Genomic DNA, 461,373 nt, shown 5'->3' with positions numbered 1-461,373 from the left:
CGGGACTGGGCGCGGCCCGCCCCGAGGCGCTCCACCACGGCTGGGCCGATTTCGCGACGCGCGAAGCCGCCCTGCGCGCGCACGAGTCGGCCGGCCGGATCACGTACCTCCCGCTCCACCACGTGTGGGCGGTCGTGCCGGCCGACGCGGGCGAGGCGGACGAGGCGGCCGGGGCGCGCCGGGGGGATGCCGCGCCCGCCACGCAGTGGATCCTGCACGCCGTCGCGGGTCACGCCCCCGAGGAGCGGGCCGCGGCCGTCACGGCCCGGGCGGTGCTCATTGCCACCGGCGCCTACGAGCGGCAACTGCCCTTCCCCGGCTGGACCCTGCCGGGAGTGGTCGGGGCCGGCGGGGCACAGGCCATGCTCAAGAGCGGGCTGGTGCTGCCGGGCAAGCGGGTGGTCGTCGCCGGGAGCGGGCCGCTGCTGCTCGCCGTGGCCGGCTCGCTGGCCGCCGCCGGAGCGACCGTGCCCGCCGTGGTGGAGGCCGCCGCCTACACCGCGTACGCGGGCCGGGTCCCCGCCCTGCTGCGCAACCCCGGCAAGCTCGTCGAGGCGGCCGGCTACGGCGGGGCGCTGGCCCGCCACCACGTCCGGCTGCTGACCCGGCACGCCGTCACCGAGGCCCACGGCACCGACCGGGTCGAGGCCGTCACCGTGGCCCGCCTCGACCGGAACTGGCGTCCGCTGCCCGGCACCGGCCGCCGGGTCCCGTGCGACGCCCTGGCCGTCGGCCACGGGCTGGTGCCCCAGCTGGAACTCGCCACCGGCCTCGGCTGCGCCACCGTGCGAAGCGCCGACGGCACCGTCGCCCTCGCACTCGACGCCGAGCAGCGGACCTCCGTCCCCGGGATCTGGTCGGCGGGCGAGACCGGCGGTATCGGCGGAGCCCAACTGGCCATGATCGAGGGCGAACTGGCCGCGCACTCCGTCGCGGGCGCGCTGCCCGGGGCCCGCCTCACCCGCCGCCGCGCGCGGCTGCGCGCCTTCGCCGACGCGATGGCCGCCGCGCACCGCCCCGGCGCGGGCTGGACCGGCTGGCTCCGGGACGACGCGGTCGTCTGCCGCTGCGAGGAGGTGCCGGCCGGGCGGATCCGGGAGGCGGCCGAGGACCTGGGCGCGCGGGACGCCCGTACCGTCAAGCTCCTCACCCGGGCCGGCATGGGCTGGTGCCAGGGCCGGATGTGCGGCCCCGCCGTCGCCGCCCTGGCCGGGGAGGAAGCCGCGGCCGACCGGCGTCCGCTGTCCTGTCCGGTACCGCTGCGCCAGCTCGCCGAACTTCCGCCCGCCGGGAACTGATCGGGACGCGCGGGCCCTTGTGGCCGCGCCGCACCCACTAATAAAATGTCACACACCACTCTAGGGAGCTCTCACATGACCCACGCGCACACCCCCGCGCCCCGCACCCGCCCCTGGCACGGCATCATGGTCGCCACCGCGCTCCCGCTGCGCGAGGACCTCACCGTCGACTACGACGCATACGCCGAACACGTGGCCTGGCTGATCGCCAACGGCTGCGACGGCGTGGTCCCCAACGGCTCCCTCGGGGAGTACCAGACCCTCACCGACGAGGAGCGGGCGCGCGTCGTGCGGACCGCCGTCGAGGCGGCCGGCGACGGCGCCCGCGTCATGCCCGGCGTCGCCGCCTACGGCAGCGCCGAGGCCCGCCGCTGGGCCGAGGGGGCCGCCGAGGCCGGCGCCGGCTCCGTCCTCCTGCTGCCCCCCAACGCCTTCCGGGCCGACGAGGAAGCCGTACGCGCCCACTACGCCGAGGTCGCCCGCGCCGGGCTGCCCGTCGTCGCGTACAACAACCCCATCGACACCAAGGTCGACCTGACCCCGGCCCTGCTCGCCCGGCTGCACGCCGACGGCAGCATCGTCGCGGTCAAGGAGTTCAGCGGGGACGTGCGCCGCGCCTACGAGATCGCCGAGCTGGCCCCCGGTCTCGACCTGCTCATCGGCGCCGACGACGTCCTCCTCGAACTCGCCCTCGCGGGCGCCGTCGGATGGATCGCCGGCTACCCCAACGCCCTGCCGAACGCCTGCGCCACCCTCTACCGGGCCGCCGTCGCCGGGGACCTCGACACCGCCCTGCCGCTCTACAAGTCCCTGCACTCCCTGCTGCGCTGGGACTCCAAGACCGAGTTCGTCCAGGCCATCAAGCTCTCCATGGACCTGGCCGGGCGTCCCGGCGGCGCCACCCGTCCGCCCCGCTTCCCGCTCACGGGCGAGACCGAGGCCGCCGTCCGCGCCGCCACCGAGAAGGCCCTCGCCGAGGGCCTCAACTAGTCACCGGGGGGAATCCGGAATGCGTACGCGCCACGTCTACCACGCGGTGGACTCGCACACCGAGGGCATGCCGACCCGGGTCATCACCGGGGGAGTCGGGGTGGTCCCCGGCGCCACCATGGCCGAGAAGCGGCTCCACTTCATCGAGCACATGGACCACGTCCGGACCCTGCTCATGTACGAGCCGCGCGGGCACTCCGCGATGAGCGGCGCGATCCTGCAGCCCCCGACCCGCCCGGACGCCGACTACGGCGTCCTCTACATCGAGGTGTCGGGCCTGCTCCCCATGTGCGGGCACGGCACCATCGGGGTCGCCACCGTCCTCGTCGAGACCGGCATGGTGCCGGTCGTCGAGCCGGTCACCACCGTCCGGCTCGACACCCCGGCCGGGCTGGTGAGCGTCGACGTCCGGGTCGAGGACGGGGCGGCCACCGCCGTCACCCTCACCAACGTCCCCTCCTTCTGCGTCGGCCTCGACCTCAAGACCGACGTGCCCGGCTTCGGCTCGATCACCTACGACCTGGCCTACGGCGGCAACTTCTACGCCTTCGTCGAACTCGACGCCCTGGGCCTGCCCTTCGACCGCGACCGGGGGGACGACCTGATCGCCGCCGGGCTCGCGGTGATGGACGCGATCAACGCCGGCCCGGACCGGCCCGTCCACCCCGAGAACCCCTCCATCGCCGGGGTCAAGCACGTCTACCTCGCCGCCCCGGGCTCCGACGCCCACCGCTCCCGGCACGCCATGGCCATCCACCCCGGCTGGTTCGACCGCTCGCCCTGCGGTACGGGGACCAGCGCGCGGATGGCCCAGCTGCACGCCCGCGGCCTGCTGGAGCTCGGCGCCGACTTCGCCAACGAGTCCTTCATCGGCACCGAGTTCACCGGACGGCTGGTCGGGGAGGCCGCCGTCGGCGGCCTGCCGGCCGTGGTCCCCACGGTCACCGGGCGGGCCTGGATCACCGGCACCGCCCAGTACTTCCTCGACCCGACCGACCCCTTCCCCGGAGGGTTCCTGCTGTGATCACCGTCCGCACGGTGGACTACCACACCGCCGGCGAGCCCTTCCGGATCGTCGACTCCGCCGGGACCGGCATGCCGCCGGTCCCCGGGGACACCGTCGCCGAGCGCTGCGCCACCGTGATCGGCCCCGGCGGATCCGGGACGGCGCCGCGCCGGGGCGCACTGGACGACGTACGGCGCCTGCTGGTGCAGGAGCCGCGCGGACACGCCGGGATGTACGGGGGGTTCGTGGTCCCGGCCGACGACGACGGGGCCCACTTCGGCGTGCTGTTCTGGCACAAGGACGGCTATTCCACGGCCTGCGGCCACGGCACGATGGCCCTCGGGGCCTGGGCCGTGGACACCGGCAGGGTCGCCGCCCCGGACGACGGGGACGCCCCGGTGCGCATCGACGTACCGTCGGGACGGGTCACCGCCACCGTCCACCGCGCGGCGGGCCGCACCACCGGGGTCACCTTCCGCAACGTCCCGGCCCTGGTGGGCGCCCGCAAGGTGCCCGTCGCCACCTCGTTCGGGCTCGCCGAGGTGGACATCGCGCACGCCGGGGCCTGTTACGCCGCCGTCCGCGCGCGCGACCTCGGCCTGGACGTGTCGCGGGCGGCGCTGCCCTCCCTGGTGCGGGCCGGGCAGGAGATCCGGGCGGCGCTGGCCACCCACCCCGCCACCTGGCACCCGGGCGGCCCGCTGCTGTCCGGGGTCTACGGGGTGATCCTCCACGAGGAGCTGCCCGACACCCCGTTCGGGCCGCACCAGCGCAACGTCACCGTCTTCGCCGACGGGCAGATCGACCGCTCGCCCTGCGGTTCCGGCACCTCGGCACGGCTCGCGCTGCTCGCCGAGGACGGGCGGCTCGGCCCGGGCGAGGACCTGCTCCACGAGTCGGTCACCGGCACCGTGTTCACCGGGCGGATGCTGGAGGGCGGGGTCACCGAGGTCACCGGCACCGCCCACCGCACCGGCGAACACGCCTTCGTGGTGGACCCGCACGACGCGCTCGGCACCGGCTTCCTGCTGTGACGGACATCCTGCGGCTCGACGCCGGTCGGATGGCCGGGCTGCTCACCCCGGCCGGGGCCGCCGACGCCCTGGCCGCCGCCCTGCGCGGCGGCCTCGACCCGGAGAGCTGCCCGCCGCGCTCGGCGATCGCGGTGCCCGGCGGGGGTGAACTGCTGCTGATGCCCGCCGCGTCCGGCGCGTACGCCGGGGTGAAGATCGCCGGGGTCGCGCCCGGGAACCCGGACCGCGGACTGCCCCGGATCACCGGCTCCTACCTGCTGCTGGACGGCCCCACCCTGCGCCCGCTGGCCCTGCTCGACGGCGCGGCGCTGACCACCCTGCGCACCCCGGCGGTCTCCGCCCTCGCGCTGCGGTACCTGGCCCCCGCCGGGCGCCCGTTGCGGATGGTGCTCTTCGGGTCCGGGCCGCAGGCGTACGGCCACCTCGAAGCGGTGCTCGCCGTGCGGGAGTTGGCCGAGGTGGTGGTGGTCGCCCGGGATCCGGGGAGGGCGGCGGAGCTCGCCGCGCACGCCCGTACCCTGGGCCCGGCCGCCCGCACCGGCACGGCCGAGGAGGTGGCCGGTGCCGATCTGGTGATCTGCTGCACCACGGCCCGGGAACCCCTCTTCGACGGGCGCCTCGTCGGGCCGGGCGCCACCGTCGTCGCCGTCGGCTCGCACGAGCCGACGGCCCGGGAGACGGACACCGCCCTTGTGCGACGGGCGGCGGTGTACGTGGAGTCCCGGGCGGCAGCCCTGCGCGAGGCCGGGGACCTCCTCGTTCCGGAGGCGGAGGGGGCCATCGGGCCCGGTCATATCACCGCCACCCTCGCCGACCTGGTGGGCGGCCGGATACCGGCGGGAGGCGGGCAGAGTTGTCCACAGCTCTTCAAGAGCGTGGGCATGGCCTGGGAAGATCTCGCTGTGGCGGTCGCGCTGGTCGAGGCCGCCGGAGTGTGAGCAGCGCAACGTGACATTGTACGCTGTTCCTCTCCTCGTCGGTGGTGTACGGGGGTCTCGGAGGAAAAGCAATGGGTGACCTGAAGCAGCACAGTCTCATCAAGGCCCAGGAACGACTCCGCGACCAGGTCGGCCACGCACTCCGAGCCGCGCTGATAGCGGGTGAGCTGCGCCCGGGGAGCGTCTACTCCGCACCCGGCCTCGCGGCCGAACTCGGCGTCTCGGCCACCCCGGTGCGCGAGGCCATGCTCGACCTGGCCCGGGAGGGTCTCGTCGAGCCGGTCCGCAACAAGGGCTTTCGGATCACCGAGGTCAGCGAGCGCGACCTGGACCAGTTCACCGAGCTGCGCACGATGATCGAGGTGCCGACCATCGGCCGGATCACGAAGATCGCCACGGCCGAGCAGCTGGAGGCCCTGCGCCCCATCGCCGAGGAGATCGTCAGCAGCGCGCGCGAGCACAACCTCATCGGCTACCTGGAGGCCGACCGCCGCTTCCACCTGTCCCTGCTGGCCCTCGCGGGCAACGACCGGCTCGTGGAGACGGTCGGTGACCTGCGCAAGCGCTCCCGGCTGTACGGCCTGACCGGCCTGGACGAGGCGGGCAAGCTGGTCTCCTCGGCCGAGGAGCACATCGAACTGCTCGACCTGATGATCGGCGGCGACGCCGAGGCGGCGCAGGAGTGCATGCTCCGCCACCTCGGCCACGTCCGCTCGCTGTGGGCCCAGGGCCGCGACGAGCCGGTCGGCCGCGTACCCGGCGGCCTCGGCTCGGGCCTCCAGTAGGCAGCCGGCGGAGCGGGCCCCCGGCAGGGTGAACGGCCGCCGCCGTCGCACTGCCGGGGCCGGCCCGCGGAGATGACCGCCCCCTCCCTCACGGCACCCCCGCCGCGGCATTCGCGCGCGCCGCGGTTCTTGGACACGGCTGGATAACGGCGGCGCCAACCCCTTGTCAGTACAATTTCACATTACTATGTTACCGGTCACATCCTAGAGCGCGGCCCTTCACTGGAGTGACCATGACCAAGCGCACCCAACTCGCCCTCGCCACCGCCCTGGTGGCAGCACTCGCACTCGGCGCCTCGGGCTGCTCCGACACCAAGAAGGGCACCTCCGGTGCGGGCGGCACCAACCCGGCCGCCGCCAACGACGGGAAGATCCTCGGCGGCACCCCGGCCAAGGGCGGCACCCTCACCGTCCTGTCCAACCAGGACTTCGCCCACCTCGACCCCGCGCGCAACTGGACCATGCCGACGATGGACTTCGGCACCCGGCTCCTCTACCGCACGCTCGTCACCTTCAAGGCCGAACCCGGCAAGGCCGGCAGCGAACTGGTCCCCGACCTCGCCACCGACCTCGGCACCCCCTCCAACGGCGGCCGCACCTGGACCTTCACCCTCAAGGAGGGCGTGAAGTACGAGGACGGCAGCCCGGTCAAGGCCCAGGACATCAAGTACAACGTCGAGCGCTCCTTCAGCCCCGACCTGACCGGCGGCCCCGACTACGCCGCCCAGTACCTGGCCGGGACCGAGGGCTACAAGGGCCCGCTCCAAGGGCAGCACCTGGACTCCGTCAAGACGCCCGACGACCGCACGATCGTCTTCGAACTGAAGCGCCCGGTGGCCGAGTTCTCCGCGACCGCCACCCTCCCGACCTTCGCCCCCGTGCCCCAGTCCCAGGAGAAGGGCACCCAGTACGACGCCCGCCCGTTCTCCTCCGGCCCGTACAAGATCGAGTCGTACGACCGCGACAAGAAGCTCGTCCTGGTCCGCAACGAGCACTGGGACCCGGGCACCGACACCGTCCGCAAGGCCTACCCCGACCGGTTCGTGGTCGTCATGGGCCTCAAGGGCGGCCAGATCGACGACCGGATCATCGCCGGGGAGGGCGCGGACGCCTCCACCGTCCAGTACGCCGACATGCGACCCGAGAGCGCACCCAAGGTGCTGCCCAAGCCCGAGGTCAAGGCCCGGCTGCTCGCCGAGTCCCAGGGCTGCACGGAGATGCTCCACCTGAACAACTCCCGCGCCCCCTTCAACGACCCGAAGGTCCGCGAGGCCATGCAGTACGCCGTCGACAAGGAGGCCGTCGTCACCGCGGGCGGCGGCCCGGCCCTCAACGAGGTCGCCACCGCCTATCTCCCCCCGGCCCTCTCCGGCGGCAAGCAGGCCGACGTCCTGAAGATCGCCCCGGCCGGCGACCCGGCCAAGGCCAAGGAACTCCTCAAGGCCGCCGGCAAGGAGACCCTGCAGGTGTCCCTGTCCGTCTCCACCGGCGACAAGGGCAAGGCCGAGGCCATTCAGCAGGGCCTGTCCCGCGCGGGCATCGAGGTCGTCATCGACACCGTCGACCCGGGCGCCTACTACGACGTCATCGGCGACCTCTCCACCACCCCCGACATGACTCTCACCGGCTGGTGCCCCGACTACCCCTCCGGCTCCACCTGGATCCCGTTCGTCTTCGACGGACGCACCATCAAGGAGAAGGGCAACCAGGGCAACTACAGCCAGTTCCGCGACGAGGCGACCATGAAGCGGATCGACGAGATCAACGCCATGGCCGACGCCAAGGAGGCCAACCAGGCCTGGATCGACCTCGACGCGGCCCTGATGGCCAAGTCCCCCAACGTCCCGCTCCTCCTGGAGCGCAAGCCGCTCCTGGTCGGCACCAACATCGCCGGCGCCTTCGGCCACCCCGTGTGGACCGGCACGATCGACTACGGCACCGTCGGCCTCAAGGACCCCTCGAAGAGCCAGGGCTGAAGGCCCGAAGGATCCCCGCAGCCATGACCGCCACCCCGCCCACCGCCGCAACCGCCGTATCCGACGCGTCCGACGCGTCCGCCGCAACCGCCGCGGACGCGGCCGGTCCGGCCGGCCCGGAGGCGCCGGACCTCCCCCCGGGGAGCAGCCCCTGGCAGCTCGCCCGGCGGGAGCTCCGCCGCCGCCCCGCCGTCCGCGTCAGCCTCGGCGTCGTCCTCCTCTTCGTCCTCATGGCCGTGACCGCCCCCTGGCTGGGCGCCCTCGGCGGCTGGTCCCCGAACGAGTTCGACAAGACCGCCATCGACCCCTACCTCGGGGGCCAGCCGCTCGGCGCCCTCGGCGGGATCAGCCCCGAGCACTGGCTCGGCGTCGAACCCGTCACCGGCCGCGACCTGTTCGCCCGCGTCATCCACGGCGCGCAGGTCTCCCTCCTGATCGCCTTCGCCGCCACCGCCATCGTGGTGGTCGCCGGCACCGCCGCCGGAATCGCCGCCGGCTACTTCGGCGGGCGCACCGACACGGCTCTGTCCCGGCTCATGGACCTGACCATGTCCTTCCCCTCCCTCATCTTCATGATCGCGATGCTGTCCGTGGCCAAGGACGTCAACCGGATCGTGCTGATGACCGCCGTCATCGGCGTCTTCGGCTGGCCCGGCGTCGCCCGCGTCGTCCGCGGCCAGACCCTCTCCCTCAAACACCGCGAGTACGTCGACGCCGCCCGCGTCGCCGGCTCCGGCCCCTGGCGGATCCTGACCCGCGACATCCTCCCGGGCGTCTCGGGCCCCGTCATCGCCTACACCACCCTGCTGATCCCCGGAATGATCAGCACCGAGGCCGCCCTCAGCTACCTCGGCGTCGGTGTCCGCCCGCCCACCCCGTCCTGGGGCCAGATGATCGCCGAGTCCGTGGCCTACTACGAGACCGACCCCATGTACTTCGTCATCCCCAGCGTCTTCCTCTTCCTCGCCGTGCTCGCCTTCACCCTCCTCGGCGACGCCCTGCGCGACATCCTCGACCCGAGGGGCGGCCGCAGTTGATCCTCTACCTCGCCCGCCGGCTGCTCGCCCTCGCCGGGGTGCTCCTCGCCATCGCCGCCGTCACCTTCCTCATCTTCTACGTCCTGCCCGCCGATCCGGCCGCGGCCGCCTGCGGCAAGACCTGCAGCGCCGAGCGCCTGGCCGACGTACGGGCGTACCTGGGCCTCGACCAGCCCCTGTGGCAGCAGTTCGGCGACTTCCTGACCGGCATCTTCACCGGCCGCACCCTCGGCACCGGCCAGTACGCCGTCGTCTGCGACTTCCCCTGCCTGGGCTACAGCTACGAGAACTCGCTGCCCGTGTGGGACCTGCTGATGGACCGGCTCCCGGTCTCCGCGTCCCTCGCCGTCGGCGCCGCCGCGCTGTGGCTGGTCCTCGGCCTCGGCGCCGGGGTCACCGCCGCCCTGCGCAAGGACACCGCCACCGACAAGGCCCTCATGGTCGGCGCGGTCGCCGCCGCCTCCCTGCCCGTGTACTTCACCTCCGTGATGCTCATCTACGGGGTCATCCGCATCGCCGGGCTGCTGCCCTACCCCACCTACCGGGCCTTCACCGACAACCCGCTCGCCTGGGCCTCGAACCTGGCCCTGCCCTGGATCGCCCTCGCCCTGCTCTACGCCGCCATGTACGCCCGCCAGAGCCGCGGCTCGATGATCGAGGCGATGGCCGAACCGTACATCCGCACCGCCCGGGCCAAAGGCATGCCCGAGCGCACGGTCGTCGTCAAACACGGGCTGCGCTCCGGGATGACCCCGATCGTCACCATCTTCGGCATGGACCTCGGCGGACTGCTCGCTGGAGCCGTCATCACCGAGTCCATCTTCGGACTCCCGGGAATCGGGCGGCTGTTCTACGGCGCCCTCGTCAACTCCGACCAGCCCGTCGTCCTCGGGGTCACCCTCCTCGCCGCCTTCTTCATCGTCGTCGCCAACCTCCTCGTCGACCTCCTGTACGCCGTCATCGACCCGAGAGTGAGGTACTGATGGCAGCCGGCACCGCCGCGCCGCTCCTCGAAGTACGCGACCTGAGCGTCACGTTCACCACCGGGCGGGGGACCGTACGGGCCGTCGACTCGATCGGCTTCACCGTCGAGGCCGGCCGGACCCTCGGCATCGTCGGCGAGTCCGGCTCCGGCAAGTCCGTCACCTCGCTCGCCGTCATGGGCCTGCACCGCGGCCCGGTCGAGGTCACCGGCTCCGTGGCGCTCGCCGGCCGGGAACTGACCGGGCTCCCGGAACGGGAACTGTCCAAGGTCCGTGGCCGCCGGATCGCCATGATCTTCCAGGACCCGCTCTCCAGCCTGCACCCCTACTACACGGTCGGCGAGCAGATCGCCGAGCACTTCCGGGTGCACTTCAAAGCCGGCCGCTCCGCCGCCCGCAAGCGTGCGGTCGACATGCTCGGCGAGGTCGGCATCCCGGAACCGGCCCGCCGCGCGGGGGAGTACCCGCACCAGTTCTCCGGAGGCATGCGCCAGCGCGCGATGATCGCCATGGCGCTGGCCTGCGAACCCGACCTGCTGATCGCCGACGAGCCGACCACCGCCCTGGACGTCACCGTGCAGGCGCAGATCCTGGAACTGATCGCGCGGCTCCAGCAGGAGCGCGGCCTCGGCGTCGTGATGATCACCCACGACCTGGGGGTCGTCGCGCGCGTCGCCCACGAGGTGCTCGTCATGTACGGCGGCCGGGCCGCCGAACAGGCCCCGGTCGACGCACTGTTCGCCGACCCCGCCCACCCCTACACTCGGGGGCTGCTCGACTCGCTGCCCCGCCTCGACACCGCCGACGACGCCCCCCTGCCCTTCATCCCCGGCTCCCCGCCCTCCCTGCTCGCACCCGCCCCCGGCTGCGCCTTCGCCCCGCGCTGCCCCGTCGCCGCCGCCGGCCCGGACGAACGCAGCGCGCGCTGCGCGGGCGAGCGGCCCGCACTCGGCCCGTACGGCGCACCGGGGCGGCTGGCGGCCTGCCATTTCGCGGGATCCGCCGCGACCTCACCGGGCGGCTCCGCGGCCCGGTTCCCTTCGACCGCCCCGGAGGTGTCCCGATGACCGTCGGAGCCGAGCCTTCCGCGCACTCCGCAGCCGCAGCCACAGCCGCGTCCGAGGCCGCAGCCCGGGCCGCCGCCGGGCCGGAGGCGGCCGTACCGCTGCTGTCCGTACAGGACCTCACCATGACCTTCCCCGGCCGGCGATCCGTGACCGGGCGCCGGGGGGCGCCCGTGCGCGCCGTCGACGGGGTCTCCTTCGACCTGGCGGCCGGGCAGACCCTCGGTCTCGTCGGGGAGTCGGGGTGCGGGAAGTCGACCACCGGCCGGATGCTGGTACGGCTGCTGGAGCCGACCTCGGGCCGGGTCGCCTTCGAGGGCAAGGACATCAGCCGGCTGTCCCAGGGCGCGCTGCGCCCGCTGCGCAAGAGCATCCAGATGGTCTTCCAGGACCCGCACTCCTCCCTCAACCCGCGCCAGACCGTGGCCCGGATCATCTCCGACCCGCTGCTGGTGCAGGGCTGGAGCGCGGGGGACGCCCGGCGGCGGGCCGCCGAGCTGATGGAGCTCGTCGGGTTGATCCCCGAGCACATCGACCGCTACCCGCACGAGTTCTCCGGCGGCCAGGCCCAGCGCATCGGCATCGCCCGCTCACTGTCCACGAGCCCCCGGCTGATCGTCGCCGACGAGCCGGTCTCGGCGCTGGACGTCTCCGTCCAGGCGCAGATCGTCAACCTGATGGAGAGGCTGCGCGCGGAGCTCGGCCTCGCGTACGTGTTCATCGCGCACGACCTGTCGGTGGTCAAGCGGGTCAGTGACCGGGTCGCCGTCATGTACCTCGGCAGAATCGTCGAGATCGGGGACAAGAAGTCCCTCTACGAGAACCCGCAGCACCCGTACACCCGGGCGCTGCTGTCCGCCGTACCGCTGCCCGACCCGGCGGCGGAACGGCGGCGGGAGCGGATCGTGCTGCTCGGCGACCCGCCGAGCCCGGCCGCTCCACCCCCGGGCTGCACCTTCCACCCGCGTTGCCCGAAGGCGCAGGAGATCTGCCGCACCGAGCGCCCCCTCCTGCGCCCCGTCGCCTCCCGCGACGTGGCCTGTCACTTCCCCGGCGACTGACGGGGAGCCGGGGAGGAAAGGGAAGGACCCGGGGCCGGCGCCATCGCCCCCGGGTCCTTCCGCCGTCCCGTCTTCCGCCGTCCCGTCTTCCGCCGTCCCCTCTTCCGCCGTCCCCTCTTCCGCCGTCCCGCCCTCCAGTGCCGCCCGCCACGGCCGCCGTCCGCCGGGCGAGGCGCTGATGGCATGATCGCGCCGTGACCAACACATCGGCCCGGCCGGGCTCCGCGCGCCATGTCCTCTTCGACGTCGACGGGACGCTCATCGACGCGGTGGCCAACCAGCGCCGCGTCTGGGAGACCTGGGCGGCCCGGTACGGACTCGACCCCGCGGCCGTGTACGCGGTGGCGCTGCGCACGCGCCCGATGGAGACGTTCGCGGCGGTGGCCCCCGAGCAGGACCCGCGGGCGTGCCTGGCCGCGTTGCACGCGCTGGAGGACGAAGACGTCCGGACCGGTGACTACACCGCCTTCGACGGAGCGGCGGAGCTGCTGTCCGGCCTGCCCGCGGCGCGCTGGGCCCTGGTGACCTCGAACTACGAACACCGGGTGCGCGGCCGGTTCGCCCGGACGGGCCTGCCGCTCCCGGGCCTGGTCGTGGATGCCGCCGCCGTCGACGAGGGCAAGCCCTCACCCGTCCCCTACCTCCTGGCGGCGGCCCGGCTGGGCGCCGCGCCGCAGGACTGCCTGGTCATCGAGGACGCCCCGTCCGGCGTCGAGTCCGGGCTGCGGGCCGGCATGACGGTGTGGGGGGTCAACACCGCGTCCCCGGTGCACGGGGTGCACCGGCACTTCGCGAGCCTGCGCGAAGCGGTTCCCGCCATCCTCGCCTTCGCGGCGGGTGTGCCCGGGGACGCGGCGGTGTGAGTGCGGCTGTTGTCCCTCAGGCCAGTTCGCGGCGGAAGAACGCCAGCTCCAGGGCCATCAGCTTCTCCCGGGTGCCGCCCGGGGCCATGTGCGTGACGCCGGGCAGGGCCAGCAGCTGGTGCGGGCGGCCCGCGTCCGTCAGGGCCTGGGAGAGGCGCAGGGTGTGGGACGGGTGGACGTTGTCGTCGGCCAGGCCCGTGATCAGCAGCAGCGGGCGGGACAGCCCGGGGGCGTCGGGCAGCAGCGAGTCCCGCTCGTAGACCTCCGGGTGGTCCTGCGGGAGACCGAGGTACCGCTCGGTGTACGCCGTGTCGTAGTGCCGGAAATCGGTCGGCGCGGCCCCGGCCGCCGCCGCGTGGAAGACGTCCGGGCGGCGCAGCACGGCCATGGCCGCGAGGTAGCCGCCGTACGACCAGCCGCGCACCCCGACCCGGCCGAGGTCGAGGTCGGTGTGGCGGGCGGCGAGCGCATGGAGCGCCGCGACCTGGTCGTCGAGGGTGACCCCGGAGAAGCCGCGGTACATGGCGTGCGTGTAGGCGGGGGAGACGTACGGGGTCCCCCGGTTGTCGACGGTCACCACCGCGAAGCCCTGGTCGGCCCACCACTGGCGGTGCTGGCGGCGGCGCTGGTCGGCGGTGATGTCCTGCGCGCCGGGGCCGCCGTAGCCGTCGACCAGGACGGGCAGCCGCCGGCCGGGGACGTGGTCGCGGGGCAGTACGAGGGCGGTGGGGACGCCGTGCTCGGTGACCCGCTCCAGGATCGCCTCCACCCGGTACGGCAGCGGCTCGGACAGGTCGGCGGGGGTGAACTCCCGCCCGTCGGGGGTGCGTACGGTGCGCCGTACCCCGTCGGCGTCGGCGCAGGTCAGCAGGAGGGTCCCGGCCGATGCGGACACGGTGTGCACACCGGGCCCCGCCGCGAGCGGGGTCAGTTCCCCGGTGTCCGGGTCGAGCAACAGGACCTGCTGCTCGGACGGGTCGCGCAGGCCCGCCTCGATCAGCAGCCCGCCCTCGTGCACCCCGGCCACGGCGCGGACCTGTATCCCGTCCCCGGTGAGCAGTTCGCCGTCCACCGCGAGGGCGCGGGCGGCGCCGCCCGGGGTGTCGGCGGCGGTCAGGATCCGCCCGTCGGCGAGGCGGGCCGGGGTGCCGGGGACCAGCGGGTCCACCCAGTGCGGGTGGGTGGTGCGCGACAGCTCCCGGGTGCGGCCGGTGGCCGGGTCGGCGGAGAGCAGCAGGGCGTTCTGCTGGAGCCGGTCATGGACGGTGAGCAGGATCTCGCTCCCGGATTCCCAGCCCGCGTCGGAGACGTACGGGTAGGTCTCGGCGTCCCAGTCGAGCCGTATCCGGGCCCCGCCGTCGCCGAGCACCCACAGCTGGACGTCGGCGTTGGGTCCGCCCGCCTCGGGGTAGGCGAAGTCCTCGGCGGGCCGTTCGGGGTGCGCCGGGTCGGCGAACCAGCGCCGCTGGAGGGCGGATTCGTCCACGCGGGCGGCCAGCAGGGTGGTCCCGTCCGGGGACCACCAGTGGCCGCGGGTACGGCCGAGCTCCTCGGCGGCGGCGAATTCGGCGAGGCCCCAGCGGGCCCCGTCGTCGGGGCTGATCCGGCCGCCCGGGGCGACGTACAGGACGTCGTCGGCGACGTAGGCGGTGCGCGAGCCGTCGGCGTTCGGCCGCGGGTCCAGCGCGGGTCCGGCGGCCGGGATCTCGGCGGGCGCCCCGGATCCGTCCGCGGCGACCTCGAAGAGGCGTCCGTACAGCGCGAAGACGGCGCGCAGGCCGTCGCCGGAGAGGGCGTAGGAGCCGATTCCGGCGGCGACGAGCCGGGTCCGCTCGCGCAGCCGGCGTTCGGCCACCGGGAGGGGGCCCGGCTCGGGGCACAGCTCGCGGGGATCGGCGAGCCGGGTCTCGGCGCCGGTGGTGGTGTCGAGCACCCAGAGGCTGTCGAAGGCGTCGGTGGGGCCGGTCGACCGGAGGAACCAGAGCAGACGGCCTTCGTCCCCGAAGGAGAAGGCGCGCGGGGCGCCGTGGGTGAAGCGGGCCGTGGCCGCGGAGAGCCTGAGGAAGTCATCCATGATCGTAGTGTGACATGTGAAATGTCACCACTACTAGGCTGTTCGAGTGGTGACCCCAGGAGTGCGGGCTTAGCGTCGAAAGGGTGCACCCGAACGCATCGCCGAGCAGTAACGGGACCGACGGCAAGGTCCGCGGAAGCGGCAACGGACTCGCCCTGTTCGTCATCGCCTCCTGTCAGCTCATGGTGGTTCTCGACATCACGATCGTGAACATCGCGCTGCCGCACATCCAGAGCGCGCTCAACTTCTCGACCGAGAGCCTGTCCTGGGTCGTCAACGCCTACACTCTCGCCTTCGGCGGACTGCTGCTCCTGGGTGGCCGCACCGGTGACATCCTCGGCCGCAAACGCGTCTTCATCTTCGGCGTCCTGCTGTTCGGGCTCGCCTCGCTCCTGGGCGGACTGGCCCAGAACGAAGGCCAGTTGATGGCCGCGCGTGCCCTCCAGGGCGCCGGCGGCGCCATCGCCTCGCCGACCTCCCTCGCGCTGATCACCACCACCTTCCGCGAAGGCCCCGCCCGCAACCGGGCGTTCGGCGTGTTCGCCGGCGTCTCGGCCGCCGGCGGCGCCATCGGACTCCTCGCGGGCGGCATCCTCGTCGAATGGCTCGACTGGCGCTGGGTGCTCTTCGTCAACGTCCCCATCGCCATCGTGATCGCGGTACTGGCCGTCAAGGTGCTGCACGAGTCCGAACGCCATCCCGGGCACTTCGACTTCGCGGGCGCGCTGCTGTCCACCCTGGGCATGGTCTCGCTCGTCTACGGCTTCATCCGGGCTTCCCAGGAGGGCTGGCGCGACCCGGTCACGCTGGGCTCCTTCGGTGCGGCCGTGGTCCTGCTGTCCCTGTTCATCCTCAACGAGCGCCGCTCGCCCCAGCCGATCACCCCGCTGCACATGTTCGCCGACCGCAACCGGTCCGGGACCTACGGCATCATGCTCATGCTCGCCTGCGCGATCTTCGGCATGTTCTTCTTCCTGACCCTCTTCGTGCAGATCGTGCTGGGCTTCAGCCCGATCCAGGCCGGCCTCGCCTTCCTGCCCGTCAGCGCGGTGATCGCGGTGGGCGCCGGCCTCACCGCGAAGCTGCTGCCGAGGTTCGGGCCCAAGCCCTTCATGGTCACCGGCGCGCTGTCCTCGGCGGCCGGCCTGGCCTGGCTGACGCAGATCGACGTCCACTCGACGTACCTGGGCAGCATCCTGGGCCCGATGCTGCTCTTCGCCCTCGGCATGGGCCTGCAGTTCGTCTCGCTGACGCTGATGGCCCTGTCCAACGTCACCGACCGGGAGTCGGGCGCCGCGTCCGGTCTGCTGAACACGATGCAGCAGGTGGGCGGCTCGCTGGGCCTGTCGATCCTGGTGACCGTCTACGGCACGGCGAGCCGCAACGAGGCCAAGGAGCAGGTGCCCGCCTTCCTCAGCACCGCGAGCCCCGTACAGAAGGCCTTCTTCGCGCGCACCGGGCAGCTCCCGAAGCCGTGGGGCGACCAGGTCCTCACCTCGGGCATTACCTCGGCCTTCGTCGTGGCCTCGCTGTTCACCCTGGTCGGGGCGGTGATCGCGCTGTTCGTCATCCAGGTCCGCCCCTCGGACCTGGAACGCCTCCAGGGCAACCACAAACCGGCGGCCGACCGCACGTAGGCCGTACGCGGGCCGGCCGCATGTGCTCAGGTCCCGGTGACGCGGGCCACGAAGGCGTCCAGGTTCTCGGACATCCGGGCCAGCCGCTCGTCCAGCGTCAGGGACTCCTCGTAGCGCCCGGCCCGCAGCTTCGGCTGCCGCTTGCCGCGCACGTACAGGGGGCAGGCCAGGTCCGCGCAGATGTAGGTGCCGACCGTGTTGCCCTCACGCCCGCGCGCGCCCGCGAGCGGGGCGGCCAGCAGGGTGACCCCGGAGGAGGCGTGCCCGGTCAGACAGATCTGGCACAGGCTGGACTTCACCACGCTGGTGCGGCCCACGGACGGTACGCGCAGCGAGATCCCCAGCGGGCCGTCCTCCCGGGGCAGTACGAGATGCGCACGCAGCGGCGCGCCCGGGTCCACCCACCCCAGGAAATCCAGGTCCTTCCAGGGCAGTTCGGTGAAGTCGAGCGGCAGTCGCAGCCGCGCCGCCTCGCCCTTGGTGCAGTTCACGAAGGATGCACGGATCTGTTTCTCGGTGAGTGGTTCCACGGGCATCGACCCTATTACCTGCTCTGACCTGCCCGCATCTCAATATCCGGGACCGGCGCGCGCTAGCGGGCGTCCAGGCGACGGATCCGGCAGCGCGCCGGTCCGTCGGTCCGCAGGGTGATCCCGGCGCCGACCGGGATCTCGGTGTCCACGGCCTCGAACGCGTACGCCCGCAGGATCATCGCCAGCGCGATCACCGACTCCAGCATCGAGAAGTGCTGTCCGATACAGGCCCGCGGACCCCCGCCGAACGGGAACCACGCGTAGCGCGGCCGCCCCGCCTCCGCCTCGGGAGTGAAGCGCTCGGGGTCGAAACGGTCCGGGTCCGGCCAGTACGCGGGGTGGCGGTGCGTCACCCACGGTGCCAGGATCACGTCCGCGCCGGCGGGGATGGTGTGCTCCCCGATCCGGGTGGCGGCGACGGCCTTGCGCCCGATGACCGGCGCGGCCGGATAGAGCCGCATCGCCTCCTTGAGCACCTGGGTGAGGTACGGGAGCCGGTCCAGGTCCGCGGCCCCGGGCGTACGGCCGCCCAGTACGCGGGAGACCTCCTCGCGAGCCCGGTCCTGCTGCTCGGGGTGGCGGGCCAGCAGGTGCAGGGCGAAGCAGAGGGAGGTGGCGGTCGTCTCGTGCCCGGCCAGGAGGAAGATCAGCACCTGGTCGCGCAGCTCGGAGGCGTCGAACTCCCCGTCGTCGGAGCTCTTGGCGGCGGCGAGCAGCGACAGCAGGTCCTCGCCGGGGGACCCGGCACCGGCGCCGGGGGCCCGCCGGCGCTGCGCGATGATCCTGTCGCAGACCCCGTACAGCTCGTCCATCGCGGCGGCCGCCCGCCGGTTCCCGGGGGTGGGCCAGTGGCGCGGGATGTTCGCGGGGGAGTAGCCGCGGCGCAGCACGTAGTCGGTGATCACCGGGAAGCATTCGGCCACCACGTCGGCGGTGGCCTCGACGTCGGTGCCGAACAGGATGCGGGCGACGGCGCGCAGGGCGAGGTGCATCATCTCGTCGGAGACGTCGACGACGCCGTCGAGGGCCTGGCCCCAGGAGGCGATGACCGCGTCGGTCTCGGCGGCGACCGCCTCGGCGTAGCCGTCCACCCGGCGCCGGGTGAACAGCGGCTGCACGAGCCTGCGTTGGCGCAGGTAGTCCTCGTCCTGACTGGTCAGCAGCCCGTTGCCGAAGGAGTCCCGCACCTCCTGGTAGAAGTGGTTGTCCTTGCGGAAGCGGGCCGCGTCGGTGGCGAGCACCTGCTGGGCGCCCGCGGGGGAGAAGACGCAGTACAACTCGGCGCGCATGCCGGGCGGACCGGCCGTGATCCGTACCAGGTCACCGTGCCGGTGCTGGGCCCGCAGATAGGTGCCGAGCGAGTCGGACTTCAGGTCGAAGAGCGACCCGAGCAACGGCACCCCGGCCAGCCCCGGCACCTCCGACCCCGTGTCCACGCCGGAGTTCGTTCCCATCGCCATGGCCGCCCCGCCCCTTCGTCCTACGGAATCCCGATTCTGCCGCGCCCGCGGCGCCCCTGGCGAGGACATGGGCCCCATCAGGCCGAACAGTGGCCTGATCCCGGTCCCGCTGGCGTGGCGATCACCAGGGGGTGACCCCACAATGGATAGGGCTACCGTGCGTTGCACCCCGAGGTGATCGCTCATGTGTCGATGGCTCGCGTATTCGGGAACACCCCTGCTGCTCGAAACCATCCTCTACAAACCGGCCCACTCCCTGATCGACCAGAGCCTGCACTCCAAGATGGGCGTGGAGACGACGAACGGCGACGGCTTCGGCGTCGGCTGGTACACCGAGGAGCACACGGGCACCCCGGCGCTGCTCAGGGAGATCGGCCCCGCCTGGAACAACCGCAACCTGCGGGAGATCGCGGACCACGTCCGCTCTCCGCTGTTCTTCGCCCACATCCGGGCGTCGACCGGGACGGCGGTGCAGCAGACGAACTGTCACCCCTTCCGGCACGGCCGCTGGATGTTCATGCACAACGGGGCCATCGCCGAATTCCACCGCATGCGGCGGGAACTCACACTGCTGATCGACCCCGCGCTGTATCCCAATGTCGAGGGGACGACGGACTCGGAGGTGATGTTCCACCTGGCGCTCACCTACGGCCTGGAGGAGGACCCGCCGGGCGCGGTGGCCCGGATGACGGGCGTGGTGGAACGCATCGGCCACGAGCACGGTGTGGAGTACCCGATCCAGATGACGCTCGCCATCAGCGACGGCGAACGCCTGTGGGCCTTCCGCTACTCCAGCCAGGGCGCGTCGCGGACGCTCTTCTACAGCAGCCGCGTGGACGCGCTGCGCAGGCTGCACCCGGACATGGCCTTCCTCCAGGAGGTCTCGGACGACACCCGCCTGGTCGTCTCCGAACCCCTCGGTGACCTGCCGGGCGCCTGGAACGAGGTCCCGGAGAGCACCTACGGCATCGTCGAACCGGGCAGGGACTCCCTCCACCCCTTCACCCCCCAGGCGGCCTGAGCCGCCGTCGCCGGCCGCGCATGCGTACGCCGTGGATCGCCGAGAACGACTTGATCACGTCGTTCTCGGCGACGACGCTGCGGCGGAACCGTCTCCATCAGGGCAGCCGCCGATCAGATCGGGCCAGGCGGCAACCTTCGCAGAGGGGGTTGCTCTTCTCTGCACTGGTACGCCCGGTGCGTCTCTGACACCATCTCAGCTGCATCGACGCAGTCGTCGAGCGTAAGCGCAGAGATGAATATGAGGCCGGCTTTGAGAACCTTACGGAACCGCATTCCGCACGTGGTGACGGTTGTATTGATGCTGCTGGGCATGATGTCCGCGGCGGCCGCGCCGTCACAGGCCGCCCCGCAGAAGCTCGCGGGCAGCGCGATCGTCTGCTCCAACTCCCCGATACCGGCCGGGTGGGTCGTCACCAGCTCGTACTCGAGCGCAGGCTGCCCCGGCACCGGTGTCGCGTACTCCATCGCCGATGCGACCGGGCAGACCGCTCTCACCGTGTGTTCGTTCTCGCCGATTCCGGCCGGCTGGGTCGTCACCAGCTCGTATTCGAGTGCCGGTTGTGCCGGTTCGGGTGTGGCTTACAGCATCGGGAATGTAGCGACGTCGAATTACGCGACGGTGTGTTCGTTCTCGCCGATTCCGGCCGGTTGGGTCGTCACCAGCTCGTATTCCAGCGCCGGTTGCGCCGGTACGGGTGTGGCTTACAGCATCGGGAACGTAGCGACGTCGAACTATGCGACGGTGTGTTCGTTCTCGCCGATTCCGGCCGGGTGGGTCGTCACCAGCTCGTATTCGAGTGCCGGTTGTGCCGGTACGGGTGTGGCCTACAGCATTGCGAAGATCACCACATCGAACTACGCGACGGTGTGTTCCTTCTCGCCCCTTCCGACCGGGTGGGTCGTCACCAGTTCCTATTCCAGCGCCGGTTGCGCCGGTACCGGTGTCGCTTACACCATCGCGAACGTCGCCACGTCGAACTACGCGTCCGTGTGCTCCTTCTCGCCCATCCCGACGGGATGGCGCGTCACCGGCTCGTACCGGAACGCAGGCTGCGCCGGCAGCGGCATCTCCTACAACATCAGCAGGGCCTGACCGGACGCCGTCGGCCTTCAGGTGTTGCCTACCGGTCAACGTCCTTGTCGGTCACCGGTCTCTTCTCCTGTGCGCGTAGGGGCGATCGGGCCGGAAGACGCAGGTTCGGTACGGGAGGTTCATCGGCCCGTGCATTCCCCTGCGGGGTGCGAGCCCACGGACGGAGCAGGAAGGCGATGCTCGAGACCCCCGTCACTCTCCTCATGGGAGTGGCGGGGGTCTCGGGTGAACCGGCCTGCGTCAGTCGCGACTTCCTAGATGTCGCGGAAGATCTCGATCTGGGCGCCCACCGAGTTGAGGCGTTCCGCCAGTTCCTCGTAGCCGCGGTTGATGACGTAGACGTTGCGCAGGACCGACGTGCCCTCCGCCGCCATCATCGCCAGGAGGACGACCACCGCCGGGCGCAGGGCCGGCGGGCACATCATCTCCGCCGCGCGCCAGCGGGTGGGGCCCTCCACCAGGACGCGGTGGGGGTCGAGGAGCTGGAGGCGGCCGCCGAGGCGGTTCAGGTCCGTCAGGTAGATGGCCCGGTTGTCGTACACCCAGTCGTGGATCAGGGTCTGGCCCTGGGCGACGGCGGCGATGGCCGCGAAGAAGGGGACGTTGTCGATGTTCAGCCCGGGGAACGGCATCGGGTGGATCTTGTCGATCGGGGCTTCGAGCTTCGAGGGGCGGACCGTGAGGTCGACCAGCCGGGTGCGGCCGTTGTCGGCGTTGTACTCCGCCGAGCGGTCGTGGTCCAGGCCCATCTCCTCCAGGACCGCGAGCTCGATCTCCATGAACTCGATCGGCACCCGGCGGATGGTGAGCTCCGACTCCGTGACCACGGCGGCGGCGAGCAGGCTCATCGCCTCGACCGGGTCCTCGGAGGGGGAGTAGTCCACGTCCACGTCGATGCTCGGGACGCCGTGCACGGTGAGCGTGGTGGTGCCGACGCCCTCGACCCGGACGCCCAGGGCCTCCAGGAAGAAGCACAGGTCCTGGACCATGTAGTTGGACGAGGCGTTGCGGATGACGGTGACGCCGTCGTGCCGGGCGGCGGCCAGCAGCGCGTTCTCGGTGACGGTGTCCCCGCGCTCGGTCAGCACGATCGGGCGGTCCGGGGAGATGCCGGGCACGACCTTCGCGTGGTAGATGCCCTCGGTCGCGGTGATGTCCAGGCCGAAGCGGCGCAGGGCGATCATGTGCGGCTCGATGGTGCGGGTGCCGAGGTCGCAGCCACCCGCGTAGGGCAGCCGGAAGGTCTCCATGCGGTGCAGCAGCGGGCCCAGGAACATGATGATGCTCCGGGTCCGGCGGGCCGCGTCCGCGTCCATCGCCTCCATGTCGAGGCGGGCCGGCGGGATCAGCTCCAGGTCCACGCCGTCGTTGATCCAGCGGGTGCGGACGCCGATGGAGTTCAGGACCTCCAGCAGGCGGTAGACCTCCTCGATGCGGGCCACCCGCCTCAGCACCGTACGGCCCTTGTTGAGCAGGGAGGCGCACAGCAGGGCGACGCACGCGTTCTTGCTCGTCTTGACGTCGATGGCGCCGGACAGACGGCGGCCGCCCACCACGCGCAGGTGCATCGGGCCGGCGTAGCCCAGGGAGACGATCTCGCTGTCGAGCGCTTCCCCGATACGGGCGATCATCTCAAGGCTGATGTTCTGGTTGCCGCGCTCGATCCGGTTCACGGCGCTCTGGCTGGTGCCCAGGGCGTCCGCGAGTTGACTCTGCGTCCAGCCCCGGTGCTGCCGGGCGTCACGGATGAGCTTGCCGATGCGTACGAGGTAGTCGTCTGCCATGGGGGCACGCTATCTCAGATATGAGATGACCTCCGCGTCGGGTGTGGCAAATGGGTGTATTGCCCCGGTCTTACCGGTCGTCAGGTCCCATGATGGCGTCCCCGTAGGCGTGATGCGCGGCGATCCGGCCCGGCAGGCGGGCGGGCGGCGGCGCCGGCCGGGCGCGGCCGGGGCCCGCCGCTTCCCGACGGGCCCCGCGCCTCCGCCCCGTCAGTGCTTGCAGGCGTGGTGCCGCCCCCCGGCGTGCACCGCTGCGTACGAGGCCGGCCGCGGGCCGGCCGAAGCCGCTCCGGCCACCCGCGCCGAGGCCGCCCGGCCCGACGCGGAATCCGCGTCGTGCACCACCCGGCCCCCGACGAGGGTCATCCGCACCCCCGTCCCGCTGATGTCGGCCACCGGGCACCGCCTCACGTCCCGGTCGAGCACCACCAGGTCCGCGGCCCGGCCCGGCTCCACCGTGCCCGTCAGTCCCTCCTGGCGCAGCTGCCACGCCGTCCCCGAGGTGTGCATCCGCAGCACCGTGTCCCGGCTCAGCGCCTCCAGTTCGCGGTACAGCGGGCCCGCCCCGAAGGCGCCCTGGCGGTCGATCGCCGTCCGCAACTGGTTCCACACCTGAAGGGCGTCCACCGGCCAGTCGGAGCCGCCCGACAGCCGCGCCCCCGCCTTCTCCAGGCTCCGCGCCGGGTACATCCACCGGTGCCGCTCGGGTCCGATGTAGGGCAGCAGCGCCTCCATCGTCCAGGTGTCCTCCGCCGCCCACTGGAGCTGCATGCACGCCGCGACGCCCAACTGCGCGAAGCGCCGCAGGTCCGCCGGGTCCACGAGTTGCAGGTGCGCCACGGCGTTGCGGGCGTCCCGCCGGCCCGTCGCCCGAGCGGCGTACGCGTACCCGTCCAGTGCCGTGCGCACCGCGCGGTCGCCGAGTCCGTGCGCGTGCATCTGCCAGCCCGCCCGGTTGAAGGCGGCGGCGAGGCGGCCGTACTCCGCCGCCGAGGTGTACAGCTCGCCCCGGTTGCCGGTCGGGCCGCCCTTGCCGTCGAGGTACGGCTTCAGCAGGGCGGCGGTCTGCGCCGGGTACTCGATGACCCCGTCCAGGAAGACCTTGATCATCCCGAACCGGAGCCCCCGCACCCCTTCGAACTCCCGCCGCAGCCCCCGCGCGTACGCCAGCGAGCCCGCGGGGTCCCTGGTCTGCTCCGCCTCCAGCCGGATGGCCGGCACGATCCGCTGCGGCAGCTTCCCCGCGGCCGAGAGCGCCCGGTACAGCTCCAGCTCGTGCCGTCCCACCAGCGCGTCCATCATCGTCGTGACCCCGGAGGCGGCCGCCAGTTCCAGCACCTTCGCGCACGCCGCGACCAGGTCGGCCCGGGTGGGCTCCGGTATGTGCCGCCGGACCAGGCTCTGGGCGTCGTCCTTGAGAACGCCCGTCGGCCGCCCGTCCGCGCCCTTCACGACCTTGCCGCCGACCGGGTCGGGCGTGGCCGCCGTGATCCCGGCGATGTCCAGGGCCCGCTGATTGGCCCACAGGTTGTGCCCGTCGCCGCCGACGAGGGCGACCGGCCGCCGGGTCGCCAGCGCGTCCAGGATCGAGTGGTGCGCAAGGGTGCCCGCGGGGAGCAGCCCGACCGGGTTCCAGTCCTCTACCACCAGCCAGCGGTCGGGCTCCGCGGCCGCGCCGCCCGTCTCGGCGAGGAAGCCGGTCAGGATCTCCCGGAGTTCGGCCACGGTGGTCTCGGCACCCTCCAGCGAGGGGGACAGCGAGCGTTCGCCCGCGCCGAGCGGGTGGACGTGGCCGTCGTGGATGCCGCTCATGACCGTGTTGCCGCGGGCGTCGACGACCTCGGTGTCCCGGCCCACGTGCCGGCGCACCGCCGCGTTCGTACCGGTGGCCAGGATCCTGCCGTCCCGTCCGACGGCGACGGCCTCGACGGGCGCCCGGCCGCCGGTCCCGGTGAACACGGAGGCACTGTGGACGACCAGGGCCGCCGAACCGCGCCCCGTGGAGGACGCGGCCGAGGGCGCGGGGGCGGCCGAGGCCGGGGCGGCCCCCAGCAGCCCGGCCGCTCCGGTGACCCCGGCGACCCCGGCGGCCGCGAGGAGCCCCCGGCGGGAAAGGTGGCCGGAAGGGTGCGAAGACGTCATGCCCACTCCAATCGTCGGTGTGGCCAGGACACTGTTTGATTAACCGCTTAACCAGAAGCCGCCCCCGGCGACGAAATCCGTACGATGGCGGCGTGCCCGTGCCCCCGCCCGCACCCCCGCCCGCCCACGGGCCCGCCCCCGGTCCGACGCTCGCCGACATCGCGCGCGCCGCCGAGGTCTCCACCGCGACCGTCTCGCACGCGCTCAACGGCACCGGCCGCCTCGGCGGGTCCACCCGGCGGCGGGTCCGTGAGGTGGCGGGTGCGCTCGGCTACGGAGCGCGCCGCGGCCCGCGCACCCGCAGCCTCGGCGTCGCCGTGACCACGTACGCGGGGGACGCCTGGGACTTCGTCGGGATCGCCTACTTCTCCCGGCTGCTCACCGCGGCGACCTCCGCCGCGCACGCCCACGGCTACGCCCTGACCACCCTGCCCGCCGACCGGGGCGCCGAGCCGTTGTGGCACACCCTCGCCGTGGACGGGATGCTGCTGCTCGACAGTCCGGCCGGCGACCCGGTGCTGCGGGCCCTGCGGGCGCGGGGTCTGCCGGTGGTCTTCGACGGGCGGCCCCCCGACCCCTGGCCGGGGGACCTGTGGGTGGACAACGACCACACCGCCACCACCCGGGAGGTGCTCGACCATCTCGCCGCGTCCGGGGCCCGCCGGATCGCCCTGCACGCCGGTTACGGCCGGGAGTTCTACACGGGGGCCGTCACATCGGCCTACGAACAGTGGTGCGCGGAGCGCGGCCGGGCTCCGCTCCTGGTCCCCTTCGACCCCGAGGACGCGGCGGGGCGCGCCTTCGACCCGGCCTTCGCCGGACCGGACCGGCCCGACGCCGTGTACTGCGTGTACGACCCGGGCGGCCGGCAGGTACTGGCCGCCGCCGCGCGCCACGGCCTGCACATACCCGGCACGCCGGGGCACGGCGGGCTGCTGCTCGTCTGCGCCAGTGAGGATCCGGCCTACGCCGAGGCCGAACCCGCCGTGACCACCGTCACCCTGAATCCGGAGCGGATCGCCGCTTCGGCGGTGTCTGTCCTGGTCAACCTGATCGAATCCGGGCATGCGGAACCGCCTGGGCAACTGACGGTCCCGGCGGGGCTACGGGTGCGCGCCTCGTCCCTCCCCCCGGACATGTACTAGAGTTATCTCGACATCGAGATATCTGCCGAAGGCGTACCGCAGCCGCCCCCGCTGGTAAGGGTTACCTAACTTAGCCCTACCTTAGCGGATTGGCCAAGGGGCGTGGCGGCAGGATTGCGGTAATACGCGCGAATTCATGCATGAAGGAGACTGTCGTGTCGGCGAACAGCTTCGACGCCCGCAGCACGCTGCAGGTGGGCGACGAGTCGTACGAGATCTTCAAGCTGGACAAGGTCGAGGGCTCCGCCCGCCTTCCCTACAGCCTGAAGGTCCTGCTGGAGAACCTGCTTCGCACCGAGGACGGCGCGAACATCACCGCCGACCACATCCGGTCGCTCGGTAACTGGGACTCGCAGGCCCAGCCCAGCGAGGAGATCCAGTTCACGCCGGCTCGCGTGATCATGCAGGACTTCACCGGCGTTCCCTGCGTCGTGGACCTCGCCACCATGCGTGAGGCCGTGAAGGCCCTCGGCGGCGACCCGGCGAAGATCAACCCGCTCTCGCCCGCCGAGATGGTCATCGACCACTCGGTGATCGCCGACAAGTTCGGCACGAAGGACGCCTTCGCGCAGAACGTCGAGCTGGAGTACGGCCGCAACAAGGAGCGCTACCAGTTCCTGCGCTGGGGCCAGACCGCCTTCGACGACTTCAAGGTCGTCCCCCCGGGCACCGGCATCGTCCACCAGGTCAACATCGAGCACCTGGCCCGCACGGTCATGGTCCGGGGTGGCCAGGCGTACCCCGACACCCTCGTCGGCACCGACTCGCACACCACCATGGTCAACGGCCTGGGCGTGCTGGGCTGGGGCGTCGGCGGCATCGAGGCCGAGGCCGCGATGCTCGGCCAGCCGGTCTCCATGCTGATCCCGCGCGTCGTGGGCTTCAAGCTGACCGGCGAGCTGCCCACCGGCACCACCGCCACCGACCTGGTGCTCACCATCACCGAGATGCTGCGCAAGCACGGCGTCGTCGGCAAGTTCGTCGAGTTCTACGGTGAGGGCGTCGCCGCCACCTCCCTCGCGAACCGCGCCACCATCGGCAACATGTCGCCGGAGTTCGGCTCCACCGCCGCGATCTTCCCGATCGACGACGAGACCCTGAAGTACCTGCGCCTGACCGGCCGCGACGCCCAGCAGGTCGCGCTCGTCGAGGCGTACGCCAAGGAGCAGGGCCTGTGGCTGGACCCGGCCGCCGAGCCGGACTTCTCCGAGAAGCTGGAGCTCGACCTCTCCACGGTCGTCCCCTCCATCGCCGGCCCGAAGCGCCCGCAGGACCGCATCGTCCTCGCCAACGCCGCGCAGCAGTTCGCGCAGGACGTGCGCAACTACGTCGAGGACGACGACGAGGCGGGCAAGGAGTCCTTCCCGGCCTCCGACGCCCCGGCCGCCACCAACGGCGTGCCGACCCGTCCGACCCTGGTCACCCTGGCTGACGGCTCCTCCTTCGAGATCGACCACGGCGCCGTCACCGTCGCCGCGATCACCTCCTGCACCAACACCTCGAACCCCTACGTCATGGTCGCCGCGGCGCTCGTGGCCAAGAAGGCCGTCGAGAAGGGCCTGACCCGCAAGCCGTGGGTCAAGACCACCCTGGCCCCGGGCTCGAAGGTCGTCACCGACTACTTCGACAAGGCCGGCCTGACCCCGTACCTCGACAAGATGGGCTTCAACCTCGTCGGGTACGGCTGCACCACCTGCATCGGCAACTCCGGTCCGCTGGACGAGGAGATCTCGAAGGCGATCAACGAGCACGACCTCGCGGTCACCTCGGTGCTCTCCGGCAACCGCAACTTCGAGGGCCGGATCAACCCCGACGTCAAGATGAACTACCTGGCCTCCCCGCCGCTGGTCGTCGCGTACGCCATCGCGGGCTCCATGAAGGTGGACATCACCAAGGACGCCATCGGCACCGACACCGAGGGCAAGCCGGTCTTCCTCCAGGACATCTGGCCCTCCGAGGCCGAGGTCAACGACGTCGTGGCGAACGCCATCGGCGAGGACATGTTCAGCAAGTCCTACCAGGACGTCTTCGCGGGCGACGCCCAGTGGCAGGCGCTGTCCATCCCCACCGGCAACACCTTCGAGTGGGACCCGCAGTCCACCTACGTCCGCAAGCCCCCTTACTTCGAGGGCATGACGATGGAGACCACCCCGGTCTCCGACATCGCCGGCGCCCGCGTGCTGGCGAAGCTGGGCGACTCGGTCACCACCGACCACATCTCCCCGGCCGGTGCGATCAAGGCCGACACCCCGGCCGGCAAGTACCTCACCGAGCACGGCGTCGAGCGCCGCGACTTCAACTCGTACGGTTCCCGCCGCGGCAACCACGAGGTCATGATCCGCGGTACCTTCGCCAACATCCGCCTGCGCAACCAGATCGCGCCGGGCACCGAGGGCGGCTTCACCCGCGACTTCACCGTGGACGGCGCGCCGGTCGCGTTCATCTACGACGCCTCGCAGAACTACCAGGCCGCCGGCATCCCGCTGGTCATCCTGGCGGGCAAGGAGTACGGCTCCGGCTCCTCCCGCGACTGGGCCGCCAAGGGCACCGCGCTGCTCGGCGTCAAGGCCGTCATCGCCGAGTCCTACGAGCGCATCCACCGCTCCAACCTGATCGGCATGGGCGTCCTGCCCCTGCAGTTCCCGGAGGGCGCCACCGCCGCCTCCCTGGGCCTCACCGGCGAGGAGACCTTCGCCTTCACCGGTGTGGAGGAGCTGAACAACGGCACCACCCCGCGCACGGTCAAGGTCACCACCGACACCGGTGTGGAGTTCGACGCGGTCGTCCGCATCGACACGCCGGGTGAGGCGGACTACTACCGCAACGGCGGCATCATGCAGTACGTCCTCCGGAACCTCATCCGAGGCTGAGGACCGTAGCGGCACCAAAGGGCCGTATCCCCGTTAAGGGGGTACGGCCCTTCCGCCTTTTCCGGCCGGGGCCAGGTTTCGGGGAGGTCTCAACTCGGAAAAGCTGACAGGCAACCGTGTGCATGATCTTGCTCACACGAGCGGAAGTGGACTATACCTGTGCCCGTCCGGATCGCCGCGGTACTGGGCGGCACCGGACCGGGGGATGGCGGGGACCTGCGGTGATGTCCGCACGCGCGGTGCCGTCGTGATTTCCGGCCTCCTTCACACTTCTGACGAAGGCGAGGACATGAGCATGGGATCCACTGGTGAGGGCCTCGGCCGCCGTGACCTGATCAAGCGCTCCGCGGCGCTGGGACTGATCTCGGTGCCCACGATGAGCTTCCTGTCCGCCTGCGCCTCCGGCGGTGAGGGCACGACCAAGGGGCCGGACAAGGGCGCGGTGACCAAGGAGAACCCCTTCGGCGTCGCCAAGGGCGGCAAGCTGGACGTCGTCGTCTTCAAGGGCGGGTTCGGCGACGACTACGCGAAGGCCTGGGAGGCCGCCTTCGACAAGAAGTGGGGCACCACCAGCTCCCACCTGGGCACCCAGGAGATCACCGGAAAGCTCCAGACGCGCTTCAACGGCGGAAACCCGCCGGACGTCGTCGACAACTCCGGCGCCCAGAAGATCAAGCTGGACGTGCTCTTCAAGAGCAACCAGCTCGCCGACCTCACCCCGGTGCTCGACGCACCGTCGCTCGACGACCCGAGCAAGAAGGTCCGCGACCTGCTGATCGCGGGCACCGTCGAACAGGGCACGCAGGGCGGCAAGTTCGTCTCGCTCAACTACGTCTACACCGTCTTCGGCTTCTGGTACTCCGGCAAGCTCTTCAAGGAGAAGGGCTGGACGGCGCCCAAGACCTGGGACGAGTTCCTCGCCGTCTGCGCGAAGGCCAAGGAGGCCGGCATCGGCGGCCTCGCCCACCAGGGCAAGTTCCCGTACTACATCAACGTCGTCATCATGGACCTGATCGCCAAGAAGGGCGGCCTGGACGCCATGAAGGCGATCGACAACCTGGAGCCGAACGCCTTCGAGGGCAATGCCGCGGCCCTCGCCGCCGTCGAGGCGGTCTACGAGGTCGTCGAGAAGGACCTGCTGCTCCCGGGCACCAACGGCCTGACCCACACGGAGTCCCAGACCGCCTGGAACCAGTACAAGGCGGCCTTCATCCCCTCCGGCTCCTGGCTGGAGAACGAGCAGCTCAAGCAGACGCCGGACGACTTCGACATGCAGTTCCTGCCGGTCCCGCTGCTGGCCGACAGCAAGCTGCCCTTCGAGGCCATCCGGGCCGGGGCCGGCGAGCCCTTCATCGTTCCGGAGAAGGCGGCCAACAAGGCGGGCGGCCTGGAGTTCATCCGTTCGATGCTGTCCCGCGAATGGTCGACCATGTTCGCCCAGCAGGCGAACTCGCTCACCGTGGTCAAGGACGGCGTGGACCCGGGCGTGAAACTGCGGCCCGGCACCCAGTCGGCGGTGACGGCCCTCAAGGCGGCGGGTTCGAACACCTTCAACTACCTTTACACCGACTGGTACAGCGAAATGGACACGGCGATCCAGGACGCGTCCAATGAGCTGATGGCCAAGCGGATTCAGCCGAAGGAGTGGATCAAGCGGGCCCAGGCTGCGGTAAACAAGGCGGCGCAGGACCCGAACGCCAAGAACAACCGTCGCAGCTGACCACGCGCACCACCGGGCACCGGTCACCGGGCACTCCAGGGACGGACACCATGAGCCAAGTAGCCCAGGGCAGGGGACGGGGCGGCTTCATCGCCGGCTTCCTCCTCGCACCCCTCGCGCTGTACCTGACCTTCGTCATCTGGCCGTACGTACAGACGTTCGGCTACTCCTTCACCAACTGGACGGGCCAGTCGCCGACCTTCGATTTCGTCGGGGTGGACAACTACGCGGCCCTGATGAAGGACGAGGTCTTCCGCGGCGCCCTGTGGAACAACCTGCTGCTCCTGGTGTTCGTCCCGGTGGTCACCATCCTGCTCGCCCTCTTCTTCGCCTTCATGGTGAACGCGGGCGGCCGGGGCGGGGCCGGCGGGGTGCAGGGCGTGCGGGGATCGGGCTTCTACAAGATCGTCTACTTCTTCCCGCAGGTCCTCTCCCTCGCCATCCTCGCGGTGCTCTTCGGCGCCGTGTACCGCACCGACGAGGGCGGCCTGCTCAACGGCGTCCTCATCCGCCTCGGCCTGGTCGACCGGCTGCACCCGGTCGAATGGCTGAACGAGCCGCGGCTCGTGCTCTGGTGCCTGCTCCTCGTGGTCGTCTGGCACGGCGTCGGCTTCTACCTCGTGCTGTTCTCGGCCGCCATGCAGTCCGTCCCCAAGGACATCTACGAGGCCGCCCTGCTCGACGGGGCCGGGCGCGCCCAGACCTTCTTCAAGGTCACCCTGCCCCTGCTGTGGGACTCCGTGCAGACCTCGGCGGTCTACCTGGGCATCGCCGCGATGGACATGTTCGTCCTGGTGTCGACCATGACCTCGGGCCAGTTCGGCGGCGGACCCGACCACCACAGCGAGGTCATGGCGACGGTGCTGATGAGGAACTTCCTCTACTTCGGCAAGAGCGGCTACGCCTGCGCCATGGGCGTGGTCATGCTCGTCCTCACCATGATCCTTTCCGTCATCACGCTGCGCGCCACCCGCCGCGAGCGCATCGAGTTCTGAGCGGGAGACCCTCATGACCACAGTGATCAAGGCTCCGGGCGAAAAGTCGGCGGAGCGGTCCGGGGGAGCCGGCCCGAGCGGGGAGCGGGGCGCGAAGGGCTCCGAGGGCACGGTCCTCAACGTCTTCTCCCACGGCTTCCTCGCCGTCTGGGCCATACTGATCGTCCTGCCCCTGATCTGGCTGGCGCTCGGCTCCTTCAAGACCGACGCGCAGATCGGCGGCTCGGCCCTGAGCTGGCCCTCCAACTGGAACCTCGACGCCTTCGGCCGGGCCTGGGACAAGGGCATCGGCGACTACTTCGCCAACACGCTCATCGTGATGGTGTTCTCGGTCCCGCTGACGATGCTGCTCGGGTCCATGGCGGCGTACGTACTGGCCCGCTACCCCTTCCCGGGGAACCGGTTCGTCTACTACTTCTTCGTCAGCGGGGCGATGTTCCCCGTCTTCCTGGCGCTCGTCCCGCTCTTCTTCATGGTCAAGCGCTTCGACATGCTGAACACGTACCAGGGCCTGATCCTCGTGTACGTCGCCTATTCGATGCCGTTCACCGTCTTCTTCATGCACTCCTTCTTCCGGACGCTGCCGACGGCGGTGCACGAGGCGGCGGTGATCGACGGGGCCTCGGACACCCGGATCTTCTTCCAGGTGATGGTGCCGATGGCCAAGCCCGGCCTGATCAGCGTCGGGATATTCAACATCCTGGGCCAGTGGAACCAGTACATCCTGCCCTCCGTGCTGATGCAGCCCCAGACCGGTTCGGACCCCGAGCGCTATCTGCTCACCCAGGGACTGATCCAGCTCCAGCAGCAACAGGGCTACGAGACCGACCTGCCGGTCCTCTTCGCCGGTGTCACCATCGCGATGATCCCCATGCTGGTGGTCTACCTCTCCTTCCAGCGCCAGATCCAGGCGGGCCTCACCTCGGCGACGCTGAAGTAGCGCTGCGGCCCGGGGCGTCAGTGGGCGCCGGAGGTCTTTCTCAGCCGGTACAGCACCCCGGAACCCGGACCACCGACCTCCTGGTGGATCCGGGGCTCCCGGCCGGTCCCGTCGACGCCCCACGCGGACCAGGAGCACCCCGGGACGGAGAGCACGACCTGCTGGCTCCACACGTCCCGGCCGGGCTCGTACGACCAGGTGCCGGTGCCCGAGCAGCGCAGTGACGGGTCGTCGGGGTGCTCGCCGGGGCGGTGCACGGCGACCCGGGAGGCCGTGACCCGGCCGTCCGGGGTGAAGACCAGCGTTCCGCGCGTGTGGTCGATCCAGGTGCCGGGCATGGTCTGCGGCCCGATCGCCGGCGGCTCGTACGCGGGCAGCAGGCCGATGGCGAGTCCGAGCGCGCCGAGCAGGCCCGTGCCCGCCACCACCGCCGTGCCCCACAGCGCCACCCGTCCCGGCAGCCCCGGTTGCCGCGGCCGGGCGATCAGCGCGCACACCGAGAGCGAAGCCGTGGCACCGGCCCAGAAGAGCAGCGTGGGCCGCGTCTGCGCGTCGTTGTACGCCGCGATGCCCAGGACCGGGGGCGCCAGCAGGGCCGCCACCGTCAGCGGGACCATCCACCACCACCGGGACTCGCGCCCGCCGAGCAGGCGGCCCGGCAGGTCGGCCAGCGCGACCGACGGCAGAACGAGGACCGCCGTCAGCAGGAACGCGATGATGGCGACGAGGGGCCAGGCGGAGAACAGGGCCGCGGTGATGGCGGCGTAGTCGGGGGGTTCGTCCGGCGGCGGCTGCGTCCGCACGTAGAGCAGGGCCACCACGACGGCGAGGGCGACCTCCAGGTTTCCCACCAGCGTCGAGACCAGCAGGATCCGGCCGTACGACCGTTTCTGATGCACGCTCAATCCCCCCTCGCGGCACGACGGACGAACGCGCCGGCCCGGCCGGCGGCGTCCTGGATCCATCCTGCCAGCCGGGCTGAACGTGTTCAATTCATTCTTCGGGCCCACCTCGTCCGGGCACGACCGACCAGCTGACCGCCGAGACCGAGGGATCCAGCGAGAGGTTGCTGACCGCCTCCTCCAGCGCCCGGCCCGCCTCGCCCTCGGCGGTCAGCAGCGCGGACACCGTCACCCGGCCGGGCGCCGGGCCGTCCTGGCTGCGGATCGAGCGCAGCTGGTAGCCCGGCCGGCCCAGGGCGTCCACCAGCCGGTGGCGGATGTGGGCCTCCTCCGCCTCCAGGCACACCGCCTCGAAGTGGTAGTCGGTGGCCACCTCGGCCCCGCCGCGCGGCTCGCGGTCCAGGCGCCGGCCCAGCGGGCGCAGCAGGATGTTGGCCCCCACCACGCCCGCCGTGCCGCACAGGGCCAGTACGAACAGGCCCACGCCGGCCAGGCAGCCCACGGCCGCCGAACACCACAGGGTCGCGGCCGTGTTCAGGCCCCGCACGCTCAGGCCGTCCCGCATGATCACTCCGGCGCCGAGGAAGCCGATCCCGGAGACGATCTGGGCGGCGACCCGCGAGCCGTCGTAGCCCACCTCCGAGGCCGCGCCGAGGAACCCGTACTGCGAGAGCAGCACGAACAGCGCGGCCCCGCCCGCCACCAGGGCGTTCGTCCGCAGCCCCGCGAGGCGGGCCCGCCACTGCCGCTCCAGGCCGATGACCGCCCCGAGTCCGAGCGCGGCGGCCAGGTGCGCGGCCATCTGCCATTCGGTGAGCAGCATCGGCCTCTCCTTCCGTCGCCGGGGCTCCTACAGCCAGGTGCGGAACCGGCGGATGTACCAGGTCTTCACGAGCTGGGTGAGCGTGCAGTAGGCGAGCAGTACGCCGATCAGCCACGGGAAGTAGCCCGCCGGCAGGGCCACGAAGCCCAGCGAGGGCGCCAGCGGCGAGAAGGGCAGCCAGAGCCCCGTCAGCACCGCGAGCGCGGTCATCACCATCACCGGCCAGGAGGCGCGGGACTGGATGAAGGGGATCTTCCGGGTACGGATCATGTGGACGATCAGGGTCTGCGAGAGCAGGCCCTCGACGAACCAGCCGGACTGGAAGAGCGCCTGGTGCGCCTCGCTGTTCGCCCCGAAGACGTGCCACATGATCAGGAACATCGAGATGTCGAAGAGGGAGCTGACCGGGCCGATGGTGACCATGAAGCGGCCGATGCCCTTCGCGTCCCAGTTGCGGGGCCTGCGCAGGTACTCCTCGTCCATCCGGTCCCAGGGGGTCGCCAGCTGCGAGATGTCGTAGACCAGGTTCTGGACCAGCAGCATGATCGCGAGCATCGGCTGGAAGGGGATGAAGGCGCTCGCCACCAGCACCGAGAAGACGTTGCCGAAGTTCGACGACGCGGTCATCTTGATGTACTTGATCGTGTTGCCGAAGGTGGTCCGGCCCTGGACGACGCCCTGTTCCAGGACGGTCAGGTCCTTCTCGAGCAGGATGATGTCCGCCGACTCCTTGGCGATGTCCACGGCGGTGTCCACCGAGATGCCGACGTCGGCGTCCCGCAGCGCGGCCGCGTCGTTGATGCCGTCGCCGAGGAACCCGACGGTGTGCCCGTCGACCTGGAGGGCCCGTACGATCCGGGCCTTCTGGACCGGGTTGACCTTGGCGAAGACCGTCGTACGGGCGGCCAGCGCACGCAGCTGCGCGTCGTCGAGGTCGTCGGTCGCGGGGCCGAGGACCACCTGCCCGACGTCGATGCCGACGTCGGCGCAGACCCGGGCGGCCACGAGCTCGTTGTCGCCGGTGACGACCTTCACCGTGATCCCCTTGTCGGCCAGGCCCGTCAGGGCCCGGGCGGCATCGGCCTTCGGCGGGTCGAGGAAGGCCAGGAAGCCGACCAGGGTCAGCTCGTCCTCGTCGGCGACCGTGTAGGTCTCGCGCCGGGTGTCCATCGTGCGGGTGGCGACGGCGAGGACCCGCAGGCCCTGCCGGTTGTGGTCCTCGGCGATCCGGGTGACGTGCCACCGCAGCTGCTCGGTCAGCTCGACCCTCTCACCGCGGTCCCTCAGGTGGGTGCACAGGGCCAGGACCTCCTCCACGGCACCCTTGGTGATCATGACGTGCTCGGAGTTCCCGAAGTCGCCCACGAGGGAACTGCGCCCCAGGACCACGGACATCCTGCGCCGGGCGAAGTCGAAGGGGATCTCGTCGACCATCGAGAACCGTGCGTCGACGACAACCTCCTCGGCCTCGTCCACGCGGTCGATGACGGCCTGGTCCATCAGGTTCTTCAGGCCGGTCTGGAAGTGCGCGTTGAGGTAGCCGTACTCCAGTACCTCGCCGTCCTCGTCGCCGTGCACGTCCAGGTAGCGGTCCAGGACGATCCGGTCCTCGGTGAGCGTGCCGGTCTTGTCCGTGCAGAGCACGTCCATCGCGCCCAGGTTCTGGATCGCGTTCAGCCGCTTGACGACCACCTTGCGCCGGGACATGGCCACCGCCCCGCGCGCCAGGTTGGCGGAGACGACCATCGGCAGCATCTCGGGGGTCAGCCCGACGGCGACGGCGATGCCGAAGAGGAAGGCCTCGTCCCAGTCGCCCTTGGTGAAGCCGTTGATCATGAAGACGACCGGGACCATCACCAGCATGAAGCGGATCAGCAGGAAGCTGACCTTGCGCACCCCGGTGTCGAAGTTGGTCTGCGGGCGCTCGCCGACCAGCGAGCCGGCCATCGAGCCGAAGTAGGTGTCGGCGCCGGTGGCGACGACCACGCCGGTGGCGGTGCCGGAGGTGACCGAGGTCCCCATCAGGACCAGGTTGTCGGCCTCCACCGGGTCGGAGGTGTCGGGGCTGCCGAGGTCCTGCAACCGGGTGTCCGCCTTGGCCACCGGCAGGGACTCGCCGGAGAGTGCGGCCTGGCCGACATTGAGGTCCTTGGCGGTGATCAGGCGCAGGTCGGCCGGGATCAGGTCGCCGGCCGCCAGCTTGACCACGTCGCCCGGGACCACCTGGTCCATGGGCACCTCGAACGTGGTGGGCGCGGAGCCGCTGCCGGCCCGGCGCTGCACCGCGCAGGTGGTGGAGACGAGCTTCTTCAGCGCGTCGGCGGCGCGGCCCGAGCGGAATTCCTGCCAGAACCGCAGCAGCCCGCTGATCCCCACCATCACGGAGAGGATGACGACGCCCGGGTCCGCGGGGTCCTGCCAGTACATGACCGCCGCGAGGAGGACCAGGACGGCGATGAAGGGGTTCCGGAAGGCCTTGGCCAGCTGGAGGTACCAGTGGGGGGCGCGCTCGTGGGCGACGACGTTGGCGCCGTGGCGCTCCAGGCGCAGGGCGGCCTCGGCGTGGGTGAGGCCGGCGGGCGAGGTGTCCACCTCCTGGAGGACCTGGACGCCCGAGCGGGCGCTGATCCCGGTGAGGCGCTCGCCGACGAGCCGGGTACGGGCCGCCAGCTCGGCGGCCCTGCGCTCGCGGCGGGACCGGCCCGGCGGCGCGAGCTTGGCCGGGGTACGGGGGGTGAGCATGGTCATGACGAATACCTCCCTCCACGGTGTCCGGGCAGCGCGAGGCCGAGCGGTCACGTGGAGTGATCACAGTTCGGCGCGGAGGGGCCCCGATGGGCCGCGGGCACGCCGATGGGCATGGATGACGCACGCCCGGCGGAGTTGGCAGGGCATGCGGAAGGAAGGGAGTGTGGAAGAAAGGAACGCGCAGCAACGCGAGCGCGCACGGGACAGCGGGTCGCCGCGGCCGTGCGTACGCAGGGAAAGGTCAGCCGGTCACAAGGTCAGCCGACGAGAGCGCTGCAAGGACTTCGATCGGGACTCATCCCGAACACCTCCTTGCGTAGCGCGGTCATTACGAAACGCCCGATCCGGCCGGAAAGGCCACAGATGATCGGCGTCCCAGCGACCGTAGCACGATCCAAGGGGCCGCTTCTCTCCCCCTTTAGGTCACTAGCGGCCGATTCGTGCCGCGTCAGCCTCTTGACGTCTGGATGCGCAAAGGCTCGACTTAAGGTTCACAAGTTGGAGAGATGTCGGGGTCTCGGAGCGTGAAGGCGTGATGTGTCCCGGCCGGGGGGCGACGGCTCGCCGTCGCTAATGGGCAGGAGTGGATGAGTCGTGCAGACTCCCGGATCGCAGTCGTCGCTGCATCGCGCGAATCTCGAACGGGTCGTGCGGGCGGTGCGGCTCGCGGGATCGCTGACCCAGGCGGAGATCGCCCGTGCCACCGGACTGTCGGCGGCCACGGTCTCCAACATCGTCCGGGAGCTGAAGGACGGCGGGACCGTCGAGGTCACGGACACCTCGGCCGGCGGCCGCCGGGCCCGCAGCGTCTCGCTCAGCGGTGACGCGGGGATCGTCATCGGCGTCGACTTCGGCCACACCCACCTGCGGGTGGCGGTGGGGAACCTCGCCCACCAGGTGCTGGCCGAGGAGTCCGAGCCGCTGGACGTCGACGCCTCCTGGGCGGACGGCTTCGACCGGGCGGAAGCCCTGGTCGGCCGCCTGATCGCGGACATCGGGGTGGGGCTTGAGAAGGTCATCGGCGTCGGGCTCGGCGTGCCCGGCCCGATCGACGTGGAGTCCGGGACCCTGGGCTCGACCGCGATCCTGCCGGGCTGGGCGGGCATCAACCCCCGCCAGGAGCTCTCGCAGCGCCTCGGCGTGCCCGTCTACGTGGACAACGACGCGAACCTCGGCGCCCTCGGGGAACTCGTTTGGGGGAGCGGGCGCGGAGTGAAGGACCTGGCCTACATCAAGGTGGCCAGCGGCGTCGGCGCCGGCCTCGTGATCAACGGCCAGATCTACCGCGGACCCGGCGGCACGGCGGGCGAGATCGGGCACATCACCCTGGACGAGTCGGGCCCGGTCTGCCGCTGCGGCAACCGCGGCTGCCTGGAGACCTTCGCAGCCGCCCGGTACGTCCTGCCGCTGCTCCAGGGCACGCACGGGCCGGAGTTGACGATGGAGCGGGTGGTCGAGCTGGCCCGCGAGGGGGACCCGGGCTGCCGCCGCGTGATCACGGACGTGGGCCGGCACATCGGCAGTGGCGTGGCCAGTCTCTGCAACCTCCTGAACCCGAGCCGGGTGGTCCTGGGCGGCTCGCTGGCGGAGGCCGGTGAACTGGTGCTCGCTCCCATCCGTGAATCGGTGGGGAGGTACGCGATCCCCAGTGCGGCCCGGCAGTTGTCGGTGCTGACGGGGAACCTGGGCGGGCGCGCCGAGGTGCTGGGCGCGCTGGCGCTCGTACTCAGCGAGATGGGCGATTCGACACTTTTGTCAGATCATGGAAGTGGAGTGCGCGCTCCAGCGGTCTTGTCTTCAGGTAGATAACGAATGGCACCGTTGTCATCTCGTTAAGAATTCACTCCTTGACGGCAAAACGCGGCCGGGGTTGACTCACATCCACCTCGGCCGCGGCGTTGCGGCCTCGTCAGGGAGGTTCAAGTAATGAACACGCGTATGCGCAGAGCCGCCGTAGCCGTTGCCGCCGGCGCCATGGCCGTTTCCCTCGCCGCTTGTGGCAGTGCCAAGGAGGCCGGCGACAAGACCAAGGAGTCCGGCGCCGCCAAGGGCGACGCGATCAAGGTCGGCCTGCTCCTGCCGGAGAACCAGACCGCGCGTTACGAGAAGTTCGACAAGCCGCTCATCGAGAAGAAGGTCGCCGAGCTCACCGGCGGCAAGGGCGAGGTCGTCTACGCCAACGCCAAGCAGGACGCGACCACCCAGAACTCCCAGGTCGACACGATGATCACCAACAAGGTGGACGTCCTCATCGTCGACGCGGTGGACTCCAAGGCCATCGCCGGCTCGGTCAAGAAGGCGAAGGAGGCCGGCATCCCGGTCGTCGCCTACGACCGCCTGGCCGAGGGCCCGATCGACGCCTACACCTCCTTCGACAACGAAGAGGTCGGCAAGGTCCAGGGCAAGGCGCTGCTGGAGGCGCTGGGCGACAAGGCCAAGGACGGCCAGATCGTCATGATGAACGGCTCGGTCACCGACCCGAACGCCAAGCTCTTCAAGTCCGGTGCGCACTCCGTCCTCGACGGCAAGGTGAACGTCGGCAAGGAGTACGACACCGTCGAGTGGAAGCCGGAGAACGCCAACACCAACATGGCGGCCGCCCTCTCGGCGCTCGGCAAGGACAAGGTCATCGGCGTCTACTCCGCCAACGACGGCATGGCCGGCGGCATCATCACCGCCCTCAAGGCGGCCGGCGTCTCCCCGCTGCCCCCGGTCACCGGCCAGGACGCCGAACTCGCCGGTGTGCAGCGCATCGTCGCGGGCGAGCAGTTCATGAGCGTCTACAAGCCGTACGCCCCCGAGGCCGAGGCCGCGGCGAAGATGGCCGTCGCCCTCGCCAAGGGCGAGAAGCTCGACGGAGTCACCACCTCCACGGTCGACAGCCCGACCACCAAGGGTGTCGCGTCCGTGCTGATCCCGGTCGTCTCGCTCACCAAGGCCAACATCAAGGACACCGTCGTCAAGGACGGCGTCTACTCGCTCGACGAGATCTGCAGCGACAAGTACGCGGCGGCCTGCGCCGCCGCCGGCCTGAAGTAGCGGCCCCCGCCGTCTCCCCGCGAGACGGCCCCCCGTGCCTGACCGGCGCCCCTCCCACTCATCCCCGCCACCGGGCGGGGCGCCGGGCAGAAACGTTCCTCCCCCATACGCCCTGCTCCTGCTCTTTTGCACGACATCCCCGCCGGTCAGGCGGCGAAGGAGATGGTTCATGTGTCCGCTGCGCCCGTGCTGGCGTTGCGAGGGGTCTCGAAGCGGTTCGGCGCCGTTCAGGCCCTCACCGACGTAGAACTCGAGATCCACTCCGGTGAAGTGGTCGCCCTCGTCGGCGACAACGGTGCCGGAAAGTCCACGCTGGTCAAGACGATCGCCGGCGTGCACCCCATCGATGAAGGTGTCATCGAGTGGGAGGGGCGGCCGGTCTCCATCGGCAAGCCCCACGACGCCCAGAACCTGGGCATCGCGACGGTCTACCAGGACCTGGCGCTGTGCGACAACATCGACGTCGTCGGCAACCTCTTCCTCGGCCGGGAGCTCAAGAGCTTCGGCATCCTCGACGAGGTGGAGATGGAGCGGCGCGCCCGCGAGCTCCTGACCACCCTGTCCATCCGGATCCCCAGTGTCCGGATCCCCATCGCCTCGCTCTCCGGCGGTCAGCGCCAGACCGTGGCGATCGCCCGCTCCATGCTGGGCGAGCCCAAGCTCGTCATCCTCGACGAGCCCACCGCCGCCCTCGGCGTCGAGCAGACCGCCCAGGTCCTCGACCTGGTGGAGCGGCTGCGCGAGCGCGGCCACGCGGTCATCCTCATCAGCCACAACATGGCCGATGTGAAGGCCGTCGCCGACAAGGTGGCGGTCCTGCGGCTCGGCCGCAACAACGGTGTCTTCAACGTCGCCGACACCTCGCAGGAAGAGATCATCTCCGCCATCACCGGTGCCACGGACAACGCCGTGACCCGCCGGGCGGCCCGCACCTCGGAGGCCGGCAAGTGAGCACCCAGAACCCTGCCACCGGTCCCCTGGACAAGGGCCCCGTCGCGCAGGAGCACATCGACCCGGTCAACCCCGCGGCCGCGCACGACGCGATCCCGGCCGTGGACCCCCGCCTGCTCGTCCGCGAGGAGGGCCTCGCCGGGTACGTGGGCGAGTTCAAGCGCAAGATGAAGGCGGGCGACCTGGGCTCCCTCCCGGTCGTCATCGGCCTGATCGTGATCTGGTCCATCTTCCAGGGGCTGAACTCGAACTTCCTCTCCCCGGAGAACCTCACCAACATCGCGATCACGATGACCGGCACCGGCATGATCGCCATCGGCATCATCTTCGTGCTGCTGCTCGGCGAGATCGACCTCTCGGTCGGCTCGGTCAGCGGTGTCTCGGGAGCGATCGTCGCCGTCCTCGCCGTCACCCACGGCATGAACGAATGGCTGGCGATCCTGGCGGCCATCGTCGGAGGCGCCGTGATCGGCTCCATCCACGGCTTCTTCTTCGCCAAGATCGGCGCCCCGGCCTTCGCGGTCACCCTGTCGGGCCTGCTCTTCTGGCTGGGCGCGATGCTGCAGATCCTCGGCAGCAACGGCACGATCAACATCGACTCCGACGGCGTGGTCGGCCAGCTGACCACGTACTTCTTCTCGGACGTGGCCGTCGCCTACGGCCTGGCCGCACTCGCGGTGGCCGGCTACTTCCTCGCGGCCTTCCTCGACGCGAGGCGCCGCGAGGCCGCCGGGATGCCCTCGCGGCCGCTCGTCGAGATCCTGCTGCGCACCGGCCTGCTCGCGCTGTGCACCTTCGGTCCCGCCGTGCTGTTCAACCAGTACAAGGGCCTGCCGCTCGCGGTGGTGCTCTTCCTGCTGGCCCTGGTCGTCACGGACTTCCTGCTGCGCCGCACGACCTTCGGGCGAAACGTTTTCGCACTCGGTGGCAGCGTCGAGGCCTCCCGTCGTGCGGGCATCAACGTCACCCGGATCCGGATCACGGTCTTCGCGATCTCCAGCACCTTCGCCGCCATCGGCGGCCTGTTCTGGGCCTCCAAGATCGCGGCGGCCAACCAGAGCGCCGGCGCCGGCGACCTGCTGATGAACGTGATCGCGGCGGCCGTCATCGGCGGCACCAGCCTCTTCGGCGGCCGGGGCCGGACCTGGAACGCCCTCCTCGGTGTCATGGTCATCGTCTCGATCCAGTACGGTCTGGCCCTGGAAGGCATCGCGACGCCGATCCAGTACATGATCACCGGTGCGGTGCTGCTGACCACCGTGGTGATCGACTCGGTCTCCCGCAAGACCCAGAAGACGGCCGGACGCGCCTGACAGCGCGTCCGATCGCCCGCCGGAGCGGCATCCGGCGGTAAGACCGGTCACAGTGCCCGGCGCCACTTCTCGTGGCGCCGGGCATCCGTGCTTGCACGTACGGGGTACTCATGTGCGGGTATACGCCCGTATGTGATGTGTGGCCGAGCATTCGTGCGTACATGTATGACAAAGGTGTGACTCCCCCGGGACGGCCCGATGACCGAGCCCGGGAGCGGAACATTAGACTCGACAGACCAGCAAGCAACTGCAAGGAGGCACGGGTGCTGCTGACCCGCATCAAGGGACCGCGCGATCTGGACCGGCTCAGCCAGGAGGAGCTCGACCAGCTCGCCGCAGAGATCAGGTCCTTCCTCGTCGACGCCGTCTCCAAGACCGGCGGGCACCTCGGCCCCAACCTCGGCGTGGTCGAACTGACGATCGCCCTGCACCGGGTCTTCGAATCGCCCAAGGACAAGGTCCTCTTCGACACCGGCCACCAGGCCTACGTCCACAAGCTGCTCACGGGCCGCCAGGACTTCGGCAACCTGCGCTCCAAGGGGGGCCTGTCCGGCTACCCCTCGCGCGCCGAGTCCGACCACGACGTGATCGAGAACTCGCACGCCTCCACCGTGCTCGGCTGGGCCGACGGCCTGGCCAAGGCCAATGAGGTGCTGGGCCGCGAGGACCACCACGTCGCCGCCGTCATCGGCGACGGCGCGCTGACCGGTGGCATGGCCTGGGAGGCGCTGAACAACATCGCCGCCGCCAAGGACCGCCCCCTCGTCATCGTGGTCAACGACAACGAGCGCTCCTACGGCCCCACCATCGGCGGCCTCGCCAACCACCTGGCCACCCTGCGCACCACGGACGGCTACGAGCGCTTCCTGGCCCGCGGCAAGGAGATCCTGGAGCGCACCCCGGTCGTCGGGAAGCCGCTCTTCGAGACCCTGCACGGCGCCAAGAAGGGCCTCAAGGACTTCATCGCCCCGCAGGGCATGTTCGAGGACCTCGGGCTCAAGTACATCGGGCCCATCGACGGCCACGACATCGAGGCCCTGGAGTCGGCCCTGCAGCGCGCCAAGCGCTTCAGCGGCCCGGTCATCGTGCACTGCCTCACCCAGAAGGGCCGCGGCTACACCCCGGCCCTGGAGCACGAGGCGGATCGTTTCCACGCGGTCGGCGTGATCCACCCGGACACCGGCCTGCCGGTGAAGACCGCCGCGGCCAGCTGGACCTCCGTCTTCGCCGACGAGATGGTCAAGCTCGGCCACGAGCGCGAGGACATCGTCGGCATCACCGCCGCCATGCTCCACCCGGTCGGCCTCAACAAGTTCGCCGAGGCCTTCCCGAACCGGATCTACGACGTGGGCATCGCCGAGCAGCACGGCGCCACCTCGGCGGCGGGCCTCGCCACCGGCGGGGTCCACCCGGTCTTCGCGGTGTACGCCACGTTCCTCAACCGCGCCTTCGACCAGGTCCTGATGGACGTGGCCCTGCACAAGTGCGGGGTCACCTTCGTCCTGGACCGCGCCGGTGTCACCGGTGACGACGGCGCCTCCCACAACGGCATGTGGGACATGTCGATCCTCCAGGTCGTGCCCGGCCTGCGGCTCGCCGCCCCGCGCGACGCCGAGCAGCTGCGCGCCCAGCTCCGCGAGGCCGTCGAGGTCAAGGACGCCCCGACCGTCGTGCGCTACTCCAAGGGCGTCGTCGGCCCGGCCGTCCCGGCCGTCGGCCGGATCGGCGGCATGGACGTCCTGCGCGCCCCGGGCGCCGAGGTCACCCGTCCGGACGTACTGCTCGTCTCGGTCGGCGCACTCGCCCCGATGTGCCTGGAAATCGCCGATCTGCTGGACAAGCAGGGCATCTCCACGACCGTGGTCGACCCCCGCTGGGTCAAGCCCGTGGACGAGGCCCTGGCCCCGCTCGCGGACCGGCACCGCGTGGTCGTCACCGTCGAGGACAACGGCCGCACCGGCGGTGTGGGCGCCGCCGTCTCGCAGGCCCTGCGGGACGCGGGCGTCGACGTACCGCTGCGCGACTTCGGCATTCCGCAGCGCTTCCTCGACCACGCCCTCCGCAAGGAGATCATGGCCGAGATCGGCCTGACCGCGCCGGACATCGCCCGGCAGGTCACCGGTCTCGTCGCGAAGCTGGACGGCCGCTACGACAGCGAGCCGGCCGCAGCCGTCGACTAGTCCGGAAACCGCCGCTCGCGCCGTTCGTAGATCGACGCGCGGTTGCACGTCACGGGCCGGGAGATCACTCTTGAGGAGTGGGCCTCCCGGCCCGTTCGTGCGTCGTCACCTCTCGGAGGCGTCGGTGAGCAAGGATCTGAACAGCCCATTCCGTACCAAGACGGTGGAGCAGTCCATCCGCGACACGGAGGAGCCGGAACACGCCCTCCGCAAGTCGCTCTCCGCCTGGGACCTCACGGTCTTCGGGGTGGGCGTCATCATCGGCACCGGCATCTTCGTCCTCACGGGCATCGCCGCCCGCAACAACGCCGGTCCCGCCACCGCCCTGGCCTTCGTGGCCGCGGGCATCGTCTGCGCCCTCGCGGCGCTCTGCTACGCCGAGTTCGCGTCCACCGTCCCGGTGGCCGGGTCGGCGTACACGTTCTCGTACGCCTCGATCGGTGAGCTGCCCGCCTGGATCATCGGCTGGGACCTGGTGCTGGAGTTCGCGCTCGGCACGGCGGTGGTCGCGGTCGGCTGGTCCGGGTACGTGCGCCACCTCATGGACACCAACCTCGGCTGGACCCTGCCGACCTCCCTGTCCGGCCCCGATGCCGGCGGCCACTTCGACCTGCTGGCGTTCCTGCTGGTCCTGGTGCTGACGTGGATCCTGGTCGTCGGGACGAAGCTCTCGGCCCGCATCACCGCGGTCGTCGTCGCCATCAAGGTCACGGTCGTGCTGCTGGTCATCGTCGCGGGCCTGTTCTTCATCAAGGCCGACAACTACTCGCCGTTCATCCCGCCGGCCCAACCGCAGGCCGAGGGCGTCAGCGGCTGGCACTCTCCCCTCGTCCAGCTGCTCTTCGGGTACGAGCCCACGAACTTCGGCGTCATGGGCATCTTCACGGCGGCCTCGCTCATCTTCTTCGCCTTCATCGGCTTCGACGTGGTGGCGACGGCGGCCGAGGAGACCAAGAACCCCCAGCGGGACATGCCGCGCGGCATCCTCGGCTCGCTGCTGGTCTGCACGGTGCTCTACGTCGCGGTGACCCTGGTGGTCACGGGCATGCAGAAGTACTCGGAGATGTCGCCGACCGCGCCACTCGCCGAAGCCTTCAAATCGGTGAACCAGCCGTTCTTCTCGGGCGCCATCAGCCTCGGCGCGGCCGTCGGCCTGATCACCGTGTGCATGATCCTGCTGCTCGGCCAGACCCGCGTGTTCTTCGCGATGAGCCGTGACGGACTGCTGCCGCGGGTCTTCTCCGTGACGCACCCGAAGTACCGCACCCCCTACCGGGCGACCCTGCTGCTCGGCGGGATCATCGCGATCGTCGCGGGCTTCACCAGCCTGGAGACCCTGGCGGAACTGGTGAACATCGGAACCCTGTTCGCCTTCGTGGTGGTCGCCCTCGGCGTGATCATCCTCCGCAAGAGCCGCCCCGACCTGCACCGGTCCTTCCGGACCCCGTGGGTGCCGTTCGTCCCGATCGTGTCCATCGCGGCCTCGTTCTGGCTGATGCTCAACCTGCCGGCCGAGACCTGGCTGCGCTTCGGCATCTGGATGGCCATCGGCATCATCGTCTACTTCCTCTACGGCTACCGCAACAGCCGTCTGCACAAGGTCGGCCAGGACGCGAAGTTCTGAGCGCCGCTCACCGGCCGCACACGACGCAGCGGGCCCGTACGGGAGACACCTCCCGTACGGGCCCGCTGCGTGGAGCGTGCGGCACGGCCGCGCGGGCTCAGCCCTTGGCGGGGGAGTTCTTCGCCGAGGCCGGCACCTTCTGGTCGTTGCGCAGGGCCTCCCACAGCTGGGTCGCCTGCGGCTCGGCCACGACCACCCGGTTGGGGTCCACCTTGTCGTAGGCGACCGGGAGCATGATCGTCTCCATGGTGTCCGGGTCGACGCCCTTCATGCTCTGCGCGAAGTCGGACAGCGCGGTGAGCGAGGCGAGATCGGAGTCGGTGGTCAGCGACTTGGTCCCGGCGTCCGCGAGCTTGTACAGCCGCGCCGGATTGCCGAGGGCGTCCTGCTTCTTGATCTCGGACAGCATCGCCATCATGAACTGCTGCTGGAGGCCGATGCGCCCGAGGTCGCTGCCGTCCCCGTAGCCGTAGCGGGTACGGACGAACTTGAGCGAGTCGGTGCCGTTCAGCCGGTGCGTGCCCGCGTCCAGCTTCAGGCCGCCCTTGGCGCCGCTCATCGGCTTGTCCAGGGTGACGGTGACCCCGCCCAGGGCGTCGACCAGTCCCTTGAAGCCGGCGAAGTCCACCTCGACGAAGTGGTCCACGCGGACCCCGGACAGCTGCTCCACCGTGTTGACCACACAGGCCGGGCCGGCGAGCGAGTAGACGGAGTTGAACATGACCCGCTTGGCGGACGGCAGGGTCTTGCCCTTCCCGTCCTTGCACTCGGGCCGGGTGACCAGCGTGTCGCGGGGGATGCTCACCGCGGTCGCCTTGGCCCGGCCCTCGGGTATGTGCACCAGCATCGCGGTGTCCGAGCGGGCGCCGCTGACGTCGCCGTGGTCGAGATCGGCGTTGGCCCCGGCGCGCGAGTCGGAACCGAGCACCAGGATGTTCTGCGCGTTCGCGACGACCTTCGCGGGCCGGTTGTCACCGATCGCCCGGTCCAGGTCGACGCTGTCGATGTTGGAGTTGAGGTGGCTGTAGGTCCACCAGCCGGCCCCGGCGGTGCCCAGGATCAGCACGGCGACCAGCAGCAAAGTGATCCGCAGAATGCGGCGGCGGGGCCTGGGCCGCGCGTGCTTTTCCGTCATGGGGGTGAATCTTAGACAGGTATTCGAACGGCTGCGGCCCGCCCCCCGGAGGGAGCGGGCCGAGCCGCTGTACGGCTGTCTGCGACCGGTACTAGACCGGCACGCTCGCGAGACCGGGGGCGAGGAACTTCTTGCCGTTGACGCGCTCCGAGACGCCTTCACGGTCCAGGTACGGCGTCACGCCACCCAGGTGGAAGGGCCAGCCGGCGCCCGTGATGAGGCAGAGGTCGATGTCCTGGGCCTCGGCCACGACACCCTCCTCCAGCATCAGGCCGATCTCCTGCGCCACCGCGTCCAGGACGCGGTCGCGGACCTGCTCCTCCGTCAGGACGACATCGCCCTGCACCAGGAGGGCGGCGACCTCGGGGTCCAGCTCCGGCTTGAAGCCGTTCTCGGCGGAGTAGACGTAGAAGCCGCGCTTGCCGGCCTTGACCACGGCGGCCAGGTTCGGCGAGACGGTGAAGCGCTCCGGGAAGGCGCGGTTCAGGGTCTCGGAGACGTGCAGGCCGATCGCAGGTCCCACGAGCTCCAGGAGCACCAGCGGGGACATCGGCAGGCCGAGCGGCTCGATGGCCTTCTCCGCCGTGACGACCGGGGTGCCCTCGTCGATGACGTTCTGGATCTCGCCCATGAAGCGGGTCAGGATGCGGTTCACGACGAACGCCGGGGCGTCCTTGGTGAGGACCGCGGTCTTCTTCAGCTTCCTGGCGACACCGAAGGCCGTGGCCAGCGAGGCGTCGTCGGTCTGCTCACCGCGGACGATCTCCAGCAGCGGGAGGATCGCGACCGGGTTGAAGAAGTGGAAGCCGACCACGCGCTCCGGGTGCTGGAGCTTGGAAGCCATCTCCGACACCGACAGCGAGGAGGTGTTGGTGGCGAGGATCGCGTGCGCCGGGGCGACCGCCTCGACCTCCGCGAACACCTTCTGCTTGACGGACATCTCCTCGAACACGGCCTCGATGATGAAGTCCGCGTCCGCGAAGCCCTCGGCCTTGTCCAGGACGCCGGTCACCAGGGCGGTCAGGCGGTTGGCCTTGTCCTGGTTGATGCGGCCCTTGCCGAGCAACTTCTGGATCTCGGCGTGGACGTAGCCGACACCCTTGTCCACGCGCTCCTGGTCGATGTCGGTGAGGACCACCGGCACCTCCAGGCGGCGCAGGAAGAGCAGCGCCAGCTGCGAGGCCATCAGGCCCGCGCCGACGACGCCGACCTTGGTGACCGGACGGGCCAGGGACTTGTCCGGGGCACCGGCCGGGCGCTTGGCGCGCTTCTGGACCAGGTTGAAGGCGTAGATGCCCGAGCGCAGCTCGCCGCCCATGATGAGGTCGGCCAGGGCCGCGTCCTCGGCGTCGAAGCCGGCCTGGAGGTCGCCCGACTTGGCCGCGGCGATGATGTCCAGCGCGCGGTAGGCGGCGGGAGCGGCGCCGTGCACCTTGGAGTCCGCGATGAAGCGGCCCTTGGCGACGGCCGCGTCCCAGGCCTCGCCGCGGTCGATCTCGTCGCGGACGACCTCGGTGGTGCCGTTGAGGACGTTCGCGGTCCACAGGAGCGACTGCTCCAGGAAGTCCGCGCCCTCGAACAGCGCGTCGGCGATGCCCAGGTCGAAGACCTGCTTGCCGCGCAGCTGCTTGTTCTGGTTGAGCGAGTTCTCGATGATGACCGAGACCGCGCGCTCGGCGCCGATCAGGTTCGGCAGGATGGCGCAGCCGCCCCAGCCGGGAACCAGGCCGAGGAAGACCTCGGGCAGCGAGAAGGCCGGGATGGCCTTCGAGACGGTGCGGTAGGTGCAGTGCAGACCGACCTCGACGCCGCCGCCCATGGCCGCGCCGTTGTAGTACGCGAAGGTCGGGACGGCCAGCGCGGAGAGGCGCTTGAAGACGTCGTGGCCGCCCTTGCCGATGGCGAGCGCCTCGTCGTGCTTCTTCAGCAGCTCGACACCCTTGAGGTCGGCGCCGACCGCGAAGATGAACGGCTTGCCGGTGATGCCCGCGCCGACGATGGAGCCGGCGATGGCCTCCTGCTCGACCTGGTCGATCGCCGCGTTCAGGTTGGCGAGCGACTGCGGACCGAAGGTGGTCGGCTTGGTGTGGTCGAAGCCGTTGTCCAGCGTGATGAGCGCGAAGCGCCCGGCGCCGAACGGCAGGTCCAGGTGGCGTACGTGCGCGGACGTGACGACCTCGTCCGGGAACAGCTCGGCCGCGCCCTTCAGGAGCTCAGCGGTGGTGCTCACTTGGAGTCTCCCTCGGCGTTGAAGTTCGGGTTCTCCCAGATGACCGTGGCGCCCATGCCGAAGCCGACGCACATGGTGGTCAGGCCGTAGCGGACGTGCGGCTGCTCCTCGAACTGACGGGCCAGCTGCGTCATCAGGCGCACGCCCGAGGAGGCGAGCGGGTGGCCGAAGGCGATGGCGCCGCCGTACTGGTTCACGCGGGCGTCGTCGTCGGCGATGCCGTAGTGCTCCAGGAAAGCGAGGACCTGGACCGCGAAGGCCTCGTTGACCTCGAAGAGACCGATGTCGTCGATCGTCAGGCCGGCCTGGGCCAGGGCCTTCTCGGTGGCCGGGATCGGGCCGTAGCCCATGACCTCGGGCTCGACACCCGCGAAGGAGTACGAGACCAGGCGCATCTTGACCGGGAGGTTGTTCTCCCGGGCGAAGTCCTCGGACGCGATGATCGCGGCGGTGGCACCGTCGTTGAGACCGGCGGCGTTGCCCGCGGTGACCCGGCCGTGCGTACGGAACGGGGTCTTCAGGCCGGAGAGGTTCTCCAGCGTGGTGCCCGGGCGCATCGGCTCGTCGGTGGTGACCAGGCCCCAGCCCGTCTCGCCGACCTCCGCGTTGGTGTTGCGCACCGAGATCGGGACCAGGTCCTGCTGGATCTTGCCGTCGGCGTACGCCTTGGCGGCCTTCTCCTGCGAGCGCACGGCGTACTCGTCGGCGCGGAGCTTGGTGATCGTCGGGTACCGGTCGTGCAGGTTCTCGGCGGTCATGCCCATGAACAGGGCGGACTCGTCGACCAGCTTCTCGGAGACGAAGCGCGGGTTCGGGTCCACGCCCTCGCCCATGGGGTGACGGCCCATGTGCTCGACACCGCCGGCGAGGGCGACGTCGTACGCACCGAAGGCCACACCGCCCGCGACGGCGGTCACGGCGGTCAGCGCGCCGGCGCACATGCGGTCGATGGAGTAGCCCGGGACGGACTGCGGGAGGCCCGCGAGAATGCCGGCGGTACGGCCCAGCGTCAGGCCCTGGTCACCGATCTGCGTGGTCGCGGCGATGGCGACCTCGTCGATCTTCTTGGGGTCCAGGTCCGGGTTGCGGCGCAGCAGCTCCCGGATCGCCTTCACGACGAGGTCGTCGGCGCGGGTCTCGTGGTAGATGCCCTTCGGGCCCGCCTTGCCGAACGGGGTGCGGACGCCGTCGACGAAGACGACGTCCCTGACGGTACGAGGCACGTTGGCTCTCCTCCAGGTGCGGGTGTGCACTGCTGCGCGCGGGGGCGTTCGGCATAGGTCGCTGAGCGCCCGCTCACCCGACCCATGCTACTTGCGGGTAACCAATGTGCACACCCCCTCCCGGAGGAGCGGCGAAGGTCACACTCCGCAGGGTCCCCGCCCCGGGCACCGCGCCTCACCTTCCGGCGGGGGCGGTTTCGCCCGGGGCCGTGGTCATCGCCCCGGCCAGGGGGCCGGACGAGCGGATCACGTCCGCGACGAACGCACGGCGGCCCACTCCGAGGTGGCGCAGTGCCGGGCCGTGGTCGACCGCGACCACGACCGTCGCGGCGGCGAGGAGGGCCCGCCACCCGCCGGCCACCGCGCGGCGGGCCGGGGCGGGGAGTCCCGCGAACCCCTCGCGCAGCCGCCGGCAGTGGAACGGCACGTGCCGTTCCTCGTCCGCCAGGATCCGCCCCGCCACCTCCGCGGTCAGCGGATCGGGGGCGCCGTCGCGCACCGCGCGGTAGTACCGCAGGGCCACCACCTCCGCGACCATCAGCACCAGCAGTTCGACCCGCAGCCCCAGGAGCCTGCGCAGCCGGACGAACGCCGCGTCGCTCCAGTGCCCGGACAGGGTGCCCGCGCCCCCGGCCGCCAGCAGCAGCGCCAGCATCCGCGCGTGGTTCTGCTCCTCCGCGACGAACAGCCGCACCGCCTCGGCGTACACCGGATCGCCGGCCCGGTCCGCCTTCCCGATCAGCGCGGAGCCGTCCCCGTCCTCGCCCACCTGGAACCGCTGCAGGCTCCGCACGAGCGCCGGATCCAGCGCCGCGCCCCGGCTCCACGCGGGGTCGCCCAGCGTGGCGCGGCGCTCCCGCTCGGCCTCGAAGTCCCCTACCCATGCCTCGTATTCGCGATTGATCATGTTCAAAAAACTAGCGAGGTTTGAGCGTGTTCAAAAGGCGGGTCGGAGCGTTGTGGCGGAACCGGGACACTCCCTGCGCGCGGACGTGCGAGAGCCCCCGGCCGATCGCGGCCGGGGGCTCTCGCACGGACAGGGGCGCGTCAGGCGGTGGCGGCCAGGGCCGTGACCAGTGCCGGGGTCACCAGTTCGACCTGCCAGGGTCGGGCGCCGTAGCCTGCCAGGGCCTGCGACACCGCGTCCGGGGTCAGCCGCTGCGGCGGCTCCCAGCACACCCGCCGGACCGTGTCCGGGGTGATCAGGTTCTCCTGCGGCAGGTTGAGCTCCTCCGCCAGCGCCGAGACGGCGGTACGTGCCGCCGCGAGCCGGGCGGCGGCCGCCGGGTCCTTGTCCACCCAGGAGCGCGGCGGCGGCGGACCGGCCGGGGTGGCCCCGGGCTGCGGCAGCTCGCTCTCGGGCAGGGCCTTCGCCCGGTCCACGGCGGCCATCCACTGGTCCAGCTGGCGCCGGCCCATCCGCTGCCCGTAGCCGGGCAGGGCGGACAGGGTGTGCACGTTGGCCGGCAGGGCGAGAGCGGCCTCGACGATCGCGGCGTCGCCCAGTACCTTGCCCGGCGACACGTCGCGCCGCTGCGCGATCCGGTCCCGGGACTCCCACAGCTCGCGCACGACCGCCATCTGCCGGCGTCGGCGCACCTTGTGCATGCCGGACGTACGGCGCCACGGGTCCTTGCGCGGCGGGGCGGGCGGGGCGGAGGCGATGGCGTCGAATTCCTGGTGGGCCCATTCGAGCTTGCCCTGCCGGTCCAGCTCCTTCTCCAGGGCGTCCCGCAGGTCCACCAGCAGCTCGACGTCCAGGGCGGCGTAGCGCAGCCACGGCTCGGGGAGCGGACGGGTCGACCAGTCGACGGCGGAGTGGCCCTTCTCCAGTGCGAAGCCGAGCACGCTCTCGACCATCGCGCCGAGTCCGACCCGCGGGAACCCGGCGAGGCGGCCGGCCAGCTCGGTGTCGAACAGGGAGGTGGGCACCATGCCTATTTCCCGCAGGCACGGCAGGTCCTGGGTGGCGGCGTGCAGGATCCATTCGGTACCGGAGAGGGCTTCGCCCAGTGCTGACAGGTCGGGGCAGCCCACCGGGTCGATCAGTGCGGACCCCGCACCCTCGCGGCGCAGCTGCACCAGGTAGGCGCGCTGGCCGTACCGGTACCCGGAGGCCCGTTCGGCGTCGACGGCGACGGGGCCGGTGCCCGCGGCGAAGGCCGCGACCACTTCGGCGAGGGCGTCCGCGTCGGCGACCACCGGAGGAATCCCCTCACGGGGCTCCAGCAAGGGAGTCGGCAGCCCACCGGGCGGAACAACGACGTCGTCCGGGGGGCCGCCCCCGGTGGTGGTGCGCAGGTCTGCTGCGGGATCTTGGGCGTCGGTCACCGGTCAAGGGTATCCGTGTATACGACGCGCCCGTCGCCGGAACGTTCCGTCGACGGGCGCGAGCGGTATGCGGGGTGTTCTCCCGGCGTCCTCCGAGGGTCTCCCGGGCGGTTCCCCCGCAGTGTTTCCGGAGGCGGGTATCCGGGGGTCGCGGCCCCCGGTCAGTGGATGATCCCGGTGCGCAGCGCCACGGCGACCATGCCGGCGCGGTCACCCGTGCCCAGCTTGCGGGCGATCCGGGCGAGGTGGGACTTGACGGTCAGGGCGGACAGGCCCATCGAGACGCCGATGGCCTTGTTGGACTGGCCCTCCGCGACGAGGCGCAGGACCTCCACCTCGCGGCCGGAGAGCTCGCGGTAGCCGCCCGGGTGGCTCGGGGCACCCGGGGGGCGGCGGTGCATACGGGCGGCGGCGGCACCGATGGGGGCGGCGCCGGGCCGGGTGGGGAGCCCGATGTTGGTCCGGGTACCGGTGACGACGTAGCCCTTGACTCCGCCCGCGAGGGCGTTGCGCACGGCGCCGATGTCGTCGGCGGCGGACAGGGCCAGGCCGTTGGGCCAGCCGGCGGCCCGGGTCTCGGAGAGCAGGGTGAGACCGGAACCGTCGGGCAGGTGTACGTCGGCCACGCAGATGTCGCGCGGGCTGCCGACGCGGGGGCGGGCCTCCGCGATGGACGACGCCTCGATCACGTCACGTACTCCGAGGGCCCACAGGTGGCGGGTCACGGTGGAGCGGACGCGCGGGTCGGCCACGACGACCATGGCCGTCGGCTTGTTCGGGCGGTAGGCGACCAGGCTTGCGGGCTGCTCGAGAAGAACGGACACCTAGGCCTCCTGGGGGAGTGGCGGGACGGCCGGCTCGGGGAAGGAAGCCGGTGCGAACCGTGCGGATGGTCACTCACTCCTTCGGCACGTCACCCGCCCGGCTTTAGGGAATGATCACGATTTGGTGAGTAACAATTCGGGCAATTCGGACGCACGATCGATCATCGGTTGATCAGAAGCCCGCAAGGGGCGCCGTCTTTCGACAATCCGCCCAGGTCCTCGATCAGTCGTTCTGCGCCGCGCGCCCTTTCCGGCGGCCGTACGGCCCTGCGGCTACGGGTGGTGCGGACCGCGGCGCTGTGGCAGGGAGACCACACCCGTCGCGGTGTCCGTCGGACCCACCGGCGGCAGCCCCGCGATCTGGCACAGCAGCTCGCACCACGCCGACAGGTGCGCCGAGGTGTCCGGCACCCCGCCCACCCCCTCGCGCGGCGTCCACGAGGCCCGGATCTCGATCTGCGTGGCCGGACGCCGCTCCGCGAGCCCGCCGAAGTAGTGCGAGCCCGCCATGGTCACGGTGCCGCTCGCCTCCCCGTACGCCAGCCCGCGCGCGTCCAGCGCACCGGTCAGCCAGGACCAGCAGACCTCGGGCAGCAGCGGGTCCGCGGCCATCTCGGGCTCCAGCTCCGCCCGTACGAGCGTCACCAGCCGGAAGGTCCCCTGCCAGGCGTCGTGCCCGGCCGGATCGTGGAGCAGGATCAGCCTGCCGTCCGCCAGGTCGTCCTCGCCGTCCACCACCGCGGCCTCCAGCGCATAGGCGTGCGGCGCCAGTCTCTGGGGTGGTTTCGTGGGGTCGATCTCGATCCCCGCACGCAGCCGGGCCTTCTTCAAGCCGTCGACCGCCCGCCGGAACGGGAGCGGGACGGAGCTCTCCTTCGCGCTGTCCATACCCTCGGCGCCATCTGAAAATCGTCCCTGAGCCGCAGCCATGCGGGGAAGACTAGGCGGAACGAGCGCCCCTGCGGCGCAGGGACACCCTCGCCGGGGCGGACACTTCTTCATACGTGCGAAGATTTGGGTCGTGAGCGCCAACACCCGCCCCACGGGCCAGCCGAGTCAGACGTACGATTCCGCCTTCCTGAAGGCGTGCCGGCGGGAGCCGGTGCCGCACACCCCGGTGTGGTTCATGCGGCAGGCGGGGCGCTCGCTCCCGGAGTACCGCAAGCTGCGCGAGGGCACGCAGATGCTCGAGTCCTGCATGCGGCCCGACCTGGTCACCGAGATCACGCTCCAGCCGGTGCGGCGCCACAACGTGGACGCGGCGATCTTCTTCTCGGACATCGTGGTCCCGCTCAAGGCCATCGGCGTCGACCTGGACATCAAGCCGGGCATCGGCCCGGTCGTCGCCCAGCCGATCCGCCGCCGCGAGGACCTCGCACAGCTGCGCGACCTCACCCCCGAGGACGTCTCGTACGTCACCGAGGCGATCGGCATGCTCACGGGTGAACTGGGCGCCACGCCGTTGATCGGATTCGCGGGCGCGCCTTTCACCCTCGCGAGCTACCTGGTCGAGGGCGGACCCTCCAAGAACCACGAGCACACCAAGGCCCTCATGTACGGGGACCCGCAGCTGTGGGCCGACCTCCTGGACCGGCTCGCGGAGATCACCTCCGCCTTCCTGAAGGTCCAGATCGAGGCCGGCGCCTCCGCCGTCCAGCTCTTCGACTCCTGGGTCGGCGCGCTCGCCCCGGCGGACTACCGCCGCTCGGTGATGCCCGCCTCGGCGAAGGTCCTGGAGTCCGTCGCCTCGTACGGGGTCCCGCGCATCCACTTCGGCGTGGGCACGGGCGAGCTCCTCGGCCTCATGGGCGAGGCCGGCGCGGACGTCATGGGCGTCGACTACCGGGTCCCGCTGGACGAGGCCGTGCGCCGCGTCGGCCCCGGCAAGGCGCTCCAGGGCAACCTGGACCCCGCGGTGCTCTTCTCCACCCCGGAGGCCGTCGAGGCCAAGACGGACGAGGTCCTCGCGGCCGCCGCCGGCCTGGAGGGCCACGTCTTCAACCTGGGCCACGGCGTCCTCCCGACGACCGACCCCGACGCGCTGACCCGCCTGGTGGACTACGTCCACACCCGCACCGCGCGCTGAACCCGCCGCCCTGTTCCGGCAGACCCGGAACAGGGCCGCCCGGTAATGCTGTGGCGTACGGGAGGACCCCGCGGGCAGGGTGTGTGCATGAGCCACGAATCCGACCGGATCACCACGCCCATCACCCCGGACCTCCTGCGCGGGGCCCTGGACCTGGAGCGCACCGAGCACGGGCTGCTGCCGCACCGGCTGCCCGCCCGCGCCCGGGCCCAGTTCACCGAGGGAGACCTGGCCACGGTCGAGACGCAGCCCTCCGGCGTACGGCTGGTGTTCCGCACCCGGGCCACCGTCATCGAGCTGGACGCGCTCCGCACGAAGATGGCCTACGACGGCGCCCCGCCCCGTCCCGACGGGCTGTACGACCTGCTGATCGACGGCCTGCCGGCCGGGCAGGCCGGCGTCGGCGGCGGCAACGTCCTCCAGGTGGACATGGCCACCGGCGCCGTGCGGCCCCGGTCCGGCCCGCCCGGAACCGTACGGTTCGCCGGCCTCCCGGACCGCGCCAAGGACGTCGAGATCTGGCTTCCGCACAACGAGATCACCCAGCTCGTGGCCCTGCGCACGGACGCCCCCGTCGAGCCGCTGCCCGACACGGGCCGCCGCCGCTGGGTGCACCACGGCAGCTCGATCAGCCACGGCTCCGACGCCGCCAGCCCCAGCACCACCTGGCCCGCGCTGGCCGCCACCCTCGGCGGCGTCGAGCTGACCAACCTGGGCCTGAGCGGCAACGCGCTGCTCGACCCGTTCACCGCCCGCGCGCTGCGCGACACCCCCGCCGACCTGATCAGCGTCAAGATCGGCATCAACCTCGTCAACCGCGACCTGATGCGCCTGCGGGCCTTCGGACCCGCGGTGCACGGCTTCCTCGACACCGTGCGCGAGGGCCACCCCACCGTCCCGCTCCTGGTCGTCTCGCCCATCCTGTGCCCCATGCACGAGGAGACCCCCGGCCCCAGCGCGCCGGACTTCAGCGAGCTCGCCGAGGGGCGGCTGCGGTTCCGGGCCGCGGGCGACCCCGCCGAACGGGCCTTCGGCAAGCTGACCCTCGGCGTCATCCGGGAGGAGCTCGCCGAGATCGTGCGCCGGCGCGCGGCCGACGACCCGAACCTGCGTCTCCTCGACGGCCGCGCCCTCTACGGCGAGCAGGACGCGGTGGAGCTGCCGCTGCCCGACGGACTCCACCCGGACGCGGCCGCGCACCGCCGCATGGGCGAGCGGTTCGCGGCCCTCGCCTTCGCCGCGGACGGCCCGTTCGCGACGCCGGCCGCACCCTAGGCCGTCTCTTCCGGGTCTTGTCGGGCCCGTCCCGCCCGGCACGGCACCTCGCCGCGTTGTCGGGGCGCCCGAGTACGTCCAGTACACGGGCGCCCCTCCGCCTTGCGATGCTTCCCCTCGGCCCTGGCGGGCCTGGGGAGACCCCATGGCACCGGACGACCCGGGCTCACCCGACAAGATCCGAAAGAGACGGCCTAGTGCTGTGACCGGCAAGGTTCACCGGGTTTCCACAGCACTAGACGGCCGAGCGGACCGCCGCGACGGCCTTGCGGGCCGCCACCAGGACCGGGTCCCAGACCGGGGAGAACGGCGGTGCGTAGCCCAGGTCCAGGGACACCATCGCGTCCACCGTCATCCCCGCGGTGAGGGCCACCGCCGCGATGTCCACCCGCTTCGCGGCCCCCGCGCCACCGACGATCTGGACCCCGAGGAGGCGGCCCGTGCGGCGTTCCGCCAGCATCTTCACCGTCATCTCCGCCGCGCCCGGGTAGTAGCCCGCCGTGTTGGTGGAGGTGATGGTGGCGGTCACGAACCGCAGGCCCGCCTCCAGCGCGTCCCGCTCGCGCAGCCCCGTACGGGCGATCTCCAGGTCGCAGACCTTGCTTACCGCGGTACCGACCACCCCGGGGAAGGTCGCGTAGCCGCCGCCCACGCCCGAGCCGATGACCTGGCCGTGCTTGTTCGCGTGGGTGCCCAGCGGGATGTGCCGGGTGCGGCCCGCGACCAGGTCCAGGACCTCCACGCAGTCGCCGCCCGCCCAGATGTTCTCCTGGCCCCGCACCCGCATCGAGAGGTCGGTGAGGATGCCCCCCGACGGACCGAGGGGGAGGCCGGCGGCCCGGGCGAGCGCGGTGCGCGGCTCCACCCCGATGCCGAGGACGACCACGTCCGCCTCGTACTCCTCGCCCGCCGACGTGGCCACCGCACGGGCCCGGCCCTCCGCGTCGGTGAGGATCTTCGTCACCTCGGCGCGGGACACCGTACGGATCCCCATGCGGTTCATCGCGCTGTGCACCAGCCCGCCCATGTCCGGATCCAGCGTGGCCATCGGCTGCGCGCCCCGGTGCAGGACGGTGACCTCGTAGCCCCGCTCCACCAGGGCCTCGGCCATCTCCACGCCGATGTACCCGGCGCCGACCACGACCGCCCGGCGGCCCTCGGTGCGCCGCAGGGTGTCCATCAGCCGCTGGCCGTCGTCCAGGGTCTGGATGCCGTGGACCCCGTGCGCGCCGATCCCGGGGAGCCGGGGGCGGACCGGGCGGGCGCCCGTCGCCAGGACGAGCTTGTCGTAGCCCGTCCAGCCCTCCGATCCGGTGTCCAGGTCGCGGGCCCGGACCCGGGATCCGGCAAGGTCGAGCTCCACGACCTCGGTCCGCGTCCGCAGATCGATGTCCCGGGCCCGGTGCTCCTCGGGGGTGCGGGCGATCAGGTCGTCGCGCTCGGCGACCCGGCCGCCGACCCAGTACGGGATCCCGCACGCGGAGTAGGAGGTGAAGTGCCCCCGCTCGAAGGCGACGATCTCCAGCTCCGCCGGGCCCTTGAGCCTGCGGGCCTGTGACGCGGCGGACATCCCCGCCGCGTCACCGCCGACCACCACCAGTCTTTCCGTCGCCATCGTCCGTACCGCCCCTTCACCACCATTGGATGGTGAACACGCTACGGCCGAACGCGCGTTCAGTCCTGTACGTCGGCCTCGGTGTCCGGAGCCCTCCGGGCCGCCGGCACCGTCACCCGCTTCGGAACCAGACCCGCCTTCGGGGCCGCCGGACGCCACCGCCGGTACAGCCGGACCAGCAGCGCCACCACCACGGCCGTCAGCGCGAACGGCAGCACCGCGCCCACCGCCACCGTCAGATAGCGCAGGACCTTGGTGAAGACGTCCCAACCGCCGCCCAGGGCCCCCAGGAAGGTGGGCTCCTCCTTCTTCTCCGCCTCCGGCTTCGCGGCGGGCTCCGTGACCTCCAGCGTGATCGTGCCCAGCGCGGTCTGGTCCTTCAGCGCCGTCTGCTGCGCCAGCAGCGACTCCAGGTCGGACTGGCGGCGCGACAGCTCGCTCTCCAGCATCACCACCTCGCTCAGCGCCGAGGCCTTGCCCATCATCTCCCGCACCCGCGCCACGCTGGCCTGCTGCGAGGAGACACGGCTGCCGATGTCGGCGACCTTCTCGGTGACGTCCTGCGCGTCGACCTTGCGGTGCAGGAGCTTCCCGCTGCCCTCCATCGCGCCGAGCACCGCGTCGTACTGCTCGCCCGGCACCCGGAGGGTCAGCGTCGAGGTCATCCGGCCGTCCTCGCCGCGCTTGGTGGACTCGTTGCCGACGTAGCCGCCCGCTCCGTCGGCGGCCGTGCGGGCCGCCGCGAGCGTCTTCTGGACGTCCTGCGTCTCGATGCCGAGCGTCGCCGTACGGATGACGTTCGGGCGGACCGCGGCCGGCGGCCGGTCGTTCTTGGCGGCGGACCCGGAGCCGGCGGCCCCCGCGGACCCGGCCGGAGCCGGGGCCGCCGCGGCGCCCTCCGGGGCCTTTCCGTCGGCGGCGGGCGCCACCGCCGCCTTGTCGCTCGCGGAGCCCTGGTCGCTCGCGCCGCAGCCGGTGAGCGCGAGCGCCCCGGCCAGCGAGAGGGCGGCCAGGGCCGCCGCGGAACGGTGTCTGTCGAAGCTGCGCATCGCTGCAAACCCCCGAGGATCGGCTGGTGTTGCCGGTTCGACGTCCAGAGTCCCGTCGCGGGTTTCGAATCCACGGTCCCGAGCCGATCCCGATGCGGTCACGGTCCGGCCTCGGAGATCGATCTGAGACGATGTGTCCATGCACGAAGCGGACATGCGTACGGATCGGCCGGGCTCCTCCTCCCGGCCCGCGGGCTCCCCGGGCCACGCCGTCGTCATCGGCGGCGGCATCGCGGGCCTCGCGGCAGCCCACCGGCTGCTCGGCGAGGGCGTCCGCGTCACCCTGCTGGAGGCCGGACCGCGGCTCGGCGGCAAGCTGTACGCCGGCGAGCTCGCCGGGGCGCCCGTCGACCTCGGCGCCGAATCCATGCTCGCCCGCCGCCCCGAGGCCGTGGCGCTCGCCGAGGCCGTCGGCCTCGGCGCATCCGTGCAGGCGCCCGCCACCGCCACCGCCCACCTGTGGACCCGCGGCGCACTGCGGCCGATGCCGCGCGGCCACGTCATGGGCGTCCCCGGCGACCTGGGACCGCTCGCCGCCTCCGGGGTGCTCTCCGCCGAGGGCCTGGCCCGCATCGAGGCCGAGCGCACGCTGGCGCCCACCGAGATCGGCGAGGACGTCGCCGTCGGCGAGTACGTCGCGGCCCGCCTGGGCCGCGAGGTCGTCGACCGGCTGGTCGAACCGCTGCTCGGCGGTGTCTACGCGGGCGACGCCTATCGGATCTCCATGCGGGCCGCCGTGCCCCAGCTCTTCGAGGCCGCCCGCACCCACGCCCTCCTCGGCGACGGAGTACGCGAACTCCAGCGCCGGGCCGAGGCCGCACCCCAGCCGCCCGGCCCGGTCTTCGCCGGAATCGACGGCGGCATCGGACGGCTCCCGCTCGCCGTGGCCGAGGCCTGCCGGGCAGCCGGCGCGCGGCTCGTCACCGGCGCCCCCGTCCGCGAGGTCCTCCGTACGGCCGACGGCTGGCGGGTGGTCGCCGGCGCCGAGGCCATCGAGGCCGACGCCGTGATCCTGGCCACCCCGGCCGGGGCCGCCGCGCGCCTGCTGGACGGGCTCGCGCCGACCGCGGCCGCCGAGCTGCGCGGGGTCGAGTACGCCTCGATGGCCCTGATCACGATGGCCTTCCGCCGCCGCGACCTGCCGGCGGCCGTCTCCGGCGGCGGCGCCAGCGGATTCCTCGTACCGCCCGTCGACGGCCGCACCATCAAGGCCTCCACCTTCTCCAGCAACAAGTGGGCCTGGGCGGCAGCGGATCCGGAACTCTTCCTGCTGCGCACCTCGGTGGGCCGCTACGCCGACGAGAGCATCCTGCTGCGCGAGGACGGCGAGCTCGTCGACGTCTCCCTCGCCGACCTCGGCGAGGCCGTCGGCCTGGCGGCCCGGCCGGTCGCCTCCACCGTCACCCGCTGGGACGGCGGACTGCCCCAGTACTCGGTCGGCCACCTCGACCGCGTCGCCCGGATCCGCGGCGCCGTCGCGGCCCTGCCGGGCCTCGCGGTGTGCGGCGCCGTCTACGACGGCGTGGGCATTCCGGCCTGCATCGCGAGCGCCGGCAGGGCCGCGGACACGGTGATCGCCGCGCTGGGCGCGCGTACGGCACCCCTGGCACCGACCACTGATCAGCGCACGGGACAATAGGCACATGACTGCACCAGAGAAGATTCCCAACGCGGGGAAGAAGGCGAAGGACCTCAATGAGGTCATTCGCTACACCCTGTGGTCCGTCTTCAAGCTGAAGGACGTTCTTCCCGAGGACCGGACCGGCTACGCCGACGAGGTCCAGGAGCTCTTCGACCAGCTGGGCGCCAAGGACATCACCGTCCGCGGCACCTACGACGTCTCCGGCCTGCGCGCCGACGCCGACGTCATGATCTGGTGGCACGCCGAGACGGCGGACGAGCTGCAGACCGCCTACAACCTGTTCCGCCGCACCCGACTGGGCCGCGCGCTGGAGCCGGTGTGGTCGAACATGGCCCTGCACCGCCCGGCCGAGTTCAACAAGTCGCACATCCCGGCCTTCCTGGCCGACGAGGTCGCGCGCGACTACGTCAGCGTGTACCCCTTCGTGCGCAGTTACGACTGGTACCTGCTGCCCGACGAGGACCGCCGTCGTATGCTCGCCGACCACGGCAAGATGGCGCGCGGCTACCCCGACGTGCGCGCCAACACCGTCGCCTCCTTCTCCCTGGGCGACTACGAGTGGATGCTGGCCTTCGAGGCGGACGAGCTGTACCGCATCGTCGACCTGATGCGTCACCTGCGTGCCTCCGAGGCCCGTATGCACGTCCGTGAAGAAGTGCCCTTCTACACCGGGCGCCGCAAGTCCGTCGCCGACCTGGTGGCCGGACTCGCCTGAGACCTCCCCTGGGGGGAAGGACCGGAGGACGACCACACCGTCAGGTGAGTTCCTCCGGTGGATCGGGAGGCTGGTCCGAAAGACGGCCCCTGCCCCCGAAACGACGCAGCCGGAGATCCCGCCCGGAAGTTCAGACGACTGGCGGCAGCAGCGCCCTGCGGGCGCCCGCTGCCCGGTCGTCCAGCGACACCGGTGCGGGCTCCGGATGCGGCGCGCACGTGACGCGCCACCCCGGGGTGGCGCCCGTCAGCAGATACCGCTCCACGTGACGGTCCACGCAGTCATTGCGTCCGCCGACCACTCCGTGGGAGCCGGCTCCCGCCTCCGTCACCAGCGAAGCCCCGGCGCCGAGCCGCCGCTGGAGTTCGAGCGCGCCCGGGTACGGGGTCGCCCCGTCCCGCTCCGCCGCCACCACCAGGGTCGCCGGCAGCCGCTGCGGCCCGTCCCCGACCGCCACCGGCCGCTGCCGCTCGCGCACCGGCCAGGAGGCGCACGGCAGGTTCAGGAAGGCGTTGGCCCAGGTCTCGAAGGGGGCCCTGCGGGCCAGTTCGGTGTGGTCACGGTCCCAGGTCTCCCAGTCCGCGGGCCACGGGGCGTCGTTGCACAGCACCGCCGTGTACACCGCCGTCGCGTTCTCGGCCTCGGCCGCCGCCGCGGGGTCGGCTGCGGGGCCGGCCTGGGCGGTCAGCGGGGCCGGATCGCCGCGCAGGTGGGCCGCGAGGGCCGCCGCCCGTTCGGGCCACACGTCGTCGTAGTACGCGGCCTGGAGGTAGGCGGCCCGGAGCTCGCCGGTCCCCACGACCCCGCCCGCCGGCGTACGGGCCACCGCGTCCCGGACCCGTTCGTAGCTCGCCTGCACGGCCGCGGGCGTGGCGCCGAGGCCGTACGTGTCGTGGTGGCGGGCCGCCCAGGCGCGGAAGTCGTACCAGCGGCGCTCGAAGCCGGCCGACTGGTCGAGGTTGTTGCGGTACCAGATGCGGCGCGGGTCGGGATCGACCGCCGAGTCGAGGACCATCCGGCGGACCCGGCCCGGGTACAGGGTGGCGTAGACGGCCCCGAGGTAGGTGCCGTACGAGGCGCCCATGAAGCTCAGCTTCCGCTCGCCGAGTGCGGCCCGCAGCACGTCCAGATCGCGGGCGTTGTCGAGCGTCGTGTAGTACGGCAGGGCCGCGCCGGCCCGCCGCGAGCAGCCGCGGGCGTACGCCCGGGCGGCCGCGAGGCGCTGCCTCTTGTACGCGGGGGAGGGCTCGGCCGGTACCTGGGTGGGGCCCGCGGCCCGGGTGGCGGGGTCCTGGCAGGACAGCGGGGCGGAGCGGCCGACGCCGCGCGGGGCGTAGCCGACGAGGTCGTAGGCGGCGGCGATGGACTCCCAGCCCGGCAGGTCGGCGACGAGCGGGAAGTGCATGCCGGAGGCCCCCGGGCCGCCCGGATTGTGGATCAGCGCGCCCTGGCGGGCGGCGCCCCGGGCACCGGTGGCGGTGGTCCGGCTGACGGTGAGGGAGATCTGCGGGCCGTCCGGGCGGGCGTAGTCGAGCGGTACGCGCAGGGTGGCGCACCGGACCGGGCCGGAGAGGCCCTCGACGTCGGGGCAGCGGCCGAAGTCGAGGCCGCCGCCCCGGGCCGCGGCGCGGCGGGCGACGAGGGCGGCGCCGGCCGCCTCGGCCGCCTCGGCCGCCGTCCCGCCGGGGGAGCCGGGCGGGGTGCCCTCCAGGGCGTGGGCGGGCAGGTGGGCCGGGGCGCACAGGAGGAGGGCGAGCGCCGCCACGGGGGCCGTGCGACCTGCGAGTCCCGTCCGCATGGCGGCTCCTTCCTCTCATCCGATGAACCGATGAGAGGCCCGGGCGCTGCCGTTGTAAAGGATCACCGGCGGGTGTCGGCGCCGATGCTCCCGTTGCCGCGGATTCCGCCCCCGGTTGCCGTACCAGCCAATCGTGTCCGCCAGCCGCGCCCGGTGGCCGTGCCTCCGGCCGTCAGGAGCTGCTGCTGCCGCAGCTGGAGCTCGAGGAGCTGCCGCAGCTCGACGAACTGCCGCAGCTCGAGCTGCTGCTCGAACAGCTGGAGCCGCCGCCGGACGAGCCGCAGCCGCCGCCCGAGGAGCCGCAGCCCGTACTGCCGCCGCAGCCCGAGCCACTGCCGCAGCTCGACCCGCCACCGCTGCCGCCGTCGCTCCCGGCGCACCAGACGATCGGCAGCACCTCGGCCCCGGACCAGTGCGCGGAGCCGCCCGTGCCGTGGGAGCCCGTGCGCGACTGCGCCGCGGCCAGCCGGGTCCCGCGGGCGGCGGGCACCAACTGCTGGCGCAGGTACGGGTCCCGCAGACCGCGCAGCCCGAACAGCGCGGTCTGCACGTGCGGGGCCCGGTCGTTCAGGTGGGCGGAGCGGACCGCGCGCAGCGCACGCGCCCCGGCCCCGGTGACGCGGCTCTTGGCCCCGGCCGCACAGACCAGGCCCACGACGATGCCGCCCACCAGGGCGAAGATCACCTTCACGATGAACGGCACCGCCGAGCCGGAGTCGACGGCGAGCGCGACGAAGGTCAGCACCATCGACACCGGGAACAGCAGTGCGCACACCAGGGCCTGGATCAGACCCCAGCGGCGGAAGCGCCGCAGTCCGGACCCGGGCGGGGTGATCAGCCCGCGGGCGGCCAGCGCGTCCCCGATCTCCTGGACGGCCGGGTCGCACATGGCGGTGTAGCGCACCTGGTAGAGCCATCCCGAGGGCGCCCCCCGGTGGGCCTGGAGGACGGCCCGCTCGGCGGGGTCGGCGGCCCGCGCCCCGGGGCGTACCTGGACGATGCCCGGACCGCCGGCCACCAGCCGGCCGTCCCCGAGCATGGAGACGAGCGCGACGTCCACGACGGTGCCGGGGCCGCCCACCACGAAGGCGGCCTCGGACAGGTCGTGCAGGGCGGGGGCGGGTCCGGCGGGCGCGGAGCGCGCTCGGCGGAGCCCGGTGATCAGCAGGGCGGAGGAGACGAGGACGGCGATCCAGATCGCCACGGCGAGGAGGTTCATGCCGCTCTCCCCGCGAGCGCCCGGGCCCAGCGCACGATCCGGCGCGGCGGCCTGGCCCCGGTGCGGTCCCGCCACCAGGCGGTGAGCCGGCGCCGGGCGACGGGGTCGGCCGGCAGGTCCCGGATCAGCAGGTCCTCGGCGAAGTCCAGCGCGTCCCGGCGGTACCCGGCCGTCATCGGGCGGCCCTTGGCGTAGGAGAGGAAGGCCTCGCGGTACGGGTCCGGGCCGCCCAGGATCTCCGGCAGCTCGGGAGCCAGCCGGGCCACCACGTCGGCCCGCTTGGCGGCCAGCGCCCGGGCCTGCACCCGGATCCGCCGGCGGTCGAAGCCCTCGGGCACGGGGGTCCCGGCCACCAGCGCCGACAGCAGCGCGGCCTGCCCGAGCGCCACCCGGGTCCGGGCCGACTCCTCGACCGGAAGCGGCTCGTCGGCGGCATCCCGCTCTGCGGCGGGATCCGGCTCCGCGTCCGGGCGCGGCTCGGCGGCCGCCGGGCCGGACCCGGCGACGGCCGGCCGGCCGGGGGCGGGCGGCCCCGCCGTCACCACCGCGCGGATCGCGGCCAGTTCGCCCGCGAGCTCCGCCTCCGCGGGGAAGTCGTCGTCGCGCTCCAGCAGGACGCCCGGCGGGTCCACCCGGGAGCGCAGCGCGGCCAGCAGGTCGAGGACGACCGGCGGGACCGGGTGCGCGTGGGTGTCGTGCCAGACGCCGTCCCGTTCGATCCCGCCCGCCACGTGCACGTACGCGAGCGCCTCCAGCGGGATCGCGTCCAGCACGGCGGCCGGGTCCTCGCCCCGGTTGACCCGGTTGGTGTGCAGGTTGGCCACGTCGATCAGCAGCCGGACACCGGTCCGCTCGACCAGTTCCGTGAGGAACTGCGCTTCCGTCAGCTCCTCGCCCGGCCAGGAGAACAGCGCGGCGATGTTCTCCAGGGCCAGCGGCACGGGCAGGGAGTCCTGCGCGATCCGCACGTTCTCGCACAGCACGTCCAGCGCGTCGCGGGTGCGCGGCACCGGCAGCAGGTGCCCGGCCTCCAGCACCGGCGAGGAGGTCCGTACGAAGGCGATGTGCTCGGTGACGAGCGGCGCCCCCAGCGCCACCGCCCGTTCGCCGAGCGCCGCGAGCTTCGCCGGCTCGGGGCGGTCCGCCCCGCCGAGGCCGAGCGAGACCCCGTGCGGCACCACGCGCGTGCCCCGCTCGCGCAGCCGCAGCAGGGACTCGGGCAGGTGGCCCGGGCATACGTTCTCGGCCACCACCTCGACCCAGTCCAGGCCGGGAAGCCGTTCGACGGCGTCCGCGATCTCCGGCCGCCAGCCGATGCCCACCCCCAGGTGTGCCATGGGTTTCATGTCCCCTCGCCCCCTCTCGTCGCACCGTGTGCCGGTGTCATGGCCCCGACGGAGTCGCGCCAACCGCAGAGGGGGACGTTCAGAGGAACATTTGAGGTTCCCGCCGACCGGGGCCCCGTCGGAGCCGGCCCGTCAGAGCCGGTCCGTCACAGCCGGGCCCGCAGTGCCGGATGGTCGGCGACCACCGTCGCGCTGCCCGGCGCGATCTCGGTGAACCCGGCGTCCCGGACCACCGGCAGTCCGCTCCCGCCCAGCTCCGCCCACCGCTCGCGCGGGGCCGTCCGTACCGCCAGCCGGAAACCGGACTCCTGCCAGGCGGCCCGCTCCGCCCCCGTCAGCTCCCACCACGCCAGCTGGGCCGCGTGCCCGGCCTGGGCCATGGCCTTGCCGGCCGACATGTCGAGGCCCGGGTTGAGCCACAGCACCGGCAGGCCCGGTTCCGTGACGGCGGCGACGGGCTCCGGGTCGTCCAGATCGGTGCCCGACACCTGGAGCTTGGCCAGTTCCTTGGGCCAGCCGTCGAGGGGCACCGGCGGGAAGACCCGTACCTGCGCGCCGTCCCCGTCGACCGTGACGCCCGGCAGGGTCTCCGCCTTGCGCCACTCCGCCCCGCGGGCGCGCCGGACCACCTTGCGGATCCGTGCGTCCTGCCAGTCGCGGACCGCCCCGGCCCACTCGCCGTCGCCCTGCGCCCGCTCGTCGGTGAGCAGGACCAGCACCGCGCGGGCCGCCGTCTCCAGGGCGTCGGTACGGGCGGGCGGCTCGGCCTTCTCGATCCGCACCACCAGCGGCAGCACGAACTGCGGGGCCTCGTCGCGCCGTACGTGTTCCTGCCGGAAGGGGCTGTCCTCCCCGACCGCGGGGACGTCGGAGATGTCGTTGGTGTGCTGGCTGCTCATCCCGCCAAGGATGCCAGCCTCCACCTTCAGGATGATGCCCCGGGTGGGCGGCCCGGGTGAGGATCGCAGCCATGAAGAGTGACCTTTTCGCGTCCGAGAACCTGGCCCGGACGGCCGTCGCCCCCGGCATGAGCCTGCAGAACGCCAAGTCGGTGAAGTACAACGTCTACGGTGAAATGCTGGCCCGCCAGGGCTCGATGGTCGCCTTCCGCGGCAACCTCCAGTTCGAGCGCAAGGGACAGGGCATAGGCGGAATGCTCAAGCGCGCCGTGACGGGCGAGGGCCTCGCGCTCATGTCCGTACGCGGGCAGGGCGAGGCCTGGTTCGCGCACCAGGCCGGCAACTGCTTCATCATCGACTTCGAGCCGGGTGACGCCCTCACCATCAACGGCCGCAACGTGCTCTGCTTCGACCCCACGCTGTCCTACGAGATCAAGATGGTGAAGGGCGCCGGCATGACCGGAGGCGGTCTCTTCAACAGCCTCTTCACCGGCACCGGCAAGCTCGCCGTCGTCTGCGACGGCCACCCGATCATCATCCCGGTCACCCCTCAGGCGCCGGTCCACGTGGACACGGACGCGGTGGTCGGCTGGAGCGCCCAGCTGGAGACCGGCCTGCACCGCTCCCAGTCGGTCGGCTCGATGATCCGCGGCGGCTCCGGCGAGGCGGTCCAGCTGAAGCTGAGCGGCGAGGGCTTCGTCATCGTCCGCCCGAGCGAGGTCACCGAGACGGCGGCCGGGCACTGAACCTGACCGGTGTGGGCCGCCGCTACGGACGGCGCCGGCCCTGGGTGCTGCGCGGCATCACGCTGGAGCTCCCGCGGGGCGCCCTCGTACGGATCGAGGGCGGCAACGGCGGCGGCAAGTCCACCCTGCTGCGGCTCCTCGCCGGGATCGACGCCCCGACCGAGGGACGCATCACGGGCCGCCCGCCCCGCACCGGCTACGTACCCGAACGCTTCCCGGCGGCGCTCCCGCTCACGGCCGCCTCCTACCTGACCCACCTGGGCCGGGTGCACGGACTGCCGCGCGCCGAGGCGGCCCGCCGGGCGGCCGACCGGCTGGAGCGGTTCGGCGCCGCCGCGTACGCCCGCACCCCGATGGCCGAACTGTCCAAGGGGAGCAGCCAGAAGGTGGCCGTCGCCCAGGCCCTGCTCGCCGAACCGGGGCTGCTCGTCCTCGACGAGGCGTGGACCGGCCTGGACGCTCCCGCCCGGGCCGAGCTGGACCGCGCCGTCGCCGAGCGCACCGCGGCCGGAGGCACCGTCGTGTTCGTCGACCACGATCCGCGACGGCTCGCGGGCGTGGCCGACGCCCACCACCGGGTCGAGGGCGGGACCCTCGTCCCCGGGACCGGGGCGCAGGGACCCCGCGTGCGGATCCACGCCGTCGGAGCGCCCGGCAGCCCGCTGCCCCCGTATGCGGGCCCGGGCGCAGTGCCCGCCCCGGGCGGGGGAGTACTGCTCACCGTCGACGGCGAACGCTCCGACGCGGTCCTGCGCGAACTGCTCACGGCCCGGCCGCCCTGGCACATCCGCACCGTGGAGGAACTCCCGTGACCGCCCTGCTCCGTTACCAGGGCGCCCTGCTCCTGCGCTCCCAGCGATGGCTCGCGCCCCTGATCACGTACGCCGCCTTCGTGGCCGCCGGGATCCGCCCGGGCGACCCGGCGCTGGACTCCCTCGGGTTCGCGGCCGCCGGCCTGGTCCCGGTGACCGCCTGGCTGGTCCGGATCTGCGTGACCGGCGAACCCGACGCGGCCCGCGACTGCACGGCCGCGGCGGCCGGTCCCGTACGGGTCCACACGGCGGCCCTCCTCACCGCCCTGGCCGGGGCACTGCTCGCCGGAGCCGCGGCGGCCGCCGCGGCCCTGCTCATCGGCGACCGGGCCGGGGCCGGCACGGGCGGGGCCGCCCTCGCCGGAGCCCTCGCGGTGGCGGCCTGCGCCCTGACCGGCGCGGCCGTGGGTGCCCTGTGCAGCCGGCCGCTGGTCCGGCGCCGGGGCTACGGCGTCCTGGCCGGGACCCTCGGCTCCCTGGCGGCCTGGCTGCTCGCACCTTCCCCGGCCCACGGCGCGGTGTCCGCGCTGGTCTCGGCCGCGCACTCGGGGACGGCGCCGCTGCCGCTCCTGCCCCTGGCCGGTGCGCTGCTGCTGGCCGCCGGGGCGGGGACGGCGGCCGCCCTGGCCGCCGCGCGCTAGCTACTGGCCGACGTGGGCGGGGGAGGAGGCGCCCGGGACGAGGAGACGGGGTGGGCCCGTGCCGTCCGCCGGGACCGACCAGATGTCGCTCGCGCGGCCGTCCTGTCCGGGCAGGGCGTAGGCGAGGGTCGAGTCGTCGAGCCAGGCGGCCTGGTCGTCGACGCCGTGGGGTTCGGCCAGCGGCTGCTCGCGCATCGTCGCCAGGTCCAGGACGTACAGCCGCCAGGGTGCCCGGGGGTCGTCGGAGACCTTCTTCTTGAAGGCGACGCGGGCGCCGTCCGGGGACAGCGAGGGGCATTCGGCGTTCTCCCGCAGCGCCTTCGCCGACCAGGCGCGCAGGTCGCCCTCGACGAGGTGGGTGGCGCCCCGAGTGGAGACGGTGGCGTAGAAGCGGTTGTCGTCGGCGGCGAAGCTCACGCCCCAGTAGTTGACGTCGGAGTCGTGGTGGCGGGCCCCGGCGAGGGTCAGCGGGATCTGCTCGATCGACTTGATCAGGTAGCCGGTGCGCAGGTCCAGGATCGCCGTCCGGGTGGAGAACGCGGCGGTGTTGTAGGAGTCGCCGGTCGTGAAGGTGGTCCAGGACAGGATCCGGCCCGAGGCCGAGACGCGGGCCCGGTTCGGGATCCCGGGAACGGTCACCCTGCGGACCTCCCGCAGCCCCCGGTCGAGTACGAGCGCCTCGGTACGGGCCGGGACCCCGGGCAGCTTGCGCAGGCACAGGGCGTGGTCCCCGGCGGTGTGGAAGCGGTCGCAGGACGGGCCGCCGGTCACGCGGGGCGGGCCCGCGTCGGGTTGGCGCGCGACCCGCCCGCCGGCCGCGTCCCGGAAGTAGAGGCCCGGTTCCTCGATGCGGAAGGAGGCGTCGGCCCGCTGCCCGGGCGGCTGTTCGCGGTGCCGGGCGTGGAGTACGTAGCCCAGCGAGCCGCCCGCCAGCAGCAGGGCCGCGGTGAGGGTGAGGGCGAGGCGGAGCCGACGGGACAGCGCGTTCACGGGGCCTCCGGTGCGGTCGGGGATGGGGCGGGCGCGTCGGCGGGCATGAGGCGCGAGGCGGCCGCGAGCGCCCCGGCCAGCGCGAGGGCCGCGGCCCAGAGGGCGGGCCGCGCGCCCCAGAGGGTCCAGGCCGCCCCGAATCCGGCGGCGCCCAGCAGCCGGGCCAACGCCTGGCCGGTCTGCAGCACGGCGAACCCGCCCGCCCGGCCGGCCGCGGGCAGCGCTGGCGCGGCGAGCGCCATCAGGACCCCGTCGGTGGCGGCGTAGAAGACGCCCAGCAGGGCGAGCACCCCCACGACGGTCGGTGGGGAGACGGGGGCGAGCAGCAGCAGGTACGCGCCGAGCAGGGCGGCGTGCCCGGTCAGGAAGGCCGTCCGGCGGCCGGTGCGGTCGGCGATCCTGCCCGCGGGGACGGCGAGCAGGAGGTAGACGGCGGCGGGCCCCAGCGGAAGCAGCGTGAACAGGGCGGGCGGCAGGTCGAGTCCGCGCAGGAGCAGCAGGTAGAGGAAGGAGTCGCCGATGGTGGTGGCGCCGAGCACGGCCGAGGCGTACAGCACGCGGCGGAAGGCCGGATCGCGCAGGGCCGAGGGCCGCGGTGGGGCGGCCCGGGGCGCGATGGGCGTGGGGGGTGCGGTGGCCGGACCGGGCGCGGCCGGGACGTACACCACGAGCAGGAGCACGCCGAGCAGGCCGGTGCAGAAACTGACGGCGAACACCGCGTCATAGGCGTCGGCGGTGGCCCACAGCACGGCGAACGCGGCGAGCGGCCCGAGCAGGGCCCCCGTGGTGTCCATGGCGCGGTGCACGCCGAAGGACCGGCCGAGGGTCTCCGTGGGCCCGCTGAGCGAGATCAGGGCGTCGCGCGGTGCGGTACGGATGCCCTTGCCGAGCCGGTCGGCGGCGAGCGCCGCGGCGATCGCGCCGGTGGCGCCCCCGGCGAGGAGCAGTCCGAGCCGGGAGAGCGCGGAGAGCAGGTACCCGGCGCCGGCGACCCGCTTGTGGTGGCCGCGGCGGTCGGCGAGCCGGCCCCCGAGCAGCCGTACGAGTGCGGTCGCCCCGTTGAACATGCCGTCCAGGAAGCCGAACTGGAGGGGGGTCAGGCCCAGGCCGAGGACGAGGTAGAGCGGCAGTACCGCCGTGACCATCTCGGAGGAGACGTCGGTGACGAGGCTGACCGCGCCGAGCGCGAGGACGGTGGCGGGGACGCGCCGCCGGGCCCCTGGGGTGCGGGGCGGCGCGTCCGGGCGGCCGTTGGCGGCCAGGTACATCAGTGGCAGCTGTACTTCGGGCTGGTGTCCTTGACCTGGCCGTCGGTGGCGACGTAGGTCCACCCGTAACCGGAGTCGGTGAAGTCCAGTTTCACCACGCCGTACGGTCCGCTGATCCGCTTCTGGCTGTGGGGCTGGACCTCCTCGATCGGGTAGGGCTCGGCGCCGCCCATCCCGCCGACGATCTCCACGATCCCGTCGGCGGTCGCCCGGCCCTCCGGGTCCTGCGGGGCGAACCGCTCGTAGTGGTGGTCGTGCCCGTTCAGGACCAGGTCGGCCCCGGCCGCGTACAGGATCTTCCACACCGGCTTGGAGACCGGGTCGTTGCCGTGCCCGCCGGACGAGTAGAGCGGGTGGTGCCAGTAGGCCGCGACGCACGGCTTGGTGTTGGCGGCGAGGTCGGCCTTCAGCCAGTCGATCTGGGCGGCCCGGTCGAAGGAGTTGGAGTCGAGGGCGACGAAGTGCCAGTTGCCCTCGTCGAAGCTGTAGTAGCTCTTGCCCTGCGGGTAGGCGATGCTCCCGAAGTACGACTTGTACCCGGCGAGGGAGCCGGCCGGGTCGTACGTCTCGTGGTTGCCGGGGACCGGGCGCGTCTTGGCCTTGAAGGCGCCCCAGCTCTTGTCGTAGTAGGCGCGGTAGTCGGACAGCCGGGCGTCGTCGTACTGGTTGTCGCCCATGGTCAGGTAGAACTTCGGGTCGATCCGCCGGGCGAGCGCGGCCGTTGCGGGGTGCGCGCAGCCGCTGTCGGACGCCGTGCACTGCGCGGCGATGTCACCGGCGGCGACGACCGTGAAGGAGCCGCCGGGCGGCGGCCCGCCGTCGACGGCGCCGTACACCTCGGCCTCGAAGAGCGAGTAGCCGTACGAGGTTCCGCGCGCGGTGCCCTGGAGGCGCAGGTAGCGGCCTTTGCCGGACAGGCCGGTCCAGTCGTCGACGCCGCCGTTGCCGGCGGTCTCGGCGGCGAGCGCGGTCCAGGCGGTGCCGTCGGCGGACACCTCGACGCGGTACGCCCGGGCGTAGGCCGCCTCCCAGGTGAGGCGCACCCGAGAGACGGTGGCGAGGGAGCCGAGGTCGACCCGGATCCACTGCGGGTCCTTGCCCTCGGCGCTGGCCCAGCGGGTGGCGGGGTCGCCGTCGAAGGCGTTCTTCGCGGAGAGCGAGGAGCTCTCGGTGGAGGACGCGGTGGCCGGCTTCCCGCGCGATATGAGGGGATCGGTGGCGGCCCCGGCCCGTTCGGGCCAGGCCATGAGCAGCGCGCCGACGAGCGCGAGCGCGGCGACGCCGGTGAGGAGGAGGGTGCGGAGTCCGCCGCGTAACAGCGGAGGACGATCGGAGGCGTTCAGGCGCATACCTGGAACTCCCTGCCTTGAGGGCGGTGAGAGCTGGACGCTGGCGCGGAGCGCCGCACTCGCCCGCGGGCGGGGGACGGCGCCACGGCGGCCGGGTCAGAGCTCTCTCGCTGAGCGCGTCATGCCCGTGGGGGTGGGCACCGCGCCGAGCCGCCGCCCGGGACACTAACAGGAAGGAAACTTTCCTACCAGTGCGCGGACAGCAGTGGTGCGAAGCCGTGCCTCCCCTTCCCCGCAGGGGTTCCGCACCCCCGGCCGGTAGGCTCGCGGGTATGGACCCGTCGGATCAGACCCCGTCGTACTGCCCCGCCCCCGCCGCCCCGGCCGGACGGGTGGCGGGACCGCCGTTCGCGGACTGCGTCGAGTGCGCACAGCCCACCGAGTACGGGGTCGCCACCCCGGGCGTGGTGCTCTGCCCGGTGTGCGAGTGGCAGGATGCCCAGCGCACCGCCTGCTCCGGCTAGGGCGTGTTCCTACTTGCCGATCAGCTCGGACACCTTCACGAAGCGGTAGCCGCGCTTGCGCAGCTCCGGGACGATCTGCTGCACGGCCTCCTCGGTGACCGGGGCGGCGCTGCGCGTGCAGTGCATGACCACCACCGAACCGGGCTTCACCCCGGCGAGGACCTGCTCGGCCACGGCGACCGGGTCCTTGGCGAAGGCGTCCCCGCTGACCACGTCCCACTGGACGGCCGTGACCTTGGCCGTGGACAGGACCCGCAGCGCCTGGTCGTCGTAGCAGCCGCCGGGGAAGCGGAAGTACGGGACGGTGTTGACCGCGCCCGCCTGCCGGAAGGCGGCGAAGGCCCGGTCCACGTCGGCGCGGGCGGCCGCGGCGTCCAGCGCGGGAAGCCCGTAGCAGGGGGACTTGAAGGCGTGGTGGCTGTACGAGTGGTTCGCGATCTCGAAGTTCGGGTCGGTTCCGATCGACTTCGCCTGGTCCGGGTACTCCTCGGCCCAGCGGCCCGTCATGAAGATCGTCGACGGCACCTTGAGGGTGCGCAGGGTCGAGATCAGCGCCGGGTTGTCGAAGTGCTCCCCGCCCTCGGCGCGCGGCCCCTGATCGGAGGTCATGTCGGCGTCGAAGGTCAGCGCCACGGTCTTGTCCGTCTGCTGCTTCGCCCGTTCGAAGACGGGGGTCAGGCCGCCCGGGCCCGGTGCCATGGTCGGGGGCTTGGCGGGGGCACCGGCCTGCGGGGCCGCGGCGGGCGAACCGGCGGGCGAACCGGCGGCCGGAGCGGACGCGGTGGCGGAGGCGGAGCCCGGGGCGGCCGGGGTGCCCATGCGGGCGGCCTCGCGTCCGGCGTCCGGCGCGCCCGCGCCGCCCCCGCACCCCGCGAGGACGGCGCCGAGCATCGCCGTGGCAGCTGCGGCAGCTACTTTTCGTACGGAATTGGTCACGTACGCAAACTATATGACTAACTGATCAGAAGAATGAACGACAGGCGGTTGGGTGGAACTCAGCCCGCCAGCAGCAGCCTGCGGCACTCCTCGACGTCGAACTCCCCCTTCGGATACTGCGGATCGAGCTCCTCCAAATGCTCCCGCAGCAGCGTGCTGATCGCCCAGTTGCGGTACCACTTGCGGTCCGCGGGCACCACGTACCAGGGAGCCTCCTCCGTGGAACACCGCTCCAGCGCCACCTCGTACGCCTCCTGGTACGCGGGCCACATGGTGCGCTCCTCGATGTCGCCCACGTTGAACTTCCAGTGCTTGTCCGGGTCGTCCAGCCGCGCCAGGAGCCGCTTGCGCTGCTCCTCGTAGCCGATGTGGAGGAAGACCTTCACCACGGTCACGCCGTCGTCGGCGAGGGCCTTCTCGAACCGGTTGATCTGGGCGTACCGGGCGCGCACCCGGTTGCGCGGCACCAGCTCGCGGACCCGGGCGATGAGGACGTCCTCGTAGTGGGACCGGTCGAAGATCCCGATCTCGCCCGGCAGGGGCAGCTCCAGCTTGACCCGCCACAGGAAGGGGTGGCTCAGCTCCTCGGCCGTGGGCGACTTGAAGGCCTTGATCCGGCAGCCGGAGGGGTTGAACATGCCGATCACGTGCTTGAGCGTGCCGCCCTTGCCGCTGGTGTCCATGCCCTGGAGGACGAGCAGCACCCGGCGGCGGTCCCCCGCGGTGCTCGACGCGTAGAGCCGCTCCTGGAGGGAGCCGAGCGGCTGAGCGAGCAGGGCGGTGGCCGCCAGACCGGCCGCCTTGCCGTCGGGGCCGCCGGGGGTGGCGGAGGGGTCGAGGCGGCTCAGGTCCGGCCGGTTGCCCGGGGTCACGCGCAGCAGCTCCCGCAGCGGGCCGGTCCCGGCGCCGTCGCCCGCGGACCGCTTCGCGGCCTTGGCGCCCTTCGCAGCCTTCCCGGACCCGGTGTCCTTGGACTCCTTGGAGCCCTTCGCCGCCTTGGCGGACCTCTCCGCCTTCTCCGCCTTCTCCGTCTTCTCCTGCTTCTCCCGCTTCTCGGCCTTCGCCGATTTCTGCTTCCCGGCCATCGCTGACCACCCCAATCCCGTCGGTTCCGTACGATCTTCCAGCAGACCGAACGGGAGCGCGAGGTCAGCGCCAGGGCCCCGTCACCGCGAACGTGGTGCCGGGCGTGTAGGCGTTCACGTACATCGTCCGCCCGTCGGGGGAGAAGGTGACCCCGGCGAACTCCCCCCACTCCGGGGCCCCGGGCGGCCCGATGTCCTCGGCGTTGCGGGCCATCGGGTAGACCTCGCCGCCCGTCGTCACGCCGAGGACGTACTGCGCGCCGCCGCCGTCCTCGCAGACCATCAATCCGCCGTCCGGGGCCAGACAGATGTTGTCGGGGGAGTCCCCGGGCAGCGCGATGTCGGCGGCCGGGCCGAACAGCACGTCCAGCCGCAGTACCGCGCGCCGCGGATCGTAGAACCACACCTGCCCGTGGTGGTCGGCGGCCGCGCCCTCGGCGCTGCGGGCGAAGCTGGACACGAAGTGGACCCCGCCGTCGCCCCAGTAGCAGCCCTCCAGCTTCTGGGCGTGGGTGATCCCGCCCGGGCCGAAGTCCTGGAGCCGGATCGGTGTCCCGGCCGCCGAGGGATCCGGTACGGGCACCCACTCCACCGGGAACCGCGCCCCCGGCTCGTCCACCACCGCCAGGTCCGCCAGCCCCGGGACCCGCATGGCCTCCAGCCGGCCCCCCGCCCGCAGCGAGCCGAGCCCCCCGAGCGGCCGCTGCGGCAGGAACCGGTAGAACAGCCCGAAGGGCCGGACGAAGGCGTCCTCGGTCTCGTAGACCACCCCGCGGTACGGGTCCACGGCGACGGCCTCGTGCGCGAAGCGGCCCATCGCGGTGAGCGGGACCGCACCCGAGCGCTGCGGATCGGCGGGATCCACCTCGAAGACGTACCCGTGGTCGCGGGTGTAGCCGGAGGTGCCCGCGCGGTCCTCGGTCTCCTCGCAGCTCAGCCAGGTGTTCCAGGGGGTGCGGCCGCCCGCGCAGTTGACGGCGGTGCCGGCGAGGGCGACGCGCTCGCCCGTGACCCGCCCGGCCGCGTCGAGCTCCAGGGCCGTGCAGCCGCCGAGTGCCCCGGCGTCGTAGGTCAGCCCCGGGACGGCCGGGACGCGCAGGGCGGCGGTGGTGCGGTTCTCGTGGTTGCGGACCAGCCGCACCCGGCCGCCGCCCGCGTCGAAGGCGGCCATGCCGTCGCAGTTGGCGGGCACGGTTCCCTCCCCGGAGCGCAGCGGCGCGCCGGCCCGGGAGAGCACCCGGTACGTGAAGCCCGCGGGCAGGTCGAGCAGCCCGCGCGGATCGGCCACCAAGGGCCCGTACCCGCGGTCGGCGCGGGGGGCCAGGGGCGCGCGGGTGGCCCGGGCGGCGCGGGCATCGCCACCGGCGAACAGCGCGCCGAGCGCCCCGCTGAAGGCGATCGTGCCCGCGGCGAGCAGGCCGCGCCGGGTGACGGACCCCGGCGGCCGCACGGACGGCATCAGGCGGCGGGCTTGGGGCGGGTGGTGCCCGGCGGGCAGGTCACCGCCTTGTTGAAGGTCTTGTGCAGGCCGCCGGGATTCTTCTTCCAGAGCCACATGTGCAGGGCGTAGTGCACCGGCTGGCCGGGGAAGTTGCCGGGCCGGGGGCCCTGGAAGGCGGTGCCGAACATCGTGGGGCGGTCGTCGTCCGTGGTCACCTTCTGGTCGCGGTCGTAGACCAGCCACTGGACCGCGACGAGCCGCTTGCCGCCGCGTCCGTCGTCCTCGTAGAACAGCGCGGCGGGCTTCGCCGGGTCGACGGAGTTGTCGTACTTGTGGTTGAAGTGCGGGTAGCCGAGCGCGCCCGTGCCCTCCTTGTCGACGACGCAGTACTGGTCGGGCTTGTAGCCCGCCGCCACCGCGTTGGCGTGCACCTGGAACCGGGCGGTCGCCGCGTACACGAGGGCCCGGTCGCCGGTGGCCCGGCCGGGGCCCTGGTCCGCCGCGGCGGGCGGGGCGGGCGGAGCGGCGAGGGCCGCCAGGGTGAGCGAGGCGGCTGTGGTGAGGGCCAGGGCGAGACGACGGGCCATGCGCGGGGGCTCCTTGTGACGGGCCGGCTGGGGCACCAGCAGCCCTTCCCCGGGCCGCCGCACCCGCCACACACTCGGCCCGGACGGACGACCGCCGATCGGCTGACGCCCGGCCGGACCCGCCCCGGCCGCCGCCGCGGCCGGCTCACTCGAACGGGAAGTGCGCCGTTTCACGACGCATCCGTACGGGGAACCGGTGATGTCCCCAGCAGGCGAGTGCGACGGAGGGTACGGACCATGGCGCAGCAGGATGCGGCACCGAACGGCGGCGGAGAGCTGCACGAGATCGTCTCGGCCGTGTCCAGGGGCGCACCGGAGTACCGGCAGTGCCCCCACCCCATGTACGCAGCCCTGCGCGAGCAGGCGCCGGTGTGCCGGCTGACCCCGCCCCACGGGGTCGACACGTACCTCATCACCCGTCACGACGACGCCCGCGACACCCTGTCAGACCCCCGGTTCAGCAAGAACATGCACGGCGCCATCGACACCTACCACGCCGTCTACGGCAGCTTCTTCGACGCGCTCGACGACAACGTGCTCTTCTCGGACCCGCCCCGGCACACACGGCTGCGGCGCATCCTGCGCAGCGCCTTCACCCCCCGGCGGGTGGAGCAGATGCGCCCGAGGATCACCGAGATCGCCGAGCAGATCCTCGGCGAGTGCCGCAGGGCGGGCACGGTCGACCTGATGGCCTCCTTCGCGTTCCCGCTGCCCATCGCGGTCCTGTGCGAGCTGATGGGCATCCCGCAGGAGGACCGCCCGGAGATCCTGGAGCAGTTCGCGGTGGTGACCCGCTCCCGGTTCGATCCCAGCAGGAGGGCGGAGCTGAAGGCGGCCGAGGAGCGCCTCCAGCACCGGCTGGAGCGGCTCATCTCGGACACCCGCGACCACCCGTCGGACTCCTTCCTCAGCGACCTCCTCCAGGGGGAGGAACAGCTGGAGGACCCCGAACTGGTCGCGTCGCTGTGGGTCCTGTTCTTCGCCGGGCACAAGACCACCGCCTACCAGATCGGCAACTCCGTCCTGAACCTGCTGCTGCACCCCGACCAGGCGGCGCTGCTCCGCAGCGACCCCGCTCTCGTCCCGCGGGCGGTCGAGGAAATGCTGCGCTTCGAGGGATCGGTGGAGACCTCGACCTTCCGGTACGCGGCGCAGGACGCCGAGATCCGGGGCACGCTCATCCCCGAGGGCTCCCTCGTGACGGTCGCGATCTCCGCGGCCAACCGGGACCCCGAGAAGTTCGACCGCCCCGACGAGCTGGACGTGACGCGCGAGGGACTTCAGGGCAACCACCTGGGCTTCGGGCACGGCACGCACTACTGCCTGGGGGCGCCCCTGGCACGGCTCGAGATGGAGATCGCGCTCACCTGCCTGCTGCGGGCGTTCCCCGACATGGAGCCGGCCGACGCGCAGGAGACCGGGAGGGCGTGGCTCAAGGGGCCGGTACCGGCGTTCCGCGGCCTGGAACACCTGTGGATCGTCCTGGAGCCCGGGCGCCCCGACGGGGACCCGGGCGAGGCGTCCCTGGCCTCCGTGGCCTCCGGAAAGTGACCCAGAGCCGATGGGCGGTGGATTGACATGACGGATTCCGTGAGCACCTCCGCGGTGCGCCTGCTGGGAACACCTGCGGACGAACTGCGGATCGCCGCGGTGGGCACCAGCGAGGTCGTCCGGGTCGCGCAGGGGCCCTCCGCACCCGGTGCGCAGGGCGCGGCCGGCGCGGTCCATTCGAAGATCGACATGCACCATCACTTCTGCGCGCCGCAATGGCGCGACTGGGCGGCGCACCACGGACTGATCAATCCGGAGCGGCTGCCCCCGTGGAGCCGGCTCGACACCGCGGCGGCGATCCGCTTCATGGACGGGGCGGGCATCACCACCGCCGTCCTCAAGCCGATGCTGCCGGCGCGCTACCGGTCCTCGGCGCAGCTGCGGGAAGCCGTCAACATCACCCTGCAGTCGATGATCGAGGTCGCGCAGTCCCACCCGGGACGGTTCTCGTACTACGTTCCGCTGTTCCTGGACGACGCGGAGGCCTCGTCCTGGGCCGTGCGCCGCGGGCTCGGGCAGCTCGGCGCCGTCGGGGTGAACGTGACGGCCAACTACGGGGGCGTCTACCTCGGCGATCCCGCCTACGACCGGCTGTTCCACGAGCTGAACGAGTACGCGGCCGTGGTGGACACCCACCCGCACAACCTGCCCGACGGCCCGCCCGGCGGGCCGGGGGCGGTCGGCGGCCCCGGTGCGTCGACGGTTCCGGGGATCCCGAACTTCATGTGCGACTTCCTGCTGGACACCACGCGCGCCGCCGTGAACATGATCAGCAGGAGGACCCTGGACCGCTTTCCGGACCTCTCGATCGTGCTGCCGCACGCCGGCGGCTTCCTGCCGTACATCGCGACGCGCCTGGAGGCCCTCGGGCGGTTCTGCGAACCGAGCGTGGAACCGGCCGCGGTCCGCGACCACCTGAGCCGCTTCTACTACGACACGGCGGGCCCGATGGCGCCCGCCGCGACCCTGCTGGAGCACGTGCCCGCCGACCACATCCTCTTCGGCACCGACTGGCCGGCCGCCCCCGCCGACACGGTCATGGACCTGGCGCTCCCCGCCCTCGAGGCGGACCCGGCCTTCACCCCGGAGCAGCTGCAGGGGATCTACCACGGCAACGCGATGCGCCTGATCCCGCAGTTGGCGACCGCCTGACGGGGTGCGGGCCGCGGTGTGCGGCCCGCACCCCCGCCGGAGCTGGAGCGATCAGACGAGCTCGGAGCTCAGGGTGATCGTCGTACCGGTCAGGGCCTGGCTGACCGGGCAGTTCTTCTTGGCGTCCTCGGCGGCGGCGGCGAAGCCCTCCGCGTCCAGGCCGGGGACCTCCGCGCGGACCGTCAGGTGGATGCCCGTGATGCCCTCGCCCGGCTGGAAGGTCACATCGGCCTTGGTCTCCAGTCGGGTGGGAGGCGTACCCGCGCCGGCGAGACCGTGCGAGAGCGCCATCGAGTAGCAGCTGGAGTGGGCGGCGGCGATCAGCTCTTCCGGACTGGTCTTGCCGTTCGCCTGCTCGGCTCGGGAGGGCCAGGAGACGTCGTACGAACCGATGCCCGAGGAGTCCAGGCTGACGACACCCTTGCCCTTCAGCAGGTCGCCTTCCCAGACGGTGTGCGCGGTACGCGTGGTGGCCATGGTGATCCCTTCGAAGATGTGGGAAACGGCCGGACTCCCGAAAGAGCCCGGCGCCCCCAAACCTACTGGGAGACCAGAGGCTTCGCGTCGCGCGCCAGCGCGGTGAGCCGCGATATGGCGCGGAAGTACTTCTTCCGATAGCCGCCGTTCAGCATTTCCTCACTGAACAGCTGATCGAAGGGGACTCCGGAGGCCAGGACCGGGACCTCGCGGTCGTACAGCCGGTCGGCCAGCACCACCAGCCGCAGCGCCGTCGACTGGTCCGGCACCGGGCCGACGTCGGTCAGGCAGACGGCCGTGAGGCCGTCGGTGAGCGCGCCGTAGCGGCTCGGGTGCACCTTGGCCAGGTGTTCCAGCAGGCCGGGGAAGTCGTCCAGGCTCGCGCCCGCGGTCGCGTACGCCGCCTTGGTGACCTGCTCGTCGGAGAACGGAGCGGGGGCCTCGGGCAGACCGCGGTGGCGGTAGTCCTGGCCGTCGATGCGCAGCGGCCGGAAGTGCGCCGACAGCCCCTGGATCTCGCGCAGGAAGTCGGCGGCGGCGAAGCGGCCCTCGCCGAGCTTGCCGGGCAGCGTGTTGGAGGTGGCGGCGAGCGCCACGCCCTGCTCGACGAGGCGGCTGAGCAGCGAGGACACCAGGACGGTGTCGCCCGGGTCGTCCAGCTCGAACTCGTCGATGCACAGCAGCCGGTGCCCGCCCAGGGTCTGCACGGTCTGCTGGAAGCCGAGCGCGCCGACCAGGTTGGTCAGCTCCACGAAGGTGCCGAAGGCCTTGAGCGCGGGCTCGGCCGGGGTGGCGTGCCACAGCGAGGCGAGCAGGTGGGTCTTGCCGACGCCGTAGCCGCCGTCGAGGTAGACCCCGCGCGGGGCGGCGGGGGCGGCCGGCTTCTTCGAGAACCAGCGCTTCTTGCCGGAGCCGCTGGCGTGCGCCCCGCCCAGACCGGCGGCGAAGCCGCTCAGCACGGTGACGGCCTCGGACTGGCTCGGCTGGGTCGGGTCCGGGTTGTACGTGTCGAAGCGCACCGAGTCGAAGCGCGGCGGCGGCACCATCTCGGCCACCAGCCGCTCGGCGGGCACCCGGGGCTCGCGCGCGCACAGGGCCTGGGGGCCGGCGTCGGCTATGGGAGGCCGGCCGGAGCCGTAACCGGAGGTGGAGAGAGATGTTGACACAGCTCTTAACTCTACGGGGCGTGGCACACTGCACCGATGCGACGCCTGTTCCCTGTGACCGATCAGACATCAGCCCCGCCCCGGGATCCGGCCCACGGGGCGGCCGACCGGGAGTGGTCGCTCGACGAGCTGGCGGAGGCCTACGCGTACCCCGAGCTCGCGGCGGACGGCCACTGGCTCCGGGCGAACATGGTCTCCACCCTGGACGGGGCCGCCCAGCACGACGGCCGCTCGCAGCCCATCTCCGGCGAGACCGACATGAGGATCTTCGGCACCCTGCGGGCGCTGGCCGATGTGGTGGTCGTCGGCGCGGAAACGGTTCGCCAGGAGGGGTACCGCCCCGCCCGTGCCCGGGAGGCCTTCGCCGCCCGCCGGGCCGCCTCCGGGCAGGGCCCGGCCCCCGCCATCGCCGTGGTCACCGCGAGCCTCGACCTGGACTTCTCGCTGCCCCTGTTCACCTCCCCGCTGGTGCCGACCCTGGTGGTCACCGGGGCCGACGCGCCCGCCGACCGGGTGGCCGAGGCGGTCCGGGCCGGGGCCGAGGTCGTGGTGGCCGGTGAGGGCGCGGGCGTGGACACCGGCCGGGCGGTCCGCGAGCTCGCCGCGCGCGGGCTGCGCCGCCAGCTCACCGAGGGCGGGCCCCGGCTGCTGGGCCAGTTCGTGGCCGCCGACGCGCTGGACGAGCTCTGCCTGACGATCTCCCCGATGCTCACGGCGGGCGGGGCCCAGCGGATCGCCGGCGGCCCTTCCGTCACGGTTCCGCACCGGCTCGCGCCCGCGTGCGTACTGGAAGAGGCCGGGTTCCTCTTCACGAGCTACCGTCGGATCTGACAAGGCCGCGGAATTTGTCGTTCCGCTTTGCTTCCGCTGGGCACATAACTGGGCAGGTATGTCTGCGCAGGGCCCCGTGCGACAGCGGGGCAGGATGGTTTCCGCAGGGGTCGGCCGGCCGGCCTCGGCCCATGAAGGAGAGGGCGTCCGTGTTCACGAGCGTTTTGATGATCGAGCAGCCGCTGACGGCGGTGGACGTGGACTTCGTCACCACCCTGCACGGGGACGATGCGGTCTCCTTCATCGTCCTCATGCAACCCCGGGGCGACCAGGACCGACTGCTGCGCGCCATCGACGACGTGGCCCTCGGTGAACTCCCCGAGGCCATCCGCGAGGGTGACGAACCCGAGGGGGACGACGCCCTCGGCCCCGCCGCCCACGCCCTCGCGCACTCCCTGAACGCGCTGCGCAGCAAGGGCGCCAAGGCCGTCGGGCAGATCATCGAGGACCACCCGCTCGACAAACTGAAGACCGTCGTGGACGAGCACGGCGCCGACGAGGTCATCGTCCTGACCGCCCCGCACTTCGTGGAGGAGTTCTTCCACCGGGACTGGGCCTCCCGCGCCCGCCACAAGGTCGGCGTTCCCGTGCTCAAGCTCTTCGCCCACAACGAATAGGCTGGGGCCAGTCAGAGCCTCACGCGCACCCGCACGACACGATCCTGGAGCGACCTGAATGAAGCCCGGCCTGCCGACCGCGATGGAACGGCCCCACTTCATCGGTATCGGCGGCGCCGGCATGTCCGGCATCGCGAAGATCCTGGCCCAGCGGGGAGCACACGTCGCGGGCAGCGACTCCCGCGGCGACTCCGAGACCGCCGAGGCGCTGCGCGCCCACGGCGTGACCGTCCACGGCGGCCACGCCGCCGAGAACCTCGCCGCCGACTCCACCTGCGTGGTCGTCTCCAGCGCCATCCGCGCGGACAATCCCGAGCTGGCCCGTGCCGCCGAGCTCGGCATCCCCGTCGTGCACCGCTCCGACGCCCTGGCCGCCCTGATGGACGGGCTGCGCCCGATCGCCGTCGCGGGCACGCACGGCAAGACGACCACCACCTCGATGCTCGCGGTGTCCCTCTCGGCCCTGGGCCTGGACCCCTCCTACGCCATCGGCGGCGACCTGGACGCCCCCGGCTCCAACGCGCACCACGGCGAGGGCGACATCTTCGTCGCCGAGGCGGACGAGAGCGACCGCACCTTCCACAAGTACACCCCGCAGGTCGCGATCATCCTCAACGCGGAGCTCGACCACCACGCGAACTACGCCTCCATCGAGGAGATCTACGAGTCCTTCGAGACCTTCGTCGGCGAGGTCGTGCCCGGTGGCACCCTCGTCGTCGCCCACGGCCAGGAGGGCGCGGCCGAGATCGCCCGCCGGGTCGCCGGCAGGGAAGGCCTCACCGTCGTCACGTACGGCGAGGAGGACGGCGCCGACGTCCGCATCACCAAGATCACCCCGCGCGGTCTGACCAGCGAGGTCACCGTGGTCCTGGACGGCCGGATGCTCACCTTCACCGTCTCGGTCCCCGGCCGCCACTACGCGCACAACGCCGTCGCGGCCCTCGCGGCGGGCGTGGCGCTCGGCATCCCGGCGCACAACCTCGCGAGCGCGCTCGGCAAGTACACCGGCGTCAAGCGCCGCCTCCAGCTCAAGGGCGAGGCCGCCGGCGTCCAGGTCATCGACTCCTACGCGCACCACCCCACCGAGATGACCGCCGACCTGGAGGCCATCCGCGGAGCCGCCGGGGACGCCCGCATCCTGGTCGTCTTCCAGCCGCACCTCTTCTCCCGCACCCAGGAGCTGGGCAAGGAGATGGGCCAGTCGCTGTCCCTCGCCGACGCCTCCCTGGTCCTGGACATCTACCCGGCCCGTGAGGACCCGATCCCCGGCGTCACCAGCGAGCTCATCATCGCTGCCGCCCGGTCGGCCGGCGCCGACGTCACCGCCGAGCACGACAAGGCGGCCGTCGCCGACGCCATCGCGGGAATGGCCAAGCCCGGCGATCTCGTTCTCACCATGGGCGCGGGCGACGTCACGGACCTCGGTCCGGCCATCCTCGCCCGGCTGTCGAGCTGAAGGTCAGAGGGAGCGGGAGAGTCATGTCGTACGAGGTCGAGAAGACGGACGAGCAGTGGCAGGCGGAGCTGACCCCGTCCGAGTACCAGGTACTGCGCCTGGCGGGCACCGAACCGGCCTTCCGCGGTGAGTACACGGACACCAAGACGGAGGGCGTCTACTCCTGCCGCGGCTGCGGGTCCGAGCTGTTCCGCTCGTCGGAGAAGTTCGAGTCGCACTGCGGCTGGCCGTCCTTCTTCGACCCGAAGGACACCGACGCGGTCGAACTGATCGCGGACACCTCGCACGGCATGGTCCGCACGGAGGTCCGCTGCGCGAAGTGCGGGTCCCACCTCGGCCACGTGTTCGAGGGCGAGGGCTACCCGACCCCGACGGACCAGCGGTACTGCATCAACAGCATCTCCCTGCGCCTGACCCCGACGGAGGGCTGAGGCGCGGCCCCCGGCCGCGGCCGGGGGCCGCGGGCGCACCCGGCAGGGCGGCCGCCACCGAACCCGGTGGCGGCCGCCCTGCCGCGTCCGCAGGACCAAGGCCGTCTCTTTCGGATCTTGCCGGGCCCGCGACGCCCGGCACCGCACCCGGCCGGTCCGAGCCCGCCGAGGGGCGGCAGTGGCGGCGAGGGCAGGATTCGAACCTACGTCCACCCGGGATTCGAGCCGGGCGCTCCTCCGCAGAGCTTCCTCGCCGCCCCGATCATCCGCACCCGGCGGCTCCCCGGTCAACGGGATTTCGCGCCGCCCGGGGTCAGAGCCATTCCTCGGCGGCCGCGCGCTTGCCGCGGCCCGAGAAGACGCCCGCCGACCGCATCGCGCTCGCCATCAGCGGGTCGGCGACGGCCACGCCGTGGACCAGTTCGGGCGTGCGGCGGAAGGCGACGGCCTCCGCCGCGGGGCGGGGCGCGGTCCAGCCGCCCGAGACGGGGTCCACGCCGTGCCGTGCACAGGCGGCCTCCACCAGAGCGCGCGTGCACTCCTTCTCACCCCGCAGGACCTCCCAGGGCCGGGGCAGGTCCGCCCACACGTAGGTGTCCGGGTGCAGGCCGCCGCCGCTCCTGCGGTGCCAGGCGGCCACGTCGGCCGCCATCAGCCGCGGCACCTTGCCCGGGCAGACGCGGTCCAGGACCTCCTCCCGGCCCAGCTCGGCCATCAGGGCGAACCAGTGCGCGCGGGCGGTGCTCCAGGCCTGCGCGGCCTGGTTCCACGTCGAGGAGTCGTCGCCCCGCCGCACCACCATGCTCGCGGCTTCGAAGCCGGAGCGGTTCCACGCGTCCTCCAGCAGTTCGGCCACCTCGCGCAGGAAGCGGTTCCAGCGCACCAGCAGCCCGATCAGCTCCTCGTCGGACAGGTGTCCGAGCACCTCGGCGGTCGGGTGGACGTGCGCGACGGCGAACCAGTTCGTCCGCTCCGGCGCCGCCCGCAGCCGCCCGAGGAGCGCGGCGGCGACCTCGTCGTACGGCCGGCGCTGGGGGCCGTTGGTGAAGACGCTGCGCAGGTGCGCGCGGGCGGTGAGGTACGCGATGAACGCGGCGGTGTCCGGGTCCGCGGAGAACAACTCGTACGGGAGCGTGTGCGCGAGGGCGCCCTTGCCGGTCATGGTGACCTCGCGGCGGCGCTGTTCGTGCAGGAGCCGGGCCAGCTTGGCCTCCATCCGGCGCAGCAGCCGGAAGCGCTTGTTGTACATGCGCTTGGACATCCCGCCGATCCCGGCCTCCGTGCGCCCGGCCCGGTCCAGCCGGTCCAGACCGAAGTCGTTCTCCCCGTACTGCCGGTGGATCTCCTCGCCGGCCCGGCGGACGACCGCCTCGATCGCGGCGGGGTCGTCCCCGACCGCCGCGGGAAGCACGGGAACGGACGCGAACAGAGCCGTGGCGCGGGCGAGCTGGCGCTGCGCGCCGACGGGCTCGGCGAAACCCTCCAGCATGGAGGTGTATCCGTGCCAGAGCCTGCGCAGGGAGTGCTGCGAGGCCTTCTCCAGGGCCTCGGCGGTGGCGGGATCGGGAGCGAGCTGACGGGCGGCGAACAGATCCTGGATCAGCTGGGCGATGTCCTCTGGGCGTTTGCGGCGCCCGAGCGAGGCGTGCAACTCGCGGACCAGTTGCTCGGCGTGGTGCGACGGCATGCGCCTCACCCTGCCATCGGGCGGGCGGGAGCCTCCACCGGTTATCCGGCGGCCGGAACCGGGCGGGACGGCCTTGGTGTCGAGTACGTCGCGGTTCGATTCCGATCCGATCTCTGGCCTGCGAGGATTTCCCGCAACTAGCACGCTTCGGGCCCGGAAGACACCTATCCGAAACTCCGCCATGTCTGGTTATGATCGGCCTCCCGCCGTCCCCCGCTCGCGAGGACCGATGTCTCCCACAGAACCCGAAGGCATACGACGGCAGTCGACGCCCCGTCGGCGGCGCACCGTGCGCCTGCGCACCCTGCTCATCTGGCTGGCCGTGGTCCCCACCGTCGCGATGGGCACCCAAGTGGCTTTGACCGCGGAGCGGTTGCTGGACCAGTCGGCGCAACTGCGGTCCGACGTGGTGGCCGCCGAGCGGATCGGCGCCCCGCTCTACACGCTCATGGTCGACATGCAGGCCGAGCGGACGGCGACCGCCGCCCGCTGGGCGGGCACCGGCGAGTCCGAGGGCGAACTGCGCGCCCGGCGCGAGGCCACCGATCTGGCCGCCGCCGAGTTCCGACGCCTGGCGGTCGATCCGGAGCGGTCCTTCGGCGAAGTGACCCGGCAGCTCGACAAGCTCCCCGACCACCGCCTGCGGGCCGACGCCCGCAGCGGCACCGCCGACAGCACGCTGGCCTACTACTCCGAGGTGATCGGCAAGGTCATCCAGGTGTACCAGCAGGAGTTCAGCCACGCGGAGGACGCCGAACTCGCCCAGGCGAGCCGGCCCGTGGTCTCGATGCTCCAGGCCACCGAGATGGTGGCGCGCGAGGACACCGTCCTGGCCCTGGCCGGCCCCTCCGGCGAACTGACCTTCGCCGGCTACGACCAGTTCGTCAGCGCCCTGGGCGCCCAGCGGTACTTGCACGAGGCGCTGATCGTGCCGCACCTGACGGCCCGGGACCAGCGGTTCTACGAGCGGGTCGTCGGCTCCTCGGACTGGCAGACCAAGACACGCATCGAGAGCGCCGTCCTCTCCGGGCACAAGGACATCGTCTCGGGCATCAAACTGCCCGCCGAGATCGCCGGCTGGCCCTCCGCGCACGCCAACTTCTCGGTGCAGATGACCACGCTCAACATCGACCTGGCGCGCTCGGTCCTCGCCCGCGGTGACGCCAAGGCCGGCGAGCTGCAGACCGAGGTCGCCTGGCTGATCGGAGGCAGCGCCGGCGGTCTGCTGGCCGTCGTCGTCGTGGTCGTCCTCACCACCCGGTCGGTCCTGCGCCGCCTCCACGACCTGCACGAACGCACGGTGACCGTCGCGGAGGAGACCCTGCCCGACGTCGTCTCCCGGCTCCAGCGCGGACAGACCGTGGACCCCGAGGCCCTGCCGGCCGTGAGCGGTGACCGGGACGAGGTCGGACGCATCAGCGACGCCTTCGCCCGGGCCGTCGCGGTGTCCGTCGACGGACACCGCCGGCTCGCCGCCGAGCGCCACGGATTCGGCCTGTTCGCCTCCGGCATCGCCTCACGGACCGGGAACCTGGTCAGCCGCCAGCTGAGCCTCACCGAGGACCTCCAGGACACCTTCGGCCACGACGAGGCCCTCCTCGCCGAGCTGATGCGGGCCGACCAGCTGACGGTCGGCATGCGGCGCCAGATCGAGAACCTGCTCATCCTCGCGGGCGGCGAGGTTCCCGACCCGCACACCGAGCCCATGCGCGTGGCCGACCTGCTGCGCGAAGCGGCCGCGGAGGTCGAGGACTTCCGGCGCATCGAGCGGCAGGCCCTGGACGAGACCAGTGTGGAACCGAGCGCGATCAGCCGGATCAGCCACCTGCTCGCGGAGCTGCTGGACAACGCCACCCGGTTCTCCCCGCCGCGGTCCAAGGTGGTCATCCGCGCCGAGGTGGTGACCGACGGGCTGTCCGTCGAGATCGAGGACCGCGGGCCGCGCGTGAGCCCGGAGCGCTACGAGGAGATGAACGGGCGCCTGCACGCGGCCCCGCCGTACTCCGTCCTCGCGCAGAACGCCCACCGGCTCGGGCTCTTCGTCGTCGGGCACCTCGCCGAGCAGCTCCACGCCACGGTCACCCTGCGCCGCTCGGTGTACGGGGGCACCTCGGCGGTGGTGATCCTGCCCGCGGAGCTGCTGGTGGCGACCGGCGACCGGGACCCGCGCACCACCGGGGAGCCCGAGCCGCAGCGGGCGTTGCAGGCCCCGGCCGCCGTCCGCGAGCTGCTCCCGGCGCCCACCCCCGCCCCCGCTGCCGACCTCGTCCCGGCTCCGGCCGTCGCCGCGGCCGCCGCCGTGACCGGTCCGCCCGCGGCGGGCGGGCCCGAGCCCGCACCCGAGCCGGTCGCGCACACGAGCGCCGGGCTGCCGAGCCGCCGTACCAAGGCCCCCGCGGCCGTGCCCGCGGCCGCACCCGCCCCGCTGGTACCCGTACCCGTACCCGCACTCGCGGGCCGCCCGGCCCTCCCGGAGCGCGTCCCGCAGACCCACATCGCCGAGCAGCTGCGCGAGCCCCGCGCGCAGGAGACCGTGGTCCGGCCCGACACCGCGACACCCGAAGAGGTGGCCGATGCCTGGGCGGACTACGAACAGGGGACCCAGACAGTGGAAGAAGAGCTCCGACGGGATCAGCCATGACCACCTCACCGAACACTGCGGCAGCCAACGACGCGATCTACAGCGTCCTCGACAACAACCTGAGCAGGATCGCCGGCATCCAGGGAGCCGTGCTCCTGTCCAACGACGGCATCAAGCTCAGCGCCTACCTGCTGGACGAGCCCCAGGCCGAGCGCATGGCGGCCGCGGCCTCCGGCATCGCGTCCACGATGAAGGCGATATCCCGGGACGTCGACGGCGGTCGCGTCATCCGCCAGCTCGTCGAGATGGACGACCGGTACCTGTGCATCGTCGGATGCGGCGAGGGCAGCACGCTCATCGTGGTCACCTCCCGCAAGGCGCGCCTCGGCGAACTGGGCGGCGAGGCCGTACGGACCGCGCAGGCACTCGGCGAGTGGCTGGGCACCCCCGAGCGCGGCCAGCCGTCCGCGTAATGCCGCAGGACGAGCCACAGCCACAGCCCGCCGGCCGCCGCCGGACGCGGCTGTACGCCCTGACCGACGGGCGTACGGCCGCCTCGCACACCGTCCTCACCATGGACACCACCATCACGGCGGCGACCGGCGCGGAGGTGGACGGCGCCCTGCCCACCGAGTGGCAGGAGATCCTCGCCATGTGCGCGCCGCCCGGCGGCCGGGCGGTCGCCGAGATAGCGGCGCGGATGAACATCCGCCTCACTCCGATGACGCTGCTCCTCGGTGAACTCGCCGACCGCGGGCTGATCCACCACCGGCCGCCCCTGGCGGTCGCCGAGACCACCGACGTGCACCTGCTCATGAGAATCAGGGACAGCCTTGCCCGGATATGACACGACCGCGTCCGCCCACCGGGAACCGGCCCCGGTCAAGATCCTCGTCGCCGGCGGTTTCGGGGTCGGGAAGACGACCCTGGTGGAGACGATCTCCGAGATCGAGCCGCTGCGCACGGAGGAACGGCTGACGGCCGCCGGTGTCGGCGTCGACGACCTCGACGGCATCGAGTCCAAGACGGTGACCACCGTGGCGATGGACTTCGGCCGGCTCACCCTCACCGACGCCGGCGTCGTCCTCTACCTGTTCGGCACGCCGGGCCAGGAACGCTTCTGGTTCATGTGGGACGACCTGCTGAACGGGGCGCTCGGGGCGATCGTGCTGGTCGACACCGGCCGCCTCGACCGCAGCTTCCCGGCCGTGGATTTCTTCGAGAGCCGCGGACTGCCCTTCGTGGTCGGCGCCAACTGCTTCCACGGCGAACAGCACTACACCGCCGAGGAGATCGCGGCCGCCCTGCACCTGCGCGACCCGAACACCCCCGTCCTCATGCTCGACGCCCGCGACCGTACGGACGTCCGCGCCTCCCTGCTCGCCCTGCTCGACCTGCTCATCACCAAGGCGCAGGCCCCGGCGGCCGCCGGCCGCTGAGCCCGCGCCGGACCGCGCCCGTCCCCGCCAACCCCGCGACAGGCAGGGCCCGTTTACATAGGGTGAGACGCCAGGGGGTCGTGGGCCACGGGGGAGGGCGCGATATGGCAGCACGCCGGTTACCGGTGCTGGCACAGTACCGGGACGACGCGGTGACCCGTCTGCTGTGCGCGGGAGCGCACCTGGACGAGGGCTTCGCCCGCGAGGTGGACGTCGAGCTCACCGAGGACCGGCTGCACGCCACCGGACTCTCGCTCGGCATCGACCTGGTGGCCCTGGCCCGCCACGCGCGGGCCTCGGTCCGGCGCACCGACCTGCGCGACCGGCGTCTCGCCGGGCTCTGCGCCGCCGGTGTGTGGGCGGCGGTACCGGCCGCGCTGTACGGGCTGGTCGCGGGTCTGCCCGCGCTCGCCCTCGCGGCCGCCGCCGCGTTCGTCCTCGCGTACACGGCCGCCTGGGTGCTGGTCCGCGGCGCCGAGGACGCGGCCCGCACGGCGGCCCTCGGCGTCGAGCACGGCGCCCAGCGGCCGAAGGACCTCGCCCCCGGGGTCGGCGCCGAGGTGGAGGACCGGCTGCTGGAGCAGAAGCGGGCCAACGTGGTTCCGTACACGGCGAGCGCCGAGCGCACCAACCCGTTCGTCGGCAGCGGCTCGAAGATCAAGGAAATGGTCTGGCAGCCCATCGACGTCAGCCGGCCCGCCGACGATCCGGCGGGCGGCGGCAAACTGGCCATCAAGCCCTTCGACGCCGTCGACCTGCACAGCTTCATCGCCCGCGAGATGGAGCACATCGCCGGACTGAAGGGACTGCGGGCCCGCAACCGGCTCTACGTGAAGGGCGATCACGTCACCTACGTCGGCCCCGACCTGCTCCCCGACCGGCTGCGGCGGCCGCGCGCCCAGATCCCCAGGCAGCTGGTGCAGGCCGGGGTGGAGCAGCCCGGCGCGGGCGCCTGTTCCCGGCGCAGCGCCCGCAGCACACCGGTGCCCACGTGCAGGCGCCGGGCGGGGCCGGTGACGGCGAAGATCCCGTCGAGCACCCGTAACCGGCCGCCGGGCGGCACCAGCAGTTCGCCCAAGTGGCGCAGGCCCAGGCCCTGTTGTGCGGCGAGGAGTTCCCCGTACCCTCCCTGCAGCGGCGCCAGCGGCAGGCCGGAGAGCGCGCGGGACGGCCCGATGGCATGCCCGAACTCGGTCCCGGCCATCAGCTCTGCGCCCCCCGTGCAGTGTGTGGGAGGTCATTTCAGCAGATGCGCAGGTCGTTCGGGAGCTCTTTTCGTTCTCCAGGTGTACGGCGCAGCGTCACGAAGTGATCCCCGCCCGGTACCCCGGGGCCGCTGTCCTTGGGGCGCCCCTCGACTCCCCCCTCACCCGCAGAGGTCGTCACCCCATGGCAGAACTCAATCGTCGCAGGTTCCTGCAGATAGCCGGTGGCACCGCGGCCCTCACGATGCTGAACGACAGCATCGCGCGGGCCGCCGCCATCTCGGCCCAGGGCACCACCGGAACGATCCAGGACATCGAGCACATCGTCGTCCTCATGCAGGAGAACCGGTCCTTCGACCACTACTTCGGTGCGATGAAGGGGGTCCGGGGCTTCGGTGACCCGCGGCCGGTCCTCCAGGACAACGGCAAGTCCGTCTTCCACCAGTCGAACGGCACCAAGGACGTCCTGCCCTTCAACCCGCAGGTCCAGGACCTCGGGATGCAGTTCCTGGAGGGGCTCAACCACGACTGGGCCGGCGGCCACCAGGCGTACAACAACGGCAAGTACGACAAGTGGGTCCCGGCCAAGACGGCCACGACCATGTCGTACATGACCCGGAACGACATCCCGTTCCACTACGCCCTCGCCGACGCCTTCACGGTGTGCGACGCCTACCACTGCTCCTTCATCGGCGCCACCGACCCGAACCGCTACTACCTGTGGACGGGCCACACGGGCAACGACGGAACGGGCGGCGGCCCGGTCCTCGGCAACCAGGAGGCCGGCTACGGCTGGAAGACCTACCCCGAGCGGCTGGAGTCCGCCGGCGTCTCCTGGAAGGTCTACCAGGACATCGGCGACGGCCTGAACGCCGCCGGCTCCTGGGGCTGGATCAATGACGCCTTCCGCGGCAACTACGGCGACAACTCGCTGCTGTACTTCAACAGCTACCGGAACGCCCAGCCCGGCAGCGCCCTGTACGAGAAGGCGCGCACCGGCACGAACGCCAAGGCGGGCGAGGGCTACTTCGACCGGCTGCGCGCGGACGTGGTGAACGGCGCCCTGCCCTCCGTCTCCTGGATCGCCGCCCCCGAGGCCTTCAGCGAGCACGCCAACTGGCCGACGAACTTCGGCGCCTGGTACATCTCGCAGGTCCTGGACGCGCTGACCGCCAACCCGGCGGTCTGGGCCAAGACCGCACTGTTCATCACCTACGACGAGAACGACGGCTTCTTCGACCACGTGGTCCCGCCGTACCCGCCGGCCTCCGCGGCCTGGGGCCTGTCCACGGCGGACGTGTCGAAGGACCTCTACGCGGGCGGTGGCGGCTACGCGGCCGGACCGTACGGGCTCGGCCCGCGCGTCCCGATGATCGTGGTCTCCCCCTGGAGCAAGGGCGGCTACGTCTGCTCCGAGACCTTCGACCACACCTCGGTGATCCGCTTCATGGAGAAGCGCTTCGGGGTGCAGGAGCCGAACATCTCCCCGTGGCGCCGCGCCGTCTGCGGCGACCTGACCTCGGCCTTCGACTTCACCCGGGCCGATGCCGCGCCCGCCGCGCTCCCGTCCACGGCCGGCTACGTCCCGCCGGACAGGAACCGCCACCCGTCCTACCACCCGACCCCGCCGGCGACGGGCGCCCTGCCCCGCCAGGAGGCCGGCGCCAAGCCGACCCGCGCCCTCGGCTACCAGCCGTACGTGGACGGCGCCCGCACCGTTTCGACGGGCCGGTTCACCCTCACCTTCGCCTCCGGCCCGACCCTGGGCGCCCACTTCCACAGCACCTCGGGCAACCGGACGGACGGCCCCTGGCCCTACACGGTCGAGGCGGGCAAGACCCTTGCCGACACCTGGTCCACCAGCAGCTCCACGGGCAACCAGATCAACCTCACCGTCTGGGGTCCGAACGGCTTCCTGCGCACCTGGAAGGGCCCGGCGAAGAAGGCCGGCCCCGAGGCCACGGCCCGCCACGTCGCGGCCACCGGGAACCTCGCACTGACGCTGACCAACTCCGGGACGGCCGCCGTCAACCTCACGGTGACCAACTCCTACGGCGGCGCGGCCCAGACCCTCCGGGTGGCGGCCGGTGCGACGGTCTCCCACACGGTGTCCCTCGCCGCCTCGGGCCGCTGGTACGACGTGCAGGTCGTCTCCGACGCCGACACGACCTTCCTGCGGCGTTTCGCCGGACACGTGGAGACGGGCGCCGCGGGCGTCTCGGACCCGGCGATCAAGACCGTCTGACCCGGTCCTCCTGCTGCGGGCCGACCCGCAGCAGGAAGTTCCGCGCGGGATGCGCACGCACGTGTGGCGGTGTGACGGTGGGAGCGGTGGGCAGAACCCTCGGCGTCGGTTTTCTTCGCCACGTCACCGAGGGAGAACGCATGGCCATCGCCCACCGCAGGATCGGCACCGGACCCGTCCGCGTCATCGTGCTGCACGACTGGTTCGGCACCTCCGCGAACTGGGGTTCCGTCCTGGACCACCTGGACCCCGAGGGCTTCAGCTACGTCTTCCTCGACTACCGCGGCTACGGCGACCGGCGCGACGTGGCCGGCCGCCACACCCTGGCCGAGATCGCCGACGACGTCCTCGAACTCGCCGATCAGCTCGGCTGGGACACCTTCTCCCTCCTCGGCCACTCCATGGGCGGCAAGGCGGCCCAGCAGGTCCTGGTCCGCGCCCCCGAGCGGGTCGAGAAGCTGATCGGCCTCGCGCCCGTGCCGGCCGAGCCCTACGCGATGGACGACGCGACCCACGCCCTCTTCCACGGCGCCGCCACCGACCCCGGCAAGCGCCGGACCATCCTCGACCTGGTCACCGGAAACCGGGTGAGCGGGTACTGGCTCGACCGGATGGTCGCCCACTCCCTCACGGTCTCCCGCCCCGAGGCCTTCGCCGGGTACCTCGCGAGCTGGCAGCCCCTCGACCTGTCCTCCGCCGTGAAGGGCAACACCGTTCCGGTGCTCGTCCTCGTAGGGGAGTACGACCTCGCGATCACCCCGGATGTGATGCGCGCCACGTGGCAGGCCTCGTACCCGGACTGCCGGATCGTGACGATCCCGGGCTCCGGCCACTACCCGCCGCACGAGACCCCGGTGGCCTTCGTCACCGAGGTGGAGGCCTTCCTGCGGATCTAGCGAAGGGCACGAAAAAACCCGTGGGGCACGAGGAAACCTCGTGCCCCACGGGATCAACAGGGTGAGTGACGGGACTTGAACCCGCGGCCACCTGGACCACAACCAGGTGCTCTACCAACTGAGCTACACCCACCACGAAGGGCGGCGGACCGCCCGTTCGATGTGCAAGCACAGCATAGCCGATCAGAGGGGTGCTCCCGCGACGCGATATATCGGCCTCCGGCCCGGACCCGCGGGGTGCGGGGCCGCGCCGTGCCGCGGGGCGGCGGGCGCCGCGCCCGGCGCCGGCCCCGGTGCCGCCCCCGCCGGGAGGCGACCGGCGCGGCCGCCGCCCCCGCCGCGCGGGGCACGGCAGGATCACCCGTATGACACGTGAACCCGCACCCTTCACGGCCGACGACTACGCCGCCCGGATGACCGCCGCCGCCGAGGCCGCCGCCGCCGCGGGGCTCGCCGGCCTGCTGATCGCCCCCGGGCCCGACCTCACGCACCTCACCGGCTACCGGCCCACCGCCGAGACCGAGCGGCTGACCCTGCTCGTGCTGGCCGCCGGGCAGGACCCGGTGCTCATCGTGCCCGCGCTGGAGGCCCCCGACGCGGAGAAGGCTCCGGGCGCCACCGCGCTGACCCTGCGGGACTGGGCCGACGGGAAGAACCCGTACGCCGTCACCGCCCCGCTGCTGGACTTCCGCGGCCGCTTCGGGGTGAGCGACAACACCTGGGCCCTGCATCTGCTCGGCCTCCAGCGGGAGTTGCCGAACGCCTCCTACGCGCCGCTCACCGACTGCCTGCCCATGCTCCGCGCCGTCAAGGACGAGCGGGAGCTGGACCGCCTCGCCGCGGCGGGGGCCGCCGCCGACGCCGCCTACGCGCAGGTCCTCCACCTCCCCTTCGCCGACCGCCGCGAGATCGACGTCGCCGACGACCTGGCCGGCCTGCTGCGCGCGCACGGCCACTCCCAGGTGGACTTCACCGTCGTCGGTTCCGGCCCCAACGGGGCCAACCCGCACCACGAGGCCGGCGACCGAGTGATCCGCCGCGGCGACATGGTCGTCCTCGACTTCGGCGGCCTGCGCTTCGGCTACGGCTCCGACATCTCCCGCACCGTGCACGTCGGCGAGCCCACCGCCGAGGAGCAGCGGGTCCACGACATCGTCCGCGAGGCCCAGCAGGCCGGCGTGGCGGCGGTCCGGCCCGGGGTCTCCTGCCAGGAGGTGGACCGGGCCGCCCGCGCCGTGATCACCGAGTTCGGCTACGGGGACCGCTTCATTCACCGCACCGGCCACGGCATCGGCGTGACCACCCACGAGCCCCCGTACATGGTCGAGGGCGAGGAGCAGCCGCTGGTCCCCGGCATGTGCTTCTCCGTGGAGCCGGGCGTCTACCTCCCGGGCCGGTTCGGCGTCCGCATCGAGGACATCGTGACCGTCACCGAGGACGGCGGGCGCCGCCTCAACAACGCCCCGCGCGAGTTGGCCGTCGTGGAGTGAGCGTCACGGCGCCAGGACGGCCGCCGACTCGCCCGGTACGTGGATCCGCCCGTCCGGCCCCGGGTGGTCGAGCGGCTCCCAGGCGGCCAGCACCCGTACCCCGTTGCGGCCCAGCGCGATCGTCACCGGGTCCGCGGAGAGGTTCACGACCACCCGGACCTCGCCGCGCCGGAAGGTGAGCCAGCGCCGCTCCTCGTCGTGGGCGACCCGGACCGCCGCCAGGTCCGGGTCGCGCAGGTCAGGATGGGTGCGGCGGAGCGCGACGAGGGTGCGGTACCAGTCCAGCAGGCGGGCGTGGACGGCCTGTTCGGGCTCCGACCAGTCCAGGCGGGAGCGGTCGCGGGTGGCCGGGTCCTGCGGGTCCGGGATCTCCTCGGCCTTCCAGCCGTGCGCCGCGAACTCCCGGCGGCGCCCGGAGCGCACCGCCTCGGCGAGCTCCGGGTCGGGGTGGTCCGTGAAGTACTGCCAGGGGGTCCGCGCCCCCCACTCCTCGCCCATGAACAGCATCGGCACGAAAGGCCCGGTCAGGGTCACGGTCGCGGCACACGCCAGCAGCCCCGGGGAGAGCGAGGCGGAGAGCCGGTCGCCGAGCGCCCGGTTGCCGATCTGGTCATGGGTCTGGCTGTAGCCGAGGAAGCGGTGGGCCGGGGTCCGGCGGCGGTCCACCGGCCGGCCGTGGGTGCGGCCGCGGAAGGAGGACCAGGTGCCGTCGTGGAAGAAGGCCCGGGTCATGGTCTTGGCGAGGGCGGCGAGCGGGGCCGCGGCGAAGTCGGCGTAGTACGCCTGGGACTCGCCCGTCAGCGCGCAGTGCAGGGCGTGGTGGAAGTCGTCGTTCCACTGCGCGTGCAGGCCCACGCCCCCGGCGGAGCGCGGGGTGGTGGTGCGCGGGTCGCACCGGTCGGACTCGGCGATCAGGAACAGCGGGCGGCCGGTGTCGGCGGCCAGGTCGTCGACGGCCGCGGACAGTTCCTCCAGGAAGGTCAGCGCCCGGTCGTCGGCCAGCGCGTGCACGGCGTCGAGGCGCAGCCCGTCGATCCCGTAGTCGCGCAGCCAGGCCAGCGCACTGCCCAGGAGGTAGGCGCGCACCTCGTCCGAGCCGGGCGCGTCCAGGTTCACCGCCGTGCCCCACGGGGTGTGGTGGGTGTCGGTGAAGTACGGGCCGAAGGCGGGCAGGTGGTTGCCGGACGGGCCGAGGTGGTTGTGGACCACGTCCAGCACCACGCCCAGCCCGGCCGCGTGCGCGGCGGCCGTGAAGCGGGCCAGGCCGGCCGGGCCGCCGTAGGGCTCGTGCACCGCCCAGGGCGCGACCCCGTCGTACCCCCAGCCGTGCCGGCCGGCGAAGGAGCACACCGGCATCAGCTCCACGTGCGTGACGCCGAGGGCGGTCAGGTGCCCGAGCCGGGCGGCGGCCGCGTCGAAGGTGCCCTCGGGGGTGAAGGTGCCGACGTGCAGCTCGTACAGGACCGCGTCCTGGAGCCCGGTGCCCGGCGCCGGAGCCGGCCGCGGGGCGAGGGCCTCGACGTCGACCACCGCCGACAGCCCGTCGGGCCCGTCGGGCAGCCGCCGCCCGCGCGGGTCGGGCCAGGGCCCCTCACCGTCCAGCAGGAACCCGTAGCGGCTCCCGTCGGCGGCCGGGGCCTCGGCGGTCCACCAGCCGTCCCGGTCCGGATCGCGCGTCATGTCGTACGTCGCCCCGTCGAGCCGCATGGCGACGTGGCCTGTCAGCGGTGCCCACACCTCGAACTGCACGGACGGTCCCCTCGTCGGCGGCGGGTCCAGCATGCGTATCCTGCCCATCATTTCGGGCGCGGCGGGGGAGTTCTGGACACTCCGGCCCCGACGGGCCGACAATCACCCTGTGACGTCCAGTTTCGAGATTCCCTCCTTCCCCGCGCCGCGGCTGTCCGACGCCGAGCGCGACCGGGCGCTGGGCCAGCTCCGGGAGGGCGCCGCCCTCGGCAAGCTGTCCCACGACACCTTCCTGCGCCGGATGGAACTCGCCCTTGTCGCGCGCCGCTCCGAGGACCTCGCGGTGCTCACCGCCGACCTCCAGTCCCGGGAGGCGGCCGAAAGCCCGTGGACCCGTCGGCTGTTCGGCTGGGTCGGCCGGGTCTCCGCCGTGTCCGTCGGGGTCCGGCGCGCATGGAACGCGGAGAAGCTGCCCAAGCTGCTGATGCCGCACCCGAGCGCGGCGGCCCTGCGGATCGGCCGCGACCCCGGCAACGGGCTGCGGCTGAGCCACGAGACCGTGTCGCGGGCGCACGCGGAGCTCAGCATGCGCGACGGGGTGTGGGTGCTGAGGGATCTCGGCTCGACCAACGGCACCACGGTCAACGGGCGCCGGGTGACCGGCTCCGCGGTGGTCCGCGAGGGGGACCAGGTCAGCTTCGGGAACATGACCTTCCGGCTCTCGACCGGCTGAGGCCGCCCGGCAGCCGGGGCCTTCTCGGCAAGCCGCCGCTCGCAGGGTCGCCGCTCGACGGGCCGCCGCGGCGGCCTGCCGGGGGAGGCCCCGCCGGTCCGCCGCCGGGACCCACCGCGCAGGATGGCCGTCATGGAACACACCTCTGCCGTCCGCCGCGCCCGCGTCGGGGACCTGCCCCGCCTCGAAGAACTCGTCCACGAGCACGTCGCGTACGAGCGCTCCGCGCCGCGCCCGCCGGGCCTCGCCGCCCTGCTCGGACCGCAGCTGTTCGCCGAGGACGCCCGGCTGTGGGTGCTGCTCGCCGAGACCCCGGACGGCACGGTCGCCGGATACGCCGCCTGCTCGTCCGAGTTCGCCTTCTGGGACGCCCGGCACTACCTGCACATGGACTGCCTCTACCTGGCGGAGGAGGCCCGCGGGCACGGCCTGGGAGCCGCCCTGGTGGACGGCGTCGCGGGGCTGGCCCGTGAGCTCGGCCTCGAGCAGGTCCAGTGGCAGACCCCCGAGTGGAACGAGGGCGCCATCCGCTTCTACGACCGCCTCGGGGCCACCGGCCACCGTAAGCTCCGGTACAGCCTGCCCGTCGACCGCTGACTCCTGACCGGTGACCTGAGGCCCGGCGCGGGCGTACGCCGCGCACACCCGTGCGCCCCTTTGTGCCCCTTCGGCGCGGACGACCGCCGTCGTACGGTTCCGGGCTATGAGCGGATACACGATGGAACCGGCCACGCCGATGGAAATCAGCCCCCGCGTACTGCCGTCCTCCGACCAGTGGTCCCCCGTACTCGCCGTCCCGGCGCCGGTCTGCCGCCTCGAGAACTTCCTCGGGGCCGAGCGGGCCGGCGCCCTGCTGGAGTACGCGATAGCGCGAGCCGACGACTTCACGGCGGGAACGGTCGTGGACCCCCTCACCGGACAGGTGTCCCGCAAGGGACGGGACTCGCTGGTCCTCCCCGTGACGAGCGAGGTGTTCAGCGCGCACCTGGCCGACTGCCTGCCGCTCGTCCAGGAGGTCCTGGACCACCGCGCCGCCCTCACCCGGTCGCTGACCGTCCTGACCGCGCACGGCGAAGGCGGCCACTTCGGCACCCACACCGATGCCTCCCGCGTCCGCGACGTGAGCACGGCGCTGTCCGCCGTGTACTACCTCCACCGCCGGCCCCGCGGCTTCGGCGGCGGCCAACTCCGCCTCTACGACACCGTGGTGAACGACGGCAGGGCCCGCCCGGCGGAGTCCTACCGCACCGTCGAACCCGAGCACGACACCATCGTCTTCTTCCCCTCCAGCGCCTTCCACGAGGTCGTGCCCTCCACCTGCCCGAGCGGGCGGTTCTCGGACCACCGGTTCACCCTCACCACCTGGATCTCCGACGAGGAGTCCGACGCCCGACCGGACGCCCGACCGGACGCCCGACCGGACGCCCGGCTCTCCCGCACGGCGCAGTGGATGGCGGACGCGGCCGAGGGCACCCGCCCGCTCCACGACGCCGAGGGCGACCACGACGGCGCCATGCCGGTCGCCCTGCCGCCGTCCGGTCCCGCCACCCGCCTCAGGACGAGCGGGAACTGACGGTCGTTCCGTCCGGCCGCCGGGCCGCGACCAGCCGGTCGTAGGCGGCCAGGACGGTACGGGACTGGTGCTCCACCTGGGTGGCCACCGGGACCCAGCGGGCCCCGAAGCGGGCCGCGAAGTCCTCGCACCACCCGGTCACCAGCCGGTCCAGCCCGGGCGCCGCCGGGTGTTCCTGGGTGCGCAGGACCCGTAGCAGCATCGCGGCGGCGCGCAGGGACAGCCGGCGCCCGAAGGCGTCGATGCTGGCGATGTACGCCGCGGTGGCCTCCGCCGGGGCCCCGGCCGTCCACTCCGCCGCGACCTGGGGGATCAGCGAGAGCGTCCAGTCCACCGCCCGCAGCAGGGGGGCCGCGGCCGGGTCCGGCTGCGGCGGCGGGTCTTCCTCCCGTACGCGGGCACTTCCGCGGACCGCGGCGACCAGCGCGGCGTCCGTGGTGAGCCGTTCGGCCAGCATCCGCAGGGCGCCGCGCGGGTCCGGGTGCGGGGCCGGGTCGTCCACCAGGTCGGAGGCCCACATGGGGACTTCGACGATGGCGGTCGTGCCCGCGTAGCGGTGGGCGTGGTACCAGGTGCTGAGCCGGGTGTCCTCCGGGTGGAAGGCGCCCGCGGCCTCGCTGCCCGGCTGCGGGATCACGAAGATCCCGGGGCCGGGGGAGGGCCAGCCGGCCGCGTCCGAGGCCCCGTTCTCCACCGGGATGCGCAGCTCGGCGGCCGATTTGGCGAACGGCTCGGCGAGGCCGGGTATGTCCCGGGTGAGCTGCACCCAGGAGCCGCCGAGGTCGGTGGCGTGCAGGGAGACCTGGAGGACGGGGCGCAGTTCGTCGATGAGGGCGGTCAGGGCCAGGGTCTCGGGCGGCAGCCGGTCCGGAGGCAGTAAGGACGGCGCCCACTCCGGCTGTTCGGGACCGGGCGGCCGGAAGAAGCTCCGGTGGTAGTCCAGCAGCGAGTACGGGCGGGGCGTGCGGTGCAGGTTCGCGCCGTCCGGGTCGGCGCAGAGCAGGAAGTGCCAGCCGCAGCCCGCCCGCGGCGCCGGGTCGTCGAGGAGGCGCCGGGCGAGCGAGAGGACGGTGGCACCGCCGACGGGCTCGTTGGCGTGCGCCCCGGCGACGACGAGGACGTTGCGGTCGGCCCCGAGCGGGGCGCCGCCCGTGGCGGCGACGGACAGGACGTGGAGCGGTTGCCCGGCTCGGGAGGCGCCGGCCTGCCGGAGCCGTACCTCGCCGGGGTGTTCGTCCGCCAGAGCGCGGGCGGCGAGCCCGAGTTCCCGCGGTGTGGGGTAGCGCATGTCACGGAGGAGAGTCACAAGGGATGCCATGCCCGCGGGGCCCGCCGCCTACTGCTCCGCGGGCCCCGCAGTTCCCCGAATCCCGGATGAAACCCCTGGCCAACGCCCGGGGCCGCGGCCCGTGAGGGGTCGGGCTACTGCTGGTGCAGGCCGCGGCCCGCCAGGCTGAGGAAGGCCTCCCCGACCGCCTCCGACAGCGTCGGGTGGGCGTGGACGTGCCGTGCCACGTCGGCCGGCTCCGCGTCCCAGCCCACGATCAGCTGGCTCTCCGCGATCATCTCCGACACGTGCGGCCCCACCAGGTGCACCCCGAGTACCCGCCCGCCCCGCTCGGCGACCACCTTCACCGTGCCGCCCTGCCCGTGCACCATGCCCTTGGCCACGGCGGTCAGCGGCATCGTGTTCACCACCACGTCGTACGAGGCCTCGCGGGCCTGCGCCTCCGTCAGCCCGACGGCGGCGGTCTGCGGGGCCGAGTAGGTCACCCGGGGCACCGCCGCGTAGTCCACCGGCGCGCTCGCCGTCCCGGCCAGGGTCTCGGCGACGAGCAGCCCCTCCGCGAAGGAGGCGTGCGCGAGTCCCAGGGAGGGCGGCGGCAGGAGGTCGCCCACCACATGGATGCCCGGGACGGCGCTCTCCAGCCGCGACCAGTCGGCCGGGGCCACGAACCCCCGGCCGTCGGTGGCCAGTCCGGCCGCCGCGAGGTCCAGGCCGTCGGTGACGGGGACCCGGCCGACCGCCACCAGCAGGCGCTCCGCCTCGATCTGCCGCAGTTCCCCGCGCGCGGTGCGCACGGCGGCCCGGACGCCCCCGGACGCGAGCCGCTGCGCCCCCTCCAGCCGGGCTCCGGTCTGCACGTCGATCCCGCGCTTCTTCAGGCCCCGCGCCAGATGCCGGGACACGTCCGCGTCCTCCGACGGAACGAGCCGGTCGGCGGCCTCGACGAGGGTGACCGCGGCGCCCATGGAACGGTGGAACGAGGCGTACTCCACCCCGATCGCCCCGCCGCCCAGCACCAGCACCGAAGCGGGCAGCCCGGGCGCGAACAGCGCGTCGTCGCTGGTGACCACGGTGTGGCCGTCGGGCTCCAGGCCGGGCAGGGTGCGCGGCCGGGACCCGGTGGCCAGCACGATGCCCCGGGCGGCGGTGAACTCCTGCCCGTCCTCGGTCCGTACGGAGCGGGGCCCGGTCAACCGGGCGCCGCTGTGTACCACCCGCACTCCCGCATGCTGCAAGTGCCCTTCCACGCCCTTGTGGTTGCGGGCCACTATGTCGTCCCGGGTGGCGGTCAGGGCCGACCAGTCGATCGACTCCACGCTCGCCCGGATCCCCCACCGCTCCCGCGCCTCGGCCACGCCGTCGACGAGTTCGGCCGCGTGCAGCATGGCCTTGCTGGGTATGCACCCCCGGTGCAGGCAGGTCCCGCCGACCTTGTCGCGTTCCGCGAGCAGGACGCTCAGGCCCAGGGCCGAGGCGCGCAGGGCGGTGCTGTAGCCGCCCGTACCGCCGCCGATCACGATCACATCCACCGTGCTGTCGTTGGTCATGCGTCAAGCCTCCACGGCCCGTTGGGGCAAGTCCAAGGAAATGATCTTCTGGATGCCATGCAGGATGCTTATGCTTCGCGGTCATGAGCCTGCGCCAGATGGAGTACTTCCTCGCCGTCGTGGAGGAGTCCTCCTTCACCCGCGCCGCGGACAGCCTGCACGTCACGCAGCCCGCCCTGTCCCACCAGGTCAAGGCCCTGGAGCGGTCCGTGGGCGGCGCGTTGCTGGAGCGCATGCCGCGGGGGGTCCGGCTCACCCCCATGGGCCGAGCCTTCCTCCCGCACGCGCAGCTCGCCGTCCGCAGCGCCCACCAGGCCGAGCGGGCGGCCCGCGCCGCCGCCGGCGTGGCCGGTGGCGAGCTGCACATCGCCACCGTGCACGCGCTGGCCGTCGGCCTGCTCCCGGGCGTCGCCGCCCGCTGGCGGGCCCTGCACCCGGGGGTCTCCCTGGTGCTGCGGGAGTACGGCTCCACCGAGGCCCTGGAGGAGCAGCTGGAGCGCGGTGTCGCCGACCTCGCGGTCGGCCCGGAGCCCGCCGCGTGGTCCGGTCCGCTCGTCCCGATCGGCCGGGAGGAACTGGTCGTCGTCGTCCCCTTCGACGATCCCCTGGCCGGCCGCACGGCCGTGCGGCTCACGGAGCTGGCCCACCACAACTGGATCCGCTGTGCGATGGAACCGCTGGTCGACGGCGTCCTCGTGCTCGACCGGGCGTGCGGGGCGCTCGGCTTCACCCCGCACACGGTGCTGCGTACGGAGCACACCTCGACGGCCGTACGGATGGCGGCCGCCGGGGTGGGCATCGTCATGGCCCCGGCCCACATGGTCCGCGGCGCGGTCGGGGAGGACTGCGCCCTGCTCTCCCTCGACCCGCCGTGGCACCGCCCCCTGGCGGCCTTCTCCCGCGTCCCGCTGACCGGCGCCGCGGCCGCCTTCGCGGAGCTGGTCGGCGCCCGCCCGGCCGCACCGGTCCCGGGCGGGCGCGCTCCGCGGGTCTGAGTGGCGGGCGGGCGCGCTCCGCGGGTCCGGGCGGCGGGCGGGCCCGGCCCGGCGGGATCAGCGGCGCAGCCAGACGCCCACCGGGTGGTCGGCCAGCAGGGCGGCCACCTCGGCCGAACCGCTGTGCGCGGCACGGGGGTCGGTGCCGTCCGGGGAGGCGGGGACGAGCGGGGTCCAGGTGCCGGGGGGCAGCGGCAGCCGGGTGTCCCGCCAGCCGCCCGCCCCGGCCAGCCGGTGGGACAGCCGGGTGGCCGCCACCAGCAGCCCGGGGCCGCGGGTGAAGGCCACCAGGTGGTCGGCGGCCGCGCCCCGGGCCGGGACCGGCGTGTAGCCCCGGAAGAGCTCCGGGCGGTCCCGGCGCAGCCGCAGCAGGGCGGCCGTCAGGGCCAGCTTCTCCTCGGCCGCGTCCCGCGGGGCGGCCCCCTCGTCCAGCCGGGCCAGGGCGCTGCGGGGGAAGTGGGCCGGACGCCGGTTGTCCGGGTCCACCAGGGCCCGGTACTCCGTCTCCGCCCCCTGGTAGACCTCCGGGACGCCCGGCATCGCCAGGTGCAGCAGGGTCATGCCGAGGAGGTTGGCGCGGGCCGCCCCGGCCAGCTCCGCCGGGAGGTCGAGCGGGGTCCGGGCGTACCCGGCCACGCTCGCCTCGTACTCCTCGTCCGGGTCGGTCCAGCTGGTGTGCAGGGCCGCCTCGCGGACCGCCTTGAGCAGGGCGTCGGCCAGCCGGGGCGCCGCCTCGGGGGCCCGGCCGAGCCCCATCGCGGTCTGCCGGGCCACCCAGGCCAGCTGGGGGTCGCCCCCGGCCGGGCCGCCCATCAGCTCCGGCGCCTGGGACAGCGCCGCGATCCGGGCCCGGACGTCCGCGCTGCGCTTGGTGTCGTGGGTGGACACCACGGTGCCGGCCGCGGGCCACTGCCGCTCCAGGTCGGCGCAGTACGCGTGGAACTCCGCGGGCGGCACTGCCGGCCGGCCCGGCTCCCCGCCCACCTCGGTGGCCGACAGCAGCGGCGCGTACCGGTAGAAGGCCCGGTCCTCCAGGGACTTGGCGCGCAGGGCCGCCGAGGTCTGGGCGAAGCGGGCGGCGAAGGCCGGATCCCGCAGCAGCAGCTCCCGTACGCCGGCCACCGCGTCCGCACCGGCCAGCGCGGCGGCCTGCTCCACCGCCCGCGGCGGCAGCTCCGGCTCGCCGGGATACGGCCGGTAGACGGGAAAGGCGATCAGCAACTCCCGGACGGCCGGTGCCAGTTCTGTACCCGCCTGCCGCTCCAGGGTGCCCAGTTCGGCGGCCAGGTCGCCGGTCAGCACCTCGCGTGCGGCCGCCCGGGCCGTCTCCGGCCACTGCGGCAGCCCGGTGCTCTCCCCGTACCGGGCCGCCAGCTCCGCGGCGCCCTCCGGGTCGGTGAGCACCCCGTCCACCCGGTGCAGGGCGTCGTAGCCGGTGGTGCCCGCCACCGGCCAGGCGGACGGCAGCCGCTCCTCGCGGGCCAGGATCTTCTCGACCACCACCCAGCAGCCCTCGCCCGCCGCCGCCCGCAGCCGCCGCAAGTACTCCTCCGGGTCCGCCAGGCCGTCCACGTGGTCGATCCGCAGCCCGTCCGCGATCCCGTCACGGACCAGCTCCAGCACCTTCGCGTGGGTGGCCGTGAAGACGTCCGGGTCCTCCACCCGGACCCCGATCAGGTCCGAAATCGTGAAGAAACGGCGGTAGTTGAGCGAGGTGCGGGCCTCGCGCCACCAGGCCGGCCGGTACCACTGGGCGGCGAGCAGCTCGGGCAGCGCCAGCCCCGCAGTGCCCTCGCGCAGCGGGAACTCCTGCTCGCCGTAGCGCAGCACATCGCCGTCGGCCTTCAGCTCGCAGGTCTCCACCGGCCCGGCGAGCACCGGCAGCAGCACCTGTCCGCCGCCCGCCTCCCAGTCGATGTCGAACCAGCGGGCGTACGGCGAGGCGGGGCCGTCCCGCAGCACCTCCCACAGCGGCCGGTTCAGCCGCAGCGGGGTGGGCACGGCCATGTGGTTGGGCACGATGTCGAGGACCAGGCCGAGCCCGTGCGCCCGGGCGGCCGCGGCCAGGGACCGCAGGCCCGGCTCGCCGCCCAGCTCGGTCCGCACCCGGGAGTGGTCGGTGACGTCGTAGCCGTGCGTCGAGCCGGGCGCCGCCTCCAGGACGGGGGAGAGGTGCAGGTGGGACACGCCGAGCGAGGCGATGTGCGGTACGGCTGCTTCGGCCGCGGCGAAGGGGAACTCCGGGCGCAGCTGGAGACGGTAGGTCGACGTCGGAGTGACAGGTGCCGGAACGTCAGGTTCCGATTCGGTGGTCGCGCGCGGCTGGCTCATGAGAACGTACGTACCCAGCCTGCCGGATTCCGTGCCATTACCCAATGCATCCGAGTGACTGCGCCGCGTTAGTGTTGATCAAGTGGTTGGAACCGTCAACACCTATCGAAGAGTCATCGCCCTGACCGGGCCCCTACTCCCGCTCGTCTCTTTCCTCGCCCGACTGCCCGTCGCGATGTCCCAGTTCGGCATCTTCCTGCTGGTCGCCCAGACCAGCGGCTCCCTCGCCACCGCGGGCGTGGTCGGCGGCGCCCTCTCCGTCGGACAGGTCCTCTTCGGGCCCGTCCTCGGCTGGCTCGCCGACCGGCACGGGCAGCGGTCCGTCGTCCTGGCCGCGGCCGCCGTCAACGCCGTGGCCACCGCCGCCCTGGTCGCCGGGGCGCTCACCGGTCTGGCCACCGTCCCGCTCGCCGCGATCGGCGCCGTCACCGGAGCCTCCGTACCGCTGATCGGCCCGCTCGCCCGCACCCGGTCCGTGGCCCTCGCCCACCGGGCCGGGGCCGACGAGAGCGTCGTCGGCGCCGTCCACGCGCTCGAAGGCACCCTGGACGAGGTCTCCTTCGTCTTCGGGCCCGCCCTCGTCGGACTCGCCGCCCTCCTCGCCCACCCGGCCTTCGCCCTGGCCGCCGCGGCCGGCCTCGTGGCCGTCTTCGGTACGGTCTACGCACTGCACCCCACCGCCGCCGTCACAGGGGGCCGCGCCCGGGCGGAGTCCGGGGGAGCGGCGCCCGCGTCGCGGGACCGCGGCACCGGGAGCCGGGTCCGGCCGCCCGCGGTGGTCCACGCCGTACGCGGCTCGCTCGCCCTCCAGGGCGCCATGTTCGGCGCCTGCCAGGCGGGCATCACCGCGCTCACCATCCGGCTCGGCGTCCCCGACCAGGCCGCCGTCGTCTACTCCGCCATGGGCGTCGTCAGCGCGGTCGTCGGCATCTCGCTCGGCGCGCTGCCCGCCCGCTTCGGGCTGCGGCTGCGCTGGCGGGTGGCGACCGGTGCGGCCCTGGTGTTCTCCGCCCCGCTGCTGGTCACCGACGGCCTGTGGCCGCTGTACGCCGTCGTCACGGTGCTCGGCGCCGCCTACGCACCGCACCTGATCACCGCGTTCGCGCTCACCGAGCGGGCCGTGGAGCCGGCCCGGCTCTCCACCTCGATGGCCTTCGCCGCGAGCTGCCTGGTGGCCGGGCAGGCCACGGCCCTCGTCCTCTGCGGGCGCCTCGCCGAGGCGTACGGCCCCGCCGGGGCCTTCGCCGTCGCCGTCGGGGCGGCCGCGCTCTGCCTGCTCCTCGCGCTCGTCACCCGGGTGCCCGCGGCCCGTACGCACCCCGCCGGGACGCGCATTCAGGGCCCGCGGACCCCGTCGCCGGTGACCGGGGAGAACGGCGCCGCCTACGCCGGGCGCTGAAGCACCACCAGACACCGCCCCGTCAGCGCCACCCGGTCACCCGCCGCGTACTGCGGCCCGGTGCCGGGTGGCAGTACGTCCGCCCGCGCCGTGTCCACCACCAGCCGCCACTGCGCGCCGTGGCCCGCCGGGACGGTGAAGTCCTGAGGCTCCGCACCGGCGTTGAACATCAGCAGGAACGAGTCGTCGGTGATCCGCTCCCCGCGGGTGCCCGGCTCGGAGATCGCCTCCCCGTTCAGGAAGACGGTCAGCGCCCGCGCGTGCTGCGCCTGCCAGTCGCGCGCCCGCATCTCCTCCCCGTGCGGGGTGAACCAGGCGATGTCCGAGAGCTCGTCGTGCGTACCCTCCACCGGCCGCCCGTGGAAGAACCGGCGCCGCCGGAAGACCGGGTGGTCCCGGCGCAGCCACACCATCCGGCGGGTGAACTCCAGCAGCGACGGCGCCGGTTTGCCGGGCTCCGGCCAGCCCACCCACGACAGCTCGTTGTCCTGGCAGTAGGCGTTGTTGTTGCCCTCCTGGCTGCGGCCGAACTCGTCGCCGTGGCTGAGCATCGGCACCCCCTGCGACAGCATCAGGGTGGCCGTGAAGTTGCGCATCTGGCGTTCGCGCAGCTCCATGATCTCCGGATCCTCGGTGGGCCCCTCCACCCCGCAGTTCCAGGACCGGTTGTGGGTCTCGCCGTCGCGATTGCCCTCCCGGTTGGCCTCGTTGTGCTTCTCGTCGTACGAGACCAGGTCGTTCAGGGTGAAACCGTCGTGGCAGGTGGTGAAGTTGATCGACGCGAGCGGCCGCCGCCCGTCGTCCTGGTAGAGGTCCGAGGAGCCCGTCAGCCGTCCCGCGAACTCCGCGAGCGTGCGCGGCTGCCCGCGCCACAGGTCCCGTACGGTGTCCCGGTACTTGCCGTTCCACTCGGTCCACAGCGGCGGGAAGTTGCCCACCTGGTAGCCGCCCTCGCCCAGGTCCCAGGGCTCCGCGATCAGCTTGACCTGGCTGACCACCGGGTCCTGCTGGACCAGGTCGAAGAACGACGACAGCCGGTCCACCTCGTGGAACTGGCGGGCCAGCGTCGCCGCGAGGTCGAAGCGGAAACCGTCCACGTGCATCTCGGTGACCCAGTACCGCAGCGAGTCCATGATCAGCTGGAGCACGTGCGGGGAGCGCATCAGCAGCGAGTTCCCGGTGCCCGTGGTGTCCATGTAGTGGCGCGGATCCTCCGCCAGCCGGTAGTACGAGGCGTTGTCGAGGCCGCGGAAGGACAGGGTCGGGCCCAGGTGGTTCCCCTCGGCGGTGTGGTTGTAGACCACGTCGAGGATCACCTCGATGCCGGCCTCGTGCAGGGCCCGGACGGCCGACTTGAACTCCAGCACCTGCTGCCCGCGGTCGCCCGAGGCGTAGCCGTTGTGCGGAGCGAAGAATCCGATGGTGTTGTAACCCCAGTAATTGCTCAGCCCGTCGTTGACCAGCCGGTGGTCGTTGACGAACTGGTGCACCGGCATCAGCTCCAGCGCCGTCACCCCGAGCTTGGTGAGGTGGCCGATGACCGCCGGGTGCGCGAGCGCCCCGTAGGTACCGCGCAGCTCCTCGGGAAGGTCCGGGTGACGCATGGTCAGACCCTTGACGTGCGCCTCGTAGAGCACGGTGTGGTGGTACTCGTGCCGCGGCGGCCGGTCGTTCGCCCAGTCGAAGTACGGGTTCACCACGACCGAGCTCATCGTGTGCGGTGCGGAGTCCAGGTCGTTGCGCGAGTCCGGCCGGCCGAAGTGGTAGCCGTACACCGCCTCGTTCCAGCTGACCCGGCCGCTGATGGCCCGCGCGTACGGGTCCAGCAGCAGCTTCGCCGGATTGCAGCGGCGGCCGCGCTCCGGCTCGTACGGGCCGTGGACGCGGAACCCGTAGCGCTGCCCCGGCATGACGCCGGGCAGGTACGCGTGACGGACGAAGGCGTCCGTCTCCCGCAGTTCCACGGCGGACTCGGACCCGTCGTCATGGAGCAGGCACAGCTCGATGCGTCGGGCGGCCTCCGAGTAGACCGCGAAGTTGGTGCCGGCGCCGTCGTACGTGGCACCCAGCGGATACGCCTGTCCCGGCCAGACCTGCATAGATAACGACTCTTCCCTCGTTGTCCGAAGATGTCCCGGCTGACCCGGCGTGGACCACGTCCCTGGCAGATCTTCCCCGAAAGAGGGGCCCCAAGCGCGGACTTGGCAGGGGTCCTACCGGGTGACCCGCAGAGCTGATATGCGGGTCAGCGGACTGTCTGCGCATCCGATAATGGGTCAACCGACGCCCGCCGTACGGACCGTCGGGCTGCACCGGGCCGCGCGCGCGGAGTACCCTTCCGTGATCACTGGAGACGGGCGTCCAGACGCAGAAGGCGGTGCACGGGTGAGCTCGGGAGGTCTGGAGCTGCCCCCTGGTGACAGCAGTCACGAGGGTGGCCCGGCGGACGCCCCAGGAGGTGTCCCCGGCGGGGCACCGGCGGGGCTCCCGACCGGGGCGGTCTCCCTGGCGGGCGGCCCGGCGGAGGCCGGGAGCGCGGGGGCCGGCGTGGAGCTGGACTGGGGCGCGGAGGCCTGGAGCGAGGTCCGCACCCGGGCGCAGCGGGCCGGCCGTGCGTACATCTGGCTGAATCTCATCGAACAGCGGCTGCGCGCGGTGGTCGGGGCGGTGCTCCGCCCGATCTACGAACCGGTGCACGGCACGGACGACTGGGTCGTCGCGGCCGCCGGGCCCGCCGGGCAGGAATGGGTCCAGCGGGCCGTCGCCGTGCGGGAGGTCAGCCGCCGCAAGGGCTACCTGCTGGACTCGGCCGACGACAACGTGCTGAGCTTCCTGACCCTGCCCCAGCTGCGGGAGCTGATGGTCCAGCACTGGCCGTGCTTCGAGCCGTACTTCGACGACCGGCGCGAGATCGAGCTGGCCCTCGACGAGCTGGAGGTCACCCGCAACGTCGTCTCCCGCAACCGGGCCCTGTCCCGGCCCGTGCTGGAGCAGGCTGAGCGGGCCTCGGCGCGCCTGCTGGAGGTGCTGGGCGGGGTCTCCGGCAGCCCCTCGGCCGAGCGGCTGCCGATCGACGCCGTCGAGGACCTGGTCGGCGACCGGTACGCGGACGTCATCTCGGTCCACCCGGACCGGGTACGGCTGCAGCGGCAGCTCCCGGCCGAGGACCTCTTCGGCGGGGCGCGCCGGCTCGACGCCATCGGCATAGGGCTCAACCTGCTGGTCCAGAACTTCTCGGGCCGAAGACTCGTCCGGCTCACCGAGGCCGGATGCCGGGTGCGGCTGCTGTTCCTGAACCCGGCGAGCAGCGCCGTGAAGCGGCGCGAGCGGGAACTGGGGCTGCGCAAGGGCGAGCTGAGCCGCTCGGTGGAGATGAACATCCTGCACGTCCGCCGGGTCCGCGCGGGCCTGCGGGACCCCTCCCGCTTCGAGATCCACGTCTTCGACGAGACCCCGCGGTTCACCGCCTACCTGGTGGAGGGGCAGTCCTCGGGCATCGCGGTGGTGCAGTCCTACCTGCGACGGGCGCGCGGCATGGAGTCCCCCGTCCTGGTGCTGCGGGGCGGCGGGCGCGGAGTGCCGAAGGACGCGGACCACGGGCTGTTCACCACGTACCGCGAGGAGTTCGAGTCGATGTGGGAGGACTCCCGACCGGTGTCCTGACGAGGTACGAGCAGCGGGACGCGACCTGCCGGGCGCGCCCTGCGAGGGGGTGGGGAACGGTGCCGGAGCCATGGCCCGAGGGGAAGTACGCCGATCCGCAGAAGGCACGCGAACGGTACGAAGCGGGGCTGGGGGTGGACCGGAAGGCCCGGGCGGAGCTGTTCCGCTTCGATACGGGCGAAGCGCACGGGGGACTGGCCGTGGTGCTCGTTGCGGCCGTGGTCGTGGGCTGCTTCGGGTCGCCGGCCACCGCCGCCCTGTGGGTCGGCGGGCCCGTGGCGGTCGTCCACCTCCTCGCGTCGCTGTGCGCCTGGCGGGCCGGCCTGCGCGGCCGCGCGCTGCTGGCCCGGTCCTACCGGCAGACCTTCGGATGGCTGTCCCTGGGCATCTGATCCGCGCCCCGGCGGCCGGGCTGTCAGTGGCCCGTGGCAGGCTGAAACCCGTTGACCGAAGGTGTACGGGGGAGGGGCACGGGGTGGAGGACTGGCACGGCATGGGGGACTGGCACGGCGGTGTGCTGATCGGATTCGACCTGGAGACGACCGGCACGGAGCCGGGCGAGTCGAGGATCGTGACGGCGGCTCTGGTCGAAGTGCGCGGCGGTGCGGTGCGCGAGCGCCGCGGCTGGCTCGCGGACCCGGGGATACCGATCCCGGAGGGAGCCTCGGCGATCCACGGGATCAGCACGGAACGCGCGATCGCCGAGGGCCGCCCGGTGCGGGAGGTCGCCGACGAGGTCGCCGAGGCCCTGGTCGGGCACTGGCGGGCCGGCGCGGTGGTCGTCGCGTACAACGCGGCCTTCGACCTGACCCTGCTGACGGCCGAGCTGGCCCGCCACGGGCTGCCGTCGCTGGCCGACCGGCTGGGCGGCGCACAGACCGGGCCGGTGGTGGACCCGCTGACCATCGACCGGGCCGTGGACCGCTACCGGCGCGGCAAGCGCACCCTGGAGGCGGTCTGCGGGGTGTACGGGGTCACCCTCGACGACGCGCACGACGCGGGCGCGGACGCGCTGGCCGCGGTCCAGGTGGCCCGCGCGATAGCCGAGCGCCACCCGGAGGTGGCCTCGCTCACCCCGGCCGACCTGCACGCGCGGCAGAGCACCTGGCACGCGCGCTGGGCCCGGGACTTCCAGTCGTACCTGCGCCGCCAGGGCACCCCGGACGCGGTGATCGACGAAGCCTGGCCCCTGCGCGGCCTGGTCCCCGCCTGAGCCGTCCTGCCCGCACCGAACCGCACGAAAGCCCGGTCGGCACAGGGCGGTTGCCACCCGGCGGCGCCGTGCCCGTCACCCTAGAACGCATGCCAGCGCGCCGTGCGGTCGCCGTCCCTCAGGGAGGACACGCGGTGGCGGAATTCGGCCAGGGCGCGGGGGTTGGCCGGGGCGTGCTGGGCGACCCAGGCGCAGCTGGCCGTTTCCCGGGCGCCGCGCAGGACCGCGCAGCCCTCCCAGTCGCGGACGTCCCACCCGTACGCCGCCACGAAGGCCCCGTACTCCTCGGCGGGCATGCCGTACCGGTCGCGGGCCAGCGCCATCACCACCAGATCGTGCTCGCGCAGATCGGCCGACACGGTTTCCAGGTCGACGAGGACCGGGCCGTCCGGGCCCACGTGCACGTTGCGGGGCAGCGCGTCGCCGTGCACCGGCCCCGGGGGCAGGTGCGGGGTCAGGGCGGCCACCTCGCCGGCGTAGGCATCGCGGCGCGCCCGCAGGTAGGCCGCGTCGGCCGGGTCCACGGCCCCGCCCGCCAGCCGCAGCCAGCGCTCGACCCCGCCCAGCAGGTCCCGCGGGGGCAGGGCGAAGGGGGGCGCGGGCAGTGCGTGCACCCGGCGCAGCAGCGCCGCAAGATCCTCGGGCCCGGCGGGCCGCACCGCTTCCGGCAAGCGGTGCCAGAGGGTCAGCGGGTGCCCGTCCACCAGCCGCGGCCCCGGCTCCGCCGCGCGGACCGCCGGAACCCCGGAGGCGGCGAACCAGCGGGACACCGCGAGTTCCCGCTCGGCCCGCTCCAGCAGCGCCGCCTCCCGGCCCACCTTGACCACCACGTCGCCGACGGCGAAGACCGCGTTCTCGCCGAGTGCGAGGAGCACCGCCGCCCCGGGATCGCCCCCGCCCAGGCCCGCCGCCGCCAGTACGTCCCTCGCCCGCGCCTCGTCCATACCGCCGCTCCCGCCCCTCGTCCTTGATCCGCTCGTGCCCGTCAGTATGTGGTGGCTTCCGGCGACTGGCCCGATCCTGGACTCATGGGCGCCCAACCCGAGGGAAGCGCCGGCCGCGGTCCCGCGGTCGTGACGCGGCGCGCCCTGCGCACCACCCTCTCCGCGTGCGCGTCGTTCTTCGTCTGCCTGTACGGGCTGGACCGGCCGGTGGCGGCCACGTACGCGCTGTTCGCCGCGGTGTCGATGGCGGCGCTCTCCCACATCCCCGGCACCGGCCGCCAGCGGGCGGCCGTCATGGTCAGGGCGACCCCCACGGCCTGGGTGCTGCTGACGCTCGGCACCTTCCTCGCCGTCCGGACCTGGACCGCCGTCGTCGGCATGCTCCTGATCGGCTTCTTCCTGGCCTTCGTGGCGGCGGCCGGGCCCCGCGCGGCGGGCGCCGCGCCCGGGCTGCAACTGCTCTACATCCTGCCGTGCTTCCCGCCCTACGCCCCCGGCACCCTGGGCGAACGGCTCGTGGGGGCCACCTTCGGCCTGCTGCTGCTGGTCCTCGCCGAGGCCTTCGTACTGCCCGAGGAACCCGGGCCGACCTACCGCCGGCTGGCCGCCGACGCCGCCGGCACCGCCGCCCGCTGCGTCGACGAGCTGGGCCGCGCCCCGTACACGCTGTCCGCCGCCTCGGCGCAGACGCTGCGGGCGGCCGGCGAGTCGCTGCGGCCCTTCCGGGTCGACGAGGCCGAACGCCCGGCCGGGCCGGGCCTGCGCGACCGCGCCCTGTCCCACGCGGGCCTGGCCGCCCGCACCCTCCTCGCCCGCCTCGTGAACCTTCCCCCGCCACCCCCGCCCCCGGGCCCGGTGCCGATGGAGCAGGAGCCCGAGATCCTGACCGCGGTCGGCCGGTCCGTCTCCGAGACCGCGGCCCTGCTGGACGGTCGGGCCGACACGACCGAAGCGGCCGACGTCCTGCGGCGCGTACGGGAGCAGGCCGCCGCGTCCGCCGCCCGGGAGGCCCCCACGACCGCCGCGCGGGGCCGCCGCCGGGCGGCGCTGCTGGAGGTGACGGACGCGGCCGTGGCCCTGGCGACGGCGGCCGAGCTGGCGGTACGGGGCCGTCGTGCGCGGCTGCCCGAGGACGTCGATTCGGGCCGGTTCTGGTACGCGGGCAAGCGCGCGCCGCGCCTGTGGTGGCACCGGCTGGCGGGACACGCCGGGCCGCGCTCGGTGTACTTCCAGAACGCCGTCCGGATCAGCCTCGCGCTGGCGGCCGCCCGTACGGTCGCGGGCGTGGACTCCCTGCCCCACGGCTTCTGGGCGATGCTGGCCGTCCTCAGCCTGACCCGGACCACCGCCGCCCAGACACGGGCCACCGTACGCGTGGCGATCACCGGCACCCTGCTCGGCGCCCTGGTCACCGGGCTGCTGCTGGCCCTGATCGGCGGCCACACCACCGTCTACGCCATCGCCCTGCCGTTCGTGATGCTCACCGCGTTCCGGGTCGGGCCGGTCCGGGGCGTGGGCTGGGCCCAGGGCATGTTCACCCTCGTGGTGGCCTTCGTCTTCGCCCAGCTGGCGCCCGTGACCTGGCAGCTGGCCGAGGTGAGGATCCTGGACGTGATCATCGGCAGCCTGATCGGCGTCGTCTTCGGGGTGCTCGCCTGGCCGCGCGGGGCGCAGAAGGAGCTGCACCGGGCGGTCGCCCTGCTGCTGACGACGGAGGCCGAGACGGTCGAGCGCACCACGGCCGCCGTCGTGGAGGGCGGGCCGGGGCACGTCCCCGACGACCGGCCGCTCCAGCACGCGCTGACGATGGCGGAGTCCGCGTTCGCGCAGCACCAGAACGAGCCCCGGACGCCCGAGACCCCCGCGACGACGGACTGGCAGGCGGCCATGATGTCGGGCCATCACGTGCTGTGGGGCTCGCGGCGGCTGTTCGTCCGGGGTGGTCCGGCGGTGGGGCCGGCGAACAGCGCCCGGCTGGACGGCCGTGCGGTCGGCGTGGCCGCGGGGATGCGGGAGGCGGCCGAGCGGGTGGGCGTGGAGCCGGAGCCCGCTGATCCGCTGGGCGCGCCGCTGCCCACCGGGTCCGCCGCGGACGCGCCGCCGGGGCTCTCCTCGCCGCGGTTCTTCGCCGCGCTCGCCTGGCTGGACTCGTTGGACGTCGACATCCGGCGCATCACGGCCTCGGATCACCCGTCCGGCCCAGCGGGCCCGCCCGGTGCTTCCGGAGCCCCGTAAAGATGTTGCACGAGACGTATCGTCTCGTTTATCGTCCGATCATGACCACAGCGAAGCCCGCCCACATCGCCATGTTCTCCATCGCCGCCCACGGGCACGTGAACCCGAGCATCGAGGTGATCCGCGAACTCGTGGCGCGCGGCCACCGCGTCAGCTACGCCATCCCCGCCTCCTTCGCCGAGAAGGTCGCCGAGACCGGCGCCACGCCCGTGATCTACACCTCCACCCTCCCCACCGACGACGAGCCGGAGGCCTGGGGCACCGAGCTCATCGAGAACCTGGAGCCCTTCCTGAGGGACGCCGTCCAGGCGCTCCCGCAGCTCGCCGCCGCCTTCGAGGGCGACGAGCCCGACCTCGTCCTCCACGACATCACCTCCTATCCCGCGCCCGTCCTCGCCCACCGCTGGGGCGTCCCCGCCATCTCCCTCTCCCCGAACCTGGTCGCCTGGGAGGGCTACGAGCAGGAGGTGGCGGAACCGCTGTTCGCCGACCTGAAGGCCTCCGAGCGCGGCAAGGCGTACTACGCCGCCTTCGCGGCCTGGCTCACCGAGAACGGCCTCGGCGACGACGTCGACCGGTTCCAGGGCCGCCCCCGGCGCAGCATCGTCCTCATCCCCCGGGCGCTCCAGCCGCACGCCGACCGCGTCGACGCGTCCGTGTACACCTTCGTCGGCGCCTGCCAGGGCGACCGCAGCGCGACCCAGGGCACCTGGCAGCGGCCCGCGGCGGCCGGGGGCAGGAAGGTCGTGCTCGTCTCGCTCGGCTCCGCCTTCACCAAGCAGCCCGCCTTCTACCGCGCCTGCATCGAGGCCTTCGCGGACCTGCCCGACTGGTACGTCGTCCTCCAGATCGGCAGGTTCACCGACGAGGCCGACCTCGGCCCGGTCCCCGCCAATGTCGAGGTCCACCGCTGGGTCCCCCAGCTGGACATCCTGCGCCAGGCCGACGCCTTCATCACCCACGCGGGCGCCGGCGGCAGCCAGGAGGGGCTCGCCACCGCCACCCCGATGGTCGCCGTCCCGCAGGCCGTCGACCAGTTCGGCAACGCCGACATGCTCGTCTCCCTGGGCGTGGCCCGCCACGTCCCGATGGCGGAGGCGGACGCCGCGACCCTGCGCGAGGCGGTCCTGCGGCTGGTCGCCGACCCCGGGGTCGCCGCCCGCGCCGAGGCCGTCCGCGCACAGATGGCCGGCGAGGGCGGCACACGGCAGGCCGCCGACCTGATCGAGGCCGCATTGTCACAGCCGGGGCCTAGGGTGCGCGCATGACGACGAAGAAGGCCACGACGAAGAAGTACGCGGCGCTGCTGCGCGGGATCAACGTCGGCGGGAACAAGAAGGTCCCGATGGCCGAGCTGCGTTCCCTCCTGGAGGGGCTCGGCCACGGCGACGTGCAGACGTACCTGCAGAGCGGCAACGCCGTCTTCAGCAGCGCACAGCAGGACCCCGCGGTCCTCACCCGGGAGCTGGAGGCGGCCATCGAGGCCCACTTCGGCTTCCGCGTGGCCTGCCTGGTGCTGGACGGCGCTTACCTGCGCGCCGTCGCCGAGGCCTGCCCCTTCCCGGCCGCCGAGCTGGAGGGCAAGCAGCTGCACGCCACCTTCTGCTCCGAGCAGCCCGGCCCGGAGCGCTTCGCCGCGCTCGACGAAGCCTCGTACCTCCCCGAGGAGTACCGGCTCGGCGACCGGGTCCTCTACCTCTACGCCCCCGACGGCCTCGGCCGCTCCAAGCTGGCCGAGGCCCTGGCCAAGCCCGCCGTCGTCAAGGGCATCGACGTGACCACCCGCAACTGGAACACCGTCGCGAAGCTCGTGGAGCTGACCGGCCCCTGAGCCGGCCGCGCGTGATCGGGAACTCGCCCCGGGTACCGCCCCGTTCGGATTCAATAGGAGTCAGGGCGAAGGGGGAGGGGGCCCATGAGCGAGATCCTGCCCGTGGGGGAGGACACGCCGGGCGGACCGCGCGGCGGCCGGACCCGGCGGATGGCGGAGGTGGCGGCCGTCGTGTCGGCCGCGACGGCCCTGGCGGCGCTGGTGTTCGGCCTGTTCGGGCTCACGGGCTCCGGCTTCGGATCCGGCGGCTCCTCGCGTACGCCGGCGGCTCCGGGCGCTCCGGGCGGCAGCCCCGAGCCGCCCGCCGAGAGGCCGTCGGCCAGTCCCACGGCGACGGCCGTGCCCCCGCCCGCGTCCGCACCCGAGGGCACGGCCACGACCCGGCCCACCCCCACCCCCGTGGACACGCCCCCGGCACCCCCGGCGGGCTGGCACCGGGTCGACGCATCGGCGCTCACCGCCTCCCTCGCCCTGCCGGACGGATGGAAGATCAAGGACGACGACGCGATGCACGTCAACTGGGTCTCCCCGGACGGCCGCTACGTGATCGGCGTCAAGCGCGACGGCACCCACGGCAGCACCGCCCAGGCGGCCTCCATCGGCCAGCTCGCCTGGTACCGCAAGGCCGCCGAGTCCAAGATGGTGGACCTGACCGCGCGCAGCTCCACCCTGGAGCAGGGCGGCCGCAGCGCGGTCCGGCTGGACCTCGACTTCCGCTGGGAGGGGGTGAGCTCCCCCGCCCGGCGCATCGAGCTCTTCGTCGCGGGCGAGCAGGGGCAGGTGTACCAACTCCTCGCCGAGGACCAGCACCTGGACGGGACCTCGGCCCTCATTGGCCTCTTCGAGACCGCCCGCACCCACCTGCGCACCGACCGGCACTGACCCCCGGCCCCCGCCCCGTGCCACCGCTCCGTGCGACGGTCGGTATTTGGTTCGCCCCGCCCCGACGCCCACGCGGGGGGCCGGATGTGCCAGGCTCGGGGCATGCGTTACATCATCATCGGCGCGGGCGCGGTCGGCGCCACCATCGGAGGACGCCTCGCGGAGGCCGGCAGCGAGGTCGTACTCGTCGCCCGCGGCGCGCACGCGCAGGCCCTGCGGTCCGACGGACTGCGCCTCACCACGGCCGACGGGACCCGGGTGCACCGGCTGCCCGTGGTCACCGGACCCGGCGAACTGGGTGAACTGCGCCCCGACGACGTGCTGTTGCTGACCGTGAAGACCCAGGACGCCATCGCCGCGCTCGACGCGTGGGGCGACGCGGAGGTCGCCGGCGGCGGTACCGCGGCGCAGCGGCTGCCGGTCCTGTGCGCGCAGAACGGCGTGGAGAGCGAGCGGCTCGCGCTACGGCGCTTCGCGCGCGCGTACGGGGTGTGCGTCTGGCTGCCCGCGACCTTCCTGGAGCCGGGCGTGGTCTCGGCCCTGTGCGCGCCGCTGACCGGCATCCTGCACCTGGGCCGGGCGGCGGGCGGCACGGACGCCCTGACCCGGGCCGTCGCGGCGGACCTCGCCAAGGCCGGCTTCGGGGCGCCGGCGGTCGAGGACGTGATGCGGTGGAAGTACGCGAAGCTGCTGGGCAACCTGGGCAACGCGATCCAGGCGACCACCGGCCCCGAGCCGGACCCGGCCAAGGCGGCGCTGCTGCTGCGGGCGGTCCGCGAGGGCAAGGCCGCCTACCGGGCCGCGGGCATCCCGTACGCCTCGGACGCCGAGCAGTCGCTGGCGCGTGACGGCAAGGTGGAGCAGCCGGCCGGCGTGCGGGGCGGCTCGTCCTGGCAGAGCCTGGCGCGCGGGACGGGCTCGGTGGAGGCGGACTACCTCAACGGGGAGATCTCCCTGCTGGGCCGTCTGCACGGGGTGCCGACCCCGGTCAACGACGTGCTGCGGCACGCGGCCAACATCTTCGCCCGCGAGGGCCTGCCGCCGGGCGCGATGTCCGCCGTGGACCTGACGGCCCTCGCCGACGAGGCGGCAGCCCGCGCGTAGTTCCCCGGCAGCGGCGCCGCTGCCGGGGCGCTGCCCCGGTCCTCGCTCCGCGGCGGGTCAGGCCGTCAGGGCCCGGAGTCCCGCGGGAGCGGCGGCCGAGGCGTCGTAGCGGCGCAGCAGGAGGCGGGCCAGTTCCGGGGCCGCGCCCAGCACGTCCGCGACGACGTCCGCGCCCGCGGCTTCGGCGCCGGCCGTGATCCGGTCCGGGAGACGGCCGGGGGCGATGACGTACGGGGCCACCGCCACCCGCTCGAAGCCCTCGGCGCGCAGGGCCCGTACGGCGTCCTCCGTACGGGGCAGTGCGGCGGAGGCGAACGCAGGCCGCACGGCACACCAACCGGTGCGCCGCCACTCCCGCGCGGTTTCAGCGATCACTGCGATCGCCTCCGGGTCCGTGGAGCCGGCGGACGCGAGCACCACCGCGGTGGTGGCGCGGTCCGCCGGGGTGAGGCCGGCTTCGGAGAGCCGGCGTTCGAGGGCGGTCAGCAGCAGCGGGGACGGTCCGAGGACGTCCGCCACCCGCACCGACAGCCCCGGCAGGCGCGAGGTCGACTCGGCGAGCGCCGCCGGGATGTCGGACTTCGCGTGGAAGGCGCGGGTCAGCAGCAGCGGGAGCGCCACGACCTCCCGTACGCCCGAGAGGTAGAGCGCGGACAGGGCCTGCCCCACCGAGGGGGTGTTGAAGTCCAGGAAGGCCGTCTCCACACGCAGCCCCGGCCGCAGCGCCCGTACCCGCCCGGTGAGGGCGTGCACGGTCGCCGCGTGCCGCGGGTCGCGGCTGCCGTGGGCGATGACCAGGAGTGCGGGGGACATGGGGATCAGCTCTTCGTCAGCAGGCCGCGGCTGCGCAGCACCCACCGCTCGACCGGGCTGAAGATCAGCAGGTCGATGGCGATGCCGACCACCAGGATCAGGATGATCGCGAGGAACACGCCCGGCAGGTCGATGTTGTTGCGGCCGTTCTCCAGCAACTGGCCCAGGCCCAGGCCGAGGTCCGGCGAGGAGGCGATGATCTCGGCGGCCATCAGCGAGCGCCAGGAGAAGGCCCAGCCCTGCTTCAGGCCGGCCAGGTAGCCGGGCAGTGCGGCCGGCATGACGATGTGCCGGGCCCCGGCGAGACCGGTGGCACCCAGGGTGCGGCCGGCCCGCAGGTAGAGCGGCGGGATCTGGTCGATGCCGGAGACGAGGCCGTTGGCGATGGACGGGACGGCGCCCAGCAGGATCACCGTGAACATCATGGCGTCGTTCAGGCCGAACCACAGGACGGCCGGCGGCACCCAGGCCACCGACGGCAGCGACTGCAGGCCCTGGAGGATCGGGCCGATCGCGGCGCGGACGAACTTCACCCGGGCGACGAGCAGGCCGAGCGGGGTGCCGATGGCCAGGGCCAGCAGGAAGCCGAGCAGGCCGCGGGAGACGCTGGTCCAGATGACCTCCAGCAGCGTGCCCTTGACCCACATGTCGGACAGGCTGTCCCACACCGCGGACAGCGCGGGCAGCTTGGTCTCCTCGGTGACCTCGGTCGCCACCAGGACCTGCCAGACGATGAGCACGAGGCTCACGGCCAGGACCGGCGGGAAGACCTTCTTGAGGAGGATCTCTCGGACCGGGGTGCGGTGGGTGTGGACCGCGTCGAGGGCGTCGAGGCCCGCCTCCAGGCCGGCCAGGTCGTCGCTCTTGCCCGTGGCCTTCGAGGTGGTGTCAGTGCTGGCCATGGCGGCGGATCTCCCCACGCAGGTGTTCAGTGATCTCGAGGGACAGTTCCGCGACGTCCGCGTCCTCGATGCGGCGCGGCTGCGGGATGTCCACGGTCCATTCCTTCGCGACCCGGCCGGGCCGGGAGGAGAGCAGGACCACGCGCTGGGCGAGGCGGACGGCCTCGCGCACGTTGTGGGTGACGAACAGGACGGACAGGTTCGTCTCGTCCCAGATACGGGTGAGCTCGCCGTGCAGCACGTCCCGGGTGATGGCGTCGAGCGCCGCGAACGGCTCGTCCATCAGCAGCAACTGGCTGTCCTGGGCGAGCGCCCGGGCCAGGGCCACGCGCTGGCGCATACCGCCGGACAGCTCGTGCACGCGCTTGCCGTACGAGCCGCCGAGCCGGACCAGCTCCAGCAGCCGCTCGGCCTCCGGGCGGCGGTCGGCCTTGGCCACCCCGCGCAGGCGCAGGGCGAGTTCGATGTTCTTGCCCGCGGTCAGCCACGGGAAGAGGGCGTGCTCCTGGAACATCAGCGCCGGACGGCCGCCGGGGGTCTCGATGGACCCCGCGGACGGCTTGTCCAGACCCGCGACCAGGTTCAGCAGCGTGGACTTTCCACACCCCGAGGCGCCCAGGATGGTGACGAACTCGCCGGGAGCGACATCGAGGCTGATGTCGTCCAGGACGAGCTGCGATCCGGCCGGGCCGGAGAAGGACTTCGAGACGTGCTCGATGCGGGCGGCGTGCGAACGCTCCGCGACGGAGCCCTCGGCAGCCTCGGCGAACGTGGTGGCCATGGTCGTCACCTCCTGGGATTGCTGGATTACGGGGTTACTTGGCGCCGAGGCCGGCGTCGGAGACCTCGGGCTTGCCTGCGGCCTTGAGGACCTTGTTCAGGAGCGTGAGGTCGTAGATGCCGGCGAGGTCGGGCTGCTCGATGAGCTTGGCCTTGACGGCCCACTCGGACTGGGTCTTGAGGGTGGAGGCCAGCGGGTCGTCGGTGATGGCGATGCTGGGCCACGCCGGGTCGAGGACCTTCGCGTCGAGGGCCTTGCCGCTGTCCGCCTCGAGCTTCGCGTTCGCGGAGGCCTTGGCCTTGTCCGGGTTGGCGTTGATCCACTCGTTGGTCTTCACGGTGCCCTTGAGGACGGCCTCGACGACGTCGGGGTGCTCCTTGAGGAACTTCTGCGACACGATGATGTTCGTGATGACGAACTTCTTGTCGGGCCACAGGGCGGTCTCGTCGAGGAGGACGGAGCCGCCGTCGGAGACGAGCTTGGAGGCTGTGGGCTCGGGTACCCAGGCGCCGTCGATGGAGCCCTGCTTGAAGGCGTCGGGGGTGACCTTGTTGTCGGTGCGGACGACGGAGACGTCGCCCTTGCCGGACTCGGGGTCGACCGTCCAGCCCTTCTCGGAGATCCAGTTGAGGAAGGCGACGTCCTGGGTGTTCCCCTTCTGCGGGGTGGCGATCTTCTTGCCCTTGAGGTCGTCGAGGGTCTTGATCCTGTCCGGGTTCACGACGAGCTTGACGCCGCCGGAGGCGGAGCCGGAGATGATGCGCAGGTTGGAGCCCTTGGACTTGACGTAGCCGTTGATCGAGGGCGAGGGGCCGATGAAGCCGATGTCGAGAGAGCCGCCGTTGAGGGCTTCGATCTCGGACGGGCCGGCGTTGAAGGACTGCGGCTTGACCTTGGTGCCGTTCAGTTCCTTCTCGATCAGGCCCTCCTGGAGGCCGACCAGCGCGGTGGCGTGCGTCAGGTTCGGGAAGTAGCCGATACGGACCTCGGAGGCCGACAGCTTCGCGCCGTCCGCGGCGGCGTTCGCGGCCTTGTCGGCGTCGTCCTTCTTGGCCTCCGAGCCGTAGCCGCACGAGGCGAGCGCGCCGATCAGGAGCGGCAGCGCGGCGGCGGCGACGACCCCGCGGCGCAGGGTGGTGCGGGTGGTACGGGTGCTGGCGGTGGCAGGCACGGGAGGACTTCCTCTCGTGACGCGGTCATCTCATGACGCACGTCTTCGTCTGTGGAGCGGGGGCAGGTACGGCTCGTGGGGGGTGTGGGCGCGCATGCGGTGCGCGTACGTCATCGCGCACATCGCGCCACCCCTCCCTGGCCGCTGCCGAGGCGGCCGCTGCCCACGCGGCCGCCCTCCTTGGCGAAGGTGGAGTAGATGTCGGCGGGCATGATCTAGAAGTCCCACCCTTCTTCGTCCGCCTGCACTGCGCTGGTCGGGGGACCGGCCTTGGAGGCGAAGGACTCGCCGGCCATGCCCGCCGCCAGGGTCGTTCCGTCGGCCGGGTCGATCAGCAGGAAGGACCCGGTGCGGCGCGAGTCGGCGTACGCGTCGAGCGCGAGCGGCTCGGCGGTGCGCACGACGACGCGGCCGATGTCGTTGGCCACCAGCTGCCCGGGGTTCGGGTGCTGGGACAGGTCGTCCAGGGTCAGCCGCGAGGGGATCTCCTTGACGATCGCCTTGACCGTGCGCGTCGTGTGCTTGATCAGCACCCGGGCGCCCACGGCGAGGGGCTGGTCGGCCACGTGGCAGACCGTCGCCTCGACGTCCTGCGTGGTGGCCGGGGCGTTCGCGGACGGCGCGATCAGGTCGCCGCGCGAGATGTCGATGTCGTCCTTCAGCCGCAGCGTCACCGACTGGGGGGCCCAGGCGATGTCCACCGGCTCACCCAGTGCGTCGATGCCCTCGATGACCGAGGTCCGGCCCGACGGCAGGACGGTCACGGCCTCGCCGACGCGCAGCACGCCGGAGGCGATCTGGCCCGCGTAGCCGCGGTAGTCGGGGTGCTCGGCGGACTGCGGACGGATCACGTACTGCACCGGGAAGCGCGCCGGGCAGGCCGTGAGGTCGTGGCTGACCGGGACGGTCTCCAGGTGCTCCAGCACCGTCGGGCCGCCGTACCAGTCCATGTTGGCGGACGCGTCCACGACGTTGTCCCCGGCCAGGGCCGAGATCGGGATCGCGGTGATCTCCGGGACGCCCAGGTCCGAGGCGTACGCCGTGAACTCCTCGGCGATGGCCGCGAAGACCGACTCCTGGTAGCCCACCAGGTCCATCTTGTTGACGGCCAGGACCACGTGCGGGACGCGCAGCAGCGCGGCGACGGCCGCGTGCCGGCGGGTCTGCTCGATCACACCGTTGCGGGCGTCGACGAGGACCACGGCCAGGTCGGCGGTGGAGGCGCCGGTCACCATGTTCCGGGTGTACTGCACGTGCCCCGGGGTGTCCGCGAGGATGAACCGGCGGCGCGCGGTGGCGAAGTAGCGGTAGGCGACGTCGATGGTGATGCCCTGCTCCCGCTCGGCCCGCAGGCCGTCGGTGAGCAGCGCGAGGTCCGGGGTGTCCTGGCCGCGCTGGGCGGAGACGGCCTCGACGGCCTCCATCTGGTCGGTGAGGACCGACTTGGAGTCGTGCAGCAGCCGGCCCACCAGGGTGGACTTGCCGTCGTCGACGGAACCGGCGGTCGCGAAGCGCAGCAGGGTGGTCGCCGACACATCGGCGAACTGCTCGGTGGTGCTGGTCATTTCTAGAAGTACCCTTCGCGCTTGCGGTCTTCCATCGCGGCCTCGGACATCTTGTCGTCGGCGCGGGTCGCGCCCCGCTCGGTGAGGCGGGAGACGGCGATCTCGGCGATCACGGCGTCCAGCGAGGTGGCGTCGGAGTCGACGGCGCCGGTGCAGGACATGTCGCCGACGGTGCGGTAGCGGATGAGGCGCGTCTCGGGCGTCTCGCTCTCCTTCGGGCCGCCCCACTCGCCGGCCGTCAGCCACATGCCGTTGCGCAGGAACACCTCGCGCTCGTGGGCGAAGTAGATCTCCGGCAGCTCGATGCCCTCCCGGGCGATGTACTGCCAGACGTCCAGCTCGGTCCAGTTCGAGAGCGGGAAGACGCGCACGTGCTCGCCCGGGGCGTGGCGGCCGTTGTAGAGCTGCCACAGCTCGGGGCGCTGGCGGCGCGGGTCCCACTGCGAGAACTCGTCGCGCAGGCTGAACACCCGCTCCTTGGCGCGGGCCTTCTCCTCGTCGCGGCGGCCGCCGCCGAAGACGGCGTCGAACTTCAGGCTCTGGATCGCCTCGGTCAGCGGCACGGTCTGCAGCGGGTTGCGGGTGCCGTCGGGGCGCTCGCGCAGCTTGCCCGCGTCGATGTACTCCTGGACGGAGGCCACGTGCAGGCGCAGGCCGTGCCGGGCGACCGTGCGGTCGCGGTACTCGAGCACCTCGGGGAAGTTGTGGCCCGTGTCGACGTGCAGCAGCGTGAAGGGCACCGGCGCCGGCGCGAACGCCTTCAGCGCCAGGTGCAGCATGACGATGGAGTCCTTGCCGCCGGAGAAGAGGATCACCGGCTTCTCGAACTCGCCCGCCACCTCGCGGAAGATGTGCACCGCCTCGGACTCCAGCGCGTCGAGGTGCGACAGCGCGTACGGGGCGTCGGAGCCGGAATCGGTGTGCAGGTGTGCGGCCGTGGTCATGCCAGACCCCTCTCGGTGAGCAGCGCGTGCAGGGCCGAGGCCGACTCCTGCACGGTCTGCGTGTGCGACTCGATACGGAGGTCCGGGGACTCCGGTGCCTCGTACGGGTCGTCGACCCCGGTCAGACCGGAGATCTCGCCCGCCGCCTGCTTGGCGTACAGGCCCTTCACGTCGCGCTCGGAGCAGACCTCGACCGGGGTGGCCACGTGGACCTCCAGGTACGGGGTGCCCTCGGCGGCGTGCCGCTTGCGGACGGCCTCACGGCTGTCCGCGAACGGCGCGATCACCGGTACCAGCGCCTTGACGCCATTGCTCGCGAGGAGTTCGGCGACGAAGCCGATCCGCTGCACGTTGGTGTGCCGGTCCTCGCGGGTGAAGCCCAGTCCGGCGGAGAGGAACTCGCGGATCTCGTCCCCGTCGAGTACCTCCACGCGGTGGCCCTCGGCGCGCAGCCGGTCGGCCAGCGCGTAGGCGATGGTGGTCTTGCCCGCGCTCGGCAGCCCGGTCAGCCACACGGTGGCGCCCTGGTCGCTCACGCTCATCTGCTCTGTCTCCGTAGGTTCTTCGCCGGTCGTCATCAGCCGTGCAGTCCGCACTCGGTCTTGCCCCGCCCGGCCCACCGGCCGGCCCGCGCGTCCTCGCCCTCGGCGACGCGGCGGGTGCACGGGGCGCAGCCGACGGAGGCGTATCCGTCCATCAGCAGCGGGTTGGTCAGGACGCCGTGCTCGGCGACGTACGCGTCCACGTCGTCCTGGGTCCAGCGGGCGATCGGCGAGACCTTGACCTTCTGCCGCTTCTCGTCCCAGCCGACCACCGGGGTGTTCGCCCGGGTCGGGGACTCGTCGCGGCGCAGGCCCGTCGCCCAGGCGGCGTACGCGGTCAGGCCCTCTTCCAGGGGCTTGACCTTGCGCAGCGCGCAGCACAGGTCGGGGTCGCGGTCGTGCAGCTTCGGGCCGTACTCGGCGTCCTGCTCGGCGACGCTCTGACGCGGGGTCAGGGTGATGACGTTGACGTCCATCACGGCCTCGACCGCGTCACGGGTGCCGATGGTCTCCTCGAAGTGGTAGCCCGTGTCGAGGAAGACCACGTCCACACCGGGGAAGACCCGCGAAGCCAGGTGGGCGACGACCGCGTCCTCCATGGAGGAGGTCACGGCGAACCGCTTGCCGAAGGTCTCGGCCGCCCAGCGCAGGATCTCCGGCGCGGAGGCGTCCTCCAGGTCCCGGCCCGCCCGCTCGGCCAGCTCCTTGAGTTCCCCGGCCGTGAGACGCACGTCTTGACTGGTGGTCATATCCCGTCCCCTCCCGCTGATCCTGCCGAACCCGCTGATCCCGCTGATCCTGCCGATCCTGCCGATCCCGCCGAGTCCGACTGGACACCCCGGGCCAGCAGCCCGAGGTACTTCAGCTGGAAAGCCCGGTTGCAGGCCCTGCATTCCCACGCGCCGTGGCCCGTCTCGTTCGGAAACAGGTCCTCGTCGCCGCAGTACGGGCAGTAGAACGGTGCGGCGCGCTCGCTCACGAGAGGCTCTTCTCGTCCGCGCGGGCGACCCACGCCGCGAAGCGCTCGCCGTCCTCGCGCTGCTCCTCGTAGTGCTTGACGACCCGCTCGACGTAGTCGGGCAGACCGGCCGCGGTGACCTTGAGGCCGCGGACCTTGCGGCCGAAGCCGGCCTCCAGGCCGAGGGCGCCGCCCAGGTGGACCTGGTAGCCCTCCACCTGGTTGCCGTCGTCGTCCAGGACCAGCTGCCCCTTGAGACCGATGTCCGCCACCTGGATACGGGCGCAGGCGTTCGGGCAGCCGTTGATGTTGATGGTGAGCGGCTCGGCGAAGTCCGGCAGGCGGCGCTCCAGCTCGTCGATCAGCGAGGCGCCGCGCGCCTTGGTCTCGACGATGGCCAGCTTGCAGAACTCGATGCCGGTGCAGGCCATCGTGCCGCGGCGGAACGGGGACGGCTTGACCCGCAGGTCCAGCGCCTCCAGCGCCTCGACCACCGAGTCGACCCGGTCGGCCTCGATGTCGAGCACGATCATCTTCTGCTCGGCGGTGGTGCGCAGCCGGCCGGAGCCGTGCTGCTGCGCCACGTCCGCGATCTTGGTCAGGGTGGCGCCGTCCACGCGGCCCACGCGGGGCGCGAAGCCGACGTAGAACTTGCCGTCCTTCTGCTGGTGGACGCCCACGTGGTCGCGCCACTGGCCGCTCGGCTGCGCGGGCGCCGGGCCGTCGGTCAGCTTGCGCTTCAGGTACTCGTCCTCCAGGACCTGGCGGAACTTGACCGGGCCCCAGTCGGCGACGAGGAACTTCAGACGGGCGCGGTTGCGCAGCCGGCGGTAGCCGTAGTCGCGGAAGATCGAGATGACGCCCTCGTAGACGTCCGGGACCTCGTCGAGCGAGACCCAGGTGCCCAGGCGCACACCCAGCTTGGGGTTGGTGGAGAGACCGCCGCCGACCCAGACGTCGAAGCCGGGGCCGTGCTCGGGGTGGTTCACGCCGACGAACGCGATGTCGTTGATCTCGTGCGCCACGTCGAGCAGCGGCGAGCCGGAGATCGCCGACTTGAACTTGCGAGGCAGGTTGGAGAAGTCCTTGTTGCCCACGATGCGGCGGTAGATCTCGTCGATGGCGGGCGTGCCGTCGATGATCTCGTCCAGGGCGATGCCGGCGACGGGCGAACCGAGGATGACGCGGGGCGTGTCACCGCAGGCCTCGGTGGTGGAGAGGCCGACGGCCTCCAGCCGGCGCCAGATCTCCGGGACGTCCTCGATCCGGATCCAGTGGTACTGCACGTTCTGCCGGTCGGTGAGGTCCGCGGTGCCGCGCGCGAACTCCTCGGAGATCTCGCCGATCACCCGGAGCTGCTCGGTGGTCAGCCGGCCGCCGTCGATGCGGACGCGCAGCATGAAGTACTCGTCGTCCAGCTCCTCCGGCTCCAGGATCGCGGTCTTGCCGCCGTCGATCCCGGGCTTGCGCTGGGTGTAGAGGCCCCACCAGCGCATACGGCCGCGCAGGTCGTTGGGGTCGATCGAGTCGAAGCCGCGCTTGGAGTAGATCGTCTCAATGCGTGTCCGCACGTTGAGACCGTCGTCGTCCTTCTTGAACTGCTCGTTGCCGTTGAGGGGGGTGTGGTGTCCGACGGCCCACTGGCCCTCACCGCGGTGACGGCCGGTCTTGCGGCGCGCGGCGGCTGCGGGTGCGGCTGCGGGCGTTTCGGGGGTGGCGGCCATGGCGGTACGTCCTTCTTCGGCGGCTCGAGGCAAGGGCAGGGGAGGCGGCGGCGCGCCCCTGCCGGCTCGGCGATGTCCGAGCGGGTGTGGCGGATTCCCGCTCCGCTGCCGGGGTTGCCGGCGGGCAGGGCGGTACTACGGCCTCAGGGGGCTGGGCAGGTGATCGGCGCGTCCGCGGCGGCGGGGACGGCGGCGATGTGCGGCGTGGCTGGTTCCGTCAGCGCGCCAGACAGATGGCGCTGGACATGCGGCCGAGGTCGACGTGCCGCCGACTCACCAAGGCAATTCCAGCTCCATTCATGGCGGAAGCGTGTCATGTGCCGATTGGACGAGTCCACTACTGTCCACGATTCGGACGAACTCGTCTCGACTGCTGAGATGGCGTGACAGGGGTCACGCCATCAGCCCCTGATCGGCCGCGGCTCCGCTGCCGGGGCCCCGGCCCCGAAGCCCCGCTCCTCAAGCGCCGGAGGGGCTGGATGTCTCAGCCTCGCCGGCGTTCGAGGCGCGGGGTCCCGGGGGCGGAGCCCCGGGTCCCGGCGGAGCCGGGCGCCGGGACGTTACGCGCCGGGCCAGGGGCCGGGAGTCGGGGTGTCTTCCTTCTCTTCCGTCTCGGTCTTGAAGACCTTGAAGCCGCGCCGCTCGTAGTTGCTCATCGCCGTCGGGCCGTCCTGGCTGCACGTGTGCACCCACACCCGCCGGGTCGGCTCCCGATCCGGCCAGCGCTCCGCCAGGGACCACGCCCGGGCGACGCCCACCGACAGCAGGTGCCCCCCGATGCGGCGGCCCCGGAAGTCCGGCAGGAGACCGAAGTACATGATCTCCACCACGCCGTCGTCCTGCGGGTCCAGCTCCACGTACCCCGCCGGCGTGCCCCGGTCGTACGCCACCCACGTCTCGACGCCCGGCCGCTCCAGCTGCTCCACCCACTGCGCGCGGGTCAGCTTCAGCCGGTCCGTCCAGTGGATGTCACCGCCCACCGACGCGTACAGGAAGCGGCTGAACTCGGGGGAGGGGACCTCCGACCGCACGATGGATATCTCCGGGCCGGCCGGAGCCGCCGTGACGAGGTCCGCCCGGGACGTCATCTCCAGCGACCAGGTGGTGAGTGTGATGGTGCTCATGCAGCTCAGGGAATCATGCCGGGCCCCGTCCGGCCCAGGCGGGCCCGGACCACCGCCGGAGCCGTGGAGTGAGGGAGCAGCGCCGCCGGGTCCCGGGGGCGGACCAGCTCCACCTCCACGTCCTCCGCGAAGCGGTACGGCCGGTGCGCGAGGACCCCCGCGAGGTGGCGGCGTACGCGGGACAGCTCCGCGCGGACCGTCACGGTCCGTGTCGGGTCCCCGAACACCTCCCCGGCCAGCTCCGCCGCCGAGCGCCCGCGCGGGCTCTCCGCCAGCAGGAACAGCAGCTCGGCGTGGCGCGGGCTCAGCTCCTGCGACCAGCTCCCCGAGGGCCCGTACACCGTCGCCGACCAGCAGCGCGCCCGGCTGAGGTCCAGCACGATCCGCGACACGGCCGTCGTCGTACGGTCCTGCGCGACCCGCAGCAGCCAGCCGCCCGGCAGCGGCTCCACCACGCACTCCCCGAGCTGCGGCACCCACACCGGGCCCGGCCCGAAGCCCTTCGGCAGCGGGATCCGCTCCGCCGGGACCAGGCCCGTCACCGCCGCCGTCCAGCCGTTCGGGTCCACCGCCAGTGCCCGCCCCGGGAGCCGGGCCAGCAGCGGGGCCGCCACCGTCCGCAGCCGCTCCAGCGACTCCAGGTGCCGCACCCGAAGCTCCCGCTCCGCGAGGCGCGCCACCGAGCTGACCCACGCCAGGGTCGCCGGGTGCATGGTCGCCAGCGGCCCGCTCACGTCGACCACGCCCAGCAGCCGCCCGTCGCGCGGGTCCCGTACGGGCGCCCCGGCGCAGGTCCAGTCGTGGTGGCTGGAGACGAAGTGCTCGGCCGAGAACACCTGCACCGGGCGCCGCGCCACCAGGGCGGTACCCACCCCGTTCGTGCCGACGACGGCCTCGTCCCAGTCCGCCCCGACCGCGAAACCGAGCCGGTCCGCCTTGCGCAGGATCGAGGAGTGGCCCTCCCGCCACAGCAGCCGCCCGTCCGCGTCCGCGACGACCATGATGTGCAGGGCCTCGTCCAGGGCGGGCAGCAGCCCCTCGCGCAGCACCGGCAGGATCTCCCGCAGCGGCGACACGTGCCGGCGCTCCTCGGTCTCGGCCGCCGACAGCATCCGCGAGCGCGCGTCCCGGTCCGGGTGCACCCCGCCGGCCAGCATCCGGCGCCAGGACTCCGCGATCTCCGGCCTGGGCGCGGCCGGCGGGCGGTTCCCGGCGAGCGCCGCCGCCCGTACGCCCTTGAGCAGACGCGCCGCCGCCCGCGCGTCCATGGCCGAGATGCGCGCCACATCGACCGTGCTGCCTGTGGTGTCGGCCACCGGAACCTCCCCGTGCGAACAGGACGTACGACACAAGCCGCCCCGGTGGCCCCGCGCCCACCGCTTCCCCGGGCACCCGGGTGGACGGCTGCCGACTCAAAGGTTGCAACGGTATGCAACTCTCGCCAAGTCCCGGTCGGCCGACCGAAACTGTCCGGACGCCGCAGAGCGGCGTGGCAGCTCCTCCTCGGGGGCTTCGGATCAGGGGTGGTGCCGAGTCGGCGCGGCGCCACCCCTGTACCGGTCGACGGGCCCGGATCCCGGTCGGGGGCGGTTTGGGGACCGCAGCGGAGCCCGACGGGGGCTCCCGCCTAGCCCGTGATCCGAGCCCGTTCCACCACTGCGCGCAGGTCCAGGGTGTGCGGCAGCGTGCCGAAGGCCGCGCCCCAGTCACCGCCCAGCCGCGAGGCGCAGAAGGCGTCCGCGACCTCCGGCGGAGCCCACCGCACCAACAGGGAACCCTGGAGCACCAGCGCCATGCGCTCGACCACCCGGCGGGCCCGCGCCTCGATCCCGTCCAGATCGGCGAGGTCCGTCAGCAGGTCCTTGATGGCCGAATCCAGCCGGTGGTCGGCGCCCCGGGCCAGGCCGACCTCCTGGAGGAAGGCGTTCAGGGCCTGCGGCTCCCGCTGCAGGGCGCGCAGCACGTCCAGCGCCTGTACGTTGCCCGAGCCCTCCCAGATGGAGTTGAGGGGGGATTCGCGCAGCAGTCTGGGCAGCCCCGACTCCTCTACGTAGCCGTTGCCCCCCAGACATTCCAGGGCCTCCGCCACCATCGGCGTACAGCGCTTGGTCACCCAGTACTTGGCGGCGGGCACGGCCAGCCGCAGGAAGGCCTTCTCCTGCTCGGTCCCGGCGTCGTTGGCGGCCGCCAGGCGCAGGGTCAAGGTGGTGGCGGCCTCCGACTCCAGGGCGAGGTCCGCGAGCACGTTGCGCATCAGCGGCTGGTCGATGAGCAGTGCTCCGAAAGCAGAGCGGTGCTCCGCGTGGTGTACGGCCTGCGTCAGGGCCTGCCGCATCAGCGAGGCCGAACCGATGACACAGTCGAGCCGGGTCGCCGCGACCATCTCGATGATGGTCCGCACCCCGCGGCCCTCCTCACCGACACGCCGCGCCCATGTCCCGTCGAACTCCACCTCGCTCGACGCGTTCGACTTGTTGCCCAGCTTGTCCTTCAGCCGCTGGATCGCGAAGACGTTGCGCGTACCGTCCGGCAGCACCCGCGGCACCAGGAAGCACGTCAGACCTCCCGGAGCCTGCGCCAGCACCAGGAAGCCGTCGCTCATCGGCGCCGAGCAGAACCACTTGTGCCCGGTCAGCAGGTACTCGCCGGACGCGTCCAGCGGCACCGCGGCCGTCGTGTTCGCCCGTACGTCGCTGCCGCCCTGCTTCTCCGTCATCCCCATCCCGAAGAGCACACCGCCCTTCTCGGCGGCCGGCCGCAACCCCCGCTCGTACACGTGCGAGGTCAGCCGCGGCTCCCATTCCGCGGCCAGCTCCGGATCGGCGCGCAGCGCCGGCACCGCGGCGTGCGTCATCGAGATCGGGCAGCCGTGCCCCGCCTCGGCCTGCGACCAGACGAAGAACCCGGCGGCCCGGCGCAGGTGCCCGGCCGGACGCCCCCAGGCATCGGTCAGCCCGGAGGTCACCGCGTGCCCGAGCAGCCGGTGCCAGGCCGGGTGGAAGTCCACTTCGTCGATCCGGTTGCCGTACCGGTCGTGCGTCCGCAGTTCGGGGGGATTCTCGTTCGACTGCACACCCCATTCCTGGGCCTGCGCGGAACCCGCCGCGCGCCCGAGGTCGGTGAGCTCCTGCCTTACCTCGCCGAGGAGTTCGGGATCGGCGGATGCGAGGTGACGCTCGACGCCCTCCGTGAGGGCCCGATCGCCGCCGTAGACGTCGTGGCCCACCAGGGGCGGGGCCTGGTTGCTGACTGTGTGGGTGGTGGCTGCCATGCGGATACCGTAAGGACGTGCAGCCAGCAAAAGAAACACCCGAGCGGATCCCAGGACGGCTCCACCGGGCCCGGGCCCTCTACCGCAACGTCTCGAAGAGGAAGATGGGCTGGCTGCTGCTGAAGGACACCGTCAACTCGTGCATCGAGTACCGGATCCTCGGGCTGGCCGCCGAGGCGGCGTTCTTCACACTGCTCTCGCTGCCGCCGCTCTTCCTGGGCCTGCTGGGTCTGCTCGGCTACGTCGACGGCTGGACCGACACCCGGACGGTCGAGAGCATCGAGGAGAACATCCTGCGGGCGGTCGGCACCGTCCTTTCCGACCGGGGCGTCAACGACATCGCGCGGCCCCTCCTCGACGACGTCACCGGACGCGGCCGCCCCGACCTGATCTCGCTCGGCTTCGCCTTCGCCCTCTGGTCGGGCTCGCGCGCCGTCAACGTCTTCATCGACACCATCACCGTGATGTACGGGCTCGACGGCCACCGCGGCATCGTCAAGACCCGGCTGCTGGCCTTCCTGCTGTACATCATCGCGCTGCTCATCGGGGCGATCGTGCTGCCGCTGATGGTGGTGGGCCCGGACGCGGTCGTACGGCTGGTGCCCTGGGGCACCGAGGTGATCGCGGTCCTGTACTGGCCGACGGTCACCCTGCTGTCCATCGCCTTCCTGACCACGCTCTACCACGTGTCCGTGCCCGTGCGCTCGCCGTGGATCGAGGACGTGCCGGGGGCGCTGGTGGCCCTCGCCATGTGGGTGCTGGGCTCGTTCCTGCTGCGGATCTACCTGACCAACACCGTGGAGGGGCCGACGATCTACGGATCGCTGGCCGCGCCCGTGGCCGTACTGCTGTGGATCGGCATCTCCGCCTTCGCGGTGCTGGTCGGCGCCGCCGTCAACGCCGCGATCGACCGGGTCTGGCCCTCCGTGGCCACCGCCGCGGCGCGCGAGGCGAACGAGCGGGCGCGCGAGGCGGAGGCCGCCCAGCTGATCGCGCGGGCCGCCGCCTGGCGGGCGATGGCGGAGGGCGAGTCGGAGGACGACGAGGACGCCGGGATGCCGTCGGAGTTCCCGGAGCGCTGGTCGAAGTTCCTGCCGCCCGAGGACTACCACTCCCGGCTGCGCAAGCACTGAGCCGCACACGCTGGGGCCCGGTGACCGGCTCCCGGCTCAGGCCGGGCCCCTCACGCCCCAGGCGGTGAGCAGACCGGGGGAGAGCGCGGCGCACTCCGGCGAATCCAGGTAGCGGATCGCCGCGTCGATCGCCGCGTCGTCCACCAGCCCGGTGGCCTTCATCGGCTCCCGCGCCCGGTCCCACGTACCGGCCCAGAACCGGCTGATGGCGCTGCCCGGCAGCAGCGGCGGGACGAGGATCTCGGCCCCCACGGACAGCAGGCCGGCCTCCCGCAGGTGCCGCGGGCAGTCCGGCACCCAGGAGACGTCGGTGCCCAGGCTCTCCCGCAGCCCCTGCCACATCGCCCGCATCACCCGGCCGTACACGGTCGTGGGCGCGGCGGGGGTGGTCAGGTCGACCGCGTCGCCGAGGACCAGCACACCGCCGGGGGCGACCAGCGAGGCGAGCTTGCCGATCATCCGCGGCCAGTTCCGCAGGTGCATCAGCACGAACCGGGCGTGCACCAGATCGAACCGGCCCGGACTGAAGTCCAGGGCGGTGATGTCCGCCTCCAGCGGGGTGAGACCGGCCGTCGGGTGCGCCCGCAGGAAGGCCGTGTCCCGGTCGACGGCCAGGACCTCCGTGACTCCGGCCCGCTCCAGGAGGAGCCGGGCGACGGTGCCCGTACCCGCGCCCACGTCCAGGCAGCGCCAGCCGGGCCCGGCCCCCAGCGCCAGCAGCCGGGCCAGGGTGAAATCGTCGTAGGCGAGCGCGCCGAGGTCGATGCGGTCGTCCTCGCCCGGCAGCTCCGGGCGGAACACCGCCTCGCCGTAGCGGCCGCCGGCCGGCGCGGCCCCGGCGGGCGCGGCCCCGGCGGGCGCGGCCCCGGCGGGCGCGGCCCCGGCGGGCGCGGCCCCGGCGGGCGCGGCCCCGGCCCGCGCGCCGTCGGTCGCGCCGCCTGGACGCGGCGGGTCTTCGTCGGGGAGATTCACGTCCGGACCTCTTCACGCGCTGGGGGCAGGCGGGTGCGGCCCGCATCGGCGCCGCCACCCCCCGATCCTCCACCGGCACCGGACCGCCCCACCGAGGCGCGCCGGGCCTGGCCCGAATGGGCGGCCCGGTCCTTAACCTGGAGGCGTGTACGAGGAAGCTCCGTCGGCGGTCGTCCCCGGCGCCGTGCTGTGGCGGGCGGCCGGCGGCGGCCGCACGGTGCTGCCCGACGGCTGCATGGACCTGCTGTGGGCCGACGGCCGGCTGCTGGTGGCCGGGCCCGACACCGGGCCGCATCCGGCCGGGGAGGTCCCGGGCGGCGCCTTCTCCGGGATCCGGCTGGCGCCCGGCACCGCGCCCGCACTGCTCGGCGTACCGGCGCACCTGCTGCGGGACCGGCGCGTCCCGCTGACCGAGCTGTGGTCCCCCCGCGAGGTGCGCAGGCTGTCCGGGCTGGTCGAGGGGTACGGGGACGCGCGCGCGGGACTCGAAGCGCTGGCCGGCACCCGCGCCGCAGCGGCCGGGCCGCCCGACCCGCTGGCCGCCGAGGTCGCGGCCCGCCTCCGCGCCGGCGAACCGGTGGCCGCGATCGCCCGCGCCGTGGGCCTCGGCGAGCGCCAGCTGCACCGGCGCTCGCTCGACGCCTTCGGGTACGGCCCCCGCACGCTCGGCCGCATCCTGCGGCTGCGCCGCGCCCTGGCCCTGGCCCGCGCGGGCACGCCGTTCGCCGAGGTCGCCTGCGTCGCCGGGTACGCCGACCAGGCGCATCTCGCCCGTGAGGTGCGGGCGCTGGCCGGGACGACCCTGGGGGCCTACGCCGCCGGATCCGAGGGGGCGAACAGCGAGACCCCGCCGCCGTCCGGGTCGAGCACCACGGCGTAGCGCTGGCCCCAGAAGGCGTCCCAGGGCTTCAGGTGCCCGGTGTGGCCGGCCGCGGTCAACTCGGCGTACAGCGCGTCCACCTCGGCGGGGGAGTCGCACAGGAAGGCCAGGTCCCGGCGGCCCTCGCCGGTGGGCGGGGTCCAGGACGGGTCGAAGGAGCGGATGGTGTCCTCCGTGTCCCACGCGATGCGCAGGCCCCCGGGCAGGACGGCCTCCACGTGCGGCAGGCCGTCGGACCCGGCCGGGATGTCCAGCCCGAGGCGGCGGTAGAAGGCGAGCGAGGCGGCCATGTCGGAGACCACCATGCCGATGAGATCGAATCGAGGAGTCATGACAGCAGGCTAGGCGCGCCCCGGGCGCCCGTCTTGAACGAATCGGACACCGCCCGAACCGTGTCCCGCCCCCTTCCCCCGGTACCCGTCGGCCCGGCGGCCGGATCGGGTCCCACCCGGTCCACGCCGTGGGGTCCGGCGGCCGAACCCTAGGCTTCCACCGTGAACGACACGACACACGACCTGCGGATCCGGCCGGGCGGACCCGCCGACGCTCCCGCCGTCCTGGACATGCTCGACGCCGCCGTGGCCTGGATGAACGCCCGCGGCAACACCGAGCAGTGGGGCACGACCCCGTACTCGCAGAAGCCCGGCGGGGTGGCCCGGGTCGACCGGTACCTCACCGAGAACACCCCGTACATCGCCGAGTCGGCCGGCGCACCCGTCGGAGTCCTGGTGCTGGACTCCGGACCCAGCCCGCAGATGCCGATCGCCCCGGCCGCGGAACCCGAGCGGTACGTCCGTCTGCTGGTCTCCGACCGGCGCCGCGCCGGCCTGGGCATCGGGGCGGCGCTGCTGGCGCACGCCGCCGAGGAGACCCGGCGGGCCGGCGTCGGGCTGCTGCGCGTCGACTGCTGGGCCGGCGGCGGGGGCGAACTCGTCGCCTTCTACGAGCGCAACGGATTCACCCCCACCGAGCCCTTCCTGTCCGGCGCCTGGCCGGGACAGGTACTGGCCCGCCGGCTCGGCTGAGACGGTCCGGAAAAACAAGTGGCCCCGGCCGGGCCGGGCTTGTTACGGTGGGGCCGTTCCCGCCGACCGGTGGGGAACGACCGGCATGTGTGTGGACCCGGAGGTGAGTTCGTTGATGACTGTCATTGCGCAGGGCGCTGCCCGCACTCAGAAGACCATCAATGTCACTTCTGTGGTCTCCGGCTGACCTCACACCTCTTCGCGCGCCGCCGCCGAGCGGGCGCACCCGGCCGGGGCCACCCTGTGAAGGGTTCCCCTTGTCTTTCTCGTCCTTCTCCGTTTTCCCCTCCACCCCGCAGACCTCGCTCCCGCACGCCCTCGCCCCCTACGGCTGGGACAGCGCCTGGGAGGCCGAGTTCGCCCCGTACGCCGAGCAGGGCCTGCTGCCCGGCCGGGTCGTCCGCGTCGACCGCGGCCAGTGCGACCTCATGACCGCGGACGGCATCGTCCGCGCCGACACCGCCTTCGTCACCCCGCACGACCCGCTGCGGGTCATCTGCACCGGTGACTGGGCCGCCGTCGAGGCGGCGGGCAACCCGCGCTACGTGAAGGCGTACCTGCCGCGCCGCACCGCCTTCGTACGCTCCACCTCCTCGCAGCGGTCCGAGGGGCAGATCCTCGCCGCCAACGTCGACCACGCCATCATCGCCGTCTCCCTCGCCGTCGAACTGGACCTGGGGCGCATCGAGCGCTTCCTGGCCCTGGCCTGGGAATCGGGGGCGCAGCCGCTGGTCGTCCTCACCAAGGCGGACCTGGTCCCCGACCAGGCGACCCTCGGACACCTCGTCCAGGACGTGGAGGCCACCGCGCCGGGCGTCCAGGTCCTGACCGTCTCCTCCGTCACGGGGGAGGGTACGGACGTCCTCGCCGCGATCGTCGGCGACGGCACCAGCGTGCTCCTGGGCATCTCGGGCGCCGGCAAGTCCACCCTGGCCAACGCGCTGCTCGGCGCCGAGGTCATGGAGGTTCAGGAGGCGCGCGAGGTCGACGGCAAGGGCCGTCACACGACCACCACGCGCAACCTGCTCGCCCTGCCGGGCGGCGGCGTGCTCATCGACACGCCCGGACTGCGCGGCGTCGGGCTCTGGGACGCCGAGACCGGCGTCGGCCAGGTCTTCTCGGAGATCGAGGAGTACGCGGAGCGCTGCCGCTTCCACGACTGCGCCCACGAGGCGGAGCCGGGGTGCGCGGTACTGGCCGCCCTGGACTCCGGCGAGCTCGCGGAGCGGCGCCTGGAGAGCTACCGCAAGCTGCTGCGGGAGAACCAGCGCATCGTCGCCAAGACGGACGCCCGGCTGCGGTCGGAGATCCGCCGCGACTGGCGCCTGAAGTCGGCGGAGGGCCGCGCCAACTATGCCGCGAAGCGGACGGGCCGGGCCTGAGCGCCGTACGTCCGGGGCGGGGCGGCCCTCGCCGCCGCCCCGCCCCCGGACGCGTCAGCCCGGCTGCCGGGAGGCCTGTTGCGCACGGTAGGTGATCCGCCGTACCGACGACAGGGCGTACCCGGCCGTCACATGGCCCGCGACGGCCGACAGGGGGCCCAGCACGGCCAGGAACAGCAGGGTGGTCGACATCAGCGGGTCCCCGGGCTGCTGCCCGCGGGCCGGGGCCTCCGCGGGCGCGAGGACGACGGTGCTTCCCGACTGCACCTCGAAGACCGGACCGCTGCCCCTGCTCACGGCCTGCACCGCGAGCAGGTGGACCACGGCCAGCAGCACCGTCCCGGCCATCATGAACACCCCGCCGTACAGGCAGGTGAGACGTAAGCGGGACACGGAACGCCGTTGCGGCGAAGGCCGCTCACCCACGACCGCATCCACGACGACGTGGCCCCCGACTCGGATCGGCACCGGCATTTCCCCCCTTGAGGCGTGACGAGCCCACACCCCCCAACTGTCGCCCCTGCGCCCCTAAACAGAGCGTCAGCAAGACGGCCGGCCCGGGTCAGAGCCCCCATGCGTGAACGCGCTCCGGATGGATCCGGATGACCTCCGGGCCGAAGTGGGGGCCCAGCCCGTGCGGACCGGTCTCCAGCGTGGCGCGGCCGCGGATCTCGATGCCGCGCACCGTCCACGGCCGGGTGCTCACCAGGTCGTCGACGACCAGGGACAGCCGCGGGTTCCGCTGCAGGTTGCGCCACTTCTTCGTCGTGCCCATCGCCATCCCGCCCACCAGGATCGTGCCGTCCTCCTGCGGGAAGAACCCCACCGGATTCGCCTGCGGCTGACCGGCCGCATCCACCGTGGCCAGCCGGCCCAGGTGCTGGGAGCGCAGGTACGCCAGCTCCGCCTCGCCGAAACCCTCGAAGTCCCTCATGCCGGCAAGCCTGGCAGCCCGCGCACCCGGCCGCATCGGACCGCAGCCCTACACCGGGCGACGTACGCCGTACGCGGGCCGCGCGCACACCGACGCGGCGGCGGCTACTGCGCCACCACCGCCCCCAGCCACGCTCCCACCACCAGCAGGCACGCGAACAGCTCCACCAGCACGCTCGTCCCCACCGAACGCATCACCGCCCGCACCGACGCCCAGGCCTCGCCGTGCGTGCCCAGGCGGCGCCGCTCGCACAGGTAGATGCCGCCCACGAAACCCGGTACCGCTCCCACCACCGGGACCAGGACGAAGCCCAGGACCGCACCGGCTCCGGCGAACACCGCCGTTTGGGACGTGACGCCCAGCCCCCGCACCCGCCGCGGCGGCAGCAGCCACTTCACCACCTGGACCACGAGCAGCAGCCCCGTCGCCGCGACCAGCAGCGACCAGGCGAGCGTCGAGCGCACGTGCAGGGCCCACCACAGCAGCCCCGCCCACACCAGCCAGGTGCCCGGCACCCCCGGGATCAGCACTCCGGCCACCCCGAGCAGCAGCACCAGCCCCACCAGGAGCAGCTGAGGCAGATCCATCTGCTCAGCGTGACCGACCAGGGGCTATCGAGCCACCCAGCCCCGCTCGAACGCGTGCCAGCCCAGCTGCAGCCGGGTCGTCACCCCGGAAAGCTCCATCAGACCCTTGACCCGCCGCTGCACCGTCCGCAACCCCAGCTCCAGGTGCTTGGCCACGCTCGCGTCCGTCATGCCCGCCAGGAGCAGCGAGAGGATCTCCAGATCCGTGGCGTCCGGGCTGCCCCCGGACTCCTCCGCCGAACCGGCCGGGCCCAGCCGCAGCGGCAGCGACTCCCGCCACACCGCCTCGAACAGGCCGGTCAAGGACTCCAGCAGCCCCGACGCGTGCACCACCAGGGCCGCCGGCTCCGCCCCGCGGGCCGTCAGCGGGACCATGGCCAGCGACCGGTCCGCGATCACCAGCTTCGTCGGGACCCGGTCCGTCACGCGGACCTGCTCGCCCCGGGCCAGCGCCGTCGACGCCTCCCGGATCCCGCTGGGCAGGCCCAGCACCTCCCGCTCGATGACCACCCGGTAGTCGACCCCGCGCCCGGAAGCCCGGTCCTCCGCGTCGTTGTCCGTCCCCGTCACCACCTGGGGCCGCCCGGTGACCAGCGCGCAGACCTCCTTCTCCGCGCCCAGCTGGATCTGGTGGAAACGGTGCGCCACCGCGCTCGCGCCCTGCACCACCTCCACCAGGTCGTGCACCGCGGGCTCGGTCGCCTCCGCCCGGTACTCCTCGGCCAGCAGCGCCGCCGCCAGCTCGGCCTGCTCCAGCTCGTGCCGCTGCTGCGTCAGCAGGGCCCCGAGGGCCACCCCCGGCGGGGCGGCCACCCAGCGCCCGGGCCGGGCCGAGGACTGCGCCGCGAGCCCGTGCCGCTCCAGGTGGCGCAGGGCCCGTTCGGTGTGCGGAACCGGCAGGGTCAGCCGGTGCGCGAGGTCGGGTACCTCCGCCGCCCCCAGCGCGACCAGCGCGCGGTACGCCGACTCCTGCCCCTCGTCCAGCCCTATCGCACCCAGCAACCCGTCCGCCCACCTTTCGACACGCGCCTGGCGGGAAGCGGCCACGGCGCAAACCCGCCGCGGACATCATCGCCGCACCTGCCGCCACTCTGCCAAGGTGACGCCACCGCAGCACCAACATCCGCTGGCCAGAAGCCATTTACGCGGCGCTTTCGCCGTGCAATGCAGTAGTTGGCCGGAATTCACCTGGGGAGAGCGATGCGTCCGATATCGCGCACGGCAGTCGGGGCGGCCACCGCGGCCGTCCTGGCTGTCACCGCCGTCGGCCCGTCCACGGCACAGCCCGCCGACGGAGCGCCCGGAGCGGGGAAGAGACCACTCGTGGGCAGCGAGGCGGCCGGAAAGCAGCCCACGGCCCCCGTCACGGTGACCCTGGTCACCGGAGACCGGATCCTGGTGTCCACCGACACCGCCGGCCGCACCGCCGCCACCGCGATGCCGCGCGCGGATGGCTCACAGCCGCTCGTGCAGACCCGGCAGTCGGGCAAGGACCTGTACGTCTACCCCGAGGGTGCGGTGCGGGCGCTCGCCGCCGGCAAGGTCGACCCCGAGCTCTTCAACGTCACCGGCCTCGTCCGGCAGGGCTACGACGACGCGCACACCAAGGAGCTGCCGCTCATCGCGGTCTACGACGGTTCCGTGAACGTGGCGCGCAGCGCCCCGCCCGCACCCCGCGGCGCCGACCGCTCGCTCGTCCTCGGCTCCATCGGCGCCGTCGCACTCGCCGCCGACAAGGAGCAGGCCGCCGCCTTCTGGGCCGACGTCACCGGTACGGACGCCCGCGCCCGCTCCCTCTCGGGCGGGCTCAAGAAGCTCTGGCTGGACGGCAAGGTGCAGGCGAACCTGGAGCGGTCCACGAAGCAGGTGGCCGCCACCGCCGCCTGGGCCGCCGGGTACGACGGCAAGGGCACCAAGGTCGCCGTCCTCGACACCGGAACCGACCTGGACCACCCCGACCTGGCGGGCCGGGTCTCGGCGTCGAAGAACTTCACCGACTCCGACACCGACGCCGACCGGCAGGGCCACGGCACCCACACCATCTCCACCGTCGGCGGCTCCGGCGCCGCGAGCGGCGGCGCCAAGAAGGGGGTCGCCCCCGGCGCCGAACTGCTCAGCGGCAAGGTCCTCAACGACGGGGGCTACGGCCTGGATTCGTGGATCATCGCCGGCATGGAGTGGGCCGTCGAGGCCAAGGCCGACGTGGTCTCCATGAGCCTCGGCGACCCGTCCCAGACCGCCTGCGACGACCCGCTGGCCGCCGCCGCCGAACGGCTCTCCCAGCAGGGCCCGCTGTTCGTCATCGCCGCCGGCAACTCGGGACCCGGCAACAACACGGTCTCCTCGCCCGGCTGTGCGCCGAGCGTGCTGACCGTGGGCGCCGTCGACCGCGACGACACCACGGCCGCGTTCTCCAGCCGCGGCCCGGCCGGACTCCGGCACACCCTCAAGCCCGAGATCGCCGCCCCCGGCGTCGGGATCTCCGCCGCCGCGGCGGGCGGCCGAGGGGTGTACGCCTACCAGTCCATGTCGGGCACCTCGATGGCCACCCCGCACGTCGCGGGCGCCGCCGCCGTCGTCAAGCAGCGCCACCCCGACTGGACCGGGCAGCAGATCAAGGCCGCCCTCGTCGGATCCGCGAACACCAAGGTCCCCGGCGACGTACGGGAGACCGGCGGCGGCCGCCTCGACGTGAAGGCCGCGATCGACACCACCGTCACCGGCGCCCCCGCCGTCCAGGGCGGCACCTACAACTGGCCGCAGGACCGCAGCGACCGCACCACCGTCGAGGTCCCCTACACCAACCTCGGCAGGAGCGCCGTCACGCTCGCCCTCGCCGTCGAGAAGGTCACCGGCAACGACGGCTCGACCGTCCGCAGCCAGGTCGCCCGCCTGGAGCGGCGCACCGTCACCGTCCCGGTCGGGGCCACCGTCAAGGTGCCGCTGGCCCTCGACCCGGCCGCGAAGCTGGAGCGCTCCCAGTACGGGGACGTCACCGGCCGCGTCGTCGCCACCGCGAACGGCGTGCGCGTCTCCACCCCGTTCTCGCTCTACGTCGAGCCGCAGACCGTGACCCTGCGCGTCAAGCTCGTCGACCGCGCCGGCAAGCCCGCCGGCGGACCGTCCTCCCTGGACGTGATCGGCACCGACGACGCCACCGGCGAACGCCGCTTCAACGACGGTTCCGCCGACCAGGTCTACCGGGTGCGCCCGGGCGCCTACTTCCTCTCCGCCTTCGTCGGCACCCCCGACACGGGGGAGGGCGCCGAGCTGATCGACTCCCTCACCTACCTCGGCCGCCCCCAGGTCGAGGTGAAGAAGGACACCACGATCGTGCTCGACGCCCGCCGGGCCGGACGCCTGGACATCGGGGCCGACCAGCCCGTCGAGGCCCGCAACACCACCCTCGGCTTCGCCCGCAGCTGGGGTCGTGACGCATGGCTGCACGCGGGCACGGCGATGGGCGGCCGGACCATCCGCGGCTTCTACGCCTCCGTCGAAGGCCGCGCCGAGGACGGCGACTTCGAGTTCGGCAGCTACTGGCGGGCGGCCGCGCCACAGATCTCCGAACTGAAGGCCGTCGGCGGACCGGTCCTGCACCCGATCACCGCCTCCACCGGCAGCGACAACCTCGACGGCACCGGCAGCGCGCCGCTCGTCGACGCGGGCTCCGGCACCCCCGAGGAACTCGCCGCGGCGGGCGCCGCCGGCGCGATCGTGCTGGTGAAGGCGGTCGACGGGGCACTGCACGAGATCGCGCAGAACGCACAGGCCGCCGGCGCCAAGGCGGTGCTCGCCCACCGCGAGACCCCGGGCCGCTGGGTCGCCTTCACCGGCTACGCGGGCGGCGCGCTGCCCACGATGGCCATCGAGGCCGCCGAGGGGCGGGTGCTCCTGGCCCGGCTGAAGACGGGCCGGGTCACCCTGTCCTGGAAGGCCACGGCGAAGAGCCCGTACACCTACTCGCTCGCGTTCCCCGAGACGGGGGAGGTCAAGGGCGGCCGTACCTACCGCGTGCGCGACCGCGACCTCGGCCAGGTCGAGTCCACCTACAACTCCATGGGCGTGGCGGCCGACTTCATCGACATGGCCGGTGCCTACCGGCCGATCGGCAGCGCGGTGTACTTCGGCGGGATCGAGACCGTCGCGGCCCCGGGCACCCGGACGGACTACTACTCCGCCGGGGACACCGCCTGGGACCAGATGCTCTCGAGCAGCTTCCCCTGGGGCGAGTTCATGGTCGGCGAGCAGCACACCTACACCAAGGGTCAGAAGAGCAGGGCGAACTGGTACGACGGGATCACCGGTCCCGTCGCGCCGCGCGACCTCGCGGGCAAGGAGACCCTCGCCGCCGAGCGGCAGGGCAACCTGATCGGCTTCGCCCCCGCCATGTGGGGCGACAGCGGCCACGCCGCGCAGCCGGGCTCCTTCGGTGACATCGGCGGGCTCCAGCTCAAGCGCAACGGCGAGGTCATCGGGGACAGCTGGTACCCGTTCGGCGTCTTCGAGGTCCCGGCCGAGGAGAGCCGCTACGAACTGACCCAGAGCATCGAGAAGATCGGCCCGCCCGCCCGGGTCTGGCAGCGGTCCACCGCCGTCCGGACGACCTGGGGCTTCACCTCGAAGCTGGACGCGTCGGCGTACTCGCAGGGGCTGCCGGTCCTCTTCCCGCGGTACGCGGCCCCGCTCGACGGGATGAAGACGGTGGCGGCGGCCGACGGCCAGAGCATCGGGCTGGGCGTCACCGGGCACGCGGGCTACATCCCGGGTGCGCTGAAGTCGGCGAAGCTGTCGTACTCCTACGACGGTGAGAACTGGACGCAGGCGAAGGTCAGTGAGCGGGGCGGCCGCTGGACCGCGGTCGTGGACCACGCCGGAGCCTCCGGCAAGCCGGTGTCCCTCCAGGTCGAACTGACCGACGCGAAGGGAGCCACGGTCACGCAGACGGTCGTGCGGGCGTACGACGTGCGCTGACCCGTACGGGTAGGGCGCGAGGGGTCCACCGGACGGCGGTCCGGTGGACCCTTTTCCCGCATTCGGCGTTTTCCGCCCCCGCGGGGGGCCGAGAATGAAGCCATGAGTCAGCAGGGCGCGGACGACTGGTGGCAGAAGCTCTACGAGGGCCCGGACGCGGGAGCGGAACCCGACCCGGGGGACACCCTGGACAACCGGTTCCGCTCGGCGGCGGGCGTGACGACGGAACCGGCACCGAACCGGGGCCGGCCCCTCGGCCGCGCCCCGGACCAAGACCCCGCCCCCACCCCGGGCGCCCCCCCGACCCCCGGCCCCGACCCGGCCCCGAGCCAAAATCAGATCCCGGCCCAGAGCCAGGCCCCGGACCAGGCCCGCGGCCCGGCAACGGGGCGGGGCCAGGTGCCGAGTCAGGGCATTGACCCGGGGCCGCCTCCGAGTCAGGCCCCGGACCAGGGCCGGGCGCCGGGGCAGGGCCGCGGTCCGGCATCGGGGCAGAGCGAGGTCCCGGCCGAAGGCCAGGGTCGGAGCACGGCCCAGGTCCCGGGCCACGGGTTCGATCCGGGCCCGCCTCCGAGCCAGGCTCCGGACCAGGGCCTTGGCCAGGGCCGGGCGCCGGATCAGGCGCTGCGGCAGGGCCTCGGTCCGGCATCGGGTCAGAGCCAGGCCGCGGATCAGGTGCCGGGGCAGGGCCTTGGCCAGGGCTGGGCGCCGGGGCAGGGCTTCGGTCCGGCATCGGGTCAGAGCGAGGTCCCGGCTGAAGGCCAGGGTCGGAGCACGGCCCAGGTCCCGGGCCACGGGTTCGATCCGGGCCCGCCTCCGAGCCAGGCTCCGGACCAGGGCCTTGGCCAGGGCCGGGCGCCGGGGGAGGGCCGCGGTCCGGCAACGGGGCAGAGTCAGGTCCCGGCCCAGGGGCTTGGCTGGGGCCCGGCCCAGGGCATCGACCCGAGCCCGCCTCCGAGCCAGGCCCCGGACCAGGGGCAGGCTCCGAGCCAGGCCCCGGACCAGGGGCAGGGGTGGGCTTTGCCTCAGGGGCCGGCGGGTGTCGGCCCGGCAGGGGGGCGCGGTGCGGCGTCGGAGCCGCCGCTGCTGCCCGGCCCCCGGCAGGGGGACGCGGCCGCACCGGCGAAGACCCCGACCCTGCCCACCCTGCCGCCGCCGCGGGATCCCAGATCGGGCGACGCCACCGGGTACGCGCTCGGGGGCGTGGCCGTGCCCCCGATGCCGGAGTCCGAGCTGCCGGTCCGGCGGCCGGAGTCGCCGCCGACGGAAGCCCGGTTCGAGCCACCGGCGGCCGCGCCTCCGGTTCCCGCCGCGCCTCCGGTACCGGCAGCGGCACCGGCGCCGGCGGGGCCCGCGGCCGCCCGGCCCGAGGTGTCCCACCTCGGCGACCGCGCCCCCACGTACGCCCCGGAGCCGGGAGCCCTCCCGCCCGCCGACCCGGCCGCCCTCGACGCGCTGACCCCGGACACCGTCCTGGAGGGCGCCCGTTACGGCACCTACACGCTGCGCGCCGCCTCCCTGCGCGGGGACTCCGCGCGCTACCGCGGCGAGGCCCGCCGTGACTTCCTGCTCACCGCCCGCTTCGGCAGCGGCGACGAGGCCCTGGTCCTGGTGGTCCTCGCGGGCGGGGACCGGGCGGCGCCCGGCGCCGCCGAAGCCGCCGCCGAGCTGTGCCGGACCGTCGCGGGCGCCGTCGGGCGCAGCCAGGAACGGCTGGCCGAGGACATCCGCGCCGGGCGCCGGGACGCCCTGCGCTCCGGCCTCCAGCGCCTGACCGACCGGGGCTACGGGCGGCTGCGGGCCCGCGCCGCCGAGCTGGGGCTCGCGGAGACGGCGTACACCGCGGGACTGCGCGGGCTGCTGCTCCCGGTGGACCCGCAGTGCCGTACCCGGGTGTGCTTCGGCGCCGGCGCGGGCGGGCTGTTCCGGCTCCGCTCGGGCGCGTGGCAGGACCTGGAGCCCGACGCGCAGGCCGAAGACACCGAGGGCGGATTCCGCTTCCGCGCGTCCGTGGCCCGGTCGGGGGACACCCTGCTGCTGTGCTCGGGCGGGCTGGCGGAGCCGATGAGGGAGGAGGCGGCCCTTCCGGCGGAGCTCGCCGCACGCTGGGCCGAGCAGGAGCCGCCGGGCCTCGCGGCCTTCCTCGCGGACACCCAGCTCCGCCTCAAGGGGTACGCCGACGACCGCACGGCCGCCGCGGTCTGGGAGGCCTAGGCCGTCTGACCGGCGCACCCGTGGCCGGCGGGGAGGCACGCGCGCCGGAGCGCCCCGTGGCGCTTGGCCGCGGGGCGCACGGTGGGATTCAGTCGTCAGTCGACCAGCTCGCCGTTGCGCGTTCCGCCCTGGCAGATGTTGTTCGCCCCGACCTTTCCGCCACCGTCGATGCACTCACCGGGGGTGGGGTTTTCGGTGACGGCGACGGTGGGGGTGGCAGGGGCGGCGGACGCAGTGGCGGCGCCGGTGAGGCCGAGTCCGGCGAGGGCTGCCGTGGCGATGACGGCGGCGAAAGTTCGTCGAATGCGCATGTGGTTTCCCTTTCACGGATTGCCTCGGTTGGGGCACTCACCAGCTTGATCTTCACCCATGTGGGTGGCGCGTTTGGTTACTCCATTCGGGTGACACCCGTCGAGGGCGGGGCGCCGGCGACGCAGGGACGGATGGGGACGCCGTGCTCACCGTCGACACCGGCATGTGCAAGGTGGGGGCGGCGCGCTATCTTTCCCGAACGGCGAACGGCGCATCATCGGCTCCATCGCGAACGCCCTTCCGCAGGCCATCGGCGCACAGGTCACCGACCGCGGCCGTCAAGTGGTGTCGATGTCGGGCGACGGTGGTTTCTCGATGCCGATGGGAGATTTCCTCACCCTGGTGCAGTACGGCCTGCCCGTCAAAGTGGTCCTCTTCAACAACTCATCGCTCGGAATGGTCGAGTTGGAGATGTCGGTTTCCGGCCTGTCCTCCTAAGGGACGACGCACAAGAACCCCGACTTCGCGGCCGTCGCGCGCGCGGCGGCCGCGTACGGGGTCCGCGTGGGGAAGCCCCAGCAGCTCACAGGGGCTTTGAAGGATGCATTCCGGCACCCGGGACCCGCTCCGGTGGAGGTGGTGACGGACCCGGCCGCCCTGTCGATTCCTCCGAAGACCAGGGCCTGGACGGTGACCGGATTTGCACGGTCAGCCAGCAGGATCGTGTGGGACGGCGGGGTGGGCCGCATGATCCGAATGGCTCGATCCGACCTCCGCAACGCGCCCCTCCCGTAAGCCCGCAGGAGTGCGGAACCGCCCGGGGGGCATGCATCCCGTAGACCTGTTCGAGAGCGTGGACACGGGAGGGACATCGCCGTGCGGGTGGGGGCGAAGACCGGAAAGCTGTGGGGGAGAGGCAGGCCGGTGCCGCGCGAGCCGTCCGCCGACGAGGACGGGGGAACGGTGGACACGCTGCGCATCACCCGGAGCGTGCGCCGGGCCGATCTGAAAGCCGTGGGTGAAGTCCGCAAAGCGTTACGGGAGTTGATGCGTCACCGGTGCCGGACCGATGCCGCCGAAGTGGCTGAGCTGCTGATCACCGAGCTCGTCACCAACGCGCTCGTCCATACCGACCGGGGCGCGGAGGTGCACGCGAGCCTCGCCGCCACACGCTTACGGGTGGAGGTGCGGGACTACGCCGCACGCCGGCCCCGGCCGTACGTACCGACCGCCGACGACGGTACGCACGGCCGGGGCCTCGTGCTGGTGCAGGCGCTCGCCGACGACTGGGGTGTGGACGCACTGGCCCTGGGCAGCGGCAAGGTGGTGTGGTTCGAGCTCGACGCACGGCACGACGCGCCGTACGGCGGAGGGCCCGCCTGACCGGCGGGCCCTCCGGGGTTCTCCGGTTTCCCCGGCATCGGGACCGGTCAGCCGAACTGCTGCTCCAGGTCCTTCAGTTTGCGCTCCAGGGAGTCCAACCGGGGAATGGTCTGGGTGTCGTCCTCGGCGGTGAGGTCCACCGTCCGGGTACCGGTCACGTCAGTGGATTCGGTTCCGCTGACGGCCTGCAGGGAGGGCCGGCGTCGTAGGGGCAGTTGTCCAGGATCCGGTATGGCCGGCTCCGCGCCGACCGGCGCGGAGCCCGACCCCTGCGTCAGTTCCGGGAGCTCGACCTGGCGGCCGCGGGACCGCCCGAACGCCCGGTTCTGCCGGCCCAGCGCCTTGATGCGCGCCCGGTCCAGCCGGTTCTGGTCGCGCCTGCGGTGCCGGTCCTGCTCCCTCTCCTTCTTGTCCTCGCGCACCTCGTCCACGGCCTCGTCGAGGGTGCGTACCCCCTCCAGCAGCATGAGCGACCAGGCGCCGAAGGTCTCCCGGGGGGCCCGCAGCCAGCGGACCATCCGGATCTGCGGCAACGGCCTTGGGATCAGGCCCTGTTCGCGCAGCGCCGCCCGGCGCGTCTGCTTGAGCGCGCGGTCGAAGAGCACGGCCGCCGAGAGCGACATCCCCGCGAAGAACTGCGGGGCCCCGTCGTGGCCGAGGCCGCGCGGGGCGTGCACCCAGTTGAACCAGGCCGCCGCGCCCGCGAACAGCCACACGAGCATGCGCGAGCCGAGGGCCGCGTCGCCGTGGCTGGCCTCGCGCACGGCGAGCACCGAGCAGAACATGGCTGCGCCGTCGAGACCGAAGGGGACCAGGTACTCCCAGCCTCCGGAGAGGTTGAGGTTCTGCCGGCCGAAGCCGACCAGTCCGTGGAAGGAGAGCGCGGCGGCGACCGCCGCGCAGCAGAAGAGCAGGACGTACGAAGCGGTCCCGTAGACGGCTTCCTTGCGCCGGCGCCGTTCCTCGCTGCGCTCCCAGCTGTCGTCGGCCGCGGCCTTCTCGCTCTCGCGCTTGCCACGGGCCAGTACCGCAACTGCCGCAAGTACGCCCAGGATCAGCAGGCTGCCGGGCAGCAGCCAGTCCAGCGATATGTCGGTCAGTCTCATGCGGATGTCCCTTGCCTCGCGTATGCGGCTATGCGGCTGTGCGGCTTTCCGGGCGCCATAGTGGCGCAGCCGGTGAGCCGTGCACGCGGGTTTCGGGGCAAGTGGACGCCATCGGGGGGCGGGGCCCGCCGGATAGGGTGTTGTGGCTCGAACTGGCGCCCGTACGGGGGGTGTTGCGTTCGATTATGGTCAGCCGTACGGGGTGGGTTCAGGCGGCGGTCGCCGCGAGGCGGGCGATGCGGTCGGCGTCGCAGGTACGGGGGCAGGTGACGCAGGTGTCCTCGGGGCGGATGGTGTAGAAGAAGCAGCATCCGGCCCGGTCCCGGGTGGGCAGTGCCTCACCGTCGGGCCCGGTGAGCGTACGGAACCCCGCGCCCCCGGTGTACGGGGCCGTCGAGCCGGGCAGCAGCGCCTCCAGCTCGGCCATCGCCCGCTGCTCCTCGCCGAGCAGGCTGCCGAGGTACCAGAGGCTCTCCACGACCTCGTCGGTCACCATGCCCCACAGGGCGCGGCGGCCGCGCCGCATGCGCGGGCCGAAACCTTCCAGCAGCGGGCCGAGGTGCTGGGCCACCGCGGCCCGCACCTCCTCGCGCAGCGCCTCCTCGTCGGGCACGACACGGGCCCCCGGGAGTGCGGCCGCCGGATCGTCCGGCAGGCAGGCGAATTCCCCGACGCGCACGCTCATCCGGCCGAGCGTGCGATGGAAGGCCACCTCGGTGACCGGGAACCGGGGGACCCGCCGGTGCAGGAACCACGGGAGCGTGATGAGCAGGCAGGCCGGCCACGCGTACCGGTGCAGCCCGAAGCCCGCGACCACATCGGGACGGGCCTGGGTGCCGTAGTCCCGCAACACCTGGGCGTTGTCCCAGGCGAGGAAGGCGTCCAGGGCGGGTCCGCCGGCCGCGAGCTCGTCCGCGCCGACCCATCCCGCACCGCGAGGGAGGGGTTCGTCCGCGGTTCGCTCGATCACCCGAAGCCCGCTGTACGCCTCGGCCAGCCGGTCGAACGCATCCGTCACCGCAGAGCCGAGCGGGGCGGTTGTGACAGCCGGGAAGGTCGTGACGGTCATGAGGGGCCACCGAATCACAGAATCACACGATCGTTAACAGGTTAGCCTTACCTTACCTGACTCCGGTCGCTCCGCACCCCCTCCCCGTGCACGCCGTCACTTATTCTCAGGAGACGTCGAAACCCGCAGGAGGACCGCGTGCACGAAACGGCCCACCCCCGGGTACCGGCACAAAGGCAGAAGGTGTTGCGCCATTCGGTGCGCGGTCAGGTGCTCGACGCGCTGCGCGCGGCCCTGGTCGACGGCGAGCTGGTGCCCGGCGAGATCTACTCCGGCCCGGCCCTGGGGGAGCGCTTCGGGGTCTCCGCCACCCCCGTGCGCGAGGCGATGCAGCAGCTGGCGGTGGAGGGGGCGGTGGAATGCCTCCCGAACCGGGGGTTCCGGGTGCTCTCCCGCACCCCGCGGGAGCTCGCCGAGCTGGCCGAGGTCCGGGCGCTGCTCGAAGTCCCCGTGATGCTCCGGCTGGCCCGTACCGTGCCCGCGGACACCTGGGAGGCGCTGCGCCCGGCCGCGGCCGCCACGGCGGAGGCGGCGGCCGCCGGTGACCTGCCGGGGTACGCGGAGGCCGACCGGGACTTCCACCGGGCGGTGCTGCGGCTGGCCGGCAACGACCAGCTGGTGCAGGTGGCGGAGGAGCTCCACCGCCGCGCCCAGTGGCCCCTGCCGGGTGCTCCGCGGGTGCGGCGGGCGGATCTCGTCGCCGATGCGGCGGAGCACTCGGCGCTGCTGGAAGCGCTGATCGCGCGGGACCTGCCGGTGGTGGAATCGCTGGTGCGGGAGCACTTCGCGGGCTCGCCCGCCTGACCGGGGCCCCGCCCCGGGCCCCGCGCCTCAAGCGCCGGCGGGGCTGAAAGGTCGGGACCCCGCCCCGAGCCCCGCGCCTCAAACGCCGGCGAGGCTGAAAGATCGGGGCCCCGCCCCTGGCCCCGCGCCTCGAGCGCCGGCGGGGCTGGATTGGGGCGGGGCTCCGCCTCAGACGCTCGCGGGGGTGGATTCGGCTGGGTGGAGCTGGTCCGCCAGCCAGGTGGGGATGCCGCCCAGCAGGTGGAACAGCCGGCGGGCCTCCGCGCGGAGCCGGGTGGCCTCCGGTTCCGGTTCGGCCTCGGCCAGCGCGGCCAGCGCCGGCGCCGTGCCGATCAGAAAGCCCAGGTCCTCCCGGATGCGCAGGGATTCCGCGAAGCCCTTGCGGGCCTCGGCCACCTCCCCGTCCCGCAGGGCGAGCGCGGCCAGGTGCCGCCAGGTGAAGGACAGCAGCAGGGTGTCCCCGTGCGCCTCGGCCCCCGCGTGGGCCCGGTGGTAGGCCGGCCGGGCCGACTGCGGGGCGTCCGCCAGGTGCTCCGCGACGAGCCCGCGCCGGAAGTCCAGCAGCGGGCGGGTCCGGGACTCCGGGGACAGCAGGGCCGCCGCCCGGCCCAGCGCGGAGCGGGCCTCGTCGGCCCGGTCGCGTACCCCGAGCACGGTCGCGGCGTACGCCAGCTGACCCCGTTCGCACGCGGCCGCGCCGCGGTCGTCGTCGTCCTGGGCGATGGCCTCCGCGATCCGCAGCGCGTCCTCGGCCTCGGCCCAGCCCTGACCGGTGAACAGGCACCGCTCCACCAGCAGCGCGGTCCGCTGCACGGCCGCCGCGGCACTGGCGGCCCTGCCGGCGTGCGGCGTCAGCAGCGCAGCAGCATCGGTCCAACAGCCGCGCGAGCGCAGCCGCCATATCGCCCGCTGAAGGGGGTCGTCCCCTCCGGTTGTTCCGGCACCCGACATGGCGGTGTCCGCCACATTGCCCTCCCCAAAGCAACCAAGCAGCGCGTCATTGAGCCCTGGGGCGAAATGAGAGCACGGATCGGCGGCATCGGCCAAGGGGTTGGGTGAACTCTTTCACAAAGTCCGGACGGATCATCAGCCGCCCCGTGGCCGAACCCTTGCGGCCGCGGGGCGGATCTCCTCAGCTCATCCGCAGTGCGAGGAAGAAGTCGAGCTTGTCCTCCAGCCGGGACAGGTCGCGCGCCGTCAACTGCTCGATTCGCCCGACCCGGTAGCGCAGCGTGTTGACGTGCAGGTGCAGGCGCGTCGCGCAGCGGGTCCAGGAACCGTCGCAGTCCAGGAAGGCCTCCAGCGTCGGGATGAGCTCCGCGCGGTGGCGCCGGTCGTAGTCCCGCAGCGGGTCCAGCAGCCGGGCGGTGAAGGCGCGGCGGACGTCGTCCGGGACGAACGGCAGCAGCAGCACGTGCGAGGCCAGCTCGTGGTGGCCCGCCGCGCACACCCGGCCGGGGCGTGCCGCGGCCACCCGGCGGGCGTGCCGGGCCTCCTCCAGCGCCCCGCGCAGGCCCTCCGCGGAGTGCACGGCCGCGCTGACGCCCAGCGTGAGCCGGCCGTCGTCGGCCAGGCCGGCCGCCAGGGGGTCCCGTACGGCCGCGAGCAGCTCGTCGGCGTGCAGGGCCGAGTCCGGGCCCTTGTCCTCCCCGGCGTCCCCGGACAGCGAGGGCAGCGGCACCAGCGCGATGGCCTCGTCACCCGCGTGGGCCACGGCGATCCGGTCCGAGGGCTCGGGCCCCGAGACCGACGGGTCGACGAGGATCTCCTCCAGCAGCGACTGCGCCACCGGGCCGCCGGGGATCTCCCCGCCCTCCCAGTCCACCCGGGCCACGACGACCTGCCAGTGCGGGGCCGCGCCCAGCCCCGGCAGCAGCACCGGCGCCGCCACCCGCAGGCGGGCGGCGATCTCGGCGGGCGGAGCACCCGTCTGGACCAGCTCCAGGACCTCCTGTGCGAGGCGGCGGCGGACCGTGCGGGCCGCGTCGCGCCGGTCGCGCTCCACGGCGATCAGCTGGGTGACGCCCTGGAGCAGGTCCAGGCGCTCGGCGGGCCAGTCGCCGGCGTCCGCCTCGACGGCCAGCAGCCAGTCCGAGAGCACCGTCTCGCGCACGTCCCGGGCGGCCGGACCGGCCGCGCCACGGCCGTGTCCCCTGATCGGGAAGAGCGAGTAGGTAATACCCTGGATGGAGATCCGATGCGGCCCCCTGCGGCCCGTCCGGACCGCCGCAAGGTGCTCGCTCGCCAGTGCTGCGCACACGCCCGGCGCCAGCGGCTCGCCCGCCCCGGCGATCTGCCGGCCGGTGGGGGACAGCACCCAGGCCCGGAGATCGAGGTCGGTGGTGAGCAGATCGAGCACCACGTCGGGGCCGCCGCCGGCCGGACCCGAGGTCATCAGCCGGCGGTGCCGGTCCACGACGGCCGCCAGGTCCCCGGCGCGCTCGCCGGAGACCTGCCGTACGACGTACTCCGTGATGGTGGCGAATGCAACGTCCTCGTTCACGGCGAACAGCGGCAGCCGGTTGCGCACGCAGGCCGAAACGAGATCGTCGGGGATCGCGCCCAGCTCCGCCTCGCCCGCCGCCAGCCCGGCGACGCCCGCACTCGCCAGGATTCGTACGAATGGCTCGGAGTCGGCTGAATTTCGTCTCCAGGCCAGGCCGGTAAGGACCAGCTCGCCCCCCGACAGGTACCGGCTGGGATCGCGCAGGTCGGTCGTCATGACCCCGCGGACCGTCCGGTCGAGTTCACCCTCGCCGCCGAGCAGCCGCAGCCCCAGCGCCTCGGTTTCCAGCAGTGCGCGCAGCCGCATGATGTCGCCGCCGATCTGTCTCGAATGTTGCCGTTGGAAATCGGGCAGGTCGTCGCATCCCGCCTTTCATACGAATCTACAAGACGAGGGAGGCCGTCAGCCAACTCCTTCATGGTTTCGGTGACTGCACCCGGGGGACGGGCGGCTTGTGTACTGGGTCCACACCGCGTTAACAGCACGTGAACGACCAGTCGAGGGCTCTTGGGCCTCCTGGCTTGAAGTAAACGACACGATGAAGAAGAAGAGAGCCGCTCATGGACTTCCTTCGCCCCGCCAGCTGGGAGGAGGCACTCGCCGCTAAGGCCGAGTACCCCTCAGCTGTGCCGATTGCGGGTGGCACCGACGTGATGGTCGAGATCAACTTCGACCACCGTCGGCCGGAGTACCTCCTGGACCTGAACCGCATCGGTCTGCTGCGGGAGTGGGAGGTCGGCGAGGACGTGGTTCGTCTGGGCGCCTCCGTCCCGTACACGCAGATCATGGAGAACCTCCGTACGGAGCTTCCGGGTCTCGCGCTCGCCTCGCACACGGTCGCGTCCCCGCAGATCCGCAACCGCGGCGGCGTCGGCGGCAACCTCGGTTGCGCCTCGCCGGCCGGCGACTCCCACCCCGCGCTGCTCGCGGCGGGCGCCGAGGTCGAGGTGGAGTCCGTACGCGGCTCGCGCCTCATCCCGATCGACGAGTTCTACACCGGCGTCAAGCGCAACGCGCTCGCCGCCGACGAGCTCATCAAGACCGTGCACGTGAAGAAGGCGGACGGTCCGCAGCAGTACTCCAAGGTCGGCTCCCGCAACGCGATGGTCATCGCGGTGTGCGCGTTCGGTCTGGCGCTGCACCCCGAGACCCGGACGGTCCGCACCGGCATCGGTTCGGCCGCGCCGACCCCGATCCGTGCGAAGGCCGCCGAGGAGTTCCTGAACGCCGCTCTCGAAGAGGGCGGCTTCTGGGAGTCCGGCAAGGTCATCACCCCGTCGATCGCCAAGCAGTTCGGTGACCTCGCCTCCGGCGCGGCCAACCCGATCGACGACGTCCGCGGCACGGCGAAGTACCGCCGTCACGCGGTCGGCATCATGGCTCGCCGCCAGCTCGTCTGGACCTGGGAGCAGTACCGCGGAACCGGCAACGGCCGCTCGCTTGAAGGGGCTGCGTAATCATGCGCGTCAATTTCACTGTCAACGGCCGTCAGCAGGAAGCCGACGACGTGTGGGAGGGCGAGTCCCTCCTCTACGTCCTGCGCGAGCGCCTGGGCCTGCCGGGTTCCAAGAACGCCTGTGAGCAGGGCGAGTGCGGTTCCTGCACCGTCCGCCTCGACGGCGTGCCGGTCTGCTCCTGTCTGGTGGCCGCCGGCCAGGTCGAGGGTCGCGACGTCGTGACCGTCGAGGGTCTGGCGGAGTTCTCCAAGCAGCGCGAGGAGCACGGCCACGGCGGTGCCTGCGGCACCGGCGGCGGCTGCGGCAGCAAGGGCGTGTCCCTGGACGCGGCCAAGCAGTGGCAGGCCAAGCCGGGCGACTCGCAGACCGGTGAGGGCGTGGAGCTCTCCAACATCCAGCAGGCGTTCATCGACGCCGGCGCCGTGCAGTGCGGTTTCTGCACCCCGGGTCTGCTCATCCAGGCGGACGCCCTGCTGGAGGAGAACTCCTCCCCGTCCGACCAGGACATCCGTGAGGCCCTGTCCGGCAACCTCTGCCGCTGCACGGGCTACGAGAAGATCCTCGACGCGGTCCGCCTCGCGGCCGCCCGTCAGTCAGAGGCGGTCTGACCATGGCTCAGAACACCCGCACCGTGCCCGCCGGTACGCCGACGAACGTCACCCAGAAGCACAACAAGGGCGGCATCGGCGAGTCCATCCTCCGTCCGGACGGCACCCTCAAGGTCACCGGCGAGTTCGCGTACTCCTCGGACATGTGGCACGAGGACATGCTGTGGGGCCAGACGCTGCGCAGCACCGTCGCCCACGCCGAGATCGTCTCCATCGACATCTCCGAGGCGCTCGCCATGCCCGGCGTGTACTCGGTGCTGACGTACGACGACCTGCCGGCCGAGATGAAGAACTACGGCCTGGAGATCCAGGACACCCCGGTCCTCGCCAACGGCCGGGTACGGCACCACGGTGAGCCGGTCGCCCTCGTGGCCGCCGACCACCCGGAGACCGCCCGCCGCGCGGCGGCCAAGATCAAGATCGACTACCGCGAGCTGCCGCTCGTCACCGACGAGGCCTCCGCCCTCGCCCCCGACGCGCCGCTGATCCACGAGGGCCGCGACGACCACCACATCGGTCACGTCCCGCACCCGAACATCGTGCACCGCCAGCCGATCATCCGCGGCAACGTGGAGGAGGCCCGCAAGCGCGCCGACGTCATCGTCGAGGGCGAGTACACCTTCGGCATGCAGGACCAGGCCTTCCTCGGCCCGGAGTCCGGCCTGGCCGTACCGTCCGAGGACGGCGGTGTCGAGCTGTACGTCGCCACCCAGTGGCTGCACTCGGACCTCCAGCAGATCGCCCCGGTCCTGGGCCTGCCCCCGGAGAAGGTCCGTATGACGCTCTCGGGCGTCGGCGGTGCCTTCGGCGGCCGCGAGGACATCTCGATGCAGATCCACGCCTGCCTCCTGGCCCTGGCCACGAACAAGCCGGTCAAGATCGTCTACAACCGGTTCGAGTCCTTCTTCGGCCACGTGCACCGCCACCCGGCGAAGCTCTACTACGAGCACGGCGCCACCAAGGACGGCAAGCTCACGCACATGAAGTGCAAGATCGTCCTGGACGGTGGCGCGTACGCGTCCGCCTCCCCGGCGGTCGTGGGCAACGCCTCCTCCCTCTCGGTGGGTCCCTACGTCCTGGAGGACGTGGACATCGAGGCGATCGCGCTCTACACGAACAACCCGCCCTGTGGCGCGATGCGCGGCTTCGGCGCCGTCCAGGCCTGCTTCGCCTACGAGGCCCAGATGGACAAGCTCGCGGCGAAGCTGGGCATGGACCCGGTCGAGTTCCGCCAGCTGAACGCCATGGAGATGGGCACGGTCATGCCGACCGGCCAGGTCGTGGACGCCCCGGCGCCCGTCGCCGAGCTGCTGCGCCGCGTCAAGGCCCGCCCGATGCCTCCGGAGCGCCAGTGGGAGAGCGCCGGCGAGAACGCGGACGTCCGCGCGCTGCCCGGCGGTCTGTCGAACACCACCCACGGCGAGGGCGTCGTCCGCGGCGTCGGCTACGCGGTCGGCATCAAGAACGTCGGCTTCTCGGAGGGCTTCGACGACTACTCGACCGCCCGCGTGCGGCTCGAGGTCATCAACGGCGAGCCCGTCGCGATGGTCCACACGGCCATGGCGGAGGTCGGCCAGGGCGGTATCACCGTCCACACGCAGATCGCCCGTACCGAGCTGGGTGTCACGCAGGTGACCATCCACCCGGCCGACACGCAGGTCGGCTCCGCCGGTTCCACGTCCGCCTCCCGGCAGACGTACATGACCGGTGGTGCCGTGAAGAACACCTGTGAGGCGGTCCGCGAGGCCCTCCTGGAGATCGGCCGCCGCAAGAACGGCTCGTACCACCCCGCGTGGGCGACGGCCGAGCTGCTGCTCGAAGGCGGCAAGGTCGTCACCGACGGCGGCGAGGTCCTCGCGGACATCGCCGACATCCTGGAGGACGAGGCCATCGACCTCGAGCTCGAGTTCCGTCACGCGCCCACCGAGGCCTTCGACCTGCGGACCGGCCAGGGCAACGGCCACGTCCAGTACACCTTCGCCGCGCACCGCGCGGTCGTCGAGGTGGACACCGAGCTCGGCCTGGTCAAGGTCGTCGAGCTGGCGACCGCGCAGGACGTCGGCAAGGCCCTCAACATGCTTTCCGTGGTCGGCCAGATCCAGGGTGGTACCACCCAGGGTCTCGGCGTCGCGATCATGGAGGAGATCATCGTGGACCCGAAGACCGCGAAGGTGCGCAACCCCTCCTTCACGGACTACCTGATCCCGACCATCCTCGACACCCCGACCATTCCGGTCGACGTCCTGGAGCTCGCCGACCCGAAGGCCCCCTACGGCCTGCGCGGTATGGGCGAGGCCCCGACCCTCTCGTCCACCCCGGCCGTCATCGCGGCGATCCGGCAGGCGACGGGTCTGGAGATCAACAAGACGCCGATCCGTCCGGAAGCCCTCACCGGGACCCTCTAGGACGGCGTGGTCCGGGGGCCGAGAGGCCCCCGGACCTCCTCAGACTCTCCGGGCGGTGCGCATGGGAACGTCACACTTCACGTCGCACCGTCCGGAGGACCAACGAAGCACCGCACCGCTCGCGGTCCCTTCACCCGGCAGTACCCCTGCAAGAACCCCCGTAGTACCAGCGGTCACCCCCGCACTACCCGCAGTACACGCAGTGCACATTCGCGTCGCCTCGGGCCGTCACCCCGGGTCGTGCAGCCAAACGCAGCATCCCAAATCCCGCATCTCCAATCTCCAAGCGGGTGCCCCTTTGAACCTTGGGAGTTAGGCACCATGACCCAATCGTCAGTAGAGCCCAAGACCGCAGCGGAAGAGGCCGGCGACGGCTCTCAGCCACCCGCCGGCAGGTCCTGGCTCGACCGGTACTTTCACATAACGCACAGAGGCTCCAACATCGGCAATGAGGTTCGTGGCGGTATCACGACCTTCATGGCGATGGCGTACATCCTTCTGCTCAACCCCCTGCTCCTCTCGGGCAAGGACGTCGCCGGTACGTCGATGGCCGCCTCGGCGATCATCACCGCCACCGCGTTCGCCGCGGCCGTCACCACGCTTCTCATGGGCTTCGTCGGCAAGGTGCCGCTCGCCCTTGCCGCCGGCCTCTCCGTCTCCGGCGTGCTGGCCTCGCAGGTGGCCCCCCAGATGACCTGGCCGCAGGCCATGGGCATGTGTGTGGTCTACGGCGTCGTGATCTGTCTCCTGGTCGTCACCGGCCTCCGCGAGATGATCATGAACGCGATCCCTCTCGCGCTCAAGCACGCGATCACCATGGGCATCGGCCTCTTCGTCGCCCTGATCGGCTTCGTCAAGGCCGGTTTCGTGGGCAGGGGTCCGGAGTTCGGTCCCCCCGTCCAGCTCGGTGCGGTCGGTGAGCTGTCCGGCTGGCCCGTCATGCTCTTCTGCATCACCCTGATCGCCATCTTCATGCTCCAGGCCCGCAAGGTGCCCGGCGCCATCCTGATCGGCATCGTCGGCGGCACCGTCCTGGCCGCGATCCTCAACGCCATCGTCGACATCGACCCGAAGGCCTGGAAGAGCGGCCCGCCGGAGCTCAGCGGCTCCGCGATCTCGAAGCCGGACTTCTCGCTCTTCGGCGACGTCTCCTTCGGCGGCTGGGGCGACGTCGGCTACATGACGGTCGGCATGATCGTCTTCACCCTGGTGCTCGCCGGCTTCTTCGACGCCATGGCCACCATCATCGGTGTCGGCACCGAGGCCAAGCTGGCCGACGACAAGGGCCGCATGCCGGGCCTGTCCAAGGCGCTCTTCATCGACGGCGCCGGTGGTGCCATCGGTGGCATCTCGGGCGGCTCCGGTCAGACCGTCTTCGTCGAGTCCGCGACCGGCGTCGGCGAGGGTGCCCGCACGGGTCTCGCCTCCGTCGTCACCGGCCTGTTCTTCGCCGCCTGCCTCTTCTTCACCCCGATCACGCAGATCGTCCCGGGTGAGGTCGCCTCCGCGGCGCTGGTCGTCATCGGCGCGATGATGATGCAGAACGCCCGCCACGTGGACTGGTCCGACAGTGCGACCTCGATCCCGGTCTTCCTGACCGTCGTGATCATGCCGTACACGTACTCGATCACGGCCGGCGTCGCCGCCGGTGTCATCTCGTACGTGGCCATCAAGATCGCTCAGGGCAAGGCCCGGGAGATCGGCGGCTTCATGTGGGCGCTGACCGGGATCTTCCTGGTGTTCTTCGCCCTGAACCCGATCGAGCACTGGCTCGGGGTCGGCTGACCCGCACCGATCAGGTCGGTCCACCGATGAGACCGGCCTGATCGACCTGCTCGACCTGGTCGATCTGCTCGACCTGCTCCGCCCGGTCGACTGCTCCCGTGGTCGACCTGCTCCGCCCGATCGACCGGGTCGACCCGATCCGGTCGACCCGGTCGTCGTGAACCGAACGCTCCCCGTATCCGATACTGGAACCGAACCTCACCGAGGAGGCCCCCATGCTGGACATCGCCGAAGAGCTGAACCGGTGGGTCGAGCAGGGACGTGACTTCGCCGTCGCCACCGTCGTGGCGGTCGGCGGGAGCGCGCCCCGGCAGCCCGGTGCCGCCCTCGCCGTCGACAGCGAGGGCACGGCCATCGGCTCGGTCTCCGGCGGATGCGTGGAGGGCGCGGTCTACGAGCTGTGCCTCCAGGCGCTGGAGGACGGCGAAACCGTCCAGGAGCGCTTCGGGTACAGCGACGACGATGCCTTCGCCGTGGGCCTGACCTGCGGCGGAATCATCGACATCCTGGTCACCCCGGTCCGCGTGGGCTCACCCGCCCGGGAGGTGTTCGCGGCCGGCCTGGCCGCCGCGGCCCGCGGCGAGGCCGCGGCGGTGGCCCGGATAGCGCAGGGCCCGGCCGAGCTCATGGGCCGCGCCGTGTTCGTCCGTACCGAAGGCGCCCACCAGGGCGGATTCGGCGGACACCCCGAGCTGGACCGCACCGTGGCCGAGGAGGCCCGCGCCATGCTCGACGCCGGCCGGACCGGCGTACTGGAGATCGGCGCCGACGGCCGGCTCTGCGGTGAGCCGCTCCAGGTACTGGTCGAGTCCAGCGTCCCGCCCCCGCGGATGATCGTCTTCGGTGCCATCGACTTCGCCTCCGCCCTCGTGCGGATCGGCAAGTTCCTCGGCTACCGCGTGACGGTGTGCGACGCCCGGCCCGTCTTCGCGACGAAGACCCGCTTCCCCGAGGCGGACGAGATCGTCGTCGACTGGCCCCACCGCTACCTGGAGACCACCGACGTGGACGGCCGGACCGTCCTGTGCGTGCTCACCCACGACGCCAAGTTCGACGTCCCGCTCCTCGAACTGGCGCTCAAGCTGCCCGTCGCCTACGTCGGCGCCATGGGCTCGCGCCGCACCCACGAGGACCGCAACAAGCGGCTGCGCGAGGTCGGCGTGACCGAGCTCGAACTGGCCCGGCTGCGCTCCCCGATCGGCCTGGACCTCGGCGCCCGCTCCCCGGAGGAGACCGCGCTGTCCATCGCCGCCGAGATCGTCGCGAACCGCCGCGGCGGCAGCGGCGCGGCCCTGACCGGCGCGCACATCCCGATCCACCCGGACATCACGAAGACGGTGATCGACCGGATCGGATCCGTGGCTTGACTGCCTGACCGGCCGCCCGGTCACCGAAGGTGAGGAAAGGGCGCAACCCGTGGGGGTTGCGCCCTTTTGGCGTCCCCCCTATCTTACCGGCCGGTAAGAGTAGGCACCCTCTCCATCCCTTCCCCCGTAGCGGAGTTGAGCGGATGTTACGAACCGTGCGCACCCGGCGAACCGCGCGTACCCCGCGCACCCTGCGACCCGCGCGCACCCCGCGCACTCTGCGGACCCTGGGCCTGCTGGCCGCGGCCGCCCTCCTCACCGCCTTGACGCCGCTCCCGGCGGCGGTCGGAGCGGGCCCTGCTCCGGGCTCCGGTCCCGGAAGCGGCCCCGGCGGCGGGCTGCGCGAGGTGCTCTTCGTGGGGAACAACTGGGAGGGGACCGCCGACGTGCTCGCCTCCACCGGCGACCTCGCCAAGGTCGGCCGGATCGACGTGGTCCCCGACAAGGCGGAACGGCTGCGCGAGATCTACCTCAACCCCGTGAAGCTCGCCTTCTTCCTCGGCATCCGGGAGAGCGCCGGCGAGGGGCACGACCAGTTCGTCGACGACATGTACACCACCCCCGACGGCTCCGTCGTCGTCGTCTCCCGCCCCAGCTTCGCCGACGTCGTGTCCATCGACGTGACCTCCGGCCGGATCAACTGGCGCTTTCCGGTGTCCGGTTTCCGGTCCGACCACATGGCCGTCTCCCCGGACGGGACCCGCGTCGCCGTGTCGGCCTCCACCTCCAACACCGTGCACGTCCTGGACATCACCACCGGCCGCCAGGTCGGCTCCTTCGGCACCGGCGACAAGCCGCACGAGAACACCTTCACCCGCGACGGCCGCTTTCTGTGGAACAGCTCCATCGGCGAGGTCAACACGGCCCTGGACGCGCCCTGGCTGGACTGGACGAAGGGCGACCGCAAGATCACCGTGGTCGACGCGCAGACCTTCCGCACGGTCCGGGTGATCGACATGCGCGAGCGGCTGGACGCCTTCGGCCGCCGCGACCTGTCCGACGCCGTCCGCCCGGTGTCCTTCAGCCCCGACGAGTCGAAGCTCTACTTCCAGGTGTCCTTCTTCGGCGGCTTCCTGGAGTACGACGTGCCCTCCGACCGGATCACCCGCCTGAAGAACCTCCCGGCGAACCCCGCCACCAGCCCCGACCGGACCACCTGGGTCAACGACTCCCGCCACCACGGCATGTCCATGAGCCCCGACGGGTCGAAGCTCTGCATCGCGGGCACCATGGACGACTACGCGACCGTCGTGGACCGGGCCACCCTCGCCGAAGGCCCGCTCGTGCCCGCCGCCAAGCCGTACTGGGCCACGATCGACGGCGACGGCAGCAGCTGCGTGATCTCCGAGAGCGGCGCCGACCAGGTCACGGCCATCGACTTCGCCACCGGCGCCAAGCGGGTCTCCGTCCCCGTCGGCGACCATCCCCAGCGCATCCGGCTCGGCCACGTCCCGGCCGGCTGGACCGGTCCCGGCACCCGCTAGGGAGCGGGCGTCCTGGTCCCGTTGCGGGACCACGGCGCGACCGGGCCGGCCCGGTGGCTCAGCCCACCGTCACGGTCGGCTCGTGCCGGACGGGGAAGTTGACCGAGTTGGCGATGAAGCAGGCCCGGTGGGCCTCCTTGTGCAGGTCGATCGCCGCGGCCACCATCGACTCCTCGCCGACGGTGATCCGGGGGTGCACCACGACCTCCGTGAAGTGCCCGCTGTCCCCGGCCGTGGCCATCGTCCCGGTCGCCTCGTCGACGTACGAGGTGACCACCACGCCGTTGACCGTGCAGAAGTGCAGGTAGGAGAGCATGTGGCACTGGGACAGCGCGGCGAGCAGCAGTTGCTCGGGGTTCCAGCGGGAGGCATCGCCGCGGAACGCCGGGTCCGAGCTGCCGAGGATCGCCGGCAGCTCTCCGGCGGCCACCTCGTGCGCCCGGGAGTAGGCGCGGTAGTGGCTGGTGCCGGTGCCGAGGTTTCCGGTCCAGGTGACGCGGGTGGCGTAGGAGTGCAGTCGGGCCATGGCGGCTACTCCGTCTCTCGGGTGCGGGGCCGGGCGACACGCGTGCCCGGGGTGTGGCGGCGACGTCGGGCGGTGCCGGGCGCCGACCTGGATGGTACGGCCGACGCGACGGCCGCGTCGGCCGCTCGTCCGCCGGGCGCCCGGCGGGCGCCCGGCGGACGCACCGCGGCCGGGTCAGGGCCGCCACTCCTCCCGGAGCATCCCGAACAGCACCTCGTCGTACCGCTCGCCCGCCAGCAGCACGGCCGCCCGCCGCCGGCCCTCCTCCCGGAAGCCGAGCCGGGTGAACGCCCGGACCGCCCGCTCGTTCCCGCTCCAGGTGTCGAGCTGGAGCCGGGTGAGGGGGAAGCTGCCGAAGAGGTGGTCGACCAGCAGCCGCAACGCTTCGGAGCCGTGCCCCCGGCCCCAGAACTCCCGCTCGCCGATGGTGATCCCGAGCGTGGCCGTTCCGGCCCAGGGATCCAGGTCGCGGTAGTCGACCATGCCGATCACCCGGCGGTCCGCCACGGTCTCCACCGTGAACACCGCCGACTCCCGGGGCGGGAGCATCAGCATCCGCTCGAAGAACATCGTCAGCGCCTCCCGGGTGACCGGGCCGAAGCACGGGTCCCCGGCGGTCGCCCAACGGACCACCTCGGGGTCGTTGCGCCAGCGCAGGTGGTGCTCCGCGTCCTGCGCGCGCAGTGCGCGCAGCGCGACGCGCTCTCCCTCGATCAAGCCCTGATCCTCTCCCCGTCCCTGTGGCATCCGAGGGCACACCGTACCCACAGGTGATCATGGTGGCGACGGGTTTTCGGAGCCGCCGAGGTACCCCGCCTCGGCGGCCGGCCACCGGAGCAGCCGAAAGCCGCAACCTCGACCTTTATGGGGTGACCAGTCCTCCATGACCGATTAGTCTCGCGATCATGGTGGACATCCGCGAGGTACCCGAGTCCGACATCGACCGTGCTCTGGAGCTCGCCTACCTGGTCTTCCACGACCGGCCCGAGAAGGAGGTCCGGGAGAAACACCACGCGCTGCTCGCGAGTTGCGACCGGATCGGCGCCTACGACGGCGCCGCCCTGGTCGGTTTCATGGCCGCGCACGACTTCCGGCTCTCGGTGCCGGGGGCGGACCTGCCCTGCCCCGGGCTCACCTTCGTCTGCGTCGCCCCCACCCACCGCCGGCGCGGCGTACTCACCGGGCTGATGGAGCGGATGCTGCGCCGGACGGCCGCCGCGGCCGGTCCGATCGCCGCCCTCTGGGCCTCCGAAGCCGCCATCTACGGTCGCTTCGGCTACGGCAGCGCCACCACCGGCGCCACCATCGAGATCGACTCCAGCCGCCCGCTGGCCCTGCGCATCGCACCGGACCGGCGGCCGCTGCGGCTCCTCGACCCCGAGGAGGCCCTCGCCGTGATCGGCCCCTTCCACGAGGCCGCCCGCGCCGGGCGGGCCGGCCGGCCCACCCGCAGCGCGCAGCGCTGGCGCGAGGAGTGGCTGGCCGAACAGGACGAGGAGGACGAGGAGCTGAGCCCGCCGCGGATCATCGTCCTCGGGGACCCCGGCGAGCCGATCGCCGGATACGTGCTCTACCGCACCAAGGCGGAGGACGACGCCGCGGCCGTCCGCGTGCCGGGCCGGGTCCGGGTCGACGAACTGGAGGCCGACAGCCCGGCGGTGGCCGCCGCGCTGTGGGAGTGCGTGGCCTCCCTCGACCTCACCGGCAAGGTCTCGGCGTGGGGCCGCCCGGTCGACGACCCGCTGCTGCACTTCGCCGCGGACCGGGACCAGGTGCGGGTCACCGCCCAGTTCCCGGCGCTCTGGGTGCGCCTGGTCGACGTACGCGCCGCCCTGACGGCGCGGTCCTGGGCCGCGCCGGTGGAGGTGGTGCTGGAGGTGCAGGACGTACGGCTGCCCGCCAACGCCGGGCGGTTCCGGCTCAAGGCGGGGCCGCACGGGGCGACGTACGAGCACGACCACCCGGACTCCGGAGCCGCCGCCGACCTGGCCCTGGACGTCCGCGAACTGGCCGCGTGCTACCTCGGCGGGACCCGGGTCGAGGAGCTCGTCGCGGCCGGTCTGGTACGGGAGCACACGCCCGGTGCGGCGGCGGCGCTGGACGCGGCCCTGCGTACGCCGGTAATGCCGCACACGAGCGACGAGTTCTGACCCGTACGGCGGGGGCGGGGGCGGGGCCCCCGCCGCAGGGCATCGGGATCAGGCGGGCAGGGAGATCCGGGCGGCCGACATGCCGAAGCCGTTGCCCAGGATCCCGGTGGCCAGCAGGTCCGGCTGCGGATGCAGGTCCTGCGGGCGGTAACGGCGGATCTTCTGGTGCCAGTTGAGGATGCCGGCGTGCCAGTCCTGCAACTCGCCCACGTACGCGTCCAGCGCCTCCCGGGCCCCGGCGTCGAGCTTCCAGTCGTCGTAGAGCACCGGCAGCTGCGTGGCCACGATGTGCTCGAACTCCTCGGTCCGCCGGGTCATCAGCTCATGGCAGATGTGCAGGGCCTGCGGGTAGTCGATGTCGAAGAAGTTCTGTGTGACCAGGATGTAGTTGTGGACCTCGCCCTCGACCTCCACCTCCTTCTGGTAGGAGTAGATGTCATTGATCAGGCAGGCGGCGTCCGCGACCGCGTTCTCCAGTGAACGGATGGTCCCGGAGGCGTAGATCTCCTCGGGGATGCTCCGGCCCCGGTGCCCCAGGCGGCACAGGTACATCGTGAGATGGCTGCCGAAGGTGTGGCGGCGCATCTCCGCGTAGTCCACCGGGTCCGGGATGCGGTTCTGGATCTGGTTGTCCACCTCCCACAGCCAGCTCTCCAGCATGCTCACCAGGGTCGCCCGGAATTCGGTGCGCTGCTCGACGGACATGCCGGCGCTGGTGCGCACCCACAGGTCGCCGAGCGAGCGCTCCATCGCGGTCACCGGCTCGGGCTGTTCGGCGTGGTCGACCGTGATCATGGAGAGCAGGCGGGCGGTGGTCGCCTTGGCCGCCGGAAGGTTCCTGCACCGGGCGAAGACCACCGGGTAGTAGTCGTCGCCGTACGTGCCCCAGGTCAGCCAGGAGGCGTTGAGCACCAGCTGCTCCGGTGTGGCGTCGGGGTCGATCCCGGCCGAGCAGACGGCGAAGTCGAAGCCGCGCAACCGCTCCTCGGTCCAGATGGCCGAGCCGGGGTCGCCGGGCTGCGGGTCCAGCAGTCCCATCCGCCGGGCCCAGGCCACGGATTCCTCGCGCGCGTGCGCCAGGTGCGGGCTGAGGCTGAGCCGGTGCGGCATGTAGATCTCGGGGATGACGGAGGGGCCGGTGCTCTCGAAGGGCACGTGGGTGAAGGAGCGGTGGCGCAGCTCCATCGAGCGCTTCGTGAACACGGACCGCAGGTCGAGCGCGGTGGTGCCGAGCCCCGACGGCAGGAAGGGCAGGGTGGCGGGGGCGGTGGGCCGGGCCTCCTTGTTCATGTAGCGGCTGGAGACCATGTGCCACTCGTGGCCGCCGGACTGCCAGTCCTGCAGGCCCTTGGTGTAGGCGAGCACGGCCGCGATCTCCGCCGGGTCCAGCGCGTGGTCGGCGAAGAGCTGGGGGAGCTCGACGAGCGCGGTCTGCTCGAACTGCTGGAGGCGGGAGGTGAGCAGGTCGTTGGAGGCCTCGGCTGCCTCCTGGGTGGTGCAGCCGAGGAAGGTCTCCAACACCAGGATGGCGTTGGAGAGTTCGCCCTCGTCGGCGACCTCGCGCTGGTAGGAGAAGATGTCGTTCCTGATGTGCACGGCGTCGGAGAAGGAGTCGCGCAGCACGCCGAGTGCGCGCGAGTGCGCGACGCGCGCGGGCACCTCGGCGGACACGTACTCGATCAGGCCGGCCGACCAGGGGGCGCCGCCCACCTTGCGGCGCATCTCGATGTATTCGAGCGGGTTCGCGACGCGCCCGATGTTGATGTTGGCGAGCTCCCACATGGACTCGTTGAGGAGGTTCTTCGTCGACAAGGAGAACCGTTCCCGCCAGTCGGCGGACATCGCGGGCACGGTGCGCGCCCACAGGTCCGCGAGTCCCGCCTCCACCGGGTTGGTGGCCTCGGGGAACCCGCCGGACAGGTCCATCGGCATGAACGCGGCGAGCCGGTCGAGGTACTCCTTGGCGCCGTTGCGGTCCTGCGAGCGCTTGTACATCTCCAGGAAGTGGTCGTCGAAGAAGAACACCCACACGTACCAGTCGGTGACCAGCGCCAGCGCGTCGCGGTCGCAGTCGGGGTGGGTGTACGAGCAGAGCAGTGCGTAGTCGTGCGAGTCGAGGTCGCTCTCCTCCCAGACGCCGGAACCCTCCAGCATCCCGAAGTCGCGGGCCCACTGCTTGGTGTGGGTCCGTGCGTCCTCCAGGTGGGGGTTCAGTCGTGCCGGATAGGGCACATAGAAATCCGGCAGTTGAAACGGCTGCGTCACGGCGGGCTCGGCCTTTCGTCCATGGGTACGGGAGCCCGGTCGCCCCGGTCCCCCCGCACGAGATCAGCAGTGCCCTACCCCTGGTGCGCGTGGGACAAGGGTGAGTTCACTTCATCAGGTGACGAACCACCCGTTCCCCGACATGGGGCCCTGCCGCGGGCTAGGGGGGTGTGTCTTGGGGTAGCCCCCGCACGGCGGATCGGCAACGGACCCGGGGTGTCGGAGCGTGGGGTGATTGTCGGATTGGGTTAGGTTTGCCCCGATATTCGTTTCGGGATTCCGAGAGGGACGTTCATGGCGATCGATCTGGACAAGGTGCTCGACAAGGCGTGGGCCGACAAGCCGCTCGCCGAGGTGCTTGCGGCTCCTGTTGCCGCGCTCAAGGGTGTCAGTGACGAGGACGGCAAGCTGCTGCACGAGGCGTTCGGGGTCAAGACCGTCGCCGACTTCGGGCAGCTGAAGTACGTCCGCTGGGCCCAGGCGCTCGTCGCGCTGAACCAGACCGTCAAGGCGTAGCACGTAGTGCCGGGTCCGCGTGTTCGGGGTTCGTGGGCCTGAATGAAAAAGGCCGTCCCCCTCACCCTTCGGCAGGGTGAGGGGGACGGCCTGTGTGGTGCGGAGGGCTACTCCGACTCGCCCTCCAGGTTGCCTTCCGTGTCCAGGTAGACCTGGCGGAGGGATTCGAGGATCTGCGGGTCCGGCTTCTCCCACATGCCGCGGGACTCGGCCTCCAGCAGGCGCTCCGCGATGCCGTGCAGGGCCCACGGGTTGGCCTCCTCCAGGAAGGCGCGGTTCGTCGGGTCCAGGACGTACGTCTCGGTGAGCTTGTCGTACATCCAGTCCGCGACCACGCCCGTCGTGGCGTCGTAGCCGAAGAGGTAGTCCACCGTCGCCGCGAGCTCGAAGGCGCCCTTGTAGCCGTGGCGGCGCATCGCCTCGATCCACTTGGGGTTCACGACGCGGGCGCGGAAGACGCGGCTGGTCTCCTCGACCAGGGTGCGGGTCTTGACCGTTTCCGGGCGGGTGGAGTCGCCGATGTAGGCCTCCGGAGCGGTGCCGCGCAGGGCGCGGACCGTGGCCACCATGCCGCCGTGGTACTGGAAGTAGTCGTCCGAGTCCGCGATGTCGTGCTCGCGCGTGTCCGTGTTCTTCGCCGCGACCGTGATGCGCTTGTAGGCCGTCTCCATCTCGTCCCGGGCGGGGCGCCCTTCGAGGCCGCGGCCGTACGCGTAGCCGCCCCACACCGTGTAGACCTCCGCGAGGTCGGCGTCCGTACGCCAGTCGCGGGAGTCGATCAGCTGGAGGATGCCGGCCCCGTACGTGCCCGGGCGCGAGCCGAAGATACGGGTCGTCGCGCGGCGTTCGTCGCCGTGCTCGGCCAGGTCCGCCTGGGCGTGGGCCCGGATGTAGTTGTCCGAGGCGGGCTCGTCGAGGGACGCGGCCAGGCGTACCGCGTCGTCCAGCAGGCCGATGACGTGCGGGAACGCGTCGCGGAAGAAGCCCGAGATGCGGAGGGTGACATCGATGCGGGGACGGCCGAGCTCCGCGAGCGGGATCGGCTCCAGGCCGGTGACGCGCCGCGAGGCCTCGTCCCAGACCGGGCGGATGCCGAGGAGGGAGAGGGCTTCCGCCACGTCGTCGCCCGAGGTGCGCATCGCGCTCGTGCCCCACAGGGACAGGCCGACCGAGGCCGGCCACTCGCCGTTGTCCGTGCGGTAGCGGGTGAGGAGGGACTCGGCCAGGGCCTGGCCCGTCTCCCACGCGAGGCGGGAGGGGACGGCCTTGGGGTCGACCGAGTAGAAGTTGCGGCCCGTCGGGAGGACGTTGACCAGGCCGCGCAGCGGAGAGCCGGACGGGCCCGCCGGGATGAAGCGGCCGTCCAGTGCGGCGACCACGTGGGCGATCTCGTCCGTGGTGCCGGCCAGCCGCGGGACCACCTCGCGGGCCGCGAAGGACAGCACCGCCGCGACGTCCGCCGAGTGGCCCGACGCCACCGAGGACACGGCATCGAGGGACCAGTTCGCGTCCTCCATCGCCTGGACCAGGGCGCGGGCCTGGGCCTCGACCTCGTCCGCCGAGGTGCGGGTTGCCTTGGACTCGTCCAGGCCGAGCGCCTCGCGCAGGCCCGGGAGGGCCGTCGTACCGCCCCAGATCTGACGGGCGCGCAGGATCGCCAGGACCAGGTTGACCCGGGCCTCACCGGTCGGCGCGCCGCCCAGGACGTGCAGGCCGTCGCGGATCTGGGCGTCCTTGACCTCGCACAGCCAGCCGTCGACGTGCAGCAGGAAGTCGTCGAAGCCGTCGTCGTCCGGACGCTCCTCCAGACCGAGGTCGTGGTCGAGCTTCGCCGCCTGGATCAGGGTCCAGATCTGGGCGCGGATGGCCGGCAGCTTCGCCGGGTCCATGGCGGAGATCTGGGCGTACTCGTCCAGGTGCTGCTCCAGGCGCGCGATGTCGCCGTACGACTCCGCGCGCGCCATCGGCGGCACCAGGTGGTCGACCAGGGTGGCGTGCACGCGGCGCTTGGCCTGGGTGCCCTCGCCCGGGTCGTTGACCAGGAACGGGTAGATGAGGGGCAGGTCGCCGAGGGCCGCGTCGGGCGCGCAGGCGGCGGACAGGCCGGCGTTCTTGCCGGGGAGCCATTCGAGGTTGCCGTGCTTGCCCAGGTGGATCATCGCGTCGGCGCCGAAGCCGCCGTCCTCCGCGCGCGCCTGGATCCAGCGGTACGCGGCCAGGTAGTGGTGCGACGGCGGCAGGTCCGGGTCGTGGTAGATCGCGATCGGGTTCTCGCCGAAACCGCGCGGCGGCTGGATGAGGATGAGGAGGTTCCCGCGGCGCAGGGCGGCGAGGACGATGTCGCCCTCCGGGTTCGCCGAGCGGTCCACGAACATGTTGCCCGGGGCCTCGCCCCAGTGCTCGGTGACGCTGTCGCGCAGCTCGGCCGGGAGTTCGGCGAACCACCGCTTGTAGTCGGCGGCCGGGATCCGGACCGGGTTGCGGGCCAGCTGCTCCTCGGTCAGCCAGTCCTGGTCGTGGCCGCCGGCCTCGATCAGGGCGCGGATCAGCTCGTCGCCGTCGCCCGAGACCAGACCCGGGATGTCCTCGGTCGGCCCGAAGTCGTAGCCGCCGGCGATGAGGGTGCGCAGCAGCTCCACGGCGCTGGCCGGGGTGTCCAGGCCGACCGCATTGCCGATGCGCGAGTGCTTCGTCGGATACGCGGAGAGGACCAGCGCGACCTTCTTGTCGCGGCGGTCGATGTGCCGCAGGCGGGCGTGGCGTACGGCGATCCCCGCGACCCGGGCGGCCCGCTCGGGGTCGGCCACGTAGGCGGGCAGGCCGTCCTCGTCGATCTCCTTGAAGGAGAACGGGACGGTGATCAGGCGGCCGTCGAACTCGGGCACCGCGACCTGCGTGGCGGCGTCCAGCGGGGACAGGCCCTCGTCGTTCTCCTCCCAGGCGGCGCGCGAGCCGGTCAGGCACAGGGCCTGCAGGATCGGCACACCGAGGCCGGCGAGCGCGCCCGCGTCCCAGGACTCGTCGTCGCCGCCCGCCGAGGCGGTGGCGGGCTTGGTGCCGCCGGCCGCGAGGACGGTGGTGACGACCGCGTCGGCCGACTCCAGGGCCGCGATCAGCTCCGGCTCGGGGGTGCGCAGGGAGGACACGTACAGGGGCAGCGCCTGGGCGTCGTGGGCCTCGATCGCGTCGCACAGGGCGTGCACGAAGGAGGTGTTGCCGCTCATCTGGTGGGCGCGGTAGTAGAGCACCGCGATCCGCGGCCCCGCGGTGGTCCCGGGCGTACGCTCCAGCGGGCCCCAGGTGGGGGAGGCGGCCGGAGGCTCGAAGCCGTGGCCGGTCAGCAGGACGGTGTCGGAGAGGAACCGGGCCAGCTGCTCCAGGTTGGCCGGGCCGCCGTGGGCGAGGTAGCCGTGGGCCTCGGCCGCGATGCCGATGGGGACCGTGGAGGCCTCCATGAGCTGCGCGTCCGGGGCCTGTTCGCCGGTCAGGACCACGACCGGACGGGTCTGGCCGGGGGCGAGGAGCAGGTCGAGGCCGTCCTGCCAGGCGCGGAGGCCGCCGAGGAGGCGTACGACGACCAGGTCGGCCCCGTCGAGGAGGCCGGGCAGGTCGTCGAGGGGGAGACGGGAGGGGTTCGCGAACCGGTACGGGACGGGGCCGTCCGCCGTGTTCGCTGCGCGGGCGCTGAGCAGATCGGTGTCGGACGTCGACAGCAGCAGGATCATGCGGCGGCAGGCCTTCCTCGGGGTTTCCGCGCCCCGGGCAGTGTGAGGACAGCGGGAGTTCCTGACTCACCCCGGGCGCGGGATCGCTCCGCGGGGTTCACAGTGGCGGGACCGCGCCGGAATCGCACCGGGCTTCCTCCCATGTCGCCGTCCTCGGCGACGGCGGGCCGTGTGGTCCGCCGGAAGGTCATCTTAGGGGCGGAGTGGTCCCGTGGGGGCGGGCGGGGTGGGGGCGGGGCCGGCGTGGCCGGGTGCGGCGCCGTTGCCGGGGCTCTGCGTCTGGGCGCCGACCGGGTGGGGTAGCGGGGCGGTTCGGGATGGGATGGGCGGGGCGGAGCTGGCGTGGCCGGGTGCGGCGCCGCTGCCGGGGCTCTGCCCCGGGCCCCGCGCCTCAAACGCCGGCGAGGCTGGAAGTGCGGGGCTCTGCCCCGGGCCCCGCACCTCAAACGCCGGCGAGGCTGGATGGGTCGGGCGTCGAGCGTGGGCGGGGCTGGGAGTGGGGGGCTCCGGGCCCTGGGTGCCGGTGGGGTGGGGTGGGTGGGGGCGGATCGGTCGATGGTGCTGGTCGGGGTGGTGATGGACACAGGTCCCGGGGGTGGGATCGTGGGTATGCTCGCGGCCATGCCCCAGCCCCCTTCCGCCGCATCGCGGGACGAACCCGTCATACGGGAGCGCGGTGACGCCTGCCCCGGCGCGCTGCGGCTGCACGCGGCGGACGACGGTTTCCTCGCGCGCGTCCGGCTCCCGGGCGGGCTGCTCACCGGGCCGCAGGCCGCGGCGCTGGCGCTCGCCGCCGACCGGTTCGGCGACGGGCACCTGGAACTGACCTCGCGCGGCAACGTACAGCTGCGCGGACTGGCCGACGGGTGCGGCGGCGCGCTCGCGGAGCTGCTCGACGGAGCCGGCCTGCTCCCCGCGCCGAGCCACGAGCGGGTACGGAACATCGTGGCGACCCCGCTGTCCGGGCTGGAGGGGCCCGACCGGCCCGATGCGCTGGCCTGGGCCATGGACTTCGACCGGATGCTGTGCGCGAGCCCCTGGGCGGCCGCGCTGTCCGGGCGGTTCCTGTTCGCCTTCGACGACGGGCGCGGGGACGTGGCCTCGCTCGGCCCGGACGTGACCGTCCTCGGCCGCCCCGCGGGCCGGGCGCTCGTCCGGCTCGGCCGGGCCGCCGACGCCGTGGAGCTGGCCGGGCCGGACGCACCCCGGGCGGCCCTGTCGGCCGCCCGGTACTTCCTCGGCGCCGCCGCCGAGGCGGGCACCCAGGCCTGGCGGGTGTCCGAACTTCCTGTCGAACACGCCCTGAGAACCGTCGAGTTCGTCCGGCGCCTCGACGCCGCCGGGATCGCCGCGACGGCCGTCGGCGCCGTGGACTGGCCGTACGCGCCGGCGCCCCGGCCCCCGGGCGCGGGTACCCGTGCCCGCGCCACGCTGTGCGTGCTGCCCCCGCTCGGCCGGGTCGACTCCGCCCAGTGGCGGGTCCTGGCGCAGGTCGCGCAGGAGGGGGGCGGCGAGCTGCGCGTCACCCCGTGGCGCAGCGTCATCCTGCCCTCGGTGAAGGGGGACGCGCCCGCCCGCATCGAGGACGCCGGGCTGGTCGTTGCCCCCGACAGCCCCTGGGAGACCGTCACCGCCTGCACCGGGCGGCCCGGTTGCGCGAAATCCCTGGCGGACGTGCGCGCCGACGCGCGGGCCGTCGTCGACCGGGCCCGCGGCCCGCTGCCCGTGCACTGGTCCGGCTGCGAGCGCCGCTGCGGCCATCCGCGCGGCACCGCCTGGGTGGACCTGGTCGCCACCGGCACCGGATACCGGATCACCGCCCCCGGCCGCCCCGTACGCCACGACGTACGGCCCCCCGAACTTGCCGCGGCACTCGCGGACGCCCGCACCGACCCCGACGTAGTGAAGAAATGAGCGAGTACACCGTGTTTGAGTACGAGAAGGACGGCGCGGCCATCTACCGCCAGTCCTTTGCCACGATCCGCGCCGAGGCGGACCTCTCCGGACTGCCCGACACGGTCGCCCAGGTCGCGGTGCGCATGATCCACGCCTGCGGAATGACCGACCTCCCGCAGGACCTCGGGTACACCCCCGAGGTCGTGCTGCGCGCCCGTGCGGCGCTGGAGGCGGGCGCGCCGATCCTGTGCGACGTACAGATGGTCGCCAGCGGTGTCACCCGCAAGCGGCTGCCCGCCGGCAACGACGTGATCTGCACGCTCTCCGACCCGGCCGTGCCGGAGCTCGCCGCGCGGATGGGCACCACGCGCAGCGCCGCCGCCCTGGAGGTCTGGCGCGACCGCGGCCTGCTGGAGGGCTCGGTGATCGCCGTGGGCAACGCGCCGACCGCCCTGTTCCGGCTGCTGGAGATGATCGAGGAGGGCGCCCCGCGCCCCGCCGCCGTCATCGGGGTCCCGGTCGGCTTCATCGGCGCCGCCGAGTCCAAGGACGCCCTCGCCGCGCACCCCTCGGGGCTCGACCACCTGATCGTGCGCGGCCGGCGCGGCGGCAGCGCCATGGCCGCCGCCGCGGTCAACGCCATTGCGAGCGTGGCCGAATGAGCGCCGCCGAGGCCAAGGGGCGGCTGTACGGGGTCGGGCTCGGCCCCGGCGACCCGTCGCTGATGACCCTGCGCGCCGTCGAGGTGATCGCCGAGGCCGATGTGGTGGCCTACCACAGTGCCCGCCACGGCCGTTCCATCGCCCGCTCGATCGCCGCGAAGCACCTGCGCGCCGACCACGTCGAGGAACCGCTGGTCTACCCGGTCACCACCGAGACCACCGACCACCCCGGCGGCTACCAGGGCGCGATGGAGGAGTTCTACGAGGCCGCAGCCGCCCGCCTCGCCGCCCACCTGGACGCCGGCCGGACCGTCGCCGTGCTCGCCGAGGGCGATCCGCTCTTCTACAGCTCGTACATGCACATGCACAAGCGGCTCGCGGACCGGTACGAGACCGAGGTCATCCCCGGAGTCACCTCGGTGAGCGCCGCCGCCGCCCGGCTCGGCACCCCGCTCGTGGAGGGCGAGGAGGTGCTGACCATCCTGCCCGGCACCCTGTCCGAGGAGGAGCTCACCGCCCGCCTCGCCGCCACCGACTCGGCGGTCGTGATGAAGCTCGGCCGGACCTTCCCCGCCGTGCGCGGCGCGATGGAGAACAGCGGCCGGCTCGCCGAGGCCCGGTACGTCGAGCGCGCCACCATGGCCGGCGAGCGCACCGGCCGCCTCGCCGACACGGACCCGGAGTCCGTCCCGTACTTCGCCGTCGCCGTGGTCCCCAGCCGCATCGGCAACCCGGGCAGCGTGCCGTCCGGCCCGGGCGAGGTCGTCGTCGTCGGCACCGGCCCGGCGGGCCCGCTGTGGCTCACCCCGCAGACCCGGCGCGCGCTGGCCGACGCCGAGGTGCTGGTCGGCTACACCACCTACCTGGACCGGGTGCCCGTCAGGCCGGGCCAGATCCGCCACGGCTCCGACAACAAGGTGGAGTCGGAGCGCGCCGAGTTCGCCCTCGACCTCGCCCGGCGCGGGCAGCGGGTGGCCGTGGTCTCCGGTGGCGACCCCGGTGTCTTCGCCATGGCCACGGCGGTCCTGGAGGTGGCCGGGCAGGCGGAGTACAAGGACGTGCCGGTACGGGTCCTGCCGGGGGTGACCGCGGCCAACGCGGCCGCCGCCGCGGCGGGCGCGCCGCTCGGCCACGACTACGCCACGGTCTCCCTCTCGGACCGGCTCAAGCCCTGGGAGGTCATCGCGGAGCGGCTGCGCGCGGCCGCCGCGGCCGACCTGGTACTGGCCCTCTACAACCCCGGCTCGCGCAGCCGGACCTGGCAGGTGGCCCAGGCCCGCGAGCTGCTGCTGGAGCTGCGGTCGCCCGAGACCCCGGTGGTCGTCGCGCGCGACGTGGGCGGCCCGGAGCAGACCGTACGCATCGTCACGCTCGCCGAACTGGAGCCGTCCGAGGTGGACATGCGCACGATCCTGCTGATCGGCTCCTCGCAGACGCAGGTCACCGAGCGGGCCGACGGGTCGAGGATCACCTGGACGCCGCGCCGCTACCCGTGATGTGACGTGATGTGACCCGAGGGTCGAAGTCGACAGGGCGGTGCCGGTACCGGCACCGCCCTTTCGACGGTCTAGGCGCCGAGCCAGTCCAGGACGGCGTCGACCGAGTCGGCCTCCGGTACGCCCTGCGGGACCGGCGGGCGGCGCACCACGAGGACCGGGATGCCGGCCTCGCGGGCCGCGGTGAGCTTGGGGGCGGTGGCCGAGCCGCCGCTGTCCTTCGTCAGCAGGACGTCGATCCGGTGCCGGGCGAGCAGCTCCCGCTCGTCCTCCAGGGTGAACGGGCCCCGGGCGAGCAGGACTTCCAGGCGCGGCGGCACCGGCGCCGCCGGGGGGTCCACCGAACGCACCAGGAACCAGGTGTCGGTGAGGTGCGCGAAGGTGTGCAGGCCCATCCGGCCGGTGGTGAGGAAGGCGCGGTTGCCGAAGCCGGGCAGCAGCGCGGCCGCGTCGGCGAGCGAGTCCACGAAGGTCCAGTCGTCGGCGGGCTGCGGTGTCCAGCCGGGGCGCCGCAGCGCCAGCAGCGGGACGCCCGTAAGCGCCTCCGCCTCGGAGGCGTGGAAACTCATCTGCTCCGCGAACGGGTGGGTGGCGTCGACGACCCGGGTGACGTCGTGGGCGACGATCCAGGCTGCGAGGCCCGCGATGCCGCCGAAGCCGCCGATCCGGGTGTCGCCGGGCGGGAGCGCCGGCGAGGCGACCCGGCCCGCGAGCGAGGTGGTCACATGGACCGAGGGGTCGGATGCCAGCGCCTCCGCGAGCTGCCTGGCCTCCGTCGTCCCGCCCAGGATCAGGACGTGGTGCGCCGGGCGGGGAGTCGGTTCAGCAGACATGCCGGTCGCGTTCGGCCGAGTACAGATGGCTGTCGCGGAACTGCTCCGCGCCGAGCGTGCGGCCCACCACGATGACCGCGGTGCGCACCAGGCCGTGCGCCTTCACCTGGGCGGCGATGTCGGACAGGGTGCCGCGCAGGATCAGTTCGTCGGGGCGGCTGGCCATCGCCACGACCGCCACCGGGCACTGGGCCCCGTAGTGCGGCAGCAGCTCGTCGACGACGCGGTCCACGTAGCGGGTGGCCAGGTGCAGCACCAGCAGCGCGCCGCTGCGGCCCAGTGTGGCCAGGTCCTCGCCGGGCGGCATCGGGGTGGCCTGCTGGGCGATCCGGGTCAGGATCACCGTCTGCCCGACGGTGGGGACGGTCAGCTCCCGCTTGAGGGCGGCGGCCGCCGCGGCGAAGGCCGGCACGCCCGGGACGACCTCGTAGGGGATGCCGGCCGCGTCGAGTCGGCGCATCTGCTCCGCGACCGCGCTGAAGATCGACGGGTCGCCGGAGTGCAGCCGTGCCACGTCCTGGCCGGCCGCGTGGGCCCGTACGTACTCGGCGACGATCTCGTCGAGGTTGAGCTGCGAGGTGTCGACGAGCCGCGCGTCCGCGGGGCACTCGGCCAGCAGCTCGCGCGGTACGAGGCTGCCCGCGTACAGGCAGACGGGGGCGGCGGCCAGGGTCCGGGCACCGCGCACCGTGATCAGGTCGGCGGCGCCCGGGCCCGCACCGATGAAGTACACGGTCATGTTCGATCCCTCTCCTCGGCCGACCCCGCGGTCGGTCCGTCCGACTTCGTCACCGACCACTGGGTGACCGGCATGGCCTGCCGCCAGCCCGTGAAACCGCCGACCGGCACGGCGTGCGCGACGGCGAGCTTCACCAGTTCGCCGCCGAGGCGCTTGTAGCGCTCGGTGAGCGCCGCCTCCGACTCCAGGGTGACGGTGTTGACCACCAGCCGGCCGCCGGCCGGCAGTGCGGCCCAGACCGCGTCCAGCAGGCCGGGCGCGGTCAGCCCGCCGCCGATGAAGACCGCGTCGGGGGCCGGTAGCCCTGCCAGCGCCCCCGGCGCGGCGCCGATGACCACGCGCAGGCCCGGGACGCCGAGCGCCGCCGCGTTGCGGGCGATCCGCGCGGCCCGCTCCGGAACGCGCTCCACCGTCACCGCCCGGCACGAGGGGTGCGTGCGCATCCACTCGATGCCGATGGAGCCGGAACCGCCGCCGATGTCCCACAGCAGCTCGCCGGGGGCCGGGGCCAGCGCGCACAGGGTCGCGGCCCGGACGTGGCGCTTGGTGAGCTGCCCGTCGTGTTCGTACGCGGTGTCCGGCAGGCCGGGGGTCGCGCCCAGGCGCGGAGCGTGGTGGGCCGGGTCGCGGCGGCAGTCGAGCGCCACCACGTTCAGGGGATCGCCGGGCGCGCGGTCCCAGCCGTCGGCGTGCCCCTCGTACGTGTCCTCGCGCTCGGACCCGAGCTGTTCCAGCACCCGCATCCGGCTCGGGCCGAAGCCGCGCTCGCGCAGCAGGGCGGCGATCTCGCCCGGGGACCCCGCCCCGGCGCTCAGCACCAGCACCCGGCGTCCTTCGTGGAGCGCGGCCGCCAGCCGGGCCACCGGGCGGCCGACCACCGTGACCACCTCGGTGTCCTCCACCGGCCAGCCCAGCCGGGCGCAGGCGTAGGAGACCGAGGAGGGGTGCGGGTGGACCCGCAGGGACCGCGGCCCGAGCTCCTCGGCGAGGGCGCGGCCGATCCCGTAGAACATGGGGTCACCGCTGGCCAGTACCGCGATCCGGCGGCCGGCGTGCTCGGCCATCAGCTTCGGCACGGCGGGCCGCAGCGGGCTCGGCCAGGCCACCCGCTCACCGGCGCACTCGGCGGCCGGCAGCAGGTCCAGCTGGCGCGGCCCGCCGATCAGTACCTCGGCCGAGGCCAGCGCGGAGCGGCCGGCGCCGGTGAGCCCGGCCCAGCCGTCCGCGCCGAGGCCGACGACCGACACGGGCATGGGGGGCGGCGGGGAGCTCACTGCGCGGTTCCTCGGGGACGGGATGGGGAAAGCGGGCGGACCCGCAGCCTACTGGCCTGCGGATCCGGGTCCGCGCCCACCCTGCGAACCATCCCGGGACACCCTGCGGACCCTCCCGCGGCCGCCTCGCACTACCCTCGGTAACACATCGCCTCGCGAGGGAGTCGCCATGCCCGGCCCAAGCGCCACGCACATCCCCGACCAGAGCGGCCGGACGGCCGTGGTGACCGGCGCCAACAGCGGGATCGGCTACGTCACCGCCCGCGAGCTCGCCCGGAGCGGCGCCTCGGTCGTGCTGGCCTGCCGCAGCGCGGCCCGCGGCCGGGCCGCCGTGATCCGGCTGAACGCGGAAGTGCCGGGCGCCGAGGCGGAGTTCATGCCGCTGGACCTCGCCGACCTGGCCTCCGTAAGGGAGTTCGCCGCCGCCTACGGGCGGCAGCACAGCGCCCTGGACCTGCTGATCAACAACGCCGGGGTGATGGCGCTGCCGTACGGGCGGACCGCCGACGGCTTCGAGACGCAGTTCGGGGTCAACCACCTCGGGCACTTCGCCCTGACCGGGCTGCTGCTGCCGCGCCTGCGCGCCGCCGCCCCCGGGGCCCGGATCGTCAACGTCTCCAGCGGCTTCCACGTGCTGGGGCGGATCGACCCCACCGCCGCCGACCTCGCCGACCCGGGCGGCGCGCACGGCTACCGGCGCTGGGTCGCCTACGGCCGCTCCAAGACCGCCAACCTGCTCTTCACGCACGAGCTGGCCCGCCGCTTCACGGCCGCCGGCTCCCCGATCGTCGCCGCCGCGGCCCACCCCGGCTACGCCTCCAGCAACCTGCACTCCGGGGCGTCGAAGCTGGAGGGTCCCAGCCTCAACTCGCGGGTGGCGGCCTTCGGCAACGCGTTCCTCGCCCAGTCCACCACCGGCGGTGCGCTGCCCACCCTCCACGCGGCCACGGCGCCCGGGGTCCGGCCGGACGCGTTCATCGGGCCGCGGTTCGGCTGGCGCGGGGCGCCCGCACCGTCCTGGCGGGCCGGATGGACCCTCGACGACCGGTCCGGCGAGCTGTTGTGGGCCGCGTCCGAGAAGCTGACCGGGGTCTCGTACGCCGCCCTGCCGCGCTGACCCGGCCGAAGGGGGCCGCTGCGGAGCGCCCCGATGTGAGCCCGTCCGCCCCCGGGTTGCCCCCGGGCGCCCCGGCCCGGGCCTGCCCCCGGCGCGCCCGCCGCAGCAGAATCTGCGGCATGAACGACGACGAGCCGGACAACCACCCAGATCGGGTCAGGCGGGATCGGGGCGCAGGGAACGCCAGATGTGGTCGGGGAGGTAGCGGGCGGCTTCGGCGAGGTCGATCTCGTAGGTGCTGGACAGCCATCGACGGGCCGCTTCCGTGAGCGGGCCCATGACCAGCACCTCGATCACGGGGGCCGGCAGCGGGGCGATCTCGCCGCGCTGCATGCGGACCCCCAGCCACTGCATGATGGCCGCGAACTTGTCGGCCTTGGCCGCGCCGATCTCCTCGGCGTGCGCCACCAGATAGCCGGAGTAGGCGGAGGCGTGCAGGAACAGCGCCACGTCCCGGTGCTCCTGAGTGAAGGTCAGATAGGCCGACACCCAGGCGCGTACCCCGGTGCGGGCCGTCCGGCACCGGGTGAGTGCGGCGACCATGTCGTCGCACAGCTGGTCCATGCACCGGATGTAGAGGGCGGCGGCGAGACCGTCGAAACTGCCGAAGTGGTGGTAGAGGCTGCCGAGGCTGACCCCGCTGGCCGAGACGACCGCGTTCACGGTGAAGCCCTGCTGGCCGGACTCGGCGAACACCCGCAGCGCGGTGGTCAGGAGCAGGTCGACGGTGGCCTCGCCACGCTGCTGCTTTGGAGACATGGTGCGGTCCCGTCGGTCTGCGTCCTGAAACTGCGCCGACGAGCCTAGCAACTGAGCGAAACCGGACGGCCGTTCCGGAGATCCCCTCCGGGACGGCCGCCCGGTCAGGGTGCGGGGGACGTGGTGGAACGCTCGTACAGCGCCCGCACGTCGTCACCGAAGCGGACGCTGTACGAGGTCTCCTCGTCGCCGCCCCCGTCGCGCCCGCCGATCACCCCGATGAGAGCGGTGCGGCCCGTCGTCACCGGACCGCCACTGGTGCCGTTGGGCACGTCCGCGCAGTCCAGCCGCACCTGGGTCGGGCCGGCCGGCACGGCGGTGTTCTGGCATTCCAGCGGCTGCTCGGAGAAGTTCGGATAGCCCACGAGCCGTGCCGGTGCGGGCAGTTCGGCGCCGAGGGTCAAGGTCATGGCCCCCGTGACGTCCTCCAGCCGCTGGCCGGGATAGCCGGGCCGGCGCAGCCGGAGGAAGGCGACGTCGTGGTCGGGGTCCTGGTCCTGCGTCCAGCGCGGGTCCACATCGATCCGGGTCGGCACCCAGATGCCGTACGGGGCCACACCGTCCCGGTAGCCGGGCGCGAAGGCCAGGTTGGTGCGGAAGCCGCCGCCGTACACGCAGTGCGCGGCGGTGGCGATCAGGTCGCCGCCGGGGGAGTGGACCACGACGGCCGAGCAGTGGTGGTCGGGGTCGCCGTCGCCGCCGGGGGAGAAGAGCGCGCCGACGGCGGGTTCGGCCGGGGCCGGCCGGGCCTCCAGGGGGTCGGAGGGCTGCCAGCCGGCGTAGCGCCAGTCCGCGGCGCTGCCGCCGCCGGCGAAGGCCTTGCCGTCCGTCGGCGGCTCCGGGGCGTCCCGGACGATCCCGTCCAGGACGGCGGCCGCCGTCTTGTCGGCGCGTTCGGGGTCCTGCTGGTAGACCCCCTGCGCCGGATCGCCGTCCGCACGGTTGGCGGCGATGCCGCGCAGCTCCCAGGCGACGTAGCCGACGCCCGCGAGGACCACGGTGCACAGCAGGCCGACGACCAGGGATCCCCCTGCGGGGACCCGGCTCCGTCTGCGCTCCCGTTCCCGCCCGCCCACCCTGCCGACCATGTGTTTCTCCCACCCCAGACGCTTTCCGGCTCTTCGTTCGATGGGGGAGCGGCGGCCCGGGTTCCGAGAGCGGGACGTGTCCGTTCTCACAGCCGTCCGCCCCGCCGTGTGCACGCCGCCCTCCCCGGACCGAACTCCGCGTTCCATGGCTCCTGTTGCCCGTGCCGGGCTATGGTGCCGGGCGGGGGACGACTGTGCGAGGGGGCCGGGCTGCGATGCGTTTTCTCTTTGTCCACGGTACGGGGGTACGGCGCGAGCGGCACGACCGGCTGTTCGCGCAGGTCCGGGAACGGCTGACGGCGAGATTCCCCGGGGCGGCCGTCGACTCCTGCTACTGGGGCGACCGGTTCGGCGCGACCCTCGGCGCGGGCGGCCGCTCCGTACCGGGACTGCGGCCCGGCCCGCAGGACGCGCCCGACCCCGCGGACGCGGAGACCGCCGCATGGGCGCTGCTGTTCGCCGACCCGCTGTGCGAGCTGCGGGTCCTGGCCGAGGCCGGTTGGCAGGGCGCGGACGGGGGCGGCGGCGGTGGCTACGGGGGCGGCGGCCACGGGGACGACCCCTTCGCGATGCCCGGCGTACGGTCCGCCGGGGCCCGGGTGCTCCAGCTGCTGGAAGGGCTGCCGCCCGAGCCGCCGCGCACCGGCGACGAACTCGGCGCCCTGCTGCACGGCACCGGCCTCGCCCCCGGCTTCGCCGCCGCCCTGGACTCCACCGCCCGCTCCACCGAAGCCGCCCGGGCCGCAGAGCGCGCCACCGGCGAACCGCAGGCCCGTGAGCTGGCCACCGCCCTCGCCCGGGCCGTGACCGCCGCCGCCCTCGCCGCCGCCGGGGAGGAGGCCGACTGCACCGGGGCCGAGCGCGACCGGCTCGTCGAACTGCTCACCGCCCGCCTCGGCGGGGACGGCCGGGTCCCCGGCGCCCGCGTGGCCGCCGTCCTCGGCCGGCTCGCCCTGCGGGCCACCACCCAGCCCCTGCTCAATGCCCGGCGCGGCTCGCTCACCGTCGGCGCCACCCCCGTGCTCGGCGACATCCTGCGCTACCAGTCCCGCGGCCGCGAGCTACGGGAGTTCCTGCACGAGTCGATCACCGCCGAGCCCGGGCCGACCGTACTGATCGGCCACAGCCTCGGCGGGATCGCCCTGGTCGACCTCCTCACCCTGGCCGCCGCCCGCGGCGAGGCCGTCCCCGGGGCCGAGCTGCTGGTCACCGTCGGCTCGCAGGCCCCGTTCCTCTACGAGCTCGGCGCGCTCACCGCGCTCGAACCCGGCGCGAAACTCCCCTACGGCTTCCCGCGCTGGCTCAACGTCTACGACCGGCACGACGTGCTGGCCTACCTCGCCGGGCCCGTCTTCCCCGGCGACCCGCGCGTCACCGACCACGAGGTCCGCAGCCGGCAGCCCTTCCCCGCCTGTCACAGCGCCTACTGGAAACAGGACTCCCTCTACGAGCGCATCGAACAGGCGGTGGCCGAAGCGGAGATCGGGTGACCCCCGCCGGCTTCCTGCCCCCGGCCCTCGGCCCGCAGCGCACCTTCGCGCTCGTCGCCGGCGTCGAGCGCTACGGGATCAGCCCCCGCTGGAACCTGCGGGGTCCGGCCCGCGACGCCCTGCGCTTCGCCCAGTGGCTGACCGGCCCGGCCGAGGTGCCGCCCGGCAACATCCGGCTGCTGCTCTCCCCGCTCGACGACCCCGACGCCCTCGACTGGCAGGACTCCCCGGCCATGGCCGCCCTGCGCACCGCGTACCGGCCGGCGACGGAGCAGCACGTGAAGGCGGCGCTGCTCGACGAACTCCCCAAGTGCGACGGAGACCTGCTCTGGATCTTCTGGGCCGGACACGGCTACCTCGGGCCGCGCCAGGAGCTGATGCTGCCCTGCGCCGACGCCAGCCCCAACCTCATCAGGCACCTCAACCTCGATTCGGCGCTGCGCTGGTGGCGTACCGACCTGGTCGGACCGCGCAGCTTCCCGCTCCAGGCCGCGCTCGTCGACTCCTGCCGGGTCGACGCGCCCCGCGAAGCATGGTGGAACTTCGGCAGCAACGACTACGGCGGCGGGAGCTCGGTGCCGGGCCGCCGGCAGTTCCGGCTCTACGCCTCCCGCGAGGGCGAGATCGCGCAGAACGATCCCGAGCGCGGAGCGGGCCGCTTCACCGACGCCCTGCTCGGCGAACTCGGCGGCCGGACCGTACGGGAGAGCGTCACCGGCCTGCCCGGCGCCGCCCTCAGCATCCACCGCTCCTTCCAGGAGCTGCGCGAGCGCGGCGAGGGCTGGCAGCTGCCCCAGTTCATCGTGGACCGGAACTGGGACGCCTGCTCCTTCCTCGACGACGAGCTGTCCGGCGCCGGCCCGGCCGGGGCGGCCCGCCTCGACCAGGAGGCCTGGGACGCGCTCGGCGAGCTCTTCGAGGGCCGCGAACTGCCGCGCTGCGCCTACGAGGCCTACGCCTGGGCGTTCAAGGCGGCCGGCTGCACCACCCCGGCGCACGGCGGCCTGCCCGGGGACGGCCTGCTGGAGGTGGTCCAGGACCTGGACGAACGCCAGGGCGGGCGCGGCGGGATGCCGCTGGCCGTGCCCTTCGTACGGTTCCTCGCGGACCGGGCCGCCGCCGCGGGCGACGCGTGCTGGGCCGACCGGCTGACGGGCTGGGTGCGCGCCACCCGCGAACGCCTCGCCCTGCCGGTGCTGCCGCCGCCCCCGCCCCCGGCCCGCCGGAAGGTGCTGCACGTCCGGCTGGAGGCACCACCGGGCGGGGAGCCGGGCTTCCTGGCCCGGATGTGGCTGCGGGGCGAACGGCTGGAACACATATGGGAGTCGGAGGCGAAGCCCGTCGCGCTGGACGCGGTCAGGAAGGAACTCGTACGGCAACTCGCCCTCGCCGGCGGCGCGTCGGAGCCCGGCGCCGCGGCCGGGCGGCAGCCGTACGCGGCCGTGGACCGCGTCGAGTTCCACGTGCCGTACGAACTGCTGGACGCCGACTTCGACGAGTGGCCGGTGCCCCGCGGCCCCGCGGGCCGGCCGCGCGCCCTCGGTCTGCTCCACCAGGTGGTGGTGCGCTGCCCCGACGAGCGGGCCGACACCCGCGCCGAATGGTCCGCCACTTGGAGCTGGCTGTACGACCGGGGCGGCCGGCACCCCGACGCCGTACGGGTCGTGGTGGACGCCGAGGTCACGGACACCCTCGGGATGCAGCTGGCCGCCGGGCCGGAGCCCGCCTGCGTGCTCGCCCACACCACGGCAGCCCCACACGCGGGACTGCTTGAGGCCGTACTCGAAGGCGGTCTCCCGGTGGCGGTGTGGCGGCGCGGGGGCGGCGCACCGGCCGCCGACCTCCTCGGCCTGCTGGCTCCGGCCGGCCCGGACGGCCGCCCCGACCCCGGCGCACTGGACGTACTCGCCCTGCCCGCACGCGTGCGGGAGGTGCGCCGGGCGGCCGCCGGCGCCGCCGCGGAAGCCGCGCGCGCTCACCAACCGCCCTCAGGGGGAGACCGGTTGGTGCTCCTGTGGGACGATCCCGACGACGTGCCGGGCCTCCGGTCCCTGGCCTGACCCCGACCCCGACTCCGACCCCGAACACCGACCACCGACGGGCGGCGAAACCGAAGATGGAGGCAGAGGCAGTGGCGAAGGACTGGTGGCTGTACCACGGGAACGGCGAGGGCGCGGACCGGCGCGCCCGCCTGGAGGCCGGATCCCCGCCACCCTGGCGGGACTTCGGCGGAGCACCCGACCCGCACTACGCGCCCCCCGGGTGCGCGGGAGAGGCCTGGCGGCGCACCGTGCTGCGCGGCGAGGGATACGTACCCGACGAGCAGGAGAAGGACGTCGTCAACACGGCCCTGCACCTGCGCAGGCCGCTGCTGGTCACCGGAAAGCCGGGCGTCGGCAAGTCCACGCTCGCCCACAGCATCGCCTCCGACCTGAACCTGGGGCCGGTCCTGCACTGGCCGATCACCAGCCGGACCGTACTGCGCGACGGGCTCTACCTCTACGACGCCGTCGGACGCCTCCAGGAGGCCGGGATGGAGCAGCTGCGCACGCCGGGCGGGCTGCCCGCGGCCGCGGCCGGAGCAGGAGCCGCTGCCAGAGCCGGAGCCGGAGCCGCAGCCGCGGCTGCGACCGCCGCGGGGGCGTCCGTCGATGACACCCCCCGGGCGCCCTCGATCGCCCGCTACCTGCGCCTGGGACCGCTCGGCACCGCCCTGCTGCCGCAGGACCGGCCCCGCGTGCTGCTCGTCGACGAGATCGACAAGAGCGACATCGACCTCCCCGGCGACCTCCTCACCGTCTTCGAGGACGGCGGGTTCCTGATCCCCGAACTCGCCCGCCTCGCCCAGGAGGACCCCACCGTCGCCATCGGCACCGACGACGACCCCGACGCGGTCGTACGGATCACCCAGGGCCGCGTCCAGTGCCGCTACTTCCCCATCGTCGTCCTCACCAGCAACGGCGAACGCGACTTCCCGCCCGCCTTCCTGCGCCGCTGCGTCCGCCTCCACCTGGAGCCGCCCGGACCGGACAAGCTCGCCCGGATCGTGCGCCGCCGGCTCGGTGTCGACGTCGCATCCGACGAGCAGTACCAGGACCTCGTCCGGGCCTTCCTCGACCGCGGCGAGGACGGGGACCTGGCCACCGACCAGCTCCTCAACGCCATCCAGCTCCGCCTCGCCGGCGCCTGGTCCGCGCCCGCGGACCGCGAACGCTTCCTCGACACCGTCATGCAGCACCTGACCGGGCCCACGGCGTGATCGAGAAGCTGCTGGCGGCCCTCGCCGACGGCGCCGACGGCAGCGTCCCGTACACCGGCCTCGGCGCGGAGGAGATCGCCGACATCCTGTGGCTGGCGGCCCGGGTCGACCCCGCCGGCACCCGCCCGCCCGCGGACCCCGGCGCCGCCGGCCCGCCGGGCGGCCCGCCACCGCTGCCCGCCCCCCCGCCGCCCGAAGCCGCAGGGCCGCTGCCCGAGCCCGGTACCCCGGCCGGGGGCGAGCCCGTCCAGCTCTTCACGGCCGCCCGGCGCGACCCCGACGGGAAGCCGGCCGAGGACGGCGCCGGGCGCCGGGGCTCACCCCTGCGGCTGCCCCGGGCCGCCTCCCTCGACGACCCGCTGGCCCTCATGCGCGCCCTGCGGCCCGTCGGCCGGCGCTCCATCGGCGGGCCCGGGGAGGAACTGGACGAGCAGCTCACCGTGGAGCGCAGCATCGAGCGCATGGTGACCACCCCGGTCCTGCGCCCCGCCGAGAGCCGCTGGCTGGACCTGGCGCTGGTCGTCGACACCCACCACTCCATGCTGCTCTGGTCGGACCACGTGGACGAGGTGCGCCGGGTCCTGACCCGCAGCGGGGTCTTCCGCGACGTCCGCACCTGGCACCTGACCGGCACCGCGGCCGGCGCCACCCCGATGGTCACCCGCGGCCCCGGCGGCCCGCCCCGCACCCCCCTCGAACTGGCCGACCCCGCGGGGCGCCGGCTGATCCTCGTACTCTCCGACACCGTGGCGGGCGGCTGGCGGGAGGCCCCCGTACAGGGCATGCTCCGGCACTGGTGCGCGCACAACGCCGTGGCCGTCCTCAACGTCCTGCCCGAACGGCTCTGGACGCGCGGCGCCGTCCGGCCCGTCCCCTTCGCCGTCCGCGCCGAACGGCCCGCCGCCGCCACCCGCTCCTGGCAGCGCATCCCGGTCGCCCGCCGCGGCCGCACCGGACCCGGCCGGGCCGCCGCGGCCGTCGTCCCCGTCGTCGGGGTCGCCTCCGGAAGCCTGGCCCGGCTGGTGCGGGTGGTCTCCGGGGACGGCCGGTGGCGGCGCCTGGCCTGCCTGCGCCTGGACGCGGCGGCGGGCGCCGCGAGCACCCCGGCGGATCCCGGTCCCGGCGCCGGGCGCAGCGCCCTGGAGGTGGTGGAGCGCTTCCGGGCGAGTGCCTCCCCGACGGCCCAGCAGCTCGCCGCCCACCTGGCCGCCGTACCCCTCACCCTGCCGGTGATGACCCTCGTCCGGCGCTCCCTGCTGCGCGACTCGGAGCACGGCCACCTGGCGGAGGTCGCCCTCGGCGGGCTCTTCGAGGACTGGGAGGACGAACAGGTGCCGCAGGAGGTGGAGTTCCAGTTTCTGCCCGGCGTCCGGGAGGCCCTGCTCGGCTCGCAGCTGCGCGGGGACGTGGCCGCCGTACGGGAGCTGGTGCGGCGGCGCGTCTGGGAGTTCGTGTCCCGCAACCGGCGCACCGGCCCGGACTTCTCCGCGACCCGCGTCACCACGGGCCGCGAGGGCCGCCGCCGGGTGGCGGAAGACGCCCTGCCGTTCGCCGTACGGCCGCCCCGCGAGCCCGGCCTCGCCGACCGGGTCGTCCGGGTCCGCCACGACGGGATGCCCGAACCGCAGGAGGTCGGCACCCTGCTGACACCGCGGCTGGTGCTCACGGTCGGCGACGCGCAGCTGCCCCCGGGCACGGTGGCCTGGGTGCGTCCGGGCGACCGGGAGATCCCCTGCCGCACGGTGTGGTCGGACGACGCGGTCCCCCGCATGCTGCTGCTCCAGGCCGACGAGGACCTGGTGGACCCTGCCGTGTGCGCGGAGCCCCTGGGCCTGCTGACGGCGGAGGGCCACCACGTCCTGGACCGGCTGCGGGTCGACGGCCGCACCGACCAGGGCGAACCGGTCGCGCTGACGGGCGCGCCGGCCCCGCACGACGGCGCCCGCAACGGTGAACTCGTCCGGCTCTCCGCGGAACCGGAGAGCTGGACGCACTTCCGGGGCGGCCCGGTCTCCGAGAACGGCAGGCTGGTCGGGGTCGTCCACACGGTCTGGCCCCACCGCATGGTGTTCCTGCTCGCCGATGCCCTGCTGGAACAACGCGGCTTCCGCGCGGTGTTGGAGGGTGCCGTGCCGGAGGCCGACACGGGGACCGCGGTGTGCCTGGCGGTGCTGCCCGGCGCCGACGGCATCCACCCGGCCGGGAGCTCGGCGACGGCGGAGACGGGCGCCATGCTGCTCGAGCTCATGGCGGACACGGACGTCGCCGGGCGGCTGTCCGGCAGAGAGGGGGACGGGGACGCCCCGCTCCTCATCACGCTGGACGCACCGGGCGCGCACGCCAAGGCGGGCCGGCTCCTGTCCGGACTGCGCGCGGCCGTGCTCACGTACGGAAACCGGCGGATGGACGGCATGCACCCCTCCCTCGCCGTGGCCGTGGGCACCGGCACGGCGGAGACCGAACGGCTGGTTCGGCACCGGGCGATCGCGGATCTGCTGCGGCGGACGGCCTCCTCCGGGTCTTTCGTCCTCGCGCTCTCCCACCGCCTGCACGAGGATCTCGAAGGCCTGTTCGGCTACCCGGCCCACGTCACCCTGGAGCGGGTGGGCGCCGCGGACGAGGGCTGGGTGTGCGTCGCCCCGGAACCCGTGGCCGAGCCGCTCGCGCAGGTACTGGCGGAGGCCGACCGGCTCCTGGACATGACCGTCGACTGGCCGACCTGTGGAGTCGAGGCCTCGGAGGCCGAGCCCTGGGTCTGCATCGGGATCCGGGTGCCCGGGCACGCGAGGTGCCTGGCCCACCTCGGGGACGAGGAGCAGCGGGAGTACCTCGCCACCCTGGCGCCGGGCGCGCCGCTGGACTTCCGGGGCACCACCTTCGACAACGGCCTGCTGCCACGGCTGCTCACGGCGCTGGAACCGCGTGGCCGCGGGCCGCTGCGGGTGGGGCCGGCGGCCTTCGACCGGGCCTACTTCGTGGACGACTGGAACCGGGCGGACATCGAGTTCTCGGGCCGGGCCACCTTCGTCCGGGCCGTCTTCGGGGGCAGGGCCGGTTTCGGCGGAGCCACCTTCGGCGGGCCGGTCTCCCTCGACGGCGCCGTGTTCCAGTACGCCGCCGACTTCGAGATGAGCCGCTTCCACCGCGCGGCCACCTTCCGCCGGGCCCGCTTCCGCGGATCGGCGGGGTTCAAGGAGGCGGTCTTCCTGGAGGACGTCTCCTTCGGCCGGGCGGTGCTGGAGGCCTCCGCGGACCTGTTCGCGGTCCAGGTGGCCGGGTCGGCGGACTTCACCGGGGCCTCCTTCGGCGGCGTCGCCGGGATGAGCGGGGCCGGTTTCGCCGGACCCGTCTCCTTCGCGTCGACGAGCTGGCGCCGCGGCCTGATCTGCAGCGGATCCGCCTTCGAAGGACCGCTGGACCTCGAGCGGGCCACCTTCCGCGGCAGGGTCCGTTTCGACGGCGTGCGCTTCGATGCGGCCACCCACTCCGCCCCCGACTTCACCCTCGTCCGGCCGGGCCACTGGGACGTCCAGGAACGCCCGGACGGCACCTGGGACATCGGGCTGGTCACGACCGACCCGGGATGACCGGCCGCACCGGGGCCCGCACCGGCGCGCCCGGGCTCCCGGGCCGTCCTCAGGCCCCGGTGTGCGAGGCCTCCAGCTGCCGCTCCGGACGCTCCACGGCCAGCGGGAGGCTCGCCTCGATCTCGTCCAGGGCCCGCCGGGCCGTGGCGATCCGGGCCCGGACGTCGGGGTCCGTGTCCGGTGCCGGGGCGCGGTTCGCCTCGTCCTCCATCTCGCGGGCCTCGTCCAGGGAGTTGAGGACGACGCCGATGAGTACGTTCACCAGGACGAAGGAGGCGAGCAGCGCGTACGAGGCGTAGTAGATGATGCTCAGCCGGGAGATCTGCAGTCCCGCGCGGACCGCGTCGGTCAGCCCGTCGAGCGTGGTCAGCAGGAAGAGCGTGAGCATGGCGCGGCCCACCGAGCCGTAGTGCCCGGGGTCGGACTCCGCGAAGCAGACCCAGCCGACCATGGCGTACACGTACAGCACCAGTGCGCCGACGAACAGGAAGCTGGCGGTGCCCGGCAGACTGCGGCCGACGGCGATCAGCAGGATGCGCAGGTGCGGCAGGAAGCGGGCGGTGCGCAGGACGCGGGCGAGGCGCAGGAGCCGCAGGAGGGTGGTGTTCTCGCGGACGAGCGGGATGAAGGCGGAGGCCACGACCGCGAGGTCGAAGAGGTTCCACGGGTCGCGGAAGAATGCTTTCGGCCGGTCGGCGCAGGCGCCCACGCGCAGCAGCATCTCCAGGGTGAACAGGGCCAGGCAGCAGTTCTCCGCGCCCTGGAGCACGAGCCGGTACTCCTCGGCGAGCCCGCTGTACGTCTCCACCCCCATCAGCGCGGCGTTGAACAGGATCGCGCAGAAGACGACCATCCCGAAGGCGGGGGCCTCCGTGGCCACCCGGCATCGGGCTGCCAGCTTCATCCGACCACGTCCGGCCGGCTTCGGGTGTGTCATCGTGCTCCTCGTGCTCGCGTCTGGGCCGCGGGCGAAACGGCGGCCCACCCGTCTAACGCCGCACTGCCGATCGGGTTTCACCACTTTCCGCCGTCAATGCGCCCGTAGTGCGCGGGGGAACGGGCGGGTCCGGCCACCGCGGGCGGTGGCCGGACCCGGTTGCAGGGTGCGGCGGCACGGATCAGGCGAGCTGCTGCCGGATCAGGTCGATCACCTCGGAGCCGTGCTGGTTGAGATAGAAGTGGCCGCCGGCGAAGCGGTGCAGGGCGAACGGTCCGCCGGTGTGGTCGGCCCAGCCCGCGGCCTCCTCGGCCGTCACCGCGGGATCGATGTCCCCGGTGAGCACCGTGATCGGGCAGGCCAGGGCGGGCCCCGGGCGGTAGCGGTAGGTTTCCGCGGCCTTGTAGTCGCCGCGGATCGCGGGGAGGACCGAGCGCAGCAGCTCGTCGTCGGCCAGCACCGCCGGGTCCGTGCCGCTCAACGCCTTGATCTCGGCCAGCAGCCGGTCGTCGGGGGCGAGGTGGACCAGCTGGTTCTCGCGGTGGTGCGAGGGGGCCCGCCGGCCCGAGGCGAACAGCGCCACCGGCGCCGGGTCACCGGCCTCCTGGAGCCGCAGCGCCACCTCGAAGGCCAGGGAGGCGCCCAGGCTGTGCCCGAACAGGGCCACCGGCCGGTCGCACCAGGGCCGCAGCTCGGCGACGACGCGGTCGGCGAGCTCCCGCAGGTCGTCGATGCAGGCCTCGTGGCGGCGGTCCTGGCGGCCCGGGTACTGCACGGCCAGTACGTCGGCGTCCGGGGACAGGGCCCGGGACATCGGGAAGTAGTAGCTGGCCGAGCCGCCCGCGTGCGGGAAGCAGAACAGCCGGACGGGGGCGTCCTCGGCGGGGTGGAAGCGGCGCAGCCAGTCGCCGGTCGTCCGCGGGGCGGCAGGGGTCAGGGTCGTACGGGTCATCGTCGGTCGGTGTCCTTTCGGTGGGGGCGGGCGGCCCGGCCCCCCGTGCGGGTGGCCCTGACGGGGCCGGCGGTCCGGGTCGCGGGGCCGGTGGTCCAGGCGCCCGGCGGACGCCAGCCGTGCGCCGGGCCCCAAGCGGCCCGGGCCGGCGGCGCGGTCTCCTCCTCGGCCCCTTCCATGTGCCCGGTGGCGGTGAGCAGCGCGAGGAGGACGGCGGCCAGTTCCGCGCCGTCGGGGGCGCCGCGCACGATCCTCACGGGTGGTTCGGCCCGCTCACTCATCAGAACGGCGGGTTGCCGTGCTTGCGTTCGGGCAGCGGCACGTGCTTCGCGCGCAGCATCTCGAGGGCGTCCGCCAGTACCTGCCGGGTCGCGGCCGGGTCGATGACGTCGTCGACGAGGCCGCGCTCGGCCGCGTAGTAGGGGTGCATGAGTTCCTGCCGGTACTGCTTGACGCGCTGCGCGCGCGCCGCGTCCGGATCGTCCGAGGCGGCGATCTCCCGGCGGAAGACGACATTGGCCGCGCCCTCGGCGCCCATGACGGCGATCTCGTTGGTGGGCCAGGCGAAGGACAGGTCCGCGCCGATCGAGCGGGAGTCCATGACGATGTAGGCACCGCCGTAGGCCTTGCGCAGGATCACCTGCACCCGGGGCACGGTGGCCGCGCAGTACGCGTACAGCAGTTTCGCCCCGTGCCGGATGACCCCGCCGTGCTCCTGGCCGCTGCCGGGCAGGAACCCCGGTACGTCCACGAGGGTCACCAGCGGAATGCTGAAGGCGTCGCAGGTCTGCACGAACCGGGCGGCCTTCTCCGAGGCGTTGATGTCCAGCACCCCGGCCAGGGAGGCGGGCTGGTTGGCCACGACGCCCACCACGTGGCCGTCCAGCCGGGCCAGTCCACAGATGATGTTGGTCGCCCAGTGCGCGTGGACCTCGAACAGGTCACCGTCGTCGATGATCTCCTCGATCACGGCGCGCATGTCGTACGAGCGGGCCGGGTCGGCCGGCACCAGGTGGGACAGCGCCCCGGTCCGCCGGTGGGCCGGATCCCCGCCGGCCACCGAGGGCGGCATCTCCCGGTTGTTGGAGGGCAGCAGCGACAGCAGGTGCCGTACCTCCTCCAGGCACTCCTCCTCGGTGTCGTACAGGAAGGCGCTCGCACCGGAGACCGAAGAGTGGACCTGCGCGCCCCCGAGGTCGTTGTGGCTGATCCGCTCGCCGGTCACGGCCTGCACCACGTCGGGTCCGGTGACGTACATCTGCGCGATGTCGCGCACCATGAACACGTAGTCGGTCAGCGCGGGGGAGTACGCCGCCCCGCCCGCGCACGGCCCCAGCATCACGCTGATCTGCGGGATCACCCCGGACGCGGCCACGTTGCGGCGGAAGATGCCGCCGTAGCCGGCGAGCGCGGTGACCCCCTCCTGGATCCGGGCCCCCGCCCCGTCGCTGAGCGACACCAGCGGCGCGCCCGCGGCCAGCGCCAGGTCCATCACCTTGTGGATCTTCTGGGCGTGCGCCTCGCCGAGGGAGCCGCCGAAGATCCGGAAGTCGTGCGCGTACACGAACACCCGGCGGCCGCCGACCTTTCCCCAGCCGGTCACCACGCCGTCGGTGTGCGGCCGGCGGTCCTCCAGGCCGAACCCGGTGGCCCGGTGCCGGCGCAACTGCTCGATCTCACGGAAGGTGCCGGGGTCGAAGAGCAGGTCGAGGCGCTCGCGCACGGTCAGCTTGCCGCGGGCGTGCTGCGCCTCGGAGGCGCTCGGCGACGGGCCCAGCCCGGCGGACTCCTTGATCGCTCCTAGTTCGGCCACTCGGACACCGACATCGGCAACTGTCATGCTCCACCCGTCTCTTCGGCCGTCTGGGCGCGCCGCTGGCGGCGCCCTGGGCAGTGCCCGCCATTGAAAACGCCTGCCGAGCGCGCGGAGAACAGCGACCACCCCCCTGACCGGAGTAGGGGTGGCGGCCGCGCCGACGCACCCAAGCGCCCCTTAAGGAGGCGCACGCATGATCCGGGGAATCGAGGTCCGCCACTCCACGGGCCCGCAGACCCGAGGGGATGCCGCGGATGTCAGAGTCACGCTTCGCCACCTTCACCGAACTCCTCCGGGTTCGGGCGGCCGAACTCGCCGACGAGGACGTCCACATCTTCCTGCGCGAGGCGGCCGGCGGCGCGGAGGCCGAGCACCTGACCTACGGAGAACTGGACCGGGAGGCCAGACGCATCGCGTCCTGCCTCCAGGAGTACGCGGTGGCCGGGGAGCCGGTGCTCCTCGTCTTCTCCGCCACCACCGAGTTCCTCAAGGCCTTCGCGGGCTGCCTCTACGCCGGGGCCGTGGCGGTCCCCGTACCGATGCCGGGGGAGGCGGGCCGCGACAAGCGCCTGGGCCGCACCACCGCCGTACTGAAGGACACGGGCGCGAAGCTGGTCCTCACCGAGACGGCCGCCGCCCCCGAGGTCGCCCTCTGGCTCGCCCGCAACTCCCGTCCCGACGCGGCCTGCCTGGTCACCGACGCGCCCGGCATCGGCGACGCCGACGCCTGGCGGCCCGTCCCCGCCCGCCCCGACGACTTCGTCTTCCTCCAGTACACCTCGGGCTCCGTCTCCGAACCGCGCGGCGTCACCGTCTCGCACCACAACCTCCTGGCGAACCAGGCCGCCCTGCAGAAGGTGCTGCGCACCACCCGCGAGGACCGCTTCGGAAGCTGGCTGCCCTACTTCCACGACATGGGACTCGTGGCCCACCTGCTGCACCCCGTCTGGCTCGGCAGCCACAGCGTCCAGGTCACCCCGCTGTCCTTCGTCAAACGCCCGCTGCGCTGGCTCCAGGCCATCGACGAGTACGGCGTCACCGTGGGCGGCGGCCCCAACTTCAGCTACGACCTGTGCGTGCGCCGGGTCAAGGACGAGCAGATCGCCGCCCTCGACCTGTCCCGCTGGCGCCTCGCCCTCAACGGCGCCGAACCCGTACGCCCCGAGAGCCTCGACGCCTTCGCCGAACGGTTCGCCCCCGCCGGATTCCGCCCCGAGGCCCTCTACCCCTGCTACGGACTGGCCGAGGCCACCCTGGTCGTCTCCGGCGGGGCCCCCGGCACCCCGCACGTCCGCAAGGACTTCGACCGCACCGCCCTGGAGCGCGACCAGGTGCTGCGGGCCGGATCGGGCGAGCGCGCCCGGACCCTGGTCGGCTGCGGCACCCCGGTCGACGTGGACGTGCGCATCGTCGACCCGCTGACCCACCGCGAACTCCCGGCCGGCGCCGTCGGCGAGATCTGGCTGCGCGGCTACAGCGTGGCCCGCGGCTACTGGCGGCGGCCCGCGGAGAGCGTCCACACCTTCCTCGCCAGCCTCAACGGCGAGGAGAGCAACTTCCTGCGCACGGGCGACCTCGGGATGCTCGAGGACGGCCAGTTGTTCGTGACCGGGCGGCTCAAGGAAGTCATCATCATCAACGGCCGCAACGTGTACCCGCAGGACGTCGAATGGGCCGCCCGCACCGTCAGTCCCGCGCTGACCTTCGGCGCGGGCGCCGCCTTCTCCGTCGACGCCGGGAGCGAGCAGCTCGTCCTCGTCCAGGAGGTGCGCGGCGCGGACGGCGCCGAGCTGCGGACCGTCGCACAGCGCATGCAGGCGCTGATCGGCAAGGAGTTCGAGATCCCGGCCGGGAACGTCCTGCTCGTACGCCCGGGCACCGTACGCCGCACCAGCAGCGGCAAGGTGCAGCGCACCCTGATGCGCGGCCTCTTCCTCGACGGGGTGCTGCGCGGCGAGTACGAGGTGCTGACCCCGGACGTACGGGCACTGGTCCGGATCGAGGACGCGCTGTTCGGCGACGACCTGCTGAGGCCGGAAGGAGCCGACGGAGGAAGACGGTGGTGACCTCGCTCCTCGGCGAGCAGGCGTCGGCGCAGCAGCGCGAACACGCCGTCCGGGCCCGGGTCGCCGAGCTGGAGGCGCTGTTCGGCGATCCCTCGGACCCGGCCAACCCGGTCGGCTACACCGCGCTGCTGGAGGCCGACCGCGCCGCCGTGCCCTTCGCCGCCGGCGAGGCGCTGCTCGACGACTTCGGGATCACCGACGAGTACATTCCGCGCGCCCTGGGCGGGCGGCTCGACGGGATGGACACCCTGGTCAGGATCATGCGCCCGGTCTTCCGCCGGGACGTGGGCCTGGCCATGGGCCACGGCATGACCACCTTCATGGCGGCCTCCGACGTCTGGACGGCCGGCAGCTCCCGGCAGCGGCACTGGCTGGCCGGGCTGCTGCGCGACGGCGGCAAAGCGGCCATCGCACAGCACGAGACCGCCCACAGCAACGACTACGTACGCAGCCAGGTCACCGCCCGCCGCAGCGGCGACGGCTATCTGATCAGCGGCGGCAAGCCGTTGGTCAACAACCTGGAACGGGCCGGGGCACTGGTGCTGTTCTGCCGTACCGACCCCGCCCCCGGCAGCCGCAGCCACTCGGTGCTGCTGCTGGAACCCGGGCAGCTGAGCGACGTACGGGCGGCCGTGACGGCGCGCCGCACCCCGGTCGGGCTGCGCGGCTGCCGGTTCGCCGGGGTGGAGTTCGACGACTGCCCGGTGCCCGCCTCCGCCCTGCTGGGCCCGGAGGGCAGCGGCATCGAGACGGCCCTGCGGTCGTTCCAGATCAGCCGGACCGTGATCGCGGCGACGGCCGTCGCCGCGCTCGACACCAGCCTGCGCACGGCCGTCCGCTTCGACCGGGAGCGCTCCGGCGGCTGGCAGGCGGGCGGTGGCCGGGACGGCGGCCGGACCGGGGCGGCCCTCACCAACGCCTTCGTCAACCTGCTGCTGTACGACGCCCTGGCCGTGGTCGCGACCAGGGCGCTGCACCTGCTGCCCGCCGAGACCAGCGTCTACTCGGCGGCCCTCAAGTACCTGCTGCCCCGGGTGCTCACCGAGACGATGTACGACCTGTCCATCGTGCTGGGATCCGGCTTCTACACCCGCGAGGGCACCCTCGGCATCTTCCAGAAGCACGTCCGGGACGTGCCGGTGCTCAGCCTCGGCCACGCCGGGACGGTCGCCTGCCAGGCGACGGTCATCCCGCAGATGCCGCGCCTGGCCCGGGGCTCCTGGTTCGTCGAGGACGAGGCGCCCGCCGGGCTGTTCCGGCTGCACGGAGGCCTGCCGCCGCTGCGTACCGACCGGCTCAGCCTGGCGTGCGGAAGGGACTCCCTCAGCGCGACGATGCTCGCCGTCGCCGCGGGCATCGACGGCACGGGCCCGGTCGAGACCGCCCTGCGCAGGCTCGCCGGACAGCTCGTCGAGGAGTTCCGCGACGTGCGCGCCCGGGTGCTGGCACTGGACGCGGCCGGTGCGGCGGCCACCGCCCGGCCCGCACGGTTCGCCCTCATGGACCGGTACGCGCTGCTGCTGGCCGCGGCCGCCGTCCTCGGCCTGTGGGACCAGGGCCGCTACGGCCCCGACCCGTTCCTCGCCGACCCGTCCTGGGCCGCCGCCGCCCTGCACCGCATCGCCCGGCGGCTGGGCACACGCGTCGCCGACCTGCCGGCGGAGTGCGAGACCCGGATCCGGCACGAGGTCCAGCTCCGCTTCAGCACCCAGATCAGCTACGACCTCTACTCCGGCCCCATCCCCGGCTGACCGGTGTCCCCGGCCGCCGGCGGATGCGCCGTACGCATCGAAGGAGTCCCACGATGACCGTGCCCACGGATCGGCCGACCGCGGCCGCCGGCGGCGTACTGCCGCACGAGTGGCTGTACGCCCGGCTCTCGCTCTACCTGCGGCGTGCGCCCGAGACCATCGACCCCACCGTCCCCTTCGCCGAGTACGGCATGGACTCCGTGGCCGCCCTGAGCCTGTGCGGCGACCTGGAGGACGAGTTCGGCCTGGAGGTGGAACCGACCCTGCTCTGGGACCACCCGACCGTGGCGAGCCTCGTCGGCCACCTGTCGACGGTGCTGCCGGCCGGCTCACCGGACGCGCAGGGCCGGCCCTGATGGGGGACATTGCCGTCGTCGGGATCGACTGCACGTTCCCCGGTGCGGCGGGCGTGCAGGCGTACTGGGACCTGCTGATGCGCGGCGGGGACGGGACCGGCCCCGTCCCCGGGCAGCGCTGGGAGGCCCGGGACTTCCCCGCCGTCAGCGGCAGCGGCGGGTTCATCGACGACGCCGATGTCTTCGACAGCGACTTCTTCTCCGTCACCCCCCGCGAGGCCGCCGCGATGGACCCGCACCACCGGCTCCTGCTGCCCTGCGCCTGGCGGGCCCTGGAGGACGCGGGACTGGCCCCCGGCGACCTCGCGGGCACCGAGACCGGCGTGTTCGTGGGCGTGATGGGGGGCGAATGGGGCCGCCTGACCATGAGCGACCTCGCACGCGTCACCCCGCTGCTCGGCGCCGGCAGCAGCGCCGGCATGGCCGCCAACCGGATCTCCTACCACTTCAACCTCACCGGACCGAGCCTGGCGGTCGACACCGCCTGCTCCTCGTCGCTCGTCGCCGTGCACCTCGCCGCGGGCTCCCTGCTGGCCGGGGAGTGCGACACCGCCCTGGCAGGCGGGGTCAACATCGTGCTCTCGCCCTCGCTGGGCATGGTCTACGGACAGCTCGGCCTGGCCGCCGCCGACGGCCGCTGCAAGCCCTTCAGCACGGACGCCGACGGGATCGGCCGCAGCGACGGCGTGGGCCTGGTGGTGCTGCGCCGGCTGGAGGACGCCCTCGCCGAGGGCCGGCGGATCTACGCCGTACTGCGCGGCAGCGCCGTCAACCAGGACGGCCGCAGCAACGGGGTCATCGCCCCCAACCGCTGGTCGCAGCAGCGGGTGCTGACCTCCGCCTACCGGCGCGCGGGAGTCACCCCGGACCGGATCGCCTTCGTGGAGGCGCACGGCACCGGGACCGTACTGGGCGACGCCATCGAGTGCGCGGCGCTCGGCGCGGTGCACGGCATCCCGCGCGACACCCCGTGCGCCATCGGCTCCGTCAAGGGCAACCTGGGCCACACCGAGGGCGCGGCGGGCATCGCCGGCCTCATCAAGACCGTCCTGGCCCTGCACCACCGCATCGTCCCCGCCGGCCTCTTCACCGACCGCGAGAACCCGCAACTGCGCCTCGGCGAACGGGGCCTGCGGCTGCTGAAGTCCCCGCTGCGGCTGCCGCGGGGGGAGAGCCTCGCCGGGGTGAGCAGCTTCGGCATGGGAGGTACGAACGCCCACGCCGTGCTCGGCTCCGCACCGCGGACCCCCCGGCCCGCGGCCCCTGCGCGCGTGCGCGGCGGCGCCGCGCACGGCGGCGTCGGCGTGTTCACCGTCAGCGGCGACACCCCCGAGGCGCTGCGCCGCAACCTTGCCGCGCAGGCCGAGGCGGTCGCCGCACGGCCGCGCGGCGGCGCGGCCGCCCTGTGCTGGAGCAGCAACCGCGTCAAGACCGGCCTGCCGTACCGCTTCGCCGCTCCGGTCCGCGACACCGACGACCTGGTGGCCGCGCTGCGCCGGGCGGCCGCCCCGCAGGAGGGGACCGGGAGCGCCGGGCGCCCCTGGGGCAGGCCCGTCGTGGCCTTCCTGTTCACCGGCCAGGGAAGCGAGTTCCCCCGCATGACGGCCGGGCTCCACCGGGAGTCCCCCGCCTACCGCCGCCACCTCGCCGAGGCCGACGCGGCGATCGCCGCGCACCTGGGCGAGTCGGTGAGCGAGCTGATCCTGTCCGGCGACGAGCGGGTGCACCGGCCCGAGTTCGCGCAGCCCGCCCTGTTCGCCGTCGGACACGCCCTGGCCCGTACCCTCGTCGAGCTCGGCATCACCCCGGCCGCGGTCCTCGGCCACAGCCTCGGCGAGTACGCCGCCGCCGTCACCGCGGGCGTGCTCGACCTGGCGGAGGCCGCCCGACTGGTGGTCCGGCGCGGTGCGCTCACGGCCGAACTGCCCGGCGGCGGAGCCATGATCGCCGCCGCCGCCGGCCCCGAGGAGCTCGCCGGGCTGCTGGCGGACGAGCCGGGCACGGTCGTGGCCGCGCTCAACGGCCCCGCGGACACGGTGCTCTCCGGACCGCGCGCGGCGCTGGAGCGGATCGGCCGGGAGCTCGCCGGGCGCGGCGTACGGGTCGCGCCGCTGCCGGCCCCGTACGCCTTCCACTCGCCCCTGATGGCCCCGGCCGCGGCGGCCCTGCGCACCGCGGGGACGGTCCGGTGCGCGCCGCCCACCGTGCCGGTGGCCTCGACCCGGTACGGCCGGATGCTGCGCCACGAACCCATGGACGCCGACTACTGGGCCGATCAGATCGAGGAGCCCGTGCTCATGGACACCGCCCTGGAGGCGCTCGTCCTGGACGTCGCCCCCACCCATCTCGTGGAGGTGGGCCCGCGCGGCGTGCTGCTGCGGATCGCCGCCAGGGGCGGGCGGGCACCGGGGGTGGAGTACCTGCACCCCGCCCCCGGCGCCGCGGCCACCGGGTACGAGCTGGCGGAAACCGTGGCCGCCCTGTACCGGGGCGGGCTCGAACCGCGGTGGGAGGAGCTGTACGCGCCCGAACAGCGGGTCCTCCAGCCGCTGGCCCCGTACGTGTTCTCGTCGGAGCAGCGCTACTGGGACCGGCAGGCGTTCGTGCCCACGGCCCCTCCGGCCGCCCCGCCGGCCCCGGCCCCCGCTGCGGTCCCCGCGCCGCCCGCGCCGGCCCCGCACACCGGTGCCGAGCCGGACACGGCCGCGCGTGCGGCCGCCGCGGCCGCCCGCGCCGCCGATCCGGTGCTGGACGCCGTCGTCCAGGCCGTCACCGAGGTCGGCGGCTATCCGCCGGAGCGCGTCGTGCGCGAGGCCCGCTTCTACGAGGACCTCGGCTTCGACTCGGTGATGATCATGCAGCTCAAGAACCAGGTCGAGGCCAGGCTGCCCCGGGTCGGCGAGGTGTCCGTGCAGCAGATGCTGCCCGCACTGCGGTCGGTCGGCTCGCTGGCCGAGTTCCTCGACGACATGCTCCTGGCGAGGTCGGCATGATGCGCTGGACGGACACCGCGGACCGCGCCGCGGTGTACCTCGCCGCCACCGGTACGGCGCTGCCCGGCGACCCGGTGGACAATGCCGCGCTCGGCCGGATGCTGGGCGTCGGCGAGGAGTGGATCGACCTCTTCGTCGGCACCAGGACCCGGCACTTCGGCTGGGATCCGGTCACCGGAGAGGTCCGCGGTTCGCTCGCCGACCTGTGCGCCGAGGCGGGCGCCCAGGCCATGGACGCCGCCGGACTGGGCCCGGCCGACATCGAGTTCGTGGTGCTCGCGACCGCGACCCCCGACATGCTGCTGCCGAGCACGGCGGGCGAGGTCGCCGACCGGCTGGGCCTGGACCACCTGCCCGTCTACCAGCTCCAGGCGGGCTGCTCCGGCGCCGTCCAGGCGCTGGACCTCGGCCGCACGCTGGTCCTCGGCGGCCGCCGGGCCGGACTGATCCTCGGCGGGGACGTCACGCACCGCTTCCTGTCGCCCCGGCGGGACACCGCGCGGATGCCCACCGAAGAACTGGTCAACTACGTCCTGTTCGGCGACGGAGCCGGAGCCGCCGTCCTCACGGACGAACCCGAGGGCGAGCGGATCGCCGTACGGGCCGTGCTGAACTCCTGGACCGGGCGGGGCCGGCCGCCCGGCCAGCTCCTCGACTGGTACGGGACCACCGACCGCGACTCGGGGCGGCGGATGCTGGCCGAGGACTACAAGGCGATCGAGGAGCACGTGCCCGCGATCTCCGTGGAGATCCTCTGGGAACTGCTCGACGGGCTCGGCTGGAGCCTCGACGACATCGGGTTCCTGCTGCCGCCCCAGCTGTCCGGGCGGATGACCGCCCGCATCGTCGACCGGCTCCCCGCGGGCCCGGCCCGGGAGATCTCCTGCGTCTCCGAGACCGGCAACACCGGCAACGCCCTGCCCTTCCTCCAACTCGACCGGCTGATACCCGAGTTCGCCGAGGGGGACCGCGCGCTGGCCCTGTGCGTGGAGTCCAGCCGGTGGATCAGGGCGGGCTTCGCCCTGGAGAAGATGTGAGGGCGGCCATGACGACGGGACTGGAGCAGCTGCGCGACCTGCGCGCGCAGGGCCTGCTGGAGAAGGCGTACGACCGGGTGCCGGCGCTGCTCGCACAGGAGGGCGCGGACGCGGTGGCGCCCGCGGCGGCGGGCCGGCTGCTCGCCGGGCTCGACGCCGACGCCGTGCTGGAGCACCACCCGGGGACCCCCGTCGTGACGGTGGCCGTCACCGGCCAGTCCACCGTGGGTCACGTCGTCGATCCGCTCCGGGGCGAACTGGCCCGGCACGGCATGCTGTTGCGTGCCGTGCTCGGCGAGCACGGCACCTACCTGCGGGACCTGACCGACCCGGGCAGCGAGCTGTGGCGGGCCGCACCGGAGCTCACCCTGTGCCTGCTCGACGCCGAGACGGTGTTCTCGCAGGTACCGCCGGTGTGGCGGGTCGAGGACGTGGAGCGGGCGGGGCGGGAGGTGCTCGACCGGTGCGCCGCGCTGGTGGCCGGGGGCCCCGGCACGCTGGTGCTCAACACCGTTCCACTGCCGCGCACCTACAGCCACCGGCTCGTCGACCACCGCTCCCGGGCCCTGCTCGGCGCCGTCTGGCGGGAGTTCAACGCGCGGCTGCTGCGACTCACCGAGTCCGCCGACCGGCTCGTGGTGATCGACCTCGAACCACTGGCCGGGGAGGGCGGCCCGGTCACCGACCCGCGCCTGGCCCGCCACGCCAAGGTCCAGCTCGGCGCGGAACTCCTCGCCGCGTACGCCCGCGAGATCGGCCACCTGGCCCGTGCGGTACGCGGCCGGGTCCGCAAGTGCCTGGTGCTCGACCTCGACAACACCCTGTGGGACGGGGTACTCGGCGACGACGGACCCGACGGCATCGCGGCGGCCGGCACCCTGCGGGGGGAGGCGTTCGGCGCCTTCCAGAAGTGCGTCAAGCAGCTCGCCTCCCAGGGCGTGCTGCTCGCCGTGAGCAGCAAGAACGACGAGGGCCCCGTCCGGGACGTACTGAACACCCACCCCGATCTCCTGCTGCGCGAGGGAGACTTCGCGGCCGTCAACGCGAACTGGGAGCCCAAGGACGGCAATCTCCTCGACATCGCCCGGGCGCTGGAACTCGCCCCCGACGCCCTGGTCTTCGCCGACGACTCACCGGCCGAACGCGCCCGGGTGCGGCTCGGTGCGCCGGACGTGGCGGTCGTGGCGCTCGACGAGGAACCGGCGCTGCACGTCACCCGGCTGCTGGCCGACGGCTGGTTCGACACCCTGGCCCTGACCGACGAGGACCGGGCCAGGACCGGCGAGTACCGCAGGCAGCGCGAGCGCCGGGCGCTGCAGGCCGGCTCGGGCTCGCACGAGGAGTTCCTCCGGGACCTGGAGGTCACCGTCGGGCTGGCACCGCCCCGGCGCCACGAATTCGCCCGCGTGTCCCAATTGACCTTGCGCACGCATCAGTTCAACCTGACCGGAGGGGGCCATTCGGAAGCCGAGCTGGCCGCCCTGGCGGCCGACCCGCAGCGGCTGCTGCTCGCCGCCCGCAGTGCGGACCGGTTCGGTGACAACGGTCTGGTCGGAGCGGTGCTCGGGACCGTCGCCGAGGGGGTGCTGCACCTGGACAACATGTGGCTCAGCTGCCGGGTGCTCGCCCGCGGGGTCGAACAGGCATGCCTCGCGGTGCTGCTGGTCCGGGCCCGCGCGCTGGGGCTCTCTGCGGTGACCGCCGCTTACGTACCCACGGCCCGCAACCACCGGGCCCGCGAGGTCTATCCGTCCTGCGGGTTCACACAGCGGGATCCCGCCGCCGGCAGATCCGGCCGATCCGGCGGTTCCGGCGGATCCACCGGATCTGGCGGAACCAACGACTCCGCCGCATCCGTTGACAGGAAGCTGGAGTTCCACCACGACCTGACACGGCTGCCGGACGTCCCCGCGCACGTGCGCATCACCGAATCCCCTGGCGGAGGGAGGGCCGATGGGCCTCGATAGCCTCGACGTGTTCCTGCGGACCGTCCGCGACGACCTCGGCCTCGACATCGCCGTTCCCGGGGGCGCGGACACCCCGCTGGTGGACCTGCCCGGCTGGGACTCGCTGAACCTGCTCCGCCTGGTGGCGCTCCTGGAGGAGTCCGGCCACCGGGTCCCGGTACACCGTCTGCTGGAGGCGCACGCCCTCCGCGACGTCCACACCCTCGTGAAGGAGTACGCATGACCGCCCCGGGCAGCCCCTCGCTCGGCCCGCCGCTGGGTGAGCCCGTCGCCGTGGTACCGGGAGGCGACTCGTGGGACCGGGTGAGGGAGGACCTCGCCACCCACGGCACGGCGCTGGTCTACGCCTGGCTGAAGGACCTGGAGCCGCAGGTGCCGTCCGGCGAGGGACTGCGCGAGCTGCTCGGCCGGGACTGGACGCGCTACCTCGACCTGACGCACGCCGATGTGCGCGGCCGCTACATCGCCTCCCGCATGCTCCTGAAGCACGCGGCGAGCGCGGTGCTCGACAGCGATCCCGCGGACCTGGAGCTCGCCTACGGCCCGACCGGCCGCCCGTACCTGCGCGGCTGCGACCAGATCGACATCAGCCTCAGCCACACCGAGGACCTGCTGCTCGTGGGCCTGACGACCTGCGGGCTCATCGGGGTGGACGCCGAGCGCGCCGATCGCGAGATGCACGGCAGCGGCCTGGGCCGGCACATCTGCACGCCGTACGAGTCCGTGCTGCTGTCCGGGATGCCGCAGGCCGAGCGCAACGACGCCCTGGTGCGGCTGTGGACCCTCAAGGAGGCCTACAGCAAGGCGATCGGGCAGGGCATGCAGTTCCGCTTCACGGAGTTCGGCTTCGGCCCGGACGGCAGGGCCGTGCGGGTCCAGCGGCCGGACGGGACCGCCGGGACCGGGGACGAGTGGATCTTCCGCACGTTCCAGGTCGCCGACGGCTACGTCGTCAGTGCCGCGGTGTACGACGCGGGCTTCGGCCGGCTCCAGGACGCCCACGTCACGACGATGCTCGACCAGGACTGCGTGGACGCCATCACCGAGGCGCTCGACGAGGCGTCCGGAACCTGAGCCGCACCGCCGGGATCACGACATGGAGGGCGTCGGCCCGCCGGAGAGCATCTCCTGCCGGGCCGCGTTGTAGCCCGCCTGGAAACGGCTGGTCGCCTCCAGCTCCTCGGTGATCTCGGCGATGTGGCGCCGGCAGGTGCGTACGGACATGCCGAGCCGGCGGGCGACCATCTCGTCCTTGTAGCCCTTGGTCATCAACCGGATGATCGACCACTTGAGCTCGTCGGAGGAGGCGGGGGAGCGCTGGGACTCGACGACGTACGGAGAGGCGCCGTCCCACAGGTACTCGAAGACGGAACACAGGAACGCCACGAGCGTGGGCTCGCGGACGATCGCCGCCCCGGGGATGCGTTCACCGGCGGAGCGCTCCGGCAGGAAGGCCACCTCCCGGTCGTAGATGATCAGCCGGTCGATGACTTCGTCGGCGGTACGGATCTCCGCGCCCTGTTCGGTGACCTCGCGGACGTAGCTCCGCGTCGGCAGGTCGTTGCGGGCGGTGTGCTGGTAGATGGTCCGGATCGCGACGCCCCGCGACAGGGTGGTCAGTGCCGACTCGCGGGCCGACGCGAGCGCGTACGCCGGCCGCGCGCCGCCGGGCTGGACGGTCAGCAGCTCGGTCTTGCAGTTCTGGGTCAGGTGGTTGAGCATCGACTGGATCCGCGAGACGTCGGTGATGACGTCGAAGGCCTCCAGCCGATTGCGCACCCGGCGGCCCTCGAAGTACAGCGGCGTCAGGGACAGCAGCTTCGCCCGGACGTCGGTGACCGCCTGCTGGAGGTCGCGTATGTGCCGCTCGGCGGGTGCGACCAGCGACGCGGCGGCCACGTCGGGGGTGACGGGGGTCAGCGCGGACGGGTTCCCCGGCATGGACTGCAGCAGGCGGACCCCGGTCAGCACCTGCTCCACCCGGGCGATCTCCTGGGGTGTCAGAGACAGCTGCTCGGCGATCTGATCGCGTAAGAAACGGCCGCACTCGACCGCGAGACCGTACGCCGCCGCACTGACGTCGTCCAGCTCGGCGAACCCGGAATCCGGCCCTTCCCCAGTAACCATCTCAGCCCCCGCTGGTTGGTGTATTAGCTGCCACGTAACTTTACGCCAACGTACCGCCCTTGGCGTGATTGATCGAGATCGAGCACTCTGTTCGCATCACCTGGAGCCGCCGAGCAGGAAGTGTCGGACGGGGCGGGTGAGTGGTTCTCGATCTTCGACTGGGGGAAGTCGTGCGGATAATTTCCGTTAAGGTATCTTCGATTTACTTGACTGCCGTGGCGAGTGTGGTATTGGCGATGGGAGTTCAGGCTGTGTCGGGCCCGGTGGTTGCGCAGGCGTCCGTTCAGTCCGTGAGCGCCGCCGCGAACGAGGGGGAAGCACCGATTCCGGTCGCCACCCCCGAAGACGACCAGTGGACGTGACCCGGCGCCGCTGACGGGCCCGGTTCAAAAAGCGCTCCCCGCACGGCAGATGCGGGGAGCGCTTCTCCGTACCGGAGCACCCGCGGTGGCCAGCCGGGCGGCCGGCACCGCGATCGCACTCAGCAGTACGCCGTTCTCCGCCGACCAGCGGCCGCTGAAGGCGGTCGGTCCGGCCGGGGAGAGCGTTTCGGGATCCGGCAGCAGCCGGGCGCGGAAGGTCTGTTCGTCCGGATCGACGCTCACCAACGCGTCGGTGAAGTCGAGTTCCTGGCCCGTGAGCGGGAACCAGGTCTTGTAGACGGCCTCCTTGATGCTGAACAGCAGCCGGTCCCACGCGACCCCGGGCACCGCCTCCTCCAGCTCCCGCACGTGCCGGAGCTCCTGAGGCAGCGCTATCGAGTCGAGCACCCCTTCCGGCATCGGGGCGTTGGGCTCCGCATCGACGCCGACCGAGGCGAACTCGGCGCTGTGCGCCAGCGCCACCCCCCGGAACCCGGCGCAGTGGGTCATCGACCCCACGACCGAAGGCGCCCACTGCGGGGCGCCCCGCCGGCCCGGCACCACGGGGGCCGGGGGCAGCCCCAGCGTTCCCATGGCGCGGCGGGCGCACCACCGGACCGTGCCGAACTCCAGACGCCGCTTGGGTACGGCGTTCCGGATCAGGAACTCCTCCTCGGGGTAGAGGAAGACGTCGGCGGGATCGGTGGTGGATTCGGCGGTCGCGACGTTCGCGGGCAGGAGCTTTGTGAGCACGGCGTTCCCTCGGGTCGCTGGTTCGGTCCGACAGCTCCCACGCTCGCCCGGCCGCCCCGCCGGGACCAGGAACGAAGGTCCAGGTCAGCCGGATCGGCCGCCCGGGGACCCCGATCCCTCCCAGGCTGCTGCCATCCACCGGCCCGCGGACCGCACCCCCTGCCGGGACCCTGGCAGGGGCCCCGCCGGCATTGCCATCCCCCTGTCATGGACCCGAAGTCGGGTCGCAATCGGCAATTGAGGGGTGGGGAAGGGGTGTTCAACGGCCGCCGGGCCGTCCACACTCACGGAATGCCGCACGGAAACCTCATGGGTATCAGTGACCTCCATGTCGGATTCCCGGAGAACCGCCGGATCGTCCAGGAGCTCTATCCCGACAGCCCCGCCGACTGGCTCGTCGTGGCCGGTGACGTGAGCGAGTCGCTCGACGATCTCCGGTGGGTGCTCGACCTCCTCACGCGGCGCTACGCCACCGTGGTCTGGGCGCCGGGAAACCACGAACTGTGGACCATGCGTGACGATCCGCAGCCACTGCGCGGAGAGGCCCGCTACCGAAGGCTCGTCGAGATCTGCCGCTCCTTCGGCGTGCACACTCCGGAAGACCCGTACCCCGTCTGGTCGGGGCCGGGCGGCCCCCTCGTGGTGGCCCCGCTCTTCCTGCTGTACGACTACACCTTCCGCACGCCCACGGCCGCCACCAAGGAGCAGGCCCTGGAGCAGGCGTACGAGGCCGGGGTGGTGTGCAGCGACGAGTTCATGCTGCACCCCGACCCCTACGCCTCCCGCGACGCCTGGTGCCGGGCCCGGGTCGCCGCGACCGAGGAACGGCTCGCCGCATGCGACCCCGACCTGCGCACCGTGCTCGTCAACCACTTCCCGCTGGTCCGCGACCCCACCGACATCCTGCGCCACCCGGAGTTCGCCCAGTGGTGCGGAACGGAGCTCACCGCCGACTGGCACACCCGCTTCCGGGCCGCCGCCGTCGTCTACGGCCACCTGCACATCCCCCGCACCACCTGGTACGACGGCGTGCGCTTCGAGGAGGTCTCCGTCGGCTACCCCCGCGAGTGGCAGACCCCCGGCCACGGGCGTGATATCCCGCGCCGGATCTTTCCCGCCGGCCGCCGCGGTGATTGATGCCTGGCAGCTTCCGGCCACCGTGGGGCGCCCCCGCCCGAGAATGCCGCGCCTAGACTGAGCCGGAATTCTCGCTCGATCGCCGCTCGAACACCCCTCTTCCGTATGTGCAATTCTCCTTTCGAATGCACGGAATGCGGAAGAGGGACACTGGGGGACTCTTATGGTGTTGTTCCGCCGTGCCGAGGAACATTCTCTGCTTTCCGCACTGCTCGACGGCTGCTGTGCGGAAGGCAATTCCGCACTCGTCCTCGTCGAGGGCGCTGTCGGCTGCGGAAAGAGCGAATTCCTGGAAACGGCCGCCGAAGAGGCCGAGAGGCGCGGCGCCCTCGTCCTGCGCGCCGCCGGAACCCCGGCCGAACGCGGTCACCCGCTGGCCGTCCTGGGCCAACTGACCGCGGACGCCCCGGCGGGGGCACTGCCCCCGCCGTCCGCACCGGGGACGGCCGAACGGGTCGGCTCCATGCGGGCCTTCGCCGCGGCCGTCCGTGAGCTCAGCACCTCCGTGCCGGTGGTGATCTGCGTCGACGACCTGCACCACGTCGACGAGCTCTCCAGCCGCTACCTCCTCCACCTCGCGCGCGGCACCCGCCGGTCCAGGGTCCTGCTCGTGCTCGCCGGATCCGCGCACGACCGCGGCGCGGACCCGCTGCTGCGCACCGAACTGCTGCGCCTGCCCCACTTCGTGCCGCTGCGCCTGACGCGGCTCGGCCCCGAGGCCGTCCGCGCGATGCTGCCCGACGCCACCGACAGCGAGGCGGCGGCCGAGGCCGAATCCGGGGCCGAATCCGGGGCGGCGGCCGGGGCAGTGGCAGAGGCCGACCGGCTGTACGAGGCCACCGGCGGAAACCCGCTGCTCCTGCGGGCCCTGCTCCAGGACCCGCAGGCCCGCCCCGGCGAGGCCTACGCCCAGGCCGTCCTCGCCTGCCTGCACCGCTGCGGGCCCGCCACCGACGAACTGGCCGCGGCGATCGCCGTACTGGACGACCTGGCGACACCCGCGCACCTGGCACGGCTGAGCGGCGCCACCGAAGCCGCCGCCGACCGGGCCCTCGAGGCGCTCGCCGCCGCCGGACTGCTCGCCCCCACGGGCCGGCGGGGGCTGCGCCACCCGGCCGCACGGGCCGCCGTACTCGACCGGCTCGACCCGGCCGGCCGAGCGGCCCTGCACCGGGAGGCCGCCCTGCTGGCCCGCGCCTCCGGGGCGCCCGACACCGCGGTCGCCGGGCAGCTCCTCGCCGCACGGCACACCGGGGAGGAATGGGCCCTCCCGGTCCTGCGCTCCGCCGCCGACCAGCACCTCGCGCAGGGCCGCCCCGACCGGGCCGAGGCCCTCCTGCGGCTCGCTCACGGTGCCTGCCCGGACGACGCACTGCGCGCCGAGGTGGGCATCAGGCTCGCCGCCGTCGCGGGGCGCACGGACCCGGCCGCGGCCGAGCACCACCTCGCGGCCCCGCTGGCCGCCGCGGGCGCCGGACTGCTCGGCCCGGCCGCCCTCGGCCCGCTGGCCCGGACGCTGGCCGCCCAGGGCCGTATCGACGAGTCCGTCGAGGTACTGGAGCGGCTGGCGGCCGCGGACGTACGCCCCGGCAGCGGTCGCGGGGAGGACCCGCTGGACGGCCTCTCGGCGTTCCCCCGGTGGGCGGTGTCCGCCCGCGCCGGCGCACCGGCCGACGCGCCCGCCGCCCCGCCCGCCCGACTGCCCAGGACCGCCGTCCACCCGGCGGCCCTGTGGGCCCTGCCGGTGGAGCCGGAGGAGAGCACGGCCGCCCGTTCCGCCGAGTTGTTCCTCCGGGGCGCCACCCTCGCCGAGGGCACGGTCGAGCCGGTGGCCCAGGCACTGCGCACCCTGCTGCACCTGGACGGTGCGGGCCGCGCGCTGCCCTGGTGCGAGGAGTTCGCCCACCGGGCCGCGCTGCGCGAAGCGGCCGGCTGGCAGGCCGTGTTCGGGGGGCTGCTCGCCGAGGCGCGGCTGCGGCTGGGTGACCTGGCCGGGGCGGCGGAAACCGCCGCGGAGGTGTTGTCGGCGGCGCCGGCACCCGGTGGCGGCGTCCTGCTGGGTGCGGTCGCGGCCACCCGGGTCCGGGCCCTGCTGGCCATGGGCCGGCTGGAGGAGGCGGGGGCCGTGCTGGCCCGGCCCGTTCCCGCGGGGGCGGCGCGGAGCGTCCACGGGCTCGCCCACCTGCGTGCACGGGGTCACCACGCGCTGGCGACCAGCCGCTTCCACGCCGCCCTCGGCGACTTCCTGGACATCGGCCGCCACATGAAGCGCTGGGGCCTGGACCGGCCACGGGTCCTGCCCTGGCGCACGGACGCGGCCGAGGCCCTGCTGCGGCTCGGCGAGGCACACCAGGCGGAGCGGTTCCTCGCGGACCAGCTCACCACGCGTGACGCCGCCGACCCCTGGGTGCGCGGCACGACGCTGCGCCTGCGGGCTTCGCTGCGGGAGCCGAAGGAGCGGCAGGCGATGCTGTCCAGGGCCGTCGACGAACTGCAGCGCTCGGGGGACCGGTACGAACTGGCGCGCGCGATGGCCGACTTCGGGCAGGTGCTGCGCGAGGTCGGCGAGCCGGCCCGGGCGGCCATGGTCGAACGCCGGGCCTGGCACCTGGCCGGGGAGTGCGGGGCCAAGGCGCTGTGCGAGCGCATCCTGCCCGGGCACACCGGCGAGGGCGCCGCCGCGGTCGACACGGCGGACGCCCCGGACGCCGGACTGGTGGCGAGCCTCAGCGAGTCGGAGCGGCGGGTGGCACTGCTCGCGGTGCACGGCGATACCAACCGTGAGATCGCCAGGAAGCTCTACATCACCGTGAGCACGGTGGAGCAGCACCTGACACGTGTCTACCGGAAGCTGAACATCCCCGGCCGGCAGGGGCTCCCGGTCGACCTGCACCCGGGGGTGCCCGAACCGGCCTGAGGCCGCGGGGGCGTGCGGGCGGGACCGTGAGGGCGGGCAGGGGCATGGCAAGGTCATGGCAAGCGGGGTCCGCGGCCTGACCGGACGGCAGACAACTGGCATGCCGGGCACGGCTTTCCGCCGGATTCGGCCCCCGAACGCGATCCGGGTGGCTTCCGCGCGCCGCGTCCGGGAAAGTCGGTCATGAGGACGCAGCCCGCAGGGAGGGCACCATGACCACACCGACACACGACCAGCCGTGGCGGACCGCGACGCCCGGACAGGTGCGCGACGCCATGCTCGACCGGGTCGAGGAGCGACTGGCCCGGCTGTTCGCGCAGGAACACCGCAACCGGCGTACGTCGGACCCGCGCAGCGCCGTCCTGGTGATGGGCCTGGCCGAGCTGGTCCAGGCCGGCGGCGAACGGGCCCGCCCGGCGATATCCGTCACCGGGTACCTCGCCGCGGGCGGCGACCCGGCCGGCGAGGACGCCGTGGCCGCGGCCGCCGCACTCGAACTGCTCGACACCTGCCTGGTGATCCGCGCGGACGTACGGGACAACGCGCCGCTGCGCCGGGGCATCCCGACCCTCCACATCAGCCACGCCGCCGAGCACGAGCGCAACGGCTGGCGGGGCGAACCGCGCCGCTTCGGGGAGGGCACCGCCGTACTCGCGGGGGATCTCGCCCTGGCCTACGGGGACCGGCTGGCCGGCCGGCTGCCCCACGGGGCCCGGCAGCTCTGGGACGACCTGCGCGTGGAGCGGGCGATCGGCTCGCACCTGGAGGCCGCCGCCGCCACCGAGTACCTCGACGACGCCTGGCCGGGCCAGTGCCTGGAGGGCTGCGGCAGCGGCTGCGGCGCGGGCTGGTACGGGCTGCGCCACTCCCTGCTGATCGGCGCCGCGCTCGCGGGGCGCGAGGACCTGGGCGAGGCCTACGAGGAGTATGCCCGGGCCGTGCACGCCGCCTGGCGCATCCGCGGCTTCCTCAGCGGCGGCCCGGGCTTCGACGGCGACGCGCAGTTCCTGCGCGACGTGTTCTTCGACGGGCAGGCGCGCGAACGCGCCGAGGAGACGATCGCGGGGCTCGTGGTCCGCGCGGACGAGGCCGTGGCTGCGGCCCCGATCGCCCCCGCCTGGCGCACCGAACTCGGCGCCCTGGCCCGCGAGATCGCCGGCTAGACCGCCTCTTTCGGGTCTTGTCGGGTGAGCCCGGGTCGTCCGGTGCCATGGGGTCTCCCCAGGCCCGCCAGGGCCGAGGGGAAGCATCGCAAGGCGGAGGGGCGCCCCGACAACGCGGCGAGGTGCCGTGCCGGGCGGGCCGGGCCCGACAAGATCCGGAACAGACGGCCCAGGCCGCCTTCCGGATCCCGCCGGGCCCACGCTGCCCGGCCCGCACCCGGCCGCGTGGTCGGGCACGGCACGGGACGCCGCGGGCTCGGCCGACAGGACCCGAAAGAGACGCCCCCAGGGGCGCTTTGCCGATCGGGCCGGATCAGGCGCGGTGCCGGGACGCGGGGGCCCGGCGTGATCCGGCAGGGCAGTCGCTAGGGGGCGTCCTGCGGGGGCTCTTCGGTCCTGTCCGCCCGGACAAACGGCTGCGGCCGGTCCGGGGCGGGCCGCGGGGCCCCGGGGCGCAGGCGGGCCAGCCAGCTGCGCAGCGCGCCGCGGCGGAGCCGGCCGCCGTCGTCGCGCGGCAGCGCGCCCACGATCTCCAGCCGCGTCGGCAGGAAGGCCTCCGCGGTCCCCAGTGCGATCAGGTGCTCGCGCAGCTCCGCCGGGCCCGGCGGCCGGTCCCGGGCGGTCGGCACCACGACGGCGCAGGGCAGTTCCCCGTGCTCGGGGTCGGTGTAGGCGACGACCGCCGCCTCCCGCACCCGGGGATGGGCCAGCAGCCGGTCCTCCACCTCGGACACGGGCACCATGAAGATGGCACCCGTGCGGGTCCCGGCCCTGGCCAGGACCCGGATCCCGCCGTGCAGGTCGGCGGCGGCCACGTCACCCGTGTCGAGCCAGCCGTCCCCGTGCTCCCAGGTGGCCCTCGGTGCGGGGGCGCCGTGCTGCCAGGTGGCCAGGCACACCGACGGGCCGCGCACCTCGAGCGCCGACGTCGCGTTCTGCGCGGACACCTCCAGCCCGCGCAGCGGGCGGACGCCGTCACCGCCCTGCGGGGTGTCCCCGGAGAGCGCGCCCATGCCCACCTCGGGCGCCCCCCAGACGGAGAGCACGGGCACGCCGAACACCGCGCGGAGCTCGGCGGCCAGCGGCGCCGGCGTGCTGGTGCGGCCCCCCGACAGCACCAGCCGCAGCCGCTCCGCGTCCCGGGGCCGGCGGCGCTGCGCCGTGGCCAGCTCGGCGAGGTAGGCGGGCTCCGCGTACACCTGGTCGACCCCGGTCTCCGCGATCAGGTCCAGGCACCGGCCGGGGTCCCACACGTCCTGGTGGACCCCGGTCCCGCCGACCGCCAGCGGCCAGCAGACGGTGTAGATCAGCGAGGCGAGGGAGGTGAGCGGCAGGGTGCTGAGGAAGACCTCGCCCTCCCGCCGCCCCGGGCCGTCGGGGCCGCTCTGGGTCGAGACGTTGGCGTACAGGGTGTTGGGGGAGTGCAGCACCGAGGTGTAGGCGTCCCGCAACCCCATGACGCTGATCAGCAGGGCAGGACGGTCGGCCTGCCCGCCGCGCGGCCTGCTGCGCAGCCCCGCCTCGGTGCGCTCGTGCGCCGTGTGCTGGAAGTGGGCGGCGAAGTCCACCGCTCCGGTCGCCGCCGCGTCGCCGAGGACGACCCGGTGGCGCAGCCACGGCAGCCGTTCGGCGAGTTCCGCGAGGGCCTCGGCGTGGGCGAAGCCCTCCCAGACGTCGGGCACCACGCAGATCCGGGCCCGGGTGCCGTCGAGGATCCGGTGCAGGCCGTGGGACCGTACGGTCGGCAGCACCGGGACCGCGACCGCGCCGGCCCGCAGGCACGCGAGGGTGAGCGCCACGGTCTCCCACCAGTTCGGCAGCTGGTACGCGACCGGATCGCCCGGCGCGACCCCGAGCGCGCGCAGGGCCCCGGCGAACCGGTCGACGTAGGTGGCGAGCTGGGCGTAGCCGACCGTGATCCGGCGCCGGCCGGCGGGCAGGTGGGCGCGGTCCGCGACGATGGCGGGACGCTCGGGCGCGCGGGCGGCCGTACGGTACAGGTCGTCGAGGAAGGTCTCCGGGCGCCACCAGCCGGCCGCCCGGAACCGGTCGGTGACCTCGGCGGGCGGCGCCAGGTCCAGCGGACGGTACGGCGTACGGCCGGAGCGGCCCGCCGTACCGGGCCCGGCGGAGTCCGTCAGGCCCATCTGCCGACCGCCCCGGCGACCTGGACGCGCGAGGAGCACCCGAGGCGGCGCATCACCTGGCGCACGTGGTTGACCACGGTCCACTCGGATATGTCCAGCTTGGCCGCGATCTGACGATTCGTCATGCCTTCGGAGACCAGCAGGGCCACCTGTACCTGCCGCGGAGTGAGCGACCGGTCCTCGGGGGCCGGCGCGGCCGACGGGCGGTGCGAGGGCGCCGGCGCCGACAGGGCCTCCGCCACCGCCTCGGGCACCGCCATCCGTACGCCCTCCGCCCAGGCCACGGCGAAGTCGGTCCAGTCCATGCGGGCGCTGAGCTCCGTACGGGCCCGCTCGGCCGCCGACCGCCACTCGTCCGCCACCTCGGTGCCCGTCTCGGCGCGCAGGGTGTCGGCCGCCGCCAGCAGCCGCACCGTGCGCGGCCGCTGCGCGGGCGCGGTGCGCATCAGCAGCAGGGCGAACTCCTCGAGCAGCCCCGGCAGTTCGGTCCGCTCGCCGACAGCCCCGTACAGCCGCAGGCTCTCCCGCAGCGCCCGGTCCGCCCGCTCCGGCTCGTCCCCCTCCAGGGCCAGCGCGGCCACCGTCCGCAGGGCACCCGCAAGGCCCCGGCCGTCCCGGATCCGCCGGAACGCCTCCACCGCCCGGTCCAGGGTCTCCAGCGCCCTGCGCCGGTCGCCGTCGGCGCGCAGGGCGGCGGCGAGCGAGGCCGCCGCCGAGGCCGCGCCCCCGGTGACGCCCATCGACTCCAGCGCGCTCAGCGCGGTCACCAGGACGGCCCGCGCGCCCGCCGGATCACCGGATTCCAGCAGGGCCGCCCCCAGACGGGCGGAGACCAGCGCGTTCTGCCGCCGGTCGCCGACGTTCTTGCCCAGGGCCAGCGCGTGCCGGTGGCGGCGTACCGCCTCCTGCGGATCACCCAGCGCCAGCGCGAAGACACCGGACAGGTCGGCGAGCCGGGCCCGCACGACCTCCGGCAGCGCCGCCCCGCCCGCCTCGGCGGTGTGGTCGCACCACTCCAGGCCCTCCCTGAGCCGTCCCTGCGCCAGCCACGGGAGCCGGCAGCCGAGCACCACGGCGGCGGCCGCCTCGCCGTCGCCGCGCTCGCGCAGCCGCCGCAGGGCGGCGATCACGTTCGCACCCTCGGCCGCCAGCTCCCGCAGCACGCGCGCCTGTTCGGTGCCCCGCAGGCCCGGCTGCGCCCCGCTCACCAGCGACCGGTAGCGCTCCGCGTGCGCATCCAGTGCCGCGGCCTCGCCGCCCGAGCCCGCCAGCTCCGCGCGCGCGTAGGACCGTACGGGCTCGGGCACGGCGAGGCGCAGCTCCCCCTGCTCCTCGCCCACCACGGCCAGCAGCCCCCGGTCCAGCAGCGTCTCGACGGCGGCTTCGGCCGACAGGCCCGCCGCCCACAGGCCGAAACCGGGCTCGTACACCGAGAGTTGACCCAGCAGTTCGCGGTCCGCACCGTCCAGGCCGCGGCAGCTCCACTCGGCGAGCGCGGCCAGCGAGCGGTGCCGCGCGGGCGCGTTCGCCGGCCCGCCCGACAGCATGGTCGTACGGCCGCGCAGCCGGCTCGCCAGCAGGTGCGGCGGGAAGAGCCGCAGCCGGCGCGCGGCGAGTTCCAGGGCGAGCGGCAGTCCGCCCAGCAGCCGGCAGATCTCGGCGACGGCCGCCGCGTTCTCCAGGGTGAGGGAGAAAGCCGGGTCGGCCTCCCGGGCCCGGCGCACGAACAGCGCGACCGAGGCCACCTCCTGCAACGCGTGCGGATCGGCGGCGGCCGAGGCCGGGCCCCGCCGGGGACCCGGCACCGGCAGCGGCGCCAGGGGCAGCAGCAGCTCCCCGTACACACCGAGCGGTTCCACGGACGTGGCCAGGACGACCACGCGCGGATCGGCGGTGAGCGCCTCCAGGGCCCGGGCCGCGGCCGGGCGCGCCTCGTGGTCGCAGTCGTCGAGCAGCAGCAGGATCCGGCCGGACGGCTGCGACGGCTGCGGCGACCGGGATGGCGCGGGCGGTTCCGACGGCTCCGACAGCTCGGACGGCGCCGGCCAGCCGCCGGGCGCCGTCGCGTCGAGCACCGCGACCCGGGCGAACTCCCCGCCGACCTCCCGTACGGCCTCCAGGGCCAGCCGGCTCTTGCCCACGCCCGCCCGCCCGGTCACCGTCACCAGGCGCACCAAGGGGTCCCGCAGCCGCTCGTGCAGCAGGGCGGTTTCGAGCTCCCGGCCGACGAGCTCGGCCGCCGGGGCGAGGGTCTGCGGCATGGTGTTCCCTCCGTGGGGGGATCGCGGGGACTGTCTCTCGTGTCTCTCGGTCATGTGGGAACACCCGCCGGGTGGATCCGCCAGAGACCCGGGCGGATCTCCACGGCACGCGACACGGAGCCGTGGCCGGAGGCCGAGCCGGAGCCCGTGCCGGAGCCGGAGCCCGTGCCGGTGTCCGCCCGCAGCCCCAGCGCGCGCAGCGAGCGCAGCGCGTACACCTCCAGCCGCTGGTCGCGCAGGGCGCCGGCCAGCTCCAGGCACGCGCCGAACCAGACCCGGGCCGTCTCCGGCTCCTCCTGGGCCAGCGCGAGCAGCGCCCGCGCACGGCTCGCCTCGAACCGGCCGCGCGCACGGCCGGGCGCCGACAGCGCGCCGAGCGCATGCTCCAGCAGGGCGGCGGCCTCCAGTGACTCCCCGGTATCGAGGCGCAGTTCGGCCAGGCCCACCAGGGCGCGCGCCGCCTCCTCCTCGTCGTCCGTGTCCCGGGCGAGGGCCAAGGCGGACGAGAACAGCTCGTGCGCCCGCTCCACCCGCCGGTACTGCCAGGCGAGTTCACCCAGCGAGCGCAGCATCCGCGCCCGGGCCGAGCGGTCCCCGCACCGCTGCGCCGCGTCCAGGGCCAGCGCGTAGGTGGCCTCACCGTCGTCCGGCACCCACCCGGCCAGGGCGTCCGTCAGCCGTACGGTCAGCGCCCACAGCCCGGCCCCGTGCGCGGCGCGCGCCAGCCGTACGAGCCCACGCGCCCCGGAGTCCGACAGATGACCCGGCTCCGCCGCGGCGTCCGCGTACGCCCGGCACACGCGTTCCGTGGCCGCGCGCGCCACCTCGGGCGGATCCTCCAGGGCCAGCCGCTCCACGGCCAGCAGCCGCAGCAGCTCCGGCAGGTGCCAGCCGCCCCGGGCCGCCGTCAGCAGCCGCTCGTCGGCCAGGGCCTCCAGCGCCACCGACGCATGCGGCTCGGACCGGCCCAGCGCGGCCGCGGCCTGCCGGACACCGAACCGGCCGGGCGGCAGCAGGGACAGCAGCCGGAACTCCAGCCTCCGGTCCTCGGGGCAGGCCTCGTACACCTCGAGGAGGCGCGCCCGCACGTCCACGTCACCGGTGCGCAGCGCGTCGAGGCGGGTGCGCTCGTCCCGCAGCCGGTCCGCCAGCGTGCCGGCCGTCCAGTGCGGCCGGGCCGCGAGCTGGGCCGCGGCGGCGCGTACGGCGAGCGGCAGCCGGCCGCACAGTTCGGCGATGTCGGCGACCGTGTCGGGATCGGTCCCGCTCGCGGGGCCGGGGCCGGGGTCGAGGGCCGCAGCCCCGCCGCGGTGCCCGCCCGGGGTGCCGGCGCGACCGCCGAACAGCCCGACGAGCCGCCGCGACTCCTCGGGCCGCCAGGGCCCGAGCAGCATCGACCGCAACCCGGGGAGCCCGGCGGGCACACGGCGCGCGACGAGCAGCACCACGGCGCCCCGCAGGGCGGGCAGCAGGGGCCGCACCTGGGTCTCGGACGTCACCCCGTCCAGCACCAGCAGGACCCGCGGGGGCGCCGCGGGGCCGTCCGCCGCACGGCCGTCCGCGAAGGCGGGGAGAGCACGCTGGGCGCGCACCACCCGGTCGAGGGTCTGCGCGGCGGTGGGCGGCCGGCCGGTGCCGTCGTCCCGCAGGTCCAGGTGGACCCGCCCGTCGGGGAAGGCGTCCGCGACCCGGTGCGCGACCTCGACCGCGAGCGCCGTCCGGCCGCTGCCCGGCAGGCCCGTGACGGCCACGCAGGCGCCGGCCGGAGCGGAGCGCACCATCCGCTCCAGCTCGGTGAGTTCCTCCGAACGGCCGGTGAAGTACGGGTCGGGGGCGGGCAGCGCGCCGGCCGCGGGGGACCAGGGCTCCGCGGCGACGACCGCGGCGGCCCCACCGCCGTGGACCGGACCGCCGCCGGAGCCGCTGCCTGTGCCGGTGCCTGTGGTGTTTTTGGGCCTGACTCCCGCACCCGTGCGGGACAGGGCCGGATCGCCCTCCAGGATGCGCCGGTGGAGCCGGCTCGACGCCGGACCCGGCTCGATCCCGAGCTCCTCGACGAGGGTCTCCCGCAGCAGCGCGAACACCCGCAGGGCCTCGGCCTGCCGTCCGCACCGGTACAGCGCCACCATCAGGTGGGTGTGGAACTCCTCGTGCATCCGGTGCTCGGCGACCAGCTCCTGGAGTTCGGCGACCAGTTCGCGGTGCAGCCCGAGGTGCAGCTCGGCCCGGATCCGCTCGCCCAGTGCGCCGGTACGGGCCTCCGCCAGCCGTACCGCGGCGCCCTCGAGCACCGGACCGTGCGGGGTGTCCGACAGCACCGGTCCCCGCCACAGCGCGAGAGCCCGCCGCTGGAGGTCGGCCGCGGCGGCGAAGTCCTGCTCCTGCAGGGCCTGGTGGCCGCGGCGGGACAGCTCCTCGAAGGCGGCGCTGTCGAGCGCGCGGGCGTCCACCCGCAGCAGGTAGCCCGGGCGGCGGGTGACCAGCGCCTCCCGGCCGTGCCGCGGATCCGCGCTCTGGAGGGTCTTGCGCAGGTGGGAGACGTACACCTGGAGGGTCGTCGTCGCGGTGCGGGGCGGCGCGTCCGGCCAGAGCTCGTCGATGAGGCTCTCCACCGACACGACCTCGTTCGCGCGGACCAGCAGCGTCCCGAGCACGACCCGCAGTTTGGCGGCCTGGGGGGCGTACGACGCCGCGTGGCCGGCGGAGCCGGCGGTGTCGGTGTCGTCGCCGGTGCCGGTGACCTCGAGCGGGCCCAGGATCCCGAAGCGCATGGCGATCAGTAGTCCTGGACCACGGAAGTGCGGGCCTCGGCCACCGCGCGGCGGCGCTGCGTCATCGTGAGCGTGACCGGGACGGTCGGCCGCCCCTCGTCGTCACGGCCCAGCGGCCCGGCCACCGCGACGCAGCGCAGCGGCAGATCGCGCTCGGCCGGCCCGCGGAAGTGCACCTGGCAGGCACCGAGCGTGCTCCGCGCCGGGTTGAGCCCGTGGGTGCGGCCCGAGGCGAGCAGCGAGGTCTGGCGCAGCGCCTCCAGCAGGTGCAGTCCGGAGAACTGGCCGTCCCCGCCGTTGAACACGGGAGAGATCCCGCTGGACAGCAGCCAGGTGCTCAGCCGGCCGCGCGAGACGTCGGTCGGTTCGCTGATCACGATGTTCTCGGGGGCGTACCGGCCCGCCTCGGCGGAGTCGGCCGGACGCAGCGGCCCGTCCGGCGCGTCGTCGATCTCGGGCGCGGCCTGCAAGGCCTTGCGGGAGTGCTCGACGTGCTTGCGGTACAGGCTCGGCATCAGGAAGACGAGTCCGGCCGCGCCCGTCGCGCAGGGGCGGCCGTCGATGTTCACCTGGAGGTGGAAGTCGAGCCCGCGCGGCACCTCGGCCACCACGTTGGCGGGACGGGCCCTGATGTGGGTCGCCAGCGGTACGGGACGGGAGCCGCCCGCGTCGGTGCGCCAGGCGGAGAGGTCCGTGAAGTCGAGGGAGAAGCGGTAGAAGAGGCCCGGCCGGTCGTCGGGCACGCCGAAGTAGCGGTGCCCGACGAACTCGCCGATCTCGCGGACCGTCTCGGTCGCGATCTGGAGGTCGTGGAAGTAGCCGGGGCCGTCGTTGAAGAGCGGGTGGGTGACGGGGGTCGCGCCGACGAGGGTGAAGTTCTCCTCACCCAGGCTGGGGGCGTCGAGGGCGTAGTAGGCCCGCGTGGGCGGACGGTGGATCAGGTGCTGGGTGCCCGCGGTGGCGTGTCCGTGGATGGTGGGGGTCGAGGTCGTGCCGTTGTCGACTGTCATCGGACTCCTTCGTGGGGTACCCCCCTGCGGCGCGGGCAGGGAACGGCGGCTCGCCCTCCGGGCGTGGACCGCCGGGGCTCCGGCTGGAGGGGATGCCACGTCCCTCTCCTTCTCCGGAGACCCATGGTGGTCCGCCCCCACCCGGCCGGCCAGCCACCCCCGGTGTCATCAAGGTGCATGGCAGCAACTCGTCCCACCCCCGCCCCGCCCCGGCGCGGCCCCCGACCCCGGCCCCGGCCCGTCCCGGCGCGGCCGCCCGGCCCCGTCCCGTCCCGGCGCGGCCGCCCCGGCTCGGGCCCGGCGGCGCGGGGCTTTAGTGGCGTCCATGCGGTGGGGCCGATCGTGGATTCCGAGGCCCCGCCCCCCGGGACGCCCCCACCCTCCGGGCGGGGCTTCGAACCTCTCGATCCCCCGAGGTTCGAAGCCCCCGCTCGCCCCGATCCCGCCAGGGAGCCCCCGATGGTCACCACAGGTTCCGCCCGCGCGCGGGACTCCGCACCCGCGAAGCCGGCACCGCTGTCGGCCCGGCTCCGGTTCGGCTACGCCTCGGGCTCGCTCGTCACCGGTACCTTCACCACCCTCCCCGGCCTGCTGCTGCTCCCGTACCTCACCGACACCCTCGGCGTGGGCGCCGCGCTCGCGGGTGCGATCGTCTTCGTGCCCAAGGCCTGGGACGCGGTGCTCAACCCCCTGGTGGGCCGGGCCAGCGACCGCACCCGTACCCGCTGGGGTGCCCGCCGCCCGTACGTCCTGCTCGGCGGCCTCGCCATGGCCCTGGCCTTCGCGCTGACCTTCGCGGGCCCGCTGCCGGGCAGCGCCGGCGCCTGGTTCACGGCGGCCGGATACCTCCTCACCGCCACCGCGTTCGCCTTCTTCCAGGTGCCCTACGTCGCCATGCCCGCGGAACTCGCCGACCGCGACGAGGACCGGATGCGCCTGGTCGGCGGCCGGGTCGCGGTCATCGGCGTGGCGGCCCTGGTCACCGGCGCCGCCGGGCCCGCCCTCGTCGACGCCGGGGGCGGCGGCCTCGCCGGGCACCGCTGGGTCGGGGTGTTCGGCGCCGTGGTCATCGCACTCGGCGCGCTGTGGGTCTTCGCCGGAACCGCCCGGGCCACCGGCGCCGCCCGCGCCGACCGCGTCCTGGAGAGCGAGCCCGCGCTGCGCCGCCAGTTCGCCGCCGCCCGCGGCAACGCGTCCTTCATGGCACTCCTGCGCTGCGTGGTCGTCCAGTCCGTCGCCACCGGTGTGCTCCTCGCGGGCGCCCCCTACTTCGCCGACCACGTACTGGGTGACTCCGCCGGGGTGGGCGCGCTCGTGGTCGCCTTCGTCGCCCCCAACCTCCTCACCGTCCCGCTCTGGTCCCGGCTGCGCGGCCGCCGCGGCTACGCGTACGCCTCCGCGCTGTTCGCCACCGGCTGCCTGCTCCTCCTCGCCGCGCCGCTGCTGCCCCAGGCGGCGGTCCTGCTCGTCATGGCCCTCGCCGGTACCGGCCACGCGGGCCAACTGCTCTTCCTGTACGCGATGCTGCCGGACTGCATCGCCCGGGATGCCCTGCGCACCGAACGCCGCCGGGCGGGCATCCTGTCCGGCCTGTTCACCACCGGGGAGGGCCTGGGCGTCGCCCTCGGCCCCTTCCTCTACGGGGTCGTGCTCCAGCTCAGCGGCTACGTCTCCTCCGGAACCGGCCGCGCCGCCGAGCAGACGGAGACCGCGCAACTCGGCATGCTGGCCGGCTTCGCCCTCCTCCCGGCCCTCGCCACCGCGATCGCCGTCGCCCTGCTGCGCGGCTACGGCCGTCCGGACCCCGCTCCCTGATCCGGCCCGATCGGCAGGACGCCCCCTAGCGACCCCTCATCCGTCACCGCAGGGGTGACACGGGTATGCGGGGCTCCGCACCCCCGGGAAGATGGGACGGGACGATCATGAATCGCGGGCATCGGGGGATGGCGTGACGTACACACAGGGGTGGGACGCGGCCCAGGTCGGCTTCGGCCCGGGGATACGGAACCTGATCGAGGAGGAACTCGTACCGGACCGCGCCGTCGTGGTCCGGACCGGGACGTACGTCGTCGACCCGCCCTTCTTCGGCAACGGCGACATCGGGCGCGTCGCCGTGTGCGGCGCCGTCAACGAACTGGCCGTCACCGGCGCCGAACCCCGGCACGTCGCCCTCGGCATCGTGCTGGAGGCCGGTCTCCCGCTGGAGCTCGTCCGCAGGCTCACCGCCTCCGTGCGCACGGCCGCCGCCGAGGCCGGCGTCGCGATCGCCGCCGTCGACACCCAGGTCGTCCGGGCGGGGGAGGCCGACCGGGTCTTCGTCACCGCGACCGCCTTCGGGGTGCTCGGCGGCGGACCGCCCCTGGACCTGCACACGGTGCGGCCCGGCGACCGCATCGTGGTGACCGGGCCGTTGGGCAGCCACGCCGCGCACCTCGTCTCGCTGCGCGACGGCCTCGGGTACGAGCACCACGTGCCCAGCGACTGCGCACCCCTGGCGGGCCTGATGCGGACGGTCGGCGCCGATCTGCGCCATGCCCGGACCGTGGTCGCGGGGGGCCTGGCCGAGGTGCTGCGCCAGTGCGCCGCGGGCCGCGGGCTGACCCTGCGGGTGGACGAGGCGGCCCTGCCCGTGCGCCACGAGGCCCGGGTGGCCCTGGGCGCCCGGGGGCTGGCCCCGCTGGACGCGGCCTGCGCCGGCTGCCTGTGCCTGTTCGTCCCGCCGGACCGCACCGGCCGGGTGCTGGCGGCGCTGCGCGCCCACCCGCACGGGCGCCGGGCCGCGGTCGTCGGCGCGGTCACCGCCGATCCCGTGGGGGACGTGGAGTTCCTGGCGTACGACGGCCAACTCCGCGCGCGGGCGGTGCCCTTCGGTTCCGTTCCCGAGCGGCTGCTCTGACCGGCCGGCCCTTCGTACCCGTCAAGTGCGTTGCATGAACACTCGGTTGATCTGCGGGTGCGGTGACCCGTCGGCGCATATGCTCGCCCCGTACACCCGCACTGCGTACATCCGTACGTCGTGCAGCTGTGCTTCCGCATGCCTCGCAGCCGTTAGGGGACCGCGCCGTGAGTGTCCGTATCCAGCCCTCTTCCCAGGTCGACGAGAGCGCCGAACTCGGTGAGGGGACCACGATCTGGGATCTGGCGCAGATCCGCGAGGAGGCCCGGCTCGGCCGCGGCTGCATCGTGGGGCGCGGGGCGTACGTAGGGCCGGGCGTGCGGATCGGCGACCACGTGAAGCTGCAGAACTACGCGCTCGTCTACGAGCCCGCGGAACTGGGCGACGGCGTGTTCATAGGCCCCGCGGCCGTGCTCACCAACGACTTCTACCCGCGTGCGGTCGACCCCGAGGGCCGGATCAAGCGCGACGGCGACTGGGAGGCTGCCGGAGTGGTCGTGGCCGAAGGGGCCTCGCTGGGGGCCCGTTCGGTGTGCGTGGCCGGGGTGCACATCGGCCGCTGGGCGCTCGTCGCGGCCGGCGCCGTGGTGTCCAGGGACGTGCCGGACTTCGCGCTCGTCGCGGGCGTACCGGCCCGGCGCATCGGCTGGGTGGGGCGGGCCGGGGTCAAGCTGGTGGAGCGCGAGGGTGAGCCGGGCACGTGGGAGTGCCCGCGCACCGGAGCGCTGCACGACGAGAAGGACGGGACGCTCATCGAGCGAACCTGACGGAATGTCGGCAATTTAGGGCACCGGCATTTCCTCAAAACCACAATCAACGAACATCCGCGGGCATAACGTGTCTCTGCACACGGGATCTGAGCAGGCAACAGGCCATGTTCAGTGGGGGGTTGTGTACGACGCGGACACCGGGGGCAGTGGCATGTCCGGCGTGGATCCACCACGCCTGCCGACACTGCCGATCACGTGTGTCCCGGTCCGGGGCATCGCTGGGGGGATCCAGACGCCGGCCTCCGGACGGTTCGTGCCGGTGGCGTGACATCGCCGCCGGCACGGGCGCCGTCATGCGCAGTCCCCCTCCACGGAGCGACGACCGCCAGGTCCGTCCGAGGAGAACGATCAGAGGGGGTAGGTGTGTTGGAGCCGAACAGCTCGGACATACGGGGTGCGGGGAGCACCAGGGGATTCGGGGTGGGGACCCGATGACCACCACACGATTAGGAGCACTTGCTCACGAGGATCCGTCGCTGCACGCCCTCGCCGAGCGGCTGCTCGCGCTGGCCGAGGCGGGGCTTCCCGCGATGTACCTGCCGGACGCCGAGAACTTCGTGTTCACCAGGGCGGGAGTGGTGTCGCCCGACGGCACCCGCAGCCTGGAACGGCGGGGAACGAGCACCCGGTACGCGGCGATCACCGCGCTCGGCGCCCGCTTCCTGCCCGAGGACCGCCAGCGCGCCCTCTTCGGCGGACGCTCCGCCGAAGAGTTCACGGGCGTACTCGTGGAGCGGCTGGCGGGGGTGGTGAACCTCGGCGACGCGGCGCTCATCGCCTGGGCCGCCGCGGAGACCGGCCATCCCAAACTGTCCGACGCGCTCGACCGGGTGGCCGCGCTGGACGTGCCCGGCCGGCCGCAGTACACGGTCGAGGCGGCCTGGGTGCTGTCCGCCCTCACCGCCGCCCGCGCCGTGCTGGACGTCGAGGACCGCCTCGCGGCGGCCCGCGGGCGGCTGCTCGCGGCGAGGATCGGCGACAGCCCGCTCTTCCCGCACGCCACCGCACCCGGCCTGGTCCCCGGCTACCGGTCCCACGTGGCCTGTTTCGCCGACCAGACCTACCCGCTCCAGGCGCTGGCCCGGCTGCACGCGAGCGGCGGCGACCCGGAGGCCCTCGCGGCCGCCGACGCCTGCGCTGCCCGCATCTGCGAGCTCCAGGGCGACGGCGGACAGTGGTGGTGGCACTACGACGCCCGCGAGGGCGGCGTGGTGGAGGGCTACCCGGTCTACAGCGTGCACCAGCACGCGATGGCGCCCACCGCCCTGTTCGACCTCGCCGAGGCCGGCGGAACGGACTTCGGCGCGGCGATCCGGCGCGGGCTGCGCTGGATGACCGACGTGCCCGAACTCGCCGATCCCACCGGGAACCCGCGCGAGCCGATGATCCGCGAGGACTTCGGCGTCACCTGGCGCAAGGTCTACCGCGGCGACCCGAAGAAGGCCGTCCGGGCCGCCCGCGGGCTCACCACCAAGGTGGCACCGCACGCCCGCCTCGCACCGCTCGACCGGATCTTCCGGCCGGGCGCGGTGGACCGCGAGTGCCGACCGTACGAGTTCGGCTGGATGCTCTTCGCCTGGCTCGGGGGTCCCCGGAGATGACTCGACGACAGACCCTCTTCGGGGTCCCGCTCGACCCCCTGACCATGGACGAGACCGTGCAGCGCTGCCTGGACGCGGTGCGGCGCGGAGAACAGATCGAGATCGGCATGGTCAACGCGGCCAAGCTGGTCAACATGCGGCGCGACCCCCTCCTCGCCGAGGCGGTCGCCGGCTGCGACCTGGTCCTCGCCGACGGCCAGGCCGTCGTCTGGGCCGGCCGGGTGCTGGGCGTGAAACTCCCCGAACGGGTCGCCGGAATCGACCTGTTCATGCGGCTGCTGGCCGCCGCGGAGGTCGCGGACATCCCCGTCTACCTGCTCGGCGCCCAGGAGGACGTCCTGGAGATGATGCTCGGGCAGATCTCCGAGCGCTTCCCGAAACTGCGCGTGGCCGGCAGCCGCAACGGCTACTTCGGCGACGGCGACCAGGAGGCCATCGCCGACGCCATCGCCGACAGCCGGGCGCGGCTGCTGTTCCTCGGCATGACCTCGCCCAAGAAGGAGATCTTCACCGCCGGCTACGGCAAGCGCACCGGCGCCCACGTGGTCCACGGCGTCGGCGGCTCCTTCGACATCCTCGCCGGCATCACCAAGCGGGCCCCCCTGGTCTGGCAGCGGATGGGCCTCGAATGGTTCTACCGCACCCTCCAGGAGCCGCGCCGACTCGGCAAGCGCTACCTCACCACCAACGCCGCCTTCCTCGTCATGACGGTCCGGGAACTCATCCACCGCACACCGTCCGCCCCTTCCGCGAACAGGAGTTACTGATGCGCGTCGTCGTCGTCGGACAGGGTTACGTCGGACTGCCGCTGGCCATCCGGGCCGCCGAGGTCGGACACCAGGTGATCGGTTACGACGTGGACACCCGGCGGGTCAAGAGCCTCGCCGCAGGTGAGTCGTACGTGGAGGACGTCTCCTCCGAACGGCTGGCCCGCGCACTGGCGCGCGGCACCTACCGCCCCAGCGAACTGGCCCGGGACTGCGGCGGCTTCGACGTCGCCGTCGTCACCGTGCCGACCCCCTTACAGGACGGCGCCCCCGACCTGCGCTACATCGAGGAGTCGGCGCACACACTGGCCCGCTTCCTGCGCCCCGGTGCCACCGTCATCCTGGAGTCCACCACCTACCCGGGCACCACCGAGGAGCTGTTCGCGCCGATCCTGGAGGACGGCTCCGGGCTCACCGCGGGCGCCGACTTCCACCTCGGCTACAGCCCCGAGCGGATCGACCCCGGCAACACCGTCTGGGGCTTCCAGCAGACCCCCAAGGTGGTGTCCGGCGTCGACGCCCGCTCCCTGAAGGCCGTCGAGGCCTTCTACGGGGAACTCGTCGACACCACCGTGCCGGTGCGCTCCCCCAAGGAGGCCGAACTGGCAAAACTGCTGGAGAACACCTTCCGGCACGTGAACATCGCCCTCGTCAACGAGATCGCCATGTTCGCCCGGCACCTGGACATCGACGTCTGGCAGGCCATCGAAGCGGCCTCCAGCAAGCCCTTCGGCTTCATGAAGTTCACCCCCGGCCCGGGCGTCGGCGGCCACTGCCTGCCCATCGACCCCTCGTACCTCAACTGGCGGGTGCAGCGCGAGCTCGGCCAGAACTTCCGCTTCGTCGAACTCGCCAACGACATCAACAACCACATGCCCGAGTACGTGACGCGGCGCGTGATCGACGCGCTCAACGCCAAGCGCCGCTCGGTCAACGGCTCCAAGATCCTGCTGCTGGGCCTCGCCTACAAGAAGAACACCGGCGACGCCCGGGAGTCGCCCGCCGTCCGCATCGCCCAGCTGCTCCTCGACATGGGCGCCAAGGTCCGCGCGGCCGACCCCCACGTGGTGGAGAGCATCAAGGTCGACGCCCGCCTCGTACGGGTCGAGCCGACCCGCAAGGAACTGGCGGCCGCCGACGTGGTGGTCCTGCTCACCGACCACGACTCCTTCGACTACCAGTCGGTCACCGAGCACGCCTCCTTCGTCCTCGACTGCCGCAACCGGGTCTCCGGACCCACCGTGGAGGTGCTCTGACCCCGTGACCAGGATCGTCTGCGTGGCCGGAGCCCGGCCCAACTACATGAAGATCAAACCGGTGATGGACGCACTGGAGCGCCGCGGCGCCGAGGTGATCCTCGTCCACACCGGACAGCACTACGACGAGTCCATGAACGACGTGTTCTTCCGCGACCTCGGCATCCGGCCGCCCGACCGCTACCTGGGCGCCGGATCCGGCAGCCACGCGCAGCAGACCGGGCGGGTCATGGGCGCCTTCGAGCCGCTGCTCGACGAACTGGCCCCGGACGCCGTCGTGGTGGTCGGCGACATCAACTCCACCCTGGCCTGCGCCCTGGTCACCGCGAAGGCCGGCCCGCTGCTGGCCCATGTGGAGGCCGGCCTGCGCAGCCGTGACTGGAGCATGCCGGAGGAGGTCAACCGGGTCGCCACCGACCGGCTCAGCGACTACCTGCTGGCGCCCTCGCCCGATGCCGCCGTGAACCTGCGCGCGGAGGGCTACCGCGAGGACCAGATCCACGTCGTCGGCAACGTCATGATCGACACCCTCCTCGCCAACCTGGACCGGGCCCGGCAGTCGGACATCCTGGACCGGTACGGGCTCACCCGCGGCGGATACGGCCTGGTCACCCTGCACCGGCCGGCCAATGTGGACGACCCCGCCGCGCTGCGCGGCCTGCTGAAGGCCCTGGGCGAGATCGCCGACCGCTGTCCGCTGCTGCTGCCCGTGCACCCGCGGGCCGCCGAGCGGCTGGCCGAACTGGGCGTGCCCGGCGGCATCCGGACGGTACCGGCCGCCGGGTACCTCGACTTCATCGCGCTCCAGGACGCCGCCCGCGTGGTGCTCACCGACTCCGGGGGCATCCAGGAGGAGACCACCGCGCTGGGGGTGCCCTGCGTGACCCTGCGGGAGAACACCGAGCGCCCCATCACCGTGGAGGAGGGCACGAACGTGCTGGCGGGCACGGATCCGGAACGCATCACGGCCACCGTGCACCGGGTCCTCGACCACCCGCCCGCGCCGCGCTGCCCGGAGCTCTGGGACGGCCGGGCAAGCGAGCGGATCGCCGCGGTCCTGCTCGACGGGCCGCCCGCGCACACCCGGCCGCGCCCGACCGACCTCGTGTCGCGCGAGCCGGCCACCGATCGACAGCACGTGCTGTAAACGCAATTCGAAGGGGAAGACCATGGATCTCGCGGAGATCTGGCGGGTCATGCGCAGGCGCTGGTACGTGCTGCTGCCCGGACTGCTGATCACGGCGGTGCTCACCGCCGCCGTGTACCTGCTGGTCCCGGTGGAGTACCGGTCGCAGAGCACGGTGACCCTGCTGAATTCGAAGAAGGCCACGGTGGCCTTCGACGGCAACCCCTTCCTGAGCACCCAGGCCTCGCTCACCGGCATGGCCGACGGCCTGGCCCGCAACCTCAACTCCGACGACTCCAAGGCCGACCTCAAGGCCCTCGGCGTCACCGGAGTCCACGAGGCGAAGATCGCCGACAACGCGCTGGGCCCCTACATGTGGCTCAGCGTCGTCGGGACCGACCCGGCCGCCGTGCTGAAGTCGGACGAGATCCTCACCACGTACGCCGAGAAGCGACTGCTGGACTTCCAGAACCAGCAGTCGGTGACCCCCGACGCCATGATCCGGATGGCCACGATCGTGCCTCCCCAGAAACCCGAGGCGCAGACCAAGGCCAGGCTCCAGTTCCTGATCATGGCGGGCGCGCTGGGCTTCGTACTCAGCCTGGTGGCCACCTTCTTCGTGGAGGCGCGGCGGCGCCGGAGCGCGTCGTCCGGCAGGCACCGGCCCGCACCCGGCGAGGGCGGCGAGCCGGCCGCCCTCGACGCCGGTGACCCGACGGCCACCCTGCGGATGACCGTCGCCCACCCGGCCGGCTCCGGCGCGGCGGGCTCCCGTACGGCCGGATCGCCGTGACCGGCCCCGCGGCGGACACCGAGAGCGCCACCCCGGCGACGCCCTCGCTGGGACGCAAGGTCGGCTCTGCGGCCAAGTGGAGCCTGATCAACACCGTGGTGATGCGGCTCGGCAACTTCGCCACCGGCATCGTCCTGGCCCGCTTCTTCCTCGGACCCGAGGCCTGGGGCGTGTACGGCATCGCCCAGACCGTCCTGCTGGTCCTCCTCTCCGCCAACGAACTCGGCGTCTCACTGGCCATCGTGCGCTGGGAGGGCGACCCGCGCCGCTTCGCCCCGACCGTCCTCACCCTCAGCGCCGCCTCCAGCTGCCTGCTCTACGCCGTGCTGTTCGCGGCCGCCCCCGCGGTGGCCGGGGTGCTCGGCTCGCCCGAGGCCTCCGGGGTCCTGCGCGTGATGTGCCTGTGCGTGGTCCTCGACGGCCTCTCCCAGGTGCCCGCCGGCTTCCTCACCCGGGAGTTCGCGCAGGGCCGGCGGATGGCCGTCGACGGCCTCAACTTCGTCCTCAGCACCGCCGTCACCCTGCTCCTCGCCGTCGACGGCTGGGGCGCGATGAGCTTCGCCTGGGGCTCCGTGGTGGGCAACGTGGCCGCGCTCATCGGCTGCTGCCTCGCCGCCCCCGGCACCCTGCGGTTCGGCTGGGACCGCGAACAGGCCCGGGCACTGCTCCGGTTCGGGCTGCCGCTCGCCGGGGCCAGCATGCTCGCCCTCGGCGTGGTCAACGTCGACACCATGGTGGTGGGTTCGACCCTGGACCCGCTCGCCCTCGGCTTCTACGTGCTCGCCTTCAACATCTCCGGCTGGCCCGTGCGCATCATCTCCGAGGCCGCCCGCCGCGTCTCCTTCGCCGGGTTCTCCCGGCTTGCCGACTCGCCGCAGGCGCTGGCCGCCGGATTCAGCCGCGCCCTCGGCGTGGTGATGGCCGGCACCGTACCGATCTGCGTCCTGCTCGCCGCCCTCGCCGCCCCCGTCGTGGACCTGATCTACGGCGAACGCTGGCTGCCCGCCGCCCGGGCCCTGCCCTGGCTGATGGCACTCGGCCTGGTCCGCATCGGCTGCGAACTCGCCTACGACTGCCTGGTGGCCATCGGCCGGCGCCGCTCCCTCATCGGCGTCCAGGCACTGTGGCTGGTCGTCCTGATCCCGGCCCTCGTGATCGGCGCCCGCACCGGCGGGATCGTCGGGGTGGCCCAGGGGCACGTCCTGGTCGCCGGAGCCGTCGTGGTCCCGGTGTTCCTCCTCGCCCTGCACCGCGGCGGCATCCGCCTCGCCACCGTCGCCCGGGCCTGCGCCTGGCCCCTCCTCGGCGGAGCGGTCATGGCCGCCGTACTCCTTCTCCTGGAGCGGTACCTGGGCGACGGAGTCCTCGCCCTCCTGGCGACCGGAGCCGCCGGGACGCTGGCCTACGTCCTGTGCATCCTGCCCGGCCGGGCATTACTCAAGGGGTAGGCGGCCGTGACCCAGCACCGAAGGCGCCTGACGGCGTGGCTGCTCGCCGGAGTGGTCCTGGCCGTCGTCCTCACCCTGTACCGGGCGGACCGCACCGCCATGAGCGAGCACTCGGCGGCGCCCGGCGCCGGCACGAGCGCCACACCCTCCGCCACGGCGCCACCCGCCCCCTCCGCCTCGCCGACCACCTCCGCCCCGCCCTCCCCGACCGCCTCACCGGAAACGGGCGAACCGTCGCCGACCACCTCCGCCCCGCCCTGCACCTCGCCCGGCACCTGCGGGTTCCCCGACGCGAGCACCACCGGCCCGCGGATCGGGCTGGAACGGCACGACACCGGGAACCTGTCCATCAAGAAGGACGGCACGGTCATCAAGGGCTGGGACATCCAGGGCTCCCTCGACATCTACGCCAACGACGTCACCGTCATCGACAGCAGGATCACCTCGACCAACTGGTGGGGCATCAACCTGCGCCCCGGCTTCAGCGGACTGAAGGTCCTGCACACCACGATCACCGCCGTACCCGGCAAGGGCCCCGACAACGGAGGCGTCAACTACGCCGTCTCCAACATGGGCGGCAGCTCGATCGAGGTCGGCTGGTGCGACATCTCTGTGTTCGGCAACGCCCTGTCCATGGGCCAGGGCGATCTGCACGACAACTACGTCCACGACCTCGTCGCCTTCCGCAACCAGGGCGGCGAATGGCAGCACACCGACGCCGTCATCAGCGGCGGCGGCAACAAGGGCCGGCTGACCATCCGCCGCAACACCCTGCTGAACCCCACTGCGGTCGACCGGGGCGCGACCGCCGCCGTGGGCCTGTTCGCCGACACCGGAGTGGTCTCCTCCGTCGTCGTCGAGGGCAACTGGCTGGCCGGGGGAGCGTACGCCCTCTACGGCGGCGGCCCCGGCTCCACCGGGATCCAGGTCACGAACAACGTCTTCTCCACGCAGTACCACCCCGCCGGCGGGGCCTACGGCGCGGCCACCGCCTGGAACGCGGGCGGCGCCGGGAACGTGTGGAAGGGCAACCGCATGTCCGACGGCAGACCCGTGGAACCCCCACCCGCCTCCTGACCACCGAGAGGACCGACAGGACATGATGCGCCGGATCGCACGGGCCCCCTGGGAACTGCTCAAGCGGACCTTCGGCTGGCTCGTGCTCTTCGAAGCCAGGAACAAGGTCCTGCTGGCCCCCTCCGCCCTGCGGCTGCGCCGCCTGGAGGACGCCGAGACCCGCCGGCTCGCCGCCGGCCTGGGCGAGCCCCCGGCCGCTCTGGTCGCCACCGTCATCCCCACCCACCGGCGCCCCGAGGCGCTGCGCGCCGCGGTCCGCTCCGCCCTGGACCAGTCGGTCACCGACCAGGTGGTCATCGTCGTCGACGACGGCGCCGGACTCCCCGAACTGCCCGACGATCCCAGGCTGTTCGCCGTGTCCCTCGCCCGCAACACGGCGACCGCCGGAGTCGTGCGCAACGTGGGCATCCGGCTGACCAGGTCGCGCTACGTCGCCTTCCTCGACGACGACAACCTGTGGGAGCCCGACCACCTCGAACAGGCCCTGGCCGTGCTGCAGGCCCCCGACGGACCCGACGCCGTCTACACCGCGCTGCGCAGGGTGCTGCCCGACGGCACGGACCGGGACGTCCTGTCCGTGCCCTTCGACCGCCGCCGCGCCGCCCACGAGGCCTTCCTCGACACCAACGCCTTCGTGGCGCGGCGCAACCGGTCCCTGTACTTCAGCCGGCTGCGCCGCACCCCCGAGGTGCTGCCCCGCGAGGACTGGGAACTCGTGCGCCGCTACGGCCGCCGCCACGAGGTCCGCCACCTGCCCCGGGCGACCGTCCGCTACCTGGTCAACCCGGGGAGCTTCTACACCGCCTGGGACGGCTCCTGAGCGCTGTCGGCCCCCTGCGCCACGGCTGAGCGCGCCGCGCGGCGGCCGTGCCGGGCGGGCCGTCCGGCTGGAGGGAAACCCGCTGGTGGGCGCGGATCCGGCCCCCGTAGACTCCGGTGCTCGTGACCGAGATCAGCACCGCCCCGACCGCCGTCCCCGCCCAGCCCGCCGCGTCCGCGCCCACCGCGTCCGCCCTCGCCGCGGACGCCGAGTCGGTCGGCGCCGCCGTGGCCGCCGCGGGCCGGGGCCTGATCGACCGCGAGACGGTCGCGGAGGTGGTCACGCTCTGCGCGGTCGCCGGGGAGCACCTGCTGGTCATCGGCGCGCCGGGCACCGCCAAGTCCGAGGCCGTGCGCCGGATCGCCGGTGGGCTCGGCGGCCGCTACTTCGAGTACCTGCTCGGCCGGTTCACCGAGCCGAACGAGCTGTTCGGCCCCGTCGACCTGCGCGGCCTGCGCGAGGGCCGGGTCGAGTTCGAGACCGCCGGGATGCTGCCCGAGGCGGAGATCGCCTTCCTGGACGAGGTGTTCCTCGGATCCACCGCCGTGCTCAACACCCTCCTCGGGCTGCTCAACGAACGGGTCTTCCGCCGCGGCCGCACCGTCCTCGACAGCCCGCTGCGGGTCTGCGTCGGCGCCGCCAACCACCTGCCCGACGACCCCGCCCTGGCCGCCTTCGCGGACCGCTTCCTCGCCCGCGTGTTCGTCGAGCCGGTGGCGGACGCCCGGCTGGAGGAACTACTGGAGGCCGGCCGCCGCCCCGCGGCCGCGCCCACCGCGCCGGCCGTCCCCGGCGGCCTGCTCGCCGCCGTCGACCGGCTCGCCGCCGCCGCCCGCGCCTGCGACCTCGACGAGGTCACCCCGCTGATCGGTACCGCGCTGCGCCGGCTGCGCGCCGCCGGCGTGCCGGTCGGCGACCGCCGGGCGGTGCGCTCCCAGAAGCTGGTCGCGGCCGCCGCCGTCCTGGACGGCCGGACCACCGCATCCGCGCGCGACCTGTGGGTACTGCCGCTGATCGCCCCGACCGCCGACACCCAGGCGCTGGCCCGCGACACCCTCGCCGACCTGGTGGAGAAGGCCGCCAACCGCAGCCTGGCGCACGCCGCCGAGGAAATGTCCCGCAGCAGCGCCGCGCGCGCCGAGCGGCTGGCCCGCACCGGCACGGCCCTGCTCGCGGAGCACCGGGACCTCCCCGAGGGACGTGACTCGCGGCTGCGGCTGGAGGCCGCCCTGCGCGAGATCGACGCGGGCTTCGAGCCGGCCGACCTGCCGGCCGCGCTGGCGGGCATACGCGCCGAGCTGGTCGCGGCGGTCGCCCCCTCGTGACCGCCGCCCAGCCGTCTGCGCCCACCGCGGCGCCCACCCCTGCACCCGCCCCGCCGCCCACCCCTGCGCCGTCCTTTCCCCTCCGGTGGGAGCGCCGCGAGCCCCCGCTCCCGGCCGCCGCCGTCCTCGCGGTGGGCGACGCGGTGCCCGGCCTCGCTGCCGCGGCCCTGGCGCGGGTCCGCGACGGCGCCCGCCTCGGCGTACTCGCCGACGACGGTCCGGGCCTGCCGGCCGCCGACCGCGCGTTGCTCGTGCTCGGCGCGGAGGCGGACCTTCCGTGGGCCGACGGCGCCCGCTACCTGGGCCGTGACGCCGGCCTGCTGGTCCCCACCACGGCCCGCCCCGCGCCGGCCGCCCCGCTCTGGCGCCGGGCCCTGGGCGCGGCCGAGGGCCAGCTCTGCGTCCTCATCCCGGGCCGTGCGCTGGTCGCCGACCCGCCCGCCCCGGTCACCTCCCCGGACGCGCTGGACGCCTTCACCCGGCCGGAGGGCGCCGACCCGGCGCCCCGCGGTTCGGCCGCCCCAGGGTGGAGTGCCGGCCGATGAAGACCACCCGCCTGCCCGCCGCCCTCGCCCCCTGGGCCGGCACCCTCTCCGCCATCACCCCCGAACTCGCCGTCGCCTTCGGCCCGTTGCTCCACCGCCTGGACGCCCTGGTCGGCGAGCGGGAGCCCGTGGCCGACCTCGTCGGCGACCCCGACGGCCTCGGCGGCCTCGCCCGCTCGGGCCGGCCGGACCGGCTGCTTGCCTCCGAGTGGCTGCTCGCCGAGGAGTACCCGGAGGAGTTCCTGCGCCGCCTCGTCGACGGCGAACTGCTCCACCTGGCCCCCGAGTTCCGCACCCCGGCGGTCCGCGGCAGGATCGCCGCCCTGGTCGACACCGGCCCCACCCAGGCCGGCGCGGGCCGGCTGGTCCAGCTCGCCGCGCTCCTCGTCCTGCACCGCCGGGCGGCCGCGCGCGGCACCGAACTGGTCGTCCTCGTCCTCGGCGACCCGCACGGACGCCGGCTCACCGGCGACCTCGCCGAGCTGCTGCCGGCCTGGCTGGCCGCACGCCGACCGGCCGACCCGACGCCCTCGGACGTACAGCAGGCGCTGGACGGCCTGGACGCCGCCGATCAGGCCTGGCTGCTGACCTCGCCGCGCCTCGCCGAACGGCTACCGGCGCGCTCCAGGGTCCTGACGAGCGAGCCCACCCGCTGGTCCGCCGACGGCGCCGGCCACGCCGTCGTCCGGCTCGACGGTGCGACGGCCGAACTCCCGCTGCCCGCAAGCGGGATCGCCGTACGGGCGCTGCGCGGGGCGGAGTTCCGCCGGGCCGAGCCGGTCCCGGTCGGCGGCCCGGCCGCCGACCCCGGGGGAGCGGCCGTACGGGCGCTGCCCGCCTTCACCACCGACGCCCGCACCCTGCTCGTCCGGAGCGCACAGGGCACCACCCTGTTCGCCGCCAACCTGCCGCACCCCGACCCCCGCGTCATCACCGCCGTCCGGGCGCGCCGCCACGACCTGCCCGGCCCGGTGCTCGCCGCCGGCCGGACGGGCCGACGCCTGATCGCCCTGTACGTACGCGACGGCAAGCTGGTCCCGTACGTCAGCGGCCGGCCCCTCGGCGGATACACCTGCGACCTCGCCGCCTTCGGGATCGGCGACGCCCTGCCGCAGGAGCTGTTCGCCCGCCCGGTCCTGCCGGTCCTGCGCGGTGGCCGCGACCTGTTGCTGCCGCTCGTCGGCCGCTGGTGGCGGATCGCCCCGGACGGCAGCGTCGCCGACGACGGACCGCTCGGCCGGGGTGCGCAGGACCGGCAGCACTTCGACCGGTTCCGCGAGCCGCGGCTGTTCGCCGGCCGACCGCTCCACGAGCCGGCCCGCGAAGCCCGCCACTTCCTGCACGGCGGTGACTCCCAGGCCTGGTCGGCGGACGGCCGGACCTGGACGGCGCGGACCGGCGAGGGGGACGAGAGCCGCATCTCGTTCCGCGAGAACGCCGATGTGATCGGCCTGGTCCACGACGAGCGGGCGCCCGCACTGATCACCGTCAGCCGCAGCGGCCTCCTGGTACGCAGCGTGCGCGCCGACGGCGTACGAACCCTGGCCCGCTTCTCCGGTGGCTCCGTGCCCCCGGCCGTGCACCCCTCCCTGCCGCTGATCGCCGCCGAGACCCGGCAGGGCCGGATCGTCGTCGGCGACGCCAACACCGGCCGGATCCAGTTCCAGATCGGAGGCGCCGAATGAGCGCCACCCGGGGCGCGGCGTTCCACGCCGCCGTCACGGCCACCGGGTTCGTCCTCGACGTACCCGTGATCGGCCCGGCCGAGGCCGCCGGGCGCGCCATCGACTCCTGGCAGGACGGCGCCGAGCTGCGGCAACTGCCGGACGGCCGATGGCTGTACGTCCTGGCCGCACCCGTCGAGATCCGCGCCGACCGGGCCCCCGGGCTGCCCGTCGTGCGGACGGACCGCGGTGCGTACGCCGCGGTCGGAGCCGACCCCCGCGCCGCAGCCGCCGGACAACTCGCGGTCGCCACAGGGGGAGTGACGGTCATTCACCCGATCGCGGAACTGGCGGAGCTGGACCCGGCCGCGTGGCTCGACCTGTCCGGAATCACGCTCCACCGCCCGCGGCCGGCCGGCGCCGCCGAGCACGAGGCCGAACCCGTCGTGGAAGCCGTCCCGCAGCCGCCGGAGCCGAACCTGCGGGCCGCCGCCGGCATCGCGCCCCGGAGCGAGCGGGCCCGGCGGCTCACCGAGGACGCCCCGGCCGGCACCCGGCGCCGGGCGCCCCTCCTCGCGGGGCGGTCCGGGCCGGCGTCCGTGACCGGCCCGCTCGCCCTCGCCACGGTCGTCCTCCTCGTGGTGCTGCCCCTCCTCGTCGTCGTCGCGTCGCAGGGCAGCGCCTTCCACGTCGGCATGCTGCTGCTGGCGTTCGCCGCAGGCCCGGCCGCCGCCCGCTTCCGCAAGCGCAACAGTGGCGGCGCACCGGGCCCGGAAGGTTCCGGCACCGGGGCCGGCGCCACCACCTCGGAACCGGAGCAGGGCCGTTCGCGCAGCCGCGCCCGCCGCCCGCTGTTCGACGCCCTCCTGGCCCGCCTGGCGATGCGTACGGCCGGCCCGCTGATCCAGGGCCGGCACGCCCGCTACCTGCGCGAGCTGACCAGGGCCTTCGAGCAGCGCCGCTGGGAGGACGCGCTGCGCGACGCGATCCGGCTCACGGGCGACGGGCCGGCCGAGCAGAAGCCCTGGCTGGCCCTCGGACTGCCCCGCCGCTACGAGGGCGCCCTGCGCCCCACGCCCCGGGCCGGCGGATCCGGCGCCGCCTCCCCGCTGTCCGGCCGCACGGTGCACCAGCACCTCGCCGCGCTCTACCAGCGGGCCGCCGAGGACCTGGAGCGCGCGGGACGGATCGACGAGGCCGCATTCGTCCTCGCCGACCTGCGGGGCGCCCCGGACGAGGCCGTCGCCTTGCTGGTGCGGCACCGGCGCACCGCGCAGGCCGCCGAGCTGGCGGAGGGCCGCGGCCTCGGCGCGGACCTCGTGGTCCGGCTCTGGTGGCAGGCCGGCGAGCGCGAGCGCGCCGTCCGGACGGCCCACCGCCGGGGCGCGTTCGCCCCGGCCGTCGAGCGCCTCGCGGCCGTCGACCCGGCGTCCGCCCGTGAGCTGCGGGTCGCCTGGGCCGCGCACTGCCGGGAGTCCGGCGACCGGCTGGGCGCCGCCGAGGTGCTCTGGGCGGACGAGACCCTGCGGCCCTCGGCGGTCGGCGACCTGCGCGACGCCGTCGCGCTCGGCGGGCCGACCCGGAGCCGGGCGCTGCCCCACCTGCTGGCGCTCGGCGCCGGAGGGTCGACCCGGGCGCTCGCCCTGGCCGTCCTCGACGGCGACGGGCACCCCGACACCACCGGGCGGTCGGCGCTGGCCGCCGCACTGGCACAACTCCCGGCCGCGGACCCGGCCGTGGACCGTGAACTCGCCACCGCGGCGGCCCGGGCGGTCGTCCGGGACGGCGGCTTCGGCGGCACCCTCTCCGACCGGGACGCCGCTGCCCGCCACCGGCGGCTGCTGAAGCGGGCCGACCCGCTGGTCGCCGCCGACCTGGCCGGCCCGAGCCGCGCGGCCCCCGCGGCACACCTCGCCGCGTACACCGCCGCCGACCGGCCCGGCACGCTGCCGGTGCTGGACGCGGCGCTGCTCGGCAACGGCTCCGTCCTGGTCGCCTGCGGCCAGGCGGGCGCCCGGCTGCTCACCGCCGACGGCCGGACCAAGGCCCGCTGGGACGTGCCCGCCGACCAGCTGGTGCTGGCCGACCACGGCGGCACCGCCCTGCTCGTGGCGGGCTACGGGCGGGTCCGGGAAGTCTCCCGGCTCGACCTCGCCACCCGCTCGGTCCGGCGCTGGACGACGCTGCGCGCGCGGCAGATCGTCCCCTCCTTCGACGGCCGGCACCTGATCACGGCCGACGACGACGGCATCAGCGTCCTGGACACCCTCGCGGCCCGGCCCACCGTGGTCTGGCGCGAACTCGGCGGCGGCGAGCGGCTGCTCGGCCGGCTCGCCCGCACCCCCGCCGGATGCACGGGCGTCGTGGCGTCGCCGCTTCCCGACGGTACGCAGCTCGTCGAGCTCTGGCGCTGGGACCTGCCCGGCTGGGAGCTGCGCTCGCGGCTGCGGACCGACGCGTTCCGCCCCGGCCACTGCGCGGCGCTCGCCTCCGGCGGCCTGCTGGCGGCCGACCCGGAGCCGGCGGACGGGCCGCCCGAGCGGACCGTCCTGCACTGGACCACCGAGCGCCCGCTCACCCGCTCCGGCGCCGGCGCCGTCCCGAGCATCGAAGGCGTCGCACCGCACGGCCCGATCGTCGACGGCGACCACTGGACGCTCGCGGTGCCCGGCCCCGACGGCACCGGAGTCCTCCTCCACACCGGCGCGGGCGCGGGATCCGCGCCCGCCGCCACCGTGTTCCTCCCCCAGGCCGACACGCAGGTCCCGGGCCTTCGCCGGCACGGCGATGCGGTCACCCACTGGCACCGCTCCGGCCGTGTCCTCGCCACCACCCCCGACGGAGCCACCCTGCTCGCCAACCTGCGCGTCACGGTCGGCTGAGGAGGAGGCCCGGGGCGAGCGCGCGCGCCCGACGCCGGCTCAGGGCCCGGGCGTGGCCCGCAGCGCCGACGGGCTGGCCAGTGCGCGGGCGGCCGCCCGGCTCGCGGGCCGGCCCAGCGCCGCCCGCGAGGTCTCCCGCAGCAGAACGGCCGCACGGAACGCGGCCGTCGCGGCAGGCCCGTTCCGGCGCCCGTAGAGCCGTACCCGGTTGAGCGTCAGCAGGGTCCACAGCCGCGGCGATACCTGCGAGTCCCCGCCCAGGTGGGTGGCCGTGGCCGAGGGCTCCAGCCGTGTGACGAAGCCGAGGTCGCGGGCCCGCAGGCAGTACTCGGTCTCCTCCGAGTACAGGAAGAAGGACTCGTCCCAGGCCCCGCACGCCCGAAGGCACTCCCCGGACAGGGCCATCAGCGCGCCCGTCGCCCAGTCCGCGACCGTGGCCCGCTCGTACGCGGCCGGGTCGGTGACCATCTCGCTCCAGCGCGGGAAGCGCCCGGCCCGGCGGTTGCCGAGCACCGCCTCGCCGAGCGCCCGGGTCACGCGCGACTCCCGGCGCAGCGAGAGCAGCAGCGTACGTCCGTCCTCCTCGTACAGCAGCGGGACGCTGATGCCGACCCGCCCACCGCCCGGCACGGCGCCGCCCAGCGCGTCCACGAGCACCCCGGCGCAGCCGCGGCGCATCCGGACGTCCGGATTGCAGACCAGGGCGGCCCGGAAGCCGCCCTCCCATGCGGCGGCGGCCGCCAGGGCGGCGTTCACCCCGGCCGCGTAGCCGGCGTTGCGGCCGGTCTGGACGACCGTCGCGTCCGGGGCCAGCGACCGGATCAGGTCCACGGTGCCGTCGGCCGAGTCGTTGTCCGCGACGACCAGGCGCCAGTCGAGCCCGGCCATGCCCTCCGGCAGCGAGGCGAGGAACTCCGGAAGCACCCGGGCGCTGTTCCAGGTGACGACGATGACCGCTACGGGGCCGGCACCCGGATCCGGTCGGCGGGCGGCTGGCTGGATGGACTGCATGGGGACTCCACGGTTGCGGGCTCCGGCGCCGTACGCCGGATGAACCCGAGGTAGCTGCCTCCGGCGGCGATCGTCAGGAAGAACACCCCGGCGAACATCGGGAAGCTGAGGGCGTCGAACGTTGCGGCGATGACGAGGGAGACCAGGGCCGAGGCGAAGAAGGCCTGCCCCAGCTCCCGGTCGGACTCGGTGCGGGCCAGCCTGCGGATGGCACCGCCCTGGTGGATCCCGGTGAACAGGAGGACCAGGAGCGCGAGCAGGCCCACGAGGCCCATCTCCGCCAGGGTGAGCATGTACTGGTTGTCTGTGAAGAAGAACAGCTCGGGCAGGAACGTCCCGAAGCCCCTTCCGAACAGCGGCCGTTCGCCGAGATAGGGGACGATCGCGCTGTACTTGACGGTACGGGCCTGGGTGCTGCTGTCGGAGTTCGTCAGGAACGAGGCGAACAGCGCGGTGATGGTGCCGATCAGCCCGGGAATGATCACCTTGAAGCAGGCCACCGAGCCCATCAGCAGGCCGATCGCGGCCCACCGCCGCTCCGGCTTCCAGCGCAGCACCATCACCAGCACCACGATGAGCGCCCCGATGATGGAGGTCCGCGACACCGTCAGCGGCAGGGCGCCCCCCATCAGCACCACGGGCCCCCAGCGCCGCCAGCCGCGCAGGTGGCGCCGCACCGGATCGAAGGCCTGCTGCACGGCGAAGGGCAGCAGGATGGCGAGCATCCCGCCGAACTCCAGGGGCTGCGCCGTGGTGGACCGCGGCCGGGTGAAGGAACCCCGGTCCAGGGTGGTGATCTGGGCGACGCTGGACTTCAGGCCCGGGATGCTGATGCTGTCGGCGATGTTCGTCGCGGTGAAGAAGTCGTAGAAGCCGATCGCGGCCACCACCGAACCCATCACCACCGCCCGGCGCAGCAGCACGTCCAGGCGCTCGCGGTCCTGGATCCCCGCGGAGACCAGGACCACCAGGGACACCCACACGAGCAGCCCGATCAGCCCGCGGTCCGCCGCGAGGACCTCCTTGTGGGAGCTGCTGCGCATCGCGTTCGCGAGGTAGGAGCCCAGTACGGAGAAGGCCAGCAGGCACATCACCACCCGCGGCAGCCGAGTACCGGGGGCGGGCAGGATCCGGCCGGTGATCCAGGCCGCCAGGTACCAGAACAGGCACAGCAGCGCGAACACGTTGGCCGGGGTGCCCACCCCGCCCATCCCGGGCAGGGTCAGGTTCGAGGGGATGAAGAAGGCCAGCGCCAGGTAGCAGCTGAGCAGGGCGGTCGCGTCCAGCTGCCGTCCCCACGGCTTGCGGCGGCCGCGCCCCCGCGCCGGGGCGGCCGGGGCCGCGCGCCGCCTGCGCAGCGCCGCCAGCAGGCTGTCCGTCAGGAAGGAGAGCGTGAAGGCGGTCGTGGTGCCCAGGATGACGACGCCCAGCACCTGCTGGTAGCGGCTCTTCATCTGCGGCACCGGGGTCTGCGGCAGCACCACGGGGGCCGTCTGCACCATGTACGCGGGCTTGACCTTGGCCGCCGCCTGGAGCGCGTTGAGCGTCTCCCCGGCGAAGGCGGTCAGCTTGTTGGTCTCCTCCAGCACCTTCGCCCGGTCGGTGCCCGTGACCGTCAGCGTCAGCATCGGCCCCGAGGTGTTCGCGGCGAAGCCGACCGTGTACGGGTCGGTCACCCCGATGCCCTGGAGGTCCCGCGCCGCGTCCGTCCCCGACAGCGTCCTGATCAGCACGTCCGCCGTGACCACCAGCGAACCGCCGGCGTTCGCGATGGGATTGCCGAAGGCGGGGGCCAACTCGGCCACCGCCGTCGAGTCCAGCAGCGCCACCGAGCTCTCCGACTGGTAGGCCACCGGCACCGAACGGTAGAGGTGGGCCCCCGCGAGCAGGCTGATGAGCGTCAGCGGCACCATCACGTACCAGCGCCGCCGGAGCACCGCGACGATCTCACCGATGCTCATGAACACCCCCTGAGGAAGCCGCAATTGATGGCGGGCCTACCCATGTCCTGGAAAGATCGGTCACAACGGAAGGAATCTCTGTGTCGCCTGGTGAGTTGGTCCGAGCGCTGCGCCGGCGCTGGTACGTCCTGATCGTGGCGGCTGTGCTCGCCGCCGCCGGAGCCGTTCAGGTGCTGAACCCCACGCAGACGTACCTGAGCACGGCGATCGTCGTGCTCAAGCCCCCGGTCACGGCCAACCAGCCCAACCAGCTGGCCAATCTGCAGCCGCCGCTCGCCGCCGTCTCCTACGCGGCGGTGCAACAGCTGGACTCGCCCGCGGGCGCGGCCGAGCTCCGGGCCGCCGGGGTGAGCGGAACGTACCGGCTGATCCCGCGCAACAGCGGCACCAGCGTCACCCCGCGCTACCTGATCCCCTCGCTCCAGATCCAGGCGGAGCAGGCCGAACCGGCCGCCGCCGACACGGCGGTCAAGAAGATCATCGACATCTACACGAAGCACCTCACCGACCTGCAGACGCAGCAGGGCGTCCCGGAGTCCGCGCGGATGACCGTCACCCTGCTGGTACCGCCCACCGCGGTGGTGCAGACCGGCAACAAGAGCCGGGGACTCGCCGGCGCGGCCCTGCTGGGCGGGGTCGGCGGCGTGGTCGCGGCCCTGTGGACCGACCGGCTCCTGACACGCCGGAGCCGGCGCCGGCGTACCGCCGCCGACGCCGGTCCGGTGGTGCGGGCCGAGGAGCCCGAGCGGGCGCCCCTGGCAGGGGCGACCCGCTGAACCCGACAGAGGGATCATCAAATCCCTCGACGCTTCCAGGACCGCCACCACAGCCACTCGCGCCCCCGGTCGGCAACGGCCGAGAGCACGAGCGGCTGGAGGTACGGCATGGCACGCGCCCCGATGCGCCGGCGCCTCTGCAGGGCCCGGTACTCGCCGAGCGAGGTGTACTCCCCGGGCAGGCACTCGGCCGCGAACGCCACCAGCTCGTCCACCGGTACCACCGCGGTGCGCCCCCGGTCGTACGCCCGGTAGGCGCGCCGCAGCGCGTACCGGGCCAGCCGGGTGCGCGCCGCCAGTGCCAGCCGGTCGGACCCCGGCAGCAGCCCGCCGCACTTGTCGAGCACCGAGTCGAAGGCGACGAGGCGCTGGCGCAGGTCGTCGAGCTGGCCACCGAAGTCCGTGGTGGACATGTTGTTGCCGTGGACCCGGTAGAAGGCCTGGTCGGCCCCGCGGACGTAGCCCACGTCGGCGTGCGCCGCGAGCCGCATCCACATCTCGATGTCACCGGCGTGCGGCAGCTCCGGGTCGTAGCCCCCGACCTTGCGCTGGAGACTGGTGCGGACCACCACCTCGGGTGAGGTGATGCACCCGGTGCCCTCCCGGAACCGCCGGTCCAGCCACCACCGGCCGGGGTAGACGACCGATCCGGTGCTCCGGGTACGGGCCGCGGGCAGCGGCCCGCCGTGCCGGAAGCGCAGCGGCCTGCCGTAGCAGAAGCCCGCCTCCGGATGCGCGTCGAGCAGGGCCGCGGCCCGCACCAGGGCCCCGGGGACCAGCCGGTCGTCGGCCGACAGCAGGGCCACGTAGTCCCCGTCGGCCCACTCCAGCAGGCCCTCGTTGTAGGTGGCGATGTGGCCCTTGTTGCTCTCGTGGACGCGTACCTCGATCCGCGGGTCGGCGGCCGCCAGCGCGCGGGCGACCTCCGCGGAGTCGTCGGGCGAGGCGTCGTCGATGATCAGCACTCGTACGTCGACGCCCTCCTGCTCGTCCAGGACGCTCTTGACGCAGTCCGCCAGGAAATGGCCGTACTTGTAGCAGGGGATCACCACGCTGACGGTGCTCACTGCCCGCTCACCTCCGTGGACAGCCCCTCCTGGAGGGCGGGCGGCGCCGTGGTGGTGAAGATCGGGCCGACCCAGTAGTTCACCGAGCCGAAGGTGTTCGTCGGGAAGGCCGTGGCCGCCCCGTACTTGTAGAGGCCGTTGGCGCTGCCCGCCGTGTCGGCCGGGGCCACCAGGGGATAGGAGCGGTGCGCGCCGGTGAAGTAGCCGCCGTCCACCGAGTAGTTGCCGTTCGGCGCGTGGTAGGAGGCCACGTACGTGGTCCCCGCCGTGACGGGCACCGGTGTGGCGAACTGCAGCTGCTGCCAGCCGGTCAGGGTCTCGCTGCCGAAGGTGCCGGTGGCGAGCAGGGTGCCGGAGGCGGACCACAGGCTGCCGGTGTGCGTACCGGTGTTGCCGGGGCCCTTGTAGAAGGTGACGCCGGTGATGTAGCCGTTCACCGCGGACTGGAAACGGGTGCCCAGTTCCACGGAGTTGGCGTCGTCGCCCACATTGGCGGTGCTGGGGGTGGTGGTCCCGTTCCACAGCGTGCACGGGCAGTTCACCGTCGGCGGGCTCGCGCTCGTGGTGAAGTTCCAGGTGACCGGTGCGGCCATTGCGTTGCCCCACAGGTCGGAAGCCTGGACGGACGCCGTGTAGGTGGAGTTCAGGGCCAGTTCGGAGGACGGGGTGAAGGTCGCGCTGTTGGACGCGCCCAGCACCTTGGTGCCCGGAACGGCCGCGCCGCCGGAGTCCTTGACGGTGAACACCAGGGTGTCCGCGTCGATGGCGTTGCTGAAGGTGGCCGACACGGCCGCCGTGATCTGGGTGCCGGTCGCCGCGGACTGCGGCGAGGTGGTGGTGACGGTGGGCGGGGTCGTGCTCGCGGTGGCGGTGTCCAGGACCGCGTCCACCCAGTAGTTGCTGCCGGCGGAGGCGGTGGACGGGAACCCGCCCGTGGCGCTGTAGCGGTAGACGCCGTTGCCGCCGTCGGTGCCGCTCTTCAGTGCGGTGAGCGGGGCCAGGCCCGCATCGCTCGCGGCGAAGGTGGTGTCGAAGGAGTAGCCGCCGTGCGGAGCGAAGTAGGAGGCGACGTACGTGGTGTTCGCCTTGACCGGGACCGGGGTGGCGAAGTTCAGCTGCTGCCAGCCGGAGGCCGTCTCATTGGTGAAGGTGCCGGTGGCCAGGCGCTGGCCGGTGCTGCTCCACAGGCTGCCGGTGTGCGTCCCGGTGTTGGCGGGGGACTTGTAGAAGCGGACGCCGGTGATCGAACCGGCCACCGAGGAGCGGATCTTCACGCCCAGCTCGACGGCACTGCCGTCACCGGCGTTGACGGTGCCCGGCACGGCCGCGGCGGGCCACACGGTGCAGGGGCACTGCTGGGGACCCACGGTCAGCGGCACCGTGGTGGTGGCGCCGATGTTGACGCTGTCGTCCACGGCGCGCACCTTGATCTGCGCGGCACCCGGGACGGTCGGGGTCCACTTGTAGCTCCAGGAGCCGAGGCCGGTCGTGGCCTTCCAGGTCGTGCCGCCGTCGGTGGAGACCTCCACCCGGGCGACCACGCCGCCACCGGTGTCGGCCGCCGTACCCGTGATGGTCACGGGCCGCAGCGCCGGCACGGTGGCGTTCGCCGCCGGGCTGGTCACCGTGACGCCCGGGCCCACCGTGTCCGTGGAGGCGGTGGAGGCGATCAGGTCGCTCTGCAGCGACTTGGGCTGGACGCCCATGTCGGCGAAGATGTTGACCGTGGCCTGCTGCATCCGCTTGTCCGCGGTGACCACCGCGTCGTCCGGGTTGCCGGTCGGCATGTTGGTCAGGCCCCAGGACCACTGCACCGTGCCCGCGCCGAACACCAGGGCGTGCGAGGTCTGGTCGCGGAAGGCGACCAGGCTGTGCGTGGCGGTGCCGTTCCCGTAGGTGTTGCCGTAGTCCTTGAGGAGCTTGCCGTCCTCGATGTCCACCGTGGTCGAGGACATCGTGATCTGCCCGGCGGGCCGGCTGGCGTTCTCCACGTCGCTGTCCCACTCGTAGCCGAGCGTGCCCGTGGGGAACGTGGCGGTCTGCGAGGTGGTGAGGTTCGCGACCGTGGTGTTGCGCCACAGCCGCTGCTTGGCGAAGGTGCCCGGCACCGTGATCGCGTCGCTGCGGTAGCCGTTGACGCTGAACATCGAGCCCGTCAGCTGGTTCTGCGGCTGGAAGGGCCGGCCGCCCGTGGCGCTGGCCGGGTCCATGAAGGTGCCCGTCCAGATCCCGCTCGGGTCGGGGATGCCGTTCGGCTGCGGGAAGGACAGCTTGGTCTCCTTGTACGAGACCAGCGTCCGGTTGGCGGTGCCCGCTCCGTCGATGCTCGGCGCCAGACGGGTCTTCCAGAAGACCTCGTTGCCGCTGAAGTACGTCTGGTGGACCCCGGCCCGGCGCGCGTTCAGCGCGTTCGTGAACTGCTCCTGGGTCCAGTACTCGTCGTGCCCGGAGGACAGGAAGACCTTGTGGTTGCGCAGCAGGGTCCCGCCGCGCACCGACATGTCGACCCCGGACATGTAGCTGACGTCGTAGCCGTTGCGCTCCAGCCACGCGACCATCTGGAACTCGGACCCGTAGATCCCGTTGTCCCCACCGATGTCCATGGGCCGGTTGTAGCTGACCTCGTACGCCCGCCCGTCCGGGGCGGGGCCGCCGCCGTCGTACAGGTCCTGGCCGCCGTAGTTGTTGTACGCCTGCCACGTCTGGTCACTGGTCTGCACGACGATGTCGGAGTGGCTGGAGTCGTTGCGCACGACGAACGGGTACGGCATCACCCCGTTGCCGTCCGCCTGGTCGAAGTTGACGACGTAGAGCCCAGACACGGCGTCGGCCGGCACGGTCCACGTCGCGGTGACGGGCCAGTTCCCGCAGTCGACCAGACCGGTGGCGGCCTTCTTGGCGCAGGTCGCCGGGTTGCCGCCCGGCGCGAAGTTCGCCGGGTACGTCTGGGCCGCCTGGGCCGCGGTCGACATCAGGCGCGCCCCGCTGCCCCCGTAGTGCCCGAGGCGGTAGACCGAGACCTTGTACGACGTCGGCGACTGGATCTTGAACTGCACGGTTTCGCCGGCCTGGACGCTGGTCTGCGCCGGGAAGCCCTTGATGTCGCCGTACGCACTGGGCGCGAACCAGTCCTCCATCGGCGTGCCGGGCTTGGAGTTCTCGCACACGATGGCGTTCGTGGTGGGACCGCAGGGATCGGCCGCACCGGCCACCGCAGCCGGCGGCATGACCGTGGCCATCAAGGCCGCGACCACGGTGAAGAGACCGTAACGGAGCAACCTTGTCCGTCTGTTCATCTGGACCTCATTGTTTGCGTGAGCGCGAGGGGTCAGCGCAGGGCGTCGCGGAGCGTGTCCACGACCCGCTGCTGCTGGGCACCGGTGATCTGCGGGAAGAGGGGGAGCGAGAGCATCCGGTCCGCCGCCTGTTCGGCGTGCGGGAAGTCGCCGCGGCCGTGGCCGAGAGGGGCGAAGGCCGGGGTGAGGTGGACCGGGGCGGGGTAGTGCACGCCCGCGCCGATGCCTTCCGCGTTGAGCTTGCCGACGACGGTGTCACGGTCCGCGTCGGCGACCCGGACCACGTACAGGTGCCACACGTGGACATTGCCCGCGGCCGTGACCGGCAGGGTGAGCCGCCCGGCGGCCGCGAGATCGGCCAGCAGCTCGTCGTAGCGGGCGGCCGCGGCCCTGCGGGCCGCGTTCCCGTCGGCCAGCCGGGCCAGCTTCGCCCGCAGGACCACGGCCTGCAGGCCGTCGAGGCGGCTGTTGAACCCGGCGACGTCGTGGCGGTACTTGGCGATGCCGCCGTGGTTGGCGAGGGCCCGGACCAGGTCCGCGCTCTCCTCGTCGTCGGTCACCACCGCGCCCGCGTCCCCGTAGGCGCCGAGGTTCTTGCCCGGGTAGAAGCTGGTCGCGGCGATGCCCCCGCTGCCGGGGGAGCGGCCCTCGCGGGTCGCGCCCTGGCTCTGCGCGGCGTCCTCGACGATCTTCACGTGCGGGGGCAGCCCCGCCGCGAGCGCCGCGGTGTCGGCGCACTGCCCGTAGAGGTGGACGGGGACCACCGCGCGGGTGGCCGCGCCCACGGCCTCCAGGGCGGCCCGCGGGTCCATCAGCAGGGTGTCCGGGAGGCAGTCGACCAGCACCGGCCGGGCACCGATCCGGGCGACGGCGCCCGCGGTGGCGATGAAGGTGTTCGCGGGCAGCACCACCTCGTCGCCGACGCCCACCCCGCTCGCCCGCAGGGCCAGTTCGAGGGCGTCGGTGCCGTTGGCGACCCCCACGCAGTGCCCGACCCCCGCGAACTCGGCGTACTCGCGCTCGAACGCGCGGACCTCCGCACCGCCGATGAAGGCGGTGTCGGCGAGCACACGGTCGAATCCGGCACGTAATTCCTCGGCGACCTCGGCGTGCGCCGCCTTCAGGTCGACCAGCGGTATCTGGTTCATGCGACTGTGCTCCCCATCCGTGTCTCCGGCCACCGGCCGGTCTCCTCGCCATCGGCCCGCAGCTCCTCGAGCGCCGGGCCACCCGCCTCGTGCAGCCGGCGGGCGGGGCTCCCGGCCCACACCTCACCGGGCGGCACATCGGCCAGGACCGTGCTTCCCATACCGGTCAGCGACCAGGCGCCGACCGACAGCCCCTCGCGCACCAGCACTCCCGCTCCCACGTACGCCCCGCGCCCCAGCCGCACCCCGCCGCCCAGGCGGACGCCCGAGGCGAGGGTGGCGAAGTCCCCGACCCGGTCGTCGTGGGTGAGCACCACGTGCGGCATCACCGCCACGTGGGACCCGACCCGGACGGCCGCCGTCAGCACGCTGTGCGCGAGCAGGACCGAACCCGCGCCGAGCAGCGAGGACCCCGAGACCACGGCCGTGGGGTGGACCACCGTCGCGTAGCGGCTCCCGGGCAGGCCCAGGCGCCGTACCAGCCGGGCGCGTACCGCGTAGTCGCGCGGACTGCCCGCGCACACCACCGCCCGCGCGGCCGGCAGTTCGTGCACGAGGTGGCTGCCGCCCAGCACCGGCACCCCGTCGACCTCCCGGCCGTGCAGCGCCGGATCGTCGTCGAGGTGCCCGAGCAGCCGCCACCGCGGGGCCCGCCCGTACGCCGCGGCCGCGGCGCCCGCGTCCCGTACCGCCTGGGCGGTCTCGCGGGCGAACCCGCCCGCGCCGACGATCAGCAGGTCCTCGGTCCGCTGCTGCGGGCCGCTCATCCGCCCGCCTGCTCGCGCAGCACCGCCACCACCCGGTCCTGCTGCTCCCGCGTCATCGTGTGGAACAGCGGCAGGATCAGCGAGTCACGGCTGATCCGCTCGGTGACCGGCAGGGCGGCCGCGCCGTGGTCCGCGTACGCCGGCTCCAGGTGCGAGGCCATGATCCCGCGCCGGGCCGAGATCCCGGCCTCGGACAGCACCGCGAGCAGCTCGTCCCGGCCGACCGGGAAGTCCCGGCCCAGCAGCACCCAGTACGACTGGAAGTTGCCCTCGCCGTGACCGGGGTCCCCGACCGGGCGCAGGCCCGCAACCGTGCCCAGCAGCTGCGTGTACCGGGCCGCGAGCTCGCGCCGCCGGGCCACGATCTCGTCCAGCCTGCCGAGCTGCACCAGGCCGACCGCGGCCTGGATGTCGGTCATCCGGTAGTTGTAGCCGACCTCCAGGTAGCTCTCCACGATCGGCTTGGTGCTCGCGTGGCGCTGTGCGGCGGACACGTTCATGCCGTGCTCGCGCAACCGCCGCAGCCGCTCCGCCCACTGCGCGTCGTCCGTGGTCAGCATGCCGCCCTCGCCGGTGGTGATCACCTTGCGGGGGTGGAAGGACCAGGCGGCGAGCAGGGCGCCCTGGCCCACCGACTTGCCGCCGACCGTCGCGCCGATGCCGCAGGCGGCGTCCTCCACCAGGGCCACCTCCCAGTCGGCGCACGCCGCGCGCAGCGCGTGCACGTCCGCCGGCACCCCGCCCTGGTGGACGACGAGCACCGCCTTCGTCCTGGGGGTGCGGACCGCGTCCACGGTGGCCGGGGTGAGGTTGCCGGTGGCCTCCTCGACGTCCGCGAACACCGGCCGCGCACCCACGTAGCGCACGGCGTTGGCGGTGGCGATGAACGACAGGGACGGGACGACCACCTCGTCGCCGGGGCCGAGGTCCAGCGCGATCAGGGCCAGGTGCAGGGCGGTGGTGCACGAGCTCACCGCGATGCCGTGCTCGGCGCCCACCCGCTGCGCGAAGGCCCGCTCGAACTCGGCGACCCGGGGACCCTGGGCCACCCAGCCGGAGAGCACCGCGTCGGCGGCGGCCCTGGCCTCCTCCTCACCCAGCCAGGGCACCATCACGGGGATCCGGGCGGGAGCGGCGTCCGGGGCGCTCATCGGCCCGCCTCCGCGGCCGCCGCGTCGGCAGCCGCCGTGTCGGCGGCCCGCTCGGCCCGCCACCACTGCACCAGGTCCCGCAGGCCGGTGCGCAGGTCGATCCCGGCGGTGAAGCCGAGCCGCTCCGCGGCCTGCGAGGTGTCCGCGAGCCGGCGGGTGACACCGTTCACGGCGCGGGCCGGGCCGTGCTCGGGCACCAGGCCCTCGGCGCCCATCGCCTCCAGCAGGCCGTGCGCGAGCTGGAGCAGGCTGGTCTCGGTGCCGCTCGCGACGTTGAACACCTCGTCGGTCAGGTCCGATTCGGCGGCCAGCAGGTTGGCGCGCGCGATGTCCCGGACGTCGACGAAGTCCATGGTCTGCAGGCCGTCGCCGAGGATCAGCGGCGGCTCGCCCGACGCGATCCGCTCCATCCAGCGGATCAGTACCTCCGTGTAGAGCCCGTGGATGTCCATCCGGGGGCCGTACACGTTGAAGTAGCGCAGCGCCACGTAGTCCAGCCCGTACATGGAGTGGAAGCTGCGCAGCACCCCCTCGTTGAAGGCCTTCGCCGCACCGTAGAAGGTGTCGTTGTTGTACGGGTGGTGGCGCTCGGTGGTCGGGAAGGTCTCGGCCAGGCCGTAGACGGAGGCCGAGGACGAGGCGATCACCTTGCCCACCCCAGCGGCCGCGGCCGCCTCCAGCACGTTGAACGTGCCGTCCACCATGACCTCGTTCGCCAGCCGCGGCTCCTCCGCGCACTGGGTGATCCGGATGGCCGCCAGGTGGAAGACCAGCTCGGCCCCCTCGGTCGCCTTGCGCACCGCCGCCACGTCGCGGATGTCGCCCTCGACGACCTCCACCACGCCGCTCGGCAGGGCGCGGGCCAGATTCGCGGTCCGCCCCCGCACGAAGTTGTCGAGCACGACGACCTCGCGTGCCCCGTTGTCCACCAGCAGGTCCACCAGGTGCGAGCCGATCGTGCCCGCCCCTCCGGTGACCAGAATCCTCTTGCCTCGTACGCTGCTCAACGCCCTGCCCCCACTGATTCGTTCACGGTCGTGCATGCGGTCGGAATGCGAACGGTCAACGCCCGGTGCGCAGTCCGACGACCGCACCGCGGAACTCCAGGCTCCGGGAGGCGGCTTCCAGAATGTCCAGCACCTTCAGTCCGGCCCGGCCGTCGGTGAGCGGCGCCCGTCCCGTCCTGATGGACGCGGCGAACTCCTCGACCATGCTGCGCAGGGCCTCCTTCTCGCCGAGCGCGGGCGCCACCATGTCGCCGGTCCGGTAGGAGACGAGCATGTCCCGGCGCTCGTCCGCGCCGATCTCCTGCGGGGCGCTCAGGTCCACCCCGCGGTCGAACACCGCGACGCGCTGCGTGGGGTTGAGGTCGTCCCACACCAGGGTGCGCTTGGACCCGCCGACCATCGTGGTGCGGACCTTCGTCGGGGAGAGCCAGTTGACGTGGACGTGCGCGATGGCGCCGGTGCTGAGCTGGAGCGTCAGATAGGCCACGCAGGACTGGCCGGCCCCGATCGGGTCGGCTCCGTGGGCGGCGACGGCGACCGGCTGCACGTGGTCCGGGAGGATGAAGTCCAGGACGGACAGGTCGTGGGGGGCGAGGTCCCACAGGACGTCGATGTCCTTCTGGACGAGCCCCAGGTTGATCCGTACCGAGTCCACGTAGTGGATCTCGCCGAGTTCGCCGGAGCGGACCATCTCGCGGATGCGGCCCACGGCCGGGGTGTAGCAGTAGGTGTGGTCGCACATCAGCGTGAGACCGCGCTCCTCGGCCTCGTTGACCAGCCGCAGCCCGTCCTCGTACGTGGCGGCGAGCGGCTTCTCCACGAGGACGTGCTTGCCGGCGCGCAGGGCGGCCAGGGCGACGTCCAGGTGCGTGCCCGCCGGGGTGGCCACCGCGACCGCGTCGACCTCCGGGTCGGCGAGGACCGCCTCGTAGTCGCCGGTCGCCTGGACGGTGGAGTATCCGCCGAGCACCTGCCGGGCCCGGTCCACGTTCAGGTCGCAGAGCCACCGCAGCCGGAACCGGTCACTGGACTGGAAGTTGCGGACGAGATTGGGGCCCCAGTAGCCCGCGCCGACGACGGCGACACCTAAGGGGGCGGACCCCTTGCCGGTGTCGCCCGCGCCCTGCCCCGCGTCCTTCGCGGTGTCCTTCACGGCGTTCCCCTTCCTTCCGCGCACGCCGGACGGCGTGTCGCCAACGCATGGCCGGGACGCGTGTGAGGGAGGGAAATGCCGTCGACGGCAGCCCGGACGCCTACGCGTCCCGTGCGTGACCTGCTCAACGGTGATGGCCCCCCACAACCGATGCTCTGCGTGATACGCGTGCTTCGCCCCCCGGCCCGACCGCCTGTTCCCCACAAGCAGCCGAACCCGTACCGCCACCGCTCCGGGCCGTCTCGGCCCGTTCCGGATCCCGGCGTCGCCGAAGCGTGCCGAATCCGGTCGGCGCCGCTCAATCTAGTCCACCGGGCGTACCCCCGGGCAGAGTTGACGTAATCACCTGGTGCGGGTGTTCGACCGTGCATACTGCCCGGGTGACCAGCATCGTGATACCGGCCCACAACGAAGGCCGGGTCATCGGCCGGCTCCTCGACGCGCTCCTGGCCGACACCTCGGCGACCGGGCCCGACATCGTCGTGGTGTGCAACGGCTGTACGGACGACACCGCCCGCGTGGCCGGCGGGCGCGGGGACCGCGTGCGCGTGGTGGAGGTGCCGACTCCCTCCAAACACCACGCACTTCGGGTCGGCGACGAGCACGCCCGGGGCTTCCCCCGGCTGTACGTGGACGCCGACGTCGTCGTCGGGGCCGCCGACGTACGGGCCCTCGTGGCCGCCCTCGACCGGAGCCCGGAACTGCTCGCCGTCGCCCCCGGCCGGGACATTCCGCTCGCCGGCTGCGCCTGGCCGGTCCGGGCGTACTACCGGGTGTGGCAGCGGCTGCCCGCCGTCCGTGAGGGCCTGTTCGGCCGGGGGGTCATCGCGGTGAACGAGCCGGGGCACGCGCGGATCGCCGCGCTGCCCCCGCTGATGGCCGACGACCTGGCGGCCTCCCTCGCCTTCGGGCCGGGGGAGCGGCGCGTGGTCGAGGAGGCCCGGGTCGTCGTCCGCCCGCCGCGCACCTGGTCCGACCTGATCAGGCGACGGGTCCGCGCGGCGACCTCCTCCGCCGAGTACGAGCGCTTCCGGGCGGCGGGGCGGCCCGGAGCGCCGGAGCAGAGCCAGGGGCAGGGGGCGGAGCCGGCGCCGGCTGCGGCGCAGGAGCCGAGCGCGCGCACCGGCACGGCCGATCTGCGCGCCCTGCTGCGGGACCGGCCGGCGCTGCTGCCGGGGGTGGTGGTGTTCGTGGTGGCCGCACTCGCCGCCCGCCGGGGCTCCCGGAAGGCCATCCGCAACCAGGACTTCTCCACCTGGCTGCGGGACGAGAGCAGCCGGCAGGGCTGACCCCGGTCCGACCTGGGGGCATCCGGCCGAATCCCTTCGTACGCCCCACTGTTGGCCCGTACAACCATTAGGGTTTGCCTCGCACGTTCGAGTGAACTCAGTCCGTCGGCACCGGGAGCTCCAGAGCATGTACCTCGCGGACCGCTCCGCGCCCGCGGGCGCGAAGCCCGCTCCTGACCGGGGGTCCGTCCGGGCCGCCGCGGTCGCCCCGACCGTCCTGGCACTGGGCACGGTCAGCCTGATCACCGACATCTCCTCCGAGATGGTCACCGCCGTCCTGCCCCTCTACCTGATCGCCGGCCTGGGCCTGAGCCCCCTCGGCTTCGGCGCGCTCGACGGCGTCTACAACGGGGTCAGCGCCCTGGTGCAGTTGACCGGCGGCCACCTCGCCGACCGGGTCCGCAACCACAAGCTGGTCGCCGGCCTCGGCTACGGCCTGTCCGCCCTGTGCAAGCCGCTGCTGCTGTTCGCCCACAGCCTGGGCCCGATCAGTGTGATCCTCACCCTGGAGCGCACCGGCAAGGGCCTGCGCACCGCCCCGCGCGACGCACTGATCTCCCTTTCCACACCACCCGAGTTACAGGGGCGCGCCTTCGGTGTGCACCGGGCCATGGACACCACCGGGGCGCTGCTCGGCCCGCTCGCCGCGTTCCTGATCCTGAGCGTCGCGGTCGACGGCTACGACGCCGTCTTCGGTGTCAGCGCCTGTGTCGCCGCCCTGGGCGTCGTGGTGCTCGTGCTCTTCGTCCCGTCCGGCGACGGTGACCCCCGGCCCGGGCCCCGGACCCGCCCGCCCCGACCGCCCCGGCAGCGGACCTCCGACGACGGCGCTGCTGCCGCGGAGCGCCCGGCCCCCGTCCGGCTGCGCGACGCGCTCGGCCTGCTGCGTCTGCCCCGGCTGCGCAACCTGGCGGTCTGCGCCGTCCTGCTGGGCCTGACCACCGTCAGCGACGCCTTCGTCTACCTGCTCCTGCAACGCCGCACCGGCATCGGCGACCAGTGGTTCCCGCTGCTGCCGCTGGGCACCGCCGCCGTGTTCCTGCTGCTCGCCGTACCCGCCGGCGCCCTCGCCGACCGGATCGGCCGGCGCACCGTTTTCCTCACCGGGCACGCCCTCCTGCTGGCCGGGTACGCGCTGCTGCTGTGGGCCCCCGACCTGCCGGCGCTGCCCTACCTCGTCCTCGCGCTGCACGGCATGTTCTACGCCGCCACCGACGGCGTGCTGCCCGCCGCCGTCGCCGCCACCGTCCCCGCGGAACTGCGCGCCACCGGCCTGGCGCTGGTCGGCACCGGCCAGGCGCTGGCCCGCTTCGGCTGCTCGCTCGCCTTCGGCGCGGCGTGGACGCTGTGGGGCACCGGCCCGGCCCTGGCCGCCGCGGCGGCCGGCCTGCTGTGCTGCGCGGCCGTCGCCGGCTTCGTCCTGCGCCCGGCCGCGCCGGCCCTGCCCCTGCCCCTCCCCGACCCGAACCGCACCGGAAGCCCGTGAGGCCCCCCAGATGACTCTGTCGCTGTCACGCCGCCTGCTCGTCCTCGCGGTGGCGGTACTGCTGCTCGGGGGCCTGGCCGCCGTGCTCGTGCTGCGCGCCGCCTCCCGCGACGACAAGCCCGCGGCGGGCGGCCCGACGGTCGCCCCGGGAACCGTCACCCTCACCCGTCCGGGCACCCTGACCTTCCTCAACGGCGGCCAGGGCCCGCACCGCGGGGCCCTCGCCTCGGTCCCGGCCGACGCCCCCGACTCCGACCGCACCGCGTCCGAGCTCAACTGCCAGCGCTTCTACGCTGCTTCGGGCACCGGCGTATGCCTGCGCTCCACGCCGGGCGCCCTCGCCCAGGACAACAAGGCGCTGATCGTCGACTCCGAACTGCGCACCCTGCGCAGCTTCCCCCTCGCGGGCACCCCCAGCCGGGCCCGGGTGTCGCCCAGCGGCCGGTTCGCCGCCTGGACGGTCTTCGTCTCCGGCGAGTCCTACGGCGCCGCGTTCTTCTCCACCCGGACCGCGATCGTGGACACCCGCACCTGGAAACTGGAGGCCAACCTGGAGGAGTTCACGATCACCATGGACGGCCGGGAACACCGCGCCCAGGACGTGAACTTCTGGGGGGTCACCTTCTCCAAGGACGACGACACCTTCTACGCCACCCTCTCCACCGGCGGCGAGACCCACCTCGTCAAGGGCTCGATCGCGGGGCGCTCCGTCACCACCCTCGCGAAGAACGTCGAGTGCCCGTCGCTGTCCCCGGACGAGACGCGCATCGCGTACAAGAAGCGGGTCCGGGCCGGGGCCGCGCTGTGGCGCGAGCACGTGATGGACCTCGGGACGCTGCGCGAGCACGCGCTCGCCGAGAAGCGCAGCGTGGACGACCAGGCCGCCTGGCTCGACGACCGCACCCTGGCCTACGGCCTGCCCACCGACGGCGCCGCCGACAGCACGGACCTGTGGACCGTGTCCGCCGACGGCAGCGGTGCCCCCCGGCTGCTGGCGCCCGGGGCCTCCTCCCCGGCCCGCCTGGGCTGACACCCCCGCGGGGACGCGGGGATGCCGGCCCGGTTCAGCCCCGGTTCAGCCCCGGTCCACGAAGGCCCGTACCCGCTCGACCAGTGCGGCGTTGTCGCGGATCCAGCCGTAGTGCCGGCTGCCCCGCGTGCTGTCGCCGAGTACGAGCTCCCAGTGGGTCACCCGCGCGCCGGTGAGCTTGTCGCTGAGCCCCCGCACCCCGCCGGGCGGGGCCATGTTGTCGCCCCGGACGGTGACCGCCAGCACCGGCAGGTCCAGCTTCGCCAGCCCGGGCTCGAAGTCCTCCGGCGAGGACGGCACGTCGTAGCGGCCCGTCCGCACCTGGGTGGCCATGTCCCGCAGGACCTGGGCCGAGTCGTTGCCCAGCACCTTGATGCGCCGGCCGGGGAAGTACCCGTACAGCGCGGCGAAGGCGGCCGCGAGCTGGAACCCCGCGAGCATCCCCAGGCTCCGCGGGAAGGGCCAGCCGCGCCAGTGGCACGACGGGGCGCCCACCAGGATCGCGCCCGCGGCCATGTGCGGCTCCCGGCTGAGATAGAGCGTGCCGAGCTGCCCGCCGAGGCTGTGCCCCAGCAGGTGGCGGGGCGCGCCGGGGAAGGCCTCCGCGACCGCCCGGAACAGCGCGGGGTAGTCGTACGCCACCATCTCGTGGTAGCCGTACCGCACCCCGCGCCGCACCTGGACGGAGCTCGTGCCCTGCCCCCGCAGCTCACCGAGGGCCACCTGGAACCCGGCCGCCACGAGGGCCTCCGCCAGGGGGGTGTAGGCGACGGCCCTGGTGCCCATGGCGGGCATGCACACCAGCACCGGCGCCGACGGTTCGCCGGGCCTGCGGTACAGCCGGAGCTCGACCGTGGCGCCGTCCTCGGCGCGCACGGTCCGCGTGGTCACTTCGGTGGACGGAATTACAGGCCTCCCTCGCTCGTGGCCATCCTGCGCATCTCGCGGAACACGTTCAGCAGCTGGATCTCGCTCGACCCCTCGAAGATCGTGAGGGCGCGCGCGTCCCGCCAGCGCTTCTCGACCCCGTAGTCGGCGGCGATGCCCCGCCACCCGTACAACTGCAGGATCTCGTTGGAGGCACGCACGGCGAGCTCGGTCGCCGCGTACTTGGCCATGGAGCTCTCCCTGCCGAAGGGCAGCCCCCGGTCGGCCAGGCCGGTGGCGTCCTCCAGCAGTTTGCGCGCCGCGCACAGTTCCACGTACAGCCGCCCGAGGGTCAGTTGCACATGGCTCAGGGTGTCCATGCGGTCGTCCGGGTAGACCCGGCGCTCGCCCACCCAGGTCAGCGCGTCCCGGAGCATGGCGGCCACGATCCCCGTCCCGCAGGCGGCACCGCCGATCCGGATGGTCGCGAGGAGCTCGCCCAGCAGGAACTCCCCGTCGCCGGCCCGCCCGATCAGGCTGACGGGCTCCAGGGCCACGTCTCGGAAGGTCACCGAGGGCGTGGGCAGGCAGCGGAACGCCGCCTTGTCGATGTCCTCGCTCACGCTCACCCCCGCAGCGTCCCGCGGAACGGCGAAGAACGACAGACCGCGTTTGCGGTTGTCCACCACCGTGTTGGCCAGAACGATGAACACGTCGGCGACGGTCCCGTTCCCGGACATGCACTTGCCGCCGTTGAGGAGCCAGCCGGACTCCGTCCGCACGGCGCGGGTGCCGGCCGCCAGCAGGTTGGAGCCGTTCTCGGGCTCGGTGAGCCCGAGGGCGGCGTACCCGTTGTTCTTCAGGAGCCGGGTGACGAAGAGCTCCTTCTGCTCCGCGGTGCCGGCGGCGACCACGGGGTGCAGCGCGCCGCGGTTGAACACCAGCGTCCAGGTCATCCCCGGACACACCGCCGACAGTTCGCCGATGCCCTCGGCGAACTCCGTGTAGGAGAGCCCGGCGCCGCCCAGTTCCTCGGGAAAGGCCGCGTTGAGGATCCCCTCGGCCGCCGCCCGTTCGTGGATCGGGACGGGGAACGCCCGCTCCTCGTCGTACCGGCGGACGTGCGGCGCCATCACCTCATCGGCAAAAGTGCGGAACGTCCGCTTCCACTCTGATCGACTGCGTGATTCTTCCACGACCATCCTAAGAAACGGTGATGACGAACTTGCCGATGTTGGCCCGGTTGCGGAGCTGTGTGATCGCCCGGGGCGCCTCCTCGAAGGGGAAGACCCCGCCCACGGCGGGACGGAACACGCCCGCGTCGATCAGCTCGACGAGGCGGTCCATCAGCGGCCGGAGCCTGGACGGATCACGGGCCAGGGCGCCCACGTTCACCGTGCAGAAGGAGCGGCTGCTCATGAACAGGTCCCGGCCGTTCACGGCCAGGTCGAGCACCCCCGCCGCACCGATCTCGACGAAGCGGCCCCCCGGACGCAGCAGGGCCAGACCCCGGCCCACGGCGTCGCCGGAGAGCGAGTCGACGATGAGGTCGAGCCCCTGATCGGGACTCAGTTCCCGTACCGCGTCGGCGAAGTCGGCCTGCACGTAGTTGATCGGGTGCTGGACGCCCAGCGCCCGCAGGTGCTCCAGCTTGGCCTCCGTGCTCGCCGTGCCGAACACCGTGGCGCCGTGGTGCAGCGCCAGCTGCACGCACGCCGTCCCGGTCGCGCCCGCCGCGGCCTGGACGAGCACCCGGTCGCCCGGGTCCACGCGCGCCTCGCGCTCCAGGCAGGCGATCGCGGTGAGCCCGCTGATCAGCATGGCCACCGCATCGGTGAACGGGACGCCGGCCGGCAGCGGAGCCACCGTGTACGCCTCCGTCGTCACACGGGCCGCGTAACCCCCTTGCAGGGTCAGCGCGATGACCTCGTCACCGGGCCGGATGTGCTCGACCGCGTCGCCCACGGCGAGCACCACTCCGGCCACCTCGTGCCCGGGGACGAACGGCGGGGTGGAGAGGAACGGATGGAAGCCGGTGGAGGCCAGCACGTCGATGAAGTTGACCCCGACGGCGTGCACGTCGATGACCACCTCGCTCGGCGCGGGCCTGCGCACGGGTACGTCCTGGAGGCGCATGTCGAGCCCGGACGGCCCTGCCACGACGGTGTACCCGCGTACGGTGCTGTGGCGCTCCGCCTCCTCCAGCGTGATCTCCTGGGCGCTCTCCACCGGCGCCCCGCCGCCGGTGGCGTCGGCGGGTGCGTCGAGGCGGGCGTCCGGCTCCGGGGACTGCGCCGCGAGCAGGCCGTCCAGATGGAGCCCGACCGCGTCCACGGTCCGGTGGTTGAACAGGAAGGTCGCCGGCAGTTCGAGCCCGAAGTGGGCCCCGATCCGGCGGGTGAGGGAGACGGCGAGCAGCGAGTCGATCCCCAGCCGGTCGAAGCGGACCGAGGTGTCGATCTCGGCCGGCGGCCGGCGCAGCGCACGGGCCAGCTCCGCCCGGACGAACTCGGCGGCCGAACCGGCCCCGCCCTCCGCGCGTGCGGTGCCCGCGACGCCCGGCCGGGCCCCAGCTGTCCCACTGGTCCCACCGGCCGCGCCGGTCGCGCCGGTCCCGCGGTTGAACCGGGCCACGAGCCCGTCGGCGACGTCGTCCCGTACGTCCAGGACCGCCAGTTGCAGGTGGGCGCCGGTCAGGGCCCTCAGGAAGGCCTCGGCCCCCGCTTCCGGGGACATCGGGTGCAGGCCCGACTCCAGGAGCCGCTCCTGGTACCGGGGGTCGGCGACCATGCCCAGCTCCGCCCACGGGCCCCAGTTGATCGTGCGCACGGGCGTGCGCCGGCTGCGCACGGTGCCGGTGAGCGCGTCGAGCGTGGCGTTGCCCGCCGCGTAGGCGCCCTGGCCCGCCGTCACGAACAGGCTGGCCATGGAGGAGAACAGGACGATGAAGTCCAGGTCCTCCGCGGCCACCGCGTCGATCAGGATCCGGGCGCCGTGCTCCTTCGGCGCCGTGATCGCGTGCATGCGTGCGGCCGACGTCGACCCGATCAGTGCGTCGTCGAGGATGCCCGCGGTGTGGATCACGCCGTGCAGGGCGCCGAAGCGCCGGAGCGTCTCGTCCAGGGCGCGGCGCACGGCGGCCTCGTCGGTCACATCGGCCTGGAGGTAGAGCAGCCGTCCGCCCGCGGCGTCGACCGCCTCCTCCAACTGCGGGTCGACCTCCGCCCGGCGGCCGGTGAGCACCACCCGCGCCCCCGCCTCGCGGGCCAGGGTGACCGCGAGCGTGGACCCCAGGCCGCCCTGCCCGCCGGTGATCCAGTAGACGCCGCCGGGCCTCAGCTCCGCCGGGGCCGCGGAGGCCTCCACCGGGGTCAGGGACGGGAGCGTGCGCTCGCCGTGCCGGTAGCGGACACCGAACGCGTCGGGCCGTACCGCGAGCTCCGCGGCGACGTCACGGGCGAGTTCACGCGTCGTGAGCTCGTCGGGCTCGATCCGGATCGCCCGCCCCGACCAGCTCACGGTCTCCTGTTCGAGCGCCCGCAGCAGCGGGGCCAGCGCCACGTCGCCGGTCACCAGGGCGAGTTCCCGGCGCGCCGTCGACGTGCTCCTCGCGGCGCTCCGCAGCAGCGCGAGGAAGGCCTCGCGCTCCGGCTCCACGACGAGCAGCCGGGCGGCGGCCGGCAGGTCCGCCAGGAACCCGTCCCCCTGCTCCTCGCCGCCGGGCAGTGCGGCGACCGAGACGGTGGCCCCGCCCCTGCGCAGCTCCTCCACCAGCGGCGCACAGCGTTCGGCGTCCCCGGTGAGCAGGACGATCTCGCCCTGGCGGCCGGAGGCCTGCGCGGGTCGGGGCTGCGGCCGGGCGTCCACCGCGAAGAAGCGCAGGGAGTGCCGGCTGCCCATCCGCTTGAGGGAGACCCCGGTGAACTCCACGAGGACCTGCCCCCCGGGGTCGAGGATCGTCACGTCGCAGTCGAACGTGTCGGCGTCCGCGTCGAGTTCGCCGTGCAGCCGTACATGGGCCAGGGTCGGACCGGACCACGGCGCGAACACGTCGACCCGGCGGTAGCCGAACCCCACGAAGGTGCCGCTGGCTCCGGCGTCGACGGACAGCCCGGCGATGGACTGCATCGCCCCGTCCGCGACGTCCGCGGGCAGCGGGCGGCCCACGGTCCGCGGGGACGGCGGTGCGAGCCGGGTGAGCAGCTCCTTGTCGCCCAGCCACATCTCGGTCACCATCCGCATGGTGTCCCCGTACGAGAGCCCGGACGCCGCCAGGTGCTCGTACAGGGCGTCGGTCTCCACGCGCCGCGGGCACCGCAGGAGGATCGCGGCCGGGTCGGCCGGCGCCGGGACCGGCCCGGTGGCCGACCAGCCGGCCGAGACGTGCTCCTCCCACGCGGCGCCGTGCTCGTGCACCGCCCGGCTCTCGACGGACAGGTACGGCCCGTCGCCCGCGCGCGAGCGCCGGGAGACCCGTACCTGCCGGGACTCCTCCCCGGCGACCGCCAGGGAGTTCGTCACCAGGACATCGCTGAGTCCGTACCCGCCCACCCCCTCGGGATCGAGTTCGTGCAGCGCCGCGTCGAGCATCCACGCGGCGGGCGCGATCGCCCGCTCCTGCACCCGGTGGTCACGGATGACCGGCAGTGAGCCGGTCACCACGACCCCCTCCGCGCGCGGGCCCGCGGGCTCGACCCAGTGCTCCTGGCGCTGCCAGGGGTACGCGGGCAACCGCGCGCCGGCGAGCTGCCGGCCGCCGTGGAAGGCGGCCCAGTCGATCTCGCAGCCCGCCTCGAACAGCGCGCCGACCGACTCGTACGGGGCCCGGTCGTCCATGCGGCGCATCGCCGGTACGGCGGCGACGTCGCGGTCCTCGTCCTCCAGGCACTCGGTCACCGAGACCGACAGCAGCGGGTGCGGGCTCATCTCCAGGAACACGCGGTGACCGGCCGCCCCGGCCCCGCGGACCGCGTCGGCGAACAGCACCGGCTCGCGCAGGTTGCGCCACCAGTACGCGGCGTCCAGCCCGGCGGTGTCGAAACGCTCCCCGGTGAGGGAGGAGTGGAAGGCGAGTGTCGCGGGGCGGGGCGACAGTCCGGCGAGCTCCGCGGCCAGGTCCTCCCGGAGGTCCTCCAGCAGCGCGCAGTGCGAGGCCACGTCCACCTTGACGCGCCGGCCGAAGACGCCCTTGGCGTCCATGGCGGCGACGAACTCGTCGACGGCCGAGGTCTCCCCGGACACGACGGTCGTGTTCGGACCGTTGTGCGCCGCGAGCGACAGGCGCTCCCCGTAGGGCTCCAGCGCCTTGCGCACGTCCGACACGGGCAGGGAGACCAGCGCCATGGCGCCCTGCCCCCGGTGGCGCATCATCAGGGAGCTGCGGCGGCAGATGATCCGCGCCGCGTCCTCCAGCCGCAGGGCGCCCGAGACATGGGCGGCCGCGACCTCTCCCATGCTGTGGCCGATGACGCCGGCGGGCCGCACCCCCCAGGACCTGAAGAGAGCGGCGAGCCCCACCTGCATCGCGAAGACGGCGGGCTGGACGACATCGATGCGCTCCAGCAGGGGAGCGGCGTCCTGCGAGGTCAGCACCTCGCGCAGGGACCAGTCCACGTACGGGGCGAAGGCCTGCTCGCAGCGGGAGACGGCGAGGTCGAAGGCGGGCTCCGAGTCGATCAGGGCCCGCCCCATGCCGAGCCACTGGGCGCCCTGCCCGGGGAACACGAAGACCACGCCCGCCCCGTCGGGCACGTGCCGCGTCCCGGTCAACGGCTCGCGCAGCCGGGCGAGGAGCTCGCCGCGGTCCGTGAAGGCGACGGCGGCGCGGAACTCCCGTCCCCGGGGACCGCCCCGGCCCCGGACCTGGGTCGCCGCGGCCGAGCCGCGGTCCACCTCGTCCTCGTCCAGCCCCTCGGCCCACGCCGCGTGGCCGGCGGCCTGTGCGTGCAGGGCCGCCTCGGTGGCGGCCGACAGGGCCAGCAGCTGTACGGGGCGCCGCGCGGGCCGCGCGGCGGAAGCGGCGGCGGCCGCGGGCGCGGGGCCGAGCACGGCGTGGGCGTTGGTGCCGCCGAAACCGAAGGAGCTCACCCCGACCACGCCGGCCTCGTCGGGGGAGTCCCAGCGCCGCAGCGAGGACTGCACGCGCAGCCCGAGTCCCTCGAAGTCGATGTCCGGGTTGGGCTCGTCGCAGTGCAGGGAGGGCGGCAGGGCCCCGTGTTCGAAGCACAGCGCCAGCTTGATCAGGCCGGCGATGCCCGCCGCCGCCTCCAGGTGCCCGACGTTCGTCTTCACCGAACCGATCGCGCACGGCCGGTCGGCGGCGCGCCCCCGGTTCAGTACGCCGCCCAGTGCGGCGGCCTCGATCTGGTCGCCGATGGCCGTGCCCGTCCCGTGCGCCTCGACGTAGCCGACCTCCCACGGCTCGACGCCCGCCTGGCCGAGGGCCCGGCGCACGACCTCCTCCTGGGACCGGAGGCTCGGCGCCAGCAGGCCGTTGGTCCGCCCGTCGGAGGTGACGGCCGAGCCGCGGACCACCGCGGAGATGCGGTCGCCGTCGCGCAGCGCCCGGCTCAGCGGCTTCAGCACGACCACGCCGGCGCCCTCGCTGCGCACGTAGCCGTCGGCCCGCGCCGAGAAGGTCTTGCAGCGCCCGTCGGGCGCCATGACACCGGAGTGGTCGAAGGCCTCGGTGATCGCCGGGGTCAGGATCACGTTCACCCCGCCGACGAGGGCGGCGTCGCACTCGCCGCGCCGGATCGCCTCGCAAGCGAGGTGGACGGCGACGAGGGACGAGGAGCAGGCCGTGTCGACGGCCAGGCTCGGCCCGCGCAGGTCGAGCAGGTAGGAGAGCCGGTTGGCGGCGACGCTGGAGGCTCCGCCCAGCAGTGAATAGGCGTCCGCGGAGGGCGAGTTGGCCAGGACGTCGCGGTAGTCCGAGCTGGAGATGCCGATGAAGACGCCCGTGGGGGAGCCGGCCAGGCCGTACGGATCGATGCCCGCGTCCTCGATCGCCTCCCAGGCGACCTCCAGCATGAGCCGCTGCTGCGGGTCGAGTTTGGCCGCCTCGTGCTCGTTGATGCCGAAGAAGTCGAGGTCCAGGCCGCCGACCCCGGTGAGGAAGCCGCCGAGGGCGGCGCGGTCCGTGCCGCCGTTCCCGCCGCCCCAGCGGGCGAACCGGTCGTCGGGGACCCGGCCGATGGCGTCCCCGCCCCGTTCGAGCAGCTCCCAGAAGGCCTCCGGGCCGTCGGCGCCGGGGAACCTGCACCCCATGCCGATGATCGCGACCGGTTCGTCCGGGGCCGCTCCGGTGGCCGCGCGGTGCGGTGCGGCGGCCGTGCCCCGCTCGGGCGTTCCGTCCCGCAGGTGCTCCAGGATCTCCCGGAGCGTCGGGTACTCGTACGCGATCGTGGGTGAGACCTTCCGGTCCAGGAGCGCGCCGAGTTCGCCCGCGAGCGCGACCGCGTCGATCGAGGACAGGCCGTAGGCGGCCAGTGGTTCGTGGATCGAGATGTCCTCGGCCGAACCGAGACGGGCCAGCTCGGCGATGCGCCGGCGCAGCCAGGTTTCCAGCTCCGTGTCCAACATGTGCTTCCCCCTGTGTTCTGCTGTGGTTCGAGTCAGCGCTGCGCGTTCCACGGAGACCGGCCGGCCAGGTACTCCTTCCTGGTCTCCGCGCGCTGCAACTTCCCGCTCGACGTCTTGGGAAGGGTTCCGGCGGGCAGCAGGACCACGTCCCGCGCGGTCAGCCGGTGCTCCTGCGCCACGGCCTGCCGTACGGCGTTTGCCACGGCCTCCGCCCCGTCGCGGTCCTTGCCGTCGGCGGCCCCCGGCCGGAGTTCGGCCGCGACCACCACGCTCTCCTCCCCGTCCGTGGTCACGCCGAAGGCGGCCACACAGCCGGGACGGATCGCGGGGTGCGCGCTCTCGGCGGTCCGTTCGATGTCGTGGGGGTAGTGGTTGCGTCCGCCCACGATGATGACGTCCTTGATGCGGCCGCAGACGAAGAGCCCGTCCTCGGTCCGGAAGCCGAGGTCTCCCGTGCGCATGTACGGGCCCTGTCCGCCGTCGCTCGGCGAGGCTTCGAAGGTCTCCCGGCTGAGGTCGGGCCGCTGCCAGTAGCCCACCGCGACGCTCTCGCCCGCGACCCAGATCTCGCCGACCTCGCCGGGGGCGCAGCGGGTGTGCCGCTTGGGGTCGACGATGGCGACGTCCAGCGTTCGGCTGATGCCGCAGCTGACGAGGACGCGTGCGTTCGGACTGTCCTGCGGCACGATCCGGGCGTGGCCCTCCTCGAGCTCGCTCTCGTCGAAGGAGCGGAAGATCCACGGCTGTTCGATCGGCGCCCCGCTCACCAGAAGCGTGCTCTCGGCGAGCCCATAGACCGGAACAATGGTTTCCGGACGGAATCCGCAGGAGGCGAAGGCCGCGGAGAAGCGCTTCATCGAATCCGCGCGAACGGGTTCGGCGCCATTGGTGGCGACGGCCCAGGAGGAAAGGTCCAGCGTCGCGCGGTCCTCTTCGGTCACTTTTCGGGTGCACAGATCGAACGCGAAGTTGGGTGCGGCCGACAGGGTGCCGCGGTACTTCGAGATCGCGCGCAGCCACCGCACCGGGCTCTGCAGGAATGCCACGGTGGGCATCGAAACGGAATGGATCCCGAGCATCGCCGGCGCGACGATCATCGAGATCAGTCCCATGTCGTGATAGGGCGGCAGCCACCCCACGACGACGGTGGACCCGTCGAGTCCGAGCGATGTGCGGATGAGGTCGGTGTTGTGGGCGAGGTTCCGGTGGGTGACCATCACGCCCTTCGGCTGACCGGTCGATCCGGAGGTGTACTGGAGGAACGCGATGGAATCCGGATCGGGGGCGGGGGCGGACCAGCCCGCTCCGCTCCTGTCCGCAATCGTGTCGACCGCCAGCCAGACGGTTTCCTGGAGTTCCGGGATCGAGCGGGCCGCGGTCTCGATGGACGCCTGTATTGCGGAGGTGGTCAAAATGGCCGCGGGCCGGGCGTCCTCGGCGATGCCGGCCAGCCGCAGGAGCCCCCGCGCACGCTGCGCGGGGTGCGGAAGGTAGGCGGGGACCGCGACGACGCCGGCATACAGGCAGCCGAAGTACGCGACGACGAACTCCTGCCCGGGCATGAACAGCAGCAGGGCCCGGGAACCGGGCTCCACCTGCGCGCGGAGGGTCGCGGCGACGGCCCGTGCCCGGGTGTCGAGCATCGAGAAGGTGAGGGAGGGCTCGGCCTCCTCGCCGTCGGGCAGGAAGGTGAACAGATCGTGATTCGGGATGCGCGCAGCGTGTGCGTGCAGTGCGTCGACCACCGTTTCGAAGCGGGCTTCGTCCAGGACGGCGGGTGACGGCGCAAACGACTCGTCAAGCATTCTCAGCCTCATTCAGTGCCGATCGGATGCTCGCACCGGGTGCGGGCCGGCAGGCAAATGGCGAAAGCGGCGCGCGGCTCCGCTCCAGGAGCGCGCTCCGCGCGAGATACCCGTTCTCGGGGATTGCCGGAGCTCCAGGGCTCACGGCGACAGCGGTCCGTACGGAGCCGCGGATCTGCGGACAGAGATGTGGGTGGATCTCCGGGGCGAATGACCCGAGGTCACGCATCCGGCGTCAATCGCATCCTGATCCGCACACATCAACCTTGTCTTCCGGTGAGTTTCGATCCGCAGCACGGCGCGGACGCGGGGAAGGATTGATTCATTCCGCATGCGTCCGGTCGTTCTGCGAGCGCGTTCCATGTTCGTGCGGCCCCGGGAGGGGGCGCCGGCTATCACTCCGGGGCGATAGCACCTGCAACTTGGTGGGCTTGGCGGAGGTACAGCACGGAAACAGCCAAAGGCTGGAAGAGGGGTACTGGGCAGTACTGGTCCAAACCTTAGGTCGGGCCCCCGGAATCGGTCAACTCGCATTATGTGGCCGGAAGTTGGCTTCGAATTCGGAAGGGCGAGGGGATTTCCGGCCATTCTCCGGCGGGTGCAGACAGTGGCCGGGGCGGGGTGTCACGGCTCCGAGCGGGGAGGACGGCACGGGAGCTCGATGACCGCAGTTGATGCTTGCTGAGCGAAATTGATCGTTTGCTTGGCGGGGATCCCGCCATTCCGGCACGCTTTCCGCCCGCTGGGATGCACCCATCCGGCCGCCTCCCCGACCTGGGCCGGTCGGGTGCTTGATCGGCCCGGGGTGATTGGCCGTGGCGAGATCGGGCACCTGCTGTCCATGGCCTTCGAACATCCCGCACAGAAGGGTGACCAGGGGGAGATCGGGCGGTTCGCGAAGCTGGCGGAGCTGGCCTCGAACTTCACCAGCTCCCCCGTCTTCTCCGTTTTCTGCGTCCTGCTGGTGGCCGCCTTCGTCGTGGTCCACCTGCTCCACCTGGACACGAGCTGGCAGCACCTGACGGGTGACGCGATGGCCGCGGTCGCCCTGCTGCTCCTCGCCCTGCTGAAGAACTCCGAACGCCGGGCCGAACACGCGATCCAGCGCAAGCTCGACGCGATCGCCGCCGCCCTCCTGGAGCAGTACGAGGGCGAGCCGGGCCGCGCGCACCAGGAGCTGTCCAGGGCCATCGGGATCGAAGAGGGCGAATAGCGCCCGCGCCCCGCAGGACGCCCTGCCCCCTTGGGCCGAGCGGACCCCGGAACCGGCGCTTTCGAGTGACCCGCCGCGCGGGCCTCGGCCACCGGCGGCCCGAACTCCCCGACCATCTCAGGCGGCCGGTCATCTTCCGGCCACAGGTCGCCGACCAGGCCGGGCACCGCGCGCACGCGGCTCCGGGCCGCGCCGCTGGGAGATCACTTGTACGTCCTGCTCGTGGCGAGCGCGTTCAACAGCCTCACGCAGCGAGTCCACGCCGAGCTGCGCGACCACGGCCACCGCGTCGCGGTCGAACTCGCCCTGCCCGGCACCCCCCTGGCCGACGCCGTACGCGGTCACCGCCCCGACCTCGTCATCGCCCCGATGCTCCGCACCGCCCTCCCCGAGGAGGTCTGGGCCACCCACACCTGCCTGGTCGTCCACCCGGGACCGGTCGGCGACCGCGGCCCCTCCTCCCTCGACCACGCCATCCGCGACGGCGAACCCCGGTGGGGAGTGACGGTTCTCCAGGCCAACGCGGAGATGGACGCCGGCGACGTCTGGGCGAGCGTCGCATGCCCCCTGCCGCCGGTCGGCAAGAGCGACCTCTACCGCGGGGAGATCGCCGACGCCGCCCTGGAAGCCGTCCTGCTCGCGGTGGAACGCTTCGCCTCCGGTACCTGGACCCCGCAGCCGCAGGCCGCCGGCCGGGCCCGGCCCCTGCTGCGCCAGGAGGAACGGCGGATCGACTGGGAGCGCCACCGCACCGCGGACGTCCTGCGCGCGCTGCGCGCCGCCGACTCGCAGCCCGGCGTACGGGACGAACTGCTCGGCGGCGAGTGGTTCCTGCACGGCGGGCACCGCGAGGAGGCGCTGCGCGGGCGCCCCGGCGAGCTGCTGGCCACCCGGGACGGGGCCGTCTGCCGGGCCACGGCCGACGGCGCCGTCTGGATCCCGGAACTGCGCGCCCGCCGCCTCCCGGGAGGCCCGGCCGCCCCCAAACTGCCCGCGACGCTGGCCCTCGCGGACCTGCTGCCCCCGCTGCCCGAGGTCCCCGCGCCCCCGGGCAGCGGCCCGCACCGCGGCACCTGGTCCGACATCGGCTACCACGAGGAGGGACAGGCCGGCTTCCTGTCGTTCTCCTTCCCCGGCGGTGCGATGAGCACCGCGCACTGCCGCCGCCTGCTGGACGCGTACCGCACCGCCCGAACCCGCCCCACCACCGTCCTCGTCCTCGGCGGCGGCCGCGACTTCTTCTCCAACGGGATCCACCTCGGTGTCATCGAGGCCGCGGCCGACCCGGCCGAGGAGTCCTGGGCCAACATCAACGCCATGAACGACCTGGTCGAGGCGGTGCTGACCACCACCGACCGGCTCGTGGTCAGCGCACTGGGCGGCAACGCCGCCGCCGGCGGAGCCATGCTCGCCCTCGCCGCCGACGAGGTCTGGTGCCGCTCGGGCGTCGTCCTGAACCCGCACTACCGCCTGATGGGGCTGCACGGCTCCGAGTACTGGACGTACACCCTGCCGCGGCGCGTCGGACCCGCCCTCGCCGAGCGTCTCACCCACGAGGCCCTCCCGCTCAGCGCCGCCGCCGCACAGGGGCTCGCCCTGGTCGACCGTACGCTCCCCTGCCCGCCCGGAGCCTTCGCCGCCGAGACGGAGCGCCTCGCGGTGCGCCTCGCCGGGCTGCCCGCCACCGCCTCCCGGATCGCCGGGAAGAAGGCGGCGCGCGAGCGGGACGAGGCCGTCCGGCCGCTCGCCGCCCACCGGGAGGCCGAGCTGGCCCTGATGCGGCAGACCTTCTTCGACCCGGACGCCCCCTACCACGCCCTGCGCCGCGCTTTCGTCCGCAAGGAGCGCGCGGCCACCACCCCGCCCCACCTCGTCCGTGCCGCGGCCGTCCGTCCGTCCGGTGTCACTGGACTGGCCGTACCTGACGCGGCGCCCGGGCCGGACTGCTGTTAGCAAGAAAGGTGTGGGTGAGGCAGGCCGCCTCCCCCCACCCCTCCCGAACCCCTCCCCGAGGAGCCGTCCCATGGCCACAGCGACGCAGGACACGGTCGAGGACCCGCTGATCCACATTCTCTGGATCAACGCGGGCCTGAGCTGCGACGGCGACTCCGTGTCCCTGACGGCGGCAATGCAGCCGAGCATCGAGGAGATCGTGACCGGTGTACTGCCCGGTCTGCCGAAGATCGCCGTGCACTGGCCGCTCATCGACTTCGAATGCGGCCCGGTCGGCGGCGCCGACACCTTCATCGAGTGGTTCTTCAAGGGCGAGCGGGGCGAGATCGATCCGTTCGTCCTGGTCGTCGAGGGGTCCATCCCCAACGAGAAGATCAAGCCCGAGGGCTACTGGTGCGGCTTCGGCGACGACCCCGAGACCGGCCAGCCCATCACCACCAGTGAGTGGATCGACCGGCTGGCCCCCAAGGCCCTCGCCGTCGTGGCCATCGGCACCTGTGCCACGTACGGCGGCATCCACGCGATGGAGGGCAACCCGACGGGCGCCATGGGCGTGCCCGACTACCTGGGCTGGGACTGGACCTCGAAGGCCGGCATCCCGATCGTGTGCGTGCCGGGCTGCCCGATCCAGCCGGACAACTTCTCGGAGACCCTGACCTACCTGCTCTACCAGGCGGCCGGCTCCGCCCCGATGATCCCCCTCGACGACAAGCTGCGTCCGACCTGGCTCTTCGGGGCCACCGTCCACGAGGGCTGCGACCGCGCCGGCTACTACGAGCAGGGCCAGTTCGCCGAGACCTACGACTCGCCGCTCTGCCTGGTCAAGCTCGGCTGCTGGGGCCCCGTCGTCAAGTGCAACGTGCCCAAGCGCGGCTGGATGAACGGCATCGGCGGCTGTCCCAACGTCGGCGGCATCTGCATCGCCTGCACGATGCCCGGCTTCCCCGACAAGTTCATGCCGTTCATGGACGAACCCCCCGGCGCCAAGGTCTCCACGAAGGCCAGCGGCGCGTACGGCGCACTGATCCGCAGGCTCCGGTCGGTCACCGCCCACACCGTGGACGAGGAACCGAAGTGGAGGCAGAGCGGCCGCAGCCTGACCACGGGCTACCGCCCGCCCTGGTGACGGCCCCCCCGGAAGCACCCGACAACTCCCGCTCCCCGCACCGAAGAAGGGTCACGGCACACACGATGACACCGAAGACGAAGGCGGCCGCAGACGGCAGCGGCCTGGTCGAGATGGCCTGGGATCCGATCACCCGGATCGTGGGCAGCCTCGGCATCCACACGAAGATCGACTTCAAGCAGAAGCGGGTCGCGGAGTGCTACAGCACCTCGTCGGTCTTCCGCGGCTACAGCGTCTTCATGCGCGGCAAGGACCCCCGCGACGCGCACTTCATCACCAGCCGCATCTGCGGCATCTGCGGTGACAACCACGCCACCTGCTCGGTGTACGCGCAGAACATGGCCTACGGGGTCAAGCCGCCCCACCTCGCCGAGTGGATCATCAACCTGGGCGAGTCCGCGGAGTACATGTTCGACCACAACATCTTCCAGGAGAACCTGGTCGGGGTCGACTACTGCGAGAAGATGGTCCGCGAGACCAACCCGGGCGTCCTGGAACTCGCCGAGCGCACCCCCGCCCCGCACGCCGGCGAGCACGGCTACAAGACCATCGCCGACATCATGCGCTCCCTCAACCCCATCGAGGGCGAGTTCTACCGCGAGGCGCTCCAGGTCTCCCGCTACACGCGCGAGATGTTCTGCCTGATGGAGGGCCGCCACGTGCACCCCTCCACCCTCTACCCGGGCGGCGTCGGCACCATCGCCTCCGTCCAGCTCTTCACGGACTACATGAGCCGCCTCATGCGGTACTGCGAGTTCATGAAGCGGGTCGTACCGCTCCACGACGACCTGTTCGACTTCTTCTACGAGGCCCTGCCCGGCTACGAGGAGGTCGGCCGCCGTCGCGTCCTCCTCGGCTGCTGGGGCGCCCTCAACGACCCCGAGTACTGCGACTTCACGTACGCCAACATGACCGACTGGGGACGGAAGATGTTCGTCACCCCGGGCGTGGTGGTGGACGGCAAGCTCGTCACCAACGACCTCACCGAGATCAACCTCGGCATCCGCATCCTGCTCGGCAGCTCGTACTACGACGACTGGCAGGGCCAGGAGCAGTTCGTCACGCACGACCCGCTCGGCAACCCGGTCGACCCGCGCCACCCGTGGAACCAGCACACCATCCCGGCCCCGCAGAAGCGGAACTTCGACGACAAGTACAGCTGGGTCATGTCGCCCCGCTGGTTCGACGGCAAGGACCACCTGGCCCTGGACACCGGCGGCGGCCCCATCGCCCGCCTGTGGTCCACCGCCCTGTCGGGGCTGGTCCACACCGACTACGTGCAGGCCACCGGCCACAGCGTCGTGATCACCCTGCCGCGCACGATGACCAAGCCCGAGACCCGCTTCGAGTGGAAGATCCCGAAGTGGAGCAACGCGCTGGAACGCAACCGCGCGCGCACCTACTTCCAGGCCTACGCGGCCGCCATCGCCCTGCACTGCGCCGAGAAGGGCCTCGCCGAGGTCCGCGCCGGGCGCACCCAGACCTGGGAGAAGTTCGAGGTCCCGGACGAGGGGCTCGGCGTCGGCTTCACCGAGGCCGTGCGCGGCGTCCTGTCGCACCACATGGTGATCCGCGACGGGAAGATCGCCAACTACCACCCGTACCCGCCGACCCCGTGGAACGCCAGCACCCGCGACACCTTCGGCACGCCCGGCCCGTACGAGGACGCCGTGCAGAACACCCCGATCTTCGAGGAGAACACCCCGGAGAACTTCAAGGGCATCGACATCATGCGCGCGGTCCGCAGCTTCGACCCGTGTCTGCCCTGCGGAGTCCACATGTACGTCGGCGGCGGCAAGACGGTCAAGACGATGCACGTGCCCACCGGCCTGAGCGGACTGGGCGGATGAGGGCCGCGATCGACGGCGCGCAGGCCGGGCGCCGGGTCGAGGAGGTCCTCGACCGGCTCGCCGCCACCGGCGACCGGGCGGCCTGCGAGGCCGCCGAGGAACTGGTGCGCGTCCTCATGGACTTCTACGGCGCCGGGCTCGCCCGGATCGTCGAGAAGGCCGGGGAGGGCCCCCTGAAGGCGGTCGCCGACGACGAACTCGTCGCGAGCCTGCTCTCCCTGCACGGCCTGCACCCCGAGGACGTGCACACCCGCATCGGCCGCGCCCTGGCCGCCCACGGCGAACCGCTGGAACTGCTCGGCTTCGACGAGCGCACCGGCGTCCTGCGCCTGCGCCCCTCCGCCGCCCCCACCGGCTGCGGCTGCGGATCCGGCGGCCAGGACGGCGCCGGCCGCACCCTGGAGGACAGCCTCGCCTGCTTCGCCCCCGAGGTGACGAGCGTGGAGCGGGAGCCCGCCGCGGCCCCGGCCCCCGCCCTGCTGCAGATCGGCACCCGGCCCCCCAGCCCGGCACGGGTGCCGTGAGCGGGCCCGGTCCGCGTCACGACGGCCCGCGCGCCCCGCGCGGGCTGCGCCGCTTCGCGGGTCCGCGCCCGCCCCGGCCCGAGACCTGCGAACTGTGCGGGGTCGTCGTGGCCCCCGAGGCCCACCGCCACCTCGTGCAGACCGAGCAGCGCGCACTGGTCTGCGCCTGCACCGCCTGCGCCCTGCTGTTCGACCGGCCGGGCGCGGGCACCGGCCGCCTGCGCACCGTACCCGACCGCTACCTCACCGACCCCGCGCACCGGCTCGACGACGGCGCCTGGGAACTCCTCCAGATCCCGGTCGGCGTCGCGTTCTTCTTCCGCAACGCCGCCCTCGACCGGCTGGTCGCCCTCTACCCGAGCCCGGCCGGAGCCACCGAGAGCGAACTCGACCCCGAGACCTGGCAGACCGTCCTGGGCACCGGCCGGCTGGCCACCCTCCTCGAACCCGACGTCGAGGCACTGCTGCTGCGCCGCTCGGAGGGCCGCACCGCGTGCTACCTGGTGCCGATCGACATCTGCTACGAGCTGGTGGGGCGGATGCGGCTGCTGTGGCAGGGCTTCGACGGCGGCGCCGAGGCCCGGGCCGCCCTGGACACCTTCTTCGAGCAGGTCGAACGGCGGGCCAAGGCCCTGGCCGAGGAGACGGTGGAGGACGGGGCCCGATGACGGAATTCAGCTTCACCTGCACCGGGGTGCGCGCCGACGCGTACGCCGCCGGCCCCACCCTCGTCTTCCGGCTGCGGATCACCGCCGCCGGGGGCGCCCGGGTGCACGCCATCGCCCTGCGCTGCCAGATCCGCATCGAACCGGCCCGGCGCAGCTACGGACCCGCCGAGGCGGAAGGCCTCGCGGACCTGTTCGGCGAGCGCTCCCGGTGGGGCAACACCCTCCAGCCCGTGCAGTTCGCCCAGGTGTCCGTCATGGTCCCGAGCTTCACCGGCGAGACCGAGACCGACCTCGTCGTGCCCTGCACCTACGACATGGACATCGCCGCGACCCGGTACTTCCAGGCCCTGACGGAGGGCGAGGTGCCGCTGCTGATGCTCTTCTCCGGCACCGCCTTCACGGGGGACGCCGGCTTCCACGTCGAGCCGGTGCCCTGGGACCGCGAAGCCGCGTACCGGATGCCCGCCGCCGTGTGGCGCGAGATGGTCGAACAGCACTTCCCCGGCTGCGGCTGGCTCCGGCTGCCCCGCGACACCATGGACGAGCTGCTGGCCTTCCGCTCCCGCCACGCGCTCGCCTCGTGGGAGGCGACCGTACGGGCCCTGCTGGACGCGGCCGCCCCGCCGCAGCCGCCGCCCCCGGCCGGGCCCGCGCCCGGGGCGGGCCGGCCCGTCGCGATCCTGCCGAGCCTCACCGGGAGGACGGCCCCGTGACCACGACGACCACCCACGACGCCCGCTTCGCCGCCGCCCGGCAGGTCGCCGACGCGGTCCTCCTGGAGGGGTACGTCCTCTACCCCTACCGGGCCTCGGCCGCCAAGAACCGGCTGCGCTGGCAGTTCGGCGTCCTCGTGCCCCCGGCATGGGGCCGCGCGCACGAGGAGCACGTCCTCCAGCAGACCGAGATCCTGATGGAACCCCGGGGCGGGGCCACCCTCGCCCTGGAACTGCGCTTCCTGCACGCGCAGCGGCGTACGGTCCAACAGGCCGAGGCCGACGGGGCCTTCACGGACGTGCCCGAGCTGCACCTCGCCGACCGGGTCCTCGTGCCCTGGGACGAGGGCGCCGAGGAACGGGTCGAGGCGACCGTGCCCGTCACCGAGCTGCTCGGCGAGGACGGCGTCACCCTCCCGTTCGGCCGGCCCGCCCGCGTCGACACCGAACCCGTTCTCGACGCCGACGGGCGCACGGTGGGCCGCCTGGTGCGCCGTACCGAGGCGATCGAGGGCCGGCTGCGGCTGCACGCCACCGAACTGCCCGGCGCGTACCGGGTGTTCCGGCTTCGGGCCGTGGTGGAGAACACCAGCCCGTGGACCCCGCCCGCCGGGTCCGGTCCCGTCGACCGGGAGGCCGCGCTGCCCCACTCGCTGGTCGCCGCCCACCTCCTGCTCGGCCTGGACTCCGGATCCTTCCTGTCCATGACCGACCCGCCCGAATGGGCCCGGCAGGCGGTGGCCGCCTGCGAGAACCGCCACACCTGGCCGGTCCTCGCGGGCGAACCCGGCCGCGCCGACGTGGTCCTGTCCTCCCCGATCATCCTGGAGGACCACCCGGCGATCGCCCCCGAGAGCCTCGGCGCCATGTACGACGCCACCGAGATCGACGAGATCCTCGCCCTGCGCACGGCCGCCCTGACCGAGCAGGAGAAGCGCGAGGCCCGCGGCACCGACGCCCGGGCGGCCGCCGTGATCGACCTCGCCGACTCCATGCCCCCCGAAGTGCTGGAGCGCCTGCACGGCGCCGTACGGGCACTGCGGGAGGTCACCGGCCCGGAACAGCCGCCGCTGCTCGCGGAACTCCCCTCCGAGGACGTGGTGTTCCGGCCCGACACCCCCTGGTGGGACCCGGCCCGGGCGGACACCGCGGACCCGGCCCGCGACCGGATCGCGATCGACGGCGCCTCCGTGGGCCCCGGCAGCCGCGTGCTGCTCCGCCCCGGACTGCGGCGCACCGACGCGCAGGACCTCTTCCTCCAGGGCCGTACTGCCCTGGTCGAGGCCGTCCTGCACGACGTCGACGGGGGAGTGCACCTCGCCGTCACCGTGGAGGACGACCCGGGCGCGGACATCCGCCGCGAGCAGGGCAGGTTCCTCTATTTCCAGCCCGACGAGGTCACCCCGCTGGAGGACGCGTGAACGCCCGGGTCCTGGTCGCCGGCATCGGCAACGTCTTCCTCGGCGACGACGGCTTCGGCGTCGAGACCGTACGGGAGCTGGCCGCGCACCCGCTGCCCGAAGACGTCGAAGTGGTGGACTTCGGCGTCCGCGGCGTCCACCTCGCCTACCAGCTCCTCGACGGCTACGACACGCTGCTGCTGGTCGACGCCACCGCCCGCGGCGGCGCGCCGGGCACGCTGTACCTGATCGAGGCCGACGGGAGCGCGGGCCCGCAGCCGGGCGGCGACGGGGAACCGGCACCGCCGCCACCCGTCCTCGACGGCCACCACATGTCCCCCGACGCCGTCCTCGCCCTGCTGGACACCCTGTGCGCCGGGACCGGCGCCACGCCCCCGCGGCGCACCCTCGTCCTCGGCTGCGAACCGGCCGGGGTCGAGGAGGGCATCGGACTGAGCGCACCGGTGGCCGCCGCCGTACCGGAGGCCGTACGCATGGCCCTGGACCTGATCCACGGCCGGGACCACGGCCGCGACCACGACGAAACCGACCGGCCTCGCCGCGAACTGAGGAGAACCCCATGAAGAAGGCCGTCATCGGCGGGGCCGCGGCCGCCGCCCTCGCCGCCGTACTGATGCAGTTCCTCCCCGACCTCCGGCGCTACCTGCGCATGCGCCGGATGTGACACCCCCGGGGCGCCACCGCAGGCGCCCGAATGGCGTACGGGCGCGCCGCCCACCGGCGTGCCGACCGCACGGACTCCGTCCCGCCGGTTCAATGAGCCCCGGCAGGACGGAGTCCGATGCACGAGATGTCGATCGCCATGGCCGTCGTGGGCCAGGTGGAAGAGGCGGCCCGGGCGGGCGGCGCGCACGCCGTCACCGCCGTACGGCTACAGGTCGGTGAGCTGGCGGGGGTGGTCCCCGACGCGCTGGCCTTCTGTTTCGAACTGGCCTGCGCCGGAACGGTCCTCGAAGGGGCCGAACTCGTCACGGAGTCCGTGACGGCCCGCGCCCGCTGCGGTTCCTGCCCCGGCACCTGGGCGGTGGGCATGCCCCCCGAACTGTGCTGCCCCGGATGCGGCAGAGCCACCGACGTGGAACTGCTGTCGGGCCGTGAGCTGGAGATCCTCAGCGTGCGCTGGGAAGACGGCCCCACCGGTGCCCGTACCCGCGAACCGATTCCCGAGGAGGCCTGAACCATGTGCCGAGTGGTCGATCTGCGGCAGGCGGTGCTCGCCAAGAACGACGTCGCCGCCCAGGTCCTGCGCACCGAACTCACCGCCCGCGGTACGACGGTGGTCAACCTGCTCTCCAGCCCCGGCAGCGGCAAGACGGCGCTGCTGGAGCGCGAACTGCTCCTCGCGCGGGAGCGCGGCGTGCCCGTGGCCGCGCTGACGGCGGACCTGGCCACCGAGAACGACGCCCTGCGGCTGGCGCGTTCGGGCGTACCGGTCAAGCAGGTGCTCACCGACGGGCTGTGCCACCTGGAGGCCGCCATGCTCGGCCGGCACCTGGACGGCTGGCTGCCCGGGGACACCCGGCTGCTCTTCGTGGAGAACGTGGGCAATCTGGTCTGCCCGGCCGGCTACGACCTGGGGGAATCGCTGCGGGTGGTCCTCGCCTCGGTGACCGAGGGCGAGGACAAGCCGCTGAAGTACCCGACCGCCTTCGGACTGGCCCAGCTGGTGGTGGTCACCAAGACCGACATCGCGCGGGCCGTCGAATTCGACGAGGCCGCCTTCCGTGCCAACGTCGAGCAGGTCAACCCCGGTGTGGAGGTCGTCCTCACCTCGGCGCGGGCGGGCGAGGGCCTGGGCGTCCTGCTCGACCGGGCACTGGCGATCGGGGCGGGCGGCGGGGCGCACGCCCCGGTGATGGCCCGCCAGCAGCACGCGCACGGGCACACGCACGGGCACAGCCACGGCCACGGACATGACCACGACCACGACCACGATCACGATCACGGCCGTGACGAGGACCAGGGTCACGAACACGACGGGGACCACGAACACCCGCACGTCCAGACCGCCGCACAGACCCGCTGATGGAGGCGGTGCAGCGCCGCCGGGTCACCGTCCGGGGCGTGGTCCAGGGCGTCGGCTTCCGCCCCTACGTCTACACCCGCGCGACCGGGCTGGGCCTGGCCGGGCACGTCACCAACACCCCCGAGGGCGTCGTCGCCGAGGTCGAGGGCGCCCCGGACGCCGTCTCGCGGTTCTGCGAACGGCTCGCGGCGGACGCACCCCCGCTGGCCGTGGTCGACGCCGTCGACCACTGGGAGGTCCCCGTCGCGGGCGGCGCCGGATTCACCATCATCGCCTCCCGGACCGGCGGCCCCGCCCGGACACTCGTCTCCCCGGACGTGGCCACCTGCGCCGACTGCCTCGCCGAACTGGCCGACCCGGCCGACCGGCGCCACCGCCACCCCTTCATCACCTGCACCCACTGCGGGCCGCGCTTCACCATCGTCACCGGGCTGCCGTACGACCGCGCCCACACCACCATGGCCGCCTTCCCGATGTGCCCCGACTGTGCCCGGGAGTACGAGGACCCGGCCGACCGCCGCTTCCACGCCCAGCCCGTCGCCTGCCCGGCCTGCGGCCCCCGCCTCAGACTGCTCACTGGCCGCCCGCCCCGCGAGAGCTCCGGCTCCGACCCGGTCGCCGAGGCCCGCCGCCTCCTCGCCGCCGGGGCGATCCTCGCCGTCAAGGGCCTGGGCGGCTACCACCTGGCCTGCGACGCCACCCACCCCGGCGCCGTGGCCGAGCTGCGCCGCCGCAAGGCGCGCGGGGACAAGCCCTTCGCCCTGATGGCCCGGGACCTCGCCGACGTCGAGCGGTTCGCGCACCTCGGCCCCGAGGAACGGCAGCTGCTCGCGGGTGGCGTACGGCCCATCGTGCTGCTGCGCCGCCGCGCGGGCGCCGACGGCCCGGACGGGGTCGCCCCGCGCTGTCCCGACCTCGGGGTGATGCTCCCGTACACCCCGGTGCACCACCTGCTGCTCGGCCTGCCCGGGGATCCCCCGGGTCCCCGGCTGCTCGTCATGACCAGCGGGAACCTCGCGGGGGAGCCCATCGTCACCGACGACGACGAGGCCCTGGACCGGCTCGCCGCGCTCGCCGACGGCTGGCTCACCCACGACCGCCCCATCCACGTGCCGTGCGACGACTCCGTGGTGCGGGTCTGCGACGGGGAGACGCTGACCCTGCGGCGCTCGCGCGGGTACGCCCCGCTGCCGCTGACCCTGCCCGTACCGGTCCCCGCGACCCTCGCGGCGGGCGGGGACCTGAAGAACGCCTTCTGCCTCGGCGAAGGACGCAAGGCCTGGCTCTCCGCGCACATCGGCGATATGGACGACCTCGCCACCCAGTACGCCCTCGAACGCGCCGAGCGGCAGCTGGAGTCCATCACCGGCGTCACCCCCGTGCTCCTCGCCGCCGACTGGCACCCCGGCTACCGGTCCGCCGGGTGGGCCGAGCGCGCCGCGGGCGCGCGGCCCCTCGTCCGCGTCCAGCACCATCACGCGCACATCGCCTCCGCCATGGCGGAGCACGGCCTGGACGGCGGCCGTCCGGTGATCGGGGTCGCCTTCGACGGCACCGGCTACGGCGACGACGGCGCCGTGTGGGGCGGCGAGGTCCTCCTCGCCGACTACGCGGGGTACACCCGCTTCGCCCACCTCGCCCACGTCCCGCTGCCGGGCGGCGACGCGGCCGTGCACCGCCCGTACCGCATGGCACTGTCCCACCTGCGGGCCGCGGGCATCCGGTGGGCACCGGACCTGCCCTGCACCGCCGCCTGCCCGCGCGAGGAACTGCGGGTACTGGAACGGCAGTTGGAGCGCGGCCTGAACTGCGTCCCGACCTCCAGCATGGGCCGGCTCTTCGACGCCGTGTCCTCCCTGGCCGGAATCTGCCACCGGGCCGGGTACGAGGCGCAGGCCGCGATCGAGCTGGAGGGGGCGGCGTACCGGGCGCACGGCGACGGCGACGGCCGCGGCTACGGCGAGGGTGACGGCGAGGGTGACGGCGGGGGACACGGATACGCCTTCGGTCTGCACCTGCCGCCGGACTCCGGCGGCGGGCCGCTCGCCGCCGATCCGGCGCCCGTGCTGGCCGCCGTGGTGGCCGACGTACGCGCGGGGACGGACCCGGCGCTGATCGCCGCCCGCTTCCACGCCTCGGTCGCCACCCTCGTCGCCGCCCTCTGCGGGGCGGCACGCGAGCGGCACGGCCCGGACACCGTCGCCCTGACGGGCGGGGTCTTCGCCAACACCCTGCTCTCCTCGGCATGCGCCCGACTGCTGCGCGCCCGCGGATTCACCGTGCTGCGGCACGGCCGGGTCCCCCCGAACGACGGCGGGCTGGCCCTGGGCCAGCTCATGGTCGCCGCCGCGCACGACACCCCCTGACCCACCCACAGCAAGGAGAAGCCCATGTGCCTGGCGGTGCCCGGCAGAGTGCTCGACATCGGGGAGAAGGACGGCACCCGCATGGCCACCGTCGACTTCGGCGGTGTGCAGAAGGAGGTGTGCCTGGAGTACCTGCCCGACCTGCAAGTGGGTGAGTACGCCATCGTCCACGTGGGCTTCGCCCTCCAGCGCCTCGACGAGGAGTCGGCCAAGCAGACCCTCGAACTCTTCGCCCAACTCGGGATGCTCCAGGCGGAGTTCGGCGACCCATGGGAGCAGGCCGCGGCGGCCGGCGGCGAGCCCTGGCCCTTCGCCGACGATCCCGATCCCGATCCCGAACCCGCCCCCGATCCCGCACCCGAGCCCGCCCTCACCGCGCCGCAGGAGGAAGTCCAGCCGTGAAGTACATCGAGGAGTTCCAGGACCCCGACCTCGCCCGCCGGCTGCTCGACGACATCCACGCCACGGTGACCCGCCCCTGGGCCCTGATGGAGGTCTGCGGCGGCCAGACCCACACGATCATCCGGCACGGGATTGATCAACTGCTCCCCGAGCAGGTTGAGTTGATCCACGGTCCGGGCTGCCCGGTGTGCGTCACCCCGCTGGAGGTCATCGACAAGGCGCTGGAGATCGCCTCCCGCCCCGATGTGATCTTCTGTTCCTTCGGGGACATGCTCCGGGTGCCCGGGACCGGCCGTGACCTGTTCCAGGTGCGCAGCGAGGGCGGCGACGTCCGCGTCGTCTACTCCCCGCTCGACGCCCTGCGGATCGCCCAGGAGAACCCGGCGCGCCAGGTGGTCTTCTTCGGCATCGGCTTCGAGACCACCGCGCCGCCCAACGCCATGACGGTGCATCAGGCCAAGAAGCTGGGGATCCCCAACTTCAGCCTGCTCGTCTCCCACGTCCGGGTGCCCCCGGCGATCGAGGCGATCATGCAGTCGCCGAGCTGCCGGGTCCAGGGCTTCCTCGCCGCCGGACACGTGTGCAGCGTGATGGGCATGAGCGAGTACCCCGAACTGGCCGCGCGGCACCGGGTCCCGATCGTGGTGACCGGCTTCGAGCCGCTGGACATCCTGGAGGGCGTACGGCGGGCCGTACGGCAGCTGGAGCGCGGCGAGCACACCGTCGACAACGCCTACGCGCGCGCCGTCCGCCCCGAGGGCAACCCGGCCGCCCTCGCCATGCTGGAGGACGTCTTCGAGGTCACCGACCGGGCCTGGCGCGGTATCGGCGTCATCCCCGACAGCGGCTGGCGGCTGTCGGCCCGCTACCGGGACTTCGACGCCGAACACCGCTTCTCGGTCACCGGCATCAACACCCGGGAGCCGGCCGAGTGCCGCAGCGGCGAGGTGCTCCAGGGACTGCTGAAACCGCACGAGTGCGAGGCCTTCGGCACGCTGTGCACTCCGCGCAGCCCGCTGGGCGCCACCATGGTCTCCAGCGAGGGCGCCTGCGCCGCGTACTACCTCTACCGGCGGCTGGAGCTGGGGACCGTGCCCGCCGCAACGACCGCCGCAACCGCCGCAGCCGCCGCGTCCGCAACGACCGCCGCGTCCGCAACGACCCCCGTGAGCGCCCCGCTGGAGGCGAGCCCCGTTGTCTGACACCGCACTCGACATCACGGGCTGGACCTGCCCGGCCCCGCTGCGCGACCGCCCCCGCGTGGTGATGGGCCACGGCGGTGGAGGCGCACTCTCCGCCGAACTGGTCCAGCACCTCTTCGCCCCCGCCTTCGGCGGTGAGGTGCTCGCCCAGCTCGGGGACTCCGCGGCCGTCTCCCTGGGCGGGGTCCGGCTGGCGTTCTCCACCGACTCCTACGTGGTGCGGCCGCTGTTCTTCCCCGGCGGCGGCATCGGTGACCTCGCGGTCAACGGCACGGTCAACGACCTGGCCATGAGCGGCGCCGAAGCGGCCTACCTCTCCTGCGGGTTCATCCTGGAGGAGGGCGTCGAGATGTCGGTCGTGGCGCGCGTGGCCGAGGCCATGGGCGCGGCCGCGCGCGCCGCGGGCGTGGAGGTGGCGACCGGCGACACCAAGGTCGTGGAAGCGGGCCACGGGGACGGCATCTACATCAACACCGCTGGCATCGGCGTCATCCCGGAGGGGGTGGACCTGCGGCCGCAGCGCGTCGTACCGGGTGACGTCGTCATCGTCAGCGGTGAGATCGGACTCCACGGAGTGGCGATCATGAGCGTCCGCGAGGGGCTCGAATTCGGCGTGGACATCCAGAGCGACTGCGCCGCCCTGGGCGGCCTCGTACGCAGCATGCTCGCGGTCACCCCGGACCTCCACGTCCTGCGCGACCCCACCCGGGGCGGGCTGGCGGCCTCGCTGAACGAGATCGCCGCCGCCTCCGGGACCGGTGTGGTGATCCACGAGGGCCGCGTCCCGGTCCCCGCGGCCGTCGCGAACGCCTGCGCGATCCTCGGACTCGACCCGCTCTACGTCGCCAACGAGGGCAAGCTGGTCGCCTTCGTGCCCCGCGAGCACGCCGATGCCGTCCTCGACGCGATGCGCGCCCATCCGCTGGGCCGCCACGCGACGGTGATCGGCGAGGCGGTCGACGCCCACCCGGGCCTGGTCGTGGCCCGCACCGCCCTCGGCGGCACGCGCGTGGTCGACCTCCCGATCGGCGAACAACTGCCGCGCATCTGCTGACCGGTCCACAAGATGGGTGCCGGCCCCGATGCGTGGGGCCGGCGGGCCGGGTGATGCTGAGGGTGTCCGCGAACTCCTCCCGGGCGGGCGCGGTTCGCCCCTGCCGGGGCCGCCGGATGCGCCGGTGGCGGTGCCCGTACGCGGACACGCCCAGGTCGATGAACACCCCCTGCGTCCCGACGGCGTTGACGCGGAGCGGCGCGCTCCCTCGGCGGTGAACCCGCTCCTGCACCCTCGCCGGGCCGACGGAAAGGAGCGGGGCCATGCCGCGATCCGAGGATGCGAGGACCACCCGCCCCGACACCCCACGGAGCCGGAGCCGGAGCCGGAGCCGGAGCCGGAGCCGGAGTCGCGGTCCGGGCGAGCCGCGTCCGCGCCGCCGGGCCGGCGCCTGGCTGGCCGTGTTCCTCGGGGTCTGGGCCGCGGTGGCCGGGGCCGCCCTGCCCAACGGGCTCGTGCTGGCGGCCGGGCTGGTCATGGCCGCACTGGCGGTGAACCGGCTGGGCGCGGAGCCCCGTACGGCCCGCAGGGCGAAGCCGACGGCTCCGCCCTGACGGACGGCTACGGACGCCCGGCGGGGTCCTGGTCGGGAGCCGGCTCCGCGGCCGACTCCGGGGACTTCCCGGGCGAGGGCACGGCCGCGAGCAGCGGCGGGCGCGCGGCGCGGCGGCCCCGGGCCCGGGCGGCCAGCGGCTCGGTGTACCGGGCGGTGAGCGGCCCGATCACCACCAGGATGAGCACGTAGGCGGTGGCCAGCGGCCCGAGGGCCGGTTCGATGCCGGCGGTGACGGCGAGCCCGGCGATGACGATCGAGAACTCGCCGCGGGCGACGAGGGTGCCGCCGGCCCGCCAGCGGCCGTTGATCCCGACCCCGGCCCGCTTCGCCGCCCAGTACCCGGTGGCGATCTTCGTGCCCGCGGTGACCAGGGCGAGCGCGAGCGCGGGCAGGAGTACGGGCGGAATGCTCGCCGGGTCGGTGTGCAGGCCGAAGAAGACGAAGAACACCGCGGCGAACAGGTCCCTGAGCGGGCTGAGCAGGGTGTGCGTCCCCTCGGCCACCTCGCCGGACAGTGCGATGCCCACGAGGAAGGCGCCGACCGCCGCGGACACCTGCAACTGCTGGGCGATGCCCGCGACCAGCAGGGTCAGGCCCAGGACGACGAGCAGCAGCTTCTCCGGGTCGTCGCTGGAGACGAACCGCGAGATGAGCCGGCCGTAGCGGACGGCGACGAAGAGCACCGCCCCCGCCACACCGAGGGCGATCGCGAGCGTCAGGCTGCCCGCCGCGAGACCGACCCCGGCCAGCAGCGCGGTGACGATGGGCAGGTAGACGGCCATGGCCAGGTCTTCCAGGACCAGGACGCTGAGGACCACCGGGGTCTCACGGTTGCCGAGCCGGCCCAGGTCCCCCATCACCTTGGCGATGACGCCGGAGGAGGAGATCCAGGTGACCCCCGCGAGGACCACCGCGGCCACCGGGCCCCAGCCCATCAGCAGCGCGGCGACCGCGCCGGGCACGGCGTTGAGGGTGAAGTCGACCAGTCCGGCCGGGTACTGGGTCCGGAGATTGGAGACCAGGTCCGTGGCCGTGTACTCCAGCCCCAGCATCAACAGCAGCAGGATGACGCCGATCTCCGCGCCGATGGCCACGAACTCCTCGCTCGCGCCCATGGGCAGCAGTCCGCCCGTGCCGAAGGCGAGACCGGCCAGCAGGTACAGCGGGATCGGGGAGAAGCGGAACCGCCCGGCGAGGCGGCCCAGCAGCCCCAGCCCCAGGATGATCGCGCCGAACTCGATCAGGAAGACAGCGGAATGCACAGGCGATCACTCCCGTCCGAGTATGGAGGCGGCCGCGTCGACGCCCTCGCGGGTACCGATCACGATGAGCGTGTCCCCGCCGGCGAGGCGGAAGTCGGGCGCGGGGGAGGGGCGGGCCTCGGCCCGGCGCAGTACCGCCACGATCGAGACGCCGGTCTCCGTCCGCATCCGGGTCTCGCCCAGCAGCCGGCCGTTCCAGTGCGAGTGCGCGGACAGCTCGATGCGCTCGGCGACCAGCCCGAGGTCGGTGGTGTGCAGCACGTTGGGGCTGTGGTGGGCGGGCATCAGGGCGTCGATCAGCGAGGCGGTCTCCGCCCCGGTCAGGTGCAGGGACTGGGCGCACGCGTCGGGATCGTCCGCGCGGTAGATGTTCACCGTACGGGTCCCGTCGCGGTGGGCGATCACCGACAGGTGGCGGTGTTCGCGGGTGGTGAGGTCGTACTGGACCCCGATGCCGGGCAGTGGCGTGGTGCTCATCCGTGGAGCAGGCACAGCTCTGTCCCCCCTTGCTTCGTGTTCGGCCGTGGTGCGGCGCGGCCCGTGCGGACGGCAGGTCCGGCGGCGGCGCGGGGCTCATGGTGCCACCTGGCGCGGGCGCCGGGATATGGGTGTCGGCACGGATGGACAAGGCCCTCGGCGGACGACAGGGTGGAGCGGGGACATGGATCCCGCCGCAGGTCACCGCAGGTGCGGGGCAGCTCCGGCAGGGATAGTGGAAGCGAGCGGTCCGCCGAGCGGCGGACGCCGGACCGAGGGGAGGAACGACCGTGTCGCTGTACTGGCGGATCTTCCTGCTCAACGCGGCCGTCCTCGTCACGGCCGTCCTGCTGCTGTTCGGCCCGGTCACCGTCTCCACCCCCGTCCTCCTCGGGGAGGCCGTGGTGCTGCTCGCCGGGCTGGCGGCCATGCTGATCGCCAACGCCGTCCTGCTGCGCATCGGCCTGGCGCCGCTGGGCCGGCTGACCCGCGCGATGAGCGCGGTCGACCTGCTGCGCCCCGGCAGCCGCGCCCGGGTGGAGGGCCCCGGCGAAGTGGCCGGGCTGACCACCTCGTTCAACGCCATGCTCGGCCGGCTGGAGGCCGAACGGGCCGGCAGCACCGCCCGCGCCCTCTCCGCGCAGGAGGCCGAACGGCGACGCATCGCCCAAGAGCTCCACGACGAGGTCGGCCAGACCCTCACCGCGGTCCTGCTCCAGCTCAAGCACGTCGCCGACCGTGCTCCCGCCCCCCTGCGGGAGGAGCTCCACCAGGTGCAGGAGACGACCCGCACCAGCCTGGACGAGATCCGGCGCATCGCCCGCAGACTCCGCCCCGGCGTCCTGGAGGAGCTCGGTCTGCACAGCGCCCTGCGCGCACTGACCGCCGAGTTCACCAGTGGTTCCCTGACCGTGCGGCACGTCATCGGCCCCGGCGTGCCCCGACTGGACGACGCGGCCGAACTCGTCGTCTACCGGGTCGCCCAGGAGGCCCTGACCAACGCCGCCCGGCACGCGGGCGCGAGCACCGTCGAGGTGCACCTGTCGGGCGGGCCCGACGGGTCGGTCCGGCTGCTCGTACGGGACGACGGCAGGGGCATCGGCCGCACCGGTGAGGGCGCCGGCATCCAGGGCATGCGCGAACGGGCCCTGCTGATCGGCGCGGAGCTCGCCATCGGGGACGGACCGCGGGGCGGCACCGACGTACGGCTGGACGTACCCGCCGCCGCGGCCGCCGCTGCCGCGGCAGCCGCCGCAGATCCCGGGGAGGGGATGCCGTGACCACCCCGGAACGGGCGCCGACCCGCGTCCTGCTCGCGGACGACCACGCCCTCGTACGGCGCGGGGTGCGGCTCATCCTCGACGCCGAACCGGACCTGACGGTGGTCGCGGAGGCCGGGGACGGGGCGGAGGCCGTCGCCCTGGCCCGTACCGGCGGGGTGGACCTCGCGGTCCTCGACGTGGCGATGCCCCGGATGACCGGGCTGCAGGCCGCACGGGAACTCTCCCGGCTCCGGCCGGAGCTGCGCATCCTCATCCTGACCATGTACGACAACGAGCAGTACTTCTTCGAGGCGCTCAAGGCCGGCGCGGCCGGATACGTCCCCAAGTCGGTCGCCGACCGCGATCTGGTCGAGGCGTGCCGGGCGGCGATCCGGGACGAGCCGTTCATCTACCCCGGCGCCGAGACCACCCTCATCCGCAACTACCTCGACCGGGCCCGCCAGGGCGACCCGCTGCCCGCCCGGGCGATCACCGAACGCGAGGAGGAGATCCTCAAGCTCGTCGCCGAGGGCCACTCCTCGAAGGAGATCGGCGACCTCCTCGTCATCAGCGCCAAGACCGTCGAGCGCCACCGGGCCAATCTGCTCCAGAAGCTGGGGATGCGCGACCGGCTGGAACTGACCCGGTACGCCATCCGCGTCGGGCTGATCGAGCCGTAGCCGGTCGCGCCCGCAGGCGCAGGCGCAGCCGCGGCCCGGCGGCCCCGCGCGCCCAGCCGCAGCCCGGCGGCCCCGCGGGCCCACCCTCGTAGGTACGAGGTGGCGCACGCGGCCCCCGCCCCCGAGCATGGCGCCGGGACCGCCCGTCCGGGCGCCGTCCACAGGGGCCGGGAGGGGAAGACGTGCTGCGGTATCTGAGCAGGCTGCGAACGGTGGTGCTGATGTGCGTGGCGGGACTGGTGCTGGCGGGAGCGCCCGCGTCCGCCGCCCCCACGGCGACCGGCGGGGGCCAGGGGGCGGCGGCGGCCGCGGCGAAGCCGCCGTTCCAGCTGCCCTTCGCGTGCGGGACGAACTGGCAGCTGAACACCTGGGGCCACAACCCGGCGCTGGACATCGTGGTGGAGGGCAACACCGGATCCGACGGACTGCCCGTCCTGGCGTCCGCCTCCGGCACGGTGGCCGCCACGTACTGGACCAACGGCTCGGGCAACACCATCCAGATCAACCACGGCAACGGCTGGTTCACGGCGTACTACCACCTGAAGGACGACCCGGCGGCCTACGTCAAGAAGGGCGACCCCGTCCAGCCGTCCACCCGCATCGGCCGCATCGGCACCACGGGCGCCTCCACCTGGTCCCACCTGCACTACGAGCAGCGCTACCTCGCCTCGGGCGACTTCACCGACGAGAGCCACCGTGTTCCGGCCCACTTCGACGGGGTCGAGTACTCGGGCGACGCGAAGGAGTGGCCGAGCGTCACCAGCCGCAACTGCACCGGTACGCCGCCCCCCGCCTGGCAGGACTGCCCGCCCGGCAACGTCTGCTTCTACTCGGGACCCGACGGCACCGGCACCGTCTGCCGCTCCGCCGGCGACGAGCCCCGCAGCACGTGCGGGCTGCGCAGGTCCTTCTACAACAACGGCACGACGCAGCCGGGCTTCGACCACGTGCAGGTGTACTTCAAGGAGGGCGGCAGCGCCTGTCTGCACCGCGGCTGGGACGAGGGACGCGGGAACCTTCCCGCGGGCGGCCGGACCATCGACCGCTTCCACTGGCGCGGCGAGTGCTGAGTCCGGGCCATTTGTTGCCTGAACGAGTCATTCCACTGACTAGCCTTCCCCTGGATCCCGGGGGAAGGAAGCAGTGTGAACAGCATCATCGTGGTTCCGGGGCACACCACGTCCCCGGCCGAGCAGATCCGCCTGGCACCGGGGCAGACCCTCCGGTTCGGCCGTGAGCCCGCCGCCGGCGCGCCCGGCGGAACCTCCGTCGCGCCCGGCGGAACCTCCGGCGGCGGCCCGGCCGCCCTGTACCTGCCGCACGCGGGCGTCTCGCGCTCGGCGGGGCTGATCACCGCCACCGGCACGTACTGGTCGCTGAGCAACTTCTCCCGCTCGGCGACCTACGTGGTGGAGAACCCCGAGGGCGCCGGCGAGCACATCAAGATCGCCCCCGGCCGGCTGGACGCACCCGTCCCCTTCGAGTTCGCCCGGATCGTCCTGCCCGCCGGTTCCGAACTGCTCACCCTGGACGTCTGGGCGCCGCGCCACGACTACGCCGACCGGGACGAGGCCGGCGAGCCCGGCGAGCACGACGGGGAGCCGACCGTCCTCCCCTTCCCGCTCGACCGCACCAGCCGCTACTTCCTCGTCCTCACCGCGCTCTGCGAGCCGCGGCTGCGCGGCGCACCGCACGCGCCCCTGCCCACCGTCGAGCAGGTCGTCGAACGACTGAGGCCGTCGTGGCCCGCGGCCAACCGGGCCACCGTGCAATGGAACATCGACTACCTCGCGGTCAAACTGCGCCTCAAGCCCGGCCCCGACACGGCCGATCCGGGACCGCGCCTGGTCGGCAAGAAGGAGACCCTGGTCTCCCTCGCCCTGCGCTTCGACCTCGTCCGCGAGCAGGACCTGGCGGCCCTCCCGGCCGCCCCGACCGGTACGCCCCGCTGACCGGACGAGCCGGAGCGCCCGGCGCCCTCACCGTCCCGCCCGGCTACCGGATCGGCGCCTGGGCCGTCGGGCATCTGCTGGGCGCCGGCGCCTTCGGCAGCGTGTACGCGGCCCGGCGCGCCGAACCGGAGCAGGGGCCGCCGCTGCCCGCCCGCGCCGCGCTCAAGTTCCTGCCGACCGGCACCCGCACCCCGCGCCAGCTGCGGCACCTGAGCGAACTCGCCGAGCGCGAGACCGAGGTACTGCGCCGGGTGCGCACACCCCGGCTGATCCGGCTGTACGAGGTGCTCACGGTCGACGACCCCGGCCGGCCCGAACTCGACGGCGCCACCGTGCTCGTCCTGGAGGAGGCCGCCGGCTCCCTGGACGCCCTGCTGGCCGGCGGCGCGGTGCCGCAGGCCGGCCCGGCCCTCCTCGCCCAGGTCTGCGAAGGCCTCGACCAACTGCACGGGGCGGGCTGGGTGCACGGCGACCTCAAGCCGGGGAACGTCCTGCTGATGGCCGACGGCACGGCGCGGCTGGGCGACTTCAACATGGCGGCGGAGCTGGAGGGCACCCACGCCTACTCACCGGCCTTCGCCACGCCCGACTACACCCCGCCCGACCAGTTCTGGGCGGAAGTCGGCGAACGCGGCACGAAGATCCGCCCGACGGCCGACATCTGGGCCTTCGGCGTACTGGCGCACGTGGTCCTGACCGGCTACCTGCCGCTGCCCGGCGGCACCCCCGCCGCCCGCCGGGACGCCGCCCTGCGCTACGCCAGGGGCCAGGAGGAACTGCGCCTGTCGGCGGAACTGCCGGAGCACTGGCGGGACATCGTCCAGGACTGCCTGGCCCGCAGGCACGAGGACCGGGCGGCGTACACCGCGGCCGCGCTGCTGGGCCGGGTCCGGGCCGCCGCCGCCGGCCGGGCGCCCGCCCCGCGCGACCCCTCGGCGAGCAGGCGGCGCCGGGCGCTGATCGCGGCCGGTACGGCGGCGCTCGCGGGCCTGGGCGCCGTATGGGGCTCGGGCCTGCTGCCGTTGTGGCACTCCGCCGGGGAGGCGGGGTACGAACGGTGCCGGCGCGGGGCCGTCTGCTTCTTCTCGGAGGAGAACGGCCGGGGCGAGATGTGCTCCTGGGTGGACGGCGGCGCCGACTGGATCAACGGCCCCACCCCCTGCCCCTGGTCGTCCCGCGAGGCGCCCCGCTCGGTCTACAACAACGGCTTCGACCTCACCGAGGGAGCCAGCCAGGTCGACGTCCTCTACTACGGGCAGCCCGCCCGGCAGGAAATGCTGGGCTGCGTGAAGGTGGGCACCAGGACCAACCTGAGCGGCACCTACCGGCTGCGCTCCCACGCCTGGGTCCCGCACTGCTGACACCAACCGCTCGGGAACGGTTGCTGTCACCCGCCCTCCCTTCCGCGCGCCGGGTCCGGCCGGAAGACTCCCCACCATGCCCCGCACCCTCTCCACCCTCATCCGGGACTGGCCGGGGTCGTGCACCTCGTCATGACCCTCCTGTCCCTGTCGCCCCCCACCGACCACCCCGCCCGGCCTCTCGACCGTCACCTCGTCACCGACGTCATCTGGGCCACCGCCACCCCCACGGACCGCCTGGAGCACGTCTACGCCCGCCCGGCGGAAGGCCGCCTGGACATCGCGCTGTTCCTCCTCGCCGCCGGAGCGGAGGAAGCAGCATCGACCGGCACCCGGATCATCCGGCGGGCCCTCTCCGGGGCCCCCGTCCTGGCCGGATGGAGCACGGCACCCCGCGCCTCCCCGTGAACACAGCGACCCCGCCGGAAGGCCCCGCAGCGCCCCGGGTCAACACCGCAAGGCCCTGCCCACCCCTCCGGGTCACACGGACTCCCAAGGACCCGAACGGGCGCCCGCGCACCGGCGGGCGCCCCCCGGTCCCGGGGCGGCGACGGCGTACGCCGTGCGATCGGCGCCGCCCCGCGAGGCGCCCACCACCCGCGGACGACCGCCGGAGTGCGCGGAAACGATCACATTCGGTGCCACCATGCCACCGCACACAGCGGGTACGGGCGGGCACGGCCGCGAGGCCGGTGCGCAGGGACGAGAGGTACGGAAAGTGGCGCCTCGGGTGATCGAGAAGACGGATCGGCTTCCCCCCTCGGGGGAAGGCCCGGACACCGCCGGCACGAGTCCGGTCCCGGCCCCCAGGGCCTGCGCCGACCAGCAGCCCGAACGGGCCGAGGCCGAGCTCCTCGTCGCCGCATCGGTCCTGCTCGCGGACGCCGCCCTGACGGCCAGGCAGTCGGGCGCCGAGCTCACAAGTGCCCTCTTCAGCTGGCGGTTCGGCCTCCAGGCCCTGCGACGCCCCGGCTGGGCCCTCGGCACGGCCGTGGCCTGCGCACAGGCACTCACCAGCCCCTCGGGGCTCGGCTTCGGCGCCAACGGCGGCCTGATCGGCGAGGTGGCCCGGATGGCCGGGAACATCGCCCAGCGGCGCCCCGCCAAGGTGGCCATGGCCGTGGACGCCTTCGCCCTGCGCATCAGGGCGGCCGCCGTCGAGCACCCCAACCTGGACTCGCCGCCGGCCCGCAGGGTCACCGACGCCATGGTGGCCGGGAACCGGCTGGAGGCGCTGCTGGCCATGCGCGCACTGATCGAGCTGCTCGGCGTGACGCGCGCCCTCACCACCATCAGCCCCGTGATCATGGAACTGCTGGCCCTGCTCGGGATGCTCGACGAGAACCCGGTCAACGACGACTTCTCCTGGGTGACGCTCGCCGGCGGAGTACCGGCCACCGATCCCCTCTTCGGGCTGCCGAGTTCGGTGCTGAAGTTCCTCAACCCCGGGCCGGGCCGCGCCGAGCGCACCGAGCCGGACCCGATCCTGGCGAAGATCCTCGCCACCTCGCGCAACGACATCGTCAGCTACGTGAACGACATCGGGGCCCTCGGCAACCACGGCCTGGCGCTGCTGCGCCGCGTCGCCTGCGCCGACGGCGCCGTCCGGCACGTCCTGCTGCTGCCGGGGACCAGCTTCGGACTGCTGAGCAACAGCACCCCGCAGGACCTCGTCGGCGCCTTCGACGGCCTGCTGCGCACGGACACCACGTACACGCGCGCAGCGAAGAAGCTGCTGCTGCGTGCCGGCGTCCCGACCGGGTCGGACATCATGATCGTCGGCCACAGTCTGGGCGGGCTCACCGCGATGAACCTCGCGGCCGATGTGGAACTGGCGTCCACCTACCGGGTCACCCACGTGGTCACCCTGGGCTCCCCGATCGACGGCAAGCGGCCCGCCGACCACACCACCCAGGTGATCAGCCTCGTCAACAAGCACGACGTGATCCCGATGCTGGACGGACGCGGACCGGCCTCGCCCAACGACATCCCCGACAGCTGGGTCGAAATGGCCTGGCTGGACGAGTCGTACGACTACCCGCTGTCGCACGCCCCCCAGGCCTACTCCGACACCCTGCGCGGGGAGCTGACGCACTACCGGGAGCAGGTCAACAAGCTGATCAGCGCCTACGACGGCGAAGTCGTCGGCAACCAGCCGTACATGCTCCGCGACAAGTGACCACGAGGGAGACCGACCGATGACCACTGCCGACAGCCCGGCCACGGCGGCGCGCCGTCCCGCGACGGCCTGGCCCCTGGAGAACGCCGTGTTCAGCGCGGCCATGGTCGCCCAGCGCCTGCCGTGGACGGACGCCCCGGCCCGCGCGCTGGGACTGGACGCGCTGACCCGGGACGGACTGACGCGCCTGCTCTTCGCCCACCTGCGCCGCACCCGCTCCGGGCGCCCGGTCCGGCTGAGCACCCCGTACGGCTCCTTCCTGGTGCCGCTGACCGCCGGCGACGCCGAGGCGATGCTGACCCGGGCCGACGAGGCGGGCGTACTGGGACCCGCCTCCGGGCTCACGCCGGGCGGACGGCGGTACGGGCTTTCGCCGCACGCGCCGCTGGACCGGGAGGCGGCCGCGGCGGTTGCCGGCGCCGACCCGCGGGCCCTGGACGCCCTGCTGGCCGAGGACGTGGACCGGGCGATCGCGGCCCGCCGCGGGGACGGCACGCTGGAATGGCACGCGTGGTACCGCGGCATGCTGCGGCTGAGCCGGCGCGTGGTGGCGGGCGCCGGGGCCGTCGAGGACACCCTGCTGAGCGAGGTGACCGCCGCGGCGACGGCGGCCGCGGGCGAGAGGCCGTACGAGGCCCGGTACGCCGCCCTGCGCCGGCGGCTGGAGTTGTACCTGGCCGACCCGGACCCCGCCTCCCTGACCGGGCAGGTGCTGGCACGCGGCGTCGATCCGGACGCCGCGGACCCGGCCCTCGCGCACACTCTCGCGCTGGTTTCCGAGTCCGCCGCAGGCACCGCGCTCCAGGCGCTGGCCCTGCTCGCGGCCGGCGCCGCCCTGTCCCCGCGGGACGCCGTGGGCGAAGCGCTGCGCCGGTACCCGCCGGTGGCCGCCGCCGTCCATCCGGTGCGGGCGCCGTTCGTCTGGGAGGACCTGGCGATCGGGGCGGGGACCGAGATCCTGCGTGCGCCCGGCTGGCTCCGCGGCCGGGACGACCCGGCCGGGCCGGACCCGGACCCGGATCCGGGCCCCGCGGCGCTGTGCGGGTCCCCGGCAGGATGCGCGGCGGCGCGGATCGCGGCGCTCGTCGCCGAAGGGGTCGTCCGGGTCGTCACGGCGCGGGTCCGGCCCGTGCTGATCGCGCCGGGTCTCGGCGCGGACCGGCTGCCGGACACGCTCGACCCGCGGACCCTGCTGGTGGCCCTGGAGGACCTCGAGGAGGGCAGCGCAGGGGCGGGCGAGGGTCGCGGGAGCGTCGGCAGGACGACGGCCGTGCCGGCCGCGGCGTACGGGTACGCGCCGGCCGCGTACGGCGCGCTCGCCCGTGCCGGTGCCGACCGGCTGGAGCAGCACGCGCAGAGCCTCGCGGCCTGTGCCGCGGACAGCGGCTGGGACAAGGACGACGCGGGCGAACGGTTCCGCATGGTTCTGCTCGGGCACGCCGAGCGGTGCGCGGAGGCCGCCGACGGCGTCCGCCGCGCTGCCCGGCGGCTGGCGGACTGAGGTGGCCGATCACATGCGGACAGCGGTCCTGGCCGGCCTCGGCGGATACGTACCGCCGCGCGTCCTGACCAACGCCGAGCTGTGCGGGGGAAGGTCCCTCGGCGACGAGTGGATCCGCGAGCGCATCGGGGTGGCCGGTCGGCGCATCGCCGACGGCGAGGCCACCGTCGACCTGGCCGTACGGGCGGGCCGGCACGCGCTGACGGCCGCCGGCGCGGACCGGGCCGATGCGGTCGTCCTGGCGACCATCTCCCCGGACCGGCTCCTTCCGGCCGGGGCGCCGGAGGTCGCGGCGAGGCTGGGGCTGGGCGGCGTAGCGGCGTTCGACCTGGCATCGGGCTGCAGCGGGTTCCTGTACGGCCTGGGCGTGGCCTCCTCGATGATCGGCGGCGGTGCCTGCGACAGCGTGCTCGTGGTCGCCTCGGACGTGTTCAGCGCCTTCCTCGATCCGCGGGACTGGCTGACGTCGGCCATCTTCGGCGACGGGGCCGGCGCCGTGCTGCTGCGGGCGGGAGTCGCGGGCACGCCGGGGGCGTTCGGGCCGTTCGACCTGGGCAGCGACGGAACGCAGGCCGACCTGCTGGAGGTGCCGGGCGGTGGAGCGCGGGCCCGGAAGCGGATGCTGGCGGAGCCGGGCGGGGAGGAGCCCTCGCCGTACTTCCGGATGGACGGGCCGGCCGTGCGCAAGCAGGCGGTCGTCGGGATGTGCGATTCGGTGACGCGGGCCCTCGGCCGGGCGGGGTGGTCGCTCGGCGAGCTGGACGTGGTGGTCGCCCACCAGGCCAACCAGCGCATCCTGGACGGCATCACCGACGAGCTGGGCCTGGCTCCCGGACAGGTGCTGTCGCACATCGAGACGTACGGGAACGCCGCCGCGGCCTCGGTTCCCGTACTGCTGGCGCAGGCGGCCGCCGCCGGGACCCTGGTGCCCGGGCAGCGGGTCGCGCTCACCGCGTACGGGGCCGGGCTGGCCTGGGGATCGACCACGCTGGTCTGGCCCGAGGTACGGGCGGTGACCGAGGGCGGATGAGCCGGCGCGCCGGGACCGCCGCGCCGGGACGCCGCGCCGGGCGGGATTACCAGAACGGGTTGTCCCGCTTGCGCCGCTCCCGGTCCACCAGGTCCTGCACCGCGGCCCGTGATGCGGCGCACAACTGCGCTGCGGCGGCAGCGCGTTCGGCAAAGGACGCGGGCCGGGGCGGCGCGGGGATCGGCTCACCGATGGTGACGAGCCACTTCGAGGGCAGCGGGAAGACCGGGGTGATCGGGAAGTAGGGCAGGTCCAGGAGACGCGCCAGGGCCGGGATCTCACCCATCCGCGGACAGGCCTCCTCGGCGCCGATCACCGACACCGGCACGACCGGGGCGCCGGCCCGTACCGCGGTGACCGCGAAGCCGGGACTGAACGGGCGGAGCCGGTATCGATCGCGAAAGGGCTTCTCGAGTCCGGCGGTGCCTTCGGGAAACACCCCGACGAGTTCACCGGCGTTCAGGTGTTCCAGTCCGAGCAGCGGATCGAGGGGAATGGCGCCCTTCTTGCGGGCGTACGAACCGATGACCGGGACCCGGAAAAGAAAGGGGGACGCGGGAACGTGCAGGGACCGGTTCAGGCTGCGGGTGAACACCTTGTGGAGGACGAAGGCGTCGAGGCCCCAGGCTCCCGAATGATTGGCGACGACGACCGCCGGTCCGTCGGCCGGAATGTTCTCCAGCCCGAGGACGTCCACCCGGAACCAGTCGTCGACGAGCCAGTCGAGAAGCTGGTCCCAGGCCGCCTCCCCGGCGTTCCCGAGCAGCCGCTTCACGTTCTTGAGCTCGACCCCCGCCGCGTCGAGCACCTCGATCACATCGGCCATGTTTTCCGACATAAATGATCCCCACTCTTGTCTTTTGCACCATCAGGAAGACTATGCAGAACGGGTTTTGAGTAAATACCGAGCCGTGGTACTTATTTGAGCACGGGAGCGCCCCAAGTCAGGAAACGGCTTCCGCCCTCCCCTTCGCCACCGGTCGTTGCGACACCATGCTGCAAGGGCCTCGACACCGCAAATGAGAGCACCCTGTGACCACTTCCGCGCCGGAATCCGTTCTCGACGTCATCAGCGAACTGCTCATCGAGAGATTCGAAATCCCCTCCGACGAGGTACGGGCCGAGGTGCCGATGCGCGACCTGCTGACCGACTCCCTGATGGTCGTCGAGATGGCGATCGCCGTTCACGAGGTGCTGGGCGTCAAGGTCGAGGAGGAGGAGCTGCGCGAGGCCACCCTCGCCGACCTCGTCGGATCCGTCGAGGCGCGGCGGACGGACCGTTGACCCGGCGCCCCGAGGCCGTCGTGACCGGGCTCGGCCTGGTCACGGCGGCCGGGGCCGATCGGGAGAGCACCTGGTCGGCCGTCCGCGCCGGGCGCTCCACCGCCGCCCCCGACCCCGCCCTGGACGGCCTGCCGTTCGCCCTCAGCTGCCGGGTCCCCGAGCTGGACCACCCGGTCCTGCGCCAGCGGGGCTCGGCCCGGCTGGACCCGGTGGACCGCTTCGGCCTGGCGGCCGTCGCACAGGCCCTCGACCACGCCGGACTCGATCCGCTGGACTGGGACGGCAGCAGGGTCGCCGTCGTCACCGGCGGCGGCCTGGGCGGGGCGCGCACGCAGGAGGCCGCGGCGGCTCGACTGGTCGAGCGGGGGCCGGAGTTCGTCTCCCCGTACTTCCTCACCGGCTATCTGGGCAACATGGTGTGCGCCAATATCGCCCTGCGCTTCGGGGTGACCGGTCCGACCCTGTCCACCTCCACGGCCTGCGCCTCGGGCACCACCGCCCTCGGCCTCGCCCGGGACCTGCTGGCGTCCGGACAGTGCGACATCGCGATCGTCTGCGGCGCGGAGGCACCCGTCACCCGGCTCAACGTGACCGGGTTCGCCCAGCTGGGCGCCCTGTCCGGCACCGGATCACGGCCGTTCGACGCCGCCCGCGACGGCTTCGTCATCGCCGAGGGCGCCGGCGCACTGGTCCTGGAACGCCCCGCCCACGCCGCGGCCCGGACGGCCCGGCCGCTCGCCCGCCTGATCGGCTACGCGGCTTCCACCGACGCCCACCACCTGGTGGCTCCGCACCCGGAGGGCCGCGGCGCCGAACAGGCCGTGCGCGCCGCGCTCGCGGACGCGGGCGTAGCCCCCGAGGACGTCGGCCACGTCAACGCGCACGGCACGGCGACCCGGCAGAACGACGACATCGAGGCCGCCGTCCTGCGGCGCGTCCTTCCACACCGCCCACCCGTCACCTCGGCCAAGGGCACCCTCGGCCACACCCTCGGGGCCGCGGGCGCCATCGAGGCGGCCCTGACCGTCCTGGCCCTGGCCGAGAACACGGTCCCGCCGATCGCCGGGCTGCGCGAGAACGACACCGGCATGGACATCGACCTCGTGAGACGCACGGCCAGGAACCACCCGTCCCCGGTCGCGATCAGCAACTCCTTCGGCTTCGGCGGCCACAACGCCGTGGCGGTCCTCGCCCGCGCCTGACCAAGGGTCCGCGGGTCCGTTCAGTGGCAGAGCCCCATGATGGTGTCGTCGAAGGCGGGGAACTCCTGGGCCGCCAGCGCGATCACGGCTGCCGCCGACCGGCGCCGGTGCGGTGCGAATCCTTCGGCGATGGCTGCGAACTCCGGGTTGGGGCGCGCCTTCCAGTCGGGCTCGTACGAGGTGGCGGCCTCCCAGGGGCCGAAGCCGTCGGCGAGGAGCCACAGGAAGTCGCCGAGGTCGCGGGCGACGACACCGGTCTCGCCCTCGGACCCGAGGAAGACGACGGGCTGCTCGGCCAGTGGCCGGCTCGGGCGGACGATCCAGAACGCCGCGTACCCGCCCGTGCCGTCCTGTCCGAACACGAGGAAGTCGCTGCCGTCCACTTCGGTGTTCCCGGTCCACGCCTGGAACCAGTCGGTGGTGTCGGCAGCGGACAGGAAGGCCGGGAAGGGCTCGAAGTCGACCCCGGTCTTCCCGTCGGCGTAGTCAAAGGGCACGGCCATCGCAGTGGCGAGCGCGGCGGGGAACTGTCGGTCATCGGTGGGCGTCACGGGGCCAAGGCTAGCCAGGAGGTCGGACACCGACGCCCTACGGGCCGGGCTGTGGTGCGGTCTACAGCCAGTCGCGCTTCTTGAAGATGACGTACAGGCTCACGCAGACGACCGCCATCAGGAGGACCGCGAAGGGGTAGCCCGCCGCCCAGTGGAGTTCCGGCATGGTCTCGAAGTTCATGCCGTAGATGGTGCCGACCAGGGTGGGGGCGAAGAGGATGGCCGCCCAGGCGGAGATTTTTTTGATCTCCTCGTTCTGTTCGAAGCCGGCCTCGGCCAAGGCGCGCATTTCGGCGTTCTGCTGCTGGGAGACCAGGGTGGCGTTGACCGTCAGGATGTCCGTCAGGGCCTGGCGGAAGCCGTCCACGCGTTCGCTCGTGTGCGTCACGTGGTCGGCCACGTCGCGGAGGTAGCGCTGGAGTTCCTCGTCCGTGCCGTACTTCGCGAAGCCCGCCATCAGGCCGTGGAGCATGCCGACCAGGGGGCGGGTGGCGCGCTGGAACTCGACCATTTCTCGGGAGAGTTCGTAGATGCGGCGGGACACCGCCGGATCGCCGCGGAAGACCTCCGTCTCGATCTCGTCGATGTCGGTCTGGACGCCCTCGACGACCGGGGCGTAGCCGTCGACCACCGCGTCGAGGATGGCGTACAGGGCCGCCTCCGGGCCGAGCGAGAGGAGGTCCGGGTTCGCCTCCATGCGGCGGCGGACCGCCGAGAGGTCCGGGGCGTCGCCGTGGCGGACCGTGATCAGGAAGTCCGGGCCGACGAAGATGTGCAGCTCGGCGAAGTCGACCTCTTCCTGGGCGTCCAGGTAGCGGGCGGCCCGCAGGACGACGAAGAGGGTGTCGCCGTAGCGTTCCAGCTTCGGACGCTGGTGGGCTTCGAGGGCGTCCTCGACCGCCAGTTCGTGGAGGTTGAACTCGGCGGCAAGGGAATGGAGTTCGGGCTCCGTTGGCCGGTGCAGGCCGATCCAGGCCATCCCGTCGGGCTCCTCCCGCAGCCGGCGGAAGGTGTCGGCCAGGGTGGCGGGGGAGGCGATCCGGCGGCCGTCGCGGTAGACGGCCGAGTCGATCACGCTGCGGTGGTTCGGGGGAGCGGTGGTCGCCGCCGGTGCGGGCTGCGGGGCGGACGGCGGTCCCGCCGGAGGTGAGGCGGGGTGGCGCCGGCCCGCGCGCTTCCCGGCGGACGGCGAGGGGCGGTGGTCTGGACGCTCCGACATCGCAGGTCAGCTCCCGGTCGAACGTACGTTTACGGGCAAGGGGCAGGATATAGGGGGAACTCCCCCTTTTCGGCCGCCTCGGACTCGGCGGGGAGTTGCGGACGGAGGCTGTCCGCAAGGGCCGTTAGTTTGTGGCCATGGCTTCCAGGACGATGTATCCCGTACTCGGCACCCGCGCTCTGAACCGTGCCACGCTCGCCCGTCAATTGCTGCTGAGCCGCGCCGAGATGTCCGCCCGGGACGCCGTCGCGCACCTCCTCGGGCTGCAGGCGCAGAACGTGAAGCCGCCGTACTTCCAGCTGCATGCCCGGCTCGCCGGCTTCCGGCCCGCCGAGCTGGCCGGGCTCATGGAGTCCCGCGAGGCGGTCCGCATGGTCACCATGCGGTCGACGATCCACACGCACACCGCCCACGACGCCCTGACGCTGAGGCCCCTCGTCCAGCCCGCCCGCGACCGGGAGGTCGCCTACTTCCGCAAGGGGCTCGTGGGAGTGGACCTGGACCGGCTGGCGGAGCGCGCCCGTGCCTTCGTCGAGGGCGAGCCGCGCACCATGGGCGAGATCCGCGAGGAACTGCTCCGGGAGTGGCCCGACGCCGACCCGCAGTCCCTGTCCGTGGCAGCGCGCTGCCGGCTGCCCCTGGTCCAGGTCACGCCCCGCGGGGTGTGGGGGCGCAGCGGCCAGGTCCGGCTCACCACCGTGGAGAACTGGCTCGGGAACCCCGCACCCGAGGCGCAGCCCGTGGACGAGGTCGTGCTGCGCTACCTCGCCGCCTTCGGGCCGGCCTCCGTCAAGGACATGCAGACCTGGGCGGGACTGACCCGGCTGCGCGAGGCCTTCGAACGACTGCGCCCGACCCTGGCCGTCTTCCAGGACGAGAACGGGGTGGAGCTCTTCGACCTTCCCGACGCCCCCCGCCCCGATGCGGACACCCCCGCGCCGCCGCGCTTCCTGCCGGAATTCGACAATCTGCTGCTCTCGCACGCCGACCGCACCCGCGTGGTCGCCCCCGAGGTGAAGGGGCGTTCGTGGACCGGCAACCAGGCGCACTGCACCCTGCTCGTGGACGGGTTCCTCGCCGGTCTGTGGAAGCTGGAGGGGACGCAGGTCACCGTCGAGCTGTTCGGCCGGGTGTCGAAGGCGGCCGAGGCGGAGATCGTCGCCGAGGGGGAGCGGATGGTGGAGGGGATGGTGGAAGGGAGCGGGGAAGAGGGTGGTGCCTCCCGTGGGGGTGTGCGGTTCGGGGCGATCAAGTCCTGATCCCCCCGTACGCCCGCCCGGCCCCCGCGCGGTCAACTCGCGGCTGACGCCGCACTGGTGGTCCGTACACCGAACGCGGCACGATGCCTGTCATGACGACCGAAAGTACGCGGGACAGCGCCACCGCCCAGTTCCTGGCCGCGCGGGACTTCCTCCTGGAACGCCGCGGCGACTACGAGGCCGCACACGCCGGATTCACCTGGCCCCGCCCCCAGCGCTTCAACTGGGCGCTGGACTGGTTCGACCACATCGCCGCCGGGAACGACGCCGACGCCCTGCGCATCGTCGAGGAGGACGGCAGCAGCCGGAGCCTCACCTTCGCGGAACTCGCCGTACGGTCCGGCCGCACCGCCAACTGGCTCCGCGACCAGGGCGTCGCGCCCGGCGACCGGATCCTGGTCATGCTCGGCAATCAGCGCGAGCTGTGGGAGGTGATGCTCGGCGCGATGAAACTGCGCGCCGTCGTCATCCCCGCCACCCCGCTGCTCGGCCCGGCCGACCTGCGCGACCGGGTCGAGCGGGGCCAGGTCCGCCACGTCATCGCGCGGGCCGAGGACACCGCCAAGTTCGACGAGGTGCCGGGCGACTACACCCGGATCGCCGCGGGGGACCACGACCGGGCCCCCGGCGGCTGGCTGCGGCTCGCGGACGCGGAGGCCGCCGACGGCGATTTCACGCCACACGGCGAGACCCTCGCCACCGACCCACTGATGCTGTACTTCACCTCCGGCACCACCGACCGCCCCAAGCTCGTCGAGCACACGCACGCCTCGTACCCCATCGGGCACCTCTCCACCATGTACTGGCTCGGGCTGCGCCCCGGCGACGTGCACCTCAACATCGCCTCGCCCGGTTGGGCCAAGCACGCCTGGTCCAACCTCTTCGCCCCGTGGAACGCCGGAGCCACCGTCTTCGTCCACAACTACACCCGCTTCGACCCCGAACGGCTGATGGCCGAGATGGACCGGCACGGCGTGACCACCTTCTGCGCCCCGCCCACCGTGTGGCGGATGCTGATCCAGTCCGACCTCAGCGCCCTGGCCAGGCCCCCGCGTGAGGCCGTCGCCGCCGGGGAGCCGCTCAACCCGGAGGTCATCGAGAAGGTCCGCGCCGCCTGGGGCGTCACCATCCGCGACGGCTTCGGCCAGACGGAGACCACCCTCCAGGTCGGGAACTTCCCCGGGGTGCCCGTCAAGCCCGGCTCCATGGGCCGCCCGGCGCCCGGCTACGAGATCGTGCTGCTCGACCCGGTCACCTGCAAGGAGTCCGCCGACGAGGGCGAGCTCTGCGTGGACCTGCGCACCCGGCCCGCCGGCGTGACCACCGGCTACCGCGACGATCCGCGGCGCACCGCCGAGGCCATGGCGGACGGCCTCTACCGCACCGGTGACATCGCCGCGCGCGACGCCGACGGGTACCTCACCTACGTCGGGCGCTCCGACGACGTCTTCAAGGCCTCGGACTACAAGATCAGCCCGTTCGAGCTGGAGAGCGCCCTGCTGGAGCACGAGGCGGTGGCCGAGGCGGCGGTGGTCCCGGCCCCGGACGAGCTGCGGCTGGCGGTCCCGAAGGCGTACATCACGCTCGCCGGCGGCTGGGAGCCCGGGCCGGAGACGGCCCGGGTGCTGTTCGAGCACTCCCGGGCGGTGCTGTCCCCGTACAAGAGGATCCGCCGCATCGAGTTCGGTGAGCTCCCGAAGACCGTGTCCGGCAAGATCCGCCGGGTGGAGCTGCGGGAGCTCACCGCGGCCGGGTCGGCGGCGGAGTACGTCGAGGCCGACCTCGGCTGAGCCGTACGCGCGGGCGTGCCTGCGGGGGTACCTACGGGCGTGCCTGCGCGGGCGCACCTGCGCGGGCGTACCTACGGGCGCACCTGCGGGCGTACCTACGCGGGCAGCTGCGCCTCGATCGCGGCGATGACCTCGGGGGCCTCCGGCTCGGTGCGCGGGCGGAAGCGCGCCACGACCTCGCCGGCGGGGGAGATCAGGAACTTCTCGAAGTTCCACTGGATGTCCCCGGCCTCGCCGTCCGCGTCCGGGGTCTTCACCAGCTCCTGGTAGAGCGGGTGCCGGTGCTCGCCGTTGACCTCGGACTTCTCCAGCATGGGGAAGGTGACGCCGAAACCGGCCGCGCAGAAGGTCTGGATGTCCTCGGCGGTGCCCGGCTCCTGCTCGCCGAACTGGTTGCAGGGCACGCCGATGACCGTGAAGCCCTTCGCCTCGTACGCGAACTGCAGGCGGGCCAGGCCCGAGTACTGCGGGGTGAGCCCGCACTGCGAGGCGGTGTTCACCAGGAGGATCACCTTGCCCTTGTGGGCGGCGAGGCTGGTGGGCTCGTCGGACAGGGTGGTCAGCGGGATGTCGTACAGGCTCATCGGGCTCTCCTGGGCAGAAGTAGGCAATGCCTACGAGCTTAGGGGGTGGCTCCGCGACTCCGCCGGGTCCGCCCGCTCCGGGCGGGCCCGGGGAGACCCCGTGGCACCGGACCCGCTCCCTGATCCGGCTTGATCGGCAGGACACCCCCTACGCGTCCGGGCCCACCAGGGCGTCCGCCGGGTCGTTGACCGGTTGCGGCATGCCCGTCAGGTCCATGACGAACAGCGGTATGCCGAGCTCGTCCGCGCGGGCCCGGGCCTCCTTCGTGTACCCGGCGAGGGAGAAGTAGACGCTGGTCGCTGACGCGGTGAGCCCGTTCAGCCAGACGCACTCCACCGCCCGCAGGCCGGCCGGTGCGGTGGTCGGGTCCACCTGGGCGACCAGGCCCGGGGCCCGCAGGTCCACGGCAGCCGAGGGGATCGGGCGCCCGTCGGGCTGCCGTACGTCCCGGAAGCCGAGCCAGCGCAGGTACAGCGCGGCCGTGGCCACCGCGTCGCGGGCGGTACGGATGGTCACGGGGCGGAACGCGGGGCGCGGCACCGGCGTGGCCGGCGGGGGAGGGATGTGCGCCGGGTGCCCGCCCGTGCCTCCGCGCCCGGCGCCCCCCTGCCCCGAACCCTGCCCCTGGCCCGGCCGGGCGGCCGCTGCCGGAGCCGAGCCGGGTGCCGAACCGGGGGCCGAACCGGGTGCCGAGCCGCCGGCACCCGCCCCGGCCGCCCCACCCGCCGTCCCCGCGCCGCTCCCGTACTCGTACTCCCCGTCCACCCGCTCCAGCGGGTGGACGGGGATCAGCACCACCGTCCCGCACGATCCGCAGCCCAGCTCCGGATGCGGCCACTCGCTCTCCCGCCCGCACGACGTGCACCGCACCGCCACCCAGGTGTCCGACCAGGTCCGGTGGGTCAGCTGCACCGGCGGCGCCGACAGGTCCAGCGGGGGATGGACCGGGCTTCCGCACGCGCAGGGGAAGACCGGGGCGGTGTAGCCGTTCTCGCGCAGGCACGCCGGGCAGCGCACCGGTACCGCTTCCGCCATGAGACCTGGACCCCCTCCGTCGCTGTGCGTAGGTACATGCTCCACCACCGGCGACCGCCGGGGGGCGGGTGCGCTCCATTTCCGGGGGATTCCCGCCGGCGGATCAGTGATTTGTACAAGTCGCCGAGCGAGATGCGGCTTTTGGTGTCTTCCGGGGTCCCTTACCGCCTTGACGTCGAAGGAGCCGCCGCTTAGCTTGTTCCGTATAGCAGAACAAAACTTCCGGATTACGGAAAAGCCTGACCGCCAGACCCGCAGGAGAACTCGATGCCTCGTATGACAGCCGCCGCCGCTGCAGTGGAGATCCTCAAGCTCGAGGGTGTCGAACAAGCGTTCGGTGTCCCCGGTGCTGCGATCAACCCGTTCTACCGAGAGCTCAAGAACGTGGGCGGCATCGCGCACACGCTGGCCCGCCACGTCGAGGGCGCGTCGCACATGGCCGAGGGCTACACCCGTGCCAAGGCGGGCAACATCGGTGTCTGCATCGGCACTTCGGGCCCGGCCGGCACCGACATGATCACCGGTCTGTACTCGGCCATCGCGGACTCGATCCCGATCCTGTGCATCACCGGTCAGGCCCCGGTCTCGAAGCTCCACAAGGAGGACTTCCAGGCCGTCGACATCGCCTCGATCGCCAAGCCCGTCACGAAGAAGGCCACGACCGTCCTGGAGGCCGCGCAGGTCCCGGGCGTGTTCCAGGAGGCCTTCCACCTGATGCGCTCCGGCCGTCCGGGCCCGGTCCTGATCGACCTGCCGATCGACGTCCAGCTGACCGAGATCGAGTTCGACCCGGAGACCTACTCCCCGCTGCCGGTCTACAAGCCGCAGGCCACCCGCGCCCAGGCCGCCAAGGCCCTGCAGTTCCTGCTGGAGTCGGAGCGCCCGCTGATCGTCGCCGGTGGCGGCATCATCAACGCCGACGCCTCCGACCTGCTGGTCGAGTTCGCGGAGCTGGTGAACGTCCCCGTCATCTCCACCCTGATGGGCTGGGGCACCATCCCGGACGACCACGAGCTGGCCGCCGGCATGGTCGGTGTGCAGACCGCGCACCGCTACGGCAACGCCACGTTCCTCGAGTCGGACTTCGTCCTCGGCATCGGCAACCGCTGGGCCAACCGCCACACCGGCTACAACCTCGACGCGTACACCAAGGGCCGCAAGTTCGTCCACGTCGACATCGAGCCCACCCAGCTCGGCAAGATCTTCGCCCCGGACTTCGGCATCGCCTCCGACGCCAAGGCCGCGCTGGAGCTCTTCATCGAGATCGCCAAGGAGCTCAAGGCCGAGGGCAAGCTGCCGGACTTCTCCGCCTGGACCGCCTCCGCGCAGGACCGCAAGGCGACCCTGCAGCGCCGCACGCACTTCGACAACATCCCCCTGAAGCCGCAGCGCGTCTACGAGGAGATGAACAAGGCCTTCGGCCCGGAGACCCGCTACGTCACCACCATCGGCCTCTCCCAGATCGCGGCCGCGCAGTTCCTGCACGTCTACCGGCCGCGCAACTGGATCAACTGCGGCCAGGCCGGCCCGCTCGGCTGGACCATCCCGGCCGCCATCGGCGCCGCCACTGCGGAGCCGGAGACCCCGATCGTCGCGCTCTCGGGCGACTACGACTTCCAGTTCATGATCGAGGAGCTGGCGGTCGCCGCCCAGCACAAGGTCCCCTACGTCCACGTCCTCGTGAACAACGCCTACCTCGGCCTGATCCGCCAGGCGCAGGGCGGCCTGGGCATCAACTTCGAGGTCAACCTCGAGTTCGAGAACATCAACACCCCCGAGCTGGGCGTGTACGGCGTCGACCACGTCAAGGTCGCCGAGGGCCTGGGCGTCAAGGCCATCCGCGTCACCGACCCGGACAAGCTGGGCGAGGCCTTCGAGCAGGCCAAGAAGCTGGCCCAGGAGTTCCAGGTCCCGGTCGTCGTCGAGGCCATCCTGGAGCGCATCACCAACATCGCGATGAGCAAGACGGTCGACATGAGCGACGTCACCGAGTTCGAGGAGCTCGCGACGGAGCCGGGCCACGCCCCGACCGCGATCAAGGCCCTGCAGGTCTGATCCCACCCCGCACGACCCGCCGGCCCCCGCCCCTCCACCCGGAGGGACGGGGGCCGTTCGCATGCCCGTACGCGGTCTTCCCGGCCCCCCGGCCCCCGGGACGGCCCCGGGGGGCTCCTACGGGCCCCCGCGCGGACGCAGCAACGCCGAAGCGCCGGGCGCCGGCCGTGCGCGACGATCCACGGATCTGCCCGACACAGCTGCATGGCCGGCTGTCGGCTGCTGGTCGCTCGGAGCGGGATCAGCCCTTGGGCGTCAGACAGAACGGATGCCCAGCCGGATCGATCAGGACCCGCCAGCGTTCTTCATTGGGCTGGTACTCGGGCTTGCTCGCGCCCAGATCCAGGAGCCATGCCTCAGCCTCGTCCAGGTCGTCGACATCGAAGTCGAGGTGGAACTGCTGGGGGACGGTCTGGTCGGGCCAGCGGGGAGCCCGGTAGTCATCGACCCGCTGGAAACCGATGAAGAGTCCGTCCTCGTGGTTGAGACCGGCGAAGTCGGCGTCGGACTTCGGATGCGGCTCGAGGCCGGTGGCCTGCTGATAGAACGCAGCCAGCGCCAGGGGGTCCGAGCAGTCGAGTGTTATGGCGGACAGCTTCAGCTGCGGTGGCATGGCAACTCCGGGCCGGTCGGTGACTTTCGCGGTGTCACACACTAAAGGGCCGATGCAGACCGGCCCCAGCACCAGCGGGCCACCGCGGGAACGGCAAAGCGCCGAGTCACGGGACCGTCCGTGACTCGGCGCTCTGGTTTGTTACCGCCCGACGGAGCGAGGCTGGCGCGACAGGACGTTCGCACCGCCGGGCGGGGTAGGTGGGGAGGAAGGTTCCTGCGCGCGCAGGGGGCTCTGTGCGTAGCCCCTGTGCGCACAGGATTGGCTGGGACCGTGGCGGGCGGGCGACGAGAACTCCGGCGCCGTCTCCCTCAGGTCAAGAGACGGGCCTCGGAACCCATTACCACCGCACTGGCTCGCACGCTCGCCACGGTCCTCGTCCTGCCCTCGCCGCGTACCACCCCTCATCCGGGTCCACGGGTCGGGCCAGCACCCGGGGCCTGACCTCCCGTCAGGCCCCCGGTACATCCATCGGCTCAGGCGTCGCGCAGGGCGCGGACGGCCTCCTCGACGCGCTTGCCGTAGTCGGCGTCGGCGGCGTGGAAGTGAGCCAGGTTCTTCTCGATGACGTCCTCCAGGGTGACCTGAGACAGACCGCCGGCGATGTTCGCCACCAGACGCTGCTTCTCGGCCTCCGACATCAGGCGGTACAGCTCACCGGCCTGGAAGAAGTCGTCGTCCTTGGTGTGGGCCGGGGCCTCGTGGGTGCCCGTGTAGCCGGAGACGGCCTTCGGGGCGCCCAGCGCCAGACCGGTCTCGGCGGGGCCCTGGTACGAGTTGGGCTCGTAGTTCTTGTCGTGGCGCGAGCCGTTGCGCAGCGCCATGACGCCGTCGCGGCCGTAGTTGTCGGCCTTCGTCGCCTTCGGGGCGTTGACCGGCAGCAGGGTGTGGTTCACACCGAGGCGGTAGCGCTGGGCGTCGGCGTAGGCGAAGAGGCGGCCCTGGAGCATCTTGTCCGGCGAGGCGGTGATGCCCGGGACGAAGTTGTTCGGGGAGAAGGCGGACTGCTCGACCTCGGCGAAGACGTTGTCCGGGTTGCGGTCGAGGACCAGACGGCCCACGCGCTGCAGCGGGTAGTCGCTGTGCGGCCACACCTTGGTGAGGTCGAACGGGTTGAAGCGGTAGTCCGCGGCCTCGGCGGCCGGCATGATCTGCACGTACAGGGTCCACGAGGGGTTCACACCGCGCTCGATGGCCTGGAGCAGGTCGGTCTGGTGCGAGTTGGCGTCCTTGCCGACGAGCTCGGCGGCCTGCTCGCCCGAGAGGCTGCGGATGCCCTGGTTCGTCTTGAAGTGGTACTTGACGAAGAAGGCCTCGCCCTGCTCGTTCGTCCACTGGTACGTGTGGGAGCCGTAGCCGTTCATGTGACGGTACGACGCCGGGATACCGCGGTCGCCCATGAGCCAGGTGATCTGGTGCGTGGCCTCGGGGGCGTGCGCCCAGAAGTCCCAGACGTTGTCCGGCTCCTGCTTGCCCGTGAAGGGGTCGCGCTTCTGGGAGTGGATGAAGTCGGGGAACTTGATCGGGTCCTTGATGAAGAACACCGGGGTGTTGTTGCCGACGAGGTCGTAGTTGCCCTCTTCGGTGTAGAACTTGAGCGCGAAGCCGCGCGGGTCGCGGACCGCGTCCGCGCCGCCGAGCGAGTCGGCGACGGTGGAGAACCGCAGGAAGGTCTCGGTCTTCTTGCCGACCGTGTTCAGGAACGCCGCGCTGGTGTAGGCGGTGACGTCGTCGGTCACCTCGAAGTAGCCGTACGCCGCCGAGCCGCGGGCGTGCACCACGCGCTCCGGGATCCGCTCGCGGTTGAAGCGGGCGAGCTTCTCGAGGAGCTGCTGGTCCTGGACCAGGAGCGGGCCACCGACGCCGGCGGTGGCGGAGTTCTGATTGTCGGCGACCGGGGCGCCGGACTCGGTCGTCAGCGTGCGCTTCGACATGGTGACCTTCCGTACGGGGTAACTGCTGACGGAAAGCGTCTTCCGTCATGCGGAACAGCCTAATTTCGGCGAGAACTAAACGTCAACAGTTTGTTGAACGAAGTTGAAAGGTGAGTGGTAATCCGGACGGCGCCGGCACTTGGGCGCGACAGGACAGGTGTCAGCACCGGCGCCATCCGGAAACTCAGATCCCCTGCGGGAGGGGAAGCGCTCAGATCTGGGCGCCGGAGAGGCGCTCGACGGCACGGAGCAGGGCCGAGTGGTCGAGGCCGCCGTCACCCTGGGCGCGCAGCGAGGCGACCAGCTGGGCGACGACCGCGCCGACGGGAAGGGCGGCACCGACGTTGCGGGCGGCGTCGGTGACGATGCCCATGTCCTTGTGGTGCAGGTCGATCCGGAAACCGGGCTTGAAGTCGCGGTTCAGGAAGTTGTCCTTCTTGCGGGTCAGGACCGTGGAGCCGGCCAGACCGCCGTTGAGGACGTCCAGGGCGGCCTGGAGGTTCACGCCCGACTTCTCGAGGAAGACGACGGCCTCGGCGCACGCCTGGATGTTCACCGCGACGATGAGCTGGTTGGCGGCCTTCACCGTCTGGCCGGAGCCGTGCGGACCGCACAGGACGATGACCTTGCCGAGGGCCTCGAGGATCGGCAGCGCCGCGTCGAAGTCGGCCTGCTCGCCGCCCACCATGATCGACAGGACGGCCTCGATGGCGCCGGCCTCGCCGCCGGAGACAGGGGCGTCGATGACGCGGATGCCCTTCTCGGCGGCGTTCTTCGCGAGGTCGATCGAGGTCTGCGGGGTGATCGACGACATGTCGATGATCAGCGCGCCGGACTTGGCGTTCTCCAGGATGCCGTTCTCACCGTAGGAGATGGCCTCGACCTGCGGGGAGGCGGGCACCATCGTGATGATGACGTCGGCGTCCTTGACGGCCTCGGCGATCGAGCCGGCCGCGGTGCCACCGGCGGCGGCCAGGCGGTCCAGCTTGTCCTGCTCCAGGGTGAAGCCGGTGACCGAGTAGCCGGCCTTGAGGAGGTTCTCGGCCATGGGGGAGCCCATGATGCCGAGTCCGACCCAGGCGATCGACGGAAGCGCAGCGGAGTTGCTCATGATGAGGGTCCTTCTCTTAATGCTTTGTACGAAAAGTGCGTGACGTGCCTGGCTGATCGCCTGGACTTTGTCCGCCTACTGGGCGGCGCGGGCCTCGGCCGGCAGCCACGCGAAGGAGGCGGCGGCGTCGGCGGCCTTGTACTCCAGGCCTACGTAGCCCTGGTAGCCGGCCTTCTTCAGCTGGTCGAGCAGCTCCTCGAGGGGCAGCTCGCCGGTGCCGGGGGCACCGCGTCCCGGCTTGTCCGCGATCTGGACGTGCCCGGTCTTGGCGGCGTACTTTTCGATGACCTCGGAGAGGTCCTCATCGTTCATCGCCAGGTGGTACAGGTCGAGCAGGAACTTGGCGTTGCCGAGGCCGGTGGCCTCGTTCACCTTGTCCACCACCTCGATGCCGGCCGGGGCGCTCACCAGGGGGTAGAGCGGCGACTCGGGCTTGTTGAGGGTCTCGATCAGGAGGATCGCGCCGACGCGGTCCGCGGCCCGGGCCGCCACGACCAGGTTCTTCAGCGCGAGCTCGTCCTGGACGGCCGGGTCCACGCCTTCGACGCGGTTGCCGTACAGGGCGTTCAGCGCCTTGCAGCCGACCGAGGCGGCGAAGTCCGCCGCCACGTTGATGTTGGCGTTGAAGCGCTCCGACTCCGCACCGGGAACCGAGACCGCACCGCGGTCCGGGCCCGGCAGCTGGCCGGCGTAGAAGTTCAGGCCCACGAGCTGGGTGCCGGCGTCCTCAAGAGCCTTCTTGAGGGCGTCGAGCTCCTCCTGCGCGGGGGTGGGGGTCTCGATCCAGGGCCACCACAGCTCGACCGCCGTGAAGCCCGCCGCGGCTGCTGCCGCGGGGCGCTCCAGGAGCGGGAGTTCCGTGAAGAGGATCGACAGGTTCACATCGAAGCGCTGGTCCGTGTATCCCATGAGGGGTGTGCGCTCCTTCCGTATTGCGGAAGTTATTTTCTGTCTGATGGAAGATTGCACGGGGCTCGGCGCGGATGTCAAGTGCGGACTCCCGAAAAATCCCCCTCGCCCGCCGCCCGGCCGCCACCCCACGCCCGTCGCCCCGCCACCCCTCGCCGCTCGCTCCGCCGCCGCCCCCTGCGGGGGCGCTGTCGCGCCGCTCCCGCTCGCCCCGGTAGCTTGACGGCGTGCGATTGAGAGTGGAGTTCACGACCGAGCCCTTCGATCTGGAAGAGGCTCCTGCCCATGCCGTGGCGGCCCGCGAGGTCATCCAGAAGGCCCAGCTGGACGCGGTGGACGTCGGCCCCTTCGGCAATACCGCCGAGGGCGAGGCCGACCGGGTGCTGGCCGCGGTGGAGGCGCTGCTGCGCGGCTCCCTGGAGGCCGGCGCCACGCGTGTCTCGCTCCAGGTCAACGTGATCGGGGAGGAGGTGTCATGACCGAGCCCCGCGACCACCCCTTCATCACCGCGGTCAAGCCGCTGGTGGACGCCATGGGCGGCGAGCTGCTGGATCCCTCCCTGGCGCAGCCCGACGACGTCGTGCTCGCCTGGGAGGGCCAAGACCTGCTGGCCGTGCGCCTGCCGCAGCTCTCGGACTCGCTGGACCACATCCTGGCGGCCCTGGAGCGCCGGTTCGGCGTACCGTTGGCGCAGCTCGACCGAAAGTCCAAGCAGGACGTCGTGCGGATATTGGAGGCGCGAGGCGCCTTCTCCGTGCGGCACGGCGTGGAAACGGTCGCGGGCGCCCTGGGCGTGAGCCGCTTCACCGTCTACAACTACTTGAACAGGGACTCCGGCACCCCCAAGGGGGCGGGCAAGAACAGCCAGGAGTGAACGACGTCTGACTCACGGTGACGAGCCGCCGCCCAATTCACCCGGGCGGCGGCTTTTGTGTACGGGAAGTTTCAACAAAGTGTTGACGCCGTGTTGTCGAGGGCGTTAGCTATGCGCAGCCCGTCAAAGCAACAACAGGCCACGGAGGCCTACCGTGACTTCGAGTCCGACCCCGGGTCTCACCCGGTTCAACACCTTGGACGACAGCGCGGCCACGGCCGAGCTGCACGAGGTGTGCGCCAGCTCGGCGTGGGGGAGCAAGATGCTCGCCCAGCGCCCCTTCGCCACCGCCGACTCCCTGTTCGCCGCGAACGAATCCGCCATGGCGGAGCTCACCGCGGACGACCTGGGCGAAGCGATGGGAGGCCACGCGCCGATCGGCCGGCCGAAGCCGGGAGACCCGACCTCCGCCCGCGAGCAGCGTGGCATGGCCGGTGCCTCGGAGGAGCTCAAGAACGAACTCCTCGAACTGAACCTGGCCTACCAGGACAAGTTCGGCCACGTCTTCCTCATCTGCGCCACCGGTGCGACCGGTGAGTTCATGCGCGACGCCGTCAAGGTCCGGATCGACAACTCGCCGGAGCAGGAGCGGGAGATCGCCCGCGGCGAGCTCGTCAAGATCAACAAGATCCGCCTCACCCGTCTCGTCGAACGCGCAGAAGCAGAAGGAGCGTGACCATGAGCACCGAGACCACTGCGTCGGTGTCCACGCACATCCTGGACACCAGCATCGGCAGGCCCGCCGAGGGCGTCGCCATCTCCCTGTCGGCCCGTACGGGTCTCGACGGTGAGTGGGCGGCCCTGGGCGGCTCCGCCACCGATGCGGACGGGCGCTGCAAGGACCTGCCGGCGCTGCCGGAGGGCACCACCCACGTGCGTCTCGATTTCGAGACCGAGACGTACTTCGAGAAGAAGCAAGCCGAGGCGCAGCAGGACGCCCCCCGCGTAAGGGACAGCGGTGCGTTCTTCCCCGAGGTCACCATCACCTTTGCGGTGAACCCGGGCGAGCATTACCACGTACCGCTGCTGCTCAACCCGTTCGGCTACTCCGTTTACCGAGGGAGCTAGCATGGCCACGATTCTGGGCCAGAACCAGTACGGCAAAGCAGAGAACCGCGTCGTCAAGATCACGCGGGACGGCGACACGCACCACATCAAGGACCTGAACGTCTCGGTCGCCCTCTCCGGCGACATGGACGACGTCCACTACTCCGGCTCGAACGCCAACGTCCTGCCGACGGACACCACCAAGAACACGGTGTACGCCTTCGCCAAGGAATACGGCATCGAGTCCGCCGAGCAGTTCGGCATCCACCTGGCGCGCTGGTTCGTCACCAGCCAGGAGCCGATCCAGAAGGCACGCATCCGGATCGAGGAGTACTCCTGGTCCCGGATCGCCACCTCGGACGCCAACTCGAAGTTCATCGGCTCCGACGAGGTGAACCACTCCTTCGTCCGCGAGGGCCAGGAGACCCGGGTCACCCAGATCACGTACGACGGCACGAACTGGGAGGTCATCTCCGGCCTCAAGGACCTCGTCGTCATGAACTCCACGAACTCCGAGTTCTGGGGTTACGTGAAGGACAAGTACACGACGCTCAAGGAGGCCTACGACCGCATCCTGGCCACCCAGGTGTCGGCCCGCTGGCGCTTCAACTGGTCGGACGACGAGCAGCGGATGCCCAACTGGGAGAAGTCCTATGCCGAGACCCGCAAGCACATGCTCCAGGCCTTCGCGGAGACCTACTCCCTGTCGCTGCAGCAGACCCTGTACCAGATGGGTTCGCGCATCATCAACCACCGCTCGGAGATCGACGAGGTCCGCTTCTCGCTCCCGAACAAGCACCACTTCCTCGTCGACCTGGAGCCCTTCGGCCTCAAGAACGACAACGAGGTGTACTTCGCCGCGGACCGTCCCTACGGTCTGATCGAGGCCACCGTCCTGCGTGACGGTGTGGACGCCCGCATCCCCGTGGACATGACCAACCTCTGACACGGCACGCCGGTCCCGGGGCTCCGCAGTGGCCCCGGGACCCGGCGACACCCACCCAGCTTCCTGAATCGGCACCCGGACGTATCACGCGGGGCGGCAGTACTGTCAGCTGTCAAGGCCCCCGGCTCCGGCACTCAAATCTCCCGGGCCTTGCCGTGCCCCCACCGCCACTGAAAGCACGAGGAAGTCCCATGGCAGCATCGGCAGCCCTTGACAGCGCGGTCGAGCGCATCGTCATCGAGAACTGTGCGATCGCGACCGTCGACGCGAACGACACCGAGTACGCCTCGGGTCACATCGTCATCGCCGGCAACAGGATCGAGTCCATCGGTGCGGGCAAGGCCCCCGAGAACCTCGACAACGTCGTCCGCCGGATCGACGGCACCGGGCACCTCGTGACCCCCGGTCTGGTCAACACGCACCACCACTTCTACCAGTGGATCACGCGTGGTCTGGCCACCGACCACAACCTCTTCAACTGGCTGGTCGCGCTGTACCCGACGTGGGCGCGCATCGACGAGCAGATGACGTACACGGCCGCGCAGGGCTCCCTCGCCGCGATGGCCAAGGGTGGCGTCACCACCGCGATGGACCACCACTACGTCTTCCCCAAGGGCTCCGGCGACCTCTCCGGCTCGATCATCCGCGCCGCCTCCGAGATGGGCGTCCGCTTCACCCTCGCCCGCGGCTCCATGGACCGCAGCGAGAAGGACGGCGGCCTGCCCCCGGACCACGCCGTCGAGACCCTCGAGGGTGCGCTCGCCGACACCGAGGCGACCGTGAAGAAGTTCCACGACGCCTCCTTCGACTCGATGACCCAGGTCGCCGTGGCCCCGTGCTCCCCCTTCTCGGTCTCCACCGAGCTGCTGAAGCAGGGCGCCGAGCTGGCCCGCCGCCTGGGCGTGCGCATGCACACGCACGGCTCCGAGACCGTCGAGGAAGAGCAGTTCTGCAAGGAGCTGTTCGGCATGGGCCCGACCGACTACTTCGAGTCGACCGGCTGGCTCGGCGAGGACGTGTGGATGGCGCACAGCGTCCACATGAACGACTCCGACATCGCCGCGTTCGCCCGGACCAAGACCGGTGTCGCGCACTGCCCGTCCTCCAACGCCCGTCTGGCCGCCGGCATCGCCCGCGTCCCGGACATGCTCGCCGCCGGTGTCCCGGTCGGCCTCGGCGTGGACGGCACCGCCTCCAACGAGTCCGGTGAGCTGCACACCGAGCTGCGCAACGCGCTGCTGATCAACCGCCTGAACCCGGTCCACCGCGAGCGCGCCCTCAACGCGCGCCAGGCCCTGCGCCTCGGTACGTACGGTGGCGCCCAGGTCCTCGGCCGCGCCGACAACATCGGTTCGCTGGAGGCCGGCAAGTGCGCCGACCTGGTGCTGTGGAACCTGAACACCTTCCTGCACTCCTCGATCGCCGACCCGGTCACCGCCCTGGTCTTCGGTGCGGCGGCGCCGGTCACCGCGTCGTTCGTGGGCGGCAAGCAGATCGTCGAGAACAACCGGCTCCTCTTCGCCGACGAGGACGCCATCGCCGTGTCCACGCGGGCAGAGGCCCAGCGCCTCGCGCGGATCTCCGCGCAGGCCTGATCCCCCGGAGTCCGGCCGGGGGGGACGGCCCCCGGCCGGCCGCCGCGGACCCGAGCGGGGTCCGTGGCAGCCGTTCCCGGGTAGCGCCTGAGGAAATCCGAAGGCGCCCCGGGGGCGGTGACTCGTGCCACCGGGCTGCGGCGCACGCATCGCGCCACTGGCACGGCAGCGGCACTGCGCCACACGCACGACACGCACGACACGCACCACGCGCACCACATGCACCACCACGCGGAACCGATGCATGGGCGAATCGTTTCTGCACCCCTTGGGACACGTAGTCGCACCACCCACAACCGCATACAGGCTCGACTCGCACAGCTTTCGCACCACCTCCAAGACACCCACGTCCCTGCCGACGTGTTACCCGACCGGAGGAAGCCGTGGCCCTGCCGCCCAGGTTTCGCAAAGACGCAGTCGCAGTAACGGAGGACAAGCACCCGGTCGACGAGACCCTGCCTCCGCTGAAAATGTTCACGAGCGGCCTCCAGCACGTGGCCGCCATGTACGCGGGTGTCGTGGCCCCGCCCATGATCGTCGGCCCCGCCGTCGGACTCTCCGCCACCGAGACAGCCTTCCTGATGGGCGCCTCGCTCTTCACCGCCGGCCTCGCCACCCTCCTCCAGACCCTCGGGTTCTGGAAGATCGGCGCCAAACTCCCCTTCGTCAACGGTGTTTCCTTCGCCGGTGTGACCCCGATGATCGCGATCGGCAAGGGGGAGGGGGCCGACGCCATCCCCGTCATCTTCGGCGCGATCATCGTCGCCGGGGTCATCGGCTTCTTCGCCGCCCCCTACTTCGGCAAACTCGTCCGCTTCTTCCCGCCGGTCGTGACGGGTACGGTCATCACCCTCATCGGCGTCTCGCTGCTGCCCGTCGCCTTCAACTGGTCGCAGGGCGGGAACCGCACCGCCACCGACTACGGCTCCATGCAGAACATCGGCATGGCCGCCGCCACCCTCGTCATCGTCCTGCTGATGCGCAAGTTCCTGCGCGGCTTCCTCCAGCAGATATCCATCCTGCTCGGCCTCGTCGCGGGCACGCTCATCGCCCTCCCGCTCGGCATGACCGACTTCGACGCGGTCCGCAACGCCTCGGTGGTCGGCTTCCCGACCCCCTTCCACTTCGGCGCCCCGCAGTTCCAGGTCGCCGCCATCATCTCCATGTGCATCGTCATGCTGGTCTGCATGACCGAGTCCACCGCCGACATCCTGGCGCTGGGCAGGATCGTCGGCCGTCCCGCCGACGCGAAGACCATCGAGGGCGGCCTGCGCGCCGACACCCTCGGCAGCGCGATCAGCCCGCTGTTCAACGGGTTCATGTGCAGCGCCTTCGCCCAGAACATCGGGCTGGTCGCCATGACCAAGGTGCGCAGCCGCTTCGTCGTCGCCGCGGGCGGCGGCATCCTGATCCTGCTGGGCCTGTGCCCGATGGCGGCCTCCGTCATCGGAGTGGTCCCGCTGCCCGTCCTCGGCGGCGCCGGCATCGTGCTCTTCGGCTCGGTCGCGGCCAGCGGCATCCAGACCCTGGCGGGCGCGGCCATGGAGAAGGGCGAGAACGCCCTGATCGTCGCCGCTTCCGTCGGCATCGGTCTGATCCCCATCGCGGCGCCGGACTTCTACCACGCCTTCCCGAAGGACCTGCTGGTCGTCCTCGACTCCGGCATCAGCACCGGCTGCGTCGTGGCCATCGTGCTGAATCTGGCCTTCAACCACCTCGGCGCCAGGAAGGGCGCGGCCTCGGGGGCCGCGGCGGACCCGGTGCCGGTCCACTGACGCCCGTCCCCCGACCGGGCATTGCGAACGGCGGCGCGTACGCCACCCACTGCGGGTGTGGCGTGCGCGCCGCCGTTCGCATGCCGCCCCGGCCGTCGGCTCGGCAGGCCGGCAGGCCAGTAGGCCAGTAGGTCAGCAGGTCGAGTGGAAGAGGCCGGCGACCCGCTCCGTTGCGGCCAGCCGGTTGTAGACCTCCACCGCCTCCGTCGTCTCCGCGACGTGCACCTCGACCCCGGCCGCCCGGAGGGCCTCCAGCGTCTGCGGGGCGATCCCCAGGCGCTTGTCCATGCCCTGGCTCAGCACCACCGCCGTCACCCCCAGGTCGAGGAACTCGCGCACCTCCTGCGGCTGGATGCCGGGCTCGTGCCGCGTGCCGTGCTCGGACCAGTCCCAGGGGCGGCCGCCGCCCGGGTAGAGCCTGAAGTCCTTGCCGGGGGCCAGCCCTTCGGCCTCGATCCGGCCCCACGAGAGGTGCGTGATGCGCGGCGAGCGCGCCTCCGCGCCCGCGCCCGCGCCCGGGTTCGCCTCCGGCTCCGGCTCCGGCTCCGGGGGAGTCCACAGCATCAGGTTGCTCATGAGCTCGGCCTGCTCGATCGCGTCGTCCAGGGCGTGGTGCGTGTGGCGGCGCCGCGACAGCAGCGCCCGCGGCATCCGGCCCTTCACGGCGGCCCGCAGCGGCACGCGCGCCTTCGTCGCGTAGAGCGTCTTCATGTCCAGGCAGCCGGAGTGGCCGAAGGGGCTGTCCGCGCCGAAGCGGATCAGGTACCAGTACAGGAACGTCCAGTCGAAGGACGCCGGATAGCCGCACATCACGGGCTGCGCCCCCGCGGACACCTCCCGCACCCAGGCGCGGAACTCGGTCATGGCCACCGCCGGATCGGCGCCCTCCCGCACCAGCCGGTCGCGGTCCAGCCCGCTCACGGCCAGCGCCTCGGGCACGAACTCCTCGCTGATGGGACGCAACTCCCGGTAGAAGGTGAGCTGTTCGGGATCGGCGGCCGTATACGAAGCCCCGTCCTGCCGGCCGGCGACCGAGGCCCCGAAGCTGATCATCGAATACGGTCCGGGAATGGGTCCGTCGGCCTCGATGTCGACGGAGATGTACAGGCTGGGACGTGCGGTGCGGGCTGCCATGCGCCCGAGGATGCCAGCACCCCGCGCCGTGATCACCCCGTTTTACCGGGAGCCCCGTGTGTGGAATCGACGCCCGGCCGTCCCGGGGGGACCATGGGGAGCGGGGTGCCCCCGGACCGAAGGAACAGCCATGTTCGAAAACAGCAGGGCATTCAGCGGATTCGCGGTCGACGACCTGGAGCGCGCCAAGGAGTTCTACGGCACGACCCTGGGCCTGAGCGTCTCGCAGGACGAGGAGATGGGCCTGCTCCGCCTGGACCTCGCGGGCGGCACCACGATCATGGTCTATCCGAAGGAGGACCACCGGCCCGCGATCTACACGATCTTGAACTTCCCCGTGGACGACGTCGAGCGGGCCGTCGACGAGCTCACCGCCCGGGGCGTCACGTTCGAACGCTACGAGGGCTTCGAGGCGGACGCCAAGGGCATCGTGCACGGTGACGAGGGCACGCCCACCATCGCCTGGTTCAAGGACCCGGCGGGCAACATCCTGTCGGTGCTGAACGGCGAGGGCCCCTGACCCCGACCCTGACCGCGCGGGTGGCCGGCGCGTGCGCCTGCCCGGCAGGCGCACGCCACCCGTCACCGGTGGCTCAGGACGTTCACGACCCGGCCGTCGGGGTCGCGGACGAAGAACCGGCGCACCCCCCACTCCTCGTCCTGGAGGGGGTGCACGATCTCCGCGCCGCTCGCGCGCACGGCCGCGTAGGCCGCGTCGACGTCGTCCACCTCCACGCTCATGTCGGGAGTGACCGGCGCCGTCCTGTCACCCGTCATGAGGCTGACCTGGGCCGCCGGCCGGGAGGGGGACGCGAGGGTCACGATCCAGCCGTGGTCCATGACCTCCTCGAAGCCCAGCAGGCCGTAGAACTCCCGGCTCTGCGCGAGGGACTTCGACCGGACGTTGGGTACGACACGGCGAACGGACATCGACGGCTCCCGGCGCGACGGAACGTGTGGTGCACTACCGCCATGGTCCCCTACGGCCCGCCCGCAGGCGGCTCCCACGGGGCCGGGGTCACGACGCCGGCGTCAGGAACATGCCCGTCTGGTCGGTGCCCGCGGTGTTCTTGCAGCTGAAGCCGGAGCTCGCGGGCTGCGCGACCACCAGGGCCAGGCAGCGGCCCGCGGCCAGCTGGCCGAAGTAGTTGGGGTGCATGGACTCCTGGATGAGTCCCTGGGTCTCGTTGTTGTCGATCCAGCGCGCCCACTCGCTCGTCCGCGCCGAGGCCGGCACCGCGGTGGTCACCTGCTTGCTCGCCTTCGCGCACACCTCGCGGCCCTGCATCATGTCCCGCAGGTCCAGGAACTGCACGCCCTTGGCCGCCGCGACCTGCTTGATCCGGCCCGCGATCTGCGGCACCAGCGAGTCCCGCGCCCAGTCCGAGTCCCGGTTCCAGAAGGGGCAGCCGCCGGTGTTGAGCCGGCTCCAGTCGCTCTGCGTGTACCGGTTCTCCGCGCCCCGCGGGATCGGCGACGGGTAGGACTGCAGCACGATCCGGTACGAGGAGTCCGCGTACCCGGCCGCGCGCATCACGACCCGGATCTCGTCCACGGACTTGCCGACCTTGCCCATGACCGCGTCGATCTTCTGGTCGACGCCGTACTGCTGGTCGTCGTAGCAGTACGAGTTCCAGATGACGAAGTCGAGCGCGCAGTCCTTGATGATGTCGGCGAAGCCGAGGTCGTTGCCGCCGATGGACAGGGCGATGACCTTGACGTTGTGGCTCGCGGCCACCGCGGCGAGCTGATCGGCCTGCGGGGCCTCGCCCTTGAAGGAGACACCGCCGTTGGAGGCGCGGAACACGTTGTCCGAGACCGCCCCCGAGCAGGCGAGGTTGACGGCGACGTCGGCGATCGGCCCGGCGCTGCGCACCTCGGCGGAGTCGGAGCGGTGGCATCCGCCGGCCGTGGCCCCGTAGACCTTGCCGGGATCGTAGGTGCTGCCGCTGACCCAGCCCCGGTCGGTTCCGATCCGGCTCCCGCTGTTGGTCAGGCTGTTGCCCTTCCAGCGGCCGGCCTCGCCGGAGATGTAGCTGTCGCCCATGGACACCACGGCGGTGGGTCCGGTCCCCGGGCTGGCGGCCGAGGTGCCGGCTCCGCCGGCCAGCAGCGCGCTGACGGCGAGCGGCACGACCAAGCCGGCCCCGGCCAGTCGTCGCACCCGACTGCGGTCCCGGTCCTTGCTGACGTTGCGGAATCCGATCACTGCGGAACTCCTGCGTTCGGCCACGCCGAAGTCGGCGACGACTGCGTCGCGTGGCTGGGAAGTGGGGGTACCGCCGGCCGGTGGCATCGGAAAGGTGACACGGGCCCACTTGTTACCGCTAGGTACGGTCACGTTACGAACGAGTAACGACCGACCGGTCGTTCGGGAGTCCGCGCCTCCTGTTGTGGAACGCAAACGGCTCCGCCCCCGTGCCGTGAGGCGACGGGGGCGGAGCCGGCGGGTTTCGACCGCTGTGCGTCTCGGTCGAAACTTGGTCTCGGTCGAAGCCCGGTCTCAGCCGACCAGCTGGTCGTACGCGGGGAGGGTGAGGAAGTCCGCGTAGTCCGCGTCCAGGGAGACCTGGAGCAGGAGGTCGTGGGCCTGCTTCCACTTGCCGGCCGCGAAGGCCTCCTCGCCGATCTCGGCGCGGATGGCGGCCAGTTCATCGGCGGCGATCTTGCGGGTCAGGTCGGCCGTGGCCGTCTCGCCGTTCTCGAAGACGACACCCGCGTTGATCCACTGCCAGATCTGCGAGCGCGAGATCTCGGCGGTGGCCGCGTCCTCCATCAGGCCGAAGATGCCGACGGCGCCGAGGCCGCGCAGCCAGGCCTCGATGTAGCGGATGCCGACCTGGACCGCGTTGCGCAGGCCCTCGTACGTCGGCCGCGCGTCCAGGGAGTCGATCGCGATGAGCTCGCCGGGGGCCACCGAGACGTCCTCGCGCAGACGGTCCTTCTGGTTCGGCTTCTCGCCGAGGACCGCGTCGAAGGAGGCCATCGCGATCGGCACCAGGTCGGGGTGGGCGACCCAGGAGCCGTCGAAGCCGTCGCCCGCCTCGCGGTCCTTGTCGGCCTTGACCTTCTCGAAGGCGACCTTGTTGACCTCGGCGTCCTTGCGGGACGGGATGAAGGCCGCCATGCCGCCGATGGCGTGCGCGCCGCGCTTGTGGCAGGTGCGGACCAGCAGTTCGGTGTACGCCCGCATGAACGGAGCGGTCATCGTCACCGCGTTGCGGTCCGGCAGGACGAACTTCTCGCCGCCGTCACGGAAGTTCTTGACGATGGAGAAGAGGTAGTCCCAGCGGCCCGCGTTCAGGCCGGCCGCGTGGTCGCGCAGCTCGTAGAGGATCTCCTCCATCTCGTACGCGGCGGTGATCGTCTCGATGAGGACGGTCGCGCGGACGGTGCCCTGGGGGATGCCGACGTAGTCCTGGGCGAATACGAAGATCTCGTTCCAGAGGCGCGCCTCCAGGTGCGACTCCGTCTTCGGCAGGTAGAAGTACGGGCCCTTGCCGAGGTCGATCAGGCGCTTCGCGTTGTGGAAGAAGTAGAGCCCGAAGTCCACGAGCGAGCCGGAGGCGGGGCTGCCCTCGAACTGCAGGTGGCGCTCCTCCAGGTGCCAGCCGCGCGGCCGCATGACGACGGTCGCGAGCTCGGCGGCGGGCCGCAGCGCGTACGCCTTGCCCGTGCGGGGGTCGGTGAAGTCGATGCGGCGCTCGTAGGCGTCGATGAGGTTCAGCTGGCCGAGGACGACGTTCTCCCAGGTGGGAGCCGAGGCGTCCTCGAAGTCGGCGAGCCAGACCTTGGCGCCCGAGTTCAGGGCGTTGATGGTCATCTTGCGGTCCGTCGGACCGGTGATCTCCACACGACGGTCGTTCAGCGCGGCCGGGGCCGGCGCCACCTTCCAGTCGCCCTCGCGGACCTGTGCGGTGTCCGGGAGGAAGTCGAGGGTGGAGGTCCGGGCGATCTCGGCACGGCGCTCGCCACGACGGGCGAGGAGCTCGGCGCGGCGGGGGGCGAACCGCCGGTGCAGCTCGGCCACGAAGGCGAGTGCCGCTTCGGTGAGGACTTCGTCCTGCCGGGGCAGGGGCTCGGCGTCGACGATGGCCAGCGGGGACGGCGCTGGTGCGGACATATCTGTCACTCCTTCAGCGGCGGTGCCTGGCGGCCGCGGGGGAATGCTCGCGCGAGACGGCACGCAGTGCCGTCGGGTGTGGAGAGTTCCGGGATACGGTCGCGGGCGCCGTCTGGGGGTTCAGGGCGCTTCTGACCAGTGGATAGTAATTTCCTCATGGTGGAAGTTCAATGGTTTGTTGATGTCGAGATTCTCTGAGTCGACAGATTCCGCTTGCCGGTGGCCCTCAGTGCCAGGGCCGTCACACCGCGCTCAAAGGAGTCGTGCCAGGTCGGGCGGCGTGTCGATGTCGAAGGCCTCCGCGATGTCCGCGCACTCCACCAGCATGAGCTCCTCGGCATGTCGCGCAAGATGCACCCGCGCGCCCTTGTCGCCGGTCGCCGTCGCCGCGATGTCGGCCCAGCGGTCCGCGCCGAAGAGCACGGGGTGGCCGCGCTCCCCCTCGTAGGCCGCCGCCGCCAGGCTGGTGGGGGAGCGGTACGCCCCGAGCACCCGGGCCACGGCCGCCGGGCCGATGCCCGGCTGGTCCACGAGCGAGACCAGCGCCGCGTCCGCCCCCGTACCGGCCAGCGAGGCCAGGCCGACGCGCAGCGAGGAGCCCATCCCCTGCGCCCAGTCCGGGTTGTCCACGACCACGCAGCCCGACAGGTCGGCGCGCTCGCGGACCTCGGCCGCCGAGGCGCCGAGCACCACGTGCACCGGACCGCAGCCCGCCTCGCGCAGGACGCGCACGGCGTTCTCGACCAGCGGGCGGCCGCGGTAGGGGAGCAGAGCCTTGGGCCGCCCGCCCAGGCGGCGGCCGCCGCCGGCGGCCAGGAGCAGGCCGGCGATCAGGGGCGGAGCGGTGTGTGCGGGGTCGTTGGCTGGCATGCCACCGATTCTCGCTCCTGCGCGCGGTCCGGTGACCGCCGCGCGAGGGTGCGCCGTACGGAGGCCAGCGCGGCACCGATCCGCAGCGGACGGCCGATCCGGTTCTCGGCGGCGGACAACAGGGCACGTTCGTCACGGTCGGTCAACATGTCGGCGTCTCCTTGCCAATCGGGGGCCAATACGGCGAGTCTGGTCCTCGATTGGCCTGGCCGTCAGAGCCAATCAGGGGAGGTTGGCATGGCAAACGGGCGAGTGGTCCAGACAGCGGACAGAACCATCGGCAGCCGCCAGCTCGCAGCCCTGCTGCCCGCCGAGGTCCTGGCCCGCCCCGGCTACCGGGCGCTCGCCGACGCCGTCCGCACCCTGATCCTCGACGGCCGCGTGGCCCTGCACGTCCGGCTGCCCGCCGAGCGCGAACTCGCCGAAGCGGTCGGCGCCAGCCGGGCCACCGTCACCGGCGCCTACGACCTGCTGCGCGAGAGCGGCTACGTCCGCAGCCGGCGCGGCTCCGGCACCTGGACCGAGCTCCCCGAAGGCCACCGCCCGGTCGGCGCCCACGCACTCCTCGGCGCCGGCGGCTACAGCGCCGACGGCGATCCCGGCGTCGACCTCGCCATCGCCGCCATGGGCGCCCCGGAAGCCGGCCTCGCCGACGCCCTCGCCCGGGCCGCGGCACGACTCCCCGCGCTCGCCCGGACCTCCGGCTACCACCCCTTCGGCCTGCCCGACCTCCGCAGCGCCGTGGCCGACCGCTTCACCCGGCGCGGCCTGCCCACGCGCCCCGAGCAGATCCTGGTCACGGCCGGGGCCCAGCAGGCCTTCGCGCTGATCGTCAGCCTGCTCTGCCGGCCCGGCGACCGGGTCGTCACCGAGAACCCCACCTACGCCAACGCCCTCGACGCCCTGCGCCACGCACGGCTGCGCACCGGATCCATCGCCGTCTCCGACACGGGCTGGGACATGGGGATAGCCGAATCCACCCTGCGCCAGACCGTGCCGAGGCTCGCGTACGTCATCCCCGACTTCCAGAACCCGACGGGCGCCCTGATGCCGCCGGAGCAGCGGCTGCGGCTGCTCGCCGCGACCCGGGCGACCGGGACCTGGCTGGTGGTCGACGAGACCATCGCCGACATCGCCCTGGACGTGACCGCACCCGCCCCACTGGCCTCCCTCGCCCCGCGCGGCGGCGCGGACCACGTGATCACCATCGGCTCGCTGAGCAAGACGCACTGGGGCGGGCTGCGCGTGGGATGGATCCGCGCCACCGCGAAGATGATCACGGAGCTGACGGCCGTACGGGTCTCGGCCGACATGACCGGCTCGGTGCTCGACCAGCTCGTCGCCCTCCCACTGCTGGACGGCATGGACGCTGCGCTGCCCGCACGGCTGGCACAGCTGCGGATCCAGCGCGCCGCCCTGGTGCAGTCCCTCCAGCGGCACACCCCGGAATGGTCCTGGCAGATCCCGCCGGGCGGCCTCTCGCTCTGGGTCGACCTGGGCGAACCCGTCAGCTCCGCGCTGGCCGAACGGGCCGTCGCCGCCGGAGTGCACATCGGCCGCGGCGCGCGCTTCGGCGTGGACCCGGGAACCTTCGAACACCGCCTGCGGATCCCGTACACGCTGCCCGCCGACCGCCTCGACGAGGGCATCCGCCGCCTCGCCGCCGCCTTCCACGACGGGATCCCCCTGCCCTCGGCGGTGGACCGCCCCCACTGGGTTGCCTAGGGCGTGCGGATCAGGCGGCGGGTGGCGGCTGCCGCGACCGCCGAGGTGCGGGAGTCGACGCCGAGTTTGGCGTAGACGTGCACCAGGTGGGACTTGACCGTGGCCTGGCTGAGGAACAGCTGCTTGGAGATCTGCTGGTTCGACAGTCCGTCCGCGACCAGCTGCAACACCTCCAGCTCCCGCTTCGTCAGCGCCTCCGCCGGGGTCCGCATCCGGTCCATCAGGCGCAGCGCCACCGCCGGGGCCAGCGCCGACTGGCCCGCCGCGGCCGTTCGTACGGCGGCCGCCAGCTCCTCCGGCGGGGCGTCCTTGAGCAGGTAGCCGGAGGCGCCCGCCTCCACCGCCGCGAGGATGTCCGCGTCGGTGTCGTACGTGGTCAGCACCAGCACCCGGGGAGCGCCCGGGCGGGCGGTGATCAGGGCCGTCGCCTCGGAGCCGTGCATGCCGCGGCCGAACTGGAGGTCCATCAGGACCACGTCCACCGGTTCGCCGGCGGCCAGCTCCACCGCCCGCTCGGCGGTGGCGGCCTCGGCGACCACCGCGAAGTCCGGTTCGGTGTCGAGTACCGCGCGCAGCCCGGCCCGGACCACCGGGTGGTCGTCGGCGAGCAGGAGACGGATGGTCACAGGGCCTCCACGGCGTCCGGATGCCCCGCGTGGTCCAGGGGTTGCAGGGGTTCTGCGTGTTCCAGCGGCAGCGGCAGGGTGACGGCCACGGCGGTGCCCTGCCCGGGGTCGGACTCCACGGTGAACAGCCCGCCCAGGGTCTCGGCGCGCGAGCGCATGGCGGGCAGTCCGAAGCCGCCGTCGCCCGCTCCCGAGGAGCCCGGCGCGACCGAGGCCGGGTCGAAGCCGTGCCCGTCGTCGACGATGTCGAGGGTGACCGAGGCGTCCATGAAGGTCAGGGTGATCTCGGCGCGCCCGGCCCGCGCGTGCCGCACGACATTGGCCAGCGCCGACTGCGCGATCCGCAGCAGGGCCACCTCGTAGGGGGTGGGCAGCACCCGCGGGCTCCCGCTCAGCGAGAACCGCACGCGCGGCCCCGGCACCCCCGCGCACAGCCGTTCCAGCGCGGCCGCGAGCGATCCGTGCTCCAGGTCCGGCGGGGTGAGGGCCCGGACGAAACGACGCGCCTCGGCGAGGTTGTCCTGGGCCGCCTCCCGCGCCCGGCCGATGTGCTCCAGCGCCGGAGCCCCTTGCGGCAGCGCCCGCTCGGCGGCCCTCAGCAGCAGCTGGATGGACGACAGCCCCTGCGCGAGGGTGTCGTGGATCTCCCGGGCCAGCCGCTCCCGCTCGGCCAGGATCCCGGCGCTGCGTTCGGCCGCGGCCAGCTCGGCCCGGGTCGTGATCAGCTCCTCGATGAGCTCCCGCCGGCGCTCGCTCTCCCCGTACAGCGCCTGGTAGCCCAGTACGGTCGCCACCGCCACCGCACCGCCCAGCAGCGGCCCGAGGAAGGCCCCGGGAGTCACAGCGTCGCTGTGCGCCACGTACCCCCCGATCGCCGCGCAGGCGGTCACCGCGACGGCCGCGACCCCCCAGCGCAGCCGCAGCAGGTGCAGCTCCAGGAAGTACAGCGGGAACGCGATCCACAACCCGTCGGAGGAGGTCACGAGCAGCGCCGCCCAGGCCGTCCCGAGCCCGGTCAGCCACAGCGCCCCGGCGCGCGGCGAGCTGTGCACGGCGGGGGCCCGTACGCCGCCCACGTAGACGGCGGCGAGCACCGCGCAGGCGGCGATCACCCAGCCGGCCCGGGGCGCGGAGTCGGCGACGGCCCGGCCGGCGGCGAGCGCGAGCAGCCCGAAGAGCAGCGCGTGCAGGCACAGCCGCAGCACCTTCGAGACGGGGGTGAGGGCGCGCGTGGCCGGGGGAAGGGGCGAAGCGGCGGGAGAAGTCATGGCCGGACCAGCGTAAGCGGGGGCGGACCGGCCCCGGTCAACCGAAAGTTTGATGTCCGGCCGCACCCTTCGATACGAGGATCACTACTGTGGCGCGATGCCTTGTGTCCACGCGGAAGACCAAGGTGGGGGACATGTTCGTCGCATGGAGAGATCTACGGTTCGCCAAGGGCCGCTTCGCCCTCATGGGTTCGGTCGTGCTGCTGATCACGCTGCTGGTCGGCCTGCTGTCCGGGCTCACCTCCGGCCTGGCCCGGGAGAACATCTCGGCCATCACCGGGCTGCCCGCCACGCACCTGGCCTTCGCCGCGCCCGCCGGGGACCAGAAGGTGTCCTTCACCAACTCGCAGGTGGCCGAGCCCGGCTGGCTGGCCTGGCGGCAGCAGCCCGGGGTGAAGTCGGCGGAGCCGCTCGGGATCCGCACCACCAACGCCGTCTCGGGTGAGCGCACCGCCGCGGTCTCGGTCTTCGGCGTGGACTCCGCGGGCGGGCTGGCACCGCGCGGCGCCGGGCTCACCCAGGGGCAGGTGGTCCTCACCGAGAAGGCCGCGAAGGAGCTGGGCGGCCTGACCGCCGGAGCCAAGCTCAAGATCGGCCCGCTCGAACTGGCCGTGGCCGCCGTGTCCGGGACCGCCGCCTACAGCCACACCCCCGTCGTCTGGATGGACCTGGGCGACTGGCAGCGCGTCGGCAACCCCGGCACCTCCATCGACACCCTCGCGACCGTCGTCGCCGTCTCCGGCAGCGGCGTGGACCTCGCCGCGGCGGACCGGGCCGCCGGCACCAAGGCCCGAACCGTCGACGAGGCCCTCGGCGCCATAGGCTCGTACCAGGCGGAGAACGGCTCGCTCCAGCTGATGCGCGGCTTCCTCTTCGCCATCTCGGCCCTGGTCATAGGGGCCTTCTTCACGGTGTGGACGATCCAGCGAAGCGCGGACATCGCCGTCCTGAAGGCACTGGGCGCCTCCACCCCGTACCTCCTGAGGGACGCCCTCGGCCAGGCCGTCGTGATGCTCGCCATCGGTACCGGGCTGGGCACCGCGCTCGCGGTCGGCTTCGGCGCACTGATCAGCGGCGGCCCCGTGCCCTTCGTGCTCGACGCCGCCACGGTGCTCGTCCCCGCCGCGATCATGATCCTGCTCGGCGCGCTGGGCGCTGCCCTGTCCATCCGTCGGATCACCGCCGTCGACCCGCTGATCGCCCTCGGGAGCGCCCGATGACCCTCCTCGTCCACGACGTCACGCTGACCTACCCCGACGGCGAGAGCCGGCTCACCGCCCTGAACGCGGTCGGCCTGGACGTGCCCGCCGGCACGCTGACCGCGGTCATAGGCCCCTCCGGCTCCGGCAAGTCCAGCCTGCTGGCGGTCGCCGCCACCCTCGTCACCCCGGACCGCGGCCGGGTCGTCGTCGCCGGCCAGGACACCACGGGGCTCGGCCCCGCCGAGAAGTCGGCCCTGCGCCGGGAGAAGATCGGCATCGTCTTCCAGCAGCCGAACCTGCTGGCCTCGCTGACCGCCGCCGAACAGCTCCAGGTCATGGCGCACCTCTCCGGCCGCCCGGCGCGTACCGTGCGCCGCCGCGCGCTGGAGCTGCTGGCGGCGGTGGGCCTGGCCGACAAGGCCGACAAGCGGCCCCACCAGCTCTCCGGCGGTCAGCGGCAGCGGATCAACATCGCCCGCGCCCTGATGAACGAGCCCGCCGTCCTGCTGGTCGACGAGCCGACCAGCGCCCTGGACCACGAGCGCGGCGCGGCCGTCCTCGACCTGCTGGTCACCCTGACCCGGGAGCGCGGCACCGCCACGGTGGTGGTCACGCACGACCACGCCCACCTGGATCGGATGGACCGTACGGCGACGATGGCGGACGGCAGGCTCACCCTCCCCGTCACCCCGGAGCCGGCCCCGACGGCCTGAGCGGGCGGGTACGCGAAGGCCCCGGTGGCCCCTCGGAGCGAGGGACCACCGGGGCCTTCGTACGGCGTCGTGTGCGCTTGGCTTCGTACGGGCTAGGCGGGGCTCTGGTTGGCCAGGGCCACCGACAGTTCGGCGGCCACGCCTTGCAGGATCGGCACGAAGGACTCGGCCACGGCCTCGGTCACCCGGCCCGCCGGACCCGAGATGGAGATCGCGGCCGCGGTCGGCGAGTTCGGCACCGACACCGCGAGGCAGCGGACTCCTATTTCCTGCTCGTTGTCGTCGACCGCGTAGCCGGCCCTGCGGACCTGCTCCAGCGCCTCCAGGAAGCCCTCGGGCGTGGTGATGGTCTTCTCGGTCGCCGCCGGCATCCCGGTGCGGGCCAGCAGGGCCCGTACCTCGTCGGCCGGGGTGTGGGCGAGCAGCGCCTTGCCCACACCGGTGGAGTGCGGCAGCACCCGGCGGCCGACCTCGGTGAACATGCGCATGGAGTGCTTGGACGGCACCTGGGCGACGTAGACGATCTCGTCCCCGTCGAGGAGGGCCATGTTCGCCGTCTCCCCGGTCTCCTCGACCAGGCGGGCGAGGTAGGGGCGGGCCCAGGTACCCAGCAGGCGCGACGCGGACTCGCCGAGGCGGATCAGGCGGGGGCCGAGGGAGTACCGTCGGTTGGGCTGCTGGCGTACGTACCCGCACGCCACCAGCGTGCGCATCAGGCGGTGGATCGTGGGCAGAGGCAGACCGCTGGCGGCGGAGAGCTCGCTGAGGCCGACCTCGCCCCCGGCGTCGGCCATGCGTTCGAGCAGGTCGAAGGCGCGCTCAAGGGACTGGACGCCACCGCTGGCGGCGGGGGTCTTTGAGGAAGCGTCGGTGGTGCTGGCGCTGGACGTCGGCACGGCGCGGTCCTTTCGGTGCTGGCAGGCAAGGGAGCAGCCTACCCGGCGGTCGGCGTCGGCCCCAGTGCTGGGTCGGGGTCGTCGTCGCCGGTCAGAGAGGGTTTGTCCTGGTGGCGGACGTCCTCCGGAAGTTATCCGCCCACATCCCGGTGGTGGTAGCTACATTCTGTATAGCGAAATCTTAATTCCATCCTGTGGAAACCTCCAATTGCGGTCCCGGTGTGTCAGTGGTCCGTCCGGTCGCTCTTGACGGGGTACGGATCGCCGGGAAGACTCCGTCAACAGAACGTTGAATTTCGCTCTGTGGAAGTAGATGGGGAGGTTCCGGTGGCCGACGTGGCTGTGGAACTGGTACTGCGCTCGACGCGCGTCATCACCCCCGAGGGGACGCGCGCCGCATCGGTGGCCGTCGCCGGCGGGAAGATCACGGCGGTGCTGGCACACGACGCCGAGGTACCGGCCGGAGCCCGGCTGGAGGACTTCGGCGACGACGTCCTGCTCCCCGGCCTGGTCGACACCCACGTCCACGTGAACGACCCGGGCCGCACCGAGTGGGAGGGCTTCTGGACGGCCACCCGCGCCGCGGCGGCCGGCGGCATCACCACGATCCTCGACATGCCGCTCAACTCCCTGCCGCCGACCACCACGACCGGCAACCTGCGCGTCAAGCAGGAGGTCGCCCGCGCCAAGGCGCACGTGGACGTCGGCTTCTGGGGCGGCGCCCTGCCGGACAACGTCAAGGATCTGCGCCCGCTGCACGACGCCGGCGTCTACGGCTTCAAGTGCTTCCTGTCGCCCTCGGGCGTGGACGAGTTCCCCGAGCTCGACCAGGAGCAGCTGGCCACCTCCCTCGCCGAGATCACCGGCTTCGGCGGCCTGCTGATCGTGCACGCCGAGGACCCGCACCACCTGGACGCCGCTCCCGTCGTCCCGGGCCCCAAGTACGCCGACTTCCTCGCCTCCCGGCCGCGCGACGCCGAGAACACCGCGATCGGCAACCTGATCGCCCAGGCGAAGCGGCTGAACGCGCGGGTCCACGTACTGCACCTGTCCTCCTCCGACGCGCTGCCGCTGATCGCCGCCGCCAAGGCCGAGGGCGTGCAGATCACCGTCGAATCCTGCCCGCACTACCTCACCCTCACGGCCGAGGAAGTACCGGACGGCGCCAGCGAGTTCAAGTGCTGCCCGCCCATCCGCGAGGCCGCCAACCAGGACCTCCTGTGGGACGCGCTCGCCGACGGCACCATCGACTGCATCGTCTCCGACCACTCGCCCTCCACCGCGGACCTGAAGACCAGCGACTTCTCCACCGCGTGGGGCGGCATCTCCTCCCTCCAGCTGGGCCTGCCGGCCATCTGGACCGAGGCGCGCCGCCGCGGCCGGACCCTGGAGGACGTGGTCCGCTGGATGTCCGCCGCGCCGGCCGCCCTCGCGGGCCTGGCGCAGAAGGGCGCGATCGAGGCCGGCCGCGACGCCGACTTCGCCGTGCTCGCGCCTGAAGAAACGTTCACTGTGGATCCGGCCGAACTCCACCACCGCAACCGGGTCACGGCGTACGCGGGCAAGACCTTGCACGGCGTCGTGAAGTCCACCTGGCTGCGCGGTACGCAGATCGCCGACCACGGCACCCCGACCGAGCCCACGGGCCTCCTCCTCGAAAGGCAGAACTGACCAGTGGCGATTGAATCCTTCACCGGCAACGCGAACCCGTACGGAGGCGGCGACCCGTACGCGGACTACCGCACCGCGGACTTCCCGTTCACCCAGTACGCGAACCTCGCCGCCCGGGAGCTGGGCGCCGGTGTCATCGCCGCCAACGACGAGTTCTTCGCCCAGCGCGAGAACCTGCTGATCTCCGAGGCCGCGCACTTCGACCCCGAGGACTTCGGCCACAAGGGCAAGGTCATGGACGGCTGGGAGACCCGCCGCCGCCGCGGCATCTCCGCCACCCAGCCCTGGCCGACCGCCGAGGACCACGACTGGGCCCTCGTACGCCTGGGCGCCCCCGGCGTCATCCGCGGCATCGTCGTCGACACCGCCCACTTCCGCGGCAACATGCCGCAGGCCGTCTCCATCGAGGCCACCAACTGGGCGGGCGCCCTCGCGCCGACCCCGGAGGAGCTCCAGGGCGACGACGTGAAGTGGACGACCATCGTCGCCCGCACCCCGGTCGGCGGCCACGCGGCCAACGGCTTCGAGGTCGACGCCGAGCAGCGCTTCACGCACCTGCGCGTCAACCAGCACCCGGACGGCGGCATCGCCCGCCTGCGCGTCTACGGCGAGGTCCTGCCCGACCCGAAGTGGCTCGACGCGCTCGGCTCCTTCGACGTGGCGGCACTGGAGAACGGCGGATCCGTCCAGGACGCCTCCAACCGCTTCTACTCCCCGCCGACCAACACCATCAACCCGGGCCGCTCCCGCAAGATGGACGACGGCTGGGAGACCGCGCGCCGCCGCGACAACGGCAACGACTGGATCCGCTACCAGCTCGTCGCCGAGTCCGAGATCCGCGCCGTCGAGATCGACACCGCGTACCTCAAGGGCAACTCGGCCGGCTGGGCCTCGCTGTCGGTCAAGACGGGCGAGGACGGCGAGTGGACGGAGTTTCTGCCGCGCACCCGCCTGCAGCCCGACACCAACCACCGCTTCGTGCTGGACGCCCCGGCGGTCGGCACGCACGTCCGCATCGACATCTTCCCGGACGGCGGCTTCTCCCGCCTGCGCCTGTACGGCTCCCTGACGGAGTCCGGCACGGCGGCACTGACGGCCCGCCACCAGGAACTGGGCGGCTAGGCCATACCGCCCCGGGAGCCGACACTCCCGAAGCGGCACAACCCCGCGGGGCGCACCGGTACCGGTGCGCCCCGCGGTGGTTCCGGTACGGGCCAGGGGGAGTCCGGCTCAGGCGACGGCGGGGGAGACGGCGAGGGCAGCGACGGCCTCCTCGTCCTCGAATTCACCGGTGGGGACGAAACCGAGCTCGGCGTACAGCCGCGCGGCGGGCGTGTTCTCCGGGTGGTACGAGAGCCGGATCTCCCGGCAGGACGCGAGGGCGGCCAGACGCAGGATCAGCGCCCGCATCGCGGCACGGCCGACGCCCCTGCGCTGCTCGGCCGCGTCGACGATCATTCCACCGATCCAGTGGGCGCCGCCTTCCTCGTCGTACGCCCACATCACGTGGCCGACGACCACGTCACCGGCGCGGATCGCGAGCGAATTCCACAGCCCGCCCCGCAGGGAGAGCAGCAAGTACCGGGCACCGAGGGCGGCGACGAACCGGCGCTGGCCGTCCGACGGCGCGACGTCCGCGACGGCCCGCCAGTTCTCGTCCGTGATCTCCTCGAGCACCACGCACTGCTCCGGCCGGTCGGTGACGTCGTCCACGGTGTTCCCCTCGTCGTCGATGCCGCTCCGCTGCGAGTCAACGGCCGCGCCGGGCGAGCATATGCACCCCCGCCCGGGCCGTCCCTTCCATTTCCGAGCACCGGACGCTCCGGGCCCGGGCGGCCTGCCCGATCGGCGCCCCCGACCGTGGGCGGCGGGCACCGGGAGGGCCGAGCTCCGACGGTCAGCGGTCCGGAGCCCGCGCGTCGGTCGGCTCGGCCGGCGCAGGTCAGCCTCGCCGGCGTTTGAGGCGCGGGGTCCGGGGCGGAGCCCCGTGCAGGCGGCCCGCACCGGACCGCCGGGGGCGCGCCCCCGATCCCGCCCGCACGCCCGGCCGGAGGGCTACGCGGCGTGCCCGCCGTCCACCGCGAACTCCGCCCCCGTCACGTACGAGGCCTCCGGCCCCGCCAGGAACGCCACCACGGCCGCCACCTCCCGCGGCGCACCGAACCGCCCGAGCGCCGTCATCTCCGCCTGCGAATCCGCGTAGGGGCCGTCCGCCGGGTTCATGCCCGTGTCCACGGGCCCCGGGTGCACGATGTTGGCGGTGATCCCGCGCCCGCCCAACTCCCGCGCCAGCGCCTTGTTGAACCCGATCAGCGCCGACTTGCTCATGGCGTAGAGCGTCCCGCCTGGCCCCGGCACCCGCTGGGTGATGCAGCTGCCGATGGTGATGATCCGCCCGCCGGAGCGCAGGTGCGCGGCCGCCGCCTGGGTGGTGTGGAACACCCCGCGCACATTGACCGCGAGCACACGCTCCACGTCGGCCGGAGCCAGTTCCTCCAGCGGCCCGAGCAGCCCGACGCCGGCGTTGTTGACCAGCACGTCGAGCCGCCCGAAGCGCCGTACGGTCTCCCCGACGGCGTTCGCGACCTGCGCGGCGTCCCCCGCGTCGGCCCGCAGCGCGACGGCCCGCCGTCCGAGCGCCTCGACCTTCCCGACGACCTCGGCGGCCGCCTCCGCGTCGCTGACGTAGGTGATCGCGACATCCCTCCCGTCCTCGGCGAGCCGCAGCGCGACGGCCGCCCCGATCCCCCTGCTCCCACCGGTCACCAGCGCCGCGGTGCTGCTGCTGTCCATGTCGTTCCTCCCGCATTGGATTGGTTGCTGCTTCAATCAAATCCCCGCGGGATCACCACCGCTGGCAGGAATCCGACCTGGCGTTCGCGCATGGCAGCGGAAACGCCGGAGCGCCCTGCCAGGAGTGATCTCCCGGCAGGGCGCTCGCGGTTGAGGCTGCCCGTCCCGACTAGCCGATCGTCAGGAAGGTGTTCCAGCCGTCCTCGTCCCGGCCGACGGCGCCTCCGAGACTGCTGGTTCCGCCCTGGAAGAGCCACTGGTTCTCGTTGTTCCCGACGGCCCAGATGTCGGGGATGCCGTCACCGTTGGCATCGGGAGTACCGAGGACCTTGGGGTAGGCGGCCCTGCCCCAGCCGCTGGTGGCGTAGGTGTAGTCCTCGGCGCCCTCGGAGTTCGCCTTGGACTCCAGGGACGTGAGGTCGACGCCGCCGTTGACGCCCGGCTTGCCCTTGCGCAGGGCCAGACCGCGGTTGGCGTTGGTGTTGTCCCGGAAGATCAGGTCCGGGACCTTGTCCCCGGAGACGTCCCGGACGCCGACGATGTCGCGGCCCGCCCAGCCGGTGGCCATCCTCTTGTAGGAGGCGAAGCTGGAGCCGGTATAGCCGGAGAACACCCAGAAGCCGTCGGCGTCCAGGGCGAACAGGTCGCCCAGGCCGTCGCCGTCGACGTCCTCGGTGACGACGAGCTGCCGGAAGACGGACGGGTCGGGTGCGCTGAGCGGCATCTGCATCTGCATGCGGCGGCCGACGTCGAACTGGCCGGTGCCGGTGCCGGGGTAGATGTAGAGCTTGCCGTCGGGCATCCGTGCGATCAGGTCGGTGAGGCCGTCGCCGGGGTACCAGTCGGTGGCGTGACCGATCAGCGCGGACTGGCCGGTGGCCGGGTCCTTCCAGTACCCGGGGGCCACGGGCTGGCCGTTGTCGACCGCGCCGGGGATGAAGGCGTCGGTGTCGCCGCCCTTGTCTCCCGCGTAGGTGCGCAGGTTGCCGTCCTTGTCGATGGCCAGGAGGTCGGGGTTGCCGTCTCCGGTGACATCGCCGGGCTTGTCCTGGCCGGGCCTGGGCCGGACGAGGAACCCGTAGATGCTCTGGTTGGAGACGTTGCCGGACTTGCTGACGGTGCGGACGTACAGGACGTTCGGACCGGAGGTGTCCACCTGGAGCGGGACGGTAGCCACGTCACTGCCGGCAGCGGGCACGGCCTTCTGGTCGAAGGAGGGCCGGTTCAGGCTCCACTGGTACTCGCGGATGTCCTCGGGCTTGGCGCCGCTGCCCTTGATGGTGAAGGTCTGGCCGGGCGTACTGGCGGGCTCGGTGCTCCAGTCGCTGAAGTTGTCACCCTGGGGCGGGAAAGCGGCGGAGGAGACGGCCGGGTTCGGCGGGACGGTGTGGCTGACGGTGAAGGTGCACCAGGCACCGCTACCGGACTCGTGCGGCCCGCTGCCCGACCACGCGCCGTCCTTGTCCGTGGCGCGGGAGAGCCAGAAGTACGTCTGGCCGTCGGCGAAGGTGGTCAAGGGCACCTCGGCGCTGACGACACCATCGCTGTTGGCCGTGAACCACTGGTCGTAGACCGGAGGCCCACCGGCAGCGTTCCACACCTCGATCTGGACCCGGTCGAGGTTCTGCTGGTCCGGCCTGTCGTCGCGGTCCGTGCCCTTCACCTGGAAGGTGATGTTGGTCTTGCCGATGCCGGTGCCGGGCCAACTGGTCAGGCAGGGGCCGCCGGGGGAGGTCTGCATGTTCGCCGCGATCGGGGTGTCCGGCGGCGTGTTGTAGACGACCTCGATGTACGGGGCGGTCTCGCCGTTGGCGATGAACTTCTTCCAGTAGTACGAGTCCGACTCGTTGGGCGCGGCGAACCCGAGGGACAGCGCCCCCCAGCGGGCGTTGGCGGCCTCGGAGACGAGCCCCTTGATGTCGGGGGCGATCCAGTTGTCCGGGCACGAGCTGTTGTAGCCGTAGCCGGCGCGCTCGGTAGCGACCTTCTTGGTCCAGAAGCCGGTCGTGTTGTTCCACGTGCTCGAGGACGTGATGTACGGAGTCGAGTAGATGTCCGTCGGCTTCTGATCGCACGACCACGAATACGTCTGCAGAGCACGCACGCTGGCCGAGATGATGCCCGCGCCGTGAAGCTGACTGCCGAAGTCGAAGTTGAAAATGGAGCGGGATGTTCCGCCGCTGCTGGATTCGTAACCGACCCGGGCTTCGTTCGTTCCGCTCGCGTTGTAGTTCTGCCCGTTGTAGAAGCTTGAATTTCCTGCCGTCTTGTAAAGCAGGGTCCAAGCGTGCTTGTGCCCCTTGAACGAGGGGTCGATGAATACCGGATATACCGTTTCCGCAGCGCTGAGCAACGCATTGTCCGGGGTGAGGGACAGCGCATTGTCGGCGAGCGCCGCCGCGACGGGCTTCAGGCGTGCACCCTCGGCGCCGGCCAGGCCGGACAGGGCCAGCGTCGGGTGCTGCTTCGCGACGTCGGTCGGCTTCCAGGCCGGTTCGTTGTCGGTGGTGGCGACCTTGCCGCTGGAGTCCCACATCATCGGGGTCGGCGAGCCCGCGATCTCTTCGCCCTTGGCGTCACGGGCACTCAGCGCGTCCGACTCGTCATCCAAGTGGAACGTCATGTCGGGGCTGGCCAGACGGTACTTCAGCTGCCCCAGCAGCGGATCGGCCGCCGCCTGCTTGTCCTTGACCACGAGCAGGTGCGAGTAGCCGCCGTCCTGCGCAGTCATCACCAGGTCGAGCCCGGGGCGGACGTTCTCGTACAGGGCGCGCGGACCGTCGATGACGGGCGCGGGCAGGGTGCCGGGCCAGCTGACGGTCATGTCGTGGCCGCCGGTGTTCAACCGGACCAGTTCGGTCCACACTTCGCCCGGTGTGTCCTGCCGCAGCGCCACGCGGGTCACGCCGCGCGAGGCGCGTTCCCCACCGTCGGCCTGCTCCTTCGACCCCCCACTGAAGAAGACGCGGCCGTTGACGGCCTTGGCCGCGTAGCCGCCCTCCACTCGCTCCAGGGCGGTGTCGATGGGCTTCCAGTTGCCGTTCACGTTGGCGCGGAAGGCCGCACTGTGGATCTGCTTGCGGAACGTCCCGTCAGGCTGCGCCCACGTCGTGGTGTTGGCACTGCGAGCGGCCGTGACCTCGACCTCTTTGCCGGACTCCTCGGCCAGTCGCCGCGCCTGCGGCTCGTCGACCGGAACGTCCTTGCCTGGGCGGCCGTGCGACGCCCCGTCGCCGACCACGTGCACACCGGCCGGCACCGCGACGGCGGCGGCCAGGAGCACGGCCAGACCCCCGAGGGTGCGCCGACGTCGGTACCACCGACGCGCGGGTGCGGGGCCTTCCGTCGAACCGGCCCCTGTAGGCGGACTCTCGCCCGCGGAATCACTGACAGACACGACGTACTTCTCCCCCCTCGGGTGCCCGACACGGCAGCCCTCGGCACTCACTAATGACTTCTGTCCTTGGCCTGAAGAACCTCAACGGCCAACTCCGCCCGGCTTTTCAGGCGCAGGGCGTGCGAGCCGAGCATGAACTATCCCGCCGACATCTTCACCCTCGGAGTTGACCGCGGGGCGTGCCGTTAGCAGCCGATTTGCGCTGATTACCCCAAGGTATGCACCTGGTCAAGTGACAATGCCCACACCGGATATCGGAACCATGGTGTTTCAGGCGCGCCGGATACAGAATCAGTGGCTAATTGTCAGTTTCCTGCCAGCCGTGTGCCATTGCCGCGGAGGCAGATCGTGGGGGGTCCGCATGTCGCCGTTCTCGGCGAATTTCCGCCTGCCCGGAAACAGAAAGGCGCGCGCAACACGCGCGCGTCTTGCCGGGCGCGCCGGCATCACACTGTCCGTGGTGCTGGTCGCAACTCTTCTACCCGCCCAGGCCTGGGCGGCACCACCGGGCGACCGCAGCGGTGTCAATCTGCCGAGCCTTCAGCAGGATCCTGAGGCGAAGCTCGACGCAGCTGCGGCCGCGGCGCTCAAGGACTGGGCGGGTAAGCCGTCGCAGCCACCCGCCGAGTACGAGGCGTCTCAGAAGACCGCACCGGTCGCCGCCTCCGGCCAGGTTTCGCTCTCGCCCACGAGCCCCGATTTCGTCCAGGTCGGCGCGCTCCCCGTCAGCATCGGCAAGCTCGAAGGCACCGGCACGGCCCCGACAGGCACCTGGGCGGCGGCCATCGAAGGACGCACGCAAACCGAAGCGGCGAACATCGACGGCGCCCTCATCAAGATCACACCGCCCGCCGACGCATCGACTCCCGTCGATGTCCAGCTGGACTACACGAAGTTCCGCGATCTCTACGGCTCCGAGTGGGCGTCGCGCCTGCAGCTGCGGCAGTTGCCGGAGTGCTTCCTGACGACGCCGGACGTGCCCGCGTGCTCCGTCTTCAAGGACGTTCCGAGCACGAACGACCCGGTCAAGCAGAAGGTCGTCGCCACCGTCGACCCGACCACCGCACCCGTTCAGGGGATGCGCACCATGACGGGTGGTGCAGCCGGCGCGGTGGTTCTGGCCGCATCCGACAGTGCGGCGGGCGCGGGTGGCACGTACAAGGCCACATCGCTGTCCACTTCGGGTTCCTGGAGTGCCGGTAGCAGCAGTGGCGGATTTTCCTGGACCTATCCGCTGACGATTCCTCCCGCCGCAGCCGGCCCTACGCCCGCCATCGCGTTCTCGTACTCGTCCCAGGCCGTGGACGGCAAGACGTCCGCGACCAACGGTCAGGCGTCGTGGCTCGGCGACGGGTGGGACTACCACCCGGGCTACATCGAGCGCCGATACCGTTCCTGCTCGGACGACCGTGAAGCAAAGCCGAGCAAGCCGAACAACGACAACGCGACGGACAAGAAGAAGGGCGACCTCTGCTGGGTCGCGAACGGCGACAACATCGTCCTCTCGCTCGCCGGCTCGACGACGGAACTGGTCCACGACGCCGCCACCGGGCAGTGGGTGCCCGCGTCCGACGACGGTTCCAAGGTCGAGCGCAAGACGGGCGGCGCCAACGGCGCAAAGGACGGCGAATACTGGATCGTCACCACGCGTGACGGCACTCGCTACCACTTCGGCCGGCACAACGTCGGTGCCCACGGCGACGGCTCATCACCGCAGACGGTCACCGACTCCGTCTTCACCGTCCCGGTCTTCGGCAACCACCCCGGCGAGCCTTGCTACCAAACGGCTTACGCGAACTCCTCGTGCGTTCAGGCATGGCGCTGGAACCTCGACTACGTCGAGGACGTCCACGGCAATGCCATGGTCATCGACTGGGCGAAGGAAGAGAACCGCTACGCCAAGAACGAGAACTTCACGGAGAAGGACCGCAGCAAGGTCGGCTACATCCGCGGGGGCCACCCGACCCGCATCCTCTACGGACTCCGCGCAGACAATCTCGCGGGAGCGCCGGCCGGCCGCGTCGATTTCACCGTGAAGGAACGGTGTTTCGAGGACCGCGACACCAAGTGTGAGAACGCTCAGTTCGACTCCAAGAACGCTGACGACAAGCGAGGGTGGTGGGACACCCCCACCACCCTGTACTGCAAGATGGAGGCGGAAAACTGCTACATCTCCGCTCCGACCTTCTGGTCCCGTAAGCGTCTGGCCGCCGTCACGACCTACGCGCAGCGAACCGAGGGCTCCACTGCGCTCTCCAAGGTCGACCAGTGGGCACTGAACCAGTCCCTGCCGCACCAGCGGACCGACACGCATCCGCCCCTGTGGCTCGAGTCCATCACCCGGACCGGGTACGGACCCAAGGACGGCGCCAATGGTGTCGCCCTGCCGGCGGTCTCCTTCCTGGCCAACACCGTCGACATGCCCAACCGGGTGGCCAAGTCGGCCACTGAAGCGACGCCCGACTTCGACCGGCTCCGGGTGGAGACGATCCGTACCGAGACCGGCGGCGAGATCTACGTCGACTACTCCGATCCGTGCCCGGTCGGTACCGGCGGTCTGACGGAGAAGGGGAACACGACGCGGTGCTTCCCGGTCCGCTGGTCCCCCGATCCGGACCTGGAGCCCGAGAAGACACCGATCGAGTGGTTCAACAAGTACGTCGTGGACAAGGTGGTCGAGAAGGACCGGGTTGCCCGGCAGCCCGACGTCACGACCGCCTACCGCTACGACGGTGGCGCCGCCTGGGCACTTGAGGACGACGAGTTCACCAAGCCCGCACTCCGTACGTACAGCCAGTGGCGAGGGTACGCCGAGGTGGTCACCACGCGCGGTGAGACCGCGCGTACGGGCACGTCCACCGCGACCGAGCAGTCGCAGAAGCGCACCCGCTACTTCCGTGGCCTGTCCACCGACACCGCCAAGGTCGTGGTCAAGGACTCCACCGGAGCGGAGGAGCTCGGGGAGGACCTGCCCCAGTACCAGGGCCAGACCGCCGAGGTCATCAACTACACGAAGGCGGGCGGCAGCGTCGACAACCGCCAGCTGACCAAGCCGGCGAAGTTCGACCCGAGCGCCACGCGCACCAAGACCGATGGCTCCAAGCTGTACGCGTACCGCGGCGGTGTCGACCGCACGGACTCGATCCAGTCCGTCAGCGGGGGCAAGTCCCGCATGGTGCGGGTCTCCAACACCTATGAGGGCGCGGCAGGATACGGCCTGCTCAAGACGGCGCAGACCGATGTCCTGGAGAACAAGGGCACCGGCTGGTCCACCGTCAAGCAGTCGTGCAGCAAGCCCACGTACGTCCACAACCCCGCGAGCAACCTGATCGGGCTGCCCGCGGAGAACCGCGAGACGTCCGGCGACTGCGCCGGAGGCGGCATCGAACCCGGCACCCTGCTCAGCAAGACGCGTACCTCCTACGACGCGGTGAACGCCTTCGGGGCGGCGCCCACGAAGGGCCTCCCGTACCAGGTCGACACCGGTGACGCGGCGGGCACCGGCTGGATCACCTCCGCGCGCACCGAGTACGACGCGCTCGGCCGTGCCATCAAGAGCTACGACGCCGCGAACAGCCCTTCGAGCACCGCCTACGCCCCGGCGACCGGCCCGGCATTCGTCGTCACCACGACCAATGCGCTCGGGCACCAGGTGACGACCAAGCTGGATCCCGCTCGCGGCAGCGTGCTGGAGGCGACGGACGCCAACGGCCGCAAGGTCACCACGGAGTACGACCAGCTCGGCCGCACCACCCAGGTCTGGACGCCTTCGCAGAAGCCGGCCACCGACAAGGCCGCTTACACGTTCGAGTACCAGATAGCCGAGCACAAGGCCCCGGTTGTCATCTCCCGCACGCTGAAGGACAACGGCACCTACAACACTTCGATCGCGATCTACGACGGTCTGCTGCGTCCCCGTCAGTCACAGACGGAGGCAGCGGGCGGCGGCCGCGTGATCACCGACACCCTGCACAGTGCGAACGGGACCGTCAGCCAGGTCAACAACGGCTACCACGCCGAGGGTGCCCTGAGCACGACGCTCTTCGTCCCGCAGTCGGTGACCGAGGTTCCCAACTCGACCCAGACCGCCTACGACGGCCTTGGCCGCGCGGTGCGGATCACCACCTTGGAGAAGGGCGAAGCCCGACAGTCCGCCACCAGCCAGTACGAGGGCGACTGGACCCTCACCCGTAGCGCCATGTCACCCACTGGGGCGACCCCGCTGGCGGGCAGCCGAGCCGTCAAGACCACGACCGACGCGCTGGGCCGTACCTCCCAGGTCGAGCACTACACCGCCACCGACCTCACCACGTCGAGCAAGACCAGTTACACCTACGACGTGCGGGGCAAGCTCGCGAAGGTCACCGACCCGGCAAGCAACATCTGGAGCTACACCTACGACGCCCGTGGCCGCCTGACCGCCTCGGACGACCCTGACGCGGGCACGTCGAAGTTCACCTACGACAACCTCGACCGGCAGGTCTCGACGACCAACGTCTACGACGTCACCCAGTTCACGACGTACGACGCCCTCGGCCGTAAGACTGCGCTGCGCGACGACTCCGAGATAGACCCCATCGCCACGTGGACCTACGACACCCTCCCTGGCGGCAAGGGCCAGCCCGTCGCCTCCACCCGTAAGTGGGGTGCCGGCTCGTACAAGACGGAGGTCACCGGCTACGACAGCGAGTACCGGCCCACCGGATCCAGGATCACCGTCCCGGACCTGCCCAGCACGAAGGGCCTGGCCGGCAGCTACGCGTACAGCACCACGTACACGCCCACGGGCAAGGTCCAGTCGACGACCCTCCCCGCGACCATCGGCGGTCTCGCCGCCGAGAAGCTGATCACGCGCTACAACGCCGACGGCATGGTGCAGACCATGTCGGGCCTGTCCTGGTACACCGCCGAAACCGTCTACAGCCCCTTCGGCGAAGTGCTGCGCACCGCTTCCGGCAACGCGCCCCAGCGTGTGTGGACCACGAACACCTACGACCCCCACACCGGACGGATCACCACAGCATCCGGCCACCGCGAGACGCGCGACCCCGATTCCGATTCCAACCTCCTCTCCTCCCTCACCTATAAATACGACGCTGTCGGCAACCCCATCTCGATCACGGACACCTACCCCGGTGCCACCAAGCAGTCCCCTGCCCGTGTTGACCGCCAGTGCTACACCTACGACGCGATGGGCCAGCTCGTCCGAGCCTGGACCGGGAAGACAGAGGGCTGCCCCACCAGCCCGACAGGACCAGCCCTGGCCGAGATCGCTTCCGGTACGCCGGGTGACGCCTACCGCCAGGACTACGCGTTCGACGCGATCGGCAACCGCACCAAGCTCACCGACTTCGACCCGACCAACGGCGCACTCAACGACGAGACGACCTACACCTACGGTGTAGACATCTCCGGCGGCGCCCAGCCGCCCGTCAAGAAGCAGCCCCACGCCCTGACCAAGGTCAACAAGACCACCAGGACGCCCGGCTCCACGGTCGACTCCCTCTCCACCTACACCTACAGCGCGGCGGGCAGCACCAAGACCCGCACCATCGACGGCGACACCCAGACCCTGAACTGGGACCGACGGAGCAAGCTCCTTTCGGCCACCAGCCCCGGCATCGGTGCCGTGGCCGTCACCGGCCTCTCGGGCAAGTGCCTCGACGTCCAGGGCGGCAGCACAGCTGACGGAACCCCCGTTCAGCTGCTGTCCTGCAACGAGACCAAGCCGCAGCAGTGGCGCATCACCGGCGACACCGTCCAGGCCCTCGGCAAGTGCCTCACCTCCGAGAACGGCAAGGCCGTCCTGAAGGCGTGCGCACCGGGCGAGCCCAGCCAGAAGTTCACCTACCGGGAGACGGACAAGGCCCTCATCACCGGCACCAACCAGTGCCTCACCGTCCCCAACGACAATGACGCCGACGGCAACGACCTGCACACCTTCACGTGTGCCAGCCCTGCCGCGACTCCGGCGCAGCAGTGGAGCTTCGGCAACCTCACCAATTACCTCTACGACGCCGCAGGGAACCGTGTAGTCCAGGAAACGGGCAGCGCCCGCACCCTGTACCTCGGCGAAACCGAGATCACGGTCAACAAGGCCGGACAGGCCATCGACGCCGTCCGCTACTACAGCAGCCCCGGCGCCCCCACGACGGTCCGCCGGACCAACGGCAAGACCACCGGCCACACCCTGTCGCAGCTGCTGACCGACCACCACAACACGGCCACCATCAGCGTCGAGCAGAAGGCCGGCCAGCCGGTCACCCGCCGCAAGTCGGACCCGTACGGCAACCCCCGCGGAAGCCAGCCCGCCAGCTGGCCGGGTGACCGGACCTTCCTCGGCGTCGGCAACGACGACAACACCACGGGCCTCACCCACATCGGCGCCCGCGAATACGACCCGACGACGGGCCGCTTCATCACGGTCGACCCGATCATCGACATCACCGACCCGCTCCAGATGAACGGGTACACGTACTCCAACGGCAATCCGATCACCAACTCGGACCCCAGCGGCCTGAAGCTCTTCGAAGGTGACAACGACGGCGGCTTCGACAGCGGCGGGTGCGGCGGTTGCAACACGGCCGCCAAGAACTACACTCCGGGCCCGAATCTCAGTTACTACCTCAACGGCCCGATCACTCTCAAGCTCGGCGTAACCACGGTGGTCTTCAAGGACGTGCCAACATTCCAGGCGTCCACGAAGGCCTATTACAAGCACGCCCCGAATCAGGGTCGCTACAGCTACAACATCTACGCCGACTGCCTCAACATGGGGGACGGGGCTGGCTGTAACACTCCTCACCCCGGTTCCATGCTTGCCTATGGGGCTACGGACTTCCTGTGCGACCGCGAGGGGGTGTCATGCGAAAACCAGACCAACCTCGGTCATGTTACGGCCGAACTGGCGATGACGACCCTTGCACTCGAAGGCGGACTGCTCAAGTTCTTCGGAGGGGGCAAGGGAGGCGCTCCGAAAGCCGACCCCCCATGCCCCAACAGCTTCGTTGCCGGCACGGAAGTCCTTCTTGCCGACGGATCCAGTAAGCCGATCGAAGAGCTGGCGGAAGGTGACGAGGTTCTCGCGACGGACCCTGAGACCGGTGAGACCGCAAGGAAGATGGTCACGGCGACCATCTACACGGAGGATGACAAGACTTACGTCGACCTCACTGTCCAGACTCCAGACGGCGTCAAGAGCATCACCACGACGGGCCATCACCCGTTCTGGTCAGAGTCTGACCAGGCGTGGAAGGATGCCGCGGACCTGAAGCCGGCGGGAACCCTGCGTACCGACGATGGGTCGGCGGTTGTCATTGTCGCAACCCGCACCTATGAGAAATTCAGTACGACCTACAACCTCACAGTGGCTGACCTTCACACGTATTATGTAATGGCGGGTGACACCCCGGTTCTGGTCCACAACTGCGGCGGTACGGTACGCGGCCACACCGCAGCATGCCCGTGCGCTACGGGCGGCACTCCCGTCGGTCCGATCAATGCCCATCTGGCGGGCAAGACGCATCCGGTCACTGGTGTGCCGTTCGATCGCCACGGGTTTCCGGATTTCAGCAACTGGAGAGATCCCAATACTCCGGACGTCGTCATCACCTTGACTGGCGACAGGAAGAAGGATTTTGCCGCGGCAGACCAGGCGGCCGGCATCTCGGCGAAATACAGGAAGGGGCGGTGGACCTGGAATCATCACCAGAATTGCGGGGTAATGCAACTTGTCAGCATGTCGGTCCATAGTAAAACCGGCCATACTGGCGGATTCTCGATATGCTAGGAGAGGGGTCTGGGTGTGATTTTCGATCAAGAATGTGATTCTGAATACGTTGGTCCGCCGGTGGATTTGGCTATGATCCGGCAGGCCGAGGAGGCGCTGCAGGTTCGACTCCCGAAGAGCTATATCGATCTGCTCTTGGTGCAGAATGGCGGCGTATTGCAGAATCGTTGTTATCCCACCGACTTTCCCAATTCGTGGGCTCAAGATCATGTGTGCATTGATGTGATCTGGGGAATCGGGGGGGAGTGGGGTGTGGACATCATTTCTTCCAACATGATCACCGAATGGGGATATCCTGACGTGGGGGTCGTTTTGGGGTTGATGCCGTCAGGTGGACATGACACCGTGATGCTCGACTATTCGGATTGCGGTCCACTGGGTGAGCCTGCGGTGGCGTATGTGGACGAAAATAGAGTTCCGAGGCGTATCGCCGGGTCTTTCTCCGAGTTCTTGGGTGGCCTTGTGTCTTGTCGCGGGTACGGTGATGAAGAAGATTAAATGCTGATCTATTGATCCGGGTGCATCCAGATTTTCACAAACGCTCGGTGGGGTTTCCCGCCGAGCGTTTGTGTGGGCGGATCGGCTCAGGGCGCGGTCCGATCGGGTTAGGCGCTGAGCCGGACTCAGCGTGGAACGGGCGGCGCGGCGGTGGAGCTTGCCGTGCGAGTACGTCCACAGCTCAGCAGATAACAAGGGGCATCGTTGCACGAGTGTGGACACCCATTGCCCCCGTTTGCCTCGGTCGGCGTCCGCTCACTGCTTCGAGGGGCCGCATCACTCCTTGCCGCCCATGTGGAGCAGCGCACTGTTGCCGCGCGGGGCGTAGGGGACTGCTCTCTGAGGGTGAGTTGGCCAGGTGCCGCGTGGCAGAGAGATGAGAGTTCCCTTGTCCGGGAGTCTGCATTCGTCGAGTACGACCGAGCGAGGAGCGCAGGAGCATGGCCGAGTTGACACTGACCAGTTTCGTGACGTTGGACGGCGTGATGCAGGCGCCGGGCGGGCCCGAGGAGGATCCGAGTGGGGGATTCGCGTACGGGGGGTGGGTCGCGCCGTTCGCCGATGAGGGGATGGGGGAGTTCATCACCGAGGTGTTCGGGCGGGCCGAGGCGTTTCTGCTCGGGCGGCGGACGTACGAGATCTTCGCCGCGTACTGGCCCGAGCACGACGACCCCGCCGATCCCGTCGCGGGCAAGCTGAACCGGCTGCACAAGTACGTGGCGTCCACCACCCTCACGGAGCCAGCCTGGGGGCCGGCCACCGTGCTCGACGGGGAGCACCTGCAGAGCGAAATCGTGCGAGCGAAGGACAGGATGGACGGGGAGTTGCAGGTGCACGGCAGCGGCGTGCTCGCGCAGTGGCTGTTGGCCCGCGACCTCGTCGACGAGCTGAACCTGCTGGTCTTCCCCGTGGTCCTCGGCACGGGGCAGCGGCTGTTCCCCACCGGCGGGCTGCCGACCGCGTACGAGTTGACGGGCTCCCGTACGACGCCGGCCGGGCCGGCGATCCAGACCTACCGGCCCACGGGGCGGGCCGCCTTCGGCACCGTCGGCTGACCCGCCCGGCCAGTCGAAGGGGCCTCGGATCCGGCCCGGTGTCGGGGCCCGGCGCCGCACCCCGCCTCATCCCCGGGCCGCCGCCCGCCCATGGCCGATGCCGTTGTGCTGGATGCCCCGCCGTACCGGCCCGGGCCCGCTCGGCTCGGCCCGCGCGCGAGCCGCCGTGCAGGCGGGCTACCGCGGGGCGGGCCGCCTACCGCCGGTCGAGCGCCAGTTGGACCACGCGGCCCTCGCGCAGGACCAGGAGGTCCGGGGACTCGTTCTCGTAGTGGCGCAGGCGGCCGACCGGGCCCGGGGGGCGGACGTGGGGGGCCAGGAGCAGGAGGAGGTCCTCCAGGTCCGGGAGCTGTTCCTCGTGGACCTCCTGGCGGGTGGTCAGGGCCCAGCCGCCGCGCTCGGTCGGGGCGAACTCGCCGACGAGCATGCCGCCGACGCGCCACGCCGGGCCCCGGGTCGAGAGCAGTCCGTCCCCCGTCAGCTGGCGGCGCACCTCCGCGAGCACGTCGTCGGGCGTGGTGTCGAGCAGGTCGAACGCCAGGTCCAGGGCGTAGAGATCAGCCATGCCGCCGATGCTACGGGCCCGTCGGCCGTGGCCAGGAATAGGGTCGCCCGGCATGATCGGCTCCGGTACGGTGTGCCCGCACCCGTGCGAGCCGCCGATGTCTCCACCCCTGATGAGCCCCGATGGAGACCTGCCGTGACCGTGCTCTCGCCCGCCGCCGGAGTCGGAGCGCCCCGCCGGGCCTGGCTCGCCGATCTGCCCGTGCTGGCCGTCGCCGTCGTCTGGGGCGGCAGCTACCTCGCCGCCAAGGGCATCACCACCACCCACACCGTCGTCGCCGTGCTCGTGCTGCGGTTCGCGCTCGTGATGCCGGTCCTGGTCGTCGCCGGGTGGGCGCGGCTGCGCGCGCTGAGTCCCGCCCAGCTGCGCGGCGCCGGGGTGCTGGGCCTCGTACTCGGGGGGATCTTCCTCCTGGAGACCTACGGGGTCGTCCACACCTCCGCCACCAACGCCGGGCTGATCATCAGCCTGACCATGGTCTTCACCCCGCTCGCCGAATCGGCCGTCAGGAAGCGGGCGCCCTCCGCCGGCTTCCTGGGCGCCGCCGCCCTCTCCGTCGTCGGGGTCGTGCTGCTGACCCAGGGCGCCGGCGCCGGCTTCACCGCGCCCAGCGACGGTGACCTGCTCATCCTCGGCGCCGCCCTCGCCCGGACCCTGCACGTCCTGCTCATGGCGCGCATCAAGGGCGTCCAGGACGCCGACCCGCTGTCCCTGACCACCGTGCAGCTCGGCGCCGCGGTCGTCGTCTTCGCCGTGCTGGCCGCCGTACCCGGGACAGGTGACAGCCCCCGGGCCGCCGCCGTCGGCTTCGGGGCCGCCGAATGGGCCGGGCTCGCCTTCCTCTCCGTCTTCTGCACCCTCTTCGCCTTCTTCGTGCAGATGTGGGCCGTACGGCGTACCTCGCCCTCCCGGGTCAGCCTGCTGCTCGGCACCGAGCCGCTGTGGGCCGCCGTCGCGGGCATTGCCGTCGGAGGGGAGGAGCCGGGGGTCCTCGGCTACGCGGGGGCCCTCCTGGTCCTCGCCGGCACCGCCTGGGGACGGCGCGCCGTGACGCCGGCGACGACGCCCTGAGCGTGGCCGGAAAGCGTCGCAGCCACAGGTGATCACCCGGCTTAGTGTGGCCCCGTGCCCCCCTTACAGAGCCGGCAGGTCCGGGAGTTCCTCCAGCCGCACCCGGCGCCGCTCCCTGCGCGAGAGCTCGCAGGCCTCCGCGATCCGGAACGCGGCCAGTGCCTCCCGGCCGTCGCACGGGTTGGGGCCCTCGCCCCGCACCAGCTGGACGAAGGCGGCCAGCTCGGCCTCGTACGCCGGGGCGAAACGTTCCAGGAAGCCCGTCCACGGCTTGCTGGCCGCGGGCGGGCCGTGCGGTTCGGTGGAGGCGATCGGCGTCCGGTCGTCCAGCCCGACGGAGACCTGGTCGAGCTCCCCGGCCAGCTCCATCCGTACGTCGTACCCGGCGCCGTTGCACCGCGTGCCGGTGGCCGTGACCAGGGTTCCGTCGTCCAGGGTCAGCACGGCGGCCGCCGTGTCGATGTCGCCCGTCTCCCGGAAGAGCGCCGGACCCGCGTCCGACCCGGCCGCGTACACCTCGACCACCTCGCGCCCGGTCACCCAGCGGACCATGTCGAAGTCGTGCACCAGGCAGTCCCGGTAGAGCCCGCCGGAGGTCGCCAGGTACCCGGCGGCCGGCGGCGCCGGATCGGCCGTCGTCGTCCGGACGGTGTGCAGCCGCCCCAGGGAGCCCGAACGGACCAGCTCGCGGGCCGTGCCGTAGCCCGCGTCGAAGCGGCGCATGAAACCCACCTGGAGCAGCCCGCCCGCGGCCGCGACCTCCCGCAGGGCCGCCAGGGACCGGTTCAGGTCCGGGGCCAGCGGCTTCTCGCAGAACACCGGCAGCCCGCCGCGCACCGCCCGTACGACGAGGTCCGCATGCGCCTCGGTCGCCGACGCGATCACCACGGCGTCCACGCCCCAGGTGAAGACCTGCTCCACGGAGGGCGCGGCAGTGGCCCCGAGCCGGTCGGCGAGGCGCGCCGCCCGCGCGGGATCGGCGTCCGCGAGCAGGAGCGAGCCGGCTTCCCGGTGGCGGGCCAGTACCGCCGCGTGGAAGGACCCGATCCGGCCCGTTCCGATGAGCCCGATGCGCATGCACTCAACCTGACCCTGTCGGCGGAACCTGTCAATCCGCCCGCGCATGTCAACCTGCTCGGGCGTGCCCCGATGACCCTTCATGGTCGACTGTGGCGGATACTGAGCGGCTGGACCGGAATGGAGCCGTAATGACCGGATTGGTGACCGGCTCGACGACGGACCGCAATGGTGACGAGGGAAGGGCACGGCGACGTGGCTAGGGTTCGGACAGGGGTACGCGTCGTGGGCGCCGTGCTCGCGGCGGTACTGGGGGCCTCGCTCGCGGGCTGCAGCAGCACGGGCGGCAAGCGGGCCGAGGAGCGGGCGAAGGCCGCCGCGGCGGGCCGGCCCGCCGTCTCGACCCCGCGCTGGACCTTCGCGATGGTCACGCACGCGGGCGACGGCGACACCTTCTGGGACATCGTCCAGAAGGGCGCCAAGGAGGCCGCGGCGAAGGACAACATCAACTTCGTCTACGCCCACGACGACCAGGCGCAGCAGCAGGCGCAGTTCGTGCAGAACGCCATCGACCAGAAGGTCGACGGGATCGTCGTCAGCCTGGCCAAGCCGGAGGCCCTCAAGGACGTCCTCGCCAAGGCCGTCAAGGCCGGCATTCCGGTGATCACGGTCAACTCCGGCTCCGCCCAGTCCGCCGAGTACGGGGCGCTGACCCACATCGGCCAGGACGAGGAGATCGCGGGCGAGGCCGTCGGCACCGAGCTGAACAAGCGCGGCCGCAAGAAGGCGGTCTGCGTCCTGCACGAGCAGGGCAACGTGGGCCACGAGCAGCGCTGTGCCGGGGCGAAGAAGACCTTCTCCGGCACCATGGAGAACCTGTACGTGGAGGGCACGAACATGCCCTCCGTCCAGGCGGCCCTCCAGGCCAAGCTCCAGGCGGACCCCTCCGTCGACGCGATCCTCACCCTGGGCGCGCCCTTCGCGCCCACCGCCGTCAAGGCGAAGGACGCGGCGGGCAGCAAGGCCGAGGTGGACACCTTCGACCTCAACGACTCGGTGGCCCGCGACCTGAAGTCGGGCGCCCTCGGCTTCGCCGTCGACCAGCAGCCCTACCTCCAGGGCTACGAGGCCATCGACCTGCTGTGGCTCTACCGCTACAACGCGAACGTGCTCGGCGGCGGCCGCCCGGTGCTCACCGGCCCGCAGATCGTCACGGCCGCCGAGGCCGCCAAGCTGGAGGAGTACATCAAGCGGGGCACCCGATGAGCACGGCCAGGCCCGCGGACGGGCTCGACGAACGGCTCGCCCCCACCTCCGTCCTGCGCAAGCTGCTCGGCCGGCCCGAGCTGGGCTCGGTGGTCGGCGCCGCCGCCGTCTTCATCTTCTTCTCGATCGTGGCCCCCAGCTTCCTGCAGGCTTCCAGCCTCAGCACGATCCTCTACTCGGCCTCCACCATCGGGATCATGGCCGCCCCGGTGGCCCTGCTGATGATCGGCGGCGAGTTCGACCTCTCCGCCGGTGTCATGGTCACGACCTCGGCGCTGGTCAGCTCGATGTTCAGCTACCAGATGACCGCCAACGTCTGGGTCGGCGTCGGCGTGTCCCTGCTGGTCACCCTGGCCATCGGCTTCTTCAACGGGTTCATGCTGACCCGCACGAAGCTGCCCAGCTTCATCATCACGCTCGGCACCTTCCTGATGCTGACCGGCCTGAACCTCGGCTTCACCAAGCTGATCACCGGCACGGTCTCCACCAAGACCATCGCCGACATGGAGGGCTTCGCCTCCGCCCGGGCCCTGTTCGCCTCGCAGTGGAACATCGGCTCGGTCACCCTCAAGGTCACCATCCTGTGGTGGTTCGCCATCGTCGCCGTCGCCACCTGGATCCTGCTGCGCACCCGCGCCGGCAACTGGATCTTCGCCGTGGGCGGCGGGGCGGATGCTGCCCGCGCCACCGGCGTACCCGTCGTGAAGACCCGTATCGGGCTCTACATGGGCGTCGCCCTGTGCGCCTGGATCTCCGGACAGCACATCCTCTTCTCGTTCGACGTGGTCCAGTCGGGCGAGGGCGTGGGCAACGAGTTCCTCTACATCATCGCGGCCGTCATCGGCGGCTGCCTGATGACCGGCGGCTACGGCTCCGCCATCGGCTCGGCGGTCGGCGCCTTCATCTTCGGCATGACCAGCAACGGCATCGTGTACGCCCAGTGGAACCCGGACTGGTTCAAGTTCTTCCTCGGCGCGATGCTCCTGCTGGCCACGCTGCTCAACGCATGGGTCCGCAAGCGGGCGGAGGCGACCAAGTGACCGCGACCGACAAGAGCACGACCGCCACCGGGCCCGGGGCTGCCCCCGCCCTGGTGAAGCTGACCGACGTCAGCAAGTTCTACGGGAACATCCGCGCCCTCCAGGGGGTCTCCCTGGAGGTCTCGGCGGGCGAGATCACCTGTGTCCTCGGCGACAACGGCGCCGGCAAGTCCACCCTCATCAAGATCATCGCGGGGCTGCACCGGCACGACGCCGGCAGCTTCGAGATCGAGGGGGAGGAGACCGTCCTCGCCAACCCGCGCGCGGCCCTCGACCACGGCATCGCCACCGTCTACCAGGACCTCGCCGTCGTCCCGCTCATGCCCGTCTGGCGGAACTTCTTCCTCGGCTCCGAGCCCACCCGCGGCCGCGGCCCCTTCCGCCGCCTGGACGTGGACCTCATGCGCGAGACCACCCGCGCCGAGCTGCTGCGCATGGGCATCGACCTGCGCGACGTGGACCAGCCCATCGGCACCCTGTCCGGCGGTGAGCGCCAGTGCGTGGCCATCGCCCGCGCCGTGTACTTCGGGGCGAAGGTCCTCGTACTCGACGAGCCCACCGCGGCCCTCGGCGTCAAGCAGTCCGGAGTGGTCCTCAAGTACGTCGCCGCCGCCCGGGACGCCGGCCTCGGCGTGGTGCTGATCACGCACAACCCGCACCACGCGTACCTGGTGGGGGACCGTTTCGTCCTCCTCAAGCGCGGCACCATGGCGGGCAGCCACACCCGCGACTCGATCACGCTCGACGAGCTCACCCGGCAGATGGCGGGCGGCTCCGAGCTCGACGAGCTGAGCCACGAACTGGAGCGAGTGGCAGAATCAGGGGCAGGCACCCCACCGGCCACGGCCGCCGCGGACGGCGCAGCCGGTCCGAGCGACCCGGCCGCCACCTCCGACCCGGCCACCCGACCCACCGCACCCAAGAGGGACGACACGACTCGATGAGCACGTACCGGGACCTCACGCTCACCCACCGGGGGTCGGCGCGGAGCACCGTCCTGCGGACCATCGGGAGCCGGGAGCGCCGCTCGCACCTGACGGCCCCGAGGGTCCCGACGGTCGGCATCGACATCGGCGGCACCAAGGTCATGGCCGGGGTCGTCGACGCCGACGGGATCATCCTGGAGAAGATCCGCACCGAGACCCCGGACAAGTCCAAGAGCCCCAAGGTCGTCGAGGACACCATCGTCGAGCTGGTGCTGGACCTCTCCGACCGGCACGACGTGCACGCGGTCGGCATCGGCGCCGCCGGCTGGGTCGACGCCGACCGCTCCCGCGTGCTGTTCGCACCCCACCTGGCCTGGCGCGACGAGCCCCTGCGCGACGCGCTCCAGTCCCGCCTCGCGGTCCCGGTCATGGTCGACAACGACGCGAACACCGCCGCTTGGGCGGAATGGCGCTTCGGCGCCGGCCGCGGCGAGGACCACCTCGTCATGATCACGCTCGGTACCGGTATCGGCGGGGCCATCCTCGAAGGCGGCCAGGTCAAGCGCGGCCGCTTCGGGGTCGCGGGCGAGTTCGGCCATATGCAGGTCGTCCCCGGCGGCCACCGCTGCCCCTGCGGCAACCGCGGCTGCTGGGAGCAGTACAGCTCCGGGAACGCCCTGGTCCGCGAGGCCCGCGAGCTGGCCGCCGCCGACTCCCCGGTCGCGTACAACATCATCGCCAGGGTCGGCGGCAACGTCTCCGAGATCACCGGGCCGCTCATCACCGAGCTGGCCCGCGAGGGCGACGCCATGTGCGTCGAGCTCCTCCAGGACATCGGCCAGTGGCTGGGCGTGGGCATCGCCAACCTCGCCGCCGCCCTCGACCCGTCCTGCTTCGTCATCGGCGGCGGCGTCAGCGCCGCCGACGACCTGCTGATCGGCCCCGCCCGGGACGCCTTCCGCCGCCACCTCACCGGCCGCGGCTACCGCCCCGAGGCCCGTATCGCCAAGGCCCAGCTCGGGCCGGAGGCGGGCATGGTCGGCGCCGCCGACCTCGCCCGGCTCGTCGCCCGCCGCTTCCGCCGAGCCACCCGCCGACGGGTCGAGCGCTACGAGCGGTACGAGCGCTACGCGCAGCAGCTGGGCCGGCGCGACCCCGCCGGCCCCGAGGACCAGGACAAACAGTGAACCCGCCCACCCTGCCCCACCAGGCCTCCGCCCCCGACGCGGAAGGCCCGCCGCCGCCCACCGCCGAGGACCGCCGGCACGTCGTCAAGCGCCGCTGGATCACCGCGATCATCATCCTGCTGCTGGTCGGCGTGCCCGCGGGCTACCTGGCCATCTCCACCCAGCAGAGCCGCGAGAGCGGCCGCGACAAGGCCGCCCGGGTCGGCGCCTCCAAGGTGCGCCCCGGCTGGCCCTCCAAGGTGCAGCGCAGCATCTACGAGGTACCGATCCCGCCGAAGGCCTGGCGCGTCGGCTTCCTGGAGACGAACAACTGGCGCACCAGCCGCCTGTTCACCCAGTTCGCGGTGACCCCGGAGGACCTCGACGCCTTCCTCGCCGCCGTCGGCACCAGCCGCGCCGCGCTGAACCCGGGCGAGGTGGCGATCTCCCCGCACGACGCGGAGGTCGCGGGCTGGAGCTGGAGCCCGAAGTCGCTCTGGTACGGGGTCAGCCTCGAACAGGCGGACCCGCGGCCCAGCCGGGACATCACGGTGGACCTCACGGACCCCGAGAAGCCCCGGGTGTACGTGGTCTCCACCACCACGCCCTGACCGCCCGGCCCCCGGCCCCGCGGGCCGTGCGGGACCGTGACGACAGGGCCTAGCCTGGGATCATGAAGCTCACCAAGCGGCTGCATTCCTGCGTCCAGTTGGAGAAGGACGGGCGCACGCTCGTCATCGACCCGGGCGCCTTCAGCGAACCGGACGCGGGCCTGGGGGCGGACGCCCTGGTGGTCACGCACGAACACCCCGACCACTTCGACGAGGGCCGGCTGAGGGCCGCCCTCGACGCCGATCCGGCCGTCCGGCTGTGGACCCTGCGCAGCGTCGCCGAGAAGCTCGCCGCCGCCTACCCGGGCCGGGTGCACACGGTAGGCCACGGCGACACCTTCACCGCGGCCGGGTTCGAGGTGCAGGTGCACGGGGAACTGCACGCGGTGATCCACCCGGACATCCCGCGCGTCACGAACGTCGGCTACCTCGTGGAGGGTTCCCTCTTCCACCCCGGGGACGCCCTGACCGTGCCCGGGGTACCCGTCGAGACGCTGATGGTCCCGGTCCACGCCCCCTGGAACAAGGTCTCCGAGGTGATCGACTACCTCCGCGAGGTCAAGCCGCGCCGGGCCCTCGACATCCACGACGCCTACCTCTCCGACCTCGCCCGGCCGATCTACGACAACGTCCTGGGCGCCCTCGGGGGCACCGACCACGGGCGACTCACCGCGGGGGACTCCGCCGAACTGTGACTGTCGGTGCCGGGCGGTAGGTTGGCACGTATGCGTATCGCCACCTACAACGTCAACTCCATCACCGCCCGGCTGCCGCGCCTGCTGGCCTGGCTGGAGAGCTCCGGCACGGACGTCCTGTGCATCCAGGAGACCAAGTGCTCGGCGGAGCAGTTCCCGCACGACGCACTGCGTGAGCTGGGCTACGAATCGGCGGTCAATGCCACCGGCCGCTGGAACGGCGTGGCCCTGCTCTCCAAGGTCGGCCTGGAGGACGTGGTCCTCGGACTGCCCGGCGGCCCCGACTACGAGGGCGTCCAGGAGCCCCGCGCGATCTCCGCGACCTGCGGCGGCGTGCGGGTCTGGTCGGTGTACGTGCCCAACGGGCGCGAGGTCGAGCACGACCACTACGGCTACAAGCTGGACTGGTTCCGCGCCCTGGCCACGGCGATCGCCGCGGACGCGGCCGCCGAGCGCCCCTTCGCGGTGCTCGGCGACTTCAACGTGGCACCGACCGACGAGGACGTCTACGACCCGGCCGTCTTCGCGGGCCTCACCCACGTCACCCCTGCCGAGCGGGCCGCCCTGGAGGCGCTGCGGGCCGCCGGCCTGTCGGACGTGTTCCCGCGCGCGCTGAAGTACGACCGTCCGTACACCTTCTGGGACTACCGGATGCTCGCCTTCCCCAAGAACAAGGGCATGCGCATCGACCTGGTCTACGGGAACGCGGCCTTCGCCAAGGCCGTCACCGACTCCTACGTCGACCGCGAGGAGCGCAAGGGCAAGGGTGCCTCCGACCACGCTCCCGTCGTCGTGGACCTCGATCTCGGGTAGCCATCCGGGCCGACGGATCCAGGCGCGCCCTGTGGCCAGCGGCGGATCCTGGTGCGACGCTGGGCGGTATGAACATCCCTTTCCTGGACAACTGGCTGAACCGACGTGAAAAGGAACAGGGTGCGGGACTCGCCGCCGCCCTCGCGGACGACCCCGAGGGCGTCGCCGAGTTGTTCTCGGAGTGCGAGATGCTGCGCGTCCAGGCACGGGCGGCCGGCCTCGAACTCGACGAGACCCAGACCTCGTTGGAGGCGCTGGACCAGCTGATGCCCCGCTGGCGCCGGGACCCCGAGGCGGTGCCCTGGCTCGGCAACGACGCCGGGTTCTACCTCGGGACCGTGATCATCAGGACCATCCCCGGGGCGGTCTGGCGGGTGTGGCCCAACGGCCAGCCGGTGATCCGGCTGGCCTCCGGCCGGGAACTGAACGTGATCGAGTCGGGGGTGTCCTGGGCGATGACCGGATCCCCCGAACTGAGCCAGGCCTACGCGGAGGCCTCCGAGGGCTGACGGTCGACGGCCCCGGCGTGTCGCAGGCCCCGTCCCGCGCGAAGTGCCCTTCCCGGGCTGGATAGTTAGCGTGGAGCGGGCACTTCGCCGCACCGACACCGACACCGACAAGTGGACAGGGCAGCACATGGCCGTCGAACCGTTGATCGAGCTGCGGGACGTCAACAAGCACTTCGGGGCGCTGCACGTCCTGCGGGACATCAATCTGACCGTCGGCCGCGGGGAGGTGGTCGTGGTCATCGGCCCCTCCGGCTCCGGGAAGTCCACCCTGTGCCGGGCGATCAACCGGCTGGAGACCGTCGAGTCGGGCACCATCCTGATCGACGGGGAGCCGCTGCCCGCCGAGGGCAAGGAGCTGGCCCGGCTGCGGGCCGAGGTGGGGATGGTCTTCCAGTCCTTCAACCTCTTCGCGCACAGGACCGTCCTCGCCAACGTCACCCTCGCGCAGGTCAAGGTCCGGGGGCGCCGCAGGGGCGAGGCGGACCAGCGCTCCATGGAACTCCTGGAGCGCGTGGGCCTCGCCGACCAGGCCCCGAAGTTCCCGGCCCAGCTCTCCGGCGGCCAGCAGCAGCGCGTGGCCATCGCCCGCGCCCTCGCCATGGACCCCAAGGCCCTGCTCTTCGACGAGCCCACCTCCGCACTCGACCCGGAGATGATCAACGAGGTGCTGGAGGTCATGCAGCAGCTCGCCCGCGAGGGCATGACCATGATCGTGGTCACCCACGAGATGGGCTTCGCCCGCTCCGCCGCGAACCGCGTGGTCTTCATGGCCGACGGGCAGATCATCGAGGACCGCACCCCGGAGCAGTTCTTCACCGCCCCCGAGAGCGACCGCGCCAAGGACTTCCTCTCCAAGATCCTCAAGCACTGACGGCATGGACCGCACCGACGGCGGCACCGCTGGCGCGGCCGGCCGCTGCCGGGCGGACCCGGCAGCAGCCGTGGATCACTGCTCGCGCAGCGGCACCGACACATAGCTGGGATCGGTGCGCGGCGAGGAGAAGGTCAGCTGCGCACCGGCGGGGTTGTGCTCGATGTAGAGCGGGTCGACGGTGTCGACGACCAGGGCGAGCCGGTGGCCCGCGGGAACGTCGTAGGCGGTGGAGAACAGCTCCAGGTCCACTCCGAAGGCCTTGCCGGGAGCCTTCCCGTGGAAGGTGTACGGGGCGTTGCTGACGAGCTTGCCGATGCCGAGCGGGCCGACGTCGTAGAGGTACGCGACGAAGGTGCCGTCGGCCTTGGTGGGCGTGAGGGTGGTGTGCAGTTTCACGGTGCCGCGCACCCGGCGGGCCCGGTCGTAGCGCTCCGACTGCCAGACGCCGGCGAAGGCCCGGGGCAGGAGCGGAATGGAGGCGATCGGCGGGGCCTTGGCGAACTGGTCGAGGGCGCTGGAGAGGAGGAGGATGCCGCCGTTGGCGCCGGAGTCGACGTTCGCGAACAGGTGCTCGCTGTCGGAGAGTGCGAGCTTCTCGGTGCCCCCGGAGCCGACCGACTTCCAGTCGGCGTAGCCCTCGTACCCGTCGTCGCTACGGGACTTGATCTGCACCGGGGCCTCGGTGTCGATGCCGTTGCGCTCGCCCTTGAGGTAGCGGTCGAACCAGCGGTGCGCGTTGGTCCAGGTGTCGTTGGGCAGCCCCAGCAGGCCGGTGCCCTCGGCGGTGGCGTGGTCCCCGGGCCGGAACTCCAGCCGCTTGGGGCCGGTCAGCCGCTCGTAGAACTTCGCGTACTGGTTGGGCGGGAAGATGGTGTCGCCCCAGGCGTTGCCGAGCATGATCGCGGCGCCGTTGGCGTTGATCCGGTCCACCTGCTCGGACGCCGATCGCTTCCTGCCCCACTCGATCATCTGCTGTTCCTGGTCCAGCCGGGAGCCGAGGAAGTTGCCGAGGAGCGTCTTGAATTCGGGTCCGGGGCGGCCGGTGAGGTATCCGGCGGCGCCGAGCATCGCGGCGGCCTGGAGGTGCTGGGTCCGGCCGGAGTAGATGGACTCGATGAGGTCCGCCCAGCCGCTCATCGCGACGACGGCCTTGACGCGCGGGTCGTGGGCGGAGGCCAGCAGGGTGATGCCGGCGGCGTACGAGACCCCGCCGAGGCCGATGCGGTCCGCGTCGGCGGGGGAGTTGACGAGGGCCCAGTCGATGACGGCGCTGACGTCGGCGATGTCCGGCGGGCCGGCGACCTCGATGTTGCCGCCGGAGAGCCAGAAGCCGCGCGAGGTGTAACTGACCACGATGTAGCCCGAGTCGGCGAGCTTCTTGGCCTGGGCGATGTATTCGATCTGCGGCAGGCCCCAGCTGGTGGGCAGCACGATCAGCGGGTACTTCCGGCCGCTCTCGGCTCCGGCCGGGGTGAAGACGTTGCCCTTGAGGGTGATGCCGCCGGAGCCGGGGATGTCGTGGAAGCGCACCTGCGACGAGGCGTCGGCGGCGGCCACGGGGGTGGGGGGAGCCGCCTGGGCCTGGTGGGGGGCCAGGCCCAGGGCGGCTGCCGCCAAGAGGGTCGCCAGCACCGCGGCGGTGGTGGTGCGTTGCATCGATCGCTCCTCGCGTACGCCGGGGTTGTCAAAGTGACCCGACGGTAACGGGAGTGTGTTACCGAAAGTAACCCGTGAGTAAGTTACGTGCCGGTAACGATTGGGCGGTTGGGGTGGATCAACTGCGGTCCGGCGCTCAGCCGTTCTGCGGAGCGGTGGACAGGGCGCTCTTGGCCTTCCACTGGTCCCACGACAGGTTCCACTCGCCGTAGCCGTTGCCGATCTCCGCCTGACCCTTCGAGCCCCCGCCGACCACCTCGAAGAGGTCGCCCACCTGGGACTGCCCGAAGAACTCCTTGGCGTCGGCGTCGCTCATCCCCACGCAGCCGGAGCTGCTGTTGACGCGGCCGAAGGCGCCCTCGTTCCACGGGGCGGCGTGCGCGTACATGCCGGACCAGGTCAGCCGCATCGAGTAATCGACCATCTTGTCGTAGGCGTTGTCCAGGCCCACCGTCTGGGAGTCCATCCGGATGGTGCCCTCCTTCGTCATGATCACCATCTTCCCGGACCAGGATGCCTTCTTGCCGCCGGGAGTGCCCGCCGAGATCGGGATCGTCCTGAGCGCCTGGCCGTCCTGGGTCACCGACATCTTCTTGGTGTCGAGGCTGACCTGGATCCGGCGGTCCTTGCCGATCTTGAAGTCGGTGTTGTAGTCCCGGGCGAACAGCCCGCCGCCCTTGCCGGAGTCCACGCCGTTCAGGTGCATCTCGACCTTCACGTCCGTGCCGGACTTCCAGTACTCCTTCGGCCGCCAGTCGACGCGGTCCTTGCCGTCGTGATCCTTGATCCAGCCCCAGGAGCCCTCGGTGTTGTCCGAGGTGGTGACCTTGAGCTGCTTCTCGACCTCGGCCTTGTTCGTCACCGGGTTGTCGAAGACGAGGGACACGGGCATCGCCACGCCCACCGAGCTGCCCTTGGAGATGTTGATCGAGACCTTGTTCACCTTGTCGGCGGGGCCGGTCTTGAACTGCGCGGTGGCGCTCTGGCTCTCGGTGTTCTGCGCCTCGACCTTGTACTCCGCGGCGGGCGGGGCGTTGCGCTCCGAGGTCCAGGTCTTTCCGTCGTCGGATATCTTCCCCGGCAGTTCCGCGCCCTTGGCGTCGGTCACCTTCACCTGGGCCAGCTTGCCCTCGGTGACGGTCACGGTCACCGGCTGCCCCGCCTTGACCTGATCGCCCGTGAGGTTGACCGCGACCGCCATCGGCGCCTTCGGCTTCTCCTCGCCCTTGCCCTTGTCGTCACCGCCACCGTCGCTCCCGCCCGAACAGGCGGTGAGCGAGGCGGCCAGAAGTGCGGTGCCCGCCATGGCGGTGCGGCGTATACGGCTCAACGAAGGGCCCTTTCCAGGAGCGGTGGTGGAAGGCGTACGCAAAAGAGGATGCGACGACGCGACTTTAGGTTCCGCAATCGGGGGAAAAGGTCGCCCTTTCTCTTGTGACATCGACCGCAGCGAAACGGTCATCGTTCGGTCACAAACGTCGCGCACGCCGGTCACGGTCGGCTGTGAGAGTCCTGTGAGAGCCCGTCAGGACGAACAGGAAGGCCGACAGCCGTGTGTGCACTGCTCGTGAACCCCGCCCAGCAGGACCATGACCAGGACCGGGAGCTCCGAGTGCGCACCCTGTCGGTCGCCGAATACCAGGCGTTCCTTTCCCGGCACGGCGGGGCGAGCTTTCTCCAGTACCCGTCCTGGGCCCGGGTAAAGGACCTGTGGCGCTCGGAAAGGGTCGGATGGCACTATCCGGACGGCGAGATTCAGGGTGCCGGACTCGTGCTCTACCGGCAATTTCCCGGAACCCGCAAATACTTCGCCTACCTTCCCGAGGGCCCCGTCGCCGACTGGTCCGATCCGCACATCGACCGCTGGCTCACCCCGCTCATGCGCCACCTGCGCACCTCCGGCGCCTTCGCCGCCCGCATCGGCCCCACCCCCGCCTACCGCCGCTGGGACGCGGCCACCGCCAAGTCCGGCGCCGGGCCCGGCCGGCAGATATCCGACGTCCTCGCCACCGAGGTCGACCCGGTGGGCGCCGCCCTCGCCGACCGGCTGCGCACCCGCGGCTGGAGGCGGTGCGGCGGCGAGGACGACGGCGACGCCCAGCCCCGCCACGTCTTCCGCGTACCGCTGGCCGGCCGCTCCCTCGACGACGTGTGGGCGGGCCTCAACCAGGAATGGCGGCGCAATGTGCGCAAGGCCGAGAAGGCCGGTGTGGAGACGGTCGTCGGTACCTTCGCGGACCTGCCCGAGTTCTACCGCCTGCTGCGCATCACCGAGGAGCGCGACGGCTTCCGCCTCGGCCGCTCGCTCGCGTACTACGAGCAGCAGTACCAGGTACTGAACGAGGAGGCGCCGGGCCGCATGCGGCTCTACCTCGGCATCCACCAGGGGGAGATCCTCGCGGCCCACACGATGATCACCGCCGGCAGGCGCGTCTGGTATCAGACCGGCGCCTCCGCCGACCACCGCCGCGAAGTACGCCCCAGCAACGCCCTGCAGTGGCGCATGATGTCCGACGCCCACGCCCTCGGCGCCGAGGAGTACGACATGCGCGGGGTACCCTCCACCCTTGACCCCTCGGCGCGTTCCTACGGTCTGCTGCGCTGGAAGCTCGGCACCGGCGGACAGGTCGTCGAGACGCTCGGAGAGTGGGAGATACCGATGGACGGAGTCGCCAACGCGGCGCTCTACAAGGCGTTCCAGGCCTACCTGGCCCGCCGGTGACGGCCACCGGAACCGGCACGGGCACGGCCGCAGACCCCGGAATCGACCCCGGAATCGACCCCGGCACCGGCACCGCCGCCGGCACCGGGGCGACCGCTCCCGCGGGCCCCGGCGGCGCGGCACCGGCGAAGAGCTCGGTGCTGCGCAGCGGCGCCCTCATGGCGGCCGGTTCGATCGTCTCCCGCGCCACCGGCTTCATCCGCTCCGCCGTCGTCGTCGCGGCGCTGGGCACCGGACTCCTCGGCGACGGCTACGCCGTCGCCAACACGGTCCCGAACATCATCTACATGCTGCTCATCGGCGGCGCGCTCAACGCCGTCTTCGTACCCGAACTGGTCCGGGCCGCCAAGGAACACGCGGACGGCGGCGCCGCCTACACCGACCGGCTGCTCACCGCCTGCACCGCCGCCCTCGTGGCGCTCACCGCCGCAGCCGTCCTCGCCGCCCCGCTGATCGTCTCGACCTACACCGGCTACAGCGGCGCCCAGGAGAGCACCACCGTGGCCCTGGCCCGGTACTGCCTGCCGCAGATCCTCTTCTACGGCCTCTTCACCCTCCTCGGCCAAGTGCTGAACGCCCGCGGCCGGTTCGGCGCCATGATGTGGACCCCGGTCCTCAACAACCTCGTGATCATCGGCGTCTTCGGGCTCTTCCTCCACGTCTCCCACGACGCGGCGGGCACCCTCACCGCCGCCGAGACCCGGCTCCTGGGCCTCGGCACCACCGCCGGCATCGTCCTCCAGGCCCTCGCCCTCGTCCCCTCGCTGCGCGCCGCCCGCTTCCGCTGGCGCCCCCGCTTCGACTGGCGCGGCAGCGGCCTCGGCCGCCCGCTGCGCAACGCGGGCTGGCTGGTGATGCTCGTCCTCACCAACCAGATCGCCTACTGGGTCGTCACCCGGCTCTCCACCACCACCGGCCAGGACGCCGCCCTGGCGGGCCTCGCCGGCGGCGCCGGCTACACCGCCTACAGCAACGCCTACCAGCTGTGGATCGTCCCGCAGGGCATCATCACCGTCTCCCTCGTGACCGCCCTGATGCCCCGGATGAGCTCGGCCGCCTCCGACGGCGACCTCGCCGCCCTGCGCCGCGACATCTCCTACGCCCTGCGCTCCAGCGCCGCCCTCGTCGTGCCGGCCGCCGCGCTGTTCGCCGCCCTCGCCCCCTGGGTGATGGGCAGCGTCTTCGAGTACGGCCGCACCGGCCCCGCCGACATCGAGGTCATGGCGGGCATGCTCATCGCCTTCGCGCCCGGCCTGGTCGCCTTCTCCGCGCAGTACGTCCTCTCGCGCGGCTTCTACGCCCTCTCCGACACCCGGACCCCCTTCTTCCTGAACCTGGTCATCGCCGGGCTCAACGCAGGGCTGTCCGCCGCCGCCTACTTCCTGCTGTCCCCCCGCTGGGCGGTCACCGGCATGGCCGCGGCCTCCTCCGTCGCCTTCCTCGCCGGCGCCGCCGTCACCGCCCACACCCTCTCCCGCAGGCTCGGCCCGCGCACGGGCACCCGTACCGAGCGGCGCGCGAGCGCTGTACGGACCCACGTCCGGCTGCTGGCCGCCTGCGCGCCCGCGGCCGCCGCCGGGTACGCGGCCGCCCGCGCCACCGACCCCTTCGGCAACTTCGCCGCGGTCGGAGCGGGAACCGCGGCCCTCGCGCTGGTCGTCGTACTCCTCGCCGGGCCACTGCGCCTGACGGAGATCACCGACCTGCTGGACTCCCTGCGCCGCAAGACGGGCCGGTAGCGGGAGGCAAGGCCACGCACCACCCTGGGATACTGACCCGATGCCACGCGTACTGCTGATCGAGGACGACCCTTCCATCCGGGAGGGCGTGGGCCTCGGCCTGCGCCGCCGCGGCCACGAGGTCAGTTCCGCCGAGACCGGGGAGGAAGGGCTCGCCCTGATGGGCGGCTTCCGTCCCGAGCTCGTCCTCCTCGACCTGATGCTCCCGGGAATCAACGGCGTCCAGGTCTGCCGCCGCATACGCGAGAACAGCCAGGTGCCGATCATCATGCTCACCGCACGCGGCGACGACTTCGACATCGTCGTCGGCCTGGAGGCCGGGGCCGACGACTACATCGTCAAACCCGCCCGCACCGAGGTCATCGAAGCCCGCATCAAAGCCGTACTGCGCCGCCTCAGCGACCCGGTGGGCGCCCGCCCCGGCGTCGAGCACCACGGCGAGCTGACCATCGACCGCGCCGGGCTGAGCGTCGCCAAGAACGGCGACCGCGTACCCCTGGCCCCCAGCGAGATCAAGCTCCTGCTGCACCTGTCGGCCTCGCCCGAGCAGGTCTTCTCCCGCCAGCAGCTCCTGGAGTACGTCTGGGACCACAGCTACCACGCCGACGCCCGGCTCGTGGACGCCTGCGTCCGCCGACTGCGCACCAAGGTCGAGAACCCCGACGCGAGCCCCCGCTACATACAGACCGTGCGCGGCTTCGGCTACCGCTTCGGTCCCCTGTAGGCCCGGGTGCGACGCATAGCACCGCTGGGCCTGCGCTCCCGGCTGATCGCCGCCTTCCTGCTGGTCGCCGCGATCAGCGCCGTGACCACCGCCGCCCTCACCTACCAGCAGGCGCGCAACGCGATCCTCAAGCAGACCCAGGACACCGCCATCAGCACGCTGCGCGACCAGGTCGAACAGCAGGAGATACGCCTCCCGCTGGACCAGCCGGAGCTCCAGCGGGTCGTCATCGAACTCGGCAGGCGCGGCAAACCGCACCCGTGGATCGTCTTCGGCGAGTACGGCAGCCTGCGCGTCTCCACCAACCCCGACACACCGACCTCCGGCGTGATCACCGACAACCTCCGCGAAAAGGTCCGCCGCCACGACTACACCGCCTTCCAGCGGGTCGAGGACGCACGCGGCAACCCGTGGCTCACGGTCGGCGTCCCCGCCGTCTTCGAACACAACGGATTCAAGGAATCCACCGGCGCCCTCTTCTTCGCCAGCGTCCCGCTCTCCACCGAGCGGCAGACCGTCGAGGCCATGGTCGACGCCGCCAAGCAGGGCGCCGTCCCCGGCCTCGCCATCGCGATCGTGCCCGCACTGCTGGCCGCCCGCAGCGTCCTGCGGCCGGTCCGCGACATGCGCCGGGCCGCCCAGCACCTCGGCCGCGGCCGCCTCGACACACGCATCGAGGTCCGGGGCGCCGACGAACTCGCCGGACTCGCCCGCACCTTCAACGAGACCGCCCGCGCGCTGGAGCAGTCCGTGCGCGAACTCCAGGAGGCGGAGGTCCGCGCCCGCCGCTTCGCCTCCGACGTCTCCCACGAACTGCGCACCCCGCTCGCCGGAATGCTCGCCGTCACCGAGGTCCTCGACGAGGACGCCGAGCGCCTCGACGCCGACACCGCCAAAGCCCTGCGCCTGGTCAGCGCCGAGACCGGCAAGCTCGCCGTCCTGGTCGAGGACCTGATGGAGATCTCCCGCTTCGACGCCCGGGCCGCCGAGCTCAACCTCGACGACGTCGACATCGCCGAAGCCGTGCGCAAGACCCTCGAACGCCGCCACTGGGTCGACGACCGGGTCGTCACCGAACTGCCCGACGGGGTGCGCGCACGGCTCGACCCGCGCCGCTTCGACGTGATCCTCGCCAACCTCGTCGGCAACGCCCTGCGGCACGGCGGCGCGCCCGTACGCGTCACCGTACGGACCGTACCGGGCGGAGCCGGCCAGGCCGGCGAACGGCTGCTGATCGACGTCGCCGACAGCGGACCCGGCATCGCCCCCGAGGTGCTGCCGCACATCTTCGACCGGTTCTTCAAGGCCGACGCGGCGCGGACCCGCTCCGCCGGCAGCGGCCTCGGCCTCGCCATCACCCTGGAGAACGTCCGCCTGCACGGCGGCACCCTCCTCGCGGGCAACGGGCCGTCCGGGGGAGCCGTCTTCACCCTCGACATGCCACTGGAGGCCCGCGCATGACACGCCGGAGGACGAGCTCCCGGACCGCCGCGGCCACAGCGGTTCTGGCGGGCTGCGCCCTGCTCCTCACCGGATGCGGGATCAAGCGCACCGGGGTGATCGAGAGCGGCCACCCCGCGACCGTCAAGGTCTCCGGGTCCGGCAAGAGCACCGTCCTCTACTTCGTCTCGAAGGAGGGGGACCGGCTCGTTCCCGCCCCGTTCACCCTGTTCGACGGCTACACCATCGCGCCCGCGGCGCTCGTGCGCCTGCTGCTCGACGGGCCCATGGGCCGGGCCGGCGAGGCCGGACTCACCACGGCGCTGCCCAAGCTGCCCGCCGGGACGGGGGACCAAGTGACGGTGAGCCCGTACACACAGGAGCGGGGGATGACGGTCCACGTGCCCTTCCCCGTGGGCGACCTGTCGCCCCTGGCACGCAAACAGCTCGTGTGCACCGTCGGCGTATCCGCCGTCCGGAACACCCTCAGCCCCGTCGTCCTCCAGGGCACCGACACCACCCTTCCGTACGACGAGTGCGACCTGAACCACTGAACCGCTGAACCGCCGGGCACGCGGGTCGCCGCGCGGCGACCCGGCCGCACTCTTGCGGGCCGGGCCGCGCACCCGTCACGGTGGCCCCATGGATCACGCCGCGGACGTCCCCGACGTCTTCGACCCCCGCATCTACGCCCGCGGAATCCCGCACGAGCGGTACCGGCTGCTGCGCGAGCGGTACCCCGTGGCCCGGCAGGCCGAGCCCGAGATCCAGGGCTGGCCCGCCGGTCCCGGCTTCTGGGCGGTCACCCGGCACGCCGACGTCGTACGGGTCCTGCGCGACCACCGGACGTACTCCTCCTGGCTGGGCGCCACCCAGATCCGCGACCCCGACCCGGCCGACCTGCCCTTTCTGCGCCGCACCATGCTCAACCAGGACCCGCCGGAGCACGGCATGCTGCGCAGGCTCGTGGCGCGGGCCTTCACCCCCGCCCGCGTCGACGCCTTCGCCGCGCGGGTGCGGGAACGCGCCCGCGCCCTGCTCGCCGGCGCCCGGGACAGCGCCGAGGACGGCGCCGCCGACCTCGTGCGCACCGTCACCGACGAATACGCGCTGCTCAACCTCACCGACCTGCTGGGCGTCCCGGCCGCCGACCGGGCCCTGCTGCTGGAGTGGACCGTACGGATCATCGGCTACCAGGACCCCGAGGACGCCCCGGCTCCGCTGCTCGGCCCGGACGGCACTCCGCTCAACCCGCGCTCCCCGGCCCTGCTCGGCGAAATGTTCGCGTACGCCCGGGAACTGGCCGCCCACAAGCGCGCACACCCCGGCGACGACGTGATGACCGCGCTCGCCGAAGCCGGCCTGGAGCCGGCCGAACTGGAGATGTTCTTCTTCCTGCTCACCGTCGCCGGAAACGACACCGTGCGCAGCGCCGCCCCCGGCGGCCTGCTCGCCCTCGCGCAGCACCCGGACGCCTACCGCCGGCTCGCGGCCGGGGCCGTCCCGCCGGACCGGGCCGTCGAGGAACTGCTGCGCGTCCACCCACCGGTGCTCAGCTTCCGCCGCACGGCCCGCGTCGACACCGAACTGGCCGGGCAGCCGATCCGCGCCGGCGACAAGGTGGTGGTCTTCCACGCCTCCGCCAACCACGACGAGCGCGTCTTCACCGACCCCGGCCGACTGGACCTGGCCCGCACCCCCAACCCGCACGTCTCCTTCGGGGACGGCCCGCACGTCTGCCTCGGCGCCCATTTCGCCCGGCTCCAGCTGCGCACCCTCTACGAGGAGTGGTGTACGGCCATGCCCGCCCCGGAACTGGCGGGCCCGCCGCGCCGGCTGGTGTCGAACTTCATCAACGGGATCACGCGGCTGCCGGTACGGGTGTCAGGGCGGCCCGGGTGACATCGGCCGCCAGCTCGGTCACATCGGGTCCGTAGGCATGGGAGTTGACCACCTTCAGCACCAGGCAGAAGGCGTCCTTCCCGTACTTGCGGGCCAACCGCTCGTGGTTGCGGGCCAGGTAGCGGGCGGCGGCCTGGTTGCTGACCGCCGTCTGCCCCGACAGCAGGAAGACGGGACGGCCGCCCTGCGTACCCGTCAGCCTGGCCAGCAGCACGTACTCCACCCGCTCCTTGGCCCACCGGTACACCTCGCCGCCCACCTGGATCGCGCCCCGGTCCTCGTGCTCGTGGGAGTCGACGTTCACCTGCACCCCCGGCAGCATCGAGGCCAGGTGCGCCACCGTACGGGTGTTGGACGTCGGGCCGCCGACGCAGAACTCGGCGCGCTCGCCGAAGCCCTGCCGCGCCTCGTCGTGCGTGACGATCTGCACGTTCGCCCCGCAGTCCTTGATCAGCGCGGAGATCTCCAGCAGGGCGAAGGCGTCGTTGCGGTGCACCGACGACTCCTTGCCGCCCATCTGCCGGTTGACCACGAACAGGCAGTCCGAGCCGGGCGGCAGCCCGAAGAACACCTGCTTGCGGCGCAGCGCACGGCGCCACAGATAGGTCCGGGCGAACCAGCCGAAGCCGCCGCTGACGGCAGTGGCTATCACCCCGAGCACGATGTTGCGCACGTCGTCGTTCATGCGGCGGATGGTAGCGGCCGGGCCGCCTTCCTGACGTGGGGGGTGCGGTGAAGTTACGCTGCGCGAACCAGGCCTGACCGGCCGTCGACTGGAGGAACCGGATGCGTGGTCCCGCCGCACGTCAGTTAGCGCTCGTCGCCCTCGCCGGAGCGCTCGTCTCCACCGGGGCCGCGGCCCCGCCCACCCCCACGACCGCCCCACCGGCCAAGGTGCCGGTCGCCGTCGGGTACGGCGGGGCCGTGGCCAGCGTCGACGCCGACGCCTCGGCCGCGGGCATCGCCGTCCTGCGCAACGGCGGCAACGCCGTGGACGCGGCGGTCGCCACCGCCGCCGCGCTGGGGGTGACCGAGCCCTATTCGGCGGGCATCGGCGGAGGCGGCTACTTCGTCTACTACGACGCGCGCACCCGCCGCGTGCACACCATCGACGGTCGCGAGACCGCCCCGGCCACCGCCACCGAGACCCTGTTCCAGGAGAACGGCCTCCCCATCCCCTTCGCGGAGGGCCAGACCAGCGGACTGGGCGTGGGCGTCCCCGGCACCCCCGCCACCTGGAAGAGCGCCCTCGACGCCTGGGGCACCCGCCCGCTCGACAGACTGCTGAAGCCCGCCGAGAAACTGGCCCGGGACGGCTTCACGGTGGACAGCACCTTCCGTGCCCAGACCGAGCTCAACCAGGACCGCTTCAAGGACTTCCCGGCCACCTCGAAGCTCTTCCTGCCGGGCGGCGCCCTGCCGGTGGTCGGCTCCACCTTCAAGAACCCCGACCTGGCCGCCACCTACGCCGAACTGGGCCGCAAGGGGACCGGCGCCCTCTACCGGGGGCCGATCGCCGAGGACATCGTGCGGGCCGTCCGCACGCCCCCGGTGGATCCGGCGGCCACCCGCAAGGTCCGCGCCGGCGACCTGACCACCGGCGACCTGCGCGCGTACGCCACCAAGCGGCAGGACCCGACCCGGGTGGGCTACCGCGGCCTGGACGTCTACAGCATGGCGCCCTCCTCCTCGGGCGGCACCACCGTCGGCGAGGCGCTCAACATCCTGGAGCGGACCGACCTGTCGAAGCTGTCCGAGGCGCAGTACCTGCACCGCTTCATCGAGGCCTCGCGGATCTCCTTCGCCGACCGGGGCCGCTGGGTCGGCGACCCGGCGGCGGTGCGGGTGCCGACGCGCGAGCTGCTCTCCCAGCGGTTCGCCGACTCGCGGGCCTGCCTGATCTCACCGGACCGTACGCTGACCAGCCCGCTCGCCCCCGGTGACCCGCGCAACCCGGCGCCCTGCGCCACCACCGGCCGGGCCGCCCCGACCACCTACGAGGGGGAGAACACCACGCACCTGACGGCCGCCGACCGCTGGGGCAACGTCGTCTCCTACACCCTGACCATCGAGTCCACCGGCGGCAGCGCGATCACCGTCCCCGGCCGCGGCTTCCTGCTCAACAACGAGCTCACCGACTTCTCCTTCGCGCCGGCCGCACCCGGCGTCCCGGACCCGAACCTGCCCGGTCCCGGCAAGCGGCCGCGCTCGTCCATGGCGCCGACCATCGTGCTGGAGGACGGCCGCCCGGTGCTCGCGGTGGGCTCCCCGGGCGGTGCCACCATCATCACCACCGTGCTGCAGACCCTGATCGGCCACCTGGACCGGGGCTTGCCGCTGGTCGACGCGATCGCCGCGCCGCGGGCCAGCCAGCGCAACCAGACCACCACCGAGCTGGAGCCGGGGCTGTGGAACAGCCCGCTGCGCGCGGAGCTGGAGGCCATCGGCCAGGGCTTCCGGCAGAACCCGGAGATCGGCGCGGCGACCGGCGTGCAGCGGCTGCCGGACGGCCGGTGGCTGGCGGCGGCCGAGACCAGCCGGCGGGGCGGCGGCTCGGCGATGGTGGTCCACCCGCACGGGAGGCCGTAGCGCCGGGAGGCCCGGCGCCGGCGCCGCACTCAGAGGGCGGTGAGGATCCGGGGGCCGTCGGCGGTGATCGCGACCGTGTGCTCCGAGTGCGCGGCCCGGCTGCCGTCGACGGTGCGCAGGGTCCAGCCGTCCCCGTCGCAGGTGTAGTCGTCCGTACCGCCCGCGATCACCATCGGCTCGATGGCGAGGACCATGCCGGGGCGCAGCTTCGTACCGCGTCCCGGCGGGCCCTCGTTGGGCACGCCCGGGTCCTCGTGCATGGCGCGGCCGATGCCGTGGCCGCCGAAGCCGTCCGGGACGCCGTACCCGGCGGCGCGGCAGGTGGTGCCGATGGCGTGGGCGATGTCGCCGATCCTGTTCCCCGGTACGGCGGCGGCGATCCCGGCCGCGAGGGCCGCCTCGGAGGTCTCGATCAGGCGAAGGTCGGCGGGGCGGGCCCGGCCGACCGTGAAGCTGACGGCCGCGTCGCCGGCCCAGCCACCGAGCAGCGCACCGAAGTCGGCGCTGACCAGGTCGCCGTCCCGCAGCGGGGCCTCGCCGGGGATGCCGTGCACGATGGCGTCGTTCACCGAGAGGCACAGGGCGGCGGGGAAGGGCACCGGCGCGAACCGCGGCCGGTAGCCCAGGAAGGGCGAGGTGGCGCCGGCCTCGCGGAGCACCTCGCGCGCCACCCGGTCCAGGTCCAGCGGGGACACCCCCACGTCGGCGGCCTCCCGTACGGCGGCCAGGGCGCGGGCGACCACCCGGCCCGCGGCGCGCATCTCGTCGATCTCTCGGTCCGTCTTCAGAATCACCATGCCAATAACTATACCGGTATAACAATGACGGGATAGTTATTGGTGTGCGGGGTAGGATGAGGGCATGGTCCGAACCCCTCTCACCCCCGAAGAGCGCGAGCGCGGCGAGCGGCTGGGCGCGCTGCTGCGCGAAGCCCGCGGCAGCCGCAGCATGGTCGAGGTCGCGGCCGGCGCCGGGCTCTCCGCCGAGACCCTGCGCAAGATCGAGACCGGCCGCGCGCCCACGCCCGCCTTCTTCACGGTCGCCGCCCTCGCCGAAGCGCTCGGCCTCTCCCTGGACGACGTCCTGCGACGCTGCGCGGTCGTCCCGGCCTAGCCCCGACGTGGAGGAGGCCCTGCACCGCCCGGGAGCCGGTCGGCCGTGCAGTAGCTCCACCGGCCTGACACGGCCCGCGGGGCGCGCCTAGGGTGCGCGTATGGATCTCGAGGAGCTCGGCAGAGCGCGGTACATCAGTCTCACCACCTTCCGCAAGGACGGCACGCCCGTGGCGACCCCGGTGTGGGCCGTGGTCGACGGGGGCGAGCTGTACGTGTGGACGCGCACCGAAACGTGGAAGGTCAAGCGGATCCGCAACAACGGGCGGGTCACCGTCGCCGCGTGCGACGTGCGCGGTCGGCTGCGCGAGGGCGCGCCGGTGTACGAGGGCCAGGCCCGGCTGCTCGACGAGGCGGGGCTGCGCCGGGTGCGGAAGCTGATGTCGCGCAAGTACACGTGGCAGTACTGGTTGGTGGACGTGCCGGCCACCCTGGCGCGCCGGGGCAAGCGTCCCCACACCGCGATCGCCGTCAAGCTTTGAGACTCCCGTAGCCCGCCCGTAACACGGGTGGGATCCAATGCGCCCATGGAGACCGCGACTTCACTGGCGATCAGTCAACTCTCCGGATACTTGCGGGGATTGACGCAGAGGCTGGATCCCGGGGCAGGCTGGTACGGGGAGTTCCTGCGCCGGGATCCGGACGGTGTGCGGGCCTGTCTCGACGGGGCGGCGATGCCCCCGTGGGACCTGGTGGAATCGCTGCTGCGGGACCTGGCCGGGGCGCGGGGCGCGGAGTTCGCGGCGCGGGAGACCGGGTACGCGGCCCAGCTGCGGGCGGCGGCCGTCACCGCCTGGGACCGGCTGCCGGGCGGCGAGGAGGAGCTGCGGACCCTGCTCGCGGCGGCGGTCGAACAGCGGGCCGAGTCGCAGACGGCCCTGCGGAGCCTGACGGTACGGCTCGCCGGGGTCACCGACCGGGCGGAGACGGACGCCCTCACCCGGGAACTCGCCTGGGCCCAGGACGACGTGGCCCGCGCCGCGGCCCGCCACGAGGACCTGGCGGTCCGCCTGCGGGCCCTGCGGGCCGGCCCCGACGGGCAGTGGCCCCGGCCGGAGGGGGCGCAGTGGCAGCCCGGGGTGCCCCGGCAGCGGGTGGCGCGCACCGAACCGCCCGCCGAACCGCGCACCGAACCGCCCGCCGAACCCCCGGCCGCGGCGCCGGCCGCGGCGCCGACCGAGGAGCCCCCCGCGCGGGTCGACCCGCCGGTCGGCCGCGCCGAGGGACGCTGGCTGCGCGGCGCGCGGCGCGCCGGAGGCGCCCGGTACGCGGGCTCGGCGGCCCCCGACGCCCCGGCCTTCACCCCGCCGCCGGGACACCCCGGCGGGGACGGCTCGACGGACACCGGTCCCGGCGCCGCGCTCCCCGCGCCGCGCGGGGCCCGCTTCGGCAGCCCGGATCCCGGACCCGGGGCCCACGGCGGCGGCCCGGCCGCGCAACACCCGCTCGGGCAGCCCCCGCAGGACCCCGCGCAGGACCCCGCCGCGCAGGGCCCGACCCCGCAGGATCCGGCGCACCGGGCCGGGCCGCCCGCCGCCGGCGACCCCGGGGCCGTCGCCGCGGCCCTCCTCGCGCTGCGCGCGCAGGGCCGCAGCGGCGAGGCGCACGCCCTGCTGTGCGAGGCCGCGGCCCGCCCCGCCGACCACCTGCCGGGGCTCGCCGCCGAGCTGACCCGGGCCGGCCTCGCCGCCGACTGGGCCACCCTGCTGTGGGAGGCGGCCTCGCTCCCGCCCGAGCGGCTCGCGGCGGCCGCCGCCGCCCTCGGCGCCGCCGGCCGGGAGGCCGACTGCGACGCCCTGCTGCGCCAGGGCGTCGCCCGCCCCGCGGCGGAGGTCGCCGACGCGGCCCTCGCCCTCGGCGGGGCCGGCCGGATCCGCGAGGCCGACGCCCTGCTCGGCGCCTTCGTACGGGTGCGGACCGCCGAGGAGGCGGCGGGGCTGGCCCGGCGCGACCCGCAATGGCTCGCCCCGCGCCTGCTCCAGGTGGCCCGGACGCTGCCCGGTGCCCACTACCGGGATCTGGTGCACGCGCTGCGCGTGGCGGGCATCGCGAGTGCGTAGGAGTGCTAACCCGCCCGTCTGGTGATCGCATTCGACCGCGTGGCGACGTAACGTGATCGACTACTCCAACCGCGCACGGCGCTCTTGCCCCAGGCTGTGACGAGGCCTACGTTCGACTCCCTACGCACACCGTCTACGTGCGTAGAACCGGCGTTCCCGTCGCGAGGAGCAGCTCATGGCCCAAGTCGTCCGCGCCGCGCTGGTCCAGGCCACCTGGACCGGAGACACCGAATCGATGATCGCCAAGCACGAGGAGTACGCCCGCCGGGCGGCCGCCGAGGGCGCGCAGATCATCGGCTTCCAGGAAGTCTTCAACTCCCCCTATTTCTGTCAGGTCCAGGAGCCCGAGCACTACCGCTGGGCCGAGGCCGTCCCCGACGGCCCGACCGTCCGCCGGATGCAGGACCTCGCCCGCGAGACCGGCATGGTGATTGTCGTACCGGTCTTCGAGCTGGAGAGCGAGGGCTTCTACTACAACACCGCCGCCGTCATCGACGCCGACGGCAGCTATCTCGGCAAGTACCGCAAGCACCACATCCCGCAGGTCAAAGGCTTCTGGGAGAAGTACTACTTCCGTCCGGGCAACCTCGGCTGGCCCGTCTTCGACACCGCCGTCGGCCGGATCGGCGTCTACATCTGCTACGACCGCCACTTCCCCGAGGGCTGGCGCCAACTGGGACTCGCCGGAGCCCAGCTGGTCTACAACCCGTCCGCCACCTCCCGAGGCCTGTCCGCCTACCTGTGGCAGCTGGAACAGCCCGCCTCCGCCGTCGCCAACGAGTACTTCATCGCCGCCATCAACCGCGTCGGCCAGGAGGAGTACGGCGACAACGACTTCTACGGCACCAGCTACTTCGTCGACCCGCGCGGTCAGTTCGTCGGGGAGGTCGCCAGCGACAAGGACGAGGAACTCGTCGTCCGCGACCTCGACTTCGACCTGATCAAGGAGGTCCGCGACCAGTGGGCCTTCTACCGCGACCGCCGACCCGACGCCTACGGAGGACTCGTACAGCCGTGACCAACCCGACCCCGCTCCACAGCCGCCACCGCACCGTCCTGCCCGACTGGCTCGCGCTCTACTACAAGCACCCCATCGAGCTCACCCACGGGGAGGGCCGCCACGTCTGGGACGCGGACGGCAACCGCTACCTCGACTTTTTCGGCGGCATCCTCACCACGATGACCGCCCACGCCCTGCCCGAGGTCACCAAGGCCGTGTCCGAGCAGGCCGGGCGGATCATCCACTCCTCCACCCTCTACCTCAACCGGCCGATGATCGAGCTGGCCGAACGGGTCGCCGCGCTCTCCGGCATCCCCGACGCCCGGGTCTTCTTCACCACCTCCGGCACCGAGGCCAACGACACCGCCCTGCTGCTCGCGACCACGTACCGCCGCTCCAACCAGATCCTGGCGATGCGCAACAGCTACCACGGCCGGTCCTTCTCCACCGTCTCGATCACCGGCAACCGCGGCTGGTCCCCGACCAGCCTCTCCCCGCTGCAGACGTACTACGTCCAGGGCGCCGTCCGCACCCGCGGCCCGCTCGCCCACCTGGACGACGCCGCCTTCACCGCCGCCGCCGTCGCGGACCTGGAGGACGTGCTCGGTCAGGCCCGCGGGGGAGTGGCCGCCCTCATTGCCGAACCCATTCAGGGCGTCGGCGGCTTCACCTCCCCGCCCGACGGCCTCTACGGAGCCTTCCGCGAGGTCCTCGACCGCCACGGCATCCTGTGGATCAGCGACGAGGTGCAGACCGGCTGGGGCCGCACCGGCGACCACTTCTGGGGCTGGCAGGCACACGCCCAGAACGGCCCGCCGGACATCCTCACCTTCGCCAAGGGCATCGGCAACGGGATGTCCATCGGCGGGGTCGTGGCCCGCGCCGAGGTGATGAACTGCCTGGACTCCAACTCCATCTCCACCTTCGGCGGCTCCCCGGTCACGATGGCGGCCGGCGTCGCCAACCTCGCCTACCTGCTGGAGCACGACCTCCAGGGCAACGCCCGGCGCGTCGGCGGCCTGCTCCTGGAGCGGCTGCGCGGGATCGCCGCCACCGTGCCCGCCGTACGGGAGGTCCGCGGCCGGGGCCTGATGGCCGGACTGGAACTCACCAGGCCGGGCACCGACGAGGCCGACCCGGACGCGGCCGCAGCCGTCCTGGAGGCGGCCCGCGAAGGCGGCCTGCTGCTCGGCAAGGGCGGCGGCCACAACACCAGCGTGCTGCGCATCGCGCCACCGCTCTCCCTCACCGTCGCCGAGGCGGAAGAGGGCGCCGAGATCCTCGAACAGGCCTTGCGCAGCATTTGAGTAGGGGGATCACATGAGCATCCGTACCCTGATCCGCGGCGGCCTCGTCATCACCGCCGCCGACGAAGTGCACGCGGACATCCTGATCGAGGACGGCCGCGTGGCGGCGCTGGCCGCACACTCCTCGGCGGCCGCCGAGGCCTGGACGGCCGACCGCACGATCGACGCCACCGGGAAGTACGTCATCCCGGGCGGGGTCGACGCGCACACCCACATGGAACTCCCCTTCGGCGGCACCTCCGCCTCCGACACCTTCGAGACCGGCACCCGGGCCGCCGCCTGGGGCGGAACCACCACCATCGTCGACTTCGCCGTGCAGAGCGTGGGCCACTCCCTGCGCGAGGGGCTCGACACCTGGTACGCCAAGGCCGACGGCAACTGCGCCGTCGACTACGCCTTCCACATGATCCTCTCGGACGTCAACGAGAGAACCCTCAAGGAGATGGACCACCTCGTCGGTGAGGGGGTCACCTCCTTCAAGCTGTTCATGGCCTACCCCGGGGTCTTCTACAGCGACGACGGGCAGATCCTGCGCGCCATGCAGCGCGGCGCCGCCAACGGCGGGCTGATCATGATGCACGCCGAGAACGGCATCGCGATCGACGTCCTCGTCGAACAGGCCCTCGCCCGCGGGGAGACCGATCCCCGCCACCACGGCGAGGTCCGCAAGGTGCTGCTGGAGGCCGAGGCCACTCACCGCGCCATCCAGCTCGCGCGGGTCGCGGGCGCCCCGCTCTACGTCGTCCACGTCTCGGCGGAGGAAGCGGTCGCCGAACTGGCCGCCGCCCGCGACAAGGGCCTGCCGGTCTTCGGCGAGACCTGCCCGCAGTACCTGTTCCTGTCCACCGACAACCTGGAGGAGCCCGACTTCCAGGGCGCCAAGTACGTCTGCTCCACCCCGCTGCGCCCCCGCGAGCACCAGGCGGCGCTGTGGCGGGGCCTGCGGACCAATGACCTCCAGGTGGTCTCCACCGACCACTGCCCCTTCTGCTTCCGGGGCCAGAAGGAGCTGGGCCGCGGAGACTTCTCCAAGATCCCCAACGGGCTGCCGGGGGTGGAGAACCGTATGGACCTCCTCCACCAGGCCGTCCTGGACGGGCACATCAGCCGCCGACGCTGGATCGAGATCGCGTGCGCGACCCCGGCCCGGATGTTCGGCCTCTACCCGCAGAAGGGCACCATCGCGCCGGGCTCCGACGCCGACATCGTCCTCTACGATCCGCACGCCGAGCAGGTCATCTCCGCCGAGACGCACCACATGAACGTGGACTACTCGGCGTACGAGGGCAAGCGGATCACCGGACGCGTCGACACCGTGCTCTCGCGCGGTGAAATCGTCATCGACCAGCGCGAATTCACCGGCCGGGCCGGCCACGGCGCCTTCGTCCACCGCTCCACCTGCCAGTACCTGTAAAGAGCGTCAAGGAGCCGCCCGTATGGACTTCGGCCTCGTCCTGCAGACCGACCCGCCCGCCGCCCAGGTCATCAGCCTCATGAAGCGTGCCGAGCGCAACGGCTTCCGCTACGGCTGGACCTTCGACTCCGCCGTGCTGTGGCAGGAGCCGTTCGTCATCTACAGCCAGATCCTGGAGCACACCCGCAAGCTGCACATCGGACCCATGGTCACCAACCCCGGCACCCGCACCTGGGAAGTGACCGCCTCCACCTTCGCCACCCTCAACGACATGTACGGCAACCGCACCGTCTGCGGGATCGGGCGCGGCGACTCGGCGATGCGGGTCGCCGGGCGCAAACCCAACACCCTGGCCCGGCTCGGCGAGGCCATCGACGTCATCCGCGACCTGGCCGAGGGCCGCGAGGCCCTGGTCGACGGCAACCCGATCCGGCTGCCCTGGGTCCGCGACGGGAAGCTGCCCGTCTGGATGGCGGCGTACGGACCCAAGGCACTGGCCCTGGCGGGGGAGAAGGCCGACGGGTTCATCCTTCAGCTCGCCGACCCCTACCTCACCGAATGGATGGTCAAGTCGGTCCGCGATGCGGCCGTGGCGGCCGGCCGCGACCCCGCGGAGATCACCATCTGCGTGGCGGCGCCCGCGTACGTGGGCGATGACCTCGCCCACGCCCGCGACCAGTGCCGCTGGTTCGGCGGGATGGTCGGCAACCACGTCGCCGACCTGGTCACGCGCTACGGCGAGCACTCCTCGATGGTCCCCGACGAACTCACCGAGTACATCAAGGCCCGCCAGGGCTACGACTACAGCCACCACGGGCGGGCCGGGAACCCGTCCACCGACTTCGTCCCCGACGAGATCGTCGACCGCTTCTGCCTGCTGGGCCCGGCAGAAGCACACATCGAGAAGCTGCGAACCCTGCGCGACCTCGGCGTCGACCAGTTCGCCGTCTACGACATGCACGACGCGCGGGAGGCCACGATCGACGCGTACGGCCGGCACATCATCCCGGTGCTGGGCGACTGACGCCCCGGACCGCCGGCGGGAGGCCCTGCGCCCCCGCCGGCGGCCCCGTTCCGCCCCGCGGTCTCCCGGGGCGGTTCACCCGGTGGACACCCGGTGTCCAGCCTCCCGTCCGGGATTGGCGGTGGGGTTTGTCGGCCGGGCGTGCTTTGCTGGGGGCATGATCGATGAGTTCCTGGCCCATGGCCTGTCCGATGTGGAAGAGGCCGTCCGCAAGGCGGCGGCGATCGAGATCATGCCGAGATTCAGGCAGCTCGCCGAGCACGAGGTCGACGAGAAGAGCGGCCCCCACGACCTGGTGACCGTGGCCGACCGCAAGGCCGAGGAGCACCTGACGGCCGCCCTGACCCGGCTCCTGCCCGGCTCCGCCGTGGTCGGCGAGGAGGCCGTGCACGCCGACCCGGGCGTGTACGCGGCGCTGCGCGCCGACGCCCCCGTGTGGATCGTGGACCCCGTCGACGGCACCCGCCAGTTCGTGAACGGCGACCCCGCCTTCTGCACCCTGGTCGCCCTCGCCCAGCGCGGGGAGATCCTCGCCTCCTGGACCTTCGCCCCGGCCCTGGAAGAGCTGGCCACCGCCGTGCGCGGGCAGGGCGCGTACGTCAACGGCCAGCAGATCCGGAGCGGTTCGCCGGATCCGGACGCCGCGCTGCGGGTCGCCATCGCCCACCCGCTCTACACCAGTGACGAGAACAAGCGCACGCTCGCCCGGCTGGACGTGCCCGGGGTCGCGGCCCGGCCGTGCGGCTCCGCGGGCCTGGAGTACCTGAAGGTGGCGCGCGGCGAGATGGACGGCCTGGCCTTCACCTGGCCCTCGGCCTGGGACCACGCGGCCGGCCTGCTGCTGGTCGCGGAGGCCGGCGGCGCCCAGAGCACCGTCGACGGGGTCCCCTTCCGGGTGGACCGGGACAACGCGCTGCCGTTCGCCGTCGGCCGCGACGAGGCCACCGCGATCCGTATCAGGGAGCTGCTGAAGGGCGCCTGAGCAGGTCCTGGCCCGCTCCGGCCCGTTCCGGGCGGGCCCCGGAGCGATTCAGGGGTGTCGGACCGGCCGCGTACGGCGGAATATCCTGGGGGTGCAGGCGCCGCCGGAAACGAAGGAGTCGCAAGTGCCGTCGATTCTCGATGTGGTCGTGGTGGGGGCGGGGCCCAACGGGCTGACGGCCGCCGTCGAACTGGCCCGGCGCGGCTTCTCGGTGGCCGTTTTCGAAGCCGCCGACACGGTCGGCGGCGGCGCCCGGACCGAGGAGCTCACCCTCCCCGGCTTCCGGCACGACCCCTGCTCGGCGGTGCACCCGCTCGGCGCCGGCTCGCCGGTCTTCGCCACGATGCCGCTGAAGCGGTACGGGCTGGAGTGGCTGCACGCCCCGCTGCCCATGGCACACCCCTTCGACGACGGCACGGCCGCCGTCCTGTCCCGCTCGGTCGCGGAGACGGCGGCGTCCCTCGGGCCTCGCGACGCGGGCACCTACCGGCGTCTGGTCGGACCGTTCCTCGGCAAATGGGACACCCTGGCCCGGGACTTCATGTCCCTGCCGAGCACCGCACTGCCCCGGGACCCGCTCACGCTCGCCCGCTTCGGGCTCGCCGGACTGCCGCCCTCCACCTGGCTGCTGAGCCGCTTCCGCGACGAACGGGCCCGGGCGCTCTTCGCGGGCCTGGTCGCGCACGTCATCGCACCGCTCGACGGGATCGCCACCAGCGCCGTCGGCCTCGTCTTCGCACTGGCCGCGCACGCGAACGGCTGGCCGATGCCGCGCGGCGGCTCGCAGTCCGTCTCCGACGCCCTCGCCGCGTACCTGCGCGACCTCGGCGGGACCATCCACACCGGCTTCGAGGTCAAACGGCTCGACGACCTCCCGCCGGCCCGCACCTACGTCTTCGACACCTCGCCGACCGCCCTGGCCCGGATCGCCCGCCTGGGCCGCGCCTACGACGGCTACCGGTACGGCGCCTCCGTCTTCAAGCTGGACTACGCGCTCGACGGCCCGGTCCCCTGGACGGCCGAGGAGCCGCGCCGCGCCGGCACCGTGCAGATCGGCCCGCGCGCCCGGGACATCGACGCCGCCCTGCAGCTCGCCGCGGGCGGCCGGGCCCCGCGCGCGCCCTTCCTCATCACGGCGCAGCCCAGCCTCGTCGACCCCGGCCGGGCGCCCGAGGGCAAGCACGTCTTCTGGGCGTACGGACACGTCCCCGCGGGCTGGGACGGCGATCTCACCGAGGCCGTCGAAACCCAACTGGAGCGCTTCGCCCCGGGCTTCCGCGACCTGGTCCTGGCCCGCGCCACGGCGGGCCCGCCACAGCTCGCCGCCCGCAACCCGAACTACGTGGGCGGGGACATCGCCTGCGGGGCCGCCTCGGGCCTCCAGCTCCTGCTGCGGCCCAAGCTGTCCCTCACCCCCTACACCACGGCACACCCGGCGGTCTTCCTGTGCTCCTCGGCGACACCGCCGGGCCCGGGCGTGCACGGCATGTCCGGGCACAACGCCGCCAAGGCGGTCTGGCGCCACCTGCGGAAGGACTCCCGATGACCCGCACCCGCATCGTCCTGGTCCGCGGCGACATCACCACCGAGAAGGCCGACGCGATCGTCAACGCGGCCAACTCCTCGCTGCTCGGCGGCGGCGGGGTCGACGGCGCCATCCACCGGCGCGGCGGCCCGGAGATCCTGGCGGCCTGCGAGGACCTGCGTGGCTCGCACTACGGCAAGGGCCTGGCGACGGGCCGGGCCGTCGCCACCACGGCCGGCCGGCTCCCCGCCGAGCACGTCATCCACACGGTGGGCCCGGTCTGGTCGCGCGAGGAGGACCGCTCCGAGCTGCTCGCCTCCTGCTACCGCGAATCGCTGCGGGTCGCCGACGAGCTGGGTGCCCGCACGGTCGCCTTCCCGGCCATCTCCACCGGCATCTACGGCTGGCCGATGGACGACGGGGCGCGCATCGCGGTCGAGACCGTGCGCAGCGCCAGCACCGAGGTGCAGGAAGTGCGGTTCGTGCTCTTCGACGCGGCCGCCCTCGCGGCCTTCGAGAGGGCCGTGGCCGCCGCCCACTGAGCCGTGCGCGGCAGGGTCAGCGCGGCGACCGCCGAGATGCGCCCGGGGCGGGCCGCGGGTAGGTCCGTGACTGCTTGACGCTGCCGAACGCGAAGCTCGATTCGATCGAGGCGATCCCGGGAATGGCGTGGATCCGGTGGCGCACCAGGGATTCGTAGGCCTCCAGGTCCTCGATGACGACCCGCAGCAGGTAGTCGCTGCTGCCGGCCATCAGATAGCAGTCCTGGATGTGCTCGATGACCGCGACGTGCTCCTCGAACTGCCGCACCGCCTCCGCCGTATGGCGCTCCAGCCGGATCCGCACGAAGACGGTGACCGGCAGCCCGAAGGCGACCTGGTCGACCATGGCCGTGTAGCCGCGGATCAGCCCCGCCTCCTCCAGCCGCCGCACACGGCGCAGACAGGGGGAGGGGGACAGCCGGACGCGGTCCGCCAGGTCCTGGTTGGACAGGCGCCCGTCGGCCTGCAATTCCCTGATGATCTGCAGATCGACTGCGTCCATGGCCACTCCTTGGCAGATTCTGCCCCAAACGTATGTCCGAGCGGCAGAACTGGCAATCGGCTGCCCCGACCGAAGCCCTAGCGTTGCCCTGCACGGACCGGACCGGTCCGGGTCCCAGAGGCTGGAGCAATTCCTTGGTCGCGACGCACACCACCCGGGCGACCCCGCCTCCCGACGCGGCGGGCCCGCAGGCCGGACACCCCGGCCGGCGCGGGCTCTCCCCGCAGGCCGAAGGCATGCTGGCGCTGCTGGTGACCGTGTCCATCTGGGCGGCCTTCGCGCTCAGTGCCCGCGCGCTCAGCGGCTCCTCCCTGCTCCCCGCCGACGCGGCCCTGCTGCGCTTCGGCGTCCCCCTCGTCGTCCTGTTCCCCGCCCTGTGGCGGCGCCGCCGCGCCATCGCCGCCGTGCGGCCCGGACCCGCCGTGAAGATCATCTGCGGTGCGGGGGTGCCCTTCTTCCTGGCCGCGATGCACGGCGGCGCCCTGACCTCCGCCGCCTTCGTCGGCTCCATCGTCCCCGGCATGGTCCCGCTGTTCGTCTCCGCGATCATGATCCGCCGCGGCCACCGCGCTCCCCGGGGCACCCAGGCCGCCGGACTCGCGCTGATCGCGGCCGGCGTGATCGCCCTCGTCTGGCGCTACGTGGTCCCGGTGGACACCGACGTACTCGCCGGCGCCGGCACCCTCCTGGTGGCCAGCGGGCTGTGGGCCCTGTACACGGTCGGACTGCGCGAGGTGGACCTCGACCCCATCGGCTCGATCGGCCTGCTGTGCCTGCCCTCCTTCGCCGTGATCGGGATCCTCGCCCTGACCGGCATCCTCCCCACCGGCATCGCACACGCTGCGGGCAGCGACATCGCGCTCTTCCTCGTCGTGCAGGGGCTGGGCGTCGGACTGTGCGCGGGCCTGCTGTACGCCTTCGCCATCCGCCGGCTCGGCGCCGAGCGCAGCGCCGTCGTCGGCAGCCTCAGCCCCGTCGCCGTCGTCCTGCTCGCCGTCCCCCTCCTCGGCGAGACCCCGACCCTCGCCGTGCTCGTCGGCGTACCCCTCATCACCACCGGCGTCGTCCTCGCCAACCGCCGCCCACGACCCGAGGTTCCCGCACATGCTTGAGCTCCTGCCCCCGCCGCCCACCGACCCGCTGTGGGACCTGACCTACGAGTTCGGCGGCGACGAGCGGCCCGAACGCCTCAACCTCGTCCTCGGCGTCTACCGCGACCAGACGGGCACCACGCCCGTCATGACCGCCGTGCGCGAGGCCGAGATCCGCCTCGCCGAGCGCTCCGACTCCAAGGAGTACCGCGGGCTCTCCGGCAACGCCGCCTTCAACCGCTCCCTCCTGGAGCTGGTCCTGGGCCCCTGCGGGCCCACCGACCGGGCCGCCGCCGTCCAGACCGTCGCCGGCTCCGGCGCACTGCGGCTGCTGGCCGACCTGATCTGCCGGACCCGCCCCGGCGCCACGGTCTGGATCAGCGACCCGGCCTACGTCAACCACCGGCCCATCCTGGAGGCCGCCGGACTGCACGTGCGCACGTACGGCTGGCGCGACGCCGAGGGCGGCTTCGACACCGCCGGCGTACTGGACGAACTGCGCGACGCCCAGCGCGACGACGTCGTCCTCCTCCAGGGCTGCTGCCACAACCCCACGGGCGTGGACCCGCTGCTCGACGACTGGGAGGCACTCGCCGAGTCCTCCGCCCGCGGCGGCTGGGTACCCTTCGTCGACCTCGCCTACCACGGACTCGGCGACGGCCTCGAAGCCGACCTGCTGGCCACCCGCATGCTGGCGGCCCGCGTCCCGGAGATGCTGATCGCGGTCAGCTGCTCCAAGAACTTCGGCCTCTACAGCGACCGCGTCGGCTGCGCCATCGTGATCGGCGCCTCGGGCCAGGCCGTCCGGCACGCCGAGACCGCCCTCCAGAACGCTGCCCGGACCCTCTACTCGATGCCGCCCGAGCACGGCGCCGCCGTCGTGACCACCATCCTTCAGGACGAGGGACTGCGCGCCGCCTGGCGGGCGGAGCTGGAGGTCATGCGGGGCCGGATCATGGACAACCGGGCCGACCTGACCGCCCACCTGAGCGCGCTCGGCTGCGCGGAGCAGGCGCGCTCGCTCGCCCGGCAGAAGGGCATGTTCTCGATGCTGCCGCTGTCCTCGCACCAGATGCTCCGGCTGCGCAGGCAGTACGCCGTCTACGGCACGACCTCGGGGCGGATCAACATCGCGGGCATCCCCGCCCACCGGATCCCCGACCTCGCCCGGGGCATCGCAGGCGTCCTCGACACCCCCGACCCCGCCGACCGGCTCCGGACCCTCCCGCGCCAGCAGACCGCACCGGCCGCCGCCGTGCTGCCCTAGCGGCGCCGAACACAGAGCCCCGCGCCCACGCCTCGGATAGGGTGAATCGGTAGGAATCAGGCCCCCCGGGGTGAGGTCGGTGCGTTGGACACTTACCAGTCGACGAGCGAGGTGCCGGATCAGCCGGTCGCGGCTGTCGGGTACGCGGGCGTGCTCCGCGAGCTGCTGCCCATCGCCCTGTGGCGGGAGGACGCCGACGGGCGCATCGTCGAGTGGTCGCTGGCCGCCCAGGACCTGCTCGGGCACCGCCCCGAGGACATCATCGGCCTGCCCGGCGCCGCCGTACTGGTCCCCGAGGCCAACCGCGAACTCGCCGACCAGCTGACCCGGCGCGTCCAGTCCGGCGAGACCGTCGTCGGCACCCTCCCCGTCCGCCACCGCGACGGCCACCGGGTGCCGATGGAGATGTGGATCGTCCCCGCCGTCGACCCGCAGGGCCGCACGGGGGCCATGCTCATCGCCGTGGAGACCTCCGAGGTGCTCCACATGCGGGACTCGCTCGCCGCCCTCCAGAGCCTGTTCACCCAGTCGCCCATAGGCCTCGCCACCCTCGGCACCGACCTGCGGTTCCTCCGCGTCAACGACGCCCTGGCCCGGATGAACGGCGTCTCCGCCGCCGAGCACCTCGGCAAACGGCTCACCGAGGTCGTCCCCGGGGTCAACGCCGTCGCCCTGGAAGCGACCATGCAGCAGGTCCTCGAACAGGGCACCGCCGTCGTCGACGTCCGCCGCACCGGCCGCACCCCCGCCGACCCGGAGAACGACCGCACCTGGTCCTGCTCGTACGCCCCGCTGCTGGACGGCTCCGGCCGGGCCCTCGGCGTCATCGCCTCCCTCATCGACATCACCGAGGGCCAGCGGGCCCAGGCCGACGCCGAACGCGCCCGGCACCGGTTCGCCCTCCTCGCGGAGGCCGGCACCCGCATCGGCACCACCCTGGACCTCCACCAGACCGCCCAGGAGATCGTGGACGTCCTGGTACCGCAGCTCGCGGACTCGGCCGACGTACAACTCCTCGAAGCCGTACTGGGCCCCGACGAGGGCCCGGTCCCCACGGCCTCCACCCGCGGCGTCCTGCGCCGCCTGGCCGCCCGCTTCCCCGACCCGACCGCCCCCACCGCGAAACTCGCACCCGGCCAGACCTTCCAGATCCCCATGGGCACCACCTACGAGCAGGTCATCGCCGAGGGCCGGCCCATGAACCTCTACCTCGCCGACATCCCCGCACTGATCACCTCCCCCCGCGCCGAGGCCCTGCGCACCTACCTCTCCACCCTGGGCTCGGCCCGGCTCGTCCCCCTCGTCGCCCGCGGCACGGTGCTCGGCGCGGTCGCCGTCACGCGCACGCGGGAACGGGAGCCCTTCGACGAGCAGGACTGCGTCCTCGTCGACGAGCTGGTCGCCCGCGCCGCCCTCAACATCGACAACGCCCGGATGTACACCCTCCAGCGCCAGGCCGCCCTGACCCTCCAGCGCAGCCTCACCAACAGCGCCCTGCCCGAGGTCCCCGGCCTCGAACTCACCGGGCGCTACCTGCCCGCCAGCGACCACGACGTCGGCGGCGACTGGTTCGACGCCATCCCGCTGCCCGGCGGCCGGACCGGCCTGGTCATCGGGGACGTCATGGGCCACGGCGTCCACGCGGCGGCCGTCATGGGGCAGCTGCGCACGGCCGTACGGACCCTCGCGCGCCACGACGTACCGCCGGCGCAGCTGCTCCGCTCCCTCGACGCCGTCGTGGCCGACCTGGGCGAGGACGAGATGGCCACCTGCGTGTACGCCGTCCAAGACGCGGCGTCCGGCATCTGCGTGATCGCCCGCGCCGGCCATCCGCCGCCCGCCGTGGTCACCCCCGACGGGAGCATCACCTTCCTCGACGGCCCGCCCGGGACCCCGCTGGGCGCGGGCGGACAGGACTTCCGCACCGAGGAGGTGCGGCTGCCCCCGGGGAGCCTGCTCGTGCTCTACACCGACGGCCTGATCGAGGCCCGGGACCGGGACCTCGACGAGGGCATGGCGCAGCTGGCGGGGGCCCTGCGCCGGGTGGACCAGCCCCTGGAGGAACTGTGCGAGGGGATCCTGCGGCTGCTGCTGCCGAGCGCCCAGCAGGACGACGTGGCCGTACTGCTGGCCCGTACCCGCCCGACCTGACCCCCGCCGGACCCCGGCCCGGACCCGCGCCCCGCGCCGCCGCCCGGGGCCCGGCCCACCGCGGGCGGTTCACCAGGCCAGGTCCTCCAGCGCGTCCAGGTCCAGCGGATCCGCAGCCTGCGGCTCCGGGCCCCCGGTCAGCGGCAGCTCGGCCCAGATGACCTTGCCGCGCTCGGTGTAGCGGGTGCCCCACCGGTCGGCGTACTGGGCGACGAGGAACAGTCCGCGCCCGCCCTCGTCGGTGGTCGCCGCGTACCTCAGGTGCGGTGAGGTGCTGCTGCCGTCGGAGACCTCGCAGATGAGGCTGCGGTCGCGCAGCAGCCGCACCCGCACGGGCGCACTCCCGTACCGGATGGCGTTGGTGATCAGCTCGCTGAGGATCAGCTCGGTGGTGAAGGAGATCTCCTCCAGCCCCCACGCGGCGAGCTGAGCCGCACCCGCGTTGCGCACGCGCGACACGGCCGAGGGCTCGCCCGGCACCTCCCACTCGGCGATCCGGTCGGCCTCCAGCCGCCGCGTGTCCGCGACCAGCAGGGCGATGTCATCGCTCGGCACCGGGAACAGCATCGCGGCGAGCACGTCCGCACAGGCCTGGTCGGGGCTGCGCCCGGGCCGGGCCAGCGTCTCGCCCAGCAGGTGCAGCCCCGCGTCGAAGTCGCGGTAGCGGTCCTCCACCAGGCCGTCCGTGAACAGCGCCAGCCGGCTCCCCTCGGGGAGCATGAACTCGGCCGCCTCGAAGGGCATGCCGCCGACGCCCAGGGGCAGCCCGGCCGGCAGCTCGGGGAACTCGACGTCCGCGCCGGGGCGGATCAGCGCCGGCCCGGGGTGACCGGCGCTGGCCATCAGGCACCGCCCGGAGACCGGGTCGTAGACCGCGTACAGGCAGGTGGCACCGGTCACCCCGGCCGACTCGGCCACCCCGTCCGGGGGGTCCGCGTCCGCCGCCTCCCCGTCGGGACCCGCGATCCCGATCCCGGTCTCGTTCTGGTCGATCCGGTTGATCAGCTCGTCCAGGTGTCCCAGCAGCTCGTCGGGCGGCAGGTCCAGGGTGGAGAAGTTGTGCACCGCGGTCCGCAGCCGGCCCATGGTGGCCGCGGCGTGCACCCCGTGCCCCACGACATCGCCGACGACCAGCGCCACCCGGCCGCCGGGCAGCGGGATCACGTCGAACCAGTCCCCGCCCACCCCCGCCTTCGCGGGCAGATAGCGGAAGGCCACGTCCACGGCGTTCTGGGCGGGCAGCACCCGGGGCAGGAGGCTGCGCTGGAGCGTCACGGCCATCGCGTGCTCGCGGGTGAAGCGGCGGGCGTTGTCGATGGAGACGGCCGCGCGCGCCCCCAGTTCGGCCGCGAAGGAACGGTCCTCCTCGTCGAAGGCCTCCGGAGTGTCGGCCCGCCAGAAGTTGGCCATCCCCAGGACCACGCCCCGGGCCTGGAGCGGTACGGAGATCAGCGAGTGCAGCCCGTAGTCGAGAGCCACCCGGGTGCCCTGGGCATCCTGGGCCCGCCAGCCCATGGCCGCCTTCAGATCGGCCGCGAGCACCGCGTGCCCGGCGTCCAGGGCCGCCGCCATCGGGGCCGTCGGCACGACGAACCGGATGATGTCGCCGACCGGCTGGAGCGGCGAGTCCGAGCGGACGCCGGTGATGGCCGCCCGGCGCATCTCCGTGTAGACGCCCCCCGCCACCGAGGGCTCCTCGCCGTTCAGCACCGGCTCCAGCAGCTCCACCGTGACGAAGTCCGCGAACCGCGGGACGGCGACCTCCGACAGCTCCTCGGCCGTCCGCACCACGTCGAGGGTCGTACCGATCCGCACACCGGCGTCGTAGAGCAGCTGGAGCCGGCCGCGGGCCACCGCGGCGCGGCCCGAGAGCGCGGCGAGCTCCGTGGAGTCGCGCAGGGTCACGACACTGCCGGTGGACATGCCCTTGTACTTCGCGGTGGGCCGTACGTTGACGGCGAGCAGCCGGTCGCCCGCCAGGTGCACGTGGTCCGTCACGACCCGGCCCGAGGCGAGCAGTTCGGCGGTGCGCGGGTCGAGGCCGAGTTCGGCGACGTCCCGGCCCTCGGCCTCGGTCGGCAGGGCGAGCAGCCGGCGCGCCTCGTCGTTGGCCAGGACGAGCCGGTGGTCCGCGCCGATGATGACGACGCCCTCGCGGACCGCGTGCAGGACGGCCTCGTGGTGCTCGTTGATCCGGCTCATCTCCGCGGCGCCCAGCCCGCGGGTCTGGCGCCGCAGCCGGCGGCTGACCAGGGCGGCGCCGCCGGTGCCGAGCAGCAGGGCGGCTCCCGCCGCGCCGAGCAGCAGCGGGAGCTGGCCCTCGACCACCTCGGAGACGTTCTCGACCTCTATGCCGGTGCCGACCAGGCCGATGACCTTGCCGTCGGCGTTCCGCACCGGGACGACGGCCCTGACGGCATCGCTCGGCTCGCCCCTGAAGGTCTCGGTGAAGGCCTGCCCGGCGACGGCCCGGCTGAGGTCACCGGTGGCCCGGCGGCCGATCAGCTCGGGCCGCGAGTCGGTGTAACGGACCCCGTCGGTGTTCATGACGGCGATGAAATCGACGCCCGAGCCCCGCCGGGCGTCCTCGGCCAGCGGCTGGAGCAGGGCGGTCGGGTCGGCGGCGAGGAGCGCCGACGTGATGCCGGGGGCGTGCGCGAAGGCCTCGGCCGCCGCGAGCGACCGGTGCCGGGCGTCGCGCTCGCTGTCGTACCGGGCCTGGAACAGCAGGGCCACGGATGCGGCGGCGATCAGCAGGAGCACGATCACCGCCGTGAGGGCGAAGACCTGACCGGCGACGCTGTGCGCCCCCCGGGACAGGCGCGCGAACACGCGCGAATCCCACCCGGTCGGCTGGCGACCAAAACGTCCGGTCATGAGCCCTTTCTAACACTGTCCGGGGGGTTTGGTGCGGCCGCGGGCTACGCCGCAGGTGGGGCTGCCGGTACGGAGGAGGCCGCACGGTACGCCCGGGGACCGACCCCGACGTGCGCGGTGAAGTGCTGGCGAAAGGTGACCTCGCTGGCGAAACCGGCCCGGCGGGCCACCTCCGGCACCGGATGGTCGGTGCGTTCCAGCAGTTTGCGGGCCGCGTCCAACCGGTGGCGCAGCAGCCACCGGTGCGGAGTGGTGCCGGTGGCCGCGGCGAAGTGCCGGGCGAAGGAGCGCGGGGACATTCCGGCCCAGCCCGCCAGGGTGGCCACGGACAGCGGCTCGTGCAGCGACCGCAGGGCGCGCGCCCGTACGGCGGCCAGCGCCTCGGCGGTGCGGTCCGCGGCCGGGACGGGCCGGTCCAGGTACTGGGCGTGGTCCCCGGTGCGGAAGGGGCCCGTCACCATGGAGCGGGCCACGGCGGCGGCCGCCTCGGCGCCGTGCGCCTCACGGACCAGGTGCAGGCACAGGTCGATCCCGGAGGCCACCCCGGCGGAGGTCCACAGCCCGCCGTCCTCGACGTAGAGCGGGGCCTCCTCGACCACGATCCCCGGGTAGCGGGCGGCGAGCTGCGGGGCCAGCCACCAGTGGGTGACCGCCCGACGGCCCTCCAGCAGGCCGGCCTCCGCCAGGATGAACGCCCCGGCGCACAGGGCGGCGACCGGCACGCCCCGGGCGTGTGCCCCGCGCAGGGCGGCGAGAACCGGCTCGGGCGTCGGATCGGCCGGCTCGGCCAGCGCCGGTACGACGACCAGGTCCGCCGTGGCCAGCCAGTCGAGCCCCCGGTCGGGTTCCAGGGTCAGCCCGCCGGGCAGCGGGATGGGCCCGGGCTCGGCGGCGCACCGGCGCAGCTCGAAGCCCGGCACCCCGTCGCGGCTGCGGTCGGGACCCCAGACCTCGGTGATGACGGCGAGGTCGAAGCTGCGGATGCCGGGCTGGACGACGATGGCGACACGGCGCATCCGGCCAGTGTGCCAGGCGGTCACGACTGCCATCCTGGCAGGATCCCATCGGTACGGGGCCCCGCCGCCGCTGTCGGGCCCACGGCCCGGCGGACAGCATGGAGGCATGACAACGACCGCGATCGAGATCGCCCCCGACAGTGCCCTGCTGGTCATCGACGTACAGCAGGGCTTCGACGAGGAGTCCTTCTGGGGGCCCCGCAACAACCCGGCGGCCGAGGAGAACATCGCGGCCCTGATGGACGCCTGGCGGGCGGCCGGCCGCCCGGTGGTCCTGGTCCGGCACGCCTCCGTGCAGCCCGGCTCCGTCCTCGCCGCGGACCACCCGGGCCACGCCTTCAAGGACCTGGTCGAGAAGCGGCGCGAGGGGGCCCTGGTGATCACCAAGACCGTGAACTCCGCCTTCTACGGCACCCCGGACCTGGCCGACTGGCTGACGGCCCGGGGCATCGGCCAGCTGGTGCTGGTCGGCATCCAGACCAACATGTGCGTCGAGACCACGGCCCGGATGGCGGGGAACCTGGGCTACGACGTGCTCGTCCCGCTCGACGCCACGCACACCTTCGACCTCACCGGACCGCAGGGGCTCTCCCTGACGGCCGACGAGCTCGCCACCGCCACCGCGGTGAACCTCCAGGGCGGCGGTTTCGCCCGCGTCGTCACCACGGCCGACCTCCTGCCGGCCTAGGGCGTAATGCAGCCCCTCCGGCGTTTGAGGAGCGGGGCCTCAAACGCCGGCGAGGCTACGAAACGGTCAGAGGACGTCGGTGGCGATGTTCGCGGCGACCTGCTCCAGCAGGGGACCCGCGTTCGGGATGGACTTGGCCGGGTCGGGCTCCAGGTCCGTGAGCGGGTACGCCTTGCTGATACCGGCCCCCTCCAGCGCCTCCTGGGTCAGCAGCAGCCGGCCGCACACCGCCACCACGGGCTTGCCCGCCGCCCGCGCCGCGGCCGCGACACCCGCCGGGGCCTTGCCGTGCAGGGTCTGCTCGTCCAGGGAGCCCTCACCGGTGATGACCAGCGTGGCGCGCTCCAGCGCCGGGGCGAAGCCCAGCACCTCCAGCATCAGCTCGATGCCGGGGCGGAACGTGGCACCGAGCAGCAGCGCCCCGTAGCCGATACCGCCCGCACCACCGGCACCCGGCAGCACCGCGCACTCGGCGGCCTTCGCGCCGATCGACTTCTCCAGCACCACCGCGAAGTGCGCCAGCGCCGCGTCGAGCGTCGCCACGTCCTCCGGGGAGGCGCCCTTCTGCGGGCCGTAGACCGCGGCGCAGCCCTTCGGGCCGGTCAGCGGGTTGTCCACGTCGCTCGCGAGGACGAACTCCACCTCCGCGAACCGCGGGTCGATCCCCGACAGATCGGCCGAGGCCAGCTCGGCCAGCGCGCCGCCGCCCGGACCGACCGGTTCGCCGTTCGCATCCAGGAACACCGCGCCGAGCGCGGCCAGCATGCCGGCGCCGCCGTCGGTGGTGGCGCTGCCGCCCACGCCGAAGACGATCGAGCGCGCGCCCGCGTCCAGCGCCGCCTTGAGGAGCTCGCCCGAGCCGTACGTGGTCGCCGTCAGCGCGGCGAAGGTGCCCGCCGGCAGCAGCTGCAGCCCGGAGGCCTCCGCCATCTCGACCACCGCGGTGCCCCCGCGCAGCGCGAAGGCGGCCGTGACCTGGTCGCCGAGGGGGCCGGTGACCCGTACCTCCCGGCGTTCGAAGCCGGCTGCCACGGCTGCCGCGACCGTTCCGTCGCCGCCGTCCGCGACGGGGAGGGTCTCGATCTCCACGTCCGGTACGGCCTTGCGCAGGCCCGCCGTGACCCGCTCCGCGACCTGAACGGCCGTGAGCGAGCCCTTGAATTTGTCCGCGGCGATGAGCACGCGCGCGGCCTCAGTTACTGCTCCGTCCGTCACCTTGCTATTCCCTTGCTATCGAACAGTGCAGTCGCGCCGCCATGAGCTTATCCGGAGGATCCTCCTATGCCCATGAGTGGCCTGGGCCACACCCGGCGCGCCATGCCCCTAAATAGGGATATACGCCTGCATAGTGTGGCCGCATGAGCGCGGAATCACTGGACCAGGCCCCTCCGGACGCTCCCGGAGGGGGAACCGAGGGTCCGGCGGACGGGGCACCCGACCACGCCGTCGTCACCGTGGGCGTGATCGCCGTGCTCGCCGTCGTCTCCTGGGCGGCCCTGGGCAAGGACTCCTTCGACACGGCGTCCGGCACCGCGCTCTCCTGGGTCCTCGGCAACTTCGCCTGGCTGTTCGTGATCGCCGCCGACCTCTTCCTCGTCATGTGCATCGTGCTCGCCATCAGCCGGTTCGGCCGGATCCGTCTCGGCGCCGACGACTCCGAGCCCGAATTCACCAACCTCGCGTGGATCGCGATGATGTTCAGCGCCGGCATGGGCATCGGCCTGATGTTCTACGGGGTGGGGGAGCCGCTCACCCACTACCTCGCGCCGCCCCCCGCCTCCGGAGCGGCCCCCGCCACCGGCGCCGCCGCCCTCGCGGCGATGGAGTACTCGTTCTTCCACTGGACCCTCACCCCCTGGGCGATCTACGGCATCGCCGGCCTCGCCCTGGCCTACGCGACCTTCCGCAAGGGCCGGGGCAACCGCCTCAGCTCCGCCTTCGTCCCCCTGATCGGCGAGGAACGGGCGAGCGGCCGGCCCGGCAAGGCCATCGACCTGCTGGCCGTGTTCGCCACCGTCTTCGGCACCGCCACCAGCCTCGGCCTCGGCGCACTCCAGGTCTCCAAGGGGCTGAACCTCACCACCGGCATCGAGGACTCCATCACCGTCGAGCTGATCATCATCGGCTCCCTGTCGGCGGCCTTCGTCCTCTCCGCCTTCTCCGGTCTGCACAAGGGCGTGAAGTGGCTCAGCACCATCAACCTCGTCCTGGCCGCCGTCCTGATGCTCTTCGTGTTCGTCCTCGGCCCCACCGTCTACATCCTCGACGTGATCCCCTCCAGCGTCGGCGGCTACCTGAGCGAGCTGGTGCCCATGGCCAGCCGCACCGGCGCCTTCACCGACTCCGCATGGCTCGGCGCGTGGACGATCTTCTACTGGGCGTGGTGGCTCTCCTGGGCACCCTTCGTCGGCACCTTCATCGCCCGCATCTCCCGCGGCCGCACCATCCGCGAGTTCCTCATCGGCGTCCTGCTCGTCCCCAGCGGAGCCACCGTCGTCTGGTTCTGCGTCATGGGCGGCACCGCCATCCGCCTCGACTCCACCGGCGCCGTCCACTTCGCCGCCAAGATCAAGGACGGAACGGAAGCCTCGCTCTTCGCGATGCTGGACGCCCTGCCGCTCTCCGCGGTCACCTCCTGGGTCGCCATGGTCCTGGTCATGACCTACTTCGTCACCAGCGCCGACTCGGCCTCCCTGGTCATGGGCTCGCTCACCAGCCGCGGCTCCCTCAACCCGCCCACCTGGCTCGTCGTCACCTGGGGCGTGCTGATGGCAGCCGTCGCCGCCGTCCTGCTCGTCGCGGGCGGCCTGAAGTCCCTGCAGACCGCCACCATCCTGGTCGCGCTGCCCTTCGCCCTCGTCATGATGCTGCTCTGCTGGGCCCTGGTGAAGGAACTGCGCACCGACCCCGGCGCCGGACCCGCCCGCCACCACCCCCTCCACGGGATGCGGGACGCCGTCCGCGCCATGGTCGGCGACGCCATCGACGAACAGGGGACGGCCCGCCACATGCGGCTGCGGCGCGTCGCGGAGTCCGCAGGGCGGGACGACGAGGACGGCACCACCGGCCCCGCCGGTCGACCTCGGTAGGGTGGCCGCGTGACCACCACGGATGACTACGCCACGTACATCGCGAGCCTGCCCCGGGTGCTGGCCGGTGCGGCCGCCCTCTACCGCGACACCGAGGGCAGGGTCCTGCTCGTCGAGCCCAACTACCGCGACGGCTGGGCCCTGCCGGGCGGCACCATCGAGTCGGACCGCGGCGAGTCACCGCGCACCGCGGCCCGCCGCGAGAGCGCCGAGGAGATCGGCCTCGACCTCCCCCTCGGCCGCCTGCTCGCCGTGGACTGGTCCCTGGGCACCGACCGCCCGCCGCTCGTCGCATACGTCTACGACGGCGGCGTGCTCGAAGCGGCCCAGCTCGCCGCCATCGAACTCCAGGAGGACGAGCTGCTCTCCTGGCGCCTGGTCGAACCCGGCGAACTCACCACATACCTGCTCGGATCGCTCGGGCTGCGCACCCAGGAGGCGTACCGCGTCGCGCAGTCGGGCGAGGACACCGCGGAACTGGAGAACGGCCGCCGCCCGGCCACCCCGTAAATAACACCGGGCTTACTTCGACCAGGACAGAATCAGCAGATGATCACGATGTACGCCTGGCCCAGCACCGCCGACGGGCCCGACGCCCTCCCCATGGTGCACTTCACCACCGACCAGCAGGCCGGTGGTGAAGTCACTCCGGAGGGAACCCCGGTCTGGATGTTCGACACCGCGATACGCGAGGGCGGCTGGCACCAGTTCACCGACTTCGAAGGCTGGTCCGTACCGGCCGCCGGCTGGCAGGCCTTCTACCGCCGGGAGGACGACCTCCTCGCCGTCACCGGACCCGGCTCCTGCGAAGGCTGGTACCAGGGCAACCTCGGCGCCGACGACGACTGGGTGACGGCCGCCGCCACCCAGCAGAGCGTCGTCCTGCTCGCCGCCCCGGTCCAGCACCCCTCGCTGTACGGCTACGCCGTCGAAGCGGGCGCCGCCTTCGCCCTGCTGGTCCCGCTCCTCGTCGTCTGACCCGCAGGGTCAGGCCAGCAGCTTGGCCTTGGCGCGGTCGAACTCCTCCTGCGTGATGTCGCCCTTGTCCTTGAGGGCGGCGAGCTTGTGCAGCTCGTCGGCGCTTCCGGAGCCCGCCGTCTTCTGGACGTACTCCTTGAAGGCGGCCTCGTTCTCCTGGACCTGCTTGATGTCCCGCTCACCCATGCTCTTGCCCCGGGCGATCAGGTAGACGAACACGCCCAGGAAGGGCACCACGAGCACGAAGATCAGCCAACCTGCCTTCCCCCAGCCGCTGAGGGTGTGGTCACGGAAGATATCCGTGATGACCTTGAAGAGCAGGAAGAACCACATGATCCACAGGAACAGGTACAGCATCGTCCAGAAGATGTTGAGAAGCGGATAGTCGTCCATGCCGGACTCCGATCATGTAGCGGTACCTCATTGATACAACCGCTTCATGAGGTCCGCACGCGGAGCGATCAGCCCCGCTCCCCGGCCTCGAACGCCAGCAGCCGCACCTTGCGGTCGACCCCGCCGCCGTAGCCCGTCATCCCGCCCGACGCGCCGATCACCCGATGGCAGGGGACGATGATCCCCACCGGGTTCTTCCCGTTCGCCAGGCCCACCGCGCGCGAGGCGCTGGGCCTGCCCAGCCTCGCCGCGAGCTCCCCGTAGGACCACGTCTGCCCGTACGGGATCCGCACGAGCTGCTCCCAGACACTGCGCTGGAAGTCCGTGCCCTCCAGACGCAACGGCAGATCGAAGGCGGTGAGCTCCCCGGCGAAGTACGCCGCCAGCTGGCGTACCACCTCCGGGAAAGGCGCCTCCTCGGCGGCCACCCGCTCCCCGAAGAACTCCTCGGCGGGCCGGTGCCGCTGCCCGGTCATGTAGAGGCCGCTGAGGACCCCGTCCGTGGCGACCAGCGTCAACGGGCCGTAAGGGCTCTCGACGACGGTGTGCCGCTTGACGGTGCTCACGTTCATGGTGGATCGCATCGCTGGTGCTCCTCAGGCGGGCAGATGGTTGATGGGGTGGGAGTCCGTGGCCCACAGGTACTGGACGGCGTACGCACGCCAGGGCCGCCAGCCGGCCGCCCGGGCGGTCAGCGCCGACGGGGTGGACGGCAGCCCGAGCCCCTGCGCCGCCCGCCGCACCCCCAGATCGGACGGCAGGAACGCATCCGGGTCGCCGAGCGCCCGCATCGCGATCACCTCCGTCGTCCACGGGCCGAAGCCGGGCAGCGCCGCGAGCTGCGCCCGCGCCGCCTCCCAGTCACTGTCGAAGCCGAGCGGCAGCGAGCCGTCGGCGAGCGCCGAGACCAGGGTGGTGAGCGTGGCGCGCCGGCTGCGCGGCAGGGCCAGCGACTCCGGGTCCAGCCCGGCGAGCGCCTGCGGGGAGGGGAAGAGGTGGGTCAGCCCGCCCAGCGGGTCCTCGACGGGCTCGCCGTACGCGGCGACCAGCCGGGCCGCATGCGTGCGCGCCGCCGCCGTGGAGACCTGCTGGCCCAGCACCGCCCGCACGGCGAACTCCGCCGCGTCGACGGTGCGGGGCACCCGGCGCCCGGGAGCCTTGTCCACGAGCGGGGCCAGCAGCGGATCGGAGCGCAGCTGCTCGTCGACGGCCTCCGGGTCGGCATCCAGGTCGAGCATCCAGCGGCAGCGGCTGATGGCGATCGTGAGGTCGCGCAGGTCCGTCAGGGCGAGCCGGCAGCCGATGTGGTCGGGCTGCGGGGTCAGGGCCACCACGCCTGTGCCGTACGGCAGGCGCAGCGTGCGGCGGTAGGCCCCGTCCCGCCACTCCTCGACCCCGGGGACGGCGGTCGCGGCCAGGTGCCCGAAGAGGTTGTCCGGGTTCAGCGGCGTCCGGAACGGCAGCCGCAGGCTGATCGTCCCCGGGATCCGCGGCGGGGCGTTCCTGCTCCGGCCGGCCTTGACCGCCCGCTCCCGCAGCTCGCTCGGGGCCAGGGCGAAGACCTCGCGGACCGTCTCGTTGAAGGTCCGGATGGAGGAGAACCCGGCGGCGAAGGCCACGTCGCCCATCGGGAGCTCGGAGGTCTCGATCAGCAGCCGGGCCGTCTGGGCGCGCTGGGCCCGGGCCAGGGCGAGCGGGCCGGCACCGAGCTCGGCGTTCAGCTGCCGCTCCACCTGGCGGGTGGAGTAGCCGAGCCGGCCGGCCAGGCCCGGCACGCCCTCCCGGTCCACGACCCCGTCCTGGATCAGCCGCATCGCGCGTGCGACGGCATCGGCGCGGGCGTTCCACTCCGGCGAACCGGGACTCGTATCGGGCCGGCACCGCTTGCAGGCCCGGAACCCGGCCTGCTGGCAGGCGGCGGCGCTGGGCAGGAAGGTCATGTTCTCGACCTTGGGCGGTACCGCGGGGCAGCTCGGCCGGCAGTAGATCCGCGTGGTCAGGACGGCGGTGAAGAACCAGCCGTCGAAGCGGGCGTCCTTCGACTGCACGGCCCTTACGCAGCGCTCGGTGTCGGTGTGCATGGCTCCAGGATCCGGGGCGCGGCCCACGACGGCTGGCGGTTTTCCGACATCAAGCCTACGCCGGGTCGGGGGGCTCCGGCGGGTGTCTCCGACGGAGGCCGGGCGGGGGGCCGGGCGGGGGGTCGGGCGGGGGCGGGGCCGGCGGTGGGGTGGGGGGTGTCCGGGGTAGGCATGATTTATGGCCCCCCGGCGGAACGGGACAGCACCCGGCGTTTCGGGCCACAAATCACGTTTTACACCCCGGACACCCCCCACCCCACCACCAGCCCCACCCCCACCCTCAGCCCACCCACCCCGTCCCACCCTCAGCCCACCCACCCCGCCCGAACGTGGGGGAGGGGGCTATACGGGTGCGGGCGGGCCCTTCGCGCCCTCCCCCTCTTCCCTCCCGCCTCCCTCCCCCGCCTCCCTCCCCCGGGGCAGGCATGGCGAGGGCGGGGGTGGGAGGGGGTGGTGGTGGGGCGGGGAGTGTCCGGGGTGTCAAACGTGATTTGTGGCCCTCACTCCCGAGTCCTGTGGAACCCGGCTCAGGGGCCATAAATCATGCCTACCCCGGACACTCCCCGCCCCACCACCACCCCCGGCCCTCGCACGCCCCCGCCCAGCCGCCCGGCCCCGGACAGCAAAAGGCCCCGGATGCCATCGGCATCCGGGGCCTTTCGGTACGGCTAGCGCAGCGTCGCGGCGCGGGCCTCACGGCGGTTGTGCCGGAAGGTGTTCGCCTTGCGGGTCGTCGCGAACAGCGGAATGGTCGCCGCCATCGCGATCTGCAGGGCGCAGCCCGCCTGGAGCAGCAGCTGCCCGCCGGGCGCGTCGAACGCCCAGGCCGCCAGCAGCCCCATCGCGCTGATGATCCAGCACAGCATCGCCACCGCGAGTACGCCCCGCGGCTTCGGGTACTCGACCCGGCTCACCATCAGCCAGGCCACCCCGATGATCGCGAGCAGCGTCGGGACGAACGGCAGCTCGAGCAGCACGATCGAGACGACCGTCAGCGCGCCGAAGGGGCTCGGCATGCCCTGGAACATGCCGTCCTTCATCGTCACGCAGCTGAATCTCGCGAGTCTGAGCACCACCGCGAGCAGCACGACGATCGCGGCCAGCGCCGACATCTTCTGGTGCGCGTCGACGGCGACCATGCCGTAGACGAGCACGAAGTAGGCCGGAGCGAGGCCGAAGCTGATCAGGTCCGACAGGTTGTCGAGCTCGGCACCCATCGGGGAGCTGCGCAGCTTGCGGGCCACGATGCCGTCGAAGAGGTCGAAGACCGCGGCGAGCAGCATCAGTATCACCGCCGTGGCGGCGCTGTTACGGGCCATGCCCGATTCGCCACTGCCGGTGAGGTGCGGAATGAGGATTCCGGTGGTGGTGAAGTACACCGCCATGAATCCGCATGTCGCGTTGCCGAGGGTGAGGGTGTCCGCTATCGACAGCCGCAGCGAGAGCGGCATGTCGTCCTCGGCGGACTCCTCCTCGGCAGGTTCGGGAACCCAGCCTGCGGCCGGAGTCTCAGGGTCAGTCACGGTCAATTCGTGTCACCCCCGCGGTGGTGGCCTGACCGACCTCGACCGCGACCTCGACGCCCTCGGGGAGGTAGATGTCGACGCGGGAGCCGAAGCGGATCAGACCGATGCGTTCGCCCTGCTCCACCTTGGTTCCGGCCGGCAGGTACGGGACGATGCGACGGGCGACGGCGCCGGCGATCTGCACCATCTCGATGTCACCGAGTTCGGTGTCGAAGTGCCAGACAACGCGCTCGTTGTTCTCGCTCTCCTTGTTGAACGCCGGGACGAATCCGCCGGGGATGTGCTCCACGGACGTCACCGTGCCCGCGAGGGGCGCGCGGTTGACGTGGACGTTCAGCGGGCTCATGAAGATCGCGACCCGGGTCCGTCCGTCCTTCCACGGCATGATGCTCTGCACCACACCGTCGGCGGGCGAGATGACACGGCCCTGAGCGATCTCACGCTCGGGGTCGCGGAAGAACCACAGCATGCCCGCGGCGAGCGCGGTGGCGGGCACGGCCGCCGCGGCCCAGCGTCCGGACTTGCGGGCCCGGGTGAGGCTGAGCGCCGCGGTGGCGACGGTCGGCAGAAGCCACGGCGATGCTCCGCGCGCGAGGCGTACGCCAAGGAGGCTGTCGCGAGGTGCAGAGGTTTGGCTGTGGGGCATGGATGACCTTCGTAGCGGGTGATTGCCGCGCCGCAAACAGGGGGACGGGACGGCGGCTTTACTGGAATGCTATCGGTTGCACGCAACAACTGGGCAAGCCAGAAGCCGAGTCGATGACCGTCAGCCAGTTACTGCCAGTGATCCTTTCGCAACGAACCCATGGACGATTCGCCGTAAAAGGGACTTTCAGCCCTGCAGCCGGTACTCCTCGAGCAGGCGTCGCCCGATGATCATTTTCTGGATCTCGGCGGTACCTTCGCCGATCAGCAGCATCGGGGCCTCCCGGTAGAGACGCTCGATCTCGTACTCCTTCGAGAACCCGTATCCACCGTGGATACGGAAGGCGTCCTCGACGACCTCCTTGCAGTACTCGGAGGCGAGGTACTTCGCCATCCCTGCTTCGAGGTCGTTTCGTTCCCCGGAGTCCTTTTTGCGTGCTGCATTGACCATCATCGCATGGGCGGCTTCGACCTTGGTAGCCATCTCGGCCAGCTTGAACTGAATCGCCTGGTGCTCGGCGATCGGCTTGCCGAAAGTGTGACGTTGCTGGGCATAAGAGACACCCAGTTCGAAAGCACGCTGAGCGACGCCACAGCCACGCGCCGCCACGTTCACGCGGCCGACCTCGACCCCGTCCATCATTTGGTAAAACCCTCGGCCGGTCTGGCCGCCGAGTACCCGATTGGCCGGAATGCGCAGTCCGTCCATGATGAGCTCGGTCGTGTCGACGCCCTTGTAGCCCATCTTGTCGATCTTGCCGGGGATGGTGAGGCCGGGACGCACCTCGCCGAAGCCCGGCTCCTTCTCCACGAGGAAGGTCGTCATCGACTTGTGGGGCGCCGTGCCCTCGGGGTGTCCTTCGTCACTTCGCACCAGAACGGCCACGAGGGTGGAGCTGCCACCGTTCGTCAGCCACATCTTCTGACCGTTCAGGACGTACTCGTCCCCGTCCTTCACCGCCTTGGACGTGATGGCCGACACGTCGGAGCCCAGCGCCGGCTCGGACATCGAGAACGCGCCGCGCACCTCGCCCAGGGCCATCCGCGGAAGGAAGTAGTCCTTCTGCTCCTGCGTGCCGTGCTGCTTGAGCATGTACGCCACGATGAAGTGGGTGTTGATGATGCCCGACACGGACATCCAGCCGCGGGCGATCTCCTCCACGCACAGGGCGTAGGTGAGGAGCGACTCACCCAGGCCGCCGTACTCCTCCGGGATCATCAGGCCGAAGAGGCCGAGCTCCTTGAGGCCGTCGACGATCTGCTGCGGGTACTCGTCGCGGTGCTCCAGCTCGGTCGCGACCGGGATGATCTCCTTGTCGACGAACTCCCGGACGGTCTTGAGGATCTCCCGCTGGACGTCGGTCAGCCCGGCGGTCTGGGCGAGTCGGGCCATGGCTACTTCCCCTGTTCCTTCAGCGTGGGGCGGCCGGGCTGCTCGCCGCCGCGCTCCTTGATGTACGTCTCGGTCGGGACCATCACCTTGCGCCGGAAGACGCAGACGAGGGTGCCGTCCTGCTTGTAGCCCTTGGTCTCCACGTAGACGATCCCGCGGTCGTTCTTCGACTTCGACGGGGTCTTGTCGAGGACCGTGGTCTCGCCGTAGATGGTGTCGCCGTGGAAGGTCGGCGCCACGTGCCGCAGGGACTCGATCTCCAGGTTGGCGATGGCCTTCCCGGAGACGTCCGGCACGGACATGCCGAGCAGCAGCGAGTAGATGTAGTTGCCCACGACGACGTTCTTGCCGAAGTCGGTGGTGTTCTCGGCGTAATTGCTGTCCATGTGGAGCGGGTGGTGATTCATGGTCAGCAGACAGAAGAGGTGGTCGTCGTACTCGGTGACCGTTTTTCCGGGCCAGTGCTTGTAGACCGCCCCGACCTCGAACTCTTCGTACGTGCGTCCGAACTGCATCGGGATCAGGCCTCCGCCGTCTTCTCGGTCGAGGGGTGTTCGAACTTGGTGGTGCGCTCCATGCCCGCGGCGCGGCCCTTGCCGGCGATGACCAGGGCCATCTTGCGGCTGGCCTCGTCGATCATCTCGTCGCCGAGCATCGCGGAGCCCTTCTTGCCGCCGGCCTCCGAGGTGCACCAGTCGTACGCGTCGAGGATCAGCTCGGCGTGGTCGTAGTCCTCCTGGGACGGGGAGAAGACCTCGTTGGCCGCGTCGACCTGGCCGGGGTGCAGGACCCACTTGCCGTCGAAGCCCAGTGCGGCGGCCCGGCCGGCCACCTCGCGGTAGGCGTCCACGTCGCGGATCTGGAGGAAGGGGCCGTCGATCGCCTGGAGGTTGTGCATGCGGGCCGCCATCAGGATCCGCATCAGGATGTAGTGGTAGGCGTCCGCCGGGTAGCCGGGCGGCTGCATGCCCACGACCAGGGACTTCATGTTGATCGAGGCCATGAAGTCGGCCGGGCCGAAGATGATGGTCTCCAGCCGGGGGGAGGCGGCGGCGATCTCGTCGACGTTCACCAGACCCTTGGCGTTCTCGATCTGCGCCTCGATGCCGATCTTGCCGACCTCGAAGCCCATGGTCTTCTCGATCTGGGTCAGCAGCAGGTCCAGCGCCACGACCTGCTGGGCGTCCTGGACCTTCGGCAGCATGATGCAGTCGAGGTTCTGGCCGGCGCCCTCGACCACCGTGACGACGTCACGGTAGGTCCAGTGGGTGGTCCAGTCGTTGACGCGCACGACGCGGGTCTTGCCGGTCCAGTCGCCGTTGTTCAGCGCGTCCACGATGGTGTGGCGGGCGCCTTCCTTGGCGAGCGGCGCGCAGGCGTCCTCCAGGTCCAGGAAGACCTGGTCGGCCGGCAGGCCCTGGGCCTTCTCCAGGAACCGCGGGTTCGAGCCGGGCACCGCGAGGCAGGAGCGACGCGGGCGAAGGCGGTTCACCGGGTGGACTGGCGTGGTCATGCGGGGACCTCCGTGCTTGCAACGAGTGCGTTGTCGATGTCGAGGGGGGCGAGCTTGTTGGCCTTGCGGATCTCGTCGACGATACGGCCGATGATCTCCGTGATGCCGAAGTCCTTCGGCGTGAAGACGGCGGCGACACCCGCTGCCTTGAGCGCCACGGCGTCGGCGTTCGGAATAATGCCTCCGACGATGACCGGGATGTCACCCGCCCCCGCCAGTCGCAGGCGTTCCAGGACGTCAGGGACCAGGGCGCTGTGCGAGCCGGACAGGATGGACAGTCCCACGCAGTGCACGTCCTCGGCCAGCGCCGCTGCGGAGATCTCCTCCGGCGTCAGCCTGATGCCCTGGTAGACCACCTCGAATCCGGCGTCGCGGGCCCGGACGGCGATCTGCTCGGCGCCGTTGGAGTGCCCGTCCAGGCCGGGCTTGCCGACGAGCAGGCGCAGTCGGCCCGAGCCGAGCTCGTCGGCGGTACGGGTCACCTTCTCGCGGACCTCGTGCATCGGCGTACCGGGTTCGGCGGTGACGGCCACCGGGGCCGAGGAGACTCCGGTCGGGGCGCGGAACTCGCCGAACACCTCGCGCAGAGCGCCGGCCCACTCGCCGGTGGTGACACCGGCCCGGGCGCACTCGAGCGTTGCTTCCATCAGGTTCTCGGTGCCCGCCGCGGCCTCCTTGAGGCGGTCCAGAGCCTGCCGGGTGGTGGGGAAGACGAACGGGTCGCCGTTCCCCTGGCGGTCGGAGGACTCTTCGCGCTCGGCGCGCCAGCGGCCGATGCGCTCCACGGTCAGCGCCTCCACGGCGCTGTCGACCGTCATGATGGCGCCGTCCAGGTCGGCCGTGAGCGGGTTCTCCTCGGTCTGCTGGTAGCAGTTGACACCGACGATCTTGTCCTCGCCGGCCTCGATCCGTGCTCGCCGTTCGGCGTGCGAGGAGACCAGCTGGGACTTCAGGTACCCGGACTCGACGGCCGCCATGGCGCCGCCCATCTCCTGGATCCGGTCGATCTCGGCCAGGCAGTCGGCGACCAGGGAGTCGACTTTGGCCTCGATGACGTGGGATCCGGCGAAGATGTCCTCGTACTCCAGCAGGTCGCTCTCGTGCGCCAGGACCTGCTGGATGCGCAGCGACCACTGCTGGTCCCAGGGCCGGGGCAGGCCCAGCGCCTCGTTCCAGGCGGGCAGCTGCACGGCGCGGGCGCGGGCGTCCTTGGAGAGGGTGACCGCGAGCATTTCCAGCACGATGCGCTGGACGTTGTTCTCGGGCTGTGCCTCGGTCAGGCCCAGGGAGTTGACCTGGACGCCGTAACGGAAGCGGCGCTGCTTCGCGTTCTCGATGCCGTAGCGCTCCTGGGTGACCTTGTCCCAGATGCGGCCGAAGGCGCGCATCTTGCACATCTCCTCGATGAAGCGGACGCCCGCGTTCACGAAGAAGGAGATCCGGGCGACGACCTCGCCGAAGCGGTCCTCGGGCACCTGGCCCGAGTCGCGCACCGAGTCGAGGACGGCGATCGCCGTGGACATGGCGTACGAGATCTCCTGGACCGGGGTGGCCCCGGCCTCCTGGAGGTGGTACGAGCAGATGTTGATCGGGTTCCACTTGGGGATGTGGTTGACCGTGTACGCGATCATGTCGGTCGTCAGCCGCAGGGACGGCCCCGGCGGGAAGACGTGCGTCCCGCGCGAGAGGTACTCCTTGACGATGTCGTTCTGGGTGGTGCCCTGGAGCTGGGCGATGTCCGCGCCCTGCTCCTCGGCGGCCACCTGGTAGAGCGCCAGCAGCCACATGGCGGTGGCGTTGATCGTCATCGAGGTGTTCATCTGCTCCAGGGGTATGTCCTGGAACAGCCGCCGCATGTCGCCCAGATGGGAGACCGGGACCCCGACCCGGCCCACCTCGCCGCGGGCGAGGATGTGGTCGGGGTCGTATCCGGTCTGGGTCGGCAGGTCGAAGGCGACCGACAGACCCGTCTGGCCCTTGGCGAGGTTGCGGCGGTACAGCTCGTTGGACGCCTCGGCCGTGGAGTGGCCGGCGTACGTCCGCATGAGCCACGGACGGTCCTTCTGGCGCTCTGTCATCTCAGGCTGTCCCTTAGGCCTTTGAACGGTCTCAGACGTTGCGGAAGCGGTTGATGGCGTCGAGGTGCTTGGCGCGCATCTCGTGGTCGCGGACGCCCAGGCCCTCCTCGGGGGCCAGCGCGAGGACGCCGACCTTGCCCTGGTGGAGGTTGCGGTGGACGTCGTAGGCGGCCTGGCCGGTCTCCTCCAGGGAGTAGACCTTCGACAGCGTGGGGTGGATCTTGCCCTTGGCGATGAGGCGGTTGGCCTCCCATGCCTCGCGGTAGTTGGCGAAGTGCGAGCCGACGATCCGCTTCAGCGACATCCACAGGTAGCGGTTGTCGTACTGGTGCATGTAGCCCGAGGTCGAGGCGCAGGTGGTGATGGTGCCGCCCTTGCGGGTGACGTAGACCGAGGCGCCGAAGGTCTCGCGGCCCGGGTGCTCGAAGACGATGTCGATGTCCTCGCCGCCGGTCAGCTCGCGGATCTTGGAGCCGAAGCGCTTCCACTCGCGCGGGTCCTGGGTGTGCTCGTCCTTCCAGAACTTGTAGCCCTCGGCGTTGCGGTCGATGACCGCGGTGGCGCCCATGGCCCGGCAGATGTCCGCCTTCTCGGGGCTGGAGACCACGCAGATCGGGTTGGCGCCGCCGGCCAGCGCGAACTGGGTGGCGTAGGAGCCGAGGCCGCCGCTGGCACCCCAGATCAGGACGTTGTCGCCCTGCTTCATGCCGGCGCCGTTCTGGGAGACCAGCTGGCGGTAGGCGGTGGAGTTGACCAGGCCGGGGGAGGCGGCCTCCTCCCAGCTCAGGTGGTCGGGCTTCGGCATCAGCTGGTTCGACTTGACGAGCGCGATCTCGGCCAGGCCGCCGAAGTTGGTCTCGAAGCCCCAGATGCGCTGCTCGGGGTCGAGCATCGTGTCGTTGTGGCCGTCGGAGGACTCCAGCTCGACGGACAGACAGTGCGCGACGACCTCGTCGCCCGGGTTCCAGGCGTTGACGCCGGGGCCGGTGCGCAGGACGACGCCCGCGAGGTCGGAGCCGATGACGTGGTACGGGAGGTCGTGGCGCTTGGTGAGCTCCGACAGGCGCCCGTAGCGCTCCAGGAAGCTGAAGGTGGAGACCGGCTCGAAGATCGAGGTCCACACGGAGTTGTAGTTGACCGAGGAGGCCATGACGGCGACCAGGGCCTCGCCCGGGCCCAGCTCCGGCACCGGGACGTTGTCCAGGTGAAGGGACTTGCGCGGGTCCTTCTCGCGTGTCGTCAGCCCCGCGAACATTTCCGCCTCGTCCTTGTGCACGGTGATCGCGCGGTACGAGTCGGGCAGCGGCAGGGCCGCGAAGTCTGCGGCGGTGGCGGACTGCGACTGAATCGCGTCCAGGATGTCCTTCACGGTAGAGCCTCCGGCTAGCGCTGATGAGGGTGCGCTGAGGTGAGCGGGGTGCGTGGTGCGGGTGCGGTGTGCCGTCGGTCCGGCTGGTGCGGTGGTGCGGGGCGACGCCCGTGGTGGGGCGTGCGGGTGCCTGGTGACGCAGGCAATCCGGGGCGCGTTCCGTGCCGTGTGGGCGTGGGTCGCGGGGACATCCGGACGACTTCAACGTATGGCACCCCGTGTCACCCGGCAAGGCACCGCGTGCCAAAACTTTCTCTCATTTGGCGATTGACCTGCACCGATGAGCGATGATCGATCAGAGTTACCGGCGAGTAGGGGCAAGCCGGACATACGAAAGCGGCCGCCCCCGGAAGGGGAGCGGCCGCTGTGACGTGCGTGACTCCTGGCCGGCCGGACTGCTGCCGGCTACGTGGCGCGCAGGGCCTCTTCGATGGTCCGCATGACCTCGTCCAGCGGGGCATCGGTACGGGCCACCGCCACCAGCACCTCGCCCTGCGTACGGACGGCCGCCGGCGCGGCCGGGGCCGTGCTCAGCGTGCGTCCCGCGCCGATGCCCGAACCGAAGGTCTTGCGGACGATCGAGAAGGCGTGGTCCAGCTGGGCCTCCACGTCGCCCTGACCGCCCGCGCGCAGCCAGCGCCGCAGCACGTGGTTGTGGGCGGTGACCACCGCCGAGGCGGCCACCTCGGCCAGCAGCGGGTCGTCGTTGCCGTCGTGGTGGTCGTGCTCGTCGAAGTGGGCCAGCAGGTAGCGGGTGAACAGCCGCTCGTACCGGGCCACCGAGGCGATCTCCCGCTCCCGCAGCGCCGGCACCTCGCGCGTCAGCCGGTAGCGCTCCACCGACACCGCCGGCGAGGCGGCGTACATCTTCATGACTTCCTTGATCCCGCGGCACACCGTGTCGAGCGGGTGCTCGTGCGCCGGGGCCACGTCCAGGACGGCCTCGGCGCGGGTCAGGGTGTCGTCGTGGTCCGGGAAGATCGCCTCTTCCTTGGACCGGAAGTGCCGGAAGAAGGTCCGGCGCGCCACTCCGGCGGTCGCCGCGATCTCGTCGACCGTCGTCGCCTCGTACCCCTTGGTCGCGAAGAGCTCCATGGCCGCGGCGGCGAGCTCACGGCGCATCTTGAGCCGCTGCGCGGCCGCCTTGGTGCCGGCCGTGCTTTCCGGGGTGTCGGAGGCTGCGGCGGCGCGGGGCGAGGTCTTGGCGGGCTGGGACATAGAGCGAAAGTACTTCATTCGTGCAGGGGAGCGCGCCTGCGGGGGGTGGGAGAGGGGTGGATGCGGGGGAGGGCCCGCACTGGGCTCGTGAGGGTTGGCCCGCCGTGAGGGTCCGGCGGGCCCGAGCAGCCCTCCCCACGCATCCGGCTCGTGGCCCGACCGATTACCGGCGGGCGGCGTACTCACGGAAACCGCGGCCGGTCTTCCGGCCCAGGCAGCCCGCCGCGACCAGGTGCTCCAGCAGCGGGGACGGGGCCAGGCCCGGGTCGCGGAACTCCTTGTGCAGGACCTTCTCGATGGCCAGCGAGACGTCGAGGCCGACCACGTCCAGGAGCTCGAACGGACCCATCGGGTAGCCGCCGCCCAGCTTCATCGCGGCGTCGATGCGGTCGATGTCCGCGTAGTGCTCCTCGACCATCTTGATCGCGTTGTTGAGGTACGGGAACAGCAGCGCGTTCACGATGAAGCCGGCCCGGTCGCCGCAGTCCACCGGGTGCTTGCGCACCTTGACGCAGATCTCGCGGACCGTGGCGTGCACGTCGTCGGCCGTCAGGACGGTCCGGACCACCTCGACCAGCTTCATCGCCGGGGCCGGGTTGAAGAAGTGCATGCCGATCACGTCCTGCGGACGCGAGGTCACGCGGGCGACCGCGATCACCGGCAGCGAGGAGGTGGTGGTGGCCAGCACGGCACCCGGCTTGCAGACCTTGTCCAGCGTCGCGAACAGCTCCTGCTTGACCGCGAGGTCCTCGGCGACGGCCTCCACGGCCAGGTCCACCTCGGCGAAGGCGTCCAGCGAACCGGCCGGGGTGATCCGGTCCAGGGTCTGCGCGGCGCCCTCCTCGGTCAGGCGGCCCTTGGACACCGCACGGCCCAAGGACTTCCCGATCGCGGCCTTCGCGGCCTCGGCCTTCTCCTGGCTGCGGGCGGCGAGCACCACGCTGTAGCCGGCCTGCGCGAAGACCTGGGCGATGCCGCTCGCCATGGTCCCCGAGCCGGCCACGCCGACGGAGCTGACGGGGCGGCCCGCGCCGACCAGGGACCCGTCGAGCGGGGTCTGGAGGTCGCGGACGATGACCGAGCTGCCCGGGGCCTCGTACGTGTAGAAGCCGCGGCCGGACTTCTGCCCGGTCAGGCCGGCCTCGGCGAGCTGGCCCAGGATCGGGGCCGGGGCGTGCAGCCGGTCGCCGGAGGAGGTGTACATGGCCTCCAGGACGGTACGGGCGGTGTCCACGCCGATCAGGTCGAGCAGCGCGAGCGGGCCCATGGGCAGGCCGCAGCCGAGCCGCATGGCCGCGTCGATGTCCTCGCGGGAGGCGTACCGGGCCTCGTACATGGCGGCGGCCTGGTTGAGGTAGCCGAACAGCAGGCCGTCGGCGACGAAGCCGGGCCGGTCGCCGACCGCGACGGGCTCCTTGCCCAGCTCGCGGGCCAGTTCGGTGACCGCCTCGACGGCCGGCGGGGCGGTCAGGACGCAGGAGACGATCTCGACCAGCTTCATCGCCGGGACCGGGTTGAAGAAGTGCACGCCCACCACGCGCTCGGGGCGCTGGGACTCGGCGGCCATCCGCGTCACCGACAGGGCGTTGGTGCCGGTGGCCAGGATGGTGTCGGGCCGGACGATCGCGTCGAGCTCGCGGAACACCTGCTGCTTGATCTCGTACGACTCGGGCACGACCTCGATGACGAGATCGGCCTCGGCGGCCGCGCCCAGGTCCGTGAAGGTGCGGAAGCGGGCGAGCACGTCCGCCCGCTCCTGCTCGGTGAGCCGCTCCCGGGCGACGGAGCGCGCGGTGGCCGCGGCGAGGGAGGTCGCGGCCCGCAGGGCGGCGGCCTCGCTGATGTCGATGCCGATGACCTCGCGGCCGGCCCGGGCGAGGACCTCGGCGATGCCGGTGCCCATCGTGCCGAGGCCGACGACGGCGATGGTCTGGAGGGTGGGCTGACTGGACTGACGGTCCATCGAGGGACTCCAGTGGAAGAGGGTGACGACTGAGGGGTGCGCGCGGCGCACGGCGCGCGCGGATGCCGTACGGAAGAGCCGTGCGGTGCGAGGGCCCGGGGTGAGGGAGCCCGACGGGAGGAGCCCGCGGGGAGCATCTCCCCGGGGCGGGAACGGCGGACCCTGTCCCGGGGTCTCACCGTGAAAAAACGAACCGACCGGCACGAGGCGGCTGCGTCACCAGGCCGCCCTCGTACGTGTTGGAACGACAGTAACTCGCCGGTAACTGGTCCGCCATAGCTGGGAGATGTGACCTGTACCGCCGAAATGTACCGATCATCGATCATCGATCAACCCGCTGTCGCTGATGTCCCGAAACCCGGCGCGGCGACCGCTGTGTCCCCCTAGGGTGGCCGGGTGAACGACGTGCTGGAGCGCCTGCGGGCGGAGGCGGGACCGTCACCCGAGTACGAGGTGCTGCTCACGGCCGCCCCCGACGCCCTGGCCGCCTCCCTGACCTCGGCCGGCCTGCCGCTGTGGGCCCGCGAACTGGCCGCGTACCGGCTGGGCCTCGCCGGAGACCGCCGCGCCTTCGAGTCCCTCGTCCTGCTCCTCAACCACCGCGACCCGGCCCGCTGCTCGGCCGCCGCCGAGGCGCTGGCCGTCCTGGACGACCCGCGCACCGCCCGCGCGGCGGCGGCGCTCGCCACCAACAGCCTGCGCACCGCCTACGCCCTGCAGCCCGTGCGGCTGCTCACCGCCCTGCGCGCCCCCGAGTCCGTACCGGCCCTCATGGCCACCCTGGGGCGGCTGCTGTCCCCGCACGACCCGTACTGGCGGGTGGCGCTGGCCTGCGTCGAGGGCCTCGGCGCACTCGCCGACCCCCGCGCACGCGAACTCCTCACCCGCGCCCAGTCCCACCCCCGCCTCGCCGTCGCGGCCACGGCCGCGCTCCGCAACCTCTAGACCGCGTCTTCCGGACCGTTTCTTCTAGACCGTCTCTTCCGCAACGACCGCGAAGGCCTCCACCTCCACCAGGAGTTCGGGCCGGAACAGCGCAGAGACCTGTACCGCCGAGGAGGCCGGGAGGCGGTCCTGCGGGATCACCGCCTCGCGGGCCTCCCGTACCGCCGGGAGGTGGGCGATGTCCGTGACGAAATAGGTCAGCTTCACGACGTCGTCGAAGGTGGCCCCGGCCGCCGCCAGGCACCGGCGCAGGTTCTCGAACACCTGCCGGGCCTGGGCGGCCGGATCGCCCTCGCCCACGACCCCGCCCCGCTCGTCGAGCGCGCACTGACCCGACACGGCGACGAACCGGCCCGTGCCCCAGACGACGTGGCTGTAGTGGGGGGCCGGGCCGATCCCCTCCGGCGCCGGGACACGGGTGATGCGGCTGCTGTGCGACGGTGTCGTGGTCATGGCAGCGATCATGCCCCGGAAGGCATCAGCCCCGGAAGGCGTCATCCCCGGAAGCCGAGCAGGCCGTGCAGGGCCGCGCCGCCCGCCGACGGGGGCACGGCGCGGGTGGCCGTGGCCGGCTTCGGAGCCGGCTGGGCGGGGCAGGTGGCGTCCGAGGCCCGGCCCGTCGCCAGGTAGGCCGCCACCTTCTCGTCCAGGCACTTGTTGCCGCTCAGGGAGACGCCGTGGTTGCCGCCGCCCTCCTCGACCACCAGGGCCGAACCCGAGAGCTTCTCCCGCATGCTGAGCGCCCCCTCGAACGGGGTCGCAGCGTCCTCCGTCGCCTGCAGCAGCAGGGCCGGCGGGAGATCCGCATTGGTCACGTCCGGCGCGCGCAGCGCCTCCGTCGGCCAGAACGCGCACGGCGCGTTGTACCAGGCGTTGTTCCAGGTCATGAACGGCGCCTTGGCGTGGGTGCGCCACATGTCGGCGCGCCACTGGTTCCAGTCCTTCGGCCAGGCCGAGTCCCGGCACTGCACCGCCGTGTAGACGCTGTAGCCGTTGCCCGCCGCCGCCTCCACCGCGCCGAGCCGCCCGTAGGCGCTCGCCAGCGGCTTCGGGTCCTTGCGCACGGAGTACGCCGAGAAGGCCTCGGCGAGGAGCGGCCAGTAGCCGTTGAAGTAGCCGCCCGGCATGAAGGTGTCCTCCAGCTCCGCCGGCCCCACCCTGCCGTCCGCCGGGCTCTCGCGCAGCGCGTCCCGCATCGCGTACCAGCGCCGCTCGACCGCCGCCGGGTCGGTGCCCAGTTGGTAGGTGGCGTCGTACTGGGCCACCCAGGCCAGGAACGCCTTGTGGCGGGCGTCGAAGGCGAGGTCCTGGGCGAGGTTGTCCTCGTACCAGACGCCGCCCGGGTCGACCACGGAGTCCAGGACCAGCCGGTGCACCCGCCCCGGGTGCAGCTTGGCGTACACCGCGCCGAGGTAGGTCCCGTAGGAGTAGCCGAAGTAGCTGATCCGCTCCGCGCCGAGGGCGCCGCGCAGCACCTCGAGGTCGCGGGCGGCCGAGACGGTGTCGATGTACGGCAGCACGTCCGCGTGCCGGGACCCGCAGGACTCGGCGAAGGACCGCACCCGGTCCAGATTGGCCCGCTCGGTCGCCGCGTCCAGGGGCACCGAGTCCGGCCGGACGGGCTTGAAGTGGCTGTCCGCGCAGTCCAGGGCCGGCTCGCTCCTGCCGACGCCCCGGGGGTCGAAGCCGATCACGTCGTACTGGGCGGCCACCTCCTTGGGGAGGGCGGAGGCGACGTACGCGGCCAGGCTGCGGCCACTGCCGCCCGGGCCGCCGGGGTTGACCAGCAGCGGGCCCTGGGAGGTGGGGCCGGAGTGGGGGACCCGGGTCAGGGCGAGGGCGATCTGCCGCCCGCCCGGGCGGGCGTGGTCGAGGGGCACCTTGAGGGACGCGCACTGGAGCCTGGGCTGCGACGGGGTCGCGCACTCGGCCCAGCGCAGCGCCGCCTGCGCCTGCGCCGGGGCGGCCGGATCGGCCGGGGCGGCGGGCGCGGCCGTGACCGGGCTCGCGAGGGCGGCGGCGACGGTCGCGGCGACGGTGGAGAGCGACAGCAGGACAGCAGCGCGCTTCTTCAAGGGGTGGAGCATGGGGCCTCCCAGCCGAGGGTTCTGGGCGGAATCGTCCCGGAAACCGTGCCCGGAAGGCGGTATTACGCCGCGGATTGGCCCGATGTGATGACCGTTCAGGCGGCGCCGGACGTCACAGGAGGCTGAGCTGGGTGGCCCCGGCGGGCGCGGGGTCCTCCGGGCGCTCCGGGGTGACGATGGCGCGCGACGCTCCCCGGCGCGACGGGCCGATGCCGAATTCGGCCGCGAGTTCGTGGACTTGGCGGGTGATCCGGCGCTGGTACCAGGTGGGCGCGTAGGACCCGCCCGCGTACATCCGCTCGTACCGGGGGACCAGGTGGGGGTGGTGGGCGCCCAGCCAGGCCGTGAACCACTCGCGCGCCCCGGGCCGCAGATGGAGTACCAGGGGTGTCACGGAGGTCGCGCCGGCCTCGGCCACGGCGCGCACCGTCGCCCGCAGCTGCTCCGGGGAGTCCCCGAGGAAGGGGATCACCGGGGCCATCAGCACCCCGCACTCGATCCCGGCGTCGGTCAGGGTGCGTACGGCGGCCAGTCGGGCGGCGGGGGACGGGGTGCCCGGCTCGACCGTCCGCCAGAGCCCGGGGTCGGTGAAGCCGACGGAGACCGAGATGCCGACCTCGGCGGCGCCCGCCGCCTGGCGCAGGAGGGGGAGGTCGCGCAGGATCAGCGTGCCCTTGGTGAGGATCGAGAAGGGGTTGGCGTGGTCGCGCAGCGCCTCGATGATCCCGGGCATCAGCCGGTAGCGGCCCTCGGCGCGCTGGTAGCAGTCGACGTTGGTGCCCATGGCGATGTGTGCGCCGGACCAGCGGGGTGAGCCGAGCTCGCGGTGCAGCAGGTCGGGGGCGTTGGTCTTGACGACGATCTGCGAGTCGAAGCCGATGCCGGTGTCGAGGTCGAGATAGCTGTGGGTCTTGCGGGCGAAGCAGTACACGCAGGCGTGACTGCACCCCCGGTACGGGTTCACGGTCCATTCGAACGGCATGCGCGAGGCGCCGGGCACCCGGTTGACGATCGACCGCGCGCGCACTTCGTGGAAGGTGATCCCCCGGAATTCGGGGGTGTCGACGGTGCGGGTGACGACGGCGTCGGCCCCGAACAGCGCGGCGGGGCCGCCGGAGCCCTCGGTCAGATTCTCCCAGCGCATGGTGCCTCCTCGATGGTTCACCGGCAGAATAGAACAAACGTTCCCATGATCGTGCGGGGAACCCCCGACCGGGTGTGCGGGCGCCGGACGGCAGCCGGGGCCGGATTTGGGCGCCCGGCCCGGAGGTGGTTGGCTTCGCCGTGACGAGCGATCACAACTGCTGGAGGAACAGCTATGGCGCAGGTCGAGGCCACCACGGAGCGGATCATCGCGGCCGACGCGGAGACCGTGTTCGACGCGCTGGCGGACTACACCGGGACCCGCGGGAAGCTGCTGCCCGAGCACTTCAGCGAGTACGAGGTGCGCGAGGGCGGCGACGGCGAGGGCACCCTGGTCCACTGGAAGCTCCAGGCCACCAGCAAGCGCGTCCGCGACTGCCTGCTGGAGGTCACCGAGCCCACCGACGGCCAGCTGGTGGAGAAGGACCGCAACTCCTCCATGGTCACCACCTGGGTGGTCACCCCCGCCGGCGAGGGCAAGTCCAAGGCCGTGGTCACCACCGTGTGGAACGGCGCCGGCGGCATCGGCGGCTTCTTCGAGCGCACCTTCGCGCCCAAGGGCCTCGGCCGGATCTACGACACCCTGCTGGAGAACCTGGCCACCGAAGTGGAGCGCTGAGCAACGGCGTTGACGGTGAGGCCGGGGAAACGGCCTCACCGGATCGGGTGAACCCGGACGCCCGGCGGGCGGCGCGCCGCGCGCCGCGCCGGGGCGCGAGCCCCACGGCCCCCGGGGGCCTCGGCGGCTAGGGTGGGCCCCTGAGCGCAACCGACCGCCCGGGGGCCCGATGAAGATCCTCATCTCCGCCGACATGGAAGGCGCCACCGGCGTCACCTGGCCCGCGGACGTGCTGCCCGGAACCCCGCAGTGGGAACGCTGCCGCGTGATGTTCACCTCCGACGTCAACGCCGCCGTACTCGGCTTCTACGACGGCGGGGCCGACCAGGTCGTCATCAACGAGGCGCACTGGACCATGCGCAACCTGCTGCTGGAGAAGCTCGACGCCCGCGCCGAGATGCTCACCGGCCGCCACAAGACCCTCTCCATGGTCGAGGGCGTCCAGCACGGCGACGTCGACGGCGTCGCCTTCGTCGGCTACCACACCGGGGCCGGCTCCGAGGGGGTCCTCGCCCACACCTACCTCGCCAACTCCATCACCGGGGTCTGGCTCAACGGGACCCGCGCCAGCGAGGGGCTGCTCAACGCCCACGTCGTCGCCGAGTACGGGGTCCCCGTCATCCTGGTCACCGGCGACGACCTCACCTGCGTCGACGCCGCCGGATACGCCCCGGGCGCCGCGACCGTCGCCGTCAAGGACCACGTCTCGCGCTACGCCGCCGTATGCCGGACCCCCGCCCGCACCGCCGCAGACATCCGCGCCGCCGCGAAGGAGGCCACCGCCCTCGCCGTGCGCCGCGAACCCGTCCGCGGCGGCCCCTTCACGGTGGAGCTGGAGTTCGACGCCGCCCACCTGGCGATGGCCGCGACGGTGGTCCCGGGCGTGGAGCGCAGCGGGGAGCGCAAGGTCGCGTACAGCACCGGGACGATGTACGAGGGGATCCGGGCCTTCAAAGCGGTCACGACGGTCGTCTCGGCGGCCGTGGAGGAGCAGTATGGCTGACATGTGCGCAATCAACGCCGAGGGCCCCGCCGGCGCCGTCGACGCGCTGGACCGGGCGGACGCGGTGGACCGGGCGGCTCTCGACGAGGCCGTCGAATTCACCTCCGGTCTCATCAGGATCGACACCACCAACCGGGGCGGCGGCGACTGCCGCGAGCGTCCCGCCGCCGAGTACGTCGCCGAGCGGCTCGCCGGGGCCGGACTGGAACCGCTCCTGCTGGAGCGCACCCCGGGCCGCACCAACGTGGTCGCCCGGATCGAGGGCACCGACCCCTCCGCCGAGGCCCTCCTCGTCCACGGCCACCTCGACGTGGTCCCGGCCGAGGCCGCCGACTGGAGCGTCGACCCCTTCTCCGGCGAGGTCCGGGACGGCGTGGTCTGGGGGCGCGGCGCCGTCGACATGAAGAACATGGACGCGATGGTGCTGGCCGTCGTACGCGCCTGGGCGCGCGCGGGAGTGAAACCGCGCCGGGACATCGTGATCGCCTACACCGCCGACGAGGAGGACAGCGCGGTCGACGGCTCCGGCTTCCTCGCCGACCGGCACCCGCACCTCTTCGACGGCTGCACCGAGGGCATCAGCGAGTCCGGCGCCTTCACCGTGCACACCGGCCCCGGCGGCCGCGCCCTCTACCCGATCGCGGCGGGGGAGCGGGGCACCGCCTGGCTGAAGCTGACCGCGCACGGCACCGCCGGCCACGGATCGAAGCCCAACCGGGCCAACGCCGTCACCCGGCTCGCCGCCGCCGTCGCGCGGATCGGCGAGCACGAATGGCCCGTCCGGCTCACCGACACCGTCACCGCCTGCATCACCGAACTCGCCGCCCTGCAAGGCCTGTCGGTGGACCCGCACCGTCCCGGCCTCGACCTCGACGAGCTCCTCGACCGCCTCGGCCCGGCCGGCGCCCTGGTCCGGGCGACCGTCCGCAACAGTGCCAACCCGACCATGCTCAGCGCCGGTTACAAGCTCAACGTGATCCCCGAGCACGCCACCGCCCATGTCGACGGCCGCACCGTGCCCGGCGGCGAGGCCGAGTTCGCCGCCACCCTCGACGCCCTCACCGGACCCGACGTGCACTGGGAGTTCCACCACCGGGAGGTCGCCCTCCAGGCCCCGGTCGACGGGCGGACGTACGGGATCCTGCGCGAGTCGGTCGAGCGGTTCGACCCGGCCGGGCACGTGGTCCCCTTCTGCATGGCGGGCGGCACCGACGCCAAGCAGTTCTCCCGCCTCGGCATCACCGGCTACGGCTTCTCCCCGCTCAAGCTGCCGCCCGGCTTCGACTACTGGGCCCTCTTCCACGGCGTGGACGAGCGGGTCCCCGTCGAGGCCCTGCACTTCGGCGTCCGGGTCCTCGACCACGCACTGCGGACCCTGTGAGCGGGGCCCGGTGATGGCGGCGACGACCCGGCCCTACGGCAGCTGGCCCTCGCCCATCGACGCGGGGCTCGCCGCCTCCCTCGACGGGCGGCCCGAATACCTGGGCACGGTCGGCCCCGAGGTGTGGTGGACCGAGCCCCGGCCGCGGGAGGCCGGCCGCCGGACCCTGGTGCGCCGCCGCCTCACCGCCGCCGGCCCCGAGATCACCGAACTGCCCGCCCCGTGGAACGTGCGCAGCCGCCTCACCGAGTACGGGGGCCTGCCCTGGGCCGGGGCCGAGCGGCCCGCCGGCGGCCCCCTGCTGGTCTTCGTCCACTTCGCCGACCAGCGGCTGTACGCGTACGAGCCCGACGCGCCCGGCGGCCCCGCCCCGCGGCCCCTCACCCCGCTCTCCCGGACCGGCGGCGGCCTGCGCTGGGCCGACCCGGTGCTGCGCGGCGACGAGGTCTGGTGCGTGCTGGAGGAGTTCACCGGGCCCGCGCCGACCGATGTGCGCCGGGTGCTGGCCGCCGTACCGCTGGACGGCTCCGCCGCGCGGTCGCGCGGCGCGGTGCGGGAGCTGACGGACGACCGGTACCGCTTCACCACCGGCCCCCGGCTCTCCCCGGACGGCCGGCGCGCCGCCTGGCTGGTGTGGGACCACCCCCGGATGCCCTGGGACGGTACCGAGCTCCGCGTCGCCGACGTCACCGAGGACGGGCGGCTGGCCGACGCCGGCACGGTGCTCGGCGGCCCCGACGAGGCCGTCGCCCAGGTCGAGTGGACCGCCGAGGGGACCCTCCTCGCGGTCAGCGACCGCGGCGGCTGGTGGAACCCGTACGGCGTGGACCCGCGGACCGGTTGGGCGATGAACCTCTGCCCGCGGGAGGAGGAGTTCGGCGGCCCGCTGTGGAAACCGGGGCTGCGCTGGCTCGCACCGCTCCCCGGAGACACCCCCACCCCGCACGCCGCGGGCTCGGGGGCCGGCCTCGTCGCCGTCCTGCACGGGCAGGGCTCGTCGGTGCTCGGCATCCTCGACCCGGAGAGCGGCGACCTGGTGGACGCCGCCGGACCGTGGACCGCCTGGCAGCCCACCCTCGCCGTGCACGGCACCCGCGTCTACGGGGTCGCCGCCAGCCCGCGCAGCGCGTACGAGGTGGTCGAGCTGGACACCGCCACCGGGCACGCCCGGGCGGTCGGCGCCCGGCGCCCGGACCCGGTGGACCCCGCCTACTACCCGGAGCCGCAGAGCCGCACCTTCCTCGGCCCCGACAACCGCCAGATCCACGCGCACGTCTACCCGCCGCACCACCCGGCCGTACGGGCCGCCGCCGACGAACTGCCCCCGTACGTGGTCTGGGCGCACGGCGGACCCACCGACCACGTGCCGCCCGTACTCGACCTGCACATCGCGTACTTCACCTCGCGCGGCATCGGCGTGGTCGAGGTGAACTACGGCGGCTCCACCGGGTACGGGCGCGCCTACCGCGAGCGGCTGCGCGAGCAGTGGGGCGTGGTGGACGTGGAGGACTGCGCGGCCGTGGCCCGCGCGCTGGCCGCCGAGGGCACCGCCGACCCCGCCCGGCTCGCCATCCGCGGCGGCAGCGCGGGCGGCTGGACGGCCGCGGCCTCGCTGGCCGCCACCGACCTGTACGCCTGCGCCGCGATCATCTACCCGGTGCTGGACCTGCTGGGGTTCGCCGAGGAGACCCACGACCTCGAATCCCGCTACATCGAGAGCCTGGCCGGGCCGCCGCAGACCCTGGCCGTACTCGGCCGCGAGCGTTCCCCGCTGGCCCGGGCCGACGCGATCACGGCCCCCTTCGTCCTGCTCCAGGGGCTGGAGGACCCGGTGTGCCCGCCGGCCCAGGCGGAGCGGCTGCTCGCCGCGCTGCGGGACCGGTCGGTGCCGGTGCCGCACGCGTACGTGACCTTCGAGGGCGAGGGCCACGGCTTCCGCCGGGCGGACACCCTGATCCGCGCACTGGAGGCCGAACTCTCCCTGTACGCGCAGGTCTTCGGCATCGAACGCACCGACGTCCCACGGCTGGAGCTGAGCACCGGCTGACGGGAACCCGGGAACTGCGCACTGCACCGCACGCCCGCTGGGCCGGCCCCGCCGCGCCGGGTGCCTCCGGCCCTTGATGCGACCGACCGGCCGGTGGCCTCGTTCATCCCCAGCGGTTCCGGCTCAGGTTCTGTGGTCCGGCCGCATGGAGTGACGGCGGGAGTGGCGAGTCGGGTCGAGCTTGAGATCGCAGGCCCGCGAGCGGCCGGTCGCTCAGCGGGGCAGGATGCGCATTACCGCCTCGCGTTCGCCGCTGAGCCGCAGGCCTTGCTGTTCTGCGGCGCTCAGATCGAGGTCGCCGAGCAGAGTCGCAGCCAGCAGGTGCGGCGGTCCGGTCAGTGACGCGGTGGGGTCGTCGACCCGGCCGGCGTGTGTGTGCACCGAGCCGTCCTTGACTTCGATGACCAGGTCTTCGTTGCCGTCGGCGTGCAGTTGCAGGGCGATCGCCGGCTGGTCGGGGCGGTGGTCGGTCAGTGCCCGGGCGGGCATGTCCAGCCAGTGGGTGCGGAAGGTGTCGTTGCCGCCCGGCTCACGCAACAGCGGCACGCCCCACCTGCTCAGCTCCCGCAGCACCGGCTCGAGCGTGCGGCCACGCTCGGTGAGGGAGAACAGGGTGGTGGCCACCGGCGGCGGGGCGGCCTCGCGGTGGATCAGGCCGGCTTCCTCGAGTTCGCGGAGCCGGTCGACCAGCAGGTTGCTGGCGATCCCGGGCAGCCCGTTGCGCAGGTCGGTGTGCCGGCAAGGACCCAGGGCGAGCAGTTCGCGGACGATCAGCAGGGTCCATCGGTCGCCGACGGTGTCCAGTGCCTTCGCGATGCCGCAGTACTGCCCATAGGTGCGCATGCCACCACCCTACATCGTGGTGTTGAGATTCTACATCGGGGTGTTGAGATTCAAAACTCTCTTGTTGACTTTCTCAACAAGGTCGGTCTAGCGTCGCTGCCCATGACCCCCACCCTTTCCGTCCGCCGGCTGGCCTGGGCCGGCGTCGAGATCCGTCTCGGCGACACCCGCCTGCTGATCGACCCGCTCGAGAACGTCGCTCCGCTGGCGCCGGTGATGGGGCCGCCGCACCGGCCGGTCGACCCGGTCGATACCCCGCCCGGCACCCACGCCCTCATCACCCACCTGCACCCCGACCACTACGACCACGACCTGATCGCCCGGATCGCGGCCACCGGCACGATCGGCTGCCACACCCCCAGCGCGGCCGGGCTGCGCGAGGCGGGCATCACCCCCGTCGCCCAGGACCTGGGCCGGTCACGGCGCATCGGAGAGCTGACCGTCACCTCGGTGACCTCGCTGGACTGGCGCGGCAACGACTGTGACCAGGTCGCCTGGGTCGTCGAAGGCGCCGGCCGGCGGGTCATCCACTGCGGCGACACCCAGTGGCACGGCAGCTGGTGGCAGATCGCCCGCGACCACGGCCCGTTCGACGTCGCGTTCGTCCCGGTCAACGGCGTGATCGCCCACTTCGAGGGCTACGCGGCCAACGTCCCGGCGACCATGACCCCCGAGCAGGGCGTCGAGGCCGCCGTCGCACTCGGCGCCGGCACCGTCTGCGCCATGCACTACGGCCTGTTCCACAACCCGCCGTTCTACACCGAACAACCCGATATCGAGCAGCGCTTCCAGCACGCCGCCGACGAGCGCGGCATCACCGCGGCCATCGTCGCCGACGGCCAGCCCGTCCTGTGACCATCAGAAACAAGGAGCAGCACATGAAGATCGTCCTGTTCGGTGCCAGCGGCAACATCGGCCGGCCCACCACCGAGGAACTACTGCGTCGCGGCCACACCGTCACCGCGGTCACCCGAGCCGGCCACATCGACGGACTGGGGCACAAGGCCCTGACCGTGACCACCGGTGACGTCACCGACCCCGCGGCGGTCGCCGGACTCGCCGCCTCCCACGACGCCGTGCTCTCGGCCGTCGGCCCCCGGATCGGCCAGGAGAACGACCGCGCCACGATCGTCGGTGCCGCCCGTGCGCTGATCGACGGACTCCGCCGGGCCGGCGTCACCCGACTGGTCACCATCGGCGGTGCCGGTAGCCTGCGCACGCCCACCGGCGCCCGGGTCATGGACGACCCGGACTTCCCCGCGCTGTGGAAGGCCAACGCCGAGGCCCAGTCCGAAGCGCTCGACCTCTACCGCGGCGTGCACGACCTCGACTGGACGTACGTGTCGCCCGCCGCAGTCATCGGAGCGGGCGAGCGGACCGGGGCCTACCGCAGCGCCGGGGACACCCTGCTCACCGACGACGACGGCAACAGCCGCATCTCGTACGCCGACTACGCGATCGCCTTGGCCGACACGATCGAGAGCGGCACCGCGATCCGCCGCCGCATCACCGTGGCGTACTGAGCCATGAGCAACGACGCCGCCGGCCGGCAAACCCGCTTCATCGTCCTGCTCGCAGCGCTCGTGGCCCTGGGACCACTGTCCATCGACGGCTACCTGCCCGGACTGCCGGACCTCGCCGGCGACCTGCGCGCCGGCGCCGCGGCCACCCAGCTCACCATCACCGCCTGCCTGGCCGGGCTGGCCATCGGGCAGCTGATCGCCGGGCCGCTGAGCGACACCTACGGCCGGCGGCGTCCGTTGCTGGCGGGCCTCGCCCTCTACACGATCGCCAGCGCGCTCTGCGCGGTGGCGCCCGACGTCCGGACCCTCGTCGGCCTACGCCTGGTCCAGGGCATCGGCGGGGCGTTCGGCATCGTCATCGCCAACGCCATGGTCCGCGACCGCACCTCCGGAACCCGCACCGCACGCCTCTTCTCCGCACTGACCTTGATCACCGGCCTGGCGCCGGTGTTCGCGCCGGTCCTCGGCGGCCAGCTGCTGCGCGTCACGGCCTGGCCGGGGATCTTCGTGGCCCTGGCCGTACTCGGCGCGGTGATGCTGGCGGCCTCCGCCGCAGGACTGCCGGAGACCCGGTCCTCCGCGCCACGCCAGCCGCTGCCGGCTGTCGTCGGGCAGCTGCTCGGCGACCGGGTCTTCACCGGGTACGTCCTGGCCAACGGCCTGGTCTTCGCGGCGATGTTCGCCTACATCTCCGGCTCGCCGTTCGTCTTGCAGGAGATCCACGGCCTGTCACCGCAGCAGTACAGCGCCGTGTTCGCCGTCAACGCCGCCGGACTCATTGCGGCCGCCCAGATCAGCGGCCGGCTGGTGGCCCGGGCCGGCGCCCGCGTGCTGCTGCTCGCCGGTCTGCTGGGCGCGACAGCCGGTGGCACCACGGTCTTGGGCGCGGTGCTGACACGGGCACCCCTGCCCGCGCTCCTGATCGGCCTGTTCGTCCTGGTCTCCAGCGTGGGCCTCGTCATGCCGAACGCCGCGGCCCAGGCCCTGGCCGACCACGGCGGACACGCCGGGTCGGCCGCCGCGCTGCTCGGCTTCAGCCAGTTCATGATCGGCGGGGCACTTGCCCCGCTGGCCGGCGCGGGTGGCGCCACCGACGCCTTGCCGATGGGAATCATCGTCGCCGTACTGCCGGCGCTCGCTCTGCTCACACTCGGCGTCCTCACCCGGCCGATGCCCGGTGAGCGCACTCGCAGGCCGGCTCGCCAAGGACCTGCCGGGCACCGGCGGCCGCGCCGGCACATCGACCGCAGACGCGTCAAGGTCCACCAGCAGCTGAAGGGCCGGTGGCCCAACCGTCGCGAACCGCGCCTGCCCGGCACACCCTCCGCCAGGCCGAGGTTTGACGCGCGGGGGACAGAGCACCACCGGCATTCGGACTGACACTACTGAAGAACGGTGTCGGCTCCGGGCGACGGTGGCGAGCAGCAGGGCGCCGGGGGTGCTGCCCGCGACCGCCGCGATGACGGCGAGGCCGAAGACGTGCAGGCCGACGACCGGACTGATCCTGGCCGCCATGGCCAGCGGGACGTACAGCAGGAGGCCGTGGCGCAGTCCCGGTCCAGCCGGCGTCACGGGGTGCGCCGGCCCGACGCGGTGCGAGGAGCAGCCGGAGGGAGGAGGCGCTCGCGAGTACGCGCAGGGCGACGGCGGCGGCCGCGGGCAGGGCCCGGCGTCCGCCCGGACGAGGACGAGCCCCAACAGGGCACCGATAGCGCCGACCGGTCCGAGCAGATGGCACCGCGCCGGTCCCACGCGAAGTGGATCAATCGGCCGAAGCGTGGTCCGCGCCGCCGGCTCGCAGCCATACCCGTACCGGCCCGATCGGCGTGAACCCGGCCCGGAGCGCCGCCTCGAGGTCCTCCCCGTGCTCGTAGCCGACCACGTCCAGCTCCGGCCACCGCACGGCGACCGCGCAGAGGACCCCCGCCCAGGCGGCTCCGAACACGTTGGACACCCCGACCACGCCCCCGCCGGTGCTCGCGACGGCCCCGGCGACGATCCGGCCCCCGGCGCGACCGGCCAGGAACACGGTCCCCTCGCCGAGCAGCTCCGGACGGAACACCCCGCCGCTCGCGGCCTCCCAGCCGGCCAGCTCCGCGGCGTCCGTGACCTCCGACCACTCCGGGCCGCCCGCCTCTGCCTCCGCCGCCGGGAGCGGCGCCCCGGCCGGACGGTGGATCCACTGCGCCTCGAACAACACCTCGAAGCCGGCCCCGGCCAGATCGAGATCGGCGAAGCTGTCCTTGACCGAGCAGCCGGGGGAGTCGGTGTCGACCCCCAGGAGCACCCGCTCGGCCGGTACGCCCGGCTCCAGGGTCACGGCATCGGGATACATCGGCGGCGTCCGCCGCGGACTGACCCAGAGCCCGTCGCCCTCGTACCGCGGAGCCACCCCGTGCGCCCGGCAGACCGCGTCGCACCAGGCGGCATTGTTCAAAGCGGCCTTGCGCAGCAACGTCGTTCCCGTTCCGTCCGTGACCACCCGCCCGATGCTGTCACACGTCCCCACACCCCTGCGCCGATGTCGACGGCGCCCGGCGCGAGCACGAGCGCCGGGGGCCGGCACCGCGGAAACGCCGGCCCCCGAGGGGTCGCATCGCCCAGGATGAGGGCATGCGAACCCTCGTGCTCCTCGACGCCCCCTCCAACCTCGGCCTGCGCCCGCCCGCGCCCGGCGCCGTCCCGGGCGTCTACAAGCTCGCCGGGGCCCTGCGCGAACAGGGACTGCTCGCCCGGCTCGGTGCCCGCGAGGGCGGGGTGGTCGTGCCGCCGCGCTACGACCGCGGCGACTGGCGGGAGGGCGACGGCGTGTTCCACGCCGAGGCCCTCGCCGCGTACACCGTCACCCTCGCCGACCGCATCGAACGGCACCTGCGGGCCGGGGAGTTCCCCGTCGTGCTCGGCGGCGACTGCTCCATCCAGCTCGGCGCCGCCCTCGCGATGCGCCGCCTCGGGCGCTACGGGCTGGCCGCCATCGACGGCTCCGCCGACTTCCGCCACCCCGGCAACGCGGCCGTGAACGGACCCGTGGGCGCGGCCGGCGGTGAGGAGCTCGCCCTCTCCACCGGGCGCGGCCAGGCCGACCTGTCGGACCTGGAGGGGCTCTCGCCGTACCTGCGCGACGAGGACGTGCGGCTCTTCGGGCTGCGCGACGGCGACCCGGACCTTCCCGAGCTGCACGCGGCCGGGATCTCCGTCGCCACCGTCGGGCAGATCCGCCGATGCGGTGCGGGCCCGGTGGCGCGGGCGGCACTGGACGGGCTGCACCCGCCGGACACCGCCGGGTTCTGGGTGCACCTGGACGCCGACGTACTGGACCCGGCCGTCATGCCGGCCGTGGACAGCCCCGACCCCGGCGGCCTGGTCCCCGACGAACTGGCCGAACTGCTGGCCGTGTTGGTGCGTTCACCGCGCTGCGCCGGGATCAACGTCACCATCTACGACCCGGACCTGGACCCGGACGGCCGTGCGGGCGCCCTCCTCGCCGATCTCGTGGCCGGCGCCTTCGCCTAGGCCGGTGTCGGGCCGGGCCGGTGTCGGGCCGGGCTCGCGGTGGCGGGGCTTTGCGTAATCCTGACCGGTGGTCCTCCGCGGAACCCCTGTGCACCGGCCGCCCGGGCGTGTTCCATTTCTCCATGGCCACCACCGTCCGACGCGCCGTACTGACCCTCCCCGCAGCCCCGTTGGGCTCGGACAACCCGCTGCCCGCCCTGCGCGCGCCCGACGAGATGCACACCCTGGACGACCGTGCCCTCGAGGGAATGCCGCGCGACATGGCGCGGCAGATCCGCTACGAGCCGCTGCGCTCGCTGCTGCCCGCACCGATCCGCGACGGGTACGGACGGGAGCGCACGGAGCGGGAGTTCGACTCGATCGTCATCGAGAACGACCACCTCCGCGTCACGGTGCTGCCGGGGCTCGGCGGGCGCGTCCACTCGCTCGTGCACCTGCCGACCCGGCGCGAACTGCTCTACCGCAACCCGGTCTTCCAGCCCGCCAACTTCGCGCTCAACGGTGCCTGGTTCTCCGGCGGCATCGAGTGGAACACCGGCGCGACCGGCCACACGACCCTCTCCTGCGCCCCGCTGCACGCCGCGCTCGTACCCGCCCCGGACGGGGGCGTGATGGTCCGGCTGTGGGAGTGGGAGCGCCTGCGCGACCTGCCGTTCCAGGTGGACCTGTGGCTGCCCGAGGCCTCGGAGTTCCTCTACGTCGGCGTCCGCGTGCGCAACCCGCACGAGCGGCCCGCCCCCGTGTACTGGTGGTCCAACATCGCCGTCCCGGAGGACCCCGGCACCCGGGTGCTCGCCCCCGCCGACGAGGCCTGGCACTTCGGGTACGAGCGCGCGCTGCGCCGCATCCCCGTACCGGAGTGGGAGGGCGCGGACCGTACGTACCCGCTGCGCGGCGAGTACCCGGCCGACTTCTTCTACGAGGTCCCGAGCGGAGCCCGGCCCTGGATCGCCTCGCTGGACGCCGCCGGGCACGGGCTCGTGCAGACCTCCACCGCGCGGCTGCGCGGGCGCAAGCTCTTCGTGTGGGGCGCGGGCGGTGGGGGCCGGCGCTGGCAGGAGTGGCTCACCGAGCCGGGTACGGGCGGCTACGCCGAGATCCAGGCCGGACTGGCCCGGACCCAGCTGGAGCACGTACGGCTGGAGGGCGGCGCGGAGTTCAGCTGGCTGGAGGCGTACGGGCCGCTGTCGGCGGAGCCGGCACAGGTGCACGGCGCGGACTGGACGGCGGCCCGCGGCGCGGCGGAGGGCGCGCTGGAGGCCGTGCTGCCGCGGGAGCGGGTGGACGCGGCGTACGAGGCGTGGCGCGGCTGCGCCGACACCGAACCGGGGGAGCGGCTGGCGCAGGGCTCGGGCTGGGGCGCGCTGGAGGTGCTGCGCGGGGGCATCGAACTGCCGGGCACGCCCTTCGGGGAGGACACGCTCGGGGAGGAGCAGGAGCCGTGGCTCGCACTGTGGCGCACGGGGGTCCTGCCCGCTCCGCGCCGGGTGGTCCCGCCGGGGCCGAGCCTGGTCGCCGCGCACTGGCGGGACATGCTGGAGACGGCCCCGGCGGATCCGCTGACCGAATACCACCTGGGCGTGGCCCAGTGGCACGCCGGGGACGTGGCCCAGGCGGTACGCAGCTGGGAGCGCGGGCTGGCGCTGGCCCCCTCGCGGTGGCCGCTGCTGCGGTGCCTGGCGGTGGCGGACTCCCTGGCGGGGGACGCGGAGCGGGCGGCCGACGGCTTCGCGGCGGCCTTCGAGGACCTGGTCGTGGAGAGCCGCGGCGGCGATCCGTGGACGGCAGCGGAGTCGGCGCTCGGCCGGGAGGCGATGGCCGCCCTGCTCGCGGCGGGCCGGCTGCCCCAGGCCCGCGCCGTCTGGGACCGCCTGCGGCCCGCGCTGCGCGAGCAGGGCCGCTTCCGGCTCCTCGCGGCCCGGCTCCTCGCGGCGGAGGGCCATGTGCGGGCGGCCCGCCGGGTCTTCGAGGACGGCTTCGAACTGCCGGACCTCCGGGAGGGCGAGGAGACCCTGGCCGAGGTCTGGTCCACCCTCACGGACTGCCCCCTGCCGCCCCGCTACGACTTCCGCATGCGGCCCGCAAGCCACGACCAGGCCCAGGCCCATGCCCAGGCCCCGATCCCCGGCCCGGACAAGGCCTAGGGGGCGTCCGGGCGGTCAGGCACGGCACAGGATTTCGGCGTTCAGGACCGTGAACCACGCGTCGGGGTGCGCGCCCCAGGCGGGCCAGGACTCGGCGACCGCGTCCAGGTCCTCCGTCGTGGTGTGGCCGCCGCGGGTGGCGATGGCCGCGTACGCGGAGGCGCGGGTGCGGTCCGCCCACAGGGCCGACCACCAGGCGGTCTCCTCCGGGGTGGCGAAGCACCAGGCCGTCGCCGAGCAGGTGACGTCCGTGAAACCGGCCTCCCGGGCCCAGGCCCGCAGGTGGCGGCCCGCGTCCGGTTCGCCGCCGTTGGCGCGGGCCACCCGCCGGTACAGGTCCAGCCAGGCGTCCAGGCCGGGCGCGGCCGGGTACCAGGTCATCGCCGCGTAGTCGGCGTCGCGCGCGGCCACGATCCCGCCCGGCCGGCACACCCGCCGCATCTCGCGCAGTGCCTGCACCGGGTCGCCGACGTGCTGGAGCACCTGGTGGGCGTGGACCACGTCGAAGGAGTCGTCGGGGAAGTCCAGCGCGTGGACGTCCGCGGCGGCGAAGGACACGGCGTCGCCCAGTCCGCGCTCCTCGGCGTACGCGCGGGCCTGCTCCAGGACGTCCCCGGCGGCGTCGACGGCGGTGACGCGGCCGCCCGGTGCGACCAGTTCGGCCAGGTCCGCGGTGATCGTGCCCGGGCCGCAGCCGACGTCCAGCACCCGCATCCCGGGGCGCAGCTCGCCGATCAGGTACGCGGCGGAGTTCTCTGCGGTGCGCCAGCGGTGCGAGCGCAGGACCGACTCGTGGTGGCCGTGCGTGTAGACGGCGGTCTCCTTGGCGGCGTTCGTGGCGGCATTCATGGCCGGGCCCCTCTTCGTTTCGTCGTCGAAGCGTGGGTCCCACCGTAGGCGATCAGTTCGTCATTCGAGACTGGCATTTTGACATGTGGACACTGCCCTTGTGTGCCAAGGGCATTGGCCGGGGCGGTGGCAGGGAAATGAAGGTGCGAGGAGAGTGGCTGCGTGGGGGCACATAGGGCACATCCCCAGGGCGGACGGTGGTGAGGGGCATGACGGACACGCTGCTCGAACGGCACGCCGAGGCGCTGAGGCTCTTCGGTGAGCGGGTGCGCGACGTGCGCGGCGACCAGTGGGGCGCGCCGACCCCGTGCGCGGAGTGGAACGTGCGGGAGCTGGTCAACCACGTCACCGCGGAGCAGCTCTGGATCCCGCCGCTGGTCTCCGAGGGCCGCACCGTCGAGGAGCTGGCCGGCAGCTTCTCCGGTGATGTGCTGGGTGAGGACCCGGTCGCGGCCTGGGACCGGGCCTCGGCCGCCGCGCATGCCGCCTTCGCCGCGTCCGGCGCGATGGACCGGACCGTCCGCCTCTCGTACGGGCCCGCGCTCGGGTCGGCGTACTGCTCGGAGCTGACCGCCGACTGCGTGGTGCACACCTGGGACCTCGCCCGGGGCATCGGCGCCGGCGACCGGCTGCCCGACAGCCTCGTCGAGTTCTCGATCAAGGAGATCATGCCGTACGCCGACGGACTGGCGTCCAGTGGTGCGTACGCCGAGCCGGTGGAGGTCCCGGCGGGCGCGGACGCGCAGACCAGGCTCCTCGCGATGGTGGGGCGGAAGGGCTGACGCGCCGGGTCGCCCTCCCGCACAACAGGCATACAGCCCCAAATAATCGTATAAAGGTCAGGTCTGGTGGGGCGCCACGGGACCCGGCAGCCCCGGAACCCCGGAACCCCGGCAGCCCCGGAAGCCCCGGCAGGCGTGGCAGGGCGAGCGCGGAAGGCGGACAGCGGTGGCGGGGATGCAGCGCACGGCGGCGGAGGGCCGCGGCCCGGTCCGGTACGGCCCGCCCGCCCCCCAGCCCGGCCTGCCCGTGCTCCCCGAACTGCTCGCCGTGCTGGCCGCGGCCGCCGGCCGCGCCGCTCCCGAGCCCCCCGGCGGCGGCGAGGCCGTACGGGAGGCCGCCTGCCGGTACTGGGGGCGGCGCGGGCTGGCCACCGCCCCCGAGTACGTGGCCGCGGGCCCCGGAGCCCCGGGGCTGCTGCTGGCCCTGCTCGGGGCGTACGGGGGCGACGTGATGCTGCCCCGGCCCTGTCCCGCCTGGTGGACCCCGCAGGTCCGGCTGCTGGGACGGCGCGCCTATCACGTGCCGACCCCGGCCGAGTGCGGCGGGATCCCGGACCCCTACGCCCTGTTGGAGACCGTGCGGCGGGTGCGCGCCGAGGGCGGCGACCCGCGGGTCCTGCTGCTGTCGGTCGCCGACGACCCCACCGCGACCGTGCCGCCGCCCGAGATGCTGCACGAGGCGTGCGAGGCCGCCGAATCCGCCGGGCTCTTCGTCGTCAGCGACGAGAGCTGGCGCGACACCGTCCACCGCCCTCACGAGACCCTGGTCCTCAGCCCCGCCGAGATGCTCCCGGACCGGGCCGCGGTCCTCGTCGACCTGTCCGGGGCGCTGCTGCCCGCCGGCTGGCCCGCCGCCGTCGTCCGCTTCCCCGACACCCCGCGCGGGACCTGGCTGCGCGCCCGCACCCTCGACGTCCTCACCGCCACCGGCGCGATGGTCGCCGGACCCGTCGCGGGAGCCGCCGCGCACGCCCTCGACGAACCCGACGCCGTCGCGGGACGCGCCTACGCCGCCGCTGCCCTGCACGGCGTGGTGGCCGCCGAGGCCCACCGCCGCCTGCTCGCGGCCGGTGCGCTGGCCCGGCCCCCGCAGGCCGGCCGGCACCTGTACGCCGACCTCACGCCGCTGCGCCCGGGCCTCGCCCGGCAGGGCGTCGGCGACGCCATGGAACTGGAGGACTGGCTCGGCGCCCGGCTCGGCGCGCCGACGCCCGGCGGGCAGCGGTTCGCCGACGAACTGGGTGCGCTGCGCGTGCGGTTGTCCACCGGGCCGCTGCTGGGCGCCACCCCCGAGGAGCGGCTGGCCGCGCTCACCGCCCGCGACCCGCTCGCGCTCCCGCACGTACGGGACTCCCTGGAACTCCTCGGATCAGTCCTGGCCGGGCTGGCCTGACCTCCCGACCCCCGGTGAACGGAGACTTCGCGATGAGGGACCGGACGGACGCCCCCGCCCCCGATTCCGCCCCCGATTCCACCGCCGTGGCGGCGCCGGTACGGCCCACCGCCACCCGGCGCCCGGAGCCGCATCCGGAGCCCCACCAGGAGCCGCACCCGGAGCCCGGGCCGGAGCTGGAGCCGGAGCCGCGCCCGGAGCCGGAGCGCGAACGTCCGTGCGCCCCGCGCCCGCTCGGTGAACACCGCCGCTGGCCCCGCTCCTTCGCGGACCGGCTGACCACCCCGCTCCCCGGGGTCCGCGCCTTCGCCCGGCTCGCCCGCGAGGGCGCCTTCCGCCCGGGCCCCGAAGGGCTGCGGGGCATCCCCGACCTGCCCTACGCGCCGGGCCCGCTGCCCGCCGCGCCCCCCGGGACCGTCTCCGTCACCTGGGCCGGACACGCCAGCTGGGTCCTTCGCACCGGTGGGCTGACCGTACTGACCGACCCCGTCTGGTCCCGGCGGATCCTCGGCACCCCGGCCCGGATGACCCCCGTCGGGGTGCGCTGGGAGGATCTGCCGCCGGTGGACGCGGTCGTGATCAGCCACAACCACTACGACCACCTCGACGCGCCCACCCTCAGGCGGCTGCCCCGGCACACGGCCCTGTTCGTACCGGCGGGGCTGGCCGGCTGGTTCCGCCGTCGCGGCTTCACCCGGGTCACCGACCTCGACTGGTGGGAATCGGCGGAACTGGGCGGCGTGCGATTCGAGTTCGTCCCCGCCCACCACTGGTCGAAGCGGTCGCTGATCGACACCTGCCGGTCCCTGTGGGGCGGCTGGATCCTCACCGACACCCGGAGCGCGGAGCCGCGGAAGGTCTACTTCGCGGGCGACACCGGCTACGGGCACTGGTTCGGCGAGATCGGCCGCCGCCACCCCGGCATCGACCTCGCCCTGCTGCCCGTCGGCGCGTACGCCCCGCGGTGGTGGCTCCGCGACGTCCACGCCGACCCGGAGGAAGCGGTCCGGGCCTGCCTCGACCTCGGTGCCCGCCGGATGGCCCCCATGCACTGGGGCACCTTCGTCCTCTCCGCGGAGCCGGTCATGGAGCCCCTGCACCGCACCCTGGCCGCCTGGTCCGGGGCCGGCCTGCCCCGCGAGGACCTCTGGGACCTGCCGATCGGCGGCTCCCGCACGCTGGCCCCGGACGCCTCCGGGACCAGCGATCGAGCGGAGCCCCCCGGGGTCAGTGGTGCCAGGCCTGACCGCCCACGTTGTGGATGAACCGCTGGAGCACCTTGAGGGTGATCAGGTACTCCTCGTCGGAGATCCCCGAGTGCCGCTCGTCCCACAGGTCCTTCTGCAGGGCCGCGGCCTTGTCGAAGAACTCCCGGCCCTCGTGGGTCATCTCCAGGCGCCCTTCGGCGTCCTGGGTGATCCAGCCCTGGACGATGGCCGAATCCATCTCCTCGGACAGCGCCTCCTCGCCCACCGAGAGGTAGCCCCGCAGGGTCTCGGTCACCTCGTCCCGGGTCCGGACCTCGTCACCGGCCAGCGCGACCCGGGCGAGGATCCACCACTGGGGCTGGGTGGTGCCGAGCCCGGCGAGCGCGCCGCGGGTGCGGGCCACGACCGCGTCGTAGGCGGCCCAGCTCCAGTAGCCGATGGGCTGGCGGATCAGTTCGGCGTCGTCGTGCGAGTACTCCATGGTGGATCTTCTCCCCGTTCGCTGTGCAGGAACGTGCACTGGGCAAGACCCTATGAACTCAAGCGCACTTGAGGTCCAGCCCCTGGCCGAAACCCCTCCCGGTCCGGACCGGATCCGCAGGGTGTGAGGAGGGGCCCCTGGTAAAATCGGAGGGTTCCAGCCGCGTCGGGGGCCGAGCGCAACGGTCGTGATGCGCGTATGCAGACCTCCCGGACGAATCACCGCCGCACCAGCACCAGCACCGGCAGCCGTACCCGTACCCCGGCCCTGCTGGCGCCCTGCGTGGCGCTCCTGATCGCGGGCGGCGCCCTTCCCGCCGCGTCACCCGCCCCGGCCCTCCCGGATCCGCCGGGCACACCCACGGCGACGGCGAGCGCCCCCGCCGCCGATCCTGGTTCCGCGGCGCTGAAGCCCATCGATCCGGCCGCCTTCCAGGCCTCCGTCGAACGCGCCGCGAAGACGCTCATGGTGCCCGGTGCGATGGTGCTGCTCCGTACGCCGCAGGGCACCTACCGAGCCGTCGTCGGCACCACCGAGCGGGGCGGGGTCCGGCCGCCGGACGCGCAGGACCACTTCCGGAGCGCCTCCAACACCAAGACCATGACCTCGGCGCTGATCATGCTCCTCGCCCAGGACGGCAGGCTCCGCCTGAGCGACCCGGTGTCCAAGTACGTCGCGGACGTGCCGAACGGCGCGAACATCACAGTCGCCGACCTGCTGAGGATGCGCAGCGGGCTCTACAACTACACGTCCGCGCCGGAACTCGCCGCCGCCCTGGACGCCGACCCCGGCAGGGCCTACACCCCGCAGGACGTCCTGGCCATCGCCTTCCGCCGACCGCCGAACTTCGCACCCGACGCGGACTACGAGTACTCCAACACCAATTACGCCCTGCTCGGCCTCGTTGCCGAGAAGGCCGGCGGCCGCCCGCTCGCCCAGCAGTTCCGCGACCGGCTGCTCAGCCCGCTGGGCCTCGCCGGGACCTCACTCCCCGGCATCCACGACCGGTCGCTCGCCGAGCCCTACGCACACGGCTACATGTACGGCGGCACCTCCTACGCCCTGGTGGACGAGCCGTACCCGGCCGCCCTGCGCGAGGCGGCCGAGTCGGGGAAGCTCGCACCCCTCGACTACACCCACCAGAACCCCTCCTACGCCACCGCCGCCGGCGGGGTCGTCTCCACCGCGCAGGACCTGGCCACCTGGATCCGGGCGCTGGTGACGGGCAAGGTCCTGGACCCCGCGAGCCAGCGCCAGTGGCTCGACAGCCCGCAGGCCGAGGACCCGGCCGCGCCCGACGGCCAGAAGTACGGCTACGGCATCGCGTACCAGAGTTTCGGCCCGAAAGCGGCCATGTACTACCACGGCGGTGAACTCCCGGGCTTCAACTCCTTCATCGGCCACGACCCGGTCAACGACGTGACGCTCGTCGTCTGGACGAACCTGACCCTGTCGCCCGACGGCCGCACCACCGCCCAGGCCCTCCTGCCCACCCTCTTCAACCAGATCTACACCGGCCTCGACCTCCCCACCGTCTGAATCCCGCCCGGCATTGGAGTGGCCGGAGCACGCCCGGGTGGCGTGGCTCCCGCACCGGCGCGCGGCTCTTCCTAGGGTCGGCGGGGGTACGGCACCGGGCCGACCGTCCAGATCTGGTGGGTGAGTCGTGGAACGCATGACGGCCGAGTCGCGAACGATCGATCTCCCGGCCGGCGCCGCCCGTCGGGCCGCCGCCCGGCGGTGGACCCGGCGGCTGGCCGCGGCCGCGGGGCTGCTGCTGCTCTGCGCGCTCCCGACGGGCGCGGCGGGAGCCGCGCAGCCCGGTGGCGTACGGTCGCCCGCGGGCCCGCCGCTGTACGTGTCCGACTACGGCAACAACCGGGTGGTCGCCCTGCCCCTGGACGGCGGCGAGCAGAGCACCGTCCCCCTCGACGGACTGGTGCGCCCGACCGGCATGGCCTGGGACGCCGCGGGCCGCCTCCTCGTCTCCGACACCGGCAACAACCGGGTGGTCGTCCTGCCCCCGGACGGCGGGGGGCAGTCCGTCGTTCCCACGGTCGACCTGTCCCGCCCGCTGGGGCTCGCCGTCGACCCGGCCGGGAACCTCTACATCGCCGACAGCTTCAACGACCGGATCGTGCGGGTGGCCGCCGGCGGCGGGGCCCAGACGACCGTCCCCACCACCGGACTGCTGCACCCCTGGGGCCTCGCATGGGCGCCCGGCGGGGACCTGTACGTGTCCGACTTCGTCAACGACCGCGTCGTGCGGGTCGCCGTCGACGGCAGCGGCCAGACCACCGTGCCCACCATCGGCCTCTCCCAGCCGACCGGGCTGGCCGTGAACGCCGCAGGTGACCTCTACATCGCCGACAGCGGCAACAACCGGGTGGTGAAGGTGGCCGCGGGCGGCGGAGCGCAGACCACCGTGCCCACCACCGGGCTGAACTCGCCGCTGGGCCTCGCGCTCGACGGATCCGGCAACCTCTACGTGGCCGATGGCTTCAACAACCGGGTGGTGCGCGTCCGGGAGACGGGCGGCGGGCAGGTCACGCTCTCCTTCACCGGCCTCAACACCCCGACGGGCCTCTCGTTCCCGCCGGTTACCGCACGGCCGGGGCACGGCGAGGACCGGTAGGAGCGGCGGCCGGCGGGGGCCGGCGGCAGGCAGCGGGCGGCGGGGTCACGGCTTCGGCCGCACGCGGCGCCACAGCGCAGGGCCCGCGCTGATCGCGAGAGCCAGCCCGACCGCCAGCGCCACGCCCTTCCACGGCTCCGAGAAGAGGGTGCCGCCCAGGATCCCGATCAGGCCGTACGTCGCCGCCCACGCCAGGCACGCCGGGGCGTCGCCGCGGGCGAACCGGCGCAGCGGCATCCGCGCCAGCAGACAGGCCAGCATCACCGGGATCCGGCCCGCCGGGACCAGCCGCGAGAGGACCAGGACCAGCACCCCGTGTTCGTCCAGCCTCGTCTGCGCCTGCTCCAGCCGCTCCGGCGTGGCCCGCCCGCGCAGGGCCTCCAGCCAGCGCGAACCGCCCTTCGAACGCACCCCGCGGTGCCCCAGCCAGTAGAGCGCCATGTCCCCGGTGAAGGCCGCCAGCGCCGACACCCCGAACACCAGCAACACCCCGTAGGGCGACTGGTGGTGGAACGCCACCACCGCCGCCGAACTCACCAGCGCCCCCGTCGGGATGACGGGCACCAGCGCGCCCAGCGCCACCAGCAGGAACAGCGCCGGGTAGCCCACCGCCTGCTGGGTGCTCTCCGGTGGTACCTGGCCGGCCGCCGCCGCGAGCTCGCGCCACGTCACGGCAGCCGCACCCGCTCGCCGTGCCGCGGCACCCGCACGGTCACCTTCGGCGCCAGCTGCCGTGCGAGCCGCTCGAACTCCTCGCCCGGCGCGTGGAATTCGTGCGGCCGCACCGCGTCCATCCCCAGCGGCCAGTACGTCCCGTAGTGGACCGGGACCGCCGCCGCGGGCGCCAGCCGCGCCAGCGCCTGCGCCGCCCGGCCCGCGTCCAGGTGCCCCGGGCCCAGGTACGGACCCCAGCCGCCCACCGGCAGCAGGGCCACGTCCACCGGTCCGACCTCCTCGGCCATCGTGTCGAACAGCCCGGTGTCCCCGGCGAAGTAGGTCCGCTCCGCGCCCTGCACCACGTACCCGAGCGCCGGGCACAGGTGCGGCCCGAACGGCAGCCGCCGTCCCTCGTGCCGCGCGGGGACCGCCCGGACCCGTACGCCGTCCCGTACGGCGACCTCCTCGCCCGCGGCCAGTTCCGTCACCGCGAGCCCGCGCAGCCCGGCGACCCGCGCCAGACCCGGCAGTGCCCGCCGTGCCCCGCGGGGCACCAGCAGCCGGGTGCCGGGCGCGAGCCGCGCCAGCGACGGCAGATGCAGATGGTCGGCGTGCAGGTGCGAGACCAGCACCGCGTCGGCGACCGCGGCCTCGGGCGGGGGCACCGCACCGCGCCGCCGCCGCAGGTGCGCGAGCCGTCGCGCGAACAGCGGGTCCGTCAGCAGCCTGACCCCGGAGTCCTCGACGGTGCACGTGGCATGACCCCACCAGGTGAGCTCCACCGGCACCCGGCCCTCCCTCCCTCGCACCTCGTTCCCGAGCCTAGACTCTGCCCCCTGCGGCCGCTCGGAACCGGATCCCGCAGCCCCCTCCTCTCCGGCGGCGGATCGGAGTAGGGTCCGGCGGCATGGAAGAGTTGCGGGTGGCCGCGATCACCAGCCTGGCCCCGCTCGAAGACCTGGACGCCGACCCCTTCGCGGTGGACACCCGCAGCCAGCACGCCATGTGCGTGCGCTGGGCCGCCGACCGCGGCTACGTCGTGACGAGGCAGCTGCTGGTCTACGGGCTGCGCGCCGACCACTGCGGGCTCTGGTCCGACATCGACACCGGGCAGGTCGACCTCTTCGTCGCCGCCAACGACCGGGTACTGGCCCGCGCGCTGAGCTCCGTGGAGGAGTTCACCGCCGAGTGCGAGCGGCGCGGCGTACGGCTGGAGACCGCCGGGGCCGAGGAGCCCCTGTACACGTCCGCGATGAAGGCCGAGGTGCACCGCCGGCTGTCCATGCCGACCGCCGGCTACGACGGCACCTGACGCCACCCGGCCCGGCGCGGCCCGACTCGACCCGATCCGACCCGGCCCGCGCCGCCGTGTTCCCGACTTCCCGACGGCCCCTCCCCGTACTCCTGTGCGCCGTCCGCCCCGCCCGACCGGGCGCGCCGCGCTGTGCGAGCCTGGAAGGCGGACGGCACGGGGCTCGCGGGAGGTGGCGGCGTGGGGCGAGGACGGTGGCGGACCGCGGGCAGTGCCCTGGTCCGGGTGCTGCTGGTCTGGGCGGTGTCCACACTCACGATGCTCGTGCTGGCCGGGATCCTGCCCGACTTCCGCCTCCAGTCCGACGACGGCGACAGCCTCACGCAGATCGGGCTGACCGCCGCCTGGGCGGCCGGTGCCTTCGGCCTGCTGAGCGCGCTGGTCTGGCCGCTGGTGGTCCGGGCCCTGCTGCTGGTGCCCGCCCTGGTGCTCGGGCTGCTCGTCTTCTTCCTCAACGGCTCGCTCCTGCTGATAGCGCTCGGGCTGATCCCGGACGGGCGCAGCGAAGTGGCCCCCGAGACCGCCGTGGTCGTCGCCGCCGTGATGTCCGCGGTGGCGTCGGCCACCTCCACCGCACTCGCCGTGCGCGACGACGAGGCGTACCGGCGCAGGCTCTACCGGCTCGCCGACCGGCGCCGCCGCAGGCAGGGCGGGGCGGGCACGCCCCGCGGCGCCGAGGCCCCGCCGGGCCTGCTCCTGCTCCAGCTGGACGGGGTGGGGTACGAGGTGCTGCGCCACGCGTGCGCGGACGCCCTGATGCCGACGGTGGCCGGGTGGCTGGAGCACGGCCACCGCGCGCGGCCTTGGCGCACGGACTGGTCGAGCCAGACCGGTGCCAGCCAGCTCGGCATCCTGCACGGCTCCAACTTCGACGTGCCCGCCTTCCGCTGGTACGAGAAGCACACCGGCGAGGTGATGGTCTGCAACCGGCCGACCAGCGCCGCCGAGCTCCAGCGCCGGGCCATCGAGCGCACCGGGGACGGCGGGCTGCTCACGCTGGACGGGGCGAGCCGGGGCAACCTGTTCAGCGGCGGCGCCGACCAACTGGCGCTGGTGCTCTCGGTCTCGGCCCGGCGCGGGCGGGCGAACCGGTCGCGTGCGGGCTACTTCGCGTACTTCTCCGATCCGGCCAACGCCGTCCGCACGGCCGTGTCCTTCGTGGCCGAGGTGGTCCGCGAGGTGTGCCAGTCCGTGCGGGCACGGATCCGCGGGGACCGGCCGAGGGTCTCGCGCGGCGGGCTGTACCCGCTGATCAGGGCCTTCGCGACGGTGGTGGAGCGGGACGTGGTCGTCGCGGCGGTGATCGGCGACGTGCTCGCCGGACGCTCCGCGATCTACGCCGACCTGGTGGCCTACGACGAGGTCGCGCACCACTCGGGACCGCGCGGCCGGGACACCGACCGGGTGCTGGAGCGGCTGGACCGGAGCATCGCGCTGATCGCCCGGGTCGCCGAGCACGCGCCGCGCCGGTACCGGATCGTGCTGCTCTCCGACCACGGCCAGAGCCCGGGGGAGACCTTCCTCGGCCGGTACGGGCTGACCCTGAAGGACCTGGTCCGGGCGGGCTGCGGGCTCCCGGTCTCCCGCCGGGCCGGCCGCACCCGCAGCGGGGCCGAGGCGCGGGCCGCCGTGCTCGCGGCGCTCCACCGGCCGGTCGAGGAGGACGAGGAGGCCCACCCCGGGCGGGGCTCCGAACCGGTGGTGCTGGCCTCGGGCAACCTCGGCCTGATCTCCTTCCCGGGCATCCCGGGCCGGGCTTCGCGGGCGCGCATCGAGCGTGCGCACCCCGCCCTGCTGACGACCCTGGCGAACCATCCGGGTGTGGGATTCCTGCTGGTGGACGGGGTGGTGCTGGGCCGGGACGGGGCTGTGGCCCGGCTGGACGTCCCGGGGGAGGCGGAGGCGCTGCTGGCCCCCTTCGGCCCGGGCGCGGCGGAGGCCGTCCGCCGGACCGACGCCTTCCCGCACGTGGCCGACGTCATGGTGAACTCGGCGTACGACCCGCGGACGGGCGCGGTGCACGCCTTCGAGGAGCAGATCGGCTCGCACGGCGGGCTGGGCGGGGACCAGGGGCGTCCGTTCCTGATGTGGCCCACGGAGCTCTCGGACCCGGACTCCGGCCTGCACCCCGGCCTGGACCAAGGCCTGCACCCGGACCAGGGTCCGGCCCCCGCCTCGGATCCCGACCCGGACCTCCGGCAGGTGCGGGAGCTCGTCGGGGCCGAGGCGGTGCACGCCGTGCTGCGGCGCTGGCTGCGGGAGGCGGACGGGCCGCAGGTGCCGGTGGCCCCGCCGGTGGGCGGCGCGGCGGCGGAGCCCGCGGGGCGGCCGGTGGAGGAACCCCCGCCCGGGAGCGGAAATAGCGGAAGCTTTCCTTCCGCAGGGGTGCCCGCACGGGACGAAATCCGCTGATTTTGTGCCGTCTTCGCGGTGGTCAACCATGGGTTGACCTGCCCAGCATGTGAGACACCCCGAGGCGCACCACCGATGACCAGCACCGCAACCCTGCCCGCCGCGATCTCCGCACCCCCCGAGCAGGGCCGGGACCGGCACGCGCGCCGCTTCGGCCTGCCCGTCGCGACCTGCCTGGTCATGGGCAACATCATCGGCGGCGGAATCTTCCTGCTCCCCGCCTCGGTGGCGCCCTTCGGCACCATCAGCCTCGTCGCCTTCGCCGTCCTCACGCTCGGCGCGATCGCCCTCGCCCTGGTCTTCGGCCGGCTCGCCGAGCGGCACCCGCAGACCGGCGGCCCCTACGTCTACGCCCGCGCCGCGTTCGGCGACTTCGCAGGCTTCCTCGCGGCCTGGAGCTACTGGATCACCGCCTGGGTCTCGAACGCGGCCCTCGCCGTCGCGGCCGTCGGCTACCTCACGGTGCTGTTCCCCGCCGCGGGCGAGCACAAGTGGTCCATGTGCCTGGCCGCCCTCGCCGTCCAGTGGCTCCCGGCCCTCTCCAACCTGGCGGGCACCCGCTACGTCGGCGCGGTCCAGGTCGTCGCCACCGTCCTCAAGTTCGCCCCGCTGCTCCTGGTGGCCGTCGGCGGGCTGTTCTTCTTCGACCCCGCCAACCTCGGCCCCTTCCGGGCCACCGACCAGAGCGCGGCCGGCGCCGTCTCCGCCTCCGCGGCGATCCTGCTGTTCAGCTACCTCGGCGTCGAGTCCGCCACCGTCAGCGCCGGCGAGGTCCGCGACCCCGCCCGCAACGTCGGCCGGGCCACCGTCCTCGGCACCGTGGGCGCCGCCACCGTGTACCTGCTCGGTACCGTCGCCGTCTTCGGCCTGGTCGCCCACGACCGGCTGGTCTCCTCCACCGCCCCGTTCACCGACGCCGTCAACGCCATGTTCGGCGGCACCTGGGGCGGCACCGTGGTCGCCTGCGCCGCCGTGATCTCGATGCTCGGCGCCCTCAACGGCTGGACCCTGCTCAGCGCGCAGACCCCGTACGCGGCCGCCAAGGACGGGCTCTTCCCGAAGGTCTTCGAGACCAAGAAGCGCGGCGTACCCGTCGTCGGCGTGATCGTCACCGTTGCCCTGGCCTCCGCCCTGACCGTCTACAACTACACGGCCGGCGCCCAGGGCGTCTTCGAGAGCCTGGTGCTCATCACCACCTTCACGGCGACCGTCCCCTACCTGCTCGCCACCGCCGCCCAGATCTACTTCCTCCTCTCCGGGCAGCGCGACCGGGTCCACCCGGCGCGCCTGGCGCGCGACGGCGTCCTGGCCGCCCTCGCCTTCGGCTTCTCGATGTGGCTGGTCGCCGGCTCCGGCTACGCGGCCGTCTACCAGGGCGTGCTGTTCCTCTTCGCAGGCGTCCTCGTGTACGCCGCGATGTCCGCCAGGAAGCACCGCGCCGCCGTCTCCCCGGCGGAGTAGCGTGGGAGACGGGGCCGGCCAGGGGGGCGCCGAGGGAGCGCCATGCCCGCGATGAGGAAGAGCATCGACATCGACCGCAGGCCCGAAGAGGTCTACGCGTACCTGACGGACCCGACCCACCTGCCGGAGTGGCAGGACAGTGCCGTCTCCGCCGTCCCGATCGGCGACCTCCCCGTCCACGTCGGTTCGAGGATCCTCGTCACCCGGCAGATCGGCCGCCGGAGGGTCCCCACGACCATGGAGTTCGTGGAGCTCGACCCGCCGAGGAGCTGGCACGTGCACGGCGTCGACGGGCCCGTACGGCCCGACGTGCGCGGCACCGTGGAACCCCTCGACGGCGGTGCCCGCTCCCGCCTCACCCTGGACGTCGACCTCGAGGGCCACGGTCTGGGCCGGGCACTGGTGCCCCTCGTCGCCAGGCCCATGGTCCGCAAGGAGCTGCCGCGGGGCGAGGAGAAGCTCAAGCACCTCCTCGAAGCCTGACCCCCGGCGGGCCGGGAGCGCGGCGGGGCGAAAACCGGATGCCCCGGGCCGTGCGGTGCGGCAACACTGGCCGCACCACACCTTCCGCTCCACCCCGAGGACATCCACGCCCGTGCAGGCTGCCGTCACCGTCACCCCCGCCCAGATCCCCGAACTGCTGCTCGGCCTCGCCACCGTCCGGCCCGTGTTCCTCTGGGGGGCTCCGGGCATCGGAAAGTCCTCGCTCGTACGGAAGTTCGCCGATTCGCTGGGCCTGGAGTGCGTCAGCCTCCTCGGCACGCAGCTCGCCCCCGAGGACCTGATCGGCGTACCGCAGATCCGTGACGGCCGGTCCGTCTTCTGCCCGCCGGAGGCCATCGCCCGGGACGAGCCGTACTGCCTCTTCCTCGACGAGCTCAACGCCGCGGGCCCGGACGTCCAGAAGGCCTTCTACTCGCTGATCCTCGACCGCCGGATCGGCTCGTACGAGCTGCCCGCGGGCTCCATCGTCATCGGGGCCGGCAACCGCGCCACCGACAACGCGCTGGCCCGGCCGATCGCCTCCGCGCTCGTCAACCGCCTCACCCACGTCCACCTCCAGGCGTCCGCTCAGGACTGGCTGGTCTGGGCCGGCGAGCACGGCATCCACCCCTGGGTGACCGACTACCTCACCGACCGCCCCGACCACCTCTGGTCGCAGCCGCCCAAGACGGAGGAGCCCTTCTCCACGCCGCGTTCCTGGCACATGCTCTCCGACGCCCTGCACTCCTTCGGGCCGGACCTGGACGAGCAGACCCTGAAGGTGATCGCGCACGGCACCCTGACGCCGGCGCACGCCGTCTCCTTCTGCGGGTACGCCAAGATCGTCCGCCACACCTTCGGTATCGAGGCGATCATCAAGGGCGACGCCTCCTGGCCCGCCCGTCCCGCCGACCGCGACCTGCTGTACTACCTCGCCGAGGCCTTCCGCGGGCGCCTCGTCAAGGAACTCCCGGCCCGCAAGGAACACGTCTCGCCCGCCGTCCGCCAGACCGCCTACCGGGCCAAGTCCCTGCTCGTCCAGCTCGCCGAGATATCCGTGGAGGTGGCCCAGACCGTCATCGCCGACGACGCCGACGGGCTGCCCGTGCTGCCCGCCTGGTTCCTCATCGAAGCCGCCCGCGACATGCCGCGCCTGGTCGAGGCGCGCCGGTGAGGCGCCGCTCGGGGAGTCCGGGCAAGCAGGCCGCGCAGGACCCGGCCACCCTCGCCTACGAGGCCGGCCGGGCCGCGATCCGCGCGAACCCGGCCCTGCACGCCGTCAGCGCCACCCACTGCCGCGACGCCCGGTGCCCGGCCTGCAACGCCGCCGGGCTCGCCGTCGTCACCTCCAGCGGAGTGATCCACGCCCACCCCACCCGCCGCGCGGACCCCGCCGAGTGGGCCTGGGCGCTGGCCCACTGCATGCTCCACCTGGGGTTCGGCCACGTACCGGCCGCCAAGGGGCCGGTCCGGCCGCAGCCGGATCCCGCCGACCTCGCCGCCCGCTGCGTCGTCGTCAACCGCTTCCTCCAGACCTTCCCCGTCGGCCGCGCCCCCGACCGCCTGCCCGAGCACTATCCGGGCGGCGACGAGGAGCAGCTCGCCGGCGCCTGGCGGCAGGGCGGCGTCCCGCCCGCCTACCAGGACTGCGGTACGGGCCCGGCCGGGGCGGCGGACCAGCTGCTGGACGTGTGGACGCACTGGCAGCCGGTCCCGGACTGGCAGACCGGCTTCGCCCACGCCCTCACCCGGTCCGTGTCCGTCACCATGGACCGCGCCGCGGGCCGCGAGGGCCACACACAGCAGCCGTGGGAGCGCGCCCTGAACTGGTTCGTCTCCGCGTACCCGCTGCTCGGCGGCCTCGCCAGCGGCCTGCGGATCGTCGCCGATGCAGAGCTCGCCCGCGCGCAGGGCATCGACGTCGCCGCCGTCAGCGCGAGGGCCGGAGAGATCTACGTCAACCCGCTGCGCACCTTCGCGGACGAGGAGTGGCGGTTCATCCTGGCCCACGAGATGCTGCACGCCGCGCTGCGCCACGGCGAGCGCTGCGGCGCCCGCGACCCCTACCTGCACAACGTGGCCGCCGACTACGTGGTCAACGGCTGGCTCGTCGAGATGGGGGTCGGCGAGATGCCCGAAGGGCTGCTGTACGACCCGGAGCTGAAGGACCTCTCCGTCGAGGAGGTCTACGACCGGATCACCTGCGACCTGCGCCGGATGCGCCGCCTCGCCACCCTGCGCGGCAAGGGCCGCGGGGACATCCTGGGCGAGCCGCTGCCCCACCCGGGGAGCGGACCGTACACCGACCTGGACGAGTTCTACCGCCGCGGCCTGGTCCAGGGCTTCGACCTGCACGCGTACGGGGAGCGCGGCCTGCTGCCCGCCGGGCTGATCGAGGAGATCCGGGCCCTGTCCCACCCGCCCGTGCCGTGGGACGCCCGGCTCGCCCGCTGGTTCGACGAGTACGTGCCGCGCCCGCAGGCCGTACGGAGCTTCGCGCGCCCGGCGCGCCGGCAGGCCTCCACCCCGGACATCCCGCGGGCGGGCCGCTGGTTCCCGCCCGAGGAGGTCGCCCGCTGCACCTTCGGGGTGGTGCTCGACACCTCGGGGTCGATGAACCGCGAGCTGCTCGGCAAGGCGCTGGGCGCCATCGCCTCGTACGCTCAGGCCCGCGACGTACCCGCGGCCCGCGTCGTCTTCTGCGACGCGGCGCCGTACGACGCGGGCTATCTGCCGCCCACCGAGATCGCGGGCCGGGTACGGGTCCACGGGCGCGGCGGGACCGTGCTGCAGCCGGGCATCGACCTGCTCCAGCGGGCGGAGGACTTCCCGCCCGGAGCCCCGGTGCTGGTGATCACGGACGGGTGGACCGACACCCTGCGGATCCGGCGCGAGCACGCCTTCCTGATCCCACAGGGTGCCTCCCTGCCGTTCACACCCAAGGGGCCGGTCTTCCGACTGGCCTGACCTCTTAGTCGAGGTAGTCGCGCAGCACCTGCGAACGCGACGGGTGGCGCAGCTTCGACATGGTCTTGGACTCGATCTGGCGGATGCGCTCACGGGTGACCCCGTACACGCGGCCGATCTCGTCCAGGGTCTTCGGCTGGCCGTCGTTGAGGCCGTAGCGCATGGAGACCACGCCCGCCTCGCGCTCCGATAGCGTGCCCAGGATGGACTGGAGCTGCTCCTGGAGGAAGGTGAAGGAGACCGCGTCGGCCGGGACGACCGCCTCGGAGTCCTCGATCAGGTCACCGAACTCGCTGTCGCCCTCCTCACCCAGCGGGGTGTGGAGGGAGATCGGCTCACGGCCGTACTTCTGGACCTCGATGACCTTCTCGGGGGTCATGTCGAGTTCCTTGCCCAGCTCCTCCGGGGTGGGCTCGCGGCCCAGGTCCTGGAGCATCTGGCGCTGCACGCGGGCGAGCTTGTTGATGATCTCGACCATGTGCACCGGGATGCGGATGGTGCGCGACTGGTCGGCCATGGCACGCGTGATCGCCTGCCGGATCCACCAGGTCGCATACGTGGAGAACTTGAAGCCCTTGGTGTAGTCGAACTTCTCCACGGCGCGGATCAGGCCGACGTTACCCTCCTGGATCAGGTCCAGGAAGAGCATGCCGCGGCCGGTGTAGCGCTTGGCGAGGGAGACCACGAGGCGGAGGTTGGCCTCCAGCAGGTGGTTCTTCGCCCGGCGGCCGTCCTCGACCAGGATCTCCAGCTCGCGCTTGAAGGCGGGCTTGTGGTCCTCCTCCTCTTCGAGCTTGTACTCGGAGAACAGGCCCGCCTCGATGCGCTTGGCGAGCTCCACCTCCTGCTCGGCGTTGAGGAGCGGCACCTTGCCGATCAGCTTCAGGTAGTCCTTGACGGGGTCGGCGGTGGCACCGGCCACCATGACCGTCTGTGCCGGGGCGTCGTCCTCGTCGTCGTCGGACAGGACGAAGCCCTGGGTGCCGCCGGCCTTGGGCGCCTCGTCCTCGGCCTCGTCGGCGAGGTCCTCGGCAGCCCAGTCCTCGCCCTCGACGACGGGGGTCTCGCCCTCGTCGGCGTCCTTGGCACCGGTCTTCTTCGCCGCGGCGGTCTTCTTCACGGCGGTCTTCTTGGCGGCGGTCTTCTTGACCGTGCGCTTCTTCGGCTCGGCGGCGGCCTCGGCAGCCGCGTCCTCGTCGATGGCGGCGGCCGACGGAGCGGATATCGCCGTGGCGGTGGGCGCGGCCGCGGTGGCGGCAGCGGTCTTGCGCGCACCGATCGGGCGCGGCGCCGGGGTGGCCTTCTTGGCCACGGTACGGGCCGGGGCGGCGGCAGCCTTGCGGGGCTTCTTGGCGGCAGCCTTGGTGGCGGGGGCCGCGCTGACGTGAAGGGCGACACCCTCCTCGTCCAGGACCTGGTTCAGGCTGCGCAGGACCCGCTTCCACTGGTCCACCGGGATGCGGCCGGCCTCGAAGGCCTGGCGCACGTCGTCACCGTTGATGTGACCCTGCTCGCGGCCGCGCTCGACGAGCGCGACGAGGGCCTCGGATTCGGCGATCTCCGGAGGGAACGTACGGGACGGGCTGAGCGACACAAGGAGCCTCTCGTTGCGAACAGATAAAGGGTGGGCGGGACATCATCGCGCGAACTCGGGAAACAGACCCGAGGGGGGTCTGTATTCCGGGCCGCGCGAGGACACCTGTCGGTTCATCGCATGCCCGAGTCGATTCGTTACGCGCTGAATTGAGTGACCTGCGCCACGCTGTGTTCGCGCAACCGATCCGGCGCAGATCCGTCCGCCCCCCGCGTCACCCCTTTTTGCGGGCCTCGACGAGGAAACGTGCGGTGTGTGCGACGAACGGACCTTCGCGTTCGATCTGTTCGTGCAGCTCGCGCAACCGGTCCCGGTACTGCCCGACCGTGAAGCCGGGCACCATCCAGATCACCTTCCGAAGAAAGTAGATCACGGCTCCGATGTCGTGGAACTCCGTGCGCAGTCGTTCGGAGCGCAGATCGATCACGTCGAGGCCGGCCCGGGTGGCGTCGGCGACCGCGTCGTCGGGGTGCCGGGCGCGCCGGATCTCCTCCGGCTGCGGGCCGAGGAAGTACTCGACGAGCTCGAAGACGCTCGCCGGACCGACCTGCTGCGAGAGGTAGGTGCCGCCCGGCGTCAGCACCCGTGCGATCTCCTCCCACCAGATGGTCACCGGGTGCCGGCTGGTCACCAGCTCGAAGGCGTCGTCGCCGAAGGGCAGCGGCGGCTCGTCGGAGTCCGCGACCACCACCGCGCCCAGCGGGTGCAGCAGCCGCGTCGCCTTCTCGATGTTGGGCGGCCAGGACTCGGTGGCCACCGTCAGCGGCGGCAGCGGACCGGAGCCGGCCAGGACCTCGCCACCGCCGGTCTGGATGTCCAGGGCCGACCGGACACGGGCCAGGCGCTCGGCCATCAAGCGCTGGTAGCCCCAGGAGGGGCGCTGCTCGGTGGCCCGGCCGTCGAGCCAGGAGAAGTCCCAGCCGTCCACGGAGACGGACTCCGCCTCGGCGACAAGATGGTCGAAAGTACGCGTCATGCCTCGATCGTCCCAGGTCGGACGCCCGTCAACCACCGGATATGTCGACTACAGTGGTCGGCGGGCCGTGACTGGCGTTCGGGTGGATCACCACCGGGGAGCGGCCCGGCGTACTGCGCACTCCGGTACGTCGACTGCCGCGCGCCTGGGCGAACCGCGATCCGCAGCGACGTTCAGGAGACCCCGTGACGACTGCCCAGACTGCCTCCGCCCCTTCCGGCGCCTTCGCCGACACCACCGCCACGGCCCGGCTGATGGACGGCACCGCCCTCGCCCGCCGCATCTCGGAGGAGACCGCCGCCCGCGCGGCGAAGATCACCGAGCGCACCGGTACCGCGCCCTGTCTGGCGACCGTGCTGGTCGGCGAGGACCCCGCCTCCGTCACCTACGTCCGCATGAAGCAGAACCGCTGCGCCAAGGCCGGGATCACCTCCCGCCACGTGGAGCTGCCGGCGTCTACCACCACGCAGGAGCTCGTCGCCGCGATCACGGCCCTCTCCGAGGACCCGGAGATCAGCGGCATCCTGCTCCAGCACCCCGTCCCGCACCACATCGACGAGCGCGCCGCCTTCGAGGCCATCGCCCCGGGCAAGGACGTCGACGGGGTCACCATGCACTCCTTCGCCGCGATGGGCTTCGGACTGCCGGGCTTCGTCTCCTGCACCCCCGGCGGCATCATGCGCCTCCTCGCCGCCTACGACGTGGACCTGACCGGCAAGCACGCCGTCGTCGTCGGCCGCAGCGCGATCCTGGGCAAGCCGGCCGGAATGCTGCTGCTGGAGCAGAACGCCACCGTCACCTACTGCCACTCGCGCACCCGGGACCTCTCCTCGATCGTGCGCCAGGCGGACGTCCTGGTCGCCGCCGTGGGCAAGGCCGAGTTCATCCGGGGCGAGGACATCAAGCCGGGCGCGGTGGTCCTGGACGCCGGCTACAACGAGGGCAACGTCGGCGACGTGCACTTCGAGTCGGCCGCCGCCCGAGCCTCGCTGATCACCCCGGTACCGGGCGGCGTCGGCCCGATGACCATCGCCGTCCTGCTGGAGCAGACCGTGCAGGCGGCCGCCGCGCAGGCCGGGCTGGACCTCGCGGAGCTCTGAGCTCGGATCGAACGCCCCGGACCCCGGCTGATGCCGCGGTCCGGGGCGTTCCCCTTTCAGGCCCCGGCGGCGGAACGGGCGGCGGTGGCGACGATCGGGGAGGTACGGAACTCACGCGCCAGAACGGTCAGCGGCTGGTCGGACAGCCGCGGCGGCTCGGGGTGCTGCGGAGGCCGGGCAGCCGCCTCCGAGGCGGCCCGGCGCTCGCACGCGGCGGCGAGCATGGCGGCGTCGGCCACGGCCGAGGCCCGGGCCTCGCTCGCGCCCTGGCCGCGCGCGGCCTCGTACGCGGCGCAGCGCACGGCGGGGTCGAACCAGCCGGCCAGCGCCAGGATGCCGTCGTCGATGACCGACTCGCGGTGCAGCAGCCGGATCCCCATCGGGGACCACCAGGCCAGCGGCACGGTCCGGCCCTGGGCCGCGGCGAAGCCCCGCAGCGCCTTCCACAGCGGGCGCAGCCGCCGGTACTGGCCGAAGGCCCGCCAGGTCGCCGACCCGCCGACCAGCGGCACGACGAAACCGGCGCCGAGCAGCAGCGCGGACGCCGAGGCCAGCGGCGGCGCCACGTCCGTCGACAGGAACACCATGTCGCGGCCGGCCCACCGGGCCACCACCGAGGCCCACTTGGCGACCAGGTACGCCAGGTCCATCAGCCCGGCGACCACGATCAGGGCCAGCCCCGTGCGCAGCGGGCGCAGCGCGCGGTCGGCGCGCGCCAGCCACTTGCCGCACAGCCAGGTCAGCGCCGAGCTGCCCAGGGTGTGCGCCACGAGGAAGCAGACGATCATCTCGCGGATCCACGGCGTGGTGGCGTAGTACGTGTCCAGGTCCTCGAGCCGTTCCACCGGCGCGTCGCCGATCACGAACAGGGCGACGATCGCCGCGGTCGCCGTGGCGAAGACGGCCGCGGTCAGCCGGGTGGCCCGGCGCACGGCCGCGGGCGGCCCGCCGCGCCACTGCAGGACGAGGACGACGCACAGCCCGGAGAACACGGTGAGCAGGCCGAACACCAGGGGCGCGGAGAAGTTGACCACGCCGGTGAGGCGGTTGACCGCGGCGATCGTCGGCGGCGATGCCAGGAAGGTGATGGGGGCGCCGACCAGGAGGAGCCCGCAGGCGGTGCGGTTCAGCGGCTGGTCCCGGTCCCGGCGCAGCGTCGGCAGCTTGATCAGCAGCGCCAGGACCATCAGGGACCCGGGCAGGAGCAGCAGGATCCTGCTGCTCATCGGGCCTGTCCGACGGGGTCGGCGGGGCCGACCGGGTCCGCCGCCGGGCCGGTGACGGCGGCGTCCGCGGCCGTGCCGGTGCCGGTGCCGGTGCTCGTGCCCGCGCCGGGCGTTGCGTCGGCGCCGGGTGTTGCGCCGGGCACCGGGTCGAGCCCGGCGACGGCCCGCTCGGCGGCGGTGAGCGGCGGCGCCTTCAGGGCGCCCCGGTCCGAGGCGCGCAGTACGTGCCAGACCACCGAGGGCCGCAGCCAGTGGGTGGGCGCGGTGCTCATGGTGAGGACCTTGAACAGGGCGGCGGTGAGCGCCTCGTCGGTGGTGGCGCCCGTCATCAGCCGGTTGACGTACCCGTTGAGCAGGCCGGTGCCGGTGCGCGGCTTCATTCCGGTGGCGCCCGGATACAGGATGTCCTGCGAGGTGGCGAGCTCCCAGGCGGTGCTGACCTGGGGGGCGATCGCGCGCTGCGCCTCGCGCCCGATCCCGGGATGAGCCAGGCCCTTGGCCCGGAGCAGGGTGCGTACGGCCAGCAGCCCCTGGGCGGCGACGGTCATGCCCTGCCCGTACAGCGGGTTGAAGGTGGCGACGGAGTCGCCGGCGGCGAAGAAGCCGTCGGGCAGCTCGGCCTTCTCGAAGTAGACCCGGCGGTTGGCGGTGCCCTGGGTGACGGCGACGTCCGTCAGGGGCTTGCGGCCCTCCAGGAGCTCGCCGACGATCGGGTCGCGGACGGCCTTGGCGAACGGGATGAACGCGTCGGGGTCGCCGGTCGGCTGGCCGCCGCGGGTGCCGGACAGGGTGGCCTGCCACTGGCCGTTCTCGATCGGCACGATCGTTGCGGTCTGCCCGGGCACGGGCACCCGGGGGTCGGACTGCACGTTGATGATGGGGAAGCCCATCTCGTGCGCACCGGCGGGGGCCTCGAAGATCCGGGTCGCGTAGACGAGACCGGAGTCGACCTCGGCCTGCCGGATTCCGCTCACGCCGAGTGCCTGGAGCCAGGTCCGGGCCCGCGAGCCGCGCCCGCTGGCGTCGATCACGAGGTCGGCGGTCAGCAGCCGGCCCTCTTCCTGCGGGGTGTCGACGAGGACGCCGGTGACCCGGGCCGCCGTGCCCTCCAGGGCGCGGACCCGGCCCTGGAGGGTGGACACGCCGGCGAGGGCGGTCACCCGGGCGCGCACCACCGAGTCGAGGAGGTCGCGGCTGCAGGAGATGTTGAACTGCTTCTCCCCGCAGCGGGGGATCCAGCCCTGGGCGGTCTTGGTGACGAGGTCGGTGGGCAGGCTGCGGCGGATGGCGCCCGCCTTCGTCCAGTCGGCGGTGATGCCGGGCAGGATCCGCTCGATGGCCCGGGCGCCGCCCGACCACAGGAGGTGGGTGTGCCGGGCCTGCGGGAGCCCGCGGCGCGGGGCCGGGCCCTCGGGCAGCGGGTCGGCGTCGACGACGGTGACCGTGGCGTGCTCGGCGAGGACAGCGGCCGCGAGGAGGCCGGCCAGACTGCCGCCTATGACGACGGCGTGGCGGGGCGGGGAGGACTGGTTCATCGTGGCGTGCTCTCTGTCAGGGCCGTGCTGAGGGCATCGGCGTGAGGGGTGCGGCGACTGGCTGGTGCAGGTCACGGCGTGGCACGGGGCTTCCCCAGCCGAGTGAGGACTTGATGCGCTCGATCGCTTCGGGCAGCTGCTGCTCCCGGGGCGACGGCAGGTAGGAGCGCAGGATGTTGCCGAGGTGCAGGCCGAAGGTCTCGGCACGGATCTCCGCCGGATCGCCCTGGTCGGCGCGTGCGGCGGCCGCTCGGACCACCGCCTCCAACCCGGTGCCGGAGGCGAGCAGTTCGGCGAGGCGGCCGGGGTGTCCCGCCAGCCGGGCGGCCGCCAGCATGCCCGGACCGACGCTGTCGCACGTCCCCTCGTTCAGGTGCCACAACTCGTGGCACGCGATGACGAGTTGGTGTTCGGGCCGGGTGTGCTGCTCGACGACGATCAGGTCGACGTCGTCCAGCTCCAGCCACAGACCGCTCGCGGTGTCCGGCGGGAACGGGGAAAACTGGAAGTCGACCTTTCGGTCTCCGTCGCGCCGCCCGGCGTAGGCGGCGCACAACGCCCCGATGATCTCGCCGACATCGGCCGGCGGCGTCAGGCGTGCGCCCTCCAGCAGTTCGGAGCCCAGCTTGCGCATGGCCCGTGTGGTCCTCATGGTGTGTCTCCCTCGGCGGCGACGTCCTCGGTCGGCGTCCCGCCCTTCGTGCCCGGAACCCCGAGCTGCCCCTCGCGTGCGAGGAGGTCGTCCAAGTGGTCGGCCAGCGACTTCCAGCCCTGGGGCGACAGCCGGCCGGCCCGCGTGACGATGCTGCGTACGTCGTGCGCCCGCAGCACCGCCAGCATCGGGTTCTCCCGGTCCCGCACCGCGGACTCCAGTTCGCCCTCGATCAGCGCGAGCGCGGTGGACAGGGCCTCGGTGTCGTCGGCCAGCAGGAAGCCGCCCTCGACCCCGTAGAAACGCTGGATCCCGGCGGCCGCGGCCAGGTTCGGCAGGCCCTCGCCCTGGGCGAGGCGGGTCAGCGACTGCCCCGACGCGTCGAAGGACCGGGCGATGGCCGCCAGCGAGTGCGGCTGGCCGTCCTCCCGTACGCGGGTGCGGCGCAGGTGCTCGAACCGCAGGTGCACCTGCTCCTTCAGCGGCAGCCGGGGCGGCCTGCCGTCGAAGGTGAGCCGGATGGCCTGCGCCGTCATGCCCGTCAGGTACGACAGGTGCTCCAGGTCGTCCCGGCCGTCCGAGACGGTGGTCGCGGACAGGGCCAGCGCCCGTTCCACCGCGCTCTTGCTGTCGGCCAGCAGGAAACCCGCGTACACGCCGAAGAACCGCTGCACACCCGCCGCATGGCCCATCCGGGGCAGCCCGGTGCCCGCGTTGAGCGGCCCGAGGGAGGCGCCGGGGGCGGCGAAGTCCTCGGCGATGGCGGCCAGCGGCCACTCCCGGCCGTGCTTGTCGCGGCGGGTGGCGCGCAGCCGCAGGAACCGCTGGTGCACGCGCCGCTCCAGCGGCGCCTCGTCGGCAGTGCCCGCCAGCACCTGCGGTATGCGCCCCGGCTCGACCCCGGACAGGTGGCTCAGCCGCTCCACCGCCAACACCTCGGCCGGATCCTGCCCGTGCTCCTGAGACAGTGCCCACGTGCGACGCCAGATCGCGGCGAGGTCGGGTCGGGCGGCGGCTCGCACCGGCGGATTCTCCATTTGTCGACAAGGCGTTCGAGTTGATCGGGCTCCGTGAAGCCTAGCCTCCCGCCTTTGGCCGAACCAGGGGAACCCCAACGTTTCCTGCCGTACACCTCAAAAACGGTTGGCATGACCTCCGAGGTAATCGACCCGCCCCACCGCCCCCGGCACAGTGGACGCATCGGGTCCCGGGACCGCGCACTCGGTCCCGGAACCCGTGTCCCACCAGGCCGTTCGACCTCGATGGAGGCTGATCCCCATGTCCGCGACCCCGCTCACCGGCTTCACCGGCAACCGTGTCCCGCAGACCGCACTGCGCCGCTTCCTCGCCCTCGACTCCGCCGTCACCACCGCCAACGGGCTCGCCTACGTCGCCTTCTGCGCCCCGCTCGGCCGGCTGCTCGGGGTCGGGCAGGGCCTCCTCCTCGAACTGGGCCTCCTGCTCGTCGCGTACGGGGCCGCCGTCGGGTGGCTCGCGTCGCGGCGCCAGCCGCCGACCCTGCCCGTGAAGCTGGTCATCGAGACGAACTACGCCTGGGCCGCCCTGAGTCTGGTGTCACTGGCGCTCTGGTTCGACCCCACCACCGCCGGCCTGCTGTGGATCCCGGTGCAGGCCGCCACCGTCGCCGGGTTCGCCGTGCTCCAGCAGCTGGCCCTGCGTTCGCGCTCAGCCGCCCAGTGACCGCAGGTACTTCACCGTCGCCGGGTCGGCCGGGAGCATCGTCTCGATGGCCAGCTCGGCGACGGTCACGTCCATCGGCGTGTTGAAGGTCGCGATGGACGACACGAAGGACAGCACGTGCCCGTCGTGCTCGACGACCAGCGGCAGCGCGATGTACGCGGCGGGCTCCTCCGGTTCGCCGCCGTCCGCCCGTTCGGCGACCGGGTACGCCGACACCTCCTCGTACAGGGCGCGCAGCGGCTCGGACCGGGCCAGCGCGATCTGCCGCTCCATCTGGGCCAGCAGGTGCCCGCGCCACGCCGTGAGGTTGCGGATCCTCGGGGCCAGGCCCTCGGGATGCAGGGTGATCCGCATGGCGTTCAGCGGCGGGGTCAGCAGGTGCTCCGGCAGCCCGTCCAGCAGCATCGCGATGCCCCGGTTGGCGGCGACCACGTTGTACAGGGCGTCCACGACCAGCGCCGGATAGGGCTCGTACCCCGCCAGCAGTCGCTCGATGCCCTCGCGCAGGGTCTCCATCGCCGGGTCGTCCAGGGCGGTGTGCGCATAGCGCGGCGCGTAACCCGCCGCCAGCAGGAGGGCGTTGCGCTCCCGCATCGGCACGTCGAGATGGTCGGCGAGCCGCAGCACCATCTCCTCGCTCGGCCGGGACCGGCCCGTCTCGATGAAGCTGATGTGCCGGGACGAGGATGCGGCGCGGCCCGCCAGCTCCAGCTGGCTGATGCCGCGCCGCTCCCGCCAGGCGCGCAGCGCAGTGCCCACACTCGTCGTCATGGGCACGACGGTAGCCGAGGACCCTCATCCCAGGTCGAAGACGTTCCGCAGGCCGAGCCGGTGGCGCCACAGGTCGTGCCGCCGGGCGGCCTCCAGCTCCGGCGCCCGGTACATCGGGCGGACCGTGCAGCGCGGGGCCTGCGAACCGTCCCGGTCCAGCAGGGAGTTGACGGCCGCGCGGGCCGAGGCGTTGGCGCCCTCCATCGTCGCCAGGTCGATGTCGACCGCCACGTAGTCCCCGCTGAGGAAGAAGTTCGGGATGCGGGTGCCCGCGCTCGGCCGGTTGTGGAGGGTGCCGACCGGGTGGATGAGCAGCTCGTCCTGGTTGGTGGGGTGCGGGGTGCCGAGTCCGTCCACGCCCGGGTCCAGGAACCACGAGTGCAGCTTGGAGTCGGCCAGCAGGGTCTTCCCGGTGTCGTTGAGGGAGGCCTTCAGCTGCGCCCACACCTCGCGCGCCACCTCGTCACGGGTGCACTGCTTGGCCGTCTTCCCGTACAGGATCCCCGGCCTGTCCCATTCCGAGATGTCCACCGACAGGCAGTCGACCGCCGTCCCGTCGCCGTAGTCGGCCGGGAAGTCGCGGGACGGCCAGTGCTCGGCCTGCTGGATCGCGGTCAGCGACCACGGGGAGTCGATGCAGTTGAGATGGCCGTGCACCAGCGGGGCCCGCTCGGTGAGGTAGAACTGGATGCCGGTCATCCAGTCCGTCTGCAGCCGGTCGCAGCGCCCCAGCATCGGATCGGCCGCCCGCAGCGCCGCGCTCCAGGTGCGGCGGGCGTGCTCGACGGGCAGCGCGCTCACGTAGTGGTCGGCGGTGACGGTCTGCACGGTGCCGTCCGGGCCCTCGACCGCGACCCCGCTCACGCGGCCGTCCGCGCAGCGCACCTCCCGTACCGTCCAGCCGATCCTGAACTCCACGCCGAGCGAGCGCAGATGGGCCTCCCAGGGGTCGATCCAGGCCTCGTTGGTCGGCAGGTTCAGGATCCGGTCGGGCGGGCCGTCCGACCCGCGCCCCAGCAGGTTGAAGACGAAGGCCTCGCCGAGCGTGCCGACCGTGCGGGTGGAGGCCTCCTCGGCCTTGGTCGCCACGATGTTGCGGGTGATGCCGACGGCGAGGATCCGCCGGTACTCGTTCGACATCCGCTCGGCCCGCACGAAGTCCCACCAGGGGGTCCGCTCCCAGACCTCGGTGCGCCGCTCGTCGCAGCTGGTGAGGAAGACCAGCACCCGGTCGACGAAGTACGCGCTCTCGTGCAGCGGGAGCCGGACCAGTGTCTGCAGGATGCCGGTGAGCGCGCGCCGCAGCTCCTCGGGCGTCAGCACGGCGGGGGAGTGCTCGGGCCAGGGGATCGGCGCGCGCAGGTCCTCGCGCCCGGCCGCCCGGGCGAACATCATCTCGCGCGGCGCGACGAGGTTGTCCCACACGCCGTGGGCGTTCCCGGGGAAGGGGATGCGCCGCATCGTGTCCGGGAGGTTGTGGTAGATGCCGGGGATGAAGCGGAAGCCGTGCTCGGCGGGCAGCGGCCGGCGTCCGCCGCGGGCGCTGCCGGGCACGTCCATGCTGCGGGCCTTGCCGCCGAGCGCGCGGCGCTCGTACACGGTCACGGCGTAGCCCCGCTCGGCGAGTTCGTGCGCCGCGGTCAGGCCGGCCACCCCGCCGCCGAGGACCGCGACGCGCCGTCCGGCAGGCGGCGGTCCGGGGGCGGGGGCGGCGGGGGCGGCCGCGGCCGGCGTCGCCCCGGCCCCGGCCGTGACCGCCCCGGTGGCGGCCGCCGCGCCCGCGCCCGCGATGAACGTACGCCTGGAACTCCCTGTGCCCGCCATGCGGATGCCCCCTCGTTACCGCTGGTAACAGCCTGTCCGGCGCAGGAGCATAGGTGGGGCCGGGTGGACGCGGAAGGCGTAGAAGTACCCGAGCGCACTATGGCGCGAAAGGATTGTTCCGGCCTCCACTGTGGGAACCTTGACTACACGTCACGGGGAAAAGGAGCCGGTGCATGCCGAGTGAGCCGCTGTCACAGAAGGAGATCGAGGACCGGTTGCGGGAGCTCCCCGGCTGGGCCTTCGAGGACGACCGGATCCTCCGCACCTACCGGCTGGGCAGCCACTTCGCCGCCAGCGCCCTCGTCGCCCATATCGCCAGCGTCCAGGAGGAGTTGAACCACCACTCCGACCTGACCCTCGGCTACAACACGGTCCGGCTCTCCGTGAACAGCCACGACGCCGGCGATGTGGTGACGGAGTCCGACTTCGCCCTCGCCGAACGCGTCGAGGCCCTCGCCCCGGCCCACGGCGCGAGCTGATGACCACGCACATACCGTCCGTCAGAACCCTGCTCGACTACGACGCGGAGGCCGAGGCCTACGACGCCACCCGCGGCGGCACCCCGCGCGCCGAGGCCGCGGCCGAGGCCGTCCTCGGGCTGCTCCCCGCGCACGCGCGCACCCTCCTCGACCTCGGCTGCGGCACCGGCATCGTCACCGGCCTGCTGAACCGCCCCGGCCTGCGCGTCCTGGGCGCCGACGCCTCCCACGCCATGGCCGCGACGGCGCTGCGCCGCGGGGTCCCCGTGGCCCTGGCCGACGCGGCCCGCCTGCCGGTCCGGTCCCGGTCGCTGGATGCGGTGAGCGCGGTGTGGCTGCTCCACCTGCTGCGGGAGCCGGGCCTGGTGCCGGCCGTGATCGCCGAGGCCGCGCGGGTGCTGCGACCCGGCGGGGTCCTCCTCGCCACCGTGGACAAGGACTCGGCGCACGACGTCGGCAGCGACATCGACGCCGTCTTCGCCGCGCACCTGACCCCGACCCCCGCGGACGCCTCCGGGGAGGTCGAGGCCTACGCCGCCCGCGCCGGCCTGCTCCCGGTCGGCGAGGCCCGCTTCACCGGCCACGGCCAGGGACGCACCCCGCGCGGCTCGGCCGAGGCCCTGCTCGCGGGCCGGTACGCCTCCCGGATCGTGCCGCGCGGCATCACCGCGCAGGAGCTGGCGGCCCGGCTGGAGCTGCTGCCGGACCAGGACGTCCCGCGCGCGGAGCCCACGTACCGCATACGGAGCTTCGTCCGCGTGTGACCCTGCGGGAAGGACCGCCCCGGGCCGGACCCCGTCACACGTCGAACTCGGCCGGGTCCGGCCCGATCCGGCGGCCCGCCGCGCCCGCGCCCAGGGCGTCCAGCGCCGCGATGTCGGCGGCGTCCAGCTCGAAGCCGAACACGTCCAGGTTCTCCCGGATGCGCGCGGGGGTCACGGACTTCGGGATCACGATGTTCCCGAGCTGGAGGTGCCAGCGCAGCACCACCTGCGCGGCGCTGCGGCCGTACTTGTCCGCGATCGCGGTCACGGCCGGGAGGGTCAGCAGCTCCTTGCCCTGGCCCAGCGGGGACCAGGCCTCGGTGGCGATCCCGCGCTCGGCGTGCACGGCGCGCAGCTCGGCCTGCGGGAAGAGCGGGTGCAGCTCGACCTGGTTGACGGCCGGGACCAGCCCGCTCTCGGCGGCGATCCGCTCCAGGTCGGCCGGGCGGAAGTTCGACACGCCGACCGCCCGGGCGCGGCCGCTCGCCGCGATTTCCTCGAAGGTCTTCCAGATGGTGACGAAGTCGTCGCGCATCGGACGCGGCCAGTGGATCAGGTACAGGTCGACGTGGTCGAGGCGCAGCTTGGCGAGGGAGTCGTCGAAGGCGCGCAGCACCTGGTCCCGGCCCCACTTCTGCTTCGGGCCGTTCCACAGCTTGGTGGTGACGAACAGTTCCTCGCGCGGCAGCCCGGAGGCGGCGACGGCCTTGCCGGTGCCGGCCTCGTTGCCGTAGATGGCGGCCGTGTCGATGCTGCGGTAGCCGGCCTCCAGGGCGGTGCCGACGGCGCGCTCGGCCTCGGCGTCCGGCACCTGCCAGACGCCGTAGCCGAGCTGGGGCATGAGCGTGCCGTTGTTGAGCTTGATGGCGGGGACCTGGTTCACGTCTGGTCGTTCCCTCACGTCGGCGCGTACGCGCGGTGGCCGAAAATGTCGTACGAGGGGCGGTAACCGGCCCCTCGTACGACGTATTCCCGCCATCCGTGCGCGCTCCCTCAGGCACCCCCGAGATACGCCTCACGCACCAGCGGGTTCGCGCGCACCTCGGCCGCCGTGCCCTCGGCCAGCACCGTTCCGAGGTCCAGCACGACGACCCGGGTGCAGAGCTCCATCACGAAGGCCACGTTGTGCTCGACCAGCAGCACCGCGCAGCCCTCCCGCTCCGCCAGCCGCCGCACGACCTCCGCGAGCCGCTCGCGCTCCGGGGCGGACATGCCGGACGCGGGCTCGTCCAGCAGCAGCACCCGCGGCGGATCGGCCACCGCCCGGGCCACCTCCACCATCCGGGCCTGCCCGACGGGCAGCCCGCCGGCGTACGAGGCTCCGAGCGCGCCGATCCCGCAGTCGGCCAGCACCCGCTCGCCACGGGACCGGCGCTCGCGCTCCCGGGCCCGCCGGGACGGCAGGGCGAGGAGATCGGCGGCCGGACCGCCCCCGCCGCCCCGCCACTCCTGCGCCACCAGCACGTTGTCGGCCACGCTGAGCTGCCCGAACAACTGCTGCCGCTGGAAGGTCCGGCGGATCCCGTGCCGGGCCCGCCAGACGGGGGAGCGGCGGGTGATGTCCGCCCCGTCCAGCAGCAGCCGCCCCTGGTCGGGGCGCCGGATCCCGGACAGGACGTCGAACAGGGTGGTCTTCCCGGCGCCGTTCGGGCCGATCAGCCCGCACACCTCGCCCGCGCGGACCCCGAGGTCCACCCCGGCCAGCGCCCGGACGCCGCCGAACCGCACGCCGACCCCGCGCGCCCGCAGCACGTACCCGTCCTCGCTCATGTCGCCATCCCCAGGTAGGCCTCGGTGAGCCGGTCCGCCTCCACCTCGGCCCGGGGGCCGCACCAGGACACCCGCCCCTGGGAGAGGTAGGCCACGGTGTCGGCGATCCCGAGGATCTCGGCGGCCTTCTCCTCCACCAGGAGCAGTGCGGTACCGGCGTCGCGGAGCTCGGTGAGCAGCGCGTACACCTCCTCCACCACGCGCGGGGCGAGCCCGAGCGAGGGTTCGTCGGCGATCAGCACCGAGGGCGGCCGCTGGAGCAGCGGAGCCAGCGCCAGCATCTGCTGCTCCCCGCCGGAGAGGGCGCCGGCGGGGATCCTGCGCCGCTCCGCGAGCCGCGGGAAGCGGGCGTAGACGGCGTCCCGCGCGTCGGCCTCCTCCAGGTAGAGGGCCAGGTTCTCCTCGAGGGTGAGCGCGGGGAAGATCCCGCGTCCTTCGGGGGCGAGCAGCACCCCGGACCGTGACCGCCGTACGGCCCCGTCCCGGGTCGCGTCCCGCCCGCCGACGAACACCGCTCCGGCCGTGGCGGGCAGCAGCCCGGCGGCCACCCGGCAGGCGGTGCTCTTCCCGGCCCCGTTGGGCCCGAGCACGGCGAGGATCTCGCCCGGGCGGACGGCGAGATCGACCCCGTGCAGGACGAGCCCCCCGTCGTACCCGGCCGTGACCCCGCGCAGCTCCAGGGCGGCGCCGGCTCCGCCGGCCGGATCCGGCCGCGCCGGCGCTCGAGGTGCGGGGTCCGGGGCGGAGCCCCGGGAAGCGGTGGCGCGCCGTCCCGCCGGCCCCGGCTGCGCCGGGATCCGGGGTGGCGGTCCCGCGGCGCGCCGCCGCGCCCGCCGCACCGGCAGCGCCGCGCAGTACCCGTCCGGGTCGTTGGCCAGGGCCAGCCCGGCCAGGCCGAACAGGATCACCGGCAGGTGCGCGGACTGCGTCACGTAGTCGGACAGCAGCCGCGGGGCGACCGCGAACACCAGCCCCGCCACCACCGCGTACTGCGGCCTGCGCACACCCGCCGCCACGACAACCGCCAGCCACACCAGCCCGGTCATCGCCGTGAAGTCCGTCGCCGTGATGCGGGTGTTGTACGAGGCGTACAGCACGCCCCCGAACCCGGCCAGCCCCGCCGAGAGGGTGAACAGCAGGAGCTTCGTCCGCAGGACGGAGACCCCTGAGGCGACCGCCGCTGCCGGTGCCGACCGCACCGCCAGCATCGCCCGCCCCGACGGGGAGTTGCGCAGCGCGCTCAGCCCGGCGGCCACCAGCGCGACCAGGACCACCAGGGCCACCCCGAGCGCCCGGTCGTCGCTCAGGTCCACCGGCCCGAACACCGGCCGCGGGATCGACCACCCGGCGTCGCCGTTGCGCAGCCACCGCAGCTGGAACAGCACCTGGTCGGCGAGGAAGGCCAGTGCCAGCGTGGCCAGGGCCAGGGACCTGCCCCCGAGCCGCAGCGCGGGCAGCGCGACGAGCGCCCCCAGCAGCGCCGCCACGCAGGTGCCCGCCGCCAGTGCCGCGACGAACGGCCAGCCCCGGCTCATGAGCAGCCCGGCCACGAGCGCGGCACCGGTCACGAAGGTGCCCTGTGCCAGCGACACCATCGCCCCGAGGCCGGTCACCACCGTGAACGACATGAACACGAGCGCGACGGCCAGACCCTGCGCCAGCAGTCCGCTCCAGAAGGGTGTGGTCACGGTGTAGAAGGCCAGGCACAGCAGCCCGGCGCCCGCCGCCCACACCCCCCACCGCCGCCCCCACGAGGCTCCCGCCAGGTGGTCGACGGGCGGCGCGTCCGCGGCCGCGACCCCTGCCGTCCGTGCCCTGCGGGTCAGTACCAGCAGCCCGCCGAACAGGATCAGGAACGG

General features: G+C 72.9%; 381 protein-coding genes, 2 tRNA genes, 1 pseudogene and 2 riboswitches (2 of these 386 running past the window's edge). Of the genes and pseudogenes, 221 read left to right on the top strand and 163 right to left on the bottom strand.

What is annotated here, in order from left to right; all coding sequences use genetic code 11:
• The 12 genes from B6R96_RS08820 to B6R96_RS08765 all read left to right on the top strand — a co-directional run.
• Window positions 1-1,298: the 3' portion of an FAD/NAD(P)-dependent oxidoreductase gene (locus tag B6R96_RS08820; RefSeq protein WP_081525036.1), read on the top strand. 169 nt of this gene lie to the left of the window's left edge; 1,298 of the gene's 1,467 nt are visible here — the last part of the coding sequence; its start codon lies beyond the left edge, outside the window; its stop codon occupies window positions 1,296-1,298.
• Window positions 1,299-1,373: 75 nt separating this feature from the next.
• A complete protein-coding gene (locus tag B6R96_RS08815) occupies window positions 1,374-2,288 on the top strand; it encodes a dihydrodipicolinate synthase family protein (protein WP_081522176.1) in 915 nt (304 codons plus the stop codon).
• 19 nt (window positions 2,289-2,307) lie between these two features.
• Complete coding sequence (locus tag B6R96_RS08810; RefSeq protein WP_081522175.1) at window positions 2,308-3,312, top strand: proline racemase family protein; 1,005 nt, start codon at window positions 2,308-2,310, stop codon at window positions 3,310-3,312.
• Complete coding sequence (locus B6R96_RS08805) at window positions 3,309-4,328, top strand: proline racemase family protein (RefSeq protein ID WP_237291381.1); 1,020 nt, start codon at window positions 3,309-3,311, stop codon at window positions 4,326-4,328. The genes B6R96_RS08810 and B6R96_RS08805 overlap by 4 nt, the downstream gene beginning before the upstream one ends.
• 29 nt (window positions 4,329-4,357) lie before the next feature.
• On the top strand, window positions 4,358-5,266 hold the full coding sequence (locus B6R96_RS08800; protein WP_081525035.1) for an ornithine cyclodeaminase family protein: 909 nt from the start codon (window positions 4,358-4,360) through the stop codon (window positions 5,264-5,266).
• Window positions 5,267-5,337: 71 nt separating this feature from the next.
• Entirely contained in the window at window positions 5,338-6,051 is a 714-nt protein-coding gene (locus B6R96_RS08795) for a GntR family transcriptional regulator (protein WP_030386117.1), read from the top strand.
• Window positions 6,052-6,284: 233 nt separating this feature from the next.
• Window positions 6,285-8,027 carry an ABC transporter substrate-binding protein gene (locus B6R96_RS08790; protein WP_081522174.1) on the top strand — a complete coding sequence of 581 codons (1,743 nt, stop codon included), beginning with the start codon at window positions 6,285-6,287 and terminating at the stop codon, window positions 8,025-8,027.
• Between the two features lie 23 nt (window positions 8,028-8,050).
• Window positions 8,051-9,064, top strand: coding sequence for an ABC transporter permease (locus B6R96_RS08785; RefSeq protein ID WP_081522173.1), 1,014 nt, complete (start codon window positions 8,051-8,053; stop codon window positions 9,062-9,064).
• The gene (locus B6R96_RS08780; protein WP_081522172.1) at window positions 9,061-10,047 is read left to right on the top strand and encodes an ABC transporter permease; all 987 of its coding nucleotides are present in this window, start codon (window positions 9,061-9,063) and stop codon (window positions 10,045-10,047) included. The genes B6R96_RS08785 and B6R96_RS08780 overlap by 4 nt, the downstream gene beginning before the upstream one ends.
• Entirely contained in the window at window positions 10,047-11,114 is a 1,068-nt protein-coding gene (locus B6R96_RS08775) for an ABC transporter ATP-binding protein (RefSeq protein ID WP_081522171.1), read from the top strand. The genes B6R96_RS08780 and B6R96_RS08775 overlap by 1 nt, the downstream gene beginning before the upstream one ends.
• A gap of 122 nt (window positions 11,115-11,236) precedes the next feature.
• A complete protein-coding gene (locus tag B6R96_RS08770) occupies window positions 11,237-12,172 on the top strand; it encodes an ABC transporter ATP-binding protein (protein WP_237291646.1) in 936 nt (311 codons plus the stop codon).
• Between the two features lie 194 nt (window positions 12,173-12,366).
• A complete protein-coding gene (locus B6R96_RS08765) occupies window positions 12,367-13,035 on the top strand; it encodes an HAD-IA family hydrolase (RefSeq protein WP_081522169.1) in 669 nt (222 codons plus the stop codon).
• 16 nt (window positions 13,036-13,051) lie between these two features.
• Here the strand turns inward: B6R96_RS08765 and B6R96_RS08760 are convergent, their stop codons facing one another.
• Window positions 13,052-15,109, bottom strand: a complete 2,058-nt coding sequence (locus tag B6R96_RS08760) for a S9 family peptidase (RefSeq protein WP_081522168.1) — start codon at window positions 15,107-15,109, stop codon at window positions 13,052-13,054.
• Window positions 15,110-15,192: 83 nt separating this feature from the next.
• On the opposite strand from B6R96_RS08760, the gene B6R96_RS08755 reads away from it, so the two are divergent.
• Complete coding sequence (locus tag B6R96_RS08755) at window positions 15,193-16,746, top strand: MFS transporter (RefSeq protein WP_081522167.1); 1,554 nt, start codon at window positions 15,193-15,195, stop codon at window positions 16,744-16,746.
• Between the two features lie 26 nt (window positions 16,747-16,772).
• Here B6R96_RS08755 and B6R96_RS08750 read toward each other — a convergent pair whose 3' ends face one another.
• Together B6R96_RS08750 and B6R96_RS08745 are read right to left on the bottom strand one after the other, a co-directional pair.
• Entirely contained in the window at window positions 16,773-17,276 is a 504-nt protein-coding gene (locus tag B6R96_RS08750; RefSeq protein WP_053703526.1) for an FBP domain-containing protein, read from the bottom strand.
• Between the two features lie 62 nt (window positions 17,277-17,338).
• On the bottom strand, window positions 17,339-18,739 hold the full coding sequence (locus tag B6R96_RS08745; protein ID WP_081522166.1) for a cytochrome P450: 1,401 nt from the start codon (window positions 18,737-18,739) through the stop codon (window positions 17,339-17,341).
• Window positions 18,740-18,923: 184 nt separating this feature from the next.
• Here B6R96_RS08745 and B6R96_RS08740 point away from each other — a divergent pair, with 184 nt between their 5' ends.
• Complete coding sequence (locus tag B6R96_RS08740) at window positions 18,924-19,760, top strand: class II glutamine amidotransferase (RefSeq protein ID WP_030386106.1); 837 nt, start codon at window positions 18,924-18,926, stop codon at window positions 19,758-19,760.
• A 300-nt stretch (window positions 19,761-20,060) separates the two neighbouring features.
• On the top strand, window positions 20,061-20,855 hold the full coding sequence (locus tag B6R96_RS37200; protein ID WP_159396306.1) for a hypothetical protein: 795 nt from the start codon (window positions 20,061-20,063) through the stop codon (window positions 20,853-20,855).
• A gap of 254 nt (window positions 20,856-21,109) precedes the next feature.
• Here the strand turns inward: B6R96_RS37200 and B6R96_RS08725 are convergent, their stop codons facing one another.
• The gene (locus tag B6R96_RS08725; protein ID WP_030386102.1) at window positions 21,110-22,639 is read right to left on the bottom strand and encodes a helix-turn-helix domain-containing protein; all 1,530 of its coding nucleotides are present in this window, start codon (window positions 22,637-22,639) and stop codon (window positions 21,110-21,112) included.
• 210 nt (window positions 22,640-22,849) lie between these two features.
• On the bottom strand, window positions 22,850-24,781 hold the full coding sequence (locus B6R96_RS08720; RefSeq protein WP_081522163.1) for an amidohydrolase: 1,932 nt from the start codon (window positions 24,779-24,781) through the stop codon (window positions 22,850-22,852).
• Window positions 24,782-24,873: 92 nt separating this feature from the next.
• Between B6R96_RS08720 and B6R96_RS08715 the strand changes: the two genes are divergently transcribed.
• The 5 genes from B6R96_RS08715 to B6R96_RS08695 all read left to right on the top strand — a co-directional run bounded on the left by B6R96_RS08715 (window position 24,874) and on the right by B6R96_RS08695 (window position 32,451).
• The gene (locus B6R96_RS08715) at window positions 24,874-25,926 is read left to right on the top strand and encodes a LacI family DNA-binding transcriptional regulator (protein ID WP_257789489.1); all 1,053 of its coding nucleotides are present in this window, start codon (window positions 24,874-24,876) and stop codon (window positions 25,924-25,926) included.
• A 155-nt stretch (window positions 25,927-26,081) separates the two neighbouring features.
• Window positions 26,082-28,796, top strand: a complete 2,715-nt coding sequence (gene acnA / locus B6R96_RS08710) for an aconitate hydratase AcnA (protein ID WP_053703524.1) — start codon at window positions 26,082-26,084, stop codon at window positions 28,794-28,796.
• 295 nt (window positions 28,797-29,091) lie between these two features.
• Window positions 29,092-30,516, top strand: a complete 1,425-nt coding sequence (ngcE, locus tag B6R96_RS08705; RefSeq protein WP_037860052.1) for an N-acetylglucosamine/diacetylchitobiose ABC transporter substrate-binding protein — start codon at window positions 29,092-29,094, stop codon at window positions 30,514-30,516.
• Between the two features lie 50 nt (window positions 30,517-30,566).
• Window positions 30,567-31,511 (top strand): carbohydrate ABC transporter permease, encoded by a 945-nt coding sequence (locus B6R96_RS08700; RefSeq protein ID WP_081522162.1) that lies wholly within the window; start codon window positions 30,567-30,569, stop codon window positions 31,509-31,511.
• A 13-nt stretch (window positions 31,512-31,524) separates the two neighbouring features.
• Window positions 31,525-32,451 carry a carbohydrate ABC transporter permease gene (locus tag B6R96_RS08695; protein WP_030386096.1) on the top strand — a complete coding sequence of 309 codons (927 nt, stop codon included), beginning with the start codon at window positions 31,525-31,527 and terminating at the stop codon, window positions 32,449-32,451.
• Window positions 32,452-32,468: 17 nt separating this feature from the next.
• Here the strand turns inward: B6R96_RS08695 and B6R96_RS08690 are convergent, their stop codons facing one another.
• The 3 genes from B6R96_RS08690 to mgtA form a co-directional block, all read right to left on the bottom strand.
• Window positions 32,469-33,350: a hypothetical protein gene (locus B6R96_RS08690; RefSeq protein WP_081522161.1), complete on the bottom strand. Its 882-nt coding sequence runs from the start codon at window positions 33,348-33,350 to the stop codon at window positions 32,469-32,471.
• Between the two features lie 94 nt (window positions 33,351-33,444).
• Window positions 33,445-34,176, bottom strand: coding sequence for an MgtC/SapB family protein (locus B6R96_RS08685; RefSeq protein WP_162498485.1), 732 nt, complete (start codon window positions 34,174-34,176; stop codon window positions 33,445-33,447).
• A 27-nt stretch (window positions 34,177-34,203) separates the two neighbouring features.
• Window positions 34,204-36,924 (bottom strand): magnesium-translocating P-type ATPase, encoded by a 2,721-nt coding sequence (gene mgtA, locus B6R96_RS08680; protein ID WP_107475485.1) that lies wholly within the window; start codon window positions 36,922-36,924, stop codon window positions 34,204-34,206.
• 594 nt (window positions 36,925-37,518) lie between these two features.
• On the opposite strand from mgtA, the gene B6R96_RS08675 reads away from it, so the two are divergent.
• The 6 genes from B6R96_RS08675 (at window position 37,519) to B6R96_RS08650 (ending at window position 46,031) form a co-directional block, all read left to right on the top strand.
• Complete coding sequence (locus tag B6R96_RS08675) at window positions 37,519-38,733, top strand: ROK family transcriptional regulator (protein ID WP_030008678.1); 1,215 nt, start codon at window positions 37,519-37,521, stop codon at window positions 38,731-38,733.
• Between the two features lie 117 nt (window positions 38,734-38,850).
• Window positions 38,851-39,963 carry a substrate-binding domain-containing protein gene (locus tag B6R96_RS08670; protein ID WP_030386092.1) on the top strand — a complete coding sequence of 371 codons (1,113 nt, stop codon included), beginning with the start codon at window positions 38,851-38,853 and terminating at the stop codon, window positions 39,961-39,963.
• A gap of 162 nt (window positions 39,964-40,125) precedes the next feature.
• On the top strand, window positions 40,126-40,914 hold the full coding sequence (locus B6R96_RS08665) for an ATP-binding cassette domain-containing protein (protein WP_030386091.1): 789 nt from the start codon (window positions 40,126-40,128) through the stop codon (window positions 40,912-40,914).
• Window positions 40,915-40,940: 26 nt separating this feature from the next.
• Entirely contained in the window at window positions 40,941-42,227 is a 1,287-nt protein-coding gene (locus B6R96_RS08660) for a sugar ABC transporter permease (RefSeq protein ID WP_037860072.1), read from the top strand.
• 263 nt (window positions 42,228-42,490) lie between these two features.
• Window positions 42,491-44,407 carry a 1-deoxy-D-xylulose-5-phosphate synthase gene (gene dxs / locus B6R96_RS08655; RefSeq protein WP_030386089.1) on the top strand — a complete coding sequence of 639 codons (1,917 nt, stop codon included), beginning with the start codon at window positions 42,491-42,493 and terminating at the stop codon, window positions 44,405-44,407.
• Window positions 44,408-44,531: 124 nt separating this feature from the next.
• Window positions 44,532-46,031: an amino acid permease gene (locus B6R96_RS08650; protein ID WP_053703522.1), complete on the top strand. Its 1,500-nt coding sequence runs from the start codon at window positions 44,532-44,534 to the stop codon at window positions 46,029-46,031.
• A gap of 97 nt (window positions 46,032-46,128) precedes the next feature.
• Here B6R96_RS08650 and B6R96_RS08645 read toward each other — a convergent pair whose 3' ends face one another.
• The 7 genes from B6R96_RS08645 to B6R96_RS08615 all read right to left on the bottom strand — a co-directional run bounded on the left by B6R96_RS08645 (window position 46,129) and on the right by B6R96_RS08615 (window position 54,704).
• Window positions 46,129-47,166 carry an LCP family protein gene (locus tag B6R96_RS08645; protein ID WP_051779213.1) on the bottom strand — a complete coding sequence of 346 codons (1,038 nt, stop codon included), beginning with the start codon at window positions 47,164-47,166 and terminating at the stop codon, window positions 46,129-46,131.
• A 91-nt stretch (window positions 47,167-47,257) separates the two neighbouring features.
• Entirely contained in the window at window positions 47,258-49,396 is a 2,139-nt protein-coding gene (locus B6R96_RS08640) for a 3-hydroxyacyl-CoA dehydrogenase NAD-binding domain-containing protein (protein ID WP_081522160.1), read from the bottom strand.
• Window positions 49,393-50,619 (bottom strand): thiolase family protein, encoded by a 1,227-nt coding sequence (locus B6R96_RS08635; RefSeq protein WP_053177207.1) that lies wholly within the window; start codon window positions 50,617-50,619, stop codon window positions 49,393-49,395. Before B6R96_RS08635 ends, B6R96_RS08640 begins: the two co-directional genes overlap by 4 nt.
• A 175-nt stretch (window positions 50,620-50,794) precedes the next feature.
• Entirely contained in the window at window positions 50,795-51,526 is a 732-nt protein-coding gene (locus B6R96_RS08630) for a ferritin-like domain-containing protein (protein ID WP_053703499.1), read from the bottom strand.
• 140 nt (window positions 51,527-51,666) lie between these two features.
• Window positions 51,667-52,950, bottom strand: a complete 1,284-nt coding sequence (locus B6R96_RS08625) for an HRDC domain-containing protein (RefSeq protein WP_078938381.1) — start codon at window positions 52,948-52,950, stop codon at window positions 51,667-51,669.
• Window positions 52,951-53,111: 161 nt separating this feature from the next.
• A complete protein-coding gene (locus B6R96_RS08620; protein WP_007267191.1) occupies window positions 53,112-53,774 on the bottom strand; it encodes a helix-turn-helix transcriptional regulator in 663 nt (220 codons plus the stop codon).
• Between the two features lie 273 nt (window positions 53,775-54,047).
• Window positions 54,048-54,704, bottom strand: a complete 657-nt coding sequence (locus B6R96_RS08615; RefSeq protein ID WP_030386082.1) for a DUF3000 domain-containing protein — start codon at window positions 54,702-54,704, stop codon at window positions 54,048-54,050.
• Window positions 54,705-54,795: 91 nt separating this feature from the next.
• On the opposite strand from B6R96_RS08615, the gene hemE reads away from it, so the two are divergent.
• Both hemE and B6R96_RS08605 read left to right on the top strand, forming a co-directional pair.
• Window positions 54,796-55,860 (top strand): uroporphyrinogen decarboxylase, encoded by a 1,065-nt coding sequence (gene hemE, locus B6R96_RS08610; RefSeq protein WP_030386081.1) that lies wholly within the window; start codon window positions 54,796-54,798, stop codon window positions 55,858-55,860.
• 87 nt (window positions 55,861-55,947) lie between these two features.
• On the top strand, window positions 55,948-57,135 hold the full coding sequence (locus tag B6R96_RS08605) for a GDSL-type esterase/lipase family protein (protein WP_081522159.1): 1,188 nt from the start codon (window positions 55,948-55,950) through the stop codon (window positions 57,133-57,135).
• A gap of 235 nt (window positions 57,136-57,370) precedes the next feature.
• On the opposite strand, the gene B6R96_RS08600 is transcribed toward B6R96_RS08605, so the two are convergent.
• Both B6R96_RS08600 and B6R96_RS08595 read right to left on the bottom strand, forming a co-directional pair.
• Complete coding sequence (locus tag B6R96_RS08600; RefSeq protein WP_081522158.1) at window positions 57,371-58,750, bottom strand: FAD-dependent oxidoreductase; 1,380 nt, start codon at window positions 58,748-58,750, stop codon at window positions 57,371-57,373.
• A gap of 59 nt (window positions 58,751-58,809) precedes the next feature.
• On the bottom strand, window positions 58,810-59,799 hold the full coding sequence (locus B6R96_RS08595) for a DUF4349 domain-containing protein (protein WP_081522157.1): 990 nt from the start codon (window positions 59,797-59,799) through the stop codon (window positions 58,810-58,812).
• A gap of 154 nt (window positions 59,800-59,953) precedes the next feature.
• Here B6R96_RS08595 and hemG point away from each other — a divergent pair, with 154 nt between their 5' ends.
• Both hemG and hemQ read left to right on the top strand, forming a co-directional pair.
• The gene (gene hemG, locus B6R96_RS08590) at window positions 59,954-61,438 is read left to right on the top strand and encodes a protoporphyrinogen oxidase (protein ID WP_081525030.1); all 1,485 of its coding nucleotides are present in this window, start codon (window positions 59,954-59,956) and stop codon (window positions 61,436-61,438) included.
• 4 nt (window positions 61,439-61,442) lie between these two features.
• Window positions 61,443-62,156 (top strand): hydrogen peroxide-dependent heme synthase, encoded by a 714-nt coding sequence (gene hemQ / locus B6R96_RS08585; RefSeq protein ID WP_030386076.1) that lies wholly within the window; start codon window positions 61,443-61,445, stop codon window positions 62,154-62,156.
• A gap of 130 nt (window positions 62,157-62,286) precedes the next feature.
• Here hemQ and B6R96_RS08580 read toward each other — a convergent pair whose 3' ends face one another.
• The 4 genes from B6R96_RS08580 to B6R96_RS08565 all read right to left on the bottom strand — a co-directional run bounded on the left by B6R96_RS08580 (window position 62,287) and on the right by B6R96_RS08565 (window position 67,418).
• Window positions 62,287-63,954 (bottom strand): alpha/beta hydrolase, encoded by a 1,668-nt coding sequence (locus B6R96_RS08580; protein ID WP_081522156.1) that lies wholly within the window; start codon window positions 63,952-63,954, stop codon window positions 62,287-62,289.
• A gap of 172 nt (window positions 63,955-64,126) precedes the next feature.
• A complete protein-coding gene (locus B6R96_RS08575) occupies window positions 64,127-65,173 on the bottom strand; it encodes a TIGR04222 domain-containing membrane protein (RefSeq protein WP_107475685.1) in 1,047 nt (348 codons plus the stop codon).
• The gene (locus tag B6R96_RS08570) at window positions 65,170-66,519 is read right to left on the bottom strand and encodes a DUF692 domain-containing protein (RefSeq protein ID WP_081522154.1); all 1,350 of its coding nucleotides are present in this window, start codon (window positions 66,517-66,519) and stop codon (window positions 65,170-65,172) included. The genes B6R96_RS08575 and B6R96_RS08570 overlap by 4 nt, the downstream gene beginning before the upstream one ends.
• A 146-nt stretch (window positions 66,520-66,665) precedes the next feature.
• On the bottom strand, window positions 66,666-67,418 hold the full coding sequence (locus tag B6R96_RS08565) for an aminoacyl-tRNA hydrolase (protein WP_079406441.1): 753 nt from the start codon (window positions 67,416-67,418) through the stop codon (window positions 66,666-66,668).
• Window positions 67,419-67,489: 71 nt separating this feature from the next.
• Between B6R96_RS08565 and B6R96_RS08560 the strand changes: the two genes are divergently transcribed.
• From B6R96_RS08560 to B6R96_RS08550, 3 genes are read left to right on the top strand one after another with little or no spacing between them, the layout of a single operon-like run.
• Window positions 67,490-68,164: an AIM24 family protein gene (locus B6R96_RS08560; RefSeq protein ID WP_081522153.1), complete on the top strand. Its 675-nt coding sequence runs from the start codon at window positions 67,490-67,492 to the stop codon at window positions 68,162-68,164.
• Window positions 68,161-68,976 (top strand): ATP-binding cassette domain-containing protein, encoded by an 816-nt coding sequence (locus B6R96_RS08555; RefSeq protein ID WP_053703493.1) that lies wholly within the window; start codon window positions 68,161-68,163, stop codon window positions 68,974-68,976. The genes B6R96_RS08560 and B6R96_RS08555 overlap by 4 nt, the downstream gene beginning before the upstream one ends.
• Window positions 68,973-69,617 (top strand): ABC transporter, encoded by a 645-nt coding sequence (locus tag B6R96_RS08550; RefSeq protein WP_081522152.1) that lies wholly within the window; start codon window positions 68,973-68,975, stop codon window positions 69,615-69,617. Before B6R96_RS08555 ends, B6R96_RS08550 begins: the two co-directional genes overlap by 4 nt.
• On the opposite strand, the gene B6R96_RS08545 is transcribed toward B6R96_RS08550, so the two are convergent.
• The 3 genes from B6R96_RS08545 to B6R96_RS08535 are packed head-to-tail and all read right to left on the bottom strand — an operon-like array spanning window position 69,618 to window position 73,224.
• Window positions 69,618-70,607: a TolB family protein gene (locus tag B6R96_RS08545; protein WP_203351606.1), complete on the bottom strand. Its 990-nt coding sequence runs from the start codon at window positions 70,605-70,607 to the stop codon at window positions 69,618-69,620.
• The gene (locus tag B6R96_RS08540; RefSeq protein WP_081522151.1) at window positions 70,604-71,875 is read right to left on the bottom strand and encodes an MFS transporter; all 1,272 of its coding nucleotides are present in this window, start codon (window positions 71,873-71,875) and stop codon (window positions 70,604-70,606) included. The genes B6R96_RS08545 and B6R96_RS08540 overlap by 4 nt, the downstream gene beginning before the upstream one ends.
• Window positions 71,875-73,224, bottom strand: coding sequence for a discoidin domain-containing protein (locus B6R96_RS08535; protein WP_081522150.1), 1,350 nt, complete (start codon window positions 73,222-73,224; stop codon window positions 71,875-71,877). Before B6R96_RS08535 ends, B6R96_RS08540 begins: the two co-directional genes overlap by 1 nt.
• 272 nt (window positions 73,225-73,496) lie before the next feature.
• On the opposite strand from B6R96_RS08535, the gene B6R96_RS08530 reads away from it, so the two are divergent.
• Window positions 73,497-73,688: a hypothetical protein gene (locus B6R96_RS08530; protein ID WP_030386065.1), complete on the top strand. Its 192-nt coding sequence runs from the start codon at window positions 73,497-73,499 to the stop codon at window positions 73,686-73,688.
• Between the two features lie 9 nt (window positions 73,689-73,697).
• Here B6R96_RS08530 and B6R96_RS08525 read toward each other — a convergent pair whose 3' ends face one another.
• The 4 genes from B6R96_RS08525 to B6R96_RS08510 form a co-directional block, all read right to left on the bottom strand.
• Window positions 73,698-74,579, bottom strand: coding sequence for a polysaccharide deacetylase family protein (locus B6R96_RS08525; protein ID WP_053703489.1), 882 nt, complete (start codon window positions 74,577-74,579; stop codon window positions 73,698-73,700).
• 104 nt (window positions 74,580-74,683) lie between these two features.
• Entirely contained in the window at window positions 74,684-75,709 is a 1,026-nt protein-coding gene (locus tag B6R96_RS08520; protein ID WP_081522149.1) for a PPK2 family polyphosphate kinase, read from the bottom strand.
• Window positions 75,710-75,773: 64 nt separating this feature from the next.
• The gene (locus B6R96_RS08515) at window positions 75,774-77,168 is read right to left on the bottom strand and encodes an alkaline phosphatase PhoX (RefSeq protein ID WP_081522148.1); all 1,395 of its coding nucleotides are present in this window, start codon (window positions 77,166-77,168) and stop codon (window positions 75,774-75,776) included.
• Complete coding sequence (locus B6R96_RS08510) at window positions 77,168-77,737, bottom strand: hypothetical protein (RefSeq protein WP_081522147.1); 570 nt, start codon at window positions 77,735-77,737, stop codon at window positions 77,168-77,170. Before B6R96_RS08510 ends, B6R96_RS08515 begins: the two co-directional genes overlap by 1 nt.
• A gap of 237 nt (window positions 77,738-77,974) precedes the next feature.
• Here B6R96_RS08510 and B6R96_RS08505 point away from each other — a divergent pair, with 237 nt between their 5' ends.
• Together B6R96_RS08505 and B6R96_RS08500 are read left to right on the top strand one after the other, a co-directional pair.
• Complete coding sequence (locus B6R96_RS08505; protein ID WP_081522146.1) at window positions 77,975-79,288, top strand: cytochrome P450 family protein; 1,314 nt, start codon at window positions 77,975-77,977, stop codon at window positions 79,286-79,288.
• A gap of 27 nt (window positions 79,289-79,315) precedes the next feature.
• Window positions 79,316-80,440, top strand: a complete 1,125-nt coding sequence (locus B6R96_RS08500) for an amidohydrolase family protein (protein ID WP_081522145.1) — start codon at window positions 79,316-79,318, stop codon at window positions 80,438-80,440.
• A 51-nt stretch (window positions 80,441-80,491) separates the two neighbouring features.
• Here B6R96_RS08500 and B6R96_RS08495 read toward each other — a convergent pair whose 3' ends face one another.
• Window positions 80,492-80,917, bottom strand: coding sequence for an OsmC family protein (locus tag B6R96_RS08495; protein ID WP_030386058.1), 426 nt, complete (start codon window positions 80,915-80,917; stop codon window positions 80,492-80,494).
• Window positions 80,918-80,979: 62 nt separating this feature from the next.
• Window positions 80,980-82,035 carry a cell division protein ZapE gene (zapE, locus tag B6R96_RS08490; protein WP_384506455.1) on the bottom strand — a complete coding sequence of 352 codons (1,056 nt, stop codon included), beginning with the start codon at window positions 82,033-82,035 and terminating at the stop codon, window positions 80,980-80,982.
• A gap of 84 nt (window positions 82,036-82,119) precedes the next feature.
• Here zapE and B6R96_RS08485 point away from each other — a divergent pair, with 84 nt between their 5' ends.
• From B6R96_RS08485 to msrB, 4 genes are all read left to right on the top strand, one after another.
• Complete coding sequence (locus B6R96_RS08485) at window positions 82,120-82,914, top strand: pyrimidine reductase family protein (RefSeq protein WP_081522144.1); 795 nt, start codon at window positions 82,120-82,122, stop codon at window positions 82,912-82,914.
• A 149-nt stretch (window positions 82,915-83,063) separates the two neighbouring features.
• Window positions 83,064-83,531: a hypothetical protein gene (locus B6R96_RS08480; protein ID WP_030386055.1), complete on the top strand. Its 468-nt coding sequence runs from the start codon at window positions 83,064-83,066 to the stop codon at window positions 83,529-83,531.
• Between the two features lie 58 nt (window positions 83,532-83,589).
• Window positions 83,590-84,987, top strand: a complete 1,398-nt coding sequence (gene murC / locus B6R96_RS08475; RefSeq protein ID WP_081522143.1) for a UDP-N-acetylmuramate--L-alanine ligase — start codon at window positions 83,590-83,592, stop codon at window positions 84,985-84,987.
• Between the two features lie 23 nt (window positions 84,988-85,010).
• Window positions 85,011-85,418 (top strand): peptide-methionine (R)-S-oxide reductase MsrB, encoded by a 408-nt coding sequence (gene msrB / locus B6R96_RS08470; RefSeq protein WP_079406460.1) that lies wholly within the window; start codon window positions 85,011-85,013, stop codon window positions 85,416-85,418.
• Window positions 85,419-85,597: 179 nt separating this feature from the next.
• Here msrB and B6R96_RS08465 read toward each other — a convergent pair.
• Both B6R96_RS08465 and B6R96_RS08460 read right to left on the bottom strand, forming a co-directional pair.
• A tRNA-Ser gene (locus B6R96_RS08465) sits at window positions 85,598-85,673 on the bottom strand.
• Between the two features lie 58 nt (window positions 85,674-85,731).
• A complete protein-coding gene (locus B6R96_RS08460) occupies window positions 85,732-87,105 on the bottom strand; it encodes a hypothetical protein (protein ID WP_081522142.1) in 1,374 nt (457 codons plus the stop codon).
• A gap of 229 nt (window positions 87,106-87,334) precedes the next feature.
• Here B6R96_RS08460 and B6R96_RS08455 point away from each other — a divergent pair, with 229 nt between their 5' ends.
• The 4 genes from B6R96_RS08455 to B6R96_RS08440 are packed head-to-tail and all read left to right on the top strand — an operon-like array spanning window position 87,335 to window position 91,125.
• Window positions 87,335-89,746 carry a sensor histidine kinase gene (locus B6R96_RS08455; protein ID WP_081522141.1) on the top strand — a complete coding sequence of 804 codons (2,412 nt, stop codon included), beginning with the start codon at window positions 87,335-87,337 and terminating at the stop codon, window positions 89,744-89,746.
• Window positions 89,743-90,159, top strand: a complete 417-nt coding sequence (locus B6R96_RS08450) for a roadblock/LC7 domain-containing protein (protein ID WP_052872024.1) — start codon at window positions 89,743-89,745, stop codon at window positions 90,157-90,159. The genes B6R96_RS08455 and B6R96_RS08450 overlap by 4 nt, the downstream gene beginning before the upstream one ends.
• Window positions 90,159-90,533, top strand: coding sequence for a DUF742 domain-containing protein (locus tag B6R96_RS08445; protein WP_052872023.1), 375 nt, complete (start codon window positions 90,159-90,161; stop codon window positions 90,531-90,533). The genes B6R96_RS08450 and B6R96_RS08445 overlap by 1 nt, the downstream gene beginning before the upstream one ends.
• Entirely contained in the window at window positions 90,520-91,125 is a 606-nt protein-coding gene (locus tag B6R96_RS08440) for a GTP-binding protein (RefSeq protein ID WP_030386050.1), read from the top strand. The genes B6R96_RS08445 and B6R96_RS08440 overlap by 14 nt, the downstream gene beginning before the upstream one ends.
• Window positions 91,126-91,244: 119 nt before the next feature.
• Here the strand turns inward: B6R96_RS08440 and B6R96_RS08435 are convergent, their stop codons facing one another.
• On the bottom strand, window positions 91,245-91,970 hold the full coding sequence (locus B6R96_RS08435) for a hypothetical protein (RefSeq protein WP_081522140.1): 726 nt from the start codon (window positions 91,968-91,970) through the stop codon (window positions 91,245-91,247).
• Window positions 91,971-91,975: 5 nt separating this feature from the next.
• A complete protein-coding gene (locus B6R96_RS08430) occupies window positions 91,976-92,329 on the bottom strand; it encodes a hypothetical protein (protein ID WP_081522139.1) in 354 nt (117 codons plus the stop codon).
• A gap of 185 nt (window positions 92,330-92,514) precedes the next feature.
• On the opposite strand from B6R96_RS08430, the gene B6R96_RS08425 reads away from it, so the two are divergent.
• A complete protein-coding gene (locus B6R96_RS08425; RefSeq protein ID WP_081522138.1) occupies window positions 92,515-94,575 on the top strand; it encodes a phosphocholine-specific phospholipase C in 2,061 nt (686 codons plus the stop codon).
• Window positions 94,576-94,715: 140 nt separating this feature from the next.
• Window positions 94,716-95,471: an alpha/beta fold hydrolase gene (locus B6R96_RS08420; protein ID WP_030386039.1), complete on the top strand. Its 756-nt coding sequence runs from the start codon at window positions 94,716-94,718 to the stop codon at window positions 95,469-95,471.
• A gap of 60 nt (window positions 95,472-95,531) precedes the next feature.
• Here the strand turns inward: B6R96_RS08420 and B6R96_RS08415 are convergent.
• Window positions 95,532-95,604 (bottom strand) — tRNA-His (locus B6R96_RS08415).
• Between the two features lie 232 nt (window positions 95,605-95,836).
• Here B6R96_RS08415 and B6R96_RS08410 point away from each other — a divergent pair.
• Window positions 95,837-96,961, top strand: a complete 1,125-nt coding sequence (locus B6R96_RS08410; protein ID WP_053704595.1) for an aminopeptidase P family protein — start codon at window positions 95,837-95,839, stop codon at window positions 96,959-96,961.
• 3 nt (window positions 96,962-96,964) lie between these two features.
• Here B6R96_RS08410 and treZ read toward each other — a convergent pair whose 3' ends face one another.
• Complete coding sequence (gene treZ, locus B6R96_RS08405) at window positions 96,965-98,710, bottom strand: malto-oligosyltrehalose trehalohydrolase (protein ID WP_081525028.1); 1,746 nt, start codon at window positions 98,708-98,710, stop codon at window positions 96,965-96,967.
• Window positions 98,711-98,819: 109 nt separating this feature from the next.
• Here treZ and B6R96_RS08400 point away from each other — a divergent pair, with 109 nt between their 5' ends.
• The 3 genes from B6R96_RS08400 to B6R96_RS08390 all read left to right on the top strand — a co-directional run bounded on the left by B6R96_RS08400 (window position 98,820) and on the right by B6R96_RS08390 (window position 100,956).
• The gene (locus tag B6R96_RS08400; protein WP_030386036.1) at window positions 98,820-99,383 is read left to right on the top strand and encodes a DUF1707 and FHA domain-containing protein; all 564 of its coding nucleotides are present in this window, start codon (window positions 98,820-98,822) and stop codon (window positions 99,381-99,383) included.
• Between the two features lie 132 nt (window positions 99,384-99,515).
• Window positions 99,516-99,980 carry a GNAT family N-acetyltransferase gene (locus tag B6R96_RS08395; RefSeq protein WP_335755522.1) on the top strand — a complete coding sequence of 155 codons (465 nt, stop codon included), beginning with the start codon at window positions 99,516-99,518 and terminating at the stop codon, window positions 99,978-99,980.
• A gap of 106 nt (window positions 99,981-100,086) precedes the next feature.
• A complete protein-coding gene (locus B6R96_RS08390) occupies window positions 100,087-100,956 on the top strand; it encodes a 2OG-Fe(II) oxygenase (RefSeq protein ID WP_081522136.1) in 870 nt (289 codons plus the stop codon).
• Here the strand turns inward: B6R96_RS08390 and B6R96_RS08385 are convergent.
• Window positions 100,937-102,262, bottom strand: coding sequence for a M14 family zinc carboxypeptidase (locus tag B6R96_RS08385; RefSeq protein ID WP_081525027.1), 1,326 nt, complete (start codon window positions 102,260-102,262; stop codon window positions 100,937-100,939). The two genes, B6R96_RS08390 and B6R96_RS08385, sit on opposite strands and share 20 nt — an antisense overlap.
• A gap of 116 nt (window positions 102,263-102,378) precedes the next feature.
• Complete coding sequence (gene lpdA, locus B6R96_RS08380) at window positions 102,379-103,791, bottom strand: dihydrolipoyl dehydrogenase (RefSeq protein ID WP_081522135.1); 1,413 nt, start codon at window positions 103,789-103,791, stop codon at window positions 102,379-102,381.
• An 83-nt stretch (window positions 103,792-103,874) separates the two neighbouring features.
• On the opposite strand from lpdA, the gene B6R96_RS08375 reads away from it, so the two are divergent.
• Window positions 103,875-104,786, top strand: a complete 912-nt coding sequence (locus tag B6R96_RS08375; RefSeq protein ID WP_053704600.1) for a LysR family transcriptional regulator — start codon at window positions 103,875-103,877, stop codon at window positions 104,784-104,786.
• Between the two features lie 57 nt (window positions 104,787-104,843).
• On the opposite strand, the gene treY is transcribed toward B6R96_RS08375, so the two are convergent.
• Window positions 104,844-107,117 (bottom strand): malto-oligosyltrehalose synthase, encoded by a 2,274-nt coding sequence (gene treY, locus B6R96_RS08370; RefSeq protein ID WP_081522134.1) that lies wholly within the window; start codon window positions 107,115-107,117, stop codon window positions 104,844-104,846.
• Window positions 107,118-107,199: 82 nt separating this feature from the next.
• On the opposite strand from treY, the gene B6R96_RS08365 reads away from it, so the two are divergent.
• Window positions 107,200-108,516, top strand: coding sequence for an MFS transporter (locus tag B6R96_RS08365; protein WP_081522133.1), 1,317 nt, complete (start codon window positions 107,200-107,202; stop codon window positions 108,514-108,516).
• Here the strand turns inward: B6R96_RS08365 and glgX are convergent.
• Entirely contained in the window at window positions 108,501-110,615 is a 2,115-nt protein-coding gene (gene glgX / locus B6R96_RS08360; protein ID WP_030386028.1) for a glycogen debranching protein GlgX, read from the bottom strand. The genes B6R96_RS08365 and glgX overlap by 16 nt on opposite strands.
• Before the next feature lie 286 nt (window positions 110,616-110,901).
• Between glgX and B6R96_RS08355 the strand changes: the two genes are divergently transcribed.
• The 3 genes from B6R96_RS08355 (at window position 110,902) to B6R96_RS08345 (ending at window position 113,392) form a co-directional block, all read left to right on the top strand.
• Window positions 110,902-112,179 (top strand): SAV2148 family HEPN domain-containing protein, encoded by a 1,278-nt coding sequence (locus tag B6R96_RS08355; RefSeq protein WP_053704602.1) that lies wholly within the window; start codon window positions 110,902-110,904, stop codon window positions 112,177-112,179.
• Between the two features lie 59 nt (window positions 112,180-112,238).
• Window positions 112,239-112,571, top strand: a complete 333-nt coding sequence (locus B6R96_RS08350) for a hypothetical protein (RefSeq protein ID WP_081522132.1) — start codon at window positions 112,239-112,241, stop codon at window positions 112,569-112,571.
• Between the two features lie 101 nt (window positions 112,572-112,672).
• Window positions 112,673-113,392 (top strand): 3'-5' exonuclease, encoded by a 720-nt coding sequence (locus tag B6R96_RS08345; protein ID WP_030386025.1) that lies wholly within the window; start codon window positions 112,673-112,675, stop codon window positions 113,390-113,392.
• 80 nt (window positions 113,393-113,472) lie between these two features.
• On the opposite strand, the gene B6R96_RS08340 is transcribed toward B6R96_RS08345, so the two are convergent.
• Window positions 113,473-114,336 (bottom strand): phosphotransferase enzyme family protein, encoded by an 864-nt coding sequence (locus B6R96_RS08340; RefSeq protein WP_030386024.1) that lies wholly within the window; start codon window positions 114,334-114,336, stop codon window positions 113,473-113,475.
• Between the two features lie 84 nt (window positions 114,337-114,420).
• On the opposite strand from B6R96_RS08340, the gene B6R96_RS08335 reads away from it, so the two are divergent.
• The 5 genes from B6R96_RS08335 to B6R96_RS08315 all read left to right on the top strand — a co-directional run bounded on the left by B6R96_RS08335 (window position 114,421) and on the right by B6R96_RS08315 (window position 120,388).
• Window positions 114,421-116,571: an FUSC family protein gene (locus tag B6R96_RS08335; RefSeq protein WP_081522131.1), complete on the top strand. Its 2,151-nt coding sequence runs from the start codon at window positions 114,421-114,423 to the stop codon at window positions 116,569-116,571.
• 2 nt (window positions 116,572-116,573) lie between these two features.
• Entirely contained in the window at window positions 116,574-117,839 is a 1,266-nt protein-coding gene (mgt, locus tag B6R96_RS08330; RefSeq protein ID WP_384506296.1) for a macrolide-inactivating glycosyltransferase, read from the top strand.
• On the top strand, window positions 117,836-118,402 hold the full coding sequence (locus tag B6R96_RS08325; protein WP_081522129.1) for a DUF1697 domain-containing protein: 567 nt from the start codon (window positions 117,836-117,838) through the stop codon (window positions 118,400-118,402). Before mgt ends, B6R96_RS08325 begins: the two co-directional genes overlap by 4 nt.
• An 84-nt stretch (window positions 118,403-118,486) precedes the next feature.
• The gene (locus tag B6R96_RS08320) at window positions 118,487-119,284 is read left to right on the top strand and encodes a hypothetical protein (protein ID WP_081522128.1); all 798 of its coding nucleotides are present in this window, start codon (window positions 118,487-118,489) and stop codon (window positions 119,282-119,284) included.
• 102 nt (window positions 119,285-119,386) lie between these two features.
• The gene (locus B6R96_RS08315; RefSeq protein WP_081522127.1) at window positions 119,387-120,388 is read left to right on the top strand and encodes a ketopantoate reductase family protein; all 1,002 of its coding nucleotides are present in this window, start codon (window positions 119,387-119,389) and stop codon (window positions 120,386-120,388) included.
• A 57-nt stretch (window positions 120,389-120,445) separates the two neighbouring features.
• Here B6R96_RS08315 and B6R96_RS08310 read toward each other — a convergent pair whose 3' ends face one another.
• The 13 genes from B6R96_RS08310 to B6R96_RS08250 all read right to left on the bottom strand — a co-directional run bounded on the left by B6R96_RS08310 (window position 120,446) and on the right by B6R96_RS08250 (window position 134,183).
• The gene (locus tag B6R96_RS08310; RefSeq protein ID WP_053701742.1) at window positions 120,446-121,201 is read right to left on the bottom strand and encodes a sirohydrochlorin chelatase; all 756 of its coding nucleotides are present in this window, start codon (window positions 121,199-121,201) and stop codon (window positions 120,446-120,448) included.
• A 5-nt stretch (window positions 121,202-121,206) separates the two neighbouring features.
• Window positions 121,207-122,103 carry an ABC transporter permease gene (locus B6R96_RS08305; RefSeq protein ID WP_053701743.1) on the bottom strand — a complete coding sequence of 299 codons (897 nt, stop codon included), beginning with the start codon at window positions 122,101-122,103 and terminating at the stop codon, window positions 121,207-121,209.
• Entirely contained in the window at window positions 122,090-122,884 is a 795-nt protein-coding gene (locus tag B6R96_RS08300; protein ID WP_030386016.1) for an ABC transporter ATP-binding protein, read from the bottom strand. Before B6R96_RS08300 ends, B6R96_RS08305 begins: the two co-directional genes overlap by 14 nt.
• 34 nt (window positions 122,885-122,918) lie before the next feature.
• Window positions 122,919-124,055: an aliphatic sulfonate ABC transporter substrate-binding protein gene (locus B6R96_RS08295; protein ID WP_081522126.1), complete on the bottom strand. Its 1,137-nt coding sequence runs from the start codon at window positions 124,053-124,055 to the stop codon at window positions 122,919-122,921.
• A 215-nt stretch (window positions 124,056-124,270) separates the two neighbouring features.
• Window positions 124,271-125,620: a sulfate adenylyltransferase subunit 1 gene (locus B6R96_RS08290; RefSeq protein ID WP_081522125.1), complete on the bottom strand. Its 1,350-nt coding sequence runs from the start codon at window positions 125,618-125,620 to the stop codon at window positions 124,271-124,273.
• 2 nt (window positions 125,621-125,622) lie between these two features.
• Complete coding sequence (cysD, locus tag B6R96_RS08285) at window positions 125,623-126,564, bottom strand: sulfate adenylyltransferase subunit CysD (protein WP_030390625.1); 942 nt, start codon at window positions 126,562-126,564, stop codon at window positions 125,623-125,625.
• Window positions 126,561-127,106, bottom strand: a complete 546-nt coding sequence (gene cysC, locus B6R96_RS08280; protein ID WP_053177733.1) for an adenylyl-sulfate kinase — start codon at window positions 127,104-127,106, stop codon at window positions 126,561-126,563. The genes cysD and cysC overlap by 4 nt, the downstream gene beginning before the upstream one ends.
• A 35-nt stretch (window positions 127,107-127,141) precedes the next feature.
• The gene (locus B6R96_RS08275; RefSeq protein ID WP_030390623.1) at window positions 127,142-127,855 is read right to left on the bottom strand and encodes a phosphoadenylyl-sulfate reductase; all 714 of its coding nucleotides are present in this window, start codon (window positions 127,853-127,855) and stop codon (window positions 127,142-127,144) included.
• A gap of 226 nt (window positions 127,856-128,081) precedes the next feature.
• Entirely contained in the window at window positions 128,082-129,788 is a 1,707-nt protein-coding gene (locus B6R96_RS08265) for a nitrite/sulfite reductase (protein WP_081522123.1), read from the bottom strand.
• Window positions 129,789-130,005: 217 nt separating this feature from the next.
• The gene (locus tag B6R96_RS38965) at window positions 130,006-130,089 is read right to left on the bottom strand and encodes a putative leader peptide (protein ID WP_443070012.1); all 84 of its coding nucleotides are present in this window, start codon (window positions 130,087-130,089) and stop codon (window positions 130,006-130,008) included.
• A 259-nt stretch (window positions 130,090-130,348) separates the two neighbouring features.
• A complete protein-coding gene (locus B6R96_RS08260) occupies window positions 130,349-130,912 on the bottom strand; it encodes a GNAT family N-acetyltransferase (RefSeq protein ID WP_081522122.1) in 564 nt (187 codons plus the stop codon).
• A 5-nt stretch (window positions 130,913-130,917) separates the two neighbouring features.
• Window positions 130,918-132,180, bottom strand: coding sequence for a GAF domain-containing protein (locus B6R96_RS08255; protein ID WP_081525026.1), 1,263 nt, complete (start codon window positions 132,178-132,180; stop codon window positions 130,918-130,920).
• A gap of 359 nt (window positions 132,181-132,539) precedes the next feature.
• Window positions 132,540-134,183: an acyl-CoA dehydrogenase family protein gene (locus B6R96_RS08250; protein ID WP_053705219.1), complete on the bottom strand. Its 1,644-nt coding sequence runs from the start codon at window positions 134,181-134,183 to the stop codon at window positions 132,540-132,542.
• 17 nt (window positions 134,184-134,200) lie between these two features.
• On the opposite strand from B6R96_RS08250, the gene B6R96_RS08245 reads away from it, so the two are divergent.
• Window positions 134,201-135,316 (top strand): YihY/virulence factor BrkB family protein, encoded by a 1,116-nt coding sequence (locus tag B6R96_RS08245; protein ID WP_030390618.1) that lies wholly within the window; start codon window positions 134,201-134,203, stop codon window positions 135,314-135,316.
• Between the two features lie 36 nt (window positions 135,317-135,352).
• Here the strand turns inward: B6R96_RS08245 and B6R96_RS08240 are convergent, their stop codons facing one another.
• Window positions 135,353-136,117: a class I SAM-dependent methyltransferase gene (locus tag B6R96_RS08240; RefSeq protein WP_237291379.1), complete on the bottom strand. Its 765-nt coding sequence runs from the start codon at window positions 136,115-136,117 to the stop codon at window positions 135,353-135,355.
• 316 nt (window positions 136,118-136,433) lie between these two features.
• On the opposite strand from B6R96_RS08240, the gene B6R96_RS08235 reads away from it, so the two are divergent.
• Window positions 136,434-137,168 (top strand): helix-turn-helix domain-containing protein, encoded by a 735-nt coding sequence (locus tag B6R96_RS08235; protein WP_081522120.1) that lies wholly within the window; start codon window positions 136,434-136,436, stop codon window positions 137,166-137,168.
• Here B6R96_RS08235 and B6R96_RS08230 read toward each other — a convergent pair.
• Complete coding sequence (locus B6R96_RS08230; RefSeq protein ID WP_081522119.1) at window positions 137,099-137,500, bottom strand: VOC family protein; 402 nt, start codon at window positions 137,498-137,500, stop codon at window positions 137,099-137,101. The genes B6R96_RS08235 and B6R96_RS08230 overlap by 70 nt on opposite strands.
• Window positions 137,501-137,662: 162 nt before the next feature.
• Here B6R96_RS08230 and B6R96_RS08225 point away from each other — a divergent pair, with 162 nt between their 5' ends.
• Together B6R96_RS08225 and rsgA are read left to right on the top strand one after the other, a co-directional pair.
• A complete protein-coding gene (locus B6R96_RS08225; protein WP_081522118.1) occupies window positions 137,663-138,193 on the top strand; it encodes a GNAT family N-acetyltransferase in 531 nt (176 codons plus the stop codon).
• A 257-nt stretch (window positions 138,194-138,450) separates the two neighbouring features.
• Complete coding sequence (gene rsgA, locus B6R96_RS08220; RefSeq protein WP_030390613.1) at window positions 138,451-139,575, top strand: ribosome small subunit-dependent GTPase A; 1,125 nt, start codon at window positions 138,451-138,453, stop codon at window positions 139,573-139,575.
• Between the two features lie 54 nt (window positions 139,576-139,629).
• Here the strand turns inward: rsgA and B6R96_RS08215 are convergent, their stop codons facing one another.
• From B6R96_RS08215 to B6R96_RS08200, 4 genes are all read right to left on the bottom strand, one after another.
• Window positions 139,630-139,968 carry a hypothetical protein gene (locus B6R96_RS08215; RefSeq protein WP_159396305.1) on the bottom strand — a complete coding sequence of 113 codons (339 nt, stop codon included), beginning with the start codon at window positions 139,966-139,968 and terminating at the stop codon, window positions 139,630-139,632.
• Window positions 139,969-140,137: 169 nt separating this feature from the next.
• The gene (locus tag B6R96_RS08210; RefSeq protein WP_081522116.1) at window positions 140,138-140,509 is read right to left on the bottom strand and encodes a PPOX class F420-dependent oxidoreductase; all 372 of its coding nucleotides are present in this window, start codon (window positions 140,507-140,509) and stop codon (window positions 140,138-140,140) included.
• Between the two features lie 104 nt (window positions 140,510-140,613).
• Window positions 140,614-141,096, bottom strand: a complete 483-nt coding sequence (locus B6R96_RS08205) for a DUF456 domain-containing protein (RefSeq protein ID WP_081522115.1) — start codon at window positions 141,094-141,096, stop codon at window positions 140,614-140,616.
• A gap of 24 nt (window positions 141,097-141,120) precedes the next feature.
• Entirely contained in the window at window positions 141,121-142,098 is a 978-nt protein-coding gene (locus tag B6R96_RS08200; protein WP_030390609.1) for a helix-turn-helix domain-containing protein, read from the bottom strand.
• A 198-nt stretch (window positions 142,099-142,296) separates the two neighbouring features.
• On the opposite strand from B6R96_RS08200, the gene B6R96_RS08195 reads away from it, so the two are divergent.
• Entirely contained in the window at window positions 142,297-146,070 is a 3,774-nt protein-coding gene (locus B6R96_RS08195; protein WP_081522114.1) for a S8 family peptidase, read from the top strand.
• 1,020 nt (window positions 146,071-147,090) lie between these two features.
• Window positions 147,091-148,284, top strand: a complete 1,194-nt coding sequence (locus B6R96_RS38000) for a protein phosphatase 2C domain-containing protein (protein ID WP_237291378.1) — start codon at window positions 147,091-147,093, stop codon at window positions 148,282-148,284.
• A 95-nt stretch (window positions 148,285-148,379) separates the two neighbouring features.
• Here B6R96_RS38000 and B6R96_RS08185 read toward each other — a convergent pair whose 3' ends face one another.
• Window positions 148,380-148,595 (bottom strand): hypothetical protein, encoded by a 216-nt coding sequence (locus B6R96_RS08185; RefSeq protein ID WP_030390566.1) that lies wholly within the window; start codon window positions 148,593-148,595, stop codon window positions 148,380-148,382.
• Window positions 148,596-148,714: 119 nt separating this feature from the next.
• On the opposite strand from B6R96_RS08185, the pseudogene B6R96_RS08180 reads away from it, so the two are divergent.
• A pseudogene (locus B6R96_RS08180) lies at window positions 148,715-149,331 on the top strand (thiamine pyrophosphate-dependent enzyme); the annotation flags it as partial.
• 195 nt (window positions 149,332-149,526) lie between these two features.
• A complete protein-coding gene (locus B6R96_RS08175) occupies window positions 149,527-149,919 on the top strand; it encodes an ATP-binding protein (protein WP_053177588.1) in 393 nt (130 codons plus the stop codon).
• A 47-nt stretch (window positions 149,920-149,966) separates the two neighbouring features.
• Here B6R96_RS08175 and B6R96_RS08170 read toward each other — a convergent pair whose 3' ends face one another.
• Window positions 149,967-151,025 (bottom strand): DUF2637 domain-containing protein, encoded by a 1,059-nt coding sequence (locus B6R96_RS08170; RefSeq protein ID WP_030390563.1) that lies wholly within the window; start codon window positions 151,023-151,025, stop codon window positions 149,967-149,969.
• Window positions 151,026-151,233: 208 nt separating this feature from the next.
• Entirely contained in the window at window positions 151,234-152,094 is an 861-nt protein-coding gene (locus tag B6R96_RS08165; RefSeq protein WP_053705013.1) for a (2Fe-2S)-binding protein, read from the bottom strand.
• A 138-nt stretch (window positions 152,095-152,232) separates the two neighbouring features.
• On the opposite strand from B6R96_RS08165, the gene B6R96_RS08160 reads away from it, so the two are divergent.
• Entirely contained in the window at window positions 152,233-152,898 is a 666-nt protein-coding gene (locus B6R96_RS08160; protein ID WP_051779908.1) for a GntR family transcriptional regulator, read from the top strand.
• A 168-nt stretch (window positions 152,899-153,066) separates the two neighbouring features.
• Here the strand turns inward: B6R96_RS08160 and B6R96_RS08155 are convergent, their stop codons facing one another.
• Window positions 153,067-153,864, bottom strand: a complete 798-nt coding sequence (locus B6R96_RS08155) for a hypothetical protein (RefSeq protein ID WP_081522112.1) — start codon at window positions 153,862-153,864, stop codon at window positions 153,067-153,069.
• A 166-nt stretch (window positions 153,865-154,030) separates the two neighbouring features.
• A complete protein-coding gene (locus B6R96_RS08150; protein WP_030390559.1) occupies window positions 154,031-155,710 on the bottom strand; it encodes a PucR family transcriptional regulator in 1,680 nt (559 codons plus the stop codon).
• A gap of 254 nt (window positions 155,711-155,964) precedes the next feature.
• Between B6R96_RS08150 and B6R96_RS08145 the strand changes: the two genes are divergently transcribed.
• From B6R96_RS08145 to B6R96_RS08130, 4 genes are all read left to right on the top strand, one after another.
• The gene (locus B6R96_RS08145) at window positions 155,965-156,861 is read left to right on the top strand and encodes an FAD binding domain-containing protein (protein ID WP_030390558.1); all 897 of its coding nucleotides are present in this window, start codon (window positions 155,965-155,967) and stop codon (window positions 156,859-156,861) included.
• Window positions 156,862-156,863: 2 nt separating this feature from the next.
• Window positions 156,864-157,469 (top strand): (2Fe-2S)-binding protein, encoded by a 606-nt coding sequence (locus B6R96_RS08140; RefSeq protein WP_053177572.1) that lies wholly within the window; start codon window positions 156,864-156,866, stop codon window positions 157,467-157,469.
• A gap of 2 nt (window positions 157,470-157,471) precedes the next feature.
• On the top strand, window positions 157,472-159,874 hold the full coding sequence (gene pucD / locus B6R96_RS08135; RefSeq protein WP_030390556.1) for a xanthine dehydrogenase subunit D: 2,403 nt from the start codon (window positions 157,472-157,474) through the stop codon (window positions 159,872-159,874).
• A 321-nt stretch (window positions 159,875-160,195) separates the two neighbouring features.
• Complete coding sequence (locus B6R96_RS08130) at window positions 160,196-161,659, top strand: NCS2 family permease (RefSeq protein ID WP_030390555.1); 1,464 nt, start codon at window positions 160,196-160,198, stop codon at window positions 161,657-161,659.
• Between the two features lie 10 nt (window positions 161,660-161,669).
• Here B6R96_RS08130 and B6R96_RS08125 read toward each other — a convergent pair whose 3' ends face one another.
• On the bottom strand, window positions 161,670-161,885 hold the full coding sequence (locus B6R96_RS08125; protein ID WP_159396304.1) for a hypothetical protein: 216 nt from the start codon (window positions 161,883-161,885) through the stop codon (window positions 161,670-161,672).
• Between B6R96_RS08125 and B6R96_RS08120 the strand changes: the two genes are divergently transcribed.
• Window positions 161,875-163,026, top strand: a complete 1,152-nt coding sequence (locus B6R96_RS08120; RefSeq protein WP_053177586.1) for an XdhC family protein — start codon at window positions 161,875-161,877, stop codon at window positions 163,024-163,026. The genes B6R96_RS08125 and B6R96_RS08120 overlap by 11 nt on opposite strands.
• A gap of 191 nt (window positions 163,027-163,217) precedes the next feature.
• Window positions 163,218-164,510 carry a YncE family protein gene (locus B6R96_RS08115; protein ID WP_081525025.1) on the top strand — a complete coding sequence of 431 codons (1,293 nt, stop codon included), beginning with the start codon at window positions 163,218-163,220 and terminating at the stop codon, window positions 164,508-164,510.
• A 58-nt stretch (window positions 164,511-164,568) separates the two neighbouring features.
• Here B6R96_RS08115 and B6R96_RS08110 read toward each other — a convergent pair whose 3' ends face one another.
• Both B6R96_RS08110 and B6R96_RS08105 read right to left on the bottom strand, forming a co-directional pair.
• Window positions 164,569-165,036, bottom strand: a complete 468-nt coding sequence (locus tag B6R96_RS08110; protein WP_030390552.1) for an OsmC family protein — start codon at window positions 165,034-165,036, stop codon at window positions 164,569-164,571.
• A 174-nt stretch (window positions 165,037-165,210) separates the two neighbouring features.
• Window positions 165,211-165,753 carry a GNAT family N-acetyltransferase gene (locus B6R96_RS08105; RefSeq protein ID WP_030390551.1) on the bottom strand — a complete coding sequence of 181 codons (543 nt, stop codon included), beginning with the start codon at window positions 165,751-165,753 and terminating at the stop codon, window positions 165,211-165,213.
• Window positions 165,754-165,941: 188 nt separating this feature from the next.
• Here B6R96_RS08105 and B6R96_RS08100 point away from each other — a divergent pair, with 188 nt between their 5' ends.
• Window positions 165,942-167,186, top strand: a complete 1,245-nt coding sequence (locus tag B6R96_RS08100; RefSeq protein ID WP_081522110.1) for a GNAT family N-acetyltransferase — start codon at window positions 165,942-165,944, stop codon at window positions 167,184-167,186.
• 48 nt (window positions 167,187-167,234) lie between these two features.
• Here B6R96_RS08100 and B6R96_RS08095 read toward each other — a convergent pair whose 3' ends face one another.
• Window positions 167,235-169,451: a terpene synthase family protein gene (locus B6R96_RS08095; RefSeq protein WP_081522109.1), complete on the bottom strand. Its 2,217-nt coding sequence runs from the start codon at window positions 169,449-169,451 to the stop codon at window positions 167,235-167,237.
• Window positions 169,452-169,745: 294 nt separating this feature from the next.
• Here B6R96_RS08095 and B6R96_RS08090 point away from each other — a divergent pair, with 294 nt between their 5' ends.
• Entirely contained in the window at window positions 169,746-169,967 is a 222-nt protein-coding gene (locus tag B6R96_RS08090) for a hypothetical protein (RefSeq protein ID WP_030390548.1), read from the top strand.
• Window positions 169,968-170,074: 107 nt separating this feature from the next.
• On the opposite strand, the gene cobN is transcribed toward B6R96_RS08090, so the two are convergent.
• Window positions 170,075-173,692 carry a cobaltochelatase subunit CobN gene (cobN, locus tag B6R96_RS08085; protein WP_081522108.1) on the bottom strand — a complete coding sequence of 1,206 codons (3,618 nt, stop codon included), beginning with the start codon at window positions 173,690-173,692 and terminating at the stop codon, window positions 170,075-170,077.
• 55 nt (window positions 173,693-173,747) lie between these two features.
• Window positions 173,748-173,852, bottom strand: a riboswitch (cobalamin riboswitch).
• Between the two features lie 461 nt (window positions 173,853-174,313).
• Here cobN and cobG point away from each other — a divergent pair.
• From cobG to B6R96_RS08070, 3 genes are read left to right on the top strand one after another with little or no spacing between them, the layout of a single operon-like run.
• Window positions 174,314-175,606 (top strand): precorrin-3B synthase, encoded by a 1,293-nt coding sequence (gene cobG / locus B6R96_RS08080; RefSeq protein WP_237291376.1) that lies wholly within the window; start codon window positions 174,314-174,316, stop codon window positions 175,604-175,606.
• Window positions 175,603-176,250 (top strand): precorrin-8X methylmutase, encoded by a 648-nt coding sequence (locus B6R96_RS08075; protein WP_237291375.1) that lies wholly within the window; start codon window positions 175,603-175,605, stop codon window positions 176,248-176,250. The genes cobG and B6R96_RS08075 overlap by 4 nt, the downstream gene beginning before the upstream one ends.
• Window positions 176,247-177,746, top strand: a complete 1,500-nt coding sequence (locus tag B6R96_RS08070; protein ID WP_030389757.1) for a precorrin-2 C(20)-methyltransferase — start codon at window positions 176,247-176,249, stop codon at window positions 177,744-177,746. The genes B6R96_RS08075 and B6R96_RS08070 overlap by 4 nt, the downstream gene beginning before the upstream one ends.
• Before the next feature lie 71 nt (window positions 177,747-177,817).
• On the opposite strand, the gene B6R96_RS08065 is transcribed toward B6R96_RS08070, so the two are convergent.
• The 3 genes from B6R96_RS08065 to cbiE are packed head-to-tail and all read right to left on the bottom strand — an operon-like array spanning window position 177,818 to window position 180,571.
• A complete protein-coding gene (locus B6R96_RS08065; protein WP_081522106.1) occupies window positions 177,818-178,579 on the bottom strand; it encodes a cobalt-precorrin-6A reductase in 762 nt (253 codons plus the stop codon).
• Window positions 178,569-179,318 (bottom strand): precorrin-4 C(11)-methyltransferase, encoded by a 750-nt coding sequence (gene cobM, locus B6R96_RS08060; protein WP_081522105.1) that lies wholly within the window; start codon window positions 179,316-179,318, stop codon window positions 178,569-178,571. Before cobM ends, B6R96_RS08065 begins: the two co-directional genes overlap by 11 nt.
• Window positions 179,315-180,571 carry a precorrin-6y C5,15-methyltransferase (decarboxylating) subunit CbiE gene (gene cbiE, locus B6R96_RS08055; protein ID WP_081522104.1) on the bottom strand — a complete coding sequence of 419 codons (1,257 nt, stop codon included), beginning with the start codon at window positions 180,569-180,571 and terminating at the stop codon, window positions 179,315-179,317. The genes cobM and cbiE overlap by 4 nt, the downstream gene beginning before the upstream one ends.
• 190 nt (window positions 180,572-180,761) lie before the next feature.
• Here cbiE and B6R96_RS08050 point away from each other — a divergent pair, with 190 nt between their 5' ends.
• Window positions 180,762-181,709 (top strand): oxidoreductase, encoded by a 948-nt coding sequence (locus B6R96_RS08050; protein WP_081522103.1) that lies wholly within the window; start codon window positions 180,762-180,764, stop codon window positions 181,707-181,709.
• A gap of 156 nt (window positions 181,710-181,865) precedes the next feature.
• Here the strand turns inward: B6R96_RS08050 and B6R96_RS08045 are convergent, their stop codons facing one another.
• Entirely contained in the window at window positions 181,866-182,468 is a 603-nt protein-coding gene (locus tag B6R96_RS08045; protein WP_030389764.1) for a TetR/AcrR family transcriptional regulator, read from the bottom strand.
• 104 nt (window positions 182,469-182,572) lie between these two features.
• Window positions 182,573-183,556, bottom strand: a complete 984-nt coding sequence (locus B6R96_RS08040) for a trypsin-like serine peptidase (RefSeq protein WP_081522102.1) — start codon at window positions 183,554-183,556, stop codon at window positions 182,573-182,575.
• A gap of 215 nt (window positions 183,557-183,771) precedes the next feature.
• Here B6R96_RS08040 and B6R96_RS08035 point away from each other — a divergent pair, with 215 nt between their 5' ends.
• Genes B6R96_RS08035 through B6R96_RS08020 form a run of 4 tightly spaced genes read left to right on the top strand, consistent with a single transcriptional unit; the run spans window position 183,772 to window position 191,892 of the window.
• Window positions 183,772-185,046, top strand: coding sequence for a hypothetical protein (locus B6R96_RS08035; RefSeq protein ID WP_081522101.1), 1,275 nt, complete (start codon window positions 183,772-183,774; stop codon window positions 185,044-185,046).
• The gene (locus B6R96_RS08030; RefSeq protein WP_081522100.1) at window positions 185,043-187,106 is read left to right on the top strand and encodes a VMAP-C domain-containing protein; all 2,064 of its coding nucleotides are present in this window, start codon (window positions 185,043-185,045) and stop codon (window positions 187,104-187,106) included. Before B6R96_RS08035 ends, B6R96_RS08030 begins: the two co-directional genes overlap by 4 nt.
• A gap of 56 nt (window positions 187,107-187,162) precedes the next feature.
• Window positions 187,163-188,305, top strand: a complete 1,143-nt coding sequence (locus B6R96_RS08025; protein WP_081522099.1) for an AAA family ATPase — start codon at window positions 187,163-187,165, stop codon at window positions 188,303-188,305.
• Window positions 188,302-191,892, top strand: a complete 3,591-nt coding sequence (locus B6R96_RS08020; protein WP_081522098.1) for a pentapeptide repeat-containing protein — start codon at window positions 188,302-188,304, stop codon at window positions 191,890-191,892. The genes B6R96_RS08025 and B6R96_RS08020 overlap by 4 nt, the downstream gene beginning before the upstream one ends.
• Before the next feature lie 49 nt (window positions 191,893-191,941).
• Here the strand turns inward: B6R96_RS08020 and B6R96_RS08015 are convergent, their stop codons facing one another.
• From B6R96_RS08015 to B6R96_RS08000, 4 genes are all read right to left on the bottom strand, one after another.
• Window positions 191,942-192,829, bottom strand: coding sequence for an ion transporter (locus B6R96_RS08015; RefSeq protein ID WP_051779782.1), 888 nt, complete (start codon window positions 192,827-192,829; stop codon window positions 191,942-191,944).
• Between the two features lie 181 nt (window positions 192,830-193,010).
• The gene (locus B6R96_RS08010) at window positions 193,011-193,781 is read right to left on the bottom strand and encodes a thioesterase II family protein (RefSeq protein ID WP_081522097.1); all 771 of its coding nucleotides are present in this window, start codon (window positions 193,779-193,781) and stop codon (window positions 193,011-193,013) included.
• Window positions 193,778-194,038 carry a hypothetical protein gene (locus B6R96_RS08005; RefSeq protein ID WP_081522096.1) on the bottom strand — a complete coding sequence of 87 codons (261 nt, stop codon included), beginning with the start codon at window positions 194,036-194,038 and terminating at the stop codon, window positions 193,778-193,780. Before B6R96_RS08005 ends, B6R96_RS08010 begins: the two co-directional genes overlap by 4 nt.
• 23 nt (window positions 194,039-194,061) lie before the next feature.
• Window positions 194,062-195,621: an acyl-CoA carboxylase subunit beta gene (locus tag B6R96_RS08000; protein ID WP_081522095.1), complete on the bottom strand. Its 1,560-nt coding sequence runs from the start codon at window positions 195,619-195,621 to the stop codon at window positions 194,062-194,064.
• Between the two features lie 230 nt (window positions 195,622-195,851).
• On the opposite strand from B6R96_RS08000, the gene B6R96_RS07995 reads away from it, so the two are divergent.
• The 8 genes from B6R96_RS07995 to B6R96_RS07960 are packed head-to-tail and all read left to right on the top strand — an operon-like array spanning window position 195,852 to window position 206,841.
• Complete coding sequence (locus B6R96_RS07995) at window positions 195,852-197,663, top strand: fatty acyl-AMP ligase (protein ID WP_237291374.1); 1,812 nt, start codon at window positions 195,852-195,854, stop codon at window positions 197,661-197,663.
• Complete coding sequence (locus tag B6R96_RS07990; RefSeq protein WP_203351605.1) at window positions 197,660-199,414, top strand: acyl-CoA dehydrogenase; 1,755 nt, start codon at window positions 197,660-197,662, stop codon at window positions 199,412-199,414. Before B6R96_RS07995 ends, B6R96_RS07990 begins: the two co-directional genes overlap by 4 nt.
• Before the next feature lie 53 nt (window positions 199,415-199,467).
• Window positions 199,468-199,770, top strand: coding sequence for an acyl carrier protein (locus B6R96_RS07985; protein WP_030389776.1), 303 nt, complete (start codon window positions 199,468-199,470; stop codon window positions 199,768-199,770).
• Window positions 199,770-202,763, top strand: a complete 2,994-nt coding sequence (locus B6R96_RS07980) for a type I polyketide synthase (protein ID WP_081522092.1) — start codon at window positions 199,770-199,772, stop codon at window positions 202,761-202,763. Before B6R96_RS07985 ends, B6R96_RS07980 begins: the two co-directional genes overlap by 1 nt.
• Window positions 202,760-203,800, top strand: coding sequence for a 3-oxoacyl-ACP synthase III family protein (locus tag B6R96_RS07975; protein WP_237291373.1), 1,041 nt, complete (start codon window positions 202,760-202,762; stop codon window positions 203,798-203,800). The genes B6R96_RS07980 and B6R96_RS07975 overlap by 4 nt, the downstream gene beginning before the upstream one ends.
• An 8-nt stretch (window positions 203,801-203,808) precedes the next feature.
• Window positions 203,809-205,767 (top strand): HAD-IIIC family phosphatase, encoded by a 1,959-nt coding sequence (locus tag B6R96_RS07970; RefSeq protein WP_081522090.1) that lies wholly within the window; start codon window positions 203,809-203,811, stop codon window positions 205,765-205,767.
• Window positions 205,754-205,990: a phosphopantetheine-binding protein gene (locus B6R96_RS07965; RefSeq protein WP_081522089.1), complete on the top strand. Its 237-nt coding sequence runs from the start codon at window positions 205,754-205,756 to the stop codon at window positions 205,988-205,990. The genes B6R96_RS07970 and B6R96_RS07965 overlap by 14 nt, the downstream gene beginning before the upstream one ends.
• Window positions 205,987-206,841 (top strand): 4'-phosphopantetheinyl transferase family protein, encoded by an 855-nt coding sequence (locus B6R96_RS07960; protein ID WP_030389781.1) that lies wholly within the window; start codon window positions 205,987-205,989, stop codon window positions 206,839-206,841. The genes B6R96_RS07965 and B6R96_RS07960 overlap by 4 nt, the downstream gene beginning before the upstream one ends.
• Before the next feature lie 15 nt (window positions 206,842-206,856).
• On the opposite strand, the gene B6R96_RS07955 is transcribed toward B6R96_RS07960, so the two are convergent.
• Window positions 206,857-207,894, bottom strand: a complete 1,038-nt coding sequence (locus B6R96_RS07955) for a LuxR C-terminal-related transcriptional regulator (protein ID WP_030389782.1) — start codon at window positions 207,892-207,894, stop codon at window positions 206,857-206,859.
• A 386-nt stretch (window positions 207,895-208,280) separates the two neighbouring features.
• On the bottom strand, window positions 208,281-209,009 hold the full coding sequence (locus tag B6R96_RS07945) for a 4'-phosphopantetheinyl transferase family protein (protein WP_081522088.1): 729 nt from the start codon (window positions 209,007-209,009) through the stop codon (window positions 208,281-208,283).
• Window positions 209,010-209,318: 309 nt separating this feature from the next.
• On the opposite strand from B6R96_RS07945, the gene B6R96_RS07940 reads away from it, so the two are divergent.
• The 3 genes from B6R96_RS07940 to B6R96_RS07930 all read left to right on the top strand — a co-directional run bounded on the left by B6R96_RS07940 (window position 209,319) and on the right by B6R96_RS07930 (window position 214,226).
• Window positions 209,319-210,146, top strand: a complete 828-nt coding sequence (locus B6R96_RS07940; protein WP_081522087.1) for a metallophosphoesterase family protein — start codon at window positions 209,319-209,321, stop codon at window positions 210,144-210,146.
• A 169-nt stretch (window positions 210,147-210,315) separates the two neighbouring features.
• Window positions 210,316-213,063: a helix-turn-helix transcriptional regulator gene (locus B6R96_RS07935; RefSeq protein WP_237291371.1), complete on the top strand. Its 2,748-nt coding sequence runs from the start codon at window positions 210,316-210,318 to the stop codon at window positions 213,061-213,063.
• Window positions 213,064-213,275: 212 nt separating this feature from the next.
• Entirely contained in the window at window positions 213,276-214,226 is a 951-nt protein-coding gene (locus B6R96_RS07930; protein WP_237291370.1) for a polyprenyl synthetase family protein, read from the top strand.
• Window positions 214,227-214,591: 365 nt separating this feature from the next.
• Here B6R96_RS07930 and B6R96_RS07925 read toward each other — a convergent pair whose 3' ends face one another.
• Genes B6R96_RS07925 through B6R96_RS07910 form a run of 4 tightly spaced genes read right to left on the bottom strand, consistent with a single transcriptional unit; the run spans window position 214,592 to window position 222,415 of the window.
• A complete protein-coding gene (locus B6R96_RS07925; RefSeq protein WP_081522085.1) occupies window positions 214,592-216,373 on the bottom strand; it encodes an AMP-binding protein in 1,782 nt (593 codons plus the stop codon).
• Complete coding sequence (locus tag B6R96_RS07920; RefSeq protein ID WP_081522084.1) at window positions 216,364-218,634, bottom strand: ATP-binding protein; 2,271 nt, start codon at window positions 218,632-218,634, stop codon at window positions 216,364-216,366. The genes B6R96_RS07925 and B6R96_RS07920 overlap by 10 nt, the downstream gene beginning before the upstream one ends.
• 50 nt (window positions 218,635-218,684) lie before the next feature.
• Window positions 218,685-221,405 carry an AfsR/SARP family transcriptional regulator gene (locus B6R96_RS07915; protein WP_237291369.1) on the bottom strand — a complete coding sequence of 907 codons (2,721 nt, stop codon included), beginning with the start codon at window positions 221,403-221,405 and terminating at the stop codon, window positions 218,685-218,687.
• Between the two features lie 5 nt (window positions 221,406-221,410).
• Window positions 221,411-222,415: an AfsA-related hotdog domain-containing protein gene (locus B6R96_RS07910; RefSeq protein WP_081522082.1), complete on the bottom strand. Its 1,005-nt coding sequence runs from the start codon at window positions 222,413-222,415 to the stop codon at window positions 221,411-221,413.
• 459 nt (window positions 222,416-222,874) lie between these two features.
• On the opposite strand from B6R96_RS07910, the gene B6R96_RS07905 reads away from it, so the two are divergent.
• From B6R96_RS07905 to B6R96_RS07830, 15 genes are all read left to right on the top strand, one after another.
• Window positions 222,875-224,230, top strand: coding sequence for an MFS transporter (locus tag B6R96_RS07905; protein ID WP_081522081.1), 1,356 nt, complete (start codon window positions 222,875-222,877; stop codon window positions 224,228-224,230).
• 133 nt (window positions 224,231-224,363) lie between these two features.
• A complete protein-coding gene (locus tag B6R96_RS07900) occupies window positions 224,364-225,311 on the top strand; it encodes an AIR synthase-related protein (RefSeq protein WP_237291368.1) in 948 nt (315 codons plus the stop codon).
• A 167-nt stretch (window positions 225,312-225,478) separates the two neighbouring features.
• Window positions 225,479-226,078, top strand: a complete 600-nt coding sequence (locus B6R96_RS07895; protein WP_030388451.1) for an acyltransferase — start codon at window positions 225,479-225,481, stop codon at window positions 226,076-226,078.
• Window positions 226,079-226,512: 434 nt separating this feature from the next.
• On the top strand, window positions 226,513-227,682 hold the full coding sequence (locus B6R96_RS07890) for a hypothetical protein (RefSeq protein ID WP_081522079.1): 1,170 nt from the start codon (window positions 226,513-226,515) through the stop codon (window positions 227,680-227,682).
• On the top strand, window positions 227,679-228,449 hold the full coding sequence (locus tag B6R96_RS07885) for a WecB/TagA/CpsF family glycosyltransferase (RefSeq protein ID WP_030388449.1): 771 nt from the start codon (window positions 227,679-227,681) through the stop codon (window positions 228,447-228,449). Before B6R96_RS07890 ends, B6R96_RS07885 begins: the two co-directional genes overlap by 4 nt.
• Window positions 228,449-229,705, top strand: coding sequence for a nucleotide sugar dehydrogenase (locus B6R96_RS07880; protein ID WP_030388448.1), 1,257 nt, complete (start codon window positions 228,449-228,451; stop codon window positions 229,703-229,705). Before B6R96_RS07885 ends, B6R96_RS07880 begins: the two co-directional genes overlap by 1 nt.
• A 4-nt stretch (window positions 229,706-229,709) precedes the next feature.
• Entirely contained in the window at window positions 229,710-230,852 is a 1,143-nt protein-coding gene (wecB, locus tag B6R96_RS07875; protein WP_081522078.1) for a non-hydrolyzing UDP-N-acetylglucosamine 2-epimerase, read from the top strand.
• A gap of 22 nt (window positions 230,853-230,874) precedes the next feature.
• Entirely contained in the window at window positions 230,875-231,624 is a 750-nt protein-coding gene (locus B6R96_RS07870) for a chain length determinant protein (protein ID WP_081522077.1), read from the top strand.
• On the top strand, window positions 231,621-233,072 hold the full coding sequence (locus B6R96_RS07865) for a lipopolysaccharide biosynthesis protein (protein WP_237291367.1): 1,452 nt from the start codon (window positions 231,621-231,623) through the stop codon (window positions 233,070-233,072). Before B6R96_RS07870 ends, B6R96_RS07865 begins: the two co-directional genes overlap by 4 nt.
• A gap of 6 nt (window positions 233,073-233,078) precedes the next feature.
• Window positions 233,079-234,149 carry a hypothetical protein gene (locus tag B6R96_RS36675; RefSeq protein WP_203351604.1) on the top strand — a complete coding sequence of 357 codons (1,071 nt, stop codon included), beginning with the start codon at window positions 233,079-233,081 and terminating at the stop codon, window positions 234,147-234,149.
• A 22-nt stretch (window positions 234,150-234,171) separates the two neighbouring features.
• On the top strand, window positions 234,172-234,969 hold the full coding sequence (locus B6R96_RS07855) for a glycosyltransferase family 2 protein (protein ID WP_237291366.1): 798 nt from the start codon (window positions 234,172-234,174) through the stop codon (window positions 234,967-234,969).
• Between the two features lie 122 nt (window positions 234,970-235,091).
• On the top strand, window positions 235,092-236,294 hold the full coding sequence (locus B6R96_RS07845; protein WP_237291365.1) for an AAA family ATPase: 1,203 nt from the start codon (window positions 235,092-235,094) through the stop codon (window positions 236,292-236,294).
• Window positions 236,291-236,839 carry a bpX5 domain-containing protein gene (locus B6R96_RS07840; RefSeq protein ID WP_159396303.1) on the top strand — a complete coding sequence of 183 codons (549 nt, stop codon included), beginning with the start codon at window positions 236,291-236,293 and terminating at the stop codon, window positions 236,837-236,839. Before B6R96_RS07845 ends, B6R96_RS07840 begins: the two co-directional genes overlap by 4 nt.
• Window positions 236,836-238,524 (top strand): hypothetical protein, encoded by a 1,689-nt coding sequence (locus B6R96_RS07835; protein WP_081522074.1) that lies wholly within the window; start codon window positions 236,836-236,838, stop codon window positions 238,522-238,524. Before B6R96_RS07840 ends, B6R96_RS07835 begins: the two co-directional genes overlap by 4 nt.
• On the top strand, window positions 238,521-241,385 hold the full coding sequence (locus B6R96_RS07830; protein WP_081522073.1) for a bpX6 domain-containing protein: 2,865 nt from the start codon (window positions 238,521-238,523) through the stop codon (window positions 241,383-241,385). The genes B6R96_RS07835 and B6R96_RS07830 overlap by 4 nt, the downstream gene beginning before the upstream one ends.
• A 39-nt stretch (window positions 241,386-241,424) precedes the next feature.
• Here the strand turns inward: B6R96_RS07830 and B6R96_RS07825 are convergent, their stop codons facing one another.
• Together B6R96_RS07825 and B6R96_RS07820 are read right to left on the bottom strand one after the other, a co-directional pair.
• On the bottom strand, window positions 241,425-242,396 hold the full coding sequence (locus B6R96_RS07825; protein ID WP_053172652.1) for a glycosyltransferase: 972 nt from the start codon (window positions 242,394-242,396) through the stop codon (window positions 241,425-241,427).
• Window positions 242,342-244,357 carry an O-antigen ligase family protein gene (locus tag B6R96_RS07820; protein ID WP_053172650.1) on the bottom strand — a complete coding sequence of 672 codons (2,016 nt, stop codon included), beginning with the start codon at window positions 244,355-244,357 and terminating at the stop codon, window positions 242,342-242,344. Before B6R96_RS07820 ends, B6R96_RS07825 begins: the two co-directional genes overlap by 55 nt.
• An 80-nt stretch (window positions 244,358-244,437) precedes the next feature.
• Between B6R96_RS07820 and B6R96_RS07815 the strand changes: the two genes are divergently transcribed.
• A complete protein-coding gene (locus tag B6R96_RS07815; protein WP_081522072.1) occupies window positions 244,438-245,133 on the top strand; it encodes a Wzz/FepE/Etk N-terminal domain-containing protein in 696 nt (231 codons plus the stop codon).
• Window positions 245,134-245,150: 17 nt separating this feature from the next.
• Here the strand turns inward: B6R96_RS07815 and B6R96_RS07810 are convergent, their stop codons facing one another.
• Genes B6R96_RS07810 through B6R96_RS07780 form a run of 7 tightly spaced genes read right to left on the bottom strand, consistent with a single transcriptional unit; the run spans window position 245,151 to window position 254,722 of the window.
• Window positions 245,151-246,200 carry a glycosyltransferase gene (locus tag B6R96_RS07810; RefSeq protein ID WP_079406549.1) on the bottom strand — a complete coding sequence of 350 codons (1,050 nt, stop codon included), beginning with the start codon at window positions 246,198-246,200 and terminating at the stop codon, window positions 245,151-245,153.
• Window positions 246,197-249,496 (bottom strand): DUF4082 domain-containing protein, encoded by a 3,300-nt coding sequence (locus B6R96_RS07805; RefSeq protein ID WP_081522071.1) that lies wholly within the window; start codon window positions 249,494-249,496, stop codon window positions 246,197-246,199. The genes B6R96_RS07810 and B6R96_RS07805 overlap by 4 nt, the downstream gene beginning before the upstream one ends.
• A gap of 32 nt (window positions 249,497-249,528) precedes the next feature.
• On the bottom strand, window positions 249,529-250,644 hold the full coding sequence (locus B6R96_RS07800) for a DegT/DnrJ/EryC1/StrS family aminotransferase (RefSeq protein ID WP_081522070.1): 1,116 nt from the start codon (window positions 250,642-250,644) through the stop codon (window positions 249,529-249,531).
• On the bottom strand, window positions 250,641-251,411 hold the full coding sequence (locus B6R96_RS07795; protein ID WP_081522069.1) for a NeuD/PglB/VioB family sugar acetyltransferase: 771 nt from the start codon (window positions 251,409-251,411) through the stop codon (window positions 250,641-250,643). The genes B6R96_RS07800 and B6R96_RS07795 overlap by 4 nt, the downstream gene beginning before the upstream one ends.
• Window positions 251,408-252,562, bottom strand: coding sequence for a DegT/DnrJ/EryC1/StrS family aminotransferase (locus B6R96_RS07790; protein WP_203351603.1), 1,155 nt, complete (start codon window positions 252,560-252,562; stop codon window positions 251,408-251,410). The genes B6R96_RS07795 and B6R96_RS07790 overlap by 4 nt, the downstream gene beginning before the upstream one ends.
• Window positions 252,559-253,569, bottom strand: a complete 1,011-nt coding sequence (locus B6R96_RS07785; RefSeq protein ID WP_030388430.1) for an NAD-dependent epimerase/dehydratase family protein — start codon at window positions 253,567-253,569, stop codon at window positions 252,559-252,561. Before B6R96_RS07785 ends, B6R96_RS07790 begins: the two co-directional genes overlap by 4 nt.
• Window positions 253,570-253,624: 55 nt before the next feature.
• On the bottom strand, window positions 253,625-254,722 hold the full coding sequence (locus B6R96_RS07780) for a Gfo/Idh/MocA family protein (RefSeq protein WP_051779562.1): 1,098 nt from the start codon (window positions 254,720-254,722) through the stop codon (window positions 253,625-253,627).
• Window positions 254,723-255,102: 380 nt separating this feature from the next.
• Between B6R96_RS07780 and B6R96_RS07775 the strand changes: the two genes are divergently transcribed.
• The 3 genes from B6R96_RS07775 (at window position 255,103) to B6R96_RS07765 (ending at window position 258,527) form a co-directional block, all read left to right on the top strand.
• Entirely contained in the window at window positions 255,103-256,011 is a 909-nt protein-coding gene (locus tag B6R96_RS07775; protein WP_081522068.1) for a glycosyltransferase, read from the top strand.
• A 127-nt stretch (window positions 256,012-256,138) separates the two neighbouring features.
• Window positions 256,139-257,497 carry an MFS transporter gene (locus B6R96_RS07770; protein WP_081522067.1) on the top strand — a complete coding sequence of 453 codons (1,359 nt, stop codon included), beginning with the start codon at window positions 256,139-256,141 and terminating at the stop codon, window positions 257,495-257,497.
• A 10-nt stretch (window positions 257,498-257,507) separates the two neighbouring features.
• A complete protein-coding gene (locus B6R96_RS07765; protein WP_081522066.1) occupies window positions 257,508-258,527 on the top strand; it encodes a TolB family protein in 1,020 nt (339 codons plus the stop codon).
• Between the two features lie 45 nt (window positions 258,528-258,572).
• Here B6R96_RS07765 and B6R96_RS07760 read toward each other — a convergent pair whose 3' ends face one another.
• From B6R96_RS07760 to B6R96_RS07745, 4 genes are read right to left on the bottom strand one after another with little or no spacing between them, the layout of a single operon-like run.
• Window positions 258,573-259,418, bottom strand: a complete 846-nt coding sequence (locus B6R96_RS07760) for an alpha/beta hydrolase family protein (RefSeq protein ID WP_081522065.1) — start codon at window positions 259,416-259,418, stop codon at window positions 258,573-258,575.
• A gap of 14 nt (window positions 259,419-259,432) precedes the next feature.
• On the bottom strand, window positions 259,433-260,596 hold the full coding sequence (locus tag B6R96_RS07755) for an acyl-CoA dehydrogenase family protein (protein WP_081522064.1): 1,164 nt from the start codon (window positions 260,594-260,596) through the stop codon (window positions 259,433-259,435).
• A gap of 1 nt (window position 260,597) precedes the next feature.
• Window positions 260,598-266,978 carry a type I polyketide synthase gene (locus B6R96_RS07750; RefSeq protein ID WP_081522063.1) on the bottom strand — a complete coding sequence of 2,127 codons (6,381 nt, stop codon included), beginning with the start codon at window positions 266,976-266,978 and terminating at the stop codon, window positions 260,598-260,600.
• 32 nt (window positions 266,979-267,010) lie between these two features.
• Window positions 267,011-268,783, bottom strand: coding sequence for a fatty acyl-AMP ligase (locus B6R96_RS07745; RefSeq protein ID WP_159396301.1), 1,773 nt, complete (start codon window positions 268,781-268,783; stop codon window positions 267,011-267,013).
• 841 nt (window positions 268,784-269,624) lie between these two features.
• Here B6R96_RS07745 and B6R96_RS07740 point away from each other — a divergent pair.
• From B6R96_RS07740 to B6R96_RS07665, 17 genes are all read left to right on the top strand, one after another.
• On the top strand, window positions 269,625-269,996 hold the full coding sequence (locus B6R96_RS07740; RefSeq protein ID WP_081525018.1) for a hypothetical protein: 372 nt from the start codon (window positions 269,625-269,627) through the stop codon (window positions 269,994-269,996).
• Between the two features lie 207 nt (window positions 269,997-270,203).
• A complete protein-coding gene (locus tag B6R96_RS07735; RefSeq protein WP_081522061.1) occupies window positions 270,204-271,949 on the top strand; it encodes a hydrogenase maturation protein in 1,746 nt (581 codons plus the stop codon).
• 70 nt (window positions 271,950-272,019) lie between these two features.
• The gene (locus B6R96_RS07730; RefSeq protein WP_030388419.1) at window positions 272,020-273,075 is read left to right on the top strand and encodes a hydrogenase expression protein HypE; all 1,056 of its coding nucleotides are present in this window, start codon (window positions 272,020-272,022) and stop codon (window positions 273,073-273,075) included.
• Window positions 273,076-273,140: 65 nt separating this feature from the next.
• Window positions 273,141-274,925, top strand: coding sequence for a nickel-dependent hydrogenase large subunit (locus B6R96_RS07725; RefSeq protein ID WP_030388418.1), 1,785 nt, complete (start codon window positions 273,141-273,143; stop codon window positions 274,923-274,925).
• Window positions 274,922-275,449: a hypothetical protein gene (locus B6R96_RS07720; RefSeq protein ID WP_079406559.1), complete on the top strand. Its 528-nt coding sequence runs from the start codon at window positions 274,922-274,924 to the stop codon at window positions 275,447-275,449. The genes B6R96_RS07725 and B6R96_RS07720 overlap by 4 nt, the downstream gene beginning before the upstream one ends.
• The gene (locus B6R96_RS07715; protein WP_037860912.1) at window positions 275,446-276,117 is read left to right on the top strand and encodes a DUF5947 family protein; all 672 of its coding nucleotides are present in this window, start codon (window positions 275,446-275,448) and stop codon (window positions 276,115-276,117) included. Before B6R96_RS07720 ends, B6R96_RS07715 begins: the two co-directional genes overlap by 4 nt.
• The gene (locus tag B6R96_RS07710; RefSeq protein ID WP_081522060.1) at window positions 276,114-276,830 is read left to right on the top strand and encodes a DUF6084 family protein; all 717 of its coding nucleotides are present in this window, start codon (window positions 276,114-276,116) and stop codon (window positions 276,828-276,830) included. The genes B6R96_RS07715 and B6R96_RS07710 overlap by 4 nt, the downstream gene beginning before the upstream one ends.
• Window positions 276,827-278,251 carry a hypothetical protein gene (locus tag B6R96_RS07705; RefSeq protein ID WP_081522059.1) on the top strand — a complete coding sequence of 475 codons (1,425 nt, stop codon included), beginning with the start codon at window positions 276,827-276,829 and terminating at the stop codon, window positions 278,249-278,251. Before B6R96_RS07710 ends, B6R96_RS07705 begins: the two co-directional genes overlap by 4 nt.
• Entirely contained in the window at window positions 278,248-278,814 is a 567-nt protein-coding gene (locus B6R96_RS07700) for a hydrogenase maturation protease (protein ID WP_081522058.1), read from the top strand. Before B6R96_RS07705 ends, B6R96_RS07700 begins: the two co-directional genes overlap by 4 nt.
• On the top strand, window positions 278,811-278,915 hold the full coding sequence (locus tag B6R96_RS38960; protein WP_384506998.1) for a DUF6893 family small protein: 105 nt from the start codon (window positions 278,811-278,813) through the stop codon (window positions 278,913-278,915). Before B6R96_RS07700 ends, B6R96_RS38960 begins: the two co-directional genes overlap by 4 nt.
• Window positions 278,916-279,032: 117 nt before the next feature.
• Window positions 279,033-279,428, top strand: coding sequence for a hydrogenase maturation nickel metallochaperone HypA/HybF (locus B6R96_RS07695; protein WP_030388412.1), 396 nt, complete (start codon window positions 279,033-279,035; stop codon window positions 279,426-279,428).
• A gap of 3 nt (window positions 279,429-279,431) precedes the next feature.
• Complete coding sequence (hypB, locus tag B6R96_RS07690) at window positions 279,432-280,277, top strand: hydrogenase nickel incorporation protein HypB (protein WP_081522057.1); 846 nt, start codon at window positions 279,432-279,434, stop codon at window positions 280,275-280,277.
• Window positions 280,277-282,643, top strand: a complete 2,367-nt coding sequence (hypF, locus tag B6R96_RS07685) for a carbamoyltransferase HypF (RefSeq protein WP_081522056.1) — start codon at window positions 280,277-280,279, stop codon at window positions 282,641-282,643. Before hypB ends, hypF begins: the two co-directional genes overlap by 1 nt.
• Before the next feature lie 24 nt (window positions 282,644-282,667).
• Complete coding sequence (locus B6R96_RS07680) at window positions 282,668-283,045, top strand: HypC/HybG/HupF family hydrogenase formation chaperone (protein ID WP_081522055.1); 378 nt, start codon at window positions 282,668-282,670, stop codon at window positions 283,043-283,045.
• Window positions 283,042-284,247 carry a hydrogenase formation protein HypD gene (gene hypD / locus B6R96_RS07675; RefSeq protein WP_081522054.1) on the top strand — a complete coding sequence of 402 codons (1,206 nt, stop codon included), beginning with the start codon at window positions 283,042-283,044 and terminating at the stop codon, window positions 284,245-284,247. The genes B6R96_RS07680 and hypD overlap by 4 nt, the downstream gene beginning before the upstream one ends.
• Window positions 284,240-285,301 carry a hydrogenase expression/formation protein HypE gene (gene hypE / locus B6R96_RS07670; RefSeq protein WP_081522053.1) on the top strand — a complete coding sequence of 354 codons (1,062 nt, stop codon included), beginning with the start codon at window positions 284,240-284,242 and terminating at the stop codon, window positions 285,299-285,301. The genes hypD and hypE overlap by 8 nt, the downstream gene beginning before the upstream one ends.
• A gap of 263 nt (window positions 285,302-285,564) precedes the next feature.
• Window positions 285,565-285,855: a hypothetical protein gene (locus tag B6R96_RS07665; RefSeq protein ID WP_081522052.1), complete on the top strand. Its 291-nt coding sequence runs from the start codon at window positions 285,565-285,567 to the stop codon at window positions 285,853-285,855.
• A gap of 7 nt (window positions 285,856-285,862) precedes the next feature.
• Here B6R96_RS07665 and B6R96_RS07660 read toward each other — a convergent pair whose 3' ends face one another.
• Window positions 285,863-287,119, bottom strand: coding sequence for a cation:proton antiporter (locus B6R96_RS07660; protein WP_081522051.1), 1,257 nt, complete (start codon window positions 287,117-287,119; stop codon window positions 285,863-285,865).
• Between the two features lie 6 nt (window positions 287,120-287,125).
• Entirely contained in the window at window positions 287,126-287,596 is a 471-nt protein-coding gene (locus tag B6R96_RS07655; RefSeq protein WP_030388404.1) for a TrkA C-terminal domain-containing protein, read from the bottom strand.
• A gap of 290 nt (window positions 287,597-287,886) precedes the next feature.
• Here B6R96_RS07655 and B6R96_RS07650 point away from each other — a divergent pair, with 290 nt between their 5' ends.
• The 9 genes from B6R96_RS07650 to B6R96_RS07615 all read left to right on the top strand — a co-directional run bounded on the left by B6R96_RS07650 (window position 287,887) and on the right by B6R96_RS07615 (window position 297,561).
• Window positions 287,887-288,876, top strand: a complete 990-nt coding sequence (locus B6R96_RS07650) for a sensor histidine kinase (protein WP_081522050.1) — start codon at window positions 287,887-287,889, stop codon at window positions 288,874-288,876.
• Window positions 288,873-289,538, top strand: a complete 666-nt coding sequence (locus tag B6R96_RS07645) for a response regulator (RefSeq protein WP_053172605.1) — start codon at window positions 288,873-288,875, stop codon at window positions 289,536-289,538. Before B6R96_RS07650 ends, B6R96_RS07645 begins: the two co-directional genes overlap by 4 nt.
• Window positions 289,539-289,720: 182 nt before the next feature.
• Complete coding sequence (locus tag B6R96_RS07640) at window positions 289,721-290,608, top strand: peptidoglycan DD-metalloendopeptidase family protein (protein WP_159396300.1); 888 nt, start codon at window positions 289,721-289,723, stop codon at window positions 290,606-290,608.
• A gap of 75 nt (window positions 290,609-290,683) precedes the next feature.
• Window positions 290,684-291,490, top strand: coding sequence for an FHA domain-containing protein (locus B6R96_RS37995; protein WP_237291363.1), 807 nt, complete (start codon window positions 290,684-290,686; stop codon window positions 291,488-291,490).
• Window positions 291,487-292,851 (top strand): serine/threonine-protein kinase, encoded by a 1,365-nt coding sequence (locus B6R96_RS07635; RefSeq protein WP_237291642.1) that lies wholly within the window; start codon window positions 291,487-291,489, stop codon window positions 292,849-292,851. Before B6R96_RS37995 ends, B6R96_RS07635 begins: the two co-directional genes overlap by 4 nt.
• Before the next feature lie 120 nt (window positions 292,852-292,971).
• Window positions 292,972-293,259, top strand: coding sequence for a hypothetical protein (locus B6R96_RS07630; protein WP_081522047.1), 288 nt, complete (start codon window positions 292,972-292,974; stop codon window positions 293,257-293,259).
• Window positions 293,260-293,581: 322 nt separating this feature from the next.
• Window positions 293,582-295,030, top strand: a complete 1,449-nt coding sequence (locus tag B6R96_RS07625) for a lipase family protein (RefSeq protein WP_107475482.1) — start codon at window positions 293,582-293,584, stop codon at window positions 295,028-295,030.
• 19 nt (window positions 295,031-295,049) lie between these two features.
• A complete protein-coding gene (locus B6R96_RS07620) occupies window positions 295,050-296,531 on the top strand; it encodes a hypothetical protein (RefSeq protein ID WP_081522045.1) in 1,482 nt (493 codons plus the stop codon).
• A gap of 13 nt (window positions 296,532-296,544) precedes the next feature.
• On the top strand, window positions 296,545-297,561 hold the full coding sequence (locus tag B6R96_RS07615) for a beta-ketoacyl-ACP synthase 3 (RefSeq protein WP_079408101.1): 1,017 nt from the start codon (window positions 296,545-296,547) through the stop codon (window positions 297,559-297,561).
• Window positions 297,562-297,607: 46 nt separating this feature from the next.
• Here the strand turns inward: B6R96_RS07615 and B6R96_RS07610 are convergent, their stop codons facing one another.
• Window positions 297,608-298,399: a lysophospholipid acyltransferase family protein gene (locus tag B6R96_RS07610; RefSeq protein ID WP_081522044.1), complete on the bottom strand. Its 792-nt coding sequence runs from the start codon at window positions 298,397-298,399 to the stop codon at window positions 297,608-297,610.
• A gap of 194 nt (window positions 298,400-298,593) precedes the next feature.
• On the opposite strand from B6R96_RS07610, the gene B6R96_RS07605 reads away from it, so the two are divergent.
• A complete protein-coding gene (locus B6R96_RS07605; RefSeq protein ID WP_081522043.1) occupies window positions 298,594-298,845 on the top strand; it encodes an acyl carrier protein in 252 nt (83 codons plus the stop codon).
• Window positions 298,842-300,047: a beta-ketoacyl-[acyl-carrier-protein] synthase family protein gene (locus tag B6R96_RS07600; protein WP_081522042.1), complete on the top strand. Its 1,206-nt coding sequence runs from the start codon at window positions 298,842-298,844 to the stop codon at window positions 300,045-300,047. The genes B6R96_RS07605 and B6R96_RS07600 overlap by 4 nt, the downstream gene beginning before the upstream one ends.
• Window positions 300,048-300,067: 20 nt before the next feature.
• On the opposite strand, the gene B6R96_RS07595 is transcribed toward B6R96_RS07600, so the two are convergent.
• Entirely contained in the window at window positions 300,068-300,598 is a 531-nt protein-coding gene (locus B6R96_RS07595; RefSeq protein ID WP_107475481.1) for an SMI1/KNR4 family protein, read from the bottom strand.
• Window positions 300,599-300,659: 61 nt separating this feature from the next.
• Window positions 300,660-301,817 carry a magnesium and cobalt transport protein CorA gene (locus tag B6R96_RS07590; protein ID WP_081522040.1) on the bottom strand — a complete coding sequence of 386 codons (1,158 nt, stop codon included), beginning with the start codon at window positions 301,815-301,817 and terminating at the stop codon, window positions 300,660-300,662.
• Between the two features lie 137 nt (window positions 301,818-301,954).
• Between B6R96_RS07590 and B6R96_RS07585 the strand changes: the two genes are divergently transcribed.
• Window positions 301,955-303,076, top strand: a complete 1,122-nt coding sequence (locus B6R96_RS07585; RefSeq protein ID WP_081522039.1) for a winged helix DNA-binding domain-containing protein — start codon at window positions 301,955-301,957, stop codon at window positions 303,074-303,076.
• 92 nt (window positions 303,077-303,168) lie between these two features.
• On the top strand, window positions 303,169-304,866 hold the full coding sequence (locus tag B6R96_RS07580) for an AMP-binding protein (protein ID WP_237291362.1): 1,698 nt from the start codon (window positions 303,169-303,171) through the stop codon (window positions 304,864-304,866).
• Between the two features lie 95 nt (window positions 304,867-304,961).
• Here B6R96_RS07580 and B6R96_RS07575 read toward each other — a convergent pair whose 3' ends face one another.
• Together B6R96_RS07575 and B6R96_RS07570 are read right to left on the bottom strand one after the other, a co-directional pair.
• The gene (locus B6R96_RS07575) at window positions 304,962-305,450 is read right to left on the bottom strand and encodes a glutathione peroxidase (RefSeq protein WP_030390349.1); all 489 of its coding nucleotides are present in this window, start codon (window positions 305,448-305,450) and stop codon (window positions 304,962-304,964) included.
• A gap of 148 nt (window positions 305,451-305,598) precedes the next feature.
• On the bottom strand, window positions 305,599-306,486 hold the full coding sequence (locus tag B6R96_RS07570; protein ID WP_081522037.1) for a hypothetical protein: 888 nt from the start codon (window positions 306,484-306,486) through the stop codon (window positions 305,599-305,601).
• Window positions 306,487-306,753: 267 nt separating this feature from the next.
• On the opposite strand from B6R96_RS07570, the gene gcl reads away from it, so the two are divergent.
• Window positions 306,754-308,541, top strand: a complete 1,788-nt coding sequence (gene gcl / locus B6R96_RS07565) for a glyoxylate carboligase (RefSeq protein WP_079406583.1) — start codon at window positions 306,754-306,756, stop codon at window positions 308,539-308,541.
• A gap of 241 nt (window positions 308,542-308,782) precedes the next feature.
• Here gcl and B6R96_RS07560 read toward each other — a convergent pair whose 3' ends face one another.
• From B6R96_RS07560 to B6R96_RS07545, 4 genes are all read right to left on the bottom strand, one after another.
• The gene (locus B6R96_RS07560) at window positions 308,783-309,154 is read right to left on the bottom strand and encodes a VOC family protein (protein WP_081522036.1); all 372 of its coding nucleotides are present in this window, start codon (window positions 309,152-309,154) and stop codon (window positions 308,783-308,785) included.
• A 476-nt stretch (window positions 309,155-309,630) separates the two neighbouring features.
• Window positions 309,631-311,088 carry a catalase gene (locus B6R96_RS07555; protein WP_030390353.1) on the bottom strand — a complete coding sequence of 486 codons (1,458 nt, stop codon included), beginning with the start codon at window positions 311,086-311,088 and terminating at the stop codon, window positions 309,631-309,633.
• 211 nt (window positions 311,089-311,299) lie between these two features.
• The gene (locus B6R96_RS07550; RefSeq protein WP_030390354.1) at window positions 311,300-312,199 is read right to left on the bottom strand and encodes a 2-hydroxy-3-oxopropionate reductase; all 900 of its coding nucleotides are present in this window, start codon (window positions 312,197-312,199) and stop codon (window positions 311,300-311,302) included.
• Between the two features lie 75 nt (window positions 312,200-312,274).
• Window positions 312,275-313,108, bottom strand: a complete 834-nt coding sequence (locus tag B6R96_RS07545) for a TIM barrel protein (RefSeq protein WP_053172851.1) — start codon at window positions 313,106-313,108, stop codon at window positions 312,275-312,277.
• 227 nt (window positions 313,109-313,335) lie between these two features.
• On the opposite strand from B6R96_RS07545, the gene B6R96_RS07540 reads away from it, so the two are divergent.
• The 7 genes from B6R96_RS07540 to B6R96_RS07510 all read left to right on the top strand — a co-directional run bounded on the left by B6R96_RS07540 (window position 313,336) and on the right by B6R96_RS07510 (window position 319,345).
• A complete protein-coding gene (locus B6R96_RS07540) occupies window positions 313,336-313,587 on the top strand; it encodes a thiamine-binding protein (protein WP_078626751.1) in 252 nt (83 codons plus the stop codon).
• Window positions 313,584-313,982 (top strand): helix-turn-helix domain-containing protein, encoded by a 399-nt coding sequence (locus tag B6R96_RS07535; protein ID WP_030390357.1) that lies wholly within the window; start codon window positions 313,584-313,586, stop codon window positions 313,980-313,982. The genes B6R96_RS07540 and B6R96_RS07535 overlap by 4 nt, the downstream gene beginning before the upstream one ends.
• Window positions 313,983-314,136: 154 nt before the next feature.
• Window positions 314,137-314,658 carry a 2-oxo-4-hydroxy-4-carboxy-5-ureidoimidazoline decarboxylase gene (gene uraD / locus B6R96_RS07530; protein ID WP_053172849.1) on the top strand — a complete coding sequence of 174 codons (522 nt, stop codon included), beginning with the start codon at window positions 314,137-314,139 and terminating at the stop codon, window positions 314,656-314,658.
• Window positions 314,659-314,660: 2 nt separating this feature from the next.
• Window positions 314,661-315,050: a hydroxyisourate hydrolase gene (uraH, locus tag B6R96_RS07525; protein WP_053702016.1), complete on the top strand. Its 390-nt coding sequence runs from the start codon at window positions 314,661-314,663 to the stop codon at window positions 315,048-315,050.
• 1 nt (window position 315,051) lies between these two features.
• Window positions 315,052-315,975, top strand: a complete 924-nt coding sequence (gene pucL / locus B6R96_RS07520; RefSeq protein ID WP_030390360.1) for a factor-independent urate hydroxylase — start codon at window positions 315,052-315,054, stop codon at window positions 315,973-315,975.
• 191 nt (window positions 315,976-316,166) lie between these two features.
• Window positions 316,167-317,570: an 8-oxoguanine deaminase gene (locus B6R96_RS07515; protein WP_079406586.1), complete on the top strand. Its 1,404-nt coding sequence runs from the start codon at window positions 316,167-316,169 to the stop codon at window positions 317,568-317,570.
• A 383-nt stretch (window positions 317,571-317,953) separates the two neighbouring features.
• Window positions 317,954-319,345, top strand: coding sequence for a nucleobase:cation symporter-2 family protein (locus tag B6R96_RS07510; RefSeq protein WP_078626752.1), 1,392 nt, complete (start codon window positions 317,954-317,956; stop codon window positions 319,343-319,345).
• A gap of 132 nt (window positions 319,346-319,477) precedes the next feature.
• Here the strand turns inward: B6R96_RS07510 and B6R96_RS38765 are convergent, their stop codons facing one another.
• Window positions 319,478-320,479 carry an MTH938/NDUFAF3 family protein gene (locus tag B6R96_RS38765; protein ID WP_335755521.1) on the bottom strand — a complete coding sequence of 334 codons (1,002 nt, stop codon included), beginning with the start codon at window positions 320,477-320,479 and terminating at the stop codon, window positions 319,478-319,480.
• Window positions 320,480-320,609: 130 nt separating this feature from the next.
• On the opposite strand from B6R96_RS38765, the gene B6R96_RS07500 reads away from it, so the two are divergent.
• Window positions 320,610-320,999 carry a VOC family protein gene (locus tag B6R96_RS07500; protein WP_030390364.1) on the top strand — a complete coding sequence of 130 codons (390 nt, stop codon included), beginning with the start codon at window positions 320,610-320,612 and terminating at the stop codon, window positions 320,997-320,999.
• 62 nt (window positions 321,000-321,061) lie between these two features.
• Here B6R96_RS07500 and B6R96_RS07495 read toward each other — a convergent pair whose 3' ends face one another.
• The 5 genes from B6R96_RS07495 to B6R96_RS37195 form a co-directional block, all read right to left on the bottom strand.
• Window positions 321,062-321,409: a VOC family protein gene (locus tag B6R96_RS07495; protein WP_030390365.1), complete on the bottom strand. Its 348-nt coding sequence runs from the start codon at window positions 321,407-321,409 to the stop codon at window positions 321,062-321,064.
• 88 nt (window positions 321,410-321,497) lie between these two features.
• Window positions 321,498-322,688 carry a GDSL-type esterase/lipase family protein gene (locus B6R96_RS07490; RefSeq protein WP_443069886.1) on the bottom strand — a complete coding sequence of 397 codons (1,191 nt, stop codon included), beginning with the start codon at window positions 322,686-322,688 and terminating at the stop codon, window positions 321,498-321,500.
• A 294-nt stretch (window positions 322,689-322,982) separates the two neighbouring features.
• Complete coding sequence (gene aceB / locus B6R96_RS07485) at window positions 322,983-324,602, bottom strand: malate synthase A (RefSeq protein ID WP_081522034.1); 1,620 nt, start codon at window positions 324,600-324,602, stop codon at window positions 322,983-322,985.
• 252 nt (window positions 324,603-324,854) lie between these two features.
• On the bottom strand, window positions 324,855-325,472 hold the full coding sequence (locus B6R96_RS07480) for a nucleotidyltransferase family protein (protein WP_081522033.1): 618 nt from the start codon (window positions 325,470-325,472) through the stop codon (window positions 324,855-324,857).
• On the bottom strand, window positions 325,433-325,621 hold the full coding sequence (locus tag B6R96_RS37195; RefSeq protein WP_159396299.1) for a hypothetical protein: 189 nt from the start codon (window positions 325,619-325,621) through the stop codon (window positions 325,433-325,435). The genes B6R96_RS07480 and B6R96_RS37195 overlap by 40 nt, the downstream gene beginning before the upstream one ends.
• An 88-nt stretch (window positions 325,622-325,709) precedes the next feature.
• On the opposite strand from B6R96_RS37195, the gene yczR reads away from it, so the two are divergent.
• The gene (gene yczR / locus B6R96_RS07475; RefSeq protein ID WP_081522032.1) at window positions 325,710-327,197 is read left to right on the top strand and encodes a MocR-like transcription factor YczR; all 1,488 of its coding nucleotides are present in this window, start codon (window positions 325,710-325,712) and stop codon (window positions 327,195-327,197) included.
• Here the strand turns inward: yczR and B6R96_RS07470 are convergent.
• Both B6R96_RS07470 and B6R96_RS07465 read right to left on the bottom strand, forming a co-directional pair.
• A complete protein-coding gene (locus B6R96_RS07470) occupies window positions 327,194-327,823 on the bottom strand; it encodes a response regulator (protein ID WP_030390325.1) in 630 nt (209 codons plus the stop codon). The genes yczR and B6R96_RS07470 overlap by 4 nt on opposite strands.
• Window positions 327,820-329,091, bottom strand: coding sequence for a sensor histidine kinase (locus B6R96_RS07465; protein WP_081522031.1), 1,272 nt, complete (start codon window positions 329,089-329,091; stop codon window positions 327,820-327,822). The genes B6R96_RS07470 and B6R96_RS07465 overlap by 4 nt, the downstream gene beginning before the upstream one ends.
• Window positions 329,092-329,225: 134 nt before the next feature.
• On the opposite strand from B6R96_RS07465, the gene B6R96_RS07460 reads away from it, so the two are divergent.
• Window positions 329,226-330,311 (top strand): ABC transporter permease, encoded by a 1,086-nt coding sequence (locus tag B6R96_RS07460; protein ID WP_081525017.1) that lies wholly within the window; start codon window positions 329,226-329,228, stop codon window positions 330,309-330,311.
• Window positions 330,308-331,006 carry an ABC transporter ATP-binding protein gene (locus B6R96_RS07455; protein WP_081522030.1) on the top strand — a complete coding sequence of 233 codons (699 nt, stop codon included), beginning with the start codon at window positions 330,308-330,310 and terminating at the stop codon, window positions 331,004-331,006. Before B6R96_RS07460 ends, B6R96_RS07455 begins: the two co-directional genes overlap by 4 nt.
• A gap of 92 nt (window positions 331,007-331,098) precedes the next feature.
• Here the strand turns inward: B6R96_RS07455 and B6R96_RS07450 are convergent, their stop codons facing one another.
• The gene (locus B6R96_RS07450; protein WP_030390329.1) at window positions 331,099-331,902 is read right to left on the bottom strand and encodes an IclR family transcriptional regulator; all 804 of its coding nucleotides are present in this window, start codon (window positions 331,900-331,902) and stop codon (window positions 331,099-331,101) included.
• A 336-nt stretch (window positions 331,903-332,238) separates the two neighbouring features.
• On the opposite strand from B6R96_RS07450, the gene allB reads away from it, so the two are divergent.
• Window positions 332,239-333,573, top strand: a complete 1,335-nt coding sequence (allB, locus tag B6R96_RS07445; protein WP_384508115.1) for an allantoinase AllB — start codon at window positions 332,239-332,241, stop codon at window positions 333,571-333,573.
• 3 nt (window positions 333,574-333,576) lie between these two features.
• Window positions 333,577-334,695 (top strand): allantoicase, encoded by a 1,119-nt coding sequence (gene alc / locus B6R96_RS07440; protein ID WP_081522029.1) that lies wholly within the window; start codon window positions 333,577-333,579, stop codon window positions 334,693-334,695.
• 108 nt (window positions 334,696-334,803) lie between these two features.
• On the opposite strand, the gene B6R96_RS07435 is transcribed toward alc, so the two are convergent.
• The 3 genes from B6R96_RS07435 to B6R96_RS07425 all read right to left on the bottom strand — a co-directional run bounded on the left by B6R96_RS07435 (window position 334,804) and on the right by B6R96_RS07425 (window position 339,649).
• Window positions 334,804-335,286, bottom strand: a complete 483-nt coding sequence (locus tag B6R96_RS07435; RefSeq protein ID WP_107475480.1) for a GNAT family N-acetyltransferase — start codon at window positions 335,284-335,286, stop codon at window positions 334,804-334,806.
• 342 nt (window positions 335,287-335,628) lie between these two features.
• Window positions 335,629-336,366, bottom strand: coding sequence for a 3-oxoacyl-ACP reductase family protein (locus B6R96_RS07430; RefSeq protein WP_081522028.1), 738 nt, complete (start codon window positions 336,364-336,366; stop codon window positions 335,629-335,631).
• Window positions 336,367-336,535: 169 nt separating this feature from the next.
• Complete coding sequence (locus tag B6R96_RS07425) at window positions 336,536-339,649, bottom strand: DNRLRE domain-containing protein (protein WP_081522027.1); 3,114 nt, start codon at window positions 339,647-339,649, stop codon at window positions 336,536-336,538.
• Window positions 339,650-340,025: 376 nt separating this feature from the next.
• Between B6R96_RS07425 and B6R96_RS07420 the strand changes: the two genes are divergently transcribed.
• From B6R96_RS07420 to B6R96_RS07410, 3 genes are all read left to right on the top strand, one after another.
• Window positions 340,026-347,552 (top strand): ricin-type beta-trefoil lectin domain protein, encoded by a 7,527-nt coding sequence (locus B6R96_RS07420; RefSeq protein ID WP_159396298.1) that lies wholly within the window; start codon window positions 340,026-340,028, stop codon window positions 347,550-347,552.
• A 15-nt stretch (window positions 347,553-347,567) separates the two neighbouring features.
• A complete protein-coding gene (locus B6R96_RS07415) occupies window positions 347,568-348,050 on the top strand; it encodes an SMI1/KNR4 family protein (protein ID WP_237291361.1) in 483 nt (160 codons plus the stop codon).
• A gap of 440 nt (window positions 348,051-348,490) precedes the next feature.
• Window positions 348,491-349,105 (top strand): dihydrofolate reductase family protein, encoded by a 615-nt coding sequence (locus B6R96_RS07410; protein ID WP_081522024.1) that lies wholly within the window; start codon window positions 348,491-348,493, stop codon window positions 349,103-349,105.
• 196 nt (window positions 349,106-349,301) lie between these two features.
• On the opposite strand, the gene B6R96_RS07405 is transcribed toward B6R96_RS07410, so the two are convergent.
• Window positions 349,302-349,670, bottom strand: coding sequence for a hypothetical protein (locus tag B6R96_RS07405; RefSeq protein ID WP_081522023.1), 369 nt, complete (start codon window positions 349,668-349,670; stop codon window positions 349,302-349,304).
• A gap of 135 nt (window positions 349,671-349,805) precedes the next feature.
• On the opposite strand from B6R96_RS07405, the gene B6R96_RS07400 reads away from it, so the two are divergent.
• Window positions 349,806-350,741, top strand: a complete 936-nt coding sequence (locus B6R96_RS07400; RefSeq protein WP_081522022.1) for a DMT family transporter — start codon at window positions 349,806-349,808, stop codon at window positions 350,739-350,741.
• Between the two features lie 63 nt (window positions 350,742-350,804).
• Here B6R96_RS07400 and B6R96_RS07395 read toward each other — a convergent pair whose 3' ends face one another.
• Window positions 350,805-351,818, bottom strand: a complete 1,014-nt coding sequence (locus tag B6R96_RS07395; RefSeq protein ID WP_081522021.1) for a Gfo/Idh/MocA family protein — start codon at window positions 351,816-351,818, stop codon at window positions 350,805-350,807.
• A gap of 195 nt (window positions 351,819-352,013) precedes the next feature.
• On the opposite strand from B6R96_RS07395, the gene B6R96_RS07390 reads away from it, so the two are divergent.
• The 9 genes from B6R96_RS07390 to B6R96_RS07350 all read left to right on the top strand — a co-directional run bounded on the left by B6R96_RS07390 (window position 352,014) and on the right by B6R96_RS07350 (window position 359,655).
• Entirely contained in the window at window positions 352,014-353,024 is a 1,011-nt protein-coding gene (locus tag B6R96_RS07390) for a sugar ABC transporter substrate-binding protein (RefSeq protein ID WP_078626748.1), read from the top strand.
• Window positions 353,021-354,064 carry an ABC transporter permease gene (locus B6R96_RS07385; RefSeq protein ID WP_053702795.1) on the top strand — a complete coding sequence of 348 codons (1,044 nt, stop codon included), beginning with the start codon at window positions 353,021-353,023 and terminating at the stop codon, window positions 354,062-354,064. The genes B6R96_RS07390 and B6R96_RS07385 overlap by 4 nt, the downstream gene beginning before the upstream one ends.
• Window positions 354,031-355,008, top strand: a complete 978-nt coding sequence (locus tag B6R96_RS07380; protein WP_443069885.1) for an ATP-binding cassette domain-containing protein — start codon at window positions 354,031-354,033, stop codon at window positions 355,006-355,008. Before B6R96_RS07385 ends, B6R96_RS07380 begins: the two co-directional genes overlap by 34 nt.
• Window positions 355,005-356,177, top strand: a complete 1,173-nt coding sequence (locus B6R96_RS07375; RefSeq protein ID WP_081522020.1) for an ROK family glucokinase — start codon at window positions 355,005-355,007, stop codon at window positions 356,175-356,177. Before B6R96_RS07380 ends, B6R96_RS07375 begins: the two co-directional genes overlap by 4 nt.
• Entirely contained in the window at window positions 356,174-356,767 is a 594-nt protein-coding gene (locus B6R96_RS07370; RefSeq protein WP_053702796.1) for a hypothetical protein, read from the top strand. The genes B6R96_RS07375 and B6R96_RS07370 overlap by 4 nt, the downstream gene beginning before the upstream one ends.
• Before the next feature lie 62 nt (window positions 356,768-356,829).
• Window positions 356,830-357,462, top strand: coding sequence for an MBL fold metallo-hydrolase (locus B6R96_RS07365; protein WP_081522019.1), 633 nt, complete (start codon window positions 356,830-356,832; stop codon window positions 357,460-357,462).
• Window positions 357,463-357,492: 30 nt separating this feature from the next.
• Entirely contained in the window at window positions 357,493-358,275 is a 783-nt protein-coding gene (locus B6R96_RS07360) for an exodeoxyribonuclease III (RefSeq protein WP_030390571.1), read from the top strand.
• Window positions 358,276-358,343: 68 nt separating this feature from the next.
• Window positions 358,344-358,784 (top strand): DUF6278 family protein, encoded by a 441-nt coding sequence (locus B6R96_RS07355; RefSeq protein WP_030390572.1) that lies wholly within the window; start codon window positions 358,344-358,346, stop codon window positions 358,782-358,784.
• A 127-nt stretch (window positions 358,785-358,911) separates the two neighbouring features.
• The gene (locus tag B6R96_RS07350) at window positions 358,912-359,655 is read left to right on the top strand and encodes an amino acid ABC transporter ATP-binding protein (protein ID WP_030390573.1); all 744 of its coding nucleotides are present in this window, start codon (window positions 358,912-358,914) and stop codon (window positions 359,653-359,655) included.
• A 75-nt stretch (window positions 359,656-359,730) separates the two neighbouring features.
• Here the strand turns inward: B6R96_RS07350 and B6R96_RS07345 are convergent, their stop codons facing one another.
• Together B6R96_RS07345 and B6R96_RS07340 are read right to left on the bottom strand one after the other, a co-directional pair.
• Window positions 359,731-361,314 (bottom strand): CocE/NonD family hydrolase, encoded by a 1,584-nt coding sequence (locus B6R96_RS07345; RefSeq protein WP_081522018.1) that lies wholly within the window; start codon window positions 361,312-361,314, stop codon window positions 359,731-359,733.
• A 136-nt stretch (window positions 361,315-361,450) separates the two neighbouring features.
• Window positions 361,451-362,620 (bottom strand): L,D-transpeptidase, encoded by a 1,170-nt coding sequence (locus B6R96_RS07340; protein ID WP_107475479.1) that lies wholly within the window; start codon window positions 362,618-362,620, stop codon window positions 361,451-361,453.
• 246 nt (window positions 362,621-362,866) lie between these two features.
• Here B6R96_RS07340 and B6R96_RS07335 point away from each other — a divergent pair, with 246 nt between their 5' ends.
• From B6R96_RS07335 to B6R96_RS07310, 6 genes are all read left to right on the top strand, one after another.
• On the top strand, window positions 362,867-364,036 hold the full coding sequence (locus B6R96_RS07335) for a lipid II:glycine glycyltransferase FemX (RefSeq protein WP_081522016.1): 1,170 nt from the start codon (window positions 362,867-362,869) through the stop codon (window positions 364,034-364,036).
• A 53-nt stretch (window positions 364,037-364,089) separates the two neighbouring features.
• Window positions 364,090-365,775 carry a murein biosynthesis integral membrane protein MurJ gene (murJ, locus tag B6R96_RS07330; protein ID WP_081525015.1) on the top strand — a complete coding sequence of 562 codons (1,686 nt, stop codon included), beginning with the start codon at window positions 364,090-364,092 and terminating at the stop codon, window positions 365,773-365,775.
• Window positions 365,776-365,815: 40 nt separating this feature from the next.
• Window positions 365,816-366,499 (top strand): response regulator transcription factor, encoded by a 684-nt coding sequence (locus B6R96_RS07325; protein WP_053702800.1) that lies wholly within the window; start codon window positions 365,816-365,818, stop codon window positions 366,497-366,499.
• A gap of 6 nt (window positions 366,500-366,505) precedes the next feature.
• Complete coding sequence (locus tag B6R96_RS07320) at window positions 366,506-367,960, top strand: sensor histidine kinase (protein ID WP_081522015.1); 1,455 nt, start codon at window positions 366,506-366,508, stop codon at window positions 367,958-367,960.
• Complete coding sequence (locus B6R96_RS07315) at window positions 367,957-368,493, top strand: GerMN domain-containing protein (RefSeq protein WP_081522014.1); 537 nt, start codon at window positions 367,957-367,959, stop codon at window positions 368,491-368,493. The genes B6R96_RS07320 and B6R96_RS07315 overlap by 4 nt, the downstream gene beginning before the upstream one ends.
• 88 nt (window positions 368,494-368,581) lie before the next feature.
• Entirely contained in the window at window positions 368,582-369,841 is a 1,260-nt protein-coding gene (locus B6R96_RS07310) for a cytochrome P450 (RefSeq protein WP_081522013.1), read from the top strand.
• On the opposite strand, the gene B6R96_RS07305 is transcribed toward B6R96_RS07310, so the two are convergent.
• On the bottom strand, window positions 369,801-370,526 hold the full coding sequence (locus B6R96_RS07305; RefSeq protein ID WP_030390582.1) for a hypothetical protein: 726 nt from the start codon (window positions 370,524-370,526) through the stop codon (window positions 369,801-369,803). The genes B6R96_RS07310 and B6R96_RS07305 overlap by 41 nt on opposite strands.
• 101 nt (window positions 370,527-370,627) lie before the next feature.
• On the opposite strand from B6R96_RS07305, the gene ggt reads away from it, so the two are divergent.
• The gene (ggt, locus tag B6R96_RS07300) at window positions 370,628-372,430 is read left to right on the top strand and encodes a gamma-glutamyltransferase (RefSeq protein WP_081522012.1); all 1,803 of its coding nucleotides are present in this window, start codon (window positions 370,628-370,630) and stop codon (window positions 372,428-372,430) included.
• A gap of 29 nt (window positions 372,431-372,459) precedes the next feature.
• On the opposite strand, the gene map is transcribed toward ggt, so the two are convergent.
• Window positions 372,460-373,227, bottom strand: coding sequence for a type I methionyl aminopeptidase (map, locus tag B6R96_RS07295; protein WP_053702805.1), 768 nt, complete (start codon window positions 373,225-373,227; stop codon window positions 372,460-372,462).
• 64 nt (window positions 373,228-373,291) lie between these two features.
• On the opposite strand from map, the gene B6R96_RS07290 reads away from it, so the two are divergent.
• The 10 genes from B6R96_RS07290 to B6R96_RS07245 all read left to right on the top strand — a co-directional run bounded on the left by B6R96_RS07290 (window position 373,292) and on the right by B6R96_RS07245 (window position 383,396).
• Entirely contained in the window at window positions 373,292-373,543 is a 252-nt protein-coding gene (locus tag B6R96_RS07290) for a helix-turn-helix domain-containing protein (RefSeq protein WP_053702806.1), read from the top strand.
• Between the two features lie 100 nt (window positions 373,544-373,643).
• Complete coding sequence (locus tag B6R96_RS07285; RefSeq protein ID WP_081522011.1) at window positions 373,644-374,024, top strand: PPOX class F420-dependent oxidoreductase; 381 nt, start codon at window positions 373,644-373,646, stop codon at window positions 374,022-374,024.
• Between the two features lie 99 nt (window positions 374,025-374,123).
• The gene (locus B6R96_RS07280; RefSeq protein ID WP_081522010.1) at window positions 374,124-375,602 is read left to right on the top strand and encodes a hypothetical protein; all 1,479 of its coding nucleotides are present in this window, start codon (window positions 374,124-374,126) and stop codon (window positions 375,600-375,602) included.
• 175 nt (window positions 375,603-375,777) lie between these two features.
• Complete coding sequence (locus tag B6R96_RS07275) at window positions 375,778-376,620, top strand: nitrilase-related carbon-nitrogen hydrolase (protein ID WP_052876734.1); 843 nt, start codon at window positions 375,778-375,780, stop codon at window positions 376,618-376,620.
• On the top strand, window positions 376,617-377,909 hold the full coding sequence (locus B6R96_RS07270; RefSeq protein ID WP_030390589.1) for an aspartate aminotransferase family protein: 1,293 nt from the start codon (window positions 376,617-376,619) through the stop codon (window positions 377,907-377,909). Before B6R96_RS07275 ends, B6R96_RS07270 begins: the two co-directional genes overlap by 4 nt.
• 13 nt (window positions 377,910-377,922) lie before the next feature.
• The gene (hydA, locus tag B6R96_RS07265; RefSeq protein ID WP_030390590.1) at window positions 377,923-379,323 is read left to right on the top strand and encodes a dihydropyrimidinase; all 1,401 of its coding nucleotides are present in this window, start codon (window positions 377,923-377,925) and stop codon (window positions 379,321-379,323) included.
• Window positions 379,324-379,345: 22 nt separating this feature from the next.
• On the top strand, window positions 379,346-380,347 hold the full coding sequence (locus B6R96_RS07260; protein ID WP_030390591.1) for a TIGR03842 family LLM class F420-dependent oxidoreductase: 1,002 nt from the start codon (window positions 379,346-379,348) through the stop codon (window positions 380,345-380,347).
• A gap of 157 nt (window positions 380,348-380,504) precedes the next feature.
• Entirely contained in the window at window positions 380,505-381,329 is an 825-nt protein-coding gene (locus B6R96_RS07255) for an inositol monophosphatase family protein (protein WP_030390592.1), read from the top strand.
• 124 nt (window positions 381,330-381,453) lie between these two features.
• The gene (locus B6R96_RS07250) at window positions 381,454-382,875 is read left to right on the top strand and encodes a phytoene desaturase family protein (protein ID WP_053172785.1); all 1,422 of its coding nucleotides are present in this window, start codon (window positions 381,454-381,456) and stop codon (window positions 382,873-382,875) included.
• Entirely contained in the window at window positions 382,872-383,396 is a 525-nt protein-coding gene (locus B6R96_RS07245; RefSeq protein ID WP_081522009.1) for an O-acetyl-ADP-ribose deacetylase, read from the top strand. The genes B6R96_RS07250 and B6R96_RS07245 overlap by 4 nt, the downstream gene beginning before the upstream one ends.
• 16 nt (window positions 383,397-383,412) lie before the next feature.
• On the opposite strand, the gene B6R96_RS07240 is transcribed toward B6R96_RS07245, so the two are convergent.
• On the bottom strand, window positions 383,413-383,898 hold the full coding sequence (locus B6R96_RS07240; protein ID WP_030390595.1) for an Lrp/AsnC family transcriptional regulator: 486 nt from the start codon (window positions 383,896-383,898) through the stop codon (window positions 383,413-383,415).
• A gap of 134 nt (window positions 383,899-384,032) precedes the next feature.
• Here B6R96_RS07240 and B6R96_RS07235 point away from each other — a divergent pair, with 134 nt between their 5' ends.
• The 3 genes from B6R96_RS07235 (at window position 384,033) to B6R96_RS07225 (ending at window position 388,407) form a co-directional block, all read left to right on the top strand.
• A complete protein-coding gene (locus tag B6R96_RS07235) occupies window positions 384,033-385,010 on the top strand; it encodes a DMT family transporter (protein ID WP_234437759.1) in 978 nt (325 codons plus the stop codon).
• Entirely contained in the window at window positions 385,003-386,256 is a 1,254-nt protein-coding gene (locus tag B6R96_RS07230) for an amino acid aminotransferase (protein ID WP_081522008.1), read from the top strand. Before B6R96_RS07235 ends, B6R96_RS07230 begins: the two co-directional genes overlap by 8 nt.
• A gap of 84 nt (window positions 386,257-386,340) precedes the next feature.
• Window positions 386,341-388,407, top strand: a complete 2,067-nt coding sequence (locus tag B6R96_RS07225) for a SpoIIE family protein phosphatase (RefSeq protein WP_081522007.1) — start codon at window positions 386,341-386,343, stop codon at window positions 388,405-388,407.
• A 69-nt stretch (window positions 388,408-388,476) separates the two neighbouring features.
• Here the strand turns inward: B6R96_RS07225 and B6R96_RS07220 are convergent, their stop codons facing one another.
• Window positions 388,477-391,284, bottom strand: a complete 2,808-nt coding sequence (locus B6R96_RS07220) for a SpoIIE family protein phosphatase (protein WP_081522006.1) — start codon at window positions 391,282-391,284, stop codon at window positions 388,477-388,479.
• A gap of 44 nt (window positions 391,285-391,328) precedes the next feature.
• On the bottom strand, window positions 391,329-392,333 hold the full coding sequence (locus B6R96_RS07215) for a GlxA family transcriptional regulator (protein WP_081522005.1): 1,005 nt from the start codon (window positions 392,331-392,333) through the stop codon (window positions 391,329-391,331).
• A 73-nt stretch (window positions 392,334-392,406) separates the two neighbouring features.
• On the opposite strand from B6R96_RS07215, the gene B6R96_RS07210 reads away from it, so the two are divergent.
• On the top strand, window positions 392,407-392,988 hold the full coding sequence (locus tag B6R96_RS07210) for a cysteine hydrolase family protein (protein ID WP_107089488.1): 582 nt from the start codon (window positions 392,407-392,409) through the stop codon (window positions 392,986-392,988).
• A gap of 66 nt (window positions 392,989-393,054) precedes the next feature.
• Here B6R96_RS07210 and B6R96_RS07205 read toward each other — a convergent pair whose 3' ends face one another.
• Window positions 393,055-394,203 (bottom strand): glycerate kinase, encoded by a 1,149-nt coding sequence (locus B6R96_RS07205; RefSeq protein ID WP_081522004.1) that lies wholly within the window; start codon window positions 394,201-394,203, stop codon window positions 393,055-393,057.
• A gap of 143 nt (window positions 394,204-394,346) precedes the next feature.
• On the opposite strand from B6R96_RS07205, the gene B6R96_RS07200 reads away from it, so the two are divergent.
• The 3 genes from B6R96_RS07200 to B6R96_RS07190 are packed head-to-tail and all read left to right on the top strand — an operon-like array spanning window position 394,347 to window position 397,055.
• Complete coding sequence (locus tag B6R96_RS07200) at window positions 394,347-396,077, top strand: BCCT family transporter (RefSeq protein ID WP_081522003.1); 1,731 nt, start codon at window positions 394,347-394,349, stop codon at window positions 396,075-396,077.
• 9 nt (window positions 396,078-396,086) lie between these two features.
• Window positions 396,087-396,587 carry an NUDIX domain-containing protein gene (locus B6R96_RS07195; protein ID WP_081522002.1) on the top strand — a complete coding sequence of 167 codons (501 nt, stop codon included), beginning with the start codon at window positions 396,087-396,089 and terminating at the stop codon, window positions 396,585-396,587.
• Window positions 396,588-396,626: 39 nt separating this feature from the next.
• Window positions 396,627-397,055, top strand: coding sequence for a hypothetical protein (locus B6R96_RS07190; protein WP_030390604.1), 429 nt, complete (start codon window positions 396,627-396,629; stop codon window positions 397,053-397,055).
• A gap of 9 nt (window positions 397,056-397,064) precedes the next feature.
• Here B6R96_RS07190 and B6R96_RS07185 read toward each other — a convergent pair whose 3' ends face one another.
• From B6R96_RS07185 to B6R96_RS07130, 12 genes are all read right to left on the bottom strand, one after another.
• A complete protein-coding gene (locus B6R96_RS07185; RefSeq protein WP_030390605.1) occupies window positions 397,065-397,448 on the bottom strand; it encodes an SHOCT domain-containing protein in 384 nt (127 codons plus the stop codon).
• 68 nt (window positions 397,449-397,516) lie between these two features.
• Window positions 397,517-398,032 carry a methylated-DNA--[protein]-cysteine S-methyltransferase gene (locus B6R96_RS07180; protein ID WP_384508015.1) on the bottom strand — a complete coding sequence of 172 codons (516 nt, stop codon included), beginning with the start codon at window positions 398,030-398,032 and terminating at the stop codon, window positions 397,517-397,519.
• Between the two features lie 12 nt (window positions 398,033-398,044).
• Complete coding sequence (locus B6R96_RS07175; protein WP_081522001.1) at window positions 398,045-399,529, bottom strand: AlkA N-terminal domain-containing protein; 1,485 nt, start codon at window positions 399,527-399,529, stop codon at window positions 398,045-398,047.
• A gap of 668 nt (window positions 399,530-400,197) precedes the next feature.
• Window positions 400,198-401,058, bottom strand: coding sequence for a CDP-diacylglycerol--serine O-phosphatidyltransferase (gene pssA, locus B6R96_RS07170; RefSeq protein ID WP_184791710.1), 861 nt, complete (start codon window positions 401,056-401,058; stop codon window positions 400,198-400,200).
• The gene (locus tag B6R96_RS07165; RefSeq protein ID WP_030010161.1) at window positions 401,045-401,701 is read right to left on the bottom strand and encodes a phosphatidylserine decarboxylase; all 657 of its coding nucleotides are present in this window, start codon (window positions 401,699-401,701) and stop codon (window positions 401,045-401,047) included. The genes pssA and B6R96_RS07165 overlap by 14 nt, the downstream gene beginning before the upstream one ends.
• Before the next feature lie 186 nt (window positions 401,702-401,887).
• A complete protein-coding gene (locus B6R96_RS07160) occupies window positions 401,888-403,093 on the bottom strand; it encodes an acyl-CoA dehydrogenase family protein (RefSeq protein ID WP_053701371.1) in 1,206 nt (401 codons plus the stop codon).
• 2 nt (window positions 403,094-403,095) lie between these two features.
• Window positions 403,096-403,608: a MaoC family dehydratase gene (locus B6R96_RS07155; protein WP_030010163.1), complete on the bottom strand. Its 513-nt coding sequence runs from the start codon at window positions 403,606-403,608 to the stop codon at window positions 403,096-403,098.
• Between the two features lie 5 nt (window positions 403,609-403,613).
• Complete coding sequence (locus B6R96_RS07150; RefSeq protein ID WP_030729863.1) at window positions 403,614-404,606, bottom strand: HpcH/HpaI aldolase/citrate lyase family protein; 993 nt, start codon at window positions 404,604-404,606, stop codon at window positions 403,614-403,616.
• Window positions 404,603-406,684: a protein meaA gene (locus B6R96_RS07145; protein WP_053701372.1), complete on the bottom strand. Its 2,082-nt coding sequence runs from the start codon at window positions 406,682-406,684 to the stop codon at window positions 404,603-404,605. Before B6R96_RS07145 ends, B6R96_RS07150 begins: the two co-directional genes overlap by 4 nt.
• Window positions 406,685-406,715: 31 nt before the next feature.
• On the bottom strand, window positions 406,716-408,053 hold the full coding sequence (gene ccrA / locus B6R96_RS07140; RefSeq protein WP_033220140.1) for a crotonyl-CoA carboxylase/reductase: 1,338 nt from the start codon (window positions 408,051-408,053) through the stop codon (window positions 406,716-406,718).
• A gap of 405 nt (window positions 408,054-408,458) precedes the next feature.
• A complete protein-coding gene (locus B6R96_RS07135) occupies window positions 408,459-409,271 on the bottom strand; it encodes a TetR family transcriptional regulator (protein ID WP_053701373.1) in 813 nt (270 codons plus the stop codon).
• A gap of 163 nt (window positions 409,272-409,434) precedes the next feature.
• Entirely contained in the window at window positions 409,435-411,234 is a 1,800-nt protein-coding gene (locus B6R96_RS07130) for a 3-hydroxyacyl-CoA dehydrogenase family protein (protein ID WP_030385286.1), read from the bottom strand.
• Between the two features lie 396 nt (window positions 411,235-411,630).
• On the opposite strand from B6R96_RS07130, the gene B6R96_RS07125 reads away from it, so the two are divergent.
• Complete coding sequence (locus B6R96_RS07125) at window positions 411,631-412,179, top strand: HEAT repeat domain-containing protein (protein ID WP_030385285.1); 549 nt, start codon at window positions 411,631-411,633, stop codon at window positions 412,177-412,179.
• A gap of 24 nt (window positions 412,180-412,203) precedes the next feature.
• On the opposite strand, the gene B6R96_RS07120 is transcribed toward B6R96_RS07125, so the two are convergent.
• The 3 genes from B6R96_RS07120 to B6R96_RS07110 form a co-directional block, all read right to left on the bottom strand.
• Window positions 412,204-412,632: a RidA family protein gene (locus B6R96_RS07120; RefSeq protein ID WP_081522000.1), complete on the bottom strand. Its 429-nt coding sequence runs from the start codon at window positions 412,630-412,632 to the stop codon at window positions 412,204-412,206.
• Window positions 412,633-412,673: 41 nt separating this feature from the next.
• A complete protein-coding gene (locus B6R96_RS07115; RefSeq protein ID WP_081521999.1) occupies window positions 412,674-414,266 on the bottom strand; it encodes an alpha/beta hydrolase in 1,593 nt (530 codons plus the stop codon).
• Between the two features lie 112 nt (window positions 414,267-414,378).
• Window positions 414,379-415,410 carry an Rv2578c family radical SAM protein gene (locus B6R96_RS07110; RefSeq protein ID WP_081521998.1) on the bottom strand — a complete coding sequence of 344 codons (1,032 nt, stop codon included), beginning with the start codon at window positions 415,408-415,410 and terminating at the stop codon, window positions 414,379-414,381.
• A gap of 174 nt (window positions 415,411-415,584) precedes the next feature.
• Here B6R96_RS07110 and B6R96_RS07105 point away from each other — a divergent pair, with 174 nt between their 5' ends.
• The 4 genes from B6R96_RS07105 (at window position 415,585) to B6R96_RS07090 (ending at window position 420,459) form a co-directional block, all read left to right on the top strand.
• Window positions 415,585-416,028 carry an SRPBCC family protein gene (locus B6R96_RS07105; RefSeq protein WP_030385281.1) on the top strand — a complete coding sequence of 148 codons (444 nt, stop codon included), beginning with the start codon at window positions 415,585-415,587 and terminating at the stop codon, window positions 416,026-416,028.
• 169 nt (window positions 416,029-416,197) lie between these two features.
• Window positions 416,198-417,031, top strand: a complete 834-nt coding sequence (locus B6R96_RS07100) for a M55 family metallopeptidase (RefSeq protein ID WP_081521997.1) — start codon at window positions 416,198-416,200, stop codon at window positions 417,029-417,031.
• A 1-nt stretch (window position 417,032) separates the two neighbouring features.
• Window positions 417,033-418,412, top strand: a complete 1,380-nt coding sequence (locus B6R96_RS07095; protein WP_081521996.1) for a M20/M25/M40 family metallo-hydrolase — start codon at window positions 417,033-417,035, stop codon at window positions 418,410-418,412.
• Between the two features lie 13 nt (window positions 418,413-418,425).
• Window positions 418,426-420,459, top strand: a complete 2,034-nt coding sequence (locus B6R96_RS07090; protein ID WP_081521995.1) for a prolyl oligopeptidase family serine peptidase — start codon at window positions 418,426-418,428, stop codon at window positions 420,457-420,459.
• A gap of 213 nt (window positions 420,460-420,672) precedes the next feature.
• Here the strand turns inward: B6R96_RS07090 and B6R96_RS07085 are convergent, their stop codons facing one another.
• Window positions 420,673-421,302, bottom strand: coding sequence for a winged helix-turn-helix transcriptional regulator (locus B6R96_RS07085; RefSeq protein ID WP_053169265.1), 630 nt, complete (start codon window positions 421,300-421,302; stop codon window positions 420,673-420,675).
• 102 nt (window positions 421,303-421,404) lie between these two features.
• Between B6R96_RS07085 and B6R96_RS07080 the strand changes: the two genes are divergently transcribed.
• From B6R96_RS07080 to B6R96_RS07075, 3 genes are read left to right on the top strand one after another with little or no spacing between them, the layout of a single operon-like run.
• Window positions 421,405-422,157, top strand: a complete 753-nt coding sequence (locus tag B6R96_RS07080; RefSeq protein WP_081521994.1) for an MBL fold metallo-hydrolase — start codon at window positions 421,405-421,407, stop codon at window positions 422,155-422,157.
• Between the two features lie 23 nt (window positions 422,158-422,180).
• A complete protein-coding gene (locus tag B6R96_RS36670) occupies window positions 422,181-422,825 on the top strand; it encodes an NAD(P)-dependent oxidoreductase (RefSeq protein ID WP_053169269.1) in 645 nt (214 codons plus the stop codon).
• Between the two features lie 3 nt (window positions 422,826-422,828).
• Window positions 422,829-424,205: a multidrug effflux MFS transporter gene (locus B6R96_RS07075; RefSeq protein ID WP_107475477.1), complete on the top strand. Its 1,377-nt coding sequence runs from the start codon at window positions 422,829-422,831 to the stop codon at window positions 424,203-424,205.
• A gap of 382 nt (window positions 424,206-424,587) precedes the next feature.
• On the opposite strand, the gene B6R96_RS07070 is transcribed toward B6R96_RS07075, so the two are convergent.
• Window positions 424,588-425,307: a hypothetical protein gene (locus B6R96_RS07070; RefSeq protein ID WP_237291358.1), complete on the bottom strand. Its 720-nt coding sequence runs from the start codon at window positions 425,305-425,307 to the stop codon at window positions 424,588-424,590.
• A gap of 131 nt (window positions 425,308-425,438) precedes the next feature.
• Here B6R96_RS07070 and B6R96_RS07065 point away from each other — a divergent pair, with 131 nt between their 5' ends.
• Together B6R96_RS07065 and B6R96_RS07060 are read left to right on the top strand one after the other, a co-directional pair.
• On the top strand, window positions 425,439-426,338 hold the full coding sequence (locus B6R96_RS07065) for an arginase family protein (RefSeq protein WP_030385272.1): 900 nt from the start codon (window positions 425,439-425,441) through the stop codon (window positions 426,336-426,338).
• A gap of 122 nt (window positions 426,339-426,460) precedes the next feature.
• Window positions 426,461-428,482: a DUF5107 domain-containing protein gene (locus tag B6R96_RS07060; protein ID WP_081525013.1), complete on the top strand. Its 2,022-nt coding sequence runs from the start codon at window positions 426,461-426,463 to the stop codon at window positions 428,480-428,482.
• 15 nt (window positions 428,483-428,497) lie between these two features.
• Here the strand turns inward: B6R96_RS07060 and B6R96_RS07055 are convergent, their stop codons facing one another.
• On the bottom strand, window positions 428,498-429,331 hold the full coding sequence (locus tag B6R96_RS07055) for a methyltransferase domain-containing protein (RefSeq protein ID WP_081521992.1): 834 nt from the start codon (window positions 429,329-429,331) through the stop codon (window positions 428,498-428,500).
• 209 nt (window positions 429,332-429,540) lie between these two features.
• Between B6R96_RS07055 and B6R96_RS07050 the strand changes: the two genes are divergently transcribed.
• From B6R96_RS07050 to B6R96_RS07040, 3 genes are all read left to right on the top strand, one after another.
• Window positions 429,541-430,113 (top strand): TIGR03086 family metal-binding protein, encoded by a 573-nt coding sequence (locus tag B6R96_RS07050; protein WP_081521991.1) that lies wholly within the window; start codon window positions 429,541-429,543, stop codon window positions 430,111-430,113.
• Window positions 430,114-430,288: 175 nt separating this feature from the next.
• Window positions 430,289-431,506, top strand: coding sequence for an aminotransferase class I/II-fold pyridoxal phosphate-dependent enzyme (locus B6R96_RS07045; protein ID WP_081521990.1), 1,218 nt, complete (start codon window positions 430,289-430,291; stop codon window positions 431,504-431,506).
• A 32-nt stretch (window positions 431,507-431,538) separates the two neighbouring features.
• On the top strand, window positions 431,539-432,771 hold the full coding sequence (locus B6R96_RS07040; RefSeq protein WP_237291357.1) for an MBL fold metallo-hydrolase: 1,233 nt from the start codon (window positions 431,539-431,541) through the stop codon (window positions 432,769-432,771).
• Here the strand turns inward: B6R96_RS07040 and B6R96_RS07035 are convergent.
• Window positions 432,734-433,195, bottom strand: coding sequence for a hypothetical protein (locus tag B6R96_RS07035; RefSeq protein ID WP_030385266.1), 462 nt, complete (start codon window positions 433,193-433,195; stop codon window positions 432,734-432,736). The genes B6R96_RS07040 and B6R96_RS07035 overlap by 38 nt on opposite strands.
• 198 nt (window positions 433,196-433,393) lie before the next feature.
• Between B6R96_RS07035 and B6R96_RS07030 the strand changes: the two genes are divergently transcribed.
• Window positions 433,394-434,734, top strand: coding sequence for a serine hydrolase domain-containing protein (locus tag B6R96_RS07030; RefSeq protein WP_081521989.1), 1,341 nt, complete (start codon window positions 433,394-433,396; stop codon window positions 434,732-434,734).
• Between the two features lie 136 nt (window positions 434,735-434,870).
• Window positions 434,871-435,830 (top strand): virginiamycin B lyase family protein, encoded by a 960-nt coding sequence (locus B6R96_RS07025; protein WP_203351711.1) that lies wholly within the window; start codon window positions 434,871-434,873, stop codon window positions 435,828-435,830.
• A gap of 45 nt (window positions 435,831-435,875) precedes the next feature.
• On the opposite strand, the gene B6R96_RS07020 is transcribed toward B6R96_RS07025, so the two are convergent.
• Together B6R96_RS07020 and B6R96_RS07015 are read right to left on the bottom strand one after the other, a co-directional pair.
• Window positions 435,876-436,502, bottom strand: a complete 627-nt coding sequence (locus B6R96_RS07020) for a DedA family protein (RefSeq protein WP_030385263.1) — start codon at window positions 436,500-436,502, stop codon at window positions 435,876-435,878.
• Window positions 436,499-437,275, bottom strand: coding sequence for an MBL fold metallo-hydrolase (locus B6R96_RS07015; RefSeq protein ID WP_081521987.1), 777 nt, complete (start codon window positions 437,273-437,275; stop codon window positions 436,499-436,501). Before B6R96_RS07015 ends, B6R96_RS07020 begins: the two co-directional genes overlap by 4 nt.
• Window positions 437,276-437,394: 119 nt before the next feature.
• Between B6R96_RS07015 and B6R96_RS07010 the strand changes: the two genes are divergently transcribed.
• The 6 genes from B6R96_RS07010 to B6R96_RS06985 all read left to right on the top strand — a co-directional run bounded on the left by B6R96_RS07010 (window position 437,395) and on the right by B6R96_RS06985 (window position 445,122).
• Window positions 437,395-437,799, top strand: a complete 405-nt coding sequence (locus B6R96_RS07010) for a hypothetical protein (protein ID WP_053701387.1) — start codon at window positions 437,395-437,397, stop codon at window positions 437,797-437,799.
• 180 nt (window positions 437,800-437,979) lie between these two features.
• Window positions 437,980-440,211, top strand: a complete 2,232-nt coding sequence (locus tag B6R96_RS07005) for a phage holin family protein (protein ID WP_081521986.1) — start codon at window positions 437,980-437,982, stop codon at window positions 440,209-440,211.
• Between the two features lie 75 nt (window positions 440,212-440,286).
• Window positions 440,287-441,672, top strand: coding sequence for an amino acid permease (locus B6R96_RS07000; protein ID WP_081521985.1), 1,386 nt, complete (start codon window positions 440,287-440,289; stop codon window positions 441,670-441,672).
• A 42-nt stretch (window positions 441,673-441,714) separates the two neighbouring features.
• Window positions 441,715-442,155 carry an SRPBCC family protein gene (locus tag B6R96_RS06995; protein ID WP_081521984.1) on the top strand — a complete coding sequence of 147 codons (441 nt, stop codon included), beginning with the start codon at window positions 441,715-441,717 and terminating at the stop codon, window positions 442,153-442,155.
• Window positions 442,156-442,267: 112 nt separating this feature from the next.
• Window positions 442,268-443,329, top strand: coding sequence for an ATP-binding protein (locus B6R96_RS06990; RefSeq protein WP_030385257.1), 1,062 nt, complete (start codon window positions 442,268-442,270; stop codon window positions 443,327-443,329).
• Window positions 443,326-445,122, top strand: coding sequence for a vWA domain-containing protein (locus B6R96_RS06985; RefSeq protein WP_081521983.1), 1,797 nt, complete (start codon window positions 443,326-443,328; stop codon window positions 445,120-445,122). The genes B6R96_RS06990 and B6R96_RS06985 overlap by 4 nt, the downstream gene beginning before the upstream one ends.
• A gap of 4 nt (window positions 445,123-445,126) precedes the next feature.
• Here the strand turns inward: B6R96_RS06985 and B6R96_RS06980 are convergent, their stop codons facing one another.
• Window positions 445,127-446,716, bottom strand: a complete 1,590-nt coding sequence (locus B6R96_RS06980) for an RNA polymerase sigma factor (protein WP_030385255.1) — start codon at window positions 446,714-446,716, stop codon at window positions 445,127-445,129.
• Window positions 446,717-446,930: 214 nt separating this feature from the next.
• A complete protein-coding gene (locus tag B6R96_RS06975; protein WP_053701390.1) occupies window positions 446,931-447,692 on the bottom strand; it encodes a methyltransferase domain-containing protein in 762 nt (253 codons plus the stop codon).
• 57 nt (window positions 447,693-447,749) lie between these two features.
• A riboswitch (ZMP/ZTP riboswitch) is annotated at window positions 447,750-447,850 on the top strand.
• Window positions 447,851-447,946: 96 nt separating this feature from the next.
• Between B6R96_RS06975 and B6R96_RS06970 the strand changes: the two genes are divergently transcribed.
• Complete coding sequence (locus B6R96_RS06970; protein WP_053701483.1) at window positions 447,947-448,792, top strand: bifunctional 5,10-methylenetetrahydrofolate dehydrogenase/5,10-methenyltetrahydrofolate cyclohydrolase; 846 nt, start codon at window positions 447,947-447,949, stop codon at window positions 448,790-448,792.
• A 56-nt stretch (window positions 448,793-448,848) separates the two neighbouring features.
• Here the strand turns inward: B6R96_RS06970 and B6R96_RS06965 are convergent, their stop codons facing one another.
• From B6R96_RS06965 to B6R96_RS06950, 4 genes are read right to left on the bottom strand one after another with little or no spacing between them, the layout of a single operon-like run.
• Window positions 448,849-450,018, bottom strand: a complete 1,170-nt coding sequence (locus B6R96_RS06965; RefSeq protein WP_081521982.1) for an MAB_1171c family putative transporter — start codon at window positions 450,016-450,018, stop codon at window positions 448,849-448,851.
• Window positions 450,015-451,553, bottom strand: coding sequence for an NAD(P)/FAD-dependent oxidoreductase (locus B6R96_RS06960; protein ID WP_081521981.1), 1,539 nt, complete (start codon window positions 451,551-451,553; stop codon window positions 450,015-450,017). The genes B6R96_RS06965 and B6R96_RS06960 overlap by 4 nt, the downstream gene beginning before the upstream one ends.
• A gap of 16 nt (window positions 451,554-451,569) precedes the next feature.
• Window positions 451,570-452,205, bottom strand: a complete 636-nt coding sequence (locus B6R96_RS06955) for a toxin-antitoxin system, toxin component (protein WP_159396297.1) — start codon at window positions 452,203-452,205, stop codon at window positions 451,570-451,572.
• On the bottom strand, window positions 452,202-453,227 hold the full coding sequence (locus B6R96_RS06950; RefSeq protein ID WP_159396296.1) for a hypothetical protein: 1,026 nt from the start codon (window positions 453,225-453,227) through the stop codon (window positions 452,202-452,204). The genes B6R96_RS06955 and B6R96_RS06950 overlap by 4 nt, the downstream gene beginning before the upstream one ends.
• A 256-nt stretch (window positions 453,228-453,483) precedes the next feature.
• On the opposite strand from B6R96_RS06950, the gene B6R96_RS06945 reads away from it, so the two are divergent.
• Entirely contained in the window at window positions 453,484-453,906 is a 423-nt protein-coding gene (locus B6R96_RS06945; RefSeq protein WP_081521978.1) for a hypothetical protein, read from the top strand.
• On the opposite strand, the gene B6R96_RS06940 is transcribed toward B6R96_RS06945, so the two are convergent.
• Window positions 453,892-454,677 carry a helix-turn-helix domain-containing protein gene (locus B6R96_RS06940; RefSeq protein WP_081521977.1) on the bottom strand — a complete coding sequence of 262 codons (786 nt, stop codon included), beginning with the start codon at window positions 454,675-454,677 and terminating at the stop codon, window positions 453,892-453,894. The genes B6R96_RS06945 and B6R96_RS06940 overlap by 15 nt on opposite strands.
• A 24-nt stretch (window positions 454,678-454,701) precedes the next feature.
• Window positions 454,702-456,501, bottom strand: coding sequence for a hydroxysqualene dehydroxylase (locus B6R96_RS06935; RefSeq protein WP_081521976.1), 1,800 nt, complete (start codon window positions 456,499-456,501; stop codon window positions 454,702-454,704).
• Between the two features lie 173 nt (window positions 456,502-456,674).
• Here B6R96_RS06935 and B6R96_RS06930 point away from each other — a divergent pair, with 173 nt between their 5' ends.
• Entirely contained in the window at window positions 456,675-456,980 is a 306-nt protein-coding gene (locus tag B6R96_RS06930) for a 4a-hydroxytetrahydrobiopterin dehydratase (RefSeq protein ID WP_030385245.1), read from the top strand.
• Complete coding sequence (locus B6R96_RS06925; RefSeq protein ID WP_234431687.1) at window positions 456,980-457,744, top strand: class I SAM-dependent methyltransferase; 765 nt, start codon at window positions 456,980-456,982, stop codon at window positions 457,742-457,744. Before B6R96_RS06930 ends, B6R96_RS06925 begins: the two co-directional genes overlap by 1 nt.
• A gap of 34 nt (window positions 457,745-457,778) precedes the next feature.
• Here B6R96_RS06925 and B6R96_RS06920 read toward each other — a convergent pair whose 3' ends face one another.
• From B6R96_RS06920 to B6R96_RS06910, 3 genes are all read right to left on the bottom strand, one after another.
• Window positions 457,779-458,627, bottom strand: a complete 849-nt coding sequence (locus B6R96_RS06920; protein ID WP_203351601.1) for an aldo/keto reductase — start codon at window positions 458,625-458,627, stop codon at window positions 457,779-457,781.
• A 110-nt stretch (window positions 458,628-458,737) separates the two neighbouring features.
• Window positions 458,738-459,514, bottom strand: a complete 777-nt coding sequence (locus B6R96_RS06915) for an ABC transporter ATP-binding protein (RefSeq protein ID WP_081521974.1) — start codon at window positions 459,512-459,514, stop codon at window positions 458,738-458,740.
• Window positions 459,511-461,373, bottom strand: the 3' portion of a protein-coding gene (locus B6R96_RS06910; protein ID WP_081521973.1) for an ABC transporter permease subunit. The gene runs 861 nt beyond the window's last position; only the last 1,863 of its 2,724 coding nucleotides appear in the window; the start codon falls outside the window, past its right edge — the gene reads right to left on this strand; it ends in the stop codon at window positions 459,511-459,513. The genes B6R96_RS06915 and B6R96_RS06910 overlap by 4 nt, the downstream gene beginning before the upstream one ends.

The organism is Streptomyces sp. Sge12 (assembly GCF_002080455.1).
In the GTDB taxonomy this organism is placed as follows: domain Bacteria; phylum Actinomycetota; class Actinomycetes; order Streptomycetales; family Streptomycetaceae; genus Streptomyces.
Note: the sequence above shows the minus strand (reverse complement) of the source record. Positions and strands in the feature narration are given on the sequence as shown.

What these genes read in the sequence shown, in the direction of transcription:
- B6R96_RS08375 (WP_053704600.1), top strand. Translation starts at nt 103,875, where the DNA reads ATGAGCCTGCGCCAGATGGAGTACTTCCTCGCCGTCGTGGAGGAGTCC.
- B6R96_RS06940 (WP_081521977.1), bottom strand. Translation starts at nt 454,677, where the DNA reads ATGACGACGAGTGTGGGCACTGCGCTGCGCGCCTGGCGGGAGCGGCGC.
- ngcE (WP_037860052.1), top strand. Translation starts at nt 29,092, where the DNA reads ATGGGATCCACTGGTGAGGGCCTCGGCCGCCGTGACCTGATCAAGCGC.
- B6R96_RS37200 (WP_159396306.1), top strand. Translation starts at nt 20,061, where the DNA reads ATGCTGCTGGGCATGATGTCCGCGGCGGCCGCGCCGTCACAGGCCGCC.
- B6R96_RS08485 (WP_081522144.1), top strand. Translation starts at nt 82,120, where the DNA reads ATGCGACGCCTGTTCCCTGTGACCGATCAGACATCAGCCCCGCCCCGG.
- B6R96_RS07245 (WP_081522009.1), top strand. Translation starts at nt 382,872, where the DNA reads ATGACCCGCACCCGCATCGTCCTGGTCCGCGGCGACATCACCACCGAG.
- B6R96_RS08315 (WP_081522127.1), top strand. Translation starts at nt 119,387, where the DNA reads ATGCGTTACATCATCATCGGCGCGGGCGCGGTCGGCGCCACCATCGGA.
- B6R96_RS07285 (WP_081522011.1), top strand. Translation starts at nt 373,644, where the DNA reads ATGGATCTCGAGGAGCTCGGCAGAGCGCGGTACATCAGTCTCACCACC.
- B6R96_RS08040 (WP_081522102.1), bottom strand. Translation starts at nt 183,556, where the DNA reads ATGGTCGGCAGGGTGGGCGGGCGGGAACGGGAGCGCAGACGGAGCCGG.
- B6R96_RS08725 (WP_030386102.1), bottom strand. Translation starts at nt 22,639, where the DNA reads ATGGCAGACGACTACCTCGTACGCATCGGCAAGCTCATCCGTGACGCC.
- B6R96_RS08250 (WP_053705219.1), bottom strand. Translation starts at nt 134,183, where the DNA reads ATGGCAGCCACCACCCACACAGTCAGCAACCAGGCCCCGCCCCTGGTG.
- B6R96_RS07080 (WP_081521994.1), top strand. Translation starts at nt 421,405, where the DNA reads ATGACCCCCACCCTTTCCGTCCGCCGGCTGGCCTGGGCCGGCGTCGAG.
- B6R96_RS07985 (WP_030389776.1), top strand. Translation starts at nt 199,468, where the DNA reads ATGACCGTGCCCACGGATCGGCCGACCGCGGCCGCCGGCGGCGTACTG.
- B6R96_RS07290 (WP_053702806.1), top strand. Translation starts at nt 373,292, where the DNA reads ATGGTCCGAACCCCTCTCACCCCCGAAGAGCGCGAGCGCGGCGAGCGG.
- B6R96_RS08075 (WP_237291375.1), top strand. Translation starts at nt 175,603, where the DNA reads ATGAGCGAGTACACCGTGTTTGAGTACGAGAAGGACGGCGCGGCCATC.
- B6R96_RS08070 (WP_030389757.1), top strand. Translation starts at nt 176,247, where the DNA reads ATGAGCGCCGCCGAGGCCAAGGGGCGGCTGTACGGGGTCGGGCTCGGC.
- B6R96_RS08255 (WP_081525026.1), bottom strand. Translation starts at nt 132,180, where the DNA reads ATGGACGCGCGGGCGGCGGCGCGTCTGCTCAAGGGCGTACGGGCGGCG.
- B6R96_RS07395 (WP_081522021.1), bottom strand. Translation starts at nt 351,818, where the DNA reads ATGCGCATCGGGCTCATCGGAACGGGCCGGATCGGGTCCTTCCACGCG.
- B6R96_RS07030 (WP_081521989.1), top strand. Translation starts at nt 433,394, where the DNA reads ATGCAGACCTCCCGGACGAATCACCGCCGCACCAGCACCAGCACCGGC.
- B6R96_RS07175 (WP_081522001.1), bottom strand. Translation starts at nt 399,529, where the DNA reads ATGCACACCGACACCGAGCGCTGCGTAAGGGCCGTGCAGTCGAAGGAC.
- B6R96_RS08700 (WP_081522162.1), top strand. Translation starts at nt 30,567, where the DNA reads ATGAGCCAAGTAGCCCAGGGCAGGGGACGGGGCGGCTTCATCGCCGGC.
- B6R96_RS08045 (WP_030389764.1), bottom strand. Translation starts at nt 182,468, where the DNA reads ATGTCTCCAAAGCAGCAGCGTGGCGAGGCCACCGTCGACCTGCTCCTG.
- B6R96_RS07420 (WP_159396298.1), top strand. Translation starts at nt 340,026, where the DNA reads ATGGTGTTTCAGGCGCGCCGGATACAGAATCAGTGGCTAATTGTCAGT.
- B6R96_RS38960 (WP_384506998.1), top strand. Translation starts at nt 278,811, where the DNA reads ATGAAGAAGGCCGTCATCGGCGGGGCCGCGGCCGCCGCCCTCGCCGCC.
- cysD (WP_030390625.1), bottom strand. Translation starts at nt 126,564, where the DNA reads ATGACCACGGCCGCACACCTGCACACCGATTCCGGCTCCGACGCCCCG.
- msrB (WP_079406460.1), top strand. Translation starts at nt 85,011, where the DNA reads ATGTCGTACGAGGTCGAGAAGACGGACGAGCAGTGGCAGGCGGAGCTG.
- B6R96_RS08810 (WP_081522175.1), top strand. Translation starts at nt 2,308, where the DNA reads ATGCGTACGCGCCACGTCTACCACGCGGTGGACTCGCACACCGAGGGC.
- B6R96_RS06955 (WP_159396297.1), bottom strand. Translation starts at nt 452,205, where the DNA reads ATGAGGACCACACGGGCCATGCGCAAGCTGGGCTCCGAACTGCTGGAG.
- B6R96_RS07910 (WP_081522082.1), bottom strand. Translation starts at nt 222,415, where the DNA reads ATGACAGTCGACAACGGCACGACCTCGACCCCCACCATCCACGGACAC.
- B6R96_RS07790 (WP_203351603.1), bottom strand. Translation starts at nt 252,562, where the DNA reads ATGAGCGCCCCGGACGCCGCTCCCGCCCGGATCCCCGTGATGGTGCCC.
- B6R96_RS07455 (WP_081522030.1), top strand. Translation starts at nt 330,308, where the DNA reads ATGACCCTCCTCGTCCACGACGTCACGCTGACCTACCCCGACGGCGAG.
- B6R96_RS07155 (WP_030010163.1), bottom strand. Translation starts at nt 403,608, where the DNA reads ATGCAGTTCGGACGCACGTACGAAGAGTTCGAGGTCGGGGCGGTCTAC.
- B6R96_RS08580 (WP_081522156.1), bottom strand. Translation starts at nt 63,954, where the DNA reads ATGCGGACGGGACTCGCAGGTCGCACGGCCCCCGTGGCGGCGCTCGCC.
- B6R96_RS08025 (WP_081522099.1), top strand. Translation starts at nt 187,163, where the DNA reads ATGGAGGCAGAGGCAGTGGCGAAGGACTGGTGGCTGTACCACGGGAAC.
- B6R96_RS07130 (WP_030385286.1), bottom strand. Translation starts at nt 411,234, where the DNA reads ATGGACCGTCAGTCCAGTCAGCCCACCCTCCAGACCATCGCCGTCGTC.
- B6R96_RS08720 (WP_081522163.1), bottom strand. Translation starts at nt 24,781, where the DNA reads ATGACGTCTTCGCACCCTTCCGGCCACCTTTCCCGCCGGGGGCTCCTC.
- B6R96_RS07535 (WP_030390357.1), top strand. Translation starts at nt 313,584, where the DNA reads ATGACCGAGCCCCGCGACCACCCCTTCATCACCGCGGTCAAGCCGCTG.
- B6R96_RS08430 (WP_081522139.1), bottom strand. Translation starts at nt 92,329, where the DNA reads ATGGCCGGGACCGAGTTCGGGCATGCCATCGGGCCGTCCCGCGCGCTC.
- B6R96_RS07100 (WP_081521997.1), top strand. Translation starts at nt 416,198, where the DNA reads ATGAAGATCCTCATCTCCGCCGACATGGAAGGCGCCACCGGCGTCACC.
- B6R96_RS07480 (WP_081522033.1), bottom strand. Translation starts at nt 325,472, where the DNA reads ATGCCAGCCAACGACCCCGCACACACCGCTCCGCCCCTGATCGCCGGC.
- aceB (WP_081522034.1), bottom strand. Translation starts at nt 324,602, where the DNA reads ATGTCCGCACCAGCGCCGTCCCCGCTGGCCATCGTCGACGCCGAGCCC.
- B6R96_RS07745 (WP_159396301.1), bottom strand. Translation starts at nt 268,783, where the DNA reads ATGCTTGACGAGTCGTTTGCGCCGTCACCCGCCGTCCTGGACGAAGCC.
- B6R96_RS08050 (WP_081522103.1), top strand. Translation starts at nt 180,762, where the DNA reads ATGCCCGGCCCAAGCGCCACGCACATCCCCGACCAGAGCGGCCGGACG.
- B6R96_RS07055 (WP_081521992.1), bottom strand. Translation starts at nt 429,331, where the DNA reads ATGAATGCCGCCACGAACGCCGCCAAGGAGACCGCCGTCTACACGCAC.
- B6R96_RS08090 (WP_030390548.1), top strand. Translation starts at nt 169,746, where the DNA reads ATGGCGATCGATCTGGACAAGGTGCTCGACAAGGCGTGGGCCGACAAG.
- B6R96_RS07515 (WP_079406586.1), top strand. Translation starts at nt 316,167, where the DNA reads ATGGCAGCATCGGCAGCCCTTGACAGCGCGGTCGAGCGCATCGTCATC.
- B6R96_RS07585 (WP_081522039.1), top strand. Translation starts at nt 301,955, where the DNA reads ATGGCTTCCAGGACGATGTATCCCGTACTCGGCACCCGCGCTCTGAAC.
- B6R96_RS08500 (WP_081522145.1), top strand. Translation starts at nt 79,316, where the DNA reads ATGACGGATTCCGTGAGCACCTCCGCGGTGCGCCTGCTGGGAACACCT.
- B6R96_RS07590 (WP_081522040.1), bottom strand. Translation starts at nt 301,817, where the DNA reads ATGTCGGAGCGTCCAGACCACCGCCCCTCGCCGTCCGCCGGGAAGCGC.
- B6R96_RS07355 (WP_030390572.1), top strand. Translation starts at nt 358,344, where the DNA reads ATGAACATCCCTTTCCTGGACAACTGGCTGAACCGACGTGAAAAGGAA.
- B6R96_RS07885 (WP_030388449.1), top strand. Translation starts at nt 227,679, where the DNA reads ATGACTCGACGACAGACCCTCTTCGGGGTCCCGCTCGACCCCCTGACC.
- cobG (WP_237291376.1), top strand. Translation starts at nt 174,314, where the DNA reads ATGCCCCAGCCCCCTTCCGCCGCATCGCGGGACGAACCCGTCATACGG.
- B6R96_RS07725 (WP_030388418.1), top strand. Translation starts at nt 273,141, where the DNA reads ATGACACCGAAGACGAAGGCGGCCGCAGACGGCAGCGGCCTGGTCGAG.
- B6R96_RS06945 (WP_081521978.1), top strand. Translation starts at nt 453,484, where the DNA reads ATGTCCGCGACCCCGCTCACCGGCTTCACCGGCAACCGTGTCCCGCAG.
- pucL (WP_030390360.1), top strand. Translation starts at nt 315,052, where the DNA reads ATGGCCACGATTCTGGGCCAGAACCAGTACGGCAAAGCAGAGAACCGC.
- B6R96_RS08390 (WP_081522136.1), top strand. Translation starts at nt 100,087, where the DNA reads ATGAGCGGATACACGATGGAACCGGCCACGCCGATGGAAATCAGCCCC.
- B6R96_RS08775 (WP_081522171.1), top strand. Translation starts at nt 10,047, where the DNA reads ATGGCAGCCGGCACCGCCGCGCCGCTCCTCGAAGTACGCGACCTGAGC.
- B6R96_RS08520 (WP_081522149.1), bottom strand. Translation starts at nt 75,709, where the DNA reads ATGGCCGGGAAGCAGAAATCGGCGAAGGCCGAGAAGCGGGAGAAGCAG.
- B6R96_RS08740 (WP_030386106.1), top strand. Translation starts at nt 18,924, where the DNA reads ATGTGTCGATGGCTCGCGTATTCGGGAACACCCCTGCTGCTCGAAACC.
- B6R96_RS07580 (WP_237291362.1), top strand. Translation starts at nt 303,169, where the DNA reads ATGACGACCGAAAGTACGCGGGACAGCGCCACCGCCCAGTTCCTGGCC.
- B6R96_RS08015 (WP_051779782.1), bottom strand. Translation starts at nt 192,829, where the DNA reads ATGACACACCCGAAGCCGGCCGGACGTGGTCGGATGAAGCTGGCAGCC.
- B6R96_RS08125 (WP_159396304.1), bottom strand. Translation starts at nt 161,885, where the DNA reads ATGTCCAGCATGGGGGCCTCCTCGGTGAGGTTCGGTTCCAGTATCGGA.
- B6R96_RS08565 (WP_079406441.1), bottom strand. Translation starts at nt 67,418, where the DNA reads ATGAGCAGCCAGCACACCAACGACATCTCCGACGTCCCCGCGGTCGGG.
- B6R96_RS06925 (WP_234431687.1), top strand. Translation starts at nt 456,980, where the DNA reads ATGACCACGCACATACCGTCCGTCAGAACCCTGCTCGACTACGACGCG.
- B6R96_RS08130 (WP_030390555.1), top strand. Translation starts at nt 160,196, where the DNA reads ATGACCCAATCGTCAGTAGAGCCCAAGACCGCAGCGGAAGAGGCCGGC.
- B6R96_RS07755 (WP_081522064.1), bottom strand. Translation starts at nt 260,596, where the DNA reads ATGGTCGTGGAAGAATCACGCAGTCGATCAGAGTGGAAGCGGACGTTC.
- B6R96_RS07500 (WP_030390364.1), top strand. Translation starts at nt 320,610, where the DNA reads ATGTTCGAAAACAGCAGGGCATTCAGCGGATTCGCGGTCGACGACCTG.
- B6R96_RS06965 (WP_081521982.1), bottom strand. Translation starts at nt 450,018, where the DNA reads ATGAGCAGCAGGATCCTGCTGCTCCTGCCCGGGTCCCTGATGGTCCTG.
- cobM (WP_081522105.1), bottom strand. Translation starts at nt 179,318, where the DNA reads ATGACCGTGTACTTCATCGGTGCGGGCCCGGGCGCCGCCGACCTGATC.
- B6R96_RS07680 (WP_081522055.1), top strand. Translation starts at nt 282,668, where the DNA reads ATGTGCCTGGCGGTGCCCGGCAGAGTGCTCGACATCGGGGAGAAGGAC.
- B6R96_RS08790 (WP_081522174.1), top strand. Translation starts at nt 6,285, where the DNA reads ATGACCAAGCGCACCCAACTCGCCCTCGCCACCGCCCTGGTGGCAGCA.
- B6R96_RS08495 (WP_030386058.1), bottom strand. Translation starts at nt 80,917, where the DNA reads ATGGCCACCACGCGTACCGCGCACACCGTCTGGGAAGGCGACCTGCTG.
- cbiE (WP_081522104.1), bottom strand. Translation starts at nt 180,571, where the DNA reads ATGCCCGTGTCGGTCGTCGGCCTCGGCGCGGACGGCTGGGCCGGGCTC.
- B6R96_RS07550 (WP_030390354.1), bottom strand. Translation starts at nt 312,199, where the DNA reads ATGAGCAACTCCGCTGCGCTTCCGTCGATCGCCTGGGTCGGACTCGGC.
- B6R96_RS07905 (WP_081522081.1), top strand. Translation starts at nt 222,875, where the DNA reads ATGGTCACCACAGGTTCCGCCCGCGCGCGGGACTCCGCACCCGCGAAG.
- mgt (WP_384506296.1), top strand. Translation starts at nt 116,574, where the DNA reads ATGTTGCACGAGACGTATCGTCTCGTTTATCGTCCGATCATGACCACA.
- B6R96_RS07765 (WP_081522066.1), top strand. Translation starts at nt 257,508, where the DNA reads ATGACTCTGTCGCTGTCACGCCGCCTGCTCGTCCTCGCGGTGGCGGTA.
- treY (WP_081522134.1), bottom strand. Translation starts at nt 107,117, where the DNA reads ATGAGCCAGCCGCGCGCGACCACCGAATCGGAACCTGACGTTCCGGCA.
- B6R96_RS07230 (WP_081522008.1), top strand. Translation starts at nt 385,003, where the DNA reads ATGCTTGAGCTCCTGCCCCCGCCGCCCACCGACCCGCTGTGGGACCTG.
- B6R96_RS07465 (WP_081522031.1), bottom strand. Translation starts at nt 329,091, where the DNA reads ATGACTTCTCCCGCCGCTTCGCCCCTTCCCCCGGCCACGCGCGCCCTC.
- B6R96_RS08645 (WP_051779213.1), bottom strand. Translation starts at nt 47,166, where the DNA reads ATGACGGAAAAGCACGCGCGGCCCAGGCCCCGCCGCCGCATTCTGCGG.
- B6R96_RS07095 (WP_081521996.1), top strand. Translation starts at nt 417,033, where the DNA reads ATGTGCGCAATCAACGCCGAGGGCCCCGCCGGCGCCGTCGACGCGCTG.
- B6R96_RS07975 (WP_237291373.1), top strand. Translation starts at nt 202,760, where the DNA reads ATGATGCGCTGGACGGACACCGCGGACCGCGCCGCGGTGTACCTCGCC.
- B6R96_RS08615 (WP_030386082.1), bottom strand. Translation starts at nt 54,704, where the DNA reads ATGGCTGCGGCTCAGGGACGATTTTCAGATGGCGCCGAGGGTATGGAC.
- B6R96_RS07880 (WP_030388448.1), top strand. Translation starts at nt 228,449, where the DNA reads ATGCGCGTCGTCGTCGTCGGACAGGGTTACGTCGGACTGCCGCTGGCC.
- B6R96_RS07350 (WP_030390573.1), top strand. Translation starts at nt 358,912, where the DNA reads ATGGCCGTCGAACCGTTGATCGAGCTGCGGGACGTCAACAAGCACTTC.
- B6R96_RS07360 (WP_030390571.1), top strand. Translation starts at nt 357,493, where the DNA reads ATGCGTATCGCCACCTACAACGTCAACTCCATCACCGCCCGGCTGCCG.
- B6R96_RS38965 (WP_443070012.1), bottom strand. Translation starts at nt 130,089, where the DNA reads ATGAATGGAGCTGGAATTGCCTTGGTGAGTCGGCGGCACGTCGACCTC.
- B6R96_RS08335 (WP_081522131.1), top strand. Translation starts at nt 114,421, where the DNA reads ATGGGCGCCCAACCCGAGGGAAGCGCCGGCCGCGGTCCCGCGGTCGTG.
- B6R96_RS07315 (WP_081522014.1), top strand. Translation starts at nt 367,957, where the DNA reads ATGACACGCCGGAGGACGAGCTCCCGGACCGCCGCGGCCACAGCGGTT.
- B6R96_RS08630 (WP_053703499.1), bottom strand. Translation starts at nt 51,526, where the DNA reads ATGATCAATCGCGAATACGAGGCATGGGTAGGGGACTTCGAGGCCGAG.
- B6R96_RS07305 (WP_030390582.1), bottom strand. Translation starts at nt 370,526, where the DNA reads ATGAACGACGACGTGCGCAACATCGTGCTCGGGGTGATAGCCACTGCC.
- hypF (WP_081522056.1), top strand. Translation starts at nt 280,277, where the DNA reads ATGGAGGCGGTGCAGCGCCGCCGGGTCACCGTCCGGGGCGTGGTCCAG.
- B6R96_RS07185 (WP_030390605.1), bottom strand. Translation starts at nt 397,448, where the DNA reads ATGGACGACTATCCGCTTCTCAACATCTTCTGGACGATGCTGTACCTG.
- B6R96_RS07145 (WP_053701372.1), bottom strand. Translation starts at nt 406,684, where the DNA reads ATGACAGAGCGCCAGAAGGACCGTCCGTGGCTCATGCGGACGTACGCC.
- B6R96_RS08420 (WP_030386039.1), top strand. Translation starts at nt 94,716, where the DNA reads ATGGCCATCGCCCACCGCAGGATCGGCACCGGACCCGTCCGCGTCATC.
- B6R96_RS07240 (WP_030390595.1), bottom strand. Translation starts at nt 383,898, where the DNA reads ATGGACGCAGTCGATCTGCAGATCATCAGGGAATTGCAGGCCGACGGG.
- B6R96_RS07345 (WP_081522018.1), bottom strand. Translation starts at nt 361,314, where the DNA reads ATGCAACGCACCACCACCGCCGCGGTGCTGGCGACCCTCTTGGCGGCA.
- cobN (WP_081522108.1), bottom strand. Translation starts at nt 173,692, where the DNA reads ATGATCCTGCTGCTGTCGACGTCCGACACCGATCTGCTCAGCGCCCGC.
- B6R96_RS07955 (WP_030389782.1), bottom strand. Translation starts at nt 207,894, where the DNA reads ATGGTTACTGGGGAAGGGCCGGATTCCGGGTTCGCCGAGCTGGACGAC.
- B6R96_RS07920 (WP_081522084.1), bottom strand. Translation starts at nt 218,634, where the DNA reads ATGCCGCAGACCCTCGCCCCGGCGGCCGAGCTCGTCGGCCGGGAGCTC.
- B6R96_RS07545 (WP_053172851.1), bottom strand. Translation starts at nt 313,108, where the DNA reads ATGGGATACACGGACCAGCGCTTCGATGTGAACCTGTCGATCCTCTTC.
- glgX (WP_030386028.1), bottom strand. Translation starts at nt 110,615, where the DNA reads ATGCAGGTCTGGCCGGGACAGGCGTATCCGCTGGGTGCCACGTACGAC.
- uraH (WP_053702016.1), top strand. Translation starts at nt 314,661, where the DNA reads ATGAGCACCGAGACCACTGCGTCGGTGTCCACGCACATCCTGGACACC.
- B6R96_RS08525 (WP_053703489.1), bottom strand. Translation starts at nt 74,579, where the DNA reads ATGCTCGGCGCCGTCCTCGCGGGGTGCGGGGGCGGCGCGGGCGCGCCG.
- B6R96_RS07750 (WP_081522063.1), bottom strand. Translation starts at nt 266,978, where the DNA reads ATGTTGGACACGGAGCTGGAAACCTGGCTGCGCCGGCGCATCGCCGAG.
- hydA (WP_030390590.1), top strand. Translation starts at nt 377,923, where the DNA reads ATGAGCATCCGTACCCTGATCCGCGGCGGCCTCGTCATCACCGCCGCC.
- B6R96_RS07255 (WP_030390592.1), top strand. Translation starts at nt 380,505, where the DNA reads ATGATCGATGAGTTCCTGGCCCATGGCCTGTCCGATGTGGAAGAGGCC.
- B6R96_RS07720 (WP_079406559.1), top strand. Translation starts at nt 274,922, where the DNA reads ATGAGGGCCGCGATCGACGGCGCGCAGGCCGGGCGCCGGGTCGAGGAG.
- B6R96_RS08035 (WP_081522101.1), top strand. Translation starts at nt 183,772, where the DNA reads ATGCGTTTTCTCTTTGTCCACGGTACGGGGGTACGGCGCGAGCGGCAC.
- B6R96_RS08290 (WP_081522125.1), bottom strand. Translation starts at nt 125,620, where the DNA reads ATGACCAGCACCACCGAGCAGTTCGCCGATGTGTCGGCGACCACCCTG.
- hemG (WP_081525030.1), top strand. Translation starts at nt 59,954, where the DNA reads ATGCGTACGGATCGGCCGGGCTCCTCCTCCCGGCCCGCGGGCTCCCCG.
- B6R96_RS07615 (WP_079408101.1), top strand. Translation starts at nt 296,545, where the DNA reads ATGCGGACAGCGGTCCTGGCCGGCCTCGGCGGATACGTACCGCCGCGC.
- B6R96_RS08450 (WP_052872024.1), top strand. Translation starts at nt 89,743, where the DNA reads ATGACCACCTCACCGAACACTGCGGCAGCCAACGACGCGATCTACAGC.
- B6R96_RS07220 (WP_081522006.1), bottom strand. Translation starts at nt 391,284, where the DNA reads ATGACCGGACGTTTTGGTCGCCAGCCGACCGGGTGGGATTCGCGCGTG.
- B6R96_RS07380 (WP_443069885.1), top strand. Translation starts at nt 354,031, where the DNA reads ATGGGTCCGCAAGCGGGCGGAGGCGACCAAGTGACCGCGACCGACAAG.
- B6R96_RS07045 (WP_081521990.1), top strand. Translation starts at nt 430,289, where the DNA reads ATGCAGCGCACGGCGGCGGAGGGCCGCGGCCCGGTCCGGTACGGCCCG.
- B6R96_RS08410 (WP_053704595.1), top strand. Translation starts at nt 95,837, where the DNA reads ATGACACGTGAACCCGCACCCTTCACGGCCGACGACTACGCCGCCCGG.
- B6R96_RS08595 (WP_081522157.1), bottom strand. Translation starts at nt 59,799, where the DNA reads ATGCGCAGCTTCGACAGACACCGTTCCGCGGCGGCCCTGGCCGCCCTC.
- B6R96_RS08120 (WP_053177586.1), top strand. Translation starts at nt 161,875, where the DNA reads ATGCTGGACATCGCCGAAGAGCTGAACCGGTGGGTCGAGCAGGGACGT.
- B6R96_RS07620 (WP_081522045.1), top strand. Translation starts at nt 295,050, where the DNA reads ATGACCACTGCCGACAGCCCGGCCACGGCGGCGCGCCGTCCCGCGACG.
- ggt (WP_081522012.1), top strand. Translation starts at nt 370,628, where the DNA reads ATGCGTGGTCCCGCCGCACGTCAGTTAGCGCTCGTCGCCCTCGCCGGA.
- B6R96_RS07120 (WP_081522000.1), bottom strand. Translation starts at nt 412,632, where the DNA reads ATGACCACGACACCGTCGCACAGCAGCCGCATCACCCGTGTCCCGGCG.
- B6R96_RS08665 (WP_030386091.1), top strand. Translation starts at nt 40,126, where the DNA reads ATGGTTCATGTGTCCGCTGCGCCCGTGCTGGCGTTGCGAGGGGTCTCG.
- B6R96_RS08110 (WP_030390552.1), bottom strand. Translation starts at nt 165,036, where the DNA reads ATGGCCCGACTGCACTCCTACGCCACCCGCGTCACCTGGACCGGAAAC.
- B6R96_RS07460 (WP_081525017.1), top strand. Translation starts at nt 329,226, where the DNA reads ATGTTCGTCGCATGGAGAGATCTACGGTTCGCCAAGGGCCGCTTCGCC.
- B6R96_RS07135 (WP_053701373.1), bottom strand. Translation starts at nt 409,271, where the DNA reads ATGTCCCAGCCCGCCAAGACCTCGCCCCGCGCCGCCGCAGCCTCCGAC.
- B6R96_RS08320 (WP_081522128.1), top strand. Translation starts at nt 118,487, where the DNA reads ATGAGCGAGATCCTGCCCGTGGGGGAGGACACGCCGGGCGGACCGCGC.
- B6R96_RS07915 (WP_237291369.1), bottom strand. Translation starts at nt 221,405, where the DNA reads ATGCGCTTCGGGATCCTGGGCCCGCTCGAGGTCACCGGCACCGGCGAC.
- B6R96_RS08605 (WP_081522159.1), top strand. Translation starts at nt 55,948, where the DNA reads ATGAGCCACGAATCCGACCGGATCACCACGCCCATCACCCCGGACCTC.
- B6R96_RS07025 (WP_203351711.1), top strand. Translation starts at nt 434,871, where the DNA reads ATGACGGCCGAGTCGCGAACGATCGATCTCCCGGCCGGCGCCGCCCGT.
- B6R96_RS07210 (WP_107089488.1), top strand. Translation starts at nt 392,407, where the DNA reads ATGACAACGACCGCGATCGAGATCGCCCCCGACAGTGCCCTGCTGGTC.
- B6R96_RS08340 (WP_030386024.1), bottom strand. Translation starts at nt 114,336, where the DNA reads ATGGACGAGGCGCGGGCGAGGGACGTACTGGCGGCGGCGGGCCTGGGC.
- B6R96_RS08460 (WP_081522142.1), bottom strand. Translation starts at nt 87,105, where the DNA reads ATGCCGTCGCACCACGCCGAGCAACTGGTCCGCGAGTTGCACGCCTCG.
- cysC (WP_053177733.1), bottom strand. Translation starts at nt 127,106, where the DNA reads ATGAGCGTGAGCGACCAGGGCGCCACCGTGTGGCTGACCGGGCTGCCG.
- B6R96_RS08210 (WP_081522116.1), bottom strand. Translation starts at nt 140,509, where the DNA reads ATGAGGGACTTCGAGGGTTTCGGCGAGGCGGAGCTGGCGTACCTGCGC.
- B6R96_RS08575 (WP_107475685.1), bottom strand. Translation starts at nt 65,173, where the DNA reads ATGAACCTCCTCGCCGTGGCGATCTGGATCGCCGTCCTCGTCTCCTCC.
- B6R96_RS08455 (WP_081522141.1), top strand. Translation starts at nt 87,335, where the DNA reads ATGTCTCCCACAGAACCCGAAGGCATACGACGGCAGTCGACGCCCCGT.
- B6R96_RS06935 (WP_081521976.1), bottom strand. Translation starts at nt 456,501, where the DNA reads ATGGCGGGCACAGGGAGTTCCAGGCGTACGTTCATCGCGGGCGCGGGC.
- B6R96_RS08800 (WP_081525035.1), top strand. Translation starts at nt 4,358, where the DNA reads ATGGCCGGGCTGCTCACCCCGGCCGGGGCCGCCGACGCCCTGGCCGCC.
- B6R96_RS07930 (WP_237291370.1), top strand. Translation starts at nt 213,276, where the DNA reads ATGACCACACCGACACACGACCAGCCGTGGCGGACCGCGACGCCCGGA.
- B6R96_RS08560 (WP_081522153.1), top strand. Translation starts at nt 67,490, where the DNA reads ATGAAGAGTGACCTTTTCGCGTCCGAGAACCTGGCCCGGACGGCCGTC.
- B6R96_RS07795 (WP_081522069.1), bottom strand. Translation starts at nt 251,411, where the DNA reads ATGAGCGGCCCGCAGCAGCGGACCGAGGACCTGCTGATCGTCGGCGCG.
- B6R96_RS07385 (WP_053702795.1), top strand. Translation starts at nt 353,021, where the DNA reads ATGAGCACGGCCAGGCCCGCGGACGGGCTCGACGAACGGCTCGCCCCC.
- lpdA (WP_081522135.1), bottom strand. Translation starts at nt 103,791, where the DNA reads ATGACCAACGACAGCACGGTGGATGTGATCGTGATCGGCGGCGGTACG.
- B6R96_RS07375 (WP_081522020.1), top strand. Translation starts at nt 355,005, where the DNA reads ATGAGCACGTACCGGGACCTCACGCTCACCCACCGGGGGTCGGCGCGG.
- B6R96_RS07980 (WP_081522092.1), top strand. Translation starts at nt 199,770, where the DNA reads ATGGGGGACATTGCCGTCGTCGGGATCGACTGCACGTTCCCCGGTGCG.
- B6R96_RS36670 (WP_053169269.1), top strand. Translation starts at nt 422,181, where the DNA reads ATGAAGATCGTCCTGTTCGGTGCCAGCGGCAACATCGGCCGGCCCACC.
- B6R96_RS08010 (WP_081522097.1), bottom strand. Translation starts at nt 193,781, where the DNA reads ATGACCCGTACGACCCTGACCCCTGCCGCCCCGCGGACGACCGGCGAC.
- B6R96_RS07340 (WP_107475479.1), bottom strand. Translation starts at nt 362,620, where the DNA reads ATGGCGGGCACCGCACTTCTGGCCGCCTCGCTCACCGCCTGTTCGGGC.
- B6R96_RS08815 (WP_081522176.1), top strand. Translation starts at nt 1,374, where the DNA reads ATGACCCACGCGCACACCCCCGCGCCCCGCACCCGCCCCTGGCACGGC.
- B6R96_RS07560 (WP_081522036.1), bottom strand. Translation starts at nt 309,154, where the DNA reads ATGCCACCGCAGCTGAAGCTGTCCGCCATAACACTCGACTGCTCGGAC.
- B6R96_RS07825 (WP_053172652.1), bottom strand. Translation starts at nt 242,396, where the DNA reads ATGCAGTCCATCCAGCCAGCCGCCCGCCGACCGGATCCGGGTGCCGGC.
- B6R96_RS06930 (WP_030385245.1), top strand. Translation starts at nt 456,675, where the DNA reads ATGCCGAGTGAGCCGCTGTCACAGAAGGAGATCGAGGACCGGTTGCGG.
- B6R96_RS08395 (WP_335755522.1), top strand. Translation starts at nt 99,516, where the DNA reads ATGGAACACACCTCTGCCGTCCGCCGCGCCCGCGTCGGGGACCTGCCC.
- B6R96_RS07835 (WP_081522074.1), top strand. Translation starts at nt 236,836, where the DNA reads ATGAAGACCACCCGCCTGCCCGCCGCCCTCGCCCCCTGGGCCGGCACC.
- B6R96_RS07275 (WP_052876734.1), top strand. Translation starts at nt 375,778, where the DNA reads ATGGCCCAAGTCGTCCGCGCCGCGCTGGTCCAGGCCACCTGGACCGGA.
- B6R96_RS07200 (WP_081522003.1), top strand. Translation starts at nt 394,347, where the DNA reads ATGAGCGCGGAATCACTGGACCAGGCCCCTCCGGACGCTCCCGGAGGG.
- B6R96_RS07740 (WP_081525018.1), top strand. Translation starts at nt 269,625, where the DNA reads ATGGCCTTCGAACATCCCGCACAGAAGGGTGACCAGGGGGAGATCGGG.
- B6R96_RS07115 (WP_081521999.1), bottom strand. Translation starts at nt 414,266, where the DNA reads ATGCTCCACCCCTTGAAGAAGCGCGCTGCTGTCCTGCTGTCGCTCTCC.
- B6R96_RS08795 (WP_030386117.1), top strand. Translation starts at nt 5,338, where the DNA reads ATGGGTGACCTGAAGCAGCACAGTCTCATCAAGGCCCAGGAACGACTC.
- B6R96_RS07940 (WP_081522087.1), top strand. Translation starts at nt 209,319, where the DNA reads ATGGGTATCAGTGACCTCCATGTCGGATTCCCGGAGAACCGCCGGATC.
- B6R96_RS37195 (WP_159396299.1), bottom strand. Translation starts at nt 325,621, where the DNA reads ATGTTGACCGACCGTGACGAACGTGCCCTGTTGTCCGCCGCCGAGAAC.
- B6R96_RS08185 (WP_030390566.1), bottom strand. Translation starts at nt 148,595, where the DNA reads ATGCGCATTCGACGAACTTTCGCCGCCGTCATCGCCACGGCAGCCCTC.
- B6R96_RS07365 (WP_081522019.1), top strand. Translation starts at nt 356,830, where the DNA reads ATGAAGCTCACCAAGCGGCTGCATTCCTGCGTCCAGTTGGAGAAGGAC.
- B6R96_RS07050 (WP_081521991.1), top strand. Translation starts at nt 429,541, where the DNA reads ATGACGGACACGCTGCTCGAACGGCACGCCGAGGCGCTGAGGCTCTTC.
- B6R96_RS08670 (WP_030386092.1), top strand. Translation starts at nt 38,851, where the DNA reads ATGAACACGCGTATGCGCAGAGCCGCCGTAGCCGTTGCCGCCGGCGCC.
- B6R96_RS07965 (WP_081522089.1), top strand. Translation starts at nt 205,754, where the DNA reads ATGGGCCTCGATAGCCTCGACGTGTTCCTGCGGACCGTCCGCGACGAC.
- B6R96_RS08100 (WP_081522110.1), top strand. Translation starts at nt 165,942, where the DNA reads ATGGTGGACATCCGCGAGGTACCCGAGTCCGACATCGACCGTGCTCTG.
- B6R96_RS07010 (WP_053701387.1), top strand. Translation starts at nt 437,395, where the DNA reads ATGGAAGAGTTGCGGGTGGCCGCGATCACCAGCCTGGCCCCGCTCGAA.
- B6R96_RS08065 (WP_081522106.1), bottom strand. Translation starts at nt 178,579, where the DNA reads ATGTCTGCTGAACCGACTCCCCGCCCGGCGCACCACGTCCTGATCCTG.
- B6R96_RS07695 (WP_030388412.1), top strand. Translation starts at nt 279,033, where the DNA reads ATGCACGAGATGTCGATCGCCATGGCCGTCGTGGGCCAGGTGGAAGAG.
- B6R96_RS07805 (WP_081522071.1), bottom strand. Translation starts at nt 249,496, where the DNA reads ATGAACAGACGGACAAGGTTGCTCCGTTACGGTCTCTTCACCGTGGTC.
- murC (WP_081522143.1), top strand. Translation starts at nt 83,590, where the DNA reads ATGAAGCCCGGCCTGCCGACCGCGATGGAACGGCCCCACTTCATCGGT.
- B6R96_RS08505 (WP_081522146.1), top strand. Translation starts at nt 77,975, where the DNA reads ATGGCGCAGCAGGATGCGGCACCGAACGGCGGCGGAGAGCTGCACGAG.
- B6R96_RS08745 (WP_081522166.1), bottom strand. Translation starts at nt 18,739, where the DNA reads ATGGCGATGGGAACGAACTCCGGCGTGGACACGGGGTCGGAGGTGCCG.
- B6R96_RS08770 (WP_237291646.1), top strand. Translation starts at nt 11,237, where the DNA reads ATGACCTTCCCCGGCCGGCGATCCGTGACCGGGCGCCGGGGGGCGCCC.
- yczR (WP_081522032.1), top strand. Translation starts at nt 325,710, where the DNA reads ATGGCAAACGGGCGAGTGGTCCAGACAGCGGACAGAACCATCGGCAGC.
- B6R96_RS07060 (WP_081525013.1), top strand. Translation starts at nt 426,461, where the DNA reads ATGGCCACCACCGTCCGACGCGCCGTACTGACCCTCCCCGCAGCCCCG.
- B6R96_RS07555 (WP_030390353.1), bottom strand. Translation starts at nt 311,088, where the DNA reads ATGTCGAAGCGCACGCTGACGACCGAGTCCGGCGCCCCGGTCGCCGAC.
- B6R96_RS07570 (WP_081522037.1), bottom strand. Translation starts at nt 306,486, where the DNA reads ATGGCGGAAGCGGTACCGGTGCGCTGCCCGGCGTGCCTGCGCGAGAAC.
- B6R96_RS07260 (WP_030390591.1), top strand. Translation starts at nt 379,346, where the DNA reads ATGGACTTCGGCCTCGTCCTGCAGACCGACCCGCCCGCCGCCCAGGTC.
- B6R96_RS07165 (WP_030010161.1), bottom strand. Translation starts at nt 401,701, where the DNA reads ATGCCCCACAGCCAAACCTCTGCACCTCGCGACAGCCTCCTTGGCGTA.
- B6R96_RS07730 (WP_030388419.1), top strand. Translation starts at nt 272,020, where the DNA reads ATGGCCACAGCGACGCAGGACACGGTCGAGGACCCGCTGATCCACATT.
- B6R96_RS08310 (WP_053701742.1), bottom strand. Translation starts at nt 121,201, where the DNA reads ATGTCCCCCGCACTCCTGGTCATCGCCCACGGCAGCCGCGACCCGCGG.
- B6R96_RS08230 (WP_081522119.1), bottom strand. Translation starts at nt 137,500, where the DNA reads ATGACTCCTCGATTCGATCTCATCGGCATGGTGGTCTCCGACATGGCC.
- B6R96_RS07160 (WP_053701371.1), bottom strand. Translation starts at nt 403,093, where the DNA reads ATGGCCCGACTCGCCCAGACCGCCGGGCTGACCGACGTCCAGCGGGAG.
- B6R96_RS07575 (WP_030390349.1), bottom strand. Translation starts at nt 305,450, where the DNA reads ATGAGCCTGTACGACATCCCGCTGACCACCCTGTCCGACGAGCCCACC.
- B6R96_RS07655 (WP_030388404.1), bottom strand. Translation starts at nt 287,596, where the DNA reads ATGAGCACCACGCCACTGCCCGGCATCGGGGTCCAGTACGACCTCACC.
- pucD (WP_030390556.1), top strand. Translation starts at nt 157,472, where the DNA reads ATGGCTCAGAACACCCGCACCGTGCCCGCCGGTACGCCGACGAACGTC.
- B6R96_RS07820 (WP_053172650.1), bottom strand. Translation starts at nt 244,357, where the DNA reads ATGAGCATCGGTGAGATCGTCGCGGTGCTCCGGCGGCGCTGGTACGTG.
- B6R96_RS08150 (WP_030390559.1), bottom strand. Translation starts at nt 155,710, where the DNA reads ATGCGGCTGCGCGCACTGCTGGAAACCGAGGCGCTGGGGCTGCGGCTG.
- B6R96_RS07035 (WP_030385266.1), bottom strand. Translation starts at nt 433,195, where the DNA reads ATGGAGTACTCGCACGACGACGCCGAACTGATCCGCCAGCCCATCGGC.
- B6R96_RS08165 (WP_053705013.1), bottom strand. Translation starts at nt 152,094, where the DNA reads ATGACCGTCACGACCTTCCCGGCTGTCACAACCGCCCCGCTCGGCTCT.
- B6R96_RS08000 (WP_081522095.1), bottom strand. Translation starts at nt 195,621, where the DNA reads ATGACAGTTGCCGATGTCGGTGTCCGAGTGGCCGAACTAGGAGCGATC.
- B6R96_RS08600 (WP_081522158.1), bottom strand. Translation starts at nt 58,750, where the DNA reads ATGGCGACGGAAAGACTGGTGGTGGTCGGCGGTGACGCGGCGGGGATG.
- B6R96_RS08345 (WP_030386025.1), top strand. Translation starts at nt 112,673, where the DNA reads ATGGGGGACTGGCACGGCGGTGTGCTGATCGGATTCGACCTGGAGACG.
- B6R96_RS07215 (WP_081522005.1), bottom strand. Translation starts at nt 392,333, where the DNA reads ATGGCAGTCGTGACCGCCTGGCACACTGGCCGGATGCGCCGTGTCGCC.
- hypB (WP_081522057.1), top strand. Translation starts at nt 279,432, where the DNA reads ATGTGCCGAGTGGTCGATCTGCGGCAGGCGGTGCTCGCCAAGAACGAC.
- B6R96_RS08325 (WP_081522129.1), top strand. Translation starts at nt 117,836, where the DNA reads ATGACGACGAAGAAGGCCACGACGAAGAAGTACGCGGCGCTGCTGCGC.
- B6R96_RS06970 (WP_053701483.1), top strand. Translation starts at nt 447,947, where the DNA reads ATGGACGGCACCGCCCTCGCCCGCCGCATCTCGGAGGAGACCGCCGCC.
- B6R96_RS07000 (WP_081521985.1), top strand. Translation starts at nt 440,287, where the DNA reads ATGACCAGCACCGCAACCCTGCCCGCCGCGATCTCCGCACCCCCCGAG.
- B6R96_RS08530 (WP_030386065.1), top strand. Translation starts at nt 73,497, where the DNA reads ATGGACCCGTCGGATCAGACCCCGTCGTACTGCCCCGCCCCCGCCGCC.
- B6R96_RS07065 (WP_030385272.1), top strand. Translation starts at nt 425,439, where the DNA reads ATGCGAACCCTCGTGCTCCTCGACGCCCCCTCCAACCTCGGCCTGCGC.
- B6R96_RS08260 (WP_081522122.1), bottom strand. Translation starts at nt 130,912, where the DNA reads ATGAGCACCATCACACTCACCACCTGGTCGCTGGAGATGACGTCCCGG.
- B6R96_RS07075 (WP_107475477.1), top strand. Translation starts at nt 422,829, where the DNA reads ATGAGCAACGACGCCGCCGGCCGGCAAACCCGCTTCATCGTCCTGCTC.
- B6R96_RS07960 (WP_030389781.1), top strand. Translation starts at nt 205,987, where the DNA reads ATGACCGCCCCGGGCAGCCCCTCGCTCGGCCCGCCGCTGGGTGAGCCC.
- B6R96_RS07495 (WP_030390365.1), bottom strand. Translation starts at nt 321,409, where the DNA reads ATGTCCGTTCGCCGTGTCGTACCCAACGTCCGGTCGAAGTCCCTCGCG.
- B6R96_RS08205 (WP_081522115.1), bottom strand. Translation starts at nt 141,096, where the DNA reads ATGGATCTGCCTCAGCTGCTCCTGGTGGGGCTGGTGCTGCTGCTCGGG.
- B6R96_RS07830 (WP_081522073.1), top strand. Translation starts at nt 238,521, where the DNA reads ATGAGCGCCACCCGGGGCGCGGCGTTCCACGCCGCCGTCACGGCCACC.
- B6R96_RS06915 (WP_081521974.1), bottom strand. Translation starts at nt 459,514, where the DNA reads ATGAGCGAGGACGGGTACGTGCTGCGGGCGCGCGGGGTCGGCGTGCGG.
- B6R96_RS08785 (WP_081522173.1), top strand. Translation starts at nt 8,051, where the DNA reads ATGACCGCCACCCCGCCCACCGCCGCAACCGCCGTATCCGACGCGTCC.
- B6R96_RS07610 (WP_081522044.1), bottom strand. Translation starts at nt 298,399, where the DNA reads ATGTCGGAAAACATGGCCGATGTGATCGAGGTGCTCGACGCGGCGGGG.
- B6R96_RS07180 (WP_384508015.1), bottom strand. Translation starts at nt 398,032, where the DNA reads ATGCGATCCACCATGAACGTGAGCACCGTCAAGCGGCACACCGTCGTC.
- mgtA (WP_107475485.1), bottom strand. Translation starts at nt 36,924, where the DNA reads ATGACCATGCTCACCCCCCGTACCCCGGCCAAGCTCGCGCCGCCGGGC.
- B6R96_RS08540 (WP_081522151.1), bottom strand. Translation starts at nt 71,875, where the DNA reads ATGTACCTGGCCGCCAACGGCCGCCCGGACGCGCCGCCCCGCACCCCA.
- B6R96_RS08305 (WP_053701743.1), bottom strand. Translation starts at nt 122,103, where the DNA reads ATGGCCAGCACTGACACCACCTCGAAGGCCACGGGCAAGAGCGACGAC.
- B6R96_RS08515 (WP_081522148.1), bottom strand. Translation starts at nt 77,168, where the DNA reads ATGCCGTCCGTGCGGCCGCCGGGGTCCGTCACCCGGCGCGGCCTGCTC.
- B6R96_RS06960 (WP_081521981.1), bottom strand. Translation starts at nt 451,553, where the DNA reads ATGAACCAGTCCTCCCCGCCCCGCCACGCCGTCGTCATAGGCGGCAGT.
- B6R96_RS07770 (WP_081522067.1), top strand. Translation starts at nt 256,139, where the DNA reads ATGTACCTCGCGGACCGCTCCGCGCCCGCGGGCGCGAAGCCCGCTCCT.
- B6R96_RS07310 (WP_081522013.1), top strand. Translation starts at nt 368,582, where the DNA reads ATGGATCACGCCGCGGACGTCCCCGACGTCTTCGACCCCCGCATCTAC.
- B6R96_RS07710 (WP_081522060.1), top strand. Translation starts at nt 276,114, where the DNA reads ATGACGGAATTCAGCTTCACCTGCACCGGGGTGCGCGCCGACGCGTAC.
- B6R96_RS08685 (WP_162498485.1), bottom strand. Translation starts at nt 34,176, where the DNA reads ATGCTGCTCACCGAATGGCAGATGGCCGCGCACCTGGCCGCCGCGCTC.
- B6R96_RS06975 (WP_053701390.1), bottom strand. Translation starts at nt 447,692, where the DNA reads ATGACGCGTACTTTCGACCATCTTGTCGCCGAGGCGGAGTCCGTCTCC.
- B6R96_RS07325 (WP_053702800.1), top strand. Translation starts at nt 365,816, where the DNA reads ATGCCACGCGTACTGCTGATCGAGGACGACCCTTCCATCCGGGAGGGC.
- B6R96_RS07085 (WP_053169265.1), bottom strand. Translation starts at nt 421,302, where the DNA reads ATGCGCACCTATGGGCAGTACTGCGGCATCGCGAAGGCACTGGACACC.
- B6R96_RS08760 (WP_081522168.1), bottom strand. Translation starts at nt 15,109, where the DNA reads ATGGATGACTTCCTCAGGCTCTCCGCGGCCACGGCCCGCTTCACCCAC.
- B6R96_RS07430 (WP_081522028.1), bottom strand. Translation starts at nt 336,366, where the DNA reads ATGGACAGCAGCAGCACCGCGGCGCTGGTGACCGGTGGGAGCAGGGGG.
- B6R96_RS08140 (WP_053177572.1), top strand. Translation starts at nt 156,864, where the DNA reads ATGCGCGTCAATTTCACTGTCAACGGCCGTCAGCAGGAAGCCGACGAC.
- B6R96_RS08300 (WP_030386016.1), bottom strand. Translation starts at nt 122,884, where the DNA reads ATGGCCACCACGTTCGCCGAGGCTGCCGAGGGCTCCGTCGCGGAGCGT.
- B6R96_RS07970 (WP_081522090.1), top strand. Translation starts at nt 203,809, where the DNA reads ATGACGACGGGACTGGAGCAGCTGCGCGACCTGCGCGCGCAGGGCCTG.
- B6R96_RS07890 (WP_081522079.1), top strand. Translation starts at nt 226,513, where the DNA reads ATGACCACCACACGATTAGGAGCACTTGCTCACGAGGATCCGTCGCTG.
- B6R96_RS08425 (WP_081522138.1), top strand. Translation starts at nt 92,515, where the DNA reads ATGGCAGAACTCAATCGTCGCAGGTTCCTGCAGATAGCCGGTGGCACC.
- B6R96_RS07995 (WP_237291374.1), top strand. Translation starts at nt 195,852, where the DNA reads ATGTCAGAGTCACGCTTCGCCACCTTCACCGAACTCCTCCGGGTTCGG.
- B6R96_RS08695 (WP_030386096.1), top strand. Translation starts at nt 31,525, where the DNA reads ATGACCACAGTGATCAAGGCTCCGGGCGAAAAGTCGGCGGAGCGGTCC.
- B6R96_RS07800 (WP_081522070.1), bottom strand. Translation starts at nt 250,644, where the DNA reads ATGAACCAGATACCGCTGGTCGACCTGAAGGCGGCGCACGCCGAGGTC.
- B6R96_RS07190 (WP_030390604.1), top strand. Translation starts at nt 396,627, where the DNA reads ATGATCACGATGTACGCCTGGCCCAGCACCGCCGACGGGCCCGACGCC.
- B6R96_RS07855 (WP_237291366.1), top strand. Translation starts at nt 234,172, where the DNA reads ATGATGCGCCGGATCGCACGGGCCCCCTGGGAACTGCTCAAGCGGACC.
- B6R96_RS07870 (WP_081522077.1), top strand. Translation starts at nt 230,875, where the DNA reads ATGGATCTCGCGGAGATCTGGCGGGTCATGCGCAGGCGCTGGTACGTG.
- B6R96_RS08265 (WP_081522123.1), bottom strand. Translation starts at nt 129,788, where the DNA reads ATGGCCGCCACCCCCGAAACGCCCGCAGCCGCACCCGCAGCCGCCGCG.
- B6R96_RS07150 (WP_030729863.1), bottom strand. Translation starts at nt 404,606, where the DNA reads ATGACCACGCCAGTCCACCCGGTGAACCGCCTTCGCCCGCGTCGCTCC.
- B6R96_RS08195 (WP_081522114.1), top strand. Translation starts at nt 142,297, where the DNA reads ATGCGTCCGATATCGCGCACGGCAGTCGGGGCGGCCACCGCGGCCGTC.
- B6R96_RS08535 (WP_081522150.1), bottom strand. Translation starts at nt 73,224, where the DNA reads ATGCGCCTGAACGCCTCCGATCGTCCTCCGCTGTTACGCGGCGGACTC.
- B6R96_RS38765 (WP_335755521.1), bottom strand. Translation starts at nt 320,479, where the DNA reads ATGGCAGCCCGCACCGCACGTCCCAGCCTGTACATCTCCGTCGACATC.
- B6R96_RS08510 (WP_081522147.1), bottom strand. Translation starts at nt 77,737, where the DNA reads ATGGCCCGTCGTCTCGCCCTGGCCCTCACCACAGCCGCCTCGCTCACC.
- B6R96_RS08145 (WP_030390558.1), top strand. Translation starts at nt 155,965, where the DNA reads ATGGACTTCCTTCGCCCCGCCAGCTGGGAGGAGGCACTCGCCGCTAAG.
- B6R96_RS08570 (WP_081522154.1), bottom strand. Translation starts at nt 66,519, where the DNA reads ATGAAACCCATGGCACACCTGGGGGTGGGCATCGGCTGGCGGCCGGAG.
- B6R96_RS08170 (WP_030390563.1), bottom strand. Translation starts at nt 151,025, where the DNA reads ATGAGACTGACCGACATATCGCTGGACTGGCTGCTGCCCGGCAGCCTG.
- gcl (WP_079406583.1), top strand. Translation starts at nt 306,754, where the DNA reads ATGCCTCGTATGACAGCCGCCGCCGCTGCAGTGGAGATCCTCAAGCTC.
- B6R96_RS08275 (WP_030390623.1), bottom strand. Translation starts at nt 127,855, where the DNA reads ATGACCACCAGTCAAGACGTGCGTCTCACGGCCGGGGAACTCAAGGAG.
- B6R96_RS07925 (WP_081522085.1), bottom strand. Translation starts at nt 216,373, where the DNA reads ATGGGCCTGACGGACTCCGCCGGGCCCGGTACGGCGGGCCGCTCCGGC.
- B6R96_RS07405 (WP_081522023.1), bottom strand. Translation starts at nt 349,670, where the DNA reads ATGGCTGATCTCTACGCCCTGGACCTGGCGTTCGACCTGCTCGACACC.
- B6R96_RS07105 (WP_030385281.1), top strand. Translation starts at nt 415,585, where the DNA reads ATGGCGCAGGTCGAGGCCACCACGGAGCGGATCATCGCGGCCGACGCG.
- B6R96_RS08445 (WP_052872023.1), top strand. Translation starts at nt 90,159, where the DNA reads ATGCCGCAGGACGAGCCACAGCCACAGCCCGCCGGCCGCCGCCGGACG.
- B6R96_RS07110 (WP_081521998.1), bottom strand. Translation starts at nt 415,410, where the DNA reads ATGCGCTGGGAGAATCTGACCGAGGGCTCCGGCGGCCCCGCCGCGCTG.
- map (WP_053702805.1), bottom strand. Translation starts at nt 373,227, where the DNA reads ATGGTGATTCTGAAGACGGACCGAGAGATCGACGAGATGCGCGCCGCG.
- B6R96_RS07090 (WP_081521995.1), top strand. Translation starts at nt 418,426, where the DNA reads ATGGCGGCGACGACCCGGCCCTACGGCAGCTGGCCCTCGCCCATCGAC.
- B6R96_RS07665 (WP_081522052.1), top strand. Translation starts at nt 285,565, where the DNA reads ATGCCGCGATCCGAGGATGCGAGGACCACCCGCCCCGACACCCCACGG.
- B6R96_RS06995 (WP_081521984.1), top strand. Translation starts at nt 441,715, where the DNA reads ATGCCCGCGATGAGGAAGAGCATCGACATCGACCGCAGGCCCGAAGAG.
- B6R96_RS07040 (WP_237291357.1), top strand. Translation starts at nt 431,539, where the DNA reads ATGAGGGACCGGACGGACGCCCCCGCCCCCGATTCCGCCCCCGATTCC.
- hemQ (WP_030386076.1), top strand. Translation starts at nt 61,443, where the DNA reads ATGACTGCACCAGAGAAGATTCCCAACGCGGGGAAGAAGGCGAAGGAC.
- B6R96_RS07410 (WP_081522024.1), top strand. Translation starts at nt 348,491, where the DNA reads ATGGCCGAGTTGACACTGACCAGTTTCGTGACGTTGGACGGCGTGATG.